Genomic DNA, 348,405 nt, shown 5'->3' on the forward strand with positions numbered 1-348,405 from the left:
ACCAAGCTCGGGCTGATCTCGTTCCTGAAGGAACATCGACGCCTACACTACGCTTCATGAACCGCCGTATACGGAACCGTACGTACGGTGGTGTGGGGGGAGGGCCTAAAATGCCCTCCTACCCGATCAAAACCCCGAGAGGCTATCCAGCCTTTCGGGGTTTTTCTTTATCAAACGTCCAGATTGGCAACGCTCAGTGCATTTTCCTGGATGAATTCGCGGCGCGGTTCCACCTCGTCGCCCATAAGGCGCGTGAAGAGTGAATCGGCGTCGGTCGCATCCGTCACCTTGACCTGCAGCAGCGAACGCACATTCGGATCGAGCGTGGTTTCCCAAAGCTGCTCGGCGTTCATTTCGCCCAGGCCTTTATATCGCTGCAGGGTCAGGCCCTTGCGGCCTGTCGCAAAGATCGCATCGAGCAGGCCCATCGGGCCGGAAAGTGTCTCCACCTTGTCCTTGCGGCGCAGCACCGGTGGCTCGGCAAAGACTTCCGACAGGCGTGCAGCCACGCGGTCGATCTGGCGGGCATCGGCAGAACCGAGCAGCGCCATGTCGAGAATGGCAACATCTTTCACGCCGCGCACCATGCGCTCGAAGCGATAGCCACCATCTTCGGTCACATATGCTTCCCAGCCACGCTCGGTTTCTTCCGAGATCATGTCGAGACGCTTTGCAACAATATCGGCAGAACGCTGTGCGGTTGCATTGTCTTTCGAGGCATCCGGGTTCAGCAGCCCTGCGATGGCAGCCTGTTCCACCACGCGACGATCATAGCGCGTGTGAAGACCGGCCAGAAGCTGACGTATGGTGCGAGCATCTTCCACCACTGAACGCAGGTCCGGCCCTGCGCGAACTTCGCCGCTTGCCATCTCCAGCGTGGCTTCTTCAAGACCCGTTTCGATGAGGAAGTCTTCGAAGGCGGCCTCGTTCTTGATGTATTGCGAGGATTTGCCGCGCGACACCTTATAGAGCGGCGGCTGCGCGATATAGATATGGCCGCGCTCGATCAGTTCCGGCATTTGGCGGAAGAAGAAGGTCAGCAGCAATGTACGGATATGCGCGCCATCGACGTCAGCATCGGTCATGATGATGATCTTGTGATAGCGCAGCTTGTCCGGGTTGAAGCCGTGCGTTTCATCCTTGCCGATCGATGTGCCGAGCGCAGTAATCAGCGTGCCGACCTGGTCGGACGAGATCATGCGATCGAAGCGGACGCGTTCTACGTTCAGGATCTTGCCGCGCAGCGGCAGGATGGCCTGGTTCTGGCGCGAACGACCGCTCTTGGCGGAGCCACCTGCCGAGTCACCCTCGACGATGAAGATTTCAGACTTGGCTGGATCGCGCTCCTGACAGTCGGCAAGCTTGCCGGGTAGGGACGTCACGCTGAGATTGCTCTTTCGGGTGATATCGCGGGCCTTGCGGGCAGCTTCACGGGCAGCGGCGGCCTGAATGACCTTTTCGACCACGATCTTGCCGCCAGCCGGATGTTCTTCAAGCCACGTCGAAAGCGCTTCGTTGACGAGGCTTTCCACAACAGGGCGAACTTCCGAGGAAACCAGCTTGTCCTTGGTCTGCGACGAGAACTTCGGATCGGGAACCTTGACCGAAAGAACGGCGGTCAGGCCTTCGCGGCAGTCATCGCCGGTAAGCGTCACCTTTTCCTTCTTGGTCATGCCCGATGCATCGGCATAGCCCGTCACCTGACGGGTCAGCGCGCCGCGGAAACCGGCCAGATGCGTGCCGCCGTCGCGCTGCGGGATGTTGTTGGTGAAGCACAGCACCTTCTCGTGGTAGGAATCGTTCCACCACATGGCGACTTCAACCGTCATTCCGTCTTTTTCACTGCGGATATAGATCGGCTCTTCCAGAAGCGATTTCTTGCTCTGGTCGATATATTTCACGAACTCCACAAGCCCGCCATCATAGTGCAGTTCATGCTCAACCACATCCGCATGGCGGCGGTCGGTGAGCTTGATGCGCACACCGGAATTGAGGAAGGCGAGTTCGCGCAGGCGGCGCTCCAGCGTGTCGAAATCGAATTCGACCATGCTGAAGGTATCAGGCGAGGGCAGGAAACTCACTTCCGTACCCGTCTCCGCACCGGCATCACCGGTTACCACGAGCGGGGCATCGGCCACGCCGTGGGTAAAGCTCATCTCATGGATCTTGCCAGCGCGGCGAATCTTCAATTTCAGCCAGATCGACAGCGCGTTCACCACCGATACGCCGACGCCATGCAGGCCACCGGAAACCTTGTAGGAATTCTGGTCGAACTTGCCGCCAGCGTGGAGCTGGGTCATGATGACTTCGGCCGCCGAAACGCCTTCTTCCTTATGGATGTCGGTCGGGATGCCGCGACCGTTATCGGTCACGGTACAGGAACCGTCCGGGTTGAGGGCGACGGTGACAAGCGTGGCATGTCCTGCCAGCGCTTCGTCGATTGCATTGTCCACGACCTCGTAGACCATATGATGCAGGCCGGAGCCGTCATCCGTGTCACCGATATACATGCCGGGACGCTTGCGAACAGCATCCAGACCTTTCAGGACACGAATGGAATCCGCGCCATATTCGGCGGGGGCTTCGGAATTCATCTCGGGCATCTCGCTCATGAAAATCTTTCGAAAAACGCGCTGCGAATGCAGCTTCAAAGATATGTCGAATCACGCGACAAACATGGCTTTAATATAGGTGCTAAAGGCTTTTTTTCCAAATTCTGGCGGTAAATTTGCCGGGGATTCCGGCAGTCTGTCCGTATCAGGGCGATATGGGCGCCGCATGGCTTCTGGAACCGCCACAATTGACGCTTATATCCAGTTTGACGGGCGCGCTCCGGACCTGTTCTATGACGAAAGGAACGCTTGATGGAAATTGTGAACGCCATGAGCGAAAGACCGGGTCCATTCGTGCCGCCTGCACCGCGCCCGCGCGAAAAGCCGGTCGGGCGCTTCGAGATGATGCGTGTCGTCTACAAAAACCCGCTCGAGCTATGGGGCGAGCCATCCTACAATGAACGGTGGATTTCTGTCAGTTGGTTCGGCCTCAAGACGATCATCGCCAACGATCCCGGATTGATCCGCCATGTGCTGGTGGATAATGCCGCCAATTATCCGATGTCCGCCATCCGCCAGCGCGTGCTGCGTCCGCTGCTGCGCGACGGTCTCCTGACGGCTGAGGGGCAGGTGTGGAAGCGCTCGCGTAAAGCCATGGCTCCGGTCTTCACGCCGCGCCACATTGGTGGTTTTGCGGAAGCGATGCGCGACCGTTCACGCCTGTTCGTGGAGCGCTATAAGACCAGCGGCATGATCACAGATGTCGCCCATGACATGACGCTCCTGACCTATGATATTCTGGCCGAGACGCTGTTCTCGGGAGAGATCGCGGGCGATCCAAATGATTTCGCACACCAAATCGACAAGCTGTTCGAGACCATGGGACGGGTCGATCCGTTCGACCTTCTGGGACTGCCCGACTGGTTGCCGCGCCTCACGCGGTTGCGCGGACAGCAATCGCTGGGTTTCTTCCGGGCGCTTGTCTCGGACACGATTGCCATGCGCAAGGCGCGTATGGACAAGGGCGAGGCGGTGCCGAGCGACTTCCTGACGCTGCTTCTGCGCGCCGAAGGCCCGGAGGGGCTTAGCCGTTCCGAGATCGAAGACAACATCATCACCTTCATTGGTGCCGGTCACGAGACGACCGCCCGCGCGCTTGGCTGGACGCTCTATCTGCTCGCGAAGGCGCCGCAAGAGCGCGACCGTATTGAACTGGAAATCGATAGCTTTTTTGCAAAAGGTGGACGAGATCTGCCGCCGCAGGAATGGCTGGCCTCGCTGCCCTTCACGCGCGCGGCTTTTGAAGAGGCGATGCGGCTTTATCCGCCTGCGCCATCGATCAATCGCGAGGCGGCGACTGATGATAAGTATGACGATCTGACAATCCCGAAGGGCGCGACCGTGCTGGTCATGCCATGGGTCATTCATCGCCATAGGCTCTACTGGGACCAGCCGGACGCTTTCATGCCCGAACGTTTCTGGCCCGAAAACCGCGACAAGCTCGACCGCTTTCAGTATCTACCCTTCGGCGCAGGTCCACGTGTCTGCATCGGCGCGAGTTTTGCCTTGCAGGAGGCTGTGATTGCGCTGGCGACGCTGCTCGACGGTCATCGCTTCGACGTGCTGGAGACAACAAAGCCGTGGCCGGTGCAAAAGCTCACCACGCAGCCGCAAGGCGGTTTGCCGATGAAGGTGATTAAGCGATAGCAAAAAGCCCGGCCAAGCCGGGCTTTCGTTGTTGTTAGAGGCGCGCCGCATGCCAGCGCAGATGGTCATCCATGAATGTCGAAATGAAGAAATAGGAATGATCATAGCCCTCGCGCATATTGAGCGTGAGTGGAATACCAGCCTTCTTGCAGGCTTCTTCCAGCAGCCACGGGCGCAGGCCGTCATTCAGGAAACCGTCTGCGGTGCCCTGATCGACAAGAAACGCCGGAAACTTGTAGCCATCCTCGATCAGCAGTGACGCATCATAGGGACGCCATGCGCGCTCTTCGGCCCCGAGATATTTTTCCAGTGCTGGCGTCGACCATCCGGCGGTCGACGGCTGCACGATGGGTGCGAAAGCCGAGGCCGATTTGAACCGGTCGGGATTTTTCAGCGCAATCGTCAGCGCCCCATGGCCGCCCATGGAATGGCCGGTAATGGCCTGCCGCGCCATATCGAGCGGAAATTCAGCCGCAACCAGATCGGTCAGTTCCTGCGTGATATAGCTGTACATCTGGTAGTTCTTGGCGAAAGGCTCCTGCGTTGCATCGACATAAAAGCCTGCACCCTTGCCGAACTGCCAGTTATCCGGCTCATCCGGTACGTCATCACCGCGTGGGCTCGTATCGGGGCAAATAACGGCAATTCCCAGTTCTGCGGCCAATTGCCGATATTCGCCTTTGTCCATCACGTTTTGATGTGTGCAGGTCAGTCCGGACAGGTACCAGAGCACTGGCACCGGTCCGTTTGCAGCCTGTGGCGGCAGGAAGACGGCAAAGGTCATGTCGCACTGGGTGGTTTCGCTTTTGTGCCGATAGACGCCTTGCGTTCCGCCAAAGCACTTCGCAGTCGAAATCGTTTCCAGGGTCGTTGTCATAAGAATTCCAGTTCCTGATTTGGCGCAGATTGGGCAACATCAGCTGCCGAGCGCTACGGCGGCATTGACCGCTGCCGCGACGAGAATGGTGTTGAAGAAATAGGATACCACGCTGTGCATCAGCGTCAGCCGCCGCATGGTGGTGGTGGTGACGCTCGTATCCGATGTTTGCGCGGTCATGCCGATGACATAGGCGTAATAGGCGAAGTCCCAACCCGATGGTTCCGGCGTGCCGGGAAAGTCGAAGCCGCCGCGATAGCGGCTGGCATGGCTGCTGTCGTCGCCAGCCGGATCACGGGGCTGCCAATAGGCATGGGCGTAGTGAATGGCCGTCAGCATGTGAATGGTTGCCCAGCCGAGCGGCACCGATGCAAGCGTGGTCACCAGCGTGAAACTGTCGGCCTGCGGGTGCCTGTTGACCACGATGAACAGCGACACAACCGCCACGATGACAGTTGCGAAAGTCACCAGAAAGATGATCCATGCCGGCTCATCGGTGCTGGCCGCGTGCTTTTTGAGAAATGCCGCCGTGAGCTTCGGCATGACTGTCAAAGTGAGCGCCAGATAAAGCACGAAGAATGTGTTTGCGCCAATGACCGGCGCAAGCGGGCTTTTCAGAAGCCAGGAGACGATAAAGGCTGCCGCGCCGCCGATAGCCGCAAGATAGAAGGACATATGGCGGCGCAGCAGGAACATTAGTTGCTCTTTCTTTGCCGTTGCAGCCGCATGTCCACATGCGGGATGCCGTCTTCCAGATATTCGTCCGAAATCGCTTCGAAACCAAACGAGCCATAGAATTTCTGCAAATGACTCTGGCCACCCAGTTCGATGGCGATGCCGGGAAAGCGCTCTTCCGAAAAAGCAATTGCTTCCTGCATCAGCCTTCGGCCGAGCTGGTAGCCCCGGTAATCCGGGGCCACGACCACACGTCCGATCTTGGCGGGTTTGCCTTCGCTTTCCGGCGGCAGAACCCGCAATGCTGCTGCGAGTTCGTCGCCATCAAGAATGCGCAGGTGGTAAGCGCCAATGTCCTTGCCGTCGATTTCCGGATAGGGGCATTCCTGCTCCACCACAAAAATATCCACGCGCAATTTCAGCAGCGCATAAAGTGCGCGCGGGGTAAAATCGTCCAGCTCGTCCCAGCGGGATATCAGCGTCTTTTCGCTCATCAGTAAACAATCACCGAACGGATCGACTTGCCTTCATGCATCAGGTCGAAAGCCGTGTTGATTTCATCCAGCGGCATGGTGTGGGTGATCAGATCGTCAATGTTGATCTTGCCGTCCATATACCAGTCGACAATCTTCGGCACGTCGGTGCGACCGCGCGCGCCACCGAAGGCGGTGCCTTTCCAGACGCGGCCCGTGACCAGCTGGAACGGACGCGTGGCGATTTCCTTGCCTGCTTCGGCAACGCCGATGATGATGGATTCACCCCAGCCGCGATGGCAGCATTCCAGCGCCTGACGCATGACATCGGTGTTGCCGGTGGCGTCGAAGGAATAGTCTGCGCCGCCGTCGGTCAGGTCCTGAATGGCCTGCACCACCTTGTCATTACCGATCTCGCGCGGGTTGATGAAATCGGTCATGCCGAATTTCTTGGCCATCTCGACCTTGGCCGGATTGATATCCACGCCGATGATCTTGTCAGCGCCGACCATGCGTGCGCCCTGAATGACATTGAGGCCGATGCCGCCGAGGCCAAACACCACGACATTAGAACCCGGACGAACCTTTGCCGTGTAGATCACTGCGCCGATGCCAGTGGTGACGCCGCAGCCGATATAGCAGATCTTGTCGAATGGCGCGTCTTCACGCACCTTGGCGACCGCGATTTCCGGCAGAACGGTGAAGTTCGAGAAGGTCGAGCAGCCCATATAATGGAACACTTCGCCGCCATCGCAGGAGAAGCGCGTGGTCTTGTCGGGCATCAGGCCCTGGCCCTGGGTCGCGCGGATCGAGGTGCAAAGGTTCGAGCGCTGCGACAGGCATGTTTTGCACTGGCGGCATTCCGGCGTGTAGAGCGGGATCACATGATCGCCCGGCTTGACGGAGGTGACGCCTGCGCCGACTTCGCGCACGATGCCTGCACCTTCATGGCCGAGAATGGCCGGGAACTTGCCTTCGGAATCAAGACCCGACAGCGTATAGGCGTCAGTGTGGCAGACGCCGGTTGCCATGATTTCGACCAGCACTTCGCCAGCCCGTGGTCCGCCAATTTCGACGGTTTCGATGGTGAGAGGCTTCTTTGCCTCCCAGGCAACGGCTGCACGTGATTTCATGACGATGTTCCCTTCCAGTTGAACAGTAGAGCATTTCCAGCAAAAGTGCGAAACGGCTTTTGCATAGGGAAATACGTAAAAACAAACACTTGGCGCTCTATTTCAGATAGGTGCGCAAAATTTGCATGATTTGATCGATCTCGGCATCCGGGTCTGTTGCGACATCCCGCACGATGGTCTCACGCGCTTGCCCGAATGTCTCGCGGAAGTGACTTTCCAGAACTTCCGCCATCAAGCCATTGGCCGCGCCGCGCAAAGCTGCAATCTGCTGCAGCAACGCTGCACATTCCGTGCCCGCTTCCACGGCGCGTTCGAGCGCTTCCGCCTGTCCACGGATGCGGCGAAGGCGCGTCAGCGCACGCTTTTTGTCTTCCGGTGAATGCGGCATGAAACCTCTCGATCTTGCGGGAAACTATATACTATGGGGGAGTATGTCAATCGCCCCTGAATTGGCTTTTGCAAGAATGGTTTTCTCTGCAATTGGCACTGCCCGGATTTTAAGCCTCAAGCCTGAGATGCAGCAGCGGATAAGGGCGTCCCTGATCATCGGTCTCCGAGCGACCTGTCTCGACAAAGCCCAGATGGCGATAAAAGCCCACGCCTTGCGTGTTCTGCTCGTTCACATCGACGGTCAGCGCGCCGCGTTGTTTGGCGTGCGCAATCATATATTTGCCAATGCCCTTGCCGCGCTGGTCGGGCGAAATGAACAAACTGTCGATATTGTTGTCGGTCATTCCCATGAAGCCGACAGGTTTGCCGCCGTTTTCAATGACATCGACTTCCACATTCGGCAGATATTGCTCACCGACCAGCTTTTCGAGTTCCTTGAAATCGTCGGGGCTCAGAAAGTCATGCGTGGCGCGCACGCTGGCTCGCCAGATTTCGGTGAGGACCGGGGCATCAGCCGGAATGGATTTTCGGATATGGATCATCTCTGTTCCTTGTGTGATAAGCACTGAACTGACGCATTATCTTACGGAAATTCATTTGACGAGCCTGCCCGATCTTCCCGTTACACGCATTCTACCGCAATTGGATGAGGCGATGAACGCCCATGCAAGCGCGGTGCTTGTTGCGCCGCCGGGCGCGGGCAAGACGACGCTGGTGCCGATCCATATGCTGGATGCGCAGTGGCGCGGCGATGGGCGCGGCGATGGCATGATCGTGCTTCTGGAGCCGAGGCGTCTTGCCGCCCGCGCTGCCGCGCGCCGCATGGCGCAGCTTCTGGGCGAGGAGCCGGGCGAAACGGTTGGTTACCGGATGCGTCTGGAAAGCAAGGTGTCGAGCAGGACGAAAATCCTCGTCGTCACCGAGGGTGTCTTTGCGCGGATGATCCTTGACGATCCCGACCTCAAGGGCGTGGCGGCAGTGCTGTTCGACGAGTTTCACAAGCGCAGCCTCGATGCGGATTTCGGGCTGGCGCTGGCGCTTGATGTACAGGCTGCCTTGCGCGACGATCTGAAAATTCTGGTCATGTCCGCAACGCTCGACGGTGCGCGTGTGGCAGCCCTTCTGGGCGACGCGCCGGTGATCGAAAGCGAGGGCCGGGCTTTCCCCGTCGATATTCGTTATCGGGAACGGAAAGCCGACGAGCGCGTGGAAGACGCCATGGCGCGCAGCATTCGCGATGCGCTGGCCGACGAGACGGGCAGTATTCTGGCATTCCTGCCAGGGCAGGGCGAGATCGAGCGCACGGTGCGCCTTCTGGAAGATCGTGTGCCAGCCCATGTGATGCTTGCGCCGCTTTACGGCGCGATGGAAGGTCGCGCTCAGGACGCGGCGATCAAGCCTGCACCGGAAGGCAAGCGCAAGGTGGTTCTGGCGACCTCGATTGCCGAAACCTCCATCACGATTGACGGCGTGCGCGTAGTGATCGACAGCGGGCTTGCCCGTCTGCCGAAATATGAACCGGCCACCGGCCTGACGCGGCTGGAAACCGTGCGCACATCCCGCGCCAGCGCCGATCAGCGGGCGGGTCGCGCCGGGCGAACGGAGCCGGGTATCGCCATTCGTCTTTGGCATCAGGGGCAGACGGCATCACTGCCAGCTTTTTCGCCGCCCGAGATTCTGGAGGCCGATCTGTCTGGCCTCGTGCTCGACAGTGCCGCATGGGGCGTGACCGATCCGGCAACGCTGAGCTTTCTCGACGCGCCGCCGAAACCGGCGCTGAACGAAGCCCGCACCTTGTTGCGGCGGCTCGGCGCTCTGGACGAGGCCGGGCGTCTGACCCCCGACGGCGAAGCCATGCGTCAGCTCGCCTTGCCCGCACGTCTTGCCCATATGGTGGCTGAGGCGGGCAAGCGCGGTGAAGCCTCAAAGGCTGCCGAGCTGGCTGTGCTTTTGACGGAGCGTGGGCTTGGCGGCAACGAAACCGATCTCGACACGCGTTTTTCGCGCTTTCGCAATGATCGTTCGGACCGCGCCCAAAGGGCAAAGGGGCTGGCAAGGCGTCTTGCGGCCAATGTGCCCAATCAGGGTGCGCCCGCAGGATCAGGGATCGGTCGCATGTTGATCGACGCCTATCCCGACCGGATCGCCAGAGCGCGTGGCCAGACCGGGCAGTTTCTGTTGGCCAATGGTCGTGGCGGGGAGGTGGATAGCGCGATAAGCCTCAGCCGCGCGCCCTGGCTGGTCGTGGCGGATATGTCGGGCAAGGCAGGACGCGCGCGGGTTCTTTCGGCTGCCGAAGTATCGGAGGCGGAAATCCGGTCTGCCCTTGGCGACCGGATCGAGAGCGGACGTCAGGTTGTCTACGATCCTGAAAAGAACGCGCTCAGGGCGCGTGAAGCCGTGCGCATCGGCGCTATCGCCCTTTCGGAAAAGCCGCTGTCCGCACCATCGGGAAGTTCAGCCGACGAGGGCGTGATTGCCGCCGTGCGCGAGCATGGGCTTGGTATTCTGCCCTGGGGTAAGGAAGCCGATATTCTGCGCCGCCGTCTTGGCTGGCTTTATCGCGGGCTTGGCGATCCATGGCCATCCATGGAAGACGAGCATTTGCTGGAGACATTGGAAGACTGGCTGCTGCCCTTCCTGACCGGCGAAGCGCAGCTCGACCGCATTCCCGGCCATGTGTTGAAAAACGGCCTGATGAGCCTTGTGCCCTTCGATCTCCAGCGCAGCGTGGATCAACTTGCGCCGACGCATTTCACCGTGCCGACCGGCTCGCATATTCCGATCCGCTACGATGCCGAAGAGCCGGTGCTCGCGGTGCGCGTGCAGGAACTGTTCGGTCTGGGCCAGCATCCGTCCATCGCCAATGGCAAGGTACCATTGTTGCTGGAACTCCTGTCGCCAGCCCATCGCCCGATCCAGATCACCCGCGATCTGCCGGGTTTCTGGAAAGGATCATGGGCTGATGTCCGGTCCGACATGCGTGGGCGCTATCCCAAACATGTCTGGCCGGAAGATCCGGCAAATGCGGAGGCGACTCGTCGCGCCAAGCCGCGCGGAACCTGAGATATTGGGTTCTGAGGGCCTGCAAATGATGCTCTTCTGCGCTTCCGGTGCTCATCTATCCAAAAGTGAATTCCTCTCCGGTTCTCGAAGCCACCATTTTCGGCATGTCATAATCAAAATCGCAACAGGTCCCACCACGGCGCCCTGCGACCGGATAACGCAGTTTCGCTTGCTTTGTGGTCCGGGCTTGCCTCATAAGAGGCCCTGACGAGGGACCTTATGCACGCAGAATTCGAGAATCGCGCTTCCAATCTTTCGCGCCGCCCGCGCCTGACCACATTGATACGGGTGCGCTGGCTGGCCATTGCCGGGCAGACAGCCGCCGTCATGTTGGTGGCGCTCTATTTACAGTTTCCTTTTGCCGTTGGCATCTGCTTTGCGCTGATCGCCTGTTCGGCCTGGCTGAACCTTTATCTGGCCTTCCGTTTCCCGACCAACCATCGGCTCAATCCGGCGGCGGCAAGCCTGGTTCTGGCGTTCGACGTTCTGCAATTGGCGGGGCTTCTCTATCTCACCGGCGGCCTGCAGAACCCTTTCATCATTTTGATGATCGTGCCCGTCATCATCTCGGCGACGTCACTGTCGGCCCGCCATACGCTGGTGCTCGCCCTGCTGGTCGTGGCCTGTACTTCGGTGCTCACTATCAGGCATGAGCCGCTGCCGTGGTATCCAGGTGAAACGCTGGACCTGCCATTCCTCTTCGTGATCGGTATCTGGTGCGCCATTATTTCGGCACTCGGGTTCACCGGCGTTTACGCCTATCGCATCGCCGAAGAAGCGCGGCAGCTCGGCGATGCATTGAGCGCTGCCGAACTTATTCTCCAGCGCGAACAACATCTGTCGGCGCTGGATGGGCTGGCTGCAGCAGCGGCCCACGAGCTGGGCACGCCGCTGGCAACGATTGCACTGGTGGTGAAGGAAATGCAGCGCGCCCACACCACCGATCCAGCCCTTGCCGAAGATATAGCCTTGCTTCATTCCCAGACCCAGCGCTGCCGGGAAATTCTCCAGCGGCTGACCAGTCTTTCGTCGGAAGGCGAGGAACACATGTCGCGCCTGCCGCTCTCCTCGCTTATCGAGGAGGTCATAGCGCCGCACCGCAACTTCGGCATCGCTATAGACGTACAAAAGATGGAAGGCCCAAAGCCCGAACCTGTCACCCGACGCAATCCTGGCCTGCTGTATGGCCTCGGCAATCTCGTGGAAAATGCAGTCGATTTTGCGCGAGGTACAGTCAACGTTACCTGGGGCTGGACGGACGGCAATGTGAGTGTGACCATTCAGGATGACGGTGAAGGATTTAAACCGGAAATCCTCGACCGTATCGGCGAGCCTTATATGACCAGCCGCGACAATACGCGGAACGGCGGTGGCCTTGGCCTCGGCCTGTTCATTGCAAAAACCCTGCTGGAACGCTCGGGCGCGCATATCACCTTTCGCAATCGTAACAATCCAGGGCAGGGCGCAGAGGTAAAAGTGGTCTGGCCGCGTTCCGCATTTATATCCAGCTGAAGAAGGACGCCATATGACGATCCCGCTTGAGATCCAAAGGGCGACGGAGGAGTTCGACAAGTTTCTCCATATGGCTCGGGACGAGGCAGGACTCGCCACGCGCAATCAGGCCTATACGATGGTGGAGGCTGTTCTGCTCACCTTCCGTCACCGGTTGGACGTCGATCAGGCGATTCGCTTTGCCGCGATATTGCCGCCAGTTCTTCGCGCCATTTTTGTAGCAAACTGGGATATCGTCGAAGCGAAACGGCCATTTCAGAACCGCCAGGCTTTGACCCGCGAAGTGCAGTCTCTGCGTAAAGATCACAATTTCGCAACGGATTCAGCTATTTACGACGTTGCAAAGACGCTGCGTGTACATATCGATCAAGTGGAGCTGGATGATTTTCTGGCGGGACTTTCCGATGAGGCACGGGAATACTGGTCCGTCTGAAGCAGATTTACGCGCAGCCGCACGATTTTCCTATCAAATCCTTGTGTTCACAGCTCGAAATATTCTGAAAATACAATGGCTTGGATTGTTTCGATGTGCGAGCGAATGCTGAAATTGCTTCAACAATTCAATGGCTATTTGACTTTTTGACGCAGGGGTATCAATAAGGAAAGAAAAATACAGGCAGGAAGCACCCGATGGACGACTTGAAGCAGGAAGACACCGAAGCCATAGGCAACGATCCGACCCTCCTTCTGGTTGATGACGACAAGCCCTTCTTGCAGCGCCTTGCCCGCGCCATGGAGAGCCGGGGTTTTCAGGTGACGACTGCGGAATCGGTTGAGGAAGGCATCGCCGCCGCCAAGGCCGCTGCCCCGGCCTATGCGGTCGTGGATATGCGGCTCGGTGACGGCAACGGTCTCGATATCATCGAGGCTATTCGTTCGCGCCGTGCCGATACGCGCGCAATCGTCCTCACCGGGTACGGCAATATCGCAACGGCTGTGAATGCTGTTAAGCTTGGCGCTATCGACTATCTGTCGAAGCCTGCGGATGCAGATGAGGTCTTCGCTGCATTGACCCGTCGTCCCGGCGAAAAGGTTGCACCGCCGGAAAACCCGATGTCTGCCGACCGGGTTCGCTGGGAACACATCCAGCGCGTCTATGAAATGTGCGAACGCAATGTCTCCGAGACCGCACGTCGTCTCAACATGCATCGCCGTACATTGCAGCGCATTCTGGCAAAGCGCGCTCCGCGTTAAGTCAGGCTGCTAAGTCAATCTATCTCGGTCTCGGGCACATCGAGACCGGCAAGTTCGGCGATTGTCAGGCGGGCGGCACCCGCTCGCGCAAAGCGTAACATCAATGCCTTTCGCGTTGCGCCCGTTAATTTATGTTCCGGCGCATCACACATAATCTCCGCTCCATATCCATCAGAGAGAATGAAGCCGCATTCCTGCGGAAATATCTCGCGTGGCACCGCCGGATGCGTAGCGAAGAACAGCCGGTCGCAATAAGAGCGGTATTCTGGCCATTTGTGGTCCGCCTTCCAGTCCTCAATCGATGATTTGATCTCCACGATCCAGATTTCACCCTTGCGGCTGACCGCGATCAGGTCCGCTCGCCTGCCGGATGCCAGTGGCAGTTCAGGTAATGTGGCAAGCCCCATTTCCAGAAAAAGGCGCTGCACACCACGCCGTACAAGCATGGCGTTTTCCGACTGTCGACCGTCGGAAAGTGGGTGGGTCTGGTTGGGAATCACGATTGGCATGGCGTAGTTTGTGCGTGGATTCAGATCAAAACAATCGGAAAACTGGGACGAACCGTACGAAAACTGCGGCAAGTTGGCAAAACGTGGCCAAAAAATGTCTTATTTAAGGAATTTTCAATTTACGGTTAACGCCTGGTTAACAATACTACCGCATCTTCGACAAGAATGAGCGATTCGCTTCTATCTCCGGCCCATCGTGGTCCCATTGACGGAATGAACCAATCTGGGGGAATGCATGAATTCTCGCGTCCTAAAATTGACGACGGCTCTTTTTCTGGCAGGCGCATTGGCAGGCTGCTCGACCGCAGGCGGCACTTTCTACACCGCTTCCTATTCTTCGGTCAGTGACGCCGGCTATGTCGTCCCGGCCATCCCAAGCGAAAAGATCCAGGCGCAATATCGCCGTCAGATCGTCAAATATCCGACCGACGAAGCCCCTGGTACGATCATCGTCGATACGCGCGAAAAGTTCCTCTATCTCATCATGCCGGAAGGCAAGGCCATGCGTTACGGCATCGGTGTCGGCCGTGAAGGATTTGAATGGTCCGGTACGGCGCGCGTCGCCATGAAGCGGGAATGGCCGACCTGGACGCCGCCTTCCGCTATGATCAAGCGCCAGCCGGAACTGGCAAAGTATCGCAACGGCATGGACCCCGGCCTGCGCAATCCGCTCGGCGCGCGCGCCTTATATCTCTATAACAAGGGTGGTGACACGGGCTATCGTCTGCACGGAACGCCGGAATGGTGGTCCATCGGCAAGGCCATGTCTTCTGGCTGCATCCGCCTCATGAATCAGGACATCATGGATCTTTACGACCGCACCGAACAAGGTGCAAAGGTCGTCGTGAAGCAGTAAGTCCGATGATGACAGATATGAAAAAGGCCGCTTCAAGCGGCCTTTTTCTTTATAAATCTGGGTGAAATCAGATCTGTTCGACCTGCTGTACTTCCGGCACGAAATGGCGCAGAAGGTTCTGGATGCCGTGCTTCAAAGTTGCCGTCGATGAGGGGCAGCCGGAGCAGGCGCCCTTCATGTTCAGGAATACGGTGCCGTTCTCGAAGCCGCGGAAGGTGATGTCGCCACCATCCTGTGCAACTGCCGGACGAACGCGGGTTTCAATCAGTTCCTTGATGATTTCAACGGTTTCGGCATCGGCCTCATCGAAGAATTCTTCGTCGCCATGTGCGGCAGCAGCGTCAGCATTGCTGTTGCCAGCCATTGCTGGGGCACCCGACATGAAATGTTCCATGATCGTGCCGAGAATGGCGGGCTTCAGGTGCTGCCACTCGCCGTCGTCCTTGGTGACGGTAATAAAATCGTAGCCGAAGAAAACACCGGTCACGCCCGGAACCGAAAAAAGCTTGGCTGCAAGCGGCGATGTGTTGCCAGCGGTGGACGGATCGCGGAAATCGGCGGTACCTTCCGGCATCACGACCTTGCCGGGAAGAAACTTCAGGGTCGCCGGGTTGGGCGTGGTTTCAGTCTGGATGAACATGCCAGTTGTCCCGCTTTCAGATTTTGGAACGATTCTCGTAAGCGCAGATCCACATGGACGCAAGTGCTGTCCCGATGCTGCGCGTATCAGTTATCATCAATATAGGGTGATTAGGTCACCGCATCAATGTCATCGTCGCTCATACCTGCCGGAATGACTGTAACTGGGATAGGAAACTGGGAGCGACTGGCAAGCGATTGCACGAGAGGGCCGGGGCCTTCCTTGCCTGAACCGGCAGCCAGAACCAGAATGGCGATGTCCTGATCTTCTTCGATGAGGCTAATCAATTCCGAGGCGGTTTCGCCCTCACGGATGTTGATTTCCGGCTCGATGCCCTGGGCTGCACGCACAGTTGCGGCGAATTTTTCCAGCGCTGCGCGAGCACGATCCTGCGCTTCGGAACGCATGATTTCGCCGACACCCAGAATTTGCTGGAAATCAGAGTCATCAATCACGAAAAGCAGGATGAGGGAGCCGCCCGTATTTTTTGCACGGCGCGCGGCATAGGCAACGGCGCGCCCGCATTCGGGCGTCTCATCGATGACAGCAAGAAACTTGCGGCGGTGACCGGCTTCCCGGCTAAGTCGTTTTGATACCATGGCCGCAATTTGCCATCGGGATTGGCCGTCTGCAAGCTGACATTTAGTGGGCACTTGAGGATCGGATGATGTTTTTCAAACTGAAACAAGCGGCAGCAAAAAGCCGCCGCCTGTTGGATAATTGAGAAATCTAGTTCTGCAGCCAGCCCACGATGTCGCGAACATGACGCATAGTTTGTTCTGCAATCACGCCCGCACGCTCGCCACCATCGCGCAGAACGCTGTCGATATGGGCAGGATCGGCAACCAGGCGGCGCATCTCATGAGTGATCGGCGAAAGCTTGGCTACGGCCAGATCGGCGAGCGATGCCTTGAATTCGGAGAACTGGCGACCGCCGAATTCGTTGAGCACATCTTCCTTCGACTGGGAGGAAAGTGCTGCATAAATACCAACCAGATTATCCGCTTCCGGACGACCGGTGAGACCATCGAGCTCGGTAGGCAGACCATCCGAGTCGGTCTTTGCCTTGCGGATTTTCTTGGTGATGGTCTCTTCGTCGTCGATCAGATTGATGCGTGACAGATCAGACGGATCGGACTTCGACATTTTCTTGGTGCCGTCGCGCAGCGACATGATGCGCATGGCTGGACCGGAAATCATCGGTTCCGTCATCGGGAAGAAGCCGGAAACCTGCTCGTCACCAACCTGCATATCCACACCCACGCCGAGCGAAGCGATGCGATCCGAATAGTCATTATTGAATTTCTGAGCGATATCGCGGGTCAACTCCAGATGCTGCTTCTGGTCCTCACCCACTGGCACTGCGGTTGCGCGGTAAAGCAGGATGTCGGCGGCCATCAGGCTCGGATAAGCAAAAAGGCCGAGCGAAGCATTTTCGCGGTCCTTGCCTGCCTTGTCCTTGAACTGGGTCATGCGGCTCATCCAGCCGATGCGCGCAATGCAGTTGAACACCCATGCCAGCTCCGCGTGCTGCATGACACGGCTCTGGTTGAAGACGATGCTTCTCTTCGGGTCAATGCCAGCAGCAAGGAAAGCTGCGGTGACTTCACGGGTCGATTGCATAAGTTCGGCCGGATCGGGCGCAATGGTCAGCGCGTGCATGTCCACGACGCAATAGATGCATTCCTGCGTCTCCTGAACCTCGACCCACCGCTTGATCGCCCCAAGGTAATTGCCAAGGTGAAGATTTCCGGTCGGTTGGACGCCGGAGAAGACAAGCGGTTTGAACGTGCTCATGATCGTTTCCTGAAAAAGTTAGCCCCGCCGGTGGAGAGCGGGGATTTTGAATGCTGGTCTTTTCGCAGAGACGCAGCCGCCTTTCAAGCGTGAATTATTGCTCCCTTTCAGGGACTTTCTTTGCTGCACCACGCTTGATGTTGCGGCGGATCATTCCTGTATTGGCGCCGCCAAGACCGAAGGCCAAGCCGAAATAGACCACCATTGCTGCAACGACGATAGCGGTAACGGTTCCCGCCCGCACGACAAGCGGCGCTGCGGAGGAAAGCTCGTGGGCAAAATAGCCGATGGCATATTGGATGCCGACAGCCATGATCCCGGCAGCGACGAGGAGGCGCGGAATACGTGTGAGCAGTGGAATATCCTGTCCCCAATGGCCGCGCTTCACCAGTGTCGCAAATAGTAGGATGGTATTGACCCAGCCCGCAATGATTTCCGCCGTGGCGATACCGGTCGGACCGAAATGCGGGAAAAGCGTGATGGCAAGCGAGACGTTCACCGCCACCGAAATGGCAGCGAAGATCATCGGCGTGCGTGTATCCTCGCGGGCGAAAAAGCCGGGAATAAACGCCTTGATCAGCACGAAAGCGGGCAGGCCAAGGCCGTAGATAGCCAGAATATTGGAAACGACGAGCGTGGAATCCGGGCTAAACTTGCCACGTTCGAACAAAAGCCTGACGATGGGTTCCGACATGACCAGAAGAGCGGCAGCGGCTGGCAACGTCAGAAACAGGGTGAACTCGACCGAGCGGTTTTGCAGGTTCGACGCTTCCTTCATATGACCACCACGCAGCGCGCGTGACAGTTCCGGCAGAAGCACGGTCGCGACCGCGATGCCGACGACGCCGAGCGGAAGCTGATAGATGCGGTCCGCATAGACGAGCGATGACACCGCACCTTCCATGCCCGATGCGATATTGGTGTTGATGAGAAGGTTGATCTGCGTGATACCGCCGGTGATGGCGGCAGGAAGCGCCAGCACCAGAAGCCGTTTGACATTCGATGTCAGGCGCGGACGGCGGAAGCCGATCTTGATGCCTGCGTTGCGCACGGCAACCCAAACGATAGCAAGCTGTACAAGACCGGCGGCCATGACGCCCCAGGAAAGGCCGTAGCCGACCGAAAGCGCGTCATAGCCACGCCACCATGCGAAAGCCAGCACCCCGATCAGAATGATATTGAGGAACACCGGCGCAATAGCCGCCGCGAAATAGCGGTGCAGCGAATTGAGCATCCCCCCCATCATCGCCGCCAGCGACATGCAGGCGAGATAGGGGAACATGATGGTTGCCAGACGCACCGTATTGTCGAATTTCACCGGATCGTCAGTGAAGCCCGGTGCGATCACCGTACGCACGATGAAGGGCATGGAAAGTTCCATCACAATGGTCAGGAACAGAAGCACGGTGAAGAGAACGCCGAAGACTTCTTCGGAAAAACGGCGCGCGCCGTCCATGCCGTTCTTTTCGATTTCCTTGGCAAAAAGCGGTACGAAAGCTGAATTGAACGCGCCTTCGGCAAAGAGCCTGCGAAAGGTGTTCGGGAAACGGAAAGCGGCATTGAAGGCGTCAGCTACCGGGCCGGTGCCGAGTGCTGCGGCCATGAACATCTCGCGCGTGAAGCCGAAAATGCGGCTCATCAGCGTTCCGGACGCGACCGTGGCGAACTTTTTGACCAAACTCATTTACTGAAAAACCTATGCTGCGGCCTGCGACGAGCGGCCGTTTGTCTTATTGCCAGTATCTCCGCTCAGAACACCAAGCAGCTTGCGCCTGATATTGCCCTGGCGGGTGGCGTTTGAAATCTTGTGACCCACAAGGTCAGTCACGTAAAAACTGTCGATCACCTTCTCGCCGAAGGTGGTGATATGAGCCGATGCAATATCCAGCGAAAGGTCGGAAATAAGGCCGGTCAGTTCTGAAAGCAAACCGGGCCGGTCCAGACCTTCCACCTCGATGACGGTAAACTTGTTGGAGAGCGTGTTGTTGATCTCGACACGCGGCTCTACCTTGAAAGCCTTGGCAGCTTTCTTCGGTTTTGTACGCCTGGCGAGCACGTCGGGCAGATGGGCCTTGCCGGACAATACATCCTCGATGACCTTGCCGACACGTTCAGCACGGCGACGTTCGTCATCGTCAGTATCGAACTCGCGGCTTATGAGGATGGTATCAAGTGCGCGCCCGTCACCAGTGGTGAAAATCTGCGCGTCGACGATGTTGGCGCCAGCCGCTGCACAGGCACCGGTGATGATCGACAACAGGCGTGGATGGTCGGGCGCCAGCACCGTAATTTCTGTAACTGCCTCGAAAGTATGCGGCTTGGCCATGGTGGCTAGCGCCCGCTCTTCGCGATCAGCTTCGCGAATGAAATGGGCATGCCGGACCTGATCCTCGAGACTGACGGTCAGAAAATAGTTGGTGTAGTGAAGTGCCAGATAGGCATCGCGCTTGTCCTTCGGCCAATCGGAAAGCCGTTCGGCAAGCGCTTCTCGCGCCTGATGGTCGCGGTCGGCACGCGACAATTCCGAAAAGCCGCCGGTCAGGACCAGTTCGGTTTCGTAGAAGAGCGTGCGCAGAAGCTGGCCCTTCCAGCCATTCCATACGCCGGGACCGACCGCCTTGATGTCGCAGACGGTCAGGATCAGGAGAAGCTTCAACCGCTCCATGGTCTGCACTGTGTCTGCGAAGTCGATGATGGTTTTGCGATCATTGAGATCACGCGACTGTGCCACCATGCTCATGGTGAGATGCTCGCGCACAAGCCATTCGACGGTTTCCGTTTCGGTAGGGGTAAGACCCAGCCGTGGTCCCAGCCTGCGGGCGATGCGCGCGCCAGCGACGGAATGATCTTCCGGGCGGCCCTTGGCGATGTCGTGCAAGAGCAGCGCCACATAAAGCAGGTTGCGGTCGCGCTTGATCGTGGTGATCAGATGGTTGGAAAGCGGATGCTCGTTTTCCAGCTCGCCATGTTCGATTTCCGACAGAACGGCAATGCAGCGCAGCAGATGCTCGTCTACCGTATAGTGGTGATACATGTTGAACTGCATCATGGCGACGATCTTGCCGAAGTCCGGAATGAATTTTCCGAGCACACCGGATTCGTTCATGCGGCGCAGAATGAGTTCGGGGTTGCGCGGCGAAGTCAGGATTTCGAGGAAAAGCTTGTTGGCTTCGGGATTTTCACGCAGATCGGAATTGATGAGTTTCAGCGAGCGGGTGAGGCTCTGCATCGCTTCGGGGTGAAATTCCAGCCCGTGCTTGTCGGCCAGATGGAAGAGACGGAGGATATTGACCGGGTCTTCCTTGAAAACCTCTGGACGTGCGATGTTGATGCGGTGATTTTCCGAAACGAAATCGCCATCGGCGGAAAGCTTGCGCTTGCGTCGCGAGAACGTAAGGAAGATGCGGTTGAAGCCTGGAACATGCTTGGCCTGCTGTTCTTCCAGTGCAGCACAGATGATGCGGGTGAGATCGCCCACATCCTTTGCCACGAGGAAGTAGTGCTTCATGAAGCGTTCGACATAATTCTGGCCGGGATGCGCCGTATAGCCAAGGCGTTGGGCGATTTCCGGCTGGATGTCGAAGGAAAGGCGCTCTTCTGCCTTCAGCGTCGCGAAGTGCATGTGGCACCGCACCGCCCAGAGAAAATCTTCCGCCTTGTTGAACAGCTTCAGCTCGGCTCGTGACAGAACACCGAGCTTGACCAGCTCTTCCTTGGTTTTGACGCGGTAAAAGTATTTGGTGATCCAGAACAGCGTATGCAGGTCGCGCTGGCCGCCCTTTCCTTCCTTGACGTTAGGCTCAACCAGATAGCGGGTTTCGCCTGCCTTGCGGTGGCGCTGGTCGCGCTCGGCAAGCTTGGCCTGGATGAATTCCGGGCCGGTATCCTTGACGATTTCCTCGTCGAAGCGGGTAACAAGCGTTCTGAAGAGCTCGCGATTGCCGGTTAGAAACCGCGCATCGAGAATTGCCGTGCGTATCGTCATGTCTTCGCGCGAAAGCCGGATGCATTCATCGATGTTGCGCGTGGAATGACCGACTTTCAGCCCCATGTCCCACAGCATGTAGAGCGTATATTCGACAACCTGCTCGCCCCAGGGGGTCTGCTTGTAGGGCAGCAGAAACAGAAGATCGATATCCGACCCCGGCGCCAGTCCGCCGCGCCCGTAACCGCCGACAGCGACGATAGCCATGTTCTCGGCCTTCGACGGGTTGACCATCGGATAGGCTTTGGTGGTGGCGAATTCGAACAGCGCCTCGATCAGCGTATCCATGAGAAAGGACAGACGTTTGGCGCAGAGCGTGCCGCCGCCATCCTTCATCAGCATGCCTTCCGCATTGGCGCGACCGCGCACCAGCGCGTCCTTCAGAGCCTGAAGAACCACTTTTCGCACGGTAGGACTGGTGTAGCTTTCGTCCGTGGAATCCGCCAGTTCATTGAGCTTGCGGTGTAGCGTCTCGGGATTGACGATCTCTTCCAGCTTAAGGTCGTGTGCGCTCATGCGGCATGTAGATCCGGTTTGCGGAGAAAAGGATAGTGGACGATGGCTATCCTATAGCCGCTTTTATGGATGATGAATATCCAAAAGCAAAGGCCGGGGAAACCCGGCCTTTGTATTACTCTTCGCGGTTCTTTCAGTTCGTCGCGTTATAGGCGGTAATTGCCGCCATATTGACGATGTCGGAATCCTTCGCGCCGATGGTGACGATCTGTGCTGGCTTGTCGAGACCGACGAGCAACGGACCTATGACGGTCGCTCCACCCAGTTCCTGCAACATGTCGGCGGCAATCGAGGCCGAATGATTGTCCGGCGTGACGATGACATTGGCCGGACCCGACAGGCGGATGAACGGATATTGTTCCATCAGCTTCGGGTTCAGCGCCACATCGGCACTCATTTCGCCGTCGAATTCGAAATCGACATGACGCGTTGCCAGAATGCGGACGGCTTCCTGAATGCGCGCGGAACGCTCACCGCCCATATGGCCGAAAGTCGAGAAGGCAGTCAGCGCGACACGCGGTACATAGCCCATGCGGCGCGCCATGCCAGCAGCTTCGACCGCAATATCGGCAAGTTCTGCTGCGGTAGGCATTTCATGAACGGCGGTATCGGCGATGAACACCGTGCGCCCGCGGCAAAGTGCGATGGAAACACCGACCATGCGATGGCCGGGCTTGGAATCGATCACACGACGCACGTCGTCCAGACCCGTCGCATAATTACGGGTCACGCCCGTCACCATGCCGTCGGCATCGCCAAGCGCCACCATGCAGGCCGCAAAATGATTGCGGTCATTATTGATGAGACGGTGGCAATCGCGTGTCAGATAGCCTTTGCGTTGCAGTTTCTCGTAGAGATAGTCGGCATAGGCGGCATTGCGGCTCGACAGACGTGCATTGATGATTTCGATGCCCGGGCGGTCGAGATCGAGACCGGCAGCTTTCGCTGTATCCTTTACCCGTTCCTCGCGGCCGACCAGAATAGCGGTGCCGAGACCCTGATTGACGTAGGAAACGGCGGCACGCATCACCTGTTCTTCTTCACCTTCGGCAAAGACGATGCGCTTTGGCTGACGGCGGACACGTTCATAGATGCCGCGCAGCGTGGAAGCGATCGGATCGCGACGCGCCGACAATTCGCGCTTGTAGCCTTCTATGTCGGCAATGGCGCGCCCGGCAACGCCGGTTTCCATCGCCGCCTTGGCGACCGCAGCCGAGACGGACGCAAGCAGGCGCGGATCGAACGGCACCGGAATGATGTAGCTCGAGCCGAAACGCGGACGACTGCCCTGATAGGCGGCAACCACATCGTCCGGCACATCCTCACGGGCAAGTTCAGCCAGCGCGTTGACGGCAGCGATCTTCATCGCGTCGTTGATGGTGGTTGCACGAACGTCGAGTGCGCCACGGAAGATGTAGGGGAAGCCAAGGACATTGTTGACCTGGTTCGGATAATCCGAACGACCGGTGGCGACGATGGCATCGTCACGGATGCGTGCCACTTCTTCGGGCGTGACTTCCGGGTCGGGATTGGCCATGGCGAAGATGATCGGGTTCGGTGCCATGGAACGGACCATGTCTTCGGTGAACGCGCCTTTGGCCGAAAGGCCGAACACGACATCCGCACCGTTCATGGCATCTGCGAGCGACCGCTTGTCGGTTTTCACCGCATGGGCGGATTTCCATTGGTTCATGCCCTCTTCGCGACCCTGATAGACGACGCCTTTGGTGTCGCACAGGATGACGTTTTCCGAGGCAAAACCCATCGCCTTGATGAGTTCGATACAGGCAATACCCGCCGAACCTGCGCCATTGCAGACGAGCTTCGTCGTCTTCATGTCGCGACCGGTCAGATGCAGCGCATTGATGAGGCCGGCAGCAGCGATGATAGCCGTTCCGTGCTGGTCGTCGTGGAAAACCGGAATGTCCATCAATTCGCGCAGGCGCTGCTCGATGATGAAGCAGTCGGGCGCCTTGATATCTTCCAGATTGATGCCGCCGAAAGACGGTCCGAGATAGCGTACCGCATTGATGAAGGCATCGATGTCGGTCGTATCGATCTCAAGATCGATGGAATCGACATCGGCAAAGCGCTTGAACAGAACAGCCTTGCCTTCCATCACCGGCTTTGATGCGAGCGCACCCAGATTGCCGAGTCCGAGAATGGCGGTGCCGTTCGAGATGACGGCGACCAGATTGCCCTTGGCCGTATAGTCATAGGCGCGGGCGGCGTCTTCGGCGATTGCCTTTACCGGCACGGCAACGCCCGGAGAATAGGCGAGCGACAGATCGCGCTGCGTGGTCATGGGCTTGGTGGGGTTGATCTCCAGCTTACCCGGGCGGCCCTGCGCGTGAAAGTCTAGCGCTTCCTTCTCACTGGCTGTGGGTGCGCGTTCTGATGTGTTGCCCTTCGGCGTCGAGGCTGGCATGTTCCCTCCGGTTTCATCTGCGGGAGAACCTCGATAGCGCCAGTCACGCATCGTGTAAACAGTGCTTCGAGGAATAGATATTCATCCAAAAGTGATGGAATACGAAATTTTATAACTTTAGCCTTGTCGGCTAAGCAATAAATGAAGGTTTGTAGATGGAAACGACGGCTAACGAACATAGCTCGGGAGCGGAAGAAAACACCGCCGAGGCAGCGCCCGTTCGCCTGACGCCCATGATGGAACAATATATTGAGATCAAGGCGGCGAATGTCGATTCGCTGCTCTTCTATCGCATGGGCGATTTTTACGAACTGTTCTTCGATGATGCAGTGGAGGCCTCTGCGGCTTTGGGTATCACGCTCACCAAGCGCGGCAAGCATCTGGGAGAGGATATTCCCATGTGCGGTGTGCCTGTCCATGCTGCCGACGATTATCTGCAGAAGCTGATCACCAAGGGCTATCGCGTCGCGGTCTGTGAACAGGTGGAAGACCCGGCAGAGGCGAAGAAGCGCGGCTCCAAATCGGTGGTGAAGCGTGATGTGATCCGTCTCGTCACGCCGGGCACGCTGACCGAAGAAAAATTGCTGGACCCATCCGAAGCCAATTTCCTGATGGCGATGGGGCGTACGCGCGGCGACGGTGCGCTGGCGCTGGCCTGGATCGATATTTCAACCGGAACTTTCCGTGTGGCGGAAACCACGCCGGACCGGCTTTTCGCCGATGTGATGCGGGTAGACCCGCGTGAACTGGTTGTGGCTGACAGCGCCTTCCATGATGAGGAACTGCTTCCGGTCTTCGATCTGGTCGGCAAGGCGGTAACGCCGCAACCGGCGACCCTCTTTGACAGCGCGGCTGCGGAAGCGCGAATCCAGCGCTATTTCAATGTCGCGACATTGGATGGTTTTGGCCAGTTCAGCCGTCCTGAACTTTCAGCCATTTCCGGGGCAATCGCCTATATCGAAAAGACGCAGATTTCCGAGCGTCCACCCTTGATGCGGCCCGAACGCGAGCATGAGGGCGGCACGCTTTTCATCGACCCGGCCACACGCGCCAGTCTTGAACTTGCCCGCACCATGTCTGGCAATCGCGACGGCAGTTTGCTGAAGGCCGTTGATCGTACGGTGACGGGTGGCGGCGCGCGGCTTCTTGCCGAACGCCTGACGGCACCGCTCACCAATCCGAAGGAAATCGCGCTGCGGCTCGATTCCGTTTCCTGGTTCCTGAGCGAGCAGTCGCTTTGCGAAGGCATGCGCGCGGAACTCAAGGGTGTGCCAGATATGCCGCGCGGACTCTCGCGTCTTGCCGTTGGGCGCGGTGGCCCGCGTGATCTGGGTAGCCTTGCCCGAGGCTTCGAGGCTGCACATGTCATTGCGGGCCTGCTGGAAAGCGCGTTGCTGCCCGACGAACTGGCTCATGCCCGTGATGCCGTCAGTGCCATGCCTGCCATCTTTACCGCCCATCTCGACCGGGCCTTGGCTGACGAATTACCGCTTTTGAAGCGTGACGGCGGTTTTGTGCGCGCGGGCTATAATTCCGAACTCGACGAGATGCGGGCCTTGCGCGACCAGTCGCGCCGGGTGATCGCCGGTCTGCAGGCCAATTATATTGAAGAGACCGGTATCAAATCGCTGAAGATCAAGCATAACAACGTGCTTGGTTATTTCATCGAGGTGACGGCCAACAATGCCGGGGCGATGACGGATACGGATGAAGCCAAGGGCCGCTTCATCCATCGCCAGACCATGGCCAATGCCATGCGCTTCACCACGACCGAACTGGCGGAACTCGAAAGCAAGATCGCCAATGCCGCCGACCGCGCATTGTCCATCGAGCTTGCCGTGTTCGAGGAACTGACGGCGGAAGCCGTTTCCCATGCCGACAGTATTCGTGCCGCTGCATCGGCGCTTGCGGTTTTCGACGTCTCGGCAGCGCTCGCCGTGCTGGCGGAGGAGCAGGGCTATTGCCGCCCGCAAGTCGATGACAGCCTGTCCTTCAACATTGTTGCCGGTCGTCATCCGGTCGTCGAGCAGGCCCTGCGGCGTCAGGCAGCCAATCCGTTCGTTGCCAACGATTGCGATCTCTCGCCGCAAGCAGACGGCGGAAATGGTGCCATCTGGCTTCTGACCGGCCCGAACATGGGCGGTAAGTCGACCTTCCTGCGCCAGAATGCTTTGATTGCGATCATGGCGCAGATGGGTTCCTTCGTGCCTGCTGGTTCCGCACAGATCGGTGTCGTGGACCGGCTGTTCAGCCGCGTCGGTGCTTCCGACGATCTGGCGCGTGGACGCTCGACCTTCATGGTCGAAATGGTGGAAACGGCTGCAATCCTTAATCAGGCAGGCGAGCGCTCTCTGGTGATCCTCGATGAGATCGGGCGCGGTACAGCCACTTTCGACGGACTGTCCATCGCCTGGGCAGCGGTCGAATATTTGCATGAAAAGAACCGTTGCCGGGCTTTGTTTGCCACGCATTTTCATGAAATGACCGCACTTTCAGAAAAGCTTGAGCGGCTTTCCAACGTCACCATGCGGGTCAAGGAATGGGACAATGATGTCGTCTTCCTGCACGAGGTGGCAAAAGGGGCTGCCGATCGTTCCTATGGCGTGCAGGTGGCGCGTTTGGCCGGTCTGCCGGAAGCAGTCGTCAATCGTGCGCGCGATGTGTTGCACCAGCTTGAAGCAGGCGAAACCTCCGGCAAGGCGGACAAGCTCATCGATGATCTGCCACTGTTCTCCGTCGTCTTGCAGCAGGAAAAGCCGAAGCCACAAGTTCAGGCGAAAGATAGTGAACTGGCCAAGGCTGTCTCTGGCATCAGTCCCGATGAACTGACGCCCCGAGAAGCGCTGGACCTGATCTACAAGCTGAAGGAACTGGCCGGAAAGGCGTGAGCTGAGCTTCAGAAGCAAAAAGGCGAAGCAGATGCTTCGCCTTTGTTATTACACGAAGCGGTTCGCTTCAGCGCCGTAATAGGTAATGTAGCGGCTGGAAATCCGCTCGATGGGCAGAATGATGAAAACATCGGTCGTGCCGAATGCCTCGTCGATTACTGCACCGTCACCGATCATTGCGCCAAGACGCAGATAGCCTTTCACCAAAGGCGGCATCGAGAACAATGCAACCTTGTTGTTGATGGCTTCCTTCGGCATCAGGTCCATGGCCTGATAACGATTGGGCAAGGCGCGCACGTCCCAGTCGTCCGTGGCACGGCAGTTATGATGCAGGAACGACAGGCCGAGCGCATGCGCTGCAGGCACAGCGCCGTGGAATGAAGCGCAACCAAACATCACATCGATGGAATGGCGGCGGCAATAGGCCCAGGCACCTTGCCACAGAAGCTCCACAGTGCGCTTGGAGCGGTATTCCGCCTTCACGCAGGAGCGTCCCAGTTCAAGCAGACGGAGGTTCGGGCGCGAAAGAGCCAGACGCTGCACGTCATATTCGTCGGCAGAATAGAAGCCGAGCGCCTTTTCCGCCTGATCACTGCGCATCAGACGATAGGTGCCGACAATCTGCTGGTGCTCCGGCACGGGCAGGGCGGTATCGTAAACGAGCAAATGATCGCAAATGGCGTCGAAGCGGTCGGCGTCACGAAGCTCGACTGCTTCTATGCTCTCCCGGCGCGCGCCCATTTCGTCGAAGAAGACGCGGAAACGCAATTCCTGCGCGGCCTCGATAGCCTCGCGTGAGTTTGCAAGCCGTACTTCCAGCGATCCGATGCGTCCTAGAATGATGGGATCGCCGTTGGACGCGAACAGCGCCTGTTGTGCTTCTAAGCCTGACATGACCGTATCATCAATGATTTGCTGGTCCATTCCAAGCAGTACTGTCATGATGATGGCTCCTGATTTGTCTATTCACGTATTCCTGAACGGCTTTCCCACTGATATTTCAGCGAGAGCTAACCAATTCCAATCCGCGTTCAGTCGATTGCATGGACAAGGTGTCCAATTCGACCGAAGCAGTACAGATTCAGTGCTACGCGACGATGACAGAAGCATGTCACCAATGTGTCAATTCGGATGACTGGACCTTATCCTCTTCAAAAAGCTTTTAATTTTAAGAGATCAAATTATGCGAAAGGCAGAAACTGTTCAACCTGTTGAGTTAGCGGGCAGCCCGCTCGCGCCGCCAACCAAGGAATTCTTCCAGAATTATGAGGCCCGCGCCGATGGTAATGAACGTGTCGGCGAGGTTGAAAACCGCAAATGACCAAGTCGGCAGGTGGAACAGAATATAATCCACCACATAGCCGTGCATAACGCGGTCGATAAGATTGCCGATGGCACCGCCAACGACAAGTGCAAAACCGTAGCGGGCGAAGATGCGGTCCGGCGCGTTGGTCCACCACAGATAAAGCACGAACAAAATAACTGCGGCGGTAAGTGCGACCAGTCCCCAATCATGCAGCCAGGCCAGCATGGAAAAGGCGATGCCCTCATTATGCGTGCGAAACAAGGCAAGGAACGGCAGCAGGTCGATCTGCTGGCCGTAGCCCATCCGCGTTTCCACCAGATGCTTGACACCCTGATCGATCAACACCGTGAGAACTACGACGAAAAGTGAGGACCAAACCGCGTGCCGCTTCATCCGGAAGCCCTTTCATCGAGCGTGAGTGCGTCGCGACGAATTTCGTAGAGCATGACCCCGGTGGCAATCGCAAGATTGAGGGAATCTGCACGACCGGCCTGCGGAATGCGTGCGAGCTTGTCGCAAGTGTCGGCAAGGCTGTCCGGCAGGCCCTGCTGTTCGTTGCCCATCATCAGCACGACCGGCTTGTTGGCATAGGGAATGGTGCGATAGTCGACGGCACCTTTCAGATGGGTGCCGACAACAAGGCCGGAAAAGCCTTTGCGCCAGTTGAGGAAATCGGCTTCCGTCACTTTGTAGAGCGGCATGGAAAAGACAGAACCCATCGTGGCGCGCACGGTTTCCAGCGAATAAGGGTCGGTGGTGTCGCCGATCAGAATAACGCCCTTGGCGCCGACTGCATCGGCGGTGCGGATGACAGTACCCAGATTGCCGGGGTCGCGCACGCGGTCCAGCGCAATATAGACGTCATTGTTCTTCGGCTTGAGGCTTGCAAGCGGGCGATATTGCTGCTCGAAAACACCGACAACCATTTGCGGATTGTCGCGGCGGGTGATGGCAGCCATGATCTTTTCGGTCACTTCCAGCACAAGTCCGCCCTTGGCGAAGGTACGGGCGGCAACCTGCTCAACCATTTTGTTGCCCTTGCCGGATTTGGCGAAGACAAGCGTCTTGATGCGCCAGTCCTGTTCCAGCGCGTCGATGACAAGCTTCAGTCCTTCGGCCAGAAACACGCCCTGCTGGTCGCGGAATTTTTTCAGCGCCAGCGAGCGGAGATCTTTCACGATTGGGTTGGTGAGGCTGGTGACTTCCTTCACCTGCCCCACTTTGGAATACTCGGCACGAGAGCCGCCTTTGGAAAAATCGTCGTCACGGCTCATTTTGCTACCCAGCGGCTGAACATGGATGTGGAAAGCGCGCGCCCGCCCGTTTGGCCGTTGGAACGTTCGCGCAGAATAAGTTCGCCCGATTCGACCGTGCCGCCAAGGCCGGTGAAACGGTCGCGCATCAGTTCGTGAATGGCGAAGAAAGAGGCGCGGATCGAATAGGCAGTCAGGATGACGGCCAGCGGCTTTGGCGTCAGGATGGACCGACATGTATCGACCATTGCGGGCAGATGCTCGAACAACTGCCAGACTTCACCGCTCGGGCCACGCCCATAGGCAGGCGGATCGAGCAGGATAATGTCGTAGAAGCTGCCGCGCCGCTCCTCGCGCTGCACGAATTTCATAGCGTCTTCGCAGATCCAGCGGATTGGCTTATCGGAAAGCCCGGCCATTTCCTGATTTTCACGCGCCCAGAGAATAGCTTTCTTGGATGCGTCCACATGGGTCACTTCCGCGCCTGCCCGTGCCGCCACCAATGAGGCGAGGCCCGTATAGCCGAACAGATTGAGCACCTTCACGCTGCGTCCGGACTTTACACCTTCCCGGACAAGCCCATCCATATAAGACCAATGTGCGGCCTGCTCGGGAAACACGCCGACATGGCGAAATGACGTGAACCGGCCATGAAAGGAAATGCCATCGTGCTGCATCGGCCAGGTTTCGCCGAGCGGCTCTTTTGGAAACGCCCAGCGCCCCATGCCTTCCTCGTCGGTGTTGCCGGTGAAGACGGCATCGGCCTGATCCCACTCTTTCTGCGGCAGGCTTGGCAACCAGATTGCCTGACCTTCCGGGCGGACAATCCGATAGGGGCCATATTGCTCGAGCTTCAACCCGTTGCCGCTATCGAGAAGCGCATAATCGGGCGAGGGCTCCGTTTCGAGAATGAGCGGCAGTCTTTCTCCCGGGCGTACACCGGCATAAGGCTTGATTTCGCGAAGCGGAGCGGCAGGCTTGTCGTCTACGGGCTTGGGCGCGGCCTTGGCGAATTGGGGGCGCGGTTTCTTGAAAGACGAGCCCTTATTGTCAGGCTTGTCATCAAATCGGCCTTCAAATTTGCTTTCTGAACGCGGCGCATCATGTCTTGCGCGCTCGAAACCACGGTCCTGCTTGCCGCCCGACGGCTTTTTGCCTTTTCCCTTTGGCGCTTTCACCCGAAACTCCAATCATGATGATTGGGGTCTAGGTAGGATAAACAGGGCCGGTGTGAAAGGGGAAAACGACGTTCACGCTCACAAAGGGTATTTCGGCCATGAAAACCCGGAAGTTTTGCCTCCGGGTTTGAGAATAGCGGGCGTTTCAGGAGTTCACGACCGATATATTGCGCTTTTCGGCGGCGGTGCTGCGTTCAAGCAGACGTGCAGCTTCCTGTTTGTACATACGCTCCTTGCGGCGATGCTTGCCCTGCGTGAGCCACGTCACCAGAGAACCGATGACAACACCGAGAAGAAGTGCACCAAACAGCCACAGGAAGAGTGGCGCATTATAGGACAGGGCAGGATTGCCCGGATTGAACGGATCGATCGTGAATTGCACCGATGCGCGATTGGCAACCGACAATGCAATCAGAACCACTGCGAGCGGCACCAGAACGATGATGGCGATGATGCGTTTTGCCGCCATGATATCTATCAGACTGCGCCGTTCAGACGGTCGCGCAGTTCCTTGCCGGTCTTGAAGAAGGGAACCCACTTTTCTTCCACGTCCACCGTTTCGCCGGTGCGCGGATTGCGGCCACTACGGGCAGGCCGGTTCTTCACAGAAAAGGCGCCAAAGCCGCGCAGCTCAACACGATTGCCTTCGGCAAGAGCGTTTGTGATCTCGTCGAATACCGCGCCCACGATGTTTTCGACATCGCGCTGAAAGAGATGCGGATTACGGCTGGCGATAATCTGAACGAGTTCCGATTTGATCACGGCTTTAAACCCCTGTTCTTCTATTTGTTTCATCCGGTATCTACCGGATATTGTGTAAGTTTGCCCGGCTGGCGTCAATTCGTTTCAGGCGTACCGTCAACGTGCCAAACCGAGAGAAGTCCGTCAAGAAAGATGCGTTCCTTGGCGATCTGCTTCAACATGCCGTCTGCCTCCTGCGGCACGCCGAGAAGGCGCGCACCGGCATGAATGATAAGATCGCGCAACGAGAAACCCGTTTCACTGCCGACTGGCTTCCATTCCAGACGCGGCAAATCCTTGGAAAGCCCCTTGCTCGCAAGCCAGGCCACGGCTTCCTCTTCGCCGCCCAATCCGTCGATCAATTTTTTATCCAGCGCCTGCCGCCCGGTAAAAACGGCACCATTGGCAAGCGCAAGCGCCTGTTCATGCGTAAACGAACGGCGCTTTTCGACAATGTCCACGAACCATGCATAGGAATCCATAATCATGTTGCGGATCATACCCTTGGCTTCTTCGCTGGCCGGGCTGAAATAATTGGGTTCTGCCTTGAGTGGCGACGATTTGATGGTTTCGACCTTCACGCCGATCGTATCGAGAAGCTTCGAGACATCGGGATATTGGAACAGAACTCCGATTGAACCAACGATGGATGTCTGCCGCGCGACGATATGGTCGGATGCGCTGGCAATCATGTAACCGGCGGAGGCGGCAAGTGTTCCTACCTGCGTGACGACCGGCTTTTTCTCGGCAATCTTGCGCACGGCTTCGAAAATCGCTTCGCCGCCCACCGTCGTTCCACCGGGCGAATCGAGAACCAGAATCACGCCCTTGACGGCATCGTCCTTGGCTATCTTGTCGAGGCGCTTCAGCAATTCCTCGTTCTCGAAGATGGTGCCTTCAATGCGAACCTTGGCGATATGCGGCTGGTTGAAATTGGTGCCGCGCATGGACCATGAAGCAAAGACGGCGATCAAGGCTGCTATCAGAAGCAGGAAGGCTCCACGCCAGATCGTCAGTTTTCTGCGTAATTTCCGGCGTTCGATAATTGCTTCGGCGTCCTGAACCATTCCCGTCCATCCGTTCGTTCAAATAGCGTGGCTTGCGACCGACAAGTCACCTTTTGCCTTGAATGAAAGCATGCGGCAAGCCTCTTCGAAAAATCGTTCTGGATAGAGATAGTGCCTGAAATACATATTGTAATGACGTCGGGCGCGATTCTTGCGCTTGGCGCAAGGTCAGCTTTCCTGACAGCATTACGCATAACTGTAATTTGACACGATTTTGTGGTATCAAAGAGTTGATTAGCATTCTACCTAATTCGGTAGAGTGAAAATTGGGCTGAATTATCAAAGGCATAAACTGTTCCTGCTGCCTGTTTGGGAGGCGGGTGCGGTGTTTTGTGCGGTATAAAGCTATTGAGCAACCGGCTATTTCACCCCAAATAAACCTTATTGAAATGAAAGAGCGCGACATAGGCGCGCCGATTATTGAATTCTACGGAAGCCGTTGAGGAATAGAACGCAACATGACTGCCGACACCACACATAGCCACGCGCCGCAGGACGCGACTGCTCCGGTTCGCGGTACAGGTGGCGTGCGTTTTGGTGCGTCGGAGAAAGCCGAGACGCTTTTTCATGCTGCACAGCGCCATTCGGTTCGTGTTCGCGTTTTGAAGACCGCGCTACCTGTGGCTGCTATCATCGTAGCTGCCGTCTTCTCATGGTACACATTTCTTGCGACGCCAAACACGCCCATAAAGGTGGAAGTGAACAATGGCGGCGAAAGCGGCAAGCTTGTCATGACAAGCCCGCATTTGAACGGGTACACCAAGGACAATCGCCCCTATTCGATGACCGCTTCCAAGGCGACGCAGGATGCAAAGAACAGCGGCGCGATTTCGCTTGAAGGCATCTCCGCCGAATTGCCGGTTGGTGAAAAGGGCACGGCCAAGGTCGAGGCAACGTCCGGCGTTTACGATAATGCCAATGGACGTTTGCAACTTGATAAGGACTTTACTGTTACGACAGACGAGGGTTTACGTGCGGTGCTGCGTTCTGCGGACATAAACCTCAAGAGCGGGCAGATCACGACCGAGAAGCCTGTCGATATCCGCAGCGGCAGCACGCATATTCTGGCCGACAGCATGCAGGTCAAGGACAACGGCAAGGTTCTGATTTTCGAGAACAAGGTTCGAATGACTGTTGACGGCAGCGTTGTTTCGCCCAACAAGGCTCCCTGAAAAGGGTGCCTGATTTGAGATAGGGGAAGCGTTCGGGCCGATTTATATCTGTGCGGGCGCTTGAGTGCATTTTCAGATCGAAATGTGCTCGAAAACTAATTGTTAGAGCGTGATTCTGATGCAGTCAGGGTGCTACAGGCTCTAAACCGTTTTTTTGATCGCATTTTGAGACGCCGAATGTTCCCATTTGGCTGCAAAGTGCTTAATGTTGCGTCTGACCGCATGTCGGCCCAAGGATGGTCGAGTGCTTCGGGGAGCTGAAGATATATGGAACGCGAGACGGGCAAGATGAACAAGGGTACGATGGCCCGCACTTTGCGGATGGGATTTGCAGTTCTGGCGCTCGGCATTGTCGCGGCTCCGACGGCCTCTTTGGCGCAGGAAGGCGCAGCCGTGAACGGTTTGAAGCTTTCCAACAGCAAGGCGCCTGTCAAGATCGACGCTGACAAGCTGGAAATGCGCGACAAGGAAGGCATCGCCATCTTCACTGGTAATGTTGCCGTTTCGCAGGGCGATGCCTTGCTGAAAGCGGGCCAGATGACCGTTTATTACAATAAAGCCAAGAAAGACGGCGAGGCGCAAGCTCCAGAACCGGCAAGTGCTGGCGTTGGGGGCATCGATTCGTCGAGCATCGATCACATCGACATCTCCGGAAAAGTTTATCTCAAGTCTGGTACGCAGGTCGCAACCGGCGATACCGGTCGTTATGATGCGAAAAATCAGGTGATGGTTCTTCAGGGGCAGAAAGTGGTCCTGACCGATGGCGACAATGTCGTGACCGGTTGCAAGCTGACGGCGCATCTCGATACAGGTCGCGCCAATGTCGAAAGCTGCAAGGGCCAGACCAAGGGTCGCGTATCGATCATCATGGCCCCGAAAGATCAACAGCAGGGCGGTGCTGCGCCCAAGCAGAACTGACCGGAGCAGGCGTGGGATTGTTCTGGAACAAGAAGGCCGACGGGCCGCAAGACGCATCGCAAAATGTCAACGCACCATCCGATGTCGCGGGCGCGATGCCTGGCCAGCCGGGTAAGTCGACGCGTCTCAAGGGGACGCTGGTGGCACGCGGTCTCTGCAAGAGCTATCGCGGTCGGCAGGTCGTCAATGGCGTGTCGTTCGGTGTGCGTGCTGGCGAAGCTGTCGGTATTCTGGGGCCGAACGGCGCAGGCAAGACCACTTGCTTCTATATGGTGACAGGCCTCGTTCCGGCTGATGCCGGTTCCATCGAGATCGACGGGTTCGATGTCACGTCGATGCCGATGTATCGTCGTTCCCGCCTGGGCATCGGTTATCTGCCGCAGGAAGCCTCTATTTTCCGTGGCCTTTCGGTGGAAAACAACATCAAGGCCGTGCTGGAAGTGGTGGAGAAAGATCGCTCCAAGCGCGCTTCCGAGCTGGATGCGCTGTTGGAAGAATTTCACATTGCTCATCTGCGCAAGGCGCCTGCCATTTCTCTTTCAGGCGGCGAGCGCCGTCGTCTCGAAATTGCGCGTGCGCTGGCATCACGCCCAAATTTCATGTTGCTCGATGAGCCATTTGCCGGCGTCGATCCGATCGCCGTTTCGGATATCCAGCAGCTCGTTCGCCATCTAACAAGCCGCGGAATCGGCGTTTTGATTACCGACCATAATGTGCGTGAAACGCTTGGTCTTATCGACCGCGCCTACATCATTCACGCCGGTCAGGTGCTGACACACGGTCGTCCTGCCGAAATCGTCGCCAATCCAGACGTGCGCAGGCTCTATCTCGGCGACCAGTTTACGCTCTGATATTCAGGGTATTTCCGGATCGTTTCACGTTCCTCTTGAAATGCCCTCATTCTGACCGGTCGTCGGTTTGAGCCTGTTATGTTCTGTCCAACGTTGCAGAAAGTGCGGCTGAACCGCGACTATTTCCCCTTTTGTCCCAAAACCGCACATTCTGAATTGACAAGCAAGGTTCATACCAGTTTTCATTCAAATGCGCTTTCAGCCTAAAGTGGCTGCGAGCGGACGGCTTATTCCCTCTGTTCGGGCTCAGGTCCCATGTCGATGGAGCGCCGTGTGAAAGCAAGTTTGCTGTCAAGGGTAGTGTGCATGTTGACCATGTGCTCCGCAGTTATTGACAGGGTTCAACTGGGGGAGAATTACGCGTCGCATGGCTCTGTCGCCCAAGCTCGATTTCCGTCAATCTCAATCGCTGGTGATGACACCGCAATTGATGCAGTCGATCAAACTGCTGCAGATGACGCATATGGAGCTGGAGCAATTTCTCGACGTTGAAATCGAAAAAAATCCGCTGCTGGATCGAATTGAGGCAGCGAATGATGATTTTGCGGGCTCTGAGGCCGTACGGGACGATATCGAAACCGATAGAGAGGATGCGGCGGCGGACGGCTTGTCGGATGGCGACTGGTTCAAAACAGACGCTTCGGATGATGCCGAAAATCTCTCATCCACCTTCGACAGCTCGCTCGAGAATATCTTTCCGGATGATCCGGGCCGCTTCGATGAAATCAGTCCAGATCTTGCCGCACAATGGAAATCCTCTGTCGGAGACGGATATGTTTCAGGCAGCGGTTATGACATTGATCAGGTTACAGCCAGCCGGATGTCGCTGGGTGAGCACGTGGCGGAACAGATCGCGCTGACGTTTTCCAGAGCGGCGGACCGGTTCATTGCGACAGCGCTTGCCGACGCGCTGGACGAGAGCGGTTATCTGCGTATCGATATGATCGGGCTGGCCCAGAATCTGGGTGTGGAAACGATTGAGATCGAACGCATCCTTGGATTGGTGCAAAGCTTTGATCCGCCTGGCCTTTTTGCCCGTGATCTGCGGGAGTGCCTGGCGATACAGCTGCGCCTCAAGAATCGGTTCGATCCGGCAATGGAAGCGTTGATCGACAACCTCGATCTCCTGGCGCGGCGCGACTTCGCGACGCTCAAGAAGCTGTGTGGTGTCGATCAGGCCGATATCCTCGACATGCTGACCGAAATCCGCATGCTTGATCCAAAGCCCGGTTCATTATTCGAGATTTCCGTGGCGGATGCCATTGTGCCGGATGCGCTGGTGACGCCGTCGCGTGACGGTGGCTGGGCTATCGAGCTGAATGCCGCCGCGATGCCGCGTCTTATCGTCAACAACGAATATTATGCCGAGGTTTGTACGGCCGTGAAGCCTGAGGAAAAGGCTTTTCTCTCGGATTGCATGCAGACCGCGAACTGGCTCGTACGCAGCCTCGACCAGCGTGCGCGTACCATCCTCAAGGTCACGCAGGAGATAGTTCGGCAGCAGGACGGATTTTTGCGCCAAGGGGTGACCCACTTGAAGCCGCTCAATCTGCGTATTGTCGCCGATGCGGTCGGTATGCATGAATCGACCATCAGTCGCGTGACCGCGAACAAATTTATGGCCACGCCGCGCGGCGTGTTTGAACTGCGTTATTTCTTTACGGCTTCCATTGCCTCATCCGAGGGCGGCGATGCTCATTCGTCGGAGAGCGTACGTCATCGCATCCGCCAGATGATCGATGCTGAAAAACCTGACGACGTGCTGTCCGATGATGCCATCGTGGATGCGCTGAAGAAGGACGGTGTGGATATAGCGCGAAGAACGGTCGCAAAATATCGGGAATCGATGAATATTGCCTCATCGGTTCAGCGCAGGCGTGAAAAAAAGGCAAGATTGTCGGCTTCCTGATTGCGTAGAGCATTTTGCAGCCAGGTGGAACCACCTGACGTCGCATTGATGCGGTAAAACAAATAGATAGAGCGTTTGCAATGATTCAATCAAAACAGCAAATGCTCTAGCCAGAACGGTTCCACAGATTGCGCTGGAAAGGGACTGCCTTAAATCACCGATTGTACCTCTAGGGCTTAATTCTCGTATTTGAATATGGAGGAATGCTCTAAAATTTTGGATCTACAGCGCTGCTCTTTCAGAAAAATTCGATCTCGATTTGTGGAAAGAACGGCATTGCAAGACGACCAACTGGCAGGAGGACCAATTGACAAGCGCCAATTCACCCAATAGAAGCCCCGCTCGCGCTGTGGCACCTATCTGGATCCCCTTATTTCAGGGGCTTCCCGATAAGTCGTCAGCGTGAATTGGCGAGATGTCAGCAGAAGCGCATGTGTTTCTGTGACCGAGAATACGCCAAAGCAGAATTGAAGCATGTCTCCTCGAAGTAGAACCGGTTTTGGGATGAAGACATGGATTGGACGTTTCCGGCGAATGCGTTTTGCAGGCAAGGTCTGATAATATCGCTGTAATTTCTGGAAGAAATTGCAGTTGTTCATATGTTTGAAGGAAGGGCAATGTGACGTTCCGGGAAAGCCGGCTGGAAAAATCCGGGCAACGGACCAGCTACCGGGGCGTTACATAAAAGAGCGATGTGCGGCAACCATCCCGTAAAGGGGCTATTGATTGGAGCAGTCACGACTTCGAAGGCTTTTCGGAAGGTGTTTCAACACCTCGCCGGAAAGTGCGCTTGAGAAACGTGCATGCACAATGAATTTAGTTGGAAAACGCACAGGACGAAAAGCATCTTTGATGCTGGTTCGCTTTGCGCTTCGCTCGCCTTGTGATTAGACTGAGTCCTGTGGTGTAACGCAAATGAGGTGTGCCAAATGACTCTGCGTGTATCTGGAAAGCATATGGACGTCGGTGAAGCTTTCACAACCCGGATCATTGATCGGGTGAACGAAGCTGTCGGCAAATATTTCGATCATGGCTTTTCCGGACAGGTTACGGTCACCAAGTCCGGTTCGCGTTACAGTGCGGATTGCACCTTGCACCTCGATAGTGGTGCAACCCTGCAAAGCACTGGCGACGCACAGGATCCGCAGCTGGCTTTTGAAGCGGCGGCGGACAAGATCGAAACCCGCCTTCGCCGCTACAAGCGCCGTCTGAAGTCGCGCCCGGCTATGCAGCCAGAAGCGATCTATGATGACGTCGCATATCGTGTTATGGCACCGCTGTCGGAGGAAGAGGAGGATCTTCCGGCGGATTACGCGCCGACAATTGTTGCGGAATCGTCCGTCGCCCTGCGCACCATGTCGGTGGCATCGGCGGTCGTGGAGCTGGACCTGATTGAAAATCCGGTTCTGGTGTTCCGCAATGCTGGCAATGATGAAGTTAACATCGTCTACCGTCGCGCGGACGGCAATATCGGCTGGGTCGATCCATCGATGGTCACCCGCCAGGCCGCGCCTCGCGCCTGACGGCAAACCTGAAGTGCACGCAGCGGATCGCGACTAGGCGGCCGCGTGCGCTTCCCCAAACCGGGCCGCAAAGGCCTGATTGAAGAAGGAACGGAGAGAATGGATCTTAGTGATCTGATTCAGCCTGGGGCGATTATCCCTGCGCTGAAAGCCAGCTCCAAAAAACAGCTTTTGCAGATTTTGTCTGAGAAGGCTGCGGAACTGACCGGTCTCCCTGAGCGTGAAGTTTTCGAAACAATTCTCCAGCGTGAGCGCCTCGGTTCCACCGGGGTCGGCAATGGCGTTGCCATTCCGCACGGCAAGCTGGCGAATATCAACAAAATAGCCGGAATCTTCGCTCGTCTGGAAACCCCGGTCGATTTCGAGGCGCTGGACGATCAACCCGTCGATCTTGTTTTTCTGCTTCTCGCGCCGGAAAATGCCGGTGCGGATCATCTGAAGGCACTTTCGCGCATCGCCCGTATGCTGCGCGACGCCGATACTGTTGCCAAATTGCGCGGCACACATGACGCGCAGGCGCTTTATTCATTCCTGACCACTCAGCCAGCTTCCAACGCTGCCTGAGTTCAAATAGTTTCTCGTAAACAAAACCGCCGTTCGGTTCGAACGGCGGTTTTGTTTGTTTGCGATTAGCTTCTATGAAGTACCTGCAAAATATTGCAAGAAAAGCTGGCCACAAAATCGCTACCACTGTTTTTCGATTTCGAGGTCTTGCACAAATCTCTACATTGCCCACGCGACGATGGGTAATTTAGAGGTACTCAATGAAATTGAAAGCTGCGCTGTTGTTACTCGCGCTGGCATTTGCTTTTGCTGGAGGTGCAGCACTGGCCAATCCTCTGATATCGCCCATCAGTTCATCGGGGCAATCAGAGCAATGTCAGAAACTGGCAGAAACAATTTGCAAGGAGTGGAAACATTACAAGCAGAAATACGAATACTGCCTGAAAACGACTTACGGCAATTGCATGCACCAGATTCCTCCGCATTAATATTATGCGGAAATGCGATACCGGTGATGGCCGGTATCGCATCAAACCTTAGTGCAGCATCACCGTGCGCAGTTCGTGGTCTTGTGCACCCTGTAGCGCGGTGGCGCGAACGTCGGAGAGCACAATTGGCTCACCGCTGGCGCCAAAGAGCGCCCAAAGTTCCAGGCCCGGCTCGATCGGTGGGAGGGCAGGGAAGCTGCGGGCAAGGTCATCTGAACGGATCTTGCGCACATAGGCAACTTCACCTTCGCCGAGATGGGCGAATTCGTTTTCGGTGAATATATGTCTGTCCATGGTCTTAGCCTCCATTTCGTCGGCATGTCATTTGCGACCATGCCGCATCAGAGCTTCACATTTTCAATATAGCGGTATTGTGCTGAACAAAAACTGAACAAGTTCAGTCTTTCACCGCTATGTTGATTCGTTTAACCAGCCGTTCGGGTTCAGGGCGGTCGAGATCGATGGCCAAAAGACCGTTTTTCAGGTCGCAACCGAGAACCCGCATGCCGTCTGCCAGAACGAAAACACGCTGGAACTGTCGGGCAGCTATGCCTCGATGCAGAAACTCGCGTTCAGTATCGTCGGTCTGGCGTCCGCGGATGACGAGCTGATTGTCTTCCGTCATGACTTCGAGGTCTTCGCTGGCAAAGCCGGCTACCGCTAAAGTAATGCGCAGGCGTTCGGAGCCCGTCTCGCCGCGCAGGCGTTCAATATTGTAGGGCGGATAACCGTCGCCGGATTTTGCGATCCGTTCCAGCGTCTTTTCCATCGTGTCGAATCCGAGCAGCAGAGGGCTCGAAAACGGTGTCATTCTTGTCATTGCATCAGTCCTTGATGAGAAGCGACCGTTATGAAGAGAACCCTTACGGCGTATCTCTTCGCTAACTGATATGGCTTGTGAAAAGCCTGACTTCAAGGGCCAATCCGGATTCCTTCGCTTCAACGTAAAGCGAAGCAGAGGTTCAGGATACCCGGCAATATTGGAGTGTTGCTATCGGCGTGCTTCTGAAAGCGCTGCACCGAAAGCGGTTGCGAAACTTTCGCGATCATCCGGGGAGAGGAAGTTTCCGATCACGACACTCGCTTCACGGCTTTCGACGCTCATGCCGGTAATTCCGATGTCCGGCTTTCGTGCAACCTTGAACCGTGTCCAGAATGGATTGAAACGATGTGCAGTCATCTTGCCGGACGCTGCATATTTGCGAATATGCAGGGCAGAGCGGGACACGGAGATTTCCTCGCGTGCGCGAGCAGCCCGATAATTCCAGCGAAAAGCCAGATAGATCAACAGAACATCGAGGCCGAAAAATCCGAAGATCGGCCAGGCACCGATGGACCAGAAAAGAAGGCTCACGAACATCCAGCAGCCGATCAGGGCAGTCATCAAGATAGTAAAACCCGTGCGCCCCAGCGAACGATAGGGGGTCAGCAGGGCTTCGAAAATGGGTTTGTCGAACCGGTCAGGTTCCGCGCCGTCTGGATGATGCATAGTATTCAGGTCATCTGGCTGCTGTCGGCGGCCCTTAAGGGCCTGCGTCAAGCTGCTGATTGTTTTGTCGATAGGGAAACCATTATAGAGGCGGAATGGAAAAGGCCAAAATCAAATCGCCTGTGAACGATGCGCCCGCCGCCCGCCCTCAGCGTCGGGTGCGTGGTACGCTTTATACGGCGGATGAAATTCATGAGATATTTCGACGTTTCTCGATCCAGAGACCGGAGCCGAAGGGTGAGCTTGAGCATGTGAATGCATTTACGCTTCTTGTTGCTGTGGTTCTGTCGGCACAGGCCACCGATGCCGGGGTCAACAAGGCGACGCGCGGGCTCTTCGCAATTGCCGATACGCCTCAAAAAATGCTGGCGCTCGGCGAAGAGAAAGTCGGCGACCACATTCGCACCATCGGGCTTTGGCGGAACAAGGCAAAGAATGTCATTCTTCTGTCCGAAGCCTTGATCCGCGATCACGGTGGAGAAGTGCCGGGGGACCGGGACGAACTGGTGAAGCTGCCGGGGGTTGGCCGCAAGACGGCCAATGTGGTGCTGAACATGGCCTTCGGCCAGCCGACTATGGCGGTGGATACACATATTCTGCGCATCGGCAATCGGATCGGCCTTGCGCCCGGCAAAACGCCAGAGGCTGTGGAAGCCATCCTCGTCCGGGTTATTCCGGCGGAATACATGCTTCACGCGCATCACTGGCTGATCCTGCATGGGCGTTATGTGTGCAAGGCGCGCAAGCCGGAATGCGAGAAATGCGTGATTGCCGACATCTGCAAATATCCGGCGAAAACCTGCGACATTCCTGCGCCGCTTATCCCCTTGCCGCCGCAGGCGTGAGCCGGGCCTCGCGCTGTGAGACCGCCTTGTGCAAATGAACCATCATCGTTGCCGCAAAAAGCGGGGTTAGAAGATTGACGATGGGGATTGCCATGAAGCCCGCAATCAGCAATCCAGCCAGAAAGACCGTCACGCCATAATGTGATCTCAGCGCTTTCGCCTCGGCCTCAGATCGGTAGCGCATGGCAGCAAACTCGAAGAATTCCCGCCCGAGCAGATAGGCATTGATGACGAAGAAGGCGATCAGATTGACGCCCGGTATGAAGAGCATAAGCAAGGCGACAATGTTGCCAAGGATGACGATACCGAGAAATTTCAGCGAAACGACAACGGAGCGGGCAATCGGCAAGGACGTGCCTGGAGGATCGCCCGGATAGTCCTCGCGCTCGACCACTTCAGCCACGTCATCGAGAAACAGGCCAGCCACAAGTGCGGTGACAGGTGCAATCATCAATGCGAGCACAAGTGCCAGACCAAGACCTGCGACAATAGCGGCGACGATACCAAACCAGCCTGCCCATTCCGGCATGCCGGGCAGTATCTGCTCCATCCACGGCCAGGCAAAAGTAAAAAAGATTTGACGGACTGCGGCCCAAAGACCGATCAGCAGCAACAGCGTCAAACCGAGGGTCTTCCAGAAAACTGCACGCAATTCCGGCGTGGTCAGGCGCTTCAGAGCTTTCAGGGCTGCTTCTAAGATCATTTTCGACCCAATTCCAACTGTGGACGAAGATGGAAATAGGTATGCCTCCACCCTCGCGCAAGCCGCACTACCCACAATGCGGGAGGCTTGCAGGGTAGCCAAAGGGGTTTCAAACCGCTAAACCGGCACCCACATGACTGCCGCATATCCGGCCAACGCATGTCGCGGAAAAGTGCATAGCGACTTTTCTGATGACGATCTGCTTTTGCCGGATAGGAGACGAATCAAAAGGGGAGCTTCTCGCGCTCATGGCCACATTCGACGTTCTTTGCATCGGCAACGCCATTGTCGATATTCTTTCGCGCACCGATGACGCTTTTCTGGAAACGAATGGTATCGTCAAAGGCGCGATGAACCTGATCGATGCAGAGCGTGCGGAATTGCTCTATAGCCGGATTGCAGGTCCGGCGACGGAAATGTCGGGTGGCAGTGCCGGAAATACCGCAGCAGGTGTGGCAAGCCTTGGCGGACGCTCAGCCTATTTCGGCAAGGTGGCGACCGACCATCTGGGACGCGTTTTCGCCCACGATATCCGCGCACAGGGCGTTGCATTCGACACTCGCCCGCTGGAAAAGGGATCGCCAACCGCCCGCTCCATGATTTTCGTAACGCCGGACGGCGAGCGCTCGATGAATACCTATCTCGGCGCCTGCGTGGAACTCGGACCTGAAGATGTCGAGACCTCCAAGGTGTCCGATGCGAAGGTGACCTATTTCGAAGGCTATCTGTGGGATCCGCCGCGTGCGAAGGAAGCCATCGTCATGGCATCGAAGATCGCGCACGAGAAGAAGCGCCAGATGGCGATGACGCTTTCCGACCCGTTCTGTGTCGACCGGTATCGCGAAGAGTTTCTGGAACTCATGCGCTCGCGCACTGTCGATATCGTTTTCGCCAATGAGGACGAGGCGAAGTCACTCTATAAGACGCAGTCGCTCGAAACGGCGATTGCCGCTATGCGCATGGATTGCGCGCTTTCGATCATCACCCGTTCGGAAAAGGGGGCGGTCGTCGTCACGCCTGACCAGACCTTGACCATCCCTGCCATTGAAATCGATGCGCTGGTCGATACGACCGGAGCAGGCGATCTCTACGCAGCCGGTTTCCTCTATGGTTATACGAATGAACGTTCACTGGAAGATTGCGCCCGTTTAGGTTCGCTGGCAGCGGGGCTTATCATCCAGCAGATGGGGCCACGCCCGCAGCTCAGCCTGCAGGCTGCTGCAAGCCAGGCCGGACTCGTATAAGTTTTATTCCGGCCTGATGATCCGGTCGCGCTGAAGTTCTTCTTCCGTGCGTCCGGGACGGCTTTTATAGACGGGCAATGTCCAGCCGAAATAAAGCGCCCCGCCTCGAATGACAAACGCGGTTAAAGCCGCTGCAATTGCACATATAGCTGGTTCGATCTGCAGCCACGCAAGCAAGACATAGAGACACGCACCGGCAAGCGAAGCCGTGACATAGATTTCACGGCGCATCAGCACAGAAGGCTCGCCTGCCACCATAACACGCAATATGCCGCCCAGAGTGGCTGTGGAAATGCCGGTCACAATGGCGACGGATGGTCCGAAACCGAGCGCCAGCCCCTTGGCTGCACCCAACACTGTATAGGCGGCCATACCAATGGCATCAAGCCAGAGAAGGGCGCGGTAGCGCGACTCGACCATGTGCGCGGTGAAATAGACAAAGATGGCGGCCAGCGTGCCCGCCAGGAGATAAGTCGGCTCCACAACCCAGAAAACGGGTGCACCGAGGACGAGGTCGCGGAACGTTCCGCCGCCAATACCGGTGATATTGGCAAGGAACAGAAAACCGATAATGTCGAGCTGGCGGCGCGACGCTGCAAGAGCGCCGGTCGCAGCGAAAACGAAAACGCCTGCGAAATTCAGAAACTCAGGAATCGTCACGCTGCAGTCTCCTCCACATATCCAGTGATAACTTTTCACCGGTTCGCGCCAATAGCAATATGCACATTAGAGCATAATCCGACCGGAGTGAAACGATGGTCGACAAAATTATGCTTCAAATAGAACAGGTTAGGGCGAATAGCCGATCGAATTAGATCGAAACGCGCTCTATTGCAAACCGGACCGCAGATATGAAAAGAGCGGCAGACAAAGCCGCCGCTCCAATTTTCACCGGTTATTGCTGAAATCAGGCGTTGCCGTCGGAAGCCGCACCGCCATTGTCGGCGGTTACCTTCGGGCCACCCTTGGACACACCGACCATCGCCGGGCGCAGAACGCGATCGCCGATGGCATAACCATCCTGCACGACCTGCACGACGGTGTTGTGCGGCAAATCCGGATTCGGCACTTCGAACATGGCCTGATGGAAATTCGGATCGAACTTCTGGCCTTCCGGTTCCAGCTTCTTGACGCCGTGACGTTCCAAAGCCTGCAGCATGGCGCGTTCGGTCATTTCGACACCGTCTGCGAGTGACTTCAGGCTGGCATCCGTCGCCAGGGCATCGGCAGGGATAGCTTCAAGTGCACGGCGCAGATTGTCGGAAACCGACAGCATGTCGCGCGCGAAGTTGGTCACGGCATAGGTGCGTGCATCCTGCACATCGCGCTGGGTGCGCTTGCGCAGGTTTTCCATCTCGGCAGCAGCGCGCAGGAGCTGGTCCTTCAGCTCGCCATTGTCTGCCTCGAGCATCGCGATCCGGTTTGCGGTTTCATCTACGGCTGCCTCAGCTTCATCTTCGGCAGCTTCCGCACGAGCTTCAGCCTTACGCGCTTTCAGAAAATCGTCGGCAGCTCGGTTCAGCGCCTCACGATCCCGGGGATTGTTGATGTCGCGCTGCTCAAGATCGGGGTTCTGGGATTTGTTTTTTTCGTCAGCCATAATGCTACTTCCGTCTTGAATATCTTCTGGGGCGGATATCGAGTTTCATGCCAGTAAAATCAAGGTCTATTTTCAGGGACTTGGTTTGTCCCGGCAAATCTCACAGTTACCGCAGGAGGCGGGAAACGATCTGGGCGGTGTAGTCCACCATGGGAACGATCCGCGCATAGTTGAGCCGGGTGGGCCCAATGACTCCCAGAGCACCAATAACCCTTTGCTCGCTGTCGCGATAGGGGGCGACCACCAGCGATGAGCCGGAAAGGGAGAAAAGCTTGTTCTCCGAACCAATGAAGATGCGGACACCTGATCCGGCCTCGGCGAGATCGAGAAGCTGGACCATGCCGTCCTTGGTCTCAAGATCATCGAAGAGATGGCGCAGACGCTCGATATCTTCCTGCGCATGGATATTTTCCAGAAGATTGGCGCGTCCGCGAACGATCAGCCGTGCCGGTTGATCCGTTCCGGCACCGCTCCAGACCGCCAGCCCTTGGGCGACAAGTTCCTGCGATAGCTGATCGAGTTCCTGCCGCGTTTCTTCCGTCAGCTTCTCCAATTCAGCCTTGGCTTCGGAAAGCGTATGGCCGTGAATATGCGCGTTGAGAAAATTCGATGCCTCGACCAGTTGCGAATTACTGATACCGACGGGCAGATTGACGACGCGGTTTTCGACGTCGCCATTTTGCATGACCAGAACGGCGAGAGCGCGGGTCGGTTCGAGACGAACGAATTCGATGTGCTTGAGCGCGCCTTCTGCCTTGGTGGCAAGCACGAGGCCCGCGCCACGCGATAACCCTGAAAGAACCTGACTTGCCTCGGTCAGAACGCTTTCAACCGAATTGTTCATTCCGGCGGAACGAACCTGCGCCTCAATGGAGGAGCGTTCCTCCGGTGGCAGGTCACCCACTTCCAGAAACGCATCGACAAAGAAGCGTAGCCCGATCTGCGTCGGCAGGCGTCCGGCTGAAATATGCGGCGCATAGATGAGGCCCAGATGCTCAAGGTCGCTCATGACATTGCGGATCGTGGCAGGTGAAAGCGTATGCGGTAGCAGTCGAGACAGGTTGCGCGAGCCGAGCGGGTCACCATCGTTCAGATAGGTTTCCACAATCAGCCGGAAAATATCACGCGAACGCTGGTCGAGCGAATTCAGAAGCTGATGTTCAGGCGATTTCATCATGATAGAGCGGCGAACCTGTTGATTGCTTGTCCTAAATATAAGGTTGCGGCGCGAAGCGTCAAAGGCTTTAGCTCCAGACTGGCATTCCTCTCAACACTTCTCGACATGTCTTTGGGCTGGCGAAGCGCAAAATTCCTTTCTATTTGCGCCCGGGGAGCCTAAAAAGCCGCACGGAAACTTTGAATCCCCAAGAACTCGATCAAGGAAATTGATATATGCGTCCATCCAAGCGTGCTGCCGACGAAATGCGCGCCGTCTCTTTCGAGCGCGGCATCTCCAAACATGCGGAAGGCTCCTGCCTGGTCAAATTTGGCGACACGCATGTTTTGTGCACGGCAAGCCTTGAGGAAAAGGTGCCGGGCTGGATGCGCAATACCGGCAAGGGCTGGGTCACGGCGGAATACGGCATGTTGCCGCGTTCGACCGGCGACCGCATGCGCCGCGAAGCCGCCACTGGCAAGCAGGGCGGACGCACCCAGGAAATCCAGCGTCTGATCGGACGATCCTTGCGCGCTGTCGTGGACATGCAGGCGCTGGGCGAAGTACAGATCACGGTGGATTGCGATGTCATTCAGGCCGATGGCGGCACGCGCACCGCAGCCATCACCGGCGGCTGGGTGGCCCTGCATGAATGCCTGCGCTGGATGGAAGCGCGCCAGATGGTGCGGGTCGAGAAGGTGCTGAAGGACCATGTTGCAGCCATTTCCTGCGGCATCTATGAAGGCGCTCCTGTTCTCGATCTGGACTATGCGGAAGATTCCGTTGCCCAGACCGACAGCAATTTCGTCATGACCGGCGCTGGCGGCATTGTTGAAATTCAGGGCACTGCCGAAGGCGCACCTTTCTCGGAAGAAGAGTTCCTGAACCTGATGAAACTGGCGCGCAGCGGTGTCGATCGTCTTGTGTCGTTGCAGAAAATGGCCGTCGCTTAAGAGCCTCACTCAAAAAAGCGTATTTGCAGCCGCACAGGACGACTTTTGGAACAGGCTCTGCTAGGACAGTGTCTGCTCCATCTGAATGAGGAGACCTGATCCATGCGCGCTGCACGTATTCTTGAAACGGCACTCTATGTTCGCGACGTCGCCGAGGCGGTAGAATTCTATCGCAACACGATGGGGCTGGAACCGGTGGGCCAGCTCAGCGCGCGCAATGCTTTCTTCCGTTGTGGTGAGGGCATTTTGCTGCTCTTCAAGGCGGAAGAAACCTTGAAGCCGCCTTTGCCCGGCAATCTGCCTGTGCCGCCGCATGGCACAACGGGGCCGGGTCATGTATGTTTTGCTGCAAGCCGCGCCGAGATCGAGGGCTGGCGGAAACATCTGGAAAAGCATGGCGTTGCCATTGAGGCCGATTTCGATTGGCCCAATGGCGCACATTCGATTTATTTCCGCGATCCATCCGGCAATTCGCTGGAGATTGCCGAACCCAAACTATGGAATTGAAAATGAGAACGCTGGAAAAAGGCAAGCTGATTGTCGCCTCGCACAATGCAGGCAAGCTGAAGGAATTCGACGGGCTGATCGGTCCGTTCGGCTTCGATGTCAGCTCTGTTGCAGCACTTGGCTTGCCGGAGCCGGACGAGACCGGCACCACGTTTGAAGAAAACGCCTATATCAAGGCGCTTGCTGCGGCAGAGGCCACCGGCTTGCCCGCATTGTCCGACGATTCCGGCCTGATGGTCGATGCGCTGGATGGTGAGCCGGGCGTCTACACGGCCAACTGGGCTGAAACCGAAGACGGCACGCGTGATTTCAATATGGCGATGCGCAAGGTCGAAGATCTTTTGCAGGAAAAAGGTGCGACGACTGCGGACAAGCGCGGCGCGCGTTTCGTTTCCGTCATCTGCCTTGCATGGCCGGATGGCGAAGCGGAATATTTCCGCGGCGAAGTGGAAGGTGTGCTGATCTGGCCACCACGCGGCACGACCGGCTTTGGCTATGATCCGGTGTTCCTGCCGGCGGGCCACGAAAAGACCTTTGGTGAAATGACCGCCGATGAGAAGCACGGCTGGAAGCCGGGCGACGCCGAGGCCCTGTCGCACCGCGCCCGCGCCTTCAAGCTTTTTGCCGAAAAGGCGCTCAACGTGGAGCCGGCTTCCGCGAAATGAACAAGCTGTTTCCCTCTTCACCGGCGTTAGTGGACGGCGTGAGCACGATTCCCATCGCGCGTGCGAATGGGGAAACCGCGTTCGGCGTTTATGTACATTGGCCGTTCTGTCTGGCCAAATGCCCTTATTGCGACTTCAACAGCCATGTCCGTCACAAGCCGGTCGATCAGGCGCGTTTTTCTGAAGCTTTCCGGCGCGAGATGGAAACGCTGCGCGAGCGCACTGGCCCGCGCACGGTCACCAGTATTTTTCTGGGCGGCGGCACGCCATCGCTGATGCAGCCCGAAACGGTGGGCGCGCTGCTCGATAATATCGGGTCGCATTGGTCTGTCGCACCCGATATCGAAGTGACGCTGGAAGCCAACCCGACCAGTGTGGAAGCCGACCGTTTTCGCGGCTATCGCGCGGCAGGCGTCAATCGCGTGTCGCTCGGCATTCAGGCGCTTAACGATCCCGATTTGCGCCGTCTCGGGCGCATGCATTCGGTCGAGGAGGCCAAGGCCGCCATTCGTCTGGCGCGCGAGATTTTTCCGCGCCTGTCCTTCGATTTGATCTATGCGCGTCCGAACCAGAGCATCGAGGCATGGCGCGAAGAGCTGAAGGAAGCAATCGGACTGGCTGCCGATCATCTCTCGCTCTACCAGCTGACCATCGAGGAAGGCACACAGTTCTACAATCTCTGGAAGGCCGGAAAGCTGACCACACCGGAGCCGGACCACGCCGCAGCGCTTTATGAAGAAACGCAAAGGGTGACGGCAGAACATGGTCTCCCGGCCTATGAGATTTCCAATCATGCGGTGCCGGGGCGCGAGTCGCAGCACAATCTCGTCTATTGGCGCTATGGGCAATATGTGGGCATCGGCCCCGGCGCGCATGGGCGTTTCGTGGAAAACGACGTTCGCACAGTGACGATTACCGAAAAGCATCCGGAAACCTGGCTCGACAAGGTTGATCGGCGCGGCCACGGCATTATCGAGGAAGAATATCTTGATGGCGGGCAGGAGGGCGACGAGTTCCTGATGATGGGGCTTCGTCTGCGCGAAGGCATCGATCTGGATCGCTACAAGCGGCTGTCGGGTCATGATGTTGACCAGAAGCGTCTGGCGAAACTGATCACCGAGGGCATGATCGAGCCGATGGGCGGCAGCATCATTCGCGCAACGCCAGATGGTGCGCTGGTGCTCGACGCACTGGTTGCCGACTTGGCGGCATAAGGAACTTATAATGACGGACGAAGCAAGCGAGGGGCGACGGGAATATGTGGTGGGCGGCACAGCCATGCGCGCCCGTCCATTGGAGCCAGCACTTTATATCGTGTCGACACCGATCGGTAATCTTGGCGACATGACGCTGCGCGGCATCGAAACGCTCGCCGCAGCCGATGTTCTTGCCTGCGAGGATACACGCGTGACCCGCGTTCTCCTCGACCGTTACGGCATTTCCCGCCGTCCGATCAGCTATCATGAGCACAATGCGGCAGAAGCTGGTGAAAAGCTGATTGCCGCGCTGTCTGCGGGCAAAAGCGTTGCGCTGGTGTCCGATGCGGGCACGCCGCTCGTCTCTGATCCGGGCTTTCGTCTGGTTGGCGAAGCACGCGAAGCGGGTATTCGCGTTGTCCCGATTCCGGGTGCCTCCGCAGTTCTGGCCGCACTTGCCGCTTCTGGCCTGCCGACCGACGCCTTCATGTTCTGCGGCTTCCTGCCGTCCAAGCATGGGCAAAAGCAGACGAAGCTCGAAAGCCTCAAGGGCATCGACGCAACGCTGGTGTTCTATGAATCGCCAAACCGGACAGCGGCGACACTGGCCGAAATGGCTGAAGTGTTCGGGCCGGATCGTATGGGCGCGCTTTGCCGCGAACTGACCAAAGCCTATGAGACCATTCGCACGGCGCCGCTGGGTGAACTTGCAGCGGAGTTTGACGGAGAAGATCGCATTCGCGGTGAAGTGGTTCTGCTGGTCGGCCCGCCGACGGGCAACACCATTCCGCAAAGCGAGGAAGATATCGACAAGCTGCTTCTGTCGCTTGCAGACGAACTGCCGCCATCCAAGGCCGCAGGCGAGGCCGCGCGCATGACCGGCGGGCAGAAATCGGTTCTCTATCAGCGCCTTATGCAACTGAAATCGGATCAGCGATGACAGACCTCCGCGAGAAAAAGCGCATTGCTTTCTTTCGCGGACACAGCGCCGAACGCTTTGCTTCCGTGCTGCTTCTTTTGAAAGGCTTTCGGATCGTTGCGCGGCGCTATCGAACGCGGCTCGGTGAAATCGATCTGATCGCCCGGCGGGGCAATCTTGTGCTCATTGTCGAGGTCAAGGCGCGCAGCAGCCTGGAAGCCGCGCATCTCGCCGTCACACCGCAGGCCATGCGCCGTATCGAAGCCGCAGCCGATCTCTGGCTGCAACGCCAGCCCGATCATGCCCGTCTGTCGTTGCGTTTCGATCTGATTGCCGTGCTGCCCCGCCGCTGGCCCAAACATGTTCCGGCCTTCTTCACGAGCGGCGATTATCGGTAACCGATATCTATAAGTCTATGTAAACCCTATAAAAATTGTGAGATATATTTCCGGCCTTATGGGAAATTAAAATCCCGCAATCGGCTGTTTTGAGAAAAAGTGATGCTCGCCGTGATTTTCACGCGCAAGCCCGTTTCTTATAAATCTCCCGCTCTCCATGGATAATGGCGCCATCTTAAAAGGATGGTCTCTGTGTCTCTACCGCAAAAGCGTTTACTGGCTGATTTTCCTGCCTTCTTCCGGGTGTCGGAAGAGGTGGTTGTCGTCGTTGGCGGCGGCGAGGAAGCTTTGAACAAGGCGCGCCTCGTGGCGCAGACATCCGCACGTCTTCGCATCATTGCCGAAGAAACAGAACATCATCTGGCCGATTTCATCGCGAGCCATGGTGCGGAGCATATTGCAGCACCTTTTGCGCCGGAACATGTCGAGGGCGCAAAGCTTGTTTTCGTGGCGACCGGCGATGAAGCGCAGGATCGCGCCATTGCTGCCGTGGTCAAGGCCGAGAAGGTTCCGGTCAATGTCGTTGACCGTCCAGCCCTTTGCGATTTCCTGACGCCCGCCATCGTCAACCGTGCGCCGCTGACGATTGCGATTGGTTCGGAAGGCAGTGCTCCGGTTCTGGCGCAGATGGTTCGTGCGCGTATCGATGCCGCCTTTTCGCCGCGCCTTGGCGAGCTTGCGCATTTTGCCGAAAGCTGGCGACCGCTGGTCGAGCGGGCGCTGCCCAAGGGTCTGGCGCGCCGCAGTTTCTGGCGCGGATTCTTTTCGGGCCGTGTCGCCAGCGCCATTGAAAATGGCGACCGCGTGGAAGCCTACAAGGCTGCGAGCGACCTGATCGAGCAACGTGACAATGCTGCCGGTTATGTCTGGCTGGTCGGCGCCGGTCCGGGTGCCGAAGACCTGCTGACCCTGCGCGCCCATCGCGCTTTGATGGAAGCCGATGTGATCGTGCATGATGCGCTGGTGCCGGAAGGCGTCATTGCCATGGGCCGTCGTGACGCCGAGCGCCTTGCCGTTGGCAAGCGCAAGGGCTGCCATTCCAAAAGCCAGGAAGAAATCAATCGCCTGCTGGTTTCGCTGGGGCGGGAAGGCAAGCGCGTTGTGCGGCTGAAATCCGGTGATCCGTTGGTATTCGGACGCGCAGGTGAGGAAATGGCGGCGCTGCGTGCTGCCGGTATCGGTTTCGAGATCGTGCCCGGCATCACCTCGGCCTTTGCTGCCGCTGCCGATATGGAATTGCCGCTGACGCTGCGCGGTGTCGCTTCGTCGCTGGTGTTCACCACGGGCCATGACATGACGGGCGATGTGCTGCCGGGCTGGGCGAAGCTCGCCGTATCGGGTGCAACGATTGCCGTCTATATGGGCTCCACGGTCGCGGCATCGGTTGCTGCGCGCCTGATTGGTGCGGGCCTGCATGAAGATACCGCCGTGGCGGTGGTGGAAAATGCGAGCCGGCAGGACAAGCGCCTGTTCCACGGCACGCTGAAGGATTTGCCGGATCTGGAAAACCGCAAGGAACTTTCCGGCCCGGTCATGGTGATCATTGGCGATGCAGTCGCCGGTGCCGCAATCGACAAAGCCGAAGCGCTGGCCCTCAAGCCGGTTTCCGTCGCAGCCTAAACCCGCAGGATGCGCGGTTAACAAAAGTTTGGAGTTTGGAAATGGTCGTAAAAGTTCTCACTGCAAACCGGCTGATCGACGGGCAGGCTGTGTGGCTCGGTGCAGACGGTTCGTGGCAGGAGACCATCGACGGCGCGCTGATCGCCCGCCATGCGGAAGCCGTGACGGCGCTTGAAGAGGCGGGCAAGGTTGCAGCGAAAGCCAATCTGGTCGTTGATGTGAATGTGATCGATGTCGAGGAGCGCGAGGAGGGGCTTTACCCGATCCGCCTGCGCGAGCGTATTCGCCTTTCCGGCCCGACCATCGTTACCTTCGGTGATCTGCCCCTTGATAAGCCTGCTTTGAAGCGCGCCTCGTAATATCTGTTGACGCATTTCCGGACGCAAAACCGGTTCCCACTTTTGCTGGAAATGCTCTGAACCCGGATTTAGACTATGTATCGTTATGATGAATTCGACCGCGATTTTGTTGCGGCCCGCGTTGCCCAGTTCAAGGATCAGGTCGAGCGCCGCCTGACTGGCGAGCTGACCGAAGACCAGTTCAAGCCGCTGCGTCTGATGAACGGCCTCTATCTGCAATTGCACGCCTATATGCTGCGCGTGGCCATCCCCTATGGCACGCTGTCGAGCCGCCAGCTGCGCAGGCTTGGATCGATTGCACGCGACTATGATCGTGGCTTCGGCCATTTCACCACGCGCCAGAACATCCAGTATAACTGGCCCGCCCTGAAGGACGTGCCGCGCATTCTGGAAGAGCTGGCGGAAGTCGAGATGCACGCCATCCAGACCTCCGGCAATTGCATTCGCAACGTGACCGCCGATCATTTCGCAGGTGCTGCCGCCGACGAAGTGGCTGATCCGCGTCCGTTTGCAGAAATTTTGCGCCAGTGGTCGTCGCTGCATCCGGAATTTTCTTATCTGCCGCGCAAGTTCAAGATCGCCATTGTCGGCTCCGACCATGACCGTGCGGCCATTCAGGTGCATGACATTGGCTTGCAGCTGAAGAAGAACGAGGCAGGCGATCTGGGACTGGCCGTCTATATTGGCGGCGGTCAGGGCCGCACGCCGATGGTGGCGAAGAAGATTCGCGACTTCCTGCCCCTCGAGGACATGCTGACCTATGTGACGGCCATCGTGCGCGTCTATAATCTGCATGGCCGTCGCGACAACAAGTATAAGGCGCGCATCAAGATCCTCGTCCATGAAACGGGCGTCGAAGAACTGACCCGCGAGATTGACGCCGAATGGGAAGATATTCGTTACGGCGAGCTGAAGCTGCCGCAGCGCGATATCGACGCTATCGAAAGCTATTTCCGCATGCCGAACCTGCCGCAACGGCCGGAAGGCTGGGAAGTGCTGGCGGTAACCCAGAAGTCCGATGCGGAATTTGCAAGCTGGGTGGCGCGCAATGTCACGCCGCACAAGAACCCGGATTATGCGGTCGTCACCATTTCGCTGAAGCCCATCGGCGGTATTCCCGGCGATGCGAGCGCCGAGCAGATGGAGCTGGTGGCGGACATTGCCGAAACCTATTCCTTCGATGAAATCCGCGTCAGCCACGAGCAGAATCTGGTTTTGCCGCATGTGGCCAAGGCCGATCTCGCAGCCGTCTATGATCTGCTGCAATCGGATGGTCTGGTGACGCCGAATGCCGGTCTCATCACCGACATCATTGCCTGCCCGGGTCTTGACTATTGCGCCCTTGCCAATGCGCGCTCCATTCCGGTGGCGCAGCGTATTTCCGAGCGCTTCGGCGACCACCAGCGCCAGCTTGAAATCGGCGATCTCAAGATCAAGATTTCCGGCTGCATCAATGCCTGCGGCCACCACCATGTCGGTCATATCGGCATTCTGGGCGTCGAGAAGAAGGGTGAGGAACTCTATCAAATCACACTTGGCGGTTCGGCGGATGAGCATTCGGCCATCGGCGAGATCACCGGTCGCGGCTTCTCGTCGGAAGAAGTGGTGGATGCCATCGAAACGGTGGTCGATACCTATCTCGCCTTGCGCGAAAGTCCGGAGGACACCTTCCTCGCCGCCTATCGCCGCGTAGGCATGGAGCCGTTCAAACGCGCGCTTTATGGAGAAATAAGCCGTGCAGCTTGATGCTGAAGAAAGTGCCGCCGCCGAGGCCCGCCTTCTGGAGGCCAGCCACGGCGCGTCTACCCCGCAAGATGTGATCGCGCTCGTCACGCGCGAACTCTATGAGGGGCAGATCGCGGTCGTGTCTTCCTTCGGGGCGGAATCGGCAGTGCTTTTGCATATGATCTCGGAAATCGATCCGGCAACGCCGGTGCTGTTTCTCGATACGGGAAAGCACTTTCGGGCCACACTCGATTATCGTCATGATCTGGTGGACCGGCTGGGTTTGACTGATGTGCAGGATATCCTGCCGCTTGAGGATAGCCTCAAGGCGGACGATCCGTTCGGCGCGCTGTCGATGACCGACAAGGATCGCTGCTGCTTCATCCGCAAGGTGGAGCCGATGGCGCGCGCCGTGGCCCCTTATCGGGCCTGGATGACGGGCCGCAAGCAGTTTCAGGCATCGACGCGCGAAAGCCTGGCAACGTTCGAATCGGTCGGCCCGCGTATTCGTATCAATCCGCTGGCGCGTTTGCAGGCCGTCGATCTCAAGGCCTATGCCGAAAAGCATGATCTGCCGCCGCATCCCCTGACCGCGCAGGGCTACCGTTCCATCGGCTGCATGCCCTGCACGCGGCCCGTGAACGACGACGAAGATCAGCGTGCCGGACGCTGGGCGGGATCGGAAAAGACAGAATGCGGCATCCACCTGTCGGGTCTGTCGGATAGTTTGAAGAATTTGGGAGCAGGTGACCGGAAATGAGCGATATCAACGAAACCAAACTCTGGTCTGCCGATGGCTTTCGCGAAGACGATTATGTCTTTGCCGACGATCTGGAAGCTGCGGACGACGCTCCGGCTGTCATCATTCCGCTCGCCGTATGGCTTGGACTGGACGAAGAACGCCGCCGTGCCTCCAATCGCCGGATTGGCGTTTCGGTTGCGCCGGGCGAAGCCATTGAACCGCTGCTGGATGATCTTGGCAGCGTGCCGCTAATCGCCTTGCAGTTCCCGGCGTTCAATGACGGTCGCTCCTATTCCAAGGCCGAGATTTTGCGCCGCGCAGGCTTTGCGGGTGAATTGCGCGCCGTTGGCGATGTGTTGATCGATCAGGCTGCCTTGATGCTGCGCACCGGTTTCGACAGCCTTCAGGTGACGAACAAGGTTGCGCAAGGCCGTCTCGGCGAAAACCGTCTGGTCGATACGCCCGGTTACTATCAGCCGGGGCGCGGCTCCGTGCCGGAGGAGGCCGGGTTTGCCTGGCGGCGTGTCAAGGCAAGTTAGGCACATCGCTCAAATTTGCCATTTTTCTGCACGCCTTGATGCGCTAGACACGCCTCACCAAATTCAGGGAGTCGCGGCGTGATCCGGCATATTGTTTTCTTCAGCGTCAAAGAAGGTCAGGATATAGAGACCGTCAAAAAGGGATTGGAGCAACTTGGCACCATTCCCCATGCTGACCTTTTTGAAGTTCTGCCAAATTCCAGGGTCGATCCGATGTGCGACCGCATTGATCTCGTGGTTTATGCCGAGTTCAAAGATGAGGAAGCGCTTTTTGCTTTCAAGAAGCATCCGACCTATGACGCGACGACGCAACTGGTGCGTCCGATGCGCGAATTGCGCTTTTCAGCCGATGTTGTGACAGACAAGCGCTAAAGCATTTCCAGCAAAAGTGCGAAGCGGTCTTGCGTTCGGAAATGCGTAAAATAACTACCAGCCGGCCTGTGGTTTTTCCTGTAGTGGCAGGCCACCGAAAAGATCGGGCTCGCTGGACGTTTTTGCTCGCTCGATATTGAGAAGCTTCAGTTTCGTCGCCGTGCCACCTGCCGCCGAAAAGCCGCCGACCTTGCCGTTGGCTCCGAGCACCCGGTGACAGGGCACAATGATCGGAAACGGGTTCTTGCCAAGCGCATAGCCGACAGCCTGTGAGAGACTCACATCGCCGATCCTTCGGGCAATTGCACCATAGGTCGTTGTCTCACCCGGTTTCAGCTCAAGAATTATTTCATAGACCTGTCGGTTGAGATCGGGTTGGGTATCCAGCGCAAGCGGTGTAGTTGAAAAATCAACATCGGCACCTGCCAGAAGCGCACGGACACCCTGGATTGCATCGCTGACGAAGGAGGGCATATCGATATCTTCGGCACCGGGGAACCGCTCACTGAGCCTATAGCGGGTTTCCTTCTCGTCAGCATCTCCGATCTCAACGCCCACAATCTTCTGGCCGCGCCAGGCAATGCCGCACGGTCCGATCTCTGTTTCGAAAATGGTGACGCCTGACGATTCCATGGAAGTCATATTAACATGGTTTTGAACGGGACGAATGCCGGTTATCGGGTAACGATAGGAACGTTCACGTGAAAAGTCGTAACAATTGCGGAAAATGGCGCAGTGAAATGGTTGAAGAACGACACGAATAATGATTGTGTGATGGCGACCGGCCAATGCCCTTAAATGGCCAAACGGATTGACGAGAGTTTCCGGTACCTGTCGCGGCGGGAGCGGAACCGAGGAATTTAAATGGACGATTACGAGCGATATGCCACAGGGTTGATGATCGTTTTTGGCGCGCTGATTATCGGCGGCCTCATGGCGGCTAACCTGTACCACGGCGACAAGCCGGGCTTTTTATTCGCGCTAGGCGCTGCGGTTGTCAGCTGGTTTGCGGCTTTTGCCGTCCTGTTTGACAAGCCACGCGTTTATGGCGTGATGATTGCGGTTGCGATCGGTCTGGTCGCGGCTTCAATCGGTGCTTATGTAACCTGATTTTGAGCCAGTTTATTTAGAAAAAGCCCCGGTTTTCCGGGGCTTTTTCGTTTTAGAGATATGGCGAGTAGCACTGGCGCCGTGGCCCATAATTAGGCTGGAACGTGTTATCGTAGGCTCGATAGGAGCGATAGCGGTTGTAGCACCACCGCACATGCGGGTTGCCACCACGATAGATCGGTGCTGGACGGTAGCGATAAACAGGTGGTGGTCCCCAATAACCGCGATCGTAGCGATAGTACGGACGGTAACGCGGACGGTCATGCCGCCAGTGACGGCGATGCTCCCGCCAATAGCGGCGGTCACCACGATAATCGTAATACTGAACGTTTTGTACATTCGGTGCTAGAGCCTGGGCGGACGGTGTCGCCATCAAAGACGGCTGTGCCGCATTCGCGGTCCCGGCAGCAGCGGATAGTCCCATGCCAAGTGACAAACATGCAGCAAACAGGGAATAAGCAAACCTTTTCATCGGTCTCTCCTCACAGCGCATACCGAAAAATGTGAAACGGCTTTCGGATAAGATGCGCGTAAAATGAACAACACAAATCGTCCCTAAGGTCATTTTACGTCGAACATTGTGGCAGAGCGGTGACCCTGCGCAGTCACAATTTCTTGGGTCCGGCAACAGATCGGTGATGTGCGGATAACAGGATAGGAAACACTCGGCCTGAATTGACATAAAGATATGTTTATGTCATTAAGCGACTTCCGTGATATGCGTATGAAGGGCAATTCGGGTTTGTGTGTCCGAGCAAATCCTGTTGCCTGATAACAGATTGAATACAGGCGGTGTTTTATGGCCTCTTCCCTCGAAGGTCTTTTTGGTGCAACGGCTGCGCAGCCGGATGGCTCAGAAGTGCTTGCAGCTCTCACCAAGGCAGCGCGGGAGCGCATCCTGATCCTCGACGGCGCGATGGGAACCCAGATTCAGGGGCTTGGTTTTCATGAAGAACATTTCCGGGGTGAGCGCTTCGGCGCCTGCGACTGTCAGCTTCAGGGCAATAATGACCTTCTGACCCTGACGCAGCCCAAGGCTATCGAAGAAATCCATTACGCCTACGCCATTGCGGGCGCGGATATTCTCGAAACCAACACATTCTCGTCTACGACGATCGCCCAGGCCGATTACGGTATGGAAGAGCAGGTCTACGAATTGAACCGTGACGGTGCGCGTCTTGCGCGTCGTGCGGCCCTGCGCGCCGAGCAGAAGGACGGCCGCCGCCGCTTCGTTGCAGGAGCGCTTGGGCCGACAAACCGTACCGCTTCCCTGTCGCCGGATGTCAACAATCCCGGCTACCGCGCTGTTACCTTCGACGATCTGCGCATCGCCTATGCCGAGCAGATCCGGGGGCTGATCGATGGCGGTTCCGACATCATCCTGATCGAAACCATCTTCGACACACTGAATGCGAAGGCTGCTGTCTTCGCCTCGGAACAAGTGTTCGAGGAAAAGGGCATCTTCCTGCCGGTGATGATTTCCGGCACGATCACCGATCTTTCCGGCCGCACCCTGTCCGGGCAGACGCCGACGGCATTCTGGCATTCGCTGCGTCACGCCAAGCCGTTCACTATCGGTCTCAACTGTGCGTTGGGCGCCAACGCCATGCGTGCGCATCTCGACGAATTGTCGACCATCGCCGATACATTCATCTGCGCCTATCCGAATGCTGGTCTGCCGAACGAGTTTGGCCAGTATGACGAAACGCCGGAAGCAATGGCTGCCCAGATCGAAGGCTTTGCGCGTGATGGTTTGGTCAATGTGGTTGGCGGTTGCTGCGGCTCGACGCCGGAACATATCCGCGCCATTGCCGAGGCTGTCGCGAAACATCCGCCGCGCAAGCCTGCCAAGGTTGCGCCACTGATGCGCTTGTCGGGCCTCGAACCCTTCACGCTCACAGAGGATATTCCTTTCGTCAATGTTGGCGAACGCACCAACGTGACCGGCTCGGCACGCTTCCGCAAGCTGATCAAGGCTGGCGATTTTGCTGCTGCGCTCGACGTCGCGCGCGATCAGGTGGTCAATGGCGCCCAGATTATCGACATCAACATGGATGAAGGCCTGATCGATTCCGAAAAGGCCATGGTCGAATTCCTCAATCTGATTGCTGCCGAGCCGGATATTGCCCGCGTGCCGATCATGATCGACAGCTCCAAATGGGAAGTCATCGAGGCTGGCCTGAAATGCGTTCAGGGCAAGGCGGTGGTCAACTCCATCTCGATGAAGGAAGGTGAGGAGGCCTTTATTCATCATGCGAAGCTCGTTCGCGCCTATGGCGCGGCAGTTGTCGTGATGGCTTTCGATGAAACCGGACAAGCCGACACCGAGGCGCGCAAGATCGAAATCTGTACACGGGCCTATAAGATTCTGACCGAACAGGTCGGCTTCGCACCGGAAGACATCATCTTCGATCCGAACATCTTTGCGGTGGCGACCGGTATCGAAGAACACAATAATTACGGCGTCGATTTCATTGAGGCGACACGCAAGATCATGGCGACCTTGCCGCATGTCCATGTCTCGGGTGGCGTGTCGAACCTTTCCTTCTCGTTCCGCGGTAATGAGCCGGTGCGCGAGGCGATGCATGCCGTGTTCCTGTACCACGCCATTCAGGCGGGTATGGATATGGGCATCGTCAATGCCGGTCAGCTTGCGGTATACGATGCCATCGATCCGGAACTGCGCGAGGCCTGCGAGGATGTGGTGTTGAACCGCCGCTCCGATGCAACCGAACGCTTGCTGGAAATCGCCGAACGTTTTCGCGATTCAGGCTCCAAGGAAGCCAAGGTGCAGGATTTGACCTGGCGCGAATGGCCGGTGGCAAAGCGCCTTGAGCATGCGCTGGTCAACGGCATTACCGAATATATTGAAGCCGATACGGAAGAGGCGCGGCAGTCTGCCGAGCGTCCGCTGCATGTCATCGAAGGGCCGCTGATGGCCGGTATGAACGTGGTTGGCGATCTGTTCGGCGCGGGCAAGATGTTTCTGCCGCAGGTGGTCAAGTCGGCCCGCGTGATGAAGCAGGCCGTGGCCGTTCTCCTGCCATATATGGAAGAAGAAAAGCGCCTCAATGCTGAAAAAGGCATTGGCGGCTCTGAACGTCAGAGTGCCGGCAAGGTGCTGATGGCGACCGTGAAGGGCGACGTGCACGATATCGGCAAGAATATCGTCGGCGTCGTGTTGGCCTGCAATAATTACGAGATCATCGATCTCGGCGTGATGGTGCCATCGCAGAAAATCCTGCAGGTGGCGCGTGACGAAAAGGTGGATATCATCGGCCTTTCCGGCCTCATCACGCCGTCACTGGATGAGATGGCGCATGTGGCAGCAGAAATGGAACGCGAAGGTTTCGATATTCCGCTTCTGATTGGCGGTGCGACGACCAGCCGTGTCCATACTGCGGTGAAGATTCATCCGCGCTATGAACGCGGGCAGGCGGTCTATGTCATCGATGCCAGCCGTGCCGTCGGTGTGGTTTCGAGCCTGCTGTCGCCGGAAGGCAAGCAAGCCTATGTTGACGGTCTGCGCGGAGAATATGCCAAGGTGGCCGCGGCTCACGCGCGCAATGAAGCCGAGAAGCAGCGCCTGCCGATCGCTCGCGCCCGCGCCAATGCGCATAAGCTCGATTGGGATAGTTTTGCTCCGGCAAAGCCGACATTCACCGGCACGAAGACTTTCGACGATTACGATCTGGCCGAAATCGCCCGCTATATCGACTGGACGCCGTTCTTCCAGACCTGGGAGTTGAAGGGCCGCTATCCGGCAATTCTTGAAGATGAGAAGCAGGGCGAAGCCGCCCGGCAGCTCTGGGACGACGCGCAGGCGATGCTGAAGAAAATCATCGACGAAAATTGGTTCACGCCGAAAGCTGTCGTCGGATTCTGGCCCGCCAATGCGGTGGGAGACGATATCCGTCTTTTCACCGACGAAAGCCGGAAAGAGGAGCTTGCGACCTTCTTCACCTTGCGCCAGCAGCTTAGCAAGCGCGATGGCCGTCCGAATGTCGCGATGTCCGACTTCGTGGCTCCCGTCGAGAGCGGAAAGCAGGATTATGTCGGTGGCTTTGTCGTGACGGCGGGTATTGGCGAAGTTGCCATAGCCGAGCGTTTCGAGCGCGCCAATGACGATTATTCGGCCATTTTGGTGAAAGCGCTCGCCGACCGTTTTGCGGAAGCTTTCGCAGAATTGATGCATGAGCGTGTCCGCAAGGAATTCTGGGCTTATGCATCTGACGAGGCTTACACGCCGGAAGAACTGATCGGAGAGCCATATAAGGGCATTCGTCCCGCTCCGGGCTACCCGGCCCAGCCAGATCATACAGAAAAGACGACCCTTTTCCGTCTTCTGGATGCAACCGCGAACACTGGCGTGGAATTGACGGAAAGCTACGCGATGTGGCCAGGCTCTTCTGTGTCGGGTCTTTATATCGGCCATCCGGAAAGCTATTATTTCGGCGTGGCCAAGGTCGAACGCGATCAGGTCGAGGATTACGCGAACCGCAAGGGAATGTCCGTCGAGGAGGTCGAGCGCTGGCTTGCGCCGATCCTCAATTACACCCCAGGGGCGACTTCGGAAGACGCTGCGGCGTGACAAATGCCGCATTTAAATTAACCTAATCTCATATACTCGTAGTTTTGACAGATGCGCGGTGCGCGTTTGGCTGGTTTGTATTTATGCATCGGCTACAAACCAGTCGACGCGGCTGCATCGGCTTGGCGTTTCATATTCATGAGCAATTGGCTTAGAGCATGTCTCCCGAAAGTGGGAGCCGGTTTCGGGGTAAAGACATGCTTAAAAACAAACGGATAGAGCATAATTCGACCGGAGTGAACCGAGGATCGATAAGCTTATGCGTGGCTTAAAAGAAGTTAGAGCGCCGATCTGATCCAGTCAGATCGAAAGGAGCTCTAATAAACTAAAATTTAAATTAGTATAGTTTAATATTTTGTCGAAGCAGTATTCTATACTTATTATTATTTGGTGAAAATTGCAGGGGCGTGTTAGTGATTTGTTGGCATTTCATTCAAATGCTTCGAATTTCAATAATCATCGATAGTTATATTTTTCTTTGGGAAGTCTGCAATAAAATGGGAACAAATTTATGAATCCATGCAATCTGCTGACGATGCCGGACAGCTCCTTGAATACATAAATACTTATGCCAAGCAGTGCGGATTTGCACATACGGCTTATGTCATGCGCGTTCCGTTGCTGAACGGCGTGGTCAAATGGCTCAGCTTTGGATCGTTGCCCCAGGAATGGACCGATCATTATACGGCCAGAAAATATGCCGATATCGATCCACTGGTTCGCAAGGCATTGAACAGTATCGAGCCTTTGGTCTGGTCGCCGAAGCTGTTTGCAGAAGCACCGCAAATCTGGACGGATGCACAGCGCTTCGGTCTCAAGGTTGGGATTTCCCAGCCGTGCTGGGCAGCTCAAGGCGTTTTCGGAATGTTGTCTTTCCTGAGAAATGGTCCGGCATTGTCTTCGGGCGAGATTTCGATGTTGCGGCGCCAGATGCAGATTGCGGCCAATCTTTTACATCTGTCCATGTATGAACATCTTGATGTTCCGGCGATGAATTGCGTTTCTGAAGTGAACTTGACGATGCGGGAAAGGGAGATCCTGCGCTGGACGAGCGAAGGAAAGACTGCCGAGATCATCGGTACGATCCTCAATATTTCCACACGCACGGTGAATTTCCATATCAGCAACGTGCTGACAAAGCTGGTTGCGGTCAACAAGGTTCAGGCGGTCGCCAAGGCCCGCACGTTCGGACTTCTCTAGATATTTTCCAAGTCCCTCGGCGGTTTGTTCCGAAGGGCATTTTTCAGCGGCTTTCCGGTTTGCGCTTTTTCTGAAACGGGCTACAAATTCATTATCTTTCCCGGAGGATTAATGAATGACTGCTCAGCCAAACTCTCTCGAAGCCCGCGATATCCGTTATCATCTCCATTCCTACACCGATGCTGTCCGCCTCGAAGCGGAAGGCCCGCTTGTCATTGAGCGGGGCGATGGCATTTACGTCGAAGATGTAACTGGCAAGCGTTACATTGAAGCAATGTCGGGACTTTGGAGTGTCGGCGTGGGCTTTTCGGAGCCCCGTCTGGCCGAAGCAGCTGCAAGACAGATGAAGAAGCTGCCTTTCTACCATACATTCTCCTACCGTTCGCATGGTCCTGTCATCGATCTGGCGGAAAAGCTTGTTTCGATGGCTCCTGTGCCGATGAGCAAGGCCTACTTCACCAATTCAGGTTCCGAGGCCAACGATACGGTCATCAAGCTGATCTGGTATCGCTCCAATGCGCTTGGCGAACCGGAGCGCAAGAAAATCATCTCGCGCAAGCGTGGCTATCATGGTGTGACGATTGCCTCCGCCAGCCTGACTGGCCTGCCCAACAATCACCGTTCCTTCGATCTGCCGATCGACCGTATCCTGCATACGGGCTGCCCGCATCACTATCGTGAAGGGCTGGCGGGCGAGACTGAAGAGCAGTTCGCAACGCGACTGGCGGATGAGCTGGAACAGTTGATCCTTGCTGAAGGCCCGCACACCATTGCAGCTTTCATTGGCGAGCCGGTGATGGGCGCTGGCGGCGTGGTCGTACCGCCCAAAACCTATTGGGAAAAGGTGCAGGCAGTTCTCAGGCGCTACGATATTCTGTTGATCGCCGACGAGGTTATTTGCGGCTTCGGACGGACGGGCAACCTGTTCGGCAGCCAGACGTTCGATATGAAGCCGGATATTCTGGTCATGTCGAAGCAGCTTTCGTCGTCCTATCTGCCGATCTCGGCCTTCCTTATCAATGAGCGCGTTTACGCACCGATTGCCGAGGAAAGCCACAAGATCGGCACGCTTGGCACGGGCTTTACGGCATCCGGCCATCCGGTGGCGGCAGCGGTAGCGCTGGAAAACCTCGCGATTATCGAGGAGCGTGATCTGGTCGCCAATGCGCGCGATCGCGGTACCTATATGCAGAAGCGCCTGCGCGATTTGCAGGGTCACCCGCTGGTCGGTGAAGTGCGCGGCGTCGGTCTCATTGCCGGTGTCGAGCTTGTCACTGACAAGCAGGCCAAGACAGGTCTTGAACAGGCTGGTGCGCTAGGTGCTCAGGCAAATGCGGTTCTTCAGGAGCGGGGCGTCATTTCCCGCGCAATGGGCGATACGCTTGCCTTCTGCCCGCCGCTCATCATCAATGATCAGCAGATCGATACGATGGTGTCGGCACTCGAAGCGACGCTCAACGATGTTCAGGCGAGTCTCGCCAAGTAATAATTTGCTCCGGAGCTGTCCGAATAGCGGGCAGCTCCACAGCGAAAAGCCGTTAAATATCACAAAAATTGTATGATTTTCCGTAGCTTGGCCAAAAAGTGGCTTTTCCCGGCGCGCGCAAGTTTGTTCCGGCCCTGCGTGCAAATACGGTAAGTTTTTCGCGCAAGCCAGTCGCAATACGCGATAGGTTTCTTTCACTTTCTTGCATCATTTCACGACAATGCGCGCACCGTGGCTTTTGCCGCATCTGTGCCGGATGAAGGCATTCGCCATCCCTCCCGCCAGTATCGAGACCCCATCCGGTTGCCGGGAGTAATTAGTCGTGCATCATGCATCCCTGACCAAGAACCTGACGCATCTTCAGCGCCTTGAGGCGGAAGCTATCCATATTTTTCGCGAGGTCGCGGCAAGTTTTTCCAACCCGGTAATGCTTTATTCGGTCGGCAAGGATTCGTCGGTGATGCTGCATCTGGCGATGAAGGCATTCTATCCCGCTCCACCGCCTTTCCCCTTTCTGCATGTTGATACGACATGGAAGTTTCGGGAGATGATTGAGTTTCGCGATGCGCAGGCGCGTGAAAAGGGTTTCGAGCTGTTCGTGCATATCAATGAGGATGGCGTGCGCGAGGGTATTGGTCCCTTTAGCCATGGATCGAATGTCCACACTCATGTGATGAAGACGGTCGCCTTGCGGCAGGCGCTCGACAAATACAAGTTCGATGCCGCTTTTGGCGGCGCTCGTCGCGACGAGGAGAAATCGCGCGCCAAGGAGCGCATTTTTTCCTTCCGTAACGCACAGCATGGATGGGACCCCAAGAACCAGCGTCCAGAAATGTGGAAGATCTATAATACCCGCGTTTCCGCAGGGGAATCGATCCGCGTCTTTCCGCTGTCGAACTGGACTGAGCTCGATATCTGGCAATATATCCTGCAGGAGAATATCCCCATCGTGCCGCTTTATTTTGCGGCGCATCGTCCCGTGGTCGAGCGTGACGGCATGCTGATTATGGTCGACGATGACCGCATGAAATTGCGCCCGGACGAACGGGAGGAAAACCGGCTGGTGCGTTTCCGCACGCTTGGCTGCTATCCGCTGACCGGCGCAATTGAATCAAGTGCGGCTGACCTTTCCGATATTGTCGAAGAAATGCTGATTGCCCGTACATCCGAGCGGCAGGGCCGGGCCATTGATCGCGACGAAGCCGGTTCGATGGAAAAAAAGAAGCGCGAGGGCTATTTCTGATGAATGCGATAATCAAGCCTGTTGCGACCAATGCCGCAGTCAGCGACTTTCTGGCCGATCAGGAGCGCAAGACGCTGTTGCGATTTCTCACTTGCGGGTCGGTGGACGACGGCAAGTCGACGCTCATCGGGCGCCTGCTCTATGACACGAAACTGATCTTCGAGGACCAGCTCGCATCGTTGAAGAACGATAGCCGCAAGTTCGGCACCACGGATGACGATTTCGATTTCGCATTGCTGGTTGACGGTCTGGAGGCAGAGCGAGAGCAGGGCATCACCATTGATGTCGCCTATCGGTTCTTTTCGACGCCACGTCGCAAATTCATTGTCGCTGATACGCCGGGTCACGCGCAATATACGCGCAACATGGCGACTGGTGCCTCGACAGCCGATCTTGCTATCGTGCTCATCGATGCCCGTCAGGGTGTACTGACCCAGACACGGCGCCATTCCTTCATTGCCGCTGCACTTGGTATTCGTCATATCGTTCTGGCTGTGAACAAGATCGACCTGGTCGATTTTTCGCAAGGGGCTTTCGAGCGCATCGTTGCCGACTATATGGGCTTCGCCAAAGAACTTGGCTTTGTCAGCATCCAGCCGATCCCGCTTTCGGCGCGTTTCGGCGACAATGTCACCCTGCCGTCGCCACGCATGGACTGGTATGAAGGGCCGCATTTGCTCGAACATCTGGAGACCGTGCGCATCGACACGGAGGCAGCGGCCAAGCCGTTTCGTTTTCCAGTGCAATATGTGAACCGTCCCAATCTCGATTTTCGCGGCTTCTCCGGCACAGTGGCATCCGGGTCGATCACTGCCGGCGATACGGTGGTTGTCGCCAAATCAGGCAAGACCTCCCGCGTAAAACGCATCGCCACCTATGACGGTGACTTGCCGCGCGCTTCCGAGGGGCAAGCCGTCACACTGGTGCTGGAGGACGAGATTGAGGTTTCGCGCGGCAATATGCTGGTAGGGACCGAGGCCCGGCCTGAAGTTGCTGATCGGTTCTCGGCCAATATAGTCTGGTTTGGCGAGGAGGCGTTGCATCCCGGCCGATCCTATATCCTGCGTACCGAAACCGATCAGACGCCGGTAACGATCAATGAGATCGTATACAGAACCGATGTCGATAGCTTTACCCGTCAGGAAGCGCCCCGCCTTGACCTCAACGAGATTGGACTTTGCCATCTCCAGACGGTGGATCAGATTGCGTTCGATCCTTACGCGGATAATCGTGTAACCGGCGCGTTCGTCTTGATCGACCGGCTTACAAACGCGACTGTGGGTGCTGGGATGATCGATAGCGCGCTTCGTCAGGCGACGAATGTGCATCTGCAGTCCTTCGACCTCGACAAGCAGACACGCGCAGCACAGAAATTCCAGAAACCGGCTGTGCTTTGGTTCACGGGTCTGTCCGGCTCCGGCAAATCCACCATCGCAAACCGGCTCGAACAGCGTCTCCATGCGCTCGGCAAGCATACCTACCTGCTGGACGGTGATAATGTCCGCCATGGCCTCAACAGCGATCTGGGCTTCTCGGAGGAGGATAGGGCAGAGAATATCCGCCGTGTCGGCGAAATCGCCCGGTTGATGACCGATGCGGGGCTGGTGGTGCTGGTTTCCTTTATCTCGCCATTTCGGAGTGAACGGGATCGCATTCGCTCCCGGCTGCCCGAAGGCGAGTTCGTCGAGATATTCGTGGATACACCGATTGAAGAATGCATCGCGCGTGACCCCAAAGGGCTTTATGCGCAGGCCTTGCGCGGTGAGATCAAGGCTTTTACCGGGATCGATTCTCCGTATGAGGCACCGGTATCACCGGAATTACGCCTGAGCACGACGGGTCGTGACGTTGACGAACTCGTCGCAGAAGTAGAAAAGTATCTCGCCGAACGTGGTATCATAGGCAGTTATGGCAGCGATTCCTGGTCAATCTGAGCAATGAAGATTTCAGCCTCCCCGAAAGCCGATCCGAACGACGATGCAATACTGACCGTCCTGCAGGAAGCTGCACTTGAGGCGGGGCGCGTTATCATGAAGCACTATGCCAATGGTTGCGCGGTTCAGAGCAAGAAAGATTCCTCCCCGGTCACGGAAGCAGATCGTGACGCGGAAGCCATCATTCTCGCGGCACTCGCTTCCGTTGTCCCGGACATTCCGGTTGTCGCCGAGGAGGAAGTGGCGGCAGGACGTTTGCCTTCACAGTTGGGTCGGCAATTTCTACTGGTTGATCCTCTGGACGGCACCCGTGAGTTTCTGCTGCGAAACGGCGACTTCACGGTGAATATCGGCCTGATCGAGGATGGCGCTCCAGTTCTCGGCATCGTTTATGCACCCGTTCGCAATCGCTTGTTTATTGGAACCAGCAACGGTGCTGAAGAAATAACGACGACCAAAGATCATGCAATCGGAACACGGCGCAGGATAGCGGTGCGCGTTCACGGGTCCGAGCAGGTGGCGGTTTGCAGCCGGTCACATAAAAACCCGGAAACGGAGAAGTTCCTGAACGACAACAGGATCAGCAGTTGCGTTTCCATCGGGTCATCGCTGAAGTTTTGCCTGATTGCCAGCGGGGAGGCCGATATCTATCCGCGTTTCGGCCCGACGATGGAATGGGATACGGCGGCGGGCGATGCCGTGTTGCGCGCCGCTGGCGGTCTCACCACGACTTTCGAGGGGACGCCGCTCTCTTATGGCCAGCGCGCCAATGAAGGTGTTACGGGTTTTGCCAATCCCAATTTCGTGGCTTTTGGCGGTGGCACGAAGCCCGTTTTTGCTCTGGTTTGATCGTTTTTGGAAGCAAATGGACGCAACACCTTTCCCTTATACACAGCTTCCCTGAAAGCTGTGTCCAACTTTTCAAGTCAGGCATTTAAAAAAACCACAAGATGCTCTTGCAGCTTGAAATAGGGGACGTTATAAGCCGCCTCAATGGTCAAGACCACGTGGTCACGGAGTGTAGCGCAGCCTGGTAGCGCACCTCGTTCGGGACGAGGGGGTCGGAGGTTCGAATCCTCTCACTCCGACCATTTTCCAAGTGCCGAAGCACTTTTTATCCCGATATTTCTCTTCACATCAATATCCGCTAGCCGGCGATAAGCCGTTGCATTTGCACCACTCGAACTATTTCTTGCCTTCAAGGCACCAGCATTGGCTGCAATCCAGGTTGATGCCGTGTTAAATGCTTTCCCGGAGAGCATTGGCGCATCGAGGTAGACTTTGCCTAATTAATTCCGGTCTCAATCCAGTTTCACCCATGCAACCTGATAGCAGCGAGCTGTCGGGCGTGTGAACTTGTTCATCGGGTGGCGGTTAGAGACCGGTTTGGCATTGTCAAATGTGCCGGAACAGCTTGCCTGTCTCTGCTCTTCAATCAGTTGAAAAATCGCCATGCCGCGCCCGGAATGGGCACCTCATTCGCCATCTTGGTGAGCTTCCAGAATGGAAGACCGAGATATTATGAGCGATATTCTTCGGGTGCGGTGGACGATCACACCGAAAACTGCCCCTCAGCCTTGGATTGCGTGCAGTGGGTGCGGCAAGCTGAACGCTTTTCGATCGAGCGGTAAGGTCAGACTGAATGCCAATGGCCGAAAGCTTGATGCGTGGCTGATTTATAAATGCCTGACATGCGACAAGACATGGAACCGGTCGATTTTCGAACGGCAGAATGTCCGCGAGATCGATCCCAGGATACTGGAGGCGCTTCATTCCAACGATCCGCAATGGATTTGGGCTGAGGCGTTCAATATGCAAGCACTGAGACGGAAATCACAGCGCGTCGATGAGTTCCCGGAGTACGATGTCGCCAAAGCTGTTGTGCACGCAGCAGCCTTTTTCGAGACAATCGAGATCGAGTTGCAAGTTGCCCTTCCGGTCTACATGCGCCTGGATCGTCTGTTGGCGACCGAGCTTAAAATCTCCCGCACGCGCCTTCAGGTGCTCAGTGACGGAGGCACAATTCGGATGACATCGGATGAAAACGACGTCGTCATGCGGCGACGGATCAAAACCGGGGTCGTGATTTCGATTAAACCGGAGCCTTCTGACCAGGAGATCGATTGGCAATCGCTGGTCGCAGGAAATGCATGCTGAAAAATAATGAAGGCCCGGTTTCGGGCCTTCATCTCTGCGGTTTGCGCCAGAGAATAGAATTCGCATCGGTTGTCATTCTGCTTTCCCGAAAACCGACATGCGCATGAACTCTCCATCATATTGGGCAAGGGCTACCACGCGTTTACGGTCCAGTATCTCCACACGGTTCGAGCGGAACAGGATCAGCCCCTCTTCGCGGAGATCACGCAGCATTCGATTGAGGTGTATCGGCGTTAAGCCCAGGGCATCGGCGAGTTGATATTGCGTTAGCGGGCAATAAAAGGAATTTGGATCGCCCATCCCGCACGATTGCACCCGATCAGAAAGCTCCAGAAACAGATGTGCCGTTCGGACGAATGCTGCGCGGCATCCGATATTGGTAAGATGCTCGATCAGCATCGAGCGCTGGCGTGCAAGAAGCTCGATGAGGATCAGGCTGAGACGTGGCGCTCGCTCGATAGAGGCTTCAAGCGAGACAAGCGGAATCTCGAAAACCGACATCGGCGTGATCGCCGCGATTGTGTTGTAGCTGTAGCCATCGGCAGTCCTGAGCCCAAGAAAATCGCTCCGCATGGGAAAGTCGATGATCTGCCGTTCGCCGCTGGACAGGTCGCGATATACGCAGCCCCAACCGGAGCGCACGAGATGGATGCTTCTGACGCGGGCACCCTGCTCAATGATGGTGGCATCGGCAGAAAAATCGCTTTCGATTATGGTGAGAGACGAAAGCGCGTCTGTTTCCCGCGCCTCCAGCTTGGCAAGAATTGGAGGTGCCTCCAATAAACCAATAAGCGCTTCGATTGATGGGTCTGTGGTCTGCTTGCCACTATGCATTTCTAACCCACTAGAGCGTATCCCGAAATTTGTGCGACAGCCTTTCGGAAAAGTTGCATCCTGAAATCACAGTTAGGGCGCCTGCTCGATTCAATCAAATCGATACGCGCCTTAAAGTATGCCCACCCAATCACATGGTGGTCTTCCAGTCGGGTAATCGTGTAAATTGCCTGTCGGCATTTCCATCAAAAGTCTATGTGCTTATGAATTTCGAAATGCGCAACTGCCCCCCAGCGTCTATAAATTCAGCAAACTCGAAAACCATATAAACGAAAGATATAGAGGATATATCCTACCGCTCTCCAAGTCGTTCTTATGGACGGTCATAATTTTTATGCGTTGCTAACATAAGTTAATGACACGATTATTTCCCGATAGCAATATTTACCCCAGCCAAGGCTACACGTCTATCCAGGCAAGCGCAGGAAATTGTTCGTCTCTGACGAAAGTAATAGTTGGATGCATAAACATAGAGCAACTTGAGTAGCGCCGGGAGTATCACATGTTGGAGACAAGAGGGGATAGCCTTTGGGCTGCTTCGGAGAGTATGGGCGACAGGGGCAACGCCGCCAGCACTGAAGCAGCGCGTGGACGGCGCATGTTGCTCGTGTGCAAGAGCAATCTTGAACGGCAGTGCCTTTATAACGGGCTCGTGCTGAACGGTCTCAAGCTTCCCGTCGAGACACAAGCGGCGATCGAGTTAGCAGATCCGACCGATGATATTGCTGTTGTTCTTATCAACATAGGTTCGAAGCGCCTGGCCGATCCGTTTTTCTCGGAAAAATTGCAAGCCGTGATCGAGCTCTGGCGTCCGGTCCCTGTTGTTTTTCTTGCTGAACGCGAGGAATGGGCCCAGGTTGTTCGCGCCATGGAAATTGGCGCCCGCGGCTATATTCCAACGTCAGTTGACATCAAGGTTTGCGTCGAAGCCATTCATCTTGCCACGGCTGGCGGCATGTATGTGCCTGCTTCCATGGTTTTTCAGACAGCACCGACAGATATTGATGATGATGTTCTGGGCGAGTTGCTCACAGCGCGCGAGATCGAAGTCGTCCATGCCATCCGAATTGGCAAATCGAACAAGATCATCGCTTTTGAACTCGGTATGAGCGAAGGCACGGTCAAGGCTCACGTCCATAATATCATGAAGAAAATTGGTGCTGCGAACCGCACGGAAGTCGCGTGCAAGCTGCATCGAATGTACGGTGAGAAGTTCGATCTTGATTGAACCCTCTCGGTTTCGTTTCAGAACGCATTCCGAAAAGTATGAAACGCTTTTCGGAAAAGATGCGTGTAAACCAATGGTTCAATCAAAGCGGGAAATGCTCTAGTTGAATGCCGTTTGTACGAAAAAGGGCGAACGGTGGTTCGCCCTCTCGAATGAGATTGAGTATTCTTTTTATTGGACTGGCATTCAGTCATACCGGCGAGTTTCGTCGCCGTCTGGGCCCCAATTTCACACTTGCCCTGCTACGCAATAACGCTACTCGTTTCCCCGCATTCCGAGGCCCGTAACAAACAGCCCGATTATTTTATTCTATGTTTGCATCAAGTTGGGATGAACGCGCCAAACTCACTTTTCATGCCTCATATCTCTCGTTTTACTTCAGTCTTTTGTGTTCAAGAGATGATTTCAAGAATACGCCAGTTTGGAATCTTATGAATATAGATATTCGATCCACATTTAACGAATAGGTTTATGACGGCCGGAGCAGTATGCCCAAAGTGATGGCTGAGGTTTAGGCATCAGTCGGCGAAAGAGGTCTTCCGATCGAAAATTAAACGAAGGTTTTATTTGAATTTATGGTTTCTTCGCAGGATTGCCGGGTGACGACGATAAATGTCGAAAATTGCTGAAAAGCGAATGCTATTCGAAGCCAATCGAACTGAAATGGTTGCTTTCTATTGAAAAACCGCGAAATTACCCGAACGCAATCAGAATAATGCCAGCTCCGGGATAAAAATGCAGCTCACCCCCCGTCACAATGCAATTCTTGAGCTCGCTCGCAAGCAAGGGCAGGTTCTGGTGGATGATCTTGCTGCGGCTTTTGAAGTGACGCCGCAGACTGTACGCAAGGATTTGAATGATCTTTGCCGCGCCCGGATGCTGCGTCGTATCCATGGAGGCGCGCTCTATCCATCCGGCGTCGAGAACATGGAGTATGAAGCACGACGCCGCATCGCCGCGCACGAAAAGGAATCGATCGGACGCGCTGCCGCAGAAATCATTCCGGACGGTGCTTCCCTGTTCATCAATATCGGCACCACAACCGAAGCCGTCAGCCAGGCACTGGTTGATCATAACAATCTGATGGTTATCACCAATAACATCAATGTTGCCAATACGTTGCGCGTTCATCCCTCGATAGAGGTGGTTGTTGCAGGCGGTGTCGTGCGTCCGTCCGACGGGGGGATCGTCGGTGAAGCAGCCGTCGATTTCATCCGGCAGTTCAAGGTCGACTATGCGATTATCGGCGCTTCTGCCATGGATGAAGACGGGGCCCTTCTGGATTTCGACTTCCGTGAAGTGAAAGTGGCGCAAGCCATCATCGCCAATGCGCGGCATGTAATTCTCGTGACTGACTCCACAAAACTGGAACGGACCGCGCCGGTGCGTATCGGTCACATATCGCAGATCGATACTTTCATTACGGATCACTGTCCGTCGAACCAGTTGCGGGAATTGTGCCGCGAAAGCGAGGTCGAACTGATCGAAACCCTCGGAGAGAGTCAGACGGAAGAAAAACGAACGTAGGTTCGTTTCATTTTCGGTTTGCTTTCGTATTAAATGAATTATATTCGCTTTGGTTTTCGGAGACTGGTCTTCGGGGTTCGCCATGGCGCAAGAGAAACTATTCGATATATTTGTAATCGGCGGCGGCATTAACGGCTGCGGTATCGCGCGTGATGCGGTTGGCCGGGGATTTTCAGTTGGCCTTGCCGAAATGAACGATCTGGCAAGCGGCACCTCGTCGCGAGCAACCAAACTTATTCATGGTGGCTTGCGCTATCTGGAGCACTACGAATTTCGTCTGGTGCGAGAGGCGCTGATGGAGCGTGAGGTGCTGTGGGCCAATGCACCCCACATCATTCATCCGATGCGCTTTGTGCTGCCCTATCATAAGGGCGGAATGCGTCCTGCATGGTTGTTGAGGCTGGGGCTGTTTCTCTATGACCATTTGGGCGGGCGTAGGAAACTTCCTGCGACGCATACGCTCGATATGCGTTCCGATCCGGCAGCGCAGCCCCTGAAACCGCTTTTTACAAAGGCATTCGAATATTCGGACTGCTGGGTGGATGACGCACGTTTCGTTGCCTTGACCGCCCGTGATGCAGCAGATCGCGGTGCGATGATCCGAACCCGCACAAGAGTCGTGGCGGCGCGCCGTGACAGCGAATACTGGACCATTACACTGGAAGATACCGGTACACATGAGCGCGAGGAAGTTAGGGCTCGTCTGCTGGTCAATGCTGCTGGTCCCTGGGCCGACAAGGTTCTGCAAGGTGTCGAAGGAGATCGACAGCTCCACAATGTCCGCCTTGTTCAGGGTAGCCATATTGTGGTGCGCAAGAAGTTCTCCGATCCCCGTTCCTATTTCTTCCAGAACAATGACGGACGCATCATCTTTGCCATTCCCTATGAGGACGACTTTACGCTGATCGGCACGACCGATCAGGATTATCAGGGTGACCCGGCCAAGGTTGCGATCACCGATGGCGAGACCGACTATCTTTGCGCGGCAGCCAGCGAATATTTCAAGGAGCCGGTCAGACGCGCGGATATTGTCTGGACCTATTCCGGCGTGCGCCCGCTTTATGATGACGGTGCGAGCAAGGCACAGGAAGCAACGCGCGATTATGTGTTGAAAGAAGATGCGCCGGATGGGCTTGCACCTCTGATTAACGTCTTTGGCGGCAAGCTGACCACTGCGCGGCGACTTGCCGAACATATGCTGGAGAAGATCGAGCATCGGCTGGGGCAAAAAGGTGCGCCGTGGACCCACGCTGCACCCTTGCCCGGCGGTGATTTCGTGGATGTCGAGTTCGAACGCGAATTGCAAAAGGTGAAAGTTGCATATCCTTTCCTGACGCCTGCTCATGCGCGGCGTCTGTTCCGGCAATATGGAACGCGTATTCATGTTCTGCTTGGGGAAGCCGTTTCACTTGCCGATCTCGGACAGCATTTCGGCGCCGATCTTTATGAAGCCGAAGTGCGGTATCTGCTCGAGAATGAATGGGCAGTGAGCGCCGAGGATATTTTGTGGCGGCGTACGAAACTTGGTCTTCGGCTCAATGCGGCGGATGTTTCCTCGCTTGAGGAATATCTGAAGCCAGCGCGCGTCGCCTAAGCCCTCTCAATCTTTAGCCGCACTTGCCAGTTGTGTTTTGAGCAGTCATTATTCTCCCATATAGCGGGTTCCAGCCTTCCTGGGAGGAAAAGATGGGCACACCGCAAGACCTAACGCATGCTGATCGGATTCAGTCCGCAATCATGACCGCGGGTGGCGCTGCCCGATCGGCTCTGGTCGCCTCATGGCGGCGCTCGGCGGAACTGCATGGGCTTGATCCTGCCGAACTGGGGTCGGTGCGCACCCTTTCCGACGGTGAGTTCAGAACTGCTCATCAGCGTATCGAACGCCTTGTCAGCATAGCGCAAGCCAGTATGGACCGCCTTTATCTGGCCGTTGGCGGGGTCGGCTGTTGTGTGCTTCTGGCCGATAGCGAGGGCGTGCCGGTCGAACGTCGTGGCGCACCGGGCGATGACGATACTTTTTATCGCTGGGGGCTTTGGACCGGCGCGGTCTGGAGCGAACAGAGCGAAGGCACGAACGGTATCGGCACCTGCATTGTCGAACAGCGTCCGCTGACAATTCATCGCGACCAGCATTTTCATACCCGTAATATCGGGCTTTCCTGCACGGTCGCGCCGATCCACGATCATCAAGGGCGCCTGATGGCAGCACTTGATGTTTCGTCATGCCGCGCCGATCTGACGGAGGCTTTCGCGCAACTCATATCCGTCGCCGTAATCGATGCTGCACGGCGCATCGAGGCTGAAAATTTCCGTCAGGCTTTCCCGGAGGCTCGTATCATGCTGGCGCCAAGCCCCGACAGAACCGGCGGCGCACTGATCGCGGTCGACAAGGATGATCTGGTTATCGGCGCCACACGTGCGGCGCGTCTGGCCATGGGGCTTGACGATGCCGCTCTTGCGGTTCCGTTGCCCGCAGCCGATCTTCTCGGCTGGCATGCCGATCCACGTGAAGATATGGCAGAGTCGGAGCGGAGCGTAATTCTGCGCGCCCTTGCGCGTGCAGAAGGGAATATCTCGGCTGCTGCCGGGCTGTTGGGCATCAGTCGCGCCACGCTTCATCGCAAGCTCAACCGGCTGAAGATCATTCGTCCGCACTAATCAGAAATAAGCGGACACAACTGTCTCAATATTGCGACACATAACCTTGCGAGCTTGAATGCGCGGGATGACTCTTTCGCACTGCCGCGCGATCCTCACGCATGAAACGCTGTAGGAGCAGCGTGGTTTTGGGAGGAATGTCATGAACAAGGTTGAATTCAGCCGGACCGTGAAGCCGGCTTTCGCAAAACGCTACGGAAATTTCATCGGGGGCAAATGGGTCGAACCCAAATCGGGCCGCTATTTCGAAAACACTTCGCCGGTCAACGGGCAGGTGCTTTGCGAAGTCGCCCGTTCGGACGCCGCAGATGTTGAAGCGGCTCTCGATGCAGCGCATGCCGCCAAGGATGCCTGGGGCAAGACGAGCGCGGCGGAACGCGCGCTCATCCTCAATCGCATTGCCGACCGGATTGAGGAAAATCTGCCTGCGCTGGCTGCCGCCGAAACCTGGGACAACGGCAAGCCAATCCGCGAAACCACCGCTGCTGATCTTCCTCTGGCCATCGACCATTTCCGCTATTTTGCAGGCGTCATCCGTGCCCAGGAAGGCGGCATCTCCGAAATCGATCACGACACGGTCGCGTATCATTTCCATGAACCGCTCGGCGTTGTCGGCCAGATCATCCCGTGGAATTTCCCTCTTCTCATGGCGACATGGAAGCTTGCTCCGGCCCTTGCGGCGGGCAACTGCGTCGTCCTGAAACCGGCTGAACAGACACCGGCATCGATCCTCGTGCTTATGGAACTGATCGGTGATCTTCTCCCGCCAGGGGTTATCAATGTCGTCAACGGGTTTGGCCTTGAGGCAGGCAAACCGCTTGCATCAAGCCCGCGCATCGCCAAGATCGCCTTCACCGGCGAAACGACGACCGGTCGACTGATCATGCAATATGCCAGCCAGAATCTCATCCCGGTTACGCTGGAACTTGGTGGCAAGTCGCCGAACATCTTCTTCAAGGATGTCGCAGCGGAAGATGACGACTTCCTCGACAAGGCCATTGAAGGCTTTGTGATGTTCGCACTCAACCAGGGCGAAGTCTGCACTTGTCCAAGCCGCGCGCTTATTCATGAATCGATCTACGACAAGTTCATGGAAAAGGCGCTGAAGCGCGTGGATGCGATCGTGCAGGGCGATCCGCTTGATCCTGCCACGATGATCGGCGCGCAGGCCTCCAGCGAACAGCTTGAAAAAATCCTGAGCTATCTCGACATCGGCCGCCAAGAAGGTGCTGAAGTGCTGGCAGGTGGCGAGCGCAATATTCTGCCAGGCGATCTGGCTGGCGGTTACTACGTCAAGCCGACCGTATTCAAAGGCACTAACAAGATGCGTGTTTTCCAGGAGGAAATTTTCGGACCGGTTGTGTCTGTTGCTACCTTCAAGGACGATGCGGAGGCGCTGTCGATTGCCAACGATACGCTTTACGGTCTGGGTGCCGGCATATGGACGCGTGATGGCACGCGTGCCTATCGCTTCGGGCGTGCCATTCAGGCCGGTCGTGTGTGGACCAATTGCTATCATGCCTATCCGGCACATGCGGCATTCGGCGGCTACAAGCAATCGGGTATCGGTCGCGAAAACCATCTGAAAATGCTGGACCACTATCAGAACACCAAGAATATGTTGGTGAGCTACAGCCCGAAGAAGCTGGGTTTCTTCTAGAGCATGTCTCCCAAAAGTGGGAACCGGTTTTGGGATCAAGACATGCATAAAACAAAAGGCTAGAGCGGTTTCAAAGACTCCGTTTTGAACGAAGCCGCTCCAGCCGAAGCTGACCTCGGAACTGCAATACGGAGAAAGCATCTTCGTATTGCGCTCAATCAAGGGATGGAGCCGTTCTTCATGCCAGTATTGCGTCGAGCTAACGGCTTCCAATACCCTCCCAAGGGGGCCTGGGCGGAAACGCCCGGGCGACCTTCTTCTAGTGCCTCCGGAAAGCATTCAGTTTTCGACATTCATTTCTTCCCTCCCCCAGGAAGCCAGCTCAGTTCGACAACGAAGGAGAAACTTCATGGCAAAGACAATGAAAGCCGCCGTGGTGCGGGCATTCGGAAAGCCGCTGACGATCGATGAAGTGCCAGTACCTGAGCCCGGTCCGGGGCAGATACAGGTTGCCATCCATGCGTCTGGCGTTTGCCATACCGATCTGCATGCAGCCGAAGGCGACTGGCCCGTGAAGCCCAATCCGCCATTCATTCCGGGGCATGAAGGCGTCGGTTATGTTTCGGCTGTGGGGCGTGGTGTCAAACACCTGAAAGAGGGGGATCGCGTCGGCGTTCCATGGCTTTACACTGCGTGCGGACACTGCCGTCATTGTCTGGGCGGATGGGAAACGCTCTGCGAGGAACAGCTTAATACAGGCTATTCGGTCAATGGTGGTTTTGCCGAATATGTCGTGGCCGACCCGAATTTTGTCGGACATCTGCCGAAGAATATCGATTTCAACGAAATCGCGCCGGTTCTCTGTGCGGGTGTAACGGTTTACAAGGGCCTCAAGGTAACCGACACCAAGCCCGGTGACTGGGTTGTGATCTCTGGTGTTGGCGGTCTCGGTCATATGGCGGTGCAATACGCCAAGGCAATGGGGCTTAACGTTGCCGCTGTCGACATCGATGACAGAAAGCTCGATCTGGCGCGGAAGCTTGGCGCGACGGTAACCGTCAATGCCAAGACGCATAACGATCCGGCGGCCTATATCAAAAAAGAAACCGATGGCGGCGCGCAAGGCGTGCTGGTTACGGCGGTTTCGCCGATTGCCTTCGAACAGGCGCTGGGCATGGTATCGCGGGGCGGTACTGTATCGCTGAACGGACTGCCGCCGGGCGATTTCCCGCTTTCAATATTCAACATGGTGCTGAACGGCGTCACGGTGCGCGGTTCAATCGTCGGTACGCGGCTTGATCTGCAGGAGTCACTGGATTTTGCTGGCGACGGCAAGGTGCGCGCTACCATCCGCACAGAGAAGCTCGAAGATATCAATTCCATCTTCGATGATATGCGCCAAGGCAATATTGAAGGTCGCGTGGTCATGGACCTGACTCAATAGGCCGGTTGGGCTAATATAAGAAAGGGCGGTGAATTTCCGCCCTTTCTTATCATGGAGGAGGATATGGTTGAGGTAGCTTCCGGCGACGGCAAGGGGCAGGTTAGCGCCACGAGGGCAGCGCTTGACCTCATCCGCGAATTGCAGGCCGAATATGGGCCGATCATGTTTCACCAGTCGGGCGGCTGTTGCGACGGGTCATCACCGATGTGCTATCCACAAGGTGAGTTCATTGTCGGTGACACAGACGTAAAACTGGGCGAGATCGGCGGTGCTCCGGTCTATATCAGCGGCCCGCAATATGAAGTCTGGAAGCACACAGAACTCATTATTGATGTCGTTCCGGGGCGTGGAGGCATGTTCTCCCTCGACAATGGGCGCGAAGTCCGGTTTCTGACGCGCTCACGGGTCTGTTCTGTTCCCTGATTTCTCTTTTCGTTTTGCGGCGAAGCGGTTAGTTAGATCGGAGAGGGAGGGAGACGATCCGATATGGCCGCAGCAGGAAAACGAGCAACCATTCATGATGTGGCACGCCTTGCCGGTGTGTCGATCAAGACAGTTTCACGCGTCTATAATGACGAACCGAATGTGCGCGAAGCCATTCGTGAAAAGGTCAGGCAGGCCGGGAGCGAGTTACGTTACCGTCCCAATGCTGCTGCCCGAAACCTTGTTGAACGGCGTTCTCACCTGATCGGCCTTTTCTTCGAGAACCCAAGCGCCAGCTATGTCACCGAATTGCAGATGGGCGCGCTGGAGCGGCTGCGTGACACGCGATACCGGCTGCTGATTTTCCCTGTCGAAAATCGTGAAGATATCCGTGGTGCGCTGATCGAAACAGCTCACGCTTCCGGTCTCGATGGCATCATCGTGACGCCCCCCATGTCGGACGATCCTGAAATTCTGGCCGAACTGACGGCTTCCGCTATGCCATTTGCCCGTGTCGCAGGCGACGTGAATGTGCACCCGACCGACAGCGTCACAATCGATGACGAAGCGGCTGGCGTCGATCTGATGGAGTATCTTCTGAAACTCGGTCATCGCCGGATTGCAATCGTCATTGGCGATCCAACCCATCGTTCGGCGGAACTGCGCCTCGCAGGCTATCGCCGCGCATTGGAAGAAGCGGGGATCAAGCGCAATCCCGATTATGAGGTGCAGGGTGGCTTCAGTTTTGCGAGCGGTCTCGCCGCCGGAAAGAAGCTGCTTTCGCTTGAGGAGCCGCCAACGGCTGTGTTTGCGTCAAACGACGATATGGCCGCCGCCGTCATGCAGGTCGCCTATGATCGCAACATTGCGATACCTGACCAGCTAACGGTGGTTGGCTTTGATGACAGCGCGATTGCCAGCATGGTTTCGCCGCAGATCACCACCGTCCGCCAGCCGATTTTCGAGATGACACGCGATGCGGCGGACATGCTTCTCAATCAGATCGAAACCGGTCACTTGTCGGCCTCCCGGCGGATTGAGTATAAACTCATCATCCGTCAGTCATCCGGAAAAGCACCGGTATAAGCCTGTCTAACTCTGTGTGGGATGCGCGGGGAAGAACCGCTCGCGGGCAAAATTGCTGCCGAAGATCATGTCATATTGCAGCATCTGATAGTCGCGCAGGAGTGGTGGGAATGGTGGCCTCTGTTGCCAGCCTTCCTCGGCTTTCTCCGAGCGGTCGAAAACCGCATGATTGTCAATGACCTGGTAGCGCTCGTGCAACTGACGCAGGAAGCCTGTGTAATAGGGATGCTGCATACCCGCCATATCCAGAATGTGCAGCGGCAGGAAGGCGGGGCTGATCGTGCCGGTTCCTCGCTCGGCGCCACGTTTACTCGACCAGAGAACAAGCGGCGTTTCATGCTGCAGCATCATATCCGCGGCAGGCGCTGTGCGGCTCGCAACCCGGTTGTCCATGAACCCGGTCTCGACATAGACGGGGCCAAGTGGCGGCAGATGGTCGCCGAAGAAGACGAGAATGGTTTCCCGGTCACGCTTCGATGCCCATTCCATCAACCGTGCAAGGCTCGCATCGGCATCCATGGCGCCTTGCGAATAGGACCGGATCGACTGGCGCGTATGCTCGCTGGCGTCAGTCTGCACCTCAAGTTTGGAATCCGGGTAACGATTGGCTTCGTAAGGGCCATGTCCTTGCAGCGAGACGGCAAAGAAGAAGAATGGCGCATCCATGGAATCCGCTTCGCGGATGATTTCATCGGTCAAGGCAGCGTCAGAAGCCAGTGCGCCACGCTTTTCCAGCGGCGGCATGTTTTCTTCTGACATGAACCTGTCGAAGCCCATGCTTTCATAGACGGGACCGCGATTCCAGAACCATTGGCGATAGGGGTGGATGGCGCGCGTCGCATAACCCTGATCCTTGAAAAAGCTTGCAAGCGAGGGAAGCGGGCGACGGATATATTGCTGATAAGGGATACTGCCGGATGGCAGGAAGGCTTTGGAAAACCCGGTCAGAGCTTCGAACTCGACATTGGCCGTCATGCCACCGAATTCTGGCGAGAAGACATGGCCGGATTGTTCCGCCCGGACTGTCGGAATCGGATCGGCGCTGAAAGCCACGCCCGGAAGGCGCGTCGGGTCCCAAAAGGATTCGCTCATCACCATGATGACGTCAGGTTTGCTGGCATCGAAGGCAGCAGGGATCAACTGTGCTGGCGGTTCGATGGCGGCAATTGCTTCCGAAGAATAGCCTTCCGGAGCGAAGACGGTAGCCATCGGCACATTCAGGATGAAGGCCATGGTAAAGCCGTTATGGGCGTAGTTTTCCTTCTGGTCCCACATGATCGGCAGAATGCGCAGACGGTCGCGCGCCAGCGAAAAACTGGCATAGTCGGAAATCACTGCGAACCAGGCGAGCAAGGGCAACGCGAAGGCAAGACGCAGCATCCGCCCCTTCCATGGGATCGGGTCGAAGCGCCGCCACCAGAACAATGTCACGGTTATCATCACGGCTGCCGAAGCGATGAGAAGCAGGGCTATGCCGACCGCGCTCCACGGGCGGTCACGCACCAGAAGCGGCAGAAGATCGACGATCTGACGGGCATAGAGAAAATCGCTCGGATAGAGCGGGTCACCGAGATAAAGGCTCTTTTCGCGTGCTGTCGTTGCCGCAATCAGCGCCAGCGGGCCAATCACGAAGAAGCCATAGTGAATGCGTCCGAAAATGGCGTCGCTCGCTGTCAGCACGACGACAAAGAGCGCAACCGTCGTCCATGCAGGCTTGTGCGGCGTGCGGAAGAACTGCATCGTGTCGGTGAATGAGCCGCGCACGATCCATTCGACAGCGAAAACCAGCAGCGTCGAAAGCACGATGGAAGCAAGCGTAATTGCTGCAAGGCGCAGCGGCCAGGCAATACGGGCAGGCCCGAAAATCGCGGCATCGCTCCAGCGACGCGCTGCGGTATTTTCCATCACACCCGGCATGTTCTACTCACCAACTCCCGAACTTCCACAAAAAGCCTGTCACATTTCTGTCATGGAAATGTCAAGGCACGCTTGGGCCGCGAGTGATACGCACCGTGATCTGAATGGATGATGAATGGAGCATACAGAGCATGTCTCCCGAAAGTCGGAACGGGTTTCGGGAGACATGCGTAAAAAGCGAACAGGGCCGGAATTGATCCGGCCCTGTCCATGGCTATATAGGAGATTGGATTACGAAAAGACGTCTTCCAGTCCCTTGGTCAGTTCCAGCGCCTGCCGCTCGAACAGGCGGCGATAGATGCCACCCGGCTTGCGGATAAGCGCATCATGATCGCCTTCTTCAAGGATCTTGCCCTTGTCGAAGACCAGCAACCGGTCAAGCGCACGAACCGTCGATAGCCGGTGCGCAATGACAAGCGTTGTCCGACCAACCATCAGCCGTTCCATTGCCTGCTGGATCAGCACTTCCGATTCTGAATCGAGGCTCGATGTGGCTTCATCCAGAATAAGGATCGGTGCATCTGCCAGAAACGCACGGGCAATAGCGACACGCTGACGCTCGCCGCCCGAAAGCTTCACACCACGTTCACCGACAAGCGTTGCATAACCTTTCGGCAGGCGGCGGATGAAGTCATGCGCGCTTGCAAGCTTTGCCGCTTCCTCAATCTCCGCCTGTGTCGCGCCGGGGCGGGCATAGGCGATGTTCTCGGCCAGCGTGCGGTGAAACAGGACCGGCTCCTGCTGCACGATGGCGATCTGCGATCTGAGCGATGCCTGTGTGACTTCGGCAATGTTCTGTCCGTCAATCTTGATGGCGCCGCCACTGACATCGTAGAGACGCTGGATCAGCTTGACGAATGTCGTCTTGCCAGAGCCGGAATGGCCAACCAGACCAACCCGCTCGCCAGCTTCGATCTTGACTGAAAAGTCGCGATAGAGAGCGGCTTCGTGGTTGCCATAGTGGAAAGTGACGTTATCAAACGTGATCTCGCCATTTCCGATCTTGATCGCCGGTGCACCTGGCTTGTCGGCAATGCCGTAAGGCTGTGCCTCGATGTCGACCAGCTCCTCCATGTCGTTGACCGAGCGCTGCAGGTTGCGGATATGCATGCCGACGTCGCGCAGATAGCCTTGCAGCATGAAGAAGGCTGTCAGGACGAAGGTGATATCGCCCGCCGTTGCCTTGCCCTGGCTCCACAGATAGAGCGCAAAGGCGATGACCACGCCGCGCATCACCAGCAGGTTCGCGCCCTGAATGAAGCCATTCAGCGTACCGATCAGCCATGTGCGGCGTGTGCGACCGCGCCACTTGGAAACGACCTTTGCAAGACGCGCATCTTCACGGCTTTCCGCGCCAAATGCCTTGACAACGGCATTGCACGAAATGGCATCGGCCAAAGCGCCGCCCATTCGCGTGTCCCAGCTATTGGCAAGCGTTGCCGCAGGCGCAACAAAGCCAAGCGAAATCACAATCGTGCAGACGATGAACAGCACCGAACCGATTGCAACCAGCAGCCCCATCAGCGGCCAGTACCATGATAGAAGCACGACCGAACCAACCAGCATCAGGATCGACGGCAACAGCGCCACGATCAGCGTATCGTTGAGCAGGTCGAGCGCCCACATGGCGCGCGAGACCTTGCGCACCGTCGATCCGGCAAAAGCATTGGCGTGCCAGTCTGTCGAAAACCGCTGCAGCTTACGGAACGAGCTTGCTGCCATGTCGCTCATGATCTTCAAGGTGAAGTCCGTGATGACATAGAAGGTCAACTGACGCGTGATCAGCGCCAGCGCGCCCAGCGCAAGCAGGACGATGAGGGCGTGGATGGCAGCATCCCAAGCGCCATCGCTACCCAACGAAAGCGCGTCCACCAACCGACCGGAATAGAGCGGCGTCAGAACATCTGCGGCTGTTGCAAGCAGCATGCCGATTATCATCAGCGTCAGCCGCAAGGGCTGACTTCGCCAATGGCCGAAAGTGTAGCCGAGGACATTGCGGAAGGCAGGTCCCCGGAAATCTATGCGAAACCGAGTCATATCTATAATACCAGGCCGTGTTTAAACGGATTCTGGTTCCTGTAAAAATATTTCCAGCAAAAGTGCGAAGCGGTTTTGCGTCGGACAATGCGTGAAAACAAAGACAAACAAACAGCCAATGACGGCTGCGGCAAATTTGGAAGTTGTCAGGAATATGCCCTCTTAGGGAGGGCGTTCAGGCCTCAGCCTGCAATGCGGGCCAAAGACTTAAAGCTTGGACGCGCCCGCATTAACACTGGGCACCATGGGGAATGGGTAATAGACACGCATCTCATACCTCTTGCCAGTGTTGCAGATGCGTGCACAATAAATGAGCAGAAAATTTTGCCAAGACGCAAAATGGCGAATTTTCTATCCAATCATTTGACTGTGACAAATTTGCAAGCCTTGTTTTAAAGAGTGCTGGTCCAGCTTTCAGCCCTTTGCTGAACGGATATTGTCACTTTTTCCGTTACAGGGCAGCTCTGGCCTTGCAATTCTGCCGCTCATGGGTGAAGGGTCGTCCTGAGATATATCAGAGCCGTGCGGCGCACAGGGAGAGTTCATGACAGTTCATCAAAATCTGATCGCGGGCGAATGGGTCGGCGGCGACGGGATCGCCAACATCAATCCTTCGGACACCAATGATGTGGTTGGAACCTACGCCCGGGCAACTGCCGAAGACACCAAGGCAGCCATTGCTGCGGCGAAAGCCGCTTTCCCGGCCTGGTCGCGTTCCGGCATTCTGGAACGCCACGCCATCCTGCGCAAAACTGCCGATGAAATTCTGGCACGCAAGGACGAGCTTGGCCGTCTCCTGTCGCGCGAGGAAGGCAAGACGCTGGCCGAAGGCATCGGCGAAACCATCCGCGCCAGCCAGATTTTCGATTTCTTCGCAGGCGAAGCCCTGCGTTTGGCTGGCGAAGTTCTGCCTTCTGCACGTCCGGGTATCGGTGTGGAAATCACCCGTGAGCCAGTCGGCGTCGTGGGTATCATTACGCCATGGAATTTCCCGATCGCTATTCCAGCCTGGAAGATCGCTCCGGCACTTTGCTACGGCAACACGATTGTGTTCAAACCGGCCGATCTCGTGCCGGGCTGCTCCTGGGCGATTGTCGATATCCTGCACCGTGCGGGATTGCCAAAGGGCGTTCTCAATCTCGTCATGGGCAAGGGTTCGGTTGTCGGTCAGACCATTCTGGACAGCGCGGACGTTCAGGCCGTCACCTTCACCGGCTCGACCGGTACGGGCAAGCGCGTTGCGGCGGCATCCATTGAGCACAACCGTCGCTTCCAGCTTGAAATGGGCGGCAAGAACCCGGTTGTCGTCCTTGATGACGCCGATCTCGATGTCGCTGTCGAGTCCGTGGTCAATTCGTCCTTCTTCTCGACCGGCCAGCGCTGCACGGCATCGTCGCGTATCATCGTGACGGAAGGCATCCACGACAAGTTCGTTGCCGCTGCAATCGAAAAGCTGAAAAGCGTTGTGGTCGACAATGCCCTGAAGCAGGGCACGCATATCGGCCCTGTCGTTGACGAAAGCCAGCTTCAGCAGGACATGGATTACATTGAGCTTGGCCGCAAGGAAGGCGCGAAGCTTGCTTTTGGCGGGGAACGCCTGAACCGCGAAACGCCGGGCTTCTATCTCCAGCCAGCGCTTTTCACTGAAGCCACCAACCAGATGCGTATCAGCCGCGAGGAAATCTTTGGCCCGGTCGCTTCGGTCATCCGCGTCAAGAATTATGAAGAAGCGCTTGCTACCGCCAATGATACGAGCTTCGGCCTGTCGTCTGGTATCTGCACGACGAGCCTGAAATATGCCACGCATTTCAAGCGCAATTCGGAAGCGGGCATGGTGATGGTCAACCTGCCGACCGCCGGTGTCGATTTCCACGTGCCGTTCGGCGGGCGCAAGGGTTCGAGCTATGGTCCGCGAGAGCAGGGCCGCTACGCCGCCGAGTTCTACACGACGGTCAAGACGGCCTATACGCTGGCCTGATAGCAATGTGAGTGGATGCAAAAACCGGCGGGAAACCGCCGGTTTTTTTATGCGGCTTTTTTCGGCCAGGCGGCAAGCTTGCGGGCGAAATGCGACACCGTGCCGTGCAGCAGCATGGTGAAGGCAGCCAGCACGAACAGGCAGGCGAACATGAGATCCACCTTGGCGCGCCCATTGGCGAGCAGCATCAGATAGCCGAGGCCCTTCGATGCGCCGACCCATTCGCCCACCACGGCACCGATGGGCGCATAGACGGCGGCAAGGCTCAGGCCCGATGCCAGTGAGGGAAAGGCAGACGGAATGCGGATGCGAAACAGGATCGCCATGCGTCCCGCCCCCAGAATTTCCGCCGCGTCGATCAGGCTGCTATCGGTACGCCGCATGCCGTCGAAGAAGGTCGAAACGACGGGAAAGAAGATCATCAGCACTGTGACTGCGATCTTCGATGCGGGTCCATAGCCAAGCCACAAAGTCAAAATGGGGGCGAGCGCGAAGATCGGGATCGCCTGACTAAACACCATGGCAGGCATGACAAGCCGCTGCGCCAGCGGCGACATCATCAGGCAGATGGCGGTCGCGATGCCGACCGCACTGCCAAGGACAAGACCGCCCAGAACTTCGCCGATGGTGGCGGCGGCGTTCTCAGTGATCAGCCCGGCATTGGCGATCAGCGCCTGCACCACATCCAGCGGACCGGGCAGAATGAAGCGCGGCATCTGGCCCACGCCCACCACCGCCTGCCAGATGGCCAGCGCTACTGCTGCCGACAGCAAGCCGTCGGCAGCACGCTTTTTTCGGCTTCGGTTCGAGAGTGTTTCGTTCACTATCCGGCCTTCAAACCCATGGACCAGAAATCGGCTTCGAGCCTGCTTGCGGTGGCGAAAATCTGGCAGAGCTTTGGCCAGCGCGGGCTTTTCTCAAAGTCGTTGCCGATGCGGTCTTTTGCGGCCTGATCGAACAGTTTGCCGACCGTGTGGCACATGTCCTGATATTCAGGCCCCGCATAGGTGTCGATCCACTCCTGATAAGGCGTACCGGGCAGGGCGGTCACGGCAAGGTTCAGGCCGATCTCGCCATAGCCATGCGCGCAGGGCACAAGCGCGGTCAGCAGATCAAGGAAGTCGCCCGCCTGTCCGCAATCGAGCACATAGCGCGTATAAGCGAGATTTTCCGGCTCTTCCTTCGTCGCGTAAAGCTCGTCTTCGCTGATCCCTTCGCGGGCGCAGATGCCGACATGCAGCGGCAGTTCCGTGACGGCCAGACCATGCATGATCTGGGCGCAGAGCCGTGTTTCCTGCAATGTATTAGCCTTGACGACGCCAAGCGCAAAGGCGCGGGCATAGTGGTGCAGATAGACATAGTCCTGACGGAGATAATGCAGGAACGCCGCTTTGGGTAATGTGCCGTCACCCAATCCGAGCACGAATGCATGATCGATATAGGGCTTCCAATCATCAAGCGTCGCGGCGCGCAAGCGCGTGAACAGTTCGGATGAATAATGCGGTTGCGGCTGGCTCATGACTTGCTGCCTTCCGCGTTGACGTCGATAGCGAATTTCTCGACAGGCAGGATGGAGGGCACCAGATTGTTCTCCTTGAGATAGGCCTCATAACGCTGCCAGCGACCATAATCGAGGCTTGCAGGCGCGCGTGAGAAGCGCGCGACAGTGTCTTTCCAGGCGCGCTGGTTCAACTCGTCCTTGAGCTCGGTGCTGTAGGATGAAAACAGCTCGTAACCCTTGTCCGGGTGATTGACGATATATTGCGCGGCCTTCTCTGTGGCCGAGAGGAAGCGCGAAATCTTGTTCTTTTCCGCCGCGTCCAGCTTGGTCGTGGCGGCGACATAGACCAGCTCGTCATAAACCGGCACGCCTTCTTCCTCGACGAAGAAGCACTTGCCGGGCACGCCTTCGACGGCCATCTGGTTCAGTTCGACATTGCGATAGGCACCCATCACCGCATCGACCTGCTTCGACATCAGAGATGGCGCGAGCGAGAAATTCACATTGATCAGTTCGACATCCGAGAGTTTGACACTGTGCTGACCGAGAATGGTGCCGAGCAAAGTTTCCTCGGTTCCGGCGACCGAATAGCCGATCTTTTTGCCCTTGAGATCGGCGATGGAATTCACCGATCCGTCGTCGCGGGTCATCAGGCAGTTGAGCGGCGAGTCGATCAGCGTGCCGACGCGGATAAGCGGCAGACCTTCATGCACCTGAAGATGCACCTGTTGCTGATAGGAAATGGCGAGGTCGGCCTGTCCTGCCGCCACCATCTTGGTGGGTGTCGAGGCATCGGCAGGCGCGACGATATCCACCTCCAGCCCGGCATCCTTGAAGTAGCCGAGCTTGTCGGCAACGATGATGGGGCCGTGATCCGGGTTCACATACCAGTCGAGGATGAGCTTTAGCTTGTCGTCAGCGTGAGCGGCGGTGGCAGCGGTGAAAGCGAGGCCGAACAGGGCGGCGAAGACGGTCTTTTTCATTTGCGTTGCCTTTCCATGGGGGTCTGCTCCAGAGCGTGGCCTGCATAAGCGCGGGTGGTTTCGATCCATTGACGCAGGCGGCTTTCGGGGTCGGCATTGAGGGTGATGTCGGTGACGACGGAAACGATATCGGCGCCCGCTTCAAAAACGCCCGGTGCGCGTTCGACGCTCATACCGCCGATCCCGACCAGCGGAATATCGCCAATCCGCGCCTTCCATTGGCCAAGGCGGGACAGGCCCTGTTCGTGCCATTTCATCTTTTTCAAAATGGTCGGGTAGATGGGGCCGAGCGCGATATAGTCTGGCTTTACCGACAGCGCGCGGTCCAGTTCCGCCTCGTCATGGCTCGAAACACCCAGTTTCAAACCTCCGGCGCGAATGGCATCCAGATCGGCATCGTCGAGGTCTTCCTGTCCAAGATGGATGAAGTCGCAACCTTCCTCCAGCGCGAGCTTCCAATAGTCGTTGACGATCAGCTGGCAGTCATGGGCAAGGCAGATTTCCCGAGCGGCCCGGATTTCGCTGCGCAGCTCCGGCTCGGTCTTGTCCTTGGCGCGCAACTGCACCAGCCTGACGCCGAGCGGAACCATGCGCTCCAGCCATTTTGCGCTGTCGAAGATCGGGTAGAACGGATCGAGGGCCATTACAAAAATGCCTTTCCGAGAAGAGGGGTGGATGGCGCGGCCATGTCGCGCGCTTCGATGGCGTCGGCGTCGAAAGCGAGCCGTCCGGCTTCAACCGCCAGTGCGAAGCCGCGCGCCATGGCGACGGGATCACCAGCCTTGGCGACAGCGGTGTTGATGAGCACGGCATCATAGCCCAGTTCCATCGCCGCAGCCGCATGGGACGGCACGCCGATGCCGGCATCGACAACAAGCGGAATGTCGGGGAAATGCGCCCGCATGGTTTTCAGCGCATAAGGATTGTTGAGGCCACGGCCTGAGCCGATGGGCGCGCCCCAGGGCATCAGCACCTTGCAACCGGCTTCAATGAGCTTTTCCGCGACGACCAGATCGTCATTCATATAGGGAAAGACCTCAAAGCCATCGTCGCAGAGTATGCGCGCTGCTTCGACCAGACCGAACGGGTCGGGCTGCAACGTGTCGTGGTCGCCGATCACTTCCAGCTTGATCCAGTTGGTGCCGAAGATTTCACGCGCCATTTTGGCGGTGGTCACCGCTTCACGCGGCGTGTGGCAGCCTGCGGTGTTGGGCAGAACGGCGACGCCCAGCTCGCGGATCAGCGCCCAGAAGTCCTGTCCGGCGCGCGCATCGCCGCTTTCGCGGCGCAGCGACACGGTGACGATATCGCTTTGCGAAGCACGCACCGCATCGGCCAGGATGGCAGGCGATGGATATTGCGCCGTGCCGAGCAGCAGGCGGCTTTCAAATTGTTGGCCGTAGAATTCCAGCATCTCAGCCTCCCTGCATCGGGGCCAGAACTTCGATGCGGTCGCCAGCCGACAAGGTCGCGGCTGCACGTTCGTCGCTGGCCACGAATTCACCGTTCAGCGCGGTTGCAACAACCGCTTCATCCAGTTCGATTTCGGTCAGCAGCGCCGCCAGATTGGCGGCTGCCGTGGTGATGACTTCACCGTTGAGCACGATCGTCATGCATAATCCTCCACAAATTCGGGCATGGTTTCGGGCGTGGTCGCGGCCGCAACCGCCATGCGTGCCACGGCGGGCGACAGCAGGAAGCCGTGGCGGTAAAGCCCGTTGACATAGATGGTTTTGCCGCGCCGTCTCACGCGGGGAAGGTTGTCTGGAAAGGCGGGGCGCGCATCGACGCCGGTTTCGAGGATTTCCGCCTCGCCAAAGGCTGGATGCAGGGCGTAAGCCGCACTCAAAAGCTCCAATGTCGAGCGCACGCTGATGCCACTGCGCTGATCGCTTTCGATCATCGTCGCGCCGATCATGTGCACGCCGTCGCCGCGCGGCACGATGTAGAGCGGAATGCGCGGATGCAGGAGGCGCACGGGCCGCTTGAGATTGATGTCGCGCGAGCGGACAACCAGCATCTCACCCTTGACGCCGCGCAGGTCCTGCAACTGATCACGCGCTGCAAGACCGCGCGCATCGACGGTAATGTCGGTCTCGACTTTGACGTCTTTCGCATCCTGCCCCAGATGAAAGACGACGCCTTTGTTCTGCAGGTTTTCGGCGAGCTCAATCAGTGTTTTGCGCGGGTTGAGATGACCTTCTCCTGCAAAGAAAAGCCCTTGCCGAAAACGGCCTGCAAGGTCTGGTTCGAGCGCATCGATCTGCACTTGATCGATGGTGTCAAATGCCTCTGTCCTGCGGGCAAAACGACGAAGTTCGGTCGCATCGCGTGTGTGCGAGAGCACAAGCGTACCCTTGCGATGGACTGTCGAAACGTGCCGTTCCCACCAGCCGATCGCTTCCTGTCCCAAGCGAACGACCGGCTCTTCTGCGCTCTCGCCCTCGCACCAAGGTGCCAGCATTCCACCCGCAAACCATGAGCAACTGTCGGAACCGATTTCCACGCTTTTGGCGATGACGGTAACGGCATGGCCCTGATCGGTGAACTCGGCGGCGGTGGCAAGACCGGCGACACCTGCTCCGATGATGGTGACGCGCATCACGCAATCTGCTCCATTCGTGTTTTCCAGAGGTCATGGAAATGGTGCACCGGCCCGTGGCCGTGTCCGATCTTCAATGTGTCGGCAGCGCGGATTGCCCCTTGCAGATAGGTGTGGGCTGCAAGCACGGCCTTTTCGAGCGGCAGGTTCTTGGCAAGCTCCGCCGCAATGGCCGAGGAGAGCGTGCAACCTGTGCCATGGGTGTTGCCGGTCAAGATGCGCGGTGCTTCGACACGCAGCGTCGGCTGATCGCGGCGAACGAGCAGGTCGACGCAAATTTCGCCTTCCGCATGGCCGCCCTTCATCAGAACGGCTTTCGCGCCGAGTTCGAGCAATGCGCGGCCCTGCTGTTCGGCGTCTTCATCATCAAGCGCCAGACCGCAGCCGAGCAGGCAGGCCGCTTCAGGTCGGTTTGGGGTCAAAAGCGTTGCGAGCGGCACCAGTTTCTGGCGCAAAAGCGCAATGGCGCTTTCGCTCAAAAGCCGGTCGCCGGATTTTGCAACCATCACCGGGTCGAGCACGATAGGGCCAGAAAAATGGGCAAGCCCCCGCGCAATGGCTTCAATGGTTTCGGGCACGGAAACCATGCCGATCTTCACCGCGGCCACGTCAAGATCGCTGAAAACGGCATCGATCTGCCCTGCGACAATGGCGGGCGGGATGTCGTGCACTGCGCTCACCGTGCAGGTGTTCTGCACGGTCACGGCAGCAATAACGCTCGCGCCATACACGCCGAGCGCCGAAAATGTCTTGAGGTCGGCCTGAATGCCAGCGCCGCCGCCACTGTCGGAACCGGCAATGGTGACGCATATAGGCACGGAACGCGCCTGGCCGCTTGTTGATATAGTTCGGGAGAAACTCTGTCTTTGGTCCATCATGTCGTCTCTCATTCCGAACGGAAAGATGAGACGTCATGAACCTTTATGGAGCATAAGCTCCGAGTGGGATGAACCCCGTCCGCGACGCGTCAAACTCCGTTCCCTACGCAGGTATTACCCGGATCAGGTTCAATGGGTTAACGCGAGAACGCGCCTCTCAGCCTTTTGTGTCGCAATATCGGACGGAAAACCGCTTGGCACTTTTCCTGATATTGCTTCGAAGGCACCCCAACGAATTTTGCGTCTTCAAGCATAGGCCGGAAGTTTTGAGCGGTCAAGCCGTCTTGGGCCGTGTTGGGCCGTGTTGGGCCGTCTTCGGCAGTCTCAGGCAATGTCTGGTTCTATTGAAAAATACGAACATGAGAAAAAAACCTATATGAGCAGCCGCTTCATATATGGTTTGTTAAAACCATTGGTCGTATTCTCCCCGCGGGGAAGTGTGTCCTGTTGACGGTCCTCACCTGTTGGTTCGTGAGCCTGTCCGGTTCATGAACCCATGCGGAATATGATGCTCCAGTGAGAGGTTTTGTTGGCTAATTCAAACTGACGACGTATGTCGGCTCGGGGCAAGGGGTGTAGAATGGTGAAGCGGAAAGCCGGTCCGACAGAGGCGGGAGGCTCCATTGCGAGCACGTCTCAGCAGGATTTCCGTATTCTTTTCACCACCCATCCGACCCCCATGTGGGTCTATGATCCCCAGACTCTCGGCTTCATCATCATGAACGACGCGGCCTATGCGCTCTACGGCTATACGCCAGATGAGCTGCCGGGCATGACTGTTCTCGATATTCGTCCGCAGGCCGAGCGCGAGCGCATGCTTGCCGCCATTCGCGACCGCAGCGACCTCGAACGCCCGGAGCGCTGGCAACATCTGCGCGCCAATGGCGAAACCATCGATGTTCTGACTTATGGACGCGAGGTGTTATTCGACGGCAAGGAAGCGATTCTGGCAATCGTTCAGGACCGGACGGAATTGACGGAGGCCAATCGTCAGGCAAGTCATGCGCAGACTTTGCTGGACAGTCTCGTCAACAATCTGCCGCTTGGTGTCTTCGTCAAGGATATGCACGACGAAGGTCGCTATGTGCTCTACAATCAGGCGGCATCTGCGGCGAGCGGGCAGCCGATAGATGAAGCAATCGGGTCAACCGACCTGGACCTTTTCCCCAAACATGAAGCGGCTGTCATTGGCCAGCAGGACCACATGGCGATGCAGCGCCGGGAAGTGCTGAGCGTCGAACGCAAGATCGAGCGCAAGGATGGAACGTCGCGCACGATGCGGATCATAAAATGCTCGATCCCGCCCGTCGAAGGTGATGAACCTCGTTATCTGATTGGTCTTGTTGAGGATATAACGGAACGGCGTGAGATCGAGGAACGCATGGCACATATTGCCATGCACGACAGTCTGACCGGTTTGCCCAACCGTGCCTATTTTGCGCACCATGTCGAAAGCCTGTTGAAGAAGGGCGGGGATTGCGAACCTTTCGCCTTGTTCTATCTCGATATCGATCATTTCAAGAACATCAATGACAGCATCGGTCATCAGGCCGGTGACCAGCTTTTGCAGGAAGCCGCGCGCCGTCTGAAACAAATCACGACTTCAGAGGAATTTATTGCCCGGCTTGGTGGCGATGAGTTTGCCATTGTCTATCGCAGCGGAACACTTGGGCAGATCGCCATGTTCGCTGATCGCATCCTTTCGGCCTTTCAGGATGCATTCGTGCTGGTGGGTAATTCCGAATTCGTCACCTGCAGCATGGGTATTGCCCAGGCGCCATTGCATGGTGACAACCCCGATGTGCTGATGCGCAATGCTGATCTTGCGCTCTACGCCTCAAAATCCGGTGGGCGACGCACATTCCGTTTCTACCAGCACGCCTTGCGTCTTGCGGCTGAGAAGCGCCATGTCATGACCGGCGAGCTTCGCCAGGCTCTGCTGGATGAGCAGTTTGAACTGCACTATCAGCCGATCTTCAATCTCGAGAGCGGCAAGATTTCCGGTTTTGAAGCACTAATCCGCTGGCGTCATCCTGAGCGTGGCATGGTTTCTCCTGCCGAATTCATTCCATTGGCTGAGGAAACCGGACTGATAGGCCCGATCGGTGACTGGGTTCTAAGGGCTGCATGTCGGGAGGCTGTTCTCTGGCCGGAGGACATCAAGGTTTCAGTCAACCTTTCGCCGGTCCAGTTCAGCCAGACGACACTTCTGCACTCCGTCATGGACGCGCTTGAAGCGGCGCGTCTTTCACCCGACAGACTTGAGCTTGAAATCACGGAGTCGGTCTTCCTGTCGAACAGCAAGAACAATATCGAGCTGCTGTTCGAACTGCGCCGACTGGGTGTTCGTATTGCTATGGACGATTTCGGGACCGGCTATTCTTCGCTCAGTTATCTGCGATCATTTCCATTCGATAAAATCAAGATTGATCGCAGTTTCGTTTCGGGCATCGAGGTCGATACGCGCGATCTGGCCATCATTCAGGCCGTGGCGACGCTCGGCGCGGGCTTCAACATTGTCACGACGGCTGAGGGCGTGGAAACCGCACAACAGCTTGAGCGTCTGAAGACCGAGCGTTTTGGTGAGGTGCAGGGTTTCCTGACCGGGCGGCCAATGCCTGCTGGCGACGTGCATTCGTTCATTCAAAATCGCAGCAATGTCGGTCTGGAGATGCCTGCGGCACATAACACATTGCCGATTTAGGATATCGCTCATTGGTTATTGAGCCGCGTTCGAAGAGCCGTCGCGCCAGACAAAAAATCCAAATCTCATCTTGTTTCAAAAAGGGCTTGACCTTCCAACGGTGGGAAGGACTATCTAAAGAGCAACTCTCGAATTGTGCCCTTTCCGGGCGATGAAAGGGATTGCCATGAACAAGCCTGTAAATCACGAAACCATCAGTTTTCCGGTGCCCGTCGAAGGGATGAGCTGCGCTTCGTGCGTGTCGTCCGTGGAAAAAGCTGTGTCCAAAGTTGCGGGCGTGGACAAGGTTTCCGTCAATCTCGCAACGGAACGCGCCGATGTGACTTTCAAAGGCGCGCCAGATCTGCCCTCGGTGATCGATGCCATTCGCAAGGCGGGTTATGAAGTCCCTGCTGCCAGCATAGATCTGGCGATTGAGGGCATGAGTTGCGCTTCCTGTGTCAGCAAGGTGGAAAAGGCATTGAACGGTGTGCCCGGTGTCACCCGTGCCAGCGTCAACCTCGCAACGGAGCGGGCGCATGTCGATCTGGCGGGGCAGGTATCGGTCAACGAGCTTATCAAGGCAGTTGAAACTGCTGGCTATGAGGCGCGGTCACTTGATGACAGGCAGGACAGCGACAAACAGGAGACCCAGTCCGAAAAGCGGGATGCGGAAGCAGCAGAACTGAAGAAAAGCGTCATCCTTGCCGCCCTTCTGACATTGCCTGTTTTTGTGCTGGAGATGGGATCACATCTCATCCCGGCGGTTCATATGTTCGTCATGGACCGCATTGGCATGCAGAATAGCTGGTATTTGCAGCTCGTGCTCACAACGCTGGTCCTGTTCGGCCCGGGCTTGCGCTTTTTCAAGAAAGGCATACCGGCGTTACTGCGCGGCACGCCCGACATGAATTCGCTCGTCGTGGTCGGTACGCTCGCGGCCTGGGGCTTCTCTGTCGTTGCAACCTTTCTCCCGGGAGTGCTGCCCGAAGGTACGGTGAATGTCTATTTCGAAGCCGCCGCGGTCATCGTTACGCTGATCCTGATCGGGCGTTTTCTGGAAGCGCGCGCCAAGGGGCGCACCAGTGCGGCTATCAGCCGACTGGTCGGCTTGCAGGCAAAGTCGGCACGGGTTCTGCGTGATGGCGAAGCTATTGACGTACCGCTTGAAGATGTTCGGGCAGGCGATGTCGTACAAGTTCGTCCTGGCGAGAAAGTGCCGGTCGATGGCGAAGTAATCGACGGTTCGTCTTATGTCGATGAATCGATGATTACCGGCGAGCCTGTGCCTGTTGCCAAGGAAAAGGGCGCGGAAGTGGTCGGCGGCACGATCAACAAGACCGGTGCCTTCACCTTCCGCGCGACCAAGGTTGGCCGCGACATGGTGATTTCGCAGATCATCCGCATGGTCGAGGATGCGCAGGCCGACAAGCTGCCTATTCAGGCCATGGTCGACAAGGTGACCGGCTGGTTTGTCCCCGCTGTGATGGCTGCTGCTGCTTTGACCTTTGTCTTGTGGCTGGCGATCGGCGGCACGGGCATGCTGGGTTATGCGCTGGTGAACGCCATTGCGGTTCTCATCATCGCCTGCCCGTGTGCCATGGGCTTGGCCACGCCGACCTCCATTATGGTTGGCACTGGCCGCGCAGCCGAGTTCGGCGTCCTGTTTCGTCGCGGTGATGCCTTGCAGACCTTGCGCGATGCTTCCGTCATCGCCGTCGACAAGACCGGTACGCTGACACAGGGAAAGCCCGCACTCGCGCATTTTGCGACCGTCGAAGGCTTTGATAAAGACGAACTTCTGGCGCTTGTTGCAGCCGTCGAAGCCCGCTCCGAACATCCGATTGCCGATGCGATTGTGGAAGCAGCGAAGGCGAAGGGATTGAAGCTCGCGGATGTGTCGGCTTTCGAAGCGGTCCCCGGTTTCGGCTTGAAGGCTCATGTGTCCGGTCATGAGGTTGCCATCGGCGCTGATCGTTACATGACGAAGCTCGGACATGATGTAGCGGCCTTTGCCAATGATGCGAAGCGTCTCGGCGATGAAGGACAATCCCCGCTCTACGCCGCCATTGACGGCAGGCTCGCGGCAATCCTGACCGTTGCCGACCCGATGAAGGAAACCACGCCAGCGGCCATTGCTGCCCTGCACGAGCAGGGGTTGAAGGTCGCCATGATCACGGGCGATAACCGTCGCACTGCCGAGGCCATCGCAAGGCGTCTGGGTATCGATGAAGTGGTTGCGGAAGTGCTGCCGGACGGCAAGGTCGAGGCACTGAAGCGGCTTTCGGCAGGCGGCAAGCGGATTGCCTTTGTCGGTGATGGCATCAACGATGCGCCTGCACTGGCTGCTGCCGATGTTGGTATTGCGATTGGCACCGGCACGGATATTGCGATTGAAAGCGCGGATGTGGTGCTGATGTCGGGTGATCTGCGCGGTGTGGTCAATGCCATCGCGATATCGAAGGCGACGATCCGCAACATCGGCGAGAACCTGTTCTGGGCCTTTGCCTACAACGTCGCGCTGATCCCTGTGGCGGCGGGTGTTCTTTACCCTGTCACCGGAACGCTGTTGTCGCCGGTTCTGGCGGCAGGCGCTATGGCTTTCTCGAGCATTTTTGTTCTGAGCAATGCCTTGCGGCTCAAGGCTTTTAAGAGCCCGATAGAGGTCTGAGCAAAAGAAAGGCGCGGTATTGACCGCGCCTTTTGGTTTCAGAGCATTTCCAGCAAAAGTGCGAAGCGGTTTTGCGTAGGATAATGCGTACAAACAAAGACATAGAGCGGTTCCGTTTCAACCGGAACCGCTCTAATGAGTTCCGACAGCTTTGCCGTATGTCCGCACAACATTGCGGACGGCCTCCACCATCAGGGCGTGCGGCGTCGGTTCAATCTCACCCGATGCGACAGCCGGATAAAGCGTACCCAGATACTGGCTGATCATCGTTTCCGGTATCTTGCGCCCTTCCAGACGCTTCAAAAGTGCATCCACAGCAGCGGTTGCCACCGGATGCGGCCAGTAATAGCGGATGCGGTCGCTATAGGAGAAATGGCGTTGCAGACGCAGTTCTTCTGCATCGCCATGGTAGTATTTTTCCCAGTTCTTCGGCTCGGCCAGAAGCAGTGCTTCCATCTTGCCGCGCAGGGTTTCTTCTTCCGGCAGCTTGTCGAGGAAAGCCGCAATCTGGTCGAGACCGTAAAGCGCCTCGCGCAGTGCAAAAGTCAGGCCGGGGCCGACTTTCAGAATGGCGAAGCCGTCGTGAACGAGATCGGAAAGCGCTTCCACCGGCTGATAATCGGTCGAATGTGCTTCAAAGACGAATTGCGGCATTTCGCTGAGAACGCCGCTCAGCGCCGTCGCCTTTTCGCTGTTGTAGAAGACCACATTCTCGTTGCCGAATTCGACGCCCGGCTGCACCACAACGCCGATGGCGCGGGCAAAGGCGTCTTCCAGTCCAAGTGCTGCGAAAGCCTTGCGGTGAATGGCGACTGTCTCGACCGCCGCGCCCGGCTTGGTCAGTTCCAGCTCTTCGATTTCTTCCATCGCACCGCCGGGAATCGGCACTTCAGTGCCGATGATATAAACCGGCAGGTCGTATCCGGCTTCACGGGCCGCAGCTTCGGAAACCTTGGCCAGACGCGCGGCGCGCTCGGCGGTCACGGCATCAGGCAGTGCAACCGGTTCGCCAGCGCAACCCATCGACGTGTCGAGATGGATCTTGGTGAAGCCTGCGCGCACGAAGGCGTCGATCATGACATCCGATTTCAGCAGGGCTTCTTCGGCAGGCAGATGCTTCCACGGGTTCGGACCGAGATGGTCGCCACCCAGAATGAGCCGCTTGGTGTCGAAGCCGACGCGAGCCGCAATATCTTCCACAAAGCGGCGGAAGTCGGCAGGCGTCATGCCCGTATAGCCGCCGTCCTGATTGACCTGATTGCAGGTGGCCTCGATCAGCACGTCCGTGCTGGTCGCGATGCCTTCAAGAAGAGCGGCCTCAATCACCAGAGGATGCGCAGAGCAGATCGACGTGATGCCGCCGCGAGTTCCGCTGGCGTAACGTGCGGGAAGTGCGCTCAGAACGTTCGTGCTGCTCATGCTGGAACTCCGTTTTTCTGAAGGAAGGCTTCAATTTCGGCCATGGTCGAGGTGCCCTCCATCGGCCCTTTGACACCAACGGCGCGTGCGCCGGTGGCGTTGGCGATGACCAGAGCTTCCTTCGGGGCCATGTCGCGCAGCCAGCAGGTGACAAATGCCGCGCCAAAACTGTCGCCTGCTCCGGTTGGGTCGATTTCATCGACCTTGAAAGCAGGTGCGAAAACTTCGCCAGACTGGTCGAAATAGCTTGCGCCTTTAGCGCCGCGCTTGATCACAACGGCTTTGATACCGCGGGCCAGCAGTTCTTTCACAGCAGCCTTTTCCTCGGTCGCCTTGGTGAAGAGGAAAATTTCCGGGCCGCTTGGCATGAACAGATCGGTGTTTTCCAGCGCATGGGCCAGTGCCTGGCGCATGCCCGGCAATTCCAGCATTTCCTTGCGGATATTCGGGTCGAAGGACACTGTGCCGCCCTTCGCCTTGATGCGGATTGTCGCCTCGTGGATCGCCGAAACAATGCCGTCGGAGAACAGGGCAGAACCCATGATGTGCAGGTGATCGGCGGTCTCGATCAGCTTTTCAGCTTCCGGTGTCAGGCCGATGGCGCTGCATGCGCTGTGCTTGATATTGAAGATGAAATCGCGATTGCCATCGGGGCGATAACGCACGAAGGCGCTGCCGGTGGCGGCTGTCGGATGTACGCCAATGGCCGAAACATCCACGCCGTCTTTTTGCAGGCGCTCGACATTGAGTGCGCCGAAATCGTCATTGCCGACTGCACTGACCATGCCGCAAGGCTGGCCCATTTTGGCCGCCTGATCGATGAAGATCGCAGGCGCGCCGGAAGCGAACGGGCCGATCAACGGGATGGCAGACTTGAAACCGTTGCCAGTTTCCACGGCCATGATCTCGACGACGATTTCACCGATGGTGATGATCGTTTTCATAAGCTGCACCGCGATTACGTACGAACGGATTTCGAGCGCACATCGAGCCAGACCGCGACCAGAATGACCACGCCCTTGACGATGAGCTGATAGAAGTAAGGCACCGACAGCATATTCATGCCGTTATTGATGACACCGATGATAAGCGCGCCGAGAATGGTGCCGACCATGGTGCCGACGCCGCCAGCAAGCGAGGTGCCGCCCAGCACGACCGCCGCAATGGCGTCGAGTTCGTAGCCCATGCCCGCATTGGTCTGCGCCGAGGACAGACGCGACGACAGGAGAATGCCGCTGATCGCCGCCATGACGCCCGAAAGCATGAAGACGATGATCTTGATGCGATCGACGCGGATGCCCGAATAGATCGCCGCTTCCTTGTTGCCGCCCGACAGATAGATACGGCGGCCGAAAACGGTCTTCGACAGCAGGATATAGTTGAAGATGAACAGGACGCCGACAATCCAGATGATGATCGGCAGGCCGAGCCAGTTTTCCGAACCGATGGCGAGCCATGTGTCGTTTTCGATGATTTCAGGTGCACCATTGGTCGGCAGGCTGACCATGCCGCGATAGATGCCCATCGTCGCAACGGTCACGATGAAGGATGGCAGCATCAGCTTTGCCGAAAGCACACCATTCAGCCCGCCCATGATGGCGCCCGCCGCAAGCGTGAAAACAACAGTCGGTACGAAGCCGAAGCCCATGGCAAAGGCTTGCGCCGCCACCATGCCGGAAACCGCGATGATCGAACCGATGGACAGGTCGATTTCACCGAGCAGGATCACATAGGTCATGCCGTAGGCGGCAACGGCGATCACCGCCACCTGCTGCATGATGTTCATGAAGTTGTTGAAGGCGAGAAAGCGCGGGTTCAACACCGCGAAGACCACGCAGAGCACGGCCAGCGAGATGATGATGCCGCCATATTGGCGGATCAGCGGGGAGCTGAAAAGCGAACGGCGGACTTCCGCGTCCACGGCTTTCTTCTGAAGATTTTGTGCGTTGCTCATATGTGCATTCCTGCTGCGTAGCTCATGACGGTTTCGGGCGTGAGGCCATCGGCATCGACAATGGCAGCGACATGCTTGTTATGCATGACGGCCACGCGGTCGCTGAGACCCAGCACTTCCGGCAGTTCGGAGGAAACCATCAGGATCGCCGCGCCATTGGCGGCAAGTTCACGGATGATGCGATAGATTTCGAATTTCGCGCCAACGTCAACACCGCGCGTCGGCTCGTCGAGAATGAGGATGCGCGGCTTTGTCTGCAGCCACTTTGCCAGCACGATCTTCTGCTGGTTGCCGCCGCTGAGCGATCCGGCAACCGTGTCGATGGATGCTGTCTTGATGGCCAGACGCAGCACTTCCGCCTTGGCAGCGGAGCGCTCTGCTCTGGAGCGCATCAGGCCGAAAGGCCCCGCCAGCTGTCCAAGCCCAACCATGTTGATGTTGCGCTCAACGCTATGCGGAAGAACAAGACCTTCTTCCTTGCGGTTCTCGGTCACGAAAGCAATGCCGTTGCGAATAGCATCGGTCGGTGAGGAAAGCGTGATGACTTCGCCGTCGAGCTTGATCTCACCCGTGGGCCGCAGCATCCCGAACAATGCCTTCATCACGTCCGAACGGCCAGAACCGACCAGTCCGAACAGCCCCAGAACTTCGCCCGGCTTCACATCGATGGTGACGTCATGGAATTTGCCCGGCACGGAGAGGTTCTTCGTCGCCAGAATCGGCGGAACATTTTCCGAAGGGCGCGGCGCTTCACGTGGCGGGTAGATATCGTTCATCTCACGACCGACCATCAGCGCGATCAGACGGTCGATGCTGGTCTCGCTCTTTTCGGCGGTCGTGACATATTCGCCATCGCGGACAACCGTAATGTCGTCGGAAAGCCGCATGATTTCTTCCATGCGGTGCGAAATATAGATGACGGCAGTGCCCTTCGCTTTCAGCCGCTCGATGATCGAAAACAGAATTTCAGCTTCGCTATCGGACAGCGACGAGGTCGGCTCATCCAGAATGACGATGTCAGCAGGCTGGCTCAATCCCTTGGCGATTTCGACGAGCTGGCGCTGGGCAATCGAAAGATCGCCGACCTTTGCACGCGCATCGACAGGCAGGCCAAGCTCATCAATGAGCTTGTCGGCAGCGGCGTTCAGTTCGCGCTCCCGCACAAACCCGAAGCGGCTTGGCTCGTGGTTCGCGAAAATATTCTCGGCAACGGTCAGGTTGCGGGAGAGGCTCAATTCCTGAAAGACGATGGCGATGCCACTGGCACGCGCGTCGCGCGGGTTCTTCGGCGCATAGGCCTCACCTTTGAGCAAGATGGTGCCGGATGTTGGCTTGAACACGCCGGCCAGAATCTTCATCAGCGTGGATTTGCCGGCGCCGTTTTCGCCGAGCAGCGTATGCACGCGACCACGACGCACCGTCAGGTTCATGCGCTTCAGCGCGATGACCGGGCCGAAGGATTTCGCGACATCGCGAATTTCAAGAACCGTATCCGGCGTGGCTTCTCGTTCGGATCTGGTGGCTGTCTCGGTATCTGTCACTTTGGGGGCCTCCACTCTCCGTTATTCAGTTCCGCAGGCGGATTTTAAGATTGATCGCGAGCGAAGTCTGCAATTCAAAAAGGGTTGCGGCGGCGGCAAGGCGCGTGGTGTTCGCCGGGCCGCCGCACGCAGATAGGAAACAGCAACTGGGAGGAGTGTCGCTGTTTCACGCGGTGTTACTTGGTTTCGCCGTCCTTGGTGACGACGCCCGGAACGATCGGCTGCTTGGCAGGCACTTCCTCGCCCTTGATAACCTTGGCAGCGGTTTCAACCGCGACCTTGCCCATCTGGTCCGGGTACTGCGCAATAACGCCGACCATGATCGGGTCGTTCTTCACGGCGTTACGGGCTTCTTCCATACCGTCGAAGCCGATCACCTTGACCTGGTTTTCGAGCTTGGCCGACTTTACTGCCGAGGCAGCGGCCAATGCGGCATCGTCACCGAAGCCGAAGATGCCGACGATATCCGGATTGGCCTGAAGGATGTTCTGGGCAGCCGAAAGAGCTTCTGGACGGGTGATGCCCGGCTGGATCGCCACGATCTTGATGTCCGGATATTTGGCGATGCCCTTCTTGAAGCCTTCAATACGATCAACGACCGACTGAACCGTCGGGTAATCGATCACGGCGACGTTGCCCTTCTCGCCGATGGACTTTGCCATCAGTTCGGCAGCCTTTTCGCCGCCTGCGAAGTTGTCCGTGCCCACAAAGGAAGTCACATCGACATTGTTGGCCGGAACGTCGACGGTGATGACCTTGATGCCAGCCTTTTCAGCCTTGTTGATGGCCGAGCGGACGCCCTTGCTGTCAACCGGCGAAATGATGATGACATCGACGCCCTTGGTGATGAAATCTTCCACATCGGCGAGCTGCTTGCTCAAATCCTGATTGGCGATGGAGACTTCCAGCGGCACATTCTCTGCCTGCGCTTCCTTCTTCATCGCGTCTGCGAGCGAGATGTAGAAAGGATGCTGCTGGGTCAGAAGCGATGCGCCGATGCCTTCGGCAGATGCAGCACCTGCCATCATGGCCAGGGCTACGCCGGAAAAGAGAATACGGCTGAGCGATTTGCGAAACATGATTTCCTCCGAATGACCGGCGCTCGCCGGGACGTCCTTCTATGGGACATGAACAACGGTTTTCCTGCTGGTTCGTTAGTTGTCGCCAACTGCAAACCTCCCGAAGGGCAGGGCCTTCAGCCCATGATTGAGCTCCCCTAGACATGCTAGAGCTTGTTCAGCGTGTCAATATAAAATTTTTCACGTGTAAAAATTATAACGATTGAATTTGGGCACGCGACGCGGGCGTGAGCTATAGAAAAGAGGTGAAGGCGTGGGCTGTTGATCACTGATGCGCTGAAATTTGTTGCTTCTGAGCGGAAATAAATTTACGCATGAAAAGAAAAGTGGGTGACACCGAAAAATCACTTCGATACCCCAGTGGGAAAAGCAGGGCATGACCGAACAGAAGATCAGGACGATGGAAGAGTTCGCGGCGGCAAGCGGATTGTCTCGTCCTACGGTCTCGAAATATTTCGACAATCCTGAAAGCGTGAAGCCTTCCACGCGGGCTCGTATCGAAAAGGCGCTGAAAGACTATAATTATCAGCCCAACATTTTTGCAGTCAGTCTCAATCGCAAGAAGCCGAAGAACATCGGCGTTATCGTTCCGCATATATCCGATCCCTTCTACGCGGAGATCATTCGCCAGATCGAGATGCGCTGTCTGGCGGAGGGCTACTGGACCATCGTGCTGTCATCTCATGGTGACAGAAAACTCGAAGCGCGGGCGATGCGCACGTTGATGTCTCTCAAGATTGCGGGTGTTCTGATGGCCCCGCTCGGTTTCGATACCGATGAGAAGCTTCTTTCCAGTCTGTCGAACTCGACACCTGCGGTCTTCCTGGACAGCCGCATCAGCGATGACCAGCCGTTCGTCGGCACGGATAATCGCCAGAGCATAGGGAATATCACCGAATATCTTTATCGAACGGGGGAACACCCCTGCTTCCTCGAAATGCCGGCGGTAAACCAGAATGCGCTGGAGCGGCGTTCGGCCTATATCGAAACGATGGAAAGGCTTGGCGTTGAACCGATCATCCTTCCCATAGAAGCAAAGAACTGGAATTTCGAGGAACTGGGCTATCAGGAGGCGGGCCGGATTTTTGATCGCGGCGGCTTTCCGACGCGCACGGTCCTGTGTGCCAATGATCGTCTGGCTTTCGGCGTAATTTCCGCGGCATTCGAGCGTCGGCGCCATGTCGGGCGTGAAGAGGGCTGCGATCTTCGCGTCGCCGGTCATGACGACCATCCTCTTAGCCGCTTCACCTGTCCGCCGCTGACGACGGTTGCGCAGGACTATCGGCAAATTGCGCATTTGGGTCTCGATATGCTTTTTTCGCGGATCAATGCGCAGGAAAGCGGGGCGGCAGTCGAGAAGGAAATACGCCGTCTCGATAGCCACCTCATCATGCGCGGTTCTGCGTGATGCCGCTAAAAAGCCTCCTGAAAGCCGGAATACACACAGTTTTGCCATGCGCTCGCCGCAATTGACGAGCGAAAATATGCATATTCCGGCACCGTTTTACGTCTTTTGACGGCCCAAAGCCCCTTTCCTGCACTCTGCCTTAATCAAGGATGGCGCTCGAATGGAGGTCAGTCCCTTTCGATCTTTCCCGCGAAAGAATTACTCTGCCGCTCCCTAGATTTTTTCCATGCTCGCCTATGTGGATATGTAGGCAGCATGGAGTTGTGCGGCACACGGATTGCCGCAAGACTTGCAACCTATATCTGGCCATATCTGGCCATATCTGGCCATATCTGGATTGCCTCGAAATTGGTGAGCGGTTAATCCGCCCGGCTTCTCTGCACATATGATGGGATGCCGTTTATGCTGGAAGGGGTAATGTCTTGCTTATCTGGTTAACTTCCATCGTTCTTTTTCTGATTGGGCTTGCGCTCGGCGCGGGAGGCATCTGGCTCGCCGCACTTGGCGGGAGCTGGTATTACATACTCGCGGCGATCGGCTTTCTGCTGACCGCCGTTTTGCTGTCCCGGCGCAGCGCCTCGGCATTATGGGTCTATGCGCTTGTTATCCTCGGATCGCTGGGCTGGGCCGTTTACGAAGTCGGCTTCGATTGGTGGCAGCTTGGCGCACGCGGCGGCATCATCGTGCTGCTCGGCTTCTGGATGCTGACACCCTGGATCAGGAAACCACTGAACAACGGGGCAGGCGATAGTGGTCTGCCGCTGGCTGCAGCCTCGGTGATCGCAGTCGTGGTCGCAGGCTATGCGATAACCCAGGATAGCTACAACATTGCCGGAGACCTGCCGACGGAGAAGGTGGCTGCAACGCCCGATCTTGGCGGTAACGTGCCCGATGGCGAATGGCATCAATATGGTCGAACGCCTTACGGTCAGCGCTATTCGCCGCTGGCGCAGATAACGCCGGATAATGTTTCCAAGCTTCAGGTTGCCTGGCAGTATCAGACCGGCGATGTGAAGCAGCCGCAGGATGTTGGCGAAACGACCTATCAGGTTACGCCGCTCAAGATTGGCGATTCCCTTTATCTCTGCACGCCGCATAACTGGGCTATTGCGCTGGATGCGGCAACCGGCAAGGAAAAGTGGAAATTCGATCCCAAGGTTGGCTTCAATACGGATCGCCAGCACCAGACCTGCCGTGGTGTGAGCTACTGGAAGGATGCGACCGCAACGGCTGGAGCAAAATGCGCCGAGCGTGTCTATCTGCCGACATCTGACGCACGATTGATTGCACTGGATACGGCCACCGGAGAAATCTGCACGGATTTCGCCAATGGCGGTACGCTCGATCTCAGCCATGGCATGAAATACAATCCGGCAGGGTATTATTACTCCACTTCACCGCCTGTCGTCGTCGGAGACAAGATCATCGTTGGCGGCGCCGTCAATGACAATTACTCGACGGAAGAACAGTCCGGCGTCATCCGCGCATTCGATATCCGTACCGGCCAACTGCTGTGGAACTGGGATTCGGGCAATCCGGATGTAACCACGCCGCTGCCGGAGGGTGAGCACTACACGACCAACTCACCCAATAGCTGGTCCGTTTCAAGCGTCGATGAGAAGCTTGGGCTAATCTTTGTTCCGCTCGGCAACAAGGTGCCCGACCAGCTTGGTATGGACCGCAGCGAGAATGTGGAGAAGTTTTCCTCGTCCATCGTCGCTCTCGATGTGAACACCGGACAACTTCGCTGGGTGCGTCAGACGGTTCACCATGATCTATGGGATATGGACGTTCCAGCCCAGCCGGTCCTGCTGGAAATCAACGGGGTTCCGGCACTGGTCGGACCGACGAAGCAGGGCGATCTCTATGTTCTGGATCGACGTACCGGCGAGCCGATCATTCCGGTCAAGGAAATTCCAGCTCCGACAGGCGCGATACCCGAGGACCATACAGCCCCAACGCAGCCGATTTCCGACCTCACTTTCAGTCCGCCGCCCTTGCGCGAAAGCGACATGTGGGGCGTGACGATGTTCGATCAGCTCGCTTGTCGTATCAAGTTCCACGAGCTGTTCTATGAAGGCCGATATACCCCGCCTTCGCTGCGCGGAACGATTGTCTATCCGGGCAATTTCGGTGTGTTCAACTGGGGCAGCGTGGCCGTCGATCCGGTGCGGCAAGTCATGTTTGGTATGCCGACCTATCTCGCCTTCACCTCACGTCTTGTCCCGCGTGCGGACATCCCGCCGAAAGGACAGGATGAAAAGGGAAGCGAGCAGGGCCTGAACCGCAACGACGGCGCCCCTTATGGCGTCTTCATGGGACCATTCCTGGGGCCGCTCGGCATTCCCTGCCAGACGCCGCCATGGGGCTATGTCGCCGGTGTTGACCTGCGAACCGGCAAAATCGCCTACAAGCATCGGAATGGAACGATCCGCGATATGTCACCGGTTCCACTTCCGCTGAAGGTCGGCGTTCCGGGCATTGGCGGACCGATGATTACCGCAGGCGGCGTTGCCTTCCTTGGTGCAGCCGTGGATGACTATCTGCGCGCCTATGACCTGACTTCGGGCAAGCAGCTCTGGGAAGCACGGCTTCCTGCTGGAGGTCAGTCGACGCCGATGAGCTATACGGTCGGCGATCAGCAGTTCGTTTTGATGGTTGCCGGTGGGCATGGTTCTGTCGGCACCAAGCCCGGCGATTACGTGATCGCCTATACTCTGCCGAAAGGCTGAGCCGGTGATATGAAAGAAAAACGCCGGGAGTAATCCCGGCGTTTTCATTTGAAAATCTCAGATTTTGCCGTGCAGCAATTCACCTTTTCGCGGAGCCGGACGTTTGCGGCTTTCCACGCTGTTTTCTGCAAGCTGGTGAATGATCGGGCAATCGGGGCGGTTGTCGCCGTGACAGTTTTTCGCGAGGTAGCGCAGCGTATCAGCCATTTCCTGAAGCTGGCGCATCTTGGCTTCCAGCTCCTCGACATGCCCAAGCGCCACCTTCTTGACATCAGCCGATGCGCGGTTGCGGTCGCGCCAGAGCGTCAGGAGTTCCTTGATCTGTTCAACCTGAAAACCGAGATCGCGGCTGCGGCGGATGAAGCGCAGGGTTTCGACATCTTTCTGCGTATAGACGCGATAGCCCGAACCGGTTCTCTCGGCAGCTTCAATCAGTCCGATTGTTTCATAATGGCGGATCATCTTCGCCGATATGCCAGATGCTGCAGCCGCCTGCCCGATATTCATCCCGTTCCTCACTGGCTGGTTATTTGCAAGGATATAGGAATGCCGTGGCGTCTTTCAAAGGCCCCGCCCGGAACGTTTCAGGAGATAACGCTCAATTGCCTGAAACCCATCGAAGATGAGTATGGCAAGTGCGGCCACGACGAGCCCTCCCTGCAAAACGAAGGCAAGATTGTTGGAAATGAGCCCGGCGATGATGACTTCTCCAAGCGTTCTGGCAGCGACAGTCGAGCCGATGGTGGCCGTTGCAAGGCCGATCACGGCGGAAAGTCTGATACCCGCCAGAATAACCGGCATGGCAAGTGGAACCTCGACTTTCACAAGCCGCTGTGCGCTGGTCATCCCCATGCCGCGCGCAGCTTCGACAACCGGAGGCGGCAAAGTCGTTAGTCCTGTCAGCGTATTTTCAAAAATCGGAAGCAGACCGTAGAGGAAGAGCGCAATCAGGGTCGGTTTGTCTCCGAAACCGAAGACCGGCACTGCAAGTGCCAGCACTGCAACGGGAGGAAAGGTCTGGCCGATATTCACAAGACTGCGTGAGAGCGGCAGAAACTCCGCACCCTGCTTTCTGGTGACAAAGATTGCCATCGAGACAGCCACAATCGTGGAAGCCAGTGCAGCCAGAGCGACCAGACCGAGATGCTGTAAAGTCAGCGTTACGAAATTTGCACGATCATAAATGACGGGGACGCCCTCATCGACGAGCGGTCGAAACAATGGCTCGAAAAGATGGGGCCGCCACAGAAACAGCAGCAGAACGCCTAGAAGCAGCGCACGCGGAACAAGGGACAGGAACAATTTCATGCCGGACGCTCTGCCTGATGCAGCAGCCTGTCGAGCGTGACTTGTCCAAGTGGCCTTCCATCATGGTCAAGAACGGGAAGGGCTTTGCGCCCTGACCACAGAAGCTCGGCAAGGGCATCGCGTTGCGACGCCGTTACCGGCATTGTTGCACCGCTCGCATCACCGGGCTGGAGCACGGTTTTCAGGTCCATCAGAGAGAGGAGACGGAAGGGCCGTTCGCCCGTACCGACAAGGCGCTCAACGAAATCGGTTGCCGGGCGGGCAAGAATTTCTGCCGGCGGACCATATTGCAGCAATTTTCCGTCATCCATGACGGCGATACGATCACCCAGCGATATGGCTTCCTCCATGTCGTGCGTGACAAGGATTATGGTCGTGCCGAGCCGCTTCTGGATCGCCTTCAGATCTTCCTGCGCCTTGGCCCGGATTACCGGATCGAGTGCCCCGAACGGCTCGTCCATGAGAAGGATGTTCGGCCCGGCAGCGAGCGCGCGTGCCACACCGACACGTTGCTGTTGCCCGCCGGAAAGTTCATGCGGGTAGCGGTCGCGATAGTCTGCCGGTTCAAGCTGGAAGAGCTCAAGCAGTTCATCCACGCGGGTATCGATGCGCTGTTTCTGCCATCCGAGCAGAAGGGGAACCGTCGCAATATTCTCCGCGACGGTGCGATGCGGAAAAAGTCCGTTCTGCTGGATGACGTAGCCGATCTGCCGGCGCAGAACATGACCGGGTTCGTCCATGACACTGCGGCCATCGATGCGGATTTCCCCGTCGGTCGGCTCGACCAGACGATTGACCATCCGCAGGAGGGTCGTCTTGCCGGAACCGGACGTCCCGACAATGGCAGCAATGCTGTGGGGTTCGATGGTAAAGCTCACCGCGTCCACCGCTGCGCGCCCGTTATAGCGCTTCGTGATATGGTCGAACTCGATCATTGGGAGCTGCCTCTTTCGGTGATTTCTATCGCGGCATCGAGAATGACGGCGGCTGCAAAGGCGAGGAGAACGGTAGGCAAGGCGCCCAGCAGAACAAGATCCATCGCCGTTTGCCCAATGCCCTGAAAAACGAATGTTCCGAAGCCGCCGCCGCCAATCAATGCCGCGATGGTCGTGAGGCCGATATTCTGCACCATGACGATACGTATGCCGGTGAGAATAACGGGAAAAGCGAGCGGAAACTCGGTCTTGAAGAGGCGTTGCAGGCGCGTCATGCCCATGCCGCGGGCTGCGTCCGTTACCGGTTCCGGCACCTGTGCCAGTCCTGCGACGGTATTTGCCACGATAGGCAGCAGCGAATAGAGGAAAAGTGCGACGAATGCCGGTGCAGCTCCGATTCCACGGATACCGATAGCGCCCGCCCATGGAAACTGCGTGGCGACCCAACTGAGTGGCGCGATCAAAATACCGAACAGCGCCATGGACGGAATGGTCTGCACGATATTGAGGCTGTTCAGAACGAAAGCGCGCAGCCCGGCCAAGCGATGGCAGACAAGCCCCAGCGGAATACCCACTGCGGTTGCCGCTGCAAGCGATCCCAAAGCCAGGGCTATATGCCGTTCGGCTTCATTCCAGAAGCTGTCCGCGCGGCTTTGATATTCCTTCATGAATGAGATGCTGTCCCAGAGTCCCGAGGAAAGCAGCGCGGCCAGAAGCAATCCCGCAATGACCAGCAGTCCGACCCGTAAAAACGGACCGGCACGCAACCGGACCAGCCCATCCGCGACATAAAGTGCGCTCGCAAAAAACAGCAGCCAAAAGCCGGAAGCTGGAGAAACCCGCGCATATCTGTTTCCTTCGGGCGACAGATATGACGCGGCGAAGCCGATTGCCACCATGACCGATGCGAGGCAGAACAGAGCAGCGAACAGCCGCAACGAATTGTTGTTACGGACAAAGCCGATCAGCAGTCCTGCCGCTACGACAGCGGCGAACAGCAGCGCCAACGAGGTCGGCAGGGCATCCAAAAGATAACGCGGCTCGCCTTGAACGATGCGGTTTGCCCGAAAATTTGCGAATGGCAGAAGCAATCCCGATAAGCCGATTGCTGCAATGACCAGTCCGAGCTTGTCGATATATGCAAACAGGCCCTTCGTGCCATTTGCCTGGATCGTCTGGTTTGTTGCACTCATGCCCGGCAATTATCCGTTATCGCGCTCTCTACTTGAGAAAACCGTTGGCTTTAAGAAAATCCTCGGCAACCGCCTTTGCCGGTTCGCCACCCAGTTGCACGCGACCGTTGAGTTCCTGAAGGGTGGTCAGGTCAAGTTTCTCGAAAACGGGCTTCAGCAACTCCTCGATTTTCGGATTCTTCTTCAAGACTTCCTCACGGATGATCGGGGCGGGCTGGTAAACCGGCTGCACATGCTTGTCGTCTTCAAGAACCACAAGCCCGGAGGGTGCGATGCCGCCATCGGTGCCGTAGACCATGGCCGCGTTGGCGCCGTTGGTCTGGTTGGCAGCGGCAGCAATGGTTGCGGCCGTATCCCCGCCTGAAAGTGTGATGAGCTGGTCGGGTTTCAGGGTGAAGCTATAGGCGGTCTGGAACGCTGGCAGGGCTGCTGCCGAGTTCACGAATTCCGACGATGCGGCCAGAATGACCTTCCCGCCACCTGAAATGTACTTTCCGAACTCGCTCAGGTTCGTAAGCTTGTTTTCGTCGGCGACATCCTTGCGCACCGCAATGCCCCAGGTGTTGTTTGCCGGTGATGGCGCCAGCCAGACGATCTTGTTGGCATCGTAATCGAGCTGCTTTGCAGTCTCATAGGCTTTGGCTGGGTCTTTCCAGAGCGGATCGTCCGCCTTGTTGAAGAAGAAGGCGGCATTGCCCGTATATTCGGGATAGATGTCGATTTCGCCGACGGTGATCGCCTTGCGAACGACCGGCGTCGCGCCGAGCTGGATGCGATCCGTGGTCTTGATACCATTGGCATTGAGAATGGCCAGAATGATGTTGCCGAGAACACCGCCTTCGGTGTCGATCTTGGACGACACGACCACCTGTGCCTGCGCGAGGCTGGAAAATTGAATTGCGCCCGCAAAGAGGGCAAGTGCGACAGCACTTCCCTTGAATAGATTTCCGTACGACATGCTCTTCATCCCATCGCGCTGGTTTTCCCTTGTGAAGGTAAACTATAGCGCAGGCGGGAAAAGGAAACCGCCGTTCGATACCCCTCCTGACAGCAGGCTGGCAGGAGGGGTGATCTCAAAAGGCAGGATCAGGCAGTAAAATCGCTTTGCGTGCCGTGTGCCTCGATGGCCTGTGCAAGACGCTGCAGCGCATGGACATAAGCTGCCGAGCGAACTGTCACCTTGTGCTGCTTGGCATGATTCCAGATGGCGCGGCCTTCACGTTCCATGATGGTTTTCAGGCGCTCATGGATTTCTTCAAGCGTCCAGTAATAGCCCTGACGGTTCTGCACCCACTCGAAATAGGAAACCGTAACGCCGCCTGCATTGGCCAGAATATCCGGCAGAACGATGACGCCGTTATTTGCAAGGATTTCGTCTGCTTCCGGCGTGACAGGACCATTTGCAAGTTCGACAATCAGCTTGGCCTTGATGGATGCCGCATTGTCGGCATGGATCATGTTTTCCATGGCGCTTGGCACCAGAACATCGCATTCGGCAGCAACCAGTTCGTCAGGCGTGATTGCTTCATGGCCGTTTTTGCCAGCGGTAGAAACAACAGACTTGTTCTGTGCCTTTGCTTCCAGAAGCGCATCGAGATCAAGGCCGTTGGCGCAATAAACAGCACCGGACGAATCCGATACGGCGACGATCTTGTGACCATCGCTTGCCATCAGCCTGGCGATGAACTGACCGGCATTGCCGAAACCCTGAACGGTGACGCGAAGCTGCGCAGCAAGGCCCAGATCGTGCGACAGATGGCGCACGAGATAGAAGCCGCCGCGTGCGGTTGCATCATTGCGTCCGAGCGAACCGCCAAGCGCCAGCGGCTTGCCGGTGATGACGGCAGGCGAGGACTGTCCGACGATCTGGGAATATTCGTCTGCCATCCAGCCCATGATCATGGAATTGGTGTAGACGTCGGGCGCCGGAATGTCGCGATCCGGCCCGATAATGCCGGAGAAAGCCTGGATGTAGGCGCGCGAAAGACGTTCCAGTTCAGCCTTGGAAAGCTGACGTGGATCGACCTGAATAGCACCCTTGCCGCCGCCATAAGGCAGGTTCATGACCGCGCATTTGAAAGTCATCCAGAAGGCCAGCGTCTCGACTTCTTCAGCGGTCGCTTCCGGGTGATAGCGGATGCCGCCCTTCGTCGGGCCGCGTGTATCGTCATAGCGGCAGCGCCATGCAAGAAAGGATTTGCGCGAGCCGTCATCCATACGAATCATCAGACGCACTTTCATGGTCTCACGCGCATATTTCAGCTTCTCGATGACATCCGCATCGATGTTGATGTGGCTTGCCGCTTCGTCCAGACGAACGAGTGCGCTCTCGAGTAGATTCTCCTTAGTCACGGAATCACCTTTCTTGCGTTTCTTTTATTCTGGACGCGATTTTGCGAAAGAATGCGTAGACCTTTGCGCAATAAAAGGAAAGAGAAAAGGACAATAATGTTGTCCTATTTTACAGGGGCGATTTTTGAAACTGCTTTGCCGTCAGGTTACAGACGCGGACCCAACTGTATGGGGTGGACGAGATGTCGCGAAATGGTGGGCATGTCGTATTTGTGGCGTCTTTTGACGCAAGCCTGCTGTCGGGTTTGAAACGGAAACAATAGAAATATCATCAAAGGCTTCGCTTGTGCCGACACGGCGCTTGCGGTCGCGAAACTGGTGGTTGTCTATGTCCCGTTTTTCTGCAGCTTCTATTATTAAAAATGCGCTTTCCGGTAACAAGAACTGGAAGCCGCAATGGCCGAATGCCGAACCCAAGGCCGAATATGACGTCATCATCGTCGGCGCTGGCGGGCACGGTCTGGGTGCCGCCTATTATCTGGCCAAGGAACATGGCATCACCAATGTCGCGGTCATCGAAAAAGGCTGGCTTGGCGGCGGCAATACCGGGCGCAACACCACGATTATCCGCTCCAACTACCTCTATGATGAGAGCGCGCATCTTTACGAACATGCGATGAAGCTGTGGGAAGGTCTCAGCCAGGACCTCAACTACAATGTCATGTTCTCGCAGCGCGGCGTGATGATGCTGGCGCATACGGTGCATGATGTGCAGAGCTTCAAGCGTCACATCCATGCCAATCGCCTCAACGGCATCGACAATGAATGGCTGACCAGGGAGCAGGCGAAGGAATATTGCCCGCCGCTCGATATTTCAGCCAATGCGCGTTATCCGGTTGTCGGCGCCACCTTGCAGCGGCGCGGCGGCGTGGCCCGCCACGATGCGGTGGCCTGGGGCTATGCGCGTGGTGCGACGGAGCGCGGCGTTGATATCATCCAGAATTGCCCGGTTACGGCCATTCGCCGCGATGCATCGGGTCGCGTGACCGGTGTTGATACGCCACGCGGTTTCATCAAGGCGAAGAAAGTGGCGGTTTCCGCTGCTGGCAGCACTTCCATTGTCATGGACACGGCAGGCGTTCGCATGCCGCTTGAAAGCTTCCCGCTACAGGCGCTCGTGTCCGAGCCGGTCAAGCCGATCTTCCCTTGCGTGGTCATGTCCAACACGGTTCATGCCTATATCAGCCAGTCCGACAAGGGCGAGCTGGTGATCGGCTCCGGTACTGACCAATATGTGTCTTACAGCCAGCGCGGCGGTCTGCCGCTGATCGAGCATACGCTTGCGGCCATCTGCGAAGTCTTCCCGATCTTCACCCGTATGCGGATGCTGCGCAAATGGGGCGGTATTGTTGACGTCACGCCGGATCGTTCGCCGATCATCGGCAAGACGCCGGTGCCGGGCCTGTTTGTCAATTGCGGCTGGGGTACGGGCGGCTTCAAGGCGACACCGGGTTCGGCGCATGTCTTTGCGCATACAATTGCCCGCGACGAGCCACACTGGATCAACGCACCATTCACGCTTGAACGCTTCACCACCGGTCGCCTGATCGACGAAGCGGCTGCTGCCGCTGTCGCGCACTAAGGGAGATAAAACATGCTTCTTATCCGTTGCCCTTATTGCGAGATGGAACGTCCCGAGCTTGAATTCGCCTATGCAGGCGAAGCGCATATTGCGCGCCCAGCCGACCCATCGACACTGACCGACGATGAATGGCGCGACTTCCTGTTCACGCGCTCCAATCCGCGCGGCACCCATTATGAGCGCTGGCGGCATATCAATGGCTGCGGTCGCTTCTTCAATGCGGTGCGCGATACGGTGAGCGACAAGTTTGCAGTGACCTACAAGGCAGGCGAATCCCGTCCTGCTTTGGCAGAAACTCCGGCTGCGGAGACGAAATAATGACCGATATGCGCATTCATAACAAAGGCCGTGTCAACAAGGCCAAGTCCGTTCGGTTCAGCTTCAACGGCAAGACCTATTCCGGCTTTGAAGGCGACACGCTGGCATCCGCCATGCTTGCCAATGGCGAGCATCTGGCCGGTCGTTCATTCAAATACCACCGCCCGCGCGGCATTCTTTCTGCTGGTTCCGAAGAGCCGAATGCGCTGATGGGCGTCTCGCGTGGACCAGGTCGGTTTGAGCCGAACACCCGCGCAACGGTGCTGGAACTCTATGATGGTCTCAAGGCCGAAACCCAGAACCATTGGCCGTCGCTGAAGCACGATGTCGGCGCGATCAATGATGCGTTCTACATGTTCTTCTCGGCAGGCTTTTACTACAAGACCTTCATGTGGCCGAAAAGCTTCTGGAACAAGGTCTATGAGCCTTTCATTCGGGGTGCTGCCGGTCTTGGCAAATCGCCATCCGAACCGGACCCGGACACCTATGCCAGCCGCTATGCCTTCTGCGATGTACTGGTTGCCGGTGGCGGACCTGCCGGTCTGGCTGCTGCGCTCGAAGCCGCAAAAAGCGGTGCGAAGGTTATCCTCGTTGACGAGCAGGCGGAATTCGGCGGCTCGCTTCTGTCGGAACCGGAGCCGGTCATCAATGGCCGCGCAAGCTGGGATTGGCTCAATGAAACCATAGAAGCGCTCAAGGCCAATCCGAATGTTACGCTTTTGCCGCGCACGACGGCCATTGGCTATTACCATCAAAACATGGTCGGCCTTTGCGAACGCCTGACCGATCATCAGGCAAAGCCTGCCGCCAATGCACCGCGTGAACGCATGTGGCGCGTGCGCGCAAAACAGGTGGTGCTGGCGCAGGGCGCGATTGAAAAGCCGCTGGTCTTTGCTGGCAATGACCGTCCCGGCGTGATGCTGGCATCGAGCGCACGCACCTATCTCAATCGCTATGGCGTCAAGGTCGGCAATCAGGCCGTCGTCGTCACCTCGCATGACAGCGCATGGCTTGCGGCTTTCGATCTCGCGGTCGCAGGCGTCAAGGTTCCTGCCATCATCGATGTGCGTTCAAGCGTTGCCGACAGCCTTATCAACCGTGCCAAAATGCTCGGCATTGAAACACTGACCGGCTGGACTGTGACGGACACCGGAGGACGCCATCGCGTGTCGTCGGTCCGCGCTAATCCGGTTTCCAATGGCTCGGTCGGTGCTGCGCGCACGATTGCCTGCGATGTGCTGCTGATGTCGGGCGGGTGGAATCCGAGCGTGCATCTTTTCTCGCACACGAAAGGCTCGCTCGTCTGGGATGAGGCGCGTCAGATCTATCTGCCGGGCGAACGCACCGAGGAAAGCCGCTGCGCCGGTGCAGGCAATGGCAATTTCGATCTGCAAGCCGCCTTGCGCGAGGGTGCGGAGGCCGGTGCTGCTGCGGCCTCGGATGCCGGGCATAAGGCCAAGGCATATGAATATGCAGTTGCCGGTGACTTCATCTGTGATGGTGTGAGTGTTCGCGAACTGCCAACGGATCGCGATCCGGGCAAGGCCAAGGCTTTCATCGATTTCCAGAACGATGTGACCGCCAAGGATATTCGTCTGGCCGTGCGCGAGGGGTTTCATTCCATCGAGCACGTCAAGCGCTATACCACCAATGGCATGGCGACCGATCAGGGCAAGACCTCCAACATCAATGGTCTGGCCGTTGCCGCTGACGCATTGAAGCGTCCAACGCCGCAGGTTGGTCTCACCACCTTCCGCCCGCCTTACACGCCGACGACCTTTGGTGCTTTCTGCGGTTATAATCGCGGCAAGCTGTTCGATGTCACGCGCAAGACGCCAATTGATAGCTGGGCCGAACAGCACGGTGCAGCTTTCGAGCCGGTCTCGCTGTGGCGCCGCGCATGGTACTTCCCGAAAGCGGGCGAAGACATGCATCAGGCCGTGGCGCGTGAATGCAAGGCGACCCGCCAGTCGCTCGGCATGTTTGATGCCTCCACCCTTGGCAAGATCGAAGTAGTCGGCCCGGATGCGGCCGAATTCATGAACCGCATGTACACCAACCCATGGACGAAACTTGGCGTCGGGCGCTGCCGTTATGGGCTGCTGCTTGGCGAAGATGGCTTCATCCGCGATGACGGTGTTGTCGGTCGTCTGACGCAGGATCGCTTCCATGTGACGACCACAACCGGCGGTGCCGCGCGTGTTCTCAACATGATGGAAGATTATCTCCAGACCGAATGGCCGGAGCTGAAAGTCTCATTGACCTCGACCACCGAACAGTGGGCAGTGGTCGCAATCAATGGCCCGAATGCGCGCAAGCTCATCGAACCGATGGTCGAAGGTCTGGATATTTCGGACGAAGCCTTCCCGCATATGTCGGTGGCGGAATGCACATTCCTTGGTGTGCCGGCGCGTCTGTTCCGCATGAGCTTCACCGGCGAGCTGGGCTTCGAAATCAACGTGCCTGCGCGGTATGGCCTGTCACTCTGGAAGGCGCTTTATGAGGCTGGCCAGCAATATGACATCACGCCTTACGGCACCGAAACCATGCACGTTCTGCGCGCTGAAAAGGGCTATATCATCGTCGGTCAGGACACTGACGGCACGGTAACGCCGGATGATGCCAGCCTTGGCTGGGCGATTGGCAAGCAGAAGCCGGATTTCGTCGGCAAGCGTTCGCTGGCGCGTCCGGATATGCTGAAATCAGATCGCAAGCATCTCGTGGGCCTGCTCACCAACGATCCGAAGCTGGTGCTGGAAGAAGGTGCGCAGATTGTCGTTGATCCAAAACAGGCGCTGCCAATGACCATGCTTGGCCATGTCACGTCGTCCTATTGGAGCGAGACGCTTGGTCGTTCCATAGCCATGGCCGTGGTATCAGGCGGCAAGGACCGGATGGGTGAAACGCTTTATATGCCGATGCCTGACGGTAGCGTGCATGAAGCGGTTGTTTCGGGCATGGTCTTCTATGACCCCGAAGGCAAGAAACTGAACGGATAAGGATTGAACCATGCTTGTTGAGACAAAACCTTATTCGAACCGCAAGGTCGTCATTTCCGGTCGCCTGGAAATCCATGCCGCCGATGACGCCGCCCGCTTCATCCTGCGCATTGTTCCGGCAAAACTCGCCTTGGCTGAAAAGGCACTGGGCGCAAAAATCCCGGCCAGGATCGGCGGTCTTACGCGCACCGGCGATATTGCTGTCGCCTGTATCGGACCGGATGAATGGTATATCTGGGCCGAGGAAGCCAAGGGCGCAGATATCGTGCAGGCCTTTGCCAAGCTTTATGAAACGGAGCCTCATAGCCTCACTGAGGTTAGCCATCGGGAAACCGGCATCGACATTACAGGCCCCAAGGCCGAATGGCTGTTGAATGCTGCTTCCCCGCTTGATCTTTCGCAGATGAAGGCTCCGGGTGCTGCCCGCACGATCTTCGATCATGCCCAGATCATTCTGTTGAAGTGGGATGCCGATCACTACCGGATCGAAGTGTGGAACTCATTTGCAGATCACGTCTGGACCTTGCTGGAACTGGCCAGCAACGAAGTTTAACACGCAATCCCATTTATCAAATCAGAACACAAAAACGCCGCCCAACCGGGCGGCGTTTTTGTGTTCTGCCCCCAATTTCAGTCTTGCCTTCCATAAATCCATATGTGAAGACTATATTCACATAAGAAATTCATGAGGAGGGAATTTCCCGATGTCGGAAAGCGAACTGCCGCTGAGCGGGCTTGTTGTTGTCGATATGAGCCAGTTTCTGTCGGGGCCTTATTGCTCGTTGCGCCTGATGGATCTGGGCGCGCGCGTTATCAAGATTGAACGGCCCGATGGTGGCGATCTCTCGCGCAGGCTTTATCTGAGCGACACGGAGATCGGCGGTGATTCCACGATTTTTCATGCCATCAATCGCGGCAAGGACAGCCTTGCGATCGACCTCAAAAATCCTGACGATCTGGCAGCATTGAAAAAGCTTCTCACTCAGGCCGATGTGCTCATCCAGAACTTCCGTCCCGGTGTCATCAAGCGTCTTGGTCTCGATTACGAGGCAGCCAAAGAAATCAATCCGCGTCTCGTCTATGCATCGATCAGCGGCTATGGCGAAGAAGGGCCATGGGTCGGACGTCCCGGACAGGATCTGCTGGCGCAGGCGCGCTCGGGCCTCATGTGGCTGAATGGCGATGAAGGGCAGGGGCCTGTGCCCTTCGGTCTTGCTGTTGCCGATATGCTGGCAGGGGCTGCGGCCGCACAGGGAATTCTCGCAGCGCTGGTTCGCCGCGGCATCACCAATAAAGGCTCGCATGTCGAAACCAGCCTTCTCGAAGCGCTGGTTGATTTTCAGTTTGAAGTGCTGACCACCCACCTTAACGATGGCCGTCGTCTGCCAAAGCGTTCCGATTTCCGCAGTGCCCACGCCTATCTCGCAGCACCTTACGGTGTCTATCCGGCAGCGGACGGTTATCTCGCAATCGCCATGATGCCGATTGCGAAACTGGCGCCACTGTTGGAAGCGGATACGCTCATCCCGTTTGCCGATGATCCCAAAAGCGCTTTTGCCAAACGCGATGAGATCAAGCGGCTGATTGCTGCCCGCATTGCCGAGAAGACCGTCGATGAATGGCTCGCCATTCTGGAACCTGCCGATATCTGGTGCGCCCGCGTTCTCAACTGGGAAGAATTGCTCGCAAGCGAAGGTTTTTTGACCCTCGACATGCTCCAGACGGTGACGCGTGAGGATGATGTTTCCATCACCACGACACGTTCGCCGCTGCGCATCAACGGACAGCGCCCGAAGGTGGCGCGCGCCGCACCGCGCATTGGCGAAAATAGCGAGCAAATACGCGAGGAGTTCGGTCTATGAGCAAGATCAAGCTTAAAGGCATGACCTGGAGCCACCCGCGCGGTTACGATCCGATGGTTGCAGGCGCCGAACAATGGCTCGCGGACAAAGGCGTTGAAATCGCGTGGGAAAAGCGGTCGCTACAGGATTTCGAGACCTTCCCGGTCGAGGAGTTGGCACGCAATTTCGATATGATCGTGATCGACCATCCGCATGTGGGCCAGATCACCAAGGAAGGCTGTCTGCTGCCGCTTGATGTGCCGGGCCGCGAAGCCGAACTGAAAGCGCTGGCCGACGGTTCGGTCGGTCAATCCTTCCCAAGCTATAACTGGCAGGGGCGGCAATGGGCATTTCCGCTGGATGCGGCCACGCAGGTTCAGGCGTGGCGTCCCGATCTCATGGACAAGCCAGCCACCTCATGGGGCGAGGTGCTGCGTCTTGCCCGCGCCGGGAAAGTTCTGCTGCCACTGCGCTCGCCGCATTCGCTGATGTGCTTTTATACACTCGTTGCCAATGCCGGAACGCCTTGCGCGGTCGAAGGCGAGCTGATCTCTGTCGAGGACGGCTCACAAGCTTTCGAGCAACTGCGCGAGATTGCTTCGCTGGTTAAGCCTGAATGTTTCGGCATGGACCCGATTGCCGTGTTCGAGGAAATGGCAAATCCAGAATCCGAAATCGCGTGCTCGCCGTTGATCTATGGCTATGTGAATTATGCCATGCCGGGCTTCCGCGACCGCCTGATCCGCTTTGCCGATATTCCAGCGGGCGCGGCGGGTGTTGCAGGATCGGCTCTGGGTGGCACGGGTATTGCGGTTTCAGCCTTCAGCAAACATCCTGAAGCCGCTATCGATTTTGCCTATTGGATTGCAAGCGGTGACGTTCAGAAAGGGCTTTACGCGGCGTCCAACGGTCAGCCGGGACATGCGACAGCCTGGGAAGATGACACTGTGAATGCGGCGACGTCCGACTTCTATCGCGACACGCGTGCAACGCTGGAAGGCGCATGGGTGCGTCCGCGTCACGATGGCTATATGCCGTTTCAGGAAGCGGCTTCCGAGCGTATCAACAAGGGCTTGCTGGACAATGAGAAGGCGGAAGATGTTATTGCCGATCTAAACCGGCTTTTCCGCGAAAGCTTCTGATCAATAATGTTTGGCTGGCGAGAAACTCGCCAGCCTTTAAGTTTAAAGTTTCCAGAGACGCGTTGCATTCTCGGAGAGAAGCAGCGCTTTTTCGTCTTCGCTGCACCCTTCAAGAAGCGCATGGGTTGTTGCTACCCATGTTGAAAGACCTGCATCGATATTGCTCGCCAGTGTGCAGACCGGCCAGTCGCTTCCCCACACAATCCGCTCCCAGCCGAAGGATTGAATGACATGCTCCACATAGGGGCGCACGGTGTCGACAGTCCAGCTTTCAGCATCGGCATAGGCAACCACACCGGAAATCTTTGCCGTCACATTGTCGTGCTGCGCAATCTCGGTAATGCCCTTCTGCCAGACTTCCAGCGCACCTGACTTGATGTCCGGAACGCCGCAATGATCGAGCACGAATTGCACGTCCGGCGCTAGATCGGCCAGTGCCGTCACCTTGTCGATCTGGTGCGGGAGCGTGCAGAGATCGAAGGTCAGGCCGGTGCCTTCCAGCCGCTTGATATTCTCGCGGAAAAGAGCACCCTCGGAAACGTCGTCAGGCACGACATGCAGCACGCGGCGAAAGCCTTTGACGAAAGAATTGCTGCGCTGTTGTTCCAGATATTCCGCGAATCCCGGCTCTTCCGGGCGGCACGAGGCGATTGCACCCTTGATGAAACCGCCCGATCTTCTGGAAATCTCCTGAATGTGGTCCGTTTCAGCCTGAATGGCATCAGCCGCCACATCCACTTCCATATGCAGCGCCGCCTTGATGCCGCAGCGCTCAGCCTGCTTCCGATAGGTCTCAAACAGAAAGTCGCGGTCGAGCGCCGGTACATCCCCCAGCCATGGGTAAGCCAACGCGCTTTTGTCTATCAGATGCAGATGGGTATCGATAATCATGAAAACTCTCCTCCGATGCCATACTTTCAAAAAAGAAGAGAGTTTTCAAATAAGAATTATCGGCATTGCTTAGTCGGTTGCCCCGATGTCGGAACCAACCAGTTTCGACAGGTCTTTGACGGTCTTTTGAAGCAGGCTGATGGTTTGCGTAATGTCGGGTGCTGAAGCTGAATTGACGAGTGTTACGTAAGGACAGGTCAGTGAGGCAATGCATGTGCCATCCGGGCCGAGAATCGGGGCCGAGAGGTTGTAGACGCCTGCCACCTGAGCGCTGGGCATCATTTCATAGCCGCGTTCGCGAATCTGGTCGAGGCGCTCGTAGAAACTCTCATCGAGCTTCACGGTTTCACCGTCTTTCGCATATTCGGCAATCATCATCTTGCGTTCTTCCGGGGATCGGAAGGCGAGAAGCACATGGCCGGAACCGGTGTCGAACAGGCTGATATGCGAACCGACGCGGATTGAAATGCCCCAGTAATCCGGAGCTTCCTGCTGTGCAATGACGACAACAGATCCCCGGTCAAACACGGCAAGCTGGTTGGCCTGCTTCGAACGATCGGCAAGTTCACGCATGAAAGGCGTGGCAAAGGATGCAAGTCTGCGCACCGGTGCATGAAGATGTGCAAGACCGAACAGCTTGAGCGTCAGTGAATAGCGGTCGCCCTCAAGCTTGGTCACGTAACCGCGCTTCACCAGACGGTCGAGCATCCGGTAAAACTCGTTGGGGCTGCGGTCGAGGTGCTTGGCAATTTCTGCCTGTGTCAGCCCGCCATCCACGCTCGCAAGCAGTTCCAGAATATCCAGTCCCTTGTCCAGCGCCGGGGCGCGATAGCGATCGTCTGTTTCCAAGTTGGCTCCCCTCATGAATATTCCCCTTCATATACGAACAGTCGTGAATGCGAAAGTCGCAAATGTGCGGAAACTCGCCTTGACCGGTTTTGAATAATATGTTTGCATATAAATACCAAATTCACAATTGGGGGCGGACCGGGGAAATGTCCGTCGTGAGGAGGAGAAGCATGATGAGTTTCAAAACGTCCTGCCTGGCAGGAACGGCTCTATTGGCATTGGCAATGGGTTCCGCTGGTGCGGCCGATTTGCCGGGTAAGTTTGAAGGCGTAACCGTAAACGCCAAGCTGATCGGCGGTCAGCAATATGAAGCGCTTTATTCGCGCATTGCTGAATGGGAAAAGGCGACCGGTGCCAAGGTCAATATCCTGTCCAAGAAGAACCACTTCGAACTGGACAAGGAAATCAAGTCGGACATCGCGTCGGGCTCGATCAACTGGTGCGTTGGCTCCAACCATTCGTCTTTTGCGCCGCAATATCCTGATCTCTATGCCGACCTGAATGGTTTGCTTCCTGCGGGCGAAATCGAAGGCTTCGTGCCATCGGTGATCAAGGCTTCGACGCTTAACGACAAGCTGGTCATGCTTCCGCGCGCACAGTTCGACGTCTCGGCGCTCTACTATCAGAAGAGCCTTTACGAAGACGACGCCAAGAAGACCGCGTTCAAGGAAAAATACGGCTACGATCTGGCGCCGCCAAAGACCTGGAAAGAAGTTTCCGATCAGGCTGTGTTCTTTGCCGATCCGCCGAATTTCTACGGCACGCAGTTTGCGGGCAAGGAAGAAGCCATCAATGGCCGCTTCTATGAAATGCTGGTCGCAGAAGGCGGCGAATATCTCAAGGACGGCAAGCCAGCTTTCAATTCTGAAGCCGGTGTCCGTGCGCTCGACTGGTTCGTCAATCTTTACAAGGCCAAGGCCGTTCCTGCCGGTACGACCAACTATCTGTGGGATGAACTGGGCGCGGGCTTTGCTTCCGGCACCATCGCGATCAATCTGGATTGGCCGGGCTGGGCGACCTACTTCAACGATCCGAAGTCGTCGAAGGTCGCTGGCAATGTCGGCATCGTTCCAGCGCCGACCGGTTCTTCCGGCAAGCGCACCGGCTGGTCGGGTCATCATGGTTTCTCGGTAACGGAAGCCTGCCCGACGAAGGAAGCCGCTGCATCGCTCGTCTGGTTCCTGACCAACGAAGATTCGCAGAAGCAGGAATCGGCCGCAGGCACGCTCCCGACCCGTACCGCTGTCTGGGATTACGTCATCGAACAGGCTGCTTCCGATCCATACAAGAAGGAAGTGCTCTCGGTGTTCCAGGAAACTGCAAAGACCGCATTCCCGGTTCCGCAGACCCCGTCCTGGATCGAAATTTCCAACGCGGTCTATCCTGAACTTCAGGCTGCGATCCTTGGCGACAAGACCTCCCAGCAGGCTCTCGACGACGCTGCCAAAAAGGCAACGCAGATTCTTGAGGATGCGGGCGAGCTCTAATCCTGCCTGAATGAAATCATGGGCCCGCCCTGAAACCTTTTTGGGGCGGGCCTTTTTTGCCAGTAGCACTGCGTGGTCGGAACCACCGTTTTCAGTTCCGCCGGTTGCCAGTTCCACTGTTTGCCAATCCACTGTCTGGAAGAGCAATGTTCAAGAGACTTTCCCCGCCGGTCCTGCTTCTGCTCCCGGCCTTTATCATCCTCGCAGCGGTGGTTCTGTTTCCTCTCGCGCTGTCGCTTTATTCGAGCTTCACGCCGTTTCGGCTGACGCGTCCCGAGAGCCTGTTCAACTTCATCGGTTTCCGCAACTATCAGCGCATTCTGACCGACTGGGTGTTCTGGGCGGCCTTCATTCGCACGGTGGTCTTCCTCACCATTGCGCTCAATCTGGAAATGCTGCTCGGCCTCGGCCTTGCCATGCTCGTTAATAAGGCGACGCGTGGCCAGCGCGTGTTGCGCACGCTGATGATGTTTCCGATGATGTTCTCGCCGGTGCTTGTCGGCTTCCAGTTCAAGTTCATGTTCAATGACAATATCGGTCTGGTCAACAATGCGCTGCAATCGCTGGGCCTGACCAATACCGCCATTCCATGGCTGATCGACGGCAATCTGGCGCTGATCGCCATCCTGCTGGCGGAAGTCTGGATGTCGACTTCGGTCTTCGCGATCCTCATTCTGGGCGGCCTTCTGTCCATGCCGCAGGATCCGGTGGAAGCCGCGCGCGTCGATGGCTGCACGCCGTGGCAGACCTTCCGTTATGTCATCTGGCCTTACCTGATGCCTTTCGCCTATATCGCGATGACCATCCGTTCGCTGGATGTGGCGCGCGCCTATGACATTGTGAAGATCATGACCGATGGCGGTCCGGCGCGCCGCACCGAGCTGATCTGGACGCTGGTTGGCCGCACGGCCTATGCGGATGCGCAGATGGGCATGGCCAATGCCATGGCCTATGTCGCGATCCTGCTCTCGATCCTCTTCACCGTCTTGTTCTTCCGCAAACTTGCGTCCGCACGCACGCAGATTGGAGCGGAGTGGTAATCATGGCAACAACAACACTCAGCAACAGCCAGCATCGCCTGCTGCGCCGTATCAAGAAAATCGCCTATCTGGTCGGCCTGTTTCTGGCGATGACCGTCATTTGCCTGCCCGGCCTGTGGATCGTGCTGTCCTCACTGCGTCCGCCAGTCGAAATCATGGCGAAACCGCCGGTGTGGATTCCGCAGGAAATCACCTTCGAGGCCTATCGCGCCATGTTCTCGGGCGCAGGCGCTGGCGGTATTCCGGTCTGGGATTATTTCCGCAACTCGCTCATCATCTCGGTGACCTCCACCGTGATTGCGCTGATCGTCGGCGTTTCGGGCGGCTATGCTTTCGCGCGCTTCCGCTTCTGGGGCAAGTCGGCAACCTTCCTCGGCTTTATGCTGACGCGTTCGGTGCCGGGTATTGCGCTCTCGCTGCCGCTCTTCATGGTGTTTTCCCGCGTTGGCATCATCGACACCCATTTCGGCCTCATCCTGACCTATGTGGCGCTGAACGTGCCATTCACGATCTGGCTGATCGACGGTTTCTTCCGTCAGGTGCCGAAGGATCTTGCCGAAGCCGCCCAGATTGACGGCTGCACGCGCTGGCAGGCTTTCTGGCAGGTGGAGTTTCCGCTGGCCGGTCCCGGCATCGCGACGGCAGGCATCTTTGCCTTCCTCACCTCGTGGAACGAATATGCGCTGGCTTCCCAGCTGACCCGTTCCGTCAATTCCAAGACCCTTCCTGTGGGTCTTCTCGATTACACCGCTGAATTCACCATCGACTGGCGCGGCATGTGCGCGCTGGCGGTCGTGATGATTATTCCGGCGCTGACCCTCACATTCATCGTCCAGAAACACCTTGTTGCTGGTCTGACGTTCGGCGCGGTTAAAGGTTGATATAGCAATGGCTCAGCTTTCCATCAAAAATCTCGTCAAGCGCTACGGCAATGTCGGCGTGGTGCATGGCATCAATCTCGAAATCGCGGACAAGGAGTTCGTGGCGCTGGTCGGTCCGTCCGGCTGCGGCAAGTCCACGACGCTGCGCATGATTGCGGGTCTGGAATCCATCACCGACGGCACGCTGGAAATCGGCGGCAGGCAAGTCAACGATCTGCCGCCACGCGACCGCAACATCTCGATGGTGTTCCAGTCCTATGCGCTTTATCCGCATATGTCGGTGCGCGAGAACATGGGTTTCTCGCTGAAGATCGCCAAGCAGTCGCAGGCGGAAATCGACCGTCGCGTCAATGAGGCCTCGGCCATTCTCGGTCTTGAAGCGCTGATGGAACGTCGCCCGGCGCAGCTCTCCGGCGGCCAGCGCCAGCGCGTCGCCATGGGCCGCGCCATTGTGCGCAATCCGGAAGTGTTCCTGTTCGACGAACCGCTGTCGAACCTCGACGCCAAGCTGCGTACCCAGATGCGCACTGAAATCAAGAAGCTGCATGCCAAGGTGCAGTCGACGGTCGTTTACGTCACGCATGATCAGGTCGAAGCCATGACGCTTGCCGACCGTATCGTCATCATGCGCGATGGCCATATCGAGCAGGCCGGAACCCCGGATGAAGTCTTCAAGCGCCCGGCAACGCAGTTCGTTGCCGGTTTCATCGGCTCCCCGCCGATGAATATGGGCGAAGCGACGGTGACGGGCGATGATCTGGTCTTTGCCAATGGCGACCACCTGCCGCTACCTGCCCAGTTCAGGGGCAAGGCCAAGGACGGCTCCAAGGTGACATTCGGCCTGCGCCCGGATGATGTCTTCCCGAAAGGCCACGGCATTTCCACAAGCGACGCTGTGCATGAAAAAGACATGCGTGTTTCGATCACCGAGCCGCTCGGCAATGAAACGCTGGTTTTCGTGGAATTCGCCGGCAAGGAATGGGTGGCGCGCATGCTGAACCCGCGTCACCTGCAACCAGGCGAAACCATCACAATGCAACTCGATCTGTCGCAGGCGCATCTTTTCGATGCCGCAACCGGCAAAACTTTGGCGGCTTAATCATGGCACGTATTGAAAAAGTTGAACTGCGCATGGTTGACCTTCCGCCGAAGGTCAAGCGCACCGACGCGATCCAGAGCTTCGTCAGCCAGGAAACGCCGATTGTCACCATCACCGATAGCGACGGTGCGGTCGGTACGGGCTACAGCTATACGATCGGCACTGGCGGTTCGTCCGTCATGCGCCTATTGAGCGACCATCTCGTGCCGCTGATCATCGGTGAGGACGCCGATTGTATCGAAGCTATCTGGCGCAAGCTGGAATTCGCAACCCATGCCACGACCATCGGCCCGATCACCGCGCTGGCGCTGGCGGCAGTCGATACTGCGCTTTGGGATCTGCGCGCGAAGAAGCAGGGCCTGCCGCTCTGGAAGCTCGCAGGCGGCGCCAAGGAAAGCTGCCCGCTCTACACGACCGAAGGCGGCTGGCTGCATATCGAGAAAGAAGCGCTGGTCGAGGATGCATTGCAGGCCAAGGCCAAGGGCTTCACCGGCTCCAAAGTCAAGATCGGCAAGCCGCACGGTTCTGAAGATTATGCGCGCCTGTCCGCAGTGCGTGCGGCGCTGGGCGACGGCTTCGAAATCATGACTGATTGCAATCAGGGCTTTACGGTGGACGAAGCCATTCGCCGCGCCGAGCGCCTGAAGGAGCTTGATCTGGCATGGATCGAAGAACCGCTTCCAGCTGACGATCTCGACGGTCATATCCGCCTGACGCGCTCCACTCCGACGCCGATTGCGGTGGGCGAATCCATCTATTCGATCCGCCATTTCCGCGAATATATGCAGAAGGGTGCATGCTCCATCGTGCAGGTGGATGTTGCGCGCATCGGCGGCATCACGCCTTGGCTGAAAGTCGCCCATGCGGCTGAAACATTCGACATTCCGGTCTGCCCGCACTTCCTGATGGAGCTGCATGTCAGCCTCGTCTGCGCGGTGCAGAACGGTCGCTATGTCGAATATATTCCGCAGCTCGACGACCTCACCACCAAGGGCATGGAAATCCGCGACGGCCGCGCCATTGCACCATCCGAGCCAGGTATTGGCATCGAGTGGGATTGGGACGCAGTGCGCGCCCGGTCGATTTCGGAATTCACCCGCGAGATCACGGAGGCGGCATGACGTCTCCCGCAAAACAGCGCATGGGCATGGTGATTGGCCTCAATGCGGAGAAGATCGCAGAATATAAGAAGCTGCACGCTGCCGTGTGGCCGGAAATTCTTGCGCTCATCTCGGAATGCAACATCACCAACTATACGATCTTTCTGAAAGAGCCGGAAAATCTGTTGTTCGGCACATGGGACTATGTCGGCACCGACTTTGACGCCGACATGAAGAAGATGGCCGATAACCCGAAAAATCAGGAATGGTGGTCCGTCTGCATGCCATGCCAGAAGCCGCTCGAAACCCGCAAAGAGGGCGAGTGGTGGGCAATGATGGAAGAGGTGTTCCATCATGACTGAGGCTTTCGATCCAAAGCAGCTGCGTCAGTGGTGGGCCAAGCCCTCCAAGCCAAAACCCATCGTGATCTTCGGCGCGGGCAGCATTGTCGGCGACGCGCATCTGCCCGCCTATAAGAAGGGCGGCTTTCCGGTTGCCGGTATTTTTGATCCCAATCTGGACAAGGCTAAAGAGCTAGCCGACCAGTGGGGCATCAAGGCTTTTGCCAGCGCTGAGGAAGCGCTTGCCGTCGAAGGCGCGATCTTCGATCTGGCAACGCCACCGTCGGCCCATGCAGCGATCCTGTCGCAATTGCCGGAAGGTGCGGCTGTTCTGATCCAGAAGCCGATGGGCAGCGACCTTGCCGCAGCAACAGAGATCCTGAAGGTCTGCCGCGCGCGCAATCTGAAAGCGGCGGTGAATTTCCAGCTGCGTTTCGCGCCGATGATGCTCGCGCTTTACGACGCCGTCGATAAGGGCCTGCTTGGCGAAGTGGTGGATTTCGACGCCTGGCTGGCGCTCGCCACGCCATGGGGTCTGTGGCCTTTCCTGAAAGGTCTGCCGCGCATCGAGATCGCCATGCATTCGATCCATTATCTGGATTTCATCCGCGGTCTGCTTGGCAATCCGCTCGGTGTTCATGCCAAGACCATCGGTCATCCGAACCATGACGTGGCTCAGACCCGCACCGCCGCAATCCTCGATTATGGCGACCGTGTCCGTTGTGCTCTGTCGGTCAATCATGACCATGATTTCGGCCGCAAGTTTCAGGCCTGCGAGTTCCGCATCTGTGGCGCGCAAGGTGCGGCCTATGTGAAACTGGGCGTCAATCTCGACTATCCGCGCGGTGAGCCGGACGAGCTTTGGATCAAGCCCAAGGGCGGTGATGACTGGGTTTCCGTGCCGCTCGAAGGTGCCTGGTTCCCCGACGCTTTCCTCAATCGCATGGCGCAGTTGCAGCGTTTCGCGACAGGCGAAGATGCTGAGCTCTTTGGTTCTGTCGAAGATGCCTGGCACACCATGGCGCTTGTCGAGGCCGCCTATCAGTCGAGCGCTGCGCCCGCCACGCCGCTTGCCGCAAAACCGGAGGTCTGATCATGGCCGAACAGAAAATCTACTACGAAGACTATGAAATGAATCATGTGCGCCTCACCACGGGCCGCACCATCACCGAAACCGATTTCGTGGTTCATGCCGGGCATACGGGCGATTTTTTCCCGCATCATATGGATGCGGAATTTGCCAAGACATTGCCGGGCGGCCAGCGCATTGCGCATGGCACCATGATCTTTGCAATCGGCGTCGGCCTCACGGCGACGCTGATCAACCCGGTTGCTTTTTCCTATGGTTATGATCGTCTGCGGTTTATTCGTCCGGTGCATATCGGCGATACGATCCGCACACGGGTTACGATCAGCGCCAAGGAAGACGATCCCAAGCGCGCCACTATGGGACGCGTGACGGAACGCTGCGAAGTGCTTAATCAGCGGGATGAAGTGGTGCTCGCTTGCGACCACATCCTGCTTGTCGAACGGAAGGCTTGAAAATGACGATACGATTTGATGGAAAAACCGCACTGGTGACGGCTGCCGCTCAGGGCATTGGCCGTGCAAGTGCACTGGCTTTTGCGGAAGCTGGCGCCAAGGTCTATGCGACCGACATCAACGAGGCAGCTCTCAAGGAAATCGACGGTGTCAACGGTATCGTCACCCGCAAGCTCAATGTGCTTGATGAAGCGGAAGTGAAGGCGCTGGTCGCCGAAATCGGTCAGGTGGACATCCTGTTCAATTGCGCAGGCGTCGTCCATGGCGGCTCGATTTTGGAAATGAAGGACGAAGACCTCGACTTCGCCGTCAATCTCAATATCCGCTCGATGATCCGCACCATTCGCGCCGTGCTGCCAGGCATGCTGGAGCGCAAGGACGGTTCTATCGTCAACATGGCGTCCGTCGCGTCGAGCGTGAAGGGCGTGCCGAACCGCTTTGCCTATGGCGTCACCAAGGCCGCTGTCATTGGTCTGACCAAGGCTATTGCTGCCGACTATGTTGCCAAGGGCATCCGCTGCAACGCCATCTGCCCCGGTACGGTTGAAAGCCCATCGCTTCAGGACCGCCTGCGTGCGCAGGGCGATTATGAAGAACAGCGCGCGGCGTTCATCGCCCGTCAGCCGATTGGCCGCATCGGTCAGCCGGAAGAAATCGCTGATCTCGCCGTGTATCTCGCCGGTGCGACCTACACGACCGGTCAGGCTTACAACATTGATGGCGGCTGGACGATTTAGGGCAATCGATATTCAGGCTCTGGCGGCCTGCAAATGGCATTTTTCTTCGCCTTCCGGTGCTCATGTACCTTTAAGTACATTCCGCTCCGGTTCTCGAAAAACACCATTTTCGGCACGCCATAGCCAGAATCTCAACCACCCTTAGCCCCATCTCTTTCATCCCCCCAAAGGAGTAAACTCATGAAATTTCTTCGTTACGGTGAAGCCGGTCAGGAAAAGCCGGGCATTCTCGATGCCGATGGTGCGATCCGCGATCTCTCCGCGCATGTAAGCGACCTTTCCGGTGCGGCTCTGGCCCCCGATGCGCTGGCCAAGCTTGGCGCTGTCGACGTCAATTCGCTGCCAAAGGTCGAAGGCAATCCGCGCCTTGGCCCGTGCGTTGCTGGCACCGGCAAGTTCATCTGCATCGGTCTCAACTATTCCGACCATGCGGCTGAAACGGGCGCTACCGTACCGCCAGAGCCGATCATCTTCATGAAGGCTACATCGGCAATCGTTGGCCCGAATGACGACCTGCTCATTCCGCGCGGTTCTGAAAAGACCGATTGGGAAGTCGAACTCGGTATCGTGATCGGCAAGACCGCGAAATACGTGTCGGAAGACGATGCGCTTGATTATGTTGCTGGTTATTGCACCATCCATGATGTGTCTGAGCGCGCTTTCCAGATCGAGCGTCAGGGTCAGTGGACGAAGGGCAAGTCCTGCGACACATTCGGCCCGACCGGCCCGTGGCTCGTGACCAAGGACGAAGTTGCTGACCCGGAAAATCTTGGCATGTGGCTGAAGGTCAATGGCGAAACCATGCAGAACGGCTCGTCGAAGACGATGATCTACGGCATTCGCCACCTCGTTTCCTATCTCTCGCAGTTCATGTCGCTTCAGCCGGGCGATATCATCTCCACCGGCACGCCTCCCGGCGTCGGCATGGGCATGAAGCCGCCTCGCTACCTGAAGGCTGGCGATGTCGTCGAACTCGGCATTGAAGGCCTTGGTTCGCAGAAGCAGAACGTACGCGCTGACATCTAGGTGTTTGTTTATGCATGATCCCAAGACCGTTCCCATGTTTTGGGATCATGCCCTGATCACGGATATATCATGACGAAAATCACTGACCTGCGCGTCTTCGACCTGCGTTTCCCGACTTCGCAAAGTCTGGACGGCTCGGATGCCATGAACCCGGACCCGGATTATTCGGCGGCCTATGTCATCCTCGATACGGATGACACGTCGTTGAAGGGCCACGGCCTCACCTTCACCATCGGACGCGGCAACGACATTTGCTGTCAGGCGATTCTCGCCATGCGCCATCTGGTCGTGGGTTCCTCGATGGATGATTTCCTCGCGGCCCCCGGCAAGTTCTGGCGCTACCTGACCGGCGACAGCCAGCTGCGCTGGATCGGCCCGGACAAGGGCGCGATGCACCTCGCCACCGGCGCTGTCGTCAACGCCTTCTGGGACCTGTCTGCAAAGCAGGCTGGCAAGCCGGTATGGCGGCTTGTGGCCGACATGTCGCCGGAAGAAATCGCCGACATTGTCGATTATCGCTATCTCACCGATGCGCTGACGCGTGACGAGGCTCTTGCGATCCTCCGCAAGGCGGAAGCTGGCAAGGCGGAACGTATCGCCACGCTCGAAGCGGAAGGCTATGCCTGCTACACGACGTCGGCTGGCTGGCTCGGCTATGACGACGACAAGTTGCGCCGTCTTTGCCAGGAAGCCATCGATGAAGGTTTCGACCACGTCAAGATGAAGGTCGGCCGCGATCTCGAAGACGATATCCGCCGCCTGACCATTGCGCGCGAAGTGATCGGTCCCGACCGTTATCTGATGATCGACGCCAATCAGGTCTGGGAGGTCGATCAGGCCATCGAATGGGTCAACAAGCTAGCCTTCTCGAAGCCGTTCTTCATTGAAGAACCGACCAGCCCGGACGATGTTGCAGGCCATCGCAAGATTCGTCAGGCCATTGGCGACGTGAAGGTTGCGACTGGCGAAATGTGCCAGAACCGCATCATGTTCAAGCAGTTCATCGCGGAAGGCGCCATCGACATCGTTCAGATCGACTCGTGCCGCATGGGCGGACTGAACGAAGTTCTGGCCGTGCTGCTGATGGCTGCGAAGTTCGGCAAGCCGGTCTGGCCGCATGCGGGCGGCGTTGGCCTGTGCGAATATGTGCAGCATCTGTCGATGATCGACTATGTGGCCGTTTCAGGCACCAAGGAAGGCCGTGTGATCGAATATGTCGATCATCTGCATGAGCACTTCATCGACCCATGCGTGATCAAGGACGCGGCCTATATGCCGCCGTCGCTGCCGGGCTTTTCGATCGAGATGAAGCCGCAGTCGATTGCGGAATATACGTTCAAGGGTTGAGAGCCAGTTTCTCGATGGTAAAAAGCGAAAGCCGCGCTGGAAAGCGCGGCTTTTGTGTTTCGAGCGCATCCCGAAAAGTGTGAAACGGCTTTCGGGTATGATGCGCGTTAAAACAAGCAGTTAGAGCGCCGATCTGATTCAATCAGATCGAAACGCGCTCTAAAGAAAGCGGATCATCAACGCGCCGGAAAGCAACAGAACCGCACCGGCAATGCGTCCCGCAGTGATTTCACGCACCGCAACGCCCATGAAGCCGATGCGGTCAGCAGCCAGCCCGGCCATCAATTGCCCCGCAACAGCAAGCCCCATCACGGCAGCAGCCCCGATGCGTGGCGTCAGCAACACGGATGCGGTCACATAGATACAGCCAAGCGCACCGCCAGCCACGAACAGCCAGCCCGCAGGCACGTTGAACGCTGGCATTGCACCCGTCGCGCGTGCGGTGATTCCGGCGATGACAGCAAGGATGACAGCGCCAGAAAGGAACGAAATCGCAGCAGCCGTTACAGGCGATCCCAATCCACGGGCCAGGGCCGCATTGATGGGCGCCTGAATAGCAATACAGGCACCGGAAAGGATGCCGAACAACGTCCAGAGCATGGAGATTTCCTCGCGTGGTGAAAATTTGGAAGGAACTGGTGGAACGATTAGTCCTCGCAGAGGAAAATCGTCAGGTCAATATTTCGATCAAAGTCCACCACACTAGCCGAACAAGCGCAGAGGCCCGAAAAGACAAAGACTATCGCTATTACTACTGAAGAGATAGATGGTGCCCGGAGGCGGATTCGAACCACCGACACGCGGATTTTCAATCCGCTGCTCTACCAACTGAGCTATCCGGGCATCCGTAACAAGCAATTTGCTCGTTCGAGGCGGTGTTGGTTCCCGCCGGAAGTGGGTGGGTTATAGCATTAAATTTCGCGCTGTCCAGCACCGTATCGCAATTTTTATCAGCTTTTCTCACAGTTTCGATAAATAACTGATTTTATTGGAGGAAGCCGCTTTGAGAGAGGCCTAGTTTCCTTCTTCTTCCTCTTCATCGATCGGCTTTCCCGGCAATACATAGCTGCCCGACAGCCAGCGATTGAGATCGATGCTTTTACAGCGTGGCGAACAGAACGGGTAGGATTCGCGCGATGAAGGCTTTCCGCATTCCGGGCAGGGGCGCGTCGGGCGCAATGGCGTCACTCGTGCACCTGCGGCTGCCGATATGTCCTTCTTGTCACTCATGCCTGTTCTCAGACTTTCCCGCTATTCCAGTTAGCGTAAACCGGGTAGTCGACATCGCTCAGCAGGCTTATGGTTTCCTGCAGCGGCAATCCCACGACGTTTGTATAGGACCCGACCAGCTTCACGACGAAACTGCCCGCCAGTCCCTGGATTGCATAGCCGCCCGCTTTACCGCGCCATTCTCCAGACGAGAGATAGGCGTCTATCTGCTGGCGGGATAACCGCTCGAAACGCAGGCGTGTTTCAACCAGTGTCTGGCGCAAATTCCCGTTCGGCAAGACAAGGCTCACACCTGTGAAGACCTTGTGAGAACGCCCGGAAAGCAACCTTAGACATTCTCGGGCTTCGTCGGCACTCTCCGTTTTGGGGAGAATGCGCCGACCGACGGCCACGACAGTATCGGCTGCAAGCATAAAGGCGCCAGCGAAATTCGCATCGTCCTTCAACTGCTCCTGTGCCTTGCGTGCCTTTTCCCGCGACAGACGTCGCGCCAGCGAGCGCGGGTGTTCCGCGCGCTGCGGCGTTTCATCTATATCAGCCGGATGAATGTGGTCCGGTTCGATGCCTGCCTGCCCCAGAAGCTCGATCCTGCGTGGAGAACCGGAGGCAAGAACCAGCTTGTGTTGCGCGCTCATCGAATAGACATTTCCTGGAACGGGAACGGATTGCTTACTTGAAGCGGTAGGTGATGCGGCCCTTGGTCAGATCGTAAGGGGTCATCTCAACCAGAACCTTGTCGCCAGCCAGAACGCGGATGCGATTCTTGCGCATACGGCCTGCCGTATGGGCGATGATTTCATGTTCGTTCTCGAGCTTCACGCGGAACATAGCATTCGGCAGCAGTTCCGTAACAACACCCGGAAATTCTAGGACTTCTTCTTTCGCCATGCGATACCTGTTTCTTTCTTTGATAAAATGCCGCTCTCGAGCGGTCTTTAGGTCGGAATTTGCGCGGAACCTATATGATTAGGCGGCATTTGTGAACAACGGAATTCCGTGAACTCAATGCTCATTAAAACGCTGCATGATTTGCCGCTTCAGACGGTCCCGCACATCGCGATACGCCGCCATGATCTGGCTTCGGCTGCCGGTTACCAAGGTCGGGTCCGGCGTCGGCCAATATTCGACATCAACCGAGAACCCCCGCATTCGCTCCAGCACAGTATGGTGGGCAAGTGGTGTCAGCGTTACAATCAGGTCGAAATAGCCATCAGCAAGTTCTTCGAGGCCACGCGGTTGCCGGTTATCAAGCGACAAGCCTTCTTCCTGAAGGACAGCATCGACAAACGGATCACGTTCGCCCCGTTTCACACCTGCAGAAGCTACATAAATATTGGGTGGCAGGGCCTGTCTTGCAAGCAATTCCGCCATGGGGGAACGAATTGCATTCTTGCCGCAGACAAAAAGCAGGGACTTGGGCAGGCTCGGTTTGTGATCTTCGTCGCCGTCGGCGCCAAAATTTACGGGAGGGGCATCGGTGATGACCATCAATGATCAGCCTCTCCAGTGCAGGACGCAGACAAGTGTGAAAAGCCGCCGTGCCGTGTTGAAATCAACCTCGATCTTGCCCTGCAACCTGTTCTGGAGCGTTTGCGATCCTTCATTGTGAAGGCCGCGCCGTCCCATGTCGATTGCTTCGATCTTGCTTGGCGTGGCCGACCGGATCGCCTGATAATAGCTTTCGCAAATCATGAAATAATCCCGCACGACACGCCGCAAGGGCGTGAGCGAGAGAATATGGGTCGCGACGTCTTCACCGGCTTCCCGGGTAATGGCGAAGATCAGCCGTGATTCCATCAATGAAAGCTTCAGACGATAAGGTCCTCCCGTCTCGTCTCCGATCGGGTGGAAGGAATTTTCTTCGATAAGGTCAAAAATGGCCACCGCACGTTCATGCTCGACGTCAGGTGTCGAGCGCCCGATGGATTCATCGAGCTCGACGTCAACAAGGCGCGCATTTGGAACAGCGGCAGTCATGTCACCTCATAGATTCAGCCGGATAGCGACAGACTGTGCGTGTGCGTCAAGGCCTTCGGCGCGGGCAATCTCGATTGCCGCAGGTCCGAGCACACGCAGTTGATCAGGGCCGAGTTTGAGAAGCGAGGTTCGTTTCATGTAATCGAGAACCGACAAGCCGGATGAAAAACGTGCCGAGCGCGCCGTCGGCAGAACGTGGTTACAGCCGCCGACATAATCGCCGATCACTTCCGGCGTATAACCGCCGATGAAGATCGATCCTGCATTGCGGATTTTTGGCAGCAAGGCTTCCGGATCTGCTGTGGCGATTTCCAGATGCTCGGCTGCAATGCGATTGGCAAGCGGGATGGCTGCCTCGAAATCCTCGACCAGAATAACCGCGCCGAAATCGCGCCAGCTCGCGGCTGCAGTTTGCGCGCGCGGAAGGTTGCGGAGCTGCCGTTCAACAGCTTCTTCGACAGCCTGTGCGAGCGCTTCATCATTGGTCATGAGGATCGATTGCGCCGCTGTATCGTGCTCCGCCTGGGCAAGGAGGTCGGCGGCGATCCAGTCGGGATTGTTGTCCTTGTCGGCAATGACCAGCACTTCCGACGGGCCAGCGATCATGTCGATGCCGACCGTGCCGAAGACAATACGCTTGGCGGCCGCAACATAGGCATTGCCGGGGCCGACGATCTTGGCAACGGGACGAATTGTTTCGGTGCCATAGGCGAGGGCCGCGATAGCCTGCGCGCCGCCGACACGGTAGATTTCCGAAACGCCAGCCAGACGTGCTGCCACCAGAACCAATGGATTGAGAATGCCATCGGGTGCCGGAACCACCATGACAATGCGTTCTACGCCTGCCACCTTGGCAGGAACGGCGTTCATCAATACGGAACTTGGGTAGCTTGCCGTGCCGCCCGGAACATAGAGCCCCACAGCTTCGATAGCTGTCCAGCGCGAGCCGAGTTCGACGCCGAGCGCATCCGTATAACGATCATCCTTGGGAAGCTGCCGTGCATGGTGCTTCTCGATGCGCTCGTGAGCAAGCTTCAGCGCTTCGATCGTCGACGCCGGGGCTGTGTCGAATGCGGCATCGATTTCAGCTTCAGTGACCGCGATTCCGGTTTTATCGAGATCGATCCGGTCAAAGCGACGGGAGTAGTCGATGAGCGCGCTGTCGCCTTCGCGCCGCACCCGCTCAACGATCTCGCGGGCCGCACGATCGACATCCTCGGACGCCTCGCGTTTACTGGCCAGAAATGTCGCGAAATTACTCTCGAAATCGGGATCGGTTTGTCTGAGCGTCTTGACCACGCTTCTGTTCCTTCAAATATGCTTTGCCAGATTGGCGTCCGGCTGACGAAAGACGGTTTTGTAGAACCCTCTCCTATGCCAGGGCGCTGAGATGCTGACGCTATCCAGGCCCTGAAAATGCTCAATCGCCGCACGGGCTTACCAAACCGCGATGATTCAGCTCATCCAGGTTTGGGCTAGACGTTATGGCGAGGCAGTGATTCAGTTTCCCATGCCGCGCCAAGGTCCGTCATTTGCGCTTCGATACATTCCACTTCAAGACGGATAGCCGCATTTGCCGAAAAAGTCAGTTCTATTGTTCCGGCAGGTGCTTCACTGGTCATGAACTGAATGGCCATCAGGGAAAGCACTTCATCCGGCTTCTGGCGATCAATGCCGACTGCCTTGGCTGCAATCACGCGATTGAAGTGCAGGGCGGTGCGCCTGCGCTGATATTGCGGCTTGCGCAGGAATTTCGGCTTGCTTTCCTCCCAGACAAAACGATTTGCCGTCAGGACGAAGCGCTTCTCGTTTCCGAGATACTGAAGGTCGGATACTTTCAAAACTGCGTCCTGAAGATGAGCGGACAGGACCTGCAAATCCTCCTCATCCAGCGCCACAAGCTTCAACATATCCATACTCCAGCACCACTTTCCATTGTCGGCCAATAACTGTTCCCGGCGAACCAAAAATCAATCGCCCGCGCGGCCAATTATCAACTTGGCATGTCAAGGCAAAAAAATCGACAGGCTTTTCAAGCCTGTCTTTCGTCGATTGGAATCTTTAGCGCAGCGCAAGAAAAAGCCGGAGCACTGAATGTCACTCCGGCCTGGTCCGATCAGCCACTGATACGTTCTACTGTCGCGCCGCAGCGGGACAGTTTTTCTTCCAGACGCTCAAAGCCGCGATCCAGATGATACACGCGGTTGACCAGGGTCTCGCCCTCAGCGGCAAGGCCGGCGATCACAAGCGAAACCGAGGCCCGAAGATCGGTTGCCATTACCTGTGCGCCTTTCAGGCGTTCCACGCCTTCGACGGTAGCAGTCTGGCCGGACAGGGAGATTTTTGCGCCAAGACGTGCCAGTTCCTGCACATGCATGAAGCGATTTTCAAAAATGGTTTCGGTGATGCGCGACGTTCCCTTTGCCTTGGTCATCAGGCCCATGAACTGCGCCTGCAAATCGGTCGGGAAACCGGGGAAAGGGTCTGTAGTAACGTCAACAGGGTGAATACCGTGGCCGTTGCGGACAACGCGAAGACCGCTATTGGTCTCGGTGATTTCAGCGCCAGCCTGTCGCAGCGTTTCAAGAGCGGCGGAAAGCTGGCTTTCCTGTGCGCCTTCCAGAAGCACGTCACCACCGGTCATGGCGACGGCCATGGCATAGGTTCCAGCTTCGATACGGTCTGGAATAACACGGACGCGCGCGCCCGACAGGTTGGTGACCCCATCGATATGGATGGTGCCGGTTCCGGCGCCGGTGATCTTGGCGCCCATTGCATTGAGGCAGTCGGCGAGATTGACGACTTCCGGTTCGCGAGCGGCATTCTCGATGACGGTTTCGCCCTTGGCGAGTGCTGCTGCCATCAGCATGACATGGGTTGCGCCGACGGAGACCTTCGGGAACTTGTAACGCGCGCCGACGAGACCGTTCCTGGCCTTTGCCTTGGCATAGCCGTTTTCGATTTCGATGTCGGCTCCAAGAGCTAATAGAGCTTCGAGGAGAAGATCGACCGGGCGCGTTCCGATGGCGCAGCCGCCCGGCAGGGAAACATTTGCTTCGCCCATGCGCGCGAGAAGAGGCGCAATCACCCAGAAACTCGCACGCATCTTGGAAACGAGTTCATAAGGTGCCGTCGTGGTGACGATATTGCGGGCAGTGAAATGGATCGTGCGCGAATAGGCTCCATCCTGATGCTCACGACGGCCATTGACCGAATAATCGACGCCATGATTGCTGAGGATGCGGATCAACTGTTCGACGTCGGCCAGATGCGGCACATTTTCGAGCGTCAGCGTATCGTCGGTCAGAAGCGAGGCGATCATCAACGGCAGAGCGGCGTTTTTTGCGCCGGAAATTGGAATGATGCCGTTGAGCTTGTTGCCGCCAACGATTTTGATGCGATCCATGCTGTGTCACCTTCTGGGCCGATACCTTGCCCGATAAATTTCACCAAATCCGGCAGCCAATACGGCGCGGTGGTGTTGCGTCATGAAATTACGAGTCTTGCGGCCAAATTACGTCAAATACGAATCACAATAGGACGACATCGCTGCGAAGAACAGAAATGAGCTTTTACCGCAGAGCCCCCCTATCTTCAAGGAAGGCTTTGATGGTGCGATTCTCAGTCGGTGTCGTCGCTGGCAGCGGTGATGCCGTCGTTTCGTTCATCCGCTTCGCCCGCGCGACGCGATCTGGATTGGGCTTTGCGGCGCATCAGATTCGCGCGCAACTCCTCGGCCCGGCGCTTTTTGCGCTGGTCCGATTGGGTTTGTTTCTCTTTGTTGGTCGTATTTTCGCTCATGGCGGTCTTCTACTACGGGAAAAAGGGCCGGAAAAGCTGCTTTCAAATGCGTGTCCGGCAGATTTCCACATTATGTGAAAAGAAATGCAATTGCTTGCTTGCGATTTGCGTAATGATGTGGCAGAAGTCCGCCGCACTCAAGAGATTGCTGCGGTAGCTCAGTGGTAGAGCACTCCCTTGGTAAGGGAGAGGTCGAGAGTTCAATCCTCTCTCGCAGCACCATTATTCCCCGATAGAATCCAGAAACTGGCCTCGCCGTGCTTTCATGAGAGAGCGTTTCGATCAGATTGAATCAGATCGGCGATCTAATCATTTGTTGTGACGCGCATCTCTTCCGAAAGCCGTTTCACATTTTTCGGGATGCGCCCGAATGGAAAGTGCGTGTGGTTGCTGGTTTGAGATCAGTTGACGCGGGGCTCAATCTCATTGAGCCGCTTTCTTTCGCCGCCAGTCTTTTCGATGTATACTATTTGCCAGACTGTCAGGCTTTGGCCTGACGAATTGGCGTCACGAAAACCGGATTTATCCGGTGTCCGTGCGAAAGCCAGAAATTGCGTGCAGGCCATGTCCTGACCGCCATCCTTGCTGTCAGGACTGCCTCACCCGCAGGAGGAGCGTCATGGCACAGTTTCATGTTGTTGCAGGTCGAGACCAATCAGCCTTTTATCCTGAAGTTAAGCGCATCCGCATGGCGGATGTATTCGATGCCTTGCGTCTGGGATTCGACGATTTCTGGGCGAAGCCATCGCATTACGTTTTCCTTTGTCTCATATATCCGCTGGCGGGGCTGCTCATCACTTACTGGAGCACAAACGCCAATGCATTGCCGCTCCTGTTTCCCCTGATGTCCGGCTTTGCCCTGATCGGGCCAATTGCTGCGCTGCCGCTTTATGAGATGAGCCGACGCCGTGAAGAAGGGCTGGACACATCCTGGAAACGTGCGCTCGATGTGAGCCATTCTCCGGCATTGCCGTCTATTGTGGCTGTCGGTGCTTTTCTGTTCGCAATCTTTATTGCATGGCTGCTGGTGGCTCAAAATCTCTATGTTCACTATTTCGGACCGATGCCGCCCGAAAGCTTTTCAATGTTGATGAATCAGGTGTCGTCGACGGAAGAGGGGCGGAGCCTGATTTTTGCCGGTTGTGGCATTGGTTTGCTTTTTGCAATCGTTGTCCTGTGCTCGACGATTGTGACTTTCCCGATGCTGCTTGACCAGGATTGCGGTGCGGCGGCGGCGGTTGCGACATCGTTGCGTGTCGTCATGCGCAACCCCATGGAATCGCTGCTCTGGGCTGCAATCGTAACCGCGATGCTGATCGTCGGTTTTGTCACGATGTTTGCCGGGTTGGCGGTAGTGATACCTATCCTTGGTCATGCGACCTGGCATCTCTATCGAAAGACGGTCACGCACCCGGCGGCAATGCGTATTTGACCAGAAAAAACTGACCGATCAATCCCATCCGAAACATTGCTTCGGGTGGGATTGCTGTGACTTTTGATGAAACATTTTCAAGCTTTCCAATATGTGGCGGCGTCCTGCCGCACCCCCACCCCCCTTTATTCTGCGCTCGGTTCTGCTTTAGAAGAGCAATACGAGATTCGCGCAGATGATAATAAATAACAATAAGTTAGCGGAGCTCTCCTCGCAGCGCGTCAACGGGCTGGGCGGGCTTTCGATACATTTCAAGGACGGGCGTTCGCGCATTTCCAGGCTTTACCAGGAAGGCGCAGCCAAGATCCGCATGCCGCAGGTCGGAGGCGATCCGCTGGAAGCAATCCTGATCAACACATCAGGAGGGCTGACGGGCGGTGACCGACTGCGATGGGATGTGGAGCTTGGCGAAAACGCTTCGGCTGTCATTACCACGCAGGCCTGTGAGCGCATCTATCGCTCAGGGGGCGGCGAGGCACGCATTGCCACGCGCTTGAAGGCTGCAAAAGGCACGCGTCTTGCTTGGCTTCCGCAGGAAACCATTCTGTTCAATCAATCCGTGTTGTCACGAACGCTGGATGTCGAACTGGAGGAAGGGGCGGAAATCCTGGTGGTGGAGGCGACCATATTCGGGCGCCTTGCCATGGGTGAGCGGGTTGATGAAGCGATGTTCAGTGACCGTTGGCGTGTGCGGTTGGGTGGGCGGCCCGATGGGAGGCTTGTGCACGCCGAAGAGTTTCGGCTGGGACCAGATGTTGGGGCCGAATTGCAAGCGCTTCCAGTGACGGATGGGGCGTTTGCCGTTGCCACCGTGCTTCTGATTTCAGGGGAGGCCGGGAGACATCTGGAAGCCGCCCGGCAGATCATTGGAGAGGAGGGCGGTGCCAGCCTCTGGCAGGTTGGCCCTGCAACCAAACTGATGATGCGGCTTCACGCGCCGGATAGTTACACCTTGCGCAAACGTCTGGGGCCATTGCTTGCCCTGCTTAACGGCAAGGCAGGACTGCCCAAAGTTTGGACATTTTGAGTTCGCGGCAATCCCGCCGCTTTTAACGCCAGCGGAATGCATACCGCTTTGAAAGTATGAAGTTGGAATGAAGTCATGAATTTGACGCCCAGGGAAAAAGACAAGCTTTTGATTGCCATGGCCGCCATGGTTGCCCGCCGCCGTCTGGAGCGCGGGGTAAAACTCAATCATCCGGAAACGATCGCACTCATCAGCGATTTTGTCGTTGAAGGTGCCCGCGATGGGCGCTCAGTCGCCGACCTTATGGAAGCAGGCGCGCACGTCATCACCCGTGAACAGGTGATGGATGGTGTACCCGAAATGATCCACGACATTCAGGTTGAAGCCACATTTCCCGATGGCACAAAGCTCGTGACGGTTCACGAGCCAATTCGCTGATTTTCAGGTTTCGCCGAAGCGAACCTGTTTTTTGAAAGGTACGATAATGAAGAAGACTACGGTTCTCGCCGCGGTAGCGATGGCGCTCACCGCAAGCCCTGCCTTTGCCCATCTCAATCCGGCCGAACATGGCTCGTTTGCGGCGGGCTTCACGCATCCGCTCTCCGGCGCGGACCATATCCTGGCGATGGTTGCGGTAGGGCTTTGGGCCGCCATGCTCGGTGGACGAGCACTCTTCGTCGTGCCAGCAGCATTTGTCGGCGTGATGCTACTTGGCTTTGTGGCGGCACTTTTGGGCATGCCACTGCCCTTTGTTGAGCCGGTCATTCTGGCTTCGGTCGTCGTGCTGGGTCTTATGGTGGCGCTTGCCCTCCCGGTCTCTCCGGTTGTCGGTGCGCTTATTGCCGGTTTCTTTGCCTTCTTTCACGGACATGCGCATGGCGGAGAAATCGGAGGTGCGACATTCCTCTCTTATGCGGCTGGATTTGCGCTTGCGACCGCACTGCTACACGCCGCCGGCATGGGTATCGGCCTTGCCGCAGGACGGCTTATGGCGGGCAAGAATGGCAAAATTGCTTTGCGTCTGGCCGGTGGCGCTACCGCGCTTGGCGGCCTGATGCTGATGGCCGGGTGAGGTGTGACATGATCCCCGGCGAAATTATTACGCAGGACGGCGATATTGAACTCAATCAGGGCCAACCCACCATCACGATCAAGGTCGCCAATACCGGCGACCGCCCCATCCAGGTCGGCAGCCATTTTCATTTTTACGAAGTGAATGCGGCCCTTTCTTTCGAGCGCGACAAGGCGCTCGGACAGCGGCTGGATATTGCAGCCGGAACTGCCGTGCGCTTCGAGCCTGGCCAGGAGCGCGACGTGACATTGGTTCCCGTAAGCGGCAAGCGCGAAATCTACGGATTTCGCCAGATGGTCATGGGAAAACTTTAGGACAGGTGACGGAGACATTTCATGCCAGCCAGAATTAGTCGCGCCACCTATGCGCAAATGTTCGGCCCTACTGTCGGCGATAAGGTGCGCCTCGCCGATACGGAACTTTTTATCGAAGTCGAACGGGATCTCACCACCTATGGTGAAGAGGTAAAATTCGGCGGAGGGAAGGTTATCCGCGACGGTATGGGGCAAAGCCAATTATCCCGCGCCGATGGCGCAATGGATACAGTGATTATCAATGCCCTGATCCTCGATCATACCGGTATCTACAAGGCCGATGTGGGACTTCGAGACGGGCGTATCGCGGTGATCGGAAAGGCCGGAAATCCTGATACGCAGCCCGGCGTTTCGATCATCATCGGACCCGGCACCGAAATCATTGCAGGCGAGGGTAAAATACTCACTGCGGGCGGTATCGACACGCATATCCATTTCATCTCACCGCAACAGGTGGATGAAGCACTCAATGCGGGCATCACCTGCATGGTGGGTGGCGGCACCGGACCTGCTCACGGCACGCTTGCCACCACATGCACGCCGGGGCCGTGGCATATAGCCCGGCTGATCCAGTCGTTCGACGGCTTGCCGATGAATATCGGTGTGTTCGGCAAGGGAAACGCTTCGCTGCCCGGTGCATTGGAAGAAATGATCCGCGCCGGCGCCTGCGGTTTGAAGCTGCATGAGGACTGGGGCTCGACACCGGCTGCGATCGATAATTGCCTTTCGGTCGCAGACCGGTTCGATATTCAGGTTGCGATCCATACCGATACGCTGAACGAAGGTGGCTTCGTCGAAGATACGCTCAACGCCTTCAAGGGGCGCACGATCCATTCCTTCCATACGGAGGGCGCTGGTGGCGGACACGCTCCGGATATTATTCGCGTGTGTCAGTATCCGAACGTGTTGCCGGCTTCGACAAACCCGACCCGGCCCTACACGGTCAATACGATTGCAGAGCATCTCGACATGCTGATGGTGTGCCATCATCTGTCCCCGGCAATTCCTGAAGATATTGCCTTTGCAGAAAGCCGTATCCGCAAGGAAACCATCGCGGCAGAAGACATCCTGCACGATATGGGAGCGTTCTCCATCATTTCCTCCGACAGCCAGGCTATGGGCCGTGTCGGCGAAATGATTATTCGCTGCTGGCAAACCGCGGACAAGATGAAGAAGCAGCGCGGCAGTCTTCCCGACGACAAGCCGGGCAATGACAATTACCGGGCGCGCCGCTACATCGCGAAATACACCATCAACCCTGCCATCGCCCATGGCATGGCGCATGAAATCGGTTCGGTGGAAGTCGGCAAGCGCGCCGATCTCGTTTTGTGGAACCCTGCTTTCTTCGGCATCAAGCCGGAAATGGTATTGCTTGGCGGCTGGATCGCAACCGCGCCGATGGGTGATCCGAACGGATCGATTCCAACGCCGCAACCGATGCATTACCGCCCGATGTTTGGCTCATTCGGGAAAGCCCGCACCAATACGTCCATTACCTTCGTTTCGCAGGCCGCAATGGATGAAGGGCTTCGAGAGAAGATTGGGGTGGACAAGCAGATGATTGCCGTGGCCAATACCAGAGACGGTATCGGCAAACATTCCATGATCCTCAACAATGCGATGCCGCAAATGGAAGTTGACCCGGAAACCTATGAGGTGCGCGCGGATGGCGAACTTCTGACCTGCGAGCCCGTCGATGTCGTGCCAATGGCGCAACGCTACTTCATGTTTTGATCTTGAAAGGCAAACAAATGTTTCGTGCCACTGCCATTATTCGTGCAGATAAGGTGATCGATGCCGTGCCTGCGGGCCACGCCGTTCTCGAACGCGATGAACGTCATTTGCGGCGCAAGGCCATCGTTCTGGAAGGCGGCGAGAAGGTGCTCGTCGATTTTGCAGAGCCAATTGTGCTCGAGCACGGCGACCGGCTCGTCCTCGATGACGGACGCGAGATCGAAATCCGCGCCGCAAGCGAGGAACTTTACGAAATCCTTGGGCGTGATCCGCTGCATATTGCCGAACTCGCCTGGCATATCGGCAACCGTCACCTTGCGGCCCAGATCGAGAGTGATCGCATCTTCATTCTTCGCGACCATGTCATAAAGGCGATGCTTGAGGGGCTTGGTGCGACAGTTACGGATGTAACGGCTATATTCAGTCCGCTACGCGGTGCTTATTCCGGCGGCCATTCGCATCATGACCATGGGCATGACCACGATCATCATCATGGTCATAACGAACACGATCATGAACATCATCACCACCACCGCCACCACGACTAATACCACCACCGCTTTGCTGCGGCTGATGGCCTGGCTGTCGCCCGTCTTTCCAGTCGGGTCGTTCAGCTATAGTCATGGGCTGGAGCGGGCCGTCCATGATGGCTATGTCGTAGACACAGCCACGATGGGCGATTGGCTGCGCTGGCTTGTAACACGTGGCTCCGGCTGGAACGATGCCGTGCTTTGCGCGGAAAGCTGGCGGCGTGCGGTTGCCAAAGGCGATCTTGTCGAGGTTGCAGAATTGGCCGAAGCACTGGCCGGTTCGCGCGAACGTCATATGGAGACGATGCTGCAAGGCGAGGCGTTTCTGGCTGCAGCCCGAAGCTGGCCCAACTCCGTTTTCGACCGCCTGCCAGCCGATTGTCCCTATCCGGTGGCAGTCGGTGCCGTAGCGGGCGGCAACGGAATATTGCTAGGATTGACACTCGCCGCCTTTCTGCAAGCCTTCTGTATCAATCTTTTGCAGGCATCGATCCGTCTTTCGGTCATGGGGCAAAGCGGCGTGACTGCGACAATGTCAGATTTGGAACCGGTTCTCGCCGAAACAGCGGCGCGAATAGAAAAAACTTCATTGAGTGACCTTGGTTCCGCGACTTACATTAGCGACATCATGGCCATGAAACACGAAACCCAACATTCGAGGCTTTTTCGCACATGACACAGAAAAACGGACCCTTGCGTATTGGCATCGGTGGACCGGTGGGATCGGGAAAGACGACGCTGACCGAAAAGCTTTGCAAAGCGCTGCGTGATAAATACTCGGTCGCCGTGATTACCAATGATATCTACACGCAGGAAGACGCCCTCATTCTGGCGCGTTCTCAGGCTTTGTCCGAAGATCGGATCATGGGCGTCGAAACGGGGGGATGCCCGCATACGGCAATCCGCGAGGATGCCTCCATCAATCTGCAGGCAATTGCCGAAATGAACCGGCGGTTTCCCGATCTTGAGATCGTCTTCATCGAATCCGGGGGTGACAATCTCGCAGCCACCTTCTCACCTGATCTGGCGGACCTGACGCTTTATGTCATCTCTGTTTGTCAGGGCGAGGAAATTCCGCGCAAAGGCGGTCCGGGTATCACGCGGTCAGATTTTCTTGTAATCAACAAGAGCGATCTTGCCCCTCACGTTCATGTCGATCTCGATATTATGCAAGGCGATGCGGCACGCATGCGCGGCAAGCGTCCATTCGGTTTCACCGACCTCCATCGCGGCAAGGGCGTGCCGGAAATCATCGACTTTATCGTTGAGAATGGCGGACTGGAAGCGCGCTGATTACGGCTGGCTGTTGAGCCGTTTGCGGGCCTCGCGTTGTGAGGCCTGCAAATCAATGATTGGTTTGGGATAGGTACTGCCCAACGCAATTCCAGCACTGGCCAGCACATCACTGGGCGCCTCAAATGGCTTGTGCAGCCATTTGTTCGACAGGCCGGATAGCTCTGGCACCCAATGCCGGACATATCGTCCCTCGGCATCGAATTTTTCACCCTGCAAGATCGGATTGAACACCCGGAAATAGGGCGCAGCGTCCATGCCGCAGCCTGCCACCCACTGCCAGCTTCCCGGATTGCTGGCGACATCACCATCCGCGAGCGTATCCCAGAACCAATCTTCGCCTTTCCGCCAGTCGATGAGCAGATTCTTGGTGAGAAAAGATGCCACGAGCATTCGCACACGATTGTGCATCCATCCGGTGGCCCAAAGCTGACGCATACCGGCATCGATGATGGGAAAGCCCGTCTGTCCGCGTCGCCACGCTTCGAATGCAGCCGGATCATCACGCCATGCGACGCCGGAGAGAGCGTCACGCATATCGTATCGGCTGATATCTTGGCGGTGATAGAGCTGGTGATAGTTAAAATCGCGCCAGATCAGCTCGGACAGAAACTTTTCACCGCCAGCGCGTGCCGAGTGATGCTCGTCCATAAACGCCAGCGTGGCATACCACGCCTGACGCGCGCTGATTTCACCGAACCGCAAATGAGGTGAAAGTCTTGAAGTTCCGTCGATGCCGGGAACATCACGATCCTCGGTATAGGTCGACAGCGTGTTCTCCAGAAAACGTGTCAGGCAGTCGCGCGCCGCGTCTTCTCCAATATTCCAAAGCCCATCAAACTTTTTCGCCCAGGAAGGAACGTTGGGCGAATAGCAGGTTTCCTGTGTTGGTTTAACGTTCCATTGCCTGCGCGAAAGCGGGCGGGGAACATTATGGAGGCGCAACGCTTTGGCGAAAGGGGTGAAGACCTGATAGGGCGTATCGCTGGCCGTCTTAAGCTCCCAGGGTTCGAGAAGAAGGTTACCAGGAAATGAGGTTACACCGGTTCCACTCTCCTTGAGTTGTGCTTTCAGTTTTGCATCGAGTTTACGCTCCGCCGGTGCGTAGCGACGGTTCCAGAACAGTTCGGTTATGGCCAATTTTGCAATCAGGTAAGGAAGGATATTACTCGGATCACCGGTCTCGATGAGAAGTTCAATACCACGATCAGTGAGCTGCTTTCCTATCGCTTTCAGGCTCTGATCGAGCCACCACCGCGCGGCACCGCCAGGCGCGCGAATCTCGGCAAGAGTCTCATGAACATAAACCGCTGTGATATGTCCGCCTGTTTCGGCGGCTGCATCCAGTGCGGGATTGTCGTTGATTCGAAGATCGTTACGCAGCCAGACAAGCGCGTGATGCTTCATGAGAAAAATTCCACTGCAGAAATGTGATGCCGATATGTCGAGCCACATATAGCGGAGAGAGCAAAAACGTCACGAGGTCGCGATCAGTCAGTTCGGAAAATATGCAAAGCAATGTGTAAGCATGTTCGGCTTGCGCCGAAGCAAATTACTGAATTGTTTTGAGAAAAATGGCGCACCCGAAAGGATTCGAACCTCTGACCCCCAGATTCGTAGTCTGGTGCTCTTATATTTCACTGAATATCACAAAATTGCAACACCTATAAAAAACAATTACTTACGGCCAATCGTCGTATCATCGCTTATCACTCAATATCAGCCAATCGCATTCTTTTGCTACCAGCCTGCTACCAAGTGGCGTTGTGGTAGCGGCCATTCTCGAATATACATAATGCATGTTTTTCGCCTCCGCCCATATTAGGAGATAATTCGACCATGGCCGAAAAAGCACCCAAAACGGGAACGCCCGGAACCGCTTGGAACGATCCCAAAACGCCCGGCCTGCGGCTCCGCCACCTGCAAAGTAAATCGGTCTGGTATCTGTACTACCGCACCAAGCAGGGAAAGCAGCGGAATGAGAAGCTCGCCGACGAACGCGTATTAACGTTGACGGCGGCGCGCGAGCGGGCGCGCGAAATATTGGCCGAAGTGGCGAAGGGCGGTGATCCGGCTGGCGAAAAAAAGGCGTTGACCGAACGACCAACGCTCGCCGATTTGGCAAAGGATCACTACGAGAAGCATTGCCTTGTTCGAAACAAGCCGTCTTGGGCGTCCGAAGTGGAGTCTATGTATCGCGTGCATATATTGCCGTTTTTAGGGGCGGAAACCGCTGTTGCAGACGTGACGGAAGCGGACGTTAACAAGCTTCACCACCATATGAGGAAGACGCCGCGACGGGCGAATACGGTTTGCGCCGTGCTGTCCAAGGGTATGGAATTGTCCGAGAAATGGGGATGGAGGCCCAAGCGTAGCAACCCGGTTGATATCGACCGCTACAAAGAAAATGAGCGTTCCCGCATACCTGACGAAAATGAAGCCGCGCGATTGTTGAAGGCTCTTGAACGCGCCAGCGAAGAAGAGCCGCATTTCGTCGGGCTGGTTGAACTATTGCTGTTTACCGGCGCGCGCCTCGGCGAAATCAAGTCAGCTAAGTGGGAATGGGTTACACCGGACGGCTTGGAACTGCCAGACTCGAAAACGGGAAAGAAAACTATCCCGCTATCGGACCTTGCAAGGCACGCACTCCAAAATATTCCGCGAGTGAAGGGAAACCCCTACATAATTGTAGGCCGCAGGAAGGGGCGGCACATGGTCAATGTCACCAAGCCGTGGAATCGACTTATGGAGGCAGCACAAATCAAGGAGCGGCTAGTACGTCATGACCTTCGGCATTTCTTCGCAACAGCGGGGCTGTCCAGCGGTTTGAACCTAGACCAGCTTGGGGAACTGCTCGGACACGCTGACCCGCGCACGACAAAGCGCTATGCAAAACTGATGGTGGATTCAAAACAGCAAGCCGCGAACACATCGGCGAAGGCGGTGCAAGCTTTCATGGGACGCCAGAAGAACAAAGCAGCTAACGAAAACTCACAGAATCAGGCGAAGAGCGCAGGATCAATGTAGCGCTTTCTCTATTCATTATGTAGGTTTACGCTATTCGAAAACGCATAAATGAAGGCGACGCGCGCGAACATGGCCGCAGAAGACGACACCAGAGCCGAATTCCGCCGCTTATTCGAGCTATCAGGCTTGCGGCAGAAGGAGCTTGCAAGTCTCTTGGGAAATCGGGACATGACCGTAAACCGTTGGTTTGCGGACCGAAGCGACGCCGTGATGCCGCCGTATTATGCGGTGAATTTTTTGCGAGCCTACTTGATGCTGACGCCGGAACAACGGGACGCGCTGCCGAGAAAGTGAAAGCCGGTCTAGTCCGCTTTTTGGATGCGACGTCGAAAGTCCACCGCGACAACGTTGTTTTCAAGCGCGAGCGCCCGCGAAATAGCGTCAACAAGCGCCGCGCTTGCGGCTTCCTGCATGTTAGATGCACTGTTGACCCTGTCGCAAACATGGTCGGTTCGTTTGTGACGTGGACGGCAAACAACACGCAAGAAGTCTCGGAAGCTCATGAACGATTCCTTATCACTTCCTTGAGTGATTCAATCGCTTGGGTGTTTCGCTCCATGGCAAGCGCGATTTTGACGCCGTTTGCGGCACCTTTATCAACCTCGGCCTTATAGGCGATCCACAGCGAACGGCAGACTACCAGCAAGATCGCGATAACGACGCCGGGGAGGCCGTACTGTTCAACGAGTTTCGAGAATGCCCCCGACAAGTCCATCTCTGCCGCCTAAGTCTAGTAATTGCGCCTTAGCTGTTCATACCAAGCTTTTGTAGCGCGGATTGTCTGATTTGCGTTGTCAACCGCGACAACACATTGCCCGACGACAAGGCGAGCGTCATTCCCGCTTTGTGGGGAGCAGCCTTTTTCTTCTTGAAGCTGACTAGGAAACGGGGGCAGCTTTCCGCCGGAGGTCACGCAGCCGCTTAATATCGTCGTCAGTAAGGCGACAAGCAGGGTTTTTAGGTAGCGATTTGGCATAACTGGCGAGTCTCTTCTTGGCTTCGTTTGCTTCTTTCTTAGCGTCACGGGCGAGAGATTCCGCGTGTTCTGCGGCTTCTTCGAACAAGGCAAGGCTGCGGAGCGCCGAGTCACGCTCCGCCTTATACTGCCCCGCACGTGAAACATTGGCGTGGGCGTTCCAGCCTGCGAAATAGATGCCGAAGCATAAGGCGGCACCAATTGCGACGCGTAGTAAAAGGCCGTTCATATAATCCGCCCCGCTTGATAACCAGCAAGACGCGATTTTTTGATGTTGCGGGCATACCAGAAAAGTGAGAACCCGGCGGCGGCAGCAATAAGCCACCAATTCCCTGCCGCCAACTCAACCAGAGAAGTCACCGGAGCGGATACGGCGCGCACTGTTTCCGACAATCGTTCAAGGTCATCGAATAGTCCGGCCTTGTCCGCCGCGCCCGCCGAAGCACCGGCAATTGTGATTCCTGCGACGACCTGCGAACCGTCCGCCCCTTTGACAATTGTGGACCCTTCGGCCCGTAAGTCGGCCATAGTCGCATTCTGCCTTGTTTCTGGAATTTTCGCTTCCGCCGTATCAAGGGCGGCTTGCGTTGCGGGTCCGACCACTCCGTCGACTTCAAGCCCGTTCTCTGCTTGGAAGGCCAGAACGGCCCGTCGCGTGCCGGTTCCGAAATCACTGTCAACCTTCACCGGGAACCCTATTTCGTTGAGGCGCTTTTGAAGTGCCTCAACACGGTATCCGGCGGAACCGAGCCGTAAACCTGACGCGCGCACGGGGCTACCGATAAGCGGCGCTTTACCGGCATGTTTCGCATAAGCGATACGCATTTTCTCGCCATATACGGCGACTTGTCCTGTCCCGTTGTATATCCGGGCAACGGCATCGAAATCACGGTCACGCAACGAGTCGGCAAGGCCATTCCCCTTGAGAAAGCCGAGCATAGCTTTTACGTGGCTGTCTTCGGAGGCGCACATATCCGCAACAAAGGCTTGGACACTGCGCCAACCGCAAACCGCGTAGTTTTCACCGAGAACTTGGCCTAGACCGTAGCTCGCAGATTTCAACGCGGCAGCTTCATCAATTTTGATTGCTCGGCAAAGAAGATCAAGCGCCGCGCCGTTGTTCGGCTGGTCCTTATACCCGCCATCCGCTGGCTTGATCCATTTCTTTCGGGCTAATCCGGCCTTGACTGCTTTTTGTCGCTTTGCTGCCGGAAGGTTTTTGTAAAACTTATGCTTCTCAAAGAGAACTTTTACGCGGCCCGCACTGTCATATCCCTTGCCGTTCGATTCCACCTCGACAATTGCAAGGGCGACCGCAGTTTCGCAGCCGAGTTCGGTGGCAAGCGCCGCAATTCCGTCCGCGCTCCGCTTAGCCATGTTGCCTGCCATCAAAGCATTAATGATATCGCTCATTTCATCCGCCTCAATCTTCGGGTGCTTCAATAATGAAATCGTCGGTGTCTTTGGCATCAATGGCCGGTTTCGTGGGGGTTTCCGGCGCGTCGCTATCGACCTTGTCGTCTTTTCCCGGCTTCGATTTTTTGACCGTGGCCGTTACGTCCGATTGCTTTTCGTTGAAAAGCTCTGCGTCCAGCGTGGTCACATACCCGTCGCGGGTGAAGCGGTGGACACACGTTTTCACGCGCCAAAGGGTGGGAATGTATGGACGGAATTGATCGAGCGTGAGCCTTGCTTCGGCCTGCGCTTCCGGCATTCCGCCAAGGCGACAGTTAAACGATGCTTGTGAGCGTGAGGCTTGATTTTTTGCCTTGGTTACTGCCGCGACGGCCTCGGCCTCATTGTGATAGCTATAACGCAAGTCCTGATAAGGTTCCTTGCCAGCGGTTACGACATGCTTCTCGCCGGTCCGGGTGTCCGTCCACGTCGCCCTAACTCCGCCCTCGTCGTCGTCATCGTTGCCGCTGGTATCCGGCGCACTGATAATCTCTTCATCCGCTGCCGCCATCAACGCGCGGGATCGCGATGCGGGACTATCTTCCGGGGCCTCAATGATGAAGTCGCCGGTTTCAATGCCGGAATGTTTCGAAGCTGATGCGCTCTCGCCGGATGCTCCGGCCTTCTTCAAGCCTTTGGCTTTACCGGCTTCTTTGCGTGCCGAATATTTGAATTGCCATTCTTCGCAGTCAGTTTCTTTGATCTTAATTTCGGCCAACTGCTCGCCATTGACGCTCTTGCCGGTCCCGCGTTTTGAAAAAACGAGCTTGCCGTCGACTGGCCTTGCAACGGCGTCATGTTCTTCGGCAAGCCGGGTCGCGAAGGACATATCGGATTCGTTGTGCTGGTCGATATGGCGGATAACGATTTCTGCCAGTTCGGGATCGGCGACGAATTCGTAACCGTTGCGTTCCGCTATTTCCTTCCCGATTTCGCCTATTGTTTTTTGATGATAGCTTTGGGTTCGGGCGGCACGGAAACTCTTAGCCATCGCAGCCGCTCGCCCCGTCACAACAATAATGCGCGGCGGCGAGGTAACGTCGATGTCGTCAATTAGGTAGGTTCCACGCTTCGCGCTTTTGCCGTCGCGGAACCCCATTTCGATTTCAAGCACTGTGCCGATAATCGGCAGGTCGACCACGCCGGAATCGCTGACGCGCGGCCTGTCATCTATTTCCAGCCTGCAACGGTCGCTTTTGTCTTCCGCTTCGTCATGACATTCTACAGAAATAAGGCGGTCGCCGAGGTTCCCGGTGATATCTTTGCCTTGAGCTTTGATGATTACAAACGGCTTCATAGCTCAATCCCAAATTCTGATGACGGGGAGCGCTTCAGGTTTTGGCAGTTCGGGGAGAATGACTCTGACCCCCGCCTTAAGGCGGAGCCCGGTCGCAGCAATGCCACGGTTGGCCGCGAGTACGCGCTCAACGGCGAGGGGCAATTGCGCTGCCGTATAATACTTCCAGCATATGTAATCCAGCATTTCGCCATCCTTGGCGATATAGATTTCAGCCATTGTTCGGGCCCTCGCCGTCTTCACCATATGACTTGAGTTCAAGCGTAAATTCTTGCTTTCGGGGAGCGCCGTTCGGGTGAAAGTAGGTCTGCCGCTCTTCGACCTCTGTGATGACGAAGCGCCCGAATACCCGGCCTGTTCCCGACACCAACATCAAGGGAGAGCCTTGCTCCGCAATGCCCCGCATCTCTTCGACCTGACCGAAACCAGAGCGCCAATGAGGGTAAACGGTGCCTTCCAGCGTGAAGGTTTCATGGCCAGCACCGATGAATTGCATGGCGGGGTGTCGACCGATCCGCTCCTGCGATTCCCAACGGTATTCTGATTTTCGCGTTAGTGTCTGGTAAGCTGCGGTGTCGATAGAGAACCGAAACGGACCTAGCCCCATCATCGTGTAAGCCATATCTCCCCCGATCAATCCGAAAGCGAGGACGCGACGCCTTCGGCGTGCTGGTCGTTCGCGCTTTTCATTGCAGAACGAACGGCGGCGCTGATTTCGCCCGGCGTCATGGCTTGGGTATGAATATTGAGATTTACCGTCTGCGGCGCGTGGACGGTCTTATTTTCTATTGGTGCCGGAACTTGGGCTTGCGGCTGGACAACAACCGGCGCGAGGTCGTCGCGCGTTTTGCCCGGCATAACGTCTGTGGTGCCCTTGTATCCAGTTTTGCGCGCTTGCTCGGCTTCCCTGATGCGCAAGACTGTTTCTGCGCCCGGTGAGGTTCGGCCACCGGATTCGCCGCCGGAAAACAGCCCCTTGATACCTTCAAGTAGCCGATTAGCCGGGGAGTTCTCGAAATCGTCTTTATCGCGAAGGAATTCAAAACCTAGAACTTTGTTCAGTTTTTTTCCGCCATTATCCATAATGGCGCGATTCCAAGCGTCTTCTTGTTCCTGCCCTTTTTTAAGATTGGCTTCGTATTCTTCGCGGGAGCCGGGTTTAAGTACCTGATCCGGCATACTACTGATTGCCTGATATGCGGCCCATGCGCCGAAACCACGGAAAACATTGCGTAGAATACCGCGCATGCCCGTGCCGAAGGCGCGGCCATATGCTCCGCCTGCTTTTGTGCCAGCCGCTGCAGCTTCCTTTTCAGCCCCCGCAAAAAGATGACCTAAACCCTTGATCGCTAGTCCTAGCGCATTGAAAGCTACGCCTGCTATAGCTTTGCCGAGCCCGCCAAGAGCAAGGGCAAGAAGCGCGACGCCAGTGATCGCGGGTGCAAGTACCCACAATGCCAGAAGGCCCAAGCCCGCCTTAAGCGGCCCTCCGAGGAAGTCGACAAAGGGCTTTATCTTCCCATAGGCTTCAACAAACCCTTGCGCGAATTCCGAAATCTTGCGGCGTAAATCGGACGTGGGATCAAGAAGGTCGCGGAAAATCTGCCGCAACCGCTTCGCCCACTCGCCGATCTTTTGCCTAATCAGCTTTGCATTGGCGTCGTACCATTTATTAAACGCGTTCGCTAAATCGATGAAAACCGGCATAAGCTGGACGCCGACGAAGCGCCTCAAGCCATCCAGTCGGGCCATAACGGAAAGCTGGCTTTCCGAAAATTTCTTGCCGAGTTCGATAGCGGATTTGCCAAGAATACCGCCTGCACGCCCGGCCTCGCGACCGAGGCGGTTCAGTTCTTTTCCATTGTCACGAAGGAGAGGAAGTAACAGCGTTGCGTCACTCGCAATTGCCTCCATGTAGAAAGTCATGTCAGCTTGAGACAGGTTGGCTTTCTGCAAGTAATTGACGTAAAGTTGCAAGGCTTCCGAAGAAGTCAACCCACGGAATTCGCGCTGTATTGCTTTCGCCGATTTCCCAACGCGCTTCGGTATATTCTCAAAGAAGTCCTTCATAGGACCGCTTTCGTTTTGAAAGTAGTCGCCTATTTTGTCGTTTACGTCTTTGAGAATGTCCGCAATCTTTTCAGATTCCAAACCGACCGTTTTCCCGGCAAACGCCCACTTCTGAAAGGCCACGGGAGCCATCCCGGCCACATCAGATAGTTTGCCGATCTCGCTGCCAACTTCGGCGGTTGCTTTCGAAAGGCCCAATAGAACAGCAAGCAAACCGCCACCGCCTACACCAACAAGTGCAGTGAATAGCGATAGCCTTTTTGCGGTTCTGGCGATGCCTTGGCCGAGACCGGTAAAGGCACGGGTGACGTTGCGGATTTGCCGCGTCACTCTGTCGAAGCCCAAGCGTTTGCCTATGGCTGCTAGCGATGCTTGCACGCGCGCGCTCATACGCTTGATCGGTCCGGTAATTCGGTCAATCAGTGATAGCGTAAGTGTTGCTTCGGCTTGTGCGCCCATTGCTTAATCGCTTTTGGTCGGAAGGCGGGCTACCGCGTGGGTTCGCCATCGGCGAAGCTCCGCAACTTCCATTTCAAACATTTCGGAAGGCTGCCAATGGAACACCACGGCAATGTCGGCCATGATGTTTTCAATGACGCCGAGGCTTAGCCCGTCTTCGCCGCCTTCCGCTTCATAAAACCCTCAATTATGAGGGTCACCGCTTCGATATCGGCGGCGTCCATTTCGTCAAAAAGCTCCGGGGGATTGCCCGATAGCTGCGAAATCGCATAGGCGGCTTTATCGACGTCATTATCCAGCCGTTCGATATTCCGAATATCCTTGCCTTTCAGGCGGCGAAAATGGAGTTCCGTAATTGTGCGGCCTTCGATGGTGATAGGCTCAAGAAGCGTGTGCCTCACCGTTTTGCGGATATCTTCCATATCGATTCCTTAAATGCCTACAGCGTTGCGGGCGGCGGCAAGTTGATCCTCCCCGCCGAATTTCCGCACCATGTTGATGATATCGATTTCGCAAAGCTCTTCGTCTTTCTGCCGGAAGCGGAAGTACGAAAGATCATAAGTAAGCGTCTTGGTTGACTTAGTAGCCGGTGCCCACTGCGAGAATTCGGTGTTGGAGAGCATGCCACGCATGTTGACGACAACGGCCTCAACGTTGCCGCCTTGGGCCTGCACGGCCCCGCGCAATACCAACGGAACTTCGGGCTTGCCGATAAGGCGGATGATTTCAGGAGAGTAATCGGAAATCACAAGCTGCGCCTGCATGGCCTGCATGCCAAGCTCAATCCGCATGACGCCATCCATGCCGCCCGCGCGGTGATCTTCCATTTGAAAAGCCAGCGGCGGCAGAGTGGCATTGTCGGCACGACCGGCATAGCTGGTGCCGTCAATGTAGACGTTGAACGCCTTAAGCTGGCGGGGAAGTTGAGAGCCCATTATACCAAATCCTCAAGATAGTCGCCGACAAGGCGCATACGGAAGATGACATGCTCGGCGGGATACACGCCGGAGATTTCGACGTTAAACCAAGCCTTTCCTTCCATGATGGAAGCCGGAGAGTTCAAATCCGGGTCGGGATAACAGTTGCCGCCGGATATCGCGCCGAGGGCTTTTAGCTGGCGAAGGAAGGCGTTGACGGATTCAGAAACGTCATCGAAATAGGTTTTTGTGATACCCCGGTCGACCGCCCACAAATGCGATGAAAGAATGGAGTCGCCCACGATATCGTGCAGCCGCACGATGTTGAGAAAGGCAAATTTCGCATCGCTGGAAAGCGTACGGTTACCCCAAAGGCGGTAACCGTCCTCATTGATGATGGTGGCGACGTTCGCTTCATTAAGCAGATTTGCGCGGCTGTTCGCATCGTTCAGCGTGAAATCAATGGGGCGGGCCGTTCCTACAATGCCATTGATGACATTATTTGATGGTGACCACCAAAAACCACGGTCGTTATCGATCTTTGCGATCAGGCCAGCAACAGCCGGGGAGGCCGGTTCAATTTCAACGTTTCCGCCGCGCGCCACCTTTACGCCGGGATCAACCAAATAGACGCGGCGAGAACCAAAATCGTCCGCATACTTGATCGCATCTGCGTCGTTTGTGTTCGGCCCATCGGCGACGATAATCGCCTTCAGACGTTCCGCAATGCCGATAAGCTCCGCCACTACAGGATTCGCAGTAGCGCCAAGAATAAGCGTTGTCGCTGCACCCTCCAGCCCTTCGCACGCCGAAAAATCGGGCTGCGGGGCAACGGTGTAGCGGCCCGCCGCAGTGATGGTAATTTTCGTTAGCTTCCCGTCTGCGACCGTAAAGGTGCCAGCCGCGCCGCTGCCATTTCCTCCGGTAAAAGCTAAGTCGAAGATACCATCGGTTCCGCCTGCGCCGCTGTTTGTAATAGGACCGCTACCGGCAACACCGACCGGACGTTCGCCCGTGGCACCGGGAACGCAGATGATACGGGGTTGCTGCCCCACAACCGATTTCGCGGCAAGTAGGGCATGGACGCCCTTGTAAGCGCCGGTTACGGGATCGACGCCACCAAGGATATTTGCGAGCGTTTCCGCGTCATTTTCGCCCTCGGCAACGCGGACCACGACGACAACCGCGCCGATCTGGTCAAGGATTTGGTCAAGAGCACGAGGAAGCGTACCCTTGCCACCCTGAATCGCGTTCATTGACAGTTTTGCCGCCTCCGCGCGCGAGCCCGCTATGAGAACCGGCGTATCCAGCGGGAAGGCGAGGGGGTCGGCGTCCGGTGCCGTGCCGACAATACCGATAACAGAAGAGCGGACAACTCGCACCGGGCGCGGGCCGTCATCAATTTCAACTATCTCAACACCGTGAAGAAACTGCGACGCAGCCATTTGTCCAATTCTCCGTTATTGACAAAACGTCAATCAAATCCCCAAGTTATGGAGTAATGCGCCAATTTTAGATGGCGCATTTGCATTTCGTAAATGAAGGAAGCGGCGAACCGCCTACAGAATTCGCCGTTTAGACCTCGGCCTTGGTCGCTTCGATTATCGCGGCTTCATGATTGGCTGCGACGCTACCAAGCAACACAACCCGGCCATGATCCGGGCGATGCCAGACCGGCCCAACCTTGATCGGCTCGGAGAGCTTTACTTCGTAGTAGGTCGACGGCTCCCACTTCTGTTTTGCCATGCTTGAGTCCTTTCTCAATTCGAATACGAGAGGTCATAACGTTCGGCGACGTGGTAGGTCACAAGAACATTGTCCGTAGTGCCTTCCTGTTGAATTTTGAACTTCGTCAGGCCGTCAGGAATGTTGAAGACATAGGTGCGAACAATAGCCGCCGGGTCCGGTGTCTTCTCGTCGCTAAACGAATTGGCGTTGACTACTGTCGCGAACGTATCGCCTGTCAAAAGCTTGCAAACGTGGGTGTGGCGTGCGGCTTCCCAATATTCGAGACGCGTCGCAACGGTAACCGTTTTGCAGGCTGCGGGCAAAATGCGCGCCGTCGAAATATGCTTGTAGTCAGCGCGCGGGCGCGAAGTAAGGGTTTGCGACCGGATTCCAGCACCGAAGCCGGGCATAACGTCCATCGTTCCAAGAAGAACGATGCGGAACGGCAACAAGGGCGGCAACCCGATAAGGAGATCAATGTTGTTCGGTCCGAGGGCCTTCCAGACGCCGTTGATCTGCACTTCAAACGAAATTTCCGTGCCTTCGGGCGTAAGGCTGTCGATATTGATATCGATATCAGCGATACCGCCGTTAAGCTGCAACGGCTGCAACTGGATTTCGACGCGCGGAGCATTGAAGTTTGCATAATAGAGCGTGTAGGCAATGTCCTTCGTAAGATCGCCCTGCGCCCATTCCCCATCCGTAGAATAGAAGAGCGTACCATTGGTGTTACGATTCCCGTCAACCGCAGCAAGGAAATGATTGCCTGCGGACGCCGGAACAATAGCGTAGCGACGGCCTTTTTCTAGGAACGTTGGAGGGAGCGGAATCTTGGTGACTTCCGGCCACAGCTTAATGTCAGCTACAGGCAGCGTTACACGTGCAATCGATTTACTGAATACCGGCTTGCCGTTATCAGTTTCCACGATCATAAGCGATACATCGCCCGTCGCGGCCTTCCGGGTAAAATAGAGGCCCACACCCGTAATGAAACCGGGCTCCGAATTTAGGAACGTTTCCGCCAAGAACGAACCGGAAATCGCCTGCGGGACGGAAGTCGTTTCCCAATAGGATTCGGTATAGGTGTCGTAGAAAAATTGTGTGACGCGAATCCACTGGTGATTGATCGAAGTTTTTCCGATATCAGCAGGGTTGACGGCCCAAGTTTCGCCAGCCCGGCGGAAGATATTGCCGATCACGTCATAAGTGCCGGAGCGCCACCAAGCCGAGTTTGTGCAAACGGTTTTTGTGCAGCCGTAGCGGATACGGGTTCGCGCAACGTCCTTCTGCACGGTCGTTATGGTTTGATACTGATACTGCGCAATAGAAAGTTCGGTATCCTTGCCCTCGACCTTCAATCGCTGGATTTCGGTGTAAGCGGGCATAATCATATTGTTGCGCCGCGAAACCAGCGGGTCGATAGGATTTAGAAGCTCGACAATCGACTGATATTGTGCCGCTGGCGGGAAATGAATCCCTTCCTCAACCTTTGCCAAAAGATTGACGTTCTCAAGATCGGTCTTGGCCGTAGTAAGATAGCGGTCCGCATCATATGAAGTGTAGGTTTCCGGCAGTTCCGCAAGCTCTTTCAGGCGCGCCGTATCGCGGGCGATTTCATACACCAGATTTGCGGGGGCGAGTCGGCTCATTCGATCTTGAATACCGGCAACAGTGGAGTCCAGCACGTCAAGACGTGCCCCGGCGCGCCCGCGCCAGTCCTCAAGGACTTCAACTCGGTCCGAAACTTTGCGTACTGACTGCAACCGATTTGCTTCAACAGGGGTGATTGAAACAATACCGGCGGTATTGAGATGGATATAGGCAACAGCCAATACATTCGAATCCAGAACCGGCGGTTGCGGGTCCGCCGCTTCAACGCCGGGTACGGCGTTCACATTGGCAAAGCGCCGGGTTTCCGTTGCAACGGCGCGTGCTTCCGTTTGCTCGGTGTCTACGTCAACAAGGAAGGTACGCGGCTGGACGTTGGTGTCGATAGACTGCCCCCATACCGCCACCGCAACGATTTTTTCCGTGACGGCGGGGAGATTAGGCAAGAGATCGAGAACGACGCCGCCTTCATCATCACGGAAGAATACTTGTCCGTTCTGATAGAACCGGCCCGCGCCAACGGTGACTTGTGCGGCTCCATTCGCCACAACAGCGAAGCCTGTAAATTTGCGGCCCGGTTCGATGCCATCATTAACCGCATGGTCAAGCGACGCCTGCGCATGCTTTCCAATATTGGTCAAGTCTTCATCGGATAGCTGTTGATCCTGCGAAATAATGACAAGGCGCTCGCCCATGCTAAGACCCTCTATTTAAGGCGGTTTCGGACGCGCGAACCAAACTTAACGTCATCGCCGAACTTGAAGGTTTCTCCAAATGTTCGAACGCGTGTCGTTTGCGTATCAACTTTGATCCTATCGCGGCCCGCTTTACTTCTTCGTACCGCAGCATAAGCGAGCTTTGACTTAGATAAATTCTCTTTTGTTGCGAAACCGCGCCCTAAATAGGTATAGCCGCTATAACCAGCACGGGGACGCTTCGATGATCTGGCCTCAACAAGCAACTCGGCATGAAATGGGGCGATGCCGAGCCGAGCGTGGCCAGCAAATGAGTGCGCTTTTATCCATGGAACATCGACGCTTTTGTCGTGAAGAAAAATCCTATCGAAGATATGATTTGCGCCGTCATCGGCCATGACGAAGTGCTGACCCGCAAAATCTCCGACAAAGACCGCGTTGCGCTTTCGCGGCACTCGTTCTGAAAACCGCTGATATCTTACGTCCACCGGGTCTAGCCCTGCGGCGACGGTATCAAGGTGCAAGTCGGTCTTGTCTGTGTCGTAAGTACGGTCAAGCGAATAGGTGACAATTTCAGCGGGCTTGTTCTTTCGGGTCACGTAACCATGACCGGCAAACCGCCGAATAAATATTGCGGGCCCGGCTTCACCAGACACATGCACGCGGTCCAATTCGAAGGCTTGACCGGTCTCGGCGGAAACTTCGGGATTTGATCGGCGCATTGGTACTTCACGCCCATCAGGATAACGTATAACGGCACGCCGCCCATATATGGCCGCACCGGCGTCGAGCCTCGCAAACGCATGGCTTGCGAAACTGCCGCGTTTCCTGCCGTCCAAGCCGGGGAAGGTCGCTAGATCGGCCTTGCCTTGATAATTGGCGAAATAGATGCGGATTTGCGGCATGCGTTCCAGCCAAGCGTCGCGCTGCTGTTTCGAGATCACCGCCGAGGCGAACGCGCGGCGCGGATAGTGAATGACCTCCCGAAGCGAGGAGTCCACCACTTCAAGCATGCCAGAAATACCGGCCTCGGTGCCCTTTAATCGCTGTAGGTTGAACTGCCGTGCGACGACATCGCGCTTTTGAAATTCACTCCAATCGTCGTTCCAGAAGTCCACGGCAAAGCGGAAAGCGAGCCACGGCAGGAAGCGAATATCAATCTTCCAAGGGTCGAGCGCATTTGCCAACTCTTCAATCGGAAGCTCCGCGAATGCTGTGACCTGTTCTAGATCCCGCTCAAGCTTAGTGGCGTAGTTGGGAAGAATGCTTTCAAACGTCGACACGTTCCACCGTCACTTTCGCCGATGTGCAGACAGCCAGGTCATAGAAGCTGGCGGTAATATCCTGCGCCGGTGCGGCCAGAATAACATTTTGGACACCGCCGACCTTGAGAGAGGCGATCAACCCGGCCAGAGTGGCGTCGTAAGCCACCTTACGAATGCTCTGCAAATAGGACGATAGCGACGCAATAGATGCCCTGCGCACCGTTTCGGCGTCCGGGCCGGGATAGACAACAAGTTTTGCATCTACAGAGAAAAGACGTGGAGTCGGCGGTTGAACGGTAACGCCATCGGTCATTGGCCGCACCGCCTTTTCATTTAACGCGGTCCGTACGGTTTTCATGACGTCCGAGGACGCCCCCGCCAGAATGCGCACAATCGCCTTGTCGCGCGGCTGCGCAAAAAGTGATTTGCCGATAAGCAATTGCTCCGGGCTGGCCTTCTCTGCTGCGACGTCCTCATAAGCTAGGACCGTGACGGCAATTTCGCCGGGTGCCGGGCTGTGTATCGATACGTCGACCACATTCGGGTGAGCGGACAACGCTTGAAACTCATAGGCTTTTAGCGGCCCGCCTACTGCGGCTATGTAGATGCCTAATTGTGATCTGCGCCTTAATTGCTCGTCGCCTTCATTATCGAATCTCTTCGTATTAAAGAAAGCCGCCGCCACGTCTAAGTTGCTACCAACCGCGTCGGTGATCGTAGTTTGCCGCATCGCATCATTGACGCGCTGCCGGAGTATCAATTCCCGATATGCGAAAACCTCAATTACTTTGATCGCGGGGTCGCTTTCGAGAATAGCCGAATATTCGGGGTCGATTTGCAAAAGATCATTGATAGCGGCTTGCCGAATAGCCTCGTAGTCCAGAGCTTCAACGAAGTCTGGCACCGGGACCGATGAAAGATCAATTAGGCGGAAATACTCGGAAGCCGCGTCGGTCATTTAATCACGATCCCATTGAGGGTAATTACTTCGCCGTTTGGCAAGTAATTGCCTGTAATGGAGAACTCTATAACCCCGTCTCCTTGCAGGGTCATTGAAACATCCCGCAATTTTAAGCGAGGCTCCCAACGGTCTAGCGCTTCGGCAACTGCTACATACATGTCGACCGCAAGCTGGTCATTTGCGGGACGGTCAACGATGCTCGGAATATCGGAACCGTAGTCCCGACGCATGACGCGGGTTCCCTTGCGTGTGCTAAGGATATCTATGATGGATTGCCGAAGATGGTCTTTACCGTCGACCGGACGCCCGGTAATCGCGTTCATGCCGCGCATAGCGTGCCCTCCTTAGACTGGTTCGTCGGTTATCTCGCTGCCGCGCTCGACGCCGCCATGACGATGCGTGGCACCGATATCTTTTTCGTTGTGAGTAAGTGTCGGGGAAACCGTTTCTATCCCGCCCGGAGCGTTGATTATCAACTTCCCGCCTTCCGCGACCAAGCTGACACCGCCACCAATTGACAGGGCGAAGCCGCCGCCCTCGGCTATTTGCATAGAATACGAATGTGTATCGTGGTCATATGCAATTACGCTGCCGTCTGGATATTTCGTGACGTGGGTATTGCCCTTGTCTCCGGCCTGTGTCCGCTCGGTGGCGATTGCACCAAGTATGACGGCTTGCGATAAATCACCGGATGGCGATGCGATGATAACTTGTTCGCCTTCTTCATAAGACGAATAGACACTCGTTTTACCGGCTCGCGGTGTCGCCATCGGTAGCCAGTCAGACTCAAGAGCGCCCGCCTTGACCCGATAGCGCCCCTGTCTGTGGTCAACCTTCGATATGCTTCCAACTATGACGCTGTTAGAAAGGCGACGTTGAAGATCGGTTATGTCTTTGTCGTACCGGGCTGTCATCGCTATTCACCGATAACGACTTCGTAATCCGGTTCATGCCCCGGTCCGGTATGCGGGTCATATCCGAGCAATACCGTCACCGGCCTGCCAGTATCCGGGTCGGCGATCTGATGCGTCCAATAGATGACCTGATACGTCATAACGACTGCAAATAGCGCAACGGATTGATTTTCTACAACGAACAGATTCAGCTTTTGAAGCGTTAGCCATTCGACGGAGTTTGATAGCGTGGGATTAGCCCGCAACGCCTCTTCGACCTCCCATGCAAGGTCGTCGGCGTTGTCTTTGCTCTTTGTATGGTAGCATTCGACGCGCATTTCCATGATGCGGCGACGGGGCCCGCCTTGATGTTGGGTTTGGGGATCGATTTCCTCTTCCACAAACAGAACGTTGATTTCGGCCAAGCTATCGACGTCCGGCGGAGTGCTGTCGGTATCGAACACGCGCCCCTTTGCTCCGGTTCGAAAGCGCGGGCCGTCCGTTTCGAGAATCGGCGTTTTCAAATATTTGGCAACCGATGCCGTTACCAACTTACGGGGGTTCTCCATTGGTCAAACCTCCCGTAGTTGCAGCTTCATCATTCCCGATGACGAAGGTAGCCGTTTATTTACATCGTAGCTTTTGCCATTGATCGTTACGCGGTCTTTGACTGCCGGGTCAAATCCGAGATCGCCGAGGCGTACATCAATTACCGTGATGCGGTTCGCAACGGTCAGGCTCACTCCCTCATTCGACTCCGCTGGAATAACGTCGAAGATGGCGGTAAGCGGCTCGCCGCTCGGTGTCGTGGTATGCGTTGTATCGGTTTCCAGCCGGACATAAGTGAGCGGCACGGAAAATACATCCCGCACCGCTTCGGTGGCTATATCTAATAGGTCGTCCCACATCGGAGCGCCGCCGAGCATTAAGCGTCGGCGGACTCCTTCGCGCTTAGGAGCATTTCAGGCCGCGTGCACATGAAGAGCGGATAGCTGTAAACTTCGGGACGGACCCAAAAGCCGCGCTTTTCATCGCGCACCATCAACGAATAGAGCGGACGGCCAATAGTGTTAGCCCATTCCCACGCTTCGCCCGGTGCAAAGGTCTGCTGGAATACGCCGGGCGCACCTACCGGGATGAACTTGCAGCGCTTCGAATTGACGCCGAAAGCTTCCTTGCCGTTCTTCGCCCCCTCGGCAGCGTTCTTGTCGAACTGCTTGGAGCCCTTGTAGTTGATGAACAGAATGCCACCGAAATCGAAGCTCGCATAGGAACCAGCACGGAAGCCGTCTTTCTGCGCAAGGCCGAAAACCCGGTTAAGATTCGTCGCCTGTGACTGGTTAAGGTAGGTTTCGCGAGTGGTCTTATGCGTGGTGATTTTATCGAAGAAACTATCACCGGCAAGCCCGACCACGGTGGTCGAAGGCAACCAAGCTTCGTCCGCCTTATCCTGCATGATACGGATAACCTGACGGCATTTCAGTTCGACAAGGGTGGTATCCTTGTCCAGTTCGAAGTTAATTTCGACCGGCTTGGTGATATTCCATTCGCGGAACCAATCGTAAATGACGGTGCCGTCCTTGTCCAAAACCTTGCCGAAGCATGCGCCGAGCCGCTGGAATTCCCAAGTTGCTTCGACCGAAGTAAGCAGGCGCTGCTGATAGCGGCCAACATAGGAAATCATGGTTTCCAAGTCCGATTCCTCGCCAAATGCGCGGACATTCTGGATTTCGGAAGCCTGAATCGTGTGGCCTTTGGCAATGCGCGTCGTGTTGAACACGCGCAGGTCGCGCCCGTCGCGCGTTCCTTCGTCAATCGGCTCGCCGCGTTCGCTGGTCCCGATCAACTCAAACGTGTTACCGCGCTTTTCAACGCTTACGCTTGTCGTGGAAGTCGGAACGTCTTCGAACAGATTGAGCGATGAAATGAGGCCCGGCGTGAACTCGAAATCTTCGAGCGCCGCCGTCATCATGACCGCAGAGAAGGCGTCGTCGTTGAAAATATCCATATGCATCGTAGTTATCCCCGATCAACAACGCCGCTTAGCGGACGATGATACCCTTGGTTTTGAGAGATTCGATTGCCGCAGCTTTCGCATCGGAAGTGATGCCTTCCGGCCAAGTCAGTTCTGCGCCATTCACCTCGCTAGAGCGGGCGGTTATGACGACCTTGGTGTCAGCCTCGGCGGCGTTGGCCCGCGTATATAGAACGGCTACGGCGGTTTCCGCGCCCGTCGCCGGGTCTTCAGGCACCGCAGCCAAGGGCACAAACTTCTTGTTTGCAAGCTGCGCAAGCACAAGGCCGGACTCGCCCACCACGCCAGCGGCAAGGGTGCCGGTATCGCGTGACCGCATGCCGCCGGTAGCGCCGTCTGTTTCGCTGATGATGTAACCGCCGACGCGCTTGCCGTTGTCAGTAAACACTTTCATGGTGGACTCCTTGCCGCTTATCGGCGCTTCATCGCTTTAGCCCACGCCGCCTTTTTCTCGGCTTGGGACAGATTGCCATTGCTGCCACCGGAACCGGGGCGCGCATACCGTGGAGCCGCTACAGCACTGGTATGCGGGGCATTGGCGTCGGCTGCGGCTCGCATTATGCGGGCCCGCGCCTTGTCCACGGACAAACCTTGCTCAATGGCGCGAGAAGCATTGAAGCTGACGCCGAGCCGCTTGGCCTGCGCTGCTAGAGAATGAAGGCCGGAGCATCGTTTACGTTCGGCACGGCGGGCGCGGGCCGCTGGCGACTCTTCGTCGTCGCTTGCCCGGCGAGCGCGGCGAGCCTTGCGGGCCTGCTCGTCGTCTTCGGCGTCAGGATCATCATCAGCGTCAGGATCGTCATCGGCCTCCGGGTCGTCATCCGCATCCGGGTCGTCATCGGCGTCAGGATCGTCATCCGCATCCGGGTCGTCATCCTCGGCCCGCTTGGCGCGACGAGCCTTGCGCGCCTCTTCTTCTTCGTCTTCGATTTCAAGACGGGTACGCGAAGATTTGAAACGTCCAGCCATTAAGCTAACCCTCTTTTCCGCTGCGCTAATTGACGTTTTGTCAATCTCGTTTTGCATTTCGTCAATGTGCATCGCGAACGCTTGCAACGTTTCGTCCAATGTAGCCACTTCATCAGCAAGGCCGGACTCGACTGCAAGAGAACCGCGATAAACTTGCGCTTTTGTACCGCGTATTTTCTGCTCGGTCATTCCACGATTCCGCGAAACCAGCGCCGCAAACATATCCATGAGATTGTCTACATCTGCTTGGACGCGGCCCAATGCGTCATCGGTCATAGGCTCATGAGGGTTGCCCTCGGCCTTTTCAGGCGTGGACTTGATGAAGGTCCACTTCATGCCCTCTTTTTTGTCTTGTTCTGTGAGGTCGCAATGCGCTGCGACGACGCCAATGGAACCTACTTCCGCTGTTCGGGCGAGGACTAGAACGTCGCCGGAAGTGGCGAGGGCGTAGGCCGCAGAACACGCGACTTCGTTGGCGTGAGCCCAAACCGGCTTTCCGGTTTGCTCGCTCGCTAACCGGATGAAATCGGCGCAATCAAAGCACCCCGAAGCCTCGCCACCGCCGGAGTCTATCTCCAACAACAGGCCCCGGACCGATGGGTCGGTAAGAATTTCGGTGACGCCCTCACGAATGGCGTCGTAACTCATTAGGCCGCATTCAGCATCAAGCCAAGACGCGCGACGGACCAGTGAGCCCACGATAGGAAAAACGGCGATACCATCCATAGCCATATAGGCACCGCAAGAAAAATGGCGTGCGCCGCCGGAAATCATGCGAGGTTTCGCGCGCTCCGCCTTCGGTAGCTCGGAAGGCTTTACCGCTTCTCCGCGTAAAATGCGATGCGCCACCGATTCAATGATGTTACGACCTACATCGTCCCGTAGGAGCAAGGGCCGGTTAAAGATCATCGCTGCGATATGCGGCAAGTCACGCATTTTCCTGTTCTTCCTCTTCGTTGTCCTCGCGCTCTTCGGGGCGATCTTGGCGCTCTTCCGGCAGTAAGGCCGTCGCCGATCCCCATCCGCTTTCGCTGCCGGGCTCCGGCGCATCGGTATCGAACCGAAGTCCCTTGCCTCTTGCTGCGGCTCGTTCCTCGGCTAATTCTTCGTCAATGTCTTCCCGGTCATATCCGCGCTCTGCGACCGCCTGTGTCCGGCTCTTCAAGCCCGCCTTGATAGATTCCTTTTCGGCCATTACATCGACGCGGGGGTCAATCCATTCCTGACGCGGCGGAAGATGCTCGGCGCTCCAATACAGTGTGGGGTCGTTGTCGTAGTTCGGCAGTTCGACCAGACCGGCCATATAGGCACGGTCAACGAACTGTTTCCAAACCTCACGGCACAACTGGAAATTCAAGGTATTGTTGGTCCATTGGCCGACCCGCCTGCGAAAACGAACGATATCGGTTCGAACGTTTGAGAAGTTTCCCTTCGTCATATCTCCCGAAACGTAGGAGTATGGGACGCCGAGCCCCGCAGAGATTTTGAGAATGCTGCGGTACTGGAATGGCTCATATGATCCGCCCACATCGGCGGGCTGCGAGAATGTAATGTCTCTGTCATCACCGAGGTCGATAATCGCGCCCGGCGTCATCGGCGCAATCGCCGTATCATCCTCGTCGTCATCGTCAAGATCGAGGGGAGGCTCCCCGCGTCCCTTAGTGAACCCGGCAAAGAGCGCAGTCGTGCCTTTACGTTCAAGCTCGGCGTCGTCATAGAATTCCATCTTGAATATTTTGACCAAGATGCGGGCGACACGGGGAACACCACGGATTTGACCGCCTTCACGCGCTTCCAGCACATGAATGACCTCTTCGGCGGGCACTCGTACACGTTCCCTAAGATTGCCGGTGAATCCGATAGGGACGGCGTCGTCGGGATGGTAACGCCAGAAATGATAAGCGAGCCGACGCCCGTTGCTATCGAACTCGATTCCGGCCCTTATGTAGCGACCGCCCGTGAGTGGCATGTCGTATGAGAGGTCCAACATTTCAGCAGGCATAACTTGGAGCTGGAAAGGGACCGTCCACATATCGTCGGGATGGCGCGCATGTATTCGAACAAATACTTCACCGCAAAGAAACACTTCGCGCGCGACCATTTCCTGAATGCCGTAATAGTCATGCAGGCCATCTATGTCGGCCTCTTCGGACCAGCGGTAAAAAAGATCAACCAAGAAACGTTTTAGTTTCTTGTTCTTGATCCTTGGGCGCGGCTTGATGCCATCGCCTACCGCAGCACTGGCCCATTCATCAATAGCGTTTCCGGCATATCCATCATTCTGATAAAGCCAGCGCGCCCGCGACGTCAATGTCGTTCCCGCTTGCTGGATTGCCGCGTTGACATGGCGACGGGGAGGGTTGAAACCTCGCAGCCTGCGACCTCGGCCCGCAGCCTCAAATGAAGGATTGCTAGATCCGCCAAGGCGGAAAACGTTTAGCGTTTTCTGCAAAAAACTCATTAGAACCCCCGGCGAGCATCAATATAAATGGTGCGCTTCTTCTTCCGCCCGGTTTCAGCCTCGGCCAACTCTTCGTTGATGCCGTCAAGTACGCTCTGCATTTCCGCAATGGATCGGTACTGTACGCGCTTGTCGCCATGCTGGACGCTTAGCGCGCCGGACCGCATAGCCCTGACAAGCTTTATCTTTTGCTGCTTAAGCGATGCGATTTCTTCCGGCGTCAACGTTGCCATGACCTAACCCATGTATGGACTTGCGACGACACCGCGTCGCTTCCGCTTCTTGGGTTTTATTACACCGCGCGGCTTTTCTGTCATTTCCGGTTCCGGCGAAGCTGCCGCGTCCGCCTCTGCCGGGGCGGGCTCCCCGCCTGTCTCTGCCGGGGCCTCTTCGGGTTCCTGTTTTTGAAAGCCGCGAAGCTCGACGAGGCGTTCCGCGATGCTGGCGGCACGCTTATTCAAGTTGATCCCACCAATAATAAGGCCCTGAAGCGCGGCATAACCATAGACGCGGCAGTCCAACGCTTCGTTGCGCGCTTTGTCCGGTTTCCACCATTCGACAATCTTGAAGCCTTTGACGAAGCGCGTTTTCTTGCGCTCCGCTGTTAACTGTTCGAAATAATCCCGGTCACGGTCGGTCGGAAAATGGCACGCACCGGCACCGCGCGCATCGGGCCCCGTTTTTCGAAGCCTCGCCGTGATAACCTCCTTCGCGCTATCGACCCCGATTGCGTAAAGATTGATCCTGCCTTTATTGTTACGGCTCGGCTTCTTGGGCCAAACCGGGCGCTTTCCAGCATAGCCCTTGATACCCCATATGCGTCGGCCCTCGCGCGGCCTGATAAAGCGGTAGGCGTCTTGGGTGTTTGCGCCGCCGGTATCGATACAGGCGGCAGCAATCGCCATACCATCGGGAAAGGCGGGATGTTCGAACCGACGTTGCAGATAATCGTCAAGCTGTTCCCATACTTCAAGCTCCGAAGGGTCGCCCGGAATGACTTGATAGTCCACGCTCCATGACTCTTCGTCTTTCCCCCAACCGATAAGTTCCGCTTCCAAACGGTCGGGCTGGACGTCGACGCCCATGGTCAGCAACGCGACACCGTCCGGCAACGGCTCCGCCGTGAAGTCCTCACGTTTCGCAAAGAGTGAATCCGGGTCTACTGTTTCACCCGTGGTATCGTCCCATTCTTCGCCAAGCACGTTATTGACGAATGTTTGCAACAGGGCAGGGTCTTCCTTTGCGGCGAGGAAGCGAATGGCGCATTCCTCCCATGAATACCAAGGCGAATAGAGCGCGCTAAGGTGATAGCTGCGGTAATTCGGTCGCTTTGCCTCGGCAGTAGGAACCCACTTCGCCCCATTTTCTTCGGCAAGCAGGTGCTTTTTTCGATGGTTGGGGTGTCGGTGACCGCAGCCCGAAATCTCCCCGGTTTTCTTGTCCACGGTTTCCAAGCATACAAATACTGCGGTTTCCGGCTTTCCCGGTTCCCACTTGATCTTGTCCCACGTGATAGGTTGGAGCTTCCCGCACTTCTCGCACTTCACGTTGTAATATCGCTGGTCACCTTCGCGGAAAGCTTTGCCGATGCGGCTTGACGCTTTCAACAGCGGTGTCGACAACATGAAAATCTTGCGGCGCGCCGAGAACGCCGAAGTTCGGTCAATGGCAAGGGATACCGGGTCGCCGGATTCCTCCGCGCTTTCGGGATAGCCGTCGACTTCGTCAAGCACCAATGCTTTGACTGGCAGGCCACGCAACCCGGATTCCGAGTTGGCACCTGTCAGGACGAAGACGCCACCGTCATATTCTTTTGAGAAAATCGTATTGCCGGAGTCGCGGGACCGGGCCGGTCGGATTTTAGCCGATAGTGCCGGGCTTGCTTCGATCATGGGATCGATACGGGTTTTCGAAAACTTCTTCGCCATGTCCAGCGACGGCATGACGTACATCATCGGGCCGGGTGCATGGTGGATGGTGTAGCCGACGAAGTTGAAACCGGCTTCCGACATGCCGATCTGGACGCCCTTCATGACGGCTTGTTCGCGCACCGGAGAATAGGCGGACAGATTGTCCATGATTTCGCGAAGGTATGGGGTCCGCGACGTTCGCCAGTCGCCGGGCTCCGCAGACGAAACCGATGACAAGACGCGGTTCTTGTCGGCCCATTGCGAAACGGTATAGGGAGGGTCCGGGCGAACGGCGTCCAAGCCTTCGCCTATCAAAAAAGAATAGCCGTCTAGGAATTCGGTTTGCCGTGATTGAAACGTCAATCCTGACTCCCCTCATCTTTGTAAGGGGACTTCGCGTCAGCGAATGAATTGAGGGCGTTTCTGATTTCAGCTTCCAGAACGCCGACAAACTCGCCAACAGGAAGGGCGAAGCGATCCGCGATATCCGGCCCATGTCGGGCCGCGAAATTCAGCATGTTGTCGCGAAAGGCACGCATTAAATCGCGCACGGCACGGGCCGCATCATCGCGCGACACAAGCTGGCCGTTCTTTATATCAAGCTCAATTTTTGCGGATTGCAGTTCAATGGCAAGCTTCGCCTCTTTCATCGCGGCGAAGCGCCCGGCTTCCTTCGGTGGCGGCTTCGCGGCCTTGCCCCGGTTCCCTCTTTGCTTCGAAATATCGGTGCCGTTGTGAAACTCTTCTTCGAAGGTATCGGGATCAATAGTCCCGTCCGGCAAGACCGATTTAGATAGCTTGCCATTCCGAATCCGGTTGCGAACCGAATTTTCGGCCAAACCGAGGCGGCGCGCCGCTTCTCGTATCGAAATACCCGATGCCATCAATGCACCCCGGCACGGTGCATCGCGTCTTGAACGATTTGGTTTAGGTCAACTGTTTCGCCCTGCTGGCTATCTTCCTCGGCTTCTTCATCCGGGGCTGATGCGTCGCCGGGTGCCTCGCTCATGCGGCGACGGCTCTTCGGCGTCCCGCCGATCTGGTCGGCGATCTTAAGCATTTCGGTCCAGCACTTGTCGGATATCGTCAGCCAAGGGTTTACCTTCGGTCCCTGCGCGCCCATGACGACTTCATTATCTTCGGCCTCTTCGTCCGCCTTCGCCTTCCGAACCGCCAATATGCAATATTGTTCAAGCAACGCCCGGTCGCAAACCGTGAGGATGCCGCCCCATGCATCGGGGCTTGCCAAAGCTTCCCAAAGCAGACGTTCTTTATCGCCAAGATGTTCGGGAGGGCTTCCAACCATACCGCTCATGACCGCTCAATTCGTTCGAAGAGGTTTAGCGACAATGCACCGATATTGACGAAATGAAAATATTTGGCGCGCATGATCCTTTTCCTCTATACATTTTGCATATTTGATGGGATAGTATTTGCAAATTGTCAATCTACAGAAAGGGAAAGACCATGAAGAGCTACAACGTCAAGAGCAACGCCAAACGGTTTGCGCGCGGTATCGCGTCGAAGTATCCAGCGATGTATGTTGCTGCGGAGCCGGTGCCAGTTTCCGAAGGTGCCCGCGAGTGGTATCCAGCACTTACAATCGTCGGTGAAGAGTACCGCGCCGTTATGGCCGAAGTCCGGGCTACTTGTGTGATGACGAATGACGACGACGAAAACGATATCGAAAAGGCCGAGCCCGTTATCGCTGCGGCGGACGTGCAGGCCGATACCGTAGTCGTCACCCCTCAAATATTGGGCCGCGCAATACGTGCCAATGAAGAAACGAAGCCTTCCCCTGTCATCGTGGATTATGCGGCGGCGTTGTCCAGTCTGCCACCGCGTAAAGCATCCAGCGCCGAAGAGATCGAGGCCCGCCGCGCGGAACGCAGGGAACGTATCGAAGCGGAAAAGGCGAACCCGACCCCGAAGCTAGAAAAGATCAATAAGAAAAAAATTCTGCTTGATCTTTTGAGGCGCGAAAACGGGGCTACCCAAGCCGAGTTGGAAGCGGCGACGGGCTGGCAGCGTCACACAATTCGCGGTTACATCGCTGGTACGCTTCGAAAGCAGATGGCCCCCCTTGGTCGCGAAATCGCTTGCATCCGGGCAAAAGGTGCGCCAACGCTGTATGTTATCAAGATGAAGGGTGCGGAAGCATGAGCGAGCTAGAACCGTGCCCGTTGTGCCGCCGCCCGCCGTCATCGAAATTCACGGATATCAAAGCCGCGATTTGGTGCGAACCGTGCGGCTTACACATGGAGTATTCGACCGCAATGGTTTCTCTACGTATCGCGGAGGAACATCAACGCAGCATAATTACCAAGCGCTGGAACACCCGCCCCGCACCTGCCGCTACAGATACGGGACTGGTGACGGAAGGGTGTTTATACCTCGACGGCAAAAAATGGAAATACAGCCCAACCCCCGCCTTCGTTAGACACCTTGGATACGAAACCCGCGAACTCTGCGACCGCTCGCAGGCTGTGGAGCTATTGGCGGCGGAAATCAGACGCGAGCGCGATATTGCTGCAAAGCAGCTTTCGGAGGTCGTTGATCGTATGTCCGACGACTACCTTGCCTTGAAGGCCGACAACGCGGCGCAGGCAGCGCGGATTAAGCATGAGGACCCAATAATTGAAGAACTGGAGGACGCTAACCGCGAGCTATTGCAAGAGATCGGCAAGGTTCGAGCGCGGCGGGATACCCTTGAAGCCAAGCTCGCGGCTGCTGAAAAGGCGCTTGAGCCGTTTGCCGCCCATGCCAAAGAACGCGTCGTTGAAGCGACGGAATGGCGTGATGCTGACACGGTGCAGATTATCGTAAGGATTGGGGAACTGCGAGAAGCCCGCGCCATTCTGGGGGGCGCAGAAGCATGAGGGAGCGAGACTTGAACCGGCTCCGGCAAATCCCTGACGGGAGCCGATACGAGGAACCGCGATTTTTCTATCGGGGCAGCGAGCGACGCTTAATTCAATTCGGCTTGATCCGGTCGGAGTATATCGCAGGAATCGGCGCGGACTTTACCAAGCTGACGATAACCGAAGCGGGCCGGGAAGTTCTGCGCAAGCAAGCCTGACGCCGCGCCTATTTTCTCATTACGCCAGAAGATGAAAGTCCCGGAACTCCGGGGCTTTTTCGTCGTCGGGGTGCCCGCGAAATTATGCATAAGCAAAATTGATTTTCCTATCACTAGAAAAAGCCTGCGCGGCCGCGTCCCCCGCACCCTGGACCGGTGGGGAAGTACCTTTTGATCCGATAACTGATTGAAATCATTCACATTTTTGACTTTGGTACAGTGGTGCGCAATGTGGTCGTCAATTACCACTGAACTAGGATGCATCAAATAAATTGAAGTATCAGGATTTGCCGCCGCGATTGCGGGAATAACGATCAAGCTGACGAAGTACGTTGGCCTCAAGCCTTTCAATGGCATAGCTCTCATTTGCACGTGATACCGCGTCTTGTGCCATGGCTTCGGCTATCGCGGCACCCTTCGCTTTCTCAATCTTTCCTCTTTTTCCCTGCACCCATGTCTTGCCGGGACGATGGAAGACGTGCCCGCCCATACCCAATGCACGGTTATGGTCGCCAAGAGGCCCGCCGTAGATGAAGGCTCCGGGATGATGAAGCGTTTGCCCCCAAATCTTTGCGGTGACGCCGTCGCCGTCTTCCTTGGCCTTGAACGCCTTGAGGGGAATAACCGAACCCGAACCCTTGATAACAGCGGTCAAGGTCTGCGGTGTGGAAAAAGGTCTAATCCAGATACCAAGCCTTGCGCGCTTCAACGGTATGGATAGCGTTTTCGCAACGATGCTTTCCGCTTTCCGTTCGACCTGCCGGGCCGAGTCATTTACCGCAACGGATAGCGCTTGATACATGCGAGGCCCCGATAGCTTTTGCATCAGGGCCTTTGCTTGGGCCGAGTCTAGCTTGGCCTTGATTTCGAGATTGTCAGCCATTCAACTCTTCATGAGCGATGATAAGCTTGATAAGCTCGGCTTTGTTCGCATTCGTCGGCGCAGCGATATCGTTCTGGTCGGTATAGGCGAACAGTTGGGCCTTGGTCATAGTACCAAGCTCTGCGGCACGCCCGGAGCCTTCACCTTCGGGCTCGCTGGTCGGATCGTCATGTAGCGCTGCGATACCTGTTTCAACAACTGGAACAGCCGCCCCGGCACGCTTCAAACGTCTGTAGGTCTCGAAATCGAGTTCGATACCGATAGTAAGCGGTTCCTCGGATTTCGTGAAAGCTTCAGCCGATCCGCGCCCATTCGTGACGGTCATATTCCGGGTAATGAGAACTTTCGTCATCGTATCGCATCCTCTTCGGGGCCTTCAAACAGATTTGGTCGGATTAAGCGCTGGAATTGCCAAAACGTCAACACTGTATGTTTTTTTGCCGTGTATTTTTCATTCTGAAAAAAATACAACCAAAAATACACGCTAAACCATTGATTTTACTACATATCTATATTTCTATTTTTTAAAGGAAGATATAATAATATATAGACACGCATATGCACGCATATGCAGGGCGCGCATCACATATGCGCTTATATCTCTCTCTTGGGCCGAGAATTTCATACAAAAATAGATATCTAGCAATATCAATGAGTTAGATTGATTTTTTGCCCCTATTTTTTCTCTATTTTCTTGATGTATGCGGACATACACCCGATTTCATAGAGGTCGCAGCACTTAAAAAGGGGTTCTGTATTTTTCTATACGCCTTCGGCACCCGGACGCGCGACGGAATTGACGTATTGCAAAGTGACTATTCATTTTGTATGGTTATGCGAAGAAAGGATTTGCGATATGTCAATTTCTGATTTGCAGCACTCCGCATTGTTCAACGCGCATCTTCAAGAGCGCAAAGCCCGCCGGAAGCTCTTCAAGGTGATGCGGGAGGTTTTGACGCCGGGCAGCACTATTGAATGGAGGCGCGCCGGTCGTTCCCATTCCGGTGTTGTTGTCTCAATCGCCGAGAAGGTTCCAGTTGTAGCGGCGCGGGTGCGTGGTCGTAGTAGCCTCGCCAATGTTCATATCTCGGAAGTGCTGGACGCCTTCCCTGCGGAACAGGTGACGAAATGAAGGGTATAGTTGCAGTCGCCTTTCTTGGGGCCGTTTTGACAGGTTCCTACCTCGTCTACGCCAATACCCAAGCCGTTGTTGAGGTCGTCGTAACCGGCAAAGAACGGATAACTTACGGCTCCGGCAGCGAAATTCGCAGCAAGTATCTCGTTTTCACCGAAACGGAAACATTCGAGAATACGGATTCGCTGTTTGCCGGAAAGTTCAATAGTTCGGACCTCTACGGCTATTTGCGCGCCGGGCAAGCCTGCCGGTTTAGGGTTTTTGGCTTCCGGGTTCCATTCCTTTCGATGTACCGCAATGTAATCTCGGCTTCATGTGACGCCGCAGGGGGGAGCGATGCAATCCCCAACAATTGATGAATTGAAGGCCCGCGTCGAAGCCGCAACATCTGCCAAGATGGCCGCAGATGCCGCCCTTATCGATGCACGGGCCGATATCAAGAAGGCCGTTTTGAGCGCGTCGGGCTATCTCGGCAAGCTTATCATATCGAAGCGTTGCCCCGCTGGTTTCATTGCCGATGACGGCGACGTCATCTGCACCACTGCGAAGGTTTTCCGGTTGTCGGGTTTCGCATTGAATAACGATGGCAAGCCCGGATTGCAACGCCGCCACGTCTACCCCGACCAGATCATTGAAATTCGCGAAGCACCACAAGGGCAGGCGAAATGACTTCTATCAATGGAGAGGCCCCGTTTCTGGACATGAGCGCCGAAACCGGCCCCGCGAACAATCACGGAAAAAGATCAATGGAATATCGCAGTTTGTATGATCCCGTTGAAGCCGCGCAAGATAGCCGCGCCGTCAACAGATTCAGCAAGTTCATGCTGGCGAAAATGGCGCAAGCCGGAGTCAATGGACGAAGCGGCTGGTACGACAAAGAACGCTGCACCCGCGAATATCTGTCCGATATGCTCCGCAGAGCCGTAGCCAAGGGCGACCCCGTTGATATCGCCAATTTTGCAATGATGCTGCATGATCGAGGCGAAACAGTTGCGCCGATTTGCGGCGAGTTCGATCCCGATTTCCTTGACCCCGCCGACCAGATCGAAATCATCTATACCAATTACAAAGGGGAAACGGCAAAACGCACGATAACACCGCTCAATTTATGGCGCGGGGCCACGGAATGGCACCCCGAACCGCAATGGTTAGTCACGGCATATGACCATGATAAAAAGGTGTTGCGCGATTTTGCATTGAAGGACTTTGGCTATCAGGCCGGGAAATTTCACCATTTCTATAAGAAACCCACCGTGCCGGAAGCCGCCAAATCGTCCAATGCGGTCGTCGTAGTAAATGAAGCCGGTGTCGACTATCTCGTCATCGGGGAAGAGGCTTTCTCAATTTCCTTCATCAAGAATCTTCTGGAAAAAGAAGAACAGCGCCGGGATGGCCGGTTAGAGGCGGGGGCAAGCGTTCCGACCTCCGCCTTCCCGAATGGTTTGGAAGTCATCACCTATCCCGTTGCCAGCTTCTTACATGAGCCCGGCAAGCTTGATGCGCCGGTCGCCGCACTTTCCGGGCGGCTTCATCGTTCCCACGCCAAGGCAATTGCAGCCGCCATTACCGGCACCGATCCCAAAGTCACCGTGGAAGGCGAAGGGGTCTATGACGCCGGTGACGATGCCAAGAAGTGTTACGACCTCGCCGTCGAAGTGAAACGAAAGCGCGGCGACACTCACTGGCCGGAAAGGTTGCAGCCATGACAGCCGCGCCGAAGTGTTCAAAATCGATATCGGAGTTGCAGGCCGATTATAGCAACGCCAGAGCGGAGGAAGCCGCCGCGCGCGACCGGAAACATGAGGCACAACGCGCCATAGAAGCCCATTTGTTTGAGGCTTCGGGGATGGAAGGCAAAGTTATCTTTGACCAGTATCACCGCTACGGCGTCTTGGTCGACGGGGTCAACGTCTATTCCGGTTGCGACTACATCGCCGGTTTCCATGGTTTCGCGCTGAAAAAGGACGGAACACCGAGCAAGAACCGTCGCTTGATCTATTCCGACAAGGTGCTGCGGGTCGAGGAATATACCAAGACCGAACACGGGGCCGCGTCATGAGTATCGAATATATCAAGAGTTATTACCGGGTTCCGGCGCGCGTCGGTGGCCGCGTCGAATACACCGGGGAAAAAGCTGCACGATACGGCACCATAACCGGCGCGCAAGATGCATACCTAACGATCAAGCTTGATGGTGACAACAACGACGCGCCATACCATCCGACATGGGAGCTTCGGTATCTGGACGCCTGCGCATCGTCCTGCGATCAATCTTGACGTTTTGCAAATATTTTGCTTGACCTGCAAACTATTCATTTTGTATAGTTCCTGCATCAAACGAGTTGGGAGCCACCCGAAATGAGCAAGTCGGTTGAAGTGTGGAAGTACGAAAATCGTGAGTACAATTACAAAACCGGCGGATTTCGCATGGTTCGCTACTGGTGTCTTAACGTCAATGGCGAAGTCTTCAAAGGCTTTGGAACGCGTCGGCAAGCAGTAGAGTACGGGCAGCGTCAAATTGGTATGGGGCTTGAGAAATGAGGTTCGTTGCAGCACTGCCACCAAGGAAAACATTAGGCTATTGGCTGATCAGAGACACCAAATACAACGTTTGGGTTGTCAGCGCTAATGGATGGCCGCGTCGCTTCGATACTGAAAAAGCCGCTCAACTCGCCGCGAAAAAACTTAATGAAGAATAAGCCTTCCGGTTTCCGCCCGGAAGGGCGGTTTCCTGAATGCTTATGACTACGGAACGCTACCCCCGGATCAACCGGGGCGGCTTGGTCACGCCTATTTCATTGACGTTTTGCAAAGATCAACGGGGGAGCCGATGCGCCTGACCAAAACTAAGCTTGCATATCTTAGGACGCTGGAACCTGAAGATGCTTTGGCTGAAATCGCGAAATTGCGGGAGGAATACAACGCATATAACCGGGATTACAGGAAGCGCAGGGGAGAAGAGGGCCGAGCAAAGCATGCGGCCAATATGAGAACGTGGCGGAAGAAGAACCCCAAGGCTTCCCGTTCAATTGCGCGTCGCTGGCGCGAAAATCATCCCGAAGCCGTCAGAGAAGAACGGCGCAAGTATAAAGAGACCCGGAAAAAGAAAGGCAGGACGCCCAAAGAATTGGAGGCTCACAAAGAACATAACCGCCGCTGGTACTCCCGTAGCAAAGCCGTCAAATATGTCACCGAAAAGCCGGAAGAGGCCCGTCGCGTCATCGCGCAACAGTTGCCGGGCTATCTCACAGCGGACGCCAAGCGCGATATCACAAACGAGGCTATAACCGCGATCCTTTCCCGCAACGTCTTGTTTGAGGAAATAGGATCATGTGCCAAACCGTTTGTGACGGCCTATAATCGCATGTTCGATCAATTCAAAAATATTTCCATCGATGCCCCGATAAAGGGCACCGAAGATTTGCGGTTGATCGATCTAGTCCCTGCTGATGCATTCCATTTCTAGCGCCGGGGCTCCGGCGCAGCATTTTTCTTCGGCTGCAAGCGTTCCGGCACATGCTCCGCTAAGATGCGCGCCCGGTGCCGCAGTAATAGCCGCCGCTCACCACGCAACTTCACCGCTTCTTCAAATGCGGCGCGTGCCAATAACGCATTAGTTGAGCAGGACAGCAATTGTTCCGGCCTTATATCGTCGTCGTCCCACTGCTCGACCCTGAATTCGAGTGCATCAATCTGGTTTGAATAAGTCATTGTAGGTTCTCCGGCTCATGCCCCGACCGTATACCCTGAAACTGACATTCATCAAGAACAAAAAGAGAACACTGACTAAAGGTTGATCCTCAATTTCTCATTTCGTATAGGGGGAGCGGAAGACAATGGGGCGGGTATGGATAGCATCGCGATCAATAGCGAAACTTTCACGCCGGAAGGCCGTGACGCTGGAGGTTTAGAAATCGGCGAATTGGAACTGCTATTTCAGGGGTGTCGGTTCTCGGCGCGTGCGCGCCGGTTCAACAACGGCGATATCGAAGTCGCCGGTTTTATCGGGCATTACCGGACCAGCAATAAGCCATGGCGGGCAACCGTACTGTATCGTGCCGTGAGTGGTGAAGTTCATATCAATTTCGGACGAGACTACCAGCTAGACCGATTCAGCAAGCAAGAAGAAGTCAGCTTCAAGCCCGAAATCTTCAAGGCGCGGGGCTGGATGGATGACTACTTGCCCGCCGGAGAAAGGCGCGCAATTCCTGCCGCACTCCGAAATCGCAAGAAACTCGCGGCGCGCGACGAAGCATTGATAGAAACGATATCCCGCGATTTTGACGCCGTGGACGGCGACGGTAACCGATACGGTGCAAGAGCGGCGATATTTCGGCTATGGTTCCGGGAGCCCGAAGAAGGCGAGCCGAACTTCTTGGTGCCACCAGAATGGATAGATACCGAGCGTTATGGCTTCCGGCCTCGCTATCTCTGCGGCGGCTTCACATCGGGGCCTTTGCAGGCGTTGAAAATTCAAGGCTCTGAAAGCGAATGCCGTGACGCCGTTGAAGAGTTTTTCGCCAAGGCAGAGAAACGATCAATGAAAAAGGGCAAGCCGGGTTAACGGCTCGCCCATGTTCATCTTCGTATCGTTAGCTTCAGGCCCCGGCCTCAATTTCGTGCCGGGCGGCTTGCGCCAGAAATCCGGATCGGCTTAGACCGCGAGCTTTGGCCGTGGCATCAATCGCTTTTAGTATGCCCCGCTCAAACGAAATATTGGCGCGGACAACAGCGGAGTCATCTTCGATATAGGGAACCGAGATCAAGAAGGCTCCCTTTGCCAACTCCGCCTTGACATCATCGCGCGCGATGATTTCAGCATGTGACGACGCTACAGGCAACTCGGCGTCTTCGGCGTAAAGCTGCAACGCGTCGACGGCTTCCTTGATTATATCATTGATTTCATCCGCAGCCGAAAATACGCCGGGAATATCCGGGAACTGGACGCCATACGCGCTATCGTCGTCTTTGTGTACTAATGCAAAGTAGTGTTTCATAGTCTATCTGCCTCCAAAGCTTTTCTAAAGGTGAGGGAGAAAGGTTGCCCGGCGGGCTGGTCATAACCAGCCCGCTTGTTCTGCGATTGACCTTGCCGTGCCTTGCGGTAGGTCTTTTTTAGGGTGGGGAACAATTACTGTTTTATCCCCTTTTCTGAATTTATGGTGGGAACCCCGCACCGATATCAATTCAAACCCTTCGCTTTTCAGCCTTTTTACTATCTTCCTGCTGTCTCGCTCCATTTCCTCACCCGTTGTTGATGTGTATATATATACACACTAATGGCAGCGCGGTCAAGGGCGATGCGTATTATTTTGCGCAAAAATCCGGTCATGTCCGACTTTGCAATAGCGGGCTGGTTTATCCAAAAATTGACGAAAACGTAAATAAATTTGCAAAATGAAAATAATCGTTGACAGAAAATATTCAAAATGTATAGATGCCTTAATCGGAGGCAAGGCCATGGAAAAAGTTTACATCGGTACGTTTGATACAGTCAGGACGAGGCGACGCGCCCGTCTGGTGCGCTGGTCACCTGTGATATGCGTCGCAATGACGGTTGTTGCGACAAGCCTTTGTATCGCCGCCGCTGCCCGGCTGGCCGAATACCACCAGCACGCAATTGAGGACGCGCGAGTATGACTGCGGCCCCAATTCGCTATCTTCTAAGCACACCAAGTTTTGCCCGGAACGATGCCGAGGTCGACTTCAAGCTGCGACCGGCACCAAGGCGTCGCGGTGATAAATCTCAATGGGTCGATGGTGACGGGATCAAGGTTCGCCTCGTTTCAAGAGCCGCCAATTTGCGCGGGCTGAAACAGGGAGCAGAAATCTATGTCGGCTACGGGTACGAACATTGGCCGCTATCCGAACGTATCGACGCTTCAATCCTCATACGAATGAGGAATTTCAATGAATTGGCTTTCCAGAATTCACGCATTTAAAGGAGTGATAGAAATGCAAATTCCGGTTGTAGTGCATAAAGAATCCGCCGTAGGTCAGTTAGCAAAGGCCGCTGCGGCGAAACTCGGTGTCAGTCTCAAGAAAGGCGTCGTATTCCATATCTACGGCTCGCCGCATGTCGTGGTTGAAACTGGCTGTTTCGGCATGCCGCACTTGTTTGCATATGAACGCATGACGCAACGTGACCCGATATCAGTCGTCATGGAAGAGGCGATCAAGAGGGAAAAGAAACTAAAGGAACGGGTCAAGACCGAAATTGACGAAGAGGCGTTGCGGCTGGTGCTGGCTGAACATGGCTTCGACAATCCGGCAAAAAGCCTCCAAGCTTTGCTCGCCTCCGCCTTAATCAGCTTGAAGAGCCGCGTTCATGACGCCGAAAGTAAGCTTTCGGAAACGCCGCCGGTCATCAATTGCACCATCGTAGTCGACGCCGAACACGAACCCGTTGACATGCGCGATATCGTGGCCGCACTCGTCCGCCAAGTCGACTATGTCCACCAAGGCGCAACGGTCAGGGCTGCTTGATCTGCCGTGTATCGGTATGGTTAAGAAACAAGGTTAAGTTGTACTTAACCATTAGCGAATAGCCTGCCCCGGAATCGCGCGTGTGCGCACGGAACTGCAAGGGGCAGACAATGAAATATAGCGTCAATTTGCTTTTAGCGGGTTTGGCTTCGGCTTCCGCAATTTTGGTGGCGGCTCCTTCCGTAGCCGCCGATATGGTTGAGCCGGTGCCCGAAGTCGTTGTTGCCCCTCCGCCGGTTGCTAGTGGCTGGTATCTACGCGGCGACGTCGGTTACTCATGGAGCAAATTCAAAGAAGCCGAGTTCGCTACAATCGACAATTGCGCAACTTGCGGCGGCGATCCCACCTTTGGCAGCAATACGCTGTACGGCGATCTGAAAGGTTCTTTCTTGATCGGCGGCGGCGTCGGCTATCAGGTCACCGATTATTTCCGTACCGACTTCACGGTCGATTACATGACCCGTGCCAAGTTCGACGGCTATACCTTCGGGTCGGCCTGCAACGGAGATATGGATTGCGCTTCCGATGATCGCGGTCGCCTTTCGGCGCTCTCACTTCTTGCCAATGCCTATGTTGATCTTGGCAATTTCGGCGGATTTACGCCTTATGTCGGTGCCGGTATCGGTGGAACCCGCGTAAAGTGGGGCGACCTCCGCGACTACAGCAAAGACCCCAATACCGTGCAGGAAGGTGCGGCAGACTGGCGATTCACCTATGCTCTTATGGCCGGTACTTCGATTGACCTGACGCAAAGCTTGAAACTCGACGCCGGATATCGCTTCCGTCACATCAACGGCGGCAAAATGTTCGAAGGCAATCAATGGATCGGTGACGCCTATGACAAAGGCATGAACGTTCATGATGTGCGCGTCGGCCTACGGTATAGCTTCGGCGGATAATCCAAGAAAAAGGGCGCTAAATGCGCCCTTCTTTATGCCTGCTGTCCAACGATGACACCAGTATTTTGAACGACCTGGACGTAACCGAGTCCGGTAATTGAGTAGCCAGCGGGACCGCCACCGGCCCCCGGAGCGCCGCCCCCGTTGTTACCGTTTCCACCAGCCGCACCAGCCGCACCATTTGCGCCCCATCCGCCGCCATCGCCCCCGCGTCCACCGGCCCCGGCATTTGCTCCGCCGCCCGCTCCCCATGCCCCGGCCCCGGCTCCGGCACCATAGCCGACACCGTTGCCGCCGTTGCCGCCTGCACCGCCGCTTGTGTAGTGACGTTGCGACGCTGGATAAGTTCGATAAACGTAGTAGCGGGTGAAATAGCCGTCCTTAATAACCTGCGCCCCTCTATAATAAGTTCGGCCATCGGCGGCGGTATACGAGCCGATGTTTGAGTCGCCAACTGAAAATACTTGCGTTCCGCCCCACGTTACCCATGACTTGAAACCGACCATCCCCTCCGATTTAGACCAATAAGTATTGGGGTAATCGTAATACTCTCCGCTTGCTGGCTCACGGGCAGTATATGCCTCGTCCCAAAATCCGCCGCCGCCGTCGCCGCCGCGTCCGCCGCCACCGCCACCCGCGCGAATGGTGCCGGAATTGATAAGCTGCAACTTCTGCCCGCTTCGCCCGCCGAAAATCGCCCTGATACAGTTGCCGCCGCGCCCACTGTTGCCGCCACCGGGAACGCCTGAAATTACGCCCCGGTTTTCGAGTATGAGATCGCCGTTCCAACTGCCCGCTTGGCCGGTGGCATCCCAAGCCGGGACCAAGGCCCAATCAAGATTGTTGCCGCCGATTTCGACACCGGCAGGGATAACAACGCGTTTTTTTGTGGCCGAGGCCCAGTCAGTCGGCGAAAACAAATCTTGCAAGCAAACCGCTACGCGGCTCGTCAAGTTCACCACGATTTCAGAAGACTTCCCGCGCAAGTCAGCAAACGAAATCCCGCCGGACGGCTTCCCGGCGAGGGCTCTCACGGCGGGGTCATTCAAGGAAAACGGCGTGTTGTCAGCGCGACCGAGTTCGCGGTTTATCATTGCGGCAGTGATTACACCAGTTGACGGCAAAGTCATGCTTGATACCCCTCTACGTTGCCGGTGCCGGTGATATCGCCTTCGACACGGATTCCGCCTGTAAAGGTTGCCCCGGAAAGCTTGGCGTATCCTTGCAGCAATTCGTCTATTTCGGCGCGAGTATAGATTTCCGGTTTGCCTTCAAGCTCGTCGTACTTCGTTGTACCCGGAGGGCCGACCGGCCCCTGTTCTCCGGTGTCGCCTTTTTCTCCTTGTTCCCCACGGCCAAACGGAATTGCGGCAGACCATTCGCCGGGCGTCGAACGGCGAAGATAAAGACGGCTGTTCACTTCATCTAAAAAAGTGAATCCTTCCTCTTCTGCGTCGTATTGATCGCGGTCGGCAATCGTACCCGAAGCGCCGATTTTGAACGGCTCGCCGGGGTCACCCTTTTCGCCACGGTCGCCCTGCGGGCCGAGGAGATCGGAGATATCAATAAGGTCGAACCATGGCCCCGCACCGATACGGTACTGAATGTGAGTGCCATTATTACGAAGTGACGTTTCGTCGCCGGGGCGTCCTTGCGGTCCTTGTTCGCCGCGCGCACCTTCTTCGCCTGTATCGCCCTTTTCACCCTTCGGGATGGTGCGAATAGCGTTTTCCAGCTCAAGCAAAAACGTGTTCCAAAACGCTTCATTGAAGGCGGTAGTGCGCTTCGCATGGAATTGCTCGGCTAGTGTTTTCTTACTCATAAAGCGGTTCCTCACGCTTTGGGCTCGTAGCCGCCGATATTCCCGGTAGCGGACAAGTTGCCTTCGACCGAAACATCACCGATGAAGGTCGGGTTCTTTACCGTTGCAAAACCCGAAATTGCCGCCGTGATCGCATCCGCAACAAGTTTTTCGACTTGCTGTTTCGTGTAGTAGCGGTCGTCGTGGTTATGTTCGTCCGGCGGGAACGTGTACGGCTTTTCTTGCAATTCGTCCCATGTAGTCACGCCGTCTTTGCCATCTTGTCCGGGCGGGCCGATTTCGCCCCGTTCCCCACGGTCACCCTTTTCGCCGCGCCCAAAGGGCAGTCCCTCCGACCATTCGCCCGGCGTTTCAAGACGGAAGAAAAGTAAGCCTACATCGGTCGCCAGATAGCTAAAGTCTTTGGGCTGATTATCGAAGGCGATGCGGCCAGACATAGGCCCGCTTTCATCAACCTGAAAGGAGTCGCCTCGGTCACCCTTGTCGCCGCGCTCGCCTTTATCGCCCTTTTCGCCACGGTCGCCCTGCGGGCCGCGCGGGCCTTCAATTCCGCGATGCCCTTGCTCCCCACGGTCGCCCTTCGGCCCGCGTAAGTCTACAAGCTCCCCGTATTCTCCATTCGGGTTCATCAGGCGCAACGCCGTCCCGTCCCATATATGGGCAGGGATATTTTGCTTGATGATTTCCTCTATGGCGCTCTTGATCGCCTGCAACGCGACGACCGTATCGCTTGCTTGCCTCGCGGACTTCTCCGCCGATGCTGCGTCGTCATGCGTGGCACGCTGAATGTCCGAAAATTCGCGGAGCTTGTCCCGCGCCTTCTCTAGCAAATCAGTCAGTATTCGGCCCACTGCCGCGTCGGTGGAGTCTGCCATATCGCCTCACAAGATGGATTGCGGCGAAATTACCATTTGCGCGATAGCGGACCTATGAAGGAAACGGGGAAAGGAAAAGCCCGGCACTTCGTACCGGGCTGCTGTTTTTTGTAATAATGATCAATTTCGCCAAGGGATAGGGCTTGCGCGGGAATGAACATATGTCGAAATGCGGCTCGCCGAAATCTTGAAATGCTCTTTTCCGGCCTTGACCGAATTGAAGCTAATACTTCGCCCGCCAATAAATCGGGCACCCCGGACGTGCGGAACTGACGCCACCGCGAAATAATCAAGCTTCATAAAATGATCCGGCGGAGCATCCGCGTTCGGGGCGGATACCATGACAGGGCCGGGCACTGCTGCATGTGCCGGAGCCATAACGGTCAGCGCAAGAATGAACCCCATAGAAAGAGCATAGCCCAAACAAGCAAAAGCGCGTGTCAGCTTCATGTAAGAAGGTTCTCCGTGAATAGCGGGCGGGTAAAGGATCAAACCCCGCCCGCTAATGTTGCCCGGTATCGTCGGGCGTTACGCCGGTTCATTCCGCATTTGATTGCGCTGCAAGCACCGGAAACAAGCCCGCAATTTCGACCCGGCACCTTGGGAGGACTTGCCGGGCGCGCTGTTCAAGCGCTGTTGGGTTCGATGTTGCACAACTATTCAGTTTTCAGCAAGTTGATCTTACATCGTATCTTCAATTTTATAAGAGCGAACCGCATCAACGGGAACAACAATGAATGGTGTGTTGACCCCATTTGCGAAATAGCGGTTACCTTTACCGGGATACGCGCCCGGAATTGTTTCAAGTATCTTGCGCCATTTCGTTCCAGCCCATTCAGTATTTTTCAAAAGTGAGCGGAAACTTTCGGCTGATGTTGTTATTTCGCATTTTATATCAGGAAACTCTCCGACAACCTTGATGCCGAGGCGGGCCAGTGATTGAATTGCAGAATGCTTACGCTTGTTGACGACTTGCTCAACGGTCACATTGTTGACCTGTTCGATATAAGTGTCGTCATAAGCGGCAATTTCGATAAGCTCGCCGACTGTCCGCTCCCATGTACCGCCTTCTGGCGTGTTGTGCCTCACCATATGGCCGGTGATATGCTGCAAGAATCGCTCGGCGTCGCGCGCGCCGTCACGTGCGGTATGGTCGGACCAGTCGTTGCCCCGAATCCATTCAAGCGCGGTTTCCACGGTTACCGGCTTCGTCGTGTTCAATATGTAGGCCCCGGCGAGCAGTGGCCCCAATTGGTCACCCAAACGCTGCGCGCCAAGATGGATAGTTGCCGCCGCTGTAAACACCGACACATACTGACGTAGCGTCGGAAGATTTTGGATTGTTCGAGCCAATAGGCGGGCCGCAAATTCGGGAGTCATCAGTTCCACGATATCGGAAACAAGTTTCTCCCACGCTTTCCGGCTCGCTTCTTCCTCTTCAGGGGAGCCCATAGGGGGAGGGGCCAACGTCAATTGCGTAAAACGGCTTTCGTCTGCGAAACCTTCGATTTGCGTATTGATCGATGCAAAGACGAACATTGAACGGGCGCGGTAGCCCCGTGTCTTCTGGCTGGAAGTACCTTTCAATATGAGGCCGTCCGATTCCGAAGCTGCAACACGTGCAAGGTCCAAAATTGACCTGATACGCGCCTGACTTTGCATGTCCTTCGGCTCGGATTCATCGAAGATGATAGGCAGCGCGTCCATTCCGAGCGCGCCGCGTATGCCCGCTTCGGTCGTGTTGCCGACGACACTATGGGCCGTGGATGCAAGGGCAGCTTTGACGATCCTGTCCATGACCGTCGATTTACCGGACCCGGCGGGACCATTAATCCAGAGATGCGGTCGCCAGTGCAGAAATCCGCACACCGGAGCCACGACACAAAACCCGGCAAGAAGATATCCAGATAGTGCAGATTGCCAGCGCAAAGACTTGCAAAGTGTCAGGAACCTGCGCGATTCTTCCGTTGATGCCGGGCGTTCGATAGCGACGTCGATGTTGTCGCCTTCGTCATAGACATAACGGCTCTTGTGGTTGGCAATGTCTTTCCTGATGCCATCCACGATCAGAGATTCGCCAGAATGGAAAACCGCAGTTTGCGACTCAAACCATGCGCCGCGACCCCGAACCAAATTGTGAGGAACGAACTTACGCCGAAATTTACAGGCTTGCACGCAAGCGTTAATCGCCTCCGGCCAGCTTACGCCGCCCTCCTTGCTCTTGCCGGGAAACTCGAACTCCCACCATTGAAGAGGGGCAAGCCGGACTAGGTTCGCCATTTTCAAGGCGCTGCCCGGCAGTTCGATGACTTGCGCCACATTAGCAGGCTGGAAGAAATACGTTGTGCCGTCCACGCCGAGGCAACGGAAATGCGGTGAGCCGAAGTCGGCCAATGGGTGCTGTCGGTCGCCGCCACTGTTGGCTTCTGCCGATGCGTCCGGCAAGTACTCGCTCCCGTCAGGGCCGTCATACTCCATCGGCGGGGGCGCATCTTGGTCCGGGATAGGATCGACCATTTTCGGTTTTGGGCTGATCGCTTCACGCAATGCGGTCTTGACCGCATCTAGACCATTGAGGCGCGCGAGGTCGTCAAAATCGGTGTTGTCGATATCACCTTCCGCAAACTCCGGTACAGCAACGATTCCTCCCGTCGCCTCTGCTGCCTCCTTGGCGCGGGTTACGCCGGGGTTTTCAACCGGCTTCGTGGTCATTCTGTCGTTGTCTGCGGCGTAAACCAGCCGGGCCTTGGGAAACTTGGCGCGTATCGCCTTTCCAACCGGGAGAAGGTTTCCGGCGTCGAAAGCGGCGATGCAAAGGCTGTTGGTCGCTTGGTGGACGCGCGCAGCCGTAGCGTAGCCCTCGGCGATGAAAATAAAAGCGTCGTCTTTTTCAGGGGGCTTGCCGACGCTATGATAGTTCCCCTCCTTTGGGGTTCCCTTCATAAAGAATTTCTGCCCGTCCGCTTGGATAAGCTGGACTCCAACCAGACATTTTTCAGGTGAATAAACTGGTACGACGAGGTTGCCGGAGCGCGCTACGCGCGGCTTTTCCTCTTCGGGGTCAATTACATACTTTATGTTATCCGTCAGCATCCGAAGGCCGGGGAAAACCGGAAGCCCCTTTTTCGCCAAATACGGATGATCCGGCGACGCCTTAACCGATGCTTTCATCACAAGCGCGGCGGCTTCCGCAGCGGCGGCATTAAGTTTGGCTTGAGCCTCCTTGCGCTTGCGCGCCGTTTCCTTCATCCGCGCTTGAAGAGACTGCTTTTCTTCTGCGGTCATGCTGGACGGCTTTTTTGCCGTCCAAGTGTCCTCAATACCGAGTTGCATGTCGGCGAACGCTCCCGCAGGAACGCCGTCGACATGTAGTACATACCAGATATGCGCGTTGCGCTTTTTCTTTTTACCAAGCGCGTCGGCCCGGTGCAGTTCACCGTCTGGAATCGGATGCGGCCCGCCTTTCGACCCGGTATCCATATGGACGCCAGCCGCGCGCATCGCGTCCAGAAAGTCGGCGATGATTTCCGCCGTCGAATGCTCTTGTTGCAAGGCTCAATCCTTGAAAAGTCGGGCGTTTAGGGCTTCGGTTTCGTCGCGAACAATCTCCGCGATGCCGCCAGCCTCGCGGATAACCCTTGCGAAATTCAGTTGCTCTTTGGTCGCGCGTCCGGTTCCGTGCTTCACTTCCCAAGATGCAAAAACGAGCAAAGTTTTTCCGACCATGTCCGGAGTAACGACGACGCGCTCACCGCCGATAAGATCACCGGAGCCGGTGCAAAGTCCCGCTTTGATAGGGTAGGCGTCTAAAACAACGCGCTCACCGCCGCGCGCCTTATATACTTGGCCGGGTGCCAGTGAGAACGATTTCCCGGCCCATCCGTTGGCCGTGGTGTTACGGAAAACGATGCGCCCCGCCTCCGATAGCGCCAGCATGATACGGTTCATCAGTGCGGTTGAGGCTTTCATTTGCGCTTCCCCTTCCGCAGTTCTGCGACGATATCCTCCTTGCAACCGCAGACGACAGCGGCAAGCAGGAAGATGCCAGCCCAAAATTCGGAGCCATTTACGAATGCAGCAATCAGAGCGGCCAATAGAAAAATGAAGGTCATAACATCACCGCTTGAGCCGGAACGACTTCCGCTGGCTTCCATTTTTCGAAGTCGGATTCGATCTGCGCAAAGTTGATTGGATGCTGCGCCCGGAGGTCTAGCGGGTTGCTACCCTTGACGTAAATTCCCCTGCCGTCGCCGAATTTTAGCCAGTGCATCGCGAGCCATCGCTGACGGTTTATCTCGACATGCTTGAAATCAGCTATCGTGACGAAACCGCGCCGCTCCAAAAGGATGCAAATCTTAATGGCCTTAATCTTCCACTCCGAAAGTTGGACCGGAGCGGCGGAGCCTGCGGCGACGTCTGGCACATAGTCCGGCACGCCCTCACGAAAAAGCGGGCATTGTTCGTGCCAATTTCTGCGGTCGTCCCATAGGTCGCGGACCGTTGGTAACTCCGGTGTAAATGGCTTTACCTCACGCCGATGCCCGATGATGCCGTAACGACGCTCATACTCGGTAGCCTCGTGCTCGACGGCTTCGGGCGACTTCATTTCAATGACGGTCACACCGAAGCGCCGTGCGATTTCGGACATATCCGCTCCGGCGGTTCCGTCTGGTACAAGTACGGCACGGAAATCGGGCCCATGGCCCTGACGGCTTGGCGATAAAGATTCCAGAGCTTGAACGATGACTTTGGCGTTAAGGCTCTTCTTGGCCTCTATGCCGATCTGCACTCCGTCGAGAGTTCGGACCAGCAGGATGTCGAAACCAGCGGTTTCGGGGTAGGCGGTCCATCCTTCCGGTAGCCGTGATATGAAAGCGGCGCAAAGAGCGGCTTCATTCGCAAAACTCGACTTCATGACTTGCCGCCCTTCTTGGGCTGGCGAGCGCAAACCTCGCCGTAGTGGCGGAAACACTTTTCGGCTTGTTCCGGCCCGTACCATTCGACAAACCGAACTGCTATCGCGTCAAGCATGCCGAACGCGGCAGCGTCACACGGCAACCCTTGCGCCGAGTGATGCGCAAGAATATCGGTGGCCCCGGCCCGCGCTGCGTCGCGAACCGATTGCATCTTCAACGCTTCCATAGGTTCGAGGTCGCCGGTTTTAATAAAATCCGCGTATTTTTTCATCGCGCGTACCTTTTCTCTGCATTGCGGTGCCGGGCTTCCATGACTTTTCGAGCCCATCCGTGGGGGTTCTTCATTCCGCGCGCCCTGCCGAGCGCGACTAAATCTTCGAGTGATTTTGCTTGGGCTTGCTCCCGCTTCCGTTCGCGAACGGCTGTACTGCGGTCGACTTCTGTCAATTCGCCCTCAAGCTCTTCGACCGTCCGCCCCATCGTGGGGTATTCGTGTCCGCAGTTCGGACATGAAGGGGCGGGTTTATGAACACGAAAGCAGGAAGGGCATTGTCGGGTCGTGACTGCCGGTTCTTCGTCTTCTCCGGCACCGCCGCGCTTTTTCTTTTTGCGACCCGCAAGCGTCCAATCCCGGTCATCATCCGGCAAGCCGTGGCCGCGCCCGCCTTTGTCCTTATCGATGGTGTTTGCAGAATGGTCGAGAATGAGGGCGTATGGCTTCGGACCCGCCGCAATCGCTTGAATTCGCCCCTCTTGCGTTTCTAGGTCATAGCCGGGGGCGTAAACCGGGCGAAGTACGCGACCTATCTGTTGGAGAAAGAGGCTAAGAGAGTGGGTCGGTCGGCAGAGAATTGCGACCTCAATGGCTGGTAGGTCAAACCCTTCGGAAACAAGGTCAACGGATGACAGAATTTCAATTCTGCCATCTTCGAAAGCCCGTATGAGTTCGTCACGGTTCTGCGATTCTCCGTCGATGTGAGCGGCGCGGTATCCTGCCGCTTGGAACTGCTCCACCATCGCAAGCGAATGCTTAATCGACACGCAAAACACGATGGCTTTGCGTTTATGCGCCAGCATGCGGTAATGCTTGACAACATCGCCGACGATCTTGGTCCCGCTCATTCGGTCGGCGAGTTCGCCCTTATTGAAATCGCCAGCGGTTTTTTTGATGCCGCTTAGATCCGGCATGCTCGGAGCGAACAACCGATAGGGCGCAAGATATCCTTGCTCTATCAGCCATGCCGTAGACGGCCCTACGACCATGCGATCAAACCACTTGCCGAGCCCTTCACCGTCCAGCCGTTCCGGCGTAGCCGATAGGCCGACTATCTTGGCGCCGCCTTGGCGATAGGTATCAATGACCTCGGCCCAAGTTGCCGCCCCGGCGTGGTGTGCCTCGTCAGGGATATAAAGGTCGGGCGTTCCGTACCAGTCCAAGCGCTTTTGCAATGTCTGAATGCTGGCAATCTGCACGTTTTGGCGACGGTCGCCAGTGAAGCCAGCCGCTATGACACCGTAGGGGATGCCAACCTTGTCGAAGGTTTTTGCCGTCTGACGGATAAGCTCTTTGCGATGGACGCCGAAAATAACCTTGCGATTCCGGCGCGAAGCGGAGCCCGCCATAAAGCCGGATATTGCCGTTTTACCGCCACCCGTTGCCATTACATCAAGCACGCTCTGCACGTCGCGGAGCGCGTCGCGGGTTTCCGTTACCATTTCGGCTTGATAGGGGCGTAGCTTAAACCCGCTCATTCCGTACCGCCCATCAGGATCAATAATTGACAATATGTCATTGTATTCGGACCAATATTTGCAAAACGTCAATCAAAGGGGCGAAAAAAGAGGAAGGCCGTTTGCTGGCTCCGCAACGGTTCGGGCGCGCTTCCTTTCATCTGGCCCGGCGAGAATTAATTTCATTCGCCGTTCTATGTCGCCCTGATACTCTTCTTCCCATTCTACAAGCACTGCGTCGCAGCCCTCCCAATATGCCGCTGCCCCGGTTGTCCCGGTGCCCGCAAATGGATCAAGTATGAGGCCACCTTTGCGGCAAACCAGCCTCACCAGCCAGCGCATCACGTCCACGGGTTTGACCGTTGGATGCTTGGAACCTAGCCGGTCATCGTGGTCGGCTTTCGCCGAATAGAAAAATCTTGCTGCGGACCCTTCGTCACCGAAACCAGTTATAGCGATGCCGCCGCCGTACTGTCCGAAAACGTTATTGTTGCCGCCTTGCTTGGTGCCCGCAGGCTTCCCGCTTTCCACTACGGGGAAAGCCGCCAAAACTTCCGGGCTTCCGTCATGAAGGATATTTGCCGGGAATCTTCCCTCGGACGGGCGGGGCGTGCCGGATTTGTCTCCGGGCGAGCACACATTTGTGCGGCTTCCGCCAGCGCTCCCGCCCCATCCCGTAACCTTTTCAGCCGGTATCTTACATGCACCGACATTGATCGCCCCGGTTCCCCAAAAAAGGACATTCTCCGCCACAGTTGCGGGCCGCAGTTTTCCATTTTCGTCGGGGATCATGCATGGCTTGCGTGCAAGACAAATCGGCTCCCATGCCGGTTTGAGAGCGGTTCCCCATCCTTCCCACGCTTCGGCTTCCGGGGAACCGGGCGCTGTTATGTCTCGCTGGTAAGCGGGGCGCGTTCCGTTTTTGCCAGCATTCAAATGCCCGCTATTCCGCATGTCGTTGGCAATTGTTTCAGTACCGACGACCTCGCGCTCTGCCCCAAGCATTTTATCAATTGCCTTGCTGACATTGTGCGATTTGGGGAAGCCAGTGCCATACATCCAAGCAAGCTGGTCACGGATTTCGAAACCAGCTTCTTCAATAGCATCGGCTAGGTGGTGATAGGTTCGCGTACCAGAGAAGGCCGCGACGTGTCCGCCCGGCTTCAACACCCGGTAGACTTCACGCCAGAATTCCGCTGCGAAAGCAGTATCGCCCGTATCCCATTTCTTCCCCATGAAACCGGCGCTCGATCTAGCAAAGGCTCCCGCCGCGCCGTCCTTCGGCGTAGCCGGTGCGGCTCCATCCGCGCCGAAGCGCTTCACGATTGACGTAAGTGCATAAGGGGGGTCGCAGACCACGGCATCAACGCTGTTGTCGGCCAACTCTTTCAGGCGATCCCGGCAATCGCCGGGTTTCAGAACGATCCGCCCATCAAAGAAAGTCATATCCGTCAAAACAGTGATCCTTGTTCATGTCGGGTTTTGGGCTTGGCGTCCGAAGGCATTTTCTTTTCGTCAATTTTGGACGCCTGTTTTTCCATTTTGTCAATACGATGCGCAAAGCAACGCCATTCGCCCGTTTTTCCTTTCAGTAGAAACACGCCATAGCCCCAACCGGCGTTAGGATCGCCGCATATCGAACACTTATGAGTGAAAAGCCGGGCAATTTTTTTCTCTTTCGAGTCGGTTATTTTGGTGACGCTCATTTACAACTCGTAACATTGGCTGATAGATATTGCCATCCTGTAAATTTTTAATCAATATGTTTGCAAAATGAAATGTATGGGGGTGCCCGTGTCAATCCCAAGTGTCAGCGGTCAAACGCTTTTTTCATTTGGAGGATGAAAAGCTTGCGCCGGGGGAAGGAGACATTGGGACGCGTTGCGAGGGAACGCGCGGGAATCGGGGAGTACCATGAAAATTTGAGTGAGCATGACGAATTGAAAAAACGGTAGTACGAAATACTGATATCAGGTGATACGAATTGACAAACTGCAACGAAAGAAGGCATTGTCGCTCTGAAAAACGCAGGGCGAACGAATGGCAGACAATAAGAAGTGGTTTCTGGACCGTCTCAAGGACAAGCGGCTTACACAAGTCAAACTTGCGGAACTCCTTGATATGTCGCCTTCAACGCTTTCCCTCCTATTTGCGGGGAAGCGGAAAATGAGAGTTGAACAAGCTGCGGAAATATCTCGCTTCCTTGGTGTACCGCTCAATGACGTTATGGCGCATGCAGGCGCTAATGTGCCTGCCGGTGGCAACGGCGGAGGAATGCATTCAATCGTCGGTTGGGTTGATGACCACGGCCACGCGACACTTGACTGGACAGAGAAGGGAAGAAAGGCCGAATTACCGGGCGCATACCCGCCAACGGCGGTTTGCATCCAGTTCAGGACTACGCAAGGGTTTTACGCACTATGGGATGGCTGGTTAGTAGTTACCCTGCCGCCGCGCGAACCGGAGCCGGAGCAGCTTCTCGACCGGTACTGTCTGGTTTCGGTCAAAGGTTCCGACAAGCCTATCCTTCGCCAAGTTCGGCGTGGGTATTCGCCTAACCGTTATACTTTGGTGGATTTCGTAAGCGACCCGATTTACGACGCCGAGTTGGCTTGGTTCTCCCCTATTTTAGCGATCATCCCACGCTAAATTTGTAAAACGTCAATTTTTATCATTGCCTCGCAATTTGTGTTGACAGATTGTGAGGCAATTTGCATATTGCAAATAATATTTACAAATTGAAATAATTTGTAGAGAAATTGACAAAAGGGAAATTTATGGCCCGCGCACAGTATACGTCCGTCGCTCAATGGTTTTGGCCCCGCACCGAAGCCGGTTGGCACAAACTACGCAAGCCGGATATCACCGCCACCAGTGCAGCAACGCTCTTCGGGGTTTCGCCGTACCAAACGATTTTCGATATGTTCCACCGGATGCGCGGCACCGTGGAAGTCGTTATCGAAGAATCGGAGCGGATGAAGTGGGGGAAGCGCCTTCAAGACTCCATCGCACGCGGCATCTGTGACGACAACGGTTGGGAAATCGTTGATACGCACCCCTACCTTTACGCTCGCTCGTTGATCTATCCGGGCATGGGCGCTTCTCCTGATGTAGTCATTCGCGACCCCAAAAGGCCCGAACTTGGTCTCGGCGGGCTGGAAATCAAAAACGTTGATCTTTTTGTCGCCCGCGATGATTGGTCGGAGGAAGAGGCTCCGGCGCATATCGAATTCCAAGCTCAACACCAAATGGCTGTATGCGGCTTCAAATGGAATGTTATCGCCGGGCTCGTTGGCGGTAACAGCGTCAAACAGTATGTCCGGTTTCGCGACGATGAAGTTATCAAAGAACTCGCTCTTCGGTGCGCGGACATGCACGCGCGGGTCGCCGCAAACAACCCGCCGCCGCCGGACTACCTCAAGGATTACGAAACCCTTCGTACCGTTTACCGGCATGCCGAGCCTGCAAAGACGTTTGATATCGACCATCCCGATAGCAATAGCGGTCTTGAGGCTAAGCGCGTGGCGGATTTGATCGCGGCGAAATACGACGCCGATATCAAGCTGAAGCTCGCCAAAGAAGATGCGACGCGCGCCTCTGCGGAGCTTCTCGACTACATCAAGGATACCGAAACCGTCTTTGGTGGCGGCTGGAAGCTGTCAGCAACAACAACCTTCTTGGAAGCCTGCACCATCGAACGCAAGGCGACCTCTTTCCGTAACCTTCGTGTTTCAAAACCCAAGCAAAAGGCTAAGTGATTATGTCGAAAGCCCTCACCACCGTTGGTACGAGTTCTGCGCCTTCCGTGTTTTCAACCATGGAAGCATTTGAAAACGCCCAACGGCTAGTCAAGCCGCTGATTGGTTCCGATCTTGTCCCGGCGAGCTATCGCGGAACTGACAACATGGGAAACGCCCTTATTGCGCTGGACATGGCGAATAGAATGCAAATTTCGCCCCTTATCGTCATGCAGAATCTGCATGTGATCGAGGGTCGCCCGTCTTGGTCATCGAAATTCGTTATCGGTGCGCTCGGTTCCTGCGGCCTGTTTTCGCCGATCCGGTGGAAAATCCGCGATCTCGGTGAAGTTGAAGCCGAAAAAGTCGAATGGAGCGGGCCCAAGGGTGCGCGCGAAAAGAGGATCGTGAAGACGAAAATTCGCGATAAGGAATTCATCGCCTATGCTGTCGAGAAAGCAACGGGAGAAATCTTGGAAGGCCCGCCCGTCACTTTCTCCATGGCGGTAGCCGAGGGCTGGTATCATCGTCCCGGTTCTAAATGGCTGACGATGCCCGACCTGATGGGGCGCTACCGATCTGCGTCGATGTTTTGCGGTCTTTATGCGCCGCACATTCTCAACGGCATGCCGACCGAAGATGAAGTTATTGACATTACCGATTATCAGGTCGTGGCCGAGGAAGCGCCTGCGCCTGCGGATGGTGCCAGTGATAAGCGGCCCGCCAGCCGTCCGAAAGGCATTCATGCCGCAATGCAGGCCAGCAAGACCGAAGCCACAGCCAAGCCGCCCAAAACGTCCGGGGCTGCACCGAAGCCCGCCAACGTTGTAGACGCCGAAATCGTTGAAGATGACGACGCCGAGGGCGTAGACGCCGTTTCCCATGAGAATCATATTGACAAAACGTCAATTCAGGACAGCGAAAATGACATTTTCGAAAGTCCGGACGATCAAGACGACGATTATAACCCGGCATAAGGCTTCGGACCGATGACACAGCATACCTATTACACCGCAGAAGAACTTTCCCGTGTGCTTTCGGTATCCGTCCCAACACTCGCCCGCTGGCGAGTGAAGGGAACCGGGCCGAAGTACATCAAGCGCGGCGGAAGAGTCCTTTATCGCGATGACGAATTGCAGGCGTGGGAAGAGCGGAATACCCGCGTAGCCACCCGCGACACCAACTAATCGGGCGGCTTCTCTGCCGCTCCCCGTCACATCATTCGCGGATTTCCAGCATGAAAGAGAAATTCATTGATAAGCGATTTAACAAATCGAGCCTGATTATCATCAATCAAGCAAATAGCATTATCGAATCCTATCAGCGTCAAGGATTTCAGCTAACCCTACGCCAGTTATATTATCAGTTCGTTTCGCGCGACCTGATCCCAAACCAGCAAAAAGAATACAAGCGGCTCGGCTCCATTATCAATGACGCTCGCCTTGCCGGGTTGGTCGACTGGAATGCCATTGAAGATCGCACCCGCAATTTGCGTGGCGTCAACACATGGGACGATCCCGCACACGTCATCAATGCCGCAGTCAACGATTATCGTGAAGACCTTTGGACGACACAAGATTTTCGCCCCGAAGTGTGGATTGAAAAGGATGCACTCGTCGGTGTCGTTCAACCTGTCTGCCGCCGCTGGCGCGTGAACTACTTCGCGTGTCGCGGATATACTTCGCAATCCGAACAGTATGGCGCGGGCCTGCGATTTGCCAATATGCGCCGCCGCCGTATCAGGCCGGTTGTTTTCCACCTTGGCGACCACGATCCTTCCGGCGTCGATATGACCCGCGATAATCGCGAACGGTTGGCAATGTTTGCGCGCCACAACGTTGAAGTCGTGCGGCTCGCGCTGAATATGGATCAAATCGAAGAATTCAACCCGCCGCCGAACCCTGCAAAAGAAACGGATTCGCGCGCCGCCGGATACATTGAAGAATACGGTGATTCATCGTGGGAACTCGACGCCCTTGAGCCGACCGTCATCGACCGATTGATCGAAGACGCCATTCTATCCCGTCTTAACCGGGCTCCTTGGGACAAGGCGAAGGCGGGCGAGGGCGAGCGCAAAAGCTTGCTGCAATTGACCTCCGATAGATGGGAAGACGTTTCCGAGTTCGTGCGGAGCCTCGACCAATGACCGCGCAATTCATCACCCTGACTGCGGAAATTATCCAGCGCTATAGCCGTGCTGTCGAAGTGCGGCAGGCCAGTAGAACCGAAACAGTGATCGTGCCGCTCGCCTATGCAGATGTTGAACCGCGCGGCGCATCGGAATGCCAAATAACGATATGCCTCGCATTGGCGGCGGAAATCGGATTGCAGCTATGACCCCGCGCGATCTCGACCACTTCCAGAATTGGCTCGTGGACTGCGGGGCCGAAGTTTTGGCAACGACCTCACCGTGGGAGATTTTGCGGGTGCGCACCAACCAAGGTTTTTTTGTCGTCCATTCTGACAAGCGCGGTCGGCAGACATGGCCGCAAGGGCTTTTAAGCATCGTTCGCGCCTACAACGAAAACCGGCCCCTTGGCCTCGCCGCTACCCGCAGAAAGCGCAAAAGCAGCAAATTGCGCCAAGAATACGGGGCATTGGTAAAGCGCGATGGCAACGGCTGTTTCTATTGCGGAATAGCTGTTGCGCCTCCGGGCGAGCCCGTGCCGTCCGGTTACGAAGCGACGACGGAACATTTGGTGTGCGTCGCTCACGGCGGACCCGACCACTTAAGCAACAAGTTCCTTGCGCACCGAGCCTGCAACGAACGTGCCGGGAACCTATCCGCACCGGAAAAAATCCTGATGCGCGAGCGTATGAGAGGGGGCGATTAATGCAGCTTGACGAATACGATTTGCACGACCAACGCGCCGCAATGGCCGTTCTGGACGCCGAACGCAAGGCGCGCGGGGTTCCCACGTCTGAAATCAAGAAGCGCCACGGCGTTTCAATGAACTCGGTTTATGCGTGGCGGGCGCACACCCGAACGCCGCACCTTCAACGTTTCGTATCTTTGGCAACTACGCTTGGGTTCGACGTCATCATGCGGAGGATAGCCGAACCGCGCGACGAATACGATCTTCGTGACCAAAGGGCCGCGATTGCGGTTTTGGATGCCGAGCGCAAGGCGCGCGATATGGCGCTAGGCGACATGGAAGACAAAAGCGGGGTCAGCGTGAACTCGGTTTATGCGTGGCGCTCATGCGTTCGGAGCCCCTTGCTTTGCAACGCCGTGGCCATCGCCGAAACCTTTGGCTTCGAAATTTTCATGCGTCGCCGACCGGAAGGCAAAAAGAGCGATGCCGCCGCGTGACGAACAGCACCGCCGCGAACGCGCCAAGCTGGCTCGCAAGGTCTTGGCGCAAGAGTTCATAGAATTTCGCGAGCAATACGCAATCGAGAGCAAGAGAACCGGGCGCAGCTTTGTCGACGCCCGGCTCCTACTGAACACCGGCTTAATGCTGATGGAGCTTGAGAGGGCCGGGTACATCGAAAGCTCAGGGACGGCCTACCGTCCCAAAGCCCGATAGGAAGGTTTGTTATGAGTAAATTCCCCATTGGAACACAGAACCGGGACTTTTTTGCAGGCGACTTGCCGCTCCCACTTTTCTCGGCCCTCATAAAGAAGCTGAAGCCTCATGTCGAGCGGTCGCATATCCCGGTTTTGAACTGCATTACAATTAAAATGTCAGGCACGATGTGCACCGTTTCGCATCACGGTCTAGACCGGGATATCGTGACCACCTTCGAAACAGATGCGCCCGGCAGCGGTCACGTAGTTATTCCGCTTACGCGCCTGACTGCATTCCTCGCCGCCGCCACCGGCCCGACGCTGACCATTCGAAAGGCCAAGGAAGCCGGGGCCGTCGCATTGACGGCTGGTCGACTGAATGCATCCATTGTTCCCCTTAGCGTTTCGGACTTGCCGGATATCTTTGATCTTAAGGGCCTTAAGCCAGTAAGGGCGTTCGACTTCGGAGAAGGAGTCCTAACCCATCTTCTGGACTTTGTTGCGCCATGTATATCAACCGAGGAAACGCGCTATTACCTCAATGGCGTCTGTTTGGAGCTTCTCGACGGCGAAGTCTTGGGCGTGGCAACGGACGGCCATCGCCTCGCCACTCGCAGTTTCAAGACCGTTGCCCCGCTTGAGGCGTGGGACCGGAATCCAATTATTCCGCGTGATACGATTTCAGCCGTTCGAAAGCTGGCGGCGAAGGCGGAAGGTCGAATTGAGTTTTTCGAGAAGAACCCGGACGCCGCCGCATTCTTCGTTTTGAAAACCGATGGCTGGACAATTAGAAGCCGGACCATAGACGGCACGTTCCCGGCTTGGCGGCGGGTCTGTCCTGACGGGGCCGTCACATTCGTTGAAATCAGCACTCTTGATATTAACCGCTTTGCGGCGGTCGCGAACGCCGGGGGCGGGAGTCCGTTCCAGCGCACCGCGCTTGCTGTTGAGGCCGCAGAGGGAGGAATCGAATTTGGATATACGGTTGAAGGAACCGACACATTTACAAGCTTCATCGACGCCAAGGTGACCGGCGAGCCGTTGCGCCGTTTCGGCGTCAAGATAAGCTATCTCGCTGCCATGGCTTCCATCTTCAAAAGCAAAACATTGAAGCTTCATTGCATCGACCCCGGCTCCGCTATTCGTATCACCGCGCCGGGATCGCCGGAGAACGAATTCGCAATCTTGATGCCGATGCGCGTTTGATAATTCGGCCAAGACCGAATTTTTGACAGTTAAAGAATCAAATTGCCCGCCACCGAGCGGGCTTTTTGTTATCCACAGGGGGAATCGCCGCCTTGAAGAAAAAATGCGAAAGCTACCAGTGTGCTACCACGGCGGCGAAACAGCCGCGCAAGCGCTGGCAACGTCAGCGCCAAATTATGTAGGAAAATCAACTAGTAAGGAAATGGCGCACCCGAAAGGATTCGAACCTCTGACCCCCAGATTCGTAGTCTGGTGCTCTATCCAGCTGAGCTACGGGTGCTTGCCTTGTGTGCCGCTCGCTGCGGCGATGGGCGGTTGATAATCGGACAGATCGCTAAATGCAAGCGTCTTCTTAGAAAAAAATGTGGTTCTGTGAAGATTTCTTGTCAGGCCCCGCATTTCCGGGCTTTTCGGTCGCAAGCTGGTGCAACGGCAGATTGCCTAGGCGTTTTCTTCGGTGCGCTGGTTGTTGCGGTCCTCGCGTTGCATCGGCAAATCAGGGATGCGAATCTCGAAATGCGCTCCAACGGGACGGTCTTCACGAAGCTCGATTGTTCCACCATGCGCGCGGATCAGTTCTTGCGCGATGGCCAGTCCGAGGCCAGTACCGTCACTGCGGGTCGATCCCTTGAAAGCCGTGAAAAGATTGTCACGCGCCTTTTGCGGCAGACCGGGACCGGTATCCTCGACGCCGATGATCGCAGTTGTCCCGATTCTTCCGGCAGAAATCGTCAATCGCTTCACGGTCGCGACATCATTGGTCTGGTCACGCTCCATCGCCTGAACGGAATTGCGGCACAGATTGCTCAGGACGCGGAATAGCTGTTCCGAATCGACATTCAGCTCGAAGTCCTCCGGAACGAGATTCTCGAACTCGATGCTGTTCTCTGAATTGGGGCTCAAGGTTTCCCGTACGTCCGAGATAATCGTGTGCAGGAGGACCCGGCGCGGGCGCGGTGGCGCTTCTTGCGAGCGGCCATAGGCCATGACGCTTTCGGAATAGCTGATCGCGCGGCTGAGAGTACGAATGAGCTTGGGCGCAAACCGCTGCACCATCGGGTCTTCGGTATCAGCAAGCCTGTCCGACATCAATTGCGCGGAAGCCAGAATATTGCGCATGTCATGGTTGATTTTGGAAACGGCCAGACCGAGATCGGCCAGATGTTTCTGTTCCTTGAGCGTACGCTGAAGGTCGCTTTGAATATGGGATATCTGGCGCTGGGCAACGCCGAACTCATCCTTGCGGTTTTCGGGCACGAGGATAAGCGCGGGATTGTCCGGGGATGAGGCGAAATCGATCATGTTGCGATGCATGATACGCACTGGCCGCAGAAGCATTTCGTGAATGATCAGATAGATCAGGCTTGCCGCGATCACGGAAATGATGAGCGAGATAAAAGTCACGTTGCGCGCATAGATGAGCATGGCATGGCGAAGCGGCGCGTCCGAAGTCACGATTTCAATGATACGATCCGGAGAGCCGTTCGGTGAAACGGAACCGTAGATTCGCAGTGTTCTGTCTCCACCGTTGAACAGTGTTCCGAATGCGTCCCATATCGCAGCCGCTTCGCTGATATTGTTAAGATCGATAACCTGATCGATCTTGCCGGGAACTTCCGACATGGCAAGCAGACGCGAGGCACCGGCTTCACGCATGGCGATAGCCTTGGTACCGGTCGCCAGAAGGACCTTGTCCTGAACGTCGCGCGGCACGTCCATGTTGCCGCCAGCAGCAAGAACCTCGCTGACAGCGCCCACGGTATCGAGGCGCGAGCTCATCCAGCGCACGCGCATATTGGCGACGGACGGTACAAAGATCAGAACTTCGGTAATCAGCACGGCAAGGGCGGTCAGCAGCAGCAGCTTGCTTGAAAGCCGGTTACGCCAGGGTAGCCGTGTAAATTGCGTTGGAGAGAGCCGTTCAACGGTCGCAGTCTGAGAGGCCGCTTCAGGGGAAGGGGCGCCCGTATCTGTGGTCTTTTCAACAACCGCCATAGCCTGCTTCCAATTCGAGGCGAACCGGCCCAATTGCCGCGGTGCCTCAACCGGTGTGCCGTCGAAACGCAATTCATAAAGGTAGCCTCCTATATATGGAGCCGAACGATAAATCCAACGGCCTTTGTTCAATCGGTTAAGAACGCATTCGTTTATGCGAACTTGCAGCGTAGCATTACCGAAATTTAACTCGACGCCTTAAGATCGTGTGTGCAAAGTCTTGGGCGGAAAAATCCATGCATCCTCATGGGATGCGTGATTTGCGCAATGTGAAGGCAATCATCATTCTGATACTATTTGCTGGCATTTTCCGCGTCCGACATAATGGTTTCGAATACGAGGTCCGTCAGGGTGACGGTAAACCTTGCCGGAGAGCTGAATGAAATCCTGGAAGCAGATTGCCTTGTGCCTGCTCATAGCTGCAGTCGCCGTTGGCAGCTGGTATGCATATAAGAACAAGACCGATGTGGTGAAAGCCGCAGCAACAGGCGGAGAAGCGCCCAAAAGCGGCGGCGGACGATCTGCGCCGCTCGTTGTTGTCGAGGCTGCTGGCGAAGAGACAATCAACAACCGTTTGACGGCTATCGGTTCGGCACGGGCTCTCAGCACCGTGTCGATAACGCCATATTCCAGCGGTTACATGACGAAGCTCTACGTCAAGGCTGGCGACGGCGTGAAGGAGGGTGACCCGGTTGCGGAGCTCGATGCCGAGACTGAGAAGATCGCTGTCGCGAAAGCCCAGACCGCGCTGAAGGATGCGCAGACAACCCGCCAGCGCATCGCAAAATTGCGGGCGACGAACACGGCAACGGAAGTCCAGGTGGTCGAAACTGAACTGGCAGTCGCCAATGCACAGCTCGTTTTGCAGGACGCTCAGCTCGCATTGAGCCGCCGCACGGTTCGCGCGCCAATCACCGGTATTGTCGGTATCCTTCCTGTCAATGTGGGTAACTACGTTACCGCGCAGACCTCTATCGGACGCATCGACGACCGGTCGAAAGTGCTGATCGATATATGGGTGCCGGAGCGTTTTGCGCCGCAAATCAAGGTTGGCCAGCCGTTGACTGCGGAATCGACAGCTTTCCCCGGAGAGACCTATAGCGGCGAGATCAACGCGGTTGACAACATGCTGGATGAGGCCAGCCGCACGCTGCATGTTCGTGCTGAAGTGCCGAATACGCAGGATCGCCTGCGCGCAGGCATGTCGTTCTCCGTCACAGTTCTGTTTCCGGGGGATCGCTACCCTTCGGTCGATCCGCTTGCCATTCAGTGGGGAGCGGACGGTTCCTATGTCTGGCGCGTTGAAAACGGTGTCGCCAAGAAAATTGACGCTCGCATCGTTCAGCGCAATTCAACCAACATTCTGATCGATGGCGCGGTGAAGCAGGGCGACATGATCGTTACGCAGGGCGTTCAAACCGTGCGGGACGATGCGCCCGTACGCGTAAAGGACGAGCAGGGTACAGCACTCGCCGATCCTGCCTCGGTAAAACCTGCTGCAGGATGAGGGTAAACGCGTGACAAGTCACAACTCCCCATCCGGTAACGGCGGATCGACGGCACTTTTCATCCGTCGCCCGGTGTTTGCTTTCGTCATCAATGTTCTGATTGTCGTCGCGGGTCTTGCAGCCTTCACGGGTGTCGATATTCGCGAACTGCCGGACGTTGACCGTCCTGTCGTAACAATCAGCACGGATTTCAGTGGTGCATCCGCTGAAACCATTGACCGTCAGTTGACTCAGGTTCTCGAAAACGCTGTCGCGCGTGTTTCGGGCGTGAAGTCTATTTCTTCGACATCGTCGTTTGAACGCAGCCGTGTCACGGTGGAGTTTAACGACGGTGTGGACCTCAATGTTGCAGCCGCCGATATGCGCGACGCGATTTCCCGTGTCGCCAATGACGTGCCGGAAGAGGCAGATCCGTCACGTATCATCAAGGCGGATTCCAATGCCGATCCGGTGATGCGTCTGGCAGTTACGTCCGACACCATGTCGGTCGATGACATGACGGTGCTGGTCGAAGACCAGATACAGGATATCCTGTCCGCGGTTCCGGGTGTTGCTGACGTCCAGATCAACGGTGACCGCGACAAGATTTTCCGTATCGATATCAATCAGGCGCGCCTTGCAAGCTACGGTCTGACCATCGCCGATATAAGCTCGGCGCTGTCCTCCATGGGGCTGGACGCTCCGGCCGGCTCCTTGCGCAGCGCCGATCAGTCCATCGTTGTCCGTGCTACGGCAAATCTGGAAAAGCCCGAGGATTTCGAGAACGTCTACATCAACGGACGCACGCAAATTCGCGATGTCGCAACCGTTACGCTTGGGCCGGATGTCGAGAGCTCGGCAGTTCGTTCCAATGGCAAGACGGCAATTGGTCTCGGCATCGTGCGTCAGGCACAGTCGAATACGCTCGATATCTCGGAGGGTATTCGCGCAGCGGTTGCCAATCTGCAGAAGACTTTGCCCGAGGGCGTCAATATTGCCGTTACCAGCGATGACGCGAATTTCATCAATGGTGCAATCCACGAGGTGGAAATCGCGCTGATCGCATCGGTGATTATCGTCATTGCGATCATCTTCATGTTCCTGTGGGATATACGCGCCACGCTCATCCCGGCCTTGTCGATGCCCGTCGCGCTCATTGGTACAATCGCAGCCATCTATCTGGCGGGCTTCTCGGTCAATATTCTCACCCTTCTGGCTTTGGTGCTCGCCACAGGTCTCGTGGTGGATGATGCCATCGTGGTGCTTGAAAACGTTGTCCGGCGACGCAATCAGGGCATGGGTCCGCGCGCTGCGGCAGTGCTTGGCACACAGGAAGTCTTCTTTGCCGTTATCGCTACCACGCTGACTTTGGCGGCAGTCTTTGTTCCCATTTCGTTTTTGCCGGGGCAGGCGGGTGGCCTGTTCCGTGAATTCGGTTTCGTGCTGGCGATTGCAGTTCTTCTGTCGTCAGTTGTAGCGCTGACGCTTTGTCCGATGCTTGCTTCTCGTTTCCTCAAGGAAGGAAGTGGGGAAGATGGCGGCCACGGTCCGCTTTTCCTGCGTCGTATCGGCGGCGGGCTCGCGAGCTTTTATAAAAAGACGCTGCACATCTGTCTGTCGGCACCGTTTGTTGTTGTGCTCGTGGCTGCGCTTTTCGCAGGCGCATCCTTTATCGGCTACGGCCTGATCCGTCAGGAACTGACGCCCTCGGAAGATCGCGCCGTTGCACTGCTGCGTATCAATGGGCCGCAGGGCATCAGTGTGGAGTTCCTCCAGTCACAGCTCGACAAGATCGAAGAGGCAGTCCAGCCTCTGCGCGATAGCGGTGAAATCACCACTACCTATGCCATCGCAGGCTCCGGCGGATCGTCCAATAACGGTTTTGTCGTTCTGACATTGGCACCGTGGAAGGAACGCGCACGCAGCCAGCAGGAAATCATGGCTGACATTACCGAGCGCATCAAAGGCATAACGGCAGTGCGTATCTTTACCACCCAGCCGAACAGCCTTGGTATTCGCGGTGCGGGTAATGGCTTGCAGTTTGCCATAGTCGGCAGCGACTATGCCAAGCTACAGCCTGCTGCCCAGGCGGTCGTTGCCGCGCTGGAAAAGGATCCGCGCTTTGTCCAGCCGCGACTTTCTGTGGAGCCGACCCAGCCGCAGCTTTCCGTCGAGATTAATCGCGAACGAGCCTCCGATCTCGGTATCGACATCACCGGGCTTGCGAATGCCGTGCAGTCGGTACTCGATGGTCGCAAGATCGGATCGGTCTATGTAGGGGATCGCAGTTTCGATGTGAAACTCGTTGCCACTACAAATCCGATCAACGATCCGACCGATCTTGAGAATGTATTCATGAAGACGACAGACGGTCGCTACGTACCGATGTCGTCCATCGCGACAGTTGTTGAGAAAGCTGTCCCGCCACAGCTCAATCGCGAGACGCGCCAGCGTTCGGTCTCGATAACGACAAATCTGCGTGACGATTTTGCCTTGGGCGACGCCTATAAGGCCGCACAGGAAATCGCAGCACCTTTGTTGCCTCCGGGAAGCCATATCATTCCGCTGGCGGAAGCTTCGACGCTCAGCGAAACATCAAGCGGCCTGGCAATGGTGTTCGGTTTTGCCATCATCATCATTCTTCTGGTGCTGGCAGCGCAGTTTGAAAGCTTTGTCAGTGCGCTGATCGTGATGGCGACGGTTCCTCTTGGGCTTGGTTGTGCCGTTTTTGCCATGCTGCTCACCGGCACAAGCCTGAACGTCTACAGCCAGATCGGCCTCGTGCTTCTGGTCGGCATCATGGCCAAGAACGGTATCCTGATTGTCGAATTCGCGGATCAATTGCGCGATAAGGGCTTGAGCGTTCGCGAAGCAATCGAGGAAGCGTCCAACATTCGTCTTCGCCCTGTCTGCATGACGATGATCTGCGCCGTGCTTGGCGGTGTGCCGCTGATTTTAGCAAGCGGCGCCGGTGCTGAAGCCCGTGTGGCTCTGGGTTGGGTCATTGTTGGTGGCCTCGGCCTTGCAACCATCGCCACGCTTTATGTAACGCCGGTCGCCTATCTTCTGCTCGGGCGCTTTACGCAGCCCAAAGCCGAGGAAGAAGCGCGGCTTGAGCGGGAACTCAACCATGCGCTCAAGGGAAAGTCGCAAAGAGGCGGCACCGCTGAACCGGCGGAATAGACCAGAGCATTTCCCGCAAAACCATTTCACACTTTTGCGGGAAATGCTCTAGCGCATGTCTCCCGAAAGTGGGAACCGGTTTCGGGATAAAGACATGCGTAAAAACAAATAGATAGAGTATTTCCGATGATTCAATTAAAACAGGAAATGCTCTAGAAACAGAAAACCGGCCTTTTGGGGCCGGTTTCTTTTTTCATTTAAAACTCGATCACTTCTTCATGGCGTCGGTTATTTTGGCGGTCCATGCGCCTTCCGGTTTCTTGGTAATGACCGGATCGGAACCGCCGCCAAGCAGCGTCTCCACTGTGCGATCGGCAGCCGCTACATCAAGGGTGCCATCGGAGCCGTCAACCAGCTTGCCGATTTCCTTGACCATACGCTCCTGAACTTCCTTGGTCTGTGCGCCGGAAGCATCATTTTCGAGTACGATATCGGCGGCTTCCCCCGGATTTTCGGAGGCATATTTCCAGCCCTTCATCGACGCGCGGACAAAACGGGCCAGCTTGTCGACCATCGCCGGATCGTCGAGGCTCTTTTCCAGCACATAGAGCCCGTCTTCCAGCGTGGCGACGCCCTGCTCTTCATATGGGAAGACGACGAGCTGATCAGCCGGAATGCCTGCATCGATCACCTGCCAATATTCATTATAGGTCATGGTGGAAATGCAGTCGGCCTGCTTCTGGATCAGCGGATCGACGTTGAACCCCTGTTTCAGAACTGTCACGCCGTCCTTGCCGCCTTCGGTCGGAATTTTCAGGTGGCTCATCCATGAGAGAAACGGATATTCATTGCCACCGAACCAGACACCGAGCGTGCGCCCCCTGAAATCTTCCGGCTTGGTGATGTTGGTGTCCTTGCGGCAGGTCAGCATCATGCCGGACTTTTTGAAGGGCTGGGCGATGTTGACGAGCGGGACGCCTTTTTCACGGGTTGCCAACGCCGACGGCATCCAGTCAACCACAACATCTGCGCCGCCACCGGCAATCACCTGCGGCGGAGCGACGTCCGGTCCGCCCGGCTTGATATCGACATCGAGATTTTCTTCCTCATAAAAGCCCTTGTCCTTGGCTACATAGTAGCCGGCAAATTGTCCCTGCGTCACCCATTTGAGCTGCAAGGTCAGCTTGTCGGCTGCCATTGCCGAACTGCTCATGAGCGCGAGCGCCAGTCCGGCTGTTCCAAGGCATAAAGAAATTGCCTTTTTCATTTCAGTTCTCCTCTGGTTCTTTTTTATTGCGCGCATTTTGGCCGAAAACCGGTTCCCACTTTTCGGAATGCGCTTTGGTCTACCTTATTTTTGCAGATGCCAAATATTCAGGCTTATGCCCTCCTGTATGAAGGGTGCCAGAATGTCATTCTGCGCTCGATCAGCGCAATCAGCCCGTATGAGAGCGACCCCGCAAGAGCGGCTACGAAGATTTCAGCCCAGACCATGTCCACATTCATGCGTCCGATTTCCGCAGAGATGCGGAAGCCCATGCCGACAATCGGCGTGCCGAAAAATTCCGCCACGATCGCTCCGATAAGCGCGAGGGTGGAATTGATCTTGAGCGCGTTGAAGATGAATGGCATGGCCGCTGGAAGACGCAGCTTGAACAATGTCTGCCAGTAGCTTGAGCCGTAGGTCTCCATCATGTCCCGTTCCATCGACCCGGTACTGGCAAGACCTGCAACCGTGTTCACCAGCATAGGAAAGAAGGTCATGATGATGACCACCGCAGCTTTCGATTGCCAGTCGAAGCCAAACCACATCACCATGATTGGCGCGACGCCCACGATGGGAAGTGCGGCGGCCAGATTGCCGAGCGGCAACAGCCCCTTTCTCAGGAATGGAATCCGGTCTGCGATGATGGCGGTTACAAAACCGAGACCGCATCCGGCGACATAGCCGATAATGACGGCCTTCAGAAAGGTCTGCCTGAAATCCGCCCAGAGAATTGGTACGGATGCCGCTATGCGTGCCCAGATTGCCGATGGCGCAGGAAGGAGAACCTGAGGAATAGCGAAAAGCCGGACGGTTACCTCCCAGAGCATCAGCATTGCGATGCCGAACAGCGCCGGGACTGCGATATCCAGAAGCTTTTGGCCCAAAGGGTTGCGGGTCTTCAGACTTGCGACCCAGCCCACAAGCAGCCATGAAACTGCTATTAACGCTGCAACGGATAGGAAGCCTGTCATCATGTGGCTGCCTTTTCCGGTTTTACGCCCATGCGCCGGTTCACAAGCTGTGCCGCAACGCCGATCAGCGCAACCAGCACCGCAGCCATCAGAGCGGCTGCAACGAGTGCTGCCCATATCTGTACGGTCTGGCCGTAATAGGAACCTGCAAGCAACCGGGCACCGAGGCCGGCAACTGCACCGGTTGGCAATTCACCGACAATTGCGCCAACGAGGCTGATCGCGACGGCGATCTGCATCGATGTGAAGAGGAACGGCATGGCCGCAGGCCAGCGCAGTTTCCAGAATACCTGCGATCTCGATGCATTGTAGGTACGCATGAGATCGAGATGCATCACATCAGGCGACCTCAGCCCCTTCACCATTCCCACCGCCACGGGAAAGAAGGAGAGATAGGTCGAGATGATGGCTTTGGGCAGCAAGCCCGATATGCCAATGGCATTCAGCACCACGATAATCATCGGGGCGATAGCAAGGATCGGGATCGTCTGCGAGGTGATGATCCATGGCATCAGGCTTTTGTCGAGTGTGCGGGAATGAACAATTCCCACGGCGAGAAGAACACCCAATGCCGATCCCAGCACAAAACCGAGCAGGGTGGACGATAATGTGACCCATCCGTGATAGATCAGGCTGCGTTTGGAACTCGGTTTGACTCCAAAGACGGTTTTCCAGATTTCTTCAGCTACCTGATGCGGTGCGGGCAGGACCGGACGGTCCTGATGCATCGTATTGGCGACAAGCGTCGAGAAGGGGATTTCTGTCCCTGCGCGTGTCGCCTGATCCCGCTCGAACGGCGCGTTGAGCACCACCGCCAGGCCGTACCAAAGCGCAATAATGACGGCGAGTATGGTTGCCACGGGGATAAATCTGTCGTGCAAAAAGCCTTTCATGGGCGATCTCCAGCACGATGCGGTTTCTGAGTATCCTCAATCATGGATATGCCCCAGACGTAACCCCTCACGAACCCGATGGGCAATTTTCAGGAATGCTTCAGATTCGCGAATCTCAAGCGGTCTGTCAGGACCAAGATCGCAATCGATGATTTCATGAATGCGGCCCGGTCGTGGGCTCATGACAACGATCTTGGTCGAGAGAAACACCGCTTCCGGGATCGAGTGTGTGACGAAAATCACGGTTTTGCGGGTCGCGGCCCAAAGCTTGAGAAGCTGTTCGTTGAGATGGTCACGCACGATTTCGTCCAGAGCGCCGAAGGGCTCGTCCATCAGCAGCATGTCCGGATCGAATGATAAAGCACGAGCTATCGATGCGCGCTGTTGCATGCCGCCGGAAAGTTGCCAGGGATATTTTTTGCCAAAGCCTGACAGGTTGACGAGCGCGAGGTTCTTTTCGATCCGCTCGCGCCTTTCTGCCTTGGAGAACCCCATAATCTCCAGCGGCAGGCTGATATTGTCTTCGATGGTGCGCCAGGGAAACAGAGCGGCCGCCTGAAATACATAACCATAGGACCGGTCGAGGCGGGCTTGTTCAGGCGTCTTTCCGTTCACCGTTACGGAGCCTGAGGTTGGCTGCTCCAGGTCGGCCACGACGCGCATCAAGGTAGTCTTGCCGCATCCCGAAGGTCCGATGAAAGAAACGAACTCGCCGCGCTTAACGGCAAGATCAATGTTGGACAGCGCATGGACAGGTCCGTCGTTCGTCTCGAAGACGAGCGACAAGTCTTTGATGTCGATCACTGTCTGCGCATTTGCCTCGCCCCGTTCCGGGGCCATGCTGTCATTCAAACTCATGCGCGGTTCCCGAAGCTGGACGATGGCCATATCTCAGACCCCTATCGGCATATGTTCGGCGCTGCGCTCCACTTTGCGCGGCGCAACGATTTCCTTCCATTGTGACAGCGCCCGATTGACGGCACCGTTCGGCTCGCGCTCGACGAAGCGCCCGTCGCCCGGCTCTGCCGTGACGTGTCCCTTGTCGAAAGCGATACGCCCGCGTGAAAGCGTCGTCCTCGGCAGGCCCTTGAGTTCAAAGCCTTCGAACACGTTGTAATCAATGGAGGAATGCTGTGTTTTTGCAGAAACCTTCTTGGTGGCCTCCGGGTCCCATATGACAAGATCAGCATCCGCGCCCGGCAGCACGGCGCCTTTCTGCGGATAGATGTTCAAGATCTTGGCAATGTTGGTCGAGGTGACAGCCACGAACTCGTTTGGCGTCAGGCGGCCAGTGCGCACGCCGCGCGACCACAACACTGGCATGCGTTCTTCGAGGCCGCCCGTTCCATTCGGAATCTTGGTGAAATTGCCGATGCCGTAACGCTTCTGCTCGGTGGTGAATGCGCAATGGTCGGTTGCAACGCATTGCAGGCTTCCAGCCGCAAGACCGGCCCACAGGCTGTCCTGATTGACCTTGTCACGGAATGGCGGAGACATTACCCGGCGCGCAGCATAATCCCAGTCCTTGTTATGATATTCGCTCTCGTCAAGCGTCAGGTGCTGGATCAAAGGCTCGCCGAACACGCGCATACCCTTTTGCCGGGCACGGCGGATCGCTTCATGGCTCTGTTCGCAGGAAACATGCACGACATAGAGCGGAACGCCTGCCTGATCGGCAATCATGATGGCGCGATTGGTTGCTTCGCCTTCCACTTCCGGCGGACGCGAATAGGCATGTGCTTCCGGCCCATCGTTGCCTTCGGCCATGAGCCTGGCCTGCAACTGCGCAACAATGTCGCCGTTTTCAGCATGAACGAGCGGCATGGCACCCAGTTCCGCACAACGCTGGAACGAGGCGAACATCTCGTCATCATTCACCATCAAAGCGCCCTTATAGGCCATGAAGTGCTTGAAGGTGTTGATGCCGCGCTTCACCACCTCGGCCATTTCATTGAAAGTGCGCTCGTTCCAGCCGGTGATCGCCATGTGGAACGAATAATCAGTGCGCGCCTTGCCTGCCTTCTGGAACCATTCCTGAAGCGCGTCGAGCAGATTGCCCTCGGAATCCGGCAGCACGAAATCGACTACCATCGTCGTCCCGCCAGAAAGGGCAGCCGCCGTTCCAGTATCGAAATCGTCGGAAGAATAGGTCCCCATGAAGGGCATTTGCAGATGGGTGTGCGGGTCGATGCCACCCGGCATAATATAGCAGCCGGATGCATCTATGACTTCATCGCCGGAGAGATTGTCGCCGACAGCGACAATCTTTTCGCCTTCGATGAGAACATCGGCTTTAAAGGTGCGGTCAGCCGTGATGACGGTTCCGCCTTTGATGACCTTTGCCATTGTTCGTCGTTCCCCTTTTTGGTTTTGTTGCGAACAGTAGCAGTAGTGGATGGTTGTGAAATCAGCTTACAATTTCAGCAGTCTCCAATACCGCATGCAGAAGCACGTCGGTTCCCGCCGACGCCCATTCCTTCGAAATATCCTCGTCTTCATTATGGCTGAGCCCGTCCACGCATGGACACATAACCATGGCGGTTGGTGCGACGCGATTGACCCAGCAGGCATCGTGGCCCGCGCCGGAAACGATGTTGCGATGGCTATAGCCAAGTCGCTCTGCCGCATTGCGGATCGCCACCACGCAGCCATCATCAAAAGTCACCGGGTCGAAATGTCCGGCCACTTCAATCTCGATGCCGATGCCCAGTTCTGCGGCGATCTTTGGCGCTTCCTTTTCAAACCGCGTTTTCATATCGTCCAGCACATCCTGGTTGGGCGAGCGGAAATCCACGGTGAAAACGATCTGACCCGGAAGCACATTGCGTGAATTGGGTGAGACGTCGATATGGCCGACACCGCCCACCGCATCCGGCTGGTGAGACATGGCGATTTCGTTGACGAGCTGCAGCATCTTGCCGAGGCCAAGGCTTGCATTCTTGCGCATCTTCATAGGTGTAGAGCCGGTATGCGCTTCCTTGCCGGTCAAGGTTACCTGTAGCCACCACAGTCCCTGACCGTGCGTGACAACACCGATGTCCTTGTGCTCGACCTCAAGGATTGGTCCCTGTTCAATATGAAGCTCGAACATCGCATGGATTTTGCGCTGCCCAACCGGTTCATCGCCTTTCCAGCCAATGCGCTCCAGTTCGTCTCCGAATTTCTTGCCTTTGGCATCTGTGCGCTGATAGGCCCAGTCCTGCTCGTGCACACCGGCAAAAACACCCGATGAGAGCATCGCCGGGGCAAATCGCGTGCCTTCCTCATTCGTCCAGTTGACGACGACAATGGGCCGCTTCGTCTTAATGTTCATATCGTTGAGCGTGCGCATCACTTCGAGGCCGCCGAGCACACCCAGCACGCCATCGAATTTGCCGCCAGTCGGCTGCGTGTCGAGATGGCTGCCCATATAGACCGGATCGGCTTCGGCATCTTCGCCGGGGCGCGTGAAGAACATGTTCCCCATCGTGTCCACGCCCATGGACAGCCCGGATTTTTCGCACCAGCTCTGGAACAGTTTGCGGCCTTCGCCGTCTTCATCAGTCAAGGTCTGGCGGTTGTTACCACCGCGCACACCGGGCCCGATCTGGGCCATGTCCATCAGACTGTCCCAAAGACGATCGCCGTTGACTCTAAGATTGCTGGTGAGCACCATGCGCTCTGCCTCCGCATTATGTATGTGCGTTCAAATTCGAGCCATTATACTGCTAGCCCGCATCCACCCGCCAATATATGTTCCCACGACCCGGCTCTTTGGCCACAATATTCTTGCCTTGCGGGCAAAAACTTGACTAGTTGGTCAAATTGCAGGCTAGAAGAGCGTTTGAATATGGTCAAGCGCTTTTGAAAAATTCTACACTGCTGAAAGGTGTCAAATGGCCACAGCTCCTTCAGACTCACGGACCGACATGGTCGAGAACGAAAAAATGTCGAACGACAAGTCGGAAGGTGCGACGCGCATTCAGGGTATAAATCGCAGGCTTATCCTCGATGCCGCTCTGGAGGTTTTTTCGGCTTATGGCTTTCGAGGTTCGACGGTCGATCAGATCGCCGAGAAGGCAGGCATGTCGAAGCCGAACCTGCTTTATTATTTCCCGCGCAAGCAGAACATCTACGTGACCGTGCTGGAAGATACGCTTGCCACCTGGCTGGAGCCTTTCGAACACATTAATCCGGACGGTGACCCGCTGGAAGAATTGCGGCGCTACATCGCCGTGAAGCTTGAAATGTCGGCGAAGAAACCGGAGGCTTCACGCCTTTTCGCCAATGAAATTCTGCATGGCGCTCCGGCGATTTCTGATTTTCTCAAAGGGCACCTGAAGCAGTTGGTCGATGAAAAAGCGGCTGTCATTCATCGATGGATTGCTGAAAAGCGATTAGCTCCGGTCGATCCTTATCATCTGATTTTCACCATATGGGCGGTGACGCAGCATTATTCGGATTTTTCCGTGCAGATCGGCGCCGTTCTCGGGCAGCGTTCCGAGGAGCCCGGGTTTTATGATGAAACAGCCAATGCGGTAAGCGCCATCATTCTTGACGGCATTCGCCCACGCAACCAGAATTCGTCATCATGAAAACGATTCTTATTGCAGCAGCCATTGTCCGCGATGAAGCGGGCCGTTTCCTCCTTGTACGCAAGCGGGGCAGCGAGATTTTCTTCCAGCCCGGCGGCAAGATCGATGCGGGCGAGCAGCCTCAAATCGCACTCATCCGTGAGATCGAGGAAGAACTCGGCATTCTCATTGATGAGAGCCAGTTGCGCTATGCAGCAAAAATGGCAGCCCCTGCCGCCAACGAAGTCGATGCAACGGTTGAGGCGGAGTTGTTTCACCTCAAGCTGAAAGATGGTCAGGTTCCAATTGCATCCAGCGAGATCGAGGAGCTTTTATGGAACCCGCCGGGTGACATAACGCGTCCGGTTGCGCTTCTGTCACAGAGCATTCAAGCGCGCTTTGCCGCGGATTACTGAGCCACTTGCAGCTCTACCCGGTTTCCTTCGCCATCGAAAAGATGAAGGTGCTGTGCCGGGAAGCTCACCTGAATGGAGCCCTGCGCATGAAGCGCATCGCGAGCCAGCGTGAAAATCTTGAACGGCAATCCATGCAGGCTGAGATGCAGGATAATGCCGAAGCCAGTCGGCTCGACCAGATCGACATCAGCCGCCAGTCCTGCTGAATTCTCGATATGCACATGCTCTGGACGAATGCCAAGCGTAGCGCTCGCGCCGTCCTTGAGCTTCAAGGGCTGCGGCAATGCGATGAGCGTGCCGTCCTTGAGTTTCAGACGCGGACCACCATCCTGTTCAAGATAGGCCACATCAAGGAAGTTCATGGCGGGTGAGCCGATGAAACCCGCCACGAAGAGATTGGCCGGGCGGTCATAAAGCTCCAGTGGAGAGCCGACCTGTTGCACCACACCGCCATGCATGGCGACGATACGGTCGGCCAGAGTCATGGCTTCGATCTGGTCATGTGTCACATAGATGGATGTGGCTTTCAGCTCGCCATGCAGCTTCTTGATTTCAGCGCGCATCTGCTCGCGCAGACGGGCGTCGAGGTTGGAAAGCGGCTCGTCAAAGAGGAAGGCCTTGGGCTGACGCACAATGGCGCGGCCCATGGCAACACGCTGACGCTGGCCGCCGGAAAGCGCTTTCGGACGACGCTCCAGCAAAGGATCAAGGCCGAGCTTGGCGGCGGTCGATTTGATGGCGCTTGCGATCTTTTCTTTCGGCGTTTTACGCAGCCGCATACTGTAGCTCATATTGTCGGCGACACTCATATGCGGGTAGAGCGCATAGGACTGAAACACCATCGCAATATCGCGGTCTTTGGGTGCCAGTTCATTGACGCGCTTGCCGCTGATCTGCACCTGGCCGGCGGTGATGTCTTCAAGTCCTGCAATCATGCGCAGCAAGGTGGATTTGCCACAGCCTGACGGGCCGACCAGCACGATGAATTCGCCATCTTTGATCTCAAGATCAACGCCGTGCAGAACAGCATGTTCGCCATAGCTTTTGCGGACTGACTGAATATCGATGGAAGCCATAGGGAAAAATCCTTTCAGCCTTTGACCGCGCCAGCCGTGAGGCCCTGCACGAGATATCGTTGAATGAGGAAGAAGAAGAGACAGGCCGGGATCAGCGCGAGCACGCCCGCTGCCATCATCTGTCCGAAATCGACCGAGAATTTTGAGACGAAGCTCAAAAGCCCGACCGGGAACGTGGCTGAATCATTGCCGGAAATCAGCATCAGCGCGAACAGAAGCTCGCTCCACGCTGCGGTGAAAACAAAGCCGAGCGTTGCAGCAATACCGGGCAGGGTCAGCGGCAGAATGATCTGGCGGAAAGCCATGAACTGCGTTGCGCCGTCGATCTTGGCGGCTTCTTCGAGATCCTTCGGAATGCCGTCGAAGAACGACTGCATCAGGAAGGTGGCAAAAGGCACATTGAATGCCGAATAGACGATGATGAGGCCGATCAGGCTGTTGGTGAGACCGAGCGGTGCCATGATCTTGTAGATTGGCGCGATCAGCATCACGAGCGGAAACATCTGTGTCAGCAGCATCAGCGCCACAATCCAGTATTTGGCGCGGAAGTTGAAACGTGAAAGCGCATAACCGGACAGCGAAGCCAGCAGCGTAACGATAATGGCGGTTGAGCCGGATACGATCAGGCTGTTGCGGAAGAACAGCGGAAACGAGCTGTTGTTCAACACATGGCTGAAGTGATCGAACGTCATGCGCGATGGCCAGAGCCGTACGCCTTCGCTGTAAAGCAGATCATTAGGCGTGACGGAAACCTTCACCAGCCAGAAAATCGGAAACAGTGCAAACAGGACGAATAGCAGAATGGCAATGCGATGCGCGCCAACAAGGAGGAGCTTACGGTTGGTCATGGCCTCAATCCTTGTTCAGAAGCGTCTGGCGCAACAGCACAATGAGCATCGAATAGACCATCAGCAAGACGAGCAGGACCATCGCAATCGCCGAGGCATAGCCGAAATCGAGCCGTTTGAAGGCTTGCGTGAAGATATAGCTGGCGACGATCTGGGTCCGGTCGGCAGGGCCACCGCCGGTCATCACGACGATCAGATCGGCACTGTTGGCAATCCAGACGGTGCGCAGCAAAATGGTGATGGCCATGGTTGGCGCAAGATAGGGAAGCGTGATCGAGAGAAAACGCTGGACGGGGCCAGCGCCATCGATCGCTGCTGCTTCATAAAGATCGCGCGGGATAGCCTGCAAAGCGGCCAGCATGGTGATGGCAAAGAACGGAATACCCCACCACACACCTGCGGTAATGATGCCCCACATGGCCAGATTAGGGTCGGACAGGATGTTGTCTGGCGCGCTTAGAAGGCCGATTGCATGTAGCCAGTGTGGCAGCGGGCCGATAACCGGATTAAAAAGCCATGCAAAGTTAAGACCTGTGAGGAAGGTCGGCACAGCCCATGGCAGAAAGATCAGCGCCTGTGCCAGCCCACGTCCGGCGAATGGCTTGTCGAGCAGCAGGGCAAGAATAAGCCCGAAAACGAATTGCAGCAGCACGGAGCAACCGGTCCACCAGAGTGTGTTTTTCAAGGAACGATAGAAAGCCTGATCGGTCGCAAGTTCACGGAAATGATCAAGCCCCACATAGCCACCCGAAAACGGGTTAAGCAACTGAATGTCGCGAAAGGCATAGGAGACGCCGAGGATCAGCGGAACCAGCATGATGGCGCCGATGAGGATCAGTGCGGGGGCGCTGTAGAGATAAGGTTCGGAGGCGTGCGCAAGTCGCTGCAAAAAGCTGCGGCGGTCCTGCTTTTCACTCGGCACTTCTTTGCGCACCGGGGCCTTTATGGAAGCGGTGTCATTCATCATTTTTCCCTTCGCGGGGCTGCATCATTCGCTTTGCAGGCGCGGTTGTTCCACGCCTGCAAGCTGTTCATGGTGCTATTGCTTTGAAAGGTGCTTCTGCTGCGCCTTGGTCAGATATTCTGCCCACTGGTCGGCGAGCTGGTCCGGCGTAATGTCGCCGAGAAGCGCTTCCTGCGAGGTCTTGATGACGAGCGAATCCTTGAAGAAGGCAAATTCTTCCAGATAGGTCGGCATGACGGTTGGAACGACGTTCTTGTCAGCCAGTTCATCGAACCAGCCCTTGAACTGCTCGCCGCTATAAAACGGATCGTTCTGAGCGGATTTGAGAACCGGCAATGCACCGGTGCGCTTGTTCCATTCGATGTTGCCTTCCGGGCCTTCCAGCATCGAGATCAGCTTCCAGGAAAGATCCTTGTTCTTGCTTCCACTCATCATTGACCATCCGGCAAAACCGATGGTCGGGAAGGTCTTGCCATCCGGGCCCTTCGGCATGATGGTAACGCCGAAATCTTCCGGCTTCATGCGCTCGGCAATGGCGATCAGTGCATCCGGGTCTTGGTTGAGGAAGGCGCAGGTGCCGCTATAGAAACCGGCAACGGTTTCGTTGAAGCCCCAGTTGACGCTGTCCTTTGGTGCAAGGCCGTTCTTGTAAAGATCGACCATCCAGGTGATGCCCTTTTTCCAGCCTTCGCTGTTCATGGTCGAGGTGCCGTCTTCATTGAAGAACTTGTTGTTGCCCGCCATGGATGCAGCAAAAATCACCCAGCCATTGAGGCCGCCGGGACCGCCACGCATACAGAAACCGGATTTGCCGGGAAGGGCTGCGATCTTCTTGGAAGCTTCGACAAATTCGTCCATCGTCTTCGGCGGCTCGGAGACGCCGGCTTCGCTAAGCAGTTTCTTGTTGTAGAACATGGCGTTCAGATAGAAGCCGTAAGGCAGCGTATATGCTGTGTTGTTGACGCTTCGGCCAAGCTCAAGCGCACGTTCGGTCAGGTCTGGAGTGGTTTCCCACTTTTCGAGATAAGGTTCGAGGTTCTCCAACATGCCGTTGTTGCCATAGAGCGAAACCCAGGTGTCCGGCATTTCCATGACATCGGGAATTTCGCCAGCCGAAACCATGGTTGCGAATTTCTGGAAGGATTCGCCCCATGGCAGCGAGATGATCTCGACCTTGGTGCCCGGATTGGCTGCCTCAAACTTGGTAACGATGGATTCGAGCGTCTTTGTGCGCTCCGGGCTGGTGATGACTTCAACAAGCTTCAGCCTGGTATCGGCAAGCGCCGTACCGCTCAAAAGCATGGTTGCGAATGCGGCTGCTATTAGTTTTTTCATTGCAGTTCCCCTTATTGCTCCTCACTGGATTTTCGTTATTCGGTCGATGCTGCGAGCGCTCCTTCGATATCCCGCCACAGCGCTTCCGTTCCTTCCAGTCCGACATGCAGGCGCACGGAGCGCGGGTCGATGCCGAACGTATGCGCCGAATTTGGCTGTGCCTTCTGCTGCAGCACGACTTCGCCCGGCACGATCAGGCTTTCATGTCCGCCCCAGCTCACGCCGAGCTTGAACAGATCAAGATGATTGCAGAATTCGCGAATGTTCACGCCTTCCCGGAAGATGACCGAGAAGAGACCGGACGTGCCCTTGAGACCCGCAGGCAGACGATTGGCAAGTGCCGGGTGGCAGACGGTTTCAACCACATCCAGCGCCTGAAGACGCTTTGCGATTTCCAGCGCTGAAGCCTCGTGCGCCTTCATGCGTGTTGGCAAAGTGCGCATGCCGCGCACCAGAAGCCACGCATCAAACGGTGAAAGCTTCCCACCGAGATATGGATAGGTTTCTGCGCGGATTGCGTTAATCAACTCTTTCGAACCGGTCACGACACCGGCGACGACATCGCTATGGCCGCCAAGATATTTCGATGCTGAATGCACGACGAGATCAACGCCAAGCGACAGCGGGCGCTGGAAGATCGGGCTGGCCCAGCTGTTGTCGATGATGCTCAGCACGCCATGCTGCTTGGCAATCGTTGCCAAGGCGCCGACATCATGGGCTTCCATAACCCAGCTTGTCGGGCTTTCCATGTAGAAGAGCTTTGCACCGGGCAGGGCTTTTGCGACCGCTTCCTCGTCGCGGCCATCGACGTAGTCTACCTGCACCTGCATGCGCTTCATAATGGTGCCGAACAGGCGGAACGCATCTGGATAGACATGGCGCACGGCAACAATGCGATCACCCGGCTTAACAAATGCCAGAACACTTGAGGAGATCGCAGCCATACCGCTGGCAAACCCCAGCGCGTCTTCGCCGCCTTCAAGTTTCGCCAGCATTTCTTCAAATGCCCGTACGGTCGGGTTCAGGCCGCGCGTGTAGATCGGGCGAACCTTTTCGCCGCGATAGGAAGCGACCATGTCGTCATAGCTTGGGAAGGTGAAAAGTGATGTCTGCACGATGGGCGGAACCACGGCGTCGAAAGCATTGCCTTCATCGTGGGCAACCGTAAGCGCTGCGAAATCCAGCGGATCCATCCCGTCAGTCATTTGGACATTTCCTTGATGTCTTCCTCGACAATGTCGAGGATTTTGAGTGTTTCCTGCCGAGCGGCTTCAGGGTCCTGAGCCACGATGGCGTTAAAGAGCGTGCGGTGGAACGGAAAGGTTCGCCGCGCGAAGTCGATCCGCTCGAACGGATGATCCCAGAAGTGCAAGAAGGCTTCGCGCATCTGTTCGAGCAATTGTCTGAAAAGCGGATTATGAGTCGCGTCATAAATGGCGAGGTGAAACGCCAGATCTTCCGGACCTGACGTGCCTTCCGCGATATGAACGCGCTCCATCTCATCGAGGTTGCGTTCGATGATAACGAGGTCTTCTGCCGTGCGTTTGCGGGCGGCGACCATGCTGGCCTCGGCTTCGATACCACGGCGCACTTCAAGCGATTGCAGCAATGCATCGCGCAATTGCGCGGGGTCGAATGAAAGCGGCATGTGGATGGTTGCCGCCGAAATCGGCTTCAGCAGATACGTGCCGCTGCCTTTGCGGGCTTCGATCACACCCAGCGCCTGAAAGTGTCGGATTGCTTCGCGAATGGTGGAACGACCGACTGCGAGTGCTGCCATCAGTTCGCGCTCTGCGGGGAGGCGGTCTCCGGCCTGAAGATGCGCTGTCGCGATATAATTGGCGAGCGCGTCCGTTACCTGCCGGGCGCGATCCATCGGCGGTAATGGCGCAATCTGCAGCAGCCTGCGATCTTTCATCCTGCCTCCACTTCACAGACTGGCCTAGAAACTTGAAGCGCAATCAGATCAGACCTGGTTCCCTTATTGGTTTTAAAATTGGTCTGACATCATAGTAATATCGGCAGGAATTCAAGGCTGTCAAGAGCGGTTTATTTGCGAGTGAATGGACTGTTCGCATGCGCATGCTTTTCCGATTGCGCTTCTGCAAGCTTGCTCCTATCAATCGCTGGAAGAGGCAGCGCATCCCGAAAAGTGCGAAGCGGTTTTCGGAACAAGATGCGCGAAAAACAAAGCGCATCCCGAAAAGTGCGAAGCGGTTTTCGGAACAAGATGCGCGAAAACGGAGTGCGGCATTCTGCGTGCCGCGATGGAGGAAATACCCATGCAATTAAAGGCATCCGAGAAGCGGGCGCTTGGCCGCACCGGCCTGACTGTAACCGCGCTTGGTCTGGGTACTGCACCTTTGGGTGGGCTTTATGCGCCTGTTTCCCGTGCTGACGCGGACGCATTGCTGGAAGCCGGTTGGAGCAGTGGTATCCGCTATTTCGACAGCGCGCCGATGTACGGCTACGGCCGATGCGAACACCTTCTTGGCGACATGCTGCGCGAAAAGAGCGAGCGTGCTGTTGTCTCAACGAAGGTCGGGCGCTTGATGGCCAATGAGCGCGCTGGTCGTACCTTACCTCCACCACTGCCGAAAAATCCGTTCGATTCGGGCTGGCACAATGGCCTCAATTTTCGTGAGGTTTTTGACTACAGCTATGATGGCATCATGCGGAGCTTCGATGACAGCCAGCAGCGTCTTGGCTTTCCGGAAATCGATCTTCTCTATGTTCATGATATTGGTCGCGTGACCCATGGCGACAGACACGAACTTCACTGGAATGCGCTGACCAAGGGCGGTGGTTTCCGTGCGCTGACCGAGTTGCGCGCGGCAGGCAATGTCAAGGGTTTTGGTCTTGGTGTGAATGAATGGCAGGTCATTCGCGATGCGCTCGACGAGGCTGATCTTGATTGTTCGCTTCTGGCTGGCCGCTATTCGCTACTCGATCAGGTGTCCGAAAAGGAATTTCTGCCGCTGGCACAAAAGCGTGGCATGGCGCTGGTGATAGCCGGTGTGTTCAACTCCGGTATTCTGGCTGCACCGCGCGGCGGCGAACAGAAGTTCGATTATGCCGACGCGCCTGCTGAAATCATTGCTCGCACCAATCGCCTGCATGATATTTGCGATGAGTATCATGTGCCGCTCGCCGCTGCCGCCATGCAGTTCCCGATGATGCACGAGGCCGTCAGCTCTATTCTGATCGGTGTTCGTTCGCCGGAACAGATCAGGCAGAATGTCGTCTGGTTCGAGCAGTCGATCCCGGGCGAATTCTGGACGACGCTTCGCTCGGAAGGTCTCATTTCCTAATCATGACTTCCAAAATTCTCTGCGTTGGTGCCCTCACCATGGACACCATTCTCCGCCTTGATGAACTCCCACACGCGGCAGGTAAATATCTGCCGCGCGAAGCCGTGGAAATCGCAGCCGGCATGGCTTCAAGTGCAGCCGCTGCGATTGCCCGGCTTGGCGGTGATGTGGCGCTCTGGGCTTCTGCCGGGGTTGATCCGGTGGGTGATCGCGCTGTTGCAGAGCTTGAAGCCGAAGGCATTGATTGTGCCTATATCCGGCGGCTGGAAGGCGCGCGCACGGCATTTTCTTCGATCCTTGTCGATGCGAATGGTGAGCGCATCATCGTGCCGTTTTATGATCGCAGGCTTGCAAGTCCATCTGATCCGGTGCCGCCGATTACGGCAGGAGCCTATGCTGCCGTCATGACCGATGTTCGCTGGCCATGGGCTGCTGAAACGGCGCTGCGTGCGGCACGCGATGCAGGTATTCCGGCGATACTTGATGCTGATACGGCACCCGTCGAACTGCTGGAAACGCTGTTGCCGCTTGCAACTCATATTGTGGCGTCAGAACCTGCTGCCATCAGTGTTGCGGGCACAACGGATTTAGTCGAATGTGTACGTATTCTCAGCAATCGCTATGATGTTTTCACGTCTGTTACTGGTGGCGCAGATGGCTGCTATTGGGCGGAAGGTGCTGGCAAGCCTGTTTCCCATGTGGCCGGTTTCAAGGTCGATGCGGTGGATACGCTGGCTGCGGGCGACGTCTTTCATGGTGCTTTCGCGCATGGTCTGGTTGAGGGCAGGAAGATTGCCGACATCATCCGTTTTGCCAATGCCGCTGCCGCCATCAAATGCGCGCGCTTTGGTGGACGCGCTGGTTCACCGAGTCAGGCCGAAGTTGTTTCCTTCATTGAAACCGGCATTGTTCCAGTCCGATAATCTCTAAATCCTTCCCCCAAAATGACGCGATTGCACACTGAACTCGAATTGACTCTTTACTAACATGTTAGTATGTGCAAACTTAAAGTTCAAATTTGGGAGGAGCCAGTTTTGGCACATAACAATTCCGGGCAGGAGCGCTTCGGGCTCTCTGCAGCGCTCACGACGCCATTCGATGCAGATGGCAAAATCGATGTCAGCCGTGCGCTGAAGCACGCACGCGCACGCCTTGATAATGGCTGCTCAAGCGTAACCCTGTTCGGCACGACCGGCGAAGGTTCGTCGATTGCCGATGCCGAGCGCGCCGCCCTTCTTGATGCGTTTATCGCGCAGGGCTTTCCTGCCGCCAATATCGTTGTTGGCGTTATGGAGAACTCGGTTGCCGATGCGGTTCTTCAGGCAGGTGATGCGTTGCGTCGCGGCTGCAAGGCCATCCTTCTGGCGCCGCCTTCCTATTTCAAGAACCTCTCCGATGAGGGCCTGTTCGACTGGTTCTCGGCAGTCTTCAAAGGTTTGGGTGAAGATGCGCGCAGCATCATTCTCTACAATATTCCGTCGGTGACTGCGGTTGAACTGTCGGTCGATCTCATCGGTCGTCTGCGTGCGGCTTTCGGTGACATTATTACGGGCGTGAAGGATTCGTCCGGTAATTGGGCCTATACGGAAAAGCTGCTTGCAGCCCACAAGGATATTGCGATCCTGATCGGCGATGAACGCGACCTTGCGGCCGGTGTGCGTCTCGGCGGGCAGGGTGCGATTTCCGGCATGGCAAATCTGTTCCCGCACCGCCTGCTGCGCATGATCAATGACGGTCAGGATGATGCCGAACTGGTCGATGCCGTGCAGCGGTTGTTGAACTATCCCGTAACGCCTGCGGTCAAGGCCATGGTGGCGCGTCATACGGGTGACAAGGAATGGCGTCGTGTACGTGCGCCGCTGATTTCGCTGAATGATGCGGAATTCGATGCAATTGGCAGTGTATTCGACCGTCTGCATATGGCAAAAGCAGCTTGAGGGCGGCATAAGCCTTGGAGGATAGAGGGGAACGGCTTTGGCGGAAGATCATAACGAACCGGTGAAACTGCGGGATAAGGCTTATCAGAGCTTCACCCAGCATTTGCTGGCGCGCGATTTCCATCCGGGCCAGTTCGTTTCACAGCGCCAGCTCGTCACCATGACGGGCTTGCCGCTGGGAGCTATCCGCGAACTGATCCCGCGTCTTGAAGCGGAAGGTCTTATCAAGACCGTGCCTCAGCGCGGGCTCCAGATCGCCCATATTGACCTCAATCTGATCCGTGAAGCGTTTCAGTTCCGGCTTTTCATCGAGAAAGAGTCGGTTGCGATTTTTTGTCAGTCGGCTTCCGACGAGTTGCTGCGTTCATTGCGTGCGGAGCATGAGGAAACGCTGGAGCGTGCAAAGGCAGAAGGCGAAACGCCGGAGCTTGAAGAACGGGCGCAGAATATCGACTGGAGCCTGCACGATACGATTGTCGGCTCGCTCGACAATGAAATCATCTGGCGTGCCTATCAGACGAACACCATCAAGATGCGTCTGATCAATCAGGAGCGTTTCCGCATCACCGGACGTGTTATCCCGGTCATGCAGGAGCATCTGGCTGTGCTTGCTGCTATTGAAACACGCGATCCGCAGACAGCCATGGATGCCATCGCCGTTCACATCAACAATGCGCGCAAGCTGGCTTTGCAGATTTAACAACCAGGGCCGGGCAAGAGGAGTTGCCAGGCCGGAAGAAGGATAGGGGAGGAGCATGTAATGAATCTATTACGTCCAACACGTCGCCAGTTTCTGGCGGGATCAGCAGCAATCGCTGCATCTGGTATGACGGGTATCAGCCCATCTTTCGCCCAGTCGAAAGTCGACTGGAAGAAATTTGCCGGGACCACGCTTGAAGTAAACCTCATCAAGAGCCCGCGAGGAGAAATTCTTCAGAAATACCAGAAGGAATTTGAAGAGCTCACTGGCATCAAGGTGCATTCCGAACAGATGCCGGAACAGCAGCAGCGCCAGAAAGCGGTGATCGAGCTGACGTCTGGCCGTCCGAGCTTCGACGTCATCCATATCAGCTATCACGTTCAAAAGCGCCAGTTTGAAAAGGGTGGCTGGCTTGCCGACCTCAATCCGTTCCTGAAGGACCCAACGCTGACCGAGGCGTCGCTGACGGAAGATGATTTCGCAAGCGCTGGTCTGACCTTCGCCAAGGATGCCAATGGCCGTTTCGGCGCACTGCCATTCTCGGTCGATTACTGGATCATCTACTGGAACAAGGAGCTCTTTGCCGCAAAGGGCATCGAATTTCCGAAGACCTTCGAAGAGCTGGTCGCAGCCGCTGAAGCGCTCACCGATCCATCGACCAACACCTATGGTTTCGTCGCGCGCGGCATGAAGAATGCCAATGCCCCGGTCTATACCAGCCTTCTGCTCGGCTATGGCAAGCAGTCGGTTGATGCGGATGGCAATCTACAGACTGACTCGGCTGAAGGCATTGAAGCCGCCAAGCTCTATCAGCGCCTGATGACCAAATCGGCACCTCCCGGTGTTGCAGGCTTCAACTGGGCTGAATGCCAGTCGAACTTCCTGCAGGGTCGTGTCGGCATGTGGCTCGACGGTATCGGTTTTGCGCCACCGCTCGAAGACCCGAACAAGTCGCGCGTTGTCGGCAAGGTTGGCTATGGTGTCATGCCAGCAGGCCCGAATGCCCAGGCAGCACCGACGACAGGCGATGGCATCGGCGTGACCGAAGCCTCCAAGAACAAGGAAGCCGCATATCTTTACTGCCAGTGGGCCATTTCCAAGGAAATGGGTGCCCGCCTGTTGCAGTCGGGATCGGGCGTTCCGTTCCGCAAGTCAGTCATCGACGATGAGGCCGTGCGCAAGGGCGTCACCATGCCGGAAGGCTGGGTGGAAGCTCTCTCGAAGTCTGCCCCGATCAGCCAGCTCTGCCTGCCGGTCATCGTGCCAGTCACGGAATTCCGCGACATCATCGGGGTCGGCCTTACCAATCTTCTGAACGGTGCGGACGCAGAAGCTGAAATGAAACGCGCGACGGAGGAATTCCGTCCGGTCCTCGCACGGAGCGAAGGAAAATGACATCTGCCGCCCCGACAGGAGCAAAAACGGGAGCTGCTGCCAATGCAGCTTCCTCCACCAAGACTGGCAAGAGCCGCTTGCGGCCGAGCTACTGGCCGTTTGTTCTTCCAGCCTTGATCACCGTCGGGGCGGTGATCGTCTTCCCATGGGTGTTTACACTCTGGATGAGTACCAACCAGTGGCAGCTTGGTGGAGAGCAGAGCTTTGTCGGCTTCGACAATTATCTGCGTCTTGCAGCCGACATGCGCTTCTGGGAATCCATGTGGCATACGGTTGTCTATACGGTTCTGTCGGTCGTGGCTCCGATGGTTTTAGGCACGATCGCAGCGCTGGTCTTTGACAGCAAGCTGCCAATGCGCGGGCTCTTGCGCGGCATCTTTGTCATGCCGATGATGGCAACGCCGGTTGCCGTCGCCCTTGTCTGGACGATGATGTATCACCCGCAGCTCGGCGTTCTGAACTATCTTCTGTCGCTGATCGGCATTCCACCGCAGGAATGGATATTCAATCAGAACACGGTTATCCCGTCACTGGTGGCTGTTGAAACCTGGCAGTGGACGCCGCTTGTCATGCTGATCGTGCTGGGTGGCCTTGCCTCCATGCCGCGCGATCCGTTTGAGAGCGCGGAAATCGATGGTGCAAATGGCTGGCAGAAATTCCGCTACATCACCCTTCCGATGATCCTGCCCTTCATCATGGTGGCTGTCATCATCCGCTCGATTGATGCGCTGAAAAGCTTCGACATCATTTATGCGATGACGCAGGGCGGTCCCGGAACAGCGTCGGAAACGATCAATATCTATCTCTATAACGTGGCGTTTTCCTATTACGACATTGGCTACGCATCGGCGATTGCCGTGGTGTTCTTCATTGTCATTATCGCCATGTCACTGGTTCTTCTGGCGCTGCGCCAGCGGACCAAGTGGAACGCTTAAGGACCGGTCATGGCAAGCAAGTCTATTCTTTCAAAGCTTGGCACTGCACTTCTTGTGTTCATCATCGTGTCGCCGGCAATCTTCTTCTTCGTCTGGATGCTGTCGCTTTCGCTGAAATACGAAATCGACAACGGTGCTTACCCGCCGATCCTGATACCGGAACGCTTTGCCTGGTCGAACTACACCGATATCTTTGCGGCCAACGACTTCCTGCTCTACTTTTGGAACAGCCTTCTCGTGACCGGTATGGCGACATTGCTTGCGCTGCTGGTTGGTGTTCCGGCAGGCTATGGCATCGCACGGCTCAAGGCGCATAAATCGGCAATCGTCATCATGATTGCACGTATGACGCCGGGTCTTTCTTACCTGATTCCGCTGTTCCTGCTGTTCCAGACGCTGGGTCTGCTCGGTACACTCTGGCCGCAGATCATCATCCATCTGGTCGTCACCGTTCCAATCGTGATCTGGATCATGATCGGTTATTTCGAGACAACACCGATGGAGCTTGAAGAAGCAGCCATTATCGATGGTGCTTCCTCGTGGCAGGTGTTCATGAAAGTTGCACTCCCGATTGCCAAGCCCGGCGTTGTGGTGTCGCTCATCCTCGCGGTGATCTTCTCGTGGAACAATTTCGTTTTCGGCATCGTGCTCGCAAGCCGCGAGACACGCACCCTGCCGGTCGCAGTTTACAACATGCTGTCCTTTGAACAGGTCAGTTGGGGGCCACTTGCCGCCGCGGCGCTTGTGGTGACATTGCCGGTCCTGTTGCTAACCGTTTTCGCACAGCGCCAGATCGTTGCAGGTTTGACCGCAGGCGCCGTCAAATAAGAGTTGAGGTTCAAGATGGCATCTGTATCCATCCGAAATGCAATCAAGAAATATGGCAATGTCGGCGTGTTGCACGGCGTGTCCGTGGATATTCAGGACGGCGAATTTGTCGTACTGGTCGGCCCGTCGGGCTGTGGAAAATCCACGCTTCTGCGCATGATCGCAGGGCTTGAGGAAATCAGCGATGGTGAAATCGCCATTGGCCCGCGCGTCGTCAATGATCTGCGCGCCAAGGAACGCGATATCGCCATGGTGTTCCAGAACTATGCGCTCTATCCGCATATGACGGTGGCCGACAATATGGGCTTCGCGCTCATGCTGAAAAACGCGCCGAAGGAAGAACGCGACAGCCGTGTCAATCGTGCAGCAGAAATCCTCGGCCTCAACAAGCTGCTCGACCGCTTCCCCCGCCAGCTTTCCGGCGGTCAGCGCCAGCGTGTGGCTATGGGGCGTGCGATTGTTCGCGATCCACAGGTGTTTCTGTTTGACGAACCGCTCTCCAATCTTGACGCCAAGCTGCGCGTGCAGATGCGCGGCGAGATCAAGGGCCTGCATCAGCGTCTCAAGACCACCACGATTTACGTGACCCACGATCAGATCGAAGCCATGACCATGGCCGACAAGATCGTTGTCATGCGCGATGGTCTGGTGGAGCAGATCGGTGCGCCGCTCGATCTTTATGATCGTCCGGCCAATATGTTTGTCGCTGGCTTCATTGGTTCGCCATCGATGAACTTCGTCAACGGCAAGATCGAAGAAGGTTCGTTTGTGGCTGATGGCGGCATCCGTCTGCCGCTGCCTGAAGGCGATTATTCAAGTCTTTCGGGCAAGGCCGTTTACGGTATGCGCCCTGAGCACATGAAGATTGCCGATAACGGCGTGCCGGTCACAGTCGAAATCGTTGAGCCGACCGGTTCGGAAATCATGGTTATGGGCAAGCTCGGCGATCAGCCGGTTACCTGTCTGTTCCGCGAGCGCCTGACGGTGCGTTCCGGCGATGTGCTGACCATTGCGGTTGATCCGGCAACAAGCCATGTGTTTGAGCCGGAAAAAGGTAAACGCGTCAGTCGCTAAATCATCTGTCAGCAATGAAAAACGCCGGGCTTTTGCCCGGCGTTTTTGATATTTGTTTTACGCGCATCTTATCCGAAAACCGGTTCCCACTTTTCGGGATGCGCTCTATTCCGCAGCCTCTTTCACGGCCATCGGATTGTTCGGATGGGTCGTCCAGTTGGCATATTGTGCCGGGATCGGTGCCTTGGTGCGCGGATCGAAATCACCGATCTGCTCCATGGTGATGCAATCCTCGACCGGGCAGACATTGACGCAAAGATTGCAGCCAACGCATTCCTCATCGATGACCTCAAAGTGCCGCGCACCATTCACCAGATTGGTGATTGCCTGATGCGAGGTGTCCTCGCAGGCAATATGGCAACGCCCGCATTTGATGCAGAGATCCTGATCGATCCGCGCCTTGGTGACATAATTGAGGTTGAGATATTGCCAGTCGCTGACATGCCCCACAGCCATGCCACGGAAATCATCGAGCGTCTGATAGCCTTTGCTATCCATCCAGTCGGAAAGACCGTCGATCATTTCTTCAACGACCTTGAACCCATAGGTCATAGCAGCGGTACAGACCTGAACCGTGCCGCAGCCGAGCGCGATAAATTCGGCTGCATCGCGCCATGTGGTAATCCCGCCAATGCCTGAAATCGGCAGGCCATGCGTTTCAGGATCGCGCGCTATTTCCGCCACCATGTTGAGCGCAATCGGCTTCACTGCCGGGCCGCAATAGCCGCCATGGCTCCCGCGACCATCAATGGATGGGACCGGCGACATGCTGTCGAGATCGACCGACACGATGGAATTGATGGTGTTGATCAACGACACGGCATCTGTACCCGCAGCATGGGCACCGCGTGCGGGCTTGCGAATATCAGTGATGTTCGGCGTCAGTTTGGTGATCACTGGCATTCGGCTATATTGCTTGCACCACTTGACGACCATGGCGACATATTCCGGCACCTGGCCAACAGCCGCACCCATGCCGCGTTCGCTCATGCCGTGCGGACAGCCGAAGTTCAGCTCAATGCCATCTGCGCCGGTTTCTTCCACCAGTGGCAGAATAGCTTTCCATGCTTCTTCTTCGCAAGGCACCATGATCGAAGCGATCAGTGCGCGGTCGGGCCAGCGCATCTTCACTTCTTTCATTTCACGCAGGTTCACTTCCAGCGGCCGGTCGGTGATCAGCTCGATATTGTTGAGACCCAGCAGGCGCCGGTCGGCACCATGGATCGCGCCATAACGCGGACCATTGACGTTGACCACCGGCGGGCCTTCAGCCCCCAGCGTTTTCCAGACCACGCCACCCCAGCCAGCCTTGAAAGCCCGTTCGACATTGTAAGCTTTGTCGGTCGGCGGAGCCGAAGCCAGCCAGAACGGGTTTGGAGACTTGATGCCGAGGAAGTTCGTTGAAAGATCAGCCATTTTTACTCTCCTCAGCCCTGTTCCTGGCCCAATGGCACACTGCGGTCGTGCGAAGCAGACGGGGAGGGCGCATGAAGTGCGCCGCCCGACAACACCGCATCGGCAAAGCCTTCAATCGCTTCGGGACGTTTTGTCAGCGTCGCATGGATGGATTCTGCTGCAACCTTGCCGTCTTCCACCGATGCAACGGTCAGATCCTGACCACCTGCAACGCAGTCGCCCCCAGCCCATATGCCCTCAACGGATGTACGACGATCTTCATCGACGCTGATGCGTCCTTTGGAAAGCCCGATACCTGAACCCGCTAGCGGCTCCGGTTCAAACTTCTGGCCGATTGCCTTGAAAACCTGATCGGCTTCAAGAATGAGATATTCGCCGGTGCCGGAAAGCTTGCCGCTATCGGTATTGGTGTATTCAAAGACCACGGCATTGACCGTGTCGTCTTCGCTCCGCTCAAGTGCATGCGGCTGCAACCAATGACGGATCACCACACCATGAATCTGCGCCAGTTCCTGCTCATAGGCACTGGCGTTCATGTTTTCCTGACCGCGACGATAAACGATGGTCACGTTTTCAGCGCCGAGCTTCTTGGTCTGGATGGCGACGTCTACAGCGGTCATGCCGCCACCGATAACCACGACATTGCGGCCAACGGGCAGAGACGAGAGGTCTTTTGCCTGTCGCAGATTGGCGATGTAATCGACGGCATCGATCACATTGGGCGCATCTTCGCCCGCCAGTCCGAGATCATTCACGCCAGGCATGCCCATGCCGAGGAAAACTGCATCATAGCCAGATTTCAAGGCTTCAATGGTGATGTCCTGACCAAGCGTCTGGTTATATTCGACGTTGATCGCGCCGATTTTGAGCACGAATTCGAGTTCGCGCTGGGCGAAATTATTGACCGTCTTATAGGCGGCAATACCATATTCATTGAGCCCGCCGCCCTTGGGCCGCGCTTCAAAAATCGTCACCTGATGACCATGCATGGCAAGGCGATGAGCCGCAGAGATACCCGCCGGACCGGCACCAACAACAGCGATGTGTTTGCCGGTTTCAGGCGCGCGCTTGAATGGATGATTGCCGGTTTCCATCAGAACATCGGTGGCATAGCGCTGCAATTCACCAATCTTGACCGGCTTGCCTTCCGAAGTTTCGCGAACGCACACTTCTTCGCAGAGCGTTTCTGTCGGGCAAACGCGGGCGCACATGCCGCCAAGAATGTTTTCCGAAAGAATGGTCTTTGCGGCGCCTACCGGATTGCCAGCATTGATCTGCCGAATGAACAACGGAATGTCGATGCTGGTCGGGCAGGCATTCATGCACGGTGCGTCGTAGCAGAAATAGCAGCGATCCGATTCCACAATGGCTTCATGCTTGGTAAGCGGCGGATGCAGATCGTCGAAAACATGCGCGTAGTCGGCCTTTTCAAGCCGCGCCCCACGGATGTCAGGCCCGTTTGCGTGTCTCGGATTATCGACTGCATCAATAGGCGAATTCTCTGCTGATCGCATGGATCGCATCTCCCATTTTTGCTTGCGTTTTGGCGCGGGTTCCCTTTGCGCGCCTCAACTATTCCGGGCTGCGATCTTTGTCGTCATATGATGCCCGTTAATGACAGGATGACAGATTTTCACGGAAGGTCAAATTTTTTATCATATGGTCAATTTATGAGGATTCCGCACTACAAATGCAGAAAAGGCCCGGCTGTAGGAGCGCGGGCCTTTGACATTCAACTAAAATGCGAAATCAAAGCGGATCGGATTTGAGACCGTCCGGCGTCGCTTCCGAGACCGGGAAAGTTTGGGGTTCTTTGGGTAGTGCCGGGCGCGAACTCAGCACCAGAGCGCAACCTGCAATGATGATAGCAGCGCCGACAAACTGAATCACGGAAAGCTGCTCCTTCAGGAACACCGCACCGACCAGAACTGCGATGACTGTCACCACAAATTCAACGCTGATGGCTTTTGTCGGTCCGACATTTCCGACCAGTTTGAAATAAAGCACATAGGTAAGCGCGCTCATCACACATGCCGAAATCAGCAGGTAAGCAAAATCAACCGGCCCCGGCATGGCTGGCACAGGGACGGCAACGATCAATGGCAAGCTCAGAATGCCGCCAAAGACGAATGCGCCGATGGTGGTTTCCCATGAGCCGGTGCCGGAAAGACGGCGGCTGGCATAGTTGCTGCCGAAAGCTGCAGAAAAACAGGAGAAAAGCACAGCAATACAGCCCATGATGAAGGCCGGCGTGACAGCAACGGCAGGGAAGCCAACCAGAAGCACGATGCCGGTCACGCCAAGCAGCAGGCCGATAAGGCCACGCGAGGTGATGCGTTCAAGACCCCAGAGCTGGCTGATAACCATCGAGAAAAGCGGAATGGATGCAACGCAGATAGCGGCCATCGCCGTGCCGATCAGCGGCGTACCATAGGAAAGGCCGATCAGTTGCCCCGCCACCGTTGTTGCGCCGACGACTGCGAAAGGTTTCCATCCGGCATGAAAATCAAGTTTGCGTCCGGAAAGTTTCGCGATTGCAAAAAGCGTTCCGGCGGCAATGAAGGAGCGGAAAGTGACCGCGCCAACCCAGCCGAAGGCTTCGACCACGCGCAGCACGACGAGGAACGATAGTCCCCATGCTACGGCAAGAAAAATATAGGTCGCGATATCTCTGGGTTTCATGCCAGCAGGCTTTCAAGACGTATTGCGAATTATCGCATACCGGATTGTTAGGGAGCGCCGTTGCAGCTTTATAAGAGTGAAGCCGGATCAGGTCGTTTTTGCGGCGGCGTTCGATGCCGCTTCTGCGATATTGGCAAAGAAGCGGTCCGCGATCTTTCGCGCGACCGAACCGAGCAATTTCGTGCCGATCTGTGCCACCTTGCCACCGGCATCGCCACGTATGGCGTAGGATAAAATCGTGCCGTCACCATCTTCGTCCAGGCGCACATCCGTCGCACCATGCGCGAAGCCGGCTATGGAGCCTTCACCATGGCCGGAGATCGTATAGGAGACCGGCGGTTTCATATTCGACAATTCTAGAATGCCGTGAAAGCGAACCTTCAGAATCCCAAAGCTCACTTTGAGGGCGGCGCGTATCTCTGTTTCCGAAATACGCTCGATATCTTCGCAACCGGGAATGCAGGATTTCAGCGTTTCGATGTCGTTCAACGCATCCCAAACTGCTTGTCGTGGCGCCGCAATCCGCTCTTCTCCGGTCAGGTCCATGCTTCACTCCGAGGTGGATCACCCTAAATTGATCAATATGGTGTATATGACACTCTGTCCAAATTGGAAGTTCGGTAATTTATTTGCCGCAAATCTTCTCTAAAGCGCTTAATGTCCGCAATTAAATCGATTTGATTCGGGAGTAGCATCATGGCAAGAGACGCGACGAAGCTTGAAGCAACGGTCGCAAAGCTTAAAAAGCACTGGGCAGATTCGGCCCCGCACGATATGCGCGCGGCGTTCAAATCAGACCCGGGCCGGTTCGAGCGGTATTCGCTATCCCTGGATGACCTTCTGTTCGATTGGTCAAAATGCCGGGTCAACGACGAAACGATCGGTCTCCTCAAGGAACTGGCTGTTGCTGCCGATGTTGAAGGCCGTCGTGCGGCGATGTTTGCGGGTGAGCACATCAACAACACGGAGGACCGTGCCGTTCTCCATGTCGCGCTGCGCGATACTTCCTCGAAGGAAGTGCTCGTTGACGGGCACAATGTTCTGCCTGACGTGAAGGAAGTGCTCGACCGTATGGCTGCATTTGCGGACGGTATTCGGTCGGGTGCCATCAAGGGAGCGACCGGAAAGAAGATCACCGATATAGTCAATATTGGCATTGGCGGGTCCGACCTCGGACCTGTCATGGCAACTCTGGCTCTTTCACCATATCATGATGGCCCTCGTGCGCATTTTGTCTCCAATATCGACGGCGCGCACATTGCAGATACGCTTGGCATCCTCGATCCAGCAACAACGCTTGTCATCATTGCTTCCAAGACGTTCACGACCATCGAAACAATGACCAACGCGCAGACTGCGCGCAAATGGGTGGCGGAAGCGCTTGGAGAAGCGGCTGTGGGCGCCCATTTCGCCGCTGTCTCAACCGCACTGGACAAGGTCGCTGCCTTCGGCATTGCTGAAGACCGGGTCTTCGGTTTCTGGGACTGGGTTGGCGGACGTTATTCCGTATGGTCGGCTATCGGCCTGCCCGTGATGATTGCGATTGGGCCGGAGGATTTCCGCAAGTTTCTGGCAGGTGCGCATTCGATGGATGTGCATTTCCGAGATGCTCCGCTGGAAAAGAACTTAGCCGTTTGGCTGGGCCTTATCGGGTACTGGCATCGTGCGATCTGTGGCTATGGCAGCCGGGCGATCATTCCCTACGACCAGCGTCTTGCCCGTCTCCCTGCCTATCTGCAGCAGCTGGATATGGAATCGAATGGCAAGAGCGTCACGGTCGATGGCAAGCCGGTTTCCGGTCCCACCGGCCCGGTTGTATGGGGTGAGCCTGGTACGAACGGCCAGCACGCTTTCTTCCAGCTTCTGCATCAGGGCACCGACACCATTCCGCTCGAATTCATCGTTGCGGCAAAGGGCCATGAAAAGCACCTCGACCATCAGCATGAAATGCTGCTGGCGAATTGCCTTGCACAGTCCGAGGCCTTGATGAAGGGGCGTACCCTTGATGAAGCGCGGGCGCAGTTGAAAGCGAAGAACCTTCCGGAAAGCGAAGTCGAACGCATTGCGCCGCATCGCGTTTTCTCGGGCAACCGTCCTTCGTTGACGCTGGTTCATGACAAGCTCGATCCGTTCGCTCTCGGACGTCTGGTAGCGCTGTATGAACACCGCGTGTTCGTCGAAGCACAGATTTTCGGCATCAATGCTTTCGATCAATGGGGCGTCGAACTTGGCAAGGAACTTGCCACCGAACTTCTGCCGGTGGTTTCGGGCGAGGAAGCGAGCGACGGTCGCGACGCATCCACACAAGGGCTTGTCGCGCATCTGCACGCGCGAAGGAAAGCTTGACGGCATTCTCTGCACAGCTAGAAATAAAGGAGAGCCGGGTTCGTAACCCGGCTCTCTTCATGAGAAATAAAATGGGAAATGAAATGAAAACCGAGATCGTAAAATTTGCCGGCGATGTACCGGGAAATGCCATCGAGTTGCGCGTGCTGCGCTTTGCAGGCAAGGACAGCGATGCGCCTTCCGCCTATTTGCAATCTTCGCTTCACGGTGCAGAACTTCCGGGGCAGGCGGCTCTTCATTTCCTGGTTCCGATGTTGAAGAAGGCCGCCGATGAAGGGCGCATTCTTGGCAATATCACCGTTGTTCCGCAAGCCAACCCGATCGGCTCCAATCAGTGGCAGGCACATCAGCATCTCGGTCGTTTCGAGACGTTTTCGCTGACCAATTTCAATCGCTCTTTCCCGCTGCTGCCGGATTTTGACACCTCTGAACTGCCTGAGCCGGATGCGCCGATTTCGCTGGCACAGCGCTTGAAGGCGACGCTTTTGAAGCTGGCTCTGCCAAATGACATCGTGCTCGACCTGCATTGCGACGACGAGAGCGAAAATTACGTTTATATCGCGGAAGAGTTTGCCGAGGATATGAAGGATCTGGCTATCGCGTTGAACTCGACAGCAATCCTCGCATGGGACACGACTGCTGATGCAGCTTTTGAAGAAGCTTGTGCCCATCCTGTCCTGAAGTTGCCGGCGGACAAGCGCAACATGAAGCGCCGGGCTGTTACGACCGTTGAATTCCGCGGTTTGAGTGATGTTTATGCCGATATGGGCAAAGGCGACGCCGAAGGCCTGTACAAATTCCTCGTGCATCGGGGTGTTGTCCGCGACGACAATGTGAAGCTTGAGACGGAATATAAGGGTCTTGTTACACCGCTTTCGCATGTCGAGATGCTGCGCGCACCGGAAGGCGGCATGGTGTTGTTCCATGTAGCGCCGGGCGATGAAGTAAAGGCGGGCATGAAGCTGGTTACAGTGGTTACGAAGCCGGGTGAACCAGAGGGCGACATCACGCTGACTGCCCCGCAGGACGGGCGCATCCTGACCCGTCGCTCGCTGCGCTATGTTCGTCGTGGGGATGATCTTCTCAAACTGCTTGGCGCGAAGCCTTCTGTTGTCAAGAAACGTGCCGGTGCGTTGGAAGCATGAGCGACAAGCCTTCCGCCGAGCGTATAAAGTCGATCCGTGCCGTCCTGTTCGACAAGGACGGCACATTGATCGATTTCGACCGTACCTGGTTTTCAATCTCGTGGCAGCTTGCGCAGCGCGCTGCAAAAGGTGACGAGATAAGGGCTCGCGCATTGCTCGACGCGGGGGGGTATGACTGGCTGACCGAGCGTTTCCGGGCCAATTCGGTTATCGCCGCCGGTACAGTCGAAGATATCGTTTCGCTCTGGCATCCAGATATTGCGTCGGAGCAGTTGCGCAAGCTTGTCGAAGAATATGATGCTTATTGCGTCACCGAAGGTGCGCGCTCAGCGGTTGCTATTGAAGCTGTTCGCGAAACGTTGGAAGTGCTTCGCACAATGGGCTTCCGGCTAGGCATTGCTACCAATGATTCCGAAGCTGGTGCGCATGCCACCGCCAAAGCTCTGGGTATCCATGGGCTCTTCGATGTCGTGATCGGCTACAACACGGCGGCGCGCCCAAAACCGTATCCCGATCCGCTGCTCTATTTTGCAGAAAAGCTGGGATTGGCACCGGACGAGATCGCCATGGTCGGGGACAATCTGCATGATCTGGAAACAGCCCATGCTGCCGGGGCAGGGCTTGCAGTCGGTGTTCTATCGGGCAATTCTCCTCGTGAGGCGCTGGAGCCTCATGCGGATGTGGTGTTGGACAGCGTGGCTGGACTGCCTGAACTGCTGAAGAGATGAGTGCGGGCTTCCATTCAGAGAATTGAATGGAAGCATCAGGACAATTCATCTTCGATGCTCTTGCGGTGTGATTGGGGTGGAGTAGCATGGCGGGACGTTTAACGTTCCCGAGCTATGTCCATGATCCTGATCGGCCAGTATGATTCCCCTTTTGTGCGGCGTGTCGCTATCGCCATGCGGCTCTACGGCCTGCCATTCGAACATAAACCATGGTCGACATTTGGTGACCGTGACAGGCTTGCGGAGTTTAATCCGCTGAGCCGTGTGCCGACGCTTGTGCTGGATGATGGCGACGTCGTGATCGAAAGCGCGGCGATACTCGACTATCTCGATGAGATCGCAGTCGGCAAGCCTCCGTTGATCGCGCCAAAAGGTGCCGAACGCCGTCAGACATTGAAGATATGCGCGCTTTCGACCGGTCTTGCCGATAAGGCCGTAAGCCTCCTCTATGAAGGTTTGCTGCGAAGCGAAAAATCAAACGTTTGGGTTGAGCGGTGCGAGACGCAGATCGCGCGGGTGCTGGATGTTCTGGAAAGTGATCTTGCAGAACGGAAATCATCGTACTGGTTTGGAGACGATATTGGGCATGCCGATATCGCGGCGGCTTGCGCGCTTCGCTTTCTGCGCGAGGCCCATCCCAATCTCTTTAATGAACAGAAATATCCGGCATTGGCTGGTCTGGCGGCTCGATGCGAAGCGCTAGCACCTTTTCAGGAAATCGTTCAGCCTCTGGCACCGCCCTCTGCATGATTCACTCTGAAACAAATGCGGCCGGATGAAATGTCCGGCCGCATTTGTTTCTGAATTTCAACGTTCTCAGTCGCGAAGTTCGCGGCGCAAAATCTTGCCAACATTGCTCTTTGGCAGGCTTTCGCGGAATTCCACTTCGCGCGGGCGTTTGTAGTTGGTGAGACGTTCGGCACAATAGGCTTTAACCTCGTTTTCGGTCAGGTTGAGGTCACTGCGGACAACGAACAACTTCACGACTTCGCCCGAATGCTCGTTCGGTATGCCGACAGCCGCGGTCTCCACAATGCCTGGATGACCGGCGGCAACTTCTTCGATTTCGTTTGGATAGACATTGAAGCCGGAAACCAGGATCATGTCCTTCTTGCGGTCAACGATCTTGGTGTAGCCGCGTTCGTCCATGAAGCCCATGTCGCCCGTGCGGAAGAAACCATCGGGCATGATCGCGCGCTTGGTTTCATCAGGGCGTTCCCAATATCCCTTCATCACCTGCGGACCGCGCACGCAGATTTCCCCGACCTCACCGAGTGCCAGGTCATTTCCGTCATCGTCACGGATTGCCACATCGGTCGATGGCATGGGCAGGCCGATGGTTCCGGAGAACTCGGTTGCATCGAGCGCGTTGGCGCAGGCGACGGGCGAGGTTTCCGAAAGGCCATATCCTTCCGTGATGTGACAACCGGTCATTTTCTGCCAGCGTTCGGCAACAGGACGTTGCACAGCCATTCCGCCGCCGAGAGTGAGAATAAGAGGTTTGAAATCCAGGGTCTGGAAATCTGGATTATTCATGAGGCCATTGAACAGGGTGTTGAGGCCCGGAAAGATATGGAACGGGTATTTCTTCAGCTCCTTGACGAAGCCAGCAATATCGCGCGGATTGGGAATGAGGATATTTCGCGCGCCGAGCTTGATGCCGATCATCGCATTCACTGTAAGCGCGAAAATATGATAAAGCGGTAGGGCGCACACGAAATTCAGCGCCTTGGGCTTGCCCTTGTTCCGGAATGCAACCTCCATCCAGACATGCATCTGCTCCACATTCGCAAGAATATTGCTATGGGTCAGCATGGCGCCTTTCGAGATGCCTGTCGTGCCGCCTGTATATTGCAGGAAGGCAAGGTCAGAACCTTGAACCGGAATGGGGTTGAAGGACTGGGCACGGCCTTGAGCCAATGCATCCTTGAAACGGATATGTCCCGGAATGTTCCACACCGGCACCATTTTCTTTACGCGGCGCACGACCAGATTGATGATGTGGCCCTTCAAGCCATGCATGTCGCCCATCGACGCGACAATAATATTGGGAACATTGACGGAGTTGAGGGTCTTTTCCACCGTCGACGCGAAGTTTTCCAGAACAATCAATGCCTTGGCACCTGAATCGTTCAACTGGTGTTCCAGTTCGCGTGGCGTATAAAGCGGATTGACGTTCACCACCACGAAACCGGCGCGGAGAATAGCCGTAAACGCAATTGGATAATGCAGGATGTTTGGCATCATCACTGCGACGCGATCACCTTTGACGAGACCACGCGATTGGAGAAACGCTGCGAGTGCGCGTGAGTGCTCGTCCAACTCCTTGAAAGAGAGGTCCTTCCCCATGCAGGTGAAGGCGGGGTTACCGGGGAACTGTCGGCAGGAAGCCAGAATCATATCGCTAATGGAGGACGTCTTGCTGAGATCAATCTCATGCGGAACGCCCGCCGGGTATGACTTCAACCAGATCTTTTCCCGCAGAGACGCACTTTTATCGGCTGTATCTGCCGCGACGGGTTCAACTACGGATGCACTTTGCCCAGTCGTTTTTTTTGCCATTTCTTCTCCCCGGATTGCTCCGTCCTAAGTAGGGTCGCCTGCGCGCCCGCCGTCTCCCAAGCCGCCCGCCCGCGGACAGCCTCCTCAATCATAAATGTGGTCGAGTTTTACTCTCTTCGCAAGAGTTACATTGACGTAAGCGTAAATTAAAAAAGAGTCGAGCGTCTTCCCCAATTTTTAAGTTTAACAATCACAATAGGTTGAAACTTAGCATCGGGGAAAAATAGCAGCTTCGCTAGTGTGGCGAATCCGAAATTCGTCTCACGCGGGAGTGAGGTTGTGTACGAATTTCGGATTCAAAGCCACCACACTAGCCGAGCCATATCACAATTGTGTCGGTCAATCCGTTTGGTGCACTTCAGGCGCCTGATTTCTCAGGGACCGAATAAGTATGGAGATTGCTTTGCCGCCATAGGTTACCAGATCGTAGTTCCTGTCACCCCGCAACCATTCATTGAGGAGACCGCTCAACATGGAAAGCAGGATCGGCGCTGCCGTGTCAGCAGTCCATTCTTTTGAAAGCTCCCCACGTCTGGCAGCCACGTCGAGCAATCCTGCAAACAATGAGAGGACATTGGATCGTGCTTCTCTGAGACGCTCTTCGAGCGGGGCTATTTCGCCAACGAACTCGCATCGCTGGTTGATGATGATGAAAATGTTCTGCTGCCGCTCATCGTTGGAGAAAAGTTGCAGCGCCTGGATAATCGATTGTTCCAGAACATGCATTGGATTGGGGTGATCGACAGCCGCTGCCTGCAACATGATTTCTTCTTGTGGAAACCGGACGCTGCCTATGATTGTGCGGACAATTTCAAGCTTGTCGTGAAAGTGGAAATAAATCGCTCCCCGTGTCACACCGGCATGACAGGCGATTTCCATCAGTGTAGATTGGTTGACACCGCGCTCGAGGAAAACCTGCTCGGCGGCCACCAGAATGGCTTCCCGGGTTTCGGCTGCCTCGGCTTTCGTTCTTCGCATGATTTCTCTCGGATGGATGCAGACTAATGGCCCAATTTGCCAGTGAATCTGGATAACTCATTCGTGATCTGTAATATTAGGTGATTGACTATAACACGGTAGTTCGTGTTTACAAACACTTGTGTATGTTAAATTGGCAGCACCGCGCGACAGCAAGGGCACTCCCATCATGACCATGAACCGTTCTATTCGGCTTTTTGCGGCAGGGGCCGCATTTCTCGTCTTTGCGGGGCAACCCGTTCTGGCGCAAGCACCGGGGGGTGCAACACCGCCTCCGCCACAGGTATCCGTCACTGTGGTCAAGCCGCATGACGTACCTGTTACCTACGAATATGCGGCGCGCATCAGCGCCTATCGCGATGTCCAGGTGCGCGCGCGCGTGGGTGGAATATTGCTTCACCGCAATTTCGTCGAAGGGACGGAAGTCAAAGCAGGCGACGTGTTGTTCGAAATAGACCCGGCGCCTTATGAGGCCGAGCTTGAAAAGGCTCAGGCACAGGTGGCGCAGGCTGAAGCGCAGTATCAGCAATCCATTCGCGATGCTGAACGCGCTGAACAACTCGTCCAGCAGAAGGTGCAGAGCACCGCCGTGCGTGATTCCGCTTTCGCAACGCGCGACCTGAACAAGGCGTCGGTTGCCGCAGCTAAAGCACAGCTTCGCACAGCAGAACTCAATCTGAGCTATACCAAGGTCACCGCGCCCATCAGCGGTATCACCAGCCTTGAGCAGGTGAACGAAGGCAGCCTTATCGGGACAGACGCATCTTCCAGTCTCCTGACCTCGATCATGCAGCTTGATCCGGTTTATGTGAATTTCTCCTTCACAGATACGGAAGCAGCAGAAATCGACCGTTTGCGTGCTGAACGCGGTGCAACGGGTGAAGACGCGGATCGCCTCAAGATCAAGGTCCTGTTCGGCGACGGACAGGCTTACGATCATGAAGGTACGATCGACTTCACCTCGTCGTCGCTCGATACCGAAACGGGCACGCTCGGCGCTCGTGCGGTCGTAGAGAATCCGAATCGTCGCCTGATCCCTGGTCAGTTCGTCCGCGCAGTGATTCTCGGCATTCAGGTCAAGAACGCTATCACGATCCCGAAGGCTGCATTGCTTCAGGGCCCGCAAACGCAGTTTGTATATGTCGTCAACAAGGACAACATTGTCGAAGTGCGGCCAATCACGGTTGCTCGTGAACTGAGCGACGCATGGCTGGTTTCCGAAGGTCTCAGCGCAGGCGATCGGGTTATTACCGAGGGCCTTATCAAGGCAGCTCCGGGTAAGCCCGTGAATCCGGTCGACGCAGCTACTGAAGCAAGCAATCAGACATCGCCCGATAAGGCTGGTGCTGATGCTGGCAAAGAACAGGCGGCAGGCAAGCAATGAATAGATTCTTCGTCGACCGCCCCGTTTTCGCGGCGGTCATCTCCATTGTGCTCGTGCTGGCTGGCCTGATCTGTATCCGGATCCTGCCGATTGCGCAGTACCCTGAATTGACGCCGCCACAGGTCGTCGTCAGTGCAACCTATCCCGGCGCAAGTGCCGAAACGGTGGCGCAGACTGTTGCTGCGCCATTGGAACAGCAGATCAACGGCGTCGAGAACATGCTTTATATGCAGTCCTCGAGCCTTGGTAGCGGTACGATGCAGTTGACCGTGACCTTCGCTCTGGGCACTGACCCGGATCAGGCCACCATCAACGTCAACAACCGCGTGCAGCGTGCGACCTCGTCGCTTCCGCAGGAAGTTCAGCGTCTCGGTGTCACGGTGGACAAGCGTTCCACCACGATTCTCGGCATGGTCGCCATGTTCTCCGACAGCGATCGGTATGACCGCACCTATGTCGGTAACTACGCGCTTCTAAACGTGGTCGATGACCTCAAGCGTTTGCAGGGTGTTGGCGATGTGCAGCTACTTGGCAATATCGATTATTCGATGCGTATCTGGCTGCGTCCAGACAAGCTGGCGCAGTATAATCTGACCCCAAGCGATGTCTCGACGGCCATTCAGGAGCAGAATGCGCAGTTTGCAGCAGGCCGCTTCGGTGACCAGCCTGACCCGCAAGCTGGTCCGTTCACCTATACGGCGACCACGCAAGGGCGTTTGCCGGATGCTGCGGCTTTCGAGAACATCATCCTGCGTTCCAGCTCCAACGCCGCAACGTTGCGTCTCAAGGATGTCGCGCGCGTCGAGCTCGGCACGGAAAGTTATCTCGTCGACAGTAATCTTAACGGCACGTCTGCTGTCCCGATTGCAATCTATCTGCAGCCGGGTGCGAACGCGCTCAATACGATGGAACTCATTCAGAACCGTATGAATGAGCTGAAGGCGAGCTTCCCGGCTGGTATCGACTACTCGATCCCCTTTGATACGACAAAGTTCATCAAGGTTTCCATCGAGGAAGTGGTTCACACCTTCATCGAGGCGATCATTCTCGTCGTGCTGGTGGTTTTCATCTTCCTGCAGAACTGGCGGGCGACACTTATTCCCATCATCGCAGTGCCGATCTCGATCATTGGTACTTTCGCGGGCATGTATGTGCTTGGCTTCTCCATCAACCTCCTGACGCTTTTCGGCCTGGTGTTGGCAATCGGTATCGTGGTCGATGACGCCATTGTGGTTCTGGAAAACGTCGAACGTATCATGACGACCGAGAAACTGTCGCCACGCAAGGCCGCCATCAAGGCAATGGGCGAAGTGACAGGACCGGTTGTCGCGATTGTTCTCGTGCTTTGCGCCGTGTTTATTCCAGTGGCCTTCATGGGCGGTCTTGTCGGCGAAATGTACAAGCAATTCGCCGTCACCATCGCGATTTCGGTGACGTTGTCCGGTCTTGTGGCTCTGACACTGACACCGGCGCTCTGCGCACTGATCCTGAAGCCTGGCCATCACGAGCCAATGCTGCCGTTCCGCATCTTCAACCGCTTCTTCGAGCGGGTGACAGACGGCTATTCTCGTGGCGTTCGCTTCTTTTTGAAGCGCGCCGCAATCGGTCTGATCATTTTTGCAGGCCTTCTTGGCGCTACCTACTATCTTTTCGAGAGGGTGCCGGGATCGCTGTTGCCTGACGAGGATCAGGGGTTCCTGTTCAGTGTTGCGGTACTTCCTCCTGCGGCCTCTCTGGAGCGCACAACGGCGGTTCTGGATCAGGCAAGCGCGAATATCCGGAAAAGCCCGGCTGTGGAAAGCGTCTTTGCGGTATCCGGTTTCGACCTTCTGTCGGGCGGTCTGAAAACCAGTGCGGGCACGATGTTCATCATGCTCAAAGACTGGAAAGAGCGTACGACACCTGAGACTGATGCACGCAATCTTCCCGGCGCGATCATGGCGATGAATTCGGGCATCAAGGACGGGCTTGTTCTGGCGTTCAACCCACCTCCGATCATGGGCCTCAGCACGACCGGCGGTTTTGAACTCTATGTTCAGGATCGTACAGGCGGTGGTGTGGAATCGCTGACACGTGCGACCAAGCTCATTACCGAAGCTGCGGCCAAGCGGCCGGAGTTGCAGGGCGTTCGTACGACGTTTGATCCGAACGTTCCCCAGTATGACATCCAGCTTGATCGCGAAAAGGCGAAGGCTATGGGTGTGCCGATCAACTCCGTATTCACTGCAATGCAGGCGACGTTCGGCAGCCTCTACGTCAACGACTTTACGCTGTTTGGCCGCAACTATCAGGTCAACCTGCAGTCGGAAGCCGAGTTCCGTCGCGATCCAAGCGATCTCAAGCATGTCTTCGTGCGAGCCAATTCTGGCAGCATGATCCCGCTTGATGCCCTTGTGACCGTCAAGCGTATTGTCGGCCCCGATCAGCTGGAACGCTTCAATGCCTTCAACGCAGCGAAGATTACCGGTAATCCGGCACCGGGTTTCACCTCTGGTGACGCGATCAAGGCAATGCAGGAAGTGGCGGCGGAAGTTCTTCCGCAAGGCTATCAGATCGCATGGACCGGCTCGGCCTATCAGGAAGTGACCACCAGCGGCACCGGCACACAGGCCATGATCTTTGGTCTTGTCATGGTGTTCCTGATCCTTGCTGCACAGTATGAACGCTGGAGCCTGCCGCTCGCCGTCATCACCGCGGTACCTTTTGCTATCTTCGGTGCGCTGTTGGCGACCGATCTGCGCGGGTTGACCAATGACGTGTATTTCCAGATTGGTCTGGTGACACTCATAGGTCTGGCGGCGAAGAACGCGATTCTGATTGTGGAATTCGCGGTGCTTGAACGAGAGACGGGCAAGTCCGCTATCGAGGCGGCAGCGTCGGCAGCTCGTTTGCGCTTCCGTCCGATTGTGATGACCTCGCTGGCCTTCATTCTTGGCGTGGTGCCGCTCGCAATCAGCACGGGTGCCGGTTCGGCAAGCCGTCACTCGATCGGTACGGGCGTTATCGGCGGCATGTTGGCAGCAACGTTTATCGCTACGTTCTTCATTCCGATGTTCTACAGCCTGATAGCGCGCAAGCCTCCGAAGAAACCGGAGGATGAAGATGTGAATGAAACAACTGGTCCGAATGGACCAGCTGACAACCAGATCTAGCCAGTTTCTAGAGCCAAACAAAAGCCCCGCCGAAAGGCGGGGCTTTTTGCATCAGCCTATGCTTGCACTCCTCGGCAAGGCTGGAAATGCTCTAGAACAGCGATGCGATACTCTGAACGATTGCCCAGCCTAGAAACGTTGCCGGTACGCTGAGTGCCGCAAGCATGATGCCGAGAAACACGTAGGCAGCCTCATTGGGCGAGCGCTTTGTTTGCTCCGGAGCCTTGTGCCATTGAGCAGGTACACCATCGAACATTGTATAAATCCTCCTTCTCCCTCAATTTGATTATTGATGAGAAGGCGATATGTTCAAGTCAAAATAAATAGATGTATTTATTGATGTTTTTATGTTAGAAGTGGCCCAATTCACGCTGAGGAACACGTGAATATGCCGATCTTTGGACCTTAATTTGTGCTTATATATTTGATAGAAAATAATTTTACTTTTGTACTGTAAGTATCGATATATCCGAAGTTTCAAAAATATCTGAAAACTCGCTTAGTGGTGAGTCTTCTCTGCGTCAAAATGGCACGCGATGGGTGGCCTGATTTTACCGGCCAAATTTGACTGATACTCGGCTCAATAAAAGCTGTTGGGAAAATAGCGCAGGTAGAGCTCAGTCAGCGTGCCTTTCTGCTGCAATGCCTGGAGGGCATTGTTAAAGGCACTGACAAGGGGAGCGTTTTTCTGAGCAACTGCAATGCTAAGACCAGAACCAAGATATTGTGGCGCAAGGTAGGGGCCAGCTGCGAAGGAGCAGCATGCATAACCTTCTGGGCTGTTCAACCACATGGAAAGTGACATGCCGTCGTGGAAAACAGCGCCAACCTTGCCGCTCTTGAGGTCAGCGAGCATGAGTGAAGCATCCGCATAAGGCTTGGCCAGAGCTTGAGGAAAATAGCTTTTCAGCAATTGCTCATGAGCCGTGCCTGCGACCACGCCAACGGTCTTGCCCTTCGTGGCTAAAACTGGATCATCGTTGAAGGCATTTGCATTGGTCGTCGCAAATCGCGCAGGCAGTCGCATATAGGACCGCGAATAGACGAACTGCCCCCGGTTCATTTCGGTTGGCTTCCACCCGGCTATGATGGCTTCTGCCTGTCCGCTAAGCAGTCGTTCTTCAAGTTCATTCCAGGGGACAGCTTCAATCTGACAGATATCGTCGACACCCAGTTGACGGCAAAGGGCTTTGGCAAGGTCGACATTATAGCCTGCAAGTTGGCCCTGATCGCCCAGCATGTTGAACGGGGGGAAGTCGACGGTTGTAATGAATCTCAGACGGTTGAGCGCTTGCAGGGACGGCAATGGCAGGCGCTCCTTCTGGTTGATAAAGGAGGGAGCTTCCGGCTGTCTGTCTGAAGCCTGAGCACCATGAACGCCACATGCAAATACCAGCGCGATCAGCAGTCTTGGAAGATAGGATTTCATGGCCCGATTTTGCTCCGTTTCCCTATAATTTCGCGTTAACTGAAAAATTGAGCGACGAGCAATATTCAACGAAGGTTCAATGAAAATAAAGGTTGCAATTCTTTTGCAGTATAATACCTTCCGATTGTAATTTTACCGCAATAATCATTTAATAAAACTGGCGGTAAATAATATATAAGTAAATTAATAAAGCATAACATATGAGTATTCATTAGTGCGGGGGTGCTATGAGTAGCGGATCGATTGCATTCGATCTGGAGATATGCAGTGCCATATCAGCCAGATTGGAACAATGTGGCGTGTCTAGAGATGCGTTGTTGGCGGCCTATAGTACGGCCACTCACCATGGAACATCTTATTGCGTGGAATTGGTTCAGCGAGGTGCCGTCGCAGAACCCATCATTTATGAAGCTATTGCCGATCTTCTCGGACTGGAATTCACAAACGAGGCCTTACCGTCTCGCATTTTCGTTTCGGGCGAAGAGAAACCGTCGGCTTTCGTTGAGGTCGGGCAGGTTATAGTGCTCGGTGCAGACGGAGGTAGCTACCTCTACATTGCGCCATCGGAAAGCCGTATCAGAACGCTTCGAGATCATATTCTTGCGTCACCGCAGTTGAAGAACCGGATACGTATCTGCACGCCGACACTTTTGAAACAGATCATGCGGCAACGACATCAGAAGGATCTGATAGCAAGGGCCCATGAAATGACGCCGCAGTCACTTTCGGCTGCACGCGTTCTGGATACGCCGCAGGCATTTATCATTGCCATGGCACTCTATGCGGTCTTCGCCTGCATGTACAATTGGCCGGGGATCACTCTTCTGGTGCTCCACGTTGCGCTGTCGGTATTCTTCTTCGGTTGCGTGATGATCCGTTTGTTCGCGGCTGTTGCCGGGCAACGATTGAAGTTCCTTGAGATCAGGAAATCCAAGCCACGCGATTTACCGAACTATTCTGTTCTGGTTCCACTCTATCGCGAGCAGGACGTGGTTGGTCAGCTCATCTCGAGCCTGAAGCGATTGAACTGGCCAGCCAGTAAACTCGACATCAAGCTTGTCTGCGAAAAGGACGACTTCGATACAATATCGGCGATACGTCGTGAGCAGCTTCCATTAAATTTTGAATTGGTCCTGGTGCCGTCCGGTGGCCCAAAGACGAAGCCAAAGGCGCTCAATTACGCATTGCAGTTTGCGCGCGGCGAGATTGTTGCGGTCTTCGATGCGGAGGATCGTCCGCACCCCGATCAGTTGCTTGAGGCGTGGCAGACTTTTCAGGCGGAGGGCGACAAGCTGGCCTGTGTGCAGGCGCCCCTCATTATCGGAAATTTCCGTCATAATTTGCTGACGCGAATGTTTGCCTTTGAATATGCCGCACTTTTCCGCGGGCTCTTGCCGTGGCTTGCGTCTCGTGGGCTTGTCATTCCGCTCGGCGGTACATCCAATCATTTCCGCCGATCTTGCCTGGAACAAGTTGGCGGCTGGGATGCCTATAATGTCACGGAAGACGCCGATCTCGGTGTGCGGCTCGCTCGATTTGGCTATCGCATTGGCGTCATCACGCGTGGAACTATTGAGGATGCACCCGTGAACTATGATGTCTGGCGCAAGCAGCGAACACGCTGGCTCAAAGGCTGGATGCAGACATGGCTCGTTCACGGACGCCAGCCGCATAACACTTGGCGCGAGCTCGGCTGGTTCAGATTTTCCGTCAATCAGATCTACACATTAGGCATAATCAGTTCGGCGCTTCTACACCCGCTCATGCTGGCCATGTTCGCAATCTTGCTGACCAGCATGTTGTTCGGCCCCCTAACGACACATGGTATCTGGTTGTTGGGGATCGATGTGACGAACATATTGCTGGCTTATCTGAGCTTTTATCTTCTGGGCGCGAGAACGATGGAGCCAACGGAGTTGGGAGGTTATGCATACCTGTTCTCAATCCCGATATACTGGGTGTTGATTTCGATCTCGGCCTGGCGCGCACTATGGCAGCTGGTGCGTGTGCCTCATCTGTGGGAAAAGACGCCGCACCAGCCAAGTTTGTTTTACATTTCCGGGAATGACGAGGTGAGAAATGTAGAACCACGCCCGATGATCGATTGATCCTCGGCCCCGATTGCCTGTAGGTCTCGGCCTTCATAGGGCAATGTCAAAAGGATGCGCCGGATTGCAGCCAGTCTGGCGCGCCTCTTGTCATTGGAGCGAATGATCGTCCAGGGTGAGTAGCCCGTATCGGTCCTCTCGAGCATAGTGTGCAAGGCGTCGGAATAATCATTCCAGCGGGAAATGCCTGCCACATCCATCGGTGAGAATTTCCAGTTCTTGAGCAAGCTATGGCGACGCTCGTGAAAGCGCTTGAGCTGCATTTCCTGACCGATATCCAGCCAGAATTTGAAAAGGTGGATGCCATCCGTAACGATCATGCGCTCGAAATCTGGTGTTTCGGTCAGGAACGTTTCAAGCTGCGTCGGAGTGCAGAAACCCATCACCCGTTCCACGCCAGCACGGTTGTACCATGAGCGGTCGAAGGTAACGAACTCACCGGCTGTTGGAAAATGCGCGACATAACGCTGGAAGTACCATTGCCCCTGTTCAGTTTCGGTTGGCTTCGGCAAGGCGACATTGCGTGCGGTTCTGGGATTCATGAACTCGCGGATTGTAAAAATGGTGCCGCCCTTGCCAGCGGCGTCCCGGCCCTCGAAAACGCTGATGACGCGTCCGCCCGTGTCTTGAAGCCAATATTGCAGTTTGACGAGTTCAATCTGAAGCCGCTCCAGCGTTTCTTCATATTCGTCCGACTTCATCTTGGAGGGATAGGGGTATCCGCCTGATTGCAATGCGTTGTCATCGATCCATTTCGGCAGCTTCGGATCGTTTATGTCAAACGACCGCGCCTCACCTCCAATTTTCAGCTTGATTGGCTTGTCGCTTGATTTTGCCTCGTCTTTTTTGTCTTTCTTTTTGTTAGCTGTCTTCGAACTGTCACCCACGGCAATTCCCTTTCGTTTATATCAAAGCATGATATGGGCTGTTTGGAAGCCGCGTAAAGGACGTTCGAACATTTCCGGTTAAAGTCGATGCCACAACCGCAGAAGGAAGCAGCATGAGCGAGGCAGGCAACCATACCGATCCAGAACGACCGGCTGAGAAGTCGATTTTTGAACCGCTTCTCCGGGTCAAGGGCATTTTGATTGCCAGCATGGTTCTTGCCGTCTGCGTGCTGGCTCTTGATCTTCCGTTCTGGTTTCGCGCTGGTCTGTTGGCCGTTGTCGTGCTCGGCGCGGTCTGGCTCGCAAGCGAAGTTGCAAGCACAGAACCAGACGACGTGCCAGTAAAGAATATAGTGCCTAACGAAATGGCGGGCGTGTCCGGCGAGCGTCTGGCCGATCTCCTGACCGACCCGATGGTCGTCTTCGATCACAGCGGCACCGTGTTGTTCACCAATTCTGCGGCCATCGAAGCATTCCAGTCATTGGAAACCGGCACAGCGCTCTATCTGCGGTTTCGTGCGCCGGAAATGCACGCGCTTATTCAAGGCGTGATCGCAGATGGCGAAGCGCGAAGCATTGAGTATTTTGAGCGCGTCCCGATTGATCGCTGGTTCAAGGCAATGGTCAAGGCTTTGCCGGGCAAGGATGGAAGACCTGAGCTTTTTGTTCTGCTGTTTCGCGACCAAAGCGAGACGCGTCGCATTGATCGTATGCGTTCGGACTTCATCGCAAATGCGAGCCACGAACTGCGCACGCCGCTGGCCTCGCTACGCGGGTTCATCGAGACGTTGCAAGGGCCCGCTCGAAATGACACGGCTGCTCGCGACCGCTTTCTGGATATCATGCAGAAGCAGGCCGAACGCATGTCGCGCCTGATCGACGATCTTTTGTCCTTGTCGCGTCTCGAAATGCGGGCGCATCTGACGGTCAATGAATGTGTCGATATGACCTCCATTCTCAATCATGTTGCCGATACGCTGACGCCGTTAGCGGCTGGTCTGGATATCAGTATCGAGCGTCAATTGCCGGATCATTCCGTGAATGTTACAGGCGCACGTGACGAACTCATTCAAGTGTTCCAGAATCTCGTTGAAAATGCTTGCAAATATGGGCAGGCGGGCAAACGTGTCATCGTAAAGCTCGATGAAGACGATAGTGGCAGTTCGCCGGAAGTCGTTGCATCCGTTCAGGATTTTGGCCCGGGTATCGCCGCTGAACATTTGCCACGTCTGACGGAACGTTTCTACCGGATCGACGTGGAGACAAGCCGGGCTCAAAAGGGTACGGGCCTTGGGCTTGCGATCGTCAAACATATCCTCGCGCGCCATCGCGGTCGGCTGGTTGTTCGCTCACAATTGGGCGAAGGATCGACCTTTACGGTGCGCCTGCCAAAGCGAGCGGCGTAAGCTTTATCGAAATTTGCGTAGCAACCGCCATTTCAGTGGACGCAGTTTTTTATAGAACGGCGTCGCGCGCATTCTTTCCAGCGCATGGGCGAGGATAAGAGATATGCGTCCTCGAAGTGTGAGCGGGCGAATATAGTCGCGCAAGAACGTTGTCTGGTCGCAGAGCTCGGTTTTCCAAGGCTCGTCGCCGTAGCCAAGATCGAAACAGCTGTAATCCTGCGCCTTCAGTTCTGATAACAGGCGCAACATCAGTAGTTTCCCCGGCGAGAACCTGCCCCAGTCACCGTTTTCGAACGTTGTAATCATCGCACAATAGTGGCCCTTACGGACGATGCTCCACATCGTGGCCAATATTGTTTCACCAACTTTCAGCGCCGAAAGATGCAAGGCATCACGCTGGGCAAGCTCCTTCGTCGCCGCTTCGAAAAAACGACGCTTTTCGGGATGGGCATCGAAACCAGGAACCATGGTTTCTTCAAAACGTCGCTGTTTCTGGCGCAACATGACGTTCAGAACCAATTGTCTTTCATCTGCGTTCTGCGCGATAAAAAACTGGTATCCTTCCATCCGCCGAAGCGCTCGGTCGTGTTTCTTTAAATTGCCGATACTTCGTATGGAGCGTTCTATCTCGTCCAGGGGACGTGTCAGGGAGATGGCATGTGCGGATGCGCCTGAAGGCAGGTTTGTCACCAGCCATAGATGATTTGCAGAGCCTTCAATGCGCTCCGGCATTTTGCAGAGCGCAATGACATCATGCGAGGGGACTGCTGCGATAACAGCGTTGAGGATAAGTGCTGCCGTTTCGTGTGAAAGCTTCGCTGCTGCTGGAAACACGATGGGCGCGTTATAATCGCTCACGCCGTCATCGATGAATAAAAGCACCCTGGAACCGTTGATACGTGTAACAGAAAGCGGCAGAAAGAGAAGTGGAGTGCCATCGGACTGGCGAACCTCAGTCAGGCATAGCTGCACTCCGGGTTTCTGCCCGTAGGTTGTTTCCCAAGCTTTCAGGAATGATTTGGACTGAAAGACAAAGAATGCGGCGCCGGTTCTGTCATCGGCATCTGGCCAGTCGGCGGATAGCTGTTCCGTACTGCTAAAAACTCGAATGTCAAAATTATTGGTCAGCATAAAAGTCTTTCAGAAACCCCCAGTTTGGGAAATTTCAATTATGTAAGTGCACCGAATCTCATTTTATAGTTGAAGTGTTTAGTAGATTTGAAACCTAAGGAAACTATGAAATGCTAGTGGTCTGATTCCGACATTTGCGTCCCTCTGATACAGGCGCCGAGCAAATGTCGAAATCGCAAAGACCACTAGTAACTTTATGTATCTAGTGGATTTTGCGAATTTGACGTTTGAAACAGTGCTCATTCAGTCGGGATTCGAACGTCAAATTCAATCCACTAGCTTGACTAACTTCTGCCAATTGATCGCTTCGCATGTGCTTTCTCGCAAATAGGGCAACGATGTCTGTTTCGATTATCATCAAGACTTTGAACGAGGAAAAGCGTATCGCCGAGGCTGTGGAGAGCGCCTTGAGGGCTTTGCCTGGCGGAAAGGTGGAAGTTATCGTAGCGGATAGCGGGTCTAAAGATCGCACGATAGAAATCGCGCGAACCTATCCGATCAAGGTCGTGCAGATCGAGCCCCCCGCGCAAGCCAGCTGCGGTCTCGGCCCGCAACTGGGCTTTCAGTATTCAACACAGCCCTATATCTGTCTGATCGATGGCGACATGATAATCGAGCCGGATTTTTTGCCGGCAGCGCTCGATTATCTCGACAAGCACCCGGATGTCGGTGGCGTGACTGGTCATGTCGTGGACCAGATTCTGGAAAGCCTGGAGTTCCAGCGTCGTGCGAAGCGGCATTCGCCGGAAGCGCGAACAGGTGATATCGACCGCATGAATGGCGGCGGACTTTACAGGCGCAGCGCGATTGAGCAGGCGGGATATTTTTCAGACCGCAATCTTCATGGCCATGAAGAGTTTGATGCGGGTGTCCGCCTGCGCAGCAATGGCTGGAAGCTCTATCGCCTGGATCGGCCTTTTGTGCAGCATTTTGGCTATACGATGAACGCCTACAAGCTTCTGGTTCGCCGCTGGAAAAGCAAATATCTGCGTGGAACCGGTGAGGTGTTGCGCGCTGCGATAGGGCAACCGCATCAGAAAAATCTGTTCCGTGAACTGCCGGAACTACGGCTTTGGGGTGCAGTCTATCTTTGGTGGCTGGCAATCATAGCAGCTCTTGTTTTTCTGCCGGGATGGCCGCTGGCAATTCTGACAGCCGCGGTAATTGCCGTGGTTCCATTTGTGGCAATGTCGGTCCGGTCGCGTAGTATAGAGCTTGGTGTCTATGCGGTGGTGGCATGGATATTCCACGCAGCAGCCCTACCGCTCGGCTTTTTTCAGCCGCGCCGCAAGCCTACAGACTGGATTGAAAGCAAGGTTATAAGAGAGCCTTGATGAGAACCCCGCGACTGGCCATATCCGTTTCACTTCTGGCCCTCGCAATGTCCGGTGCCGTTGCCGAGGAATGGCTTCCGGTCAAAGAAAACAATCTCGAAATTTCCTCAGGAAGCCCACTCGATTTTTCGGGATTTCTGACAAACATCCCGATTGAAGAGAAAAATCGTTTAGTCGCGAATGCCGACGGACGTTTCGCGCAGGCAGACACGCCTGACCAGGCGATGCGACTGCAATGCGCGGCGATTGCCTGGGGACCTCCATCATCCGGCGTGGTAGATCATGCCTTCATTGATCGATATGTGCGACAGCTTCGTCTGCATGGCTACAATATAGCTCGTTTCCATTTCGTTGATGCCGATCTGATGCTTGAGCAGGCAGGCGATTTCGATTTCCGACCAGAGGCTCTCGACCGGATGCGCTACCTTATGGCGGCGCTCAAACGCGAAGGCATCTACTGGATCATTGACGGGCTTACCTCTGAAAGTGGCGCTTTGGGCGGAAAGGACATTGACCGCTGGGGTCCAGAAGGCAATCTGAAGCGCCGAACCTATGTGGACGATGCAGCATTCGATCACTGGTTGCGCTTCCAGAAAGAGGTCTACGCCACAGTCAATCCCTATACAGGCCTTGCACCTTTACAGGATCCCGCGCTCGCACTGGTCATTCCGTTCAACGAAAATGGCATCGAGTTTACAAGCTTTGTGCACGAGCACGACGACGGTACAACATTTTGGCCGGGCTATCGTCCCGCGTTCAATGCATTTCTGAAAAAGCATTATGCGGATAGTTCCACCTTGTCCCGAGCCTGGGGCGGGTTGGCACCCGATGAAAATCTGGAACAACAGACCGTCCAACTGCCCGTAAGCCGTAGTGGTGGAGGGAGACGGCTGCGAGATTTTCAGGCTTTCGTCGTTGAGAGCGAACGTTCGCTGGCGCAACGGATGGAGCAGGCGCTACGCGATCTTGGCTATCGCGGTCTCATCGCCTCCTATAACAACTTGTTCACCGTCCAAACCGCTCTTTCAAGACAAAACCAGAAAGCTGTGGTCGCCAACACCTATCAAGACTGGATCGGAACTCTCAACCCCGGAACGGAAATCAGGCATACGAGTTCGATTGGCGACACTGCTTCCTATGTCAGTGAAATCGCTGTCGGGCGCTGGCTCGGTCGACCGTTTCTTGTGACCGAATACGAGCATCTGTTCTGGAGCCGTTATCGATATGAGGCGGGTCTGGTGTTTCCAGCCTATGCCGCATTGCAGGGCTGGGACGGCATCTGCCGTCATGGGCAAGGACCGTTAACGCTTGCGTTTGATGAGGCCGCCCCATTCCGTCAGCGTATCGTTCCCTACACTTTTGCCGTCGATCCTGTAGCGCGTGCAGGCGAAACGCTGGCATCACTTCTGTTTCGTCGCGGTGACGTAGAAACTGCAGATTTCAATCTACCATTCATGATGCAAGGCAAGGCGAGCCTTGGTGAATCGCTTGAGTTTCGAGAACCGGCCCGGCTCAAGCCATTAGCACTTGTCGGCGGGGTTGGTCTTGCCACGAAAGAACTGGCTTGGCCGCAAGGCTTGCAAAAAAAAGTCGCGGTCGATTATCGAAATGTATCACTCGATAACGTGTTGCAACGTCTGAAAGCGGCAGGACTTCTTGCAGATGACAACATAACCAACCCTTCGCAGGGCTTGTTTGAAAGTACTACGGGTCAAATCCGGCTCGACCGCAACAAGCCGCGGATGCAGGTCGTTACGCCGAAGACCGAGGCCGTTGCTTTTGCCGAACTGAAAGATCACCTGACTTTGAATGAGCTGTCCCTCGGCAATGCCGAGGAGCGGGGGCTGTTCGCTGTTTCGGCAATAGACGAGAAACTGCTGAAGGATAGCGAAAAGCTGCTGATAATTTTCGCGAGCGACGCTCGCAATAGCGATATGCGTTTCCGCGACAAGGCAGAGAAAATCATAGAGGATTGGGGGCGACTGCCGGTCACTTTGCTACGCAATCGAGTGGACGTAAATCTGGCACAAGACACGGTTTCGTGGACAATTTCGCCGGTCGGTCTTGATGGAAAGATTCATGAAAAGATTGCTGCCGGGTCTGGCCCCATTGCTTTCCGGCTGGATAATGGAGCTGGCAAAGCGGGGCCGACGACGTTCTTCCTTCTTGAACGGAAACTTGCAGCTCAATAGAAGTCCGTGGACAGTCTGCTCCAGCTTTCGCCGGCAAGCCCGCCAATAAAGATATCATTACGCTGAACGGCGTTCAGCATATCAGCATTTGCTGTGGCCACACAGACATTGGCTTTCAAGCGAAAGAACATGATCGACTGCTGTGAAAGTGCGTTGAGAAAACGCGGGTCAACTCTGCCTTGTGCTGCGATATGCCCCTCATCCTGCAGATGGAGTAGCATCGCATCGACGGCATGTTTTTCCATTCCGGCTTTTGCGAGGATGTTCAGAACTTCGGCAATGCCATTGGAGCGGACGTAATAACAAAAAAAGCCGCTTGGACTGCCGGTGCGGTCGTTGATCGCACAGAACCGCAAGGTACCGGCAGCCAGATTGTCTGACGCCATCAGGAACAGCCAGTTGATGTCGCTTTCTGTCCAATCTGGATGGGCCGAATAGTTTTGCAGGTAACCGGGAACCAGAGATATGGCTTCTTCTTGCGCAATTTCCGTCACATTCGCCCGGGGCTTGGCGGCCCTCGTGATCGCAGGAATGGGGAAAAGCGGGTTGAGCATTTTGCCCACTGAACTGGTAGCCCATCCGCCGAGGATCGGACGCCGTTCGGCAACGTAACTGGCCACATAGCTGGCAGCTTGGAATACGCGTGTCCATCCAAGCCCATGTGTGCTGAGTGTGATTCCCCCGATCGCTTCGGAATGTTTGAGGCTTACCGGCGCTGCACTGTCGGTGAAGTTGAGTATCTTTTCCCTTGGACGCAAAGTGAGTGTCAGTTCGGCGGCACCGCGCGGCGACATTTCCGGCTTCATCATGAAAGCGCAAAGCAATCGCCCCATGATCGATTGGCCATTGACCCTATACGGAATGGGCAGGACCGAGATCGCACTATCGATCTCACCGTGTTCGTCCTCATGAATCACGCTGCCAATCGCAGGGTCGTAGTAGGGGTTTTCAAAAAAGAACTTCTGAAAATACTGATCGAAAGTCTTGTCGCATGACTTTGAGTGTGGACGAAAAACTCGCTGGAACAGCGTGCGGACCGCAGGAATATCATCAATATGCATCGCGCGAACACGTCGCGACTTGATATCACTTGCTGGTGTAGAGATATGCGTCATCTAAGCCCCCGCTTGCTTGAAACCGCCTTTTTTCTCTTCTGCGTCACGACTCCGGCGAACGAGGTAGATAACGCATCCCCATGATGCCAACACGATACTGATTTCAATTACGTAAATGGCTGCGAAAGTTCCTGTAATAGGTGCGTACCAGGTGGCCAGCGCCAGAAGCGGTGCGCCTAGAATATTGCCTGTGTTCAGGACCGCCGTGCGATAGCTGTGTTGGCTCGCAGCCCCCAGAAGATCGACCGCTATCGACCACAGTGCAACAAACACGGTAATCCAGCAAAGCGTTCGGCAGAAGGAAACCAGCGTGTCATATTCACTGCCGAACAGATAGGGTAAATACGGCGCAATGATAAAGACGGCGAGCGAGGTGAATATGCCTATGGCGAATGCAGCGCCGAGCAGACGCATTGTGATCGGTAGAGCATGATGGATGCCGTTTGCGCTGGCACGAGCCAGATGCGGGTAGACGAGACGGTTCATCGCCTCGACAGTCAATGTGCTGCTGTCGATGATGCGGCGCGTAACACCGTAGCTGCCGACAACGCTTGGCGGCATCAATGTCCCGAGCAGCAGAAGGTCGGCATTCTGGCGCACTGCCTTGAAGATGAATTGCGATGCGAACATCACGCCAAGCCGCAGTTCGTCGCGCACGATTGTATATTGTGGCCGACCGAGCCTACGCAGAAACAAGGCATAAACCACGGCAACCAATACATGGACACCGAACTGCCAATAGGCCCATCCGACAACAGTGGAGACACCGAATACAAGGCACGCGATGGCAGCGGCAATGGTGCGCGCAATAGCAAACCCGACCACGGAAAGATTGGCGGATATGAAGTCGGTATGTGCGATGTAAATCTGCTCGACCAGCAGGATTAGGCGCACCAGTACAATATTCGTGACAAGCAGCAGGAACAGCCCAACCAGATTTCCGGAAAATTCAGGAGTGCTGCTCAGCCAGAACGGCAAAATCAGCAGTCCAGCGGCGACGAGGATGACGCCGGTTATTGCGATCAAAATGAGATTGTGACCGAGCATTGCCGGATAAATCGCCCGATCCTGCGCCACACGACGGACGAGACATTCCGCTCCGCCAAGGCCGCAGATGAAGGTGGCGATGCTGGTTACCGCCATGACAGTCACGAACAGACCAAACTCGTGAGAGCCGAGATAGCGCGCCAGAATAGCGAATGTAAAAAGCTGCGCGATGTTTGCCGCAAAGAGGCTGCCGCTAGAAGCTGCGTAGGACAGTAATGTCGACCAATGGCGTTTCAAGTTTCCATACCGAATTTTCGGGCTGCTCGGGCCCAGCGTGCTTCTGGGAGGATGAAAGACGCTTGGAATTTCAAGAGAATGTTATGGCAGAGAACCGGATTATTTTCCGTAAAGTTTCCGGTGGTGAGGCACATGCTTCATTTCCTCTTAATCCCGAAGAACATGAGGTGCCAAGCATGTTGCGTGAAATTTATCAGAAACTGCATGAGTAAATGACCTTCATTTGCATTTTAGTGACACTCTTGCAGATGATTGCCTTTCATTAACCGAATTTTTTAATCTTTAAGTCTAAGGAAAACAGTAGCGCCATGTTTGCGCTATCGAGTGAACTTTAGGGGCGACTAATGTACACCTTGCGCGACCTCGCTTCGAAGGCACGGGTAACGGAGACCGCCAGTGAAAATCTGGTTCCTGTCGACGACCGGCTGCGTGCCGTTCGCAGCGAAACGCATATCGTCTACGAAGAAGAAAAGATCACTGAGACAAGCGCCACCGCAAACAAGGGGCTGATGCTGCCTGAACTTGACCTGTTCGAGGCGCTTGCCTGGATGCGCACGCGTTGGATTTTGATCGCAGCGCTGGCGATAATCGGCGGTTTGGCGGGGCTTGCTTACGGCATGACGGCAAAGCCACGCTATACAGCCTATACCGATTTGCTGGTTCCACCATCCGGGCTTCAATTGCTGCCCAACGATGTCTATGCCCAGAGCCTTCAGGCCGACAGCCAGATTCTCGACATTGAAAGCAAGATGCGCATCCTGACCTCCGGCAACGTCCTGCGACGGGTTGTGACGGATTTGAAGCTGAATGAGGATGAGGAGTTTGTTCCCCCGCCGCCGGCTTTTGATCTTCGGGCCATGTTGGGGCTCAGCAAACCGGTGGGGCCGAAAGACGATACGCTGACTGCGGTTCGCGCATTGTCGCAGCGAATTACGGTTGCGCGTCCTGAACGATCATATCTGGTTACGATTGCGGTCTGGACCGATAATCCCGAGAAATCGGTAAAAGTAGCAGATTCTCTGGCCAATGCCTTTCAGGAAGAAATTGCACAGGCGGATGCCGACGGTGCAGGACGCGCTGCTTCGGCTCTGTCCGAACGTTTGGCCTCGTTGCAGAAGGCTGCAACTGAAGCGGAAGAAAAGGTTGCTGCGTTCCGCAGGGCACATGGTCTGCAGACCGCGGGTGGCGAACTCGTCAGCACCCAGTCGATGACGCAGATCAATTCCAAACTGGTCGATGCCAAGGCGCGGCTTGCCGAGGCAAGCACGCGTTATGAAGAACTGACGAGGGACACAGGCAGTACCGTCAGTCCGGCAAGTACTTTACAGTCGTCCACGATGACGAATTTGCGTGGACAATATGCATCGCTGAAGCAGCGCTACGATGCTCTGGCCATGACCTACGGGCCGCGTTATCCGGAACTGATAAATACGGAACGCCAGCTTGCCGGTCTGGAACAGCAGATGGCGCAGGAGCGGGCACGTATCCTGCAATCGGCCAAGGTTGATCTCGATCAGGCAAATGCTGTCGTTGCGGCTCTGAATGCGCAGGCAGCTTCCGCACGTTCCGCTGTCGCACTCGACAATGATGCGCAAGTTCAGCTTTCGGACCTTGAACGTGACATGGCAGCCAAAGTAGCGATCTACAACACATTCCTGACCCGCTCTTCGGAGACCAGTCAGCGCCAGCAGCTCGATGCCACCAACATTCGGATCATTTCGACGGCCATTCCTCCGATTGGTCGAAGCTGGCCACCCAAGACCGTGGTGTTGGGGGCTGCGGGCGGCATTGCCGGGATGGGGCTTGGTGTCGTTCTCGTACTCGGTTTGGGCTATCTTGGCGCATGGCGCAGAAATCGCGAAAATCTAGCCTGACTTGACCGCACTTATCGGTTCATTAGAGCGCCGATCTGATCGAATCAGATCGGCGCTCTGACTGTTTGTTTTGACGCGCATCTTGTTCCGAAAACCGTTTCACACTTTTCGGGATGCGCTCTAATGTGAGGAGATATAGTCGCCAGCCGTCGGGCGTGCGATTTTTCTGTATGTTCTCATTCATCTGGATAAGCCCAAGTCTCTATCCAGATATTGACGTTGTCACCGGCGCGATTCATCGGAGTACTGATGCCTTAGAGCCCATATTGGCCGGTGCGGGGCATAGTTATTGCGCACACCGAAACGTCGCGGCCTTCAATCCGCATAATTCTTTTTTGAATATGATGATCAATGCTGGTGTTATCGGTTTAATTCTGACACTTATCTGGGTAACGGCCTTTCCGCATCGATATATTAAGGAAGCGGAAAGCACAGATGACGACCCTATATTAACGCTCCTTCATATTCGCCTTTGGCTTTACGGATTATACATGTCTTGTATGAAAAATACGTTCTTCCAGAATGGTGGGGCATTGTGGTTTTGTATAATGATTGCTGTCTTCGGAACGCGCTTGCAGGCAAAGGCAAGTCTTGACTGAAGCGGCATTTGGGGGAGTTGGGGCACTGGTGGAAATGGATAGTCTCGAGAGGGCACGCAGTCGTCTGGAATGGTATGCCATTCGGCTGAACGATAGTATCAGTCGTCGGTTTCCGCTGCGCCCGTTCTGCCTGCCGAAGAACGAGCGGATCATCACTTTCACATTCGATGATGTGCCTGATACGGCGGAAAGCGCCGGGGCTACTATTCTCGACAAGTACGGGGTCCATGGCACTTTCTATATTGCCGGGAATATGGTTGGCACGAAAGAAGCCAAAAGGAACCTGATCACGCAGGAGGGGTGCAGGAAGCTGGTCGAGCGTGGGCACGAATTAGGGTGCCATACCTATAACCATCTCAAAGTTCCTTACTTCGGCGCTCAGGAAATAGTGTCCGACCTTGATCGCAATACTGCCTATCTCGATGCATTCGAGCCAGATCGTGAGGAACCGCGCAATTTCGCCTATCCATATTGCGCATCTTCCATGATGTCGCGTCGGCTTTTTGCTGATCGTTTCGCAACATGTCGCGGCGGTGGCAATCGCATCAATCGCGGCATGATCGACCTTGCCTTTTTGCAGGCCGTTGAAATCAGGCAGCCGGATGACAATGCTGCGCGCCAGACCCGCTGGATCGATGATCTGAATGGCAATCCCGGCTGGCTCGTTTTCTACACCCACGATGTTAGCGATACGCCGACCGAATTCGGGTGCAAGCCTGAGACATTTGAACGCCTCGTATCTCACGCGGTGAGAAGTAGAGCGACTGTTCTTTCTGTTCGCGAGGCCGTGGCGCGCCTTGGCGCGCAACGAGGTGCTGCTTGACGCATGTAAATGATAAAGAACATCGCCTGCTGGCGATCAACAACTACTTTTATCGGCGCGGTGGCGCCGAAACCGTTTTTCTCGACCATATAAAACTGTTTTCTGAGATCGGCTGGCAAACAGCCCCTTTCGCGATGCAGCATCCAGATAATTTTGCATCCGACTGGTCTTCCTATTTCGTTTCGGAAATTGAGTATGGCCGGGAAAGCAGCCCGCTCACCAAAGTCGTGCAGGCGGGCAAGATCATCTATTCATGGGAAGCGCGCGACCGGATTAAAGCGTTGATCGAACGCTTTCGCCCGAATGTGGCGCATGCACACAATATCTATCATCATTTGTCGCCGTCGATTTTTCCGGTACTGAAGCAAGCTGGTGTGCCGACGGTTATGACGGCGCATGATCTGAAACTGGCATGTCCGGCCTATAAGATGTTGTCACATAACCAGATCTGTGAACGTTGCAAGGGCGGGCGCATCTACAATGTGGCGCTTCACAAATGCATCAAGGATTCAACCGCTCTTAGTGGACTGGTTTTGGTTGAAACCGCAATCCATCGCATGCTCGGCCTTTACCGCAATACACTTGACCGCATCGTCGTGCCAAGCCGCTTTTATATAGCGAAGCTAGCCGAATGGGGCTGGCCGGAAGAGAAGCTGGTCTACATTCCCAATTTCGCCCATACCGACGATCTGAAACCCTATTCGGATGAGGGTGATTATTTCGCCTATGTCGGAAGACTGGCACCCGAAAAGGGGATCAGTACCCTCATTCGTGCAGTGGCCATTGCGGGTCAGAAACTCGTCATTGCAGGCACAGGCCCTGAAGAGCAATCATTGAAGGCACTTGCAATTGAGACGGGGAGCGACGTTACATTCGCAGGCTATGTCTCGGGCGAGCGGTTGCATCGGCTCATCGGCGAAGCGAAGGCGCTCGTTTTGCCGTCTGAATGGTATGAAAATGCCCCGATCAGCATTCTGGAAGCCTATGCACTTGGGGTGCCGGTGATCGGCGCGGACATTGGTGGAATTCCCGAAATGATTATCGAAGGCGAGACTGGAATGGTTTCGCGTGCAGGTGATGTCGATGACCTCGCCCGCGTTCTTGGCGATTTCGCGGGATTATCTCAGCAGTTCCGGCGCAAGATGGGAAATGTAGGGCGGGTCTGGGCCGGTAACGAATTCTCTCCGCAGGCATACAGAAATCGGACATTGGAACTTTATGCCGAGTTGGGGGCGCTTTGATGGTCCGAAACGACAAACGACCTCGCGTCATGATGCTTGGCCTGCGCGGAGTCCCAAACGTACAGGGCGGGGTGGAAAAACATGTCGAGGAGCTGGCTCGGCTCTACGTGACGAAAGGATGGGACGTCGAGGTCATCGGGCGCCGTCCTTATCTGGAAAAGAAACAGCCTTATGTCTGGGAAGGGGTGCAAGTTACACCGATCTGGGCTCCGACTTCCATGAAGTTCGAGGCGATTGTCCATACGGTATTGGGCGTGTTGCGGGCGGGTTTCAAACGTCCGGACGTTCTGCATATTCATGCAATCGGCCCGGCTCTCGCCGTTCCGCTGGCGCGTCTGCTGGGCTTGCGTACGGTCGTGACGCATCACGGTTTTGACTATAATCGTCAGAAGTGGGGGCGTCTGGCGCGTACGATGCTGAAGCTTGGCGAATGGTGCGGAATGCGCTTTGCAAATGCGCGTATCGCAGTGTCCAACGACATCGCGCAAACCATGCAACAGCATTACAATGTGCCGATCACTTTCATCCCGAATGGCGTCACACTTCGTCCTGCCTGCCGCGACAAGGCGTGGCTGGAGAAGCATGGCCTGTCCCCCGAGCGGTATATCGCTCTCGTCGCGCGAATTGTTCCGGAAAAACGCCAGCTTGATCTCATCGAGGCTTTCGAAAAGCTGTCCGATCCTTCTTTGAAACTGGCTCTTATCGGGTCGGCGGAATACACGGCCGAATATGCCGGAACGGTTCGCGCAAGAGCTGAAGCTGTGCCGGGTGTCGTTCTGACAGGCGCGCTTCAGGGGGAGGAACTGTCAGCCTTGTTCAGTCAGGCCTCATTGTTCGTCCTGCCATCCAGCCATGAAGGTATGCCGATCGCGCTTCTGGAGGCGATGGGGTATGGCTTGAACGTGCTCGCAAGCGATATTACCGCTAATGTTGAAGTGGGGCTTGCGAAGGAGAGTTATTTTCCGCTTGGCGATGTCGATGCATTGAAGGATGCGCTGCGGCAGAAGATCGATCTGCCGCTGACTAGCGAGCAGTCGCAGGAAATGATTGACTGGATTGCGCGCGATTATAGCTGGACCGGGATCGCCGACCGTACGCTGGACGTTTACACATCCATTTTGAAATAAATGCTGCCTATTAGAGCGTCGATCTGATTGAATCAGATCGACGCTCTAACTGTTTGTTTTAACGCGCATCATATCCGAAAACCGTTTCACACTTTTCGGGATGCGCTCTAACACAAATGGCCCCGGAGTTTTGCGCTCCGGGGCCATTTGTCTCAAATCTTATGCGCGTATCAACGAGCCCGGCGGCGTTCCGCAGTCGGCTGAAAGGCCATGCGCGAATGATACTTGCAATATGGGCTGGATTCACCCGATTCATGTCCGCAGAAATGGAAATCTTCGTTCAGCGGATCGCCGATCGGCCATTTGCAGGTGCGCTCGCTCAGTTGCAGCAGCGAAAGACGACGCGAAATCGGCACCACCACATCAGAAGCGGGCTTCACCACGGTTTCCGCAACGACGTCTACGGCGTAGTCCATCTGAAGGGCAGTGGCGCCAACCGTCTTGGTGACCGTAGCCGTGCGCATCGTCGTCGTATGCACGCCGGTTGAATGTTGTGCTGCAGGACGTGGCGCTGCGGCAACCGTATTGACCTTCTTGCTGCGCGGAGCAGCGGTCGTGGTCTTGCCACGGCCTGAAAGCTTCAAACGGTGCACTTTGCCGATCACTGCATTACGGCTCACGCCGCCAAGCTGCGCTGCGATCTGGCTTGCGCTCAAGCCTTCGCTCCACAGTTTCTTCAGTAGTTCGACGCGTTCGTCTGTCCAGTTCATCGCCCTGGGCTCCAATCATTTTCGTTATCCGGAATCCACCAGTGTTCTCGGATTACTCCAAGCGCAAACACCATATCTATCCGGGTGACTAGGTCCGCCGCACGAAATGTAGCTTTAATCTCTAAAAAGAAACTACAATATCCAACGACTCCATGACAAGGGATAGCCTTGTCAGGCAGATTCCATTTTTATGGTTTTCCCCAACTTGGGTGTCAAAGACGGTTTTTCTTTGGTCCGCGCCGAAATTTTGCTCGCAATTGCTCCTGAACTGAAAACCCGGATTGTTTCAGGATGGAACATCGCGAACTTGCGGAGCGGACCTGCCGTCTGGCAGCCTCAGCCGAGGAGAGGCCTTTCTCTATAGAGTGTGGACGCGCGCGTAAAGTCACCTTCGACGGGCGATTGTTACAAGAACGCGAAAATGCATGAACTCATGCTGAAAGATGGCCTTTAAACCGTGTTTGCTTTGATTGACATTTTTTCTATGAACGCCAATATAAGCGCGAGATAAATATGCCGCCCTGGGGGCGGTTTTTTATTTCTGCCGGATGCTCAGGCGAGAAGCATGAGTTTTCTGGGCCATTCCTCTCATGTCTCATTTTACTTTTTGGCAGTTGGGGATGGAATATCGGCGCTTTTTGAAGGGTGGGAACCGTTTCGGGCGCTTGAGGACTGTTTATGGGAAACACAGCTTTGCCGGTGCTGCCGGGTAAGCTGCTAAAAGGGCTTTGGAGGCCTGACGCTATGACCGACGCGACGACCGTGCAACCGCTTTACGACACCTATAATCGTGCGGCTCTGCGCTTCGAGCGAGGTGAAGGCATCTGGCTTATTACCGAAGACGGCGACCGCTATCTCGATTTTGCAGCTGGTATTGCTGTGAATTCGCTTGGTCATTCGCATCCGCATCTGGTGGAAACGCTGAAGAGCCAGGCGGAAAAACTGTGGCATCTTTCGAATGTGTATGAAATTCCGGCGCAGGAAAAGCTCGGACGGCGTCTTGTCGAGAGCACTTTCGCTGACAAGGTGTTCTTCACCAACTCCGGTGCTGAAGCCCTTGAATGCGCGATCAAGACCGCACGGCGCTATCAATATGTAAGCGGCCATCCGGAACGTTTCCGCGTCGTGACCTTTGAAGGCGCTTTCCATGGCCGCACGCTGGCCACAATTGCTGCTGGCGGTCAGGCCAAGTATCTTGAGGGTTTCGGTCCGAAGGTCGATGGTTTCGATCAGGTTCCGTTCGGCGATGAAGCGGCGTTGCGTGCCGCTATCACCGACGAGACAGCAGCGATCCTGCTTGAGCCCGTGCAGGGTGAAGGCGGTCTGCGCGGCTTCCCTGAAGAATTCATGCGCATGCTGCGCCAGCTCTGCGACGAAAAAGGCCTCTTGCTGATCCTCGACGAAGTGCAGACCGGCGTTGGCCGCACGGGCAAGCTTTTTGCGCATGAATGGGCCGGTATCAAGCCTGACATCATGGCTGTGGCCAAGGGCATTGGCGGCGGTTTCCCTATGGGTGCCTGCCTTGCGACCGCAGAAGCTGCCAAGGGCATGACGGCAGGCGTGCACGGTACGACCTATGGCGGCAATCCGCTGGCCATGGCCGTCGGCAACGCCGTGCTTGATGTTGTTCTGGCTGACGGCTTCCTCGAAAATGTTCAGGCAACCGCTCTGGTCATGAAGCAGGGGCTTGCTTCCATCGTTGACCGCTACCCGGGCGTCGTTTCGGAAATCCGTGGTCGCGGCCTGCTGATCGGTATCAAATGCGTGGTGCCGAATACCAGCCTCATTCAGGCCCTTCGTGACGAGCATTTCCTCAGCGTGGGCGCTGGCGATAATGTTGTTCGTCTGCTTCCGCCACTGGTTACGACGCCCGAAGAAGCGCGCGAAGCGCTGAAGCGCATCGAAGCGGCGGTCGAACGGCTCGCAACTGCAAATCCGATCAGCAAGACGGCGTGATATTATGGCTAGCGATAACGGGATTAAACACTTTATCGACCTCTCTGCCGTTCCTGCGTCGGAGCTTCGCGCAATCATGGAAGACGCCAAGGCACGCAAGGCGCGCCTGAAGGCGGGCGAAATCGAACGACCTTTCGCAGGCAAGGTGCTTGCGATGATTTTCGAAAAGCCATCCACGCGCACACGTGTGTCGTTCGATGTGGGCATGCGCCAGCTCGGCGGCGAGACGATTATGCTGACCGGTTCGGAAATGCAGCTCGGACGCAGCGAAACCATCGCCGACACGGCAAAGGTCCTGTCGCGCTATGTCGATGCGATCATGATCCGCACTACCTCGCATGAACGCATGCTGGAACTTGCCGAATATGCGACCGTTCCGGTTATCAATGCGCTGACGGACGATACACACCCTTGTCAAATCATGGCTGACGTTCTTACATATGAGGAACATCGCGGCCCGATCAAAGGCAAGACCTTTGCCTGGATGGGGGATGGCAACAACGTCCTCCACTCGCTGGTCGAAGCTGCGGCGCGTTTTGATTTCAACGTCAATATCGCAACGCCGGAAGGCAGCGAACCCAAGTCGCAATATGTCGATTGGGCGAAAGCCAACGGCGCGAGCATCATGTCTACCATCGATCCGGAAAAGGCGGCCAACGGTGTGGATTGCATCGTGACCGATACGTGGGTTTCAATGGGGCAGGAAGATCATGCTCGCGGCCACAACGTTTTCATGCCCTATCAGGTCAATGCGCGACTGATGGCACAAGCTGACCCAAAGGCGCTTTTCATGCACTGCCTGCCTGCCCATCGCGGCGAGGAAGTGACGGATGAAGTGATCGATGGACCGCAATCGGTTGTATTCGATGAAGCGGAAAACAGGCTCCATGCCCAGAAAGCCATTCTGGCCTGGTGCCTGCAAAGCCGCGATCTGGGAGCATAATTTGGCTGACAAGACCAGCAACGAGCATACAGAAGTCGAAAACATCCATGTCAATCTGGGCGATTTCGACTTCGCAGGTGATGACGCCGTGGTGCCCTTTCAGGTGGAAGGTCTCGACGTGCGTGGTCGCGCGGTTCAGCTTGGCGCGAGCATCGACGGCATACTGAAACGCCACAACTATCCGGAAGAAGTCGCTCGCCTGCTGGCGGAAGCAACGGTTCTGACCGTTTTGCTGGGCACTTCACTCAAATTCGAGGGTAAGTTCATCTTCCAGACGCAGTCCGACGGTCCCGTCGATATGCTGGTGGTTGATTTCCGCACCCCGCGTTCGGTCCGCGCCTATGCACGTTTCGATGCGGAGCGCTTGCACGAGGCGGTTGCCGCTCACAAGACGAAGCCGGAGGAATTGCTCGGGCGGGGCACACTTGCCTTTACCGTGGATCAGGGTGCTTACACTCAGCGTTATCAGGGCATTGTTGCGCTTGATGGTTCGACACTGGAAGAAATCGCCACGACTTATTTCCGTCAGTCGGAACAGATACCGACCGACCTGAAATTGAGTGTTGCCAAGCTTGTCGAGCGCGGTGCCGATGGAAAGCCTGTCGAGCAGTGGCGTGCTGGCGGACTGATTATCCAGTTTCTGCCGGAATCCGAACTACGCGCACGTATCCCCGATCTGCCAGGTGGTGATGAGGATGAAGCCGAAGTCGCCTTTCATCCGGAAGACGACGCATGGGACGAAGCCCGCTCGCTGGTCGGCACGATTGAAAGTTCGGAACTGACGGACCCGCAAGTCGGTTCAGAACGCCTGCTTTATCGCCTGTTCCATGAGCGTGGTGTGCGTGTGTTCGACTCTGTGCCTGTGCTGGACGAGTGCTCGTGCTCGCGTGAAAAGATTTCCGGTGTGCTGTCAGGTTTCACAGCCGAGGAAATTGCGGAAAGCGCAGACTGTGGCAAGATTTCCGTGACCTGTGAATTCTGCTCGAAACGTTATGAGTTCGATTCGGCGGAGTTCGAGAAGTAATGGGCGAATGAATTTTTAGATTAGGAATTTATCCCCATTGTAGGGTGGGCTGTTAATCTTCACAGGTCAACTGTGGAGATACGATATGCCTGACATTTGGTTACCAGTTACCCAGCAGAATCTCGAGATTGCGGCTGGCAGTCCGCTCGATTTTTCGACGGTTCTATCGAATCCGGCGATTAACGAAGAGCGACGGCTCATCGTTAATCCGGACGGTCACATCGCATTGCGAAGCGATCCGTCCGTTCCATATCGGCTGTTGTGTGGCACCATCGGCAGCATTCCCGACAACGCGACGGCTGATAAGATGGCCGTCCAGTTGCGCCGCCATGGATATAACAGTGTCCGATTTCATTTTCTCGACATTGCTTTGATGGACGGACAACTTCAGGAATTCGGATACCGACAGGATATTCTTGATCGGTTCCGCTACTTCATGGCCGTATTGAAGCAGAATGGTATCTACTGGATCGTAGATGGCCTCACATCCAATGCTGGAGCGTTGGGCAGCATAACGGACCGCTGGGGAATTGAAGGCAGGTTGAAGCTGAAGACGCATGTTGAAAATGCGTCTTTTGGCCACTGGTTGCGCTTTCAGGTCGATATATTCGGCACGGTTAATCCTTACACTGGGCTTGTGCCTTTTGAGGACCCGGCAATGGCGGTCGTTGTGCCATTCAACGAAAATGGCTTGTCGTTCAACTCGTGGATTTATGCCGACGGCGATCTACAGGCTTTGACCGAATTGTTGATGCCTTTCAACCAATGGCTTCGCGAACGCTACAGTACGACGGCTGGTCTGGCTAATGCGTGGGGTGGCGAGCTGGCACCGAACGAGAACCTGGAGAACAGCACCGTCGTCTTGCCTGCAAATCGCTATGCCAGCTCGGTTCGACTGCGAGATTTTGCCCGTTTCCTCGTGGATATCGAAACACGCACCATGGAGAAGATGGGCGACTGCATTCGGGCCATGGGCTTCAAGGGCGTCGTGGCACCCTACAACAATTGGACAGGTATCCAGCCTGCCCTGACGCGTGGCAATCAGTCAGCCGTTGCGATGAACACCTATCACGACTGGATTGGCAATGTGTCGCCAGGTGGCCAGATACAGCAGGAGAGTTCGCTCGCCAATGCGGTGGAATATTTCCGTCTTGCGGCCTCGGCACGCGTTTTCGGCAAGCCGTTTGTGGTGACGGAATACGACCATATGTTCTGGAACCAGTTTCGGTACGAGGCTGGCCTGGCGATGCCTTCCTACGCCGCTCTTCAAGGATGGGATGTGCTTTGCCGCCACAGTAATGGAGCGTTGATCCTTGGTTATGGAGGTAGCGACTTCAACGAACAATATATCCGTCCCTATAGAACTGCGCTTGATCCCGTTGCCCGTGCTGGCGAAACCCTGTCGGCATTGCTGTTCCGGCGCGGGGATGTTGCAAAGGCGGCTCATCAGGTCGTGGCGCAAATACAGGATGTCAGTAATCTGGTTGGATTGGACACACAGGAACCGGACGCCGTTACCATCATGTCTTTGATGACGGGTTTCGCACAAGGAGATGTTGCGCTGGCACCCGGCGCAGTATCGGTCGGCTCACCCCGCCAGATAAATTCCGAAGCGGCTGCGATCACGTTCCTGCGTAACAACGGCGTGCTGGCGGCTGGAAATTCCAGCTCAGCGACTTCCGGTATCTATGCCAGCGATACTGGAGAGATCAGACTCGACATAGCTGCAAAGCAGATGAGAGTTGTTACGCCGCATACGGAGGCAGTAGCCTTTGCATCGGTTAACCAGCCCATTTCTCTGGGTCAAATGACTGTCTGGAGTGCTTCCGGCGCGAGCTTGTTTGCGGTCTCGTCGCTTGACGGACAAGCCGTGGCACAAAGCAGCAAACTTTTAATTGTCATGGCTACGAATGCCCGAAATACCGGCATGACTTTTTCCGATGCGGAACAGAAGATCGTCTCCAATTATGGGGCACTGCCTGTCGAAATCAAAGTCGAGTGGGTGCAATTCTCAATACCAACTGATCGCCCATGGAGAATTTCCCCTATCAATCTCGACGGGGTGGTACAGCCACAAGTCGTGTCCGGAGACGGGACTTCTCCAATAGGTGCACAGCTCTGGAACAATGTTTCCTCCCTGTCTGTATCACCCGGGCCGACGACATATTTCCTGCTTGAACGTCTGTAGGAGTTGAAAACGAGCGCCGGTCTTGGCGCTTGTTCCTATTCGCTGTGCGCTTTAATCATGCGAGGTTTGGTTCCCGCTGATAGGTCTGTCTTATTGCCGTTGCAGACTTTTTATGTACGGTGCAGGCATGCAGCCGCAAACCCATGACCGCTGTAAGCACGCTGAACCAGACTGGTCCACGCGCGACGAAGAACGGGGTCTCCAGATTAGCGTAGAACATTATGAACAACCAGATCTGAAGATACATGAGCGCCAGACTGGAGGAGTTGCCTGATCGTTGTGCGCGGTGGAAATCGAGAAGGGGGCAGATCCCGATCCACCAGATCAGTGCAGCCAAGCCAATGAAACCCGTCGTAATCGTTATGTTGAGATAGGCATTATGTGCGTGGCCTGCGCGGGCCGCCCATGTTTCAATGTCGTATCCACCATTCACCAGCCGCGAGGTGCCCCAGAAAGCATCGTAGCCATAGCCTACCAGCGGATGGTCCGTAAGTTGCCTGATAGCGAATTTCCATATCTCAGTACGGCCGGTGAAGGTGGGATCGGAGGCGAAGCTTTCGACGAGGCTTTTGGCTGAAGGAAAAAGAACAGTGCCCAACGTCAGATAGGCCGTGATCAGAAGAGGGACATAAACCATCAGCGCTTTCACGGCTAAGCTTCGCGTTCGCAAAAGGCAATATGCGAGGGTAAAGGCCAGTACAACCAGGCCGATCGAGGTCTTGTTGTTTGTTTTGTAAAGAAAAAAGAGCGCGAGTATGGTGATTAGCGTCCCGCTGAGCCGGGTTTTTGACCGCCAAAGATACATGCCGTAGCAGCTCAGTACCACCATTGCTGGTCCGGCGATGTTCTTATGGGCGAAATGTCCGCGCCACGAGCCGGCATTCGTCAACTCCAGCACCTCCGCCAGATTGTGGATGGAAACGGCAGGCAAGAAGATCACGCCGAAATAGGCCAGTCCTAATACGAACAGTGAAAGCGGCTTGATGAGCCGGATGAAATGGTTTTCGTCCTCCGGCAGAAGCAGCCAGGCTAAAGCGGTAATAACGACCGTGACACTGAAAATATAGCGACGAAACGAGAGATCTGGTTGGGTGGAAAGGATTACCGTTATGAACTGCCATCCCAGCAGTATAACAAGGTACGGAAACAGCACTTTACCGACCAGATTGCGGTTCTGCCAGAGAACCGCGAGGCTAAGCGCGGTGAGCAGCAGCGAAAGCACCTGTTGCATCGCATTTCCCGCTTCCTGAGCGAGAAGAACATCCGGATTGCGCAGATCAATGAAAGGGGAGAGCGTGATCCAGTACAGACAAAAGATGCCAATGAACAGAATGTTTCTGTATGTTCTGCTCATATGCAATCCGTCGGGAAATAAGGTGAGAAACGCCTCAATTCAGTGTAGGTCGCAGGTCCGGCATGTCAAGCGAGAAGGCGGGAATATCGACCTCGAACAAGCTGCCACTGTTGCCTTGCATCTGATAGCGCCCGACCATGACGCCTGAAGTGGTGGTCAACGGGCAGCCCGATGAATATTGAAAAGAGTCGCCCGGTTCGAGAGTTGGTTGCTCGCCGACCACGCCAGGGCCGCGCACTTCCTCGACATATCCATTCGCATCGGTAATTTGCCAGTAACGTGAGCGGAGCTGCACGGTTTCCGTGGAGTTGTTGGCAATCGTTATACGATAACCCCACACATAACGGTTTTCGTCGGGCTCGGATTGGTCTTCCAGATAGAAAGGTTCGACCAAAACTTCGATCCCTCGCGTTACCGCTCTATACATGTGCACCCGCCCTACATTCGCATCGGCCTCGGCACCCTGTAATCTGGCGAAGCCGGATCACAATGGTGCTCGTTTATTCAACGGTTCGCCGGTTCTAGGACGCCGTTTTTCACCCCACCTATCGCTAAAGTTGCGGGGGAGGTCAACAATTCGGAGCGGCAAATATGCGGCAATTGCCGAAATGTTCCGGCAATTGCATTGTTTGTGCTTCTGTTTGCAGCCTAAAAGCCACAGTATCGAGATATAGCAGCTTAGCGAGCGATCTTGAGGGCTGCTTCCACGTCTTCCACGAGATCATCGGTATCCTCAAGGCCTAGCGAGATTCGCAGGAGGCCGTCCGAAATGCCGAGTTCAGCTTTCGCCTCGTCGCTAAGGTTCTTGTGCGTCGTGGTTGCCGGGTGAGTAATAAGGCTTTTTGCGTCCCCCAGATTGTTGGAGATGCTGAAGACCTGCAATGCGTTCTGGAACTTGAACGCTGCCTCCTTGCCACCTTCCAGCTCAAGAGCAATGAGGGTCGAACCACCCGTCATCTGCTTGGCGATGATGTCGGCCTGCGGGTGATCGGCCCGTCCCGGATAGATCACGCGCTTCACGCCCGATTTACCTGCGAGGAAGTCGGCAACCGCAGTCGCCGATAGCGTCTGCTGGCGTACACGCACTGCCAATGTTTCAAGGCCTTTCAGCATGATCCACGCATTGAACGGGCTAAGGCCTGGACCTGTATGACGGAAATAATCCTGCAAGGTGTTTTCAACCCATTCACGGTCGGAGAGAACTACGCCGCCAAGGCAACGTCCCTGACCGTCAATGTGTTTTGTTGCAGAATAAACAACGATATGCGCACCAAGCTCCAGTGGCTTCTGGAAAAGCGGTGTGGCGAAAACATTGTCAACGATCAGCTTGGCGCCCGCTTCATTGGCGATCTGTGCGACGGCAGCAATGTCGATGATTTCGAGCGTCGGATTGGATGGGCTTTCAAGGAACATCACCTTGGTGTTCGGGCGAACAGCCGCTTTCCAGTTTTCAATATCGGAGCCGTCGATGATCGAGATTTCGACGCCGTATTTAGGCAAGATCGTCTCAACGATGTAGCGACAGGAACCGAAAACGGCGCGGGCAGAAATCACGTGATCGCCGGCCTGCACCTGACACAGGATGGCGGCTGCGACCGCCGCCATGCCGGATGCGGTTGCACGGGCTTCTTCAGCGCCTTCCAGCGCGCACATGCGCTTTTCGAACATGTCGGTGGTCGGGTTGGCATAACGCGAATAGATGAAACCCGGGTCCTCACCCTTGAAACGCGCTTCAGCGGCTTCGGCATTGGGATAAAGGAAGCCCTGCGTCAGAAACATCGCTTCGGACATTTCGGCAAATCCGGAACGCAGCGATCCAGCGTGCACGAGTTCGGTTGCAGGGCGAAACTTGCGGGTATTCTCAGTCGTCATTTTTCCAACCTGTCGAAAGCTGGTCGGCCGGGGCAGGGTAATCGAGCCTCGGCGGCCAATAAAAAACCGGCCTTGCGAAAACGCAAAAGGCCGGTAACGAACCGCGGCCTTTTTTAGCGAATTCTTTAACGTGGCTGCAAGCCGGCCGGCCAAATCACCACGGAACAGTTTTTCATTATGCCTGTTGTGTAGAGCCGTCAATGCCGAAGCCGCCCCATTTTGGGAAAATCGCATCCCTCGCGCCGCATCAATGCTCGGATTCCTGCGGAAAACCCGGTTTCAAGCCGTTCCGAGGCTTGGCATTGACGCCGCCAGCGGTCAATGGTCTTTGTCAAGCAAGGGTTAGAGCATGTCTCCCGAAAGTGGGAACCAGTTTCGGAATAAAGGCATGCGTGAAAACAAGAGATTAAAGCATGTCGTTTGAATACGACATGCTTTAGGCTACGGAGTGTGGGGTTGATGATGCAGAAAGATGCTGGGATTCTGGCGGATGCGGATATTTCCGCGCTGTTTGAAAGCGGTTTGCTGGCGTCTCCACGCCCGCTCGATCCCGATCAGATACAGCCTGCAAGCCTTGATCTGAGGCTTGGTGCGAAGGCTTATCGTGTCCGCGCCTCCTTCATGCCGGGGCCGGGAACGCCGGTTATCGAAAAGCTGGAACGACTGAAGCTGCACGAGATAGACCTGACGGCAGGGGCTGTTCTGGAAACGGGCTGCGTCTATATTGTTCCGCTCCTCGAAGGACTGGCGTTGTCGCCAGACCTTTCCGCGTCGGCAAACCCGAAAAGTTCAACAGGCCGTCTGGATATATTCACCCGCGTCATCGTGGACGGAGCGCAGGAATTCGACAAGGTGCCTGCCGGATATAGTGGCCCGCTTTATCTGGAAGTCAGCCCGCGCACATTCCCGATCGTCGTGCGCACGGGGTCTCGCCTGTCGCAAATACGTTTCCGTAAAGGGCGTGCCCAGCTTGATGAAGCTGAACTCGCCGCACTGCATAATGCCGAAACGCTGGTTGCAGCCGAGATGCCGAATATCTCCGGCGGCGGCATCGCTCTTTCGGTCGATCTTTCCGGCGGCCCTGACCGGCTGATCGGCTATCGCGGCAAGCACCACACGGCTGTGGTCGATGTGGACAAGCGCGCAGCGCACGACGTTCTCGATTTTTGGGAACCGATCTATGATCGCGGCGCGCGCGAGCTCGTACTTGATCCGGATGAATTCTATATCCTCGTTTCACGTGAGGCCGTGCATGTTCCACCGCTCTATGCAGCGGAAATGACACCATTCGATCCGCTGGTTGGCGAATTCCGTGTTCATTATGCGGGCTTCTTCGATCCGGGCTTCGGGCATAGTGCTGCAGGCGGAACCGGCAGCCGCGCCGTTCTGGAAGTCCGCAGCCATGAAGTTCCGTTCATTCTGGAGCATGGGCAGATCGTCGGGCGTTTGGTTTACGAGCATATGCTGCACCGCCCATCCGCGCTTTACGGTGTCGATCTCGGCTCCAACTATCAGGCGCAGCAGTTGAAGCTTTCCAAGCATTTTCGTTGACTATATCAGCCTCCTCCAAGCAGATATAATTACGGGTGGAGGAGAGCGACCTAAGTGACAACTGGAATTGAACGGGATCAGGACAGGAAGCTTCAGGCTGCAACGGATGCTCCGCAGCGCAGGCTATCGGTCGGCATTGTTGCATTGCCGGGTTTTACGCTGAGTGCACTTAGCCTTTTCCTCGATCCTTTTCGCCTTGCTGCAGATGATCGCGACAAGAGCCGCCAGATACGCTGCGCATGGAAAATTTGTACTCTATCAGGAGACCCCGTAACCTCAAGTTCTGGCATGGTAATCGAGCCGACTGCGCCCATGGGAGAGCTCGATGATTGTGATTATGTTGCCGTTGTCGGCGGGCTGCTTGCGCAGTATCGGCCAAGGCAGCAGGCACTGATCGATCTCATCAAGCGTGCGGACCGGCGCGGCAAAACCGTGGTAGGTCTTTGTACAGCCGCCTTTCTGCTGGCGGAGGCCGATCTGCTGCCGGATCGCAATTGCTGCGTCAGCTGGTTCCATCGGGACGATTTTCTGGAGCTTTTCGACGGTTATTCCGCCGATACGACCAGCCTTTTTCATCGTAGCGGAAGACATTTCACCTGTGCTGGTGGGCTTGGTACGGCGTCGCTGGCACTTTCAATCATACAGAACGAAATTTCCGAGGAACTGGCGCGCAAGAGCGCATCTATCCTCATGATCCCTTATGAGCTTGTTCGTTCAGAGCAGCCTGCTCTGAGCTTTAACGGCGTGCGCTCGCCAATGATCCGCAAGGCGATCCGTATTTTTGAGGAAACGCTGGAAGATCCGGTGCCGATGATTGACGTCGCGCGGCGACTGGGGATTTCCGTCCGCCAGATGGAACGTGGTTTCAAACTCGCCCTAGAGCGAACGGCATTCGAGGTTCGCGAAGAGCTTCGGGTGAAAAAGGCCAAGGAACTTTTGTCGGAAACGGGTCTGTCACTGCTGGAAGTGGCTGTTGCGAGTGGCTTCACGGATACGCGCAGCATGAACCGCTCATTTTCACGACAAAAGCAGAAAGCGCCGCGCGATTACCGCAAACAGCGATAAACGCGTGTGGAACTTGCGAAGGTTGCACGGACGGCCTATTTCTTGCGCGATGAATCTGTCGCTTTGACCAAAACCACTCAGGAGATTTGCATGTCGGATGGTGTGAACCGTTTTCTTGGCGATACGCCCGCCCGTATCCTGATCAAGCTGGTGCTGATCTCGCTGGTCGTCGGCGTGGTCATGAGTGCGTTCCACTGGACGCCCTATGATATTTTCTATGGCATTCGCGATTTCTTCCTGCGCCTTTGGAATATGGGCTTTTCAGCGATTGCAGGTTTTGTCGATTATTTCATTCTTGGCGCGGCAGTCGTTATTCCTGCCTTTATTTTGCTCCGTATCCTCAGCTACCGGAAATGAACTCAATTCGGTAATTGGATAGCTCAGACAGGCAATGCAGCAAAAACAAGGATTTACACTCAACCGACGTGGTTTTTTGGTCCTGGTCGGTGGGGCGCTGGCGGTATCGGCAGTGCCATTGAACATGGCGCTGGCTGCCGGAGACAATGATGCCACCCCGATTTTCAACGCTATTCGCAAGGCGAACGGTTTGCCTTTGATGGCGACGGATTCCAAGCTTGAGCAGGCGGCGCTGTATCAGGCCAGACGTATGGCGAGTTATGGCAAGATCGGCCACAGTGTTGGTTGGGGGAACGGTTTCGTTGCGCGATTGCGTCAGGCGGGGATTCGCGGACCGGCAGCCGAAAACGTGGCATCGGGACAGCGCGATACGCAGGCCGTCTTCGATGCATGGATGAAATCTCCCGGCCATCGCAAGAACATGCTTGATCCGACTTTTGAGCATTATGGCCTTGCCTGGGCTACGCCCGAAAACAAACCCACTTATATATATTGGGCCATGATGCTCGGACTGTAACAGTCTCATATCTCCTGACGGTTCGCTGTCAGGAGCTGCGACAATGCGGTGGCCGAATTATCTGTAGTTCCGATTGATTCCAGAGTAGATGATCCTGATCAGAGGGAATGCATTCGGGACGAGCACAATGGATCAGTCGCTGCAACGTGTTGGTGGCGTAACAAAGCCGTTCGACGTAACGCACCGAATGGTGATGCTGATCGCCATTCCCATGACGCTTGCCGCGATCACGACCCCGCTTCTGGGGCTCGTGGACATGGGTGTTGTCGGCCAAATGGGTCAAGCCGAGCTGATCGGGGGTCTGGCGATTGGCGCGCTCGTATTTGACTTCCTGCTGTCGCTGTTCAATTTCCTCCGCTCCGGCACAACCGGACTTGTTGCGCAGGCCGTAGGTGCGGAAGATGCCGTGGAAGAACAGGCAATCTTCTGGCGCGCGATCATTATCGCGGTGGTGGCTGGCAGCTTGATGATCCTGTGCTTGCCGATCATCATAGCCGTCTCGTCCACCTTCATGCATCCGACGTCCGCCACGCAGGAAGCAATGGCAACCTATGTCTCGATCCGCATGTTGTCGGCACCGGTTGCTCTCATCAACTATTCGATCCTCGGACTCGTCCTTGGTCGCGGACAGGGCCTTGTCGGCCTCGGGCTTCAAGTGCTGCTCAACGGCATCAATATCGTGCTCTGCATCATCCTTGGGCTGGAATTGGGCTGGGGCGTTACCGGTGTTGCCTGGGCCACTGTGACCGGTGAAACCGTTGCAGCACTTGTCGGCATGTTCATTGTGCTGCGGCATTTCCGTAAGGATGCATCGCTACGTCCCAATCGGGCACGAATCTTTCAGAAAGAGGGTATTTTGCGCATGTTCGCGGTCAATCGCGACATCATGATCCGTTCATTTCTGCTTCTCACGGCCTTTGCCTTCTTTACCCGGGCGGGGTCCGACCTTGGCCCGATTACGCTTGCGGCCAATGCTGTCCTGTTGAACTTCTTTCTCGTTGCCGGTTTCTTTCTGGACGGCATGGCGGCGGCTGCCGAACAGATTGTTGGTCGGTCGATCGGGGCGCGTTACAGCTCGGCCTTTGTACGCGGTGCGAAGCTCACATTTGTTTGGGGGCTGGTCATGGCGAGCATTATCGCCTTTTTCTTGCTGGTGTTTGGCGATGCGATCATCGGGCTTCTATCCAAGGCGGAAGATGTTCATGCCGAGGCCCTGAAATATTTGCCATGGGCAGCGCTGACAGGCATTACGGGCTTGCTGGCCTTCCATATGGACGGGGTTTATATCGGCGCCACGTGGTCGCGCGACATGCGCAACATGATGTTCCTGTCGCTCGCATTCTTTCTGGTGGTTCTTTATGCAGCAAAGCCCGTGATGGGCAATCACGGGCTTTGGCTGGCTCTCAATCTGTTTCTGTCAATTCGTGGCGTCACGCTTCTGGCGATCCTGCCACGACGCTATCGTACAGAATTCATCGCGTGATCAAAGCATGTCTCCCAAAGGTGGAACCGGTTTGGGATAAAGACACGCATGACGCCTTATGCAGTCAGTTCGCGCCGGGCCCAGTCTTTGGTGTCCCGGTCGCGCAGTGCGGCGATGTTCGCGACACCTTCGCGTTTTACAGCGGCTGAAAGGCCACGAACGATTTCAGCAGGCAAGTTCGGGCCACGATAGATCAGTCCCGTATAAAGCTGGACGAGATCGGCGCCTGCCTTGATCTTGGTCAGAGCCGCCTCGGCGCTATCCACGCCGCCGACACCAATCAGCGGCATGTCAGGGCCGACGCGCTCGCGCATGCGGGCAAGGACGATGGTGGAGCGGTCGAAAATCGGTGCGCCGGAAAGCCCACCTGTTTCATCGCGGTTGACGGCGCTTTTCAATCCGGCACGTGAAAGCGTCGTATTGGATACGATGATGCCGTCCAGCTTCTGTTCGGTTGCCTCAGCCGCGATATCGTCCAGTTCTTCGTCTGCAAGATCGGGCGCGATCTTGAGGAAAACAGGACGCTTCAGCGTGCACATCTTGCCTTCTTCGTTTCGGGCTTCCAGTACACGGCTCAACAATTCGCGCAAGCTGTCGCGAGCCTGAAGATTGCGCAGACCCGGCGTGTTGGGCGAAGAGATGTTGACCGTGAAATAACGCGCCAGTTGATAGAAGCGACGGATACCGGCGACATAATCGGCAATGCGGTCTTCGGCATCCTTGTTGGCGCCGATATTGACACCGACGATCCCGCTCTTGCCTGCACGTTGCGACAGGCGTTTAAACGCTGCGTCATGGCCTTCATTGTTGAAGCCAAGGCGATTGATAACCGCTCTATCTTCCACAAGGCGGAAAATGCGCGGGCGCGGATTGCCACTTTGAGGGCGGGGAGTGATAGTGCCGATTTCGGTGAAACCGAAGCCGAGTTTCAATAGCGCATCGGGCACTTCAGCATTCTTGTCATAACCCGCTGCCATGCCGAGCGGATTTGGAAACTGCAGTCCCGCAACCTTGACGGAAAGAGCTGGATCGTTTGGCGCACCGCAGGTAACGAGGCCCGTCTTCAGGCCTGCGATGGAAAGGCCATGCGCCTGTTCCGCATCGAAGGCAAAAAGGGCGCGTCGCCCGAGAGTTTCAAAAAGCCCGCTCATTAATCTTCCAGCTCCGGAAAAATGTGAAGACCATCATCGCCCAGTGGCAAGGGTTCAGCCTTTAAAACCGCTGCAAGCGGCAGCTCGCCGTAAAGATGAGGAAACAGGGCCCCGCCGCGTGAAACTTCAAACTTCAATGCTGCGCCAAGCGCGGAAGCATTCACACTGATCAGAAGCAAATCCTGCTGGCTCGCAAAATGCCTGGCTGCCGTTTCCCGCACCTGTGTTGCGGTAGAGAAATGGATATAGCCATCGGCAATATCAACCGGAGCCCCGGTAAAACTACCAGCCTGTTCTGCTTGTGCCCAAAGGTCGCGTGGAGCGATCTTATAGATGATCTTATTGGTCATGGCTGCTCTCTAGACCGAAATTCTTCGGAAATCAAAGTCCCGCATGTTCGATTTTCGTCGTAAACGTCCCATATGATGGGGACATCTCAAAGAGAAGCTGAAGGGAATTGCATAATGTTGAACAGAAAGACACTGATGGTTCGTAATCTGGCTGCTGTTGCTCTTCTCGGTTCAGCGCTTGCCCCGGCTAATGCGCTTGCGCAGGAAAACGGGCGCTATCGGCTGGAAGGCACCGAGACAGGCTATGTCCGTCTGGACACACGAACCGGAGCACTCTCGACCTGCACGGAACAGCAGGGACAGCTCATCTGCAAGATGGCGACCGAAGATCGCGAAGCTTATGAGAACGACATTGCCGACTTGCAGGATCGCGTGAAGAAGCTTGAAGACAAGGTTTCTACGCTTGAAGGGAAGGGTGGAAGTGCCGCTTCGGGCCTCCCGAGCGAACAGGAATTCGAGCAGTCCATGAGCTATATGGAACGCTTCATGCGCCGCTTCATGGATATTGCGAAAAGTTTCGACAGCGAGCCGGAAAGCCCTGGTGGTGGAGCGACACCTGGTGGTCGGACCTGACGATAAAGAAAAAAGGCGCCACGCGGCGCCTTTTCATTAGAGCATTTCCAGCAAAAGTATGAAGCGATTTTGCGTAGGATAGTGCATAAAAACAAGCAGATAGAGCGGAATAGCGAGCGAATGTGAGTGCTTTCGGCTCTATTGTGCGAAACGCTTTGTTGCCTCGATCAATTCATGGGTGATGCCGGGCTCTGTGACGGCATGTCCTGCATCCTCGACGGTTCTGAGATCTGCTTCAGGCCACATTTTCCGCAACTGCCATGCGTTGATAAACGGCGTGCAGATATCATAGCGGCCATGGATGATCACGCCGGGAATATGCCGGATGCGATCCACATTGCGCAGAAGCTGGTCATCGGAATCGAGGAAACCTCGGTTCTGGAAATAGTGGCATTCGATACGCGCAAAGGCGATGGCGTACTGGTCTTCACCGAAGGCATCGACGCGGGCCGGGTCGGGCAGAAGTGAAATGACCGAGCCTTCCCAACGCGCCCAGCGCCGCGCTGCTTCAAGCTGCACCTGCGGGTCACGATCAGTCAGGCGCTTGTAATAGGCAGCGATCATGTCGCCGCGCTCGGCTTCGGGTATATGCTCCTGATAAGCCTCGAAATGGTCCGGAAAGAGAATACTTGCGCCGTTGGAATACATCCAGTCGACTTCGAAACGACGGATCATGAAGATGCCACGCAGAATAAGCTCAGCCGCGCGATCCGGATGGGATTGCGCATAGGCAAGGCCAAGGGTTGATCCCCAGGAGCCACCGAAGACCTGCCACTTCTCGATGCCGAGATGCGCGCGGATATGCTCCATATCCGCCACAAGGTCCCATGTCGTGTTTTCACGCAGTTCTGCATGTGGGGTCGAACGGCCGCATCCGCGCTGGTCGAACAAGATGATACGATAGCGCTCTGGATCATGCAGCCGGCGCATGGTTGGCGTGATGCCACCGCCGGGGCCGCCATGGATCATGATGACCGGCTTGCCGTCCGGATTGCCGCATTGCTCGACATGGATTCGATGCAGCGGAGAAACCTGAAGCATCTCTTCCTTGAACGGTTGGATTTCTGGATAAAGCGTATTGCGCGTCATGAAATGCCTTTTTGGTTCCCTTCCATTTGGCTGGTCGGGCCGCTCTTATGTTATTTTCGACACCCAGCCTAACATACAATGCGGCCAGATGGCGGCAATGCGTATTGTGAAAAGGGGTTAGCAACGTGAATTTTGGTTGCCCGAGCCAAAAAACGGCATAAAACGGAGTGATTGGCTGATTGGCCTGCACCGCGAGGGGAGGAGACCTGAAACAATGGCGCGCGAGGCACATGCATTTCATCATCGCTGACGATCACCCGCTTTTCCGGGGAGCACTGAGGCAGGTCCTTTCAGGACAGTCGAAGAGTGTCGAAATCATCGAAGTCGGCGATTTTGACGCCGTCAAGAAACTGGTCGGCGAACGAGAAGATATCGATCTTCTGTTGTTGGATTTGACGATGCCAGGCGGAACCGGGCTTTCCGGTCTGGTGACGTTAAAGGCCTTGCAACCGGCGCTTCCGATCATCATCGTCTCGGCGACGGATGACGCTGCCACGATCCGTCATGCTGTGGAGCTCGGCGCTTCCGGCTTCATCTCGAAATCAGCCAGCATGGAAACCATTGGCGAGGCTGTACATGCCGTTCTCGCTGGCGATATCTGGACACCTGCCGACATTGAGCTGGATCATCCGCACGACCCTGAAATTGAGGCTCTCATTGCGCGACTGCGTACATTGACGCCACAGCAGACGCGTGTGTTGACCATGCTTGCCGAAGGGCTGCTGAACAAGCAGATAGCCTATGAGCTTGGTGTGTCGGAAGCCACGGTCAAGGCACATGTTTCGGCAGTGCTGCAGAAACTTGGAGTCGACAGCCGCACGCAGGCGGTCATTCTTTTGTCGCGCATCGGCAATGATGCGCTGAGCACGGATTAGATATTGCCCTGTTACTGAGCGGCATTCTGCGCCGATGCATTGTCCTGTCGCGCATGATGAAAATGCGACAACAGTGAACGCAATGCAGCAGGCCGCAGCGGCTTGTGCAGAACCGTGACATTTTCATCCTCAGCGCGCTGGCGGACTTCCTTGGAGCGATCGGCTGTCAGCAGAATGGCCGGTATTTCCACCTGAAACGTCTCGCGCGCAAAGCCGATCATATCGAGACCGTTTTCGTTCAGCAGATGGTAATCCGCGACGATCACATCGGGCGGCGTGGAGTGATCAGCGCAATAGTTCTTCAGCGCTGTTCCACTGCGTAACGTCGTTATATGGCATCCCCACCCGCCAAGCAGCGTTTCCATTCCGGACAGGATGCTGGCATCATTGTCGATGCAAAGAACATCGAGGCCTGTCAGTTCGAGTGTGCGCTGCAGGCCACGGCGGCCCTTCACTTCATTGGCGGGCACTTTCTCCTGCGAAACAGGAATGCGCAGGGTGAACATGGTTCCCTTCTCGGGCGTTGAAGACAGGGATAGCGGCAGCGACAACAGCCTTGCAATCCGGTCGACAATGGAAAGGCCAAGGCCAAGCCCTTCCGCTTCCCGCATCCCCTCATCCAGCCGCGTGAACTCCCGGAAGACAAGTCTCAGTTTTTGCGGAGGAATGCCGATGCCGGTATCGAGCACCTGCAACTCCACAAAGGAGCCGCGGCGCCGGACGCCCAGCAAAATGCCACCCTTGCGGCTATATTTGATCGAATTGGAAACGAGGTTCTGGATCAGGCGCCGCAGCATGTTGCGGTCCGTTTTGACAACAATGCTTGACGGCACAAGGCGCAACCTCAGCCCTTTGGCAGATGCAAGAGGTGTAAAGTCGGTGGCAATCTGGCTCATCAGCTTGTCGAGGCGAAACACCGAGACGTCGGGCTTGAGCGATCCCGTATCCAGTCGGGAAATATCCAGCACCATACCCAGAATGGCTTCCACGGCCTCCAGCGAGGAATCGATATTGCGCGCGAATTCGCTGGTTTCGGAGCGTCCGAGTTTTTCGGCAAGTGCGGTACTGTACAACCGCGCTGCGTTAAGCGGTTGCAGAATGTCATGACCGGCGGCCGCCAGAAATCGCGTCTTCCCCTGATTGGCTTCTTCCGCTGCGGCTTGCGCCTTGGCGAGCTGTTGATTGACGCGGGTCAGTTCTGCCGTGCGATCCGCCACGCGCTGCTCCAGCATCTCTGCTGCCTTCTGGCGCGTGACATCGGCTTCGACCGCAGCGGTAATATCGGTATATGTCGCCACAATTCCACCGTCCGGCATCGGATTGGATTGAATTTCCAGTACCTTGCCAGTCGATTTCATATTGATGCGCCATGGCTGGCGCACGGTCGCTAGCGAGCGGATGACACCATTCTGGGCGCTGAAGGATATATCGCCGCGACGGTGCAACTGTTCCACGATTTCCGAAACCGGTATTCCGACCTGCATGACTTCATCTGGAAGATCAAAAAGCTTGCGGAATTGCCGGTTCCAGAAAGTCAGCCTCAGATCCTTGTCGAGAACGGTAATACCCTGTTCCATCTGATCAAGGGCCGTTTGCAGCAGGTTGCGATTTTGCTGCAAGGCGGTCGAAGCGTCATCGAGCAGCTGTCGCGCGTCGCGCCCGGAAGCATCATTCTTCTGCAACAGCAGCGATAGAACCAGCCGTGCAGATGCGGAGCCGACCGCAGTGCCGAGGAGCTGCTCTGCATGGCGGATCAGCGGTGTATCAACAGTCATGCCCGGATCGAGACGCCGTTGTTCCCTTCCTTCAAAACGAAGAAAGGCGCGCTCGACGCGTTCAGCACCGAGATAGCGCGCCATGGTGGCCTTCAGTTCGGCAACGGTGACGGTGGTCCGGAAGCGCTTGAGTGTCGGTGTGCCGATGAAATAACGCGGCAGGAAGATACTGGCCTGAATGCGTTCGAGCGGCGTCGAGGCGCGTGAAAGGGAACCGAGGATGTAGAAGAGCGTGTTGGCCGCAAGGCTCCACAACACGCCATTGGTCAACGGGAGCGCATTGGTTCCGAAAAGCGCTTCTGGCCGCAGCGCCGTAAAGCCAAGAAAGCCGTCGCGCAGAATGGCGGCATTTTCTGGCGCCATCGTTGGCAGCAATAGTGTGTAAGCCCAGACAAGGAATCCGGCTGATAGTCCCAGCATGGCACCGCGTCCATTCGCATTGCGCCAGAACAGCCCGCCGATGAAGGCGGGCACGAATTGCGCAATTGCGGCAAAGGACACGAAGCCGATCGAAGCCAGATGGATATTGTTGGAGGTAAAGCGATAATAGGCGAATGCTAATGCAAGAATACCGATAATGGTGAGACGGCGCGTGTTCAAAATGACCTTGGTGAGGTCGCGCTGTTCTGCGGCGTGTTGTTTCGCGAGACGCCGGATGAAGAGCGGCAACACCAGATGGTTGGAAATCATGATCGAAAGCGCAACACAGGCGACAATGACCATTGCGGTTGCTGCCGACAATCCGCCGAGAAACGCCACCAGTGCGAGCCAATGGGCACCCGCTGCCAGCGGCAGTGCCAGAACGTACAAATCTCCGCTGACATTGCCTCCGAGCGTCATCACCCCGATCAGGGCAATGGGAAATACGAAGATATTGATGAGGACCAGATAAAGCGGGAAGAGCCAGGAGGCTGTTCGCAGTTCTTTTTCACTCCGGCTTTCCACTACCGTCACATGGAACTGTCGCGGCAGCATGATGATGGCGGCAGCACTCAATGCGCTCTGCACGATCCATGTGCCAATGGATGTCTGGTAATGAAATGCCTCCAGCGCCTCCGGCGATTGGGATATCTGATTGATGAGCTGCGACGGGGTGCCGAACAGGAAGAAGGTGCAGGCAAAGCCAACGGTCAGGAAGGCACAAAGCTTGATGACGGATTCCAGAGCCACAGCCAGAATAAGGCCATTCTGGTGTTCTGTGGCGTCGGTGTGGCGCGTACCGAACAGGATCGCAAAGACAGCCAGCACAGCCGCGACGGGGAGGGAGATGTCGCCGAATATGAATACTGACGGGTCGACGGCTGATCCGTAATGCTCCATGACAAGCCCGACGCTGCCGGAAACGGCTTTGAGCTGTAGCGCGATATAGGGGATCGAACCGACGGCTGCGATGCAGGTCGCAAGAGAGGCTACACCGAAGCTTTTGCCGTAACGGGCAGCAAGAAAGTCGGCGATTGAGGTGATATGTTCGGATTTTGCCAGTCGCACGATATGCCGCAGCAACCGGTTGCCGAGCGTAAAGACCAGAATGGGGCCGATATAGATTCCAAGGAATTCAAGGCCGCGCTGAGCCGATAGGCCGACCGAGCCGAAGAACGTCCATGACGTGCAGTAAACAGCCAGACTGAGCGCGTAGATGTAAGGGCGCGGGGCACTGTTCCAGCGCGAGGTGCGCCGGTCACCGATGCTGGCTACCGCAAAGAGCAGCAGCAGATATAAAAAGGCGGCGCCAATAATACCCCAGCCCTGCATAACCGGCTTATTCCTCACTCCTTGACTATGATTTGACGCAAGCACTTTCGGTGTGTTCGCGCAAGATTATTGATGAAAAACAGTGCATTTTAGCGACTTCATCTTTTCTTTGGTAATTTTCGCCTACACACTAGAAGTGTGATCCTGAAAAAAGTGCAGGTCATTTTTCAGGACACATCTAAACGGCAAAACGCTTTTCAGTTTCGTTTTCGGAAAGTCGGTTTGCCATTCACTGCCAGTTTATCTGGTGCCCAGGTTGATTTGGCGAACGCCACCGCAGCAGGACGGCCCCAACGGTCCGCGTTCGTGAGGGAGACAGGCTTATGCTAAAAGAATTCAAGGAATTCGCCCTGAAGGGCAATATGGTCGATCTGGCCATCGGTGTCATCATCGGCGGGGCGTTCGGCGGCCTTGTCAATTCCATCGTCAACGATATCATCATGCCGATCATCGGTCTGATCACTGGCGGTATCGACTTTTCGAACATGTTCATTCAGCTGGCAGGTGAACCCAGGGCCACGCTGGCGGCGGCCCGTGATGCCGGTGCGACCATTGCTTACGGTAACTTCATCACGCTTCTCATCAACTTCCTGATCATCGCATGGGTATTGTTCCTCGTGGTAAAGGGGATGAACCGCATGAAGAAGAAGGAAGAGGCGAAGCCGGAACCGGAAGCACCGCGCGAAGAGGTCTTGTTGACCGAAATCCGCGATCTTCTGGCAAAGCAGAAAGCCTGATCGGTTCAGAACGGGTCAGTGAAAACGGGGCTTTATGGCCCCGTTTTCTTTTGATCCATAAATACGCTTGATCGGACCATCACAAAAAGCCGCGTGATTTCGCTAACAGGCCTTGATAAGCACGAAATCAAAATCGAAATTCAATGCGGGGAAATCATGACGCTCATAGCCAATCTTCGTCGGGAAGCAGCTCAATCACCGGAAAGCGGGATCGTGGCGGTCGCCAATCACGGGCGCGGGCGCGAAGGGCTTATTCCGCTTTGGGTCGGCGAGGGCGATCTTTCGACGCCCGATTTCATCCGCGCTGCGGCTCAAAGAGGTATTTCTGACGGCGAGACCTTCTATACCTGGCAGGCTGGCATCCCGGAGCTGCGGGAGGCGCTGGCTCGCTATCACGCGCGTCATTTCCCGCTGACCCTGAAACCGGAGAACTTCTATGTCACCGGTTCCGGTATGCACGCCATCGAAATGGCGCTGACCGCAACCGTTGGATCGGGTGAAGAAGCGATTTATCTTTCCCCGGCCTGGCCCAATTTTGTTGGCGCAGCGGGACTGGCAGGCGCTGTTCCGGTTCCGGTCGAGCTGGAATTCGGTGCCAATGGCTGGATGCTTGATCCCGAGAAGATCGCAGCCGCCGTCACGCCGCGCACGAAAGCACTTTTTATCAATACGCCATCCAATCCAACTGGTTGGACGGCGGACCGCGAGACATTGCAATTCATCCTTGATCTTGCGCGCAAGCATGGTCTCTGGATTATCGCCGACGAGATTTATACCCATTTCTATTACGGTGGCGGTCGCGCTCCGTCCTTCATGGATATTATGGAGCCGGATGATCACATCATCTTCGTCAACTCGTTTTCCAAGAACTGGGCGATGACGGGCTGGCGCGTCGGCTGGATGACAGTGCACCCGTCGCTGGGGCCGGTCATCGAGAATCTGATTCAATATTCGAATTCCGGTGTCGCACAGTTCATGCAGCGTGGTGCCGTTACGGCTCTCGATGAAGGCGATACCTTTATTTCGATGCAGGTTGAACGGGCGCGTTCCACGCGCGACAACCTGTGCGCGGCGCTGTTATCGACCGGTAAAGTTCGCCTGACGCCGCCACAAGGAGCGTTTTATCTTTTCTTCGGCGTGGATGGTGTCCGGGATTCTGTCAAGGCAGCAATCGATATGGTGGACAATGCGAATGTCGGCCTGGCGCCTGGCAGTGCTTTTGGCCTCGGGGGCGAAGGCTTCTTCCGCCTTTGTTTCTGCCGTGATCCGGAACAGGTGGACAAAGCCGCAAGACGGCTCGTGCGCTGGATCGAAAAGCTCTGAAAAAAAGGCCGCTTGAAGCGGCCTTCTTATTTGAAAATTCTAGAAATTGTCAGCCGCCAGCCTTGGAGACCATTAGCGGAATGATCCGCTCGGAGCTGGCTGGCTGCGAAACAGTCGGTTCGGCGTAAGGAATGCCGAGCGTATTCCAGACTTCCAGCAAGGCGTCTCTGAGGCCGTCGATCAGGGCGTCGTCATGTAAAGGCGACGGCGTGATGCGCAGTCTTTCGGTTCCACGCGGCACGGTCGGATAATTGATGGGCTGGATATAAATGCCGTGCACTTCCAGCAGGCGGTCGCTGGCTTTCTTGCACAGTTCAGGATCGCCAACCAAAATCGGCACGATATGGGTTTCCGACGGCATGACCGGGAAGCCAGCCGCAGAAAGCACATCCTTGGCGCGCTGGGCCTGACGCTGCTGGCCGTCGCGTTCCACCTGCGAGGTCTTGAGGTGCCGGATGGCTGCCGTCGCGGATGCTGCCACTGCCGGTGGCAGGGAGGTCGTAAAGATGAAGCCCGGTGCATAGGACCGTACCGCATCCACAATCGCGCGCGAACCGGTGATGTAGCCGCCGAGAGCACCAAAAGCCTTGGCCAGCGTGCCTTCGATGATATCGATACGATGCGCCAAGCCATCGCGTTCGGTAATGCCGCCGCCACGCGCGCCGTACATGCCAACAGCATGAACTTCGTCGATATAAGTCATGGCATTATATTTGTCGGCCAGATCGGCAATTTTCTCGATCGGCGCAATATCGCCATCCATCGAATAGACGGATTCAAAAACGATCAGCTTTGCGCGCGCCGGATCGGCGGCCTTCAAAAGTTGTTCCAGATGCTCGACGTCATTGTGACGGAAAATCTTCTTTTCCGTACCCGAACGACGCACGCCTTCGATCATCGAAGCATGGTTCAGTTCGTCGGAAAGGATAAGGCAGTTCGGCAACAACCGGGCAATCGTGGAAATCGAAGCTTCGTTGGAAACAAAGCCCGATGTGAAAACGAGACCGGCTTCCTTGCCGTGCAAATCAGCGAGTTCGTTTTCCAGTTCGACGAGTGGATGGTTATTGCCGGAAATATTGCGCGTACCGCCGGAACCAGAGCCGGCATTGCCAGCCGTGTCGCACATGGCCTTGATGACATCGGCGTGGTGTCCCATGCCGAGATAGTCGTTGGAACACCAGACGGTGATCTCACGGGCAGTGCCATTGTTGCGCCAGATAGCTCGGGGGAAACGTCCGACTATGCGTTCAAGATCTGCAAAAACGCGGTAACGCTTCTCGGCGTGCAACTGGTCGATCGCTTCTTCGAAAAAACGGCGATAGTCCATAATGCGCTCCTTAGTCTGTGCCCTAACTAGCGCTTTTGGCACTTGCCGTCCATGGCGCATTGATGGGCAATTTGCCACGTTTAATTGAAGCAGCATTGATTGAAATCAAGCAAATAGGCTCCACACCCAAAATAGTGGCGACCAATTAATTCATCACGAACCGTATCGAAACATCGCGCAGAGTGATCGGCGTTGACACAGAGTGGCTTGAATGAGGAGCAATCAAACATCAGTTAATACTAACATTCACAAAAGCCCGGCCCCCATATGAAGCCAACGCACACGGTGATGAACTATCCAGCCTCAACGACAGGGGATTGGTCAGCCTATTGGCGTGCCTCGCCGATGCGCCATCTGCGGTTGCGATGGCGGCACGTGCAGCTTTCGGTTCCGAACCGGAAACACAAGGCACATCTGATTGCCACCTCCGGCAGCTTTGCGGCTTTGCGTCCTGACGATCTGCCGCTTGTCTGTGTGGTTCGCAATGCTGCGCCTTATATGAGGTCTTTCCTGCGCTATTACCGCAAGATGGGTGTCACACGCTTCATCGTGGTGGATGACCAGTCTGATGATGGCACGACTGAAATCTTGTCCAGTGCGCCGGATGTTGATTTGTTCTCTTCGAATGTACGCTATGCGCAGGCCGATCGCGGACGTGCCTGGCGCGATGCTCTGTTCAATCTCTACGGGCGGGGCCGCTGGTATCTGTCGGTTGATGCGGACGAATTTTTCGTGTTTCCGAGAATGGAGCAGCGCGATATCCATTCGTTCATCGAGGAACTCGAGCAAAACGGAATTCGTCGGTGTCTGGCTCCGATGATCGACATGTATCCCGGAGGTTTGCTGCGTGACGGGGTTTTCGTTGACGACGGAACGAAATATCCGTTCGAGGTCTCATCGCATTTCGACGGCAATGGTTATACAGCGAAACCGGAGAAATTTGGCGTGGCGGTGCGCGGCGGGCCGCGTTTACGCTTGTTTGGACGCAGTATGCGGCTTTCAAAATTCCCGCTGATGTGGGTCGACAAGAAGACGGATTATCGCCGGGGCAGCATTCATGGGCCGGGGCCATGTTTCCGGAATTTCCTTCCGGCAACCGGCGCTCTTCTCCATTATCGTTTTTCGTCACTTTCAGTTGGCGAGTTCAAACGTATTGCATCGGAAAAGAGCCATGCAGGCGGTGCCGAACATTACCGCGCTATCGTTGAAAATGAGCGGTTCTCGGACGATCTGTCACTCGTTTATGAAGGTTCAGTGCATTATACGGGGCCAGCCAGTCTCGTCGAGCGCGGCTTCATGGCTGATCTGCGCGACGTAGTGCGTGGCAGCAGGCCGTCGTGTCGAACTAGCGCGTAAACGTCTTGCGCAGAAACTGCAGCAATATGTCATTGCGCCTGATCGTGAGGCGCGGAATACCGAACGGATCGTCAGTTGATCGTGCGCGGCGCTTTTCCGTCGTCGTCGCGTTTGTATAGCCCGCCGCTTCAACAATTTTGCGTGTTGCCGCATTTTCTCCGCCGTAAGGATAGGCGAAAGATGTGACTTCACTGCCGAGCAGGTCTTCGATCTTTATGCGCGATTGCTGTATTTGCGATATGGCTTCCTGCTCGTTTGCTTCCGGCAGGAAGATGTGGTCGAGCGTATGGGAGCCGACCTCGTGACCAAGATCCGCCCATTCGCGCAGTTCGGCAACACCCATGCAGTCGGCGCGCGCAACCCCGATTTTCTGGTCCCATAGATTGAATCCGCCGATCTGGTTGGCGACGAAATAGTTCGTGGCGGTGAAACCGAATTCCTGCAGCACCGGCAGGGCGTTGCGGAAGACATTCTCGAAACCGTCGTCAAAGGTGATGACAGCGACTTTGCCCTGCTTCCCGCCGTAAATGTAAGGCATTGCGTCCCGCACCGACAGGCCGCGATAACCCAGCCGCTTCAGCCAGGACATTTGCTGGCGAAAGCGGGTCGGATGCACGATCATGCTGCGATAGGGCACGCGGTGCGCCGGAGGCACGTCAATCTGGTGATATAAAAGAATAGGAACAGGCACGGGAAACCTCAGAGAGCTGCGCGCGAGCGCGATTTTATCTTCCAGCGATAAAGCGGGCGCAGAATTTCACGCTTCAGCTTGTCCGGCAGAGAACGCGATTTCTGAATCGTGCTGCCGCCAAGGCGCACTGAGATTTCCTTCACACCGCCTGGAAGGACGGATAGCGGTTTGAGTCCTGTGACCCAGTTCATCTGTGCTGTGGTATCGACCGGACGGTCGAAAATTTCCGTCGCCGACAGCAGGCGCTGCGCAGCTCCGCGCCCGATAAGTTGCGCCACCATGCCAAGGCCGACCGGCACCGGCTCGATGATCCGTGAAGTTTCCGTCGTCAGCACAACACGCCCGCTTTCCCGCTCGCGGAACGGAAAACGGATGAAGCTATCAACCTTGAGAACCTGACATGCAGCGGAATAGGCTGCTGCGAATTCCGGCGTCAGTTCCACGTCGTCTTCCAAGACGAGACCAGCATCGATCTCCTGATCGACAATCGCTTGCCAGGCCTTTCGATGTGACAGAAAACATGCGATTTCGTTCGTGCTGAGCTGGAATGGATAGCGCGGCTTGTGTGCCGATCGCCGATAGACACTGCTGATCGTTTGCGCATCGAGCGTGCGCCCGTCGATGGCGTTCACCACGTCCGTCTCTACCGGCAGCTTTCGAATAAGTTCTTCGACTTGCGGCTGCCGGTCGGTGGCGCGCTCCAGATGGATGATGAAAGCCTTGACGGCCCGCTGTGGGCCGTCATTCGGAGTGATGTCGGGGCGCGTTTCGTTCATGGTCCCTATCTACCTTGCAGCGCGCCAAAAGCTCAAGGTATTTTGCAAATCAGACCGGCTTCCAGCCCGGCTCGACACTATCGGCTTCTGCCCGCCACAAATCGGCATAGTCGACGTTCTGCCAATCCTTGAACCAAGGGCCGCCGCGCGTGTAATGTACGACTTTCGGCAGTCCGGTTTCCGGCTTCTCGTTCCAGCCTTCCAGCCAGTTGTAATCCGTCGGCAACGCACCGATTTCATCATCGGCGGCCCATTGCATGCGGTGCAGATAAGCGCCGGTTTCGCTGTTGACCAGCTCCGGCGTCAACTGGCGTGTCGAGGGATGTTCGCAGTTGAACAACATGCAGGACGACCAGTTCTTGCGCGGATAGCTGGTCTGCACCTTGCCGTCCATCTTCACACTGTCTTTGGGTTGGTAATCGTGCTGAACGCAATAAACGGCCTTCGACGGATCATTATAGGATTGAAGGCCAGCAATATCGCCAAGGAAAAGGAAGTCGCAATCGCAGAAAAGCGCCCATCCCTTATAGCCCGCAAGCCATGGCGTGAAAAAACGCGAATAGGTAAACTCTGTCGATGCCAGCGGATCGACGTCCCGTGTGTAGACCCCTTCATCGACAAGGTCCTGCAACTTGATCGGTACAATCTCCAGCGGGATAGAGGAATGTTTCAGTGCTGATGCCTTGGCGACTTCATATGCGATGGGTTCGCGAGAATCCCATCCGATGAAAATGCGTAACGGTTCACTCATTCATAGGCTCCTCTAAAGCGATTGTGTCGTGATCGTTCCCCACGTTTTCCGCTGGAAATTATAATGAGAGCGCAGGGTCACTGGATGAGGCTGATGCGTCCGGACTTGACCTTCTGCTCAACCCAACTGCGCTCATCTCCCCAGGTGTGGCGTTTCCAGCCTTCCCAGGTGAAGCCGCAGATTTTCACGTCCCAGCTTTCCTCCGGACATTTTCCGAGCATGTACCAGATGCCAAAAAAGCCAGTGCTTGGAAAGGCTTTGCTTATATTCTCGTCGGTTACGCCCAGCTCTTTGCACCCGGCCAGATAGAATTGGGGCGGCATGATCCGGATTTCCTTGCCTGCGGAACCAACGACTTCGATGGTTTGCATTGTCCAGTCTCCGCGCCTTCCCTTGAGGCGAGAGAGGAAATTCGGACCGGGGTGATATTTGCGGATGATGCTTGGATGATAAGCAAGCATCACTTCCTTGGCTGCCTTGAAGGTCGGTGTTTGTACGAAGCCCGGATCGCGCAGCCGTCGCTGCATGGGCTTGCTGGACGTCGCCAGCATCAGGAGGTCCGTCCGGGTGCCGCTCATGCCGATGGATTGCTTGGGCTCATTGAAACGGACGACAAAATCCGCTGCATCGACTTCGGCAGAAAGATCGCGCGGCAAAGGCGCATTGCCGACGATAATCAATGTCTTTTTCATGCACTTCAACTCTGATTAGAATGAATCGGTGCCAGCTTCGACATAGAAGATATAGCTAAATTAGAATTACATAATGATTACAATATTGGGAGACTATTTTCTCGGCGGCATCGGAAATCCGGGTAAAGCGCTAGGATTTCGCTGCAATCACGGCAGCCATGCAGGATATGCACTTCTCAAAAGGCAGAGAAAGACGGAAGCTCATTGTTGGGAGGAAGATAAAAAAGGGGATACCACCATGAATCTTCGCACCCATTTCCATCGCTGGATGCAGTATCGCGAAAATATTCGCGAGCTTAGCGGCTGCACTGACCGCGAGCTTTCCGATCTCGGCCTCTCACGCACAGATATTCATCGCGTCGCACGCGAAGCCGCTTTTGCCTGAGGCAACAAATCAGGGCCGACTTCCGGTTTCGGCAAGCGGCCCTGCTTCGATCCGCAAATTTTTCTAAAACCTACACGTCACCCGGCTTCTTGAAGCGGATGTGGATGTTGTCGCCTGCGAGATCGAAGCCTGCATAGTTGCGTTGAAAGGCAATGAGCGCGTCGTTGACGCCCTTTGAAAAATCGTCTTCCTGCACGTCGATATGGTGCCGGTAGAGGATTCTGTCGTCCTTGTAGAATATAACCTGACCTTCCATCATAGCCTCCTTCTGATGACGCGCAGAGCAGAAATCCGTCGGTGGTTTCAGGCGTCGCGCGCTTTGAAACGGGTGTGTAGAACAATGTTCAACACACGGGCCTATGGCTGAAGAGGTGCCAAGGGCACTTATCCAGTCGGTATATCTTTTTGAGATAGGCGATATGGCGGGCGTTTCAAGATGACGCAGTGTCAGTCCCGGCTTTGCTCAGCTCAAGCCAGGCACGAGCGGCGTGAGACAGGAATGCGCCTTTTCGCCAAATCAGCGCCAGATGCCAGTTCACATCGGCACCTTTGATCCCGTGGATGCGCACGCCGGGGTGATGCCGCTGTTCCGCGATCATTTTCGGCAAAAAGCCGATGCCCATGCCTGCCGCTACAAGCTCGACGATGAAGTCAATCTGACTGGAGCGGACTGCAACATTTGGAGAAAATCCATGCGAACGACATGCGTCGAGGATGATGTGGTTGAGGGCAAAGCCGCTCTCGAAAAGAATGAACGGCAGGCTGGCAATATCCTGCAGCGAAACGCCGCTCCCGTGTGCAAGCGCATGATCGGTCGGGAGAAGCGCCACAACCGGTTCGCATCGCACATCCTGCCATTCGAAACTGTCCTCGACCGGCAGAAGCGAAGCCGCAAGTTCCACATCACCGGCCAGCAGCAATTCTTCCAGCCGTCTGCTGCCATGCTCAACCAGTTGAATGTCGATCTCCGGATAAAGCTTCGTATAGGCCGCGAAGACGGGAGCGAAAAGCACGCTCGAACCGATGGGCGGCAGGCCGAGTTTCAGAAGGCCACGCTTAAGGCCGCGCAGCTCGCCCAATTCAGCCAGCATGTCGTCCTTTTCCGCCAGCATGGCGATCGCGCGACGGAAGACAATCTCACCTGCTGTCGTGAGGCGGGAGGGCGAGATTTCACGATCCAGCAGAACCAGCCCCAATTCGTCTTCAAGCTGTCTGACCGCCTTGCTGACGGTCGACTGGGTCGCGTTGATGGTTTTTGCGGCGGCGGAAAAACCGCCTTGCCGCACCACTTCGACAAAAGCCTGGAAGCTGCGCAAGTTCATGAGCCATTCTATTACGGAATAGCTTCAATGAAATCAATTCATTTCTAGAATAGCGCCTGAAGGCCTATATTCGTCGATGAAAATGCATCAGTCCTCATTGGAAAAGCACATGAACGCCCACAGCCTTTTGATCCGGTTTCGTTACGCACTGCATCACAGCCGTCTGATGCAAATTGCGACGCTGGTCGGCTTTTGGCTGGCGGGTGAGCTTTTCGTCCGTCTCGTAGGTCTGCCTCTTCCAGGCGGCATTGTCGGTATGGCGCTGGTGCTGGTCCTGCTTCTGAGTGGTCGGGTCAGCCTGTTCAGCATGAAACGCGGTGCCGAATGGTTTCTGGCTGAAATGCTGCTCTTCTTCGTTCCCGCAGTGCTTGCCGTTCTTGAGCATCAGGAACTGATCGGTCTGCTCGGCCTGAAAATCATGGCTGTGATTTTGCTGGGTACGTTGACGGTCATGAGTGTCACCGCATTGACGGTTGATCTCTGCTACCGCTGGAGTTTGCGTTATGTTGCTAAGTAACCCGCTGGTGGCGACATTTTTCTGGTCTGCCGCAACGATCCTGCTTTATCTTGCTGCCAAGCGCGTCTACCGTCGCTTCCCCATGTGGTGGCTGACGCCGCTCGCCGTTACGCCATTGTTGCTGATGGCGCTGGTCATTGGGCTTAATCAGAACTATCGCGGCTATTTCAGCGCCACCCATTGGCTGGTCGCGCTGCTTGGGCCTGCAACAGTGGCTTTTGCGATCCCGATTTACCAGCAGCGCGCAACGATCCGCCGCTATTGGCCGGTGCTTCTGGCAGGTGTCGTCGTCGGAAGTTCATCTGCCATGGCTTCCGCATGGGGGCTGGCGCATCTGCTGGGTCTCAACGAAGCGATCAGCCTCAGCCTGATGCCACGTTCCATGAGCACGCCGTTTGCGATGACTGTCTCGGGCGACATTGGCGGTACGCCGGACCTGACAGCAATCTTCGTGGTGCTAACCGGTGTGTTCGGCGCAGCTCTCGGCGAGGTCATGCTCAACTGGCTGCCAATCCGCTCCGCACTGGCACGCGGGGCCCTTTTCGGCATGGGTGCACATGGAGCCGGTGTGGCCAAAGCTCACCAGATCGGTAGTGAGGAAGGTTCGATTGCCGGGCTGGTCATGGTGCTTGTCGGTCTGGTAAATGTGCTTGCTGCACCTCTGATTGCCCACTTTTTGTAAGAGCCTAATTTTACAGGCAATTCTTTAAAAACGCCCGGCTTCCGGGCGTTTTCTGCATGAGCGGATCTGCCTTTTTCTTGAGCGTCAACGTCTTTGCATAACTGATATGCATTAATGGCCGTTGCTGCAGAGAAGGGGGGCGGGTAAATATCTCTTCATCGAGTTCACTCCTCCTCCCAGAACTCGAAAAGGAATACGGCACTCCTCCTCCCAAGCCGTATTCAAGATCAGGCCGCGCATCCTCCTCCCGCGCGGCCTTTTTCTTTTTCCGCTCCACTGCATCCTGCTTCGTTTCATCTCCATGCGTTGACAATGCGTAACCGAGCGGCCCCATAGGCAAGCTGCGGCATCTGCTCTATCTCTGGTTCAAGTTTTGAATCGGGGAGACAGCATCCATGATAAGCGGCATCCACCACATCACCCTCATCACCCGAAAAGTGCAGGCCAATGTCGATTTCTATGCCGGCTTTCTGGGATTGCGTATCGTCAAGCAGACAGGCGGGTTTGAAGATGCCGAGCAACTGCATCTGTTCTATGGCGACCGTTCTGGCACGCCCGGATCGTTGATTACGTTTCTGGTGTGGGAAGATGGTGCCAGGGGGCGTGTCGGTCATGGTCAGGTTAGTGAAGTCGCGCTTGCCATTGATCGCACTGCCATCGGATTCTGGCTCGAGCGCGCCTTGCGCCATCACGTGCCATCCGAAGGGCCCGTGCAGGAGTTTGGCGAACCTGTTCTGCGCCTGCGCGACCCCGATGGTGTGATCGTCAAGCTTGTCGGCTGCGATCTTGCCGCCAATGATGCGTGGGAAAGCGAGGGCATTCCGGCAGCTTTCGCCGTCAGGCGTTTGCGTGCCGCGACCATTCTGTCCGAGGCACCGGAACAGACTGCAGGTTTCATCGAACGTTATTTCGGTTTCAGGCCTTCGGCGAAAGAGGGCACGATAGATCGTCTTCTGTCAGATTCCGGCGATGCCATCGATGTGCGTGATGCGGGCGGCTTCTGGCCGGGTATTCCCGGCACGGGCATTGCCGATCATGTCGCTTTTCGTGCTGCCGATATCGGTGAAGTGGAACGGGCGGAGAAGGAACTCTCAAAGCTCAACTCAAGTGCCGTCAATGTGCATGACCGCAAATATTTCACGTCGCTCTATGTTCGCGAGCCGGGCGGAACGCTGTTTGAATTTGCAACTGACGCACCGGGCTTCGCAATAGATGAGCCGGTCGAGAGGCTGGGCCAGTTCCTGTTCGTGCCGCCGGGCAATGAGGAAAAGGCCGATGCCATCCGGGCACGGATGCCGCAATTCGCTCTACCGGGCGAGGAGCGTGTCATCTATCGTGATCTGCCTTTCGTTCATCGAATACACCAGCCGGAAGAGCCGGATGGCAGTACACTGGTGCTTTTGCATGGTACCGGCGGGAACGAAAACGACCTGATGCCTTTCGCCCGCAAGGCTGTGCCACGCGCAACCCTTCTGGGGGTACGCGGACGCAGTACGGAAGAGGGTATCCAGCGCTGGTTCCGCCGCTTCGACCTGAAAAAGTTCGATCAGGCCGATATTCGGTTTGAAGCACAGGCATTCGAGGCTTTCGTTGAGGGTGCCGCCGCCGCTTATGGTATCGATCTGAATCGGACGGCCTTTATTGGGAACTCCAACGGCGCAAATCTGCTGGCGGCTTTCATGCGTTTGCATCCGCATGTGGTTCGCACGGCGGTTCTTCTGCGCGGTCAGGAGGTTCTGGAGGAGCAACCCGATGGCGCGGATTTGTCGGATGCTTCAGTGCTTTTGATGAACGGTGCTTCCGATCCTTTTGGCGATGGGAACGGAACACTGGAAAAAGTCCTGAGAGAAGACGGGGCTGCTCTCACGATCAGCACGGTCGGGGCCGGGCATGCGCTCATAGATGAAGATATCCGCATCGCAAGCGAATGGCTTCGCGACAAGATATAAGTAAAAGGGCTGCGGAGAGTTCCGCAGCCCTTTTTATATTAATCAAGAGGTTTCAGGTTTCGCTCGATCGCTTCGCGCTTGCTTTCCAGGAAAGGCGGAAGCGACAGGCTTTCGCCAAGGCTTTCAAGTGGCTCGTCGACTGCAAAGCCGGGACCATCGGTCGCGATCTCGAACAGGATGCCGTTCGGCTCGCGGAAGTAGAGCGAGCGGAAATAGTAGCGTTCGACTTCGCCGCTTGACGGCATGCGCACAGATCGCAGGCGATCGACCCATTCCTGCATGCTTTCCTGATCCGGCGTGCGGAAGGCCACATGGTGCACAGCGCCCGCACCCTGCCATGCAGTGGGCAGGTTCGGCTGTACCGCGACATGCAGTTCGGCTGCAGCACCGCCCGGACCCATGGAGAAGACATGGACATGACCTTCACCGTCAGGCGAAACGTAATCGCCGGTCTGGCGCATGTTCATGACCTTTTCCAGAATGATCTGGGTGGGCGCCAGTTCAGGAACACTGAGCGTAATCGGCCCGAGGCCCCTGATCTGCTTTTCTGCAGGCACAGGACTCCGGTCCCAGCTATGGGCTTCCCCCGCGCCACCGTCATCGGTCAGGCGCAGACGCTGCCCCTCCGGGTCCTCGAAATCGAGGACGGCACGTCCAGCAACCTCAAAAGTATCGCCTGTCTGGACACCTTTATCGTTCAGGTGGTTTCGCCACCATTCCAGGCTTTCGACACCGTTCACACGCAAGCCGGTGCGGGCGACGCTGTTGGTGCCGCGCTGTTCGCGCTGTACCGGCCAGTCGAAAAAGGTGATATCCGTGCCGGGCGAAGCCAGCCCGTCTGCGTAAAACAGATGGTAGGCGCTGGTGTCGTCCTGATTGACGGTTTTCTTGACGAGCCGAAGCCCGAGCGTGTCGGTATAGAAGCGCCGGTTGCCGGGCGCATCGGCGGTGATGGCTGTCAGATGGTGCAGCCCTGTCAGTTCCAATGCCATAATGTGCCTCCTTCAGAAACGGAGTTGCTGTTGGCGGTTATATCGGTCGGGGCTGATCGCAAGGAAAGTATCACCTGTTGAACAGTGTGTAACCCATAAGCCGCAATCGCCTTGCGTTCCGACAACAGTGGATAATTGGGGCTTGGCAGAACGTTTCACGTAAAGAATATATTAACCCTCGGATTTCGGTTGTAAGAAACCTGCTGGCGTAGCGTTTAGGGAGTTTGGTTTTGCGGCGCATTTTTTCTCGGACTGCCCCTGCGTTGCTCGTTTTGATGTCTCTGCTTGCCGGTTGCGCCAGCCGTCCTGAAGGCGTGCTTGTGCCCGTCGGCGATGCCGCTTCTCCCAATACCACCAAGGTTGATCTTGTCGTGGCGACCACCCGCCGCCCATCCGACAAACCGGGCATTCTTTTCTCCGGCGAGCGTGACAAGCTCGTGTCGCTCAACGAGATTGTTGTGTCCATTCCGCCGGAAAAAAACCGCAAGGCGGGTGAAGTGCAGTGGCCGAAGAAGCTGCCGCCCAATCCGCAGACCGATTTCACTACCGTCAGCGTGACACCGCTCAAGACCGATGTGGAAATGGCAGGCTGGGTTCGCCCGCATCTGACCAAGAGCCGCCGCGTGATGGTTTTCGTGCACGGTTTCAACAATACGTTCGAGGATTCCGTTTATCGCTTTGCCCAGATCGTGCATGATTCCGGAGCCGATGTTGCGCCGGTGATCTTCACCTGGCCGTCGCGCGCCAGCGTGTTCGACTATAATTACGACAAGGAAAGCACTAACTATTCCCGCGATGCGCTGGAGCAGATCTTGCGCGCCATCGCACGCGAGCCAGAGGTCAAGGACATCACGGTCATGGCTCACTCGATGGGCAGCTGGCTGACGGTCGAGGCTCTGCGGCAGATGGCGATCCGCGATGGCCGCGTGAATGCCAAGATAACGGATGTCATTCTGGCATCGCCCGATCTCGACGTTGATGTGTTTTCGAAACAGTTTCTGGCGATGGGCAAGCAGCATCCGCGCTTCACCCTGTTCACGTCGCGAGACGACAGGGCGCTTGCATTGTCTCGGCGTATTTCCGGAAATATCGACCGTCTCGGCCAGATTGACCCGTCAATCGAGCCCTATCGCTCCGAGCTTGAAAAAGCAGGCATTACCGTTATCGACCTGACACAGCTCAAGGCGGGTGACCGTCTCAACCACGGCAAGTTTGCTTCCAGTCCGGAAGTCGTGCAGTTGATCGGCCAGCGCCTCGTTGCAGGCCAGACCATCACGGATTCGCAGGTTGGGCTCGGTGATCGTCTGGGGGCAGTGGCGATGGGTACGGCACAGGGTGTCGGAACGGCTGCCTCGCTGGTGGTAACAGCGCCAATTGCCGTGTTCGATCCGAACACACGCAAAACCTATGACGAGCAGATCGATCGTTTCGGCCGTGCCGTCGGCAATACGGTTGGCGCGGTAACGATCCCCACGCAATAAGCGCAGAGAACGCTTCGCCTCCACAGTTGTCATATTTGAGCTGACGCTGTAGGACTCGCGGCCAATAAATTCGGGCCGCGAGGAGGACCTCATGCAGATCATCCGCACCATTGAGGAATTGCGTCAGGCTTTGGCGCCTGCAAGGCGGGCTGGAAAACGCATCGGCTTCGTGCCGACCATGGGTTATCTCCATAAAGGCCATCTTGAGTTGGTTCATCGCTCCAGAGCGGAAAACGACGTGACTGTCGTGTCGATTTTCGTCAATCCGCTGCAATTTGGCGCGAATGAAGATCTCGATAAGTATCCGCGTGATCTGGAGCGCGATGCCACTCTATTGCGCGGAGCAGAGGTCGATTACGTCTTCGCGCCAGCAGTCAGCGACATGTATCCGCGCCCGATGCAGACCGTGGTGGATGTGCCCACCCTTGGCAACCAGATGGAAGGCGAGGCGCGCCCCGGTCACTTCGCCGGCGTCGCAACGGTAGTCAGCAAGCTTTTCAACATCGTCGGTCCGGACGCCGCTTATTTCGGCGAGAAGGATTTTCAGCAACTCGTCATCATCCGCCGTATGGTGGACGACATGGCCATTCCCGTGCGTGTGGTTGGCGTCAAGACCGTGCGGGAGGATGACGGGCTCGCCTGTTCGTCGCGCAACGTCTATCTGTCGGCGGAACAGCGCGCTGCCGCGATCATCGTGCCGAAAGCGCTCGACGAAGCCGAGCGGCTTTATCGGTCCGGTGTGGACGACCCCGATGCGCTGGAAGCGGCAATTCGTGCGTTTATCGCCACAGAACCGCTGGCGACGCCGGAAGTTGTGGCGCTGCGCGACCCCGAAACGCTGGAGCGCCTGACGGCGGTGCAGGGGCGGCCCGTGCTGATTGCGCTGTTCGTGCGGCTTGGCACAACGCGGCTCCTCGACAATCGCGTCATTGCGCATGTCGCACAGGAACAGGCGGCCTGAGATGAGCGCACCCGTCAAACAGAAGCGACTGACGCCGAAGGCCATTTCGGCCCTGAAGGGCGAACGCCCGATTGTCAGTCTCACCGCCTATACGACGCCGATTGCGCGGCTGCTCGATCCGCATTGCGACCTGCTGCTGGTGGGGGACTCGCTCGGCATGGTGCTTTACGGCATGGATTCCACGCTTGCTGTCACGCTCGATATGATGATCGCCCATGGGCAAGCGGTGATGCGCGGGGCCGAGACGGCCTGTGTCATCGTCGATATGCCGTTCGGTTCCTATCAGGAATCGAAGGAACAGGCGTTCCGCAATGCCGCCCGCGTGATGCAGGAAACCGGCTGCGACGGCGTCAAGCTTGAAGGCGGTGAGGAAATGGCCGAAACGGTCGATTTTCTGGTCCGGCGCGGTATTCCGGTGTTCGGTCATGTCGGCCTGATGCCGCAACAGGTCAATACGGTTGGCGGCTTCCGCTCGCTCGGACGCGACGACGATGAGGCCGACCGTATTCGTCGCGATGCGCAGGCCATCGCCGATGCCGGTGTGTTTGCGCTGGTCATTGAGGGCACAGTAGAGCCGCTGGCGCGCGAGATCACCGCATCGCTTTCCGTCCCGACGGTTGGCATTGGTGCTTCGGCTGCCTGCGACGGGCAGATATTGGTTTCGGACGATATGCTGGGGCTGTTTCAGGATTTCACACCGCGCTTCGTGAAGCGCTTTGCTCAACTGGCGCCGCAAGTGTCCGATGCGGCTAAAGCCTATGCCGAGGAGGTGCGGGCGCGCGCATTCCCGGGACCGGAGCATGTTTTCGGCACTAAGCCGAAAACTTAGCCCTTAAATTCTGTGCCGAGTGGCGGTAGCGCCTTGTAATTATTCGTCAATCGCGTTCAATGTCGGAAGTGTTTTCCGGAGTTGCTGTGACCGACGATATTGCCCATACCGAACTGATTGCCGTGCTGGCCGCCGTAACCAGCGAACAGCCGCGCGTCATGACTGTACGACAGGGGCAAGCCCTGCCATCCGGCCCGTTCGAAAGCGAGCACCGTTCGTTGCAATCCGGTCTGCGCGCCTGGGTACAGTCGGAAACCGCGCATCCGGTCGGCTATCTGGAGCAGCTCTACACTTTTGCCGACCGTGACCGTCACGCACAGGGCGAACGCATCATCTCGATCAGCTATCTCGGCCTTGTGCGCGAAAGCGATGCGGCGGCAGGGCAGGCGGGCTGGCGCGGCTGGTATGATTATCTGCCGTGGGAAGATCACCGTCAGGGCGAACCGGCCATCATGGAGCATCTCAACAATGCGCTCCTTGTCTGGGCCTATCGGGCCGAAACGCCGGAACTGACCGCGCAGCGCATGCGGCGCATCTCGTTCACCTTCGGCTTCGACAATGGAGAGTGGGGCGGGCGCTGGAACGAAGACCTCGTGCTGCAACGCTATGAGTTGCTGTTCGAGGCAGGGCTGGTGGCGGAAGCCGGGATGAAGGAAGACGAGAACGGTCGCTCCATGTTTGCCGATCATCGCCGCATCCTCGCCACGGCGATTGCGCGGCTGCGCGCCAAGATCAAATATCGCCCGGTGGTGTTTGAGCTGATGCCGGACAGTTTTACGCTTTTACAACTCCAACGGACTGTCGAAGCGCTGGCGGGTCTGCGCCTGCACAAGCAGAATTTCCGCCGCCTGATCGAGCAGCAGGATCTCGTCGAGGAAACCGGCGAAAGCGACAGTGAAACAGGCGGTCGCCCGGCAAAACTGTTCCGTTTCCGCTACTCGATTGTCGAGGAACGCGCCCTTTCCGAGCGCCATCTGGCCGGAGCCAAGCTGCCAATCTCCCGCGATTGACAATATACTCGAATCGAGTATAAGTTCATAAACATGAAATACTCAAGTTGAGTATAAATGGGCATGCCAGCGTATTTCCAGCAAAGGCGCAAAACGCTTTCGTGTGAGGTTGATGCGTAAACGCATGTCGATGAGCTGGGAGGCTCGCGCATGAACGATCATGTTTCCGTTTCGCAACTTTATGACCGCGTGGCCAAGGTGCTGCCCAAGGCGGAGTGGCTGGGCTTCGAAGACGATGTTGCGGCCATTCTTGAGCTGAAGAAAAAGCGCAATGCCGTCATCCTTGCGCATAATTACCAGACGCCGGAAATCTTCCACTGCGTGGCCGATATTGTCGGCGACAGTCTGGCGCTGGCGCGCAAGGCTGCGGAGGTCGATGCCGATGTGATCGTGCTGGCGGGCGTGCATTTCATGGCCGAGACGGCCAAGCTGCTCAATCCAGGCAAGACGGTGCTGATCCCCGATATGGCGGCGGGCTGTTCACTGGCCGACAGCATCACGCCGGAAGATGTGGCACTGCTGCGCGAGGCGCATCCCGGCGTGCCGATCATCACCTATGTCAACACATCTGCTGCCGTGAAGGCGGCATCCGATATTTGCTGCACCTCCGGCAATGCCAAAAAGGTGGTGGAGTCGCTTGGCGTACCGCGCGTGCTGATGATCCCCGACGAGTTTCTGGCGCAGAATGTGGCCCGCGAAACCGATGTCGAAATTCTTGCCTGGCATGGCCATTGCGAGGTGCATGAGCGGTTCACTCCAGACGATATCCGCGAATTGCGCGAAAGCCACCCCGGCGTGGTGGTTCTGGCCCATCCCGAATGCCCGCCGGAAGTGGTGGCAGTTGCCGATTTCGCCGGTTCCACTGCGGTCATGTCGGACTATGTCGGCGAGAAGAAGCCGCAGCGTGTCGTGCTTTTGACCGAATGCTCGATGAGCGACAATGTTGCTGTCGATCACCCGGATGTCGAGTTCATCCGCCCGTGCAATCTCTGCCCGCATATGAAGCGGATCACGCTTGCCAACATTCGCGATGCGCTGGAAAACAATCGCCATGAAGTGACTGTCGATGCAGCACTGATGGAGCCAGCCCGACGCGCCGTCGAACGGATGCTGGCGGTATGACTACGACCCCGGTCCTTGTCATTGGCAGCGGCCTTGCCGGTCTGATGACGGCGCTCACGCTGTCTCCGCAGCCGGTGTTGCTGGTGACAGCGGGAAGCCTCGGCTTGTCCGGTTCCAGCGCGCTGGCGCAAGGCGGCATTGCCGCAAGTGTTGGTGCGGATGACAGTGCAGCGCTGCATCTGGCCGATACGATTGCCGCTGGCGACGGCCTGTGTGACCGGGGCGTGGCGGCAGAAATCATAGAAGCGGGCGCGGACGTCGTTGCCGCGCTGGAAGCCCATGGCGTGCACTTCGACCGCAAGGCGGACGGTTCATTTTCACTCGGTTTGGAAGCCGCCCACAGCCGCCATCGCATTGTGCATGTGGATGGTGATGCGACGGGGGCGGGCATCATGCGCTCTCTGACCGCCAAGGTTCTGGCGACGCCTTCGATCACCGTCATGGACAACACCCGCGCTCTCCGGCTCATCCGGCAGGATGGTCGTGTCGTCGGTGCCTGTCTTGAAAATGTCGGCCCGGTTGCAGCGCGCGCCGTCGTTCTGGCGACGGGCGGGATCGGCGGACTTTATAACGCAACAACCACGCCGCTCGGCAATCTCGGGCAAGCTGCGATATTGGGTGCCGCATTGGCTGGCCGCGCAGGCGCTGTGCTTGCCGATATGGAATTCGTGCAATTCCATCCGACCGCGCTAGCCGTTTCCGCGCCGCGCCTGCCGCTGATCAGCGAGGCGGTGCGCGGGGAGGGCGCTCAACTTGTCAATGATCGCGGCGAGCGGTTCATGGCGGATGTTCCGGGCCGCGAGCTTGCGCCCCGTGATGTGGTGGCGCGCGCCATCGGCAGCGAGATTGCGCAAGGGCGTAAGGTCTATCTCGATGCACGTACGGCTCTGGGCGCGCGTTTTGCAACCCGGTTTCCCGGTATTGATGCGCTTTGCAAACAGCATGGCATTAATCCGTCCGGTGATCTGATCCCGGTCAGGCCGGCCACGCATTACCATATGGGCGGGATCAGGACCGACGCCGACGGACGTAGCAGCCTGCCGGGCCTCTGGGCCGTGGGCGAAGCGGCCTGCACCGGTTTGCACGGCGCCAACCGGCTTGCCAGCAATTCGCTGCTTGAAGCCGCCGCCATGGGGCTGCGCGCCGCCCGCGCGCTTGGCAGTGAAGAGGCGGTCGCCGTGCGGCATCCCGTGCCTGTCAGCCTGCCGCAGAGTGCTGATCCCGAACCGGTACGGCGCATTGTTTCCAGCCATCTTGGCCTGCTGCGTGATGAAGAAGGTTTGCGCTCTGCAATCACCACCCTTCTCCCCCTCGCGGAGACCGACGATGCCGCAGCCGTGGCGCTAGTCGCTGCGGTTGCGGCATTTGAACGGGGCGAGTCGCGCGGCAGCCATGCCCGCACCGACCACCCGCAGAAACATGCGGAGGCCAAGCGTCGCTTCCACACTTTCGAGACGGCATTCGCGCTTGCCCGCGACATTGCCGCCCCCGAACGCTTACTTCAACGAATTCCAAGGACTGCATGATGAACCTGCCGCGCTTGTCTCCGCTTGTCGTCGAACCGCTGGTGCGCGCCGCACTTCTGGAAGATCTGGGGCTCGCTGGCGATATCACCAGCAATGCGGTGGTGCCGGAGGATCACCGCTCGGCCATGCTGTTCAGCCTGCGCCAGCCGGGCGTCATCGCCGGGCTGGATGTGGCCGAAATGGCGTTTCGTCTGGTCGATCCGGATGTCAAATTCGAACGTCTGGCGCGGGATGGTCAGTCTCTCGAAAAAGGGGCCGATGTTGCCCGCGTTTCCGGCTCCTCCCGCTCCATTCTGGCGGGTGAGCGGACCGCGCTCAATTTCCTCGGTCACCTCTCCGGTATTGCCACGGCCACGGCGAATCTGGTCAAGGCTGTTCAGGGCACCAAGGCTTCCATTGTCTGCACGCGGAAGACGACGCCGGGGCTGCGTGCCTTGCAGAAATATGCGGTGAGGGCAGGCGGCGGCATGAACCACCGTTTCGCGCTTTATGATGCGGTGCTGATCAAGGACAATCACATCGCGGTCGCCGGTGGCGTGCGTGAAGCCATCGAACGCGCCAAGGCCGGTGCCGGTCACATGGTCAAGATCGAGGTCGAAGTCGATACGCTGCAACAGCTCGATGAAGCCATGGCGACGGGCGTGGATGCGGTGCTGCTCGACAATATGTCGCCAGCGCAATTGCGCGAGGCGGTATCGGTGATCGGCGGGCGCGCTATTTCGGAAGCCTCCGGCGGCATCACGCCGGAAACAGTGGCGGCGGTCGCTGCCAGCGGCGTCGATCTGATCTCGGTTGGCTGGACCACGCACAGCGCGCCGAACCTCGATATCGGGCTCGATTTTGAAGAGCTGAAATGAAAAAAGGGAGGCGATTGCCTCCCTTTTCTATTTGCAGAACTGCAAAACTTATTTTTCGACGAAAGCCTTTTCGATGACGTAATGTCCGGCTTCGCTCTGGCTGCCTTCCTTGAATCCGCGTTCTTCCAGAATCTGCTTGGTTTCGGCCAGCATTTCCGGGCTGCCGCAGAGCATCATGCGGTCGTCGTCGTGGTTGAATTCCGGCAGGCCGATATCGGTAAAGAGCTGACCCGAACGAATGAGATCGGTCAGGCGACCACGATTCTTGTAGGGTTCCCGCGTAACGGTTGGATAGTAGATGAGCTGGTTCTTGACCATTTCACCAAGGAACTCGTCCTGCGGCAATTCATTGGCGATGAAATCGGTATAGGCAAGCTCTGCCACCTGACGCACGCCATGAACGAGAATGATCTTCTCGAAACGTTCATAGGCTTCCAGATCGCGGATGATCGACAGAAATGGCGCGAGGCCGGTGCCGGTCGAGAGCAGCCAGAGGTTTTTCCCCGGCTTCAGATTGTCATAGAGCAGCGTGCCGACCGGCTTCTTGGACAGGATGATCTGGTCGCCAACTTTCAGATGTTGGAGCTTGGAGGTCAGCGGACCGTTCGGCACCTTGATCGAGAAGAATTCCAGCCCGTCTTCATAGAGGCTCGAGGCAATGGAATAGGCGCGGGTGAGCGGCTTGCCGTTTACTTCGAGGCCCATCATGATGAACTGGCCGCTCTGGAAACGGAAGCCCGGATCACGCGTCGTGCGGAAGGAAAACAGCGTGTCGGTCCAGTGATGGATGTCGGTGACGGTTTCCTGATTGAAGTTGCTGCTCATTTTCGGAACTGTCTCTGTCTTGCTCCAGCACCGCTTGGGAGGACGGCGCCTATGGAATGGATTGGTTGGTCAGTCTTTATCGGTCATTGCCGCATTTTGCCCGCAGTCATGCAGCTCCGGGGAGTTCTGCATCAACTGCAGGCAAAACGCCTTGATCGCAATCAATGTAAGCGCGTCATGCTGCCTTCAGGGTGGCTTCCGCGAATTCGTAATTGGCCAGCTTGTCGAGGAAATTCGTTACATAGTCAGGCCGACGATTACGGAAATCGAGATAATAGCTATGCTCCCAGACATCAAGTCCTAATAGTGCCTTGCCTTCGCCGGTTGCCAGCGGATTGGAACCATTTGGCGTCTTGGTGACCTTGAGCTTGCCGTCATTGGCCAGAACCAGCCACGCCCAGCCCGAGCCGAACTGGCCGACAGCCGCCGTCTTGAAGGCTTCCTTGAACTGGTCAACGCCGCCGAAATCCTCGACGATCTTCTTTTCCAGCGCACCCGGAAGGCGTCCGCCGTTTGCCGACAGGTTCTGCCAGAACAGATCGTGGTTCCAATGCTGGCCGGCATTGTTGAAGACCGGAGCGAGATCGGCCCCATTCCCGGCAGTGTCTTTCGCAAAGAGCACGATTTCCTCAAGCGACTTGCCCTTGAGCGCGTCGTTCTTCTCGACGAAGCCGTTCAGCGCCGTTACGTAGGCCTGATGGTGCTTGCCATGGTGCAGCTCAAGTGTTTCGGTGCCCATGCCGACGCCTTCAAGAGCGTTGGTCGCATAGGGAAGCGGAGGCAAAGTGAAGCTCATTTTAGACTCCTTGATATACAACTATCTTGATAATTCAGATCGGATCGCTTAATTTAACAAGATAATGCTTCTTTAAATCGAAAATAGGCAATATGTCAAGGAATGACTTTCTAAATACAGACCTTTCGGGAGCACGTTCGCCCGCAGAACGCATCATGCTGGCGCTCAAGATGCGCGGTGCGCAGACGGCTGCCGCAATTGGCGATCATCTCGGCACGACCGGCGAGGCCGTTCGCCAACAGCTCGTGCGTTTGGCAGAGGAAGGGCTTGTTTCCTCGCATTCCGTGTCGCAAGGCGTCGGTCGGCCTTCATTGTTCTGGGATCTGACCGAAGCCGGTAACAAACGTTTTCCCGATACGCATGCTGATCTGACTGTTCAGCTTCTTCATTCGGTGCGTACCATTCTTGGAGACGATGCACTGGACACGCTGATCGCCCATCGCGAGACTGAGACGCGTCGTCAGTACCAGACGCGCCTGAAAGATTTGTCGCTCGACGAGCGCGTGAAGGAACTTGCCGACATCCGTTCCGCCGAGGGCTATATGGCTGATGCCGAAAAGCGGGAAGACGGTTCCTGGCTGCTCATCGAAAATCATTGTCCTATCTGCGCCGCTGCCGATGCTTGTCAGGGCTTTTGCAGGTCGGAGCTTCAGGTATTCAGGGCCGTGCTTGGCCCTGATGTTTCTGTAAATCGCACCGAGCATATTCTGGCCGGTGCGCGCCGCTGTGCTTACGTTATTGCGCCTACCGCCTAACCATCCTTTCAGCCCTAACCATCCTTTCAGCATTGCGCCGGTTGCGGCTGTCTCGCGCTGCGGACGAGAGCAAGCGCCGACACGAACGCCAGTGCAGACAGAATGGCAAAGCCGGAGAAGAGCCAAAGTGCGGCATGTGCGGTGCCGGCAAAGCCACCGGGATTGGTGAGGCCAGCCATATTGGCAACCATTCCGGCAAGTGCTGCACCAAGGGCGGTCGTAAAAAGCTGCACCATGGTCACGGAGGCGGAAGCCAGGTTCTGATCCTCTGCGTCGGCACGTTTGAAAATGCGGGTCAGCAGATGCGGCCATGTCAGGCCGACGCCGAAACCGATAATCGCCAGTGCGATGCAGATCGGCAGCAGATCGTACCAATGTCCATCGCTGCCAGCGGGAATGAGAACGGCCAGCGTTACCATGCCCGCCACGCCCATGACAGGGGCGGCCAGAATGACGCGGTCGGTGCGCCCTGCGGCAATCCCCGACGATCCGATGGAACCAAGTGTCCAGCTACCGCCCATGATGGCTGCCAGATAACCCGCAACAAGCGGCGACTGGTTGTGCAGCACTTGAAAGAACAACGGCACGAAGACTTCGGAACTGGTGACGGATGCGCTGAGGAAGGCAAGTGTAAGATAGAGTGCGCCGAGCTTCCGAATGCTGAACGAGCCTTTCGGAAGGATACGACGGCTGGCTTTCTTTTCCACGGCAGCGAGGAGAAGCAGCAGGACAATCGCAAGCACAACACCGCCGGCATTCAGCGCCATCTCTGATGAAATGCTTCCGGCAGAAACGGCAAGGACTGCAGCGGTCAAAAGGATGAGCTGCGGCCAGGCAAGCCTGTCATTGCTGGCGGCGGAGCCGGATTCACGCGGCAGCACCGTCATGGCCATGATGGTGAACACGGCAATCACCGGCGCAAGCGACCAGAAGGCGGCGCGCCAGATGCCAAGCTCAGCAAAGACGCCGCCGATGGCTGGACCGACAAGCGTAGCCACGCCCCACATGCCGGATACGAGACCGATGGCACGCGGCCACAGCGCTTCGTCGAAAACGATACGGATCATGGAATAGGAAAGCGCCAGCATCATGCCGCCGCCAAGACCCTGTATGGCGCGTCCCGCCAGCATGACGGGCATGGATGGAGCGAGGCCGCAAGTCAGGGTTCCAGCAGCAAAGATGACGGCAGCGATCAGATAGGCGCTGCGCGGGCCTGCCTGGGAAAGCAGGCGCGGCACGAGAGCCGAGCCGAGAATGGATGCAGTCACGAACAGCGCCGTGTTCCACGCATAATAGTCCATGCCGCCAATGTCGGCGACGACCGTGGGCAGAATGGTTGTAGCGATGAATACGTTGATGGCGTGAAGCGCCACGCCGCCAACAAGCGTCAGCGATACGATAGCGTTTCTACCTGCGAACAGATCTCCCCAACCGGCGGTCGGCTTGTGATCCTGCATTTCATTTTCCTTTGACTATCCTTGTGCTGGCGAATGCCTGAGTGCCTGTTCCAAAAGTCGCCAGGCCGATCTGCAAATGGCACTTTTCTGTGTTCCGGTGCTCATGCACGTTAAGTACATTGCGCTCCGGTACTCGAAAATCACCATTTTCACCACGGCCTGCCGCTTTTTGATTCAGGCTCTGAATAAGGTCGCCCCGAACATGAAATAATGGCTACGCCCGCGCTCATAATTTGTCAAGCAAATGCTTGTTTAATTAATTTGATGATATGCGGAAATTGTAGCGAGCCGTGTTGGTCGCTAGAAGCCATTTGTCCGGACAAAGACTTTCAATGAAACGAGAGGGCATGCATGGACGAGAGGGAAGGGGTTCAAATCCCCGCAAAAAGCTCTATATGAAGCTCATCCGCTGAAGGTGGGAAGTAATCCGCGATAGCTTGTGGGGAAATTTTTTCCCGATAATGCTGTGGCGGATTTGTGTTTCTGTCACAAGCTTCCTATAAGCCTTCGAATAATTTGGGAAACTACTTGTGTGTTTCCTCAACTTGGCAAACCAGCCTTGCTGGCAAGACCAGATTTCCCCTTGGACGACCGGCCAGAAAACTCGGAACGCTCATGATCCAGACGCCTTACTACCTGATCGACAAAACCAAGCTGAAGCGCAACATGGAAAAGGTTGCCTATGTGCGCGAGAAATCCGGCGCCAAGGCGCTGCTGGCGCTGAAATGCTTCGCCACGTGGTCGGTATTTGATCTGATGAGCGAATATATGGATGGCACGACATCGTCTTCGCTCAACGAAGTGCGTCTCGGCCATGAAAGATTCGGCGGCGAAACCCATGCCTATAGCGTGGCCTATGCCGATAACGAGATCGACGAGGTCATCAGCCACGCCGACAAGATCATCTTCAATTCGGTCGGTCAGCTTGAGCGCTTTGCCGACAAGGCAGCACATATCAAGCGCGGCTTGCGTCTGAACCCAGGCATTTCGTCTTCGAGCTTCGATCTGGCCGATCCGGCGCGTCCGTTCAGCCGCCTTGGCGAATGGGATGTGGCGAAGGTCGAGAAGGTCATGGACCGCGTCACCGGCTTCATGATTCACAACAATTGCGAGAATTCCGATTTCGGTCTTTTCGACAAGATGCTGACCGATATTGAAGAAAAGTTCGGCTCGCTTTTGCACCGCGTTGAATGGGTCAGCCTTGGTGGCGGTATCCACTTCACTGGTGATGACTATCCGGTCGATGCGTTCTGCGCGCGCCTCAAGTCCTTCTCGGAAACATTCGGCGTGCAGGTCTATCTGGAGCCGGGCGAAGCCTCGATCACCAAGACCACGACGTTGGAAGTGACGGTTCTCGACACGCTTTATAACGGCAAGAATCTTGCCATCGTCGATAGCTCGATTGAAGCGCATATGCTCGATCTGCTGATCTATCGTGAGAAGGCGAAAATGGCGCCGAACAATGGCGAGCATAGCTATATGGTGTGCGGCAAGTCCTGCCTTGCTGGCGATATTTTCGGCGAATTCACTTTCGACGATGAACTCTGCATCGGCGACCGCCTCTCATTTGAAGATGCGGCCGGTTATACGATGGTCAAGAAAAACTGGTTCAATGGCGTGAAAATGCCTGCGATTGCCGTGCGTGAACTGGATGGCACGGTCAAACTTGTCCGCGAATTTGATTACGCGGATTTTGAAGGGTCGCTTTCGTAAAGATCCTGTTGCGTTTTTAAACCGCAACGAACCCACATGTTCCGAATGAGAAGGCAATCGGGACGTTTAACAGATGGCGGGAAACCGCTGGAAGAGGAAGCATCGACAGAAAATGAAGAAGAACGTTCTCATTATCGGCGCCGGGGGCGTGGCACAGGTTGTTGCACATAAATGTGCGCAAAACTCTGACATATTGGGCGATATCCATATTGCGTCCCGCACGGTTGAGAAATGCCGCAAGATTATCGATAGCGTGCATGAAAAGAAGAGCCTCAAGACCGAGGTGAAGCTCGAAGCGCATGCGCTGGATGCTCTGGATGTTGAAGCCACCAAGGCTCTGATCCAGAAGACGGGCGTTCAGATCGTCATCAATGTCGGCTCGGCCTTCCTCAATATGTCGGTCCTTCGCGCCTGTATCGATACGGGCGTTGCCTATATGGACACGGCCATTCACGAAGATCCGAAGAAGATCTGCGAAACGCCGCCATGGTATGGCAATTATGAATGGAAGCACCTCAAGGAATGCGAAGAGAAGGGCATCACCGCCATTCTCGGCATCGGCTTCGACCCGGGCGTGGTCAATGCCTATGCGCGTCTGGCCGCTGACGATTATCTGGACGAAGTGAAGTCCATCGATATCGTCGACATCAATGCCGGTTCGCATGGCCGCTGGTTTTCGACCAATTTCGACCCGGAAATCAATTTCCGCGAGTTCACCGGCACGGTCTACTCCTGGCAGAAGGGTGCCTGGCAGTCGAACAAGATGTTCGAAGTCGGCCACACGTTCGATCTGCCCGTCGTCGGTCCGAGCAAGGCCTATATGACCGGCCATGATGAAGTGCATTCGCTGTCCAAGAACTATCCGAATGCGGATGTCCGTTTCTGGATGGGCTTTGGCGATCACTATATCAACGTCTTCACGGTTCTGAACAATCTCGGCCTCCTGTCCGAACAGCCGGTCAAGACCGCTGAAGGTTTGGAAGTCGTGCCGCTCAAGGTGGTCAAGGCTGTTCTGCCCGATCCGTCGTCGTTGGCGCCGGATTATACGGGCAAGACCTGCATTGGCGATTTCGTCAAGGGCACCAAGGACGGCAAGGAAAAGGAAGTCTTCATCTACAACGTTGCCGACCATAAGGACGCTTACAACGAAGTGGGTTCGCAGGGCATTTCCTATACCGCTGGCGTTCCGCCGGTTGCGGCTGCAATTCTGATCGCTTCCGGTGAATGGGACGTGAAGAAGATGGTCAATGTGGAAGAGCTGAACCCGAAGCCTTTCCTGAACATCCTGAACCATATCGGCCTGCCATCCCGTATCAAGGATGAAAACGGCGACCGCGCGCTGGACTTCGCGTGAGGTTATAATCTTACCGTCGGTAAGATGTAGTTTTGAAAAAGGGCATCCAGCGATGGATGCCCTTTTTTATAGCAAGGTCAGATTGTCTCGAAGCCGCCGCTTGCCGCGGTAAAGCCGCCCGCGATGCGCAAGGTTTCGATGGCTCCATGCTGCTCGATAGGGGTAACGCCCTTGCCGTTCGTGCGAACTCCGCCTGCAATATCGATCTCGCGCGCCGATCCGCCCGGCTTGATGCTGAGGCCAATGGCGGAAAGCTCCACCACGACGCCTTTCACCAGCGACGGACCCGTTCCGCCGAAAGTTTCAATGCCACGGCGAACCGTCAGTTTGCCGATAGGGCGGCTGATCTGAATTCCAACCGCACCGTCGGCATGGGTAATGACGCGGTCAAATTCCGCCAGATCGACAGTGCCGGTATAGACGTTGAAACCGCGCGCACCCTGACCGAAGGTTTCAATGGGCGCGTGGACCTTCAATTCGTTGATCGTGCCAAAATTGACAAAGCCGATGCCGCTTGGTCCGTAGGACGTGATCTTCGCGTCGGCGGTCCAGCGGTCCACGGTCCCCCAATTGTCGAGCACCATATCATTAACGCCATATGTGACGACCGGGCCGCGATTGTGCACCGCATCGACATAGGTGCCGTAAACGGTGAACACGCCGCCGGTAATCTGATCCGGTGTTCCGGCTTTGATGCCGCCGTCGCTATAAACGGCGTCGGTTTCGAGGCTCCGCACCGCCAGTCGCCCGGCCTGATCGCCGCCGCCGCTGACGAAAATTCCGCTGCCGCGCACCGGTGCGCCGTCGCGCCCGGCAGAAAGGCCAACAAGATTGGCGCTGATGATGATGCTTTCGTCGGCATGCATGTTCCACAGGGTGAAAGCACCTTGCAGCACATAGACGCCATAGCCCTTTGGACGGTCCGTTTCCGCACGCGCATCGGCGGCGATAATGTCCAGCCCGTCCACCTCGACATGCCCGGCGCGCAGCTTGTCGCGAAACAGAATCTGCACCCGACCGATTGTGGTGACAGCCGCCAGTTCGGCGCGTCCGATCGTATCGACGGCGGTGTCATTGAAAATGGCGCGCTTTTCCGGCGATGTTTCCAACCGGATATTGCTGATGCGATTGTTTGAAGAAAGCTCCACACCATCGTTGTCTGCAAAACGAAGAAGCGCATCGCGACCGCTGCCTTGCAGGGTCTGGCCGGGCCGCAGTCTGATCGTCGGCAGGTTGTCGATTGCACCGCTGATAATGATATGTCGGACAGCTTCGTCCCCGGTGGCCGCAACCAGTGCTTCGACTGTTGAAATCGTCTTCTCGGAATTACTCATGGCTTAACTCCCTCCAGCGGTTACGGTTGCTGCAAAATAACACAATGATTTGACAGCAAAAAGTAACGATAAAGACAGAGGCAGTAACATTCCTGTTTGTCGCCAGCATTGCTTCATTTTTCGACGCGGCGGCACGCATTTGCAAATATAATTTTGGTAGGCGCAGTTCAAAGGCGGTCTTTTGAGAGAATTCGAGAGATATCTACTTCGGCGAAGATTTTTTCTGCTGGCCTTGGGATCTAATCGCCCCGAGGCCAGGTATCCGACAGGCGATATCCGCCCGGAAATGGATCGCTTGGATCGAGCATCAGCTGCGAGGTGCCCGTCACCCATCCACGCCCGGAAATGATCGGGCTGATGGCGGGCTTGCCGCCAAGTTCCAGCACTTTGTCCAAACGGCAATGAAATTCCGTACCCAACACGGATTTGCCGATGAAGCGCTCGCCGACCCTCATCTGCCCCTTGGCGTGCAACACGGCCATGCGTGCCGAGCAGCCGGTGCCTGTTGGCGAACGGTCGAGCTTGGCCGGACGGATCGCCACCGTGTTGACGCCGGTCAGAACATCACCCTCACGCGTCACCGGCTCGGTGATCTGGCAAAACGAAATGTGGTTCCAGTCCTTTTCCGGGTGGCGAAAACCAAGCTGTTCATTGGCGGCCTTGGTGATTTTCACGCCGATTTCGGCCAGTTCACGCGCCTGACCCGGTTCGATCTTCATACCGATCTGGGCCGCCTCTATAATGACGAAACTGTCGCCGCCATAGGCCGTATCGACGGTGAGGGTGCCAAGTCCTTCGACTTCAAGCGCAGCATCCAGCCGGTCGGCGAAAGAGGGCACGTTGCGCACGCTGATGCGCTCGGCCTTGCCGTTGCGGCATTCAGCTTCCACTTCAATGATTCCGCCGGGCGCTTCCAGTACCATCCGGGTTACCGGCTCCTGCATTGGAATGATGCCGCTATCCAGCAGAACTGTGGACACGCAGATCGAGTTCGAACCGGACATTGGCGGCGTGTCGGCAGGCTCCATGATGATGAAGCCCATCTGCGCGCGCGGGTCTTTCGGTGGCACCAGCAGGTTGACGTGGCGGAAGACGCCGCCGCGCGGCTCGTTCAGGACGAAATTGCGTAAGGTCTCGTCATTGGCGATGAAGCGCGATTGCTCCCACACCGTCTTGCCGGGAGGCGGCGCGACACCGCCGACGATGACATCACCGACTTCGCCCTCCGCATGACAGCCGACAATATGGATGACCTTGGTGCTGCGCATGACGCCTCCTGCAATTAATGCAATCATTCCTATCGGTTAGGCCGCAAGCGTCAATCCTTTATCGGACGGGCAATTGCGCTTTCGCGTCAGAATGAGGATTTCATTCCTCCATGTGCCCGGAGACGAAAAATCCATTTCGAGACGTGTTGCTTCTTTGAGCAAGTCTGATATCCATGTTGCTCTAATTTTGTGCAAATCGATGCGCAGCCCGCTTGGCTCCGGATCAGTTTCTGGAACATACACAACGTTCCCAATAGAAATTGAGCAACCCGAAAAATGGGGTGTGTTCGCTTCATGAGCGATGACACCCTTAGCCGGCATGGGACGGTCGATGATCGTATTTCCGCGCCTCTTCTCAGATTGACATGGTCTCTGATGTTCCGGGGCGTGGCCTCAATCAAAATGGAACGTCCGGCGGATTGACGGCCCCGGATGCTTCGGGGAGCGGACTATGGACAGGACAATCAATGCGGGTTTTCAGCAGCCCCATGAAACCGGCATGCAGCGTTGGGGCAGGGAGATGGCCGCCGCGCTGACACTTGGCTGGCCGCTGATCTTCACCAATCTTTCGCAGGCAGCATTGACCGCGACAGACGTCATCTTCATCGGCCGTCTTGGCGCGGATACGCTTGCCTCGGCCCTGCTGGCGACGAGCTTCTATCACACGCTGATGATCTTCTCGATGGGGCTTGTCTCGGCTGTGATGCCGATGATCGCCATCGCGCTTGGCAAGAACCGCCATTCGGTGCGCGATGTGCGCCGCACCGTGCGTCAGGGTTTCTGGACTGCAATCATGATCGCGATCCCGGTTTGGATCGTGCTCTGGCATTGCGAGGAAATTTTCCTGTTTCTCGGCCAGCGCTCGGATATTGCAGCCCGTTCGACCGATTTCATGCATACGCTGCAATGGGCGCTGCTGCCTTATCTCGGCTATATCGTCCTGCGCTCATTCTTTGCGGCCATGGAAAAGCCGATGTGGACGCTGTTGATCGCAGCACTTGCCATCGGCTTCAATGCGCTTGCCGGTTGGACGCTGATTTTCGGCCATTTCGGATTTCCGCGCATGGAACTGCACGGTGCCGGTATCGCCACCACAGCGTCAAGCACGATGATGTTCCTCGGGCTTGCATTCATCACACTGCGTCATCGCCGCTTCCGCCGCTATCACCTGTTCGGTCGCTTCTGGCGTCCCGACTGGGCCCGCCTGCTCGAACTGTGGCGCATCGGCATTCCGATGGCGCTGACATTCGTGTTTGAAACCTCAATTTTCTATGCTGCCGTTGTCATGATGGGCCGCATCGGACCGACGGCGATGGCGGCTCACGCGGTGGCGATCCAGATCGCATCGCTCAGCTTCATGGTGCCGCTCGGTTTCGGACAGGTTGCAACGGTGCGCGTGGGCAGGGCCTATGGTGCAGGCCATCCCAAGGCAATTGCCTATGCGGGGTGGAGCGCCTATGCCCTTGGCGTTGGTTTCATGGCCGTCACGGGGCTGCTCATGATCCTCATTCCGCGCGTGTTCATCGGCGTTTTCCTTGATCTGCACGATCCGCAGAATCTGCCGGTGATGGAACTGGCCGTGACTTTCCTCGCGCTGGCAGCGCTCTTCCAGATCGTTGACGGCGCGCAAGCCGTTGCCGCAGGCATGCTGCGCGGTTTGCGTGATACGCGCGTACCGATGTTTCTGGCGCTGTTCGGCTATTGGGGGGTAGGGCTGCCGCTGGGTGCCTTGCTTGCATTCAAGTTCGAGCTTGGCGGCGTGGGTATCTGGCTCGGCCTTGCTGCCGGTCTCGGCATTGTCGCGGTGTTAATGACATTGCGGTGGCGCAGGCATCTTGCCCATGTCTCGGCGCATCCCGCCTAACAAAAAAGCCATACGCCCGTCCCGGCGTATGGCTTCTTTTGGATTGTAATCCCGAAACTTACTTCGTCAGCGCAGTGATGCGATCAAGCGCTGCGCCGAAGCCTTTCAGCGAGACCTTGAAGGCAACCGGCTGGCTTGGGCTCAGGGCCGTCGTGGTGACGTTGATATTCGTGCCAGCCTTGAGCGCTGTAACCTGCTTTGCTTCAAAGCTTACTGGCGCCAGGCAACCCTGTGGCAGGCAGGTGGAGAAAGCGAGATTCGGTCCGGTAACATCATCGATCTTGAGTGAAGCGCCTTTTGCCAGGTCGAGGCCAAATGGCATCAGCAGAACGCCTTCGACCTTGCCTGCGACATTGTGCAATTCTGCGGTGAGAACGCGCTGGCCGGTCTGTGTGCTGCTCTGGTCCTGACGCATCACGCAGACGCTTGTTTCCTTCTGGTTCTGGCAGGAAACTGTCCAGTCCTGATAGGTTTCCTGTAGCGTACCTGCTCCACCAGGAAGCGGAGCCGCCAGCGCTGGTGCGCCGGAAATGGCAGCGAGCGTGAATGCAAGACCAATTGCGCGATAGCTTTTCATCAAAATATTCTCTCTAAAATTAATGAGTCCCAAGACCGTATACCCGGACACGGTGTCCAGGAAAATATTATTGAGCATAAAACATTTGTGTCTTCAACTGCGATTTATTGTTTATATTTCAGTTATATACGTTATATATACAGTATTTTTTCTGTAACGGCTGCTTGTTGTCTTAACAAGGTTTCGCTCAATATCCTCTTTTCCCGACGGTGCAGGAATCTTAAAGTCACCTGATGACAAGTCGGGCTGCTGACCGGGAGGAGAAAGCGTGACGCTACGTTACCAGATCGTTGCACTGGCGATTGTGCCGCTCATCGTGGCTATTCTGACGGTCACGGCCTTTATCACCTGGCAATCGGCAAATCTCGTGCAGAGCAGTATCGCGACCTTCGAGAAGAACATGCTCAAGGCCAAGGAAACCGAGCTGCTCAATCTCACCAATCTGGCGCTTTCCTCCATACAGCAGATTTACGACGAGGCTGGTCCCGACGATACCGCTGCCATGGAAAAGGTACGGGAGATTCTGACCTCGCTCGATTACGGTCGTGACGGTTATTTCTTCGTCTATGATTACGATGGCAACAATGTCGTCCATCCGCGCCAGACCTTTCGGCCCGGCCATAACTGGCTCAATCTTGTCGATCCCGATGGGGATCGCGTTATTGCCAACCTGATCGGCAAGGCGAAGGAAGGCGGAGGTTTGCACCAGTATAAATGGGAAAAGCCATCCAGTGGCGAAATGGCCGACAAGCTCTCTTTTGCCGTTGGTCTGGATAAATGGAAATGGATGCTCGGAACGGGCGTCTATCTTGATGATGTCTATGTGCAGACGGCTGCCGCCAATGCGGATTTTCGCGCCAATATCCGCACGACCTTCCTCATTGTCAGTCTGATCGCCGTGCCTGCCGTGATGCTCGTCTTCGCAACCTGCATGCTGCTCAATCTGCGTGAGCGGCGCATGGCCGACAACAAGCTGAAGGAGCTGGCGCAGCGCATCATCGATACGCAGGAGGAAGAACGGGCACGTCTGGCGCGTGAACTGCACGACGGTATTTCCCAAAATCTTGTCGGTGTTCGCTATGCCATCGATCTTGCAAGCCGTCAGGTGAGGATGGGCAGTGGCGGTGCGCCACTTGCAATCGAGAAAGCATCGGATGCGCTCAACGGCGCAATCAAGGAGGTGCGGCGGCTCTCGCATGATCTGCGTCCGCGCATTCTGGACGATCTGGGTCTGACCGTCGCACTCAAGGCCCTGTGCGAGCATTTTTCGGAGCGGACCGGCATTGAAACGCAGTTTGAAGCACGCGGACTGAACGAGACGTTGAAGCCGGAGGCAAGTACGGCGCTCTATCGCGTGGTTCAGGAAGCACTCACCAATGTCGAGCGCCATTCCGGTGCCAGCCACGTAGGAATCCGGCTATGGGGTTTGAATGGCAAGGTTACGATGACGGTTGCCGATAACGGCAATGGTTTCACCGCGCGGGATCTGAAAGATCAGCTTTCCGGGCTTGGCTTGCGAAATATGCAGGAGCGGATGGCACATTTCGGCGGTGTACTCTTGGTTGAAACCGGTACTGATGGTACGCAACTCACCGCGCGCTTGCCGAAATCGGCAACAGAAAGAAGGCGGGAACCGGAAGTCGCATGACGAATGAATGCAAGATTCGGGTATTGCTCGTGGATAATCATCCGCTGGTGCTGGATGGTCTGCGGGCTGTGCTCGAAACCTATGACGATATCGATATTGCTGGAGCGGCTTCCAATGCGCGTGCTGCACTGGAACTGGCGCTTTCCGTCAATCCCGACGTGGTTTTGATGGATATTAACATGCCGCTTCTCAATGGTATCGACGCTATCGAACTGTTCAAGAAGCAATTGCCGGGCATTCGCATCCTCATGCTGTCCATGCACGATAGCCGCGAATATATCTCGACCTCCATCATGCGCGGGGCTTCTGGCTACGTGCTGAAGGATGTGTCGACGACCGAAATCGTCGCCGCCATCCATGCGGTCGCTTCGGGCGGGACATATTTTTCTTCCGGTGTTTCGGAAGCACTGCTCGACAGCGGCGACAGGAAGTCGGAAGGTTTGTCCTTGCGTGAAAATGATGTGCTCGTGCTGGTGGCTGAAGGCGGAAGCAATCGGGAGATTGCGATGAATCTCGGCATTTCGGAAGCGACGGTCGAAACTCACCGCAAGAACATCAAGAAGAAGCTTGGAATTGGCAGCACCGCGGGGCTTACGCGCTATGCCATCGAGAACCGGCTGCGCCTGTCTTCGCAGTAACCTATATTCTTCCCAACCCCGCATGGCGCCTTACCCACTAATGGGTAGGGCTTTGTTTCTTAGAACTTTCGTCAACTTGCGACGTCGAATCGCCGGTCCTATCATCCGCTCCAAAACCGCTTGAGGAGGCGGAAAAAGGAGGGGAGGAGCGATGTCAGTCTTGCTGGCGTTGTCGCGTGCTATCGACGCGGCCAATAATTTTATCGGAAAATCCGTGTCGTGGCTGATTCTGGTGGCGGTGCTCATCAGTGCGATCAATGCAGTCTCGCGCAAGCTGTTCAATCTCAGTTCGAACGCATGGCTGGAAGCGCAGTGGTATCTGTTCTCGGCGGTCTTTCTGATCGCAGCCGGATACACGCTTCTGCATAGCGAGCATGTGAAGGTGGATCTGCTCTACAGCCGCTATTCACGGCGAACCCAGCTTCTGGTCGAGATTTTCGGCACGATCTTTTTCCTCCTGCCTTTCTGCCTCATCACGATTTACCTCTCCTGGCCCATCGTGGAAGCCAAGATTGCCAGCGGCGAAACCTCCAACAATACAGGCGGGCTGGTTCTGTGGCCGGTCTGGCTGCTGATCCCCATCGGCTTCGGCTTGCTCGCATTGCAGGGCATTTCCGAACTCATCAAGCGCATCGCCATCCTTCAAGGGCGGATACCGGACACGGTCGCCATTGAAGATGCGGAAGCCCAGGCGCTCTGAGGGGAACGGATATGATTGCTTTTATTGCGGAAAATCTCGCGCCGCTCATGTTTCTGTCGCTGGTGATCGTGCTGTTGCTCGGCTACCCGGTGGCTTTCGCGCTGGCCTTCGTCGGCTTTGCCTTCGGCTTCGTCGGCATCGAAATGGGGCTTCTGCCCGTCAATCTGTTCGGAGCGATACCAGACCGTATTTTCGGGCAGATGTCGAACGAGACATTGCTTGCCATTCCATTCTTCACCTTCATGGGGTTGATACTGGAACGAAGCGGTATGGCAGAAGAACTGCTCGATACAATCGGGCAGCTTTTCGGCCCTGTACGCGGCGGCTTAGCCTTTGCCGTTATCGTTGTGGGCGCGCTTCTTGCGGCCACCACCGGTGTGGTTGCGGCTTCGGTGATTTCCATGGGGTTGATTTCGCTCCCGATCATGCTGCGCTACGGTTATGATCGCAAAGTGGCGAGCGGCACGATTGCTGCATCGGGCACGCTGGCGCAAATCATTCCGCCAAGCCTTGTTCTGATCGTTCTTGCCGATCAGCTCGGTCGTTCGGTCGGCGATATGTACAAGGGCGCGCTGGTCCCCGGTCTGCTGCTTGTCGGCTTCTACTGTGCCTTCATCATCGGCATGTCGATTTTCCGGCCTGATACGGTTCCGGCCTTGCCGCCGCAGGCCCGCACGTTGAAGGGCTGGAAACTGGCGCAAAAGGTGGTGATTTCGCTCGTCCCGCCGCTTGTGTTGATCTTCCTTGTTCTCGGAACGATCTTCATCGGCGTTGCAACGCCGACGGAAGGCGGTGCGATGGGCGCGGTCGGCGCTCTGCTTCTTGCCATCATCAACCGCCGCCTCAATATGCCGATGCTGAAATCAGCGCTTTACGCTACAGCGAAATTGTCGTCCTTCGTCATCTTCATTCTTCTCGGCGCCCGCGTGTTTTCGCTCACCTTCTATGGCGTCAACGGTCACGTCTGGGTCGAGCACCTGATGACGTCCATTCCCGGCGGTGAAGTCGGTTTTCTGATCGTCGCCAATCTTCTGGTGTTCTTTCTGGCCTTCTTCCTCGATTATTTCGAGCTGGCCTTCATCATCATCCCGCTTCTGGCGCCGGTGGCCGACAGTCTTGGCATTGATCTGGTCTGGTTCGGCGTCATGCTGGCGGTCAACATGCAGACATCGTTCATGCATCCGCCATTTGGCTTCTCGCTGTTTTATCTGCGTTCGGTTGCTCCGTCCCGACCCTATAAGGACAAAGTGACTGGCGCGACCATCCAGCCGGTAACGTCCGGGCAGATCTACATGGGTTCGATTCCGTTCCTGATAATCCAGCTCGTCATGGTCGGCATCATCATCACCTTCCCGGGGATAGTCACCCACTACAAGAGCGGTCATCCGCAGGCCGACCCGGCATCGATCCAGATCAATGTGCCGATGCCTGATGCGGGCGGTGGAAATCCGTTTGGTGCAGCACCCGCACCGTTCGGAGCGCCTTCTCCGTCAACTGAGCCTCTGCCTGCACCTTCCTTCGGTTCACCGCAACCGAGCTTCGGACAGGACAAGGATCAAAAGTAAAAACCTGCGCAATGAGGGGAAAACGAGCATTGCGCAGGTCCTGATAAAACCAAAACAATCTTAGGAGGAGACACATGAAACAGGATTTGAGCCGTCGCACATTTCTGACAAAAGGTGCCGCAATCGGTGCAGCTGCCGCAACGAGTGGAGCGGCACTCGCAACGCCGGCAATCGCCCAGGAATTGCCGACGCTGCGCTGGCGTCTGACCTCGGGCTTCCCGAACAATCTGGATACCATCTATGGCGGCGCGGTCTTCATGGCCAACGCCGTGTCAAAGATGACTGAAGGCAAATTCCAGATACAGGTGTTCCAGGCCGGTGAAATCGTGCCCGGTCCACAGGCCATCGATGCGGTGCAGGCCAACACGGTCGAAATGGCGCATACATGCGGCTATTACTTCACCGGCAAGAACCCGGCCTTCGCCATCGGTACGGCCATTCCCTTCGGCATGAACACCCGTCTGCAGAACGCTTGGCTCTATCACGGCGGCGGCAATGAGCTTTATAATGCGTTCCTCGCCGATTACGGTGTGGTCGGCATTGTCGGCGGCAATACGGCAGCCCAGATGGGTGGCTGGTATCGCAAGGAAATCAAAAGCCTTGAGGACTTGAAGGGCTTGAAGATGCGCATTGCGGGCGTGGCTGGCGAGGTCATGTCGCGTCTCGGCGTCGTTCCACAACAACTTCCCGGTGGTGACATCTATCCGTCGCTGGAGCGTGGCACGATCGATGCGGCCGAATGGGTTGGCCCTTACGATGACGAGAAGCTCGGCTTCTACCAGATCGCGCCATATTATTATTATCCGGCCTTCTGGGAAGGCGGCGCCTCGGTGCACTTCTTCATCAACAAGCAGCAATATGAAAGCCTGCCGGAAGCCTACAAGGTAGCGCTCAACACGGCTGCTGAAGCCGCGACCCAGAACATGATCGCGCTTTACGACGTCAAAAATACCGCTGCGATTCGTTCTCTTGTGTCGAAAGGGGTCAAGTTGCAGCCCTTGCCGCGAGACGTTCTGGATGCTGCTTACAAGGTCGCCTTCGAACTCTATGCGGAATACAACGAGAAAAATCCTGCCTGGGCGAAAATTTATCCGAGCTGGAAAAAGTTCCGTGATGAGGGCTTCGAATGGTTCCGTGTCGCGGAATACACCTATGACAGCTATGTCTATGCGCAGCAGGCGGCAGGAAAATAGGCCTGCGGGCAGACGTAGAGCACGGCTCCCAAAAGGGCGAACCGGTTTTGGGATAAAGGCGTGCGCAAAAACAAGGGGATAGAGCATTTCCAACGGTTCAGATGGAATGGAATGCTCTAGCGACTATGTGCTTGTTAAACGGGGCCTGTGGCCCCGTTTTCGCTTTTGCGTATATAAGAAAATGGATTTTTCCCTTTATAAAATTTCTAGTACAAATATACTTGAAATATTTATTTATTTATATTTTATAAGATATTTGTTGCTATAAAGTAAAGTTGTTTATAAATAGTGTTATAATTGAAACATAATTGAGTTCAACTTGGATTTGTTGTCAAAATTGGAATTGATGTATTTGTTGAATTTATTCTATCAGGCCTCGTCTGAAAATTTCTGGAGGCAATAAGATGAAACTCAAGAGCTTGCTGTTCGGTTCGGCTGCAGCACTGGTTGCAACCACTGGAGCATATGCTGCGGACACCGTTGTGGCGCCGGAACCTGAATCTGTTGAATATGTTCGCGTTTGCGACGCTTATGGTGCAGGTTATTTCTATATTCCTGGTACGGAAACCTGCCTGCGCGTATCCGGCTATGTCCGTTACGACGCCTCTGGCGGTGACAATATCTACGGTCGTGGCTTTGTTGATCGTAACGGCAGCGTCGATACGCGCCGCAATTCCTGGGACAATAAGGCCCGCTTTACGCTGCGCCTCTCTACCGCTTCGGAAACCGAACTCGGTACTCTGAAGACCTTTGCCGAAACCCGTTACGATTGGGGCAATGGGGTTGAGGGTGCCTCCGGTTCGCTGCGCTTTGCCTATATCCAGCTTGGCGGCCTGCGCGTGGGTCTCGATGAGTCTGCCTTTGTTACCTTTCCGGGCTATCTCGGTGATGTCATCAACGACGACGTAATCCTCGCTGGCGGCTATCGCACGGGCCTGATCAGCTACACCTTCACCGGTGGCAATGGCTTCTCCGCCATACTGTCGCTCGAACAGGGCAACAATGACGATACGGATAGCAAGTACGGCTATGATGGTGTCATCAAGGATTACACGCCGCATGTTGTCGGCGGTCTGAAGTATGAAGGCGGTTGGGGCAAGATCGCAGGCGTTGCAGCCTATGACGCTCGCAACGAGGAATGGGCCGGTAAGGTTCGCGCCGACGTGAACATTACGGACCGCTTCTCCGTCTGGGCCATGGGCGGTTACAAGTCCAACAAGGACCAGTACATCAACGCCACCAACGGCAATGGCGACGTGATTGGCCCGGTTCGCGCGATCAACAGCTTCTACGGCACCTGGGGTGGCGATTGGGCTGTCTGGGGCGGCGCAGCATTCAAGGCTACCGACAAAGCCGTCATCAATGCGCAGGTTGCCTATGATGGCACCAGCACATTCGCAGCTACTGCCAACGTAGCCTACCAATTGGTTCCAGGCTTCACGGTAACGCCGGAAGTCTCTTATACCAAGTGGAGCGACAGCAAGTCCTACCTCAACGGTAAGGATGCCGTTCAGGGCATGATCCGTTTCCAGCGCTCGTTCTAATGCTTTTCCGGGAGGCCAGTTCCGGCCTCCCGGTCCTGTATGAGAAGCAAATCGGCTATTCATCCCGGTGTAATTGTTGATAATTAAACCTAAGTTTTATTATTCTGATTTTATATTAACTTCAGCATTATTATGAAGCATAAAATGCAGTATGATTTACCCAATATTGATATAACAAAATTGTAATTTGAAATTTTGTTTGCCTGTACTATCTTCAAAGAACCATTCGATAGCGTAGAAGGACTGCGCTGTTTAAAAATCTGATCTCCAGTCGGAAGAATGGTACGGCGAGCTTCGGCTCGCCGTTTTTATTTGTGTTCCGACCATAAAAAAGGCCGGAACGAGTCCGGCCTTTGGTTGAGATGCCATTCGACTATCGCGAAAGCTTCATATGACGGTTCACGTCCTTGTAGAGCAGATAGCGGAACTTGCCGGGACCGCCCGCGTAGCAGGCCTGCGGGCAGAAGGCGCGCAGCCACATGAAGTCACCCGCTTCCACTTCCACCCAGTCCTGATTGAGCCGGTAAACCGCCTTGCCTTCCAGCACATAAAGCCCGTGTTCCATGACGTGGGTTTCCGCAAATGGAATGACGCCACCGGGCTCCAGGGTCACGATGGTGACATGCATGTCGTGACGCAGATCGTTCGGATCGACAAAACGGGTCGTCGCCCAGGCGCCGTTGGTGTCCGGCATTGGGTTGGGCGCGATATCCTTTTCGTTGAGGAATAACGGTTCCGGAACGTCGAGGCCGTCGACATATTCATAAGCCTTGCGCACCCAATGGAAACGGGCCGTCGCCGCGCCGTTGTTGCGGAGTGTCCAGCCGCTCTTCGGCGGCAGATAAGCATAGCCGCCTTCGGTCAGCGTGTGCGTCTTGCCGGCGACGGTAACGGCGATTTCGCCTTCAACCACGAACAGCACGCCTTCTGCGCTTTCATCCAGTTCGGCACGGTCGCTACCGCCGCCCGGCTGCACTTCCATGATGTATTGCGAGAAAGTCTCGGCAAAGCCGGAGAGGGGACGCGCAATCACCCAAAGTCGCGTCTTGTCCCAGAAGGGCAGGAAGCTTGTCACGATATCGCTGAACGTGCCCTTGGGTATCACCGCATAGGCTTCGGTGAACATGGCGCGATCAGTGAGAAGCTGGGTCTGCGGCGGCAATCCGCCTGTCGGTGCATAATAGCTGCGATTGTTCTTGTCGTTGCCCATATGGGGAATTCCTTATGTGAGAAGCCGACCTTCCAGGCGGCAGGATCAGTAGAGCGCTTCCGGCAGAATATCCTTGAGGCGCAGGAGGGCGATGCGCTCCACCTGAGCGCAGGCCGTTTCAAATTCCGTGTCGCGGTCGTTGGAAACCCGGCGCTGGAAAGCGTCGAGGATTTCCTTCTTGTTGCGACCCTTCACGGCGATGATGAACGGAAAGCCGAACTTTGCGGTATAGGCATCATTCAGTTCGGTGAACGTCTGTTTTTCTGCATCTGTCAGCGCATCGAGCCCGGCACCGGCCTGTTCGGCGGTCGATTCTGCCGTAAGCCGCTTGGCCTGCGCAAGCTTGCCAGCAAGATCCGGATGCGCCTTCAAAACCGCCAGCCGTTCATCCGCCGAGGCCGCGCGAAATGCCTTCGTCATCGCGGAAGCAAGGCCGGATGCGGTATTCTCTTCCAGGCTGAAACCGGCATCATATGCGCGCTCGGCGATCCATGGCGAGTGCTCGAAAATGCCGCCATAACGCGCGACGAATTCATCCTTGCCGGCTTTAGAAGGCATGACATCGGCAGCGAGCGGCTTATAGTTTTCATGCCAATGGCGGGCAATGTCGATACGCTTGGCGACCCAGACCTTTTCATGGCTTTGCACATAGTCGAGGAACCGTTCGAGCGCGGCCACGCGACCGGGACGACCGACAAGGCGGCAATGCAGGCCGATGGACATCATTTTCGGCGAACCTTCTGCACCTTCACGGTAGAGCACGTCGAAGGTGTCCTTCAGGTAGGTGTAGAACTGGTCGCCGGAATTGAAGCCCTGCGGGGTTGCAAAGCGCATGTCGTTTGCATCCAGCGTATAGGGCACGATCAGGTGTGGTCCCTTCGGACCTTCCACCCAGTAGGGCAGCTCGTCGGCATAGGAGTCGGCGGAATAGAGAAAACCGCCTTCTTCCATCACCAGTTTCAGCGTGTTGTCGGAAGGCTTGCCCTGATAGATGCCGAGCGGGCGCGAGCCGGTGATTTCCGTGTGCAGACGGACCGCGTCGCGGATGTGCTCGCGTTCGATCTCTTCGGGAACGTCCTTATATTCCCACCAGCGCAATCCGTGGCTGGCGATTTCCCAGTCGGCCTCCTTCATGGCTGCAACGGCTTCCGGGTTGCGCGCCATGGCGAGCGTCACGCCATAGACGGTGACGGGCATGTTGCGGCGGGTGAAGGCGCGCCACAACCGCCAGAAGCCGGAGCGTGCGCCATATTCATAGATGGATTCCATATTGAGGTTGCGCTGGCCCTTCCAGGGCTGCGCGCCGACAATCTCGGAAAGGAGACATTCGGAGGACGGATCACCGTCGAGAATGCAGCATTCGCCGCCTTCCTCATAATTGACGACGAACTGAACAGCGATATTGGCTCCGCCCGGCCAGCGCGGATCTGGTGTGTTGCGTCCATAGCCGACGAGATTGCGCGGATATTTCATTGCGGGTCTTCCCTCGTTTTCGTTCGTTTTATCCATGATAATAAAGATTTATCGCTATTATTCCCCTTCAAAAATTTGAAAGACATCCAACGATAACCATCTTTCACAATGAGAAGGATCGAGAAATACTGAATGCTGGGAACATGGTGTGGTTTGCGGCCCCCACAGCCGATGGCGACGTTGGGCTCAAATAAACCACCGGAAATCAAAAGCTTGTAACATTTTCCAATCTATTTGATGAGAGAATCAGCAAGCTGCAGGAGTGTAAATGGGTCAGGAAAATAGCGGTAATGGCCGGTTGACGACGCATGTCCTCGACACGGTAAGCGGCAAACCGGCTGCAAATCTGCGCATCGAATTGCGCCGCGTCGAGAATCAGCAGGCCGAACCGATCCGGGAAATTCGCACCAATGACGATGGCCGCTGCAATGAACCGCTGCTGTCGGGCGAGAATTTGCGAGCCGGTTCCTACGAGCTTCTGTTCCATGTCGGCGAATATTTTGGCAAGACAGATGATGTCGTACCGTTCCTCGATGTTGTTCCTCTGCGCTTTGGCATTTCCGATGAAAAAGCGCATTATCATGTACCGCTTCTCGTTTCGCCGTTTTCCTATTCCACCTATCGCGGGAGCTAAGCGCCATGAACCAGTCTGTGCACCCGTCTGTGCGACACACGATCCGCTTTCTTCTGAACGGTGAAAAGGTTGAACTCGACCGCGTTTCCCCGACCGAAACGTTGCTCGATTATCTGCGGCTGTCCGCCAAGCTGCGCGGCACCAAGGAAGGTTGCGGCGAAGGCGATTGCGGCGCGTGCACGGTGCTGGTCGGCAAGATTTCCGACGGCAAGCTCGTTTACGAAAGCGTCAATGCCTGCATCCGCTTCATGGGTTCGCTGGATGGCTGCCATGTCGTGACGATCGAGCATCTGCGCGGCGCCGATGGCGATCTGCATCCGGTGCAGAAGGCAATGATCGAGTTTCATGGCTCGCAATGCGGCTTCTGCACGCCGGGCTTCGTCATGTCGCTCTACGCTTTGTGGATGCGCGAACCGAAGCCCGCCGATGCACAGATTGAAAAGGCATTGCAGGGCAATCTTTGCCGTTGCACGGGCTATGAGGCGATCATGCGCGCTGCCCGCATCATTTCCGACTACGGTACGGTCATGGAAGACCCGCTTGCTGCTGAGCGCGCCCATGTTCTCGAACATCTGACGGCCATGCGCGATGGCGTTCGGGTGGAAGTGGGTGAAGGCAAGGACCGGTTGATTGTGCCCGGTGATCTCGATGATTTCGCCACCATCCTGGCGGCAGAGCCGAAGGCGACCATCGTTGCCGGTTCTACCGATGTGGGCTTGTGGGTCACCAAGATGATGCGTGACATTTCCCCGGTGGTCTTCATCGGTCATCTGGAGGAACTGCGCTCCATCCGTGAGGAAAACGGTGTCGTTAGCATCGGCGCAGGTGTCACCTACACGGAAGCATTCGGATTTCTTGCCAAGCGCATTCCGCAGCTCGGCCAGCTCATCAACCGCATTGGCGGCGAGCAGGTGCGCAATATGGGAACCATCGGCGGCAATATCGCCAATGGTTCGCCGATTGGCGACACGCCACCGCCACTGATCGCGCTCAATGCAAAGCTGACGCTGCGCAATGGGGCGGAGCGCCGCACCATACCGCTGGAAGAGTTCTTCATCGCTTATGGCAAGCAGGATCGCCAGCCCGGCGAATTCGTCGAAGCCGTGCATGTGCCGGTTCCAGCTGAAGGAAGCCATTTTGCCATTTACAAAGTGTCGAAGCGTTACGAGGAAGACATTACCGCGACGCTTGGCGCTTTCCATCTGACGCTTGATGCGGCAGGCAATGTGGAGACGGTTCGCATCGCCTATGGCGGCATGGCCGCAACGCCGAAGCGCGCCAGCGCGGTGGAAGCCGCACTGACGGCCAAGCCTTGGACAGAGGCCACGGTTGAAGCGGCATTGGAAGCCTATGCACAAGACTATACGCCCTTGAGCGATATGCGCGCGACAGCGGATTACCGGTTGCTCGCGGCGCGCAATCTGTTGCGGCGTTTCTTCGCCGAAACGGAAGGCAGTTACACGCCGCTGCGCGCGGCTGAAATCGCGGCGGCGTGAGGAGGCAATCATGAACAAGCACCCTGCAAACGCATTGAAAGCTGCCCGCATTGTGGGTGGCGTCGCGACCGACCAGAAACACGATTCCGCGCACAAGCATGTGACCGGAACGGCTGTCTACATCGACGATATACCGGAGCCCGAAGGCACATTGCATATCGGGGTCGGCTATTCGTCCGTTGCACATGGTTCATTCAAGTCGATTGACTTGTCTGCAGTGCGCGCCGCTCCCGGTGTGGTCGACGTGCTGACCTACAAGGACGTGCCCGGCGAAAACGATGTTTCGCCGTCGGGCATGCATGACGACCCGATCTTTGCGGTCGACAAGGTTGAGTTTCACGGCCAACCGATCTTTGCGGTTATCGCGAAAAGCCGCGATCAGGCGCGCCGCGCTGCCCGTCTGGCGAAGATCGAATATGAGGAAGCAGCGGGCATTTATTCCATCGATGCACTGGACGGTCTGAAGGACCGGCTTGTCACGACGCCATTGACGCTGAAGCGCGGCGATGCACGTGCGGCCATCGACGCCGCGCCGCGCCGTATCAAGAACCGCATGTATCTCGGTGGGCAGGATCATTTCTATCTGGAAGGTCAGGTTTCACTGGCTATTCCCGGCGAGGATGAAGACGTTACCGTCTATTGCTCCACGCAAGGACCGAGCGAAACGCAGCATCTGGTTGCCCATGCGCTGGGCGTGCCAAGCCATTCCGTGACGGTGGAAGTGCGCCGCATGGGTGGTGGCTTTGGCGGCAAGGAAACGCAGGCCAACCAGTGGGCGGCCATTGCAGCCATTGCGGCCAAGAAGCACAAGCGCGCCATGAAGATCAGGCTCGACCGCGACGAGGACATGACCTCGACCGGCAAGCGCCACGGCTTTGTCATCGATTATGAAGTCGGCTTCGACGATGACGGCAATATTCTGGGCATCGACTATCTGTTTGCTCTCAATGCCGGTTTCTCGGCAGACCTTTCCGGGCCGGTCGGCGACCGCGCATTGTTTCACTGCGATAATGCCTATTTCTTCCCGGCAGTTCATGCGCAGTCGGCGCCGCTTTATACGAACACTGTGTCGAATACAGCTTTTCGCGGCTTTGGCGGCCCACAGGGCATGGTCGGTGCGGAACGCGTGATCGATGAAGTGGCTTTCGCTGTCGGTAAGGACCCGCTCGAAATTCGCAAGCGCAATTTCTACGATGAAATGGGGAAGGACGGCACACGCAATGTTACCCCCTATCACCAGAAGGTCGAAGATTGCATCATCCAGCGCATCGTTGCGGAACTTGAGGAAAGTTCCGATTACGCAAAGCGCCGCGAAGCGATCCGCGAATTCAACGCGAAAAACCGTTATGTGAAACGCGGCATGGCGCTGACGCCGGTGAAATTCGGCATTTCCTTCACCAAGACGGAGTCCAATCAGGCTGGCGCTCTGGTGCATATCTATAATGACGGCTCGGTGCATATGAACCATGGCGGCACAGAAATGGGGCAGGGGCTCCATATGAAAGTGGCGCAGGTTGTGGCCGAGGAATTCCAGATCGATTTCGACCGCGTGAAGATCACCGCGACGACGACCGCCAAGGTGCCGAACACAGCGCCGACGGCGGCTTCTTCCGGTGCCGATCTCAACGGCATGGCTGCACAGGATGCTGCCCGCCAGATCAAGAAACGCCTCATCCATTTTGCGGCACAGCAATATCAGGTGCCGGAAGATCAGGTCGTGTTTCTTCCCAACCGGGTTCGCATCGGCAATCAGGAAATCAGCTTCAACGATCTCGTAAAGCAGGCTTTTATCGGTCGCGTGCAGCTATCGGCGGCAGGTCACTACAAGACGCCGAAAATCCACTGGGACCGTGCCAAGGGCCGGGGCCACGCCTTCTATTACTATGCTTACGGAGCTGCCTGTTCCGAAGTTTCCGTCGATACTCTGACTGGCGAATATGTGGTGGAGCGCACCGATATTCTACATGATACCGGGCGTTCCCTGAACCGCGCCATCGATATCGGTCAGGTTGAAGGCGGCTTCGTGCAGGGCATGGGCTGGCTGACGACAGAGGAGCTTGTGTGGGACGACAAGGGGCGGCTTCGCACCCACGCGCCATCCACCTACAAGATTCCATTGGCGTCCGACCGGCCCAAGATTTTCAATGTCGCGCTGACCGACTGGTCCGAGGCCTATGAGCCGACGATCCATCGTTCCAAGGCTGTCGGCGAACCGCCGCTGCCGCTTGGACTGTCGGTGTTGCATGCTCTGGCCGATGCCATTGCCAGCGTGGCCGATCACAAGGTCTGCCCGCGCCTCGATGCGCCCGCAACACCGGAACGTGTGCTGATGGCCATCGAACGGCTCCGCAAGCAAAAGGGCTAGAGAAATGCCGGGCGCGCGCGACGATATCCGGGCTTTTCTCAACCGGCGTCCCGATAGTGTGTTGGTTGAAGTCACCGATGTGAAAGGTTCCGCGCCCCGCGATGCCGGGGCATGGATGCTGGTCGCCCGCGATATGATCTTCAGGACCATCGGCGGCGGCCAGCTTGAATATATGGCGATCGACCATGCCCGGAAAATCTTGGCTGGCGGCAGGGACTCACCCATGGATGTGCCACCTATGAATGTGGCATTGGGGCCTGAAATCGGCCAGTGCTGCGGCGGACGGGTGGGCCTGAGCTTCCGGCGTGTCAGTCGCGGGCTGACTGACGAGCTTGTCAGCAAGGTCGATGCGGAAATAGCCACACGCCCGCATGTCTATGTCTTCGGCGCGGGCCATGTTGGCGATGCGCTGGCAAATGCCCTCTCTCTCACGCCGGTACGTGTCATTCTGGTGGATACACGGGAAGCGGAGCTGATGGCTTGCGATGTGCCGGGTGTGGAGACCTGTCTTTCGGCAATGCCCGAACAGGTGGTGCGTTCCGCGCCGCCGGGCAGCGCTTTCATCGTCCTCACCCATGACCATGCGCTGGATTTCCTCATCGTCACCGAGGCTTTGCAGCGGCGCGATGCCGTCTATGTCGGCATGATCGGCTCGAAGACCAAAAAGGCCACTTTCAAAAATTGGTTGAAACGGGAAATCGGCAGCGACAATCTTTTTGAAAATCTTGTCTGTCCCGTCGGTGGAGCCGTTGTAAAAGACAAGCGGCCGGAAGTCATTGCGGCATTGGCCGCAGCCGAAGTTCTGACGGCGGTTCTGACTTCGGTACGTGTATCGCAACCCGCGTGATCCGGCGGGTTTTCTTTTGAAACTCTCAAGGTTGCAAATAAGCATTGAGCGATTTCAGCCGCTCTATGCCAGGGCTTCCCGTATCAATCTCTGGCACCGTTCCGTCATGAAATCGATGATGAGGCGCACTTTCGGGTCCTGAAAGCGCTTGTGCGGGTAGATCGCAGCAAGCTGGATCGGCGCAGGCGGCGTGCTTTCGAGGATGGGAACCAGCCGCCCGTCGCGAATATATTCTTTCACTTCGAACAGCGGCTTGTTGATGATGCCGCGTCCGCCGAGCGCCCACTGCGTCAATACGTCGCCATCATCCGAGTCATAAGGCCCGGTGACTTCGAACTTGCGCAGACCTTCCGCCGTTTGCAGCGACCAGTAATATTCCTTGGAGCCCGGAAAGCGCAGCAGAAGACAGTCGTGTTTGTCGCCAAGCAACTCGTCAGGTGACTGCGGAACCCCGTGTTTCTCGAGATATGCAGGTGCCGCACAGATCACGCGTTCGCAATTCATGATGCCGCGCATACGCAGGTTCGAGTTCTCCAGAACACCGAGCTTGAAAGCCACATCGACGCCTTCGCTCATGATATCGACTTCATGATCGGAGAGGCGAAGCCGCACTTCGATGTCCGGATATTTGTCGTGAAATTCGGGAATCCCCGATGCAATCAGCCGTCTGCCAAAGCCAAGCGGGGCGGTGATGCGAATCGATCCCTTCGGATTTTTCGCAAGTTCCGCCACGGCAGCTTCCGCTTCATCCACAGCTTCGAGGATTTTCAATGCGCCGTCATAGAATACGCGACCGTGTTCGGTCGGCGTGAGCTTGCGCGTCGTCCGGTTGAAGAGCCTGACCCCCAGATGCTTCTCCAACTCCTTGATTCGATTGCTGGCAACTGCTGGCGATGCGCGCTGGTCGCGACCCGCCGCGGATAGATTTCCCAATTCGACAACGCGCACAAAAACGCGCAGATTATCAAGATATGACATACGTCCCCTCCACGATTGTCTAGATTTTTTTGAAAGTGCTGGTCGTGATGTGACGTTCCCTGAACCTGATTCCTTTGGCACATAATGCAACAACGAACAATGGGCTAAGAATTGGCCCAAGAAACGGGCTAAGAAATGGGAGTCCCTGATGTATGATTTTGCCGTAGCCTGGGACTGGCTGGGCTTCGCAGCGCGGTGGCTGCATGTGATTACCGCGATTGCGTGGATCGGCTCGTCCTTTTACTTCATTGCGCTTGATCTGGGCTTGCGCCAGCGTCCCGGCTTGCCGGCAGGTGCGCATGGCGAGGAATGGCAGGTCCATGGTGGTGGCTTCTATCACATCCAGAAATATCTGGTTGCGCCCGCCGAAATGCCGGAACACCTGACCTGGTTCAAATGGGAATCCTACGCCACCTGGCTGTCGGGTTTCACGCTGCTCTGCATCGTCTACTATGCCGGGGCTGACCTTTACCTGATCGATCCGAATGTTCTCGATGTCTCGCGTCCGGTCGCCATCGGCATCTCGATTGCCTCGCTGGCTTTTGGCTGGATCGCCTACAACACGATCTGCAAGCTGATGCTCGGCAAGAGCGATACGCTGCTGATGGTCATTCTCTACTGTATTCTGGTCGTGGTAGCCTGGGGCTATACGCACCTGTTCACAGGCCGCGCCGCCTTCCTGCATCTCGGCGCCTTTACCGCGACGATCATGTCCGCCAACGTGTTCATGATTATCATTCCGAACCAGAAAATCGTGGTGGCGGATCTGATCGCAGGCCGCAAGCCGGACCCCAAATACGGCAAGATCGCCAAGCAGCGTTCGACGCATAACAACTATCTGACGCTGCCCGTTCTGTTCCTGATGCTGTCGAACCACTATCCGCTGGCTTTCGGGACGCAGTTCAACTGGGTTATCGCCTCGCTGGTGTTCCTGATGGGCGTCACGATCCGCCACTGGTTCAACACGCAGCACGCCCGCAAGGGCAGCCCGACCTGGACATGGCTGGTAACAGTGATCCTGTTCATCATCATCATCTGGCTCTCGACAGTGCCGAAGGTTCTGACCGGTGAGCCGGAGGAACAGAAGGTCTCGGCGTTGCAGCAATCTTTCATCTCGGACCCGCACTTTGAAAAAGTGCGGGATACCGTTCTTGGGCGTTGCGCCATGTGCCACGCCAAGGAGCCGGGCTGGGAAGGCATCATTGCGCCGCCAAAGGGCGTCGTGCTGGATACCGACCGGGATATTGCCGCGCATGCGCGTGAAATCTATTTGCAGGCAGGTCGCTCGCATGCCATGCCGCCCGCCAATGTCACCGGCGTGAGTGAGGAAGAGCGCCAGCTTCTCGCTTCCTGGTACCAGTCTGCCACGCAAGGCCCGAAATAAGGACCATGACGAAAATGACCAAGCTTCTGATCCGCGGCCGCGTGCTGACCTTTCGTGACGAACCGCAAAGCCTCGATGACAATACCGCTTATCGCTACATTGAAGACGGTGCCGTGCTGGTCGAAGATGGCCGTATCCTGCGCCTCGGCGATTTTGCCGAAGTCCGTGCCGAGGCGGACAGCGACGTCAACGTCGCCGATCATCGCCCGCATCTGATCCTGCCCGGCTTCATCGATACGCATATCCATTATCCGCAGACGCAGGTGGTTGCTTCCTATGCCGCCAATCTGCTGGAGTGGCTCAACACCTATACGTTCGTCGCCGAGCAGAAATTTGCCGACGAACAGCATGCTGAATTCATCGCGGAGCGCTTTCTTGACGAGCTGATCCGCCACGGCACCACCACGGCGGTCGCCTATTGTTCTGTCCATCCGCAGAGCGTCGATGCCTATTTCCGCGCTTCGCAGCATCGCAATATGCGTATGCTGGGTGGCAAGGTGATGATGGATCGCAATGCGCCGCCAGCACTTTGCGACACGGCACAGTCCGGTTATGACGATACGAAGGCGCTGATTGCGCGCTGGCAGGGCAAGGGCCGCCTTGATTATGTAATCACCCCACGCTTTGCCATTACGTCGACGCCGGAGCAGCTCGAAGCAAGCCAGACACTTGTTCGTGAGCACCCCGGCAGCTACATCCAGACGCATCTTTCGGAAAATCACGACGAAATCTCTTTCACCAAGTCGCTTTACCCGCAAGCGCCGGACTATCTTGGCATTTACGAACATTACGGCCTGTTGGGCGACAAGACCCTGCTCGGCCACTCGATCCATCTGGAACCGCGCGAAGTGCGCGTCATGGTGGAAACCGGTTCTATTGCCGTCTTCTGCCCGACCTCCAACCTGTTTCTCGGTTCAGGCCTCTTCGACCGCGACCGGTTGAAAGCATCGGGCGTGCGCATGGCGGTGGCGACCGATGTTGGTGGCGGCACAAGTTTCTCCATGCTGCGCACCATGGATGAGGGCTACAAGGTTCTCCAGCTCCGTGAACAGCGTCTGAACCCGTTCCAGTCCTTCTATATGATGACGCTGGGTAATGCCCGCGCGCTCTCCATGGAAGACAAGATCGGTACACTCGACGAGGGCACGGAAGCCGATATCGTGGTGCTGGATTCGTCCGCAACATCGCCAATGCGGCTTCGCATGGCGGCTGGCGCGACGCTGGAGCAGGAACTGTTCCTGTTGCAGACGCTGGGCGATGACCGCGCCATTGTCGAAACCTATGTGGCCGGGAAACCGCTCAAGTCCGAACTCTAAAGCTTCCTCACTGCGCTTCTCCCTCATCCTGAGGTGCGGAGCAAAGCGAAGCTTCGAAGGACGATGGCAGGCGCCGCGTGTTTTCCCTCAGTCCTTCGAGACGCTTCCCCTTCGACACGCTCAGGCAAGCTCCTCAGGATGAGGGAAAAAAAGGGCCGTAGAACATCGGACTTTGCCAGAATTCACTGCGCGTTAAAACTCTTCCGGGCGTTTGCCACCCATGGCGCGGGTCAGCTCGTCGGCGGTGGAGCGGATCAGCGGCCCGAATTCGTCGAGCCGCTTTTTCGGCAGGCGCACCGCAGGGCCGGAAACGGAAATGCCGGCAATCGCCTCACCATATTCATTGAAGATTGGGGCGGCGATGCAACACATGCCAAGCGTGTGTTCCTCGTCGTCGACAGACCAGCCGCGAGTACGGGTTGCCTGAATATCTTTCAGTAGCGCAGGCAGGTTGTCGAGTGTGCGTTGCGTGAAATGTTCAAGCGTGCGCCCTGACAGGGCGTGCGCGATTTCCTTGTCCGACCATGTGGACAATATGGCCTTGCCTATACCGGATGCATGGATGGGGCCGCGCCTTCCGGGCCGGAAAAAGGCACGCATCGGCGCATGGCTTTCGATCTGCGAGATGAACACGACATCGCCGCCGTCCTCGACGCCGATATTGGCGGTCTCGCCGCTCGTTTCCATCAATGTCTTGAGATAGGGCCGTGCCTGAATGCCGAGCTTGCGGAACCGGCGGAAGGCATTGCCGATTTCGAAAGCTTTGACGCCGATGGTCCAGTCTCCGCTTTCCAGATCGTGGGAAACCATACCATGATTGGCCAGTGACGACAGAAGGCGGTGCACGGTGGAGGGCGCCATACCGCTCTCATCGGCAAGGTCGGTCAATGTCGAGCCATCATTCTCGGCGATCAATGCCAGCAGCTTCAGGCTCCGGTCCAGAACCTGCACAGACGAGGGCGTTGCGTTTTCCGCCGCCTTGCGGCCCCGCTTTACCTTTGCCTGTTCCATCACCGTCTCCGAATCCCGCCTAAACTCAGGAATTATCACTATCGCATCCATTGCTACTCGGAAAGACGCAGGCGGATTATCTCCGTTCCGTTGAAAATCTTTATTTCCGTATAATGGTATGCATTTCCATTTTTTGATAATAACATTTGTAAATGGAGATGAGTTCCACAGGGTATTTTCAGCAAAAGTGCGTAAGCCTTTTGCGTCTGGAAATGCGTGAGAAAAAGAAACAAAGCGGCAATACCCGTTCCGCAGGAACGGACGCCGCTTGAGGAGGATTGGCCATGGCCAGAATGCGTGCAGTCGATGCAGCCGTGCTTGTGCTGGAAAGAGAAGGGATCAATTGTGCTTTCGGCGTACCGGGCGCAGCGATCAATCCATTTTATTCGGCGATGAAAGCGCGCGGGTCGATCCGCCACATACTGGCGCGACATGTCGAGGGCGCTTCGCATATGGCCGAGGGTTATACCCGCGCAAAGCATGGCAATATCGGCCTGTGCATTGGCACCTCCGGCCCCGCCGGAACGGATATGATCACTGGTCTCTATTCGGCATCCGCCGACTCGATCCCGATCCTCTGTATCACGGGACAGGCGCCACGCGCGCGTCTGGACAAGGAAGACTTTCAGGCGGTCGATATCGCGAAGATCGCGGCGCTCGTCACCAAATGGGCGGTCACGGTCATGGAACCGGCACTGGTGCCTTTTGTTTTCCAGAAGGCGTTCCACATCATGAAGTCGGGTCGCCCCGGTCCGGTTCTGATCGACCTGCCGATTGATGTCCAGCTTGCGGAAATCGAATTCGACATCGACACTTACCAGCCGATGGAAGCCTACAGACCCGCTGCCACGCGGGCACAGGCCGAAAAGGCGCTCGCCATGTTGAACGACGCGGAACGTCCGCTGATCGTCGCGGGCGGCGGCATCATCAACGCCGATGCATCGGATCTTCTGGTCGAGTTCGCTGAAATCACCGGCATTCCGGTCATCCCGACCCTGATGGGCTGGGGCGTCATTCCCGACGACCATCGCCTGATGGCGGGCATGTGCGGACTGCAGACCTCGCACCGCTATGGCAATGCCAATCTGCTGGCCTCCGATGTCGTCATCGGCATCGGCAATCGCTGGGCAAACCGTCATACGGGCAATGTCGATACCTACAGGAAGGACCGCAAGTTCATCCATATCGACATTGAGCCGACGCAGATCGGTCGCGTCTTTGCACCGGACTTCGGTATTGTCTCCGACGCAGGCAAGGCGCTGAAGCTGCTGCTGGACGTTGCGACCGAATGGAAGTCTGCCGGTAAGCTGCGCGACTGGTCGGACTGGGCCAAGGAATGCGGCGAGCGCAAGCGCACCATGCTGCGCAAGACGCATTTCGACCAGACACCGCTCAAGCCGCAGCGTGTTTATGAGGAGATGAACAAGGCGTTCGGTCGCGATACCTGCTATGTCACAACCATTGGCCTCAGCCAGATCGCGGGCGCGCAGTTCCTGCATGTCTATCGTCCGCGCAACTGGATCAATTGCGGTCAGGCCGGTCCGCTGGGCTGGACGTTGCCAGCAGCGCTCGGTGTCCGTGCTGCCGATCCCGATCGTCCGATTGTTGCGCTTTCAGGTGACTATGATTTCCAGTTCATGATCGAGGAACTGGCGGTCGGCGCACAGCACAAGCTGCCCTATATTCATGTGGTCGTGAACAATTCCTATCTCGGCCTGATCCGACAGGCGCAGCGCGGCTTCAACATGGATTTCGAAGTGAGCCTCGCCTTCGACAACATCAATGCCGATGGCGACGCGGAAAAGGGTTACGGCGTCGATCATGTAGCGATTGCCGAAGGTCTTGGCTGCAAGGCGATCCGGGTTCGCAGCCCCAACCAGTTTGCCGAAAGTTTTGAACAGGCAAAAGCGCTTATGGCGGAGCATCAGGTGCCGGTGGTTCTGGAATTCATCCTGGAACGCGTTACCAATATCTCCATGGGTGTCGACATCGATCAGGTTGTCGAATTTGAGGAACTGGCAGAACGTGGCGAAGATGCGCCGACCGCTATCGCAGCGCTTTTGGATTAAGAGCAATTCCCGGTTTTGTCCGCAATTGCGCAAATAGAGAATTATAAGGAGGCGAAAATGCCGAGATTTGCAGCCAATCTCACAATGCTCTTCAATGAAGTGCCTTTCATGGATCGCTTTGCGCTGGCCGCAAAGGCCGGGTTCACCGGGGTGGAGTATCTCTTCCCCTATGAGTTCAACCGGCATGAGCTGAAGGCGGCGCTGACCAAACATAATCTGGCACAGGTCCTGCACAATCTGCCCGCGGGCAACTGGGCTGGCGGCGAGCGCGGCATTGCGGTTCTGCCGGATCGCGTCGACGACTTCCGGCGCGGTGTGGCTGATGCCATCGACTATGCCACGACGCTCAACTGTTCGCAGGTCAATTGCCTTTCCGGCATTGCCCCGCAGGGTGTCGATCCGGACGTCTTGCGCGCCACTTTCGTCAGCAATCTGCGTCTGGCGGCAAAGGAACTGGGCAAGCATGGCATTCGCCTGCTGATCGAGCCGATCAACCACTATGACATTCCGGGCTTCTATCTCAACACGGTGGAGCAGGCGGTTTCGATCATCGACGAAGTGGGCAGCAACAACCTGTTCATCCAGTACGATCTCTACCATCAGCAGCGGACACGTGGCGAGCTGGTTGCGACTTATGAACGTTACAAGCCGCTGATTGCCCATGTTCAGCTCGCCGACAATCCGGGCCGCAATGAGCCGGGCACTGGTGAGATCAACTATCCGAACGTGTTCGAAGCACTGAAAAACGCCGGATACAAGGGCTGGATCGGCTGCGAGTACAAGCCGAAGACCACTACCGAGGAAGGTCTGGGCTGGTTCAAAAACCAAGAAGCCGAACGGCTGACTGCATAGATTTGATTAGGGAGTAAGCGACATGGCCAAGATAGGCTTCATCGGACTGGGGATCATGGGCAAGCCAATGGCGCGGCATTTGCAGGATGCAGGCCACGAGCTTTTCACGTCGAAGCATATTGTGCCACCGCACCAGGATCTACTCGATCATGGCATGCAGATTCTTGATACACCGAGGGACGTGGCGGCTCATTGCGACACCACTATCTTGATGCTTCCGGATACGCCGCAGGTGGCCGAAGTCATCTTCGGTGAAGGTGGCGCGATCGGTGGTCTGGGCAAAGGCAAGCTGCTCATCGACATGAGCTCGATTTCCCCCATCGAGACGAAAGAGTTCGCAAAGAAGGTGCGGGCGACGGGTGGTGAATATGTCGATGCGCCGGTTTCCGGCGGCGAGGTCGGCGCGAAGAATGCCAGCCTCTCCATCATGGCTGGCGGTTCGCAGGAATCGTTCGACCGCGCTCTGCCGCTCCTGAAGCTCATGGGCAAGAACATCACGCTCGTCGGTGATTGCGGTGATGGCCAGACCACCAAGGTTGCAAACCAGATCATCGTCGCGCTCAACATCGAGGCTGTTGCGGAAGCGCTGGTTTTCGCTTCCAAGGCAGGCGCGGACCCGGCAAAGGTGCGCGAAGCCCTGATGGGCGGCTTTGCATCGTCCCGCATTCTCGAAGTGCATGGCGAACGCATGATCAAGCGGACCTTCGATCCGGGCTTCCGCATTTCGCTGCACCAGAAGGATTTGAACCTTGCACTGCAAGGCGCAAAGGCGCTCGGTGTTTCGCTGCCGAACACGGCCATGGCACAGGAACTGTTCAACTCCTGCGCGGCGCATGGCGATGATGGTCTCGACCATTCCGGTCTCGTGCGTGCGCTTGAACGCATGGCAAACCACGAGGTAGCCTAACTCAGGGATTTGATTTCTCTGGAGGGAGAGGGTGGAGCTGGCTGCTTGGAGGAGGTGGCCGGCTCCATTGATTTTATATGCGTGGCACGAAATAGTGCCGTCAAACGATAATCAAGGCCGGGAATCTCATGACAGCCATCGCCGATCCGAAGAAATTTCTGACCAGCCTTTTCGATGCCGCTGTCGCGGCTGCCGATCCTGAACTTGTGATCCGCGCCAATCTTCCGGCCAAGCCGAAGGGACGCACGATTGTCATCGGTGCGGGTAAGGGATCGGCGCAGATGGCGGCGGCTTTCGAGC

334 protein-coding genes, 4 tRNA genes, 1 pseudogene and 2 riboswitches are annotated in these 348,405 nt (G+C 56.2%); of the genes and pseudogenes, 177 read left to right on the top strand and 162 right to left on the bottom strand.

The window, feature by feature from the left end:
- Positions 1–170: 170 nt before the first annotated feature.
- Positions 171–2,612 (bottom strand): DNA topoisomerase (ATP-hydrolyzing) subunit B, encoded by a 2,442-nt coding sequence (gene gyrB, locus F9K91_RS04105; protein WP_151555541.1) that lies wholly within the window; start codon positions 2,610–2,612, stop codon positions 171–173.
- A gap of 270 nt (positions 2,613–2,882) precedes the next feature.
- Between gyrB and F9K91_RS04110 the strand changes: the two genes are divergently transcribed.
- Positions 2,883–4,259: a cytochrome P450 gene (locus F9K91_RS04110; RefSeq protein WP_151555540.1), complete on the top strand. Its 1,377-nt coding sequence runs from the start codon at positions 2,883–2,885 to the stop codon at positions 4,257–4,259.
- 34 nt (positions 4,260–4,293) lie between these two features.
- Here the strand turns inward: F9K91_RS04110 and fghA are convergent, their stop codons facing one another.
- From fghA to F9K91_RS04140, 6 genes are all read right to left on the bottom strand, one after another.
- Complete coding sequence (gene fghA / locus F9K91_RS04115) at positions 4,294–5,124, bottom strand: S-formylglutathione hydrolase (protein ID WP_151677399.1); 831 nt, start codon at positions 5,122–5,124, stop codon at positions 4,294–4,296.
- 51 nt (positions 5,125–5,175) lie between these two features.
- Positions 5,176–5,832, bottom strand: a complete 657-nt coding sequence (locus F9K91_RS04120; RefSeq protein WP_078339662.1) for a DUF1345 domain-containing protein — start codon at positions 5,830–5,832, stop codon at positions 5,176–5,178.
- The gene (locus F9K91_RS04125) at positions 5,832–6,305 is read right to left on the bottom strand and encodes a GNAT family N-acetyltransferase (RefSeq protein WP_151677274.1); all 474 of its coding nucleotides are present in this window, start codon (positions 6,303–6,305) and stop codon (positions 5,832–5,834) included. The genes F9K91_RS04120 and F9K91_RS04125 overlap by 1 nt, the downstream gene beginning before the upstream one ends.
- Entirely contained in the window at positions 6,305–7,417 is a 1,113-nt protein-coding gene (locus tag F9K91_RS04130; protein ID WP_109368161.1) for an S-(hydroxymethyl)glutathione dehydrogenase/class III alcohol dehydrogenase, read from the bottom strand. The genes F9K91_RS04125 and F9K91_RS04130 overlap by 1 nt, the downstream gene beginning before the upstream one ends.
- Positions 7,418–7,514: 97 nt before the next feature.
- Positions 7,515–7,805 carry a metal/formaldehyde-sensitive transcriptional repressor gene (locus F9K91_RS04135; RefSeq protein ID WP_078339659.1) on the bottom strand — a complete coding sequence of 97 codons (291 nt, stop codon included), beginning with the start codon at positions 7,803–7,805 and terminating at the stop codon, positions 7,515–7,517.
- Positions 7,806–7,914: 109 nt separating this feature from the next.
- Positions 7,915–8,349 (bottom strand): acetyltransferase, encoded by a 435-nt coding sequence (locus F9K91_RS04140; protein WP_151677275.1) that lies wholly within the window; start codon positions 8,347–8,349, stop codon positions 7,915–7,917.
- Between the two features lie 55 nt (positions 8,350–8,404).
- Here F9K91_RS04140 and hrpB point away from each other — a divergent pair, with 55 nt between their 5' ends.
- The 4 genes from hrpB (at position 8,405) to regA (ending at position 13,579) form a co-directional block, all read left to right on the top strand.
- Positions 8,405–10,873, top strand: a complete 2,469-nt coding sequence (gene hrpB, locus F9K91_RS04145) for an ATP-dependent helicase HrpB (RefSeq protein WP_151677276.1) — start codon at positions 8,405–8,407, stop codon at positions 10,871–10,873.
- Between the two features lie 219 nt (positions 10,874–11,092).
- Positions 11,093–12,385, top strand: a complete 1,293-nt coding sequence (locus F9K91_RS04150; protein WP_151653801.1) for an ActS/PrrB/RegB family redox-sensitive histidine kinase — start codon at positions 11,093–11,095, stop codon at positions 12,383–12,385.
- A gap of 13 nt (positions 12,386–12,398) precedes the next feature.
- Positions 12,399–12,818: a DUF2267 domain-containing protein gene (locus F9K91_RS04155; RefSeq protein WP_151555533.1), complete on the top strand. Its 420-nt coding sequence runs from the start codon at positions 12,399–12,401 to the stop codon at positions 12,816–12,818.
- Between the two features lie 197 nt (positions 12,819–13,015).
- Entirely contained in the window at positions 13,016–13,579 is a 564-nt protein-coding gene (gene regA / locus F9K91_RS04165; protein ID WP_006465866.1) for a global response regulator transcription factor RegA, read from the top strand.
- A gap of 14 nt (positions 13,580–13,593) precedes the next feature.
- On the opposite strand, the gene F9K91_RS04170 is transcribed toward regA, so the two are convergent.
- A complete protein-coding gene (locus tag F9K91_RS04170) occupies positions 13,594–14,088 on the bottom strand; it encodes an MmcB family DNA repair protein (protein ID WP_151677277.1) in 495 nt (164 codons plus the stop codon).
- Positions 14,089–14,323: 235 nt separating this feature from the next.
- Here F9K91_RS04170 and F9K91_RS04175 point away from each other — a divergent pair, with 235 nt between their 5' ends.
- A complete protein-coding gene (locus tag F9K91_RS04175; RefSeq protein WP_151555531.1) occupies positions 14,324–14,944 on the top strand; it encodes a L,D-transpeptidase in 621 nt (206 codons plus the stop codon).
- Between the two features lie 67 nt (positions 14,945–15,011).
- Here the strand turns inward: F9K91_RS04175 and F9K91_RS04180 are convergent, their stop codons facing one another.
- The 6 genes from F9K91_RS04180 to F9K91_RS04205 form a co-directional block, all read right to left on the bottom strand.
- Positions 15,012–15,584: a NifU family protein gene (locus tag F9K91_RS04180; protein WP_006470913.1), complete on the bottom strand. Its 573-nt coding sequence runs from the start codon at positions 15,582–15,584 to the stop codon at positions 15,012–15,014.
- A gap of 110 nt (positions 15,585–15,694) precedes the next feature.
- The gene (locus F9K91_RS04185; protein ID WP_151555530.1) at positions 15,695–16,183 is read right to left on the bottom strand and encodes a universal stress protein; all 489 of its coding nucleotides are present in this window, start codon (positions 16,181–16,183) and stop codon (positions 15,695–15,697) included.
- Between the two features lie 130 nt (positions 16,184–16,313).
- Complete coding sequence (trpS, locus tag F9K91_RS04190) at positions 16,314–17,381, bottom strand: tryptophan--tRNA ligase (protein WP_151555529.1); 1,068 nt, start codon at positions 17,379–17,381, stop codon at positions 16,314–16,316.
- 94 nt (positions 17,382–17,475) lie between these two features.
- A complete protein-coding gene (gene murJ, locus F9K91_RS04195; protein WP_151677278.1) occupies positions 17,476–19,065 on the bottom strand; it encodes a murein biosynthesis integral membrane protein MurJ in 1,590 nt (529 codons plus the stop codon).
- A gap of 12 nt (positions 19,066–19,077) precedes the next feature.
- Complete coding sequence (locus F9K91_RS04200; RefSeq protein ID WP_151555527.1) at positions 19,078–21,882, bottom strand: [protein-PII] uridylyltransferase; 2,805 nt, start codon at positions 21,880–21,882, stop codon at positions 19,078–19,080.
- A 133-nt stretch (positions 21,883–22,015) separates the two neighbouring features.
- Complete coding sequence (locus tag F9K91_RS04205) at positions 22,016–24,310, bottom strand: NADP-dependent malic enzyme (protein ID WP_151555526.1); 2,295 nt, start codon at positions 24,308–24,310, stop codon at positions 22,016–22,018.
- A 155-nt stretch (positions 24,311–24,465) separates the two neighbouring features.
- Between F9K91_RS04205 and mutS the strand changes: the two genes are divergently transcribed.
- Positions 24,466–27,198: a DNA mismatch repair protein MutS gene (gene mutS, locus F9K91_RS04210; protein WP_151677279.1), complete on the top strand. Its 2,733-nt coding sequence runs from the start codon at positions 24,466–24,468 to the stop codon at positions 27,196–27,198.
- Between the two features lie 48 nt (positions 27,199–27,246).
- Here the strand turns inward: mutS and olsB are convergent, their stop codons facing one another.
- The 7 genes from olsB to sppA form a co-directional block, all read right to left on the bottom strand.
- Positions 27,247–28,140 (bottom strand): l-ornithine N(alpha)-acyltransferase, encoded by an 894-nt coding sequence (gene olsB, locus F9K91_RS04215; protein WP_167522172.1) that lies wholly within the window; start codon positions 28,138–28,140, stop codon positions 27,247–27,249.
- A 274-nt stretch (positions 28,141–28,414) separates the two neighbouring features.
- Positions 28,415–28,897, bottom strand: coding sequence for a signal peptidase II (gene lspA / locus F9K91_RS04220; RefSeq protein WP_151555524.1), 483 nt, complete (start codon positions 28,895–28,897; stop codon positions 28,415–28,417).
- Positions 28,894–29,778, bottom strand: a complete 885-nt coding sequence (locus F9K91_RS04225; RefSeq protein ID WP_151555523.1) for a TrmH family RNA methyltransferase — start codon at positions 29,776–29,778, stop codon at positions 28,894–28,896. Before F9K91_RS04225 ends, lspA begins: the two co-directional genes overlap by 4 nt.
- Complete coding sequence (locus F9K91_RS04230; RefSeq protein WP_151653789.1) at positions 29,775–30,935, bottom strand: class I SAM-dependent rRNA methyltransferase; 1,161 nt, start codon at positions 30,933–30,935, stop codon at positions 29,775–29,777. The genes F9K91_RS04225 and F9K91_RS04230 overlap by 4 nt, the downstream gene beginning before the upstream one ends.
- Before the next feature lie 145 nt (positions 30,936–31,080).
- Entirely contained in the window at positions 31,081–31,404 is a 324-nt protein-coding gene (locus tag F9K91_RS04235; RefSeq protein WP_061344836.1) for a lipopolysaccharide assembly protein LapA domain-containing protein, read from the bottom strand.
- 8 nt (positions 31,405–31,412) lie between these two features.
- Entirely contained in the window at positions 31,413–31,697 is a 285-nt protein-coding gene (locus tag F9K91_RS04240; protein ID WP_004687882.1) for an integration host factor subunit beta, read from the bottom strand.
- 74 nt (positions 31,698–31,771) lie between these two features.
- Positions 31,772–32,743, bottom strand: coding sequence for a signal peptide peptidase SppA (sppA, locus tag F9K91_RS04245; RefSeq protein WP_151555521.1), 972 nt, complete (start codon positions 32,741–32,743; stop codon positions 31,772–31,774).
- Between the two features lie 458 nt (positions 32,744–33,201).
- Between sppA and lptC the strand changes: the two genes are divergently transcribed.
- From lptC to F9K91_RS04280, 7 genes are all read left to right on the top strand, one after another.
- On the top strand, positions 33,202–33,915 hold the full coding sequence (gene lptC, locus F9K91_RS04250) for an LPS export ABC transporter periplasmic protein LptC (RefSeq protein ID WP_151555520.1): 714 nt from the start codon (positions 33,202–33,204) through the stop codon (positions 33,913–33,915).
- Positions 33,916–34,182: 267 nt separating this feature from the next.
- Positions 34,183–34,833, top strand: coding sequence for an LptA/OstA family protein (locus F9K91_RS04255; RefSeq protein ID WP_151555519.1), 651 nt, complete (start codon positions 34,183–34,185; stop codon positions 34,831–34,833).
- Between the two features lie 11 nt (positions 34,834–34,844).
- Positions 34,845–35,684 carry an LPS export ABC transporter ATP-binding protein gene (gene lptB, locus F9K91_RS04260; RefSeq protein WP_010658003.1) on the top strand — a complete coding sequence of 280 codons (840 nt, stop codon included), beginning with the start codon at positions 34,845–34,847 and terminating at the stop codon, positions 35,682–35,684.
- Positions 35,685–36,051: 367 nt separating this feature from the next.
- On the top strand, positions 36,052–37,593 hold the full coding sequence (gene rpoN / locus F9K91_RS04265) for an RNA polymerase factor sigma-54 (protein ID WP_151555518.1): 1,542 nt from the start codon (positions 36,052–36,054) through the stop codon (positions 37,591–37,593).
- Positions 37,594–38,522: 929 nt separating this feature from the next.
- A complete protein-coding gene (gene hpf / locus F9K91_RS04270) occupies positions 38,523–39,116 on the top strand; it encodes a ribosome hibernation-promoting factor, HPF/YfiA family (RefSeq protein WP_061344842.1) in 594 nt (197 codons plus the stop codon).
- A gap of 99 nt (positions 39,117–39,215) precedes the next feature.
- On the top strand, positions 39,216–39,680 hold the full coding sequence (gene ptsN, locus F9K91_RS04275; protein ID WP_105540903.1) for a PTS IIA-like nitrogen regulatory protein PtsN: 465 nt from the start codon (positions 39,216–39,218) through the stop codon (positions 39,678–39,680).
- 200 nt (positions 39,681–39,880) lie between these two features.
- The gene (locus F9K91_RS04280) at positions 39,881–40,108 is read left to right on the top strand and encodes a hypothetical protein (protein WP_151677280.1); all 228 of its coding nucleotides are present in this window, start codon (positions 39,881–39,883) and stop codon (positions 40,106–40,108) included.
- A gap of 48 nt (positions 40,109–40,156) precedes the next feature.
- Here the strand turns inward: F9K91_RS04280 and F9K91_RS04285 are convergent, their stop codons facing one another.
- From F9K91_RS04285 to F9K91_RS04295, 3 genes are all read right to left on the bottom strand, one after another.
- A complete protein-coding gene (locus F9K91_RS04285) occupies positions 40,157–40,402 on the bottom strand; it encodes a BQ00720 family protein (RefSeq protein WP_061344843.1) in 246 nt (81 codons plus the stop codon).
- A gap of 103 nt (positions 40,403–40,505) precedes the next feature.
- Positions 40,506–40,928, bottom strand: coding sequence for an Hsp20 family protein (locus tag F9K91_RS04290; RefSeq protein WP_105540905.1), 423 nt, complete (start codon positions 40,926–40,928; stop codon positions 40,506–40,508).
- 171 nt (positions 40,929–41,099) lie between these two features.
- Positions 41,100–41,597, bottom strand: coding sequence for a DUF2244 domain-containing protein (locus F9K91_RS04295; protein ID WP_151654302.1), 498 nt, complete (start codon positions 41,595–41,597; stop codon positions 41,100–41,102).
- A gap of 95 nt (positions 41,598–41,692) precedes the next feature.
- Here F9K91_RS04295 and nth point away from each other — a divergent pair, with 95 nt between their 5' ends.
- Positions 41,693–42,442 (top strand): endonuclease III, encoded by a 750-nt coding sequence (gene nth / locus F9K91_RS04300; protein ID WP_151677281.1) that lies wholly within the window; start codon positions 41,693–41,695, stop codon positions 42,440–42,442.
- Here nth and F9K91_RS04305 read toward each other — a convergent pair.
- Positions 42,417–43,145, bottom strand: coding sequence for a sulfate transporter family protein (locus F9K91_RS04305; RefSeq protein ID WP_151555514.1), 729 nt, complete (start codon positions 43,143–43,145; stop codon positions 42,417–42,419). The genes nth and F9K91_RS04305 overlap by 26 nt on opposite strands.
- 248 nt (positions 43,146–43,393) lie before the next feature.
- Here F9K91_RS04305 and F9K91_RS04310 point away from each other — a divergent pair, with 248 nt between their 5' ends.
- The gene (locus tag F9K91_RS04310; protein ID WP_151555513.1) at positions 43,394–44,389 is read left to right on the top strand and encodes an adenosine kinase; all 996 of its coding nucleotides are present in this window, start codon (positions 43,394–43,396) and stop codon (positions 44,387–44,389) included.
- Between the two features lie 3 nt (positions 44,390–44,392).
- Here the strand turns inward: F9K91_RS04310 and F9K91_RS04315 are convergent, their stop codons facing one another.
- From F9K91_RS04315 to hrcA, 3 genes are all read right to left on the bottom strand, one after another.
- Positions 44,393–45,049 carry a trimeric intracellular cation channel family protein gene (locus F9K91_RS04315; protein ID WP_151677282.1) on the bottom strand — a complete coding sequence of 219 codons (657 nt, stop codon included), beginning with the start codon at positions 45,047–45,049 and terminating at the stop codon, positions 44,393–44,395.
- 247 nt (positions 45,050–45,296) lie between these two features.
- Positions 45,297–45,989 (bottom strand): nucleotide exchange factor GrpE, encoded by a 693-nt coding sequence (gene grpE / locus F9K91_RS04320; protein ID WP_061344850.1) that lies wholly within the window; start codon positions 45,987–45,989, stop codon positions 45,297–45,299.
- Between the two features lie 106 nt (positions 45,990–46,095).
- Positions 46,096–47,166 carry a heat-inducible transcriptional repressor HrcA gene (hrcA, locus tag F9K91_RS04325; RefSeq protein WP_151555511.1) on the bottom strand — a complete coding sequence of 357 codons (1,071 nt, stop codon included), beginning with the start codon at positions 47,164–47,166 and terminating at the stop codon, positions 46,096–46,098.
- A gap of 215 nt (positions 47,167–47,381) precedes the next feature.
- On the opposite strand from hrcA, the gene rph reads away from it, so the two are divergent.
- The 12 genes from rph (at position 47,382) to F9K91_RS04385 (ending at position 57,140) form a co-directional block, all read left to right on the top strand.
- On the top strand, positions 47,382–48,098 hold the full coding sequence (rph, locus tag F9K91_RS04330) for a ribonuclease PH (protein WP_078339626.1): 717 nt from the start codon (positions 47,382–47,384) through the stop codon (positions 48,096–48,098).
- 102 nt (positions 48,099–48,200) lie between these two features.
- Positions 48,201–48,605 (top strand): VOC family protein, encoded by a 405-nt coding sequence (locus tag F9K91_RS04335; RefSeq protein WP_151654306.1) that lies wholly within the window; start codon positions 48,201–48,203, stop codon positions 48,603–48,605.
- A gap of 2 nt (positions 48,606–48,607) precedes the next feature.
- Positions 48,608–49,270, top strand: a complete 663-nt coding sequence (gene rdgB, locus F9K91_RS04340; RefSeq protein ID WP_151654309.1) for an RdgB/HAM1 family non-canonical purine NTP pyrophosphatase — start codon at positions 48,608–48,610, stop codon at positions 49,268–49,270.
- Positions 49,267–50,484 (top strand): radical SAM family heme chaperone HemW, encoded by a 1,218-nt coding sequence (gene hemW / locus F9K91_RS04345; RefSeq protein WP_151654311.1) that lies wholly within the window; start codon positions 49,267–49,269, stop codon positions 50,482–50,484. The genes rdgB and hemW overlap by 4 nt, the downstream gene beginning before the upstream one ends.
- Before the next feature lie 10 nt (positions 50,485–50,494).
- A complete protein-coding gene (rsmI, locus tag F9K91_RS04350) occupies positions 50,495–51,406 on the top strand; it encodes a 16S rRNA (cytidine(1402)-2'-O)-methyltransferase (protein ID WP_151654313.1) in 912 nt (303 codons plus the stop codon).
- Positions 51,403–51,783, top strand: a complete 381-nt coding sequence (locus F9K91_RS04355) for a YraN family protein (RefSeq protein WP_151555506.1) — start codon at positions 51,403–51,405, stop codon at positions 51,781–51,783. Before rsmI ends, F9K91_RS04355 begins: the two co-directional genes overlap by 4 nt.
- Positions 51,784–51,966: 183 nt before the next feature.
- The gene (cysG, locus tag F9K91_RS04360; RefSeq protein WP_151654315.1) at positions 51,967–53,403 is read left to right on the top strand and encodes a siroheme synthase CysG; all 1,437 of its coding nucleotides are present in this window, start codon (positions 51,967–51,969) and stop codon (positions 53,401–53,403) included.
- Positions 53,404–53,444: 41 nt separating this feature from the next.
- Complete coding sequence (locus F9K91_RS04365; protein WP_151654317.1) at positions 53,445–53,762, top strand: DUF2849 domain-containing protein; 318 nt, start codon at positions 53,445–53,447, stop codon at positions 53,760–53,762.
- Between the two features lie 75 nt (positions 53,763–53,837).
- Complete coding sequence (locus F9K91_RS04370; protein WP_151677283.1) at positions 53,838–55,508, top strand: nitrite/sulfite reductase; 1,671 nt, start codon at positions 53,838–53,840, stop codon at positions 55,506–55,508.
- On the top strand, positions 55,498–56,247 hold the full coding sequence (locus F9K91_RS04375) for a phosphoadenylyl-sulfate reductase (RefSeq protein WP_151654321.1): 750 nt from the start codon (positions 55,498–55,500) through the stop codon (positions 56,245–56,247). Before F9K91_RS04370 ends, F9K91_RS04375 begins: the two co-directional genes overlap by 11 nt.
- Positions 56,244–56,768 (top strand): DUF934 domain-containing protein, encoded by a 525-nt coding sequence (locus tag F9K91_RS04380; RefSeq protein WP_151654323.1) that lies wholly within the window; start codon positions 56,244–56,246, stop codon positions 56,766–56,768. The genes F9K91_RS04375 and F9K91_RS04380 overlap by 4 nt, the downstream gene beginning before the upstream one ends.
- A gap of 78 nt (positions 56,769–56,846) precedes the next feature.
- Complete coding sequence (locus F9K91_RS04385) at positions 56,847–57,140, top strand: Dabb family protein (protein WP_125300560.1); 294 nt, start codon at positions 56,847–56,849, stop codon at positions 57,138–57,140.
- Between the two features lie 54 nt (positions 57,141–57,194).
- Here F9K91_RS04385 and F9K91_RS04390 read toward each other — a convergent pair whose 3' ends face one another.
- Entirely contained in the window at positions 57,195–57,773 is a 579-nt protein-coding gene (locus F9K91_RS04390) for a methylated-DNA--[protein]-cysteine S-methyltransferase (RefSeq protein WP_151654325.1), read from the bottom strand.
- A 231-nt stretch (positions 57,774–58,004) separates the two neighbouring features.
- Here F9K91_RS04390 and F9K91_RS04395 point away from each other — a divergent pair, with 231 nt between their 5' ends.
- The gene (locus tag F9K91_RS04395) at positions 58,005–58,250 is read left to right on the top strand and encodes a hypothetical protein (RefSeq protein ID WP_010658028.1); all 246 of its coding nucleotides are present in this window, start codon (positions 58,005–58,007) and stop codon (positions 58,248–58,250) included.
- A 52-nt stretch (positions 58,251–58,302) separates the two neighbouring features.
- On the opposite strand, the gene F9K91_RS04400 is transcribed toward F9K91_RS04395, so the two are convergent.
- Positions 58,303–58,722: a BA14K family protein gene (locus tag F9K91_RS04400; protein WP_151677284.1), complete on the bottom strand. Its 420-nt coding sequence runs from the start codon at positions 58,720–58,722 to the stop codon at positions 58,303–58,305.
- Positions 58,723–59,049: 327 nt separating this feature from the next.
- On the opposite strand from F9K91_RS04400, the gene metH reads away from it, so the two are divergent.
- The 8 genes from metH (at position 59,050) to F9K91_RS04440 (ending at position 70,861) form a co-directional block, all read left to right on the top strand.
- Positions 59,050–62,841 (top strand): methionine synthase, encoded by a 3,792-nt coding sequence (gene metH / locus F9K91_RS04405; RefSeq protein WP_151677285.1) that lies wholly within the window; start codon positions 59,050–59,052, stop codon positions 62,839–62,841.
- Between the two features lie 492 nt (positions 62,842–63,333).
- Positions 63,334–64,041 (top strand): LuxR family transcriptional regulator, encoded by a 708-nt coding sequence (locus tag F9K91_RS04410; RefSeq protein WP_151555500.1) that lies wholly within the window; start codon positions 63,334–63,336, stop codon positions 64,039–64,041.
- A gap of 115 nt (positions 64,042–64,156) precedes the next feature.
- Positions 64,157–65,527: an aspartate aminotransferase family protein gene (locus F9K91_RS04415; RefSeq protein ID WP_151555499.1), complete on the top strand. Its 1,371-nt coding sequence runs from the start codon at positions 64,157–64,159 to the stop codon at positions 65,525–65,527.
- A gap of 322 nt (positions 65,528–65,849) precedes the next feature.
- Positions 65,850–66,770 carry a sulfate adenylyltransferase subunit CysD gene (gene cysD / locus F9K91_RS04420; protein ID WP_151677286.1) on the top strand — a complete coding sequence of 307 codons (921 nt, stop codon included), beginning with the start codon at positions 65,850–65,852 and terminating at the stop codon, positions 66,768–66,770.
- Complete coding sequence (cysN, locus tag F9K91_RS04425; protein WP_151652228.1) at positions 66,770–68,704, top strand: sulfate adenylyltransferase subunit CysN; 1,935 nt, start codon at positions 66,770–66,772, stop codon at positions 68,702–68,704. The genes cysD and cysN overlap by 1 nt, the downstream gene beginning before the upstream one ends.
- 3 nt (positions 68,705–68,707) lie before the next feature.
- On the top strand, positions 68,708–69,553 hold the full coding sequence (cysQ, locus tag F9K91_RS04430) for a 3'(2'),5'-bisphosphate nucleotidase CysQ (protein ID WP_151555496.1): 846 nt from the start codon (positions 68,708–68,710) through the stop codon (positions 69,551–69,553).
- A 165-nt stretch (positions 69,554–69,718) separates the two neighbouring features.
- Positions 69,719–69,795, top strand: a tRNA-Pro gene (locus F9K91_RS04435).
- 430 nt (positions 69,796–70,225) lie between these two features.
- The gene (locus F9K91_RS04440; protein ID WP_151652227.1) at positions 70,226–70,861 is read left to right on the top strand and encodes a DUF1062 domain-containing protein; all 636 of its coding nucleotides are present in this window, start codon (positions 70,226–70,228) and stop codon (positions 70,859–70,861) included.
- A 72-nt stretch (positions 70,862–70,933) separates the two neighbouring features.
- Here F9K91_RS04440 and F9K91_RS04445 read toward each other — a convergent pair whose 3' ends face one another.
- Complete coding sequence (locus F9K91_RS04445) at positions 70,934–71,695, bottom strand: Crp/Fnr family transcriptional regulator (RefSeq protein ID WP_061344870.1); 762 nt, start codon at positions 71,693–71,695, stop codon at positions 70,934–70,936.
- Between the two features lie 502 nt (positions 71,696–72,197).
- On the opposite strand from F9K91_RS04445, the gene F9K91_RS04450 reads away from it, so the two are divergent.
- From F9K91_RS04450 to F9K91_RS04485, 8 genes are all read left to right on the top strand, one after another.
- Positions 72,198–72,923 (top strand): response regulator transcription factor, encoded by a 726-nt coding sequence (locus tag F9K91_RS04450; protein ID WP_151555491.1) that lies wholly within the window; start codon positions 72,198–72,200, stop codon positions 72,921–72,923.
- A gap of 735 nt (positions 72,924–73,658) precedes the next feature.
- Positions 73,659–74,450, top strand: coding sequence for a DeoR/GlpR family DNA-binding transcription regulator (locus F9K91_RS04455; protein ID WP_151645968.1), 792 nt, complete (start codon positions 73,659–73,661; stop codon positions 74,448–74,450).
- Positions 74,451–74,532: 82 nt separating this feature from the next.
- Complete coding sequence (gene glpD, locus F9K91_RS04460) at positions 74,533–76,044, top strand: glycerol-3-phosphate dehydrogenase (RefSeq protein WP_151652226.1); 1,512 nt, start codon at positions 74,533–74,535, stop codon at positions 76,042–76,044.
- Between the two features lie 92 nt (positions 76,045–76,136).
- Entirely contained in the window at positions 76,137–77,108 is a 972-nt protein-coding gene (locus tag F9K91_RS04465) for a GAF domain-containing protein (RefSeq protein WP_109985920.1), read from the top strand.
- 142 nt (positions 77,109–77,250) lie between these two features.
- The gene (gene adh / locus F9K91_RS04470) at positions 77,251–78,768 is read left to right on the top strand and encodes an aldehyde dehydrogenase (RefSeq protein ID WP_061344875.1); all 1,518 of its coding nucleotides are present in this window, start codon (positions 77,251–77,253) and stop codon (positions 78,766–78,768) included.
- A 349-nt stretch (positions 78,769–79,117) separates the two neighbouring features.
- Positions 79,118–80,152: an alcohol dehydrogenase AdhP gene (gene adhP / locus F9K91_RS04475; protein WP_151652225.1), complete on the top strand. Its 1,035-nt coding sequence runs from the start codon at positions 79,118–79,120 to the stop codon at positions 80,150–80,152.
- Between the two features lie 63 nt (positions 80,153–80,215).
- Complete coding sequence (locus F9K91_RS04480; protein WP_151652224.1) at positions 80,216–80,575, top strand: DUF779 domain-containing protein; 360 nt, start codon at positions 80,216–80,218, stop codon at positions 80,573–80,575.
- A 63-nt stretch (positions 80,576–80,638) separates the two neighbouring features.
- Positions 80,639–81,661, top strand: a complete 1,023-nt coding sequence (locus tag F9K91_RS04485) for a LacI family DNA-binding transcriptional regulator (protein ID WP_151645978.1) — start codon at positions 80,639–80,641, stop codon at positions 81,659–81,661.
- A 6-nt stretch (positions 81,662–81,667) separates the two neighbouring features.
- Here F9K91_RS04485 and F9K91_RS04490 read toward each other — a convergent pair whose 3' ends face one another.
- Together F9K91_RS04490 and F9K91_RS04495 are read right to left on the bottom strand one after the other, a co-directional pair.
- Positions 81,668–83,578, bottom strand: coding sequence for an LTA synthase family protein (locus tag F9K91_RS04490; RefSeq protein WP_151677287.1), 1,911 nt, complete (start codon positions 83,576–83,578; stop codon positions 81,668–81,670).
- 231 nt (positions 83,579–83,809) lie between these two features.
- A complete protein-coding gene (locus tag F9K91_RS04495) occupies positions 83,810–85,615 on the bottom strand; it encodes an ABC transporter ATP-binding protein (protein ID WP_151652222.1) in 1,806 nt (601 codons plus the stop codon).
- Between the two features lie 544 nt (positions 85,616–86,159).
- Here F9K91_RS04495 and F9K91_RS04500 point away from each other — a divergent pair.
- Complete coding sequence (locus F9K91_RS04500; RefSeq protein ID WP_151652221.1) at positions 86,160–87,593, top strand: aldehyde dehydrogenase family protein; 1,434 nt, start codon at positions 86,160–86,162, stop codon at positions 87,591–87,593.
- 47 nt (positions 87,594–87,640) lie between these two features.
- Here the strand turns inward: F9K91_RS04500 and F9K91_RS04505 are convergent, their stop codons facing one another.
- Genes F9K91_RS04505 through thiD form a run of 8 tightly spaced genes read right to left on the bottom strand, consistent with a single transcriptional unit; the run spans position 87,641 to position 93,554 of the window.
- Entirely contained in the window at positions 87,641–88,417 is a 777-nt protein-coding gene (locus F9K91_RS04505) for an ABC transporter permease (protein WP_151677288.1), read from the bottom strand.
- Positions 88,417–89,112: a thiaminase II gene (tenA, locus tag F9K91_RS04510; protein ID WP_151652219.1), complete on the bottom strand. Its 696-nt coding sequence runs from the start codon at positions 89,110–89,112 to the stop codon at positions 88,417–88,419. Before tenA ends, F9K91_RS04505 begins: the two co-directional genes overlap by 1 nt.
- Entirely contained in the window at positions 89,109–90,077 is a 969-nt protein-coding gene (locus F9K91_RS04515) for an ABC transporter substrate-binding protein (protein ID WP_151652218.1), read from the bottom strand. The genes tenA and F9K91_RS04515 overlap by 4 nt, the downstream gene beginning before the upstream one ends.
- Complete coding sequence (locus F9K91_RS04520) at positions 90,074–90,721, bottom strand: thiamine phosphate synthase (RefSeq protein WP_151652217.1); 648 nt, start codon at positions 90,719–90,721, stop codon at positions 90,074–90,076. Before F9K91_RS04520 ends, F9K91_RS04515 begins: the two co-directional genes overlap by 4 nt.
- Positions 90,721–91,491: a thiazole synthase gene (locus F9K91_RS04525; protein WP_151652216.1), complete on the bottom strand. Its 771-nt coding sequence runs from the start codon at positions 91,489–91,491 to the stop codon at positions 90,721–90,723. The genes F9K91_RS04520 and F9K91_RS04525 overlap by 1 nt, the downstream gene beginning before the upstream one ends.
- 1 nt (position 91,492) lies before the next feature.
- Positions 91,493–91,690, bottom strand: a complete 198-nt coding sequence (gene thiS / locus F9K91_RS04530; protein WP_061344887.1) for a sulfur carrier protein ThiS — start codon at positions 91,688–91,690, stop codon at positions 91,493–91,495.
- Positions 91,687–92,679, bottom strand: a complete 993-nt coding sequence (gene thiO / locus F9K91_RS04535; protein ID WP_151652230.1) for a glycine oxidase ThiO — start codon at positions 92,677–92,679, stop codon at positions 91,687–91,689. The genes thiS and thiO overlap by 4 nt, the downstream gene beginning before the upstream one ends.
- Positions 92,679–93,554: a bifunctional hydroxymethylpyrimidine kinase/phosphomethylpyrimidine kinase gene (thiD, locus tag F9K91_RS04540; protein ID WP_151652229.1), complete on the bottom strand. Its 876-nt coding sequence runs from the start codon at positions 93,552–93,554 to the stop codon at positions 92,679–92,681. The genes thiO and thiD overlap by 1 nt, the downstream gene beginning before the upstream one ends.
- Positions 93,555–93,640: 86 nt before the next feature.
- A riboswitch (TPP riboswitch) is annotated at positions 93,641–93,798 on the bottom strand.
- Positions 93,799–94,137: 339 nt separating this feature from the next.
- Here thiD and F9K91_RS04545 point away from each other — a divergent pair.
- Positions 94,138–96,261 carry a putative bifunctional diguanylate cyclase/phosphodiesterase gene (locus F9K91_RS04545; protein WP_151555475.1) on the top strand — a complete coding sequence of 708 codons (2,124 nt, stop codon included), beginning with the start codon at positions 94,138–94,140 and terminating at the stop codon, positions 96,259–96,261.
- A 166-nt stretch (positions 96,262–96,427) separates the two neighbouring features.
- Positions 96,428–98,911, top strand: a complete 2,484-nt coding sequence (locus F9K91_RS04550; protein WP_151555474.1) for a heavy metal translocating P-type ATPase — start codon at positions 96,428–96,430, stop codon at positions 98,909–98,911.
- 132 nt (positions 98,912–99,043) lie between these two features.
- Here F9K91_RS04550 and F9K91_RS04555 read toward each other — a convergent pair whose 3' ends face one another.
- From F9K91_RS04555 to F9K91_RS04575, 5 genes are all read right to left on the bottom strand, one after another.
- On the bottom strand, positions 99,044–100,330 hold the full coding sequence (locus tag F9K91_RS04555; RefSeq protein WP_151652215.1) for a D-tagatose-bisphosphate aldolase, class II, non-catalytic subunit: 1,287 nt from the start codon (positions 100,328–100,330) through the stop codon (positions 99,044–99,046).
- A complete protein-coding gene (locus F9K91_RS04560; protein ID WP_151677289.1) occupies positions 100,327–101,274 on the bottom strand; it encodes a tagatose kinase in 948 nt (315 codons plus the stop codon). Before F9K91_RS04560 ends, F9K91_RS04555 begins: the two co-directional genes overlap by 4 nt.
- Positions 101,275–101,288: 14 nt before the next feature.
- Positions 101,289–102,284, bottom strand: coding sequence for an ABC transporter permease (locus F9K91_RS04565; RefSeq protein WP_078338347.1), 996 nt, complete (start codon positions 102,282–102,284; stop codon positions 101,289–101,291).
- A complete protein-coding gene (locus F9K91_RS04570) occupies positions 102,281–103,825 on the bottom strand; it encodes a sugar ABC transporter ATP-binding protein (RefSeq protein ID WP_151677290.1) in 1,545 nt (514 codons plus the stop codon). Before F9K91_RS04570 ends, F9K91_RS04565 begins: the two co-directional genes overlap by 4 nt.
- 176 nt (positions 103,826–104,001) lie before the next feature.
- Positions 104,002–104,904 carry a substrate-binding domain-containing protein gene (locus tag F9K91_RS04575; protein ID WP_151555470.1) on the bottom strand — a complete coding sequence of 301 codons (903 nt, stop codon included), beginning with the start codon at positions 104,902–104,904 and terminating at the stop codon, positions 104,002–104,004.
- 376 nt (positions 104,905–105,280) lie between these two features.
- On the opposite strand from F9K91_RS04575, the gene F9K91_RS04580 reads away from it, so the two are divergent.
- Together F9K91_RS04580 and F9K91_RS04585 are read left to right on the top strand one after the other, a co-directional pair.
- On the top strand, positions 105,281–106,312 hold the full coding sequence (locus tag F9K91_RS04580) for a LacI family DNA-binding transcriptional regulator (RefSeq protein WP_151652212.1): 1,032 nt from the start codon (positions 105,281–105,283) through the stop codon (positions 106,310–106,312).
- Positions 106,313–106,734: 422 nt separating this feature from the next.
- The gene (locus F9K91_RS04585) at positions 106,735–109,044 is read left to right on the top strand and encodes a glucose/quinate/shikimate family membrane-bound PQQ-dependent dehydrogenase (RefSeq protein WP_151652211.1); all 2,310 of its coding nucleotides are present in this window, start codon (positions 106,735–106,737) and stop codon (positions 109,042–109,044) included.
- Between the two features lie 57 nt (positions 109,045–109,101).
- Here the strand turns inward: F9K91_RS04585 and cueR are convergent, their stop codons facing one another.
- The 6 genes from cueR to F9K91_RS04615 all read right to left on the bottom strand — a co-directional run bounded on the left by cueR (position 109,102) and on the right by F9K91_RS04615 (position 114,832).
- Positions 109,102–109,551, bottom strand: a complete 450-nt coding sequence (gene cueR / locus F9K91_RS04590; protein WP_010658066.1) for a Cu(I)-responsive transcriptional regulator — start codon at positions 109,549–109,551, stop codon at positions 109,102–109,104.
- Positions 109,552–109,605: 54 nt separating this feature from the next.
- A complete protein-coding gene (locus F9K91_RS04595) occupies positions 109,606–110,352 on the bottom strand; it encodes an ABC transporter permease (RefSeq protein ID WP_061344898.1) in 747 nt (248 codons plus the stop codon).
- Positions 110,349–111,287 (bottom strand): ABC transporter ATP-binding protein, encoded by a 939-nt coding sequence (locus F9K91_RS04600; protein ID WP_151555468.1) that lies wholly within the window; start codon positions 111,285–111,287, stop codon positions 110,349–110,351. The genes F9K91_RS04595 and F9K91_RS04600 overlap by 4 nt, the downstream gene beginning before the upstream one ends.
- Positions 111,284–112,489 carry an ABC transporter permease gene (locus F9K91_RS04605; RefSeq protein ID WP_412842141.1) on the bottom strand — a complete coding sequence of 402 codons (1,206 nt, stop codon included), beginning with the start codon at positions 112,487–112,489 and terminating at the stop codon, positions 111,284–111,286. Before F9K91_RS04605 ends, F9K91_RS04600 begins: the two co-directional genes overlap by 4 nt.
- 19 nt (positions 112,490–112,508) lie before the next feature.
- A complete protein-coding gene (gene osmF, locus F9K91_RS04610) occupies positions 112,509–113,438 on the bottom strand; it encodes a glycine betaine ABC transporter substrate-binding protein OsmF (protein WP_151652209.1) in 930 nt (309 codons plus the stop codon).
- Positions 113,439–113,566: 128 nt separating this feature from the next.
- The gene (locus F9K91_RS04615; protein WP_151555465.1) at positions 113,567–114,832 is read right to left on the bottom strand and encodes a Glu/Leu/Phe/Val family dehydrogenase; all 1,266 of its coding nucleotides are present in this window, start codon (positions 114,830–114,832) and stop codon (positions 113,567–113,569) included.
- 328 nt (positions 114,833–115,160) lie between these two features.
- Here F9K91_RS04615 and F9K91_RS04620 point away from each other — a divergent pair, with 328 nt between their 5' ends.
- The 6 genes from F9K91_RS04620 (at position 115,161) to F9K91_RS04645 (ending at position 122,714) form a co-directional block, all read left to right on the top strand.
- Complete coding sequence (locus F9K91_RS04620; protein WP_061344902.1) at positions 115,161–116,414, top strand: sarcosine oxidase subunit beta family protein; 1,254 nt, start codon at positions 115,161–115,163, stop codon at positions 116,412–116,414.
- Between the two features lie 12 nt (positions 116,415–116,426).
- Entirely contained in the window at positions 116,427–116,732 is a 306-nt protein-coding gene (locus tag F9K91_RS04625) for a sarcosine oxidase subunit delta (RefSeq protein WP_151555464.1), read from the top strand.
- Positions 116,732–119,731 carry a sarcosine oxidase subunit alpha gene (locus F9K91_RS04630; protein WP_151652208.1) on the top strand — a complete coding sequence of 1,000 codons (3,000 nt, stop codon included), beginning with the start codon at positions 116,732–116,734 and terminating at the stop codon, positions 119,729–119,731. Before F9K91_RS04625 ends, F9K91_RS04630 begins: the two co-directional genes overlap by 1 nt.
- 10 nt (positions 119,732–119,741) lie before the next feature.
- Positions 119,742–120,284 (top strand): sarcosine oxidase subunit gamma, encoded by a 543-nt coding sequence (locus F9K91_RS04635; protein WP_151652207.1) that lies wholly within the window; start codon positions 119,742–119,744, stop codon positions 120,282–120,284.
- Positions 120,285–120,435: 151 nt separating this feature from the next.
- Positions 120,436–121,593, top strand: a complete 1,158-nt coding sequence (locus tag F9K91_RS04640; protein WP_151555461.1) for a CaiB/BaiF CoA transferase family protein — start codon at positions 120,436–120,438, stop codon at positions 121,591–121,593.
- The gene (locus tag F9K91_RS04645; protein WP_151652206.1) at positions 121,590–122,714 is read left to right on the top strand and encodes an extracellular solute-binding protein; all 1,125 of its coding nucleotides are present in this window, start codon (positions 121,590–121,592) and stop codon (positions 122,712–122,714) included. The genes F9K91_RS04640 and F9K91_RS04645 overlap by 4 nt, the downstream gene beginning before the upstream one ends.
- 42 nt (positions 122,715–122,756) lie before the next feature.
- On the opposite strand, the gene F9K91_RS04650 is transcribed toward F9K91_RS04645, so the two are convergent.
- Complete coding sequence (locus F9K91_RS04650; protein ID WP_151652205.1) at positions 122,757–123,605, bottom strand: amidohydrolase family protein; 849 nt, start codon at positions 123,603–123,605, stop codon at positions 122,757–122,759.
- Between the two features lie 69 nt (positions 123,606–123,674).
- Complete coding sequence (locus F9K91_RS04655) at positions 123,675–124,469, bottom strand: IclR family transcriptional regulator (RefSeq protein WP_061344910.1); 795 nt, start codon at positions 124,467–124,469, stop codon at positions 123,675–123,677.
- Between the two features lie 155 nt (positions 124,470–124,624).
- Here F9K91_RS04655 and F9K91_RS04660 point away from each other — a divergent pair, with 155 nt between their 5' ends.
- The 11 genes from F9K91_RS04660 to F9K91_RS04710 all read left to right on the top strand — a co-directional run bounded on the left by F9K91_RS04660 (position 124,625) and on the right by F9K91_RS04710 (position 135,054).
- Complete coding sequence (locus tag F9K91_RS04660; protein ID WP_151652204.1) at positions 124,625–125,941, top strand: ABC transporter substrate-binding protein; 1,317 nt, start codon at positions 124,625–124,627, stop codon at positions 125,939–125,941.
- Positions 125,942–126,087: 146 nt separating this feature from the next.
- A complete protein-coding gene (locus F9K91_RS04665; protein ID WP_078337853.1) occupies positions 126,088–126,981 on the top strand; it encodes a carbohydrate ABC transporter permease in 894 nt (297 codons plus the stop codon).
- A 2-nt stretch (positions 126,982–126,983) separates the two neighbouring features.
- Positions 126,984–127,862, top strand: a complete 879-nt coding sequence (locus F9K91_RS04670; protein ID WP_151652203.1) for a carbohydrate ABC transporter permease — start codon at positions 126,984–126,986, stop codon at positions 127,860–127,862.
- Positions 127,863–127,869: 7 nt separating this feature from the next.
- On the top strand, positions 127,870–128,961 hold the full coding sequence (locus F9K91_RS04675; RefSeq protein WP_151652202.1) for an ABC transporter ATP-binding protein: 1,092 nt from the start codon (positions 127,870–127,872) through the stop codon (positions 128,959–128,961).
- Positions 128,962–128,963: 2 nt separating this feature from the next.
- On the top strand, positions 128,964–130,082 hold the full coding sequence (locus F9K91_RS04680; protein ID WP_078337856.1) for a mandelate racemase/muconate lactonizing enzyme family protein: 1,119 nt from the start codon (positions 128,964–128,966) through the stop codon (positions 130,080–130,082).
- The gene (locus F9K91_RS04685; RefSeq protein WP_078337857.1) at positions 130,079–130,423 is read left to right on the top strand and encodes an L-rhamnose mutarotase; all 345 of its coding nucleotides are present in this window, start codon (positions 130,079–130,081) and stop codon (positions 130,421–130,423) included. Before F9K91_RS04680 ends, F9K91_RS04685 begins: the two co-directional genes overlap by 4 nt.
- A complete protein-coding gene (locus F9K91_RS04690) occupies positions 130,416–131,495 on the top strand; it encodes a Gfo/Idh/MocA family protein (protein ID WP_151652201.1) in 1,080 nt (359 codons plus the stop codon). Before F9K91_RS04685 ends, F9K91_RS04690 begins: the two co-directional genes overlap by 8 nt.
- 2 nt (positions 131,496–131,497) lie before the next feature.
- Positions 131,498–131,944 carry a MaoC/PaaZ C-terminal domain-containing protein gene (locus F9K91_RS04695; protein WP_078337859.1) on the top strand — a complete coding sequence of 149 codons (447 nt, stop codon included), beginning with the start codon at positions 131,498–131,500 and terminating at the stop codon, positions 131,942–131,944.
- Between the two features lie 2 nt (positions 131,945–131,946).
- Complete coding sequence (locus tag F9K91_RS04700; RefSeq protein WP_151652200.1) at positions 131,947–132,681, top strand: SDR family oxidoreductase; 735 nt, start codon at positions 131,947–131,949, stop codon at positions 132,679–132,681.
- 180 nt (positions 132,682–132,861) lie between these two features.
- A complete protein-coding gene (locus F9K91_RS04705) occupies positions 132,862–133,707 on the top strand; it encodes a fumarylacetoacetate hydrolase family protein (protein ID WP_151652199.1) in 846 nt (281 codons plus the stop codon).
- A gap of 69 nt (positions 133,708–133,776) precedes the next feature.
- Positions 133,777–135,054: an L-fuconate dehydratase gene (locus tag F9K91_RS04710; protein ID WP_151677291.1), complete on the top strand. Its 1,278-nt coding sequence runs from the start codon at positions 133,777–133,779 to the stop codon at positions 135,052–135,054.
- Positions 135,055–135,213: 159 nt separating this feature from the next.
- On the opposite strand, the gene F9K91_RS04715 is transcribed toward F9K91_RS04710, so the two are convergent.
- The 11 genes from F9K91_RS04715 to F9K91_RS04765 all read right to left on the bottom strand — a co-directional run bounded on the left by F9K91_RS04715 (position 135,214) and on the right by F9K91_RS04765 (position 142,062).
- Complete coding sequence (locus F9K91_RS04715) at positions 135,214–135,654, bottom strand: DMT family transporter (RefSeq protein ID WP_029925820.1); 441 nt, start codon at positions 135,652–135,654, stop codon at positions 135,214–135,216.
- Between the two features lie 167 nt (positions 135,655–135,821).
- A tRNA-Phe gene (locus tag F9K91_RS04720) sits at positions 135,822–135,897 on the bottom strand.
- A gap of 171 nt (positions 135,898–136,068) precedes the next feature.
- Positions 136,069–136,284 carry a DNA gyrase inhibitor YacG gene (yacG, locus tag F9K91_RS04725; RefSeq protein ID WP_061344923.1) on the bottom strand — a complete coding sequence of 72 codons (216 nt, stop codon included), beginning with the start codon at positions 136,282–136,284 and terminating at the stop codon, positions 136,069–136,071.
- An 8-nt stretch (positions 136,285–136,292) separates the two neighbouring features.
- Positions 136,293–136,919 carry a Maf-like protein gene (locus F9K91_RS04730; protein ID WP_061344924.1) on the bottom strand — a complete coding sequence of 209 codons (627 nt, stop codon included), beginning with the start codon at positions 136,917–136,919 and terminating at the stop codon, positions 136,293–136,295.
- 34 nt (positions 136,920–136,953) lie between these two features.
- Positions 136,954–137,172, bottom strand: a complete 219-nt coding sequence (gene infA / locus F9K91_RS04735; protein ID WP_002965531.1) for a translation initiation factor IF-1 — start codon at positions 137,170–137,172, stop codon at positions 136,954–136,956.
- A gap of 114 nt (positions 137,173–137,286) precedes the next feature.
- Complete coding sequence (locus tag F9K91_RS04740) at positions 137,287–137,772, bottom strand: arsenate-mycothiol transferase ArsC (protein ID WP_235912787.1); 486 nt, start codon at positions 137,770–137,772, stop codon at positions 137,287–137,289.
- Between the two features lie 6 nt (positions 137,773–137,778).
- Positions 137,779–138,261: a UPF0262 family protein gene (locus F9K91_RS04745; protein ID WP_061344926.1), complete on the bottom strand. Its 483-nt coding sequence runs from the start codon at positions 138,259–138,261 to the stop codon at positions 137,779–137,781.
- 6 nt (positions 138,262–138,267) lie between these two features.
- Positions 138,268–139,560, bottom strand: a complete 1,293-nt coding sequence (gene hisD, locus F9K91_RS04750) for a histidinol dehydrogenase (protein ID WP_151677292.1) — start codon at positions 139,558–139,560, stop codon at positions 138,268–138,270.
- Positions 139,561–139,736: 176 nt separating this feature from the next.
- Positions 139,737–140,177, bottom strand: a complete 441-nt coding sequence (locus F9K91_RS04755) for a DUF2948 family protein (protein WP_151652196.1) — start codon at positions 140,175–140,177, stop codon at positions 139,737–139,739.
- A gap of 200 nt (positions 140,178–140,377) precedes the next feature.
- Complete coding sequence (gene murA, locus F9K91_RS04760) at positions 140,378–141,667, bottom strand: UDP-N-acetylglucosamine 1-carboxyvinyltransferase (protein ID WP_151555449.1); 1,290 nt, start codon at positions 141,665–141,667, stop codon at positions 140,378–140,380.
- A 215-nt stretch (positions 141,668–141,882) separates the two neighbouring features.
- Entirely contained in the window at positions 141,883–142,062 is a 180-nt protein-coding gene (locus tag F9K91_RS04765; protein WP_010658099.1) for a hypothetical protein, read from the bottom strand.
- Between the two features lie 147 nt (positions 142,063–142,209).
- Between F9K91_RS04765 and F9K91_RS04770 the strand changes: the two genes are divergently transcribed.
- The 10 genes from F9K91_RS04770 (at position 142,210) to ureG (ending at position 149,404) form a co-directional block, all read left to right on the top strand.
- Positions 142,210–142,284, top strand: a tRNA-Thr gene (locus tag F9K91_RS04770).
- A 397-nt stretch (positions 142,285–142,681) separates the two neighbouring features.
- Positions 142,682–143,494, top strand: coding sequence for a DUF2189 domain-containing protein (locus F9K91_RS04780; protein WP_151555448.1), 813 nt, complete (start codon positions 142,682–142,684; stop codon positions 143,492–143,494).
- 175 nt (positions 143,495–143,669) lie between these two features.
- On the top strand, positions 143,670–144,521 hold the full coding sequence (locus F9K91_RS04785; RefSeq protein ID WP_151677293.1) for an urease accessory protein UreD: 852 nt from the start codon (positions 143,670–143,672) through the stop codon (positions 144,519–144,521).
- A 75-nt stretch (positions 144,522–144,596) separates the two neighbouring features.
- Positions 144,597–144,899, top strand: a complete 303-nt coding sequence (locus F9K91_RS04790; protein WP_061344932.1) for an urease subunit gamma — start codon at positions 144,597–144,599, stop codon at positions 144,897–144,899.
- A gap of 46 nt (positions 144,900–144,945) precedes the next feature.
- Positions 144,946–145,533 carry a HupE/UreJ family protein gene (locus F9K91_RS04795; RefSeq protein ID WP_151555445.1) on the top strand — a complete coding sequence of 196 codons (588 nt, stop codon included), beginning with the start codon at positions 144,946–144,948 and terminating at the stop codon, positions 145,531–145,533.
- Positions 145,534–145,541: 8 nt separating this feature from the next.
- Entirely contained in the window at positions 145,542–145,847 is a 306-nt protein-coding gene (locus F9K91_RS04800; RefSeq protein WP_010658104.1) for an urease subunit beta, read from the top strand.
- A 21-nt stretch (positions 145,848–145,868) separates the two neighbouring features.
- Positions 145,869–147,581, top strand: a complete 1,713-nt coding sequence (gene ureC, locus F9K91_RS04805) for an urease subunit alpha (protein ID WP_151677294.1) — start codon at positions 145,869–145,871, stop codon at positions 147,579–147,581.
- A gap of 17 nt (positions 147,582–147,598) precedes the next feature.
- Positions 147,599–148,129, top strand: a complete 531-nt coding sequence (gene ureE, locus F9K91_RS04810) for an urease accessory protein UreE (RefSeq protein ID WP_151652190.1) — start codon at positions 147,599–147,601, stop codon at positions 148,127–148,129.
- Positions 148,095–148,787 carry an urease accessory protein UreF gene (locus tag F9K91_RS04815; RefSeq protein ID WP_151652189.1) on the top strand — a complete coding sequence of 231 codons (693 nt, stop codon included), beginning with the start codon at positions 148,095–148,097 and terminating at the stop codon, positions 148,785–148,787. The genes ureE and F9K91_RS04815 overlap by 35 nt, the downstream gene beginning before the upstream one ends.
- Positions 148,784–149,404, top strand: a complete 621-nt coding sequence (gene ureG, locus F9K91_RS04820; RefSeq protein ID WP_010658108.1) for an urease accessory protein UreG — start codon at positions 148,784–148,786, stop codon at positions 149,402–149,404. The genes F9K91_RS04815 and ureG overlap by 4 nt, the downstream gene beginning before the upstream one ends.
- On the opposite strand, the gene F9K91_RS04825 is transcribed toward ureG, so the two are convergent.
- The gene (locus tag F9K91_RS04825) at positions 149,405–150,811 is read right to left on the bottom strand and encodes a cryptochrome/photolyase family protein (protein WP_151677295.1); all 1,407 of its coding nucleotides are present in this window, start codon (positions 150,809–150,811) and stop codon (positions 149,405–149,407) included.
- Positions 150,812–151,243: 432 nt separating this feature from the next.
- Here F9K91_RS04825 and F9K91_RS04830 point away from each other — a divergent pair, with 432 nt between their 5' ends.
- Positions 151,244–152,431 (top strand): site-specific integrase, encoded by a 1,188-nt coding sequence (locus tag F9K91_RS04830; protein ID WP_151677296.1) that lies wholly within the window; start codon positions 151,244–151,246, stop codon positions 152,429–152,431.
- 48 nt (positions 152,432–152,479) lie between these two features.
- Positions 152,480–152,725 carry a helix-turn-helix domain-containing protein gene (locus F9K91_RS04835; protein WP_151677297.1) on the top strand — a complete coding sequence of 82 codons (246 nt, stop codon included), beginning with the start codon at positions 152,480–152,482 and terminating at the stop codon, positions 152,723–152,725.
- Positions 152,726–152,930: 205 nt separating this feature from the next.
- Here the strand turns inward: F9K91_RS04835 and F9K91_RS04840 are convergent, their stop codons facing one another.
- From F9K91_RS04840 to F9K91_RS04965, 27 genes are all read right to left on the bottom strand, one after another.
- A complete protein-coding gene (locus F9K91_RS04840; RefSeq protein WP_138144642.1) occupies positions 152,931–153,146 on the bottom strand; it encodes a hypothetical protein in 216 nt (71 codons plus the stop codon).
- Positions 153,147–153,309: 163 nt separating this feature from the next.
- Positions 153,310–153,636 carry a hypothetical protein gene (locus tag F9K91_RS04845; RefSeq protein WP_151677298.1) on the bottom strand — a complete coding sequence of 109 codons (327 nt, stop codon included), beginning with the start codon at positions 153,634–153,636 and terminating at the stop codon, positions 153,310–153,312.
- Positions 153,633–154,820, bottom strand: coding sequence for an N-acetylmuramidase domain-containing protein (locus F9K91_RS04850; RefSeq protein WP_167522173.1), 1,188 nt, complete (start codon positions 154,818–154,820; stop codon positions 153,633–153,635). The genes F9K91_RS04845 and F9K91_RS04850 overlap by 4 nt, the downstream gene beginning before the upstream one ends.
- A 10-nt stretch (positions 154,821–154,830) precedes the next feature.
- A complete protein-coding gene (locus F9K91_RS04855) occupies positions 154,831–156,159 on the bottom strand; it encodes a phage late control D family protein (RefSeq protein ID WP_151677300.1) in 1,329 nt (442 codons plus the stop codon).
- 3 nt (positions 156,160–156,162) lie between these two features.
- A complete protein-coding gene (locus F9K91_RS04860; protein ID WP_151677301.1) occupies positions 156,163–156,378 on the bottom strand; it encodes a tail protein X in 216 nt (71 codons plus the stop codon).
- Positions 156,371–156,781, bottom strand: coding sequence for a phage tail protein (locus F9K91_RS04865; protein WP_151677302.1), 411 nt, complete (start codon positions 156,779–156,781; stop codon positions 156,371–156,373). Before F9K91_RS04865 ends, F9K91_RS04860 begins: the two co-directional genes overlap by 8 nt.
- An 11-nt stretch (positions 156,782–156,792) precedes the next feature.
- Positions 156,793–158,688, bottom strand: coding sequence for a hypothetical protein (locus F9K91_RS04870; protein ID WP_151677303.1), 1,896 nt, complete (start codon positions 158,686–158,688; stop codon positions 156,793–156,795).
- Between the two features lie 3 nt (positions 158,689–158,691).
- On the bottom strand, positions 158,692–158,811 hold the full coding sequence (locus F9K91_RS26565) for a GpE family phage tail protein (protein ID WP_151677304.1): 120 nt from the start codon (positions 158,809–158,811) through the stop codon (positions 158,692–158,694).
- Positions 158,812–158,834: 23 nt separating this feature from the next.
- A complete protein-coding gene (locus tag F9K91_RS04880; protein ID WP_151677305.1) occupies positions 158,835–159,110 on the bottom strand; it encodes a phage tail assembly protein in 276 nt (91 codons plus the stop codon).
- A gap of 9 nt (positions 159,111–159,119) precedes the next feature.
- A complete protein-coding gene (locus F9K91_RS04885; protein WP_151677306.1) occupies positions 159,120–159,623 on the bottom strand; it encodes a phage major tail tube protein in 504 nt (167 codons plus the stop codon).
- Positions 159,623–161,050, bottom strand: coding sequence for a phage tail sheath subtilisin-like domain-containing protein (locus F9K91_RS04890; RefSeq protein WP_151677307.1), 1,428 nt, complete (start codon positions 161,048–161,050; stop codon positions 159,623–159,625). The genes F9K91_RS04885 and F9K91_RS04890 overlap by 1 nt, the downstream gene beginning before the upstream one ends.
- Before the next feature lie 130 nt (positions 161,051–161,180).
- Positions 161,181–161,351 carry a hypothetical protein gene (locus tag F9K91_RS25900; RefSeq protein WP_167522174.1) on the bottom strand — a complete coding sequence of 57 codons (171 nt, stop codon included), beginning with the start codon at positions 161,349–161,351 and terminating at the stop codon, positions 161,181–161,183.
- A 14-nt stretch (positions 161,352–161,365) separates the two neighbouring features.
- On the bottom strand, positions 161,366–163,636 hold the full coding sequence (locus F9K91_RS04895; RefSeq protein ID WP_151677308.1) for a hypothetical protein: 2,271 nt from the start codon (positions 163,634–163,636) through the stop codon (positions 161,366–161,368).
- An 11-nt stretch (positions 163,637–163,647) separates the two neighbouring features.
- Complete coding sequence (locus F9K91_RS04900) at positions 163,648–164,919, bottom strand: phage tail protein I (RefSeq protein WP_151677309.1); 1,272 nt, start codon at positions 164,917–164,919, stop codon at positions 163,648–163,650.
- A complete protein-coding gene (locus F9K91_RS04905) occupies positions 164,906–165,859 on the bottom strand; it encodes a baseplate assembly protein (protein ID WP_151677310.1) in 954 nt (317 codons plus the stop codon). Before F9K91_RS04905 ends, F9K91_RS04900 begins: the two co-directional genes overlap by 14 nt.
- Complete coding sequence (locus tag F9K91_RS04910; RefSeq protein ID WP_328593048.1) at positions 165,856–166,194, bottom strand: GPW/gp25 family protein; 339 nt, start codon at positions 166,192–166,194, stop codon at positions 165,856–165,858. Before F9K91_RS04910 ends, F9K91_RS04905 begins: the two co-directional genes overlap by 4 nt.
- A 12-nt stretch (positions 166,195–166,206) precedes the next feature.
- Complete coding sequence (locus F9K91_RS04915; protein ID WP_151677311.1) at positions 166,207–166,776, bottom strand: phage baseplate assembly protein V; 570 nt, start codon at positions 166,774–166,776, stop codon at positions 166,207–166,209.
- A 2-nt stretch (positions 166,777–166,778) separates the two neighbouring features.
- Positions 166,779–167,219 (bottom strand): hypothetical protein, encoded by a 441-nt coding sequence (locus F9K91_RS04920; protein ID WP_151677312.1) that lies wholly within the window; start codon positions 167,217–167,219, stop codon positions 166,779–166,781.
- A gap of 108 nt (positions 167,220–167,327) precedes the next feature.
- Positions 167,328–167,681: a head-tail joining protein gene (locus tag F9K91_RS04925; RefSeq protein ID WP_151677313.1), complete on the bottom strand. Its 354-nt coding sequence runs from the start codon at positions 167,679–167,681 to the stop codon at positions 167,328–167,330.
- Positions 167,681–168,769, bottom strand: coding sequence for a major capsid protein (locus F9K91_RS04930; RefSeq protein ID WP_151677314.1), 1,089 nt, complete (start codon positions 168,767–168,769; stop codon positions 167,681–167,683). The genes F9K91_RS04925 and F9K91_RS04930 overlap by 1 nt, the downstream gene beginning before the upstream one ends.
- 28 nt (positions 168,770–168,797) lie before the next feature.
- Positions 168,798–169,184, bottom strand: coding sequence for a head decoration protein (locus F9K91_RS04935; RefSeq protein ID WP_151677315.1), 387 nt, complete (start codon positions 169,182–169,184; stop codon positions 168,798–168,800).
- 17 nt (positions 169,185–169,201) lie between these two features.
- Positions 169,202–170,695 (bottom strand): S49 family peptidase, encoded by a 1,494-nt coding sequence (locus F9K91_RS04940; RefSeq protein WP_167522175.1) that lies wholly within the window; start codon positions 170,693–170,695, stop codon positions 169,202–169,204.
- On the bottom strand, positions 170,688–172,220 hold the full coding sequence (locus tag F9K91_RS04945) for a phage portal protein (RefSeq protein ID WP_151677317.1): 1,533 nt from the start codon (positions 172,218–172,220) through the stop codon (positions 170,688–170,690). The genes F9K91_RS04940 and F9K91_RS04945 overlap by 8 nt, the downstream gene beginning before the upstream one ends.
- The gene (locus F9K91_RS04950; protein WP_151677318.1) at positions 172,220–172,453 is read right to left on the bottom strand and encodes a phage head-tail joining protein; all 234 of its coding nucleotides are present in this window, start codon (positions 172,451–172,453) and stop codon (positions 172,220–172,222) included. The genes F9K91_RS04945 and F9K91_RS04950 overlap by 1 nt, the downstream gene beginning before the upstream one ends.
- A gap of 3 nt (positions 172,454–172,456) precedes the next feature.
- Positions 172,457–174,430: a phage terminase large subunit family protein gene (locus F9K91_RS04955; RefSeq protein WP_235912773.1), complete on the bottom strand. Its 1,974-nt coding sequence runs from the start codon at positions 174,428–174,430 to the stop codon at positions 172,457–172,459.
- A 59-nt stretch (positions 174,431–174,489) separates the two neighbouring features.
- A complete protein-coding gene (locus F9K91_RS04960; protein ID WP_151677319.1) occupies positions 174,490–175,014 on the bottom strand; it encodes a hypothetical protein in 525 nt (174 codons plus the stop codon).
- Entirely contained in the window at positions 175,014–175,445 is a 432-nt protein-coding gene (locus F9K91_RS04965; protein WP_151677320.1) for a phage terminase small subunit P27 family, read from the bottom strand. The genes F9K91_RS04960 and F9K91_RS04965 overlap by 1 nt, the downstream gene beginning before the upstream one ends.
- A gap of 152 nt (positions 175,446–175,597) precedes the next feature.
- Here F9K91_RS04965 and F9K91_RS04970 point away from each other — a divergent pair, with 152 nt between their 5' ends.
- Together F9K91_RS04970 and F9K91_RS04975 are read left to right on the top strand one after the other, a co-directional pair.
- Complete coding sequence (locus F9K91_RS04970) at positions 175,598–176,293, top strand: DUF3489 domain-containing protein (protein ID WP_235912774.1); 696 nt, start codon at positions 175,598–175,600, stop codon at positions 176,291–176,293.
- On the top strand, positions 176,290–177,009 hold the full coding sequence (locus tag F9K91_RS04975; protein WP_151677321.1) for a Lar family restriction alleviation protein: 720 nt from the start codon (positions 176,290–176,292) through the stop codon (positions 177,007–177,009). The genes F9K91_RS04970 and F9K91_RS04975 overlap by 4 nt, the downstream gene beginning before the upstream one ends.
- 480 nt (positions 177,010–177,489) lie before the next feature.
- Here the strand turns inward: F9K91_RS04975 and F9K91_RS04980 are convergent, their stop codons facing one another.
- Together F9K91_RS04980 and F9K91_RS04985 are read right to left on the bottom strand one after the other, a co-directional pair.
- Positions 177,490–178,092: a hypothetical protein gene (locus tag F9K91_RS04980; protein WP_151677322.1), complete on the bottom strand. Its 603-nt coding sequence runs from the start codon at positions 178,090–178,092 to the stop codon at positions 177,490–177,492.
- Complete coding sequence (locus F9K91_RS04985; RefSeq protein ID WP_151677323.1) at positions 178,085–178,444, bottom strand: hypothetical protein; 360 nt, start codon at positions 178,442–178,444, stop codon at positions 178,085–178,087. Before F9K91_RS04985 ends, F9K91_RS04980 begins: the two co-directional genes overlap by 8 nt.
- A gap of 504 nt (positions 178,445–178,948) precedes the next feature.
- Here F9K91_RS04985 and F9K91_RS04990 point away from each other — a divergent pair.
- The 8 genes from F9K91_RS04990 (at position 178,949) to F9K91_RS05030 (ending at position 182,693) form a co-directional block, all read left to right on the top strand.
- Entirely contained in the window at positions 178,949–179,224 is a 276-nt protein-coding gene (locus F9K91_RS04990) for a hypothetical protein (protein ID WP_151677324.1), read from the top strand.
- Positions 179,221–179,583 carry a hypothetical protein gene (locus F9K91_RS04995; RefSeq protein WP_151677325.1) on the top strand — a complete coding sequence of 121 codons (363 nt, stop codon included), beginning with the start codon at positions 179,221–179,223 and terminating at the stop codon, positions 179,581–179,583. The genes F9K91_RS04990 and F9K91_RS04995 overlap by 4 nt, the downstream gene beginning before the upstream one ends.
- A complete protein-coding gene (locus F9K91_RS05000) occupies positions 179,564–179,896 on the top strand; it encodes a hypothetical protein (RefSeq protein WP_151677326.1) in 333 nt (110 codons plus the stop codon). Before F9K91_RS04995 ends, F9K91_RS05000 begins: the two co-directional genes overlap by 20 nt.
- Positions 179,893–180,933, top strand: coding sequence for a hypothetical protein (locus tag F9K91_RS26160; RefSeq protein ID WP_208852676.1), 1,041 nt, complete (start codon positions 179,893–179,895; stop codon positions 180,931–180,933). The genes F9K91_RS05000 and F9K91_RS26160 overlap by 4 nt, the downstream gene beginning before the upstream one ends.
- On the top strand, positions 180,930–181,286 hold the full coding sequence (locus tag F9K91_RS05015; protein WP_151677327.1) for a hypothetical protein: 357 nt from the start codon (positions 180,930–180,932) through the stop codon (positions 181,284–181,286). Before F9K91_RS26160 ends, F9K91_RS05015 begins: the two co-directional genes overlap by 4 nt.
- Positions 181,283–181,504, top strand: coding sequence for a hypothetical protein (locus F9K91_RS05020; protein WP_151677328.1), 222 nt, complete (start codon positions 181,283–181,285; stop codon positions 181,502–181,504). The genes F9K91_RS05015 and F9K91_RS05020 overlap by 4 nt, the downstream gene beginning before the upstream one ends.
- An 81-nt stretch (positions 181,505–181,585) precedes the next feature.
- Entirely contained in the window at positions 181,586–181,768 is a 183-nt protein-coding gene (locus tag F9K91_RS05025; RefSeq protein WP_151677329.1) for a hypothetical protein, read from the top strand.
- Between the two features lie 289 nt (positions 181,769–182,057).
- Complete coding sequence (locus F9K91_RS05030) at positions 182,058–182,693, top strand: hypothetical protein (RefSeq protein WP_151677330.1); 636 nt, start codon at positions 182,058–182,060, stop codon at positions 182,691–182,693.
- Here the strand turns inward: F9K91_RS05030 and F9K91_RS05035 are convergent.
- Entirely contained in the window at positions 182,690–182,938 is a 249-nt protein-coding gene (locus F9K91_RS05035; protein ID WP_151677331.1) for a hypothetical protein, read from the bottom strand. The two genes, F9K91_RS05030 and F9K91_RS05035, sit on opposite strands and share 4 nt — an antisense overlap.
- Before the next feature lie 136 nt (positions 182,939–183,074).
- Here F9K91_RS05035 and F9K91_RS05040 point away from each other — a divergent pair, with 136 nt between their 5' ends.
- Entirely contained in the window at positions 183,075–183,791 is a 717-nt protein-coding gene (locus tag F9K91_RS05040) for a hypothetical protein (RefSeq protein WP_151677332.1), read from the top strand.
- A 34-nt stretch (positions 183,792–183,825) separates the two neighbouring features.
- Here F9K91_RS05040 and F9K91_RS05045 read toward each other — a convergent pair whose 3' ends face one another.
- Positions 183,826–184,224 carry a type II toxin-antitoxin system HicB family antitoxin gene (locus F9K91_RS05045; protein WP_151677333.1) on the bottom strand — a complete coding sequence of 133 codons (399 nt, stop codon included), beginning with the start codon at positions 184,222–184,224 and terminating at the stop codon, positions 183,826–183,828.
- Positions 184,225–184,284: 60 nt separating this feature from the next.
- The gene (locus tag F9K91_RS05050) at positions 184,285–184,467 is read right to left on the bottom strand and encodes a type II toxin-antitoxin system HicA family toxin (protein WP_151677334.1); all 183 of its coding nucleotides are present in this window, start codon (positions 184,465–184,467) and stop codon (positions 184,285–184,287) included.
- 220 nt (positions 184,468–184,687) lie between these two features.
- Between F9K91_RS05050 and F9K91_RS05055 the strand changes: the two genes are divergently transcribed.
- The 4 genes from F9K91_RS05055 (at position 184,688) to F9K91_RS05070 (ending at position 186,612) form a co-directional block, all read left to right on the top strand.
- Complete coding sequence (locus F9K91_RS05055; RefSeq protein WP_151677335.1) at positions 184,688–184,867, top strand: hypothetical protein; 180 nt, start codon at positions 184,688–184,690, stop codon at positions 184,865–184,867.
- Positions 184,864–185,169: a hypothetical protein gene (locus F9K91_RS05060; protein ID WP_151677336.1), complete on the top strand. Its 306-nt coding sequence runs from the start codon at positions 184,864–184,866 to the stop codon at positions 185,167–185,169. The genes F9K91_RS05055 and F9K91_RS05060 overlap by 4 nt, the downstream gene beginning before the upstream one ends.
- Complete coding sequence (locus F9K91_RS05065; protein WP_151677337.1) at positions 185,138–185,713, top strand: hypothetical protein; 576 nt, start codon at positions 185,138–185,140, stop codon at positions 185,711–185,713. Before F9K91_RS05060 ends, F9K91_RS05065 begins: the two co-directional genes overlap by 32 nt.
- A gap of 110 nt (positions 185,714–185,823) precedes the next feature.
- The gene (locus tag F9K91_RS05070; protein WP_151677338.1) at positions 185,824–186,612 is read left to right on the top strand and encodes an outer membrane protein; all 789 of its coding nucleotides are present in this window, start codon (positions 185,824–185,826) and stop codon (positions 186,610–186,612) included.
- 32 nt (positions 186,613–186,644) lie between these two features.
- Here F9K91_RS05070 and F9K91_RS25905 read toward each other — a convergent pair whose 3' ends face one another.
- The 11 genes from F9K91_RS25905 to F9K91_RS05115 form a co-directional block, all read right to left on the bottom strand.
- Positions 186,645–187,742: a hypothetical protein gene (locus F9K91_RS25905; RefSeq protein WP_167522176.1), complete on the bottom strand. Its 1,098-nt coding sequence runs from the start codon at positions 187,740–187,742 to the stop codon at positions 186,645–186,647.
- Positions 187,739–188,434 (bottom strand): collagen-like domain-containing protein, encoded by a 696-nt coding sequence (locus F9K91_RS05075; RefSeq protein WP_151677339.1) that lies wholly within the window; start codon positions 188,432–188,434, stop codon positions 187,739–187,741. The genes F9K91_RS25905 and F9K91_RS05075 overlap by 4 nt, the downstream gene beginning before the upstream one ends.
- An 11-nt stretch (positions 188,435–188,445) precedes the next feature.
- Entirely contained in the window at positions 188,446–189,309 is an 864-nt protein-coding gene (locus F9K91_RS05080; RefSeq protein WP_151677340.1) for a collagen-like domain-containing protein, read from the bottom strand.
- 681 nt (positions 189,310–189,990) lie between these two features.
- On the bottom strand, positions 189,991–192,789 hold the full coding sequence (locus F9K91_RS05085) for a toprim domain-containing protein (protein WP_151677341.1): 2,799 nt from the start codon (positions 192,787–192,789) through the stop codon (positions 189,991–189,993).
- A 75-nt stretch (positions 192,790–192,864) separates the two neighbouring features.
- Positions 192,865–193,278 carry a VRR-NUC domain-containing protein gene (locus F9K91_RS05090; RefSeq protein WP_151677342.1) on the bottom strand — a complete coding sequence of 138 codons (414 nt, stop codon included), beginning with the start codon at positions 193,276–193,278 and terminating at the stop codon, positions 192,865–192,867.
- Positions 193,275–193,421 (bottom strand): hypothetical protein, encoded by a 147-nt coding sequence (locus tag F9K91_RS25910; RefSeq protein WP_167522177.1) that lies wholly within the window; start codon positions 193,419–193,421, stop codon positions 193,275–193,277. Before F9K91_RS25910 ends, F9K91_RS05090 begins: the two co-directional genes overlap by 4 nt.
- Positions 193,418–194,224, bottom strand: coding sequence for a hypothetical protein (locus tag F9K91_RS05095; protein WP_151677343.1), 807 nt, complete (start codon positions 194,222–194,224; stop codon positions 193,418–193,420). Before F9K91_RS05095 ends, F9K91_RS25910 begins: the two co-directional genes overlap by 4 nt.
- Entirely contained in the window at positions 194,221–194,496 is a 276-nt protein-coding gene (locus F9K91_RS05100) for a hypothetical protein (RefSeq protein WP_151677344.1), read from the bottom strand. The genes F9K91_RS05095 and F9K91_RS05100 overlap by 4 nt, the downstream gene beginning before the upstream one ends.
- Positions 194,493–195,977, bottom strand: a complete 1,485-nt coding sequence (locus F9K91_RS05105; protein WP_151677345.1) for a DEAD/DEAH box helicase — start codon at positions 195,975–195,977, stop codon at positions 194,493–194,495. The genes F9K91_RS05100 and F9K91_RS05105 overlap by 4 nt, the downstream gene beginning before the upstream one ends.
- A gap of 72 nt (positions 195,978–196,049) precedes the next feature.
- Positions 196,050–197,402 carry a DNA methyltransferase gene (locus F9K91_RS05110; protein ID WP_235912791.1) on the bottom strand — a complete coding sequence of 451 codons (1,353 nt, stop codon included), beginning with the start codon at positions 197,400–197,402 and terminating at the stop codon, positions 196,050–196,052.
- 5 nt (positions 197,403–197,407) lie between these two features.
- Positions 197,408–197,662, bottom strand: a complete 255-nt coding sequence (locus tag F9K91_RS05115; protein ID WP_151677347.1) for a hypothetical protein — start codon at positions 197,660–197,662, stop codon at positions 197,408–197,410.
- Positions 197,663–197,996: 334 nt separating this feature from the next.
- On the opposite strand from F9K91_RS05115, the gene F9K91_RS05120 reads away from it, so the two are divergent.
- The 9 genes from F9K91_RS05120 to F9K91_RS05160 all read left to right on the top strand — a co-directional run bounded on the left by F9K91_RS05120 (position 197,997) and on the right by F9K91_RS05160 (position 204,410).
- Positions 197,997–198,605 carry a helix-turn-helix transcriptional regulator gene (locus F9K91_RS05120; protein WP_151677348.1) on the top strand — a complete coding sequence of 203 codons (609 nt, stop codon included), beginning with the start codon at positions 197,997–197,999 and terminating at the stop codon, positions 198,603–198,605.
- Between the two features lie 128 nt (positions 198,606–198,733).
- Positions 198,734–199,714, top strand: a complete 981-nt coding sequence (locus F9K91_RS05125; protein WP_151677349.1) for a YqaJ viral recombinase family nuclease — start codon at positions 198,734–198,736, stop codon at positions 199,712–199,714.
- Between the two features lie 2 nt (positions 199,715–199,716).
- Positions 199,717–200,670, top strand: a complete 954-nt coding sequence (locus tag F9K91_RS05130) for a hypothetical protein (protein ID WP_151677350.1) — start codon at positions 199,717–199,719, stop codon at positions 200,668–200,670.
- Between the two features lie 12 nt (positions 200,671–200,682).
- Complete coding sequence (locus F9K91_RS05135; protein ID WP_151677351.1) at positions 200,683–200,880, top strand: helix-turn-helix transcriptional regulator; 198 nt, start codon at positions 200,683–200,685, stop codon at positions 200,878–200,880.
- A gap of 50 nt (positions 200,881–200,930) precedes the next feature.
- Positions 200,931–201,839, top strand: coding sequence for a hypothetical protein (locus tag F9K91_RS05140; protein WP_151677352.1), 909 nt, complete (start codon positions 200,931–200,933; stop codon positions 201,837–201,839).
- Positions 201,836–202,030 carry a hypothetical protein gene (locus F9K91_RS05145; protein ID WP_151677353.1) on the top strand — a complete coding sequence of 65 codons (195 nt, stop codon included), beginning with the start codon at positions 201,836–201,838 and terminating at the stop codon, positions 202,028–202,030. The genes F9K91_RS05140 and F9K91_RS05145 overlap by 4 nt, the downstream gene beginning before the upstream one ends.
- Entirely contained in the window at positions 202,027–202,527 is a 501-nt protein-coding gene (locus tag F9K91_RS05150) for an HNH endonuclease (RefSeq protein ID WP_151677354.1), read from the top strand. Before F9K91_RS05145 ends, F9K91_RS05150 begins: the two co-directional genes overlap by 4 nt.
- Positions 202,527–203,006, top strand: a complete 480-nt coding sequence (locus F9K91_RS05155; RefSeq protein ID WP_151677355.1) for an SIMPL domain-containing protein — start codon at positions 202,527–202,529, stop codon at positions 203,004–203,006. Before F9K91_RS05150 ends, F9K91_RS05155 begins: the two co-directional genes overlap by 1 nt.
- Positions 203,007–203,234: 228 nt before the next feature.
- Positions 203,235–204,410, top strand: coding sequence for a DNA polymerase III subunit beta (locus F9K91_RS05160; protein WP_151677356.1), 1,176 nt, complete (start codon positions 203,235–203,237; stop codon positions 204,408–204,410).
- A gap of 203 nt (positions 204,411–204,613) precedes the next feature.
- Here the strand turns inward: F9K91_RS05160 and F9K91_RS05165 are convergent.
- Positions 204,614–204,690 (bottom strand) — tRNA-Arg (locus F9K91_RS05165).
- Positions 204,691–204,851: 161 nt separating this feature from the next.
- Positions 204,852–206,405, bottom strand: a complete 1,554-nt coding sequence (locus tag F9K91_RS05170; protein WP_061344939.1) for a sensor histidine kinase — start codon at positions 206,403–206,405, stop codon at positions 204,852–204,854.
- Between the two features lie 379 nt (positions 206,406–206,784).
- On the opposite strand from F9K91_RS05170, the gene F9K91_RS05175 reads away from it, so the two are divergent.
- Positions 206,785–207,912, top strand: coding sequence for an efflux RND transporter periplasmic adaptor subunit (locus F9K91_RS05175; protein ID WP_151677357.1), 1,128 nt, complete (start codon positions 206,785–206,787; stop codon positions 207,910–207,912).
- A 10-nt stretch (positions 207,913–207,922) separates the two neighbouring features.
- Positions 207,923–211,075 (top strand): efflux RND transporter permease subunit, encoded by a 3,153-nt coding sequence (locus F9K91_RS05180; RefSeq protein WP_151677358.1) that lies wholly within the window; start codon positions 207,923–207,925, stop codon positions 211,073–211,075.
- Positions 211,076–211,283: 208 nt separating this feature from the next.
- Here the strand turns inward: F9K91_RS05180 and F9K91_RS05185 are convergent, their stop codons facing one another.
- From F9K91_RS05185 to F9K91_RS05210, 6 genes are all read right to left on the bottom strand, one after another.
- Entirely contained in the window at positions 211,284–212,282 is a 999-nt protein-coding gene (locus tag F9K91_RS05185; RefSeq protein WP_151652186.1) for an ABC transporter substrate-binding protein, read from the bottom strand.
- Positions 212,283–212,395: 113 nt separating this feature from the next.
- Positions 212,396–213,256 (bottom strand): ABC transporter permease, encoded by an 861-nt coding sequence (locus F9K91_RS05190; protein WP_151677359.1) that lies wholly within the window; start codon positions 213,254–213,256, stop codon positions 212,396–212,398.
- Positions 213,253–214,146, bottom strand: coding sequence for an ABC transporter permease (locus F9K91_RS05195; RefSeq protein WP_151652185.1), 894 nt, complete (start codon positions 214,144–214,146; stop codon positions 213,253–213,255). The genes F9K91_RS05190 and F9K91_RS05195 overlap by 4 nt, the downstream gene beginning before the upstream one ends.
- 36 nt (positions 214,147–214,182) lie before the next feature.
- Positions 214,183–214,986, bottom strand: coding sequence for an ABC transporter ATP-binding protein (locus F9K91_RS05200; RefSeq protein ID WP_061345230.1), 804 nt, complete (start codon positions 214,984–214,986; stop codon positions 214,183–214,185).
- Between the two features lie 51 nt (positions 214,987–215,037).
- Entirely contained in the window at positions 215,038–216,492 is a 1,455-nt protein-coding gene (gene hydA / locus F9K91_RS05205; protein WP_151677360.1) for a dihydropyrimidinase, read from the bottom strand.
- Positions 216,493–216,553: 61 nt separating this feature from the next.
- Positions 216,554–217,801: a Zn-dependent hydrolase gene (locus tag F9K91_RS05210; RefSeq protein ID WP_151554396.1), complete on the bottom strand. Its 1,248-nt coding sequence runs from the start codon at positions 217,799–217,801 to the stop codon at positions 216,554–216,556.
- Positions 217,802–218,021: 220 nt separating this feature from the next.
- Between F9K91_RS05210 and rutR the strand changes: the two genes are divergently transcribed.
- Both rutR and F9K91_RS05220 read left to right on the top strand, forming a co-directional pair.
- Complete coding sequence (rutR, locus tag F9K91_RS05215) at positions 218,022–218,720, top strand: HTH-type transcriptional regulator RutR (protein WP_151677361.1); 699 nt, start codon at positions 218,022–218,024, stop codon at positions 218,718–218,720.
- The gene (locus F9K91_RS05220; protein ID WP_061344948.1) at positions 218,717–219,115 is read left to right on the top strand and encodes an NUDIX hydrolase; all 399 of its coding nucleotides are present in this window, start codon (positions 218,717–218,719) and stop codon (positions 219,113–219,115) included. The genes rutR and F9K91_RS05220 overlap by 4 nt, the downstream gene beginning before the upstream one ends.
- Here the strand turns inward: F9K91_RS05220 and F9K91_RS05225 are convergent.
- The 6 genes from F9K91_RS05225 to F9K91_RS05250 form a co-directional block, all read right to left on the bottom strand.
- Positions 219,109–220,191 (bottom strand): ABC transporter ATP-binding protein, encoded by a 1,083-nt coding sequence (locus F9K91_RS05225; protein ID WP_151677362.1) that lies wholly within the window; start codon positions 220,189–220,191, stop codon positions 219,109–219,111. The two genes, F9K91_RS05220 and F9K91_RS05225, sit on opposite strands and share 7 nt — an antisense overlap.
- Positions 220,192–220,205: 14 nt before the next feature.
- The gene (locus F9K91_RS05230) at positions 220,206–221,039 is read right to left on the bottom strand and encodes a carbohydrate ABC transporter permease (RefSeq protein ID WP_010658175.1); all 834 of its coding nucleotides are present in this window, start codon (positions 221,037–221,039) and stop codon (positions 220,206–220,208) included.
- Positions 221,040–221,043: 4 nt separating this feature from the next.
- Positions 221,044–222,003: a carbohydrate ABC transporter permease gene (locus tag F9K91_RS05235; protein WP_151677403.1), complete on the bottom strand. Its 960-nt coding sequence runs from the start codon at positions 222,001–222,003 to the stop codon at positions 221,044–221,046.
- A 75-nt stretch (positions 222,004–222,078) separates the two neighbouring features.
- Positions 222,079–223,338 carry an ABC transporter substrate-binding protein gene (locus tag F9K91_RS05240; RefSeq protein WP_151677363.1) on the bottom strand — a complete coding sequence of 420 codons (1,260 nt, stop codon included), beginning with the start codon at positions 223,336–223,338 and terminating at the stop codon, positions 222,079–222,081.
- 35 nt (positions 223,339–223,373) lie between these two features.
- The gene (locus F9K91_RS05245) at positions 223,374–224,543 is read right to left on the bottom strand and encodes a PLP-dependent transferase (RefSeq protein ID WP_151677364.1); all 1,170 of its coding nucleotides are present in this window, start codon (positions 224,541–224,543) and stop codon (positions 223,374–223,376) included.
- Positions 224,540–225,256 (bottom strand): FadR/GntR family transcriptional regulator, encoded by a 717-nt coding sequence (locus F9K91_RS05250; RefSeq protein ID WP_104754621.1) that lies wholly within the window; start codon positions 225,254–225,256, stop codon positions 224,540–224,542. The genes F9K91_RS05245 and F9K91_RS05250 overlap by 4 nt, the downstream gene beginning before the upstream one ends.
- Positions 225,257–225,620: 364 nt before the next feature.
- On the opposite strand from F9K91_RS05250, the gene F9K91_RS05260 reads away from it, so the two are divergent.
- The 8 genes from F9K91_RS05260 (at position 225,621) to F9K91_RS05295 (ending at position 233,518) form a co-directional block, all read left to right on the top strand.
- On the top strand, positions 225,621–226,649 hold the full coding sequence (locus F9K91_RS05260; protein ID WP_151677365.1) for an aldo/keto reductase: 1,029 nt from the start codon (positions 225,621–225,623) through the stop codon (positions 226,647–226,649).
- 2 nt (positions 226,650–226,651) lie between these two features.
- Positions 226,652–227,572: a PfkB family carbohydrate kinase gene (locus tag F9K91_RS05265; protein WP_151677366.1), complete on the top strand. Its 921-nt coding sequence runs from the start codon at positions 226,652–226,654 to the stop codon at positions 227,570–227,572.
- Positions 227,573–227,683: 111 nt separating this feature from the next.
- Positions 227,684–228,586, top strand: coding sequence for a dihydrodipicolinate synthase family protein (locus F9K91_RS05270; protein WP_151677367.1), 903 nt, complete (start codon positions 227,684–227,686; stop codon positions 228,584–228,586).
- 37 nt (positions 228,587–228,623) lie between these two features.
- Positions 228,624–229,286: a GntR family transcriptional regulator gene (locus tag F9K91_RS05275; protein ID WP_151554435.1), complete on the top strand. Its 663-nt coding sequence runs from the start codon at positions 228,624–228,626 to the stop codon at positions 229,284–229,286.
- A gap of 60 nt (positions 229,287–229,346) precedes the next feature.
- Positions 229,347–230,681 (top strand): ABC transporter substrate-binding protein, encoded by a 1,335-nt coding sequence (locus F9K91_RS05280; protein WP_061344959.1) that lies wholly within the window; start codon positions 229,347–229,349, stop codon positions 230,679–230,681.
- Positions 230,678–231,616 (top strand): carbohydrate ABC transporter permease, encoded by a 939-nt coding sequence (locus F9K91_RS05285; protein ID WP_061344960.1) that lies wholly within the window; start codon positions 230,678–230,680, stop codon positions 231,614–231,616. The genes F9K91_RS05280 and F9K91_RS05285 overlap by 4 nt, the downstream gene beginning before the upstream one ends.
- 9 nt (positions 231,617–231,625) lie before the next feature.
- The gene (locus F9K91_RS05290) at positions 231,626–232,444 is read left to right on the top strand and encodes a carbohydrate ABC transporter permease (RefSeq protein ID WP_151554385.1); all 819 of its coding nucleotides are present in this window, start codon (positions 231,626–231,628) and stop codon (positions 232,442–232,444) included.
- A gap of 15 nt (positions 232,445–232,459) precedes the next feature.
- Positions 232,460–233,518 carry an ABC transporter ATP-binding protein gene (locus F9K91_RS05295; RefSeq protein WP_151554384.1) on the top strand — a complete coding sequence of 353 codons (1,059 nt, stop codon included), beginning with the start codon at positions 232,460–232,462 and terminating at the stop codon, positions 233,516–233,518.
- Positions 233,519–233,623: 105 nt separating this feature from the next.
- On the opposite strand, the gene preA is transcribed toward F9K91_RS05295, so the two are convergent.
- The 4 genes from preA to F9K91_RS05315 form a co-directional block, all read right to left on the bottom strand.
- Positions 233,624–234,934 carry an NAD-dependent dihydropyrimidine dehydrogenase subunit PreA gene (preA, locus tag F9K91_RS05300; protein WP_151554383.1) on the bottom strand — a complete coding sequence of 437 codons (1,311 nt, stop codon included), beginning with the start codon at positions 234,932–234,934 and terminating at the stop codon, positions 233,624–233,626.
- Between the two features lie 11 nt (positions 234,935–234,945).
- A complete protein-coding gene (locus F9K91_RS05305; RefSeq protein ID WP_208852677.1) occupies positions 234,946–236,457 on the bottom strand; it encodes an NAD(P)-dependent oxidoreductase in 1,512 nt (503 codons plus the stop codon).
- A gap of 226 nt (positions 236,458–236,683) precedes the next feature.
- Positions 236,684–237,616, bottom strand: a complete 933-nt coding sequence (locus F9K91_RS05310; protein WP_151677369.1) for a DMT family transporter — start codon at positions 237,614–237,616, stop codon at positions 236,684–236,686.
- Positions 237,617–237,703: 87 nt separating this feature from the next.
- A complete protein-coding gene (locus F9K91_RS05315) occupies positions 237,704–238,162 on the bottom strand; it encodes an SRPBCC family protein (protein WP_151652175.1) in 459 nt (152 codons plus the stop codon).
- A gap of 150 nt (positions 238,163–238,312) precedes the next feature.
- Between F9K91_RS05315 and pgi the strand changes: the two genes are divergently transcribed.
- The 4 genes from pgi (at position 238,313) to F9K91_RS05335 (ending at position 242,585) form a co-directional block, all read left to right on the top strand.
- Positions 238,313–239,962, top strand: a complete 1,650-nt coding sequence (pgi, locus tag F9K91_RS05320; RefSeq protein ID WP_151677370.1) for a glucose-6-phosphate isomerase — start codon at positions 238,313–238,315, stop codon at positions 239,960–239,962.
- An 83-nt stretch (positions 239,963–240,045) separates the two neighbouring features.
- A complete protein-coding gene (locus tag F9K91_RS05325) occupies positions 240,046–241,107 on the top strand; it encodes a succinylglutamate desuccinylase/aspartoacylase family protein (RefSeq protein WP_151677371.1) in 1,062 nt (353 codons plus the stop codon).
- A complete protein-coding gene (locus tag F9K91_RS05330; protein ID WP_151554377.1) occupies positions 241,104–241,835 on the top strand; it encodes an HAD family hydrolase in 732 nt (243 codons plus the stop codon). The genes F9K91_RS05325 and F9K91_RS05330 overlap by 4 nt, the downstream gene beginning before the upstream one ends.
- 120 nt (positions 241,836–241,955) lie before the next feature.
- Positions 241,956–242,585 carry a glutathione S-transferase family protein gene (locus F9K91_RS05335; protein ID WP_167522178.1) on the top strand — a complete coding sequence of 210 codons (630 nt, stop codon included), beginning with the start codon at positions 241,956–241,958 and terminating at the stop codon, positions 242,583–242,585.
- A gap of 66 nt (positions 242,586–242,651) precedes the next feature.
- Here F9K91_RS05335 and F9K91_RS05340 read toward each other — a convergent pair whose 3' ends face one another.
- Both F9K91_RS05340 and F9K91_RS05345 read right to left on the bottom strand, forming a co-directional pair.
- Complete coding sequence (locus F9K91_RS05340; RefSeq protein ID WP_151677372.1) at positions 242,652–244,397, bottom strand: long-chain fatty acid--CoA ligase; 1,746 nt, start codon at positions 244,395–244,397, stop codon at positions 242,652–242,654.
- 339 nt (positions 244,398–244,736) lie between these two features.
- Positions 244,737–245,375, bottom strand: a complete 639-nt coding sequence (locus F9K91_RS05345) for a TetR family transcriptional regulator (RefSeq protein ID WP_151554374.1) — start codon at positions 245,373–245,375, stop codon at positions 244,737–244,739.
- A 169-nt stretch (positions 245,376–245,544) separates the two neighbouring features.
- Here F9K91_RS05345 and F9K91_RS05350 point away from each other — a divergent pair, with 169 nt between their 5' ends.
- Positions 245,545–246,759 (top strand): efflux RND transporter periplasmic adaptor subunit, encoded by a 1,215-nt coding sequence (locus F9K91_RS05350; RefSeq protein ID WP_151554373.1) that lies wholly within the window; start codon positions 245,545–245,547, stop codon positions 246,757–246,759.
- Complete coding sequence (gene bepE, locus F9K91_RS05355; protein WP_061344972.1) at positions 246,756–249,911, top strand: multidrug efflux RND transporter permease subunit BepE; 3,156 nt, start codon at positions 246,756–246,758, stop codon at positions 249,909–249,911. The genes F9K91_RS05350 and bepE overlap by 4 nt, the downstream gene beginning before the upstream one ends.
- Before the next feature lie 91 nt (positions 249,912–250,002).
- Here bepE and F9K91_RS25915 read toward each other — a convergent pair whose 3' ends face one another.
- Positions 250,003–250,167 carry a hypothetical protein gene (locus tag F9K91_RS25915; protein ID WP_167522179.1) on the bottom strand — a complete coding sequence of 55 codons (165 nt, stop codon included), beginning with the start codon at positions 250,165–250,167 and terminating at the stop codon, positions 250,003–250,005.
- Between the two features lie 324 nt (positions 250,168–250,491).
- Complete coding sequence (locus F9K91_RS05360; protein WP_151677373.1) at positions 250,492–251,340, bottom strand: transporter substrate-binding domain-containing protein; 849 nt, start codon at positions 251,338–251,340, stop codon at positions 250,492–250,494.
- A 227-nt stretch (positions 251,341–251,567) separates the two neighbouring features.
- Between F9K91_RS05360 and F9K91_RS05365 the strand changes: the two genes are divergently transcribed.
- Positions 251,568–253,448: a glycosyltransferase family 2 protein gene (locus tag F9K91_RS05365; protein ID WP_167522180.1), complete on the top strand. Its 1,881-nt coding sequence runs from the start codon at positions 251,568–251,570 to the stop codon at positions 253,446–253,448.
- On the opposite strand, the gene ppk2 is transcribed toward F9K91_RS05365, so the two are convergent.
- Complete coding sequence (gene ppk2 / locus F9K91_RS05370; protein ID WP_061344975.1) at positions 253,391–254,335, bottom strand: polyphosphate kinase 2; 945 nt, start codon at positions 254,333–254,335, stop codon at positions 253,391–253,393. The two genes, F9K91_RS05365 and ppk2, sit on opposite strands and share 58 nt — an antisense overlap.
- Before the next feature lie 113 nt (positions 254,336–254,448).
- Between ppk2 and F9K91_RS05375 the strand changes: the two genes are divergently transcribed.
- The gene (locus F9K91_RS05375; RefSeq protein WP_151554369.1) at positions 254,449–255,741 is read left to right on the top strand and encodes an ATP-binding protein; all 1,293 of its coding nucleotides are present in this window, start codon (positions 254,449–254,451) and stop codon (positions 255,739–255,741) included.
- Positions 255,742–255,744: 3 nt separating this feature from the next.
- Here the strand turns inward: F9K91_RS05375 and F9K91_RS05380 are convergent, their stop codons facing one another.
- Entirely contained in the window at positions 255,745–256,872 is a 1,128-nt protein-coding gene (locus tag F9K91_RS05380) for a GNAT family N-acetyltransferase (protein ID WP_151677375.1), read from the bottom strand.
- A gap of 338 nt (positions 256,873–257,210) precedes the next feature.
- On the opposite strand from F9K91_RS05380, the gene F9K91_RS05385 reads away from it, so the two are divergent.
- Both F9K91_RS05385 and F9K91_RS05390 read left to right on the top strand, forming a co-directional pair.
- The gene (locus F9K91_RS05385; RefSeq protein ID WP_151554367.1) at positions 257,211–258,206 is read left to right on the top strand and encodes a glycosyltransferase family 2 protein; all 996 of its coding nucleotides are present in this window, start codon (positions 257,211–257,213) and stop codon (positions 258,204–258,206) included.
- Entirely contained in the window at positions 258,206–260,398 is a 2,193-nt protein-coding gene (locus F9K91_RS05390) for a glycoside hydrolase (RefSeq protein WP_151677376.1), read from the top strand. The genes F9K91_RS05385 and F9K91_RS05390 overlap by 1 nt, the downstream gene beginning before the upstream one ends.
- On the opposite strand, the gene F9K91_RS05395 is transcribed toward F9K91_RS05390, so the two are convergent.
- Positions 260,392–261,513: a hypothetical protein gene (locus F9K91_RS05395; protein ID WP_151677377.1), complete on the bottom strand. Its 1,122-nt coding sequence runs from the start codon at positions 261,511–261,513 to the stop codon at positions 260,392–260,394. The two genes, F9K91_RS05390 and F9K91_RS05395, sit on opposite strands and share 7 nt — an antisense overlap.
- Positions 261,514–262,797 (bottom strand): lipopolysaccharide biosynthesis protein, encoded by a 1,284-nt coding sequence (locus F9K91_RS05400; RefSeq protein WP_151677378.1) that lies wholly within the window; start codon positions 262,795–262,797, stop codon positions 261,514–261,516. It abuts the gene before it with no gap.
- An 83-nt stretch (positions 262,798–262,880) separates the two neighbouring features.
- Between F9K91_RS05400 and F9K91_RS26570 the strand changes: the two genes are divergently transcribed.
- The 6 genes from F9K91_RS26570 to F9K91_RS05425 all read left to right on the top strand — a co-directional run bounded on the left by F9K91_RS26570 (position 262,881) and on the right by F9K91_RS05425 (position 268,461).
- The gene (locus F9K91_RS26570) at positions 262,881–263,009 is read left to right on the top strand and encodes a hypothetical protein (protein WP_268878399.1); all 129 of its coding nucleotides are present in this window, start codon (positions 262,881–262,883) and stop codon (positions 263,007–263,009) included.
- Between the two features lie 132 nt (positions 263,010–263,141).
- Positions 263,142–264,671, top strand: coding sequence for a GumC family protein (locus F9K91_RS05405; RefSeq protein ID WP_151677379.1), 1,530 nt, complete (start codon positions 263,142–263,144; stop codon positions 264,669–264,671).
- Positions 264,672–264,841: 170 nt separating this feature from the next.
- A complete protein-coding gene (locus tag F9K91_RS05410; protein ID WP_235912776.1) occupies positions 264,842–265,270 on the top strand; it encodes a hypothetical protein in 429 nt (142 codons plus the stop codon).
- Between the two features lie 34 nt (positions 265,271–265,304).
- A complete protein-coding gene (locus tag F9K91_RS05415) occupies positions 265,305–266,093 on the top strand; it encodes a polysaccharide deacetylase family protein (RefSeq protein WP_235912779.1) in 789 nt (262 codons plus the stop codon).
- The gene (locus F9K91_RS05420; RefSeq protein ID WP_151677380.1) at positions 266,090–267,334 is read left to right on the top strand and encodes a glycosyltransferase family 4 protein; all 1,245 of its coding nucleotides are present in this window, start codon (positions 266,090–266,092) and stop codon (positions 267,332–267,334) included. Before F9K91_RS05415 ends, F9K91_RS05420 begins: the two co-directional genes overlap by 4 nt.
- Positions 267,334–268,461: a glycosyltransferase family 4 protein gene (locus F9K91_RS05425; RefSeq protein ID WP_151677381.1), complete on the top strand. Its 1,128-nt coding sequence runs from the start codon at positions 267,334–267,336 to the stop codon at positions 268,459–268,461. The genes F9K91_RS05420 and F9K91_RS05425 overlap by 1 nt, the downstream gene beginning before the upstream one ends.
- A 170-nt stretch (positions 268,462–268,631) precedes the next feature.
- Here F9K91_RS05425 and F9K91_RS05430 read toward each other — a convergent pair whose 3' ends face one another.
- The gene (locus F9K91_RS05430; protein WP_061344986.1) at positions 268,632–269,171 is read right to left on the bottom strand and encodes a GcrA family cell cycle regulator; all 540 of its coding nucleotides are present in this window, start codon (positions 269,169–269,171) and stop codon (positions 268,632–268,634) included.
- Between the two features lie 744 nt (positions 269,172–269,915).
- Between F9K91_RS05430 and F9K91_RS05435 the strand changes: the two genes are divergently transcribed.
- The 4 genes from F9K91_RS05435 to F9K91_RS05450 all read left to right on the top strand — a co-directional run bounded on the left by F9K91_RS05435 (position 269,916) and on the right by F9K91_RS05450 (position 275,282).
- Positions 269,916–271,127: an aspartate aminotransferase family protein gene (locus tag F9K91_RS05435; protein WP_151554360.1), complete on the top strand. Its 1,212-nt coding sequence runs from the start codon at positions 269,916–269,918 to the stop codon at positions 271,125–271,127.
- Between the two features lie 4 nt (positions 271,128–271,131).
- Complete coding sequence (argF, locus tag F9K91_RS05440) at positions 271,132–272,070, top strand: ornithine carbamoyltransferase (RefSeq protein ID WP_151677382.1); 939 nt, start codon at positions 271,132–271,134, stop codon at positions 272,068–272,070.
- Position 272,071: 1 nt separating this feature from the next.
- Positions 272,072–273,094 (top strand): Hsp33 family molecular chaperone, encoded by a 1,023-nt coding sequence (locus F9K91_RS05445; RefSeq protein WP_151677383.1) that lies wholly within the window; start codon positions 272,072–272,074, stop codon positions 273,092–273,094.
- A gap of 85 nt (positions 273,095–273,179) precedes the next feature.
- Complete coding sequence (locus tag F9K91_RS05450) at positions 273,180–275,282, top strand: glycoside hydrolase (protein WP_151677384.1); 2,103 nt, start codon at positions 273,180–273,182, stop codon at positions 275,280–275,282.
- Between the two features lie 55 nt (positions 275,283–275,337).
- Here F9K91_RS05450 and F9K91_RS05455 read toward each other — a convergent pair whose 3' ends face one another.
- The 3 genes from F9K91_RS05455 to F9K91_RS05465 all read right to left on the bottom strand — a co-directional run bounded on the left by F9K91_RS05455 (position 275,338) and on the right by F9K91_RS05465 (position 278,508).
- On the bottom strand, positions 275,338–276,636 hold the full coding sequence (locus tag F9K91_RS05455; RefSeq protein ID WP_151677385.1) for an O-antigen ligase family protein: 1,299 nt from the start codon (positions 276,634–276,636) through the stop codon (positions 275,338–275,340).
- A gap of 34 nt (positions 276,637–276,670) precedes the next feature.
- Positions 276,671–277,063: a Co2+/Mg2+ efflux protein ApaG gene (gene apaG / locus F9K91_RS05460; protein ID WP_151554355.1), complete on the bottom strand. Its 393-nt coding sequence runs from the start codon at positions 277,061–277,063 to the stop codon at positions 276,671–276,673.
- A 251-nt stretch (positions 277,064–277,314) separates the two neighbouring features.
- Complete coding sequence (locus tag F9K91_RS05465; protein ID WP_151554354.1) at positions 277,315–278,508, bottom strand: O-succinylhomoserine sulfhydrylase; 1,194 nt, start codon at positions 278,506–278,508, stop codon at positions 277,315–277,317.
- A gap of 91 nt (positions 278,509–278,599) precedes the next feature.
- A riboswitch (SAM riboswitch) is annotated at positions 278,600–278,679 on the bottom strand.
- Between the two features lie 288 nt (positions 278,680–278,967).
- Between F9K91_RS05465 and F9K91_RS05470 the strand changes: the two genes are divergently transcribed.
- The 5 genes from F9K91_RS05470 to F9K91_RS05490 all read left to right on the top strand — a co-directional run bounded on the left by F9K91_RS05470 (position 278,968) and on the right by F9K91_RS05490 (position 283,481).
- Positions 278,968–280,059 carry a 2'-deoxycytidine 5'-triphosphate deaminase gene (locus tag F9K91_RS05470; RefSeq protein ID WP_061344994.1) on the top strand — a complete coding sequence of 364 codons (1,092 nt, stop codon included), beginning with the start codon at positions 278,968–278,970 and terminating at the stop codon, positions 280,057–280,059.
- Positions 280,060–280,113: 54 nt separating this feature from the next.
- Positions 280,114–281,124 carry a GlxA family transcriptional regulator gene (locus tag F9K91_RS05475; RefSeq protein ID WP_151646127.1) on the top strand — a complete coding sequence of 337 codons (1,011 nt, stop codon included), beginning with the start codon at positions 280,114–280,116 and terminating at the stop codon, positions 281,122–281,124.
- A 90-nt stretch (positions 281,125–281,214) separates the two neighbouring features.
- Positions 281,215–281,481 carry a DUF6460 domain-containing protein gene (locus F9K91_RS05480; RefSeq protein WP_105543134.1) on the top strand — a complete coding sequence of 89 codons (267 nt, stop codon included), beginning with the start codon at positions 281,215–281,217 and terminating at the stop codon, positions 281,479–281,481.
- Between the two features lie 34 nt (positions 281,482–281,515).
- Positions 281,516–281,998, top strand: coding sequence for a CAP domain-containing protein (locus F9K91_RS05485; RefSeq protein WP_151554352.1), 483 nt, complete (start codon positions 281,516–281,518; stop codon positions 281,996–281,998).
- Positions 281,999–282,125: 127 nt separating this feature from the next.
- Entirely contained in the window at positions 282,126–283,481 is a 1,356-nt protein-coding gene (locus F9K91_RS05490) for an MATE family efflux transporter (protein ID WP_151554351.1), read from the top strand.
- Between the two features lie 56 nt (positions 283,482–283,537).
- Here F9K91_RS05490 and F9K91_RS05495 read toward each other — a convergent pair whose 3' ends face one another.
- Both F9K91_RS05495 and F9K91_RS05500 read right to left on the bottom strand, forming a co-directional pair.
- The gene (locus F9K91_RS05495) at positions 283,538–284,632 is read right to left on the bottom strand and encodes a quinone-dependent dihydroorotate dehydrogenase (RefSeq protein ID WP_151554350.1); all 1,095 of its coding nucleotides are present in this window, start codon (positions 284,630–284,632) and stop codon (positions 283,538–283,540) included.
- The gene (locus tag F9K91_RS05500; RefSeq protein ID WP_151554349.1) at positions 284,632–284,982 is read right to left on the bottom strand and encodes a DUF952 domain-containing protein; all 351 of its coding nucleotides are present in this window, start codon (positions 284,980–284,982) and stop codon (positions 284,632–284,634) included. The genes F9K91_RS05495 and F9K91_RS05500 overlap by 1 nt, the downstream gene beginning before the upstream one ends.
- A 114-nt stretch (positions 284,983–285,096) precedes the next feature.
- Here F9K91_RS05500 and F9K91_RS05505 point away from each other — a divergent pair, with 114 nt between their 5' ends.
- Entirely contained in the window at positions 285,097–285,555 is a 459-nt protein-coding gene (locus F9K91_RS05505; protein ID WP_176037143.1) for a hypothetical protein, read from the top strand.
- Between the two features lie 138 nt (positions 285,556–285,693).
- Here the strand turns inward: F9K91_RS05505 and pip are convergent, their stop codons facing one another.
- Entirely contained in the window at positions 285,694–286,644 is a 951-nt protein-coding gene (gene pip / locus F9K91_RS05510; RefSeq protein ID WP_151677386.1) for a prolyl aminopeptidase, read from the bottom strand.
- A 230-nt stretch (positions 286,645–286,874) separates the two neighbouring features.
- Between pip and F9K91_RS05515 the strand changes: the two genes are divergently transcribed.
- Positions 286,875–287,519 carry a response regulator transcription factor gene (locus tag F9K91_RS05515; RefSeq protein WP_151554347.1) on the top strand — a complete coding sequence of 215 codons (645 nt, stop codon included), beginning with the start codon at positions 286,875–286,877 and terminating at the stop codon, positions 287,517–287,519.
- Between the two features lie 11 nt (positions 287,520–287,530).
- On the opposite strand, the gene F9K91_RS05520 is transcribed toward F9K91_RS05515, so the two are convergent.
- On the bottom strand, positions 287,531–291,046 hold the full coding sequence (locus F9K91_RS05520) for a PAS domain-containing hybrid sensor histidine kinase/response regulator (protein WP_151677387.1): 3,516 nt from the start codon (positions 291,044–291,046) through the stop codon (positions 287,531–287,533).
- Positions 291,047–291,369: 323 nt separating this feature from the next.
- Between F9K91_RS05520 and mscL the strand changes: the two genes are divergently transcribed.
- Together mscL and F9K91_RS05530 are read left to right on the top strand one after the other, a co-directional pair.
- Positions 291,370–291,783 carry a large conductance mechanosensitive channel protein MscL gene (gene mscL / locus F9K91_RS05525; RefSeq protein ID WP_061345004.1) on the top strand — a complete coding sequence of 138 codons (414 nt, stop codon included), beginning with the start codon at positions 291,370–291,372 and terminating at the stop codon, positions 291,781–291,783.
- A gap of 156 nt (positions 291,784–291,939) precedes the next feature.
- On the top strand, positions 291,940–293,106 hold the full coding sequence (locus tag F9K91_RS05530) for a pyridoxal phosphate-dependent aminotransferase (RefSeq protein ID WP_151677388.1): 1,167 nt from the start codon (positions 291,940–291,942) through the stop codon (positions 293,104–293,106).
- Between the two features lie 49 nt (positions 293,107–293,155).
- Here the strand turns inward: F9K91_RS05530 and hemA are convergent, their stop codons facing one another.
- Positions 293,156–294,433 (bottom strand): 5-aminolevulinate synthase, encoded by a 1,278-nt coding sequence (gene hemA / locus F9K91_RS05535; protein WP_061345005.1) that lies wholly within the window; start codon positions 294,431–294,433, stop codon positions 293,156–293,158.
- A 267-nt stretch (positions 294,434–294,700) separates the two neighbouring features.
- Between hemA and F9K91_RS05540 the strand changes: the two genes are divergently transcribed.
- The gene (locus tag F9K91_RS05540; protein ID WP_151554344.1) at positions 294,701–295,789 is read left to right on the top strand and encodes a glycosyltransferase family 2 protein; all 1,089 of its coding nucleotides are present in this window, start codon (positions 294,701–294,703) and stop codon (positions 295,787–295,789) included.
- On the opposite strand, the gene F9K91_RS05545 is transcribed toward F9K91_RS05540, so the two are convergent.
- From F9K91_RS05545 to F9K91_RS05560, 4 genes are all read right to left on the bottom strand, one after another.
- Complete coding sequence (locus F9K91_RS05545) at positions 295,779–296,480, bottom strand: polysaccharide deacetylase family protein (RefSeq protein ID WP_061345007.1); 702 nt, start codon at positions 296,478–296,480, stop codon at positions 295,779–295,781. The genes F9K91_RS05540 and F9K91_RS05545 overlap by 11 nt on opposite strands.
- An 8-nt stretch (positions 296,481–296,488) precedes the next feature.
- Positions 296,489–297,256 (bottom strand): glycosyltransferase family 25 protein, encoded by a 768-nt coding sequence (locus tag F9K91_RS05550; protein WP_151554343.1) that lies wholly within the window; start codon positions 297,254–297,256, stop codon positions 296,489–296,491.
- A gap of 49 nt (positions 297,257–297,305) precedes the next feature.
- A complete protein-coding gene (locus F9K91_RS05555) occupies positions 297,306–298,007 on the bottom strand; it encodes a glycosyltransferase (protein ID WP_151554342.1) in 702 nt (233 codons plus the stop codon).
- A gap of 77 nt (positions 298,008–298,084) precedes the next feature.
- A complete protein-coding gene (locus F9K91_RS05560; protein WP_151554341.1) occupies positions 298,085–298,699 on the bottom strand; it encodes a glycosyltransferase family 29 protein in 615 nt (204 codons plus the stop codon).
- 238 nt (positions 298,700–298,937) lie between these two features.
- Here F9K91_RS05560 and F9K91_RS25920 point away from each other — a divergent pair, with 238 nt between their 5' ends.
- Positions 298,938–299,084, top strand: a complete 147-nt coding sequence (locus F9K91_RS25920) for a DUF1127 domain-containing protein (RefSeq protein ID WP_010658239.1) — start codon at positions 298,938–298,940, stop codon at positions 299,082–299,084.
- Positions 299,085–299,154: 70 nt separating this feature from the next.
- Here F9K91_RS25920 and F9K91_RS05570 read toward each other — a convergent pair whose 3' ends face one another.
- Positions 299,155–299,340 carry a hypothetical protein gene (locus F9K91_RS05570; RefSeq protein WP_061345011.1) on the bottom strand — a complete coding sequence of 62 codons (186 nt, stop codon included), beginning with the start codon at positions 299,338–299,340 and terminating at the stop codon, positions 299,155–299,157.
- Positions 299,341–299,515: 175 nt separating this feature from the next.
- Positions 299,516–300,406, bottom strand: coding sequence for a LysR family transcriptional regulator (locus F9K91_RS05575; protein ID WP_151554340.1), 891 nt, complete (start codon positions 300,404–300,406; stop codon positions 299,516–299,518).
- A 109-nt stretch (positions 300,407–300,515) separates the two neighbouring features.
- Between F9K91_RS05575 and F9K91_RS05580 the strand changes: the two genes are divergently transcribed.
- A complete protein-coding gene (locus tag F9K91_RS05580) occupies positions 300,516–300,923 on the top strand; it encodes a CidA/LrgA family protein (RefSeq protein ID WP_151554339.1) in 408 nt (135 codons plus the stop codon).
- Positions 300,910–301,605: an LrgB family protein gene (locus tag F9K91_RS05585; RefSeq protein WP_151652434.1), complete on the top strand. Its 696-nt coding sequence runs from the start codon at positions 300,910–300,912 to the stop codon at positions 301,603–301,605. The genes F9K91_RS05580 and F9K91_RS05585 overlap by 14 nt, the downstream gene beginning before the upstream one ends.
- Before the next feature lie 10 nt (positions 301,606–301,615).
- On the opposite strand, the gene F9K91_RS25925 is transcribed toward F9K91_RS05585, so the two are convergent.
- Positions 301,616–301,939: a hypothetical protein gene (locus F9K91_RS25925; RefSeq protein WP_167522181.1), complete on the bottom strand. Its 324-nt coding sequence runs from the start codon at positions 301,937–301,939 to the stop codon at positions 301,616–301,618.
- A 61-nt stretch (positions 301,940–302,000) separates the two neighbouring features.
- On the opposite strand from F9K91_RS25925, the gene F9K91_RS05590 reads away from it, so the two are divergent.
- Positions 302,001–303,554, top strand: coding sequence for a VOC family protein (locus F9K91_RS05590; protein ID WP_151677389.1), 1,554 nt, complete (start codon positions 302,001–302,003; stop codon positions 303,552–303,554).
- 38 nt (positions 303,555–303,592) lie between these two features.
- Here the strand turns inward: F9K91_RS05590 and F9K91_RS05595 are convergent, their stop codons facing one another.
- Positions 303,593–304,546, bottom strand: a complete 954-nt coding sequence (locus F9K91_RS05595; protein ID WP_151677390.1) for a ring-cleaving dioxygenase — start codon at positions 304,544–304,546, stop codon at positions 303,593–303,595.
- Positions 304,547–304,770: 224 nt separating this feature from the next.
- Between F9K91_RS05595 and F9K91_RS05600 the strand changes: the two genes are divergently transcribed.
- The 7 genes from F9K91_RS05600 to nadC all read left to right on the top strand — a co-directional run bounded on the left by F9K91_RS05600 (position 304,771) and on the right by nadC (position 312,332).
- Positions 304,771–306,027, top strand: coding sequence for an alpha/beta hydrolase (locus F9K91_RS05600; RefSeq protein ID WP_192800847.1), 1,257 nt, complete (start codon positions 304,771–304,773; stop codon positions 306,025–306,027).
- Between the two features lie 91 nt (positions 306,028–306,118).
- On the top strand, positions 306,119–306,988 hold the full coding sequence (gene panC / locus F9K91_RS05605) for a pantoate--beta-alanine ligase (protein WP_151652431.1): 870 nt from the start codon (positions 306,119–306,121) through the stop codon (positions 306,986–306,988).
- A gap of 1 nt (position 306,989) precedes the next feature.
- A complete protein-coding gene (panB, locus tag F9K91_RS05610; protein ID WP_151652430.1) occupies positions 306,990–307,817 on the top strand; it encodes a 3-methyl-2-oxobutanoate hydroxymethyltransferase in 828 nt (275 codons plus the stop codon).
- Positions 307,818–307,876: 59 nt separating this feature from the next.
- On the top strand, positions 307,877–308,827 hold the full coding sequence (locus tag F9K91_RS05615) for an NUDIX hydrolase (protein WP_078337943.1): 951 nt from the start codon (positions 307,877–307,879) through the stop codon (positions 308,825–308,827).
- A gap of 150 nt (positions 308,828–308,977) precedes the next feature.
- Positions 308,978–309,949 (top strand): quinolinate synthase NadA, encoded by a 972-nt coding sequence (gene nadA, locus F9K91_RS05620; RefSeq protein ID WP_138786027.1) that lies wholly within the window; start codon positions 308,978–308,980, stop codon positions 309,947–309,949.
- The gene (locus tag F9K91_RS05625; protein WP_151677391.1) at positions 309,946–311,475 is read left to right on the top strand and encodes an L-aspartate oxidase; all 1,530 of its coding nucleotides are present in this window, start codon (positions 309,946–309,948) and stop codon (positions 311,473–311,475) included. Before nadA ends, F9K91_RS05625 begins: the two co-directional genes overlap by 4 nt.
- Positions 311,475–312,332 (top strand): carboxylating nicotinate-nucleotide diphosphorylase, encoded by an 858-nt coding sequence (gene nadC / locus F9K91_RS05630; protein ID WP_151677405.1) that lies wholly within the window; start codon positions 311,475–311,477, stop codon positions 312,330–312,332. The genes F9K91_RS05625 and nadC overlap by 1 nt, the downstream gene beginning before the upstream one ends.
- A gap of 48 nt (positions 312,333–312,380) precedes the next feature.
- Here the strand turns inward: nadC and F9K91_RS05635 are convergent, their stop codons facing one another.
- Together F9K91_RS05635 and F9K91_RS05640 are read right to left on the bottom strand one after the other, a co-directional pair.
- A complete protein-coding gene (locus F9K91_RS05635; RefSeq protein ID WP_012090725.1) occupies positions 312,381–313,157 on the bottom strand; it encodes a ferredoxin--NADP reductase in 777 nt (258 codons plus the stop codon).
- A 175-nt stretch (positions 313,158–313,332) separates the two neighbouring features.
- Positions 313,333–313,953, bottom strand: coding sequence for a superoxide dismutase (locus tag F9K91_RS05640; RefSeq protein WP_151652427.1), 621 nt, complete (start codon positions 313,951–313,953; stop codon positions 313,333–313,335).
- A gap of 155 nt (positions 313,954–314,108) precedes the next feature.
- Here F9K91_RS05640 and F9K91_RS05645 point away from each other — a divergent pair, with 155 nt between their 5' ends.
- Positions 314,109–314,708 carry a helix-turn-helix transcriptional regulator gene (locus F9K91_RS05645; protein ID WP_151554430.1) on the top strand — a complete coding sequence of 200 codons (600 nt, stop codon included), beginning with the start codon at positions 314,109–314,111 and terminating at the stop codon, positions 314,706–314,708.
- Between the two features lie 26 nt (positions 314,709–314,734).
- On the opposite strand, the gene F9K91_RS05650 is transcribed toward F9K91_RS05645, so the two are convergent.
- Entirely contained in the window at positions 314,735–316,165 is a 1,431-nt protein-coding gene (locus F9K91_RS05650) for an MFS transporter (RefSeq protein WP_151677392.1), read from the bottom strand.
- A 76-nt stretch (positions 316,166–316,241) separates the two neighbouring features.
- Between F9K91_RS05650 and F9K91_RS05655 the strand changes: the two are divergent.
- The 3 genes and pseudogenes from F9K91_RS05655 to F9K91_RS05665 form a co-directional block, all read left to right on the top strand.
- A pseudogene (locus F9K91_RS05655) lies at positions 316,242–316,370 on the top strand (flagellar basal body P-ring protein FlgI); the annotation flags it as partial.
- A 410-nt stretch (positions 316,371–316,780) separates the two neighbouring features.
- On the top strand, positions 316,781–317,878 hold the full coding sequence (nspC, locus tag F9K91_RS05660) for a carboxynorspermidine decarboxylase (protein WP_151677393.1): 1,098 nt from the start codon (positions 316,781–316,783) through the stop codon (positions 317,876–317,878).
- Positions 317,879–317,990: 112 nt separating this feature from the next.
- Positions 317,991–319,232 carry a saccharopine dehydrogenase family protein gene (locus tag F9K91_RS05665; RefSeq protein WP_138786032.1) on the top strand — a complete coding sequence of 414 codons (1,242 nt, stop codon included), beginning with the start codon at positions 317,991–317,993 and terminating at the stop codon, positions 319,230–319,232.
- A 77-nt stretch (positions 319,233–319,309) separates the two neighbouring features.
- Here F9K91_RS05665 and F9K91_RS05670 read toward each other — a convergent pair whose 3' ends face one another.
- Both F9K91_RS05670 and F9K91_RS05675 read right to left on the bottom strand, forming a co-directional pair.
- Positions 319,310–320,566, bottom strand: a complete 1,257-nt coding sequence (locus F9K91_RS05670; RefSeq protein ID WP_151677394.1) for a hypothetical protein — start codon at positions 320,564–320,566, stop codon at positions 319,310–319,312.
- 239 nt (positions 320,567–320,805) lie between these two features.
- Positions 320,806–321,834: a trans-3-hydroxy-L-proline dehydratase gene (locus F9K91_RS05675; protein WP_151677395.1), complete on the bottom strand. Its 1,029-nt coding sequence runs from the start codon at positions 321,832–321,834 to the stop codon at positions 320,806–320,808.
- Between the two features lie 451 nt (positions 321,835–322,285).
- Between F9K91_RS05675 and F9K91_RS05680 the strand changes: the two genes are divergently transcribed.
- The gene (locus F9K91_RS05680) at positions 322,286–323,698 is read left to right on the top strand and encodes an MATE family efflux transporter (RefSeq protein WP_151652423.1); all 1,413 of its coding nucleotides are present in this window, start codon (positions 322,286–322,288) and stop codon (positions 323,696–323,698) included.
- Between the two features lie 58 nt (positions 323,699–323,756).
- Here the strand turns inward: F9K91_RS05680 and F9K91_RS05685 are convergent, their stop codons facing one another.
- Positions 323,757–324,275 carry an invasion associated locus B family protein gene (locus F9K91_RS05685; RefSeq protein ID WP_151677396.1) on the bottom strand — a complete coding sequence of 173 codons (519 nt, stop codon included), beginning with the start codon at positions 324,273–324,275 and terminating at the stop codon, positions 323,757–323,759.
- A gap of 268 nt (positions 324,276–324,543) precedes the next feature.
- On the opposite strand from F9K91_RS05685, the gene mctS reads away from it, so the two are divergent.
- From mctS to F9K91_RS05715, 6 genes are all read left to right on the top strand, one after another.
- Positions 324,544–325,923 carry a two-component system sensor histidine kinase MctS gene (gene mctS / locus F9K91_RS05690; protein ID WP_151554324.1) on the top strand — a complete coding sequence of 460 codons (1,380 nt, stop codon included), beginning with the start codon at positions 324,544–324,546 and terminating at the stop codon, positions 325,921–325,923.
- On the top strand, positions 325,920–326,561 hold the full coding sequence (gene mctR, locus F9K91_RS05695) for a two-component system response regulator MctR (RefSeq protein ID WP_061345031.1): 642 nt from the start codon (positions 325,920–325,922) through the stop codon (positions 326,559–326,561). Before mctS ends, mctR begins: the two co-directional genes overlap by 4 nt.
- Before the next feature lie 151 nt (positions 326,562–326,712).
- Positions 326,713–327,261, top strand: a complete 549-nt coding sequence (locus tag F9K91_RS05700; RefSeq protein WP_061345032.1) for a TRAP transporter small permease subunit — start codon at positions 326,713–326,715, stop codon at positions 327,259–327,261.
- Between the two features lie 11 nt (positions 327,262–327,272).
- The gene (locus F9K91_RS05705) at positions 327,273–328,826 is read left to right on the top strand and encodes a TRAP transporter large permease (protein WP_151554321.1); all 1,554 of its coding nucleotides are present in this window, start codon (positions 327,273–327,275) and stop codon (positions 328,824–328,826) included.
- A gap of 74 nt (positions 328,827–328,900) precedes the next feature.
- A complete protein-coding gene (locus F9K91_RS05710) occupies positions 328,901–330,019 on the top strand; it encodes a TRAP transporter substrate-binding protein (protein WP_151554320.1) in 1,119 nt (372 codons plus the stop codon).
- Positions 330,020–330,423: 404 nt separating this feature from the next.
- Positions 330,424–331,563, top strand: a complete 1,140-nt coding sequence (locus tag F9K91_RS05715; protein WP_151554319.1) for a porin — start codon at positions 330,424–330,426, stop codon at positions 331,561–331,563.
- A gap of 373 nt (positions 331,564–331,936) precedes the next feature.
- On the opposite strand, the gene F9K91_RS05720 is transcribed toward F9K91_RS05715, so the two are convergent.
- A complete protein-coding gene (locus tag F9K91_RS05720; protein ID WP_151554318.1) occupies positions 331,937–332,773 on the bottom strand; it encodes a bifunctional allantoicase/(S)-ureidoglycine aminohydrolase in 837 nt (278 codons plus the stop codon).
- A gap of 45 nt (positions 332,774–332,818) precedes the next feature.
- Positions 332,819–334,246, bottom strand: a complete 1,428-nt coding sequence (gene puuE, locus F9K91_RS05725; RefSeq protein ID WP_151554317.1) for an allantoinase PuuE — start codon at positions 334,244–334,246, stop codon at positions 332,819–332,821.
- A gap of 268 nt (positions 334,247–334,514) precedes the next feature.
- Between puuE and uraH the strand changes: the two genes are divergently transcribed.
- From uraH to xdhC, 4 genes are read left to right on the top strand one after another with little or no spacing between them, the layout of a single operon-like run.
- The gene (uraH, locus tag F9K91_RS05730) at positions 334,515–334,880 is read left to right on the top strand and encodes a hydroxyisourate hydrolase (protein WP_151554316.1); all 366 of its coding nucleotides are present in this window, start codon (positions 334,515–334,517) and stop codon (positions 334,878–334,880) included.
- Between the two features lie 17 nt (positions 334,881–334,897).
- The gene (xdhA, locus tag F9K91_RS05735) at positions 334,898–336,376 is read left to right on the top strand and encodes a xanthine dehydrogenase small subunit (protein ID WP_192800855.1); all 1,479 of its coding nucleotides are present in this window, start codon (positions 334,898–334,900) and stop codon (positions 336,374–336,376) included.
- A gap of 10 nt (positions 336,377–336,386) precedes the next feature.
- Positions 336,387–338,741: a xanthine dehydrogenase molybdopterin binding subunit gene (gene xdhB, locus F9K91_RS05740; RefSeq protein WP_151652420.1), complete on the top strand. Its 2,355-nt coding sequence runs from the start codon at positions 336,387–336,389 to the stop codon at positions 338,739–338,741.
- A gap of 4 nt (positions 338,742–338,745) precedes the next feature.
- A complete protein-coding gene (gene xdhC, locus F9K91_RS05745; RefSeq protein ID WP_151652419.1) occupies positions 338,746–339,588 on the top strand; it encodes a xanthine dehydrogenase accessory protein XdhC in 843 nt (280 codons plus the stop codon).
- 63 nt (positions 339,589–339,651) lie between these two features.
- On the opposite strand, the gene F9K91_RS05750 is transcribed toward xdhC, so the two are convergent.
- Positions 339,652–340,566, bottom strand: coding sequence for a LysR family transcriptional regulator (locus tag F9K91_RS05750; RefSeq protein WP_061345042.1), 915 nt, complete (start codon positions 340,564–340,566; stop codon positions 339,652–339,654).
- Between the two features lie 148 nt (positions 340,567–340,714).
- On the opposite strand from F9K91_RS05750, the gene F9K91_RS05755 reads away from it, so the two are divergent.
- Together F9K91_RS05755 and guaD are read left to right on the top strand one after the other, a co-directional pair.
- On the top strand, positions 340,715–341,950 hold the full coding sequence (locus F9K91_RS05755) for a urate hydroxylase PuuD (RefSeq protein WP_151554312.1): 1,236 nt from the start codon (positions 340,715–340,717) through the stop codon (positions 341,948–341,950).
- A 14-nt stretch (positions 341,951–341,964) separates the two neighbouring features.
- Entirely contained in the window at positions 341,965–343,266 is a 1,302-nt protein-coding gene (gene guaD / locus F9K91_RS05760; protein WP_151652453.1) for a guanine deaminase, read from the top strand.
- Between the two features lie 192 nt (positions 343,267–343,458).
- Here the strand turns inward: guaD and F9K91_RS05765 are convergent, their stop codons facing one another.
- Positions 343,459–344,277 carry an IclR family transcriptional regulator gene (locus F9K91_RS05765; protein ID WP_151652418.1) on the bottom strand — a complete coding sequence of 273 codons (819 nt, stop codon included), beginning with the start codon at positions 344,275–344,277 and terminating at the stop codon, positions 343,459–343,461.
- Positions 344,278–344,561: 284 nt separating this feature from the next.
- Here F9K91_RS05765 and gcl point away from each other — a divergent pair, with 284 nt between their 5' ends.
- The 4 genes from gcl to F9K91_RS05785 form a co-directional block, all read left to right on the top strand.
- Complete coding sequence (gene gcl / locus F9K91_RS05770; protein WP_151677397.1) at positions 344,562–346,346, top strand: glyoxylate carboligase; 1,785 nt, start codon at positions 344,562–344,564, stop codon at positions 346,344–346,346.
- A gap of 57 nt (positions 346,347–346,403) precedes the next feature.
- Positions 346,404–347,198, top strand: a complete 795-nt coding sequence (gene hyi, locus F9K91_RS05775; protein ID WP_151652416.1) for a hydroxypyruvate isomerase — start codon at positions 346,404–346,406, stop codon at positions 347,196–347,198.
- Between the two features lie 22 nt (positions 347,199–347,220).
- On the top strand, positions 347,221–348,105 hold the full coding sequence (locus F9K91_RS05780; RefSeq protein ID WP_151554308.1) for a 2-hydroxy-3-oxopropionate reductase: 885 nt from the start codon (positions 347,221–347,223) through the stop codon (positions 348,103–348,105).
- Between the two features lie 128 nt (positions 348,106–348,233).
- Positions 348,234–348,405, top strand: a 172-nt coding sequence (locus F9K91_RS05785) for a DUF4147 domain-containing protein (RefSeq protein ID WP_151677398.1), incomplete at its 3' end; no start/stop codon positions are given.

The organism is Brucella tritici (assembly GCF_008932295.1).
Classification (GTDB): Bacteria; Pseudomonadota; Alphaproteobacteria; order Rhizobiales; family Rhizobiaceae; genus Brucella; species Brucella tritici.

Coding starts and splice junctions, on each gene's coding strand:
- F9K91_RS05055 (WP_151677335.1), top strand. CDS start 184,688: ATGGAAAAAGTTTACATCGGTACGTTTGATACAGTCAGGACGAGGCGA.
- F9K91_RS05680 (WP_151652423.1), top strand. CDS start 322,286: ATGGACAGGACAATCAATGCGGGTTTTCAGCAGCCCCATGAAACCGGC.
- F9K91_RS05625 (WP_151677391.1), top strand. CDS start 309,946: ATGACTACGACCCCGGTCCTTGTCATTGGCAGCGGCCTTGCCGGTCTG.
- F9K91_RS04915 (WP_151677311.1), bottom strand. CDS start 166,776: ATGACAGCCCGGTACGACAAAGACATAACCGATCTTCAACGTCGCCTT.
- F9K91_RS04860 (WP_151677301.1), bottom strand. CDS start 156,378: ATGGCTGAAATCTATATCGCCAAGGATGGCGAAATGCTGGATTACATA.
- glpD (WP_151652226.1), top strand. CDS start 74,533: ATGGCGCAAGAGAAACTATTCGATATATTTGTAATCGGCGGCGGCATT.
- F9K91_RS04515 (WP_151652218.1), bottom strand. CDS start 90,077: ATGAAAAAGACCGTCTTCGCCGCCCTGTTCGGCCTCGCTTTCACCGCT.
- F9K91_RS05075 (WP_151677339.1), bottom strand. CDS start 188,434: ATGAGTAAGAAAACACTAGCCGAGCAATTCCATGCGAAGCGCACTACC.
- F9K91_RS04280 (WP_151677280.1), top strand. CDS start 39,881: ATGAAATTGAAAGCTGCGCTGTTGTTACTCGCGCTGGCATTTGCTTTT.
- F9K91_RS04850 (WP_167522173.1), bottom strand. CDS start 154,820: ATGAGCGATATCATTAATGCTTTGATGGCAGGCAACATGGCTAAGCGG.
- F9K91_RS04640 (WP_151555461.1), top strand. CDS start 120,436: ATGTCGGAAAGCGAACTGCCGCTGAGCGGGCTTGTTGTTGTCGATATG.
- F9K91_RS04355 (WP_151555506.1), top strand. CDS start 51,403: ATGACAGACCTCCGCGAGAAAAAGCGCATTGCTTTCTTTCGCGGACAC.
- F9K91_RS05200 (WP_061345230.1), bottom strand. CDS start 214,986: ATGGCCCCGGAACGGGGCGAGGCAAATGCGCAGACAGTGATCGACATC.
- F9K91_RS04155 (WP_151555533.1), top strand. CDS start 12,399: ATGACGATCCCGCTTGAGATCCAAAGGGCGACGGAGGAGTTCGACAAG.
- F9K91_RS04635 (WP_151652207.1), top strand. CDS start 119,742: ATGCTTGTTGAGACAAAACCTTATTCGAACCGCAAGGTCGTCATTTCC.
- metH (WP_151677285.1), top strand. CDS start 59,050: ATGGCCTCTTCCCTCGAAGGTCTTTTTGGTGCAACGGCTGCGCAGCCG.
- adhP (WP_151652225.1), top strand. CDS start 79,118: ATGGCAAAGACAATGAAAGCCGCCGTGGTGCGGGCATTCGGAAAGCCG.
- hrcA (WP_151555511.1), bottom strand. CDS start 47,166: ATGATGAAATCGCCTGAACATCAGCTTCTGAATTCGCTCGACCAGCGT.
- F9K91_RS05245 (WP_151677364.1), bottom strand. CDS start 224,543: ATGACTGACGGGATGGATCCGCTGGATTTCGCAGCGCTTACGGTTGCC.
- F9K91_RS04130 (WP_109368161.1), bottom strand. CDS start 7,417: ATGAAATCACGTGCAGCCGTTGCCTGGGAGGCAAAGAAGCCTCTCACC.
- F9K91_RS04940 (WP_167522175.1), bottom strand. CDS start 170,695: ATGCGTGACTTGCCGCATATCGCAGCGATGATCTTTAACCGGCCCTTG.
- F9K91_RS05295 (WP_151554384.1), top strand. CDS start 232,460: ATGGCATCTGTATCCATCCGAAATGCAATCAAGAAATATGGCAATGTC.
- F9K91_RS04935 (WP_151677315.1), bottom strand. CDS start 169,184: ATGAAAGTGTTTACTGACAACGGCAAGCGCGTCGGCGGTTACATCATC.
- F9K91_RS05575 (WP_151554340.1), bottom strand. CDS start 300,406: ATGAACTTGCGCAGCTTCCAGGCTTTTGTCGAAGTGGTGCGGCAAGGC.
- F9K91_RS05350 (WP_151554373.1), top strand. CDS start 245,545: ATGACCATGAACCGTTCTATTCGGCTTTTTGCGGCAGGGGCCGCATTT.
- F9K91_RS05210 (WP_151554396.1), bottom strand. CDS start 217,801: ATGGTGCTCACCAGCAATCTTAGAGTCAACGGCGATCGTCTTTGGGAC.
- gcl (WP_151677397.1), top strand. CDS start 344,562: ATGGCCAGAATGCGTGCAGTCGATGCAGCCGTGCTTGTGCTGGAAAGA.
- F9K91_RS05580 (WP_151554339.1), top strand. CDS start 300,516: ATGAACGCCCACAGCCTTTTGATCCGGTTTCGTTACGCACTGCATCAC.
- rdgB (WP_151654309.1), top strand. CDS start 48,608: ATGAGAACGCTGGAAAAAGGCAAGCTGATTGTCGCCTCGCACAATGCA.
- hydA (WP_151677360.1), bottom strand. CDS start 216,492: ATGGCAAAGGTCATCAAAGGCGGAACCGTCATCACGGCTGACCGCACC.
- cysG (WP_151654315.1), top strand. CDS start 51,967: ATGGTCTCTGTGTCTCTACCGCAAAAGCGTTTACTGGCTGATTTTCCT.
- ureE (WP_151652190.1), top strand. CDS start 147,599: ATGTTTCGTGCCACTGCCATTATTCGTGCAGATAAGGTGATCGATGCC.
- F9K91_RS05425 (WP_151677381.1), top strand. CDS start 267,334: ATGGTCCGAAACGACAAACGACCTCGCGTCATGATGCTTGGCCTGCGC.
- trpS (WP_151555529.1), bottom strand. CDS start 17,381: ATGAGCACGTTCAAACCGCTTGTCTTCTCCGGCGTCCAACCGACCGGA.
- F9K91_RS05505 (WP_176037143.1), top strand. CDS start 285,097: ATGTTGAACAGAAAGACACTGATGGTTCGTAATCTGGCTGCTGTTGCT.
- F9K91_RS04335 (WP_151654306.1), top strand. CDS start 48,201: ATGCGCGCTGCACGTATTCTTGAAACGGCACTCTATGTTCGCGACGTC.
- F9K91_RS05500 (WP_151554349.1), bottom strand. CDS start 284,982: ATGACCAATAAGATCATCTATAAGATCGCTCCACGCGACCTTTGGGCA.
- F9K91_RS04630 (WP_151652208.1), top strand. CDS start 116,732: ATGACCGATATGCGCATTCATAACAAAGGCCGTGTCAACAAGGCCAAG.
- F9K91_RS04395 (WP_010658028.1), top strand. CDS start 58,005: ATGGACGATTACGAGCGATATGCCACAGGGTTGATGATCGTTTTTGGC.
- F9K91_RS05395 (WP_151677377.1), bottom strand. CDS start 261,513: ATGACGCATATCTCTACACCAGCAAGTGATATCAAGTCGCGACGTGTT.
- F9K91_RS04905 (WP_151677310.1), bottom strand. CDS start 165,859: ATGACCGACGCGGCTTCCGAGTATTTCCGCCTAATTGATCTTTCATCG.
- lspA (WP_151555524.1), bottom strand. CDS start 28,897: ATGAAGCGGCACGCGGTTTGGTCCTCACTTTTCGTCGTAGTTCTCACG.
- F9K91_RS04255 (WP_151555519.1), top strand. CDS start 34,183: ATGGAACGCGAGACGGGCAAGATGAACAAGGGTACGATGGCCCGCACT.
- F9K91_RS04555 (WP_151652215.1), bottom strand. CDS start 100,330: ATGAGCAGCACGAACGTTCTGAGCGCACTTCCCGCACGTTACGCCAGC.
- F9K91_RS05130 (WP_151677350.1), top strand. CDS start 199,717: ATGTCGAAAGCCCTCACCACCGTTGGTACGAGTTCTGCGCCTTCCGTG.
- cysQ (WP_151555496.1), top strand. CDS start 68,708: ATGAAGATTTCAGCCTCCCCGAAAGCCGATCCGAACGACGATGCAATA.
- mutS (WP_151677279.1), top strand. CDS start 24,466: ATGGAAACGACGGCTAACGAACATAGCTCGGGAGCGGAAGAAAACACC.
- F9K91_RS04625 (WP_151555464.1), top strand. CDS start 116,427: ATGCTTCTTATCCGTTGCCCTTATTGCGAGATGGAACGTCCCGAGCTT.
- F9K91_RS05485 (WP_151554352.1), top strand. CDS start 281,516: ATGCAGCAAAAACAAGGATTTACACTCAACCGACGTGGTTTTTTGGTC.
- F9K91_RS05045 (WP_151677333.1), bottom strand. CDS start 184,224: ATGAAACACTACTTTGCATTAGTACACAAAGACGACGATAGCGCGTAT.
- F9K91_RS05145 (WP_151677353.1), top strand. CDS start 201,836: ATGACCGCGCAATTCATCACCCTGACTGCGGAAATTATCCAGCGCTAT.
- F9K91_RS05635 (WP_012090725.1), bottom strand. CDS start 313,157: ATGAGCAGCAACTTCAATCAGGAAACCGTCACCGACATCCATCACTGG.
- murA (WP_151555449.1), bottom strand. CDS start 141,667: ATGGATCGCATCAAAATCGTTGGCGGCAACAAGCTCAACGGCATCATT.
- F9K91_RS05120 (WP_151677348.1), top strand. CDS start 197,997: ATGGCAGACAATAAGAAGTGGTTTCTGGACCGTCTCAAGGACAAGCGG.
- F9K91_RS04485 (WP_151645978.1), top strand. CDS start 80,639: ATGGCCGCAGCAGGAAAACGAGCAACCATTCATGATGTGGCACGCCTT.
- cysN (WP_151652228.1), top strand. CDS start 66,770: ATGAATGCGATAATCAAGCCTGTTGCGACCAATGCCGCAGTCAGCGAC.
- F9K91_RS04845 (WP_151677298.1), bottom strand. CDS start 153,636: ATGAACGGCCTTTTACTACGCGTCGCAATTGGTGCCGCCTTATGCTTC.
- F9K91_RS05615 (WP_078337943.1), top strand. CDS start 307,877: ATGTCGGAAGTGTTTTCCGGAGTTGCTGTGACCGACGATATTGCCCAT.
- F9K91_RS05105 (WP_151677345.1), bottom strand. CDS start 195,977: ATGAGCGGGTTTAAGCTACGCCCCTATCAAGCCGAAATGGTAACGGAA.
- F9K91_RS04965 (WP_151677320.1), bottom strand. CDS start 175,445: ATGAGCGGTATGGTTGGAAGCCCTCCCGAACATCTTGGCGATAAAGAA.
- F9K91_RS04740 (WP_235912787.1), bottom strand. CDS start 137,772: ATGGTCATCACCGATGCCCCTCCCGTAAATTTTGGCGCCGACGGCGAC.
- F9K91_RS04790 (WP_061344932.1), top strand. CDS start 144,597: ATGAATTTGACGCCCAGGGAAAAAGACAAGCTTTTGATTGCCATGGCC.
- F9K91_RS05435 (WP_151554360.1), top strand. CDS start 269,916: ATGACCGACGCGACGACCGTGCAACCGCTTTACGACACCTATAATCGT.
- F9K91_RS05025 (WP_151677329.1), top strand. CDS start 181,586: ATGAGCAAGTCGGTTGAAGTGTGGAAGTACGAAAATCGTGAGTACAAT.
- F9K91_RS05495 (WP_151554350.1), bottom strand. CDS start 284,632: ATGAGCGGGCTTTTTGAAACTCTCGGGCGACGCGCCCTTTTTGCCTTC.
- F9K91_RS05195 (WP_151652185.1), bottom strand. CDS start 214,146: ATGAAAGGCTTTTTGCACGACAGATTTATCCCCGTGGCAACCATACTC.
- F9K91_RS04690 (WP_151652201.1), top strand. CDS start 130,416: ATGACTGAGGCTTTCGATCCAAAGCAGCTGCGTCAGTGGTGGGCCAAG.
- F9K91_RS05065 (WP_151677337.1), top strand. CDS start 185,138: ATGAATTGGCTTTCCAGAATTCACGCATTTAAAGGAGTGATAGAAATG.
- F9K91_RS04995 (WP_151677325.1), top strand. CDS start 179,221: ATGAAGGGTATAGTTGCAGTCGCCTTTCTTGGGGCCGTTTTGACAGGT.
- F9K91_RS04885 (WP_151677306.1), bottom strand. CDS start 159,623: ATGGGCTCTCAACTTCCCCGCCAGCTTAAGGCGTTCAACGTCTACATT.
- F9K91_RS05390 (WP_151677376.1), top strand. CDS start 258,206: ATGAGAACCCCGCGACTGGCCATATCCGTTTCACTTCTGGCCCTCGCA.
- F9K91_RS05000 (WP_151677326.1), top strand. CDS start 179,564: ATGCAATCCCCAACAATTGATGAATTGAAGGCCCGCGTCGAAGCCGCA.
- F9K91_RS04655 (WP_061344910.1), bottom strand. CDS start 124,469: ATGAGGGGAGCCAACTTGGAAACAGACGATCGCTATCGCGCCCCGGCG.
- F9K91_RS05385 (WP_151554367.1), top strand. CDS start 257,211: ATGTCTGTTTCGATTATCATCAAGACTTTGAACGAGGAAAAGCGTATC.
- olsB (WP_167522172.1), bottom strand. CDS start 28,140: ATGACAGTACTGCTTGGAATGGACCAGCAAATCATTGATGATACGGTC.
- infA (WP_002965531.1), bottom strand. CDS start 137,172: ATGGCGAAAGAAGAAGTCCTAGAATTTCCGGGTGTTGTTACGGAACTG.
- F9K91_RS04620 (WP_061344902.1), top strand. CDS start 115,161: ATGTCCCGTTTTTCTGCAGCTTCTATTATTAAAAATGCGCTTTCCGGT.
- F9K91_RS04675 (WP_151652202.1), top strand. CDS start 127,870: ATGGCTCAGCTTTCCATCAAAAATCTCGTCAAGCGCTACGGCAATGTC.
- F9K91_RS04680 (WP_078337856.1), top strand. CDS start 128,964: ATGGCACGTATTGAAAAAGTTGAACTGCGCATGGTTGACCTTCCGCCG.
- F9K91_RS05585 (WP_151652434.1), top strand. CDS start 300,910: ATGTTGCTAAGTAACCCGCTGGTGGCGACATTTTTCTGGTCTGCCGCA.
- F9K91_RS04380 (WP_151654323.1), top strand. CDS start 56,244: ATGAGCGATATCAACGAAACCAAACTCTGGTCTGCCGATGGCTTTCGC.
- F9K91_RS04170 (WP_151677277.1), bottom strand. CDS start 14,088: ATGCCAATCGTGATTCCCAACCAGACCCACCCACTTTCCGACGGTCGA.
- F9K91_RS04975 (WP_151677321.1), top strand. CDS start 176,290: ATGAGCGAGCTAGAACCGTGCCCGTTGTGCCGCCGCCCGCCGTCATCG.
- F9K91_RS05595 (WP_151677390.1), bottom strand. CDS start 304,546: ATGGCATTGGAACTGACAGGGCTGCACCATCTGACAGCCATCACCGCC.
- F9K91_RS05455 (WP_151677385.1), bottom strand. CDS start 276,636: ATGAGCAGAACATACAGAAACATTCTGTTCATTGGCATCTTTTGTCTG.
- F9K91_RS04780 (WP_151555448.1), top strand. CDS start 142,682: ATGGCACAGTTTCATGTTGTTGCAGGTCGAGACCAATCAGCCTTTTAT.
- F9K91_RS04180 (WP_006470913.1), bottom strand. CDS start 15,584: ATGTTCATCCAGACTGAAACCACGCCCAACCCGGCGACCCTGAAGTTT.
- ptsN (WP_105540903.1), top strand. CDS start 39,216: ATGGATCTTAGTGATCTGATTCAGCCTGGGGCGATTATCCCTGCGCTG.
- thiD (WP_151652229.1), bottom strand. CDS start 93,554: ATGGACCAAAGACAGAGTTTCTCCCGAACTATATCAACAAGCGGCCAG.
- F9K91_RS05465 (WP_151554354.1), bottom strand. CDS start 278,508: ATGACGACTGAGAATACCCGCAAGTTTCGCCCTGCAACCGAACTCGTG.
- F9K91_RS05070 (WP_151677338.1), top strand. CDS start 185,824: ATGAAATATAGCGTCAATTTGCTTTTAGCGGGTTTGGCTTCGGCTTCC.
- F9K91_RS04415 (WP_151555499.1), top strand. CDS start 64,157: ATGACTGCTCAGCCAAACTCTCTCGAAGCCCGCGATATCCGTTATCAT.
- F9K91_RS04370 (WP_151677283.1), top strand. CDS start 53,838: ATGTATCGTTATGATGAATTCGACCGCGATTTTGTTGCGGCCCGCGTT.
- ureC (WP_151677294.1), top strand. CDS start 145,869: ATGCCAGCCAGAATTAGTCGCGCCACCTATGCGCAAATGTTCGGCCCT.
- F9K91_RS05470 (WP_061344994.1), top strand. CDS start 278,968: ATGATGCAGAAAGATGCTGGGATTCTGGCGGATGCGGATATTTCCGCG.
- F9K91_RS04120 (WP_078339662.1), bottom strand. CDS start 5,832: ATGTTCCTGCTGCGCCGCCATATGTCCTTCTATCTTGCGGCTATCGGC.
- F9K91_RS04465 (WP_109985920.1), top strand. CDS start 76,137: ATGGGCACACCGCAAGACCTAACGCATGCTGATCGGATTCAGTCCGCA.
- F9K91_RS05020 (WP_151677328.1), top strand. CDS start 181,283: ATGAGTATCGAATATATCAAGAGTTATTACCGGGTTCCGGCGCGCGTC.
- F9K91_RS05140 (WP_151677352.1), top strand. CDS start 200,931: ATGAAAGAGAAATTCATTGATAAGCGATTTAACAAATCGAGCCTGATT.
- F9K91_RS04135 (WP_078339659.1), bottom strand. CDS start 7,805: ATGCCGCATTCACCGGAAGACAAAAAGCGTGCGCTGACGCGCCTTCGC.
- F9K91_RS05040 (WP_151677332.1), top strand. CDS start 183,075: ATGGATAGCATCGCGATCAATAGCGAAACTTTCACGCCGGAAGGCCGT.
- F9K91_RS04520 (WP_151652217.1), bottom strand. CDS start 90,721: ATGGCCCTCGATCCGTTCTACCCGATCTTCGACAGCGCAAAATGGCTG.
- F9K91_RS04525 (WP_151652216.1), bottom strand. CDS start 91,491: ATGCTGGAATTCTACGGCCAACAATTTGAAAGCCGCCTGCTGCTCGGC.
- F9K91_RS05335 (WP_167522178.1), top strand. CDS start 241,956: ATGATCCTGATCGGCCAGTATGATTCCCCTTTTGTGCGGCGTGTCGCT.
- F9K91_RS04890 (WP_151677307.1), bottom strand. CDS start 161,050: ATGGCTGCGTCGCAGTTTCTTCACGGTGTTGAGATAGTTGAAATTGAT.
- F9K91_RS05235 (WP_151677403.1), bottom strand. CDS start 222,003: ATGAATGACACCGCTTCCATAAAGGCCCCGGTGCGCAAAGAAGTGCCG.
- F9K91_RS04930 (WP_151677314.1), bottom strand. CDS start 168,769: ATGCATATGGATATTTTCAACGACGACGCCTTCTCTGCGGTCATGATG.
- F9K91_RS25910 (WP_167522177.1), bottom strand. CDS start 193,421: ATGACCTTCATTTTTCTATTGGCCGCTCTGATTGCTGCATTCGTAAAT.
- F9K91_RS05720 (WP_151554318.1), bottom strand. CDS start 332,773: ATGGGCAACGACAAGAACAATCGCAGCTATTATGCACCGACAGGCGGA.
- F9K91_RS05175 (WP_151677357.1), top strand. CDS start 206,785: ATGAAATCCTGGAAGCAGATTGCCTTGTGCCTGCTCATAGCTGCAGTC.
- preA (WP_151554383.1), bottom strand. CDS start 234,934: ATGGCTGATCTTTCAACGAACTTCCTCGGCATCAAGTCTCCAAACCCG.
- F9K91_RS04835 (WP_151677297.1), top strand. CDS start 152,480: ATGAAGGCGACGCGCGCGAACATGGCCGCAGAAGACGACACCAGAGCC.
- F9K91_RS04645 (WP_151652206.1), top strand. CDS start 121,590: ATGAGCAAGATCAAGCTTAAAGGCATGACCTGGAGCCACCCGCGCGGT.
- F9K91_RS04670 (WP_151652203.1), top strand. CDS start 126,984: ATGGCAACAACAACACTCAGCAACAGCCAGCATCGCCTGCTGCGCCGT.
- F9K91_RS26565 (WP_151677304.1), bottom strand. CDS start 158,811: ATGGCCGACATTGCCGTGGTGTTCCATTGGCAGCCTTCCGAAATGTTT.
- F9K91_RS05490 (WP_151554351.1), top strand. CDS start 282,126: ATGGATCAGTCGCTGCAACGTGTTGGTGGCGTAACAAAGCCGTTCGAC.
- F9K91_RS04480 (WP_151652224.1), top strand. CDS start 80,216: ATGGTTGAGGTAGCTTCCGGCGACGGCAAGGGGCAGGTTAGCGCCACG.
- F9K91_RS04990 (WP_151677324.1), top strand. CDS start 178,949: ATGTCAATTTCTGATTTGCAGCACTCCGCATTGTTCAACGCGCATCTT.
- F9K91_RS04800 (WP_010658104.1), top strand. CDS start 145,542: ATGATCCCCGGCGAAATTATTACGCAGGACGGCGATATTGAACTCAAT.
- F9K91_RS04550 (WP_151555474.1), top strand. CDS start 96,428: ATGAACAAGCCTGTAAATCACGAAACCATCAGTTTTCCGGTGCCCGTC.
- F9K91_RS05555 (WP_151554342.1), bottom strand. CDS start 298,007: ATGAGTGAACCGTTACGCATTTTCATCGGATGGGATTCTCGCGAACCC.
- F9K91_RS05160 (WP_151677356.1), top strand. CDS start 203,235: ATGAGTAAATTCCCCATTGGAACACAGAACCGGGACTTTTTTGCAGGC.
- F9K91_RS04755 (WP_151652196.1), bottom strand. CDS start 140,177: ATGGATATGTTGAAGCTTGTGGCGCTGGATGAGGAGGATTTGCAGGTC.
- panB (WP_151652430.1), top strand. CDS start 306,990: ATGAGCGCACCCGTCAAACAGAAGCGACTGACGCCGAAGGCCATTTCG.
- F9K91_RS26570 (WP_268878399.1), top strand. CDS start 262,881: ATGGCAGAGAACCGGATTATTTTCCGTAAAGTTTCCGGTGGTGAGGCA.
- pip (WP_151677386.1), bottom strand. CDS start 286,644: ATGACGCGCAATACGCTTTATCCAGAAATCCAACCGTTCAAGGAAGAG.
- F9K91_RS05170 (WP_061344939.1), bottom strand. CDS start 206,405: ATGGCGGTTGTTGAAAAGACCACAGATACGGGCGCCCCTTCCCCTGAA.
- F9K91_RS04745 (WP_061344926.1), bottom strand. CDS start 138,261: ATGACTGCCGCTGTTCCAAATGCGCGCCTTGTTGACGTCGAGCTCGAT.
- thiS (WP_061344887.1), bottom strand. CDS start 91,690: ATGACGATCGTGCTCAACGGTGAAGTCATCACCACGGCAGCCGCCAAT.
- F9K91_RS04840 (WP_138144642.1), bottom strand. CDS start 153,146: ATGGACTTGTCGGGGGCATTCTCGAAACTCGTTGAACAGTACGGCCTC.
- F9K91_RS05315 (WP_151652175.1), bottom strand. CDS start 238,162: ATGGACCTGACCGGAGAAGAGCGGATTGCGGCGCCACGACAAGCAGTT.
- osmF (WP_151652209.1), bottom strand. CDS start 113,438: ATGTCGTACGGAAATCTATTCAAGGGAAGTGCTGTCGCACTTGCCCTC.
- F9K91_RS04910 (WP_328593048.1), bottom strand. CDS start 166,194: ATGCGCGGCATGAACGCGATTACCGGGCGTCCGGTCGACGGTAAAGAC.
- F9K91_RS05340 (WP_151677372.1), bottom strand. CDS start 244,397: ATGGCAAAAAAAACGACTGGGCAAAGTGCATCCGTAGTTGAACCCGTC.
- rsmI (WP_151654313.1), top strand. CDS start 50,495: ATGACGGACGAAGCAAGCGAGGGGCGACGGGAATATGTGGTGGGCGGC.
- F9K91_RS04785 (WP_151677293.1), top strand. CDS start 143,670: ATGATAATAAATAACAATAAGTTAGCGGAGCTCTCCTCGCAGCGCGTC.
- gyrB (WP_151555541.1), bottom strand. CDS start 2,612: ATGAGCGAGATGCCCGAGATGAATTCCGAAGCCCCCGCCGAATATGGC.
- guaD (WP_151652453.1), top strand. CDS start 341,965: ATGACCAAGCTTCTGATCCGCGGCCGCGTGCTGACCTTTCGTGACGAA.
- F9K91_RS05085 (WP_151677341.1), bottom strand. CDS start 192,789: ATGGATACCGGGTCGAAAGGCGGGCCGCATCCGATTCCAGACGGTGAA.
- F9K91_RS04980 (WP_151677322.1), bottom strand. CDS start 178,092: ATGGCTGACAATCTCGAAATCAAGGCCAAGCTAGACTCGGCCCAAGCA.
- F9K91_RS05305 (WP_208852677.1), bottom strand. CDS start 236,457: ATGCGATCCATGCGATCAGCAGAGAATTCGCCTATTGATGCAGTCGAT.
- F9K91_RS25925 (WP_167522181.1), bottom strand. CDS start 301,939: ATGGGGCCGCTCGGTTACGCATTGTCAACGCATGGAGATGAAACGAAG.
- F9K91_RS05345 (WP_151554374.1), bottom strand. CDS start 245,375: ATGCGAAGAACGAAAGCCGAGGCAGCCGAAACCCGGGAAGCCATTCTG.
- F9K91_RS04970 (WP_235912774.1), top strand. CDS start 175,598: ATGAAGAGCTACAACGTCAAGAGCAACGCCAAACGGTTTGCGCGCGGT.
- F9K91_RS05670 (WP_151677394.1), bottom strand. CDS start 320,566: ATGAGTAATTCCGAGAAGACGATTTCAACAGTCGAAGCACTGGTTGCG.
- pgi (WP_151677370.1), top strand. CDS start 238,313: ATGGCAAGAGACGCGACGAAGCTTGAAGCAACGGTCGCAAAGCTTAAA.
- F9K91_RS04450 (WP_151555491.1), top strand. CDS start 72,198: ATGTTGGAGACAAGAGGGGATAGCCTTTGGGCTGCTTCGGAGAGTATG.
- F9K91_RS05360 (WP_151677373.1), bottom strand. CDS start 251,340: ATGAAATCCTATCTTCCAAGACTGCTGATCGCGCTGGTATTTGCATGT.
- F9K91_RS05190 (WP_151677359.1), bottom strand. CDS start 213,256: ATGATGACAGGCTTCCTATCCGTTGCAGCGTTAATAGCAGTTTCATGG.
- F9K91_RS04445 (WP_061344870.1), bottom strand. CDS start 71,695: ATGCATAGTGGCAAGCAGACCACAGACCCATCAATCGAAGCGCTTATT.
- F9K91_RS04870 (WP_151677303.1), bottom strand. CDS start 158,688: ATGGGCGCACAAGCCGAAGCAACACTTACGCTATCACTGATTGACCGA.
- F9K91_RS05225 (WP_151677362.1), bottom strand. CDS start 220,191: ATGGCTTCCATCGATATTCAGTCAGTCCGCAAAAGCTATGGCGAACAT.
- murJ (WP_151677278.1), bottom strand. CDS start 19,065: ATGAGTTTGGTCAAAAAGTTCGCCACGGTCGCGTCCGGAACGCTGATG.
- F9K91_RS04945 (WP_151677317.1), bottom strand. CDS start 172,220: ATGAGTTTTTTGCAGAAAACGCTAAACGTTTTCCGCCTTGGCGGATCT.
- puuE (WP_151554317.1), bottom strand. CDS start 334,246: ATGAAATATCCGCGCAATCTCGTCGGCTATGGACGCAACACACCAGAT.
- yacG (WP_061344923.1), bottom strand. CDS start 136,284: ATGAGTGACAAGAAGGACATATCGGCAGCCGCAGGTGCACGAGTGACG.
- F9K91_RS04140 (WP_151677275.1), bottom strand. CDS start 8,349: ATGATCCATATCCGAAAATCCATTCCGGCTGATGCCCCGGTCCTCACC.
- F9K91_RS05375 (WP_151554369.1), top strand. CDS start 254,449: ATGAGCGAGGCAGGCAACCATACCGATCCAGAACGACCGGCTGAGAAG.
- F9K91_RS05560 (WP_151554341.1), bottom strand. CDS start 298,699: ATGAAAAAGACATTGATTATCGTCGGCAATGCGCCTTTGCCGCGCGAT.
- F9K91_RS04880 (WP_151677305.1), bottom strand. CDS start 159,110: ATGGAAGATATCCGCAAAACGGTGAGGCACACGCTTCTTGAGCCTATC.
- F9K91_RS05715 (WP_151554319.1), top strand. CDS start 330,424: ATGAAACTCAAGAGCTTGCTGTTCGGTTCGGCTGCAGCACTGGTTGCA.
- F9K91_RS05700 (WP_061345032.1), top strand. CDS start 326,713: ATGTCAGTCTTGCTGGCGTTGTCGCGTGCTATCGACGCGGCCAATAAT.
- tenA (WP_151652219.1), bottom strand. CDS start 89,112: ATGAGCCAGCCGCAACCGCATTATTCATCCGAACTGTTCACGCGCTTG.
- F9K91_RS05150 (WP_151677354.1), top strand. CDS start 202,027: ATGACCCCGCGCGATCTCGACCACTTCCAGAATTGGCTCGTGGACTGC.
- F9K91_RS05155 (WP_151677355.1), top strand. CDS start 202,527: ATGCAGCTTGACGAATACGATTTGCACGACCAACGCGCCGCAATGGCC.
- F9K91_RS05750 (WP_061345042.1), bottom strand. CDS start 340,566: ATGTCATATCTTGATAATCTGCGCGTTTTTGTGCGCGTTGTCGAATTG.
- F9K91_RS04495 (WP_151652222.1), bottom strand. CDS start 85,615: ATGACTCGGTTTCGCATAGATTTCCGGGGACCTGCCTTCCGCAATGTC.
- F9K91_RS05135 (WP_151677351.1), top strand. CDS start 200,683: ATGACACAGCATACCTATTACACCGCAGAAGAACTTTCCCGTGTGCTT.
- F9K91_RS25915 (WP_167522179.1), bottom strand. CDS start 250,167: ATGTTCGATGGTGTACCTGCTCAATGGCACAAGGCTCCGGAGCAAACA.
- F9K91_RS04290 (WP_105540905.1), bottom strand. CDS start 40,928: ATGACAAGAATGACACCGTTTTCGAGCCCTCTGCTGCTCGGATTCGAC.
- F9K91_RS05290 (WP_151554385.1), top strand. CDS start 231,626: ATGGCAAGCAAGTCTATTCTTTCAAAGCTTGGCACTGCACTTCTTGTG.
- thiO (WP_151652230.1), bottom strand. CDS start 92,679: ATGCGCGTCACCATCATCGGAGCAGGTGTCGCCGGTCTTGCCACCGCC.
- F9K91_RS04830 (WP_151677296.1), top strand. CDS start 151,244: ATGGCCGAAAAAGCACCCAAAACGGGAACGCCCGGAACCGCTTGGAAC.
- F9K91_RS04150 (WP_151653801.1), top strand. CDS start 11,093: ATGCACGCAGAATTCGAGAATCGCGCTTCCAATCTTTCGCGCCGCCCG.
- F9K91_RS05405 (WP_151677379.1), top strand. CDS start 263,142: ATGTACACCTTGCGCGACCTCGCTTCGAAGGCACGGGTAACGGAGACC.
- F9K91_RS04600 (WP_151555468.1), bottom strand. CDS start 111,287: ATGATCGAGTTCGACCATATCACGAAGCGCTATAACGGGCGCGCAGCG.
- cueR (WP_010658066.1), bottom strand. CDS start 109,551: ATGAATATCGGGCAGGCGGCTGCAGCATCTGGCATATCGGCGAAGATG.
- F9K91_RS04925 (WP_151677313.1), bottom strand. CDS start 167,681: ATGCTCGGCGGCGCTCCGATGTGGGACGACCTATTAGATATAGCCACC.
- F9K91_RS04960 (WP_151677319.1), bottom strand. CDS start 175,014: ATGGCATCGGGTATTTCGATACGAGAAGCGGCGCGCCGCCTCGGTTTG.
- F9K91_RS05035 (WP_151677331.1), bottom strand. CDS start 182,938: ATGACTTATTCAAACCAGATTGATGCACTCGAATTCAGGGTCGAGCAG.
- F9K91_RS04865 (WP_151677302.1), bottom strand. CDS start 156,781: ATGGCTTACACGATGATGGGGCTAGGTCCGTTTCGGTTCTCTATCGAC.
- F9K91_RS05515 (WP_151554347.1), top strand. CDS start 286,875: ATGCATTTCATCATCGCTGACGATCACCCGCTTTTCCGGGGAGCACTG.
- adh (WP_061344875.1), top strand. CDS start 77,251: ATGAACAAGGTTGAATTCAGCCGGACCGTGAAGCCGGCTTTCGCAAAA.
- F9K91_RS04575 (WP_151555470.1), bottom strand. CDS start 104,904: ATGTTTCGCAAATCGCTCAGCCGTATTCTCTTTTCCGGCGTAGCCCTG.
- panC (WP_151652431.1), top strand. CDS start 306,119: ATGCAGATCATCCGCACCATTGAGGAATTGCGTCAGGCTTTGGCGCCT.
- F9K91_RS04205 (WP_151555526.1), bottom strand. CDS start 24,310: ATGCCAGCCTCGACGCCGAAGGGCAACACATCAGAACGCGCACCCACA.
- bepE (WP_061344972.1), top strand. CDS start 246,756: ATGAATAGATTCTTCGTCGACCGCCCCGTTTTCGCGGCGGTCATCTCC.
- F9K91_RS05015 (WP_151677327.1), top strand. CDS start 180,930: ATGACAGCCGCGCCGAAGTGTTCAAAATCGATATCGGAGTTGCAGGCC.
- F9K91_RS04650 (WP_151652205.1), bottom strand. CDS start 123,605: ATGATTATCGATACCCATCTGCATCTGATAGACAAAAGCGCGTTGGCT.
- mctR (WP_061345031.1), top strand. CDS start 325,920: ATGACGAATGAATGCAAGATTCGGGTATTGCTCGTGGATAATCATCCG.
- F9K91_RS25920 (WP_010658239.1), top strand. CDS start 298,938: ATGAATCTTCGCACCCATTTCCATCGCTGGATGCAGTATCGCGAAAAT.
- F9K91_RS04700 (WP_151652200.1), top strand. CDS start 131,947: ATGACGATACGATTTGATGGAAAAACCGCACTGGTGACGGCTGCCGCT.
- F9K91_RS05325 (WP_151677371.1), top strand. CDS start 240,046: ATGAAAACCGAGATCGTAAAATTTGCCGGCGATGTACCGGGAAATGCC.
- hemA (WP_061345005.1), bottom strand. CDS start 294,433: ATGGACTATCGCCGTTTTTTCGAAGAAGCGATCGACCAGTTGCACGCC.
- F9K91_RS05415 (WP_235912779.1), top strand. CDS start 265,305: ATGGATAGTCTCGAGAGGGCACGCAGTCGTCTGGAATGGTATGCCATT.
- F9K91_RS05060 (WP_151677336.1), top strand. CDS start 184,864: ATGACTGCGGCCCCAATTCGCTATCTTCTAAGCACACCAAGTTTTGCC.
- F9K91_RS05570 (WP_061345011.1), bottom strand. CDS start 299,340: ATGGAAGGTCAGGTTATATTCTACAAGGACGACAGAATCCTCTACCGG.
- F9K91_RS04490 (WP_151677287.1), bottom strand. CDS start 83,578: ATGCCGGGTGTGATGGAAAATACCGCAGCGCGTCGCTGGAGCGATGCC.
- F9K91_RS05675 (WP_151677395.1), bottom strand. CDS start 321,834: ATGCGCAGCACCAAGGTCATCCATATTGTCGGCTGTCATGCGGAGGGC.
- F9K91_RS04565 (WP_078338347.1), bottom strand. CDS start 102,284: ATGAGCAACGCACAAAATCTTCAGAAGAAAGCCGTGGACGCGGAAGTC.
- F9K91_RS04765 (WP_010658099.1), bottom strand. CDS start 142,062: ATGAGCGAAAATACGACCAACAAAGAGAAACAAACCCAATCGGACCAG.
- F9K91_RS04710 (WP_151677291.1), top strand. CDS start 133,777: ATGACGAAAATCACTGACCTGCGCGTCTTCGACCTGCGTTTCCCGACT.
- rph (WP_078339626.1), top strand. CDS start 47,382: ATGCGTCCATCCAAGCGTGCTGCCGACGAAATGCGCGCCGTCTCTTTC.
- F9K91_RS04665 (WP_078337853.1), top strand. CDS start 126,088: ATGTTCAAGAGACTTTCCCCGCCGGTCCTGCTTCTGCTCCCGGCCTTT.
- F9K91_RS04950 (WP_151677318.1), bottom strand. CDS start 172,453: ATGGCAACGTTGACGCCGGAAGAAATCGCATCGCTTAAGCAGCAAAAG.
- F9K91_RS05530 (WP_151677388.1), top strand. CDS start 291,940: ATGACGCTCATAGCCAATCTTCGTCGGGAAGCAGCTCAATCACCGGAA.
- F9K91_RS04815 (WP_151652189.1), top strand. CDS start 148,095: ATGAACATCATCACCACCACCGCCACCACGACTAATACCACCACCGCT.
- F9K91_RS05450 (WP_151677384.1), top strand. CDS start 273,180: ATGCCTGACATTTGGTTACCAGTTACCCAGCAGAATCTCGAGATTGCG.
- nth (WP_151677281.1), top strand. CDS start 41,693: ATGGAAAAGGCCAAAATCAAATCGCCTGTGAACGATGCGCCCGCCGCC.
- F9K91_RS04560 (WP_151677289.1), bottom strand. CDS start 101,274: ATGAAAACGATCATCACCATCGGTGAAATCGTCGTCGAGATCATGGCC.
- F9K91_RS05665 (WP_138786032.1), top strand. CDS start 317,991: ATGAAGAAGAACGTTCTCATTATCGGCGCCGGGGGCGTGGCACAGGTT.
- nadA (WP_138786027.1), top strand. CDS start 308,978: ATGAACGATCATGTTTCCGTTTCGCAACTTTATGACCGCGTGGCCAAG.
- F9K91_RS04715 (WP_029925820.1), bottom strand. CDS start 135,654: ATGCTCTGGACGTTGTTCGGCATCCTTTCCGGTGCCTGTATTGCTATT.
- ureG (WP_010658108.1), top strand. CDS start 148,784: ATGACACAGAAAAACGGACCCTTGCGTATTGGCATCGGTGGACCGGTG.
- F9K91_RS05250 (WP_104754621.1), bottom strand. CDS start 225,256: ATGAAAGATCGCAGGCTGCTGCAGATTGCGCCATTACCGCCGATGGAT.
- F9K91_RS04175 (WP_151555531.1), top strand. CDS start 14,324: ATGAATTCTCGCGTCCTAAAATTGACGACGGCTCTTTTTCTGGCAGGC.
- F9K91_RS04825 (WP_151677295.1), bottom strand. CDS start 150,811: ATGAAGCATCACGCGCTTGTCTGGCTGCGTAACGATCTTCGAATCAAC.
- apaG (WP_151554355.1), bottom strand. CDS start 277,063: ATGTATAGAGCGGTAACGCGAGGGATCGAAGTTTTGGTCGAACCTTTC.
- F9K91_RS05540 (WP_151554344.1), top strand. CDS start 294,701: ATGAAGCCAACGCACACGGTGATGAACTATCCAGCCTCAACGACAGGG.
- F9K91_RS05095 (WP_151677343.1), bottom strand. CDS start 194,224: ATGAAGTCGAGTTTTGCGAATGAAGCCGCTCTTTGCGCCGCTTTCATA.
- F9K91_RS04795 (WP_151555445.1), top strand. CDS start 144,946: ATGAAGAAGACTACGGTTCTCGCCGCGGTAGCGATGGCGCTCACCGCA.
- F9K91_RS04295 (WP_151654302.1), bottom strand. CDS start 41,597: ATGCATCATCCAGACGGCGCGGAACCTGACCGGTTCGACAAACCCATT.
- F9K91_RS05230 (WP_010658175.1), bottom strand. CDS start 221,039: ATGACCAACCGTAAGCTCCTCCTTGTTGGCGCGCATCGCATTGCCATT.
- F9K91_RS05430 (WP_061344986.1), bottom strand. CDS start 269,171: ATGAACTGGACAGACGAACGCGTCGAACTACTGAAGAAACTGTGGAGC.
- F9K91_RS05030 (WP_151677330.1), top strand. CDS start 182,058: ATGCGCCTGACCAAAACTAAGCTTGCATATCTTAGGACGCTGGAACCT.
- F9K91_RS04895 (WP_151677308.1), bottom strand. CDS start 163,636: ATGGGCGAGCGCCTTGTCATTATTTCGCAGGATCAACAGCTATCCGAT.
- F9K91_RS25905 (WP_167522176.1), bottom strand. CDS start 187,742: ATGACTTTGCCGTCAACTGGTGTAATCACTGCCGCAATGATAAACCGC.
- F9K91_RS05285 (WP_061344960.1), top strand. CDS start 230,678: ATGACATCTGCCGCCCCGACAGGAGCAAAAACGGGAGCTGCTGCCAAT.
- F9K91_RS04200 (WP_151555527.1), bottom strand. CDS start 21,882: ATGAGCGCACACGACCTTAAGCTGGAAGAGATCGTCAATCCCGAGACG.
- F9K91_RS04685 (WP_078337857.1), top strand. CDS start 130,079: ATGACGTCTCCCGCAAAACAGCGCATGGGCATGGTGATTGGCCTCAAT.
- F9K91_RS05780 (WP_151554308.1), top strand. CDS start 347,221: ATGGCCAAGATAGGCTTCATCGGACTGGGGATCATGGGCAAGCCAATG.
- argF (WP_151677382.1), top strand. CDS start 271,132: ATGGCTAGCGATAACGGGATTAAACACTTTATCGACCTCTCTGCCGTT.
- F9K91_RS05240 (WP_151677363.1), bottom strand. CDS start 223,338: ATGAAAAAACTAATAGCAGCCGCATTCGCAACCATGCTTTTGAGCGGT.
- F9K91_RS05365 (WP_167522180.1), top strand. CDS start 251,568: ATGAGTAGCGGATCGATTGCATTCGATCTGGAGATATGCAGTGCCATA.
- F9K91_RS04125 (WP_151677274.1), bottom strand. CDS start 6,305: ATGAGCGAAAAGACGCTGATATCCCGCTGGGACGAGCTGGACGATTTT.
- F9K91_RS04365 (WP_151654317.1), top strand. CDS start 53,445: ATGGTCGTAAAAGTTCTCACTGCAAACCGGCTGATCGACGGGCAGGCT.
- F9K91_RS05640 (WP_151652427.1), bottom strand. CDS start 313,953: ATGAGCTTCACTTTGCCTCCGCTTCCCTATGCGACCAACGCTCTTGAA.
- F9K91_RS04705 (WP_151652199.1), top strand. CDS start 132,862: ATGAAATTTCTTCGTTACGGTGAAGCCGGTCAGGAAAAGCCGGGCATT.
- F9K91_RS05110 (WP_235912791.1), bottom strand. CDS start 197,402: ATGACTTTCTTTGATGGGCGGATCGTTCTGAAACCCGGCGATTGCCGG.
- F9K91_RS25900 (WP_167522174.1), bottom strand. CDS start 161,351: ATGGCAAAACAGAAGTGGGAGCCGTCGACCTACTACGAAGTAAAGCTC.
- F9K91_RS05220 (WP_061344948.1), top strand. CDS start 218,717: ATGAAAACGATTCTTATTGCAGCAGCCATTGTCCGCGATGAAGCGGGC.
- F9K91_RS04400 (WP_151677284.1), bottom strand. CDS start 58,722: ATGAAAAGGTTTGCTTATTCCCTGTTTGCTGCATGTTTGTCACTTGGC.
- F9K91_RS05280 (WP_061344959.1), top strand. CDS start 229,347: ATGAATCTATTACGTCCAACACGTCGCCAGTTTCTGGCGGGATCAGCA.
- F9K91_RS05185 (WP_151652186.1), bottom strand. CDS start 212,282: ATGAAAAAGGCAATTTCTTTATGCCTTGGAACAGCCGGACTGGCGCTC.
- F9K91_RS04310 (WP_151555513.1), top strand. CDS start 43,394: ATGGCCACATTCGACGTTCTTTGCATCGGCAACGCCATTGTCGATATT.
- F9K91_RS05090 (WP_151677342.1), bottom strand. CDS start 193,278: ATGAAAGCCTCAACCGCACTGATGAACCGTATCATGCTGGCGCTATCG.
- F9K91_RS04985 (WP_151677323.1), bottom strand. CDS start 178,444: ATGACGAAAGTTCTCATTACCCGGAATATGACCGTCACGAATGGGCGC.
- F9K91_RS05650 (WP_151677392.1), bottom strand. CDS start 316,165: ATGCAGGATCACAAGCCGACCGCCGGTTGGGGAGATCTGTTCGCAGGT.
- F9K91_RS04225 (WP_151555523.1), bottom strand. CDS start 29,778: ATGAGCCGTGACGACGATTTTTCCAAAGGCGGCTCTCGTGCCGAGTAT.
- F9K91_RS04235 (WP_061344836.1), bottom strand. CDS start 31,404: ATGGCGGCAAAACGCATCATCGCCATCATCGTTCTGGTGCCGCTCGCA.
- rpoN (WP_151555518.1), top strand. CDS start 36,052: ATGGCTCTGTCGCCCAAGCTCGATTTCCGTCAATCTCAATCGCTGGTG.
- lptC (WP_151555520.1), top strand. CDS start 33,202: ATGACTGCCGACACCACACATAGCCACGCGCCGCAGGACGCGACTGCT.
- F9K91_RS05260 (WP_151677365.1), top strand. CDS start 225,621: ATGCAATTAAAGGCATCCGAGAAGCGGGCGCTTGGCCGCACCGGCCTG.
- uraH (WP_151554316.1), top strand. CDS start 334,515: ATGGGTCAGGAAAATAGCGGTAATGGCCGGTTGACGACGCATGTCCTC.
- F9K91_RS05590 (WP_151677389.1), top strand. CDS start 302,001: ATGATAAGCGGCATCCACCACATCACCCTCATCACCCGAAAAGTGCAG.
- F9K91_RS04440 (WP_151652227.1), top strand. CDS start 70,226: ATGAGCGATATTCTTCGGGTGCGGTGGACGATCACACCGAAAACTGCC.
- F9K91_RS04545 (WP_151555475.1), top strand. CDS start 94,138: ATGGTGAAGCGGAAAGCCGGTCCGACAGAGGCGGGAGGCTCCATTGCG.
- F9K91_RS04855 (WP_151677300.1), bottom strand. CDS start 156,159: ATGAAGCCGTTTGTAATCATCAAAGCTCAAGGCAAAGATATCACCGGG.
- F9K91_RS04285 (WP_061344843.1), bottom strand. CDS start 40,402: ATGGACAGACATATATTCACCGAAAACGAATTCGCCCATCTCGGCGAA.
- F9K91_RS05645 (WP_151554430.1), top strand. CDS start 314,109: ATGCTGGCGCTCAAGATGCGCGGTGCGCAGACGGCTGCCGCAATTGGC.
- F9K91_RS04305 (WP_151555514.1), bottom strand. CDS start 43,145: ATGATCTTAGAAGCAGCCCTGAAAGCTCTGAAGCGCCTGACCACGCCG.
- xdhB (WP_151652420.1), top strand. CDS start 336,387: ATGAACAAGCACCCTGCAAACGCATTGAAAGCTGCCCGCATTGTGGGT.
- F9K91_RS05520 (WP_151677387.1), bottom strand. CDS start 291,046: ATGCAGGGCTGGGGTATTATTGGCGCCGCCTTTTTATATCTGCTGCTG.
- F9K91_RS05410 (WP_235912776.1), top strand. CDS start 264,842: ATGTTCTCATTCATCTGGATAAGCCCAAGTCTCTATCCAGATATTGAC.
- F9K91_RS05265 (WP_151677366.1), top strand. CDS start 226,652: ATGACTTCCAAAATTCTCTGCGTTGGTGCCCTCACCATGGACACCATT.
- nspC (WP_151677393.1), top strand. CDS start 316,781: ATGATCCAGACGCCTTACTACCTGATCGACAAAACCAAGCTGAAGCGC.
- F9K91_RS05100 (WP_151677344.1), bottom strand. CDS start 194,496: ATGAAAAAATACGCGGATTTTATTAAAACCGGCGACCTCGAACCTATG.
- F9K91_RS05080 (WP_151677340.1), bottom strand. CDS start 189,309: ATGGCAGACTCCACCGACGCGGCAGTGGGCCGAATACTGACTGATTTG.
- F9K91_RS05310 (WP_151677369.1), bottom strand. CDS start 237,616: ATGAAACCCAGAGATATCGCGACCTATATTTTTCTTGCCGTAGCATGG.
- F9K91_RS05330 (WP_151554377.1), top strand. CDS start 241,104: ATGAGCGACAAGCCTTCCGCCGAGCGTATAAAGTCGATCCGTGCCGTC.
- regA (WP_006465866.1), top strand. CDS start 13,016: ATGGACGACTTGAAGCAGGAAGACACCGAAGCCATAGGCAACGATCCG.
- F9K91_RS05380 (WP_151677375.1), bottom strand. CDS start 256,872: ATGCTGACCAATAATTTTGACATTCGAGTTTTTAGCAGTACGGAACAG.
- F9K91_RS04455 (WP_151645968.1), top strand. CDS start 73,659: ATGCAGCTCACCCCCCGTCACAATGCAATTCTTGAGCTCGCTCGCAAG.
- F9K91_RS04185 (WP_151555530.1), bottom strand. CDS start 16,183: ATGGTATCAAAACGACTTAGCCGGGAAGCCGGTCACCGCCGCAAGTTT.
- F9K91_RS05705 (WP_151554321.1), top strand. CDS start 327,273: ATGATTGCTTTTATTGCGGAAAATCTCGCGCCGCTCATGTTTCTGTCG.
- xdhC (WP_151652419.1), top strand. CDS start 338,746: ATGCCGGGCGCGCGCGACGATATCCGGGCTTTTCTCAACCGGCGTCCC.
- F9K91_RS26160 (WP_208852676.1), top strand. CDS start 179,893: ATGACTTCTATCAATGGAGAGGCCCCGTTTCTGGACATGAGCGCCGAA.
- F9K91_RS04110 (WP_151555540.1), top strand. CDS start 2,883: ATGAGCGAAAGACCGGGTCCATTCGTGCCGCCTGCACCGCGCCCGCGC.
- F9K91_RS05685 (WP_151677396.1), bottom strand. CDS start 324,275: ATGAAAAGCTATCGCGCAATTGGTCTTGCATTCACGCTCGCTGCCATT.
- grpE (WP_061344850.1), bottom strand. CDS start 45,989: ATGGCTGACGAAAAAAACAAATCCCAGAACCCCGATCTTGAGCAGCGC.
- hyi (WP_151652416.1), top strand. CDS start 346,404: ATGCCGAGATTTGCAGCCAATCTCACAATGCTCTTCAATGAAGTGCCT.
- F9K91_RS04660 (WP_151652204.1), top strand. CDS start 124,625: ATGATGAGTTTCAAAACGTCCTGCCTGGCAGGAACGGCTCTATTGGCA.
- F9K91_RS05755 (WP_151554312.1), top strand. CDS start 340,715: ATGTATGATTTTGCCGTAGCCTGGGACTGGCTGGGCTTCGCAGCGCGG.
- F9K91_RS05125 (WP_151677349.1), top strand. CDS start 198,734: ATGGCCCGCGCACAGTATACGTCCGTCGCTCAATGGTTTTGGCCCCGC.
- hpf (WP_061344842.1), top strand. CDS start 38,523: ATGACTCTGCGTGTATCTGGAAAGCATATGGACGTCGGTGAAGCTTTC.
- F9K91_RS05480 (WP_105543134.1), top strand. CDS start 281,215: ATGTCGGATGGTGTGAACCGTTTTCTTGGCGATACGCCCGCCCGTATC.
- sppA (WP_151555521.1), bottom strand. CDS start 32,743: ATGGTTCAGGACGCCGAAGCAATTATCGAACGCCGGAAATTACGCAGA.
- rutR (WP_151677361.1), top strand. CDS start 218,022: ATGGCCACAGCTCCTTCAGACTCACGGACCGACATGGTCGAGAACGAA.
- nadC (WP_151677405.1), top strand. CDS start 311,475: ATGAACCTGCCGCGCTTGTCTCCGCTTGTCGTCGAACCGCTGGTGCGC.
- F9K91_RS05115 (WP_151677347.1), bottom strand. CDS start 197,662: ATGAGCGTCACCAAAATAACCGACTCGAAAGAGAAAAAAATTGCCCGG.
- F9K91_RS04695 (WP_078337859.1), top strand. CDS start 131,498: ATGGCCGAACAGAAAATCTACTACGAAGACTATGAAATGAATCATGTG.
- F9K91_RS05050 (WP_151677334.1), bottom strand. CDS start 184,467: ATGGAGCGAGACAGCAGGAAGATAGTAAAAAGGCTGAAAAGCGAAGGG.
- mscL (WP_061345004.1), top strand. CDS start 291,370: ATGCTAAAAGAATTCAAGGAATTCGCCCTGAAGGGCAATATGGTCGAT.
- F9K91_RS05765 (WP_151652418.1), bottom strand. CDS start 344,277: ATGGAACAGGCAAAGGTAAAGCGGGGCCGCAAGGCGGCGGAAAACGCA.
- F9K91_RS04500 (WP_151652221.1), top strand. CDS start 86,160: ATGACAGTTCATCAAAATCTGATCGCGGGCGAATGGGTCGGCGGCGAC.
- F9K91_RS05710 (WP_151554320.1), top strand. CDS start 328,901: ATGAAACAGGATTTGAGCCGTCGCACATTTCTGACAAAAGGTGCCGCA.
- hemW (WP_151654311.1), top strand. CDS start 49,267: ATGAACAAGCTGTTTCCCTCTTCACCGGCGTTAGTGGACGGCGTGAGC.
- F9K91_RS05550 (WP_151554343.1), bottom strand. CDS start 297,256: ATGAACGAAACGCGCCCCGACATCACTCCGAATGACGGCCCACAGCGG.
- F9K91_RS04390 (WP_151654325.1), bottom strand. CDS start 57,773: ATGGAATCGTCAGGCGTCACCATTTTCGAAACAGAGATCGGACCGTGC.
- F9K91_RS04595 (WP_061344898.1), bottom strand. CDS start 110,352: ATGAAATTGTTCCTGTCCCTTGTTCCGCGTGCGCTGCTTCTAGGCGTT.
- F9K91_RS04730 (WP_061344924.1), bottom strand. CDS start 136,919: ATGAGCGCGCAACACAAGCTGGTTCTTGCCTCCGGTTCTCCACGCAGG.
- F9K91_RS04580 (WP_151652212.1), top strand. CDS start 105,281: ATGACCGAACAGAAGATCAGGACGATGGAAGAGTTCGCGGCGGCAAGC.